The organism is Bacillus sp. BC05(2025) (genome assembly GCF_056725905.1).
In genome coordinates this window covers 173,014-634,386 of the sequence record NZ_JBWYRA010000004.1, presented here as the reverse complement: position 1 = coordinate 634,386, position 461,373 = coordinate 173,014, and the positions used below count along the sequence as shown (strand labels likewise).

455 protein-coding genes, 19 pseudogenes, 1 riboswitch and 7 other annotated features (2 of these 482 cut by a window edge) are annotated in these 461,373 nt (G+C 34.3%); of the genes and pseudogenes, 112 read left to right on the top strand and 362 right to left on the bottom strand.

Features of this window, described 5'->3' with window-relative positions:
* Both ACZ76X_RS17395 and ACZ76X_RS17390 read right to left on the bottom strand, forming a co-directional pair.
* Positions 1-307: the beginning of a GNAT family N-acetyltransferase gene (locus ACZ76X_RS17395; RefSeq protein WP_479851152.1), read on the bottom strand. Its footprint begins 578 nt before the window's first position; only the first 307 of its 885 coding nucleotides appear in the window; the start codon lies at positions 305-307; the stop codon falls past the left edge of the window.
* A gap of 261 nt (positions 308-568) precedes the next feature.
* Positions 569-1,255 carry an MOSC domain-containing protein gene (locus tag ACZ76X_RS17390; RefSeq protein ID WP_479851151.1) on the bottom strand — a complete coding sequence of 229 codons (687 nt, stop codon included), beginning with the start codon at positions 1,253-1,255 and terminating at the stop codon, positions 569-571.
* 159 nt (positions 1,256-1,414) lie between these two features.
* Between ACZ76X_RS17390 and ACZ76X_RS17385 the strand changes: the two genes are divergently transcribed.
* Complete coding sequence (locus ACZ76X_RS17385) at positions 1,415-2,317, top strand: LysR family transcriptional regulator (RefSeq protein ID WP_479851150.1); 903 nt, start codon at positions 1,415-1,417, stop codon at positions 2,315-2,317.
* A 92-nt stretch (positions 2,318-2,409) separates the two neighbouring features.
* Here ACZ76X_RS17385 and ACZ76X_RS17380 read toward each other — a convergent pair whose 3' ends face one another.
* The 3 genes from ACZ76X_RS17380 to ACZ76X_RS17370 form a co-directional block, all read right to left on the bottom strand.
* Positions 2,410-2,673 (bottom strand): hypothetical protein, encoded by a 264-nt coding sequence (locus tag ACZ76X_RS17380; protein ID WP_479851149.1) that lies wholly within the window; start codon positions 2,671-2,673, stop codon positions 2,410-2,412.
* Between the two features lie 66 nt (positions 2,674-2,739).
* Entirely contained in the window at positions 2,740-3,846 is a 1,107-nt protein-coding gene (locus tag ACZ76X_RS17375; protein WP_479851148.1) for a C45 family autoproteolytic acyltransferase/hydolase, read from the bottom strand.
* A gap of 168 nt (positions 3,847-4,014) precedes the next feature.
* Positions 4,015-5,058, bottom strand: a complete 1,044-nt coding sequence (locus ACZ76X_RS17370; protein WP_479851177.1) for an aspartate-semialdehyde dehydrogenase — start codon at positions 5,056-5,058, stop codon at positions 4,015-4,017.
* 105 nt (positions 5,059-5,163) lie between these two features.
* Here ACZ76X_RS17370 and ACZ76X_RS17365 point away from each other — a divergent pair, with 105 nt between their 5' ends.
* The gene (locus ACZ76X_RS17365) at positions 5,164-6,054 is read left to right on the top strand and encodes a LysR family transcriptional regulator (RefSeq protein WP_479851147.1); all 891 of its coding nucleotides are present in this window, start codon (positions 5,164-5,166) and stop codon (positions 6,052-6,054) included.
* A 59-nt stretch (positions 6,055-6,113) separates the two neighbouring features.
* Here the strand turns inward: ACZ76X_RS17365 and ACZ76X_RS17360 are convergent, their stop codons facing one another.
* Positions 6,114-6,719: a PRK06770 family protein gene (locus ACZ76X_RS17360; protein WP_098670059.1), complete on the bottom strand. Its 606-nt coding sequence runs from the start codon at positions 6,717-6,719 to the stop codon at positions 6,114-6,116.
* Between the two features lie 101 nt (positions 6,720-6,820).
* Positions 6,821-7,594: an HAD family hydrolase gene (locus tag ACZ76X_RS17355; protein ID WP_479851146.1), complete on the bottom strand. Its 774-nt coding sequence runs from the start codon at positions 7,592-7,594 to the stop codon at positions 6,821-6,823.
* 317 nt (positions 7,595-7,911) lie between these two features.
* Between ACZ76X_RS17355 and ACZ76X_RS17350 the strand changes: the two genes are divergently transcribed.
* Positions 7,912-8,694, top strand: a complete 783-nt coding sequence (locus ACZ76X_RS17350; protein ID WP_479851145.1) for an arginase family protein — start codon at positions 7,912-7,914, stop codon at positions 8,692-8,694.
* Between the two features lie 34 nt (positions 8,695-8,728).
* Here ACZ76X_RS17350 and ACZ76X_RS17345 read toward each other — a convergent pair whose 3' ends face one another.
* On the bottom strand, positions 8,729-9,388 hold the full coding sequence (locus tag ACZ76X_RS17345) for a nucleoside/nucleotide kinase family protein (protein ID WP_479851144.1): 660 nt from the start codon (positions 9,386-9,388) through the stop codon (positions 8,729-8,731).
* 4 nt (positions 9,389-9,392) lie between these two features.
* Positions 9,393-10,283 carry a CPBP family intramembrane glutamic endopeptidase gene (locus ACZ76X_RS17340; RefSeq protein WP_479851143.1) on the bottom strand — a complete coding sequence of 297 codons (891 nt, stop codon included), beginning with the start codon at positions 10,281-10,283 and terminating at the stop codon, positions 9,393-9,395.
* 369 nt (positions 10,284-10,652) lie between these two features.
* On the opposite strand from ACZ76X_RS17340, the gene cspD reads away from it, so the two are divergent.
* Entirely contained in the window at positions 10,653-10,856 is a 204-nt protein-coding gene (gene cspD / locus ACZ76X_RS17335; protein ID WP_000176368.1) for a cold-shock protein CspD, read from the top strand.
* An 86-nt stretch (positions 10,857-10,942) separates the two neighbouring features.
* Positions 10,943-11,128: a cold-shock protein gene (locus ACZ76X_RS17330; RefSeq protein WP_000286198.1), complete on the top strand. Its 186-nt coding sequence runs from the start codon at positions 10,943-10,945 to the stop codon at positions 11,126-11,128.
* Positions 11,129-11,166: 38 nt separating this feature from the next.
* Here the strand turns inward: ACZ76X_RS17330 and ACZ76X_RS17325 are convergent, their stop codons facing one another.
* Positions 11,167-11,718, bottom strand: coding sequence for a GNAT family N-acetyltransferase (locus tag ACZ76X_RS17325; protein ID WP_479851142.1), 552 nt, complete (start codon positions 11,716-11,718; stop codon positions 11,167-11,169).
* A gap of 362 nt (positions 11,719-12,080) precedes the next feature.
* Between ACZ76X_RS17325 and ACZ76X_RS17320 the strand changes: the two genes are divergently transcribed.
* Positions 12,081-12,629 (top strand): hypothetical protein, encoded by a 549-nt coding sequence (locus ACZ76X_RS17320; protein WP_479851141.1) that lies wholly within the window; start codon positions 12,081-12,083, stop codon positions 12,627-12,629.
* A gap of 100 nt (positions 12,630-12,729) precedes the next feature.
* On the opposite strand, the gene ACZ76X_RS17315 is transcribed toward ACZ76X_RS17320, so the two are convergent.
* The 4 genes from ACZ76X_RS17315 to ACZ76X_RS17300 all read right to left on the bottom strand — a co-directional run bounded on the left by ACZ76X_RS17315 (position 12,730) and on the right by ACZ76X_RS17300 (position 16,103).
* Positions 12,730-14,130 (bottom strand): protoporphyrinogen oxidase, encoded by a 1,401-nt coding sequence (locus ACZ76X_RS17315; RefSeq protein ID WP_479851140.1) that lies wholly within the window; start codon positions 14,128-14,130, stop codon positions 12,730-12,732.
* Positions 14,131-14,190: 60 nt separating this feature from the next.
* A complete protein-coding gene (locus ACZ76X_RS17310) occupies positions 14,191-14,919 on the bottom strand; it encodes an alpha/beta fold hydrolase (protein ID WP_479851139.1) in 729 nt (242 codons plus the stop codon).
* 114 nt (positions 14,920-15,033) lie between these two features.
* Positions 15,034-15,183 (bottom strand): Spo0E family sporulation regulatory protein-aspartic acid phosphatase, encoded by a 150-nt coding sequence (locus ACZ76X_RS17305; RefSeq protein ID WP_479851138.1) that lies wholly within the window; start codon positions 15,181-15,183, stop codon positions 15,034-15,036.
* Positions 15,184-15,542: 359 nt separating this feature from the next.
* Positions 15,543-16,103 (bottom strand): helix-turn-helix domain-containing protein, encoded by a 561-nt coding sequence (locus ACZ76X_RS17300; RefSeq protein ID WP_098670068.1) that lies wholly within the window; start codon positions 16,101-16,103, stop codon positions 15,543-15,545.
* A 170-nt stretch (positions 16,104-16,273) separates the two neighbouring features.
* Here ACZ76X_RS17300 and ACZ76X_RS17295 point away from each other — a divergent pair, with 170 nt between their 5' ends.
* Complete coding sequence (locus ACZ76X_RS17295; RefSeq protein ID WP_479851137.1) at positions 16,274-17,161, top strand: DMT family transporter; 888 nt, start codon at positions 16,274-16,276, stop codon at positions 17,159-17,161.
* Between the two features lie 35 nt (positions 17,162-17,196).
* On the opposite strand, the gene ACZ76X_RS17290 is transcribed toward ACZ76X_RS17295, so the two are convergent.
* The 9 genes and pseudogenes from ACZ76X_RS17290 to ACZ76X_RS17250 form a co-directional block, all read right to left on the bottom strand.
* Positions 17,197-17,709 carry a GNAT family N-acetyltransferase gene (locus ACZ76X_RS17290; RefSeq protein ID WP_479851136.1) on the bottom strand — a complete coding sequence of 171 codons (513 nt, stop codon included), beginning with the start codon at positions 17,707-17,709 and terminating at the stop codon, positions 17,197-17,199.
* Between the two features lie 143 nt (positions 17,710-17,852).
* Positions 17,853-18,779 carry a GNAT family N-acetyltransferase gene (locus ACZ76X_RS17285; RefSeq protein ID WP_479851135.1) on the bottom strand — a complete coding sequence of 309 codons (927 nt, stop codon included), beginning with the start codon at positions 18,777-18,779 and terminating at the stop codon, positions 17,853-17,855.
* A 52-nt stretch (positions 18,780-18,831) separates the two neighbouring features.
* Positions 18,832-19,359 (bottom strand): annotated as a pseudogene (locus ACZ76X_RS17280) (GNAT family N-acetyltransferase).
* 189 nt (positions 19,360-19,548) lie between these two features.
* The gene (locus tag ACZ76X_RS17275) at positions 19,549-20,754 is read right to left on the bottom strand and encodes a Ger(x)C family spore germination protein (RefSeq protein ID WP_479851134.1); all 1,206 of its coding nucleotides are present in this window, start codon (positions 20,752-20,754) and stop codon (positions 19,549-19,551) included.
* On the bottom strand, positions 20,738-21,841 hold the full coding sequence (locus tag ACZ76X_RS17270; RefSeq protein ID WP_479851133.1) for a GerAB/ArcD/ProY family transporter: 1,104 nt from the start codon (positions 21,839-21,841) through the stop codon (positions 20,738-20,740). The genes ACZ76X_RS17275 and ACZ76X_RS17270 overlap by 17 nt, the downstream gene beginning before the upstream one ends.
* On the bottom strand, positions 21,838-23,418 hold the full coding sequence (locus tag ACZ76X_RS17265) for a spore germination protein (protein ID WP_479851176.1): 1,581 nt from the start codon (positions 23,416-23,418) through the stop codon (positions 21,838-21,840). Before ACZ76X_RS17265 ends, ACZ76X_RS17270 begins: the two co-directional genes overlap by 4 nt.
* Before the next feature lie 127 nt (positions 23,419-23,545).
* Positions 23,546-23,671 carry a hypothetical protein gene (locus ACZ76X_RS17260; protein WP_479851181.1) on the bottom strand — a complete coding sequence of 42 codons (126 nt, stop codon included), beginning with the start codon at positions 23,669-23,671 and terminating at the stop codon, positions 23,546-23,548.
* A gap of 219 nt (positions 23,672-23,890) precedes the next feature.
* Positions 23,891-24,140 (bottom strand): annotated as a pseudogene (locus ACZ76X_RS17255) (MMPL family transporter); the annotation flags it as partial.
* A pseudogene (locus ACZ76X_RS17250) lies at positions 24,129-24,272 on the bottom strand (GNAT family N-acetyltransferase); the annotation flags it as partial. The pseudogenes ACZ76X_RS17255 and ACZ76X_RS17250, both read right to left, overlap by 12 nt.
* Positions 24,273-24,598: 326 nt before the next feature.
* Here ACZ76X_RS17250 and ACZ76X_RS17245 point away from each other — a divergent pair.
* A complete protein-coding gene (locus tag ACZ76X_RS17245; RefSeq protein WP_479851132.1) occupies positions 24,599-24,781 on the top strand; it encodes a DUF4021 family protein in 183 nt (60 codons plus the stop codon).
* Positions 24,782-24,828: 47 nt separating this feature from the next.
* Here the strand turns inward: ACZ76X_RS17245 and ACZ76X_RS17240 are convergent, their stop codons facing one another.
* Positions 24,829-27,060: an MMPL family transporter gene (locus tag ACZ76X_RS17240; RefSeq protein WP_479851131.1), complete on the bottom strand. Its 2,232-nt coding sequence runs from the start codon at positions 27,058-27,060 to the stop codon at positions 24,829-24,831.
* Positions 27,061-27,176: 116 nt separating this feature from the next.
* Between ACZ76X_RS17240 and ACZ76X_RS17235 the strand changes: the two genes are divergently transcribed.
* Positions 27,177-27,800 carry a TetR/AcrR family transcriptional regulator gene (locus tag ACZ76X_RS17235; protein WP_479851175.1) on the top strand — a complete coding sequence of 208 codons (624 nt, stop codon included), beginning with the start codon at positions 27,177-27,179 and terminating at the stop codon, positions 27,798-27,800.
* Between the two features lie 108 nt (positions 27,801-27,908).
* Here the strand turns inward: ACZ76X_RS17235 and ACZ76X_RS17230 are convergent, their stop codons facing one another.
* Positions 27,909-28,316: a GNAT family N-acetyltransferase gene (locus ACZ76X_RS17230; protein WP_479851130.1), complete on the bottom strand. Its 408-nt coding sequence runs from the start codon at positions 28,314-28,316 to the stop codon at positions 27,909-27,911.
* 736 nt (positions 28,317-29,052) lie between these two features.
* On the opposite strand from ACZ76X_RS17230, the gene ACZ76X_RS17225 reads away from it, so the two are divergent.
* Complete coding sequence (locus tag ACZ76X_RS17225; protein WP_098670076.1) at positions 29,053-29,409, top strand: PH domain-containing protein; 357 nt, start codon at positions 29,053-29,055, stop codon at positions 29,407-29,409.
* Positions 29,410-29,726: 317 nt separating this feature from the next.
* Here ACZ76X_RS17225 and ACZ76X_RS17220 read toward each other — a convergent pair whose 3' ends face one another.
* Entirely contained in the window at positions 29,727-30,212 is a 486-nt protein-coding gene (locus tag ACZ76X_RS17220) for a DUF2798 domain-containing protein (protein ID WP_479851129.1), read from the bottom strand.
* A gap of 210 nt (positions 30,213-30,422) precedes the next feature.
* Here ACZ76X_RS17220 and ACZ76X_RS17215 point away from each other — a divergent pair, with 210 nt between their 5' ends.
* Together ACZ76X_RS17215 and ACZ76X_RS17210 are read left to right on the top strand one after the other, a co-directional pair.
* Positions 30,423-31,025 (top strand): DUF2441 domain-containing protein, encoded by a 603-nt coding sequence (locus tag ACZ76X_RS17215; RefSeq protein WP_479851128.1) that lies wholly within the window; start codon positions 30,423-30,425, stop codon positions 31,023-31,025.
* A gap of 33 nt (positions 31,026-31,058) precedes the next feature.
* Complete coding sequence (locus ACZ76X_RS17210; protein ID WP_479851127.1) at positions 31,059-32,000, top strand: nucleoside hydrolase; 942 nt, start codon at positions 31,059-31,061, stop codon at positions 31,998-32,000.
* Between the two features lie 164 nt (positions 32,001-32,164).
* Here the strand turns inward: ACZ76X_RS17210 and ACZ76X_RS17205 are convergent, their stop codons facing one another.
* The 5 genes and pseudogenes from ACZ76X_RS17205 to ACZ76X_RS17185 form a co-directional block, all read right to left on the bottom strand.
* The gene (locus ACZ76X_RS17205) at positions 32,165-33,031 is read right to left on the bottom strand and encodes an MBL fold metallo-hydrolase (RefSeq protein ID WP_479851126.1); all 867 of its coding nucleotides are present in this window, start codon (positions 33,029-33,031) and stop codon (positions 32,165-32,167) included.
* 70 nt (positions 33,032-33,101) lie between these two features.
* Positions 33,102-33,359: pseudogene (locus ACZ76X_RS17200) on the bottom strand (DUF6843 domain-containing protein); the annotation flags it as partial.
* Between the two features lie 152 nt (positions 33,360-33,511).
* Positions 33,512-33,787 (bottom strand): annotated as a pseudogene (locus tag ACZ76X_RS17195) (DUF6843 domain-containing protein); the annotation flags it as partial.
* A complete protein-coding gene (locus tag ACZ76X_RS17190; protein ID WP_479851125.1) occupies positions 33,780-34,409 on the bottom strand; it encodes an immunity protein Imm33 domain-containing protein in 630 nt (209 codons plus the stop codon). The pseudogene ACZ76X_RS17195 and the gene ACZ76X_RS17190, both read right to left, overlap by 8 nt.
* A gap of 48 nt (positions 34,410-34,457) precedes the next feature.
* Complete coding sequence (locus ACZ76X_RS17185) at positions 34,458-35,246, bottom strand: class I SAM-dependent methyltransferase (RefSeq protein WP_479851124.1); 789 nt, start codon at positions 35,244-35,246, stop codon at positions 34,458-34,460.
* Positions 35,247-35,380: 134 nt separating this feature from the next.
* Here ACZ76X_RS17185 and ACZ76X_RS17180 point away from each other — a divergent pair, with 134 nt between their 5' ends.
* Together ACZ76X_RS17180 and ACZ76X_RS17175 are read left to right on the top strand one after the other, a co-directional pair.
* On the top strand, positions 35,381-36,118 hold the full coding sequence (locus tag ACZ76X_RS17180; protein WP_479851123.1) for a ZIP family metal transporter: 738 nt from the start codon (positions 35,381-35,383) through the stop codon (positions 36,116-36,118).
* A gap of 83 nt (positions 36,119-36,201) precedes the next feature.
* Positions 36,202-37,902, top strand: a complete 1,701-nt coding sequence (locus tag ACZ76X_RS17175) for a pyruvate oxidase (RefSeq protein ID WP_479851122.1) — start codon at positions 36,202-36,204, stop codon at positions 37,900-37,902.
* A gap of 43 nt (positions 37,903-37,945) precedes the next feature.
* Here the strand turns inward: ACZ76X_RS17175 and ACZ76X_RS17170 are convergent, their stop codons facing one another.
* The 12 genes from ACZ76X_RS17170 to ACZ76X_RS17115 all read right to left on the bottom strand — a co-directional run bounded on the left by ACZ76X_RS17170 (position 37,946) and on the right by ACZ76X_RS17115 (position 51,740).
* Positions 37,946-38,950: an ABC transporter permease subunit gene (locus tag ACZ76X_RS17170; protein ID WP_479851121.1), complete on the bottom strand. Its 1,005-nt coding sequence runs from the start codon at positions 38,948-38,950 to the stop codon at positions 37,946-37,948.
* A gap of 1 nt (position 38,951) precedes the next feature.
* Complete coding sequence (locus tag ACZ76X_RS17165) at positions 38,952-39,818, bottom strand: ABC transporter permease subunit (RefSeq protein WP_479851120.1); 867 nt, start codon at positions 39,816-39,818, stop codon at positions 38,952-38,954.
* Between the two features lie 51 nt (positions 39,819-39,869).
* On the bottom strand, positions 39,870-41,132 hold the full coding sequence (locus ACZ76X_RS17160; RefSeq protein ID WP_479851119.1) for an MFS transporter: 1,263 nt from the start codon (positions 41,130-41,132) through the stop codon (positions 39,870-39,872).
* 231 nt (positions 41,133-41,363) lie between these two features.
* Positions 41,364-42,395 carry an alpha/beta hydrolase gene (locus ACZ76X_RS17155; RefSeq protein ID WP_479851118.1) on the bottom strand — a complete coding sequence of 344 codons (1,032 nt, stop codon included), beginning with the start codon at positions 42,393-42,395 and terminating at the stop codon, positions 41,364-41,366.
* 391 nt (positions 42,396-42,786) lie between these two features.
* Entirely contained in the window at positions 42,787-44,670 is a 1,884-nt protein-coding gene (locus ACZ76X_RS17150) for an FtsX-like permease family protein (RefSeq protein WP_479851117.1), read from the bottom strand.
* Between the two features lie 11 nt (positions 44,671-44,681).
* Positions 44,682-45,449: an ABC transporter ATP-binding protein gene (locus ACZ76X_RS17145; protein ID WP_098671279.1), complete on the bottom strand. Its 768-nt coding sequence runs from the start codon at positions 45,447-45,449 to the stop codon at positions 44,682-44,684.
* Between the two features lie 252 nt (positions 45,450-45,701).
* Positions 45,702-47,621: a threonine--tRNA ligase gene (gene thrS / locus ACZ76X_RS17140; RefSeq protein WP_479851116.1), complete on the bottom strand. Its 1,920-nt coding sequence runs from the start codon at positions 47,619-47,621 to the stop codon at positions 45,702-45,704.
* Positions 47,622-47,665: 44 nt separating this feature from the next.
* Positions 47,666-47,888 (bottom strand) — a binding site (T-box leader).
* 36 nt (positions 47,889-47,924) lie between these two features.
* Positions 47,925-48,146 (bottom strand) — a binding site (T-box leader).
* Positions 48,147-48,271: 125 nt separating this feature from the next.
* Positions 48,272-48,979, bottom strand: coding sequence for a 23S rRNA pseudouridine(2604) synthase RluF (gene rluF, locus ACZ76X_RS17135; protein ID WP_001222169.1), 708 nt, complete (start codon positions 48,977-48,979; stop codon positions 48,272-48,274).
* A 186-nt stretch (positions 48,980-49,165) separates the two neighbouring features.
* Positions 49,166-49,786 (bottom strand): DUF4937 domain-containing protein, encoded by a 621-nt coding sequence (locus tag ACZ76X_RS17130; RefSeq protein ID WP_479851115.1) that lies wholly within the window; start codon positions 49,784-49,786, stop codon positions 49,166-49,168.
* 120 nt (positions 49,787-49,906) lie between these two features.
* Entirely contained in the window at positions 49,907-50,725 is an 819-nt protein-coding gene (locus ACZ76X_RS17125; RefSeq protein WP_479851114.1) for a nucleotidyltransferase family protein, read from the bottom strand.
* Between the two features lie 151 nt (positions 50,726-50,876).
* The gene (locus tag ACZ76X_RS17120; RefSeq protein ID WP_479851113.1) at positions 50,877-51,263 is read right to left on the bottom strand and encodes a DUF4440 domain-containing protein; all 387 of its coding nucleotides are present in this window, start codon (positions 51,261-51,263) and stop codon (positions 50,877-50,879) included.
* Between the two features lie 132 nt (positions 51,264-51,395).
* On the bottom strand, positions 51,396-51,740 hold the full coding sequence (locus tag ACZ76X_RS17115; protein WP_479851112.1) for a hypothetical protein: 345 nt from the start codon (positions 51,738-51,740) through the stop codon (positions 51,396-51,398).
* 132 nt (positions 51,741-51,872) lie between these two features.
* On the opposite strand from ACZ76X_RS17115, the gene ACZ76X_RS17110 reads away from it, so the two are divergent.
* From ACZ76X_RS17110 to ACZ76X_RS17100, 3 genes and pseudogenes are all read left to right on the top strand, one after another.
* The gene (locus ACZ76X_RS17110) at positions 51,873-52,448 is read left to right on the top strand and encodes a hypothetical protein (RefSeq protein WP_479851111.1); all 576 of its coding nucleotides are present in this window, start codon (positions 51,873-51,875) and stop codon (positions 52,446-52,448) included.
* A gap of 208 nt (positions 52,449-52,656) precedes the next feature.
* Positions 52,657-52,776: riboswitch (glycine riboswitch) on the top strand.
* A 107-nt stretch (positions 52,777-52,883) separates the two neighbouring features.
* Positions 52,884-54,249: pseudogene (locus ACZ76X_RS17105) on the top strand (alanine/glycine:cation symporter family protein).
* Positions 54,250-54,481: 232 nt separating this feature from the next.
* Complete coding sequence (locus tag ACZ76X_RS17100; RefSeq protein WP_479851110.1) at positions 54,482-55,675, top strand: S8 family peptidase; 1,194 nt, start codon at positions 54,482-54,484, stop codon at positions 55,673-55,675.
* Between the two features lie 100 nt (positions 55,676-55,775).
* On the opposite strand, the gene ACZ76X_RS17095 is transcribed toward ACZ76X_RS17100, so the two are convergent.
* A complete protein-coding gene (locus ACZ76X_RS17095) occupies positions 55,776-56,300 on the bottom strand; it encodes a DinB family protein (protein WP_479851109.1) in 525 nt (174 codons plus the stop codon).
* Positions 56,301-56,314: 14 nt separating this feature from the next.
* The gene (locus ACZ76X_RS17090) at positions 56,315-57,082 is read right to left on the bottom strand and encodes a DUF3891 family protein (RefSeq protein ID WP_479851108.1); all 768 of its coding nucleotides are present in this window, start codon (positions 57,080-57,082) and stop codon (positions 56,315-56,317) included.
* 205 nt (positions 57,083-57,287) lie between these two features.
* Between ACZ76X_RS17090 and ACZ76X_RS17085 the strand changes: the two genes are divergently transcribed.
* A complete protein-coding gene (locus tag ACZ76X_RS17085; RefSeq protein WP_001043907.1) occupies positions 57,288-57,560 on the top strand; it encodes an HU family DNA-binding protein in 273 nt (90 codons plus the stop codon).
* Positions 57,561-57,596: 36 nt separating this feature from the next.
* On the opposite strand, the gene ACZ76X_RS17080 is transcribed toward ACZ76X_RS17085, so the two are convergent.
* The 10 genes from ACZ76X_RS17080 to ACZ76X_RS17035 all read right to left on the bottom strand — a co-directional run bounded on the left by ACZ76X_RS17080 (position 57,597) and on the right by ACZ76X_RS17035 (position 74,225).
* On the bottom strand, positions 57,597-58,139 hold the full coding sequence (locus tag ACZ76X_RS17080; protein WP_479851107.1) for a cold-shock protein: 543 nt from the start codon (positions 58,137-58,139) through the stop codon (positions 57,597-57,599).
* A gap of 29 nt (positions 58,140-58,168) precedes the next feature.
* Positions 58,169-58,924 (bottom strand): 4'-phosphopantetheinyl transferase Sfp, encoded by a 756-nt coding sequence (gene sfp, locus ACZ76X_RS17075; RefSeq protein ID WP_479851106.1) that lies wholly within the window; start codon positions 58,922-58,924, stop codon positions 58,169-58,171.
* Positions 58,925-58,987: 63 nt separating this feature from the next.
* On the bottom strand, positions 58,988-60,430 hold the full coding sequence (locus ACZ76X_RS17070) for an MDR family MFS transporter (protein ID WP_479851105.1): 1,443 nt from the start codon (positions 60,428-60,430) through the stop codon (positions 58,988-58,990).
* The gene (locus ACZ76X_RS17065; RefSeq protein ID WP_098671266.1) at positions 60,430-60,654 is read right to left on the bottom strand and encodes an MbtH family protein; all 225 of its coding nucleotides are present in this window, start codon (positions 60,652-60,654) and stop codon (positions 60,430-60,432) included. Before ACZ76X_RS17065 ends, ACZ76X_RS17070 begins: the two co-directional genes overlap by 1 nt.
* Positions 60,651-67,808, bottom strand: coding sequence for an amino acid adenylation domain-containing protein (locus ACZ76X_RS17060; RefSeq protein ID WP_479851104.1), 7,158 nt, complete (start codon positions 67,806-67,808; stop codon positions 60,651-60,653). Before ACZ76X_RS17060 ends, ACZ76X_RS17065 begins: the two co-directional genes overlap by 4 nt.
* A 31-nt stretch (positions 67,809-67,839) precedes the next feature.
* Positions 67,840-68,733, bottom strand: coding sequence for an isochorismatase family protein (locus tag ACZ76X_RS17055; RefSeq protein WP_479851103.1), 894 nt, complete (start codon positions 68,731-68,733; stop codon positions 67,840-67,842).
* Between the two features lie 29 nt (positions 68,734-68,762).
* Positions 68,763-70,379: a (2,3-dihydroxybenzoyl)adenylate synthase gene (locus ACZ76X_RS17050; RefSeq protein ID WP_479851102.1), complete on the bottom strand. Its 1,617-nt coding sequence runs from the start codon at positions 70,377-70,379 to the stop codon at positions 68,763-68,765.
* A gap of 12 nt (positions 70,380-70,391) precedes the next feature.
* On the bottom strand, positions 70,392-71,591 hold the full coding sequence (gene dhbC, locus ACZ76X_RS17045; protein WP_479851101.1) for an isochorismate synthase DhbC: 1,200 nt from the start codon (positions 71,589-71,591) through the stop codon (positions 70,392-70,394).
* Between the two features lie 26 nt (positions 71,592-71,617).
* Complete coding sequence (gene dhbA, locus ACZ76X_RS17040; RefSeq protein ID WP_479851100.1) at positions 71,618-72,388, bottom strand: 2,3-dihydro-2,3-dihydroxybenzoate dehydrogenase; 771 nt, start codon at positions 72,386-72,388, stop codon at positions 71,618-71,620.
* Positions 72,389-73,022: 634 nt separating this feature from the next.
* A complete protein-coding gene (locus ACZ76X_RS17035; protein WP_479851099.1) occupies positions 73,023-74,225 on the bottom strand; it encodes an L-lactate MFS transporter in 1,203 nt (400 codons plus the stop codon).
* 565 nt (positions 74,226-74,790) lie between these two features.
* Here ACZ76X_RS17035 and ACZ76X_RS17030 point away from each other — a divergent pair.
* A complete protein-coding gene (locus ACZ76X_RS17030; RefSeq protein ID WP_151630308.1) occupies positions 74,791-74,976 on the top strand; it encodes a YkvS family protein in 186 nt (61 codons plus the stop codon).
* 58 nt (positions 74,977-75,034) lie between these two features.
* On the opposite strand, the gene ACZ76X_RS17025 is transcribed toward ACZ76X_RS17030, so the two are convergent.
* Positions 75,035-75,334: an ArsR/SmtB family transcription factor gene (locus tag ACZ76X_RS17025; protein ID WP_000214798.1), complete on the bottom strand. Its 300-nt coding sequence runs from the start codon at positions 75,332-75,334 to the stop codon at positions 75,035-75,037.
* A 331-nt stretch (positions 75,335-75,665) separates the two neighbouring features.
* On the opposite strand from ACZ76X_RS17025, the gene ACZ76X_RS17020 reads away from it, so the two are divergent.
* Positions 75,666-75,839 (top strand): hypothetical protein, encoded by a 174-nt coding sequence (locus ACZ76X_RS17020; protein ID WP_479851098.1) that lies wholly within the window; start codon positions 75,666-75,668, stop codon positions 75,837-75,839.
* A gap of 269 nt (positions 75,840-76,108) precedes the next feature.
* On the opposite strand, the gene ACZ76X_RS17015 is transcribed toward ACZ76X_RS17020, so the two are convergent.
* The 4 genes from ACZ76X_RS17015 to ACZ76X_RS17000 all read right to left on the bottom strand — a co-directional run bounded on the left by ACZ76X_RS17015 (position 76,109) and on the right by ACZ76X_RS17000 (position 81,048).
* Positions 76,109-79,198 carry an SbcC/MukB-like Walker B domain-containing protein gene (locus tag ACZ76X_RS17015; RefSeq protein ID WP_479851097.1) on the bottom strand — a complete coding sequence of 1,030 codons (3,090 nt, stop codon included), beginning with the start codon at positions 79,196-79,198 and terminating at the stop codon, positions 76,109-76,111.
* Positions 79,195-80,352 (bottom strand): exonuclease SbcCD subunit D, encoded by a 1,158-nt coding sequence (locus ACZ76X_RS17010; protein WP_479851096.1) that lies wholly within the window; start codon positions 80,350-80,352, stop codon positions 79,195-79,197. Before ACZ76X_RS17010 ends, ACZ76X_RS17015 begins: the two co-directional genes overlap by 4 nt.
* Before the next feature lie 15 nt (positions 80,353-80,367).
* Complete coding sequence (locus ACZ76X_RS17005) at positions 80,368-80,607, bottom strand: DUF2584 domain-containing protein (protein WP_087956399.1); 240 nt, start codon at positions 80,605-80,607, stop codon at positions 80,368-80,370.
* Positions 80,608-80,790: 183 nt separating this feature from the next.
* Positions 80,791-81,048 carry a hypothetical protein gene (locus tag ACZ76X_RS17000; protein ID WP_048528963.1) on the bottom strand — a complete coding sequence of 86 codons (258 nt, stop codon included), beginning with the start codon at positions 81,046-81,048 and terminating at the stop codon, positions 80,791-80,793.
* A gap of 316 nt (positions 81,049-81,364) precedes the next feature.
* On the opposite strand from ACZ76X_RS17000, the gene ACZ76X_RS16995 reads away from it, so the two are divergent.
* Both ACZ76X_RS16995 and ACZ76X_RS16990 read left to right on the top strand, forming a co-directional pair.
* On the top strand, positions 81,365-82,420 hold the full coding sequence (locus tag ACZ76X_RS16995) for an enoyl-CoA hydratase/isomerase family protein (RefSeq protein WP_479851095.1): 1,056 nt from the start codon (positions 81,365-81,367) through the stop codon (positions 82,418-82,420).
* A gap of 177 nt (positions 82,421-82,597) precedes the next feature.
* Positions 82,598-83,230 (top strand): LysE family translocator, encoded by a 633-nt coding sequence (locus tag ACZ76X_RS16990; RefSeq protein ID WP_479851094.1) that lies wholly within the window; start codon positions 82,598-82,600, stop codon positions 83,228-83,230.
* A gap of 70 nt (positions 83,231-83,300) precedes the next feature.
* On the opposite strand, the gene ACZ76X_RS16985 is transcribed toward ACZ76X_RS16990, so the two are convergent.
* The 7 genes from ACZ76X_RS16985 to ACZ76X_RS16955 all read right to left on the bottom strand — a co-directional run bounded on the left by ACZ76X_RS16985 (position 83,301) and on the right by ACZ76X_RS16955 (position 92,905).
* Complete coding sequence (locus tag ACZ76X_RS16985) at positions 83,301-84,761, bottom strand: CoA-acylating methylmalonate-semialdehyde dehydrogenase (RefSeq protein ID WP_479851093.1); 1,461 nt, start codon at positions 84,759-84,761, stop codon at positions 83,301-83,303.
* A gap of 36 nt (positions 84,762-84,797) precedes the next feature.
* Complete coding sequence (locus ACZ76X_RS16980; protein ID WP_479851092.1) at positions 84,798-85,688, bottom strand: NAD(P)-dependent oxidoreductase; 891 nt, start codon at positions 85,686-85,688, stop codon at positions 84,798-84,800.
* 16 nt (positions 85,689-85,704) lie between these two features.
* A complete protein-coding gene (locus ACZ76X_RS16975; RefSeq protein ID WP_479851091.1) occupies positions 85,705-87,414 on the bottom strand; it encodes an acyl-CoA dehydrogenase family protein in 1,710 nt (569 codons plus the stop codon).
* Between the two features lie 154 nt (positions 87,415-87,568).
* Positions 87,569-88,477 carry a methylisocitrate lyase gene (gene prpB, locus ACZ76X_RS16970; RefSeq protein ID WP_306183172.1) on the bottom strand — a complete coding sequence of 303 codons (909 nt, stop codon included), beginning with the start codon at positions 88,475-88,477 and terminating at the stop codon, positions 87,569-87,571.
* 18 nt (positions 88,478-88,495) lie between these two features.
* On the bottom strand, positions 88,496-89,932 hold the full coding sequence (prpD, locus tag ACZ76X_RS16965; RefSeq protein WP_479851090.1) for a 2-methylcitrate dehydratase: 1,437 nt from the start codon (positions 89,930-89,932) through the stop codon (positions 88,496-88,498).
* A 98-nt stretch (positions 89,933-90,030) separates the two neighbouring features.
* Positions 90,031-91,152, bottom strand: a complete 1,122-nt coding sequence (mmgD, locus tag ACZ76X_RS16960) for a citrate synthase (protein WP_479851089.1) — start codon at positions 91,150-91,152, stop codon at positions 90,031-90,033.
* A gap of 607 nt (positions 91,153-91,759) precedes the next feature.
* Positions 91,760-92,905, bottom strand: coding sequence for an MFS transporter (locus ACZ76X_RS16955; protein ID WP_479851088.1), 1,146 nt, complete (start codon positions 92,903-92,905; stop codon positions 91,760-91,762).
* 237 nt (positions 92,906-93,142) lie between these two features.
* Here ACZ76X_RS16955 and ACZ76X_RS16950 point away from each other — a divergent pair, with 237 nt between their 5' ends.
* Positions 93,143-93,424, top strand: a complete 282-nt coding sequence (locus tag ACZ76X_RS16950) for a hypothetical protein (protein WP_479851087.1) — start codon at positions 93,143-93,145, stop codon at positions 93,422-93,424.
* 71 nt (positions 93,425-93,495) lie between these two features.
* Here the strand turns inward: ACZ76X_RS16950 and ACZ76X_RS16945 are convergent, their stop codons facing one another.
* A complete protein-coding gene (locus ACZ76X_RS16945) occupies positions 93,496-96,006 on the bottom strand; it encodes a PBP1A family penicillin-binding protein (RefSeq protein ID WP_479851086.1) in 2,511 nt (836 codons plus the stop codon).
* 469 nt (positions 96,007-96,475) lie between these two features.
* Here ACZ76X_RS16945 and ACZ76X_RS16940 point away from each other — a divergent pair, with 469 nt between their 5' ends.
* Positions 96,476-96,682: a KTSC domain-containing protein gene (locus tag ACZ76X_RS16940; RefSeq protein ID WP_179955714.1), complete on the top strand. Its 207-nt coding sequence runs from the start codon at positions 96,476-96,478 to the stop codon at positions 96,680-96,682.
* Between the two features lie 63 nt (positions 96,683-96,745).
* On the opposite strand, the gene ACZ76X_RS16935 is transcribed toward ACZ76X_RS16940, so the two are convergent.
* From ACZ76X_RS16935 to ACZ76X_RS16915, 5 genes are all read right to left on the bottom strand, one after another.
* Positions 96,746-96,958 carry a YqaE/Pmp3 family membrane protein gene (locus ACZ76X_RS16935; protein WP_078418528.1) on the bottom strand — a complete coding sequence of 71 codons (213 nt, stop codon included), beginning with the start codon at positions 96,956-96,958 and terminating at the stop codon, positions 96,746-96,748.
* A gap of 192 nt (positions 96,959-97,150) precedes the next feature.
* A complete protein-coding gene (locus tag ACZ76X_RS16930) occupies positions 97,151-97,810 on the bottom strand; it encodes a DUF6944 family repetitive protein (RefSeq protein WP_479851085.1) in 660 nt (219 codons plus the stop codon).
* Between the two features lie 186 nt (positions 97,811-97,996).
* Positions 97,997-98,704 carry an SDR family oxidoreductase gene (locus ACZ76X_RS16925; protein WP_479851084.1) on the bottom strand — a complete coding sequence of 236 codons (708 nt, stop codon included), beginning with the start codon at positions 98,702-98,704 and terminating at the stop codon, positions 97,997-97,999.
* Between the two features lie 132 nt (positions 98,705-98,836).
* Positions 98,837-99,037 carry a hypothetical protein gene (locus ACZ76X_RS16920; protein ID WP_046955721.1) on the bottom strand — a complete coding sequence of 67 codons (201 nt, stop codon included), beginning with the start codon at positions 99,035-99,037 and terminating at the stop codon, positions 98,837-98,839.
* Positions 99,038-99,078: 41 nt separating this feature from the next.
* The gene (locus ACZ76X_RS16915; protein ID WP_098670615.1) at positions 99,079-99,414 is read right to left on the bottom strand and encodes a hypothetical protein; all 336 of its coding nucleotides are present in this window, start codon (positions 99,412-99,414) and stop codon (positions 99,079-99,081) included.
* Between the two features lie 209 nt (positions 99,415-99,623).
* On the opposite strand from ACZ76X_RS16915, the gene gerPF reads away from it, so the two are divergent.
* A complete protein-coding gene (gene gerPF, locus ACZ76X_RS16910) occupies positions 99,624-99,839 on the top strand; it encodes a spore germination protein GerPF (protein ID WP_001141565.1) in 216 nt (71 codons plus the stop codon).
* Positions 99,840-100,053: 214 nt separating this feature from the next.
* Here the strand turns inward: gerPF and ACZ76X_RS16905 are convergent, their stop codons facing one another.
* The 4 genes and pseudogenes from ACZ76X_RS16905 to ACZ76X_RS16890 form a co-directional block, all read right to left on the bottom strand.
* Complete coding sequence (locus ACZ76X_RS16905) at positions 100,054-100,389, bottom strand: YolD-like family protein (protein ID WP_479851083.1); 336 nt, start codon at positions 100,387-100,389, stop codon at positions 100,054-100,056.
* Positions 100,390-100,783: 394 nt separating this feature from the next.
* The gene (locus tag ACZ76X_RS16900) at positions 100,784-101,005 is read right to left on the bottom strand and encodes a hypothetical protein (protein WP_098670613.1); all 222 of its coding nucleotides are present in this window, start codon (positions 101,003-101,005) and stop codon (positions 100,784-100,786) included.
* 494 nt (positions 101,006-101,499) lie between these two features.
* Positions 101,500-102,351, bottom strand: coding sequence for a peptidylprolyl isomerase PrsA (locus ACZ76X_RS16895; RefSeq protein WP_098670612.1), 852 nt, complete (start codon positions 102,349-102,351; stop codon positions 101,500-101,502).
* Between the two features lie 82 nt (positions 102,352-102,433).
* A pseudogene (locus ACZ76X_RS16890) lies at positions 102,434-102,577 on the bottom strand (N-acetylmuramoyl-L-alanine amidase); the annotation flags it as partial.
* 271 nt (positions 102,578-102,848) lie between these two features.
* On the opposite strand from ACZ76X_RS16890, the gene ACZ76X_RS16885 reads away from it, so the two are divergent.
* Positions 102,849-103,043: a hypothetical protein gene (locus tag ACZ76X_RS16885; RefSeq protein WP_098670611.1), complete on the top strand. Its 195-nt coding sequence runs from the start codon at positions 102,849-102,851 to the stop codon at positions 103,041-103,043.
* Between the two features lie 937 nt (positions 103,044-103,980).
* Here the strand turns inward: ACZ76X_RS16885 and ACZ76X_RS16880 are convergent.
* The 5 genes from ACZ76X_RS16880 to ACZ76X_RS16860 form a co-directional block, all read right to left on the bottom strand.
* On the bottom strand, positions 103,981-104,517 hold the full coding sequence (locus ACZ76X_RS16880) for a C1q-like domain-containing protein (protein WP_479851082.1): 537 nt from the start codon (positions 104,515-104,517) through the stop codon (positions 103,981-103,983).
* Positions 104,518-104,757: 240 nt separating this feature from the next.
* Positions 104,758-105,069 carry a hypothetical protein gene (locus ACZ76X_RS16875; protein ID WP_342719342.1) on the bottom strand — a complete coding sequence of 104 codons (312 nt, stop codon included), beginning with the start codon at positions 105,067-105,069 and terminating at the stop codon, positions 104,758-104,760.
* Positions 105,051-106,073, bottom strand: coding sequence for an anti-sigma factor (locus tag ACZ76X_RS16870; protein ID WP_479851081.1), 1,023 nt, complete (start codon positions 106,071-106,073; stop codon positions 105,051-105,053). The genes ACZ76X_RS16875 and ACZ76X_RS16870 overlap by 19 nt, the downstream gene beginning before the upstream one ends.
* Complete coding sequence (locus tag ACZ76X_RS16865) at positions 106,063-106,563, bottom strand: sigma-70 family RNA polymerase sigma factor (RefSeq protein WP_479851080.1); 501 nt, start codon at positions 106,561-106,563, stop codon at positions 106,063-106,065. Before ACZ76X_RS16865 ends, ACZ76X_RS16870 begins: the two co-directional genes overlap by 11 nt.
* A gap of 461 nt (positions 106,564-107,024) precedes the next feature.
* Positions 107,025-107,276 carry a DUF3947 family protein gene (locus tag ACZ76X_RS16860; protein WP_098670606.1) on the bottom strand — a complete coding sequence of 84 codons (252 nt, stop codon included), beginning with the start codon at positions 107,274-107,276 and terminating at the stop codon, positions 107,025-107,027.
* A gap of 427 nt (positions 107,277-107,703) precedes the next feature.
* Here ACZ76X_RS16860 and ACZ76X_RS16855 point away from each other — a divergent pair, with 427 nt between their 5' ends.
* A complete protein-coding gene (locus tag ACZ76X_RS16855) occupies positions 107,704-109,704 on the top strand; it encodes a collagen-like repeat preface domain-containing protein (RefSeq protein ID WP_479851079.1) in 2,001 nt (666 codons plus the stop codon).
* Positions 109,705-109,921: 217 nt separating this feature from the next.
* On the opposite strand, the pseudogene ACZ76X_RS16850 reads toward ACZ76X_RS16855, so the two are convergent.
* The 5 genes and pseudogenes from ACZ76X_RS16850 to ACZ76X_RS16830 form a co-directional block, all read right to left on the bottom strand.
* Positions 109,922-110,273, bottom strand: a pseudogene (locus ACZ76X_RS16850) (hypothetical protein).
* 516 nt (positions 110,274-110,789) lie between these two features.
* Positions 110,790-110,993: a hypothetical protein gene (locus tag ACZ76X_RS16845; RefSeq protein ID WP_479851078.1), complete on the bottom strand. Its 204-nt coding sequence runs from the start codon at positions 110,991-110,993 to the stop codon at positions 110,790-110,792.
* A 99-nt stretch (positions 110,994-111,092) separates the two neighbouring features.
* Positions 111,093-111,158, bottom strand: a complete 66-nt coding sequence (locus ACZ76X_RS16840; RefSeq protein ID WP_479851174.1) for a phage terminase small subunit-related protein — start codon at positions 111,156-111,158, stop codon at positions 111,093-111,095.
* 532 nt (positions 111,159-111,690) lie between these two features.
* A complete protein-coding gene (locus tag ACZ76X_RS16835) occupies positions 111,691-111,897 on the bottom strand; it encodes a hypothetical protein (protein WP_479851077.1) in 207 nt (68 codons plus the stop codon).
* A 1,379-nt stretch (positions 111,898-113,276) separates the two neighbouring features.
* Positions 113,277-113,489, bottom strand: a complete 213-nt coding sequence (locus tag ACZ76X_RS16830) for a DUF1064 domain-containing protein (RefSeq protein WP_479851076.1) — start codon at positions 113,487-113,489, stop codon at positions 113,277-113,279.
* A 1,035-nt stretch (positions 113,490-114,524) separates the two neighbouring features.
* Between ACZ76X_RS16830 and ACZ76X_RS16825 the strand changes: the two genes are divergently transcribed.
* From ACZ76X_RS16825 to ACZ76X_RS16815, 3 genes are all read left to right on the top strand, one after another.
* The gene (locus ACZ76X_RS16825) at positions 114,525-114,776 is read left to right on the top strand and encodes a hypothetical protein (protein WP_479851180.1); all 252 of its coding nucleotides are present in this window, start codon (positions 114,525-114,527) and stop codon (positions 114,774-114,776) included.
* Positions 114,777-115,015: 239 nt separating this feature from the next.
* Positions 115,016-115,330: a thioredoxin family protein gene (locus ACZ76X_RS16820; protein WP_000658777.1), complete on the top strand. Its 315-nt coding sequence runs from the start codon at positions 115,016-115,018 to the stop codon at positions 115,328-115,330.
* Positions 115,331-115,625: 295 nt separating this feature from the next.
* Positions 115,626-116,507 (top strand): cation diffusion facilitator family transporter, encoded by an 882-nt coding sequence (locus ACZ76X_RS16815; protein ID WP_479851075.1) that lies wholly within the window; start codon positions 115,626-115,628, stop codon positions 116,505-116,507.
* Here the strand turns inward: ACZ76X_RS16815 and ACZ76X_RS16810 are convergent.
* The 5 genes from ACZ76X_RS16810 to ACZ76X_RS16790 all read right to left on the bottom strand — a co-directional run bounded on the left by ACZ76X_RS16810 (position 116,497) and on the right by ACZ76X_RS16790 (position 119,240).
* On the bottom strand, positions 116,497-117,132 hold the full coding sequence (locus ACZ76X_RS16810) for a phosphatase PAP2 family protein (protein ID WP_479851074.1): 636 nt from the start codon (positions 117,130-117,132) through the stop codon (positions 116,497-116,499). The genes ACZ76X_RS16815 and ACZ76X_RS16810 overlap by 11 nt on opposite strands.
* Positions 117,133-117,209: 77 nt before the next feature.
* On the bottom strand, positions 117,210-117,965 hold the full coding sequence (locus ACZ76X_RS16805) for a sporulation protein (protein ID WP_479851073.1): 756 nt from the start codon (positions 117,963-117,965) through the stop codon (positions 117,210-117,212).
* Positions 117,947-118,768 carry a serine/threonine protein kinase gene (locus ACZ76X_RS16800; RefSeq protein WP_479851072.1) on the bottom strand — a complete coding sequence of 274 codons (822 nt, stop codon included), beginning with the start codon at positions 118,766-118,768 and terminating at the stop codon, positions 117,947-117,949. The genes ACZ76X_RS16805 and ACZ76X_RS16800 overlap by 19 nt, the downstream gene beginning before the upstream one ends.
* Positions 118,768-118,950 (bottom strand): hypothetical protein, encoded by a 183-nt coding sequence (locus tag ACZ76X_RS16795; RefSeq protein ID WP_000473370.1) that lies wholly within the window; start codon positions 118,948-118,950, stop codon positions 118,768-118,770. Before ACZ76X_RS16795 ends, ACZ76X_RS16800 begins: the two co-directional genes overlap by 1 nt.
* 110 nt (positions 118,951-119,060) lie before the next feature.
* Positions 119,061-119,240, bottom strand: coding sequence for a YozD family protein (locus tag ACZ76X_RS16790; protein WP_000658451.1), 180 nt, complete (start codon positions 119,238-119,240; stop codon positions 119,061-119,063).
* 150 nt (positions 119,241-119,390) lie between these two features.
* Here ACZ76X_RS16790 and ACZ76X_RS16785 point away from each other — a divergent pair, with 150 nt between their 5' ends.
* Entirely contained in the window at positions 119,391-119,558 is a 168-nt protein-coding gene (locus ACZ76X_RS16785) for a DUF3930 family protein (protein ID WP_098521233.1), read from the top strand.
* 4 nt (positions 119,559-119,562) lie between these two features.
* Here the strand turns inward: ACZ76X_RS16785 and ACZ76X_RS16780 are convergent, their stop codons facing one another.
* The 10 genes from ACZ76X_RS16780 to ACZ76X_RS16735 form a co-directional block, all read right to left on the bottom strand.
* On the bottom strand, positions 119,563-120,225 hold the full coding sequence (locus tag ACZ76X_RS16780) for a hypothetical protein (RefSeq protein WP_000101495.1): 663 nt from the start codon (positions 120,223-120,225) through the stop codon (positions 119,563-119,565).
* 190 nt (positions 120,226-120,415) lie between these two features.
* A complete protein-coding gene (locus ACZ76X_RS16775) occupies positions 120,416-120,631 on the bottom strand; it encodes a YozE family protein (protein WP_000750725.1) in 216 nt (71 codons plus the stop codon).
* Positions 120,632-120,703: 72 nt separating this feature from the next.
* On the bottom strand, positions 120,704-120,976 hold the full coding sequence (locus ACZ76X_RS16770) for a YokU family protein (protein ID WP_098913066.1): 273 nt from the start codon (positions 120,974-120,976) through the stop codon (positions 120,704-120,706).
* Positions 120,973-122,394 (bottom strand): lysine 2,3-aminomutase, encoded by a 1,422-nt coding sequence (kamA, locus tag ACZ76X_RS16765; RefSeq protein ID WP_071717082.1) that lies wholly within the window; start codon positions 122,392-122,394, stop codon positions 120,973-120,975. Before kamA ends, ACZ76X_RS16770 begins: the two co-directional genes overlap by 4 nt.
* A gap of 210 nt (positions 122,395-122,604) precedes the next feature.
* Positions 122,605-123,990, bottom strand: coding sequence for an arginine utilization transcriptional regulator RocR (gene rocR, locus ACZ76X_RS16760; protein WP_479851071.1), 1,386 nt, complete (start codon positions 123,988-123,990; stop codon positions 122,605-122,607).
* 99 nt (positions 123,991-124,089) lie between these two features.
* Positions 124,090-124,935 (bottom strand): putative beta-lysine N-acetyltransferase, encoded by an 846-nt coding sequence (gene ablB / locus ACZ76X_RS16755; RefSeq protein ID WP_479851070.1) that lies wholly within the window; start codon positions 124,933-124,935, stop codon positions 124,090-124,092.
* Entirely contained in the window at positions 124,932-126,200 is a 1,269-nt protein-coding gene (locus tag ACZ76X_RS16750) for a peptidase (protein WP_479851069.1), read from the bottom strand. The genes ablB and ACZ76X_RS16750 overlap by 4 nt, the downstream gene beginning before the upstream one ends.
* A 15-nt stretch (positions 126,201-126,215) precedes the next feature.
* Positions 126,216-126,878, bottom strand: a complete 663-nt coding sequence (locus ACZ76X_RS16745; RefSeq protein WP_342719296.1) for a CoA transferase subunit B — start codon at positions 126,876-126,878, stop codon at positions 126,216-126,218.
* On the bottom strand, positions 126,863-127,561 hold the full coding sequence (atoD, locus tag ACZ76X_RS16740; RefSeq protein ID WP_000208105.1) for an acetate CoA-transferase subunit alpha: 699 nt from the start codon (positions 127,559-127,561) through the stop codon (positions 126,863-126,865). The genes ACZ76X_RS16745 and atoD overlap by 16 nt, the downstream gene beginning before the upstream one ends.
* Positions 127,558-128,868 carry an aspartate aminotransferase family protein gene (locus ACZ76X_RS16735; RefSeq protein WP_001205894.1) on the bottom strand — a complete coding sequence of 437 codons (1,311 nt, stop codon included), beginning with the start codon at positions 128,866-128,868 and terminating at the stop codon, positions 127,558-127,560. Before ACZ76X_RS16735 ends, atoD begins: the two co-directional genes overlap by 4 nt.
* 984 nt (positions 128,869-129,852) lie before the next feature.
* Here ACZ76X_RS16735 and ACZ76X_RS16730 point away from each other — a divergent pair.
* Positions 129,853-130,602 (top strand): DUF4397 domain-containing protein, encoded by a 750-nt coding sequence (locus tag ACZ76X_RS16730; RefSeq protein WP_479851068.1) that lies wholly within the window; start codon positions 129,853-129,855, stop codon positions 130,600-130,602.
* Between the two features lie 33 nt (positions 130,603-130,635).
* On the opposite strand, the gene ACZ76X_RS16725 is transcribed toward ACZ76X_RS16730, so the two are convergent.
* Positions 130,636-131,754 carry a BA2291 family sporulation histidine kinase gene (locus ACZ76X_RS16725; protein ID WP_098670593.1) on the bottom strand — a complete coding sequence of 373 codons (1,119 nt, stop codon included), beginning with the start codon at positions 131,752-131,754 and terminating at the stop codon, positions 130,636-130,638.
* Between the two features lie 246 nt (positions 131,755-132,000).
* Between ACZ76X_RS16725 and ACZ76X_RS16720 the strand changes: the two genes are divergently transcribed.
* Positions 132,001-132,393 (top strand): YueI family protein, encoded by a 393-nt coding sequence (locus ACZ76X_RS16720; RefSeq protein WP_098670592.1) that lies wholly within the window; start codon positions 132,001-132,003, stop codon positions 132,391-132,393.
* A gap of 119 nt (positions 132,394-132,512) precedes the next feature.
* Here ACZ76X_RS16720 and ACZ76X_RS16715 read toward each other — a convergent pair whose 3' ends face one another.
* Entirely contained in the window at positions 132,513-133,937 is a 1,425-nt protein-coding gene (locus ACZ76X_RS16715) for an aldehyde dehydrogenase family protein (RefSeq protein ID WP_479851067.1), read from the bottom strand.
* A 134-nt stretch (positions 133,938-134,071) separates the two neighbouring features.
* Complete coding sequence (locus tag ACZ76X_RS16710; protein WP_479851066.1) at positions 134,072-135,427, bottom strand: hemolysin family protein; 1,356 nt, start codon at positions 135,425-135,427, stop codon at positions 134,072-134,074.
* A gap of 353 nt (positions 135,428-135,780) precedes the next feature.
* Here ACZ76X_RS16710 and racA point away from each other — a divergent pair, with 353 nt between their 5' ends.
* Positions 135,781-136,323 (top strand): chromosome-anchoring protein RacA, encoded by a 543-nt coding sequence (gene racA, locus ACZ76X_RS16705; RefSeq protein ID WP_479851065.1) that lies wholly within the window; start codon positions 135,781-135,783, stop codon positions 136,321-136,323.
* 95 nt (positions 136,324-136,418) lie between these two features.
* Here racA and ACZ76X_RS16700 read toward each other — a convergent pair whose 3' ends face one another.
* The 17 genes from ACZ76X_RS16700 to ACZ76X_RS16620 form a co-directional block, all read right to left on the bottom strand.
* The gene (locus ACZ76X_RS16700) at positions 136,419-137,015 is read right to left on the bottom strand and encodes a hypothetical protein (RefSeq protein ID WP_087956354.1); all 597 of its coding nucleotides are present in this window, start codon (positions 137,013-137,015) and stop codon (positions 136,419-136,421) included.
* A 275-nt stretch (positions 137,016-137,290) separates the two neighbouring features.
* A complete protein-coding gene (locus tag ACZ76X_RS16695) occupies positions 137,291-139,141 on the bottom strand; it encodes a hypothetical protein (RefSeq protein ID WP_479851064.1) in 1,851 nt (616 codons plus the stop codon).
* Complete coding sequence (locus tag ACZ76X_RS16690; RefSeq protein WP_479851063.1) at positions 139,131-140,951, bottom strand: AAA family ATPase; 1,821 nt, start codon at positions 140,949-140,951, stop codon at positions 139,131-139,133. Before ACZ76X_RS16690 ends, ACZ76X_RS16695 begins: the two co-directional genes overlap by 11 nt.
* Positions 140,952-141,057: 106 nt before the next feature.
* Positions 141,058-141,318: a LemA domain protein gene (locus ACZ76X_RS16685; protein WP_098667929.1), complete on the bottom strand. Its 261-nt coding sequence runs from the start codon at positions 141,316-141,318 to the stop codon at positions 141,058-141,060.
* 76 nt (positions 141,319-141,394) lie between these two features.
* A complete protein-coding gene (locus tag ACZ76X_RS16680; RefSeq protein ID WP_479851062.1) occupies positions 141,395-142,822 on the bottom strand; it encodes a basic amino acid/polyamine antiporter in 1,428 nt (475 codons plus the stop codon).
* A gap of 213 nt (positions 142,823-143,035) precedes the next feature.
* Positions 143,036-144,547, bottom strand: a complete 1,512-nt coding sequence (locus ACZ76X_RS16675) for an ABC transporter permease/substrate-binding protein (protein ID WP_479851061.1) — start codon at positions 144,545-144,547, stop codon at positions 143,036-143,038.
* Positions 144,548-144,550: 3 nt separating this feature from the next.
* On the bottom strand, positions 144,551-145,498 hold the full coding sequence (locus ACZ76X_RS16670; protein WP_479851060.1) for an ABC transporter ATP-binding protein: 948 nt from the start codon (positions 145,496-145,498) through the stop codon (positions 144,551-144,553).
* 102 nt (positions 145,499-145,600) lie between these two features.
* Positions 145,601-146,158: a YdcF family protein gene (locus tag ACZ76X_RS16665; RefSeq protein ID WP_479851059.1), complete on the bottom strand. Its 558-nt coding sequence runs from the start codon at positions 146,156-146,158 to the stop codon at positions 145,601-145,603.
* Between the two features lie 63 nt (positions 146,159-146,221).
* On the bottom strand, positions 146,222-147,451 hold the full coding sequence (locus ACZ76X_RS16660; protein ID WP_479851058.1) for an MFS transporter: 1,230 nt from the start codon (positions 147,449-147,451) through the stop codon (positions 146,222-146,224).
* A 1-nt stretch (position 147,452) separates the two neighbouring features.
* Positions 147,453-147,989: an NADPH-dependent FMN reductase gene (locus tag ACZ76X_RS16655; RefSeq protein ID WP_479851057.1), complete on the bottom strand. Its 537-nt coding sequence runs from the start codon at positions 147,987-147,989 to the stop codon at positions 147,453-147,455.
* A 146-nt stretch (positions 147,990-148,135) separates the two neighbouring features.
* Positions 148,136-149,290, bottom strand: coding sequence for a CgeB family protein (locus ACZ76X_RS16650; protein ID WP_479851056.1), 1,155 nt, complete (start codon positions 149,288-149,290; stop codon positions 148,136-148,138).
* A 34-nt stretch (positions 149,291-149,324) separates the two neighbouring features.
* The gene (locus ACZ76X_RS16645; protein WP_479851055.1) at positions 149,325-150,545 is read right to left on the bottom strand and encodes a tetratricopeptide repeat-containing glycosyltransferase; all 1,221 of its coding nucleotides are present in this window, start codon (positions 150,543-150,545) and stop codon (positions 149,325-149,327) included.
* Between the two features lie 266 nt (positions 150,546-150,811).
* The gene (gene gnd / locus ACZ76X_RS16640; RefSeq protein ID WP_479851054.1) at positions 150,812-151,708 is read right to left on the bottom strand and encodes a phosphogluconate dehydrogenase (NAD(+)-dependent, decarboxylating); all 897 of its coding nucleotides are present in this window, start codon (positions 151,706-151,708) and stop codon (positions 150,812-150,814) included.
* Positions 151,709-151,726: 18 nt separating this feature from the next.
* A complete protein-coding gene (locus ACZ76X_RS16635) occupies positions 151,727-153,076 on the bottom strand; it encodes a GntP family permease (protein WP_306183216.1) in 1,350 nt (449 codons plus the stop codon).
* 14 nt (positions 153,077-153,090) lie between these two features.
* A complete protein-coding gene (gene gntK / locus ACZ76X_RS16630; protein ID WP_479851053.1) occupies positions 153,091-154,629 on the bottom strand; it encodes a gluconokinase in 1,539 nt (512 codons plus the stop codon).
* Positions 154,630-155,215: 586 nt separating this feature from the next.
* Positions 155,216-156,547: an erythromycin esterase family protein gene (locus tag ACZ76X_RS16625; protein ID WP_479851052.1), complete on the bottom strand. Its 1,332-nt coding sequence runs from the start codon at positions 156,545-156,547 to the stop codon at positions 155,216-155,218.
* Between the two features lie 153 nt (positions 156,548-156,700).
* Positions 156,701-157,858 carry a serine hydrolase domain-containing protein gene (locus ACZ76X_RS16620; protein WP_479851051.1) on the bottom strand — a complete coding sequence of 386 codons (1,158 nt, stop codon included), beginning with the start codon at positions 157,856-157,858 and terminating at the stop codon, positions 156,701-156,703.
* A gap of 651 nt (positions 157,859-158,509) precedes the next feature.
* On the opposite strand from ACZ76X_RS16620, the gene ACZ76X_RS16615 reads away from it, so the two are divergent.
* Both ACZ76X_RS16615 and ACZ76X_RS16610 read left to right on the top strand, forming a co-directional pair.
* Positions 158,510-159,412: an ABC transporter permease subunit gene (locus tag ACZ76X_RS16615; protein ID WP_479851050.1), complete on the top strand. Its 903-nt coding sequence runs from the start codon at positions 158,510-158,512 to the stop codon at positions 159,410-159,412.
* Positions 159,409-160,428, top strand: coding sequence for an ABC transporter permease (locus tag ACZ76X_RS16610; protein WP_479851049.1), 1,020 nt, complete (start codon positions 159,409-159,411; stop codon positions 160,426-160,428). Before ACZ76X_RS16615 ends, ACZ76X_RS16610 begins: the two co-directional genes overlap by 4 nt.
* A gap of 282 nt (positions 160,429-160,710) precedes the next feature.
* Here ACZ76X_RS16610 and adhP read toward each other — a convergent pair whose 3' ends face one another.
* The 6 genes from adhP to ACZ76X_RS16580 all read right to left on the bottom strand — a co-directional run bounded on the left by adhP (position 160,711) and on the right by ACZ76X_RS16580 (position 166,669).
* Complete coding sequence (gene adhP, locus ACZ76X_RS16605) at positions 160,711-161,754, bottom strand: alcohol dehydrogenase AdhP (RefSeq protein ID WP_479851048.1); 1,044 nt, start codon at positions 161,752-161,754, stop codon at positions 160,711-160,713.
* A gap of 289 nt (positions 161,755-162,043) precedes the next feature.
* Positions 162,044-162,898: a MurR/RpiR family transcriptional regulator gene (locus tag ACZ76X_RS16600; protein WP_172552987.1), complete on the bottom strand. Its 855-nt coding sequence runs from the start codon at positions 162,896-162,898 to the stop codon at positions 162,044-162,046.
* Positions 162,899-163,149: 251 nt separating this feature from the next.
* Positions 163,150-163,797 (bottom strand): response regulator, encoded by a 648-nt coding sequence (locus ACZ76X_RS16595; RefSeq protein ID WP_479851047.1) that lies wholly within the window; start codon positions 163,795-163,797, stop codon positions 163,150-163,152.
* Between the two features lie 14 nt (positions 163,798-163,811).
* Positions 163,812-164,930 carry a two-component system sensor histidine kinase CasK gene (gene casK, locus ACZ76X_RS16590; RefSeq protein ID WP_479851046.1) on the bottom strand — a complete coding sequence of 373 codons (1,119 nt, stop codon included), beginning with the start codon at positions 164,928-164,930 and terminating at the stop codon, positions 163,812-163,814.
* Positions 164,931-165,059: 129 nt separating this feature from the next.
* Complete coding sequence (locus ACZ76X_RS16585; RefSeq protein ID WP_479851045.1) at positions 165,060-165,953, bottom strand: mechanosensitive ion channel family protein; 894 nt, start codon at positions 165,951-165,953, stop codon at positions 165,060-165,062.
* A gap of 278 nt (positions 165,954-166,231) precedes the next feature.
* Positions 166,232-166,669 carry an Hsp20/alpha crystallin family protein gene (locus ACZ76X_RS16580; RefSeq protein ID WP_479851044.1) on the bottom strand — a complete coding sequence of 146 codons (438 nt, stop codon included), beginning with the start codon at positions 166,667-166,669 and terminating at the stop codon, positions 166,232-166,234.
* Positions 166,670-166,894: 225 nt separating this feature from the next.
* On the opposite strand from ACZ76X_RS16580, the gene ACZ76X_RS16575 reads away from it, so the two are divergent.
* Positions 166,895-167,344, top strand: a complete 450-nt coding sequence (locus tag ACZ76X_RS16575; RefSeq protein WP_479851043.1) for an NUDIX hydrolase — start codon at positions 166,895-166,897, stop codon at positions 167,342-167,344.
* 35 nt (positions 167,345-167,379) lie between these two features.
* Here ACZ76X_RS16575 and ACZ76X_RS16570 read toward each other — a convergent pair whose 3' ends face one another.
* The 10 genes and pseudogenes from ACZ76X_RS16570 to asnB form a co-directional block, all read right to left on the bottom strand.
* Positions 167,380-167,928: a cysteine hydrolase family protein gene (locus ACZ76X_RS16570; RefSeq protein WP_479851042.1), complete on the bottom strand. Its 549-nt coding sequence runs from the start codon at positions 167,926-167,928 to the stop codon at positions 167,380-167,382.
* A gap of 114 nt (positions 167,929-168,042) precedes the next feature.
* A pseudogene (locus ACZ76X_RS16565) lies at positions 168,043-168,235 on the bottom strand (hypothetical protein).
* Between the two features lie 65 nt (positions 168,236-168,300).
* The gene (locus tag ACZ76X_RS16560) at positions 168,301-168,789 is read right to left on the bottom strand and encodes a hypothetical protein (RefSeq protein ID WP_479851041.1); all 489 of its coding nucleotides are present in this window, start codon (positions 168,787-168,789) and stop codon (positions 168,301-168,303) included.
* 259 nt (positions 168,790-169,048) lie between these two features.
* Positions 169,049-169,696: a nitroreductase family protein gene (locus tag ACZ76X_RS16555; protein WP_479851040.1), complete on the bottom strand. Its 648-nt coding sequence runs from the start codon at positions 169,694-169,696 to the stop codon at positions 169,049-169,051.
* Between the two features lie 98 nt (positions 169,697-169,794).
* Positions 169,795-170,670: a D-amino-acid transaminase gene (dat, locus tag ACZ76X_RS16550; RefSeq protein ID WP_479851039.1), complete on the bottom strand. Its 876-nt coding sequence runs from the start codon at positions 170,668-170,670 to the stop codon at positions 169,795-169,797.
* Between the two features lie 131 nt (positions 170,671-170,801).
* Positions 170,802-171,767 carry an ABC transporter substrate-binding protein gene (locus ACZ76X_RS16545; protein ID WP_479851038.1) on the bottom strand — a complete coding sequence of 322 codons (966 nt, stop codon included), beginning with the start codon at positions 171,765-171,767 and terminating at the stop codon, positions 170,802-170,804.
* Positions 171,768-171,903: 136 nt separating this feature from the next.
* The gene (locus ACZ76X_RS16540) at positions 171,904-172,761 is read right to left on the bottom strand and encodes a phosphatase PAP2 family protein (protein ID WP_479851037.1); all 858 of its coding nucleotides are present in this window, start codon (positions 172,759-172,761) and stop codon (positions 171,904-171,906) included.
* Between the two features lie 230 nt (positions 172,762-172,991).
* Complete coding sequence (locus tag ACZ76X_RS16535; RefSeq protein ID WP_479851036.1) at positions 172,992-173,327, bottom strand: hypothetical protein; 336 nt, start codon at positions 173,325-173,327, stop codon at positions 172,992-172,994.
* Positions 173,328-173,369: 42 nt separating this feature from the next.
* The gene (locus tag ACZ76X_RS16530) at positions 173,370-173,729 is read right to left on the bottom strand and encodes a GNAT family N-acetyltransferase (protein ID WP_479851035.1); all 360 of its coding nucleotides are present in this window, start codon (positions 173,727-173,729) and stop codon (positions 173,370-173,372) included.
* 93 nt (positions 173,730-173,822) lie between these two features.
* Positions 173,823-175,724, bottom strand: coding sequence for an asparagine synthase (glutamine-hydrolyzing) (gene asnB / locus ACZ76X_RS16525; protein WP_000333816.1), 1,902 nt, complete (start codon positions 175,722-175,724; stop codon positions 173,823-173,825).
* Positions 175,725-175,941: 217 nt separating this feature from the next.
* Here asnB and ACZ76X_RS16520 point away from each other — a divergent pair, with 217 nt between their 5' ends.
* A complete protein-coding gene (locus ACZ76X_RS16520; RefSeq protein WP_001288087.1) occupies positions 175,942-176,403 on the top strand; it encodes an Hsp20/alpha crystallin family protein in 462 nt (153 codons plus the stop codon).
* A gap of 38 nt (positions 176,404-176,441) precedes the next feature.
* Here the strand turns inward: ACZ76X_RS16520 and ACZ76X_RS16515 are convergent, their stop codons facing one another.
* Positions 176,442-177,029 carry an SCO family protein gene (locus ACZ76X_RS16515; protein ID WP_078418580.1) on the bottom strand — a complete coding sequence of 196 codons (588 nt, stop codon included), beginning with the start codon at positions 177,027-177,029 and terminating at the stop codon, positions 176,442-176,444.
* Positions 177,030-177,364: 335 nt separating this feature from the next.
* Here ACZ76X_RS16515 and ACZ76X_RS16510 point away from each other — a divergent pair, with 335 nt between their 5' ends.
* The gene (locus ACZ76X_RS16510) at positions 177,365-178,339 is read left to right on the top strand and encodes an MBL fold metallo-hydrolase (protein ID WP_479851034.1); all 975 of its coding nucleotides are present in this window, start codon (positions 177,365-177,367) and stop codon (positions 178,337-178,339) included.
* Positions 178,340-178,606: 267 nt separating this feature from the next.
* Here the strand turns inward: ACZ76X_RS16510 and ACZ76X_RS16505 are convergent, their stop codons facing one another.
* From ACZ76X_RS16505 to ACZ76X_RS16490, 4 genes are all read right to left on the bottom strand, one after another.
* Entirely contained in the window at positions 178,607-179,449 is an 843-nt protein-coding gene (locus tag ACZ76X_RS16505; RefSeq protein WP_041184214.1) for a DegV family protein, read from the bottom strand.
* Positions 179,450-179,601: 152 nt separating this feature from the next.
* Entirely contained in the window at positions 179,602-179,853 is a 252-nt protein-coding gene (locus tag ACZ76X_RS16500; protein ID WP_000629012.1) for a DUF2535 family protein, read from the bottom strand.
* 341 nt (positions 179,854-180,194) lie between these two features.
* On the bottom strand, positions 180,195-180,938 hold the full coding sequence (gene tatC, locus ACZ76X_RS16495) for a twin-arginine translocase subunit TatC (RefSeq protein ID WP_479851033.1): 744 nt from the start codon (positions 180,936-180,938) through the stop codon (positions 180,195-180,197).
* Positions 180,939-180,980: 42 nt separating this feature from the next.
* Positions 180,981-181,166 carry a twin-arginine translocase TatA/TatE family subunit gene (locus ACZ76X_RS16490; protein WP_000492443.1) on the bottom strand — a complete coding sequence of 62 codons (186 nt, stop codon included), beginning with the start codon at positions 181,164-181,166 and terminating at the stop codon, positions 180,981-180,983.
* A 213-nt stretch (positions 181,167-181,379) separates the two neighbouring features.
* On the opposite strand from ACZ76X_RS16490, the gene trhA reads away from it, so the two are divergent.
* Positions 181,380-182,036, top strand: coding sequence for a PAQR family membrane homeostasis protein TrhA (trhA, locus tag ACZ76X_RS16485; RefSeq protein WP_000136894.1), 657 nt, complete (start codon positions 181,380-181,382; stop codon positions 182,034-182,036).
* 40 nt (positions 182,037-182,076) lie between these two features.
* On the opposite strand, the gene ACZ76X_RS16480 is transcribed toward trhA, so the two are convergent.
* The 5 genes from ACZ76X_RS16480 to ACZ76X_RS16460 form a co-directional block, all read right to left on the bottom strand.
* Positions 182,077-182,796 carry a lysophospholipid acyltransferase family protein gene (locus tag ACZ76X_RS16480; RefSeq protein ID WP_479851032.1) on the bottom strand — a complete coding sequence of 240 codons (720 nt, stop codon included), beginning with the start codon at positions 182,794-182,796 and terminating at the stop codon, positions 182,077-182,079.
* A 111-nt stretch (positions 182,797-182,907) separates the two neighbouring features.
* On the bottom strand, positions 182,908-183,543 hold the full coding sequence (locus ACZ76X_RS16475) for an FMN-dependent NADH-azoreductase (protein ID WP_283791093.1): 636 nt from the start codon (positions 183,541-183,543) through the stop codon (positions 182,908-182,910).
* Between the two features lie 241 nt (positions 183,544-183,784).
* Entirely contained in the window at positions 183,785-185,770 is a 1,986-nt protein-coding gene (pbpC, locus tag ACZ76X_RS16470; protein WP_479851031.1) for a penicillin-binding protein 3, read from the bottom strand.
* A gap of 155 nt (positions 185,771-185,925) precedes the next feature.
* Entirely contained in the window at positions 185,926-186,414 is a 489-nt protein-coding gene (locus tag ACZ76X_RS16465; RefSeq protein WP_098670196.1) for a dihydrofolate reductase, read from the bottom strand.
* Positions 186,415-186,433: 19 nt separating this feature from the next.
* Positions 186,434-187,390, bottom strand: coding sequence for a thymidylate synthase (locus ACZ76X_RS16460; RefSeq protein WP_479851030.1), 957 nt, complete (start codon positions 187,388-187,390; stop codon positions 186,434-186,436).
* A gap of 197 nt (positions 187,391-187,587) precedes the next feature.
* Here ACZ76X_RS16460 and ACZ76X_RS16455 point away from each other — a divergent pair, with 197 nt between their 5' ends.
* The 3 genes and pseudogenes from ACZ76X_RS16455 to ACZ76X_RS16445 all read left to right on the top strand — a co-directional run.
* On the top strand, positions 187,588-189,045 hold the full coding sequence (locus ACZ76X_RS16455; protein WP_479851029.1) for a serine hydrolase: 1,458 nt from the start codon (positions 187,588-187,590) through the stop codon (positions 189,043-189,045).
* A 399-nt stretch (positions 189,046-189,444) separates the two neighbouring features.
* Complete coding sequence (locus ACZ76X_RS16450) at positions 189,445-190,833, top strand: SNIPE associated domain-containing protein (protein ID WP_479851028.1); 1,389 nt, start codon at positions 189,445-189,447, stop codon at positions 190,831-190,833.
* 77 nt (positions 190,834-190,910) lie between these two features.
* Positions 190,911-191,045, top strand: a pseudogene (locus ACZ76X_RS16445) (S41 family peptidase); the annotation flags it as partial.
* 187 nt (positions 191,046-191,232) lie between these two features.
* On the opposite strand, the gene ACZ76X_RS16440 reads toward ACZ76X_RS16445, so the two are convergent.
* The 5 genes from ACZ76X_RS16440 to ACZ76X_RS16420 all read right to left on the bottom strand — a co-directional run bounded on the left by ACZ76X_RS16440 (position 191,233) and on the right by ACZ76X_RS16420 (position 195,766).
* Positions 191,233-192,165, bottom strand: coding sequence for an aminoglycoside phosphotransferase family protein (locus ACZ76X_RS16440; protein ID WP_479851027.1), 933 nt, complete (start codon positions 192,163-192,165; stop codon positions 191,233-191,235).
* A gap of 85 nt (positions 192,166-192,250) precedes the next feature.
* On the bottom strand, positions 192,251-192,886 hold the full coding sequence (locus ACZ76X_RS16435) for an HAD family hydrolase (RefSeq protein WP_479851026.1): 636 nt from the start codon (positions 192,884-192,886) through the stop codon (positions 192,251-192,253).
* 107 nt (positions 192,887-192,993) lie between these two features.
* Positions 192,994-193,581 carry a YpjP family protein gene (locus ACZ76X_RS16430; RefSeq protein WP_098520439.1) on the bottom strand — a complete coding sequence of 196 codons (588 nt, stop codon included), beginning with the start codon at positions 193,579-193,581 and terminating at the stop codon, positions 192,994-192,996.
* A 282-nt stretch (positions 193,582-193,863) separates the two neighbouring features.
* Positions 193,864-195,063 (bottom strand): ABC transporter permease, encoded by a 1,200-nt coding sequence (locus ACZ76X_RS16425; protein ID WP_479851025.1) that lies wholly within the window; start codon positions 195,061-195,063, stop codon positions 193,864-193,866.
* Complete coding sequence (locus tag ACZ76X_RS16420) at positions 195,056-195,766, bottom strand: ABC transporter ATP-binding protein (protein ID WP_479851024.1); 711 nt, start codon at positions 195,764-195,766, stop codon at positions 195,056-195,058. Before ACZ76X_RS16420 ends, ACZ76X_RS16425 begins: the two co-directional genes overlap by 8 nt.
* A gap of 153 nt (positions 195,767-195,919) precedes the next feature.
* Here ACZ76X_RS16420 and ACZ76X_RS16415 point away from each other — a divergent pair, with 153 nt between their 5' ends.
* Both ACZ76X_RS16415 and ACZ76X_RS16410 read left to right on the top strand, forming a co-directional pair.
* A complete protein-coding gene (locus ACZ76X_RS16415) occupies positions 195,920-196,351 on the top strand; it encodes a GNAT family N-acetyltransferase (protein ID WP_479851023.1) in 432 nt (143 codons plus the stop codon).
* Positions 196,352-196,380: 29 nt separating this feature from the next.
* A complete protein-coding gene (locus ACZ76X_RS16410; RefSeq protein WP_479851022.1) occupies positions 196,381-196,908 on the top strand; it encodes an HAD-IIIA family hydrolase in 528 nt (175 codons plus the stop codon).
* Between the two features lie 54 nt (positions 196,909-196,962).
* Here the strand turns inward: ACZ76X_RS16410 and ACZ76X_RS16405 are convergent, their stop codons facing one another.
* The 6 genes from ACZ76X_RS16405 to ACZ76X_RS16380 all read right to left on the bottom strand — a co-directional run bounded on the left by ACZ76X_RS16405 (position 196,963) and on the right by ACZ76X_RS16380 (position 202,349).
* Positions 196,963-197,403 (bottom strand): N-acetyltransferase family protein, encoded by a 441-nt coding sequence (locus ACZ76X_RS16405; protein ID WP_479851021.1) that lies wholly within the window; start codon positions 197,401-197,403, stop codon positions 196,963-196,965.
* Positions 197,400-197,873 carry an SAM-dependent methyltransferase gene (locus ACZ76X_RS16400; RefSeq protein WP_098670185.1) on the bottom strand — a complete coding sequence of 158 codons (474 nt, stop codon included), beginning with the start codon at positions 197,871-197,873 and terminating at the stop codon, positions 197,400-197,402. The genes ACZ76X_RS16405 and ACZ76X_RS16400 overlap by 4 nt, the downstream gene beginning before the upstream one ends.
* Before the next feature lie 87 nt (positions 197,874-197,960).
* Positions 197,961-198,659, bottom strand: coding sequence for an aspartate/glutamate racemase family protein (locus tag ACZ76X_RS16395; protein WP_479851020.1), 699 nt, complete (start codon positions 198,657-198,659; stop codon positions 197,961-197,963).
* Between the two features lie 148 nt (positions 198,660-198,807).
* Complete coding sequence (locus tag ACZ76X_RS16390; RefSeq protein ID WP_479851173.1) at positions 198,808-200,010, bottom strand: iron-containing alcohol dehydrogenase; 1,203 nt, start codon at positions 200,008-200,010, stop codon at positions 198,808-198,810.
* A 52-nt stretch (positions 200,011-200,062) separates the two neighbouring features.
* Positions 200,063-201,502, bottom strand: a complete 1,440-nt coding sequence (locus ACZ76X_RS16385) for a GntP family permease (protein ID WP_479851019.1) — start codon at positions 201,500-201,502, stop codon at positions 200,063-200,065.
* 181 nt (positions 201,503-201,683) lie between these two features.
* Positions 201,684-202,349, bottom strand: a complete 666-nt coding sequence (locus tag ACZ76X_RS16380; RefSeq protein ID WP_479851018.1) for an HAD family hydrolase — start codon at positions 202,347-202,349, stop codon at positions 201,684-201,686.
* Positions 202,350-202,529: 180 nt separating this feature from the next.
* Between ACZ76X_RS16380 and ACZ76X_RS16375 the strand changes: the two genes are divergently transcribed.
* Positions 202,530-203,327, top strand: coding sequence for a lipid II flippase Amj family protein (locus ACZ76X_RS16375; RefSeq protein WP_097852384.1), 798 nt, complete (start codon positions 202,530-202,532; stop codon positions 203,325-203,327).
* A 31-nt stretch (positions 203,328-203,358) separates the two neighbouring features.
* Positions 203,359-203,928, top strand: coding sequence for a nucleotidyltransferase family protein (locus ACZ76X_RS16370; RefSeq protein ID WP_479851017.1), 570 nt, complete (start codon positions 203,359-203,361; stop codon positions 203,926-203,928).
* A gap of 42 nt (positions 203,929-203,970) precedes the next feature.
* Here the strand turns inward: ACZ76X_RS16370 and ACZ76X_RS16365 are convergent, their stop codons facing one another.
* From ACZ76X_RS16365 to ACZ76X_RS16245, 25 genes and pseudogenes are all read right to left on the bottom strand, one after another.
* Positions 203,971-204,885 (bottom strand): alpha/beta fold hydrolase, encoded by a 915-nt coding sequence (locus ACZ76X_RS16365; protein WP_479851172.1) that lies wholly within the window; start codon positions 204,883-204,885, stop codon positions 203,971-203,973.
* 36 nt (positions 204,886-204,921) lie between these two features.
* Positions 204,922-206,262 (bottom strand): sodium-dependent transporter, encoded by a 1,341-nt coding sequence (locus ACZ76X_RS16360; protein ID WP_479851016.1) that lies wholly within the window; start codon positions 206,260-206,262, stop codon positions 204,922-204,924.
* 116 nt (positions 206,263-206,378) lie between these two features.
* Positions 206,379-206,627, bottom strand: a binding site (T-box leader).
* An 871-nt stretch (positions 206,628-207,498) separates the two neighbouring features.
* Positions 207,499-207,954: an immunity protein YezG family protein gene (locus ACZ76X_RS16355; protein ID WP_479851015.1), complete on the bottom strand. Its 456-nt coding sequence runs from the start codon at positions 207,952-207,954 to the stop codon at positions 207,499-207,501.
* A 21-nt stretch (positions 207,955-207,975) separates the two neighbouring features.
* On the bottom strand, positions 207,976-208,110 hold the full coding sequence (locus ACZ76X_RS16350; RefSeq protein ID WP_479851014.1) for a DNA/RNA non-specific endonuclease: 135 nt from the start codon (positions 208,108-208,110) through the stop codon (positions 207,976-207,978).
* A gap of 515 nt (positions 208,111-208,625) precedes the next feature.
* The gene (locus tag ACZ76X_RS16345) at positions 208,626-209,015 is read right to left on the bottom strand and encodes a hypothetical protein (protein ID WP_479851013.1); all 390 of its coding nucleotides are present in this window, start codon (positions 209,013-209,015) and stop codon (positions 208,626-208,628) included.
* Positions 209,016-209,048: 33 nt separating this feature from the next.
* Entirely contained in the window at positions 209,049-209,168 is a 120-nt protein-coding gene (locus ACZ76X_RS16340; protein WP_479851171.1) for a hypothetical protein, read from the bottom strand.
* 38 nt (positions 209,169-209,206) lie between these two features.
* Entirely contained in the window at positions 209,207-209,407 is a 201-nt protein-coding gene (locus tag ACZ76X_RS16335; protein WP_479851170.1) for a hypothetical protein, read from the bottom strand.
* 99 nt (positions 209,408-209,506) lie between these two features.
* A pseudogene (locus ACZ76X_RS16330) lies at positions 209,507-209,821 on the bottom strand (WXG100 family type VII secretion target); the annotation flags it as partial.
* A gap of 566 nt (positions 209,822-210,387) precedes the next feature.
* Entirely contained in the window at positions 210,388-210,843 is a 456-nt protein-coding gene (locus tag ACZ76X_RS16325) for a DUF4274 domain-containing protein (RefSeq protein WP_479851012.1), read from the bottom strand.
* Between the two features lie 24 nt (positions 210,844-210,867).
* Positions 210,868-211,266 carry an AHH domain-containing protein gene (locus ACZ76X_RS16320; protein ID WP_033682200.1) on the bottom strand — a complete coding sequence of 133 codons (399 nt, stop codon included), beginning with the start codon at positions 211,264-211,266 and terminating at the stop codon, positions 210,868-210,870.
* Positions 211,267-211,401: 135 nt separating this feature from the next.
* Positions 211,402-212,637 carry an IS110 family RNA-guided transposase gene (locus tag ACZ76X_RS16315; protein WP_417902628.1) on the bottom strand — a complete coding sequence of 412 codons (1,236 nt, stop codon included), beginning with the start codon at positions 212,635-212,637 and terminating at the stop codon, positions 211,402-211,404.
* Between the two features lie 155 nt (positions 212,638-212,792).
* A complete protein-coding gene (locus ACZ76X_RS16310; protein ID WP_000391698.1) occupies positions 212,793-213,578 on the bottom strand; it encodes a recombinase family protein in 786 nt (261 codons plus the stop codon).
* A 571-nt stretch (positions 213,579-214,149) separates the two neighbouring features.
* Positions 214,150-214,506 carry an Imm3 family immunity protein gene (locus tag ACZ76X_RS16305; protein ID WP_000656075.1) on the bottom strand — a complete coding sequence of 119 codons (357 nt, stop codon included), beginning with the start codon at positions 214,504-214,506 and terminating at the stop codon, positions 214,150-214,152.
* Between the two features lie 26 nt (positions 214,507-214,532).
* Positions 214,533-215,948, bottom strand: coding sequence for a WXG100 family type VII secretion target (locus ACZ76X_RS16300; protein ID WP_479851011.1), 1,416 nt, complete (start codon positions 215,946-215,948; stop codon positions 214,533-214,535).
* 56 nt (positions 215,949-216,004) lie between these two features.
* On the bottom strand, positions 216,005-216,442 hold the full coding sequence (locus ACZ76X_RS16295; RefSeq protein WP_479851010.1) for an SseB family protein: 438 nt from the start codon (positions 216,440-216,442) through the stop codon (positions 216,005-216,007).
* Positions 216,443-216,475: 33 nt separating this feature from the next.
* Positions 216,476-217,231, bottom strand: a complete 756-nt coding sequence (locus ACZ76X_RS16290) for a DUF975 family protein (RefSeq protein ID WP_479851009.1) — start codon at positions 217,229-217,231, stop codon at positions 216,476-216,478.
* A gap of 164 nt (positions 217,232-217,395) precedes the next feature.
* On the bottom strand, positions 217,396-220,239 hold the full coding sequence (locus ACZ76X_RS16285; RefSeq protein ID WP_479851008.1) for a hypothetical protein: 2,844 nt from the start codon (positions 220,237-220,239) through the stop codon (positions 217,396-217,398).
* Positions 220,240-220,262: 23 nt separating this feature from the next.
* Positions 220,263-222,938, bottom strand: a complete 2,676-nt coding sequence (locus ACZ76X_RS16280) for a tetratricopeptide repeat protein (RefSeq protein ID WP_479851007.1) — start codon at positions 222,936-222,938, stop codon at positions 220,263-220,265.
* An 82-nt stretch (positions 222,939-223,020) separates the two neighbouring features.
* Complete coding sequence (locus tag ACZ76X_RS16275) at positions 223,021-223,293, bottom strand: WXG100 family type VII secretion target (protein ID WP_000807831.1); 273 nt, start codon at positions 223,291-223,293, stop codon at positions 223,021-223,023.
* A 127-nt stretch (positions 223,294-223,420) separates the two neighbouring features.
* Complete coding sequence (gene essC / locus ACZ76X_RS16270; protein WP_479851006.1) at positions 223,421-227,428, bottom strand: type VII secretion protein EssC; 4,008 nt, start codon at positions 227,426-227,428, stop codon at positions 223,421-223,423.
* Positions 227,429-227,459: 31 nt separating this feature from the next.
* Positions 227,460-227,822: an EsaB/YukD family protein gene (locus tag ACZ76X_RS16265; RefSeq protein ID WP_000391141.1), complete on the bottom strand. Its 363-nt coding sequence runs from the start codon at positions 227,820-227,822 to the stop codon at positions 227,460-227,462.
* 29 nt (positions 227,823-227,851) lie between these two features.
* Positions 227,852-228,622, bottom strand: a complete 771-nt coding sequence (locus tag ACZ76X_RS16260; RefSeq protein WP_479851005.1) for a PP2C family serine/threonine-protein phosphatase — start codon at positions 228,620-228,622, stop codon at positions 227,852-227,854.
* 13 nt (positions 228,623-228,635) lie between these two features.
* Positions 228,636-229,400, bottom strand: a complete 765-nt coding sequence (locus ACZ76X_RS16255; RefSeq protein WP_479851004.1) for a vWA domain-containing protein — start codon at positions 229,398-229,400, stop codon at positions 228,636-228,638.
* Positions 229,401-229,595: 195 nt separating this feature from the next.
* On the bottom strand, positions 229,596-230,882 hold the full coding sequence (gene aspS / locus ACZ76X_RS16250) for an aspartate--tRNA(Asn) ligase (protein WP_479851003.1): 1,287 nt from the start codon (positions 230,880-230,882) through the stop codon (positions 229,596-229,598).
* A 108-nt stretch (positions 230,883-230,990) separates the two neighbouring features.
* Positions 230,991-231,202 (bottom strand) — a binding site (T-box leader).
* 66 nt (positions 231,203-231,268) lie between these two features.
* Positions 231,269-232,651, bottom strand: a complete 1,383-nt coding sequence (locus ACZ76X_RS16245) for a UDP-N-acetylmuramoyl-tripeptide--D-alanyl-D-alanine ligase (RefSeq protein ID WP_479851002.1) — start codon at positions 232,649-232,651, stop codon at positions 231,269-231,271.
* A 63-nt stretch (positions 232,652-232,714) separates the two neighbouring features.
* Here ACZ76X_RS16245 and ACZ76X_RS16240 point away from each other — a divergent pair, with 63 nt between their 5' ends.
* Positions 232,715-233,194, top strand: coding sequence for a hypothetical protein (locus ACZ76X_RS16240; protein WP_479851001.1), 480 nt, complete (start codon positions 232,715-232,717; stop codon positions 233,192-233,194).
* 259 nt (positions 233,195-233,453) lie between these two features.
* Here the strand turns inward: ACZ76X_RS16240 and ACZ76X_RS16235 are convergent, their stop codons facing one another.
* The 11 genes from ACZ76X_RS16235 to ACZ76X_RS16185 form a co-directional block, all read right to left on the bottom strand.
* Positions 233,454-234,965 (bottom strand): M36 family metallopeptidase, encoded by a 1,512-nt coding sequence (locus ACZ76X_RS16235; protein WP_479851000.1) that lies wholly within the window; start codon positions 234,963-234,965, stop codon positions 233,454-233,456.
* Between the two features lie 329 nt (positions 234,966-235,294).
* Complete coding sequence (gene ileS, locus ACZ76X_RS16230) at positions 235,295-238,396, bottom strand: isoleucine--tRNA ligase (RefSeq protein ID WP_479850999.1); 3,102 nt, start codon at positions 238,394-238,396, stop codon at positions 235,295-235,297.
* A 53-nt stretch (positions 238,397-238,449) separates the two neighbouring features.
* Positions 238,450-238,689 (bottom strand) — a binding site (T-box leader).
* A gap of 249 nt (positions 238,690-238,938) precedes the next feature.
* Complete coding sequence (locus tag ACZ76X_RS16225; RefSeq protein WP_479850998.1) at positions 238,939-243,141, bottom strand: tetratricopeptide repeat protein; 4,203 nt, start codon at positions 243,139-243,141, stop codon at positions 238,939-238,941.
* Positions 243,142-243,459: 318 nt separating this feature from the next.
* On the bottom strand, positions 243,460-244,338 hold the full coding sequence (locus ACZ76X_RS16220; RefSeq protein WP_479850997.1) for a class I SAM-dependent methyltransferase: 879 nt from the start codon (positions 244,336-244,338) through the stop codon (positions 243,460-243,462).
* A 223-nt stretch (positions 244,339-244,561) separates the two neighbouring features.
* Entirely contained in the window at positions 244,562-244,780 is a 219-nt protein-coding gene (locus ACZ76X_RS16215) for a hypothetical protein (RefSeq protein WP_062821094.1), read from the bottom strand.
* A gap of 29 nt (positions 244,781-244,809) precedes the next feature.
* Positions 244,810-245,139 (bottom strand): DUF2085 domain-containing protein, encoded by a 330-nt coding sequence (locus tag ACZ76X_RS16210; RefSeq protein WP_062821093.1) that lies wholly within the window; start codon positions 245,137-245,139, stop codon positions 244,810-244,812.
* A gap of 171 nt (positions 245,140-245,310) precedes the next feature.
* A complete protein-coding gene (argS, locus tag ACZ76X_RS16205) occupies positions 245,311-246,999 on the bottom strand; it encodes an arginine--tRNA ligase (protein WP_479850996.1) in 1,689 nt (562 codons plus the stop codon).
* Between the two features lie 45 nt (positions 247,000-247,044).
* Positions 247,045-247,258, bottom strand: a binding site (T-box leader).
* A 40-nt stretch (positions 247,259-247,298) separates the two neighbouring features.
* Positions 247,299-248,075 carry a class I SAM-dependent methyltransferase gene (locus ACZ76X_RS16200; protein WP_479850995.1) on the bottom strand — a complete coding sequence of 259 codons (777 nt, stop codon included), beginning with the start codon at positions 248,073-248,075 and terminating at the stop codon, positions 247,299-247,301.
* 49 nt (positions 248,076-248,124) lie between these two features.
* Entirely contained in the window at positions 248,125-248,559 is a 435-nt protein-coding gene (locus tag ACZ76X_RS16195) for a BrxA/BrxB family bacilliredoxin (protein WP_098387880.1), read from the bottom strand.
* An 83-nt stretch (positions 248,560-248,642) separates the two neighbouring features.
* Complete coding sequence (locus ACZ76X_RS16190; protein ID WP_479850994.1) at positions 248,643-249,026, bottom strand: thiol-disulfide oxidoreductase DCC family protein; 384 nt, start codon at positions 249,024-249,026, stop codon at positions 248,643-248,645.
* A 3-nt stretch (positions 249,027-249,029) separates the two neighbouring features.
* Positions 249,030-250,157 carry a conserved virulence factor C family protein gene (locus ACZ76X_RS16185; RefSeq protein WP_128294946.1) on the bottom strand — a complete coding sequence of 376 codons (1,128 nt, stop codon included), beginning with the start codon at positions 250,155-250,157 and terminating at the stop codon, positions 249,030-249,032.
* Positions 250,158-250,415: 258 nt separating this feature from the next.
* On the opposite strand from ACZ76X_RS16185, the gene ACZ76X_RS16180 reads away from it, so the two are divergent.
* Together ACZ76X_RS16180 and ACZ76X_RS16175 are read left to right on the top strand one after the other, a co-directional pair.
* Entirely contained in the window at positions 250,416-251,549 is a 1,134-nt protein-coding gene (locus ACZ76X_RS16180) for an FAD-dependent oxidoreductase (RefSeq protein ID WP_479850993.1), read from the top strand.
* A gap of 122 nt (positions 251,550-251,671) precedes the next feature.
* Positions 251,672-252,265: a TetR/AcrR family transcriptional regulator gene (locus ACZ76X_RS16175; protein WP_479850992.1), complete on the top strand. Its 594-nt coding sequence runs from the start codon at positions 251,672-251,674 to the stop codon at positions 252,263-252,265.
* 46 nt (positions 252,266-252,311) lie between these two features.
* On the opposite strand, the gene ACZ76X_RS16170 is transcribed toward ACZ76X_RS16175, so the two are convergent.
* From ACZ76X_RS16170 to ACZ76X_RS16150, 5 genes are all read right to left on the bottom strand, one after another.
* On the bottom strand, positions 252,312-252,650 hold the full coding sequence (locus ACZ76X_RS16170) for a single-stranded DNA-binding protein (RefSeq protein WP_479850991.1): 339 nt from the start codon (positions 252,648-252,650) through the stop codon (positions 252,312-252,314).
* A 314-nt stretch (positions 252,651-252,964) separates the two neighbouring features.
* Positions 252,965-253,219 carry a DUF4318 domain-containing protein gene (locus tag ACZ76X_RS16165; protein ID WP_479850990.1) on the bottom strand — a complete coding sequence of 85 codons (255 nt, stop codon included), beginning with the start codon at positions 253,217-253,219 and terminating at the stop codon, positions 252,965-252,967.
* A gap of 103 nt (positions 253,220-253,322) precedes the next feature.
* Positions 253,323-254,054, bottom strand: coding sequence for a Bax inhibitor-1/YccA family protein (locus tag ACZ76X_RS16160; RefSeq protein WP_001260642.1), 732 nt, complete (start codon positions 254,052-254,054; stop codon positions 253,323-253,325).
* A 75-nt stretch (positions 254,055-254,129) separates the two neighbouring features.
* Positions 254,130-256,025 (bottom strand): ABC-F family ATP-binding cassette domain-containing protein, encoded by a 1,896-nt coding sequence (locus ACZ76X_RS16155; RefSeq protein ID WP_479850989.1) that lies wholly within the window; start codon positions 256,023-256,025, stop codon positions 254,130-254,132.
* A complete protein-coding gene (locus ACZ76X_RS16150; RefSeq protein ID WP_479850988.1) occupies positions 256,022-256,669 on the bottom strand; it encodes an HD domain-containing protein in 648 nt (215 codons plus the stop codon). The genes ACZ76X_RS16155 and ACZ76X_RS16150 overlap by 4 nt, the downstream gene beginning before the upstream one ends.
* A 109-nt stretch (positions 256,670-256,778) precedes the next feature.
* On the opposite strand from ACZ76X_RS16150, the gene ACZ76X_RS16145 reads away from it, so the two are divergent.
* Positions 256,779-257,582, top strand: a complete 804-nt coding sequence (locus ACZ76X_RS16145; protein WP_479850987.1) for a hypothetical protein — start codon at positions 256,779-256,781, stop codon at positions 257,580-257,582.
* A 116-nt stretch (positions 257,583-257,698) separates the two neighbouring features.
* Here the strand turns inward: ACZ76X_RS16145 and spoVS are convergent, their stop codons facing one another.
* A complete protein-coding gene (gene spoVS, locus ACZ76X_RS16140) occupies positions 257,699-257,971 on the bottom strand; it encodes a stage V sporulation protein SpoVS (protein WP_061678591.1) in 273 nt (90 codons plus the stop codon).
* Between the two features lie 465 nt (positions 257,972-258,436).
* Here spoVS and ACZ76X_RS16135 point away from each other — a divergent pair, with 465 nt between their 5' ends.
* On the top strand, positions 258,437-258,994 hold the full coding sequence (locus ACZ76X_RS16135; protein ID WP_479850986.1) for a preprotein translocase: 558 nt from the start codon (positions 258,437-258,439) through the stop codon (positions 258,992-258,994).
* Between the two features lie 145 nt (positions 258,995-259,139).
* Here ACZ76X_RS16135 and ACZ76X_RS16130 read toward each other — a convergent pair whose 3' ends face one another.
* A complete protein-coding gene (locus tag ACZ76X_RS16130; RefSeq protein ID WP_479850985.1) occupies positions 259,140-260,741 on the bottom strand; it encodes a lipase family alpha/beta hydrolase in 1,602 nt (533 codons plus the stop codon).
* Positions 260,742-261,290: 549 nt separating this feature from the next.
* Between ACZ76X_RS16130 and ACZ76X_RS16125 the strand changes: the two genes are divergently transcribed.
* Positions 261,291-262,130, top strand: coding sequence for an arylamine N-acetyltransferase family protein (locus ACZ76X_RS16125; protein ID WP_479850984.1), 840 nt, complete (start codon positions 261,291-261,293; stop codon positions 262,128-262,130).
* Positions 262,131-262,223: 93 nt separating this feature from the next.
* Here ACZ76X_RS16125 and ACZ76X_RS16120 read toward each other — a convergent pair whose 3' ends face one another.
* On the bottom strand, positions 262,224-262,433 hold the full coding sequence (locus ACZ76X_RS16120) for a hypothetical protein (RefSeq protein ID WP_479850983.1): 210 nt from the start codon (positions 262,431-262,433) through the stop codon (positions 262,224-262,226).
* 162 nt (positions 262,434-262,595) lie between these two features.
* Positions 262,596-262,748, bottom strand: a complete 153-nt coding sequence (exsG, locus tag ACZ76X_RS16115; protein ID WP_000395678.1) for an exosporium protein ExsG — start codon at positions 262,746-262,748, stop codon at positions 262,596-262,598.
* A gap of 257 nt (positions 262,749-263,005) precedes the next feature.
* On the opposite strand from exsG, the gene ric reads away from it, so the two are divergent.
* The 6 genes from ric (at position 263,006) to ACZ76X_RS16085 (ending at position 269,316) form a co-directional block, all read left to right on the top strand.
* Complete coding sequence (ric, locus tag ACZ76X_RS16110; RefSeq protein ID WP_479850982.1) at positions 263,006-263,713, top strand: iron-sulfur cluster repair di-iron protein; 708 nt, start codon at positions 263,006-263,008, stop codon at positions 263,711-263,713.
* A 208-nt stretch (positions 263,714-263,921) separates the two neighbouring features.
* Complete coding sequence (gene nirB, locus ACZ76X_RS16105) at positions 263,922-266,327, top strand: NADPH-nitrite reductase large subunit (protein WP_479850981.1); 2,406 nt, start codon at positions 263,922-263,924, stop codon at positions 266,325-266,327.
* A gap of 15 nt (positions 266,328-266,342) precedes the next feature.
* On the top strand, positions 266,343-266,660 hold the full coding sequence (gene nirD, locus ACZ76X_RS16100; protein ID WP_479850980.1) for a nitrite reductase small subunit NirD: 318 nt from the start codon (positions 266,343-266,345) through the stop codon (positions 266,658-266,660).
* A gap of 58 nt (positions 266,661-266,718) precedes the next feature.
* On the top strand, positions 266,719-268,143 hold the full coding sequence (locus ACZ76X_RS16095; RefSeq protein ID WP_479850979.1) for a uroporphyrin-III C-methyltransferase: 1,425 nt from the start codon (positions 266,719-266,721) through the stop codon (positions 268,141-268,143).
* A complete protein-coding gene (locus ACZ76X_RS16090; protein WP_479850978.1) occupies positions 268,140-268,850 on the top strand; it encodes a sirohydrochlorin chelatase in 711 nt (236 codons plus the stop codon). The genes ACZ76X_RS16095 and ACZ76X_RS16090 overlap by 4 nt, the downstream gene beginning before the upstream one ends.
* Positions 268,843-269,316 (top strand): precorrin-2 dehydrogenase, encoded by a 474-nt coding sequence (locus ACZ76X_RS16085; RefSeq protein WP_479850977.1) that lies wholly within the window; start codon positions 268,843-268,845, stop codon positions 269,314-269,316. Before ACZ76X_RS16090 ends, ACZ76X_RS16085 begins: the two co-directional genes overlap by 8 nt.
* Before the next feature lie 220 nt (positions 269,317-269,536).
* Here ACZ76X_RS16085 and ACZ76X_RS16080 read toward each other — a convergent pair whose 3' ends face one another.
* The 7 genes from ACZ76X_RS16080 to moaA all read right to left on the bottom strand — a co-directional run bounded on the left by ACZ76X_RS16080 (position 269,537) and on the right by moaA (position 276,251).
* The gene (locus ACZ76X_RS16080; protein ID WP_479850976.1) at positions 269,537-270,454 is read right to left on the bottom strand and encodes an AEC family transporter; all 918 of its coding nucleotides are present in this window, start codon (positions 270,452-270,454) and stop codon (positions 269,537-269,539) included.
* A gap of 425 nt (positions 270,455-270,879) precedes the next feature.
* On the bottom strand, positions 270,880-272,049 hold the full coding sequence (gene narK, locus ACZ76X_RS16075) for a nitrate transporter NarK (RefSeq protein WP_000841865.1): 1,170 nt from the start codon (positions 272,047-272,049) through the stop codon (positions 270,880-270,882).
* A gap of 80 nt (positions 272,050-272,129) precedes the next feature.
* Positions 272,130-272,363: a molybdopterin converting factor subunit 1 gene (moaD, locus tag ACZ76X_RS16070; protein ID WP_479850975.1), complete on the bottom strand. Its 234-nt coding sequence runs from the start codon at positions 272,361-272,363 to the stop codon at positions 272,130-272,132.
* Positions 272,360-272,830 (bottom strand): molybdenum cofactor biosynthesis protein MoaE, encoded by a 471-nt coding sequence (locus ACZ76X_RS16065; RefSeq protein WP_479850974.1) that lies wholly within the window; start codon positions 272,828-272,830, stop codon positions 272,360-272,362. Before ACZ76X_RS16065 ends, moaD begins: the two co-directional genes overlap by 4 nt.
* 44 nt (positions 272,831-272,874) lie before the next feature.
* Positions 272,875-274,164, bottom strand: coding sequence for a molybdopterin molybdotransferase MoeA (locus ACZ76X_RS16060; protein ID WP_479850973.1), 1,290 nt, complete (start codon positions 274,162-274,164; stop codon positions 272,875-272,877).
* 42 nt (positions 274,165-274,206) lie between these two features.
* On the bottom strand, positions 274,207-275,220 hold the full coding sequence (locus tag ACZ76X_RS16055; protein ID WP_479850972.1) for a molybdopterin-synthase adenylyltransferase MoeB: 1,014 nt from the start codon (positions 275,218-275,220) through the stop codon (positions 274,207-274,209).
* Between the two features lie 17 nt (positions 275,221-275,237).
* Positions 275,238-276,251, bottom strand: coding sequence for a GTP 3',8-cyclase MoaA (gene moaA, locus ACZ76X_RS16050; protein WP_479850971.1), 1,014 nt, complete (start codon positions 276,249-276,251; stop codon positions 275,238-275,240).
* A gap of 278 nt (positions 276,252-276,529) precedes the next feature.
* Here moaA and ACZ76X_RS16045 point away from each other — a divergent pair, with 278 nt between their 5' ends.
* Positions 276,530-277,222, top strand: a complete 693-nt coding sequence (locus ACZ76X_RS16045; protein WP_000185188.1) for a Crp/Fnr family transcriptional regulator — start codon at positions 276,530-276,532, stop codon at positions 277,220-277,222.
* Positions 277,223-277,315: 93 nt separating this feature from the next.
* Here ACZ76X_RS16045 and narI read toward each other — a convergent pair whose 3' ends face one another.
* Genes narI through ACZ76X_RS16025 form a run of 4 tightly spaced genes read right to left on the bottom strand, consistent with a single transcriptional unit; the run spans position 277,316 to position 283,721 of the window.
* On the bottom strand, positions 277,316-278,005 hold the full coding sequence (narI, locus tag ACZ76X_RS16040) for a respiratory nitrate reductase subunit gamma (protein WP_479850970.1): 690 nt from the start codon (positions 278,003-278,005) through the stop codon (positions 277,316-277,318).
* 17 nt (positions 278,006-278,022) lie between these two features.
* A complete protein-coding gene (gene narJ / locus ACZ76X_RS16035) occupies positions 278,023-278,553 on the bottom strand; it encodes a nitrate reductase molybdenum cofactor assembly chaperone (protein ID WP_479850969.1) in 531 nt (176 codons plus the stop codon).
* 19 nt (positions 278,554-278,572) lie between these two features.
* Positions 278,573-280,048 carry a nitrate reductase subunit beta gene (gene narH / locus ACZ76X_RS16030; protein WP_229131391.1) on the bottom strand — a complete coding sequence of 492 codons (1,476 nt, stop codon included), beginning with the start codon at positions 280,046-280,048 and terminating at the stop codon, positions 278,573-278,575.
* Positions 280,038-283,721 (bottom strand): nitrate reductase subunit alpha, encoded by a 3,684-nt coding sequence (locus ACZ76X_RS16025; protein ID WP_479850968.1) that lies wholly within the window; start codon positions 283,719-283,721, stop codon positions 280,038-280,040. The genes narH and ACZ76X_RS16025 overlap by 11 nt, the downstream gene beginning before the upstream one ends.
* Before the next feature lie 472 nt (positions 283,722-284,193).
* On the opposite strand from ACZ76X_RS16025, the gene ACZ76X_RS16020 reads away from it, so the two are divergent.
* The 3 genes from ACZ76X_RS16020 to ACZ76X_RS16010 are packed head-to-tail and all read left to right on the top strand — an operon-like array spanning position 284,194 to position 288,595.
* The gene (locus ACZ76X_RS16020; RefSeq protein WP_479850967.1) at positions 284,194-285,156 is read left to right on the top strand and encodes an AAA family ATPase; all 963 of its coding nucleotides are present in this window, start codon (positions 284,194-284,196) and stop codon (positions 285,154-285,156) included.
* A complete protein-coding gene (locus tag ACZ76X_RS16015; RefSeq protein WP_479850966.1) occupies positions 285,156-286,370 on the top strand; it encodes a DUF58 domain-containing protein in 1,215 nt (404 codons plus the stop codon). Before ACZ76X_RS16020 ends, ACZ76X_RS16015 begins: the two co-directional genes overlap by 1 nt.
* Positions 286,367-288,595, top strand: a complete 2,229-nt coding sequence (locus ACZ76X_RS16010) for a transglutaminase TgpA family protein (protein WP_479850965.1) — start codon at positions 286,367-286,369, stop codon at positions 288,593-288,595. The genes ACZ76X_RS16015 and ACZ76X_RS16010 overlap by 4 nt, the downstream gene beginning before the upstream one ends.
* A gap of 83 nt (positions 288,596-288,678) precedes the next feature.
* Here ACZ76X_RS16010 and bsaA read toward each other — a convergent pair whose 3' ends face one another.
* Positions 288,679-289,161: a glutathione peroxidase gene (gene bsaA, locus ACZ76X_RS16005; protein ID WP_000219424.1), complete on the bottom strand. Its 483-nt coding sequence runs from the start codon at positions 289,159-289,161 to the stop codon at positions 288,679-288,681.
* Between the two features lie 224 nt (positions 289,162-289,385).
* Here bsaA and ACZ76X_RS16000 point away from each other — a divergent pair, with 224 nt between their 5' ends.
* The 3 genes from ACZ76X_RS16000 to ACZ76X_RS15990 all read left to right on the top strand — a co-directional run bounded on the left by ACZ76X_RS16000 (position 289,386) and on the right by ACZ76X_RS15990 (position 291,184).
* Positions 289,386-289,595, top strand: coding sequence for a DUF3925 family protein (locus ACZ76X_RS16000; RefSeq protein WP_000844977.1), 210 nt, complete (start codon positions 289,386-289,388; stop codon positions 289,593-289,595).
* A gap of 97 nt (positions 289,596-289,692) precedes the next feature.
* Positions 289,693-290,664 carry an MBL fold metallo-hydrolase gene (locus tag ACZ76X_RS15995; protein ID WP_479850964.1) on the top strand — a complete coding sequence of 324 codons (972 nt, stop codon included), beginning with the start codon at positions 289,693-289,695 and terminating at the stop codon, positions 290,662-290,664.
* An 85-nt stretch (positions 290,665-290,749) separates the two neighbouring features.
* The gene (locus ACZ76X_RS15990; RefSeq protein ID WP_479850963.1) at positions 290,750-291,184 is read left to right on the top strand and encodes a hypothetical protein; all 435 of its coding nucleotides are present in this window, start codon (positions 290,750-290,752) and stop codon (positions 291,182-291,184) included.
* Positions 291,185-291,241: 57 nt separating this feature from the next.
* On the opposite strand, the gene ACZ76X_RS15985 is transcribed toward ACZ76X_RS15990, so the two are convergent.
* Positions 291,242-291,922, bottom strand: coding sequence for a DUF3600 domain-containing protein (locus tag ACZ76X_RS15985; protein WP_479850962.1), 681 nt, complete (start codon positions 291,920-291,922; stop codon positions 291,242-291,244).
* Entirely contained in the window at positions 291,919-292,497 is a 579-nt protein-coding gene (locus ACZ76X_RS15980) for a sigma-70 family RNA polymerase sigma factor (RefSeq protein ID WP_479850961.1), read from the bottom strand. Before ACZ76X_RS15980 ends, ACZ76X_RS15985 begins: the two co-directional genes overlap by 4 nt.
* Before the next feature lie 207 nt (positions 292,498-292,704).
* On the opposite strand from ACZ76X_RS15980, the gene ACZ76X_RS15975 reads away from it, so the two are divergent.
* On the top strand, positions 292,705-293,691 hold the full coding sequence (locus ACZ76X_RS15975; RefSeq protein ID WP_479850960.1) for a quinone oxidoreductase family protein: 987 nt from the start codon (positions 292,705-292,707) through the stop codon (positions 293,689-293,691).
* A 29-nt stretch (positions 293,692-293,720) separates the two neighbouring features.
* On the top strand, positions 293,721-294,359 hold the full coding sequence (locus ACZ76X_RS15970; protein WP_479850959.1) for a zinc dependent phospholipase C family protein: 639 nt from the start codon (positions 293,721-293,723) through the stop codon (positions 294,357-294,359).
* Positions 294,360-294,403: 44 nt separating this feature from the next.
* On the opposite strand, the gene ACZ76X_RS15965 is transcribed toward ACZ76X_RS15970, so the two are convergent.
* The 6 genes from ACZ76X_RS15965 to ACZ76X_RS15940 form a co-directional block, all read right to left on the bottom strand.
* Positions 294,404-294,787, bottom strand: a complete 384-nt coding sequence (locus ACZ76X_RS15965; protein ID WP_479850958.1) for a VOC family protein — start codon at positions 294,785-294,787, stop codon at positions 294,404-294,406.
* A gap of 367 nt (positions 294,788-295,154) precedes the next feature.
* On the bottom strand, positions 295,155-295,460 hold the full coding sequence (locus ACZ76X_RS15960; protein WP_479850957.1) for a hypothetical protein: 306 nt from the start codon (positions 295,458-295,460) through the stop codon (positions 295,155-295,157).
* 768 nt (positions 295,461-296,228) lie between these two features.
* Positions 296,229-297,398 (bottom strand): DEAD/DEAH box helicase, encoded by a 1,170-nt coding sequence (locus tag ACZ76X_RS15955; protein ID WP_088066221.1) that lies wholly within the window; start codon positions 297,396-297,398, stop codon positions 296,229-296,231.
* 19 nt (positions 297,399-297,417) lie between these two features.
* Entirely contained in the window at positions 297,418-297,945 is a 528-nt protein-coding gene (locus tag ACZ76X_RS15950) for a hypothetical protein (protein WP_000460208.1), read from the bottom strand.
* Between the two features lie 90 nt (positions 297,946-298,035).
* Positions 298,036-299,724 carry a formate--tetrahydrofolate ligase gene (locus tag ACZ76X_RS15945; RefSeq protein ID WP_012644371.1) on the bottom strand — a complete coding sequence of 563 codons (1,689 nt, stop codon included), beginning with the start codon at positions 299,722-299,724 and terminating at the stop codon, positions 298,036-298,038.
* A gap of 94 nt (positions 299,725-299,818) precedes the next feature.
* Positions 299,819-300,499, bottom strand: a complete 681-nt coding sequence (locus ACZ76X_RS15940) for a class I SAM-dependent methyltransferase (protein ID WP_479850956.1) — start codon at positions 300,497-300,499, stop codon at positions 299,819-299,821.
* A 356-nt stretch (positions 300,500-300,855) separates the two neighbouring features.
* On the opposite strand from ACZ76X_RS15940, the gene ACZ76X_RS15935 reads away from it, so the two are divergent.
* On the top strand, positions 300,856-301,194 hold the full coding sequence (locus tag ACZ76X_RS15935) for a hypothetical protein (RefSeq protein WP_001253199.1): 339 nt from the start codon (positions 300,856-300,858) through the stop codon (positions 301,192-301,194).
* A gap of 29 nt (positions 301,195-301,223) precedes the next feature.
* On the opposite strand, the gene ACZ76X_RS15930 is transcribed toward ACZ76X_RS15935, so the two are convergent.
* The 4 genes from ACZ76X_RS15930 to ytfJ all read right to left on the bottom strand — a co-directional run bounded on the left by ACZ76X_RS15930 (position 301,224) and on the right by ytfJ (position 303,240).
* Positions 301,224-301,436, bottom strand: coding sequence for a hypothetical protein (locus ACZ76X_RS15930; RefSeq protein WP_000798747.1), 213 nt, complete (start codon positions 301,434-301,436; stop codon positions 301,224-301,226).
* A 69-nt stretch (positions 301,437-301,505) separates the two neighbouring features.
* Positions 301,506-301,826 carry a hypothetical protein gene (locus ACZ76X_RS15925; protein WP_060630607.1) on the bottom strand — a complete coding sequence of 107 codons (321 nt, stop codon included), beginning with the start codon at positions 301,824-301,826 and terminating at the stop codon, positions 301,506-301,508.
* Between the two features lie 51 nt (positions 301,827-301,877).
* The gene (locus ACZ76X_RS15920; RefSeq protein WP_142337482.1) at positions 301,878-302,654 is read right to left on the bottom strand and encodes an oxalate:formate antiporter; all 777 of its coding nucleotides are present in this window, start codon (positions 302,652-302,654) and stop codon (positions 301,878-301,880) included.
* A gap of 160 nt (positions 302,655-302,814) precedes the next feature.
* Complete coding sequence (gene ytfJ / locus ACZ76X_RS15915) at positions 302,815-303,240, bottom strand: GerW family sporulation protein (protein ID WP_000349987.1); 426 nt, start codon at positions 303,238-303,240, stop codon at positions 302,815-302,817.
* 131 nt (positions 303,241-303,371) lie between these two features.
* Between ytfJ and ACZ76X_RS15910 the strand changes: the two genes are divergently transcribed.
* Positions 303,372-304,157, top strand: coding sequence for a GNAT family N-acetyltransferase (locus ACZ76X_RS15910; protein ID WP_479850955.1), 786 nt, complete (start codon positions 303,372-303,374; stop codon positions 304,155-304,157).
* 25 nt (positions 304,158-304,182) lie between these two features.
* Here the strand turns inward: ACZ76X_RS15910 and ACZ76X_RS15905 are convergent, their stop codons facing one another.
* The 6 genes from ACZ76X_RS15905 to ACZ76X_RS15880 are packed head-to-tail and all read right to left on the bottom strand — an operon-like array spanning position 304,183 to position 307,520.
* The gene (locus ACZ76X_RS15905; protein WP_479850954.1) at positions 304,183-305,064 is read right to left on the bottom strand and encodes a phosphotransferase family protein; all 882 of its coding nucleotides are present in this window, start codon (positions 305,062-305,064) and stop codon (positions 304,183-304,185) included.
* 31 nt (positions 305,065-305,095) lie between these two features.
* The gene (locus ACZ76X_RS15900; RefSeq protein WP_479850953.1) at positions 305,096-305,524 is read right to left on the bottom strand and encodes a GNAT family N-acetyltransferase; all 429 of its coding nucleotides are present in this window, start codon (positions 305,522-305,524) and stop codon (positions 305,096-305,098) included.
* Positions 305,521-305,892: a cupin gene (locus tag ACZ76X_RS15895; protein ID WP_479850952.1), complete on the bottom strand. Its 372-nt coding sequence runs from the start codon at positions 305,890-305,892 to the stop codon at positions 305,521-305,523. The genes ACZ76X_RS15900 and ACZ76X_RS15895 overlap by 4 nt, the downstream gene beginning before the upstream one ends.
* Positions 305,893-305,904: 12 nt before the next feature.
* A complete protein-coding gene (locus ACZ76X_RS15890; protein WP_063261365.1) occupies positions 305,905-306,390 on the bottom strand; it encodes a GNAT family N-acetyltransferase in 486 nt (161 codons plus the stop codon).
* A complete protein-coding gene (locus ACZ76X_RS15885; protein ID WP_479850951.1) occupies positions 306,387-306,947 on the bottom strand; it encodes a 2'-5' RNA ligase family protein in 561 nt (186 codons plus the stop codon). Before ACZ76X_RS15885 ends, ACZ76X_RS15890 begins: the two co-directional genes overlap by 4 nt.
* A 6-nt stretch (positions 306,948-306,953) precedes the next feature.
* The gene (locus ACZ76X_RS15880) at positions 306,954-307,520 is read right to left on the bottom strand and encodes a GNAT family N-acetyltransferase (protein WP_479850950.1); all 567 of its coding nucleotides are present in this window, start codon (positions 307,518-307,520) and stop codon (positions 306,954-306,956) included.
* A 136-nt stretch (positions 307,521-307,656) separates the two neighbouring features.
* Between ACZ76X_RS15880 and ACZ76X_RS15875 the strand changes: the two genes are divergently transcribed.
* Positions 307,657-308,283 (top strand): DUF1648 domain-containing protein, encoded by a 627-nt coding sequence (locus tag ACZ76X_RS15875; RefSeq protein ID WP_479850949.1) that lies wholly within the window; start codon positions 307,657-307,659, stop codon positions 308,281-308,283.
* A gap of 31 nt (positions 308,284-308,314) precedes the next feature.
* Here the strand turns inward: ACZ76X_RS15875 and ACZ76X_RS15870 are convergent, their stop codons facing one another.
* The gene (locus ACZ76X_RS15870) at positions 308,315-309,442 is read right to left on the bottom strand and encodes a metallophosphoesterase (protein ID WP_479850948.1); all 1,128 of its coding nucleotides are present in this window, start codon (positions 309,440-309,442) and stop codon (positions 308,315-308,317) included.
* 147 nt (positions 309,443-309,589) lie between these two features.
* A complete protein-coding gene (locus tag ACZ76X_RS15865) occupies positions 309,590-310,012 on the bottom strand; it encodes a GNAT family N-acetyltransferase (RefSeq protein ID WP_479850947.1) in 423 nt (140 codons plus the stop codon).
* 131 nt (positions 310,013-310,143) lie between these two features.
* On the opposite strand from ACZ76X_RS15865, the gene pdxR reads away from it, so the two are divergent.
* Entirely contained in the window at positions 310,144-311,544 is a 1,401-nt protein-coding gene (gene pdxR, locus ACZ76X_RS15860; RefSeq protein WP_479850946.1) for a MocR-like pyridoxine biosynthesis transcription factor PdxR, read from the top strand.
* A gap of 45 nt (positions 311,545-311,589) precedes the next feature.
* Here the strand turns inward: pdxR and ACZ76X_RS15855 are convergent, their stop codons facing one another.
* Together ACZ76X_RS15855 and ACZ76X_RS15850 are read right to left on the bottom strand one after the other, a co-directional pair.
* Positions 311,590-312,435: a YitT family protein gene (locus ACZ76X_RS15855; RefSeq protein WP_098671177.1), complete on the bottom strand. Its 846-nt coding sequence runs from the start codon at positions 312,433-312,435 to the stop codon at positions 311,590-311,592.
* Positions 312,436-312,604: 169 nt separating this feature from the next.
* The gene (locus ACZ76X_RS15850) at positions 312,605-313,813 is read right to left on the bottom strand and encodes a macrolide family glycosyltransferase (RefSeq protein WP_479850945.1); all 1,209 of its coding nucleotides are present in this window, start codon (positions 313,811-313,813) and stop codon (positions 312,605-312,607) included.
* A 385-nt stretch (positions 313,814-314,198) separates the two neighbouring features.
* Between ACZ76X_RS15850 and ACZ76X_RS15845 the strand changes: the two genes are divergently transcribed.
* Genes ACZ76X_RS15845 through ACZ76X_RS15835 form a run of 3 tightly spaced genes read left to right on the top strand, consistent with a single transcriptional unit; the run spans position 314,199 to position 316,694 of the window.
* Complete coding sequence (locus ACZ76X_RS15845) at positions 314,199-315,077, top strand: aminoglycoside phosphotransferase family protein (RefSeq protein WP_479850944.1); 879 nt, start codon at positions 314,199-314,201, stop codon at positions 315,075-315,077.
* 23 nt (positions 315,078-315,100) lie between these two features.
* Complete coding sequence (locus ACZ76X_RS15840) at positions 315,101-315,988, top strand: GNAT family N-acetyltransferase (RefSeq protein WP_479850943.1); 888 nt, start codon at positions 315,101-315,103, stop codon at positions 315,986-315,988.
* A complete protein-coding gene (locus ACZ76X_RS15835; RefSeq protein WP_479850942.1) occupies positions 315,981-316,694 on the top strand; it encodes a class I SAM-dependent methyltransferase in 714 nt (237 codons plus the stop codon). The genes ACZ76X_RS15840 and ACZ76X_RS15835 overlap by 8 nt, the downstream gene beginning before the upstream one ends.
* A gap of 20 nt (positions 316,695-316,714) precedes the next feature.
* On the opposite strand, the gene alr is transcribed toward ACZ76X_RS15835, so the two are convergent.
* On the bottom strand, positions 316,715-317,890 hold the full coding sequence (alr, locus tag ACZ76X_RS15830) for an alanine racemase (protein WP_479851169.1): 1,176 nt from the start codon (positions 317,888-317,890) through the stop codon (positions 316,715-316,717).
* 171 nt (positions 317,891-318,061) lie between these two features.
* Here alr and ACZ76X_RS15825 point away from each other — a divergent pair, with 171 nt between their 5' ends.
* Positions 318,062-318,523 (top strand): DinB family protein, encoded by a 462-nt coding sequence (locus ACZ76X_RS15825; RefSeq protein ID WP_479850941.1) that lies wholly within the window; start codon positions 318,062-318,064, stop codon positions 318,521-318,523.
* A 7-nt stretch (positions 318,524-318,530) separates the two neighbouring features.
* Here ACZ76X_RS15825 and ACZ76X_RS15820 read toward each other — a convergent pair whose 3' ends face one another.
* From ACZ76X_RS15820 to ACZ76X_RS15745, 16 genes are all read right to left on the bottom strand, one after another.
* Complete coding sequence (locus tag ACZ76X_RS15820) at positions 318,531-319,307, bottom strand: Cof-type HAD-IIB family hydrolase (RefSeq protein ID WP_479850940.1); 777 nt, start codon at positions 319,305-319,307, stop codon at positions 318,531-318,533.
* A 6-nt stretch (positions 319,308-319,313) separates the two neighbouring features.
* The gene (locus tag ACZ76X_RS15815; protein ID WP_479850939.1) at positions 319,314-319,904 is read right to left on the bottom strand and encodes a histidine phosphatase family protein; all 591 of its coding nucleotides are present in this window, start codon (positions 319,902-319,904) and stop codon (positions 319,314-319,316) included.
* A 118-nt stretch (positions 319,905-320,022) separates the two neighbouring features.
* A complete protein-coding gene (locus ACZ76X_RS15810) occupies positions 320,023-320,223 on the bottom strand; it encodes a 4-oxalocrotonate tautomerase (RefSeq protein ID WP_263703351.1) in 201 nt (66 codons plus the stop codon).
* Between the two features lie 15 nt (positions 320,224-320,238).
* Complete coding sequence (locus tag ACZ76X_RS15805) at positions 320,239-321,027, bottom strand: 2-keto-4-pentenoate hydratase (RefSeq protein ID WP_479850938.1); 789 nt, start codon at positions 321,025-321,027, stop codon at positions 320,239-320,241.
* Between the two features lie 3 nt (positions 321,028-321,030).
* A complete protein-coding gene (gene dmpG, locus ACZ76X_RS15800; protein ID WP_479850937.1) occupies positions 321,031-322,056 on the bottom strand; it encodes a 4-hydroxy-2-oxovalerate aldolase in 1,026 nt (341 codons plus the stop codon).
* Positions 322,043-322,942, bottom strand: a complete 900-nt coding sequence (locus ACZ76X_RS15795; RefSeq protein WP_479850936.1) for an acetaldehyde dehydrogenase (acetylating) — start codon at positions 322,940-322,942, stop codon at positions 322,043-322,045. Before ACZ76X_RS15795 ends, dmpG begins: the two co-directional genes overlap by 14 nt.
* A gap of 31 nt (positions 322,943-322,973) precedes the next feature.
* The gene (locus ACZ76X_RS15790; RefSeq protein WP_479850935.1) at positions 322,974-323,747 is read right to left on the bottom strand and encodes a 2-keto-4-pentenoate hydratase; all 774 of its coding nucleotides are present in this window, start codon (positions 323,745-323,747) and stop codon (positions 322,974-322,976) included.
* Positions 323,748-323,874: 127 nt separating this feature from the next.
* Positions 323,875-325,344 (bottom strand): aldehyde dehydrogenase, encoded by a 1,470-nt coding sequence (locus tag ACZ76X_RS15785; RefSeq protein ID WP_306188499.1) that lies wholly within the window; start codon positions 325,342-325,344, stop codon positions 323,875-323,877.
* 12 nt (positions 325,345-325,356) lie between these two features.
* Positions 325,357-325,815, bottom strand: coding sequence for a RidA family protein (locus ACZ76X_RS15780; protein ID WP_001190047.1), 459 nt, complete (start codon positions 325,813-325,815; stop codon positions 325,357-325,359).
* Positions 325,793-326,830, bottom strand: coding sequence for an amidohydrolase family protein (locus ACZ76X_RS15775; protein ID WP_263703339.1), 1,038 nt, complete (start codon positions 326,828-326,830; stop codon positions 325,793-325,795). Before ACZ76X_RS15775 ends, ACZ76X_RS15780 begins: the two co-directional genes overlap by 23 nt.
* A complete protein-coding gene (gene nbaC / locus ACZ76X_RS15770) occupies positions 326,815-327,354 on the bottom strand; it encodes a 3-hydroxyanthranilate 3,4-dioxygenase (RefSeq protein WP_000047732.1) in 540 nt (179 codons plus the stop codon). The genes ACZ76X_RS15775 and nbaC overlap by 16 nt, the downstream gene beginning before the upstream one ends.
* 29 nt (positions 327,355-327,383) lie before the next feature.
* Positions 327,384-327,932, bottom strand: a complete 549-nt coding sequence (locus ACZ76X_RS15765) for an FAD synthetase family protein (RefSeq protein WP_000022932.1) — start codon at positions 327,930-327,932, stop codon at positions 327,384-327,386.
* Positions 327,933-327,948: 16 nt separating this feature from the next.
* A complete protein-coding gene (locus ACZ76X_RS15760) occupies positions 327,949-328,695 on the bottom strand; it encodes an IclR family transcriptional regulator (protein WP_000561972.1) in 747 nt (248 codons plus the stop codon).
* 149 nt (positions 328,696-328,844) lie between these two features.
* Complete coding sequence (locus ACZ76X_RS15755; RefSeq protein WP_479850934.1) at positions 328,845-330,317, bottom strand: 4-hydroxyphenylacetate 3-hydroxylase family protein; 1,473 nt, start codon at positions 330,315-330,317, stop codon at positions 328,845-328,847.
* A gap of 243 nt (positions 330,318-330,560) precedes the next feature.
* The gene (locus ACZ76X_RS15750; RefSeq protein ID WP_098669087.1) at positions 330,561-331,532 is read right to left on the bottom strand and encodes an SPFH domain-containing protein; all 972 of its coding nucleotides are present in this window, start codon (positions 331,530-331,532) and stop codon (positions 330,561-330,563) included.
* Positions 331,533-331,534: 2 nt separating this feature from the next.
* Complete coding sequence (locus ACZ76X_RS15745; protein ID WP_098669086.1) at positions 331,535-331,963, bottom strand: NfeD family protein; 429 nt, start codon at positions 331,961-331,963, stop codon at positions 331,535-331,537.
* Positions 331,964-332,238: 275 nt separating this feature from the next.
* Here ACZ76X_RS15745 and ACZ76X_RS15740 point away from each other — a divergent pair, with 275 nt between their 5' ends.
* A complete protein-coding gene (locus ACZ76X_RS15740; protein ID WP_479850933.1) occupies positions 332,239-333,456 on the top strand; it encodes an MFS transporter in 1,218 nt (405 codons plus the stop codon).
* 45 nt (positions 333,457-333,501) lie between these two features.
* Here the strand turns inward: ACZ76X_RS15740 and ACZ76X_RS15735 are convergent, their stop codons facing one another.
* From ACZ76X_RS15735 to spoIIP, 5 genes are all read right to left on the bottom strand, one after another.
* Positions 333,502-334,977: an amidase family protein gene (locus tag ACZ76X_RS15735; protein WP_479850932.1), complete on the bottom strand. Its 1,476-nt coding sequence runs from the start codon at positions 334,975-334,977 to the stop codon at positions 333,502-333,504.
* A 339-nt stretch (positions 334,978-335,316) separates the two neighbouring features.
* Positions 335,317-335,763 (bottom strand): NUDIX hydrolase, encoded by a 447-nt coding sequence (locus ACZ76X_RS15730; RefSeq protein ID WP_479850931.1) that lies wholly within the window; start codon positions 335,761-335,763, stop codon positions 335,317-335,319.
* 23 nt (positions 335,764-335,786) lie between these two features.
* A complete protein-coding gene (locus tag ACZ76X_RS15725) occupies positions 335,787-336,527 on the bottom strand; it encodes a M15 family metallopeptidase (RefSeq protein ID WP_098669083.1) in 741 nt (246 codons plus the stop codon).
* An 11-nt stretch (positions 336,528-336,538) separates the two neighbouring features.
* Entirely contained in the window at positions 336,539-337,036 is a 498-nt protein-coding gene (locus ACZ76X_RS15720; protein ID WP_479850930.1) for a GNAT family N-acetyltransferase, read from the bottom strand.
* Between the two features lie 223 nt (positions 337,037-337,259).
* Positions 337,260-338,414 carry a stage II sporulation protein SpoIIP gene (gene spoIIP / locus ACZ76X_RS15715; RefSeq protein WP_479850929.1) on the bottom strand — a complete coding sequence of 385 codons (1,155 nt, stop codon included), beginning with the start codon at positions 338,412-338,414 and terminating at the stop codon, positions 337,260-337,262.
* Between the two features lie 89 nt (positions 338,415-338,503).
* Here spoIIP and ACZ76X_RS15710 point away from each other — a divergent pair, with 89 nt between their 5' ends.
* Both ACZ76X_RS15710 and ACZ76X_RS15705 read left to right on the top strand, forming a co-directional pair.
* On the top strand, positions 338,504-338,800 hold the full coding sequence (locus tag ACZ76X_RS15710) for a hypothetical protein (protein ID WP_098669080.1): 297 nt from the start codon (positions 338,504-338,506) through the stop codon (positions 338,798-338,800).
* Positions 338,801-338,804: 4 nt separating this feature from the next.
* The gene (locus ACZ76X_RS15705; protein ID WP_479850928.1) at positions 338,805-339,110 is read left to right on the top strand and encodes a permease; all 306 of its coding nucleotides are present in this window, start codon (positions 338,805-338,807) and stop codon (positions 339,108-339,110) included.
* Here ACZ76X_RS15705 and ACZ76X_RS15700 read toward each other — a convergent pair.
* From ACZ76X_RS15700 to cbpA, 4 genes are all read right to left on the bottom strand, one after another.
* Positions 339,083-339,610 carry a DUF1572 domain-containing protein gene (locus ACZ76X_RS15700; protein ID WP_479850927.1) on the bottom strand — a complete coding sequence of 176 codons (528 nt, stop codon included), beginning with the start codon at positions 339,608-339,610 and terminating at the stop codon, positions 339,083-339,085. The genes ACZ76X_RS15705 and ACZ76X_RS15700 overlap by 28 nt on opposite strands.
* 17 nt (positions 339,611-339,627) lie before the next feature.
* Positions 339,628-339,957 carry a chaperone CsaA gene (csaA, locus tag ACZ76X_RS15695; protein WP_479850926.1) on the bottom strand — a complete coding sequence of 110 codons (330 nt, stop codon included), beginning with the start codon at positions 339,955-339,957 and terminating at the stop codon, positions 339,628-339,630.
* 66 nt (positions 339,958-340,023) lie between these two features.
* Complete coding sequence (gene brnQ4, locus ACZ76X_RS15690; protein WP_479851168.1) at positions 340,024-341,361, bottom strand: branched-chain amino acid transport system II carrier protein BrnQ4; 1,338 nt, start codon at positions 341,359-341,361, stop codon at positions 340,024-340,026.
* A gap of 437 nt (positions 341,362-341,798) precedes the next feature.
* Positions 341,799-342,446, bottom strand: a complete 648-nt coding sequence (gene cbpA / locus ACZ76X_RS15685; protein ID WP_098669075.1) for a cyclic di-AMP binding protein CbpA — start codon at positions 342,444-342,446, stop codon at positions 341,799-341,801.
* Positions 342,447-342,690: 244 nt separating this feature from the next.
* On the opposite strand from cbpA, the gene ACZ76X_RS15680 reads away from it, so the two are divergent.
* From ACZ76X_RS15680 to ACZ76X_RS15670, 3 genes are all read left to right on the top strand, one after another.
* Positions 342,691-343,560: a hypothetical protein gene (locus ACZ76X_RS15680; protein WP_479850925.1), complete on the top strand. Its 870-nt coding sequence runs from the start codon at positions 342,691-342,693 to the stop codon at positions 343,558-343,560.
* Positions 343,561-343,768: 208 nt separating this feature from the next.
* Positions 343,769-345,076 carry a hemolysin family protein gene (locus tag ACZ76X_RS15675; RefSeq protein WP_098669073.1) on the top strand — a complete coding sequence of 436 codons (1,308 nt, stop codon included), beginning with the start codon at positions 343,769-343,771 and terminating at the stop codon, positions 345,074-345,076.
* A gap of 1 nt (position 345,077) precedes the next feature.
* Positions 345,078-345,560 carry a DUF456 domain-containing protein gene (locus ACZ76X_RS15670; RefSeq protein ID WP_098669072.1) on the top strand — a complete coding sequence of 161 codons (483 nt, stop codon included), beginning with the start codon at positions 345,078-345,080 and terminating at the stop codon, positions 345,558-345,560.
* A gap of 25 nt (positions 345,561-345,585) precedes the next feature.
* Here ACZ76X_RS15670 and ACZ76X_RS15665 read toward each other — a convergent pair whose 3' ends face one another.
* The 4 genes from ACZ76X_RS15665 to cls form a co-directional block, all read right to left on the bottom strand.
* On the bottom strand, positions 345,586-346,206 hold the full coding sequence (locus ACZ76X_RS15665) for an NAD(P)-dependent oxidoreductase (RefSeq protein ID WP_098669071.1): 621 nt from the start codon (positions 346,204-346,206) through the stop codon (positions 345,586-345,588).
* 97 nt (positions 346,207-346,303) lie between these two features.
* Positions 346,304-346,483: a hypothetical protein gene (locus ACZ76X_RS15660; protein ID WP_001045960.1), complete on the bottom strand. Its 180-nt coding sequence runs from the start codon at positions 346,481-346,483 to the stop codon at positions 346,304-346,306.
* Positions 346,484-346,678: 195 nt separating this feature from the next.
* Entirely contained in the window at positions 346,679-347,137 is a 459-nt protein-coding gene (locus ACZ76X_RS15655; protein ID WP_479850924.1) for a spore coat protein, read from the bottom strand.
* Between the two features lie 31 nt (positions 347,138-347,168).
* Positions 347,169-348,353, bottom strand: a complete 1,185-nt coding sequence (gene cls, locus ACZ76X_RS15650) for a cardiolipin synthase (RefSeq protein WP_479850923.1) — start codon at positions 348,351-348,353, stop codon at positions 347,169-347,171.
* 160 nt (positions 348,354-348,513) lie between these two features.
* Here cls and ACZ76X_RS15645 point away from each other — a divergent pair, with 160 nt between their 5' ends.
* The gene (locus ACZ76X_RS15645) at positions 348,514-348,600 is read left to right on the top strand and encodes a YjcZ family sporulation protein (RefSeq protein ID WP_000505094.1); all 87 of its coding nucleotides are present in this window, start codon (positions 348,514-348,516) and stop codon (positions 348,598-348,600) included.
* Between the two features lie 126 nt (positions 348,601-348,726).
* Here the strand turns inward: ACZ76X_RS15645 and ACZ76X_RS15640 are convergent, their stop codons facing one another.
* From ACZ76X_RS15640 to cotH, 8 genes are all read right to left on the bottom strand, one after another.
* Positions 348,727-349,233, bottom strand: a complete 507-nt coding sequence (locus ACZ76X_RS15640; RefSeq protein ID WP_000141166.1) for an acyl-CoA thioesterase — start codon at positions 349,231-349,233, stop codon at positions 348,727-348,729.
* A gap of 195 nt (positions 349,234-349,428) precedes the next feature.
* The gene (locus ACZ76X_RS15635; protein ID WP_479850922.1) at positions 349,429-350,298 is read right to left on the bottom strand and encodes a TIGR03943 family putative permease subunit; all 870 of its coding nucleotides are present in this window, start codon (positions 350,296-350,298) and stop codon (positions 349,429-349,431) included.
* 3 nt (positions 350,299-350,301) lie between these two features.
* Positions 350,302-351,198: a permease gene (locus tag ACZ76X_RS15630; RefSeq protein ID WP_000418724.1), complete on the bottom strand. Its 897-nt coding sequence runs from the start codon at positions 351,196-351,198 to the stop codon at positions 350,302-350,304.
* Positions 351,199-351,396: 198 nt separating this feature from the next.
* Positions 351,397-352,338, bottom strand: a complete 942-nt coding sequence (locus ACZ76X_RS15625; RefSeq protein WP_098669068.1) for a magnesium transporter CorA family protein — start codon at positions 352,336-352,338, stop codon at positions 351,397-351,399.
* A gap of 184 nt (positions 352,339-352,522) precedes the next feature.
* Complete coding sequence (locus tag ACZ76X_RS15620) at positions 352,523-353,902, bottom strand: putative polysaccharide biosynthesis protein (protein ID WP_479850921.1); 1,380 nt, start codon at positions 353,900-353,902, stop codon at positions 352,523-352,525.
* A 97-nt stretch (positions 353,903-353,999) separates the two neighbouring features.
* The gene (gene uptA / locus ACZ76X_RS15615; protein WP_000881208.1) at positions 354,000-354,602 is read right to left on the bottom strand and encodes an undecaprenyl phosphate transporter UptA; all 603 of its coding nucleotides are present in this window, start codon (positions 354,600-354,602) and stop codon (positions 354,000-354,002) included.
* 104 nt (positions 354,603-354,706) lie between these two features.
* On the bottom strand, positions 354,707-355,324 hold the full coding sequence (locus ACZ76X_RS15610) for an NUDIX hydrolase N-terminal domain-containing protein (protein WP_479850920.1): 618 nt from the start codon (positions 355,322-355,324) through the stop codon (positions 354,707-354,709).
* Between the two features lie 105 nt (positions 355,325-355,429).
* Positions 355,430-356,506 (bottom strand): spore coat protein CotH, encoded by a 1,077-nt coding sequence (gene cotH, locus ACZ76X_RS15605; RefSeq protein ID WP_479850919.1) that lies wholly within the window; start codon positions 356,504-356,506, stop codon positions 355,430-355,432.
* Positions 356,507-356,687: 181 nt separating this feature from the next.
* Here cotH and exsB point away from each other — a divergent pair, with 181 nt between their 5' ends.
* On the top strand, positions 356,688-357,248 hold the full coding sequence (gene exsB, locus ACZ76X_RS15600; RefSeq protein ID WP_479850918.1) for an exosporium protein ExsB: 561 nt from the start codon (positions 356,688-356,690) through the stop codon (positions 357,246-357,248).
* Between the two features lie 45 nt (positions 357,249-357,293).
* On the opposite strand, the gene ACZ76X_RS15595 is transcribed toward exsB, so the two are convergent.
* The 6 genes from ACZ76X_RS15595 to ACZ76X_RS15570 all read right to left on the bottom strand — a co-directional run bounded on the left by ACZ76X_RS15595 (position 357,294) and on the right by ACZ76X_RS15570 (position 362,164).
* Entirely contained in the window at positions 357,294-357,905 is a 612-nt protein-coding gene (locus ACZ76X_RS15595; protein ID WP_098669063.1) for a phosphoserine phosphatase 1, read from the bottom strand.
* A 13-nt stretch (positions 357,906-357,918) separates the two neighbouring features.
* Complete coding sequence (locus tag ACZ76X_RS15590; RefSeq protein ID WP_479850917.1) at positions 357,919-358,464, bottom strand: short-chain dehydrogenase; 546 nt, start codon at positions 358,462-358,464, stop codon at positions 357,919-357,921.
* A gap of 12 nt (positions 358,465-358,476) precedes the next feature.
* The gene (fosB, locus tag ACZ76X_RS15585; protein WP_479850916.1) at positions 358,477-358,893 is read right to left on the bottom strand and encodes a FosBx1 family fosfomycin resistance bacillithiol transferase; all 417 of its coding nucleotides are present in this window, start codon (positions 358,891-358,893) and stop codon (positions 358,477-358,479) included.
* A gap of 61 nt (positions 358,894-358,954) precedes the next feature.
* Complete coding sequence (locus tag ACZ76X_RS15580) at positions 358,955-360,616, bottom strand: peptide ABC transporter substrate-binding protein (protein ID WP_479850915.1); 1,662 nt, start codon at positions 360,614-360,616, stop codon at positions 358,955-358,957.
* A gap of 65 nt (positions 360,617-360,681) precedes the next feature.
* The gene (locus tag ACZ76X_RS15575) at positions 360,682-361,686 is read right to left on the bottom strand and encodes a DUF2628 domain-containing protein (RefSeq protein WP_479850914.1); all 1,005 of its coding nucleotides are present in this window, start codon (positions 361,684-361,686) and stop codon (positions 360,682-360,684) included.
* A 25-nt stretch (positions 361,687-361,711) separates the two neighbouring features.
* A complete protein-coding gene (locus ACZ76X_RS15570) occupies positions 361,712-362,164 on the bottom strand; it encodes a methylated-DNA--[protein]-cysteine S-methyltransferase (protein WP_098556281.1) in 453 nt (150 codons plus the stop codon).
* Between the two features lie 133 nt (positions 362,165-362,297).
* Between ACZ76X_RS15570 and namA the strand changes: the two genes are divergently transcribed.
* On the top strand, positions 362,298-363,335 hold the full coding sequence (gene namA, locus ACZ76X_RS15565; RefSeq protein WP_479850913.1) for an NADPH dehydrogenase NamA: 1,038 nt from the start codon (positions 362,298-362,300) through the stop codon (positions 363,333-363,335).
* A 29-nt stretch (positions 363,336-363,364) separates the two neighbouring features.
* Here the strand turns inward: namA and ACZ76X_RS15560 are convergent, their stop codons facing one another.
* Complete coding sequence (locus ACZ76X_RS15560; RefSeq protein WP_479850912.1) at positions 363,365-364,024, bottom strand: oxidoreductase; 660 nt, start codon at positions 364,022-364,024, stop codon at positions 363,365-363,367.
* Between the two features lie 115 nt (positions 364,025-364,139).
* Positions 364,140-364,289: a hypothetical protein gene (locus ACZ76X_RS15555; protein WP_479850911.1), complete on the bottom strand. Its 150-nt coding sequence runs from the start codon at positions 364,287-364,289 to the stop codon at positions 364,140-364,142.
* Positions 364,290-364,556: 267 nt separating this feature from the next.
* On the opposite strand from ACZ76X_RS15555, the gene ACZ76X_RS15550 reads away from it, so the two are divergent.
* Positions 364,557-365,507, top strand: a complete 951-nt coding sequence (locus tag ACZ76X_RS15550; RefSeq protein WP_479850910.1) for a metal ABC transporter substrate-binding protein — start codon at positions 364,557-364,559, stop codon at positions 365,505-365,507.
* A gap of 101 nt (positions 365,508-365,608) precedes the next feature.
* On the opposite strand, the pseudogene ACZ76X_RS15545 reads toward ACZ76X_RS15550, so the two are convergent.
* Positions 365,609-365,921, bottom strand: a pseudogene (locus ACZ76X_RS15545) (transposase); the annotation flags it as partial.
* A gap of 1,125 nt (positions 365,922-367,046) precedes the next feature.
* On the opposite strand from ACZ76X_RS15545, the gene ACZ76X_RS15540 reads away from it, so the two are divergent.
* The 4 genes and pseudogenes from ACZ76X_RS15540 to ACZ76X_RS15525 form a co-directional block, all read left to right on the top strand.
* Positions 367,047-368,546: a WXG100 family type VII secretion target gene (locus tag ACZ76X_RS15540; RefSeq protein WP_479850909.1), complete on the top strand. Its 1,500-nt coding sequence runs from the start codon at positions 367,047-367,049 to the stop codon at positions 368,544-368,546.
* Between the two features lie 13 nt (positions 368,547-368,559).
* Positions 368,560-368,964: a hypothetical protein gene (locus tag ACZ76X_RS15535; protein ID WP_098669054.1), complete on the top strand. Its 405-nt coding sequence runs from the start codon at positions 368,560-368,562 to the stop codon at positions 368,962-368,964.
* Positions 368,965-369,190: 226 nt separating this feature from the next.
* Positions 369,191-369,514: pseudogene (locus ACZ76X_RS15530) on the top strand (WXG100 family type VII secretion target); the annotation flags it as partial.
* A gap of 188 nt (positions 369,515-369,702) precedes the next feature.
* Positions 369,703-369,840, top strand: a pseudogene (locus ACZ76X_RS15525) (exosporium leader peptide-containing protein); the annotation flags it as partial.
* Here ACZ76X_RS15525 and ACZ76X_RS15520 read toward each other — a convergent pair.
* Positions 369,802-369,996 carry a hypothetical protein gene (locus ACZ76X_RS15520; RefSeq protein ID WP_373605322.1) on the bottom strand — a complete coding sequence of 65 codons (195 nt, stop codon included), beginning with the start codon at positions 369,994-369,996 and terminating at the stop codon, positions 369,802-369,804. The pseudogene ACZ76X_RS15525 and the gene ACZ76X_RS15520 overlap by 39 nt on opposite strands.
* Positions 369,997-370,517: 521 nt before the next feature.
* On the opposite strand from ACZ76X_RS15520, the gene ACZ76X_RS15515 reads away from it, so the two are divergent.
* The gene (locus tag ACZ76X_RS15515; protein WP_479850908.1) at positions 370,518-370,988 is read left to right on the top strand and encodes a GNAT family N-acetyltransferase; all 471 of its coding nucleotides are present in this window, start codon (positions 370,518-370,520) and stop codon (positions 370,986-370,988) included.
* A 97-nt stretch (positions 370,989-371,085) separates the two neighbouring features.
* Here ACZ76X_RS15515 and ACZ76X_RS15510 read toward each other — a convergent pair whose 3' ends face one another.
* Complete coding sequence (locus tag ACZ76X_RS15510; RefSeq protein ID WP_098669051.1) at positions 371,086-372,036, bottom strand: CobW family GTP-binding protein; 951 nt, start codon at positions 372,034-372,036, stop codon at positions 371,086-371,088.
* A 165-nt stretch (positions 372,037-372,201) separates the two neighbouring features.
* On the opposite strand from ACZ76X_RS15510, the gene ACZ76X_RS15505 reads away from it, so the two are divergent.
* Positions 372,202-373,104 (top strand): aldo/keto reductase, encoded by a 903-nt coding sequence (locus ACZ76X_RS15505; RefSeq protein ID WP_479850907.1) that lies wholly within the window; start codon positions 372,202-372,204, stop codon positions 373,102-373,104.
* 24 nt (positions 373,105-373,128) lie between these two features.
* On the opposite strand, the gene ACZ76X_RS15500 is transcribed toward ACZ76X_RS15505, so the two are convergent.
* Together ACZ76X_RS15500 and ACZ76X_RS15495 are read right to left on the bottom strand one after the other, a co-directional pair.
* Complete coding sequence (locus tag ACZ76X_RS15500; RefSeq protein WP_479850906.1) at positions 373,129-373,713, bottom strand: GNAT family N-acetyltransferase; 585 nt, start codon at positions 373,711-373,713, stop codon at positions 373,129-373,131.
* A gap of 75 nt (positions 373,714-373,788) precedes the next feature.
* A complete protein-coding gene (locus tag ACZ76X_RS15495; RefSeq protein WP_479850905.1) occupies positions 373,789-375,261 on the bottom strand; it encodes a flavin monoamine oxidase family protein in 1,473 nt (490 codons plus the stop codon).
* A gap of 177 nt (positions 375,262-375,438) precedes the next feature.
* Between ACZ76X_RS15495 and ACZ76X_RS15490 the strand changes: the two genes are divergently transcribed.
* Together ACZ76X_RS15490 and ACZ76X_RS15485 are read left to right on the top strand one after the other, a co-directional pair.
* Entirely contained in the window at positions 375,439-375,630 is a 192-nt protein-coding gene (locus tag ACZ76X_RS15490) for a DUF3896 family protein (RefSeq protein ID WP_060630536.1), read from the top strand.
* 105 nt (positions 375,631-375,735) lie between these two features.
* Positions 375,736-376,737, top strand: a complete 1,002-nt coding sequence (locus tag ACZ76X_RS15485; RefSeq protein ID WP_479850904.1) for an LLM class flavin-dependent oxidoreductase — start codon at positions 375,736-375,738, stop codon at positions 376,735-376,737.
* A 45-nt stretch (positions 376,738-376,782) separates the two neighbouring features.
* On the opposite strand, the gene ACZ76X_RS15480 is transcribed toward ACZ76X_RS15485, so the two are convergent.
* The 3 genes from ACZ76X_RS15480 to ACZ76X_RS15470 all read right to left on the bottom strand — a co-directional run bounded on the left by ACZ76X_RS15480 (position 376,783) and on the right by ACZ76X_RS15470 (position 378,939).
* A complete protein-coding gene (locus ACZ76X_RS15480; protein WP_479850903.1) occupies positions 376,783-377,727 on the bottom strand; it encodes an alpha/beta hydrolase in 945 nt (314 codons plus the stop codon).
* A 206-nt stretch (positions 377,728-377,933) separates the two neighbouring features.
* Positions 377,934-378,389, bottom strand: a complete 456-nt coding sequence (locus ACZ76X_RS15475) for a DUF3939 domain-containing protein (protein WP_098669046.1) — start codon at positions 378,387-378,389, stop codon at positions 377,934-377,936.
* Between the two features lie 106 nt (positions 378,390-378,495).
* Positions 378,496-378,939 carry a Dps family protein gene (locus ACZ76X_RS15470; RefSeq protein ID WP_000105198.1) on the bottom strand — a complete coding sequence of 148 codons (444 nt, stop codon included), beginning with the start codon at positions 378,937-378,939 and terminating at the stop codon, positions 378,496-378,498.
* Positions 378,940-379,180: 241 nt separating this feature from the next.
* On the opposite strand from ACZ76X_RS15470, the gene ACZ76X_RS15465 reads away from it, so the two are divergent.
* On the top strand, positions 379,181-380,221 hold the full coding sequence (locus tag ACZ76X_RS15465; protein ID WP_479850902.1) for a YkvI family membrane protein: 1,041 nt from the start codon (positions 379,181-379,183) through the stop codon (positions 380,219-380,221).
* Positions 380,222-380,257: 36 nt separating this feature from the next.
* Here the strand turns inward: ACZ76X_RS15465 and ACZ76X_RS15460 are convergent, their stop codons facing one another.
* From ACZ76X_RS15460 to ACZ76X_RS15435, 6 genes and pseudogenes are all read right to left on the bottom strand, one after another.
* Positions 380,258-380,626, bottom strand: a complete 369-nt coding sequence (locus ACZ76X_RS15460; RefSeq protein WP_098669044.1) for a DUF3979 family protein — start codon at positions 380,624-380,626, stop codon at positions 380,258-380,260.
* Positions 380,627-380,920: 294 nt separating this feature from the next.
* Positions 380,921-381,226 carry a hypothetical protein gene (locus tag ACZ76X_RS15455; protein ID WP_479850901.1) on the bottom strand — a complete coding sequence of 102 codons (306 nt, stop codon included), beginning with the start codon at positions 381,224-381,226 and terminating at the stop codon, positions 380,921-380,923.
* A gap of 199 nt (positions 381,227-381,425) precedes the next feature.
* On the bottom strand, positions 381,426-382,244 hold the full coding sequence (locus ACZ76X_RS15450; protein WP_420896299.1) for a methyl-accepting chemotaxis protein: 819 nt from the start codon (positions 382,242-382,244) through the stop codon (positions 381,426-381,428).
* 123 nt (positions 382,245-382,367) lie between these two features.
* Positions 382,368-383,306 (bottom strand): annotated as a pseudogene (locus tag ACZ76X_RS15445) (HAMP domain-containing protein); the annotation flags it as partial.
* Between the two features lie 306 nt (positions 383,307-383,612).
* Complete coding sequence (gene rsgA / locus ACZ76X_RS15440; protein ID WP_479850900.1) at positions 383,613-384,662, bottom strand: ribosome small subunit-dependent GTPase A; 1,050 nt, start codon at positions 384,660-384,662, stop codon at positions 383,613-383,615.
* Positions 384,663-384,844: 182 nt separating this feature from the next.
* A pseudogene (locus tag ACZ76X_RS15435) lies at positions 384,845-385,371 on the bottom strand (DinB family protein).
* A 196-nt stretch (positions 385,372-385,567) separates the two neighbouring features.
* On the opposite strand from ACZ76X_RS15435, the gene ACZ76X_RS15430 reads away from it, so the two are divergent.
* Together ACZ76X_RS15430 and ACZ76X_RS15425 are read left to right on the top strand one after the other, a co-directional pair.
* A complete protein-coding gene (locus ACZ76X_RS15430; protein ID WP_087959566.1) occupies positions 385,568-385,915 on the top strand; it encodes a DUF4257 domain-containing protein in 348 nt (115 codons plus the stop codon).
* 84 nt (positions 385,916-385,999) lie between these two features.
* Positions 386,000-386,224, top strand: a complete 225-nt coding sequence (locus ACZ76X_RS15425) for a hypothetical protein (protein WP_000162601.1) — start codon at positions 386,000-386,002, stop codon at positions 386,222-386,224.
* Between the two features lie 38 nt (positions 386,225-386,262).
* Here the strand turns inward: ACZ76X_RS15425 and ACZ76X_RS15420 are convergent.
* From ACZ76X_RS15420 to ACZ76X_RS15410, 3 genes and pseudogenes are all read right to left on the bottom strand, one after another.
* A pseudogene (locus ACZ76X_RS15420) lies at positions 386,263-386,470 on the bottom strand (hypothetical protein).
* 48 nt (positions 386,471-386,518) lie between these two features.
* A complete protein-coding gene (locus tag ACZ76X_RS15415; protein WP_479850899.1) occupies positions 386,519-387,694 on the bottom strand; it encodes an MFS transporter in 1,176 nt (391 codons plus the stop codon).
* 50 nt (positions 387,695-387,744) lie between these two features.
* On the bottom strand, positions 387,745-388,680 hold the full coding sequence (locus ACZ76X_RS15410) for an aldo/keto reductase (RefSeq protein ID WP_479850898.1): 936 nt from the start codon (positions 388,678-388,680) through the stop codon (positions 387,745-387,747).
* Between the two features lie 109 nt (positions 388,681-388,789).
* Between ACZ76X_RS15410 and ACZ76X_RS15405 the strand changes: the two genes are divergently transcribed.
* Positions 388,790-389,098, top strand: coding sequence for an ArsR/SmtB family transcription factor (locus ACZ76X_RS15405; RefSeq protein WP_098669039.1), 309 nt, complete (start codon positions 388,790-388,792; stop codon positions 389,096-389,098).
* A gap of 39 nt (positions 389,099-389,137) precedes the next feature.
* Here ACZ76X_RS15405 and ACZ76X_RS15400 read toward each other — a convergent pair whose 3' ends face one another.
* The 3 genes from ACZ76X_RS15400 to ACZ76X_RS15390 all read right to left on the bottom strand — a co-directional run bounded on the left by ACZ76X_RS15400 (position 389,138) and on the right by ACZ76X_RS15390 (position 392,630).
* Positions 389,138-390,088 (bottom strand): serine protease, encoded by a 951-nt coding sequence (locus ACZ76X_RS15400; protein WP_479850897.1) that lies wholly within the window; start codon positions 390,086-390,088, stop codon positions 389,138-389,140.
* Positions 390,089-390,346: 258 nt separating this feature from the next.
* The gene (locus tag ACZ76X_RS15395; RefSeq protein WP_000648329.1) at positions 390,347-390,634 is read right to left on the bottom strand and encodes an AbrB/MazE/SpoVT family DNA-binding domain-containing protein; all 288 of its coding nucleotides are present in this window, start codon (positions 390,632-390,634) and stop codon (positions 390,347-390,349) included.
* A 115-nt stretch (positions 390,635-390,749) separates the two neighbouring features.
* Positions 390,750-392,630 carry an ABC transporter permease gene (locus ACZ76X_RS15390; protein ID WP_479850896.1) on the bottom strand — a complete coding sequence of 627 codons (1,881 nt, stop codon included), beginning with the start codon at positions 392,628-392,630 and terminating at the stop codon, positions 390,750-390,752.
* 271 nt (positions 392,631-392,901) lie between these two features.
* Between ACZ76X_RS15390 and nadE the strand changes: the two genes are divergently transcribed.
* Positions 392,902-393,720, top strand: coding sequence for an ammonia-dependent NAD(+) synthetase (gene nadE, locus ACZ76X_RS15385; RefSeq protein ID WP_000174883.1), 819 nt, complete (start codon positions 392,902-392,904; stop codon positions 393,718-393,720).
* Between the two features lie 48 nt (positions 393,721-393,768).
* Here nadE and ACZ76X_RS15380 read toward each other — a convergent pair whose 3' ends face one another.
* From ACZ76X_RS15380 to ACZ76X_RS15365, 4 genes are all read right to left on the bottom strand, one after another.
* Complete coding sequence (locus tag ACZ76X_RS15380) at positions 393,769-394,230, bottom strand: NUDIX hydrolase (protein WP_048527390.1); 462 nt, start codon at positions 394,228-394,230, stop codon at positions 393,769-393,771.
* Positions 394,231-394,261: 31 nt separating this feature from the next.
* Entirely contained in the window at positions 394,262-394,459 is a 198-nt protein-coding gene (locus ACZ76X_RS15375) for a DUF4083 domain-containing protein (protein ID WP_479850895.1), read from the bottom strand.
* A 104-nt stretch (positions 394,460-394,563) separates the two neighbouring features.
* Positions 394,564-395,724: a transglutaminase domain-containing protein gene (locus ACZ76X_RS15370; protein ID WP_479850894.1), complete on the bottom strand. Its 1,161-nt coding sequence runs from the start codon at positions 395,722-395,724 to the stop codon at positions 394,564-394,566.
* A 145-nt stretch (positions 395,725-395,869) separates the two neighbouring features.
* Positions 395,870-396,622 carry a YwqG family protein gene (locus ACZ76X_RS15365; protein ID WP_479850893.1) on the bottom strand — a complete coding sequence of 251 codons (753 nt, stop codon included), beginning with the start codon at positions 396,620-396,622 and terminating at the stop codon, positions 395,870-395,872.
* 224 nt (positions 396,623-396,846) lie between these two features.
* Between ACZ76X_RS15365 and ACZ76X_RS15360 the strand changes: the two genes are divergently transcribed.
* Complete coding sequence (locus ACZ76X_RS15360; protein ID WP_000540425.1) at positions 396,847-396,993, top strand: YjcZ family sporulation protein; 147 nt, start codon at positions 396,847-396,849, stop codon at positions 396,991-396,993.
* An 87-nt stretch (positions 396,994-397,080) separates the two neighbouring features.
* Positions 397,081-398,046, top strand: coding sequence for a patatin-like phospholipase family protein (locus ACZ76X_RS15355; RefSeq protein WP_479850892.1), 966 nt, complete (start codon positions 397,081-397,083; stop codon positions 398,044-398,046).
* 105 nt (positions 398,047-398,151) lie between these two features.
* Here the strand turns inward: ACZ76X_RS15355 and ACZ76X_RS15350 are convergent, their stop codons facing one another.
* Together ACZ76X_RS15350 and ACZ76X_RS15345 are read right to left on the bottom strand one after the other, a co-directional pair.
* Positions 398,152-398,319, bottom strand: a complete 168-nt coding sequence (locus tag ACZ76X_RS15350) for a DUF3933 family protein (RefSeq protein ID WP_076536952.1) — start codon at positions 398,317-398,319, stop codon at positions 398,152-398,154.
* 12 nt (positions 398,320-398,331) lie between these two features.
* A complete protein-coding gene (locus ACZ76X_RS15345; RefSeq protein ID WP_479850891.1) occupies positions 398,332-399,777 on the bottom strand; it encodes an aminotransferase-like domain-containing protein in 1,446 nt (481 codons plus the stop codon).
* 115 nt (positions 399,778-399,892) lie between these two features.
* Here ACZ76X_RS15345 and ACZ76X_RS15340 point away from each other — a divergent pair, with 115 nt between their 5' ends.
* Positions 399,893-400,507: a LysE/ArgO family amino acid transporter gene (locus tag ACZ76X_RS15340; RefSeq protein ID WP_479850890.1), complete on the top strand. Its 615-nt coding sequence runs from the start codon at positions 399,893-399,895 to the stop codon at positions 400,505-400,507.
* Between the two features lie 53 nt (positions 400,508-400,560).
* Here ACZ76X_RS15340 and bcbE read toward each other — a convergent pair whose 3' ends face one another.
* The 15 genes and pseudogenes from bcbE to ACZ76X_RS15265 all read right to left on the bottom strand — a co-directional run bounded on the left by bcbE (position 400,561) and on the right by ACZ76X_RS15265 (position 414,853).
* The gene (gene bcbE, locus ACZ76X_RS15335; RefSeq protein ID WP_479851167.1) at positions 400,561-401,790 is read right to left on the bottom strand and encodes a bacillibactin exporter BcbE; all 1,230 of its coding nucleotides are present in this window, start codon (positions 401,788-401,790) and stop codon (positions 400,561-400,563) included.
* 237 nt (positions 401,791-402,027) lie between these two features.
* Positions 402,028-402,234 carry an alpha/beta-type small acid-soluble spore protein gene (locus ACZ76X_RS15330; protein ID WP_000113545.1) on the bottom strand — a complete coding sequence of 69 codons (207 nt, stop codon included), beginning with the start codon at positions 402,232-402,234 and terminating at the stop codon, positions 402,028-402,030.
* Between the two features lie 127 nt (positions 402,235-402,361).
* A pseudogene (locus ACZ76X_RS15325) lies at positions 402,362-402,460 on the bottom strand (sugar phosphate isomerase/epimerase family protein); the annotation flags it as partial.
* A 28-nt stretch (positions 402,461-402,488) separates the two neighbouring features.
* Positions 402,489-403,010: an N-acetyltransferase family protein gene (locus ACZ76X_RS15320; protein WP_479850889.1), complete on the bottom strand. Its 522-nt coding sequence runs from the start codon at positions 403,008-403,010 to the stop codon at positions 402,489-402,491.
* A gap of 98 nt (positions 403,011-403,108) precedes the next feature.
* Positions 403,109-403,789 (bottom strand): MgtC/SapB family protein, encoded by a 681-nt coding sequence (locus tag ACZ76X_RS15315; protein ID WP_000119508.1) that lies wholly within the window; start codon positions 403,787-403,789, stop codon positions 403,109-403,111.
* A gap of 161 nt (positions 403,790-403,950) precedes the next feature.
* Entirely contained in the window at positions 403,951-404,607 is a 657-nt protein-coding gene (locus tag ACZ76X_RS15310; protein ID WP_342719095.1) for a YkyA family protein, read from the bottom strand.
* A gap of 14 nt (positions 404,608-404,621) precedes the next feature.
* Positions 404,622-405,443 carry a peptidoglycan-N-acetylglucosamine deacetylase gene (locus tag ACZ76X_RS15305; RefSeq protein WP_098671348.1) on the bottom strand — a complete coding sequence of 274 codons (822 nt, stop codon included), beginning with the start codon at positions 405,441-405,443 and terminating at the stop codon, positions 404,622-404,624.
* A 100-nt stretch (positions 405,444-405,543) separates the two neighbouring features.
* Positions 405,544-405,985: pseudogene (locus ACZ76X_RS15300) on the bottom strand (sensor histidine kinase); the annotation flags it as partial.
* A gap of 236 nt (positions 405,986-406,221) precedes the next feature.
* Positions 406,222-407,223 (bottom strand): LCP family protein, encoded by a 1,002-nt coding sequence (locus ACZ76X_RS15295; protein WP_479850888.1) that lies wholly within the window; start codon positions 407,221-407,223, stop codon positions 406,222-406,224.
* 308 nt (positions 407,224-407,531) lie between these two features.
* Positions 407,532-409,838 carry a glycoside hydrolase gene (locus ACZ76X_RS15290; protein ID WP_479850887.1) on the bottom strand — a complete coding sequence of 769 codons (2,307 nt, stop codon included), beginning with the start codon at positions 409,836-409,838 and terminating at the stop codon, positions 407,532-407,534.
* Between the two features lie 196 nt (positions 409,839-410,034).
* Positions 410,035-410,244, bottom strand: coding sequence for a DUF6366 family protein (locus ACZ76X_RS15285; RefSeq protein WP_479850886.1), 210 nt, complete (start codon positions 410,242-410,244; stop codon positions 410,035-410,037).
* Between the two features lie 112 nt (positions 410,245-410,356).
* Positions 410,357-411,250 carry a homoserine kinase gene (gene thrB / locus ACZ76X_RS15280; protein WP_479850885.1) on the bottom strand — a complete coding sequence of 298 codons (894 nt, stop codon included), beginning with the start codon at positions 411,248-411,250 and terminating at the stop codon, positions 410,357-410,359.
* Positions 411,247-412,305, bottom strand: a complete 1,059-nt coding sequence (thrC, locus tag ACZ76X_RS15275; protein ID WP_479850884.1) for a threonine synthase — start codon at positions 412,303-412,305, stop codon at positions 411,247-411,249. Before thrC ends, thrB begins: the two co-directional genes overlap by 4 nt.
* Positions 412,298-413,593, bottom strand: a complete 1,296-nt coding sequence (locus ACZ76X_RS15270) for a homoserine dehydrogenase (protein ID WP_479850883.1) — start codon at positions 413,591-413,593, stop codon at positions 412,298-412,300. Before ACZ76X_RS15270 ends, thrC begins: the two co-directional genes overlap by 8 nt.
* A gap of 154 nt (positions 413,594-413,747) precedes the next feature.
* Positions 413,748-413,979: a binding site (T-box leader), on the bottom strand.
* 235 nt (positions 413,980-414,214) lie between these two features.
* Positions 414,215-414,853 carry a pyridoxamine 5'-phosphate oxidase family protein gene (locus tag ACZ76X_RS15265; RefSeq protein ID WP_479850882.1) on the bottom strand — a complete coding sequence of 213 codons (639 nt, stop codon included), beginning with the start codon at positions 414,851-414,853 and terminating at the stop codon, positions 414,215-414,217.
* Between the two features lie 81 nt (positions 414,854-414,934).
* On the opposite strand from ACZ76X_RS15265, the gene ACZ76X_RS15260 reads away from it, so the two are divergent.
* Complete coding sequence (locus ACZ76X_RS15260) at positions 414,935-415,543, top strand: NUDIX hydrolase (protein WP_479850881.1); 609 nt, start codon at positions 414,935-414,937, stop codon at positions 415,541-415,543.
* 48 nt (positions 415,544-415,591) lie between these two features.
* Here the strand turns inward: ACZ76X_RS15260 and ACZ76X_RS15255 are convergent, their stop codons facing one another.
* The 4 genes from ACZ76X_RS15255 to ACZ76X_RS15240 all read right to left on the bottom strand — a co-directional run bounded on the left by ACZ76X_RS15255 (position 415,592) and on the right by ACZ76X_RS15240 (position 418,865).
* Positions 415,592-415,930, bottom strand: a complete 339-nt coding sequence (locus tag ACZ76X_RS15255; protein ID WP_479851166.1) for an SdpI family protein — start codon at positions 415,928-415,930, stop codon at positions 415,592-415,594.
* Between the two features lie 75 nt (positions 415,931-416,005).
* Positions 416,006-416,833, bottom strand: a complete 828-nt coding sequence (locus tag ACZ76X_RS15250) for a peptidoglycan-N-acetylglucosamine deacetylase (protein ID WP_479850880.1) — start codon at positions 416,831-416,833, stop codon at positions 416,006-416,008.
* Positions 416,834-416,950: 117 nt separating this feature from the next.
* Positions 416,951-417,823, bottom strand: a complete 873-nt coding sequence (locus ACZ76X_RS15245) for an aminoglycoside 6-adenylyltransferase (RefSeq protein ID WP_479850879.1) — start codon at positions 417,821-417,823, stop codon at positions 416,951-416,953.
* A gap of 322 nt (positions 417,824-418,145) precedes the next feature.
* A complete protein-coding gene (locus ACZ76X_RS15240) occupies positions 418,146-418,865 on the bottom strand; it encodes a 3-ketoacyl-ACP reductase (protein WP_000818985.1) in 720 nt (239 codons plus the stop codon).
* Positions 418,866-419,056: 191 nt separating this feature from the next.
* Here ACZ76X_RS15240 and ACZ76X_RS15235 point away from each other — a divergent pair, with 191 nt between their 5' ends.
* On the top strand, positions 419,057-419,644 hold the full coding sequence (locus tag ACZ76X_RS15235; RefSeq protein WP_479850878.1) for a DUF3139 domain-containing protein: 588 nt from the start codon (positions 419,057-419,059) through the stop codon (positions 419,642-419,644).
* Between the two features lie 36 nt (positions 419,645-419,680).
* Here ACZ76X_RS15235 and hitS read toward each other — a convergent pair whose 3' ends face one another.
* The 3 genes from hitS to ACZ76X_RS15220 all read right to left on the bottom strand — a co-directional run bounded on the left by hitS (position 419,681) and on the right by ACZ76X_RS15220 (position 423,265).
* Positions 419,681-420,742, bottom strand: a complete 1,062-nt coding sequence (gene hitS, locus ACZ76X_RS15230) for an envelope stress sensor histidine kinase HitS (protein WP_479850877.1) — start codon at positions 420,740-420,742, stop codon at positions 419,681-419,683.
* Positions 420,739-421,416, bottom strand: a complete 678-nt coding sequence (gene hitR, locus ACZ76X_RS15225) for an envelope stress response regulator transcription factor HitR (protein ID WP_479850876.1) — start codon at positions 421,414-421,416, stop codon at positions 420,739-420,741. Before hitR ends, hitS begins: the two co-directional genes overlap by 4 nt.
* Before the next feature lie 88 nt (positions 421,417-421,504).
* On the bottom strand, positions 421,505-423,265 hold the full coding sequence (locus tag ACZ76X_RS15220; RefSeq protein WP_479850875.1) for an ABC transporter ATP-binding protein: 1,761 nt from the start codon (positions 423,263-423,265) through the stop codon (positions 421,505-421,507).
* A 240-nt stretch (positions 423,266-423,505) separates the two neighbouring features.
* On the opposite strand from ACZ76X_RS15220, the gene ACZ76X_RS15215 reads away from it, so the two are divergent.
* Positions 423,506-424,270: an alpha/beta fold hydrolase gene (locus tag ACZ76X_RS15215; protein ID WP_479850874.1), complete on the top strand. Its 765-nt coding sequence runs from the start codon at positions 423,506-423,508 to the stop codon at positions 424,268-424,270.
* Positions 424,271-424,369: 99 nt separating this feature from the next.
* Here the strand turns inward: ACZ76X_RS15215 and entFM are convergent, their stop codons facing one another.
* A complete protein-coding gene (gene entFM / locus ACZ76X_RS15210) occupies positions 424,370-425,653 on the bottom strand; it encodes an enterotoxin EntFM (RefSeq protein WP_479850873.1) in 1,284 nt (427 codons plus the stop codon).
* 676 nt (positions 425,654-426,329) lie between these two features.
* On the opposite strand from entFM, the gene ACZ76X_RS15205 reads away from it, so the two are divergent.
* The gene (locus ACZ76X_RS15205) at positions 426,330-426,500 is read left to right on the top strand and encodes a DNA mismatch repair protein MutT (protein ID WP_479851165.1); all 171 of its coding nucleotides are present in this window, start codon (positions 426,330-426,332) and stop codon (positions 426,498-426,500) included.
* Between the two features lie 108 nt (positions 426,501-426,608).
* On the opposite strand, the gene ACZ76X_RS15200 is transcribed toward ACZ76X_RS15205, so the two are convergent.
* Positions 426,609-427,211, bottom strand: coding sequence for a nitroreductase family protein (locus ACZ76X_RS15200; protein WP_001993708.1), 603 nt, complete (start codon positions 427,209-427,211; stop codon positions 426,609-426,611).
* Positions 427,212-427,453: 242 nt separating this feature from the next.
* Positions 427,454-428,407: a D-alanyl-D-alanine carboxypeptidase family protein gene (locus ACZ76X_RS15195; protein WP_479850872.1), complete on the bottom strand. Its 954-nt coding sequence runs from the start codon at positions 428,405-428,407 to the stop codon at positions 427,454-427,456.
* 413 nt (positions 428,408-428,820) lie between these two features.
* On the opposite strand from ACZ76X_RS15195, the gene ACZ76X_RS15190 reads away from it, so the two are divergent.
* The 3 genes from ACZ76X_RS15190 to ACZ76X_RS15180 all read left to right on the top strand — a co-directional run bounded on the left by ACZ76X_RS15190 (position 428,821) and on the right by ACZ76X_RS15180 (position 430,639).
* Complete coding sequence (locus tag ACZ76X_RS15190; protein ID WP_479850871.1) at positions 428,821-429,822, top strand: S66 family peptidase; 1,002 nt, start codon at positions 428,821-428,823, stop codon at positions 429,820-429,822.
* A gap of 144 nt (positions 429,823-429,966) precedes the next feature.
* Complete coding sequence (locus ACZ76X_RS15185) at positions 429,967-430,308, top strand: EamA family transporter (protein ID WP_000805132.1); 342 nt, start codon at positions 429,967-429,969, stop codon at positions 430,306-430,308.
* A complete protein-coding gene (locus tag ACZ76X_RS15180) occupies positions 430,301-430,639 on the top strand; it encodes an EamA family transporter (protein WP_001089876.1) in 339 nt (112 codons plus the stop codon). Before ACZ76X_RS15185 ends, ACZ76X_RS15180 begins: the two co-directional genes overlap by 8 nt.
* Before the next feature lie 44 nt (positions 430,640-430,683).
* Here ACZ76X_RS15180 and ACZ76X_RS15175 read toward each other — a convergent pair whose 3' ends face one another.
* The 15 genes from ACZ76X_RS15175 to ACZ76X_RS15105 form a co-directional block, all read right to left on the bottom strand.
* Positions 430,684-431,130 carry a DUF6376 family protein gene (locus ACZ76X_RS15175; protein ID WP_098667556.1) on the bottom strand — a complete coding sequence of 149 codons (447 nt, stop codon included), beginning with the start codon at positions 431,128-431,130 and terminating at the stop codon, positions 430,684-430,686.
* A gap of 89 nt (positions 431,131-431,219) precedes the next feature.
* Positions 431,220-431,441, bottom strand: coding sequence for a hypothetical protein (locus tag ACZ76X_RS15170; protein WP_063224199.1), 222 nt, complete (start codon positions 431,439-431,441; stop codon positions 431,220-431,222).
* A 247-nt stretch (positions 431,442-431,688) separates the two neighbouring features.
* On the bottom strand, positions 431,689-432,255 hold the full coding sequence (locus tag ACZ76X_RS15165) for an acyltransferase (protein ID WP_479850870.1): 567 nt from the start codon (positions 432,253-432,255) through the stop codon (positions 431,689-431,691).
* Complete coding sequence (locus ACZ76X_RS15160) at positions 432,248-433,378, bottom strand: aminotransferase class I/II-fold pyridoxal phosphate-dependent enzyme (protein WP_479850869.1); 1,131 nt, start codon at positions 433,376-433,378, stop codon at positions 432,248-432,250. Before ACZ76X_RS15160 ends, ACZ76X_RS15165 begins: the two co-directional genes overlap by 8 nt.
* Before the next feature lie 19 nt (positions 433,379-433,397).
* Complete coding sequence (locus tag ACZ76X_RS15155) at positions 433,398-435,959, bottom strand: glycosyltransferase (protein ID WP_479850868.1); 2,562 nt, start codon at positions 435,957-435,959, stop codon at positions 433,398-433,400.
* A gap of 121 nt (positions 435,960-436,080) precedes the next feature.
* Positions 436,081-437,214, bottom strand: coding sequence for a hypothetical protein (locus tag ACZ76X_RS15150; RefSeq protein WP_479850867.1), 1,134 nt, complete (start codon positions 437,212-437,214; stop codon positions 436,081-436,083).
* Positions 437,215-437,376: 162 nt separating this feature from the next.
* The gene (gene cydC, locus ACZ76X_RS15145; RefSeq protein ID WP_479850866.1) at positions 437,377-439,101 is read right to left on the bottom strand and encodes a thiol reductant ABC exporter subunit CydC; all 1,725 of its coding nucleotides are present in this window, start codon (positions 439,099-439,101) and stop codon (positions 437,377-437,379) included.
* 2 nt (positions 439,102-439,103) lie between these two features.
* Complete coding sequence (cydD, locus tag ACZ76X_RS15140; protein ID WP_479850865.1) at positions 439,104-440,819, bottom strand: thiol reductant ABC exporter subunit CydD; 1,716 nt, start codon at positions 440,817-440,819, stop codon at positions 439,104-439,106.
* The gene (gene cydB, locus ACZ76X_RS15135; protein ID WP_000950061.1) at positions 440,819-441,835 is read right to left on the bottom strand and encodes a cytochrome d ubiquinol oxidase subunit II; all 1,017 of its coding nucleotides are present in this window, start codon (positions 441,833-441,835) and stop codon (positions 440,819-440,821) included. The genes cydD and cydB overlap by 1 nt, the downstream gene beginning before the upstream one ends.
* Positions 441,822-443,225, bottom strand: a complete 1,404-nt coding sequence (gene cydA / locus ACZ76X_RS15130; RefSeq protein ID WP_479850864.1) for a cytochrome ubiquinol oxidase subunit I — start codon at positions 443,223-443,225, stop codon at positions 441,822-441,824. The genes cydB and cydA overlap by 14 nt, the downstream gene beginning before the upstream one ends.
* A gap of 591 nt (positions 443,226-443,816) precedes the next feature.
* Positions 443,817-444,872 (bottom strand): LLM class flavin-dependent oxidoreductase, encoded by a 1,056-nt coding sequence (locus tag ACZ76X_RS15125; RefSeq protein WP_479850863.1) that lies wholly within the window; start codon positions 444,870-444,872, stop codon positions 443,817-443,819.
* 120 nt (positions 444,873-444,992) lie between these two features.
* Entirely contained in the window at positions 444,993-445,436 is a 444-nt protein-coding gene (locus ACZ76X_RS15120) for a MarR family winged helix-turn-helix transcriptional regulator (RefSeq protein ID WP_001205517.1), read from the bottom strand.
* A 153-nt stretch (positions 445,437-445,589) separates the two neighbouring features.
* Positions 445,590-445,913, bottom strand: coding sequence for a carboxymuconolactone decarboxylase family protein (locus ACZ76X_RS15115; RefSeq protein WP_046197654.1), 324 nt, complete (start codon positions 445,911-445,913; stop codon positions 445,590-445,592).
* A 1-nt stretch (position 445,914) separates the two neighbouring features.
* Entirely contained in the window at positions 445,915-446,322 is a 408-nt protein-coding gene (locus ACZ76X_RS15110) for a tautomerase family protein (protein ID WP_479850862.1), read from the bottom strand.
* A gap of 36 nt (positions 446,323-446,358) precedes the next feature.
* Complete coding sequence (locus tag ACZ76X_RS15105; protein ID WP_479850861.1) at positions 446,359-446,907, bottom strand: DUF4865 family protein; 549 nt, start codon at positions 446,905-446,907, stop codon at positions 446,359-446,361.
* Between the two features lie 120 nt (positions 446,908-447,027).
* Here ACZ76X_RS15105 and ACZ76X_RS15100 point away from each other — a divergent pair, with 120 nt between their 5' ends.
* The gene (locus ACZ76X_RS15100; RefSeq protein WP_479850860.1) at positions 447,028-447,816 is read left to right on the top strand and encodes a LysR family transcriptional regulator; all 789 of its coding nucleotides are present in this window, start codon (positions 447,028-447,030) and stop codon (positions 447,814-447,816) included.
* Between the two features lie 61 nt (positions 447,817-447,877).
* On the opposite strand, the gene ACZ76X_RS15095 is transcribed toward ACZ76X_RS15100, so the two are convergent.
* The 9 genes from ACZ76X_RS15095 to ACZ76X_RS15055 all read right to left on the bottom strand — a co-directional run bounded on the left by ACZ76X_RS15095 (position 447,878) and on the right by ACZ76X_RS15055 (position 456,230).
* Complete coding sequence (locus ACZ76X_RS15095; protein ID WP_479851164.1) at positions 447,878-448,831, bottom strand: branched-chain amino acid ABC transporter permease; 954 nt, start codon at positions 448,829-448,831, stop codon at positions 447,878-447,880.
* 49 nt (positions 448,832-448,880) lie between these two features.
* Positions 448,881-449,741 (bottom strand): branched-chain amino acid ABC transporter permease, encoded by an 861-nt coding sequence (locus tag ACZ76X_RS15090; RefSeq protein WP_479850859.1) that lies wholly within the window; start codon positions 449,739-449,741, stop codon positions 448,881-448,883.
* 21 nt (positions 449,742-449,762) lie between these two features.
* Entirely contained in the window at positions 449,763-450,464 is a 702-nt protein-coding gene (locus tag ACZ76X_RS15085) for a branched-chain amino acid ABC transporter ATP-binding protein (protein ID WP_139867667.1), read from the bottom strand.
* On the bottom strand, positions 450,442-451,215 hold the full coding sequence (locus ACZ76X_RS15080; protein ID WP_098667572.1) for an ABC transporter ATP-binding protein: 774 nt from the start codon (positions 451,213-451,215) through the stop codon (positions 450,442-450,444). Before ACZ76X_RS15080 ends, ACZ76X_RS15085 begins: the two co-directional genes overlap by 23 nt.
* A gap of 89 nt (positions 451,216-451,304) precedes the next feature.
* Positions 451,305-452,522, bottom strand: a complete 1,218-nt coding sequence (locus ACZ76X_RS15075) for a substrate-binding domain-containing protein (RefSeq protein WP_479850858.1) — start codon at positions 452,520-452,522, stop codon at positions 451,305-451,307.
* 180 nt (positions 452,523-452,702) lie between these two features.
* Positions 452,703-453,698, bottom strand: a complete 996-nt coding sequence (locus ACZ76X_RS15070) for a 3-oxoacyl-ACP synthase (RefSeq protein ID WP_479850857.1) — start codon at positions 453,696-453,698, stop codon at positions 452,703-452,705.
* Positions 453,698-454,114 carry a MaoC family dehydratase gene (locus ACZ76X_RS15065; protein ID WP_479850856.1) on the bottom strand — a complete coding sequence of 139 codons (417 nt, stop codon included), beginning with the start codon at positions 454,112-454,114 and terminating at the stop codon, positions 453,698-453,700. The genes ACZ76X_RS15070 and ACZ76X_RS15065 overlap by 1 nt, the downstream gene beginning before the upstream one ends.
* Before the next feature lie 4 nt (positions 454,115-454,118).
* Positions 454,119-455,609 carry an o-succinylbenzoate--CoA ligase gene (locus tag ACZ76X_RS15060; RefSeq protein ID WP_479850855.1) on the bottom strand — a complete coding sequence of 497 codons (1,491 nt, stop codon included), beginning with the start codon at positions 455,607-455,609 and terminating at the stop codon, positions 454,119-454,121.
* Positions 455,610-455,624: 15 nt separating this feature from the next.
* On the bottom strand, positions 455,625-456,230 hold the full coding sequence (locus ACZ76X_RS15055) for a TetR/AcrR family transcriptional regulator (RefSeq protein WP_001290799.1): 606 nt from the start codon (positions 456,228-456,230) through the stop codon (positions 455,625-455,627).
* A 358-nt stretch (positions 456,231-456,588) separates the two neighbouring features.
* Here ACZ76X_RS15055 and ACZ76X_RS15050 point away from each other — a divergent pair, with 358 nt between their 5' ends.
* Positions 456,589-457,584, top strand: coding sequence for an S-layer homology domain-containing protein (locus ACZ76X_RS15050; RefSeq protein ID WP_479850854.1), 996 nt, complete (start codon positions 456,589-456,591; stop codon positions 457,582-457,584).
* 107 nt (positions 457,585-457,691) lie between these two features.
* On the opposite strand, the gene ACZ76X_RS15045 is transcribed toward ACZ76X_RS15050, so the two are convergent.
* A complete protein-coding gene (locus ACZ76X_RS15045; RefSeq protein WP_479850853.1) occupies positions 457,692-458,615 on the bottom strand; it encodes a CobW family GTP-binding protein in 924 nt (307 codons plus the stop codon).
* Positions 458,616-458,718: 103 nt separating this feature from the next.
* A complete protein-coding gene (locus tag ACZ76X_RS15040; RefSeq protein WP_479850852.1) occupies positions 458,719-460,155 on the bottom strand; it encodes a flavin monoamine oxidase family protein in 1,437 nt (478 codons plus the stop codon).
* A 200-nt stretch (positions 460,156-460,355) separates the two neighbouring features.
* Here ACZ76X_RS15040 and ACZ76X_RS15035 point away from each other — a divergent pair, with 200 nt between their 5' ends.
* Positions 460,356-461,300, top strand: a complete 945-nt coding sequence (locus ACZ76X_RS15035) for an L-lactate dehydrogenase (RefSeq protein ID WP_127812874.1) — start codon at positions 460,356-460,358, stop codon at positions 461,298-461,300.
* Between the two features lie 71 nt (positions 461,301-461,371).
* On the opposite strand, the gene ACZ76X_RS15030 is transcribed toward ACZ76X_RS15035, so the two are convergent.
* Positions 461,372-461,373 carry a 2-nt sliver of an AI-2E family transporter gene (locus tag ACZ76X_RS15030; RefSeq protein WP_479850851.1) on the bottom strand. The gene runs 1,012 nt beyond the window's last position, so just 2 of its 1,014 coding nucleotides fall inside the window; the start codon falls outside the window, past its right edge; the stop codon is cut by the window's right edge — 2 of its three bases fall inside, at positions 461,372-461,373.

The window sequence follows — 461,373 nt, the reverse complement described above, 5'->3', positions numbered from 1 at the left end:
TACTCATTAATTGTGTCATGAGTCCTTGTCTTCGAAAATTAGGGTGTGTCATTACCGATTGAATGCCCGCTGCATTTATTCTTTCACCATTTACTAGCAATGGTAGCGAAAATACCGCAACATTTGCAATCGCTTTATCATCATGTAAAAATGATAAAGCTTTGTATGTATCGTCCCAATAACCTCTCTCTGAAAAATCATTCAACGTTTGAATTGTAATTCCAAACACTTCTTCAAATAAAGGAAATAACTGCTCTCTTTTCGGTTCTGCTAAAAGAAGTTTTTTAAAAATTTCAACATTCCCCATGTTGTCCCTCCATACGTTAATTCCATCAAATTAGATTTAGTTATATGACCTGCTCTTAATGTAATAGGTCTTACCAATCAATATACTATCATAAAATATAAAAAAAGAGTCTAATTAATTTTATGTTTTGACTATTCGAAAATAAGTCGAATAAAAAAATATTAAGATTATCGAATATTAATAAGTTTATTATATAAAAATAGTGCTTTCTACTTCGTTTTTACTCATAGAAATACACCATTTATAAAAAAATATTTTTTATTATTTTTTTCCTTCTAGTCTCTCCTTCGTATTAATTTCTTCTCCCCTCATTCGCTTTTCAAATGTATTTCTCCAACTTGTAGAAAGCGCACGTACTTCTAAGACCCTTTTTAACCCTTCCATATTTTGTTTTTCCTTATGCATAATACGATTAGCAAATGCTACTGTAATACCTTTTGGATCAGACTTTATTAACTTTAATGTATCAACAGGTGATACCCAACCTTCTTCTAATACACGAAAATAAAACCCTGTATATCCTGTTTCTTGAAAATATAATGGTAACTTTGGAATATTGTATTTCTTTGCTAATTTAAAACAAGGTTGTCTTGGCTGCGTTACTTGCACAATTGCTTCTCCAATTTGAAATGTATCACCAATACAAACATCCTCTTCACGCATATCACTAATTGTTATATTTTCTCCGAATGCTCCATATACAAGACCTTGATTCAACTCTTTTTCCCAGTAGTCATAATGTTCCGCCGAATATACGCACACTGCTTTATCTACTCCGCCATGATGAACCAAATCCGCCTGGCCGTCCCCATTAAATTTCACAAAGGATAAAAACACCGGTTCCTTTATTTGTTTTTTATTTATGCCTGTATGAATTACCTTTCCGCCGTATGTAACCTCTTTTGGCAACCCTATATTTAAAGATAATAATTGATATTCATTACCCATTATATTTCCTCCTTTAAAGGTGTAACATGACTTTTCACTCTCAATTTTGTTTTCACTATTACCTCTGTAATATAAAGTTGATTATAAAACCCGGAAAATCATTGTTCAATCCAATTATTTATATAATAATGATAGGTATAACCTATCATTAAACTTGAGGTGATTCCAATCGAATTACGACAACTTGAATATTTTTTAGCTGTTTCAAAAGAATTGCATTTCACAAAAGCAGCTGAGAAACTAAATATTTCACAACCTTCTCTCAGTCAGCAAATACGTGCATTAGAACATGAAGTAGGAGTGCCGCTTTTCGATCGCATTGGTAAAAAGATATCTTTAACTGATGCAGGAAGGATTTTATTATTACATAGTAAAACCATTTTTCATGAAATCGAACAAGCTCGTTCTGCTATTCAAGATTTAAACGGATTACAGCAAGGTACCTTAACAATTGGTTCTTTGTTAACCGTCGTAAATTACTTACTACCACCAGCTATTTTAAATTTCAATCATTTATATCCCAATATAGAACTTTCTGTATTAGGGCTTCGCACCGGAGATATTCGTGAAAAATTATTGCAAAATGAACTAGACTTTGGCATTACATTTCTCCCAGTGCAAGATAAGGAGATTATTTCTATCCCCTTATACAAAAGTGAACTTACATTAGTCGTACCAACCGGTCATCGATTAGCTGAACGTAATCATGTATCTATTGCTGAATTACAGAACTCCCCTTTCATTCTTTTACCTAAAAATTTCTTTTTAACCGAACTATTTACATCTCATTGTCAAAAATTCAACTTTAAACCAAAACCAATTTTAGAAATTAGTACGATGGAATCTTTAATCCAAATGGTTTCAAAAGGAATGGGAATTACAGTGTTACCAAAACCATATATAGACTTTTTACAAAATAAAAACATTCGGGCTATTAAAATAGAAAATCCTACTCCAACAATAGAAATAGGACTTATTTATAGAAAAGATAAATATATGTGTGCTGCAACTCGAGAGTTTATTGAGCAACTAAAAAGAACGGTGCATTCTTTACAAAGCTAAACGAACAAAAGAGATGATCCTATGAACCCGTTTCACAACGACTTAGTAGAATCATCTCTTTTCAAAACAAAATATTTAAACTCATATAAATGTCAATGTACCTTTTTAGATATTGGAATATATTTCGTAAAATATGCTCCAACTAGCAATAAAACAATTGAAATGAACCAAATAAAAATCCCGCTTAAGTTAAACCAATATGCAAACAAATTTAAGATTGCTAATGTAAAGAAACAAATTGAAGTTAACGCACTCTTCAATCCTTTTACCCCTGCTTTTTTTCTTTTTTCATAAGTAATATACATTGAAACGGCAACAAATAAGATAAGAACAATCGGTAATATAACTTTTAGCAATGGCATTCCCTCCCGTATGTAGGCCTTGCTATTACCATATTACCCCATTGCTCTTTTTGGAATCAATTAATAACGCTCTTCTCTCCAAAAGTCAGCATACGTTTTATTTTTAAAGTTCACATTCACCTCAGAAAAAGATAGACTTTCTCCAACTTTCAATGAGTACCAGTCATTGAAAAGCGGAGATCCAAAACAAATATTCATTGTGCGATTATGTAAATCACATAAGACAGAATGCAAAGTTCCAAACCATTCTTCATAATTGTGTACTGTCAGCCCAGTAGGATACTCTTTTTCTACTAATCCTTTTAAAGACTCCATACTCACTAGTTCATTTTCATTTAAATATTCATACAATGTGTGATATCTGTTTGTTGATTGTTCTAATCTTCTATTATTCAATTTTTGAATAGGTAAACTAATCGCATGGTTTGTTGATACGATAAAATTTTGGCTTTCCTCATCAATTGAAGTTATTAATTTATATCCGTCAAATATTTCAATACGTGCTGCGTCTAATGGATCTGCTACGATTAGATTAATATTACTAGCAATCGGAATTTCTTCTATTAGTGACTTAGCCTCTTGCACATTTTTGCATCTCTCCAATAACACGCGAATTACCGCAAAACATTGTAAACCACTTACCACTGGCTTTCGTAAACCTTCAATATTTCCTACTGGTTGACCGCATGCTGAAAATGTAACAGATAACCCATGCTCGTTAACTCCTTCTGTTCGACCAAAATATTGAGTAGAAAAGCCACTATGCACATATGCACCTTCAACATGTGTTGAGCAAAAACGCATATCATCTATTTTTGGAGACAAATCATAATTTCTTAGTACATATGTGTGCTTTGCATCTGTTTTTTTAGGTAACACGACACAATGACTACATCCTGCTTTTAATAATGTTTGATAATAATACATCATATGTTTAGCAGGAATTTTCAACACTTCACAAAAACCTTCAATTTCTTCATTAATTCCAGGACAATATTGATGTAATATATTTCTAGATTCTGTCCAATAGTTATCTGATACTATATGTTCTTGTTGTATGAATTGCGGAATAAGATATGGATGATTTTTCACAAACTCTCCTTGTTGCTTTCCGATATCATAATAACTTCCTTTTAATGATGAAAAATACCCCTTTACTTCATACATCACATTTCCCCCTCGCATTGATTATATCCATATCATACTAAAAGGACTTTATTCATTCTTGATGTTTTTTACTGTCTTTCAAATCAAATTTGGCTTGAATAAAGAAAACAATTATAAATTAAAAACTAGGAAACTGTAGCCATTTACAGTTTCCTAGTTTTTAATTTACTATATAATCCCTTCCTCCACCAACGTTTCTGCAATTTGAACTGAGTTCCAAGCAGCACCTTTTAATAAATTATCGGAAACAATCCAAAGATGGAACCCTTTTGGCGTATCAGGATCTTTTCTAATTCTCCCGACAAATGTGTCTATTTTCCCTTCTGCATATAACGGCATTGGATACAGCTGTTCATTAGGATTATCTTGTAATATAACACCTGGTGCATCTAGCAGTACTTCTCTTATTTCTGCAACGGTCGCTTCTTTTTCAAGCTCAATATAAACAGATTCTGAATGTCCTGAAACAACTGGAACACGCACACAAGTTGCTGCCATTTTCAAGTTTTGATCCTCCAAAATTTTCTTTGTTTCTTGAATCATTTTTACTTCTTCAAATGTATAATCATTATCTGTAAATATATCTACTTGTGGCAGTACATTAAATGCAATTGGATAATGCTTTTTATCTTTTTTCACAGGTAATATCGTACTTTTAACCTCTTCAGCTGCAAGCATTGACTTAGCCTGTTCTTTTAATTCTTGAATTGCATGAATTCCTGATCCTGATACAGCTTGATACGTTGAAACGATAATTCGTTCTAAACCAAATAATTTTCGTATTGGCTGAAGAGCTGTTACCATCTGTAATGCTGAACAATTCGGAACTGCTATGATACCGTTATGCTCCTTTAATGTGTGTGCATTTACTTCTGGAACAACGAGCGGTACATCGCGCGCCATTCGGTATTCACTCGTGTTATCAATTACGATTGCACCACTAGACACTGCATGATTAACAAATCGTTTTGAAACTTCTCCTCCTGCACTAAAAAAGGCAATATCTACTCCTTCAAAGCTAGTTGCTTTAGCCTCTTGTATTATTATCTCTCGTCCTTGAAACTGTACTACCTTACCAGCTGTTCGTTTTGACGAAAGTAATGTAACTTCAACAATATTAAAATTAGTTTCTTTCTCTAACAGTTCAATAATTTTCTGTCCAACTGCACCTGTAGCACCAACTACAGCTACATGATAGCCCTTATTGATCATCATTTCTCCTCCAATATAACTTAAATGAATATTTCTATAATTTCATTTTATAAAGAATTTAATCATTTGGAAAATTGAAATATGTGATATAATCATTCACAAATCATGATAATAAAAGAGGGATCGCTTATGGAAATGAGACATGTTAAAACTTTTTGTGCCATCGTTAAGTATGGTAATTTTTCTAAAGCAGCTCATGCGTTAGGTTATGCGCAATCTACTGTAACAGCGCATATGAAAGCATTAGAAAACGATTTACACCTCCCTCTTTTTGATCGATTAGGGAAAAAAGTACTTCTTACAAAAGCAGGTCATCAATTTCATCCTTATGCTCTAGAATTACTAGCCATTTATGAAAAGGCGCAAGAAATCCCTCAAAATGGTGATAAATTAGAGGGAACATTAACAATTACATCTAACGAATCATTAGCCGTGTACCGATTACCACAATTATTACGTATGTACAAACAGGAGAATCCGAAAGTAAATATCGTACTGGAAACAACTACAAACGAACAAGCAATGAATAAGCTACGTGAAGGAGAAACAGATGTTATTTTCATAATTGGAGAAAGTATGGAACATAATGATTTTATTACGCGTACTTTTTGTAATGAGGTATTTGGGTGGATTTTACCTCCCCATTACGCTACACACTCTAATCCATTTCGTTTACTAAATGATACACAATTTATCTTTACAGAACAAAGCTGCGGCTATAGACCGATGGTAGATCGGTTTTTACGTCAAAGCGGAAATATTCCAGCTAAAACCTTTGAAACTTCCAATGTTGAAGTCATTAAACAATCTGTCATGTGTGAGTTAGGAATTTCAATTCTTCCTTACATCGTTGTACAAGAAAGTTGTGAAAAAGAGCAACTCTATTTTCATCCTATTGAAACACCAGCAATTATTCAAAGCCATGTAATCTATCATAAATCTAGATGGATTTCACCCGTTTTACAATCGTTTCTTTCCTTACTAGAGAAAAACTAAAAAGTGCACACAAAAAAGAGTAACTGCCTAAAAAGCAATTACTCTCCTCCAACATTATCTTATTTATTAGTCTGTCCTCCACCTGCAATTAATTTACTGCCTGAATAGGTACCTTTTTGCATAAACACTTGATTAATTAATTCTTTTTGTTCCGCTTCTGACATTACTCCTTTACCTTCACCTAAATTCCCGCTTTGTAGTTTCCAAACCTTATTGTGATCCGCGTCCATCTTTTCATATTTCCCTTGTTTCCACCTCTCTAAAATGTCTGCATATGTATTTCCTTGTACAAGATCATTACTCTTTACAATATCAAGCAAACTTTCAATTCGTTCTTGTGTAATAAAAATATAACCCCACTTTTGATCAGCTTTCGTTTTTTGATGTGCCATTTCATGTAATGCTGTCTGTATATTTTCATCTGTCCATTTAAAATTTTTATTAAAACCACTATTCGGTAATGAATGATTGCCATTTTCTAAAAGCTTTGCATCTTCAGCTTTTACATTGCTATCAGCTAGTACTTCTGCAGCCGGCGCGGCTGGTGATACCTTTTTCGCAGCTGGTTTACTATTATTCAAATAATACAGCATACCATATGTTACACCTACGCCGATTACTGCCATACCAGCTATAATACCTATTATTTTAAATAATGTTTTCATCTTACTTGTTTCCTCCCACATGCCCCATTCATAATATCTGTTTATCAAAAACAGATATAGCATCTCTTTTTTCACAACCTACCTCAATTTATTTTTTCATACTATTTTATATAAACATAACTTTCACTTTCTAAAAATATAGCAACTCCATCCTCATCGTTACTTTTAGCAATAAATTTAGCGACTGCCTTTAATTCCTCAACAGCGTTGCTCATCGCTACACCAACCCCACACTTCTCTATCATTTCCATATCATTGTAGTCATCTCCAAAGGCAATTACTTCAGAGACGTCTCGATTTAAGTGCTGTAGAACATATTGAATACTATTCCATTTTGAAACATCTGCATGCATAATTTGGCACAATGTTCCGTCGTCTGTAATGACTGCCTTGCATTCGTCAGGCAATTCTTTAATGAATTCCTTGTTTATTGGACCTTTAGTACAAATAATTGCTTTAGAGGCTTTTTCAAAGTCCAAATCTCTTACATCCATAATTTCACACGGTACATTACCGAAATAATCAGTAACATCAAAATTTGAATACAACTTATCACCTATTTCAAGACAAATCTCATGAAGATGATACTTTTTTGCTATTTCTATAATTTCTAAAATGTTATTTTTAGAAATCTTCATTTCATATAAAATATCATTACCTTTAAGAACTAAAGCCCCGTTATAACAAATTATAATCTCACTCTTTAACACGTTGGGGATATACTGTTTTATAGCTCTTGGCGGCCTTGCTGTAGCAAAAATCAATTCGTCTCCATTATTTTTACATGCCCTTAAAATATTTATAGATTTCTCTGAAATTGTTTTATCACTTCTTAATAAAGTCCCATCAAGATCTGAAATAATAATCTTTTTCATACCTACGTTAATTCCCCTTTCACAAATAATAACTTAAAAAATTAATTATTCGTTGAATTAACTGAGCCTTTGCAGGTAAGTTAATCTTTACCTACTTTTTTCTCAATTCCATTTCAAGTCTCATTTTCATTTATTACATAGTCTCTATTTCCTCAACCACATATATATTTCCTCATATTATATTTCTTTTCTTTATAAATTGAAAGATTATTCTGTAAAAATTCCCCATCTTTTTCAAATGCACATCCACCTCTAAGCATTTCGTTTTAAATTCATAAAAATATATGCTAGCCTACATATAAAGGAGATGAATAAATATGAGTTTATTGTATAGCGGTTTAACTTTTTTAAACTTTGATGATACATACTTATTACAAAATAAACTTCATTCTTATTCACATGAAGATATTGATTTTAGTTATTTAGAGCACTCAAATCTATATTGCGAAAACACTTCTTTAATGCATATCAAAAGGGCACTAAATCGTAGAAAGAATAAAGGGATTACTTTTATAGGTTCTGGAAATTATCATTATGTATCTTATTTATTATTAGAAGAAATAGACAAACCTTTTACCCTTATACTATTTGATCATCATACTGATATGAACTTAAAGGAAGCGAATGAACAGACTCTTATTTCCTGTGGATCTTGGGTTTCATTTTCTCTTCGAAATAATGATAATTTAAAGAAAGTAATCATTATTGGACCTTCTTCTCTAACAATTCATTCTAATGATTGTTCATACGTAGAAGTTTTTCCGATAGATATAACACATGAAGTGTCCATACATACAATACTTTCACATATTCATACAGAAACAATATATGTAAGCCTTGATAAGGATGTTTTAGATCCAAAAGTTACTATTACCAATTGGGATCAAGGGAACATGCAATTATCTACACTTTTACAATTTATTCATTCTCTTATTATGAATAAATCTATCTATGGTATTGATATTTGCGGTGAACTCCCAGCTTATCCCTCTCAACTCTTCTTACCCAAATATAAAAATGCTATTCATAAAAATGAACAAGCAAACTTACAAATTTTAAAAACAATTTATGAAACGCACTCACATATTCAACATGCATAAAAAGAACGAGTCCCCTATAGGGGACTCGTTCTTTTTATGCATGATTTTCTTTTAACCACTTCGTAATAGCATCTAACCTCGAAACATCAAAACGTCTCTCTTCACACACTTTTATACTGTTTAAACTTTTCACAATTTCTAATTCATTCGACTTTATACTTTTTGCCTCAATTAATTTACAGTACCCGTCTGTAACGGTATTTAAATTTTCATAATAACGTTGAAACGATTTTGATATATGTAAATGTTTTTCAAAGTTTCTTCTTCTTTTAGTCTCGTCAGATTCTTTCCGTTTTCTCAGTTCTTCATCATTTGTATATAAATAAAAATATTGATCAGGAAAACCAATTTCCTTATTGATCAGCCTTTCTTTATAAAAGTTTTCTATTAAAGATAATGGCTGATCAAATATATCAAAATGGAAACACCAATTATAACTAAGAGGCTGATAAATATCGCCATCAAGTATTACTAATTCATATTGCTCTGACTTCTGCACTGCTATTTTCCAACGCTCTACTTGTTTTTCAAAATACCATGTTCTATGTTCGTTTTTTGGTCTTTCAAATAATACATTCACTTCAGGTATAATGTAAGCACCATAATTTTTTTCTAACTCACGACACGTAGTGCTCTTACCAACGGCACTTGCTCCCTCAAACGCTATAATCCCCATAATTTCTCCCACCTTCATTAAGTTAATCTCTTTGCTTCACTTTTCTCCCCCATAACTGTCTCCATAAAACAATTGAAGCGATCGAAAGCAATATTGTCGTTATGATACTCCCCTCAATCCCGAACGAACCTCCATGAAGGAATTCCGATCCGTTTGTTACAGGTTTAAAAAGTGGTGTAGAATACATTGCCATTCCACTTACTGCAAAACCATAAATATTGAATTGTGCCCAATTCCACAACGAATGCCATGCGCATATCCCCCAGAGACTACTGTCCTTCAAAACGTAAAAAGCTGTAAATACACCAACTAATATTATATTCGATATTGAAAGAATTGTAATACCTGGATTTAGTAAATGAAGAAAACCAAATAAAAAAGAAGTAACAACAATCCCGATCCATATACGGCTCCTAACAGAAAGGACTGGAAATAACCAGCCTCGAACAACGATTTCTTCTGTTGCGCCTTGTATTAAAAAAGCAACTAAAGATCCTGCAATTCCAAGTATAGCAGTCGGTGTAATCCTTTGCATTTCTAGTTGTACATTTCCTGTTATTAAAAGTAGTAAGACTGGTATTGAAATGAAAAGAAAACCTAATAATGCACCTCTCAAATATTTTCTAATCCACTCGTTTCTCCAAAAGCCAATGGATGAAATTGATCTTTTCTCTACCAATCTAATCCATAAAAAAACAAAAAATATAGCCCCACCAAACGTCAATATCATCTCAATATCACTATAAATTGCCTTCATTAAAAGTGTTTTTGCTTTCGGCAAAAACAGCATAAATAACATAAACAATTCACCTAAAGTTAAAAATACAATTGCAAGTATAACAGCGAATACGGGATGAACTTTTCTTCTTCCTTCTTTAGCTGCTTCAATTATTTTAAATTGAGTAAATTGCAATATTCTCGCCTCCATAACAAATATATCAATACTATATATCGTTTCTATAATACAAAGTTCCAAAAAATGTTCTCTGTTTAGCATAAAACCAAATTAGGCATAATATATAAATAAAAGAGATGACTTTGTGCGTTTTACTATTATCACCAAGATTATTCACTGGTATTACCAGCACTTGCTATTTCCCACCATTTGTTGTAAGATAGTAATTAAGGTCAATTTAACAATATATTTTCTTTGCATATTATCAAGTATCAATCAGGAACATTTTATACTCCTTATGGGTTTTTGATAATATGTGAACTTTTATTTTTCATTCAAATAAGGCCGATCATATTGTAATCTTTTTAAATTTTAGGAGGCATTACCATGACATTAACAGGTAAAGTAAAATGGTTTAACAGCGAAAAAGGTTTCGGTTTCATCGAAGTTGAAGGCGGTAACGACGTATTCGTTCACTTCTCAGCTATCACTGGCGACGGCTTCAAATCTCTTGACGAAGGTCAAGAAGTTAGCTTCGAAGTTGAAGACGGTAACCGTGGACCTCAAGCAAAAAACGTTGTAAAGCTATAATTCAAACAATAAAAAGGTTGTTACCAGCACGGTTAACAACCTTTTTAATATATAACTAAAATTTTTTACATAAAAGGAGTGGTTACATGTATCGCAATCGAAAGAACGATGTAGCAGAAGTACCACCAGAACAAACCCCTGTTTGGGAATGTGAAGCAGAGGATTGTTTAGGATGGATGAGAAAGAACTTTTCATTTGAAGAAGAGCCTAAATGCCCTTTATGTAAAAGTAGCATGAAAAGCGGAGAACGTTTATTACCTAAGTTAGGTTAACTTTTACTTAACCCCTCTTTTAAAAGAGGGGTTTTTTGTTATACATTTATATCCTCTACATCTGTTCGAACTATAGAATACAGCAGTGCATCATGTTGCTTATTTCCTTGATGAATATATCCACGTAATAACCCTTCCTTATGAAAGCCTATTTTAGATAACATTTTGCAAGAAGTAACATTTTCAGGGTATGTAATAGCTCCAATTCTAAATAAGCCTAAATCTTGAAATCCATAACGAATAATTTCCCCGGCCGCTTCTGAAGCATAACCATTCCCCCAATAATGAGGATGTAAATCATATCCAATTTCAGATCGTTTACTCCATAGTTGTAAATTATTTAACCCAATTGTACCTACTAAAGTATTTGTTTCTTTTAATACAATCCCCCATCGTATCGCCTTTTTCTCGAAATAATTTTTTGAAAAAGATTCAATCATACGTGAAGCTTGTCCAAACTCCGTAAAAGAATTCATACCGTAATAACATGTTACCTCATCCAACGAAAAGATTTCATATATTTTTTGACAATAAGATTGTTCTATTTCAACTAAACGCAAACGTTCAGTTTCTAATATAGGAAATGCCATAGAATCATTCCTTTCTTTCTACTCATTCATTATAGCAGAAAAAATATTTTAAATTAGGAAAGTCCTTAATGTCCCATTAATCAAATATTTCAAGAGAAGCTTATTCTCTTAATTCAATACGAACTAAGAGTAACCCTTCTTACTTTTATATGACTAGAGAATAAAGAGATAATCAAAATACTATGATCATCTCTTTATTCTCTAGTTTTAAAATTAATTGTATTATTTCCATCACTCCGCTCCTAATAATATGTCTTATAAATTCGATTCCTTGCTCACTTTTCCCTTCTAAAACAACACCCTAACCCATACATTTATGGTAAAATATAGTTATAACTTTATTGCGGAGGTGTAAATTTCCTATGTATATATTCATCGGCTTATCCCTCTTGCTCATATTACTCATATTTTTATTTGCAAAAAAATTCGTCCCCAACTCATTCATGATGACTAGTTTTAAAGGTAATAGCTTTAAAACATTTTCAATCAGCATTTTAATCGTCGCCACTCTTTCACTTTCCTACGGAATCTATCACGCAGCAACATATCACCCTAAACATTTAGATATCAAAGTTCAAAATCAAAACTTTACTGTTTTCGGTAATATTGGAGAACTTGGATATTTCTCAGAAGAGTTACTAAAAAAAGATACAGCAGTTGAACTACATTTTGTCTCTTGGCAACAAATGCAATTAAATAATCCAGAAATAATAGTAAACTATCCTTCAGGTAAACAAGAATCATGGAAACCGAACATAGTATTGCTTCCTGCTAATATATTAAAAGAGAAACACGGTATAAAAGAACTTTATCAACTCTCACCCTATTCATTTAAAGAGTCCGGAAATATAACATTAACGATTACTGAGAATAATACAACTAATAAAAAAATCTCCATTCAAGTGAAATAAAGTGAAACTTTAATCAGTGAGGGTCTTACTGCCCATTAAAGTGGGATAAATAAAATGTCCCTTCAGTATATTGGAGGGACATTTTATTTATATATGTATTCTATTTTGACGGTTCCTTTAATGTTGCAATTATTTCATTTGCAGTGTTCTTTCCATTTCCAATACATGCACCAATTCCGACACCGTAATATGAAGCGCCAGCTAAGTATACATTCGAATAAAGATCCGTCATTTTTTCTTGTAATGTTTGAACCGCTTGGTTATGTTCTAAATGATATTTCGGCATTAAATCTTTCCAATTTGTAACTTCAACTACTTCTGGTTCACCTTTAATTCCAAGACTCTTTTCAATATCATATAAAGCGACTCGTACCAATTCTTCTTCACTATAATTTTTAATCGTTTCATATACTGGATTGGTACTCTTATAAAACATTCGTACTAATAACTTTTGTTTTTTAGATGTATGTTTCCACTTCCGGCTTGTCCATGTACAAGCATCACAATGCAAATCACTATTTTCCGTTACGATAAATCCTGTGCCGTCCGCTGGTAATTGTTCATCTAGTATGTCAAATCCTAAGTAAATGCTTATAAGAGATGAGTTTTTAAATGTATGAAACTGCTCATTTAACTCATTACACTGTAATAAAGATTCTGCGATATCATGCGGAGCTGCCAAGACAACATAATCAGCTTGGATTGATTCATGATTTGCAAAGGAAATTTCATAGTGATCACCTTGTTTTCTTACAGCTGTCGTTACAGTACCTTTTTTAACAACTGTCTCAGTCAGCACTTCTTCTAAACGATCGATAATCGTAGATAGTCCACCTTTAAATGATACGAATTTTTTGTTTCCTGCTGATTGAAACTGTTTTTTATTCTCTTCAAAACCTTTAATAATACTTCCATATTTATTTTTATAATCCAGTAAATACGGTAATGTTGATGCCATAGTAAGTTCATTCAATTTACCAGAATATACACCTGAAAGCACCGGAGCAATTTGTCTTTCCACTAATTCTTTCCCTAAAAAGCTTTCTAAAAATACAGCAAGTGGAGTATCTTTTGTAAACTCTTTATTTTTCGTTATGAAATCTTTTAAAGCAACAATCTTCCCTTTTGTTGATACTAACGTACTGCTAAACAATGATCGGGCACTCATCGGTATCCCAAATATAGTATCAGAAGGGATTGGATGTAAAATATTATCAGAATATATGTAAGAAATACCTGTTTCATTATACACCATTTCTTCTTCTAAATTTAAATCTTTTACAAGTGGCATAACATGTTCATTACGAGCAACAATAGAATCCGCTCCTGATTCCATAATAAAATCCTTTTCTTCCACACTATGGATTTTACCACCTAAGTACTCTTCTTTTTCTACAAGGATTAAATTTAAATCGATATTATTATCCTTTTTCAATTTTTCTAAATAAAACATAGTAGAAAGTCCCGTTATACCTCCACCGATAACCACAACTGTTTTCATATGTGCTGCGCTCCTAACCGATACAATTAATAATTCCTTTCTTATTATACCCAAAAGTCCTTATATTCGACTAGCAGCTTGCGTATTCTGTAAGAAATTAGACAATATATTCGAATAGATTTCCGGTTGATCATTATGTACTAAATGACCAGCAAACGGAATAACAGCAATATGAATATTGTCGTTTAATTGTTTGAACGTTGTAGCAGCTACAACTTCATCTTCTGAATCTCCCCCAGCAATACAAAGTGTAGGTACTTGAAGATTAGCTACATCACCAGTTTCGTCGAATGGGTACCAATCTTTAACTTGCCACGATTCAAGCAATGCTTTCCAATCACTTTTTTCATGAATTTGATTCATATAAGTTACAACCTCTTCATTTTCCATCAATTGCTGATGACACTTCGCTTCATACTCCTGAGACTCCTCCCAATTTTCTCTCATAACCGGAAAGATACCTGAAAAAGTTAATGTTTTCACTCTATCTGGATAGTTTTTTGCAAATAATAAAGCGACTAATCCACCTAAGGAAACACCAGCTATATGACATTTATCAATTCGTAAATGCATTAACGTATCATGTAAATCCTTTACGGAACTTAGGAAATAATTCTCCAATGTCCCACCTGACTTTCCATGCCCTCTTAAATCAGGACGAATGACTTGATAATTTTTTTCTCGAAAAAAAGCTACCTGCTCTTCATATTCTACTAAACCTGTCATACCACCAGAATGTAACAGTACGATTGGTTCTCCTTCGCCTGAAATGTACGTATGTAATATCATATATCCCCCTACTCTAAAACAGAATATTCTATCTATTATTAGTATATAGAATATACATTCGAATTTCCAAATAAAAAAGAACTATAACATTTTCAAATCATGTCATAGTTCTTCTTATTTTAAAAACATAAAGTAATTAATTAATTTGTCTATTTCTTGACTTAATGCCAATACTTTTTCATCTTGAATTCCGTAATCCGATACTAAATATAAAAGTTCTTCTTTCTTTATTTCAATGACTTTTTCCAATTTCACTAATTCCATGTCGTTTTACTTCTCTCTCCAATACTAAAATGTATGTATTTTAGTATAGCCTATTTACAGAATTAGTAAAAGTAAAATACGTATGTAAAATCTTACAAATATAAAAATAATATACTATCAACAAAAAATTTAAATTTAACCCCTTTTTACAATTCATTAGACATCATTACGTATGAATAACAAATCGGAATTTCTCTAATGTTATATTTTGGAGCACTCTTAATATGATCAAAATAACTAAATGAAAATTTAAAGACATGTCCGAAATGTGCATGCCAAATATCATTTGTCTGTTTTTTACATTGAGCAATAATCGAAAGATCTCCTTTCTATCCTCCGTAATAAAAATCACTTTATACTCATCCTAAAGATGGTGTCAATACAAATAAAATATGATTAGATTCATCACTTTTATTCAAAAAACGATGTTTTACATTTGGCGGAATACGTACAACATCACCTTCTTCTAAAAAATATTCTTTTCCTTCTAACTCCACATACACTTCCCCTTTCATAACAACAGCAATCTCTTCCTTATCTTCATGTGAATAGTGACTTTCCGTTGTTTTTGCTTGTTTATTTAAATCCATCATTAACATTTCAATACGCGCCTTCATAAAATCCGGTGTTAAGACATCATATACAATGTGATCATTATTTTCCCGATATACTTTTTTTCGATCTTTTTTCTTAGATATGAGAGAATCTGTATCAATCTCATTAATAAAAAGTGTAAATAGTGGAACATTTAATGCTTTCGCAATTAATTCCAATACACTTAAAGAAGGATTCGCATTTCCTCGTTCAATTTGACTAATTAATGAAGTACTAATCCCTGCATAATTAGCAAATTCTCGAATTGTCATATTATTTTTCTTACGATAACTTAATACAGTTTGTCCAATTCTATCATGTATCATAGTAAAACTTCCTTTCGTCCATCATATTGCATCTTTCATTGCCTTTGTGCTGACATAGTAAACAAAGGCAAATAATTCTTTCCTATCGCCTCAAGGACTTATATACTTACTTTTGTACATTATATCGCATTAAGTTCATTATAATAAATATTGTATCGGAGGAACAAACTGTGAAATCACCTATTCATTCATATTTCATCTTATTTTTCGGCGTATTCGCCTTATCAACTTCAGCGATTTTTGTAAAATTAGCCGATGCTCCTGCGGCTATCATTGCTTTTTATCGCTTATTCTTTGCTGCACTAATTCTGTTACCCTTATTACTTTTTAATAAAAATAATCGAAGCGAGCTAAAAACAGTAACAAGGAGACAATGGGGATTCGGATTCATATCTGGCTTATTTTTGGCAGCACATTATGTACTTTGGTTTGAATCCTTACAATATACTTCTGTAGCAAGTTCTACAGTTATCGTAACGTTACAACCTTTATTTTCAATGGTTGGCGGTTATTTTCTATTTAAAGAGAGATTTACGAAAGGCGCAGTTATTGGTTGCCTCATCGCTATTTCTGGAAGTAGCATCATTGGATGGCAAGACTTCCAAATTAGCGGAGAAGCTTTATACGGAGATATTTTAGCGTTTATTGCGGCCGGAATTATTACAGCTTACTTTTTCATTAGCCAACATGTTCGTAAAGATGTATCACTTATACCATATTCGGTAATTAGTTATGGAAGTAGCGCCTGTTTTCTTGGTATATTTGCTTACATGCAGCAAGAATCTTTCATCAATTACTCTACGCAAACTTGGTTGTGTTTTATTGGCTTAGCGTTTGTTGCAACGATATTAGGTCAAACCATATTCAATTGGTTATTAAAATGGATGAGTGCTACTGTTATCTCTATGAGCATTTTAGGAGAAACGATTGGAACTTGTATACTAGCGTACTTTATATTAAACGAAACGATTTCTTTACAACAAGGACTAGGCATTGCAATTATTTTTATTGGTTTAGCATTATTTTTAATGCAACCAAAACTGCCGAATCGCAACTAACAAAAAAGCATGACAGTATAATGTCATGCTTTTCACTATCCATTATGTACGATTAAACCATCAGGTCTAAAACGACTCATCATAATTTCATTAATAAACTTTCCGTGAGCCTTCAAATTCCCTATCTTTACTCCCTCTTCTACAAATCCAAATTTTTCATATAGAGATTTCGCTTTCGGATTCGTTTCTAAAACACCTAATTCTACTCTCTCTAACATTAACCAATTATCAGCCAAATCAAGCATTTTTGTAAGAAGAGCTTTTCCAATTCCTTTATTATGATATTCACTATCTACCCCTATAAACAAATCACCAGAATGAGATCTACGTCCTGGACTTTGGGTTAACCCAACAAATCCAACAACTTCACCATCGTACTCTTCAACAAATTCAAATTGATTTGGCGCTAAATTTCTAATTCTATTTTCCATCGCATCTACACGCATGCTAGGTAAGAAAACCATATAAGGTAAAACATCATCTTGTATGCATATACAATGAATTGCTCTAGCATCTTGTATTTCTACCGCTCTTACTTTGATCCCCATATCTTCTCTCCTCCATATCTATAACAATAACTCATTCTAGAACCCTGGGTGAAAGCCCTTCTCTTCATTATTTCTTTATGTTATTTTTACACAATTATTTCAGCGTAGCATCTGATTTACAAACACCTTATCACCATACAGGGTTAACTTTTTACTTTATTATATAACTCAAGTAAATTTTCAATTGGAATACCATTTATTTTCATACCGGATATATCACAATTTTCTATTTCAATATTTTTCAGATTACTATTACAAATCGTACTACCTTCTAAATCACATCTATTAAATGAAATAGGATCTTTATCTTTTCCGAGACTTGTATCTTTAAATTGAACTCCACCTAAAGTCACGAAATCAAATTTACTACCAGAAAGATTTAAATCTGCATATGAAGAATTTCTAAAATTTATATTTCTAAAATTTGATTGACTCACATTACAATTACTCATCTTCAGATTCATCATATTACTACCAACAAAGGAACCGTTTTTTAAATTCACTTGATAATACTCTGTATTTGCAAGACTACAGTTTTCGTATTGGCTATTTTTCATATCTTTATTTTTTATTAGGTTCTCTTCAGCTGACTCTACAGTTATTCTTTTTACATAACAAGACTCATCTTCAGATTTAAAAGTTATTTCATAGCCCATTTTTTTATAAAAATGATGATTATTAAGTTGTCTACTAGATGTTTCGAGATCCCAAATCCTTATGCTTGGATATTCCTCTTCTATTAATTTAATAACATGTGATCCAATTCCTTTTCCTTGATAAACAGGATCTACAAAAATACGATCAATTCGACCGTATGACTTACCGGAGATTGTAACTATAATTCCCCCGATTATTTTTTCATCCATTATCACTTTGTAACAATCCAGCTCTTCAATCGAATATTTCATCATTTCTACTGAAGAATAGCCAGGTGGTTGGATGTTATAGTCAATACCATCACCTTGACCGCATAGCCATCGTTTTGCTTCTTCATCAAATGTTTTTGTCATTATTTCTGTTAACTTTTCAGCATCTAAAATTGTAGCTTTTTCTATAGCTATTATTGTCATTTTTGTTTTCCCCTTCATTGTTACAAACCATTAACTTTTGTGAACGAAATAGTTATCCATTTACTTTCATTTTTAAATTTTTTCCCATTATTACATATGGAACATCATTTTTACTTGGATGAAATGGCTCTCATACATCAATCCAATCTAATCTTTCATATAAAGAACGTGCCTTTTTATTGTTTATTTGTGTTGTTAAAACACTCGTTCTATTTGAAATACCTTCTAATAATTTATTATGTAATGTTGTTCCAAGTCCTTCATTTCGATATTGCGGGTGAACTGCTAACTCTACAAATTCAAAACAATCTTCTAACCATTGCTCTACTTGTCCACAATTTAATGATTTTCTCATTAATTGATTATAGTACTGTCCATCTAATGAACGATAACCATAAGTAAAACCAACAACTTCATTTTCATCATTTAGGGCTATCACTCCTTTAAAATCTGTATACCCCATTTGTTTTGTAATTCGTTCTACCATTTCATCAAAATTTATTTTATCAAATACTTTACAATATAGTTTTGCCATATTCATAATTATGACTTGCTCTTTTCCTATAGGTAATATTCTCATTTTATGCCTCCTATTTTTAGTAATAATATTTCAAAGTTTTTATAAGTAATCTTAAAATAAAGAATATTAAAACTAATTGTATATCTTTATATTACTAAATACAATAAACCTACACAATAAAAAGCTCTAGAGCATATTCAAAGAAATTCACGCTTTAGAGCTTTTTTTGTATTTCATTTTCTTCATTCGTTAAGCGCTTTTCGTACCATAGTCTTCAATCGTCAGCTTAACATTATATTTGATTGGTATCTTACTAAACACCTTATCCCAATTCTTTTCAACTTTCTTCCATACTTCTGGATACTCGATTTTCAAACTAGTGCTGAAACCAGCAACGTCAGTTTTATATTCCTTTTGAATCTTTTGTAATGTATGATGTACCAATCGCTTCACTTCTTGTTCCGTTGTTTTCTCTGCTCTTTTGAGAAATGCATTTTTAAATGCCGCATCAGACGCCCAACTTTCAGATATTCGCCCTACAGACTGAACATTTACATCAAAAGAAATGTTATCTCCTTTTACATGGGATTTAATTTTACCTTTTATAGATTTTATTTCATACATAACAGGTTTTTTCGTCTTTTTATCATAACTTTTCACTAAACCACCTTTTCCATTTGCAGTTATCCACGTTAAACCTTCTAATTCACTTTCATTCAAAAAGCCACGGAGTTTTTTTGTACTTCCTTTAATTACGGCAGCACCAACGTACTTCACTTCACCATTTATAGAAATTACATTCGGCAAAAGAAAACTCCCGCCAGATTTCACCTTCCCTGGTAGTTTAGCAAGCGACACAGGTGCTAATAATCGTGAGGTTCGATACCGATTACCCTCAATTTCCAGCAAGCGGAATGCTGGAATTTCTCCTGGTTCTTTTGATTTTAACGCATCTCTAGCAAGCCCTTTACTAACTATAACAAGACAACTAGGTCGCATCTCATTATCACGAATAAAGAAATCCATCAACTGTGTTATGTTATATGTTCGAATAATTTTTTCACTTACTACTATTACTTTCGTATGATCAAAAATTATAGGCCTTTGTCTTCTTAATGCTACTTCACGAATAGATTGATGAAGTGAATCACCTGTTTCTGAAACATTCATATAAGCTTTTTGTTGCGCTACTCCACCTTTTCCTCCATTTGATGATGATTGTGCTCTAACAAATTGATAGGTGGTTGTTATTGCGTGCTTCTTATTTTTATAACTCCCCCCCTCTTCTTCGATTTCTTTCTCAATCTTTGTTTCTTGTTCTTTATCTATTGCTAAACCCATTGCAAAACCCAATTCCTCAATTTCACGACCGCTCCAGCACCCTGTTAGTAATAAAGGAAAAACAATTAGCGTTAATCTTATAATTATTTTTCTAATTTTAAGATTTTGAGTCATAACTTTGCTTCCTCCACTTCGAAATCATAAGAAGAAGAAAAGGAATAATACCAAATAATATTATTGCTCCGTTACTAATCATATTTCCAAGTTCAAATAACTCATTAATATTTTTTGGAAGTCCTGCAATGATATATATTATTGGAAGTAATCCATACAAAAAGGAATGAACATTCTTATTAAATATCTGTGCTAGTCCTAATGCAGCTGCATAATAACAAATTGTATACGTTGCAAAAATTTGCATAGTCCATATCACTAGTAACAAAGATTCAAATCGTTCAAAAACTAAACCTTGAATCTCAAAACTTCTCATAAGATCAATTGTAGGCCATGTTCTCACTAATACCCCATCGATAGAAAATGCACCTATAACCATCACCACTGTAATGACATAAAAAAATATTGGAATTGTAGTACCAATAATAATAACCTTTACAGCTTGAGAGGGCTTCTTCATAAATGCTAAAAGGAATAACATGATTTCTGCACCCGTATATGCCGTTATTGTTGTTTTTAGACCCTTTAACGCAGGAAGAATCCCGAATCCCAATACAGGACGGAGGTTATTAAATTCGAATATTCCGACACTCATAAACGATGTCACTAAAAAAATAAGAACTGTAATGGGAAAAATAATTTCAAATATACGTCCTATCGCATTTATTCCTCCTAAGTTTAAATAGAGACTTATCCACATAAATGGCATAATTATGGCCCAATCAGGCGTACCTTCTAATAGAAAGAAACTAGTTATACCTGTTAACGTTCTCAGTTGAAATGAAGCAGATGAAAAAAAATAACAGATAATCGACAAGCTAATTAATACTCCAAGACATTTCCCTACAATTTCCTGGCTATATTGATAAAATGTTTGTTCAGGAAATTGTTGGCTTAATTTCACGATAATTATTCCTGCAACAATCGCAATTATCCCTCCTAAAATAACAGTTATCCAAACATCAGGTGTTTGGATTTTCTCAGCTGCTGTTCTAGGTAAAGTGAGAATGCCGATAGCAAGTATAGTATTAATCAGGATAACAATTGCTTGTGACGTTGGAATTTTATCTTTTGAATTAATTATCATTTCTTTTCTTTTCCTTTCCTTACATAGTCTTTTAAATTCAACATTTTTGGACGCCGTTTCATCATCTGAATTGGCATTCGAAACATAAAATCCTTCCAATCAGAAAATTGATATAAAACAGCTGGACTAGCATAAGGTACACCAAAACTTTTAAGCCTTGCAATATGACTACATATAAAGATGAAAAATAGCACAACTCCATATAAACCAAATATCGCTGCGAAAAACATTGCGACAAAGCGAAGAATACGTAATGGGATTGCCGTACTATAATGTGAAAGAGCAAAAGAAGAAATAGCTGTGGCCGCGACAATGATTACCATAATTGGACTCACAATTCCTGCTTCCACAGAAGCTTGCCCAATAATCAATCCTCCTACTATCCCCATTGCTGAACCAATCGGTTTAGGTAATCGCAGTCCTGCTTCTCTTAAAATTTCGATAGCAATTTCCATAAATAACCCTTCTATAATTGCAGGAAACGGGACGCCTTCTCGTCCTCCTATAATTGAAATTGCCAATTTAGTCGGAATCAATCCAGGATGAAATGATATAAATGAAATGTATAGAGCTGGAGCAAATAATGCAATAAAAGCTGTTACAAAGCGTAATAATCGAATCAACGTACCGGGTATCCAGCGCTCATAATAATCTTCAGGTGATTGCATCATCATACTAAATGTAACCGGAACGATTAATGCAAAAGGTGTTCCATCTAATAAAATCGCAACCCTTCCCTCCATTAATGCCGCAACCACTTTATCAGGCCGTTCCGTACTCTGCACTTGTGGGAAGGGACTAAGATAATTATCTTCTATTAATTGTTCTACATAACCTGATTCCGGTACATTATCAATATTAATTTTCTGAATCCTCTTCTTAACTTCTTCTACTAATTCTAAATCAGCTATTTCTTTCATAAAGGCGACAACCAAATCTTTTTTTGCCCGTTCTCCTACTTGCAATTTTATTAAAGATAACCCTTCATTTTCGCCGTGTAAACGTAACAAGGCCGTATTATCAGACAAAACTTCTGTGAAACCTACCCGCGGTCCTCTAACTGATCCCTCTGATATTGGTTCTTCCACATTACGCGTTTTTCCCTTTTTTGTATTTAGTATTAATACATCTGATACTCCATCAATTAATAATGCCGTTGAACCCATTAACACTTTTGGCATCATTTTTTGTATAGATTGTACTTCATCGATTCCACTAACAGGAAGAACACGGTTTTTAATAAATTCTTTTGAAATGCTCCCTTTTACATTAAGTGATTCATCTTTATACTTATCATAAAAATTACACATCAGTGATTTCATAATATGCATATCAATAAGATCTAAATTAGACAGCCCTTCAATAAAGACAATAACAGCTCGAACGCTAGTCCCGCCGATGTTAAACTCTCGACAATTAACATCCGAGTTATAAATTATTTCTTTTTGTATAGCCTCCAAATCCGAATTAAAATTACCTGTAAAATAATGTTCAGAAACTTGAGTAGGATTATCCCCATTTGTTTTAGCCTGTCCTTGACTTTGATTAACCATTGAATCCTGTTCCTTCACCTTTATCACTCTTTCTTACAAAGCTTCAAGTACATTCGAACCTATTAACTTCCTTCCCTAGTACTCCCCTTCTACAAATGTCCATATTCTTCTTCGATTGAATCTAACATTAATTTCAAATTAGTTTGTTGGATTATTCTTTTTCTAATTGACGAATCCAACTAAAGAACTTTGAAACAACATATGGAATTATAAATACAATAAAAGCTTGTAAAAAAATTTTCCACTTTGGAAAATAAACGATAATTGTGTCCCACATTTTACTCATCCTATCACAACATATAATATAGAAAATTTCTCACTCAATGGAATTTCTTACAAATTATTATGTCTGATAAGAAAATTTCAATTCATTTAACAATTCGGCAGCCATAGTTTTCATCGTTTATACTGAAAATAACTATGATTAATCTATCTAACGTATAAAAAAGGTTGCTGATAAAATCAGTTTTACTGACTTTGTCGGCAACCTTCTTTTTTATAAAGTATCTCTATTTCTTAAATTACTTCTCTTCTTTCCAATGCCTTCCTTGCAAAAAAGCAAAGCGACCTAAAACAACTGTAATTGCTGGTACAAGTAATGATCTTACAATAAACATATCTAGTAGTACACAAATTGCAGTTACAATACCGAATTGAACAAGAACTTGAATTAGAAGTGTACCTAATACTGCAAAAGTTCCTGCTAAAATTAAACCTGCGGATATAACAACACTACCTGTTTGTAAACCAAAGACTTCATTTTCCTTATTCATTTCTACTATACCTTTAAAACCTGTATATTCTATATGTCTTTTTATTCGTTTGATCATTTCATTGAAACTTGTTTTCTCAAATGCTCTCCAATACAATTTTTCCATATTATGAATTAGGGTTTCATCTTTTCAATGCTCACGTAATTCCCTTTATTTCACCCCCTACTAAAATATTTGAACGCTTCACCAGTTGTGAAATATAGGGAATTAAAACTTTTATATCCATTTACCATTAAATTACAAACGAACTAATACTCCCTATAAATACTTATTTATATTTTAGAAAGCTAACTCACTGGTTTTTTATCATAACTATTTATTCCTTTTCGTTTAAGATTTTCATTTTACATCTATAAAATATCCATTCACATATTTCTAGAAATCCAACCACATACTATACATAAATCAAATGAAATTTGGAGGATGTCTACATGAATAATAAAAATATAAATAAAAAAGAAAATGTTACCGAAAACGCTACACCTATTCAAAATGATAATACTGCAAATCTTAGTATCGAAGAACAAGCAATGAACGGCTTATATGGAATGCCAGAAACTGCTATTGAAGATGCTGATCACGCTGAAACTGAAGATTTGACTTCAAAAAATTAATGTACTACATAGAAGAAAGCCAAGGAAAATATCCTTGGCTTTCTTAACTATGCATCCATCTTTTGTACTTCTTCACTCTTTCTTGAAAGCTTTCCTGGCCAAAAAGCAAAGCGTCCTAGAGCAACTGTAATTGCTGGTACAAGTAACGGTCTAACAATAAATGTATCTAGTAGTACACCAATTGCAGTTACAATACCAAATTGAACAAGAACTTGAATTGGAAGTGTACCTAATACCGCAAAAGTTCCTGCTAAAATTAAACCTGCCGATGTAATGACACTACCTGTTTGTATAACCCCATTTTTCACTGCATCCAAATGATTTTGTGTTTTTCTGTTTTTCCATATTTCTGAAACCATAAAGATATTATAATCTTCACCTAAAGCAACTAAAAATACGAATGCGTATAACGGTATCGCACCTTGAATGGCCGGTGCTCCCATACCATAATGAAGTAATAGCCACCCTGCTCCTAGTGCCGAGAAGAATGATAATACAACAGTTACAATTAAATAAATCATCGCAACAATTGATCGTAAGTAAACCATTAATAATAAAGCTATAATACTAATCATTACTGGAATAATAACTGCTTCATCACGTTCCGTAATTTGCTTAGTATCATATAATGAAGCTGTTTCTCCGCCAATCCATAGTTGATCTTCTGCATTACTAATCCCAGCATCTTTGAATACTCTTTCTACACTATTTTTCAATTTAGGTATTTGATCTAACGCTTCAATAGAGTATGGATTTTCAGCTAAGGAAACTTCATACATTTGTATTTGCTTATTTTCTTTACCCTCTTTTGGATCTTTAACTGTATTTACAAAAGAAAATTTCTCTAGTTCTGCTTTTATAGGAAGCTCTTTTCCTTTCGTATCAACAATAACTTTTACTGGCGCTAGTTCACCAGCTGAGAAATGATCACTAATTAACGTAAATCCTTCGCGTGAAGGCATATCTTTAGGAAACGATTCTAATAAGTCGTATGTGTATTGAATACGTGGTACAAATGATGCCAATCCACCTAATACAAATACAGTGAGCATAATTATTGTCCACGGTCTTCGTACTACAACATCCCCAAGTTTTTTACTAAAGGTGCCTTTTGATTTTTTAACTTTTCCTACTTTCTTTTTCCTTCTTGCTAATTCCTCATTCATCGAAGTTGTTCTTGGTATAAATGGGAAGAATGCAGTTCTACCGAAAATTAATAATAACGCTGGTAAAATCGTTAAAGCAGCAATTCCCATTATGAATACAGCTACACTAAATGGCACTGCAAATCGATGAAAGGCACCATAATGAGCAAGTAATAATGTTCCTAATCCAAGTACAACAGTTAATGCACTCATTATAATTGCTCCGCCAGAAGCTTTAATTGCAAGTTGCAATGCCTTATATTTACTTTCTTCTTCTAGCAAGTATTCTCGATATCTCGAAATTAAAAATAGACAATAATCCGTTCCAGCACCAAACAATAGTACAGTCATAATTGATATCGCCTGTGCATCTACTTTAATCCATCCGTGATCAGCTAAAAACCCAAGCGTCGGACTAATAATACCGTATGCAAAACCAACAACAAGTAAAGGTAAAATTGCTAAAATTGGTGAACGGTACAGTAAAATTAATAGGACTAATACGAGTAGTACAGTTGCAATTAATAATTTCACATCTGCTTGACTAAACAAACTAACTGCATCTGTTTGAATGCCTACTGGTCCAGATAATCGAACATGTAACCCAGAATCACTTATTTTTTGTTTAAATGGATCTACATCCACCTTACTATTCACTATCTTTCTTAAATCATCAAGATTTCCTTTTAATATATCTGTTCCAGCAGCCTTGTTAAAGAATACTGGTGTAACAAATGATGTACCATCTTTTGATGCACTTTTTGATAATACTTGTTCCGGGATTGTATCAAATGGCGGTAATGTTGATTGCTCCTTTAAAGGACTAGCTTTTAACTCTTTATAAACGTCTTGTATGAGTTTATAATCCTGCGACTGTAATCCACCATCTCTATACCATACTACTAATAAAGGATTCCCTGCATTATTCGGAAACTCTTTTTTCATAAGTGCTTCCGCTTGCTGCGACATAGCTGTTTCAGGTAAATTTTTCGGATTCGGTTCTTTCGTACTGTTTACTTGCGGTAACGTAAATGAAAGTACTAATGTAATAAGAATCCATACCGATAAAGTTATCCATTGTGTATGCTTCCCTGCTACAAGCCTCCCTAACATATGTAACGGGTGCTTTTTCATAAAAACCCACCTTCCTTTTCTCCTCCACCATTAATTATATATACTGGTCGGTTAATTAATCAAGAATGAATAAAAATTTGTGTTATAATTATCTCAACAATACATGTCAGGAGCGAATAGATTTGGAACAAAAACAACGTCCTCTTGGAAGGCCTCGTCAAAATAAAAATACAAAATCTACAAAAGAAACCATTTTGGAAGTGGCAACTCGGCTATTTCTGACTCAAAATTATCAAGTCGTTTCCATGGATGAAGTCGCAAAAGTTTGTGGGGTTACGAAAGCAACCGTCTACTATTACTATTCAACAAAAGCAGATTTATTTACCGCTACTATGATTCAAATGATGGTACGTATACGCGAGAATATGTCTCAAATCCTTTCTACAAATAAGACTTTAAAAGAAAGATTATTGGACTTTGCTAAAGTCTACTTACACGCAACGATGGATATTGATATGAAGAATTTTATGAAAGATGCAAAGCTATCGTTATCTGAAGAACAATTAAGACAATTAAAAAATGCTGAAGACAACATGTATGAAGTATTAGAAAAAGCACTCGATAACGCGATGCAAATTGGAGAAATCCCAAAAGGAAACGCTAAGTTTGTGGCTCATGCATTCGTATCTTTATTATCAATTGGGAATTTTAAAGATGAGAATCACAATCCTATTCTTACAAATATAGATGAATTAGCACAAGAAATCGTTTCTTTTTATTGGAACGGGTTAGGACGTTAATATGAATAGATTTCATTTAATAAAAGAGCATGTTTGAAAAATTCAAACATGCTTTTTTATTATTCATTTTAAAAATATGTATAAGTAAACAACAAAGTTAAAGCCCCACTATCTTATAATATGTTTTGTCATTCCAACAGAAAATGCCTCAAACCCTATAGATTCATAATAAGGTTGCAATTTTTCCACACACATAAGTTGAGGAATAACCTTGTTTTGTTCGCAGTGATGAATTAATCGCTTTACTATTTCTTTTCCAATACCAATGGACTGATACTCTGGCAATACACAAACACCACAAATAACGCCTGTTATTACACCATCCGATATAATGCGCCCCATCCCTACCAGCTTCTTAACATCAAAAGCATACATTGCATACCAACTTTGTTTACACATTTGTTCTAAATCATTAACCGATAATTGAAGAGAATTCCATCCTAAAGATTCATATACAGTTAATAATCCATTGAAATTTGTTGGGTGTTCCATTGTATAATTTATACTATTATTCATGTGAATACTCCTTATACTCTCGATTGTTTGTATTTCATAAAATTACCTTTAATATGAAATTAACTTAAACAAACTTCCATGAGAACAAGATAATTCCTTCTTAACCTAAAATAAAAAGAAGTTATCTCAATTAAGATAGCTTCTTTTTTATAAGACTCTCATTATATGATCAACCAAAAATTATACAACTGCATACGATAAGCACAAACAGAATTAATAAACCATTTGAGAAATAACCCATTGAATACTACCCCTTTATTTCATTATGTAAAAGATTTTATCATAAAATTATTTACAGCATAATAACTGAAAAAGACATTGTATTCATTAGTTACGTATATTTAGTAATATTTTAATTTCCGGTCATATTCTCCTTTTCTAAAACCATTACTTACACTCATCTACTTCATTACAAAAACTCAACTATCGGGAAGTGATTGAATCGGTTCCCGCTTCCATTAAAACGGTTCAAAGTATAAAATCTAATTTCGTTTACCCTTTATCTAGAATGTATTTACGCCATATTACACACATATACCACTATTTTTTGTTTTTTTATTGTACAAGAAACTGATACGGGCTCTCTTCTCATCCTTTACCTAAAAGTCAGCACTACACATTCCCATTCTAGCGAAATTTTTTCTACTTATACGATTATAAATCCATTAAGAATAATATATGGTAAAATAAATTTAATAACTATAAAATTTTCTTTCAACGATAAGGAGACCTACTTATGAAGGCAAATCTAAGTACAATAAAAAAATACTTAAACAATGAGGAAAATATTCTTTCTACACTCTACTGCGTAATAAATTTTGGTTATATGAGCCGATCTGGTATTTTAGTTGCTACAAATAAAAAATTATTGTTCTGCTCTGATGCCATGTTTGGAAAAGGACTAAAATGGGAATTTCTATACACCGAGATACAAAATTTCAATCATACAGATGGGATAGTGCTAGAAATGTCTGCGATCCCCTTTATCAAAAAAATAACTATGAACTATAAAGACGATTTTATTGTATTTGACAATTTTTCAAATCCACAAAACGTACAATCCTTTTTTGAGTTGGTTCAATCGAAGCAATAAACCTATCAATGCACATATAATCATTTGATTTCTTTACACTTACTCTTATATATATCATATTCCAAGATATAGAAAATCTTATAGAAGTGTGGAAAGAGAGTTGCAATTGCAACCCTCTTTCTAATATTACTGTTTCGCTTTAAAATCTCATTCTCTCACATAGCCATACTTATATTTTTTCTTTTGACTCTTAATGCCCTTTTATTTTTACAAATTTTCAACTTAACTAAACGTATTTTATAAATCAGCATGCAACAATCATTCAATAGATCGAATTAATATTATATAATTTTTATAAACTAATAATACGTATCAATTTATGCTACATTAACAGATTTATTCTTCAAAACAAACTTTCCAAATAAGAAACGCACAAGCGGCCCCATAATAATTAATTGTAATGGATACGCCATAATGAAGTTTTTAATAAAAATCGAGAAATACATTGAAACGAATGATTCACCATGTAACCCATTATGCAAATACATCATAGCCATACCATAAAACGTCATGAAGAAAACCATTCCAATAACCATAGCTGTCGCCATCGCAATAATAACATTTACTTTTTTCGATTTATCGAATGGTATCGTGAAGACAATTTTTTTCGCACAAGGTCCAACGATACATATTTCAATTAATAGTGCAATAATGAAGCCAATTATTAGTTCTAATGCGATCTCCTTAATATGAATTTGTCCCCCTGTTCCGTTCATCAATAAATTATAAAACGTCATTACAATAACCATCCCAAGGCACATCATCATACCAAACTGGAGGTTTTCCTTTCTTGTTGTTGGCAATTTCTATCATCCTTTCTGTTTAAGTCTTTGTCATTATATCGATTATGGAAACCGCTTCGTAAGTGAACATTTTGTGAACAAATTTAAAGCGTTATCATCTTTTCTTTCCTATCTGCTCAAATTCGCACTTTTACTTATAAAGGTTATATATATTTCAATGTTGAATTATTAAATGTAACATTGAATTACATTACTACTAGGAGGATAACTATGTATGAACAAGAGTTTTGCGCATATCACATCGTAACAAAGAAAAAAATGAAGATTGGACAAATCATGCATTTCGATAAAAATCAAAAGAATACCCTATTTCATTTCTTTTTTGAAAGAGAACATTTAAATTCTAACGGTAAAGATGCAATCCAAATTTTAAAAGAACATTATACAAATGAAGAATTACATATAAAGAATGAAAATGCTACAGTAATTATGGATTATATGGATCAAACAATTAGAGCCGTTAGAGAAACAATTGTGGAGATGGTTAGGCTACAAGAGTATCCTGATTATCCGTCAAGATTGTCTTGTTTATATGCTGCAAGGAGCTATGAAGATGCTTTGAAATGGAAAGCATTATTTGATTCCTATAATCGAGAGGTTTTGCAGATTGTTAAACTACGAGTGATAGGAAATTGGTTTGAAGGCAACGGAAATCTTTTACCGAAAGAAGACGGTATTCCTTTCTCTCAAAAAATTGAACAAGCTAGAGAGTATTGGAAAGGAAACGTCAGTAATGAACTTCCTGAGTTACTAATCAATGGAAAAATTGAAGTGATGGAAATTATTGATGATTTTTCCGAAGTTCATATTTAGTTCCTAACTAAATCATATAGGATGGAGATTACAATGATGAAAAAAGTGTACTTTAATCATGATGGTGGTATAGATGATTTAATTTCACTATTTTTATTACTTCAGATGGATAATGTCAAGCTTACAGGGGTTTCAGTTATCCCTGCAGATTGCTATTTAGAACCAGCAATGTCTGCAAGTCGCAAAATTATTGATCGCTTCGGCAAAGGAAATATTGAAGTAGCCGCATCAAATTCCCGTGCCAAAAATCCATTTCCAAAAGATTGGCGGATGCATGCATTTTATGTAGATGCTTTACCAATTTTAAATGAGTCTGGAAAAGTTGTAACACCCGTAGCAGAAAAACCTGCACATCATCATTTAATTGAAACTTTACTACAAACTGAAGAGAAAACAACTTTATTATTTACGGGTCCTCTTACCGATTTAGCGCGTGCACTATATGAAGCACCAGTAATCAAAGAAAAAATTGAACGTCTTATTTGGATGGGAGGCACATTTCGTACTGCCGGCAATGTACATGAACCAGAACATGATGGAACAGCTGAGTGGAATTCATTTTGGGATCCTGAAGCAGTAGCACGTGTATGGGAATCAAAAATTGAAATCGTCTTAGTAACGTTAGAAAGTACAAACCAAGTTCCATTAACTATAGACATACGTGAACGTTGGGCAAAAGAGAGAAAATATATTGGGATTGATTTTCTTGGTCAATGCTATGCAATGGTCCCTCCTCTCGTTCACTTCTCAACAAACTCTACTTACTATTTGTGGGATGTATTAACTGCTGCGTTTGTAGGGAAATCTGATCTTGCAAAATTACAAACAATTAATAGTACTGTTCATACATATGGACCTAGCCAGGGGCGTACAATGGAAACTGTTGATGGACGACCTGTAAATGTAGTATATGATGTAAACCACAATGGATTTTTTAACTATATAACTGAATTAGCAAAGAAAGCTTCTACTTGAACCTCTATCTATACGAAAAATAGATAGAATGATATTGCTTCAGACGATGAACTCCCATATTTAGAATTTGGTTAAAACTATATATTTAACTATTAAAAAAAGTATTGAATTACATTTCAATACTCTTTTTGTGCAATTTAATTATATTTGATTCATGTTGTGTTTTACAGATTATTCATTTCATAACCATTTACAAAAAACGTTATTGTTTCTATTTCATCTTCATTTAATTCTCTATTTACGTCTTGTCTATACGCTTCCTTTATATTCTCTTCATCGCCTTTATGAGCTTCTGTATATGTTCCTACTGTTTTTAGCAAATACATCTCTTTTAAAAATTCATCCCGACTTATAGCTATACCATGAGACAGAATATATGTCTCCGCATCAAATTTCTCTAATTCATCTATTAATTTAAACGTTCGTTTCGTCGTATAGTTCCACTTTGAAGAAAAGATATCTGCATATATACAGTCTCCTAAAAATAATATCTTTTCTTCTTTCACGTAAATAACAACTGAATCATGTGCATGATCTCCGCCGACATGTTTTAACACGCATGTCACTTCACCAAGGTCTAATTCAATTTGATCCTGGAACGTTAAGGTTGGAGGGATAATTTTAATATGTCTCGCTTTTTCTTCAAACTCTTTTTTAATGCAATCCGCACAAAATGCAATTTCAGTGCCCTCTTTTACGCGTGCGTCCAACGCTTCATCTGTCCATTCATAAGATACTAGTGATTGCATTTCTTTTTTCGTTTCAGCATGCGCAATAGTTAATGCATTTTGTAGTACAGGCAATCCAAAAATATGATCCCAGTGCCAATGCGTTAATGCTACGAAATCCGGACCTAATACATTCTGTTCTTGTAGCATTTCTAGAAATAATTGTGCATGTTCTTCTGAATTCCCTGCATCAATCATTAACGTTTTTTCTTTTCCAACGACCATTCCTAATATAGGTCTATCTGTTTCAGAAACAGGTGTCATATACCAAAATGAGTTTCCTATTTTTTTAATTTGCTGCATTACAAAACCCTCCATTTACTACTCTCTTCAATTTCCACCACTTTTAAATTTCTGCGATCTAACATAATAACTATTTCACTTTATTCATATACTGTTCTTGTACATGCTGCATTAAATCTCTCATCTTCTTTTCAGCAGGATGTTCTTGATTCTCTAGTACCTCTCTGCCATTGGCTGAAAATTTTTGAGAACATGCTGTACGAGTTACTTCTAAGTTTGCAACTGGAAATTCCCACGAATTTTCGCTTCTACTTCCAGTTGAAGCAAAGTGTATACAGCTCGAATCAATTTTTGTACGCTGACCTTCTTTATTTACTGTGTAATATAAAGTGAAACTTTAATCAGTGGGGGTTTTGTTCATCCCCCACTGATTATTAGTTGAACCAATCGGACTTTTATGGGCAGTTAATCCCCCACCTAACTTCTTTGCTTTCGCTGCATTTTGAGGTGGGGGTCTTACTGCCCATTAAAGTGGGATAAATCATTTACCGTGCCATATTTCATATTTTTTGTAGATGTCAAAGCAGTCCCGTCAGCTGCGAAAGTGACAATACTAAACTCCTCTTCCTTCGGTAACAACTTAGCACCAGGTACGTTGTACACAACAATCAAATCCCCTTCGTACTCTTCAGGAATTAAGTATATAGTATCTGTAGTTTCTTTATCAAAACTAATACATCCGCTTAATAAAAACATAAATACGATTCCGAAACAAAATGTACTTTTCTTTAAAACATGGTAAATTTTTCTATCCATTTAAATATGCATCCCAATCGTAGTCTTCAATTTTATAGAATCTACCTTCATCATTTCTTTCATATGCACATAAAGGTGGTTCCTCAAGAAATTTTAAAATAGAATCATCTATATTCAAAATGACTCCAATTGAAATAATTTGAAAGTTTTTAGGATTATTGACATAGTCATCACTTTCATAACCACTCAGTATTGACCAACCAGAGTCACCTTTTTCTCTTGAATCCTCTTTAAGCATAAAGTTAAATTCTCTTTTTTCAAGTACATCATCACTAACAATTACCTTCGTATCAAAATAAAAGTCCCAATCTTTTGAAGCTGGATCGTTATATTCCGTATCACATATATTTTCAATTCCAAATAAAATTTTATCACCCACTTTTAAATCTAAACGATACGGATTATTATTGAGTGTCCCTACAAAATTTTTCTCGTTTCTTTCAGTAATTTCAACCCACATTCTTTCACCATGAAACCCATCTTCTTCCTCATTTTTAGATACAAAAATTAGCTTTACCAAATCTCCAACCTTTAATTTCTCCAACACTTCTAAGCTAGGAAGATAGAATGTATAGGGCGCTTCTTTATTTATTTCATAAACATTATCTAAGTACCAAGTCATCTTTTTCTCTCCTTAAGTGCTTTTCACACTCATATCATAAAAATAACACTATTTTTTCTTCCGGCAAACTACTACCATAGAATAGCAGTCTTCTCCTAACTCATTTCCTTCCCAATCATTATATATATGTAATAATTCAAAACCATTCGCTACTAATAATCTTTCTAACTCCTGCGGATACGTATAGCGAAGATCTATCGTTGTTTTCAGTTCCTCTACTAGTACATCGTCCTCATAAAACCTTCTTGTTGTTATGTAGTGCTGTATTTGCTGAATTGAATCATATGTCATTTCAGTATATAGATCACATTTTCTTCCCTTTTCATCACTAACAGTTGTCCAATATTCTTCTGTAGATGGTTGTATTAATTCTTCTTTTGAAGGAAAACGTGTATCGAATATAAATATACCATTATCAGCTAACACATGATGAATAGATGTTAATAACTGATTTTGATCTGTATTCGTAAGGAAATGCTGGAATCCATGACCAACCATAAATGCTAACGAAATTGTTTCATTCATGCTTAGTTGTAAACAGTCTTGTTGTAACCATTTTACCTTCTTACAATCCGTAGTTTTTGTCTTTGCTTCAGCAAGCATTCCTTCATGTATATCTACACCGATCATTTTATATCCGTTTTCTATAAAGGGAATGGTAACTCTTCCTGTTCCGCAAGCAATATCTAGAATCCATTCATTTTGTATACTTAGTTTTTGTGCCCATGATAGTAAAAACGGAAAATCTGACAGACTTTTATTTTCCACATCATATCGTTTAGCATTTTCATATTCAGATAGACTCCACTTTGTTTGCAAACGTATTCCCCATTTCATTTTCCACTTATATTTAATATATAAATTATAACGAATTATTAGTTCTTTCTCTATAATCAAACACAATTACTTGGACTAATCTAACTTTCCTTTTCGTAAGCTAAAAATAAGTGGAAGAATCGGAGTGTGATACGATGGAACGTTTATGGATTCCTATAATAGTTACATTTTTTTCATTCGGTGGATTACTATTAGGTGGTGCTGTCGGCATTGCTACCCGTCAGCTAATTGAAGAAAAAATGCATCGTTTATACGCATTATGCGGCGGAATTTTGCTTGGACTTTTATCACTTGAAATTATTCCTGAAACATTTTCAAGCTTTGAAATGATTGGGCCTATACTTGGTATAGCTATCGGTATTTTAGTTATGAGCTTATTAGATAATTATTGTCATCATCCAATGAGACATAAAAAAGATCAACAAGCTTGGCAAACTTTCCTTTTTCTCTCTTTCGCTATATTTATTCATAATTTGCCGAGTGGATTTGCTTTAGGTACTGCTTTTATTAATCATGCTGACTCTGCCATACCTTTTTTAATAGCAATCGTCGTTCACCATATTCCTGAAGGCTTAGCATTAATCATCCCCTTCCTCTTTACAAAGCATAAATATATTTCATTTTTATTAACAACTTTATTACTTTCTCTTATCCTCGGCACAGGTACTGTTTTTGGCATTTTGCTGGAAGGAAAAGCTCTACATTTACAAGGGCTCATTATGTGGAGTGCTATCGGTTCACTTGGTTATGTCACAATTCATGAAATGCTTTGGAAGGCAAAGAGACAACTCTCTTTCCTTTCATTTTTAACATGGGCATCCAGTGGATTTTTACTAATAGCAGTATTTACACTATTCGCTGGTCATCATTAAAGATAATAATATTATCATTTGTATATTTTTCCTTTTTCTCCAAAACATAATAGTATCTACCTAATTATAAGGAGGAAAAAATTATGTTTGGGAAAACAGCCGGTGAAGCACTAGTTGACCTATTAATTGACTGGGGCGTAGAACATATTTACGGAATGCCTGGAGATTCTATCAATTCTATAATTGAAGCTTTAAGAAAAAAACAAGATAAAATCAAATTTATTCAAGTGCGCCATGAAGAAGCTGGCGCACTAGCAGCAGCTGCCTATGCTAAGTTAACAGGAAAACTCGGCGTTTGCATGGCAATCGCAGGGCCCGGTGCTATTCATTTATTAAATGGTTTATATGATGCTAAACTCGATAAAGCCCCTGTTCTAGCAATTTCAGGTCAAGTAGAAACCGATTTACTCGGTACGGATTTTTTCCAAGAAGTAAACTTAGAAAGATTGTTCGATGATGTCGCGGTTTATAACCAGCGCATTATGTCGGCAGAACAGCTACCTGCTGTCGTGAATCAAGCGATTCGAATGGCTTATACGAAAAAAGGTGTATCTGTTCTTACGATTCCGGATGATGTTCCGAAATTCGAAGTAAAGAATGGTGCTCGTGTTACAAATACTTCTTTTACATTACCTGAGTTATTTCCGCAAGAAGAAGATTTACATGCTGCCATACTCGCAATAAATGAAGCGAAAAAGCCTGTTATTTTAGCTGGAAAAGGTGCGAAACATGCGAGAGAATCTTTACTTACATTCGCAGAACACATTGGTGCTCCAATCGTACTTACATTACCAGCTAAAGGGATTATCCCTGATGAACATCCACTTTGTATCGGGGGATTAGGATTAATTGGAACGAAACCTTCTTATGATGCAATGAAACATGCAGATACTTTAATTATGGTTGGTACTTCCTATCCGTTCACCGGTTTCTTACCTGAAAAAGCAAAAACACTCCATATCGATACCGATCCGGCCCAAATCGGAAAACGTTATGTAACAGATATCGGCTTAGCTGGTGATGCTGATAAAACATTAAAATGGTTAATTGAAAATGTAGAAAAACATGAGGACCACTCCTTCTTAGAGCATCATCAAGAAATGATGAAAAAGTGGGAAGAAAAATTACACAATCAAGAAGACGATTCTTCTACTCCTATTAAGCCACAACGCGTTATGTATGCACTGCAACATGTAGCTCATGATGACGCGATATTATCAGTGGATGTCGGAAATGTAACAGTATGGACAGCAAGGCACTTCCGTATGACAAATCAACAATTTATCATTTCTAGCTGGCTTGCAACTCTTGGTTGCGGTTTACCTGGTGCACTTGCTGGGAAAATTGCTTTCCCGGATAAACAAGTATTTGCGGTTTGTGGAGACGGGGGTTTTGGAATGACAATGAACGATTTCGTAACAGCTGTTAAATATAAACTACCAATCGTTGTCGTCGTTTTAAACAATAATAAAATCGCCATGATTAAATTCGAACAAGAAGTTATGGGGAATATCGAATTTGGTACAGACTTAACAAACCCTGATTTTGCAAAATACGCAGAGGCATGCGGAGGTATTGGATATCGTGTTGAGAATGTAGATGAGCTACTTCCTGCTTTTGAAAGTGCGGTAAAACAAAATAGACCGTGTATTATTGATGTAGTTGTAGATGCAAACGAAGCACCAATGCCAGCAAAAATCACCTTTGGTCAAGCCGCTGGTTATACGAAGCATATGATAAAAGAATTGTTTGAAGAAGGTAAGATTGATTTACCTCCACTATAAACAAAAGAGATAGCTGAAAACGATTTGTCTTCAGCTATCTCTTTTATTTTTGTATTTCTCTATAAAAAGAAAAATCATTCACATTAGTTTGTATTCGTTTCTCTTCCTTTACTCCTTTATCCTTGCTCTTTGGTATTTTTACATTCCCTAGTTTAATGGCATCTTGCATACTATTACTTACTAAATTCCCCGCCAATATTGTCATACTATAAAAAGCAATTGGTATAAGTACAATCCATGTATGTGTAGTTAAGTGACGGAAGTTTTGACCAATTAGGCCAGTCCATTCTTTTGTTACACTATCTGGATCCATTCCGCTGAAGGTTATAGTTCCACCAAAAAATAATTGCAACAAACCAAGGTGTAAAAGAAGCAATAAAGTACTCACAAATTGTTGAGCTACTAACAAAAGAAATGGTGGTAACATATGCGGCCATATATGGCGCTTCAACCTATGCCACTTACTTCCGCCGAGCACAGTAGCTACCAACATAAATTCTTCTTTTTTAATACGTTTTACTTCTTGTGCTACATACAACATAACCGTTGGTACAGCAAGACATACAAGAACTATACTTTGAAATGCCACACGCAAATATAACGGCACAACTTCCGCTCCACTGTCAAACGTCAAAACTTCATTTAGCATAAAATAAGAAATCATAATCATTGGTACAATACTAAAAGGATCAAAAAAGGATGAAATAACTGGGAAAGAACGTTTACCATACATACCAAGAAGTAAACCAATTCCCCCTCCAACTATAACTCGTAAAATCGCTATAATTATACTCGCTCCAACTGTCCATTTCGCGCCTTCTATTATTAATTGAACAAGGTCCCGGCCTTTCACATCACTTCCAAACCAAAATTTACTTGATGGCGAAAATGGAGCTGCCTCTAGTTCTCCTTTTTCGTTATACATCATCGTAAGTTCGCGAATATTCCCATCAAAAAACAACGTATATCCAATACTAACAATCATTAGTACACTCAAAAAAGTAGTACCTATCCAAAATCTCACATCTCTTTTTACAACTTGCCACATATTACACACGCTCCTTTATCACATTTTGTAAGAGCGTATGTAATATACGAAATAGTATAAAAAGCGGTACGTATAATATTACTAGACTCACTGTAAATATTTCTAATTTAGAATTTTCTTTTACAAAAACAAACATACCATATGTATTGAAAATCCATTCGATAATATATAAATTTGAAAGCATAAATAAAATATTTGTTTTCGCATAATAAATTGTCGTTAATAAAACATTTCTTGAAATATGATGTGTCAAAATATGCTGTAAGCTTAATCCTTTACTCTTGGCAAACAAACTATAATCTTTCTCTAACTCTTCTTTAAATCGTAATAACAACAGTTTAATAAACAATAAAGTTGTTGGTATTGTGAGACATATAATCGGTAACAAACGTATTCTTTCTTCCCCTAATCCAGCTAGTTTGACTGGCATAAATCCTGTTTTTTGAAAAAGAATTACGACAAGAAGTTGTGATAATAAAATAAGTAATATATCTGGTATACTCTCAAGCGTAAGAAAAATCCCGTTCCACATTTTCTGTTTCATGTGAGAACGCTGCAATACCCAAACGACAAGTACATACGCTATAAGCAAAGATAGTAAAAATGCTGAGAGAAATACAATCATCGTTTCAATATAATGAATCCATATTTGTGGAAATAATTTTCTTGAGTCCCGAAATCCATATGTTATTTCACCCGGTTGAAGTAACTTCCCTCCAAGAAATACAATCGTGTTCCAAAAACCAATTAAATCAATTTGCAACCCCTTAAATAAACGTGGCAGTGCACCTAGGCAGATTATACATAAAATAGCAGCTACTAGCTGTAAACAAGTAACACCCCACCATTTAACAATTCGCATCAACATAACGATTTCCCCTTACCATTAGATAGAATATTCAGAAATAAAAAACAGATATTACATCTCTTCAGCTATACTTTGCATCCGCTTCTTCCCACTAGGTAAAACAGCTTGATATAAACACGTAACAAATAATAATAAACCAAATAAAATAATATACAATGTATCTGCACGAATCCATTTCGGGAACAGCATCGCTATCGCACCGAGGGATAACAGCTGAAATCCTGTCGTTAATGGACTAAGTAAACTTTGAACACGCCCCATAAATGACTCTTCTACAATTTCATACATCCAGCCCATGATTGCAACATTAATAAACGGTAAAAAGAATGTCGCAAAAGCGATACATACGTAAAAAGACCATACGTGGTTTACAAAGTAACACATACCGAAAAAGACCCCTGAGCCCGCCATACCAAATACAATAATAGGTTTGGGTGCATATTTCTTACCTACACTTGTTGCTACTATACTTCCAATTAGTAATGAAATCCCTCCAACCACACCGCCTACCATTGCTAAACTTTCATACGTTGCTGGTGCCAATTTATATTTTAATATGTAAGTTGTTGATACGCTTAAAATACCATTCAATAATCCAAAAACGATAAATCCTAAAAGTAATTTTTTTAAAGTGTCATTTTGATATATATACTTGATCCCTTCTTGAAACTCTGTTATTAACATTTTCAAATTAACTTCTTTCCATTTTGTTATACCGTTTGGCAAACGCACTTTTTCTGGAATGGAGATTGTTTGAATCAAAATACCACTCATAATAAAAGTGAGCGTATTTACTAAAATACTCCCGTATATTCCAAAAGTCCAATACACCATCGTTGCAATTCCTACACCAAACAAGGCATACAAACTATTCACCATTTGATTCACACCTGCTGCTGCACCGTATTGGTCGGATTCAACTACACCCTGTATCATCGACTGTTCTGATGGAGAGAAAAATTGTATACATGCATTTTCCAAAAATAAAAATATAAAGACGAGTATAATCATCCCGTAATAAAGCGAAATTAGAATTCCGATATTACAGAGTGAACAACATATGTTACTTACCGTGCATATACGCTGTCTATCAAAACGATCCACTACTGTCCCTACTAATAGAAAAAAGATTAATGCAGGTAATGCCATCATAATTTGTGTCATCGTTGCGTAAACTGGTTGTTTTCCGTATTGATCTAGCAAATAAAACATTAAAGAAACTCCAGCAATCATAGAACCGAGTCGCTCTAAAATATTTGCTAGAAAAAAACGTGCATACACTTTGTTGCGAAATAACTGTAGCATTTCTTTCATACTTCGTATCCTTTCTCTCGACAAAATTTTATTAATCTAGTCATTTATTGGAAGTTATATTATATTTTTCGACTATTATCCAATCTTTTCCTTCTGTATATTGAACATTATAAAAAGACTCTTTTATAAAAGAGTCCTTTTATTTCACTTCGCTTCACGTAATGATATGTAGCTAAAATATTTTACGTCTCGCTAACTATTTTAATTTTCTAAAGTTCGGATACACTTTATTTATTTTACGAATGTATCGCACATCCACTTGTAAAATTTTTCTTTCTCTTCAAATTGTGGATAATGAGCTGATTTCTCAAAAGTAATAAATTCTTTTTGATCTGCTTCAATCGTATCAAAATATGTTTTTGCTGCATGAAATGAAGTGTTATAGTCATATTTCCCCATAAGGAAATAAAGCGGTAATTTCATTTTAGTCACCTTAGTAGGCAATGGATTCTTTAAATCCTTTTCTAATAAGACAGTTTGAGAATATGATAATCCAACATTATAACGAATTACGTCTAACAAGTTATATTCATTACTGAGTAACATTCCGATGTTATCACCATCTGGATTTTCAATGCCTCTTGATGTTCCACCATATTTCGCAACATAATTTCTCGGAGTGTATGTATCACCATTTTTAATTTTTTCAGTCAACCCATTTAAATAGGAAACCTCATCTGTATTTCCAGCATTTTGTGCCTGTTCAATCACATAGTTTAAACTATCCATTTCACTTTCTACTGTATCACTCATCTGCCCGATTCCAACATATGCTTCATATTTTTCAGGAGCTTTATTGGCAGCTTGCATTCCAATATATGTACCGTAAGAATGACTAACCAATATTACTTTTTCTTTACCAAGACGTTTTGAAACATAATCTGTCATAGCTAATACATCTTCTACAAGAAGATCTGATGTAAGATTCGAATAGTCTTCAAAGAAATGATACGACTTCCCGCTCGCTCTTTGATCGTAATTAACAACTGTGAATTTCTCTTCCAATAAGTCTTGGTATTTTTGAGCATATGGTATTTCTGAAGTACCTGGTCCACCATGTACAAAAATAATAACTGGATTGTTCCTATCTTTGCCGCGTATCATAATTTCATGACCACTTTCATTTATCTCTACTTGCTCTAATATACTTATACTATTCTTCCCTTTTATTTGCGAGGTCCATGTAGGAAATATTAGTGCTACGATTAATAATAGTATAGAAATGACTCCAATAAGTTTTATTAATTTTATTATCTTCTTCATACGTAGTTTCCTTTCTTTTAAATTAATAAAAACATCAATTTAATTCTGCAAGGCTACCTCAAAAAATATAAAGTGAAACTTTAATCAGCCCTCACCAATCGGACTTTTATGGGCAGTTGATCCCCCACCTAAATTCTTTGCTTTCGCTGCATTTTGAGGTGGGGGTCTTACTGTCCATTAAAGCGGGATAAATGTGCAACAATTGCACTTTCCAATTTCACCTTGATCTTTTGCACATTCTTAATATCCCATACACTTCTTAACTTTCCGCTATATAAACTCTTAATATTTTCTTAATTTTCAATATACAATTCATAGAAAGACTCAATCACAATGTATTACAAATATAGAAAAGAGCCCTTGTTTTCTAAACAAGGACTCTTTTCATAAACTATTTAGCTACTTCTTCTTTCGGCATTACCATACCTTTATAAAGCTGGACAGTTATCCAGTAATAGATGAAATAAATGACTAAGAAAATCCCAATTGGAACCCATACCTTTACAAACGGATCAACTAATATGAAGCTAAATAAGTTTAGCCCTACTAATACGTGGGAAATCCCAATGATTGCCGGGAAGATAAATAAATATGAAATTTCTTTATATATACTTTTCGTTAACATACTACGTCTTACGCCGATTTTTCGTAACATTTCATAACGTCGTACATCACGAGAAGCACCTGTTAATATTTTGAACATAAGAGAACTTGCCATCATTGCTAAAAAGGCAATTCCGAGGAAAAATCCCATAAACATTGTTCCACTCATGAAACTGTTCATAAATTGATAAATTGTCATTTTCGTAAATAAGTCTACTTTTGTACCTGTTGTTTTTTCAAGTTGTTCTTTTTGTCTCTTGTCTATTTCAATTAACAACGGTTTATATTTTTTCATATCATCTACTTTTGCTAATGTTACAATGTGTTCTGTTCCTTGAATCCCTTTATAATGCTCTTCATCTGCAATTCTTACTGGTTTTCCATTAAATTGATTATGTGTAATTTGTATTTCTCGTACAATCGCATCTTCCCAATCCCTTGGCATATGAGGAAGCTTATTCGCTACTTCAGGAGCTTCCAAAGCAGTATAAACCGGTTCTGTTAAAGGTTCAGCAACACGTTTACGAGCAGGCTCTTTTAAAGTTTTTGTATCAAAGTGATCGGAAACAAGTGGTGGTTTCGCAGTTAAGTCGTTACGTAAATAATAAACTGCTTCTCCATCTACTTTATACTTATACTTGCTTTCTTCCACAATTTCCATTTCTTTTAACGCTGCTTCATCTTGATCATTTGGATCATGAATTACGACATCATATACACGTGAGAAGTCTGTCATAATACCTACATTTTTTTGAAACGCCATCCCTGCCGTCATCGCACCTGCGCCTAATGCAATTAACATCGCTACCGTACCTAGTACTCTCGATAAGCTATTTACTCGAAATCGTAGCTGTGCATATGTAAAACTATTTAAACCCGTTTCATTTCGTTTTTTATTCCCTTTAATTTTCATCACAAAAAATGGGAGCAATGAACTAAAGATAAAATATGTTCCAAGTGTTGTAACGATTGTCGCTATTATAAAACCGAGTTCAGCAAACATTTTTATATTGACCATAAAATAGTAACCTGTACTTACTAGCAGTACACCGATTACTGTCATTATAATAATGCGAGTTTTACTTTTCTTCACTTCATCTAATGTTTCGTCTTCACGAATTAACTCTAGTTCTGTTTTACGTAATAAACGGATACTATTCATTAAACCAGTAATAAAAAATAGTATTAAGAAGAAAATAGCTGTAACTAAAATTGCTGGTGTGTATACAGATGCGTAACTACCTTTTGCTGAAATTTCCATACCATTCATTAGAAAGTTTCCTGCTACACTTGCAAGTAACATCCCTACTAAAATCCCGACAATAATGCTGACAATACCCATACCGAATGTTTCAATAAATAATAACTGTGCTACTTTTTTCTTTTTCGCGCCAAGCATCATATACATACCGAGTTCTTTTCTTCTTAGTGTGAGTAGGAAGGAATTGGCATATATAATATAAAATACAGTAATGAAAGATAATAGTATGGCACCTACCCAGAATACGAGTCTAATACTACTAATAAGACTATTATCCTTCGTAAATTCACTATTCATCGCCATCGTTTGGAACATGTAGAAAATACTAATACTAATAACGAGACCGATAAGTAAAACCATATAATCTTTTAACATCTTTTTCATACTATGTCGTGATAATTTGAATAACATAATCTCACTCCCTACTTAGACTCAGCAGCTGAGCCCATATGAGCGAGCACACCTAAAATGTCTTGATAGAAATTTTCTCGCGTTCCTTGACGCTTTAGTTCTTTATATAAAAGGCCGTCTTGAATAAATAATATACGCTCACAATAACTCGCACTAAATGCATCATGCGTTACCATTAAAATACTTACATTGTGATTTTCGTGTAAATCTTGCATCGCTTCTAATAAGCTTTTTGCATTTTTACTATCAAGCGCTCCTGTCGGTTCATCTGCTAATACGATTGCCGGATTATGTACTAATGCTCGTGCTGCCGCTGTTCTTTGCTTTTGTCCACCAGAAACAGCAGTTGGATATTTTGTTAAAATTTCAGTAATCCCTAACTTCTTCGCAACCTCATTCACCTTTCCTGTAATCTCACTTGAAGGTACGCCTTGCAAAGAAAGTGGTAAAGCGATATTTTCATAAATTGATAAGTTTTCAAGTAAGTTAAAATCTTGAAAGATGAACCCTAATTTTTGAGATCGAAAATCAGATAATGCATTCCCCTTCATAGAGGTAATATTTGTGCCAGCTATTGTCACACTACCACCTGTCGCTTGATCCAATGTACTAATCACATTAAGTAAAGTCGTTTTTCCAGATCCAGAAGGCCCCATAATCCCGACGAATTCCCCTTCCTTAATAGTTAATGATACGCCTCTTAACGCTTTTGACTGATTCTCATTTCTTTTCCCATACGTTTTTTCTACACTTTCTACAGTAACTACATTTGTTGACATCTCTTTCACTCCATCCCTTTTGTATAAAATGAATTTCTCACATATTTCTTATTTTTTTCTCATGTAAATTCTTAAGAGTTTTTTAATTATTCATCCTATTAGAGTTACACAGACTACATGAACCTGTTTCCTACTTCATATTCTCATTTTTCTAAAACTCGTTCCTTCGATTTCGCTTACATTTACCTTACATTTTTGTAAGGTAAAAAAGAAAACACACCATTATGAATTGGTGTGTTTTCTCTTTAAACTCTATTTCCGATTATTTATTTCCTCTTTCATACTTTCCACAAATCCATTTAGTTCAACAACTTCTGATTTTTCTTCCCCATATTTACGTACATTTACAGCTCCGTTCTCCATTTCCTTATCCCCAATAACAAGAACATAAGGAACTTTTTGGATTTGTGCTTCTCTTATTTTATATCCTAACTTTTCTTCTCGCATATCTCGTTCCACACGAACACCAGCTTGTGCTAATTTGTCTGCAACCACTTCTGCATATTGCACGTGCACTGCATTTGAAACTGGAATGACTTTCACTTGAACTGGTGCCACCCATGCCGGGAACGCACCTCCAAAGTGCTCAATTAATATTGCTAAGAAACGATCTAAAGATCCTAATACTGCCCTGTGAATAACAACTGGTCTTCTCTTTTCATTCTTCTCATCTATATAATTTAAGTCAAACTTTTCTGGCATTTGAAAATCTAGCTGAATTGTTCCGCACTGATGACTTCTATTTAAAGCATCTTTAATGTGGAAGTCAATTTTCGGTCCATAGAATGCACCGTCACCTTCATTTAGTCTATATTTACAATTCAATGAATGTAATACAGTTGCTAACGCCGCTTCTGCTTGTTCCCACAACTTATCATCCCCCATTGAATCTTCTGGACGAGTAGAAAGCTCTACTTCATATTCGAATCCAAAAGTTTTATAAACGTAATCAATTTGCGCCATTACGGATTTAATTTCATCTTCAATTTGTTCTGGTGTTACAAATAAATGAGCATCATCTTGGCAGAAAGTACGTACTCTTAATAATCCATTTAATGCCCCGCTAAATTCATGTCGGTGTACCTGGCCGAACTCACACATACGAATTGGCAATTCGCGATAAGAGTGTAATTTATTTTTGAACATTAACATATGTCCTGGGCAGTTCATCGGTTTTAATGCGAAGCTTTTATTATCCACTTCAGAGAAATACATATTGTCTTTGTAATGTCCCCAGTGTCCGGATTTCTCCCATAACTCTTGGTTCATCATAAACGGAGTACGTACTTCTTGATACTTATATTCTTTTTGAATTTCTCTTAAAAATGCTTCTAATTCATTTCGGATAATCTGTCCTTTCGGTAAATAAAATGGCATTCCAGGAGCCTCTTCAGAAAACATAAATAACTCCAGCTCACTACCTAATTTGCGATGATTTCTTTTTGCTGCTTCTTCAACGAAATGTAAATACTCTTCTAATTCTTTTTGAGAAGAGAATGCAACGCCATATATACGCTGAAGCACTTGATTGTTACTATCTCCTCGCCAATATGCACCTGAAACGTGAGTTAATTGGAAGGCTTTCAAATAGCCTGTTGACGGTAAATGTGGTCCTCTACATAGATCTACAAATTCACCTTGTTTATATAGCGTTACACTTTCCCCACTAGGAATTGCCTCTAACAATTCTAATTTCAGATGATCGTTCATTTCTTGAAACAATTTTTTTGCCTCTTCTCGTGAAACTTCAACTCGCTCTATTTTTATATTTTCATTTATAATTTTTTTCATTTCTTTTTCGATTTTCGGTAAATCTTCTACATTTACACTACTCGGAAGATCCATATCATAATAAAAACCATTTTCAATCACAGGCCCTACTCCAAGTTTTATATCACCATACAATCTTTTTACAGCTTGCGCTAAAATATGTGCCGCGGAGTGTCTTGCAATTTCTACCCCTTCATTTGAATCTATAGTAATGATTTCTATTTCCGCATTTCCTTCAATATTTCGGCGTAAATCATATAACTGATCATTTACTTTCCCTGCGACTGCTTTCTTTTTTAAACTACTGCTAATGGATCCAGCAATTTCTTCTAAAGTAATTCCTTTTACAAATTCTTTAACGCTACCATCTGGAAATTTAATTTCAATCATTTGTTCTTTCATTTTTCATCTCTCCATTTCATAATAAAAAGCACACTCATCCCTAAAATAGGGACGAGCGTGCTTATACCCGTGGTTCCACCCAGATTCCCATTGTAAATATAAAATGGCTTCTTTTACGGTAACGTCGTTTATACGGCACTAGATACTTCATTTCCCCAGTGCAGCTCTAAGGTGGTAAGTTATTTTTCTGCGTTAGGAAGTTCTCAGCTTTCCTTCCTTCTCTGTATAACCGGGTAAAATAACTCGTGTCCTTTTCTTCGCTTATTATGAAATTGAATGCAAAAAAAGCATATTCATCCCTAAAATAGGGACGAATATGCTTATATCCGTGGTTCCACCCAGATTCCCATCACAAATTGCAATGGCTTCTTTTGCGATAACGTCGCTTACACGGCACTAGATACTTAGTTTCCCTAGTGCAGCTCTAAGGTGGTAAGTTATTTTTCTGCGTTAGGAAGTTCTCAGCTCTCCTTCCTTCTCTGTATAACCGGGTAAAATAACTCGTGTCCTTTTCTTTGCTTTTATGAGTACATCCATTAATTGTTATTTACTATATCTTATTCATTTTATTTTTGCAAGTGTTTAAAAAAGATTTTTTATTTAAGAAAAAAAGAAACCAAAACTAAATTTTTGGTTTCCTCTTCTCATTTTTACCAATCTTGTGGTTCGTAATTTAAGTCTGAAAATAGACGGCGTTTCTCTTTCTTTGTTAAATCTCTCCACTGTCCAACGGGTAAATTATTCAATTCAATATTCATAATTCTCGTACGTTTTAACGTATATACTTGATAACCTAAAGCTTCACACATACGGCGAATTTGGCGATTTAGCCCTTGAGTTAAAATAATTTTGAACTCATATTTTGATAACTGTGTGATCTCACAAGGAAGTGTTTTCGTTCCTAAAATCTTCACACCAGCTGCCATTTTTTCTAAGAAATCAGGTGTAATTGGTTTATCTACTGAAACGATATATTCTTTCTCATGTTTGTTTTCAGCACGTAAAATTTCATTAACGATATCACCATCATTCGTTAACAAAATTAAACCGTCTGAGTCTTTATCAAGACGTCCAATGTGACTAATTCGTAATGGATGATTCACTAAATCGATAATATTACCTTTTACTGATTTTTCACTTGTACATGTAATACCTACTGGTTTATTTAAAGCGATATATACGTGATCTCGAGCAATACGAAGTTGCTCTCCGTTTACGCGTACATCATCACCTGGATTTACTTGGTCACCAATTTTTGCAACCTTACCGTTAATAATTACTCTTCTCTCATTAATTAATTTATCTGCTCCACGTCGAGACGCTTTTCCAGCTTCACTAATAAATTTATTGATACGCAAATTAGGCACATCCTTTTCTAAACAAAAATTCAAGCTCACACTACGTCTACCGTACAATACATAAGGGTAAGCCTTCTATTATAACTTAAATATATTAACATGAAAGGGTATATAACGTCTTCTATTAATTACTCGTTTATAAGAAAATATCTTTATTATACATTCATTTATGCACGTTTTGTACACTTAATATACAAGCCACTCCTTCTTACATATAGCTTGTTTACCTCTTATATCTTTTAAATCATCATGAATATTAGCTAGTTTATACAACTCAGGGAAAATCTCTTCTACATAATTTTGATGCGCCATTTCATCTTTCCAATAAGTTAACACGATGTACCGGTTTACATTTTTTAATGACTTTCCAACTACCCCACCTAATATCCCTTTTGCATTCTCCATTCCTTTATTCCAAATTGTTTCTTGCTTATGTAAAAACTGCTGTTCCTTTTCTATCTTTACATCACATATAGCAACTCTTACGAATGATCCTTCTGTAACAACATCTTTTAAAGGCATATCAGTTATATCATACAAAGTTTGAAACAGGTCAATTTCACATGAAAGAAACGTATCCTCTTGATTACTATTCACATAAATGGTATCGTGAGCACCATTCATAAATGATTGATATGCACTTCTATCTTTCCATAAAGTAAATACACATGCCTCATCTTCATTCCATCCACCAAATTGTCCATGAAATCCATCCAGATGCTGTATATCACGCCATTTTTCTTGTGCTTTTGAAAATAACTCTTTTTTTCCTTCTTCCACTTTACAATAGATTGTTTTTAGTAACATTTTTAATTCCCCTTATCTTATATTCCATTTCCCATTTGCAATATTTCCCACATTTCCACCTGCACTAACATTCATTTCACTTTCTACCCTTTTTTGTTTACATAATATTTTGATGTTATTCTAGTTATCTATAGTATTCAAAAAATCATCCGCTCTTTCTATTAGCCATTCACCAAATGTACTTAAAAATAATAAAATTTCATTTATATCATTTATCGGCTCAATTACATATTGTAATGCCTTTCTCATATTTTTTTCTTGTTCAGGAAAATGCTTACTAAATAATTCATATGCAGGATATAAGTCTCTGGAATAAAGCCATTCTCTCTCAATTGTCAATGCCAGACCTGACCTGATTATTATCTTCATAATCCAACGACAACAATCTTCTATATCTTCCACGCCTTTATTATGTATTAACTCTTTGCGTGCTTGTCCAATTTGTTTCCCCAGTTGAATAAGGTGTTCATGGGCTAACCCCTGACTTACTTTATATTTAGGTAAAGACGATGTTACATCTTCACCAAATATACATACTCCATGTGTCTGTATCATAAAGCTTATAAAAGAAAAACTCTTGGAATTTATCACTTCTTTCTCACTGTAAAAACTCAATTCCACTCCTGTTATACAATTAAACTTTTGCAAACTTTGAACTTCTAGTTTCTTTCGCCAGCTTAAGTCTATTAATTTAGGATCCTTTCGTACTACTATAATTACATCTATATCTGCAATTCCTTCAATTCCAATCCCCCTTGGAATTGAGCCTCTTATATAAACACTGTGTAAATCATCCTGTAACAATTCACAACAAGTATTTTTTATTTCTTGTATTACCTCCATAAATTTAGGTTGAATTTTATCAATATGTGTATCATTTATAATATATCCCTCATCATCTGTAAGACAAAAGCGACCTATTTTCTTTATAGTTGGCAAATAATCAACTCACTTCCATACAAAAAATTATTTTATTCCATACGTATATTATAATTCTAATAATTCAGAATTAAAAACAAAAAAATAGGATGTAAACACTCTTATAAGGGCGTTTACATCCTTTCACTTTTATCATCATTTATTTTTCAAATTATAACGCATATCTTTCCATATGCTGTCTATATAACTTCCACCCAGCCATTTCTTTCTTAAAAACTTCCATCGCTAAAACTGATGCTACTTTTTTATCTTGCAAATAAAAATCTACAATTGCAGATAAAATCAGTTCATTCTCTGTTCTTAAACTATGTGTTAAATCTTTATATTTCCAATAAGGTTTTTGTCCTTCATAACTTTTCAATGTTTCAATATTATCTTCTTTATATGTATCGCCTCGATATACTTCATAGTCTCTATCACTGTAATACCCAAAGTAACCTATAAAATCATCTGAAACCCAACTATTAATTTTCTCAATGTTACCAGCATTTAAATCTTTACGATATTCCTCAACCACACGTATGGCTTCTTTCTCCATTGAATATATCTCCTTTTATTTTCCTATACGATTTTTTATTCTCTTTTATAAAACAAAACACCTTCTTATTTATAAAAATACAAATAGCCATAAACAACTTAGGGAAACCTCATTGTTTATGGCGCATTCCATTTACTTTTCAAATAAATAATACGTTAGTTCCCCCGGATAATGTATTACAGTTACATTCCTCTCCCCTTTTTTAAAAGTAACAGTATGCCCGTTTTCCCCTAAGTTCTCCCATCCACTCGCCTTTGTAATTGGCATTACACTTATATATTTATAATCCTCTTTCTTTTCATCGTTAATATGGATTGCTGACATTGGTACTGGAAAATCTTTAATTTTAGATTCTTTATTCATAAATATGAATGCAATTAAACCTATTAGTAACATAGCCATTGAAATATTTGAAACTAGTTTTCTTCTATTCATTTTCACTAAAAATCCTCTTTTCTCATATATAACTTTCATCATTTTACTAACTTTAATTATTTTTGTATAGAAAATATATAATTTAAATCATTTCTAACCTATTTTCTCTACTTTAAACAGCATTATTGTTATATATTATAATTATAAGTTTTTTAATTTTGGAGGCGTTACATATTGCGGAAATTATTTTTTACTAAATGGACAGTTGTTATTTCTATTTTCATCATTTTCGGTACAATTTTCTACTTTACTAATGTTAAAAATAACAACGAAAAAGCAACTGTAGAAACAACTGATACAAAAACATTCCAAACTAAATTGCAACCTCAAATTAATGAATTAACTAATCATTATAATGACATTATTGATAAAGATTGGTTACCTGCCTGGAAAGAGATTAACACGAGCGGAGATTCAGTAGATAGAGATAAACTATTCGTTACAATGAGTGCTGTTTCCAAACAATATGAAAACATTATGAATGAAATAGACACTTTAAAAATTAAAGAAAATATATCAGAAGTACAAATACAAGAACAACTAGTTTATTTCACAACTGAATTTAAGGCTGCTTCTAAATTTATGAAAAACGCCGCAGATTTAATTATAGACGGAACCAAAAACTCTACTCTAAACAGTGCAACAATTGAAAATACTAAACATGCTTTAGGCCTTGCGGATCAACATATTGTCATTGCTTTATCTACTTTAACTGAAGTTGAGGAGAAATTAGGACTTGCAAAAAAATAAAACTGTTTACTATTTTAAAATAAAAAAAGATTGCAATTCACATTTTGTCTGTCTATAATATTTTTATTGATTTACAATCAATGCTTTTATAAATTTTATAATTCGGATGAACCATTCAGGAGAAGATCAACTGATCTACCGACGGGGCAAAAAGTTATTAAACCAACTTTGAAACTCTCAGGTCTTGGGTACAAGTAGAACTGCATGGGGACGAATCTCTGGAGAGACTCCCTCTCGCTTTATATAGCGCGGAGGAAAACGAGCACCGAAGGAGCAAATCCGCTGCTATAGCGGATAATCTCTCAGGTAAAAGGACAGAGACAAGCGAAAGAAAATGCCGATTTGTATCGGTTTATTTTTCTATCCCTTGTTTCTCCAGAGACCATTTCATTTACTTGAAGTGGTTTTTATTTTTTCTAAAAAAGGAGAATACAGATGGAGACAGTAAGTAAAGTATTAGAACAAATTAATCACTATGTGTGGGGATTACCAACATTGTTGTTACTCGTTGGTACTGGTATCATTCTCACAGTGCGTTTAAAAGGTTTACAGTTTAGTAAACTATTATACGCTCACAAACTAGCTTTTAAAAAATCAGAAGATACATCTTCCTCTGGAGATATTAGCCACTTCCAAGCACTTATGACAGCTATGGCAGCAACGATTGGAATGGGAAATATAGCCGGTGTTGCAACTGCTGTGACGATTGGTGGACCCGGCGCAATCTTTTGGATGTGGATTACTGCTTTATTCGGGATGGCAACAAAATATGCCGAAGCAATTCTTGCGGTGAAATACCGAGTTAGTAATGAAAATGGTGAATATTCAGGTGGGCCAATGTACTATTTAGAACGTGGTTTAGGCAAGAAATGGCTTGCTGTTTTATTCGCTATATTCGGTACAACTGCTTCTTTTGGGATCGGTAATATGGTGCAATCTAACTCAGTTGCAGAGGCAATGCGAATTAATTTCTCTTTCCCCCCTGCTTTAACTGGTATAGTAATGTCGTTTTTAATTGCTATTGTTATTTTAGGCGGCGTAAAAAAAATTGGGAAAGTGACAGGATATATCGTTCCTATTAAAGCTTTCTTTTATATCATTGCTGGTCTTATTATTATTTTCTATCACTACGATCAAATTCCAGAAGCGTTTTCACTTATTTTTTCTGGTGCATTTAATGGTACTGCAGCTGCTGGTGGTTTTATCGGTGCAACAGTTGCATCAGCTATTCAAATCGGAATGGCGCGCGGGGTATTTGCGAACGAAGCTGGTTTAGGAAGTGCCCCTATTGCTGCAGCTGCTGCAAAAACTGATTCACCTGCAAAGCAAGCTTTAGTTTCTATGACTGGTACTTTTCTAGATACGTTTATTGTATGTACCATTACAGGACTTGTATTAATTACTACAGGTGCATGGAAGTCAGGAAAAACTGGTGTTGAAGCTACAACATTAGCATTCCAATCTGTATTCGGTACTGCTGGTAGTATGATTCTTGGTATCGCCATTATATTATTCGCCTACTCTACTATTTTAGGCTGGTCGTATTACGGAGAAAAATGCGTGGCTTATTTATTCGGAGAAAGTACTGTTAAATATTATAAAGCAATCTTTATCGTCATGATTGCTATTGGTGCGAATTTAAAACTAGGCATCGTATGGACATTTGCTGATATTGCAAATGGACTTATGGCGATTCCAAACTTAATTGGCCTTATTGGATTAAGTGGTATTGTTGTAGCTGAAACGAATCGCTTTTTAAGCAGAGAAATTGAAAGAAAGTCATAAAAAGCAGGCAAGTTAATCTATGAAAAAAGGAATGACTCATATATGATGAGCATTCCTTTTTTCATCCCCTCTTTTACTTAATTACTGTCATTAAAAATATATTTATATCAATGTTTACTCCTTTTTATTCCTCCAAAAGTTTTTCACATAAATGTCATAAATCGTATGGTCTAACTATATAGTTGAAAAGGAATGCGACATTAAAGAGTCGCTGAAAAACTCATCCAAGAAAAGGGAGGAAAAATCTTTTGAAAAACAAAATCATTGTTTTCCTATCTGTTTTATCGTTTATTATTGGTGGTTTCTTCTTTAACACGAATACTTCAAGTGCTGAAACATCATCTACTGATTACGTTCCTAACCAATTAATCGTTAAGTTTAAGCAAAATGCATCTTTAAGTAGTGTGCAATCTTTTCATAAATCTGTCGGAGCTAATGTCTTATCTAAAGATGATAAGTTAGGTTTTGAAGTCGTGCAATTTTCAAAAGGTACTGTAAAAGAAAAAATAAAGAGTTATAAAAATAATCCAGATGTAGAATATGCAGAACCGAATTATTACGTTCACGCCTTTTGGACTCCAAACGACCCGTATTTTAAAAATCAATATGGATTGCAAAAGATTCAAGCTCCACAAGCTTGGGATAGTCAACGAAGTGATCCTGGTGTAAAAGTAGCTATTATTGATACAGGAGTTCAAGGCTCACACCCTGATTTGGCTTCGAAAGTAATTTACGGGCATGATTATGTTGATAACGACAATGCATCTGATGATGGTAATGGCCATGGTACACATTGTGCTGGAATTACTGGAGCACTTACGAATAACAGTGTCGGAATTGCTGGTGTTGCCCCACAAACTTCAATTTATGCCGTCCGCGTATTAGATAATCAAGGAAGTGGTACTCTTGATGCTGTAGCACAAGGTATTCGAGAAGCTGCTGATTCGGGTGCAAAAGTAATTAGTTTAAGTTTAGGAGCTCCAAATGGTGGTACTGCATTACAACAAGCCGTTCAATATGCATGGAATAAAGGCTCTGTTATAGTTGCAGCTGCTGGAAATGCAGGAAACACAAAAGCTAATTACCCTGCTTATTACAGCGAAGTGATTGCAGTTGCTTCTACAGATCAATCAGATAAGAAATCTTCATTTTCTACTTATGGTAGCTGGGTAGATGTTGCAGCACCAGGCTCAAATATATACTCCACTTATAAAGGAAGCTCGTATCAATCATTAAGTGGTACTTCTATGGCAACACCTCATGTTGCAGGAGTCGCTGCTCTTTTGGCAAATCAAGGATATAGCAATACACAAATCCGCCAAATTATCGAGTCAACTTCTGATAAAATTAGCGGGACAGGTACGTACTGGAAAAACGGTAGAGTCAATGCATATAAGGCTGTACAATACGCTAAGCAATTACAAGAAAATAAAGCTTCTTAAAAAATAAAGTAAAACTTTAATTAGTCGATCTATCATGAATACGAGATAAAATAGAAGGAGAGACTTCTACAATTAAAGCCTCTCCTTCTTACCAATAATATTACTCTCCCTGCTTGTTAACCATATGTAAATACAGTACAAAATCCATCATTGTCGACGAATGACCAAGTTGACGGATCATCGCTGTTATATTTCCTCTATGATATGTACCATGATTTACGACATGTTGTACTAACTCTAAAATTGAAGTTTCTAATTTTCCTGCATATGGATTCTCGATAACAAATACAGCATTCACATCTTGAATTGTAATTAAAAAGTCTTTATATTGATTTGCCATATTTTCAAACATTTTTTCTAATTCATGTAACGGTTTAGTTTCGATTTGTTTTCGTAAATTTTCTCGGTCTTGTATTGCTTCATTCATACTTTTACCATGCAATATGTGTAACCACACTTGATCTGTAATATAAATATGCGCGAAAGTATCCTTAATTGATGGGAATACGCTCTGTATCTGTTCAGTAAAAATCGTCTCATAGTTTGGTAATTCTTTTAGTCGCTCGAATAATCGTATATTAGCCCAAGCATGGTAATCCACCTGTTTTAACATGTACTCTTTCAATCAAAATCGCCCCCCTATTGTACAAAATGAATGGTTTGTTTCTTCATTTCTGATTCTCTATCAGCCTTTACAATTCCTTTTTCTTCAATTTCACGTTTATTTATAGTTTTATATTTTACATACGTATAAAATTCAGTTTGAAATGGAAACGGTGTAATCCGAATTGTTTCCTCATCTACCCATTCAGCTTGAAGAGGTTTCCCTTCTTTACTATTAAACATTTCTGTTCCTTCAAAACCATCTTTAAACAAATCAATTTCATTTTCCTTTTCTACACCAGGTTTATTCATACATACATATAAAGAAAGTTCATCGCAAAATTTTAATAACCTATAATGTTTATCGAATATCGCAAATTGTTCTTTTGTTAGCGTTGTCAATATTCTTTTTTGTCGTTCCAATTCCCCTGTATAAAATGACATCATCTCTTCATCTTCCTCATTTAATGGAAATGATAAAAAATGTTTACTACAAAGTAATGCTCCGTATGGGTTTGACCCTTCAATTTCATTCAAACCAATCTTATAAAAAACAAAGCGTAATGAGCTAGGACAATCCATAAATGTATACGGGATATTTTTAGCATCATTCAAAATTGGTACTTTATCAAGCTCTATCCACCCTCTATCATGCTCATATATCGCATCAATTGTCTCTTTTAAATATGTGTCATCTTCAAAAAAATCTTCTTTTATATATTTGGCAATCTCTCCAGCTAAAAAACCATGATCATGTTGACGAATTAATATACTTTCTTTCTCATTCTTTTCACGAAAAATCATCCGTATACTCCCCCTCATCTTAATATTGCAGCTTTTTCTATGCATCAATTCTTAATTAATCCCTAAATATTAGCAGGGATTCAGTTTCTTGCAACGAAATTAACATAACTATATAGCATTCTTTCTAACAATATAAATAGCTTTATGTTTACTATCTATTATACTAAATCATTCATTCTAAAAAATTTTTTTATGAGGTGAAAACATGAACAAAACAGAATTAATTAAAAATGTAGCACAATCAGCTGATATTTCTCAAAAGGATGCTTCTGCAGCTGTACAATCTGTATTTGACACAATTGCTACTGCATTACAGTCTGGCGATAAAGTTCAATTAATCGGCTTTGGAACTTTTGAAGTGCGTGAAAGATCTGCTCGTACAGGGCGTAACCCGCAAACTGGCGAAGAAATTCAAATCGCTGCTGGTAAAGTTCCTGCATTTAAAGCAGGTAAAGAGTTAAAAGAAGCTGTGAAATAAACAAGAAACCAGCCATTTTATAGGCTGGTTTCTTGTTTATTTCAATAATTCCTTTATATTCTCAGCATGATATACTTCACATATATAAAAGATACATTTACAGTTGCTTACAATTTGAGATTTTCTAGTTGGATACACATTCGCTGTAACAGAGCAGCCATCAAACAATTCAATAATATTTCCAGCTGGCTGATATCCTTCATATAATACGTTCCTTCTTACTTCCATCTTTTCTATAAGTTTTTCAACAGGAATATTTCCACTCTCTAACTCACACTTTATTATATGTGGTAAAAACGAGGTATCCGCAAAAATGAGATTTTCGGATAATACTTTTCCTTTATAGCTAACATTGGATACACGGTAAAGAAATGTTCCGTTTTTAGCAAAGAAATTCTTTGCTTCTTTCGGGATGTACTGTCTATCAATTACCTCTTGTTCGAGAACATCAAACTGAACTGTATCATTCAAAAGCTTTTCTAAAGCATGAATAGATGATGTATCTCCAGAAAATAAAATATTTTTAATTGCTTGTACATTATAAGTGAATTCATTCGTTCTATTTTCCGCTACTAACATGAGGAACACCTCTTCTATAAGATATTTTATTAAACTTCTTTATAATTTAAAAGCGATACTGCGTCTAACTGTGTGATTTCAGTTACTTCTTTACTAAATATCGCAATGGAAGCCAAATAATCTTCACTTGGTCTTATATCTTCCATCATTGTAGTTTCTACTAGCCCATGTCTATCCTTAAAAACTAACAAGTTTGGAAGTTCATTGGGAGCTGATACAGTAATATCCACTGGTGCAATCATTAGTCCTTCACCTGTTGCTTTGAGCACTGCTTCTTTTCGAGTCCAATATGTTAAAAAGCCTTCTATTTTCTGTTCATTAGGTAATTTCATAATTTGCGCTATTTCAATGTCCGTTAATACACCCTCTGCCATTTTCATAACATCTACATTTGGATTCATTTGTTCAATATCAACGCCTACAGGTGCAGACTTTGTAAATGCAACAACAACCCACTCACCCGAATGTGAAACCGATATTTGCGGCATACCTTCTGGTAATTGTGGTCTACCATGTTGTAACTTACATACTGGGCACATTCGATTAATCGGTACTTGGACTGGCGACATAGAAAGTATCTTTCCAAGAACTAATCTACTAATTACACAACCTATTATAAATCGTGCACGATCTACCGAATGATGATATGAATTTGCTTTCTCTCGTTCAACTTCATTTAGTAAATTGTAATGCCATGATTGTAAATCTGAAATTCTTGCCCACCATATTTGACAATCATTCTCATTAAGAGTTGGTATAGAATCTACAACTTTACTTTCTATCATGTAAACTTTCCCCTTCTTAGTAGGAATATCACTTCATTTCAAAAAATATTATCATGCTATAACTTATTCATTTACAACTTCTTTCTCTTTTTGTAATACGGGTAACGGCTTTTTCTTCTTATTTGACATTACTTCTTTATCAGAAATACGTAAAGAAAATAGTAATGCGACGAGTAAAAATATTGCAGATCCAATTAATGCAGCTTGATATGGTATGAAATCTGACTGTGTATAATTCTGTATTTCATTACTTCCAAATCCAGATAATATGCTAGCTAAAACAGCAACTCCTAATGCAGATCCTAATCGATTTTGCACATTAAATATAGTCGTTGCTCTCCCCATAGAAGGTGGCGCTATATTGTTAAATGCAGAAAATTGAACCGCTCCAACAGACTGGCCTAAGAAAATACCTATGCCAAACAATAATGCCCGTATTTGCCATGGATTCGTATCGTGATTTACAAAACTTAATAAAACAAAGATAATCGCTGTACAAATTAACCCAATAGAAATTACTTTACGAGCTCCTAATTTCTTATATGACCATGGTACAATCTGTGACGATATCATTAACCCAATCGCCTCTGGGAATGTCGTAAGACCTGATTCCAATGCGGAAACTCCTATTACATTTTGATACATAAGAGGAAAAACAAATAACATTCCTAGTAAACCAGCGGATGAAAACAATGAAATAAGACTCATCTTTCTAAAAACAGGTTCTTTTAATAAGCGTAAATCTAACATCGGTTGCTTTACTCTAAGTTCAACAATGATAAATAATGTAATGAATACAATCCCAGCTATTCCAGTACTTATAATTTCTGGGGAAACCCATCCTTTTGATGGTCCTTGACTGAGCGCATAGATTAGCATCGAAAATCCTGGTGCTGAAAGAATGAAACCGAGAGAATCAAAGCGACCAGCTGATTTTTCAATATGCTCTTTTAAAAATAGTAGACCGAATAGCAATGCTATGATTCCGAGCGGTACATTAATATAAAATGCCCAGCGCCAAGACATTTGGTCTACAAAGAAACCGCCAATAATTGGTCCTACTGCCGGTGCAACAGCAATTGGCAACACAATAAATCTTGAAATTTTCGGCCTTTCCTCCGGTGAAAATGTTCGGAATAACATCGCCATCCCAACTGGTGTTAAAAGCCCCCCGCCAGCACCTTGCATAATGCGAAAAAGATTCAATGAAGTAATATCGTTCGCTATTCCACATAATGCAGACGCAGTTGTAAATACGAAAAGAGCGGCTAGAAATACTCTTTTCGTACCGAAGCGATCTCCTAACCAACCAGAAATCGGAAGGAAAACGGCTAAGCTAACTAAATACCCAACATTAACAGTCCCCATTGCAGATGGAGGTACTTGTAATTCTTTACTTATTGTTTGAAGTGCTACATTCACAATTGTTGCATCCATCGCAGCCATAAACATCGCTGTTATATATACGATACTTACAACTACTTTTGGATTTATTTTTGCCTTCATTATCGTTTTCCTACTAATATTTTTTCGCCAACTTCATTACTTTTTGGATTCAAATCTTCCCAGTTATTTTCAACATATTGTAAACAATCATTTCTACTAGCCTCTTCATGTACAACATTCCAACCAATAGGTACATCAAGAAAGACAGGCCAGAGAGAATACTGGCCCTCCTCATTTTTTAATACTCTATATGTGTAATTATCATTTTCAAATGGATTCGTCATACTGTACTTACCCCTTTCTTATCCTGCAAATATTTCGCTAATACTTGTCCAATTTCTGTAAGTGGTCCTGGTTGACATAAATCTTTATGTCTACAATCAATATCGAATTGCACAATTTGCCCATCTAAATAATTTAGCCACGTATTTGGAGAAATAGGATCAAACCAGTCTGGTATAACAGTAGATCTAAAGAATAAAATATCTCCGTTATAAACTTTCGGTACATATTTCCCTAACAATCCTACCGAATTTACATATGTTTCTTTCAAGTTCAAAATCGTCTCTTCTTCAAGACTTGCTAATGCACTTCCATCTTTACGAAGTATTTCTACTGCACTTTCCATCGTAAGTGGTTTACCATCCATGTTATCTGGATCGTATCCCCCTAAAGCAAGTAATGCGATTAATGCTTCTTCTTCAGTAGGTGCTTCCGTATTCGGTAAAAAGTGACCAGGATAAGAATCTAGCATAACGAGTAAGTCTACTTCTTCCCCTTCATTTTGCAGTTGCGCCGCCATTGCATGCACAACATTTCCTCCAAGTGACCAACCGAGTAAACGATATGGTCCGTGAGGCTGTACTTCACGAACGTGTTTTAAATAATCCGCTGCCATCTCCTCTAAACTTTTTGGAAGTTCTTCATTTTTAGCGATACCACGTGCTTGGACACCGTAGATTGGATAATTTGTTCCTAAAGATTTCATAAGTCCTGCATAGCACCAACTTAATCCACCTGCTGGGTGTACACAAAATAGTGGCAATTGATCTCCACTTGCTCGTAATGGAAGCAACACATCGAGTGCACTTTGTCCATTTCCTACTTCAAGTCTTTCAGCAAGACCTGCAACAGTAGGTGCTGCAAATAAAGTTCCGATATTTAATTCGACCCCAAGTGCTTCTTTAATACGGCTCATAAGCTGCACTGCAAGAAGTGAATGGCCACCTAGATCAAAGAATCCGTCATCAATTCCAATTTGCGGCACACCTAAAACTTCTGTAAACAAGTCACATAACATTTCTTCTTGCGGTGTTCTTGGTCCACGACTAGAAGATGATGCGATAAACTCTGGAGCCGGCAATGCCTTTCTATCTAATTTACCGTTTGGAGTTAAAGGCAACTCATTTACTACTACAAAAGCGTATGGAACCATGTAATCTGGTAAACTACCTCCAGCAAATTGGCGCATTTCATTCGTATCAATCATTTCATTATTTGATGCGACGATATAAGAAACTAATCGTTTATCTCCTGGTTGATCTTCCCGTACAATAACCGCTACTTGCTCAACTTTAGGGTGTTTCATTATTACCGCTTCTATTTCTCCTAATTCAATTCGGAATCCGCGAATTTTTATTTGATGATCTGCGCGTCCTATATAATCTAGCGTCCCATCTTGACGCCAACGTGCTAAGTCTCCAGTACGATACATTCTTGTACCTGGCTTGCCAAATGGATCTGCAATAAAACGTTCTGCAGTTAAACCCGCTCTTCCTAAATATCCACGAGCAAGCCCTGCACCTGCAACATACATTTCTCCAACTACTCCTGGTGGCACGGGTTGTAAATAGTTGTCTAACACATACACTTTAAGATCAGGTATACTACACCCAATTAAACTGTTTGCTCGTAAAGAGACGATAGTTTCGTCTAATTCAATATAACTAACATGTACTGTCGTCTCCGTAATACCGTACATATTAATAAGCTTTGGTGCATTATGAGAATGTCGACTATACCAATCTTCTAAGCGACTTAGCTCAAGTGCTTCTCCTCCAAAAACAACATATCGTAAAGATAATTTTTGGCCAATCTCTTCATTTTCACGATCTGCTTGCATCAATTGATAGAACGCTGATGGAGTTTGGTTTAAAACAGTTACCTTTTCTTTAACAAGAAGTTGTAAAAATTCTTTCGGCGAGCGACTCACACTATGTGGCACTACGACTAGACGTCCCCCATATAATAAAGGCCCCCAAATTTCCCAAACCGAGAAATCAAAAGCGTATGAATGGAACATCGTCCATACATCGTCTGCGTCAAATTGGAACCAATGATCAGTTGCTCCTAAAAGTCTTATCACGTTTTGATGAGGTATCATAACACCTTTCGGTCTACCTGTTGAACCTGATGTATAAATAACGTAAGCAATATGTGATGGAGTTAATGGTTTCAAGCGCTCCATTTCATCAATATTGTCGTCGCTATATTTCCCAATTTCTTCTATTACTTTTACATCATCAACTAAAATTTTCAGTTCCTCACCACATTCAACTTCCACATCTGAATTTATTAAAACACAGGATGGTTTCGCATCGTGGAGCATAAATGAAATACGATCAGACGGGTAATCTGGATCCAATGGAAGATAACCTGCTCCTGCTTTAAGAACCGCAAGTAAACTCACAACCATATTTAAAGATCTCGGCATTGCTAAAGCAACGAGTTGATCGGGACCAATTCCTTTTGCTATTAGCAAACGAGCTATTTTATTCGCTTTTTTATTTAACTCTTCATAAGTTAACTTTTCATCTTCAAAGACGACAGCAATAGAATTTGGATTTATATGAGCTTGCTTTTCAAATAATTGTGATAATGTCATTTCTGGTACAATTTGAAAACCACCATTCCACTTTTCTAACACTGTATTTTTCTCTGCTAACGTTAATATTTCTAATCTACCAATTGACTGATCAGGATTCTCCGCTGCCTCATCTAATAATAGAATGTATCTTTCTATTAATTTTTGTACCGTTTCACGTTTATATAAATCAGTACTAAACTCTAACAATCCGTGTAAGCCGTTCGGAGTACCATCAACTCCGTTACTCTCGCTAATTTCAAATGTTAAATCAAATTTCGCAGAGCCAACGCTTTGAATTTCAATGCTCGCTTCTATATCCGGAGCATCAAAGGTTGCTTCTGGTGTATTTTGGAAAGCAAACATAACTTGAAACAGCGGATGACTATTTCGAGTACGTACTGGATTTAATACTTCAACAAGTCGTTCAAATGGCACATCTTGATTTTCATAAGCTGCAAGATTTGTTTGCTTCACTCTATTTAATAATTCTTTAAAGCTTGGATCTCCTGATGTATTTGTACGTAACACTAATGTATTTACAAATAAACCGACTATGTCAGAGAGAGCATCATCGTTTCTTCCAGCAATCGGACTACCGATTGGTATATCGGTACCTGCACCTAATCTTGTAAATAGCGCACTTAGTCCTGCTTGCAATACCATAAACAAACTAACTCCATTTTTCCGTGCAAGCTCTACTAACCTACTATGCATACCTGCATCTATATGAAAATGAATTGTTTCTCCGCGGTAACTCGTTTCAACTGGACGCTGGTAATCTGTAGGTAACTCCATTTTGTCCGGTAAACCTTCTAACTCCTTCTTCCAAAAATCTAATTGTGTTGAAATGAGACTTTCTGGTGTAGTTTCATCACCAAGTAATTGCTGTTGCCAAAGTGCATAATCTGCGTATTGAACTGGAAGTGTTTCCAGCTGTACGCTGTCACCTTGACATCGTGCTTTATATGCCGTTGTAAAGTCTCTCGTTAACGGTTGTAATGACCAGCCATCCCCTACAATATGGTGCAATAGAATTAGCAATACATGTTCGTTTTCATTCACTGTAAATAGTTGCAAACGAACTGCTGGCTCAACATCAAGGTTAAAGCTATATCTTACCGCTTCTGCAAGCACACTTTCTAATTCCTCTTTACATATTTTTGTTTTAATCATTTCTAGATTTAAATCTTCTATATCTAAAATTTTCTGATAAGAACTACCTAATACGTTAGGGAAAATTGTTCTCAGTGTTTCATGTTTCTCAACTACATCATAAAAGGCACCTTGTAATGCTTCCTCATTCAACTTTCCAGACAAACGAATGACTAACGGAATATTATAAGTAGGGCTTGGACCTTCTAAACAATGTAAGAACCATAACCTACGCTGTGCAAATGAAAGTGGAACTTCACTTGGTCTACTTACTTTCTTAATAGTTGGTCTAGCATTTTTTGCTTGATCCAATTGCTTCGCTAGTTCAGCAACAGTTGGCGATTCAAATAGTTTTCCAATTCCTAATTCAACACTTAACGTTTCACGAATTCTTGCCATTAAACGCGATGCAAGAAGCGAATGGCCACCCATTTCAAAGAAATTATCGTCTATGCTAATACGAGAAACACCGAGTACTTCTGCAAATAAATCACATAATATTTCTTCTTTCGGATTTCTAGCAACTCTCTCATTGTTCATGCCATTAAACTCAGGCGCAGGTAATTTCTTTCTATCAACCTTTCCATTTGGTGTTAATGGTAATTCTTCTAGCAATACAAGTGCTGATGGTACCATATAATTCGCTAAACTTTCTGAAACATAAGAACGAATTTCTGAAAGATGAATCGTTTCCTTCTCTTCGGCAACGATATACGCGATGATTCGTTTATCATTTGGGCGGTCTTCTCGTACCATTACTACTGCTTGCTTAATATTTTCATGGCGTTGTAATACCATTTCAATTTCAGCTAATTCAATTCGGAAACCACGAATTTTAATTTGATAATCTGCACGGCTCACATATTCTAGCACACCATCATTGCGCCATTTTACAAGATCACCAGTACGGTACATGCGCTCTCCTCGTTCTCCATAAGGATTTGCAACAAACCGTTCAGCCGTTAACTCTGGTTGTCCTAAATATCCACTTGCAAGTCCTTCCCCTGCAATATATAATTCACCAATAACTCCAGGTGGAACTGGTTGTAACCCTGCATCTAGTACATACACGTCTGTACTCCAAATTGGCTTTCCGATAGGAGGTATACCACTTTCCCTTTCATCGATGTTCATAACAGTAGACCAAATAGTCGTTTCAGTTGGTCCATACAAGTTTGTAATAGTGCAACCTAATTCTTTTAATGTGTTTGCTAAATGGGCTGGAAGAGCTTCGCCACCAATGAGTACATTTAGTCCTTGTAGCCTCTCTGGATATTCCGTTACTAACGCCTGCCAGAGCGTCGGTGTAGCTTGCATAATTGTCACTCTTTCTTCTTGTAACAATGCCGTTAACGCCGAAGGCTCTTGAATTACCTCTTTTTGAGCAATTGTTATACTTGCCCCACTAATAAGCGGTAAATAAATTTCTAAAGCTGAAATATCAAACGCAAATGTTGTAACTGCTAATAAATGATCGTTTTCATGTAATGAAAACATATCATCCATGGCCAATAAAAAGTTACTTAAAGCTTTCATAGGAACAATTACACCTTTTGGATTGCCGGTTGAGCCTGAAGTGTAAATTGTATAAGCTGGGTTTAAAAGTGAATCATCATTTCTAAATGGTAGATTCATATGAGAATATACTCTTAACGCTAGTTCTGTTTCTTCGCGATCTAATTCGATCTTTTTCATATCATTTTCTATCACTAAAGTTGATGTAACAGATGAATGCGTGATAATACAAGCTGGTTTTGCATCATTTACTATATAATTGATTCGCTCGGCTGGATATTCTGGATCTATTGGTAAATACGCTGCACCAGCCTTTAAAACTGCTAGCATACTAACTATCATTTCCGTTGATCTTGGAAATACTAAAGCTACAAACTGATTTGATCCTATTCCTTGCTCTACTAAATAGCGCGCCAGTTTATTTGCTCGTTCATTTAGCTCAGTATACGTAAGGTCTACCCCGTTACAAATAACCGCTATTTTATTTGGGTGTTTTTGTACTTGTTTTTCAAATAATATAGGTAGAGAGATTAACTTATCAGCTTCCTTAGTTTCATTCCATTCCAATAAAACTTTATGATTTTCTTCAGGAAGAGTAATGTTTATGCTTCCAATCGACGCGTCTTTTTGATATGTACTTATCATTAATTCTAATACATTCATAAATCTCTCTTTATGCAGCGTTAGTTCCGCGCCATTATATACTTCCGGATTCGCATCAAAATGAATCATTAGCTCAGTTTCATCGAAACGTTTATAAACATTTATCGATAAATCATCGACAGGTCCGGCTGACAAATTATGTGTAATACCATGATTCCCAGCAAAGTTAAGCCCATAATCAAAAGGCATCACATTCACTAACGGCCCGAATAACCTTTGATTTTCGCCTAGTAACTTTAAATCTCTCCTTAATTCTTCATGACGATATTTATGATGACGACGTACGTCTCGGATTTCTTTAGAAACTTGCTGTAATAATTCTGCAAGAGTGATATTTGGAGTTACAGTGAGACGAAGTGGTACTAAATTCATTACCATGCTCGGTGTATAAATAGATGCTGAACCGAGACGCCCCATCATCGGTAAACCTAAAACAATATCATTTGCACCTGTTAATTTATGCATATATATACTTGTTACAGCAACAATAAATTCTGGCCAACTTGTTAAAGAAACATTAATATCTTCTAGTAAAGTTTGCGTGCTAGAACTGGATAAATAAGCTGTTTCTCGTAAAAATCCATTGGATGTTCTCGGCGCTCTTTCTGCTAAACTTACAACTTCTGGTTCATCTGCAAACTTATCTAACCAAAAGATACGATCTTCCTGGAATTGTTTAGATTCACGATACTCTATGTCTTCTTGTACAGTTTTCGCAAGAGAACCAAATGGCTTCTCTTTCTTATTTGTTTCTTCTATAAGTGTTGTATACTCTTTCGCTACCTTTTGGCTTAGAATTGAAAATCCATAGCCATCCATCACAATGTGATGGATGCGCTGATACCAAAAGAAACGGTTATTTTCAACTTGAATAAGTGCTTCAGTAAATAATGTATCTGTTTTCAAATCGATTGGCATAGATAAATCATTTTTCATCCATATTTTAGCAGCCTCTTCAGGATTTTCTTCTTTACGAACGTCAATAAAATGCATACGAAACTGTAATTCCTCAATAACTTGCCATGGACCAATTTCATCCTCTTCGAAGCGAACATGCAGTGCTTCTGCCTCCATTACAACTTTACGTACTGCTAATTCAAAAATTTCTTGATTCATATTTCCATGTATTTCTACATATTCCCCGGTATTATAAATCGGATTAAGCGGATCTAATTGTTGCGCAAACCACATACCAGTCTGCGCAGATGATAACGAATGACGAACCTTTTGACTATTAGGCATTCTTTACTACCCCTTTATTATGTAGTCTATATTAAAGTACACGTTCTGTTTGCGGAGATAATAAGCGGTACCAATCCACAATGGTTGGGTTCTCTGCTAAATCCGCAAAAGTGATTTCTTTCCCTTCGCGACGCCACTTCTCTACTAAACTCATAATTCTGACCGAATCAAGTCCTCTATTTAATAAATCTTCATCCGTCTCAACACTCTCTACCGGTTCGCGAAGTAATTGTGCAACTAGTTCATGTACTTCCTGTAAAGTGATTCCTTTACTCTCATCACCTTTTGCACTTTGTAAATCTTTTAACAGTAAGTTAGTTGATGTCGTTACTGCACATCTATTAGATGCATACGCTAACGCTTGTTTATGATGCTCTAGTGAAAAATCAGCAACTGCATCTGCTACAAAGAACGGCTCTATACCATCCATAAACGCTTCACAAGCTGTTAATAGGCAGCCAATATGCGCATAAATACCGCAAATAATAAGTTGATCTCTTTCCTGTTCATGTAAAATTTCTAGTAAATTTGTCTTTTTAAATGCACTATATCTCCATTTTGTTAAGAATATATCATCCTCATTAGGAGAAAGTTCATCAACAATCTTCTTTTTATCGGGTCCAGCAGGAATACCGTCACCCCAGAAGTCTTGTAATAATCCCCGTTGTTCTAGTGTTTGTCCACCTGGTTGTGCTGTATAAACAACTGGTATACCAAGTTCCTTACATTTTTCTCTTATTACCTTAATATTTGAAATGAGTTCTACTTTTGGTGATTCTTTATCGCTATATGCATCGAGAAAATATTCTTGCATGTCATGTATTAAAAGAACCGCACGTTTTGGATCTGGCGTCCAGTTCACTTTATTTTTTGGTAGTTCGGATTCAACTGGCATTTTGTATACTGAAATAGATGGGATAGCCATCTAATCACTTCCTTCCAATTTTTATATTTTTATCGTTTTACCGTAATAAGTTTTTCAGCAATGACTTTACGTAACTCTTTTTTGCTTACCTTTCCAACACCCGTTTGCGGAAATGCTTCAATAAATTCAATTCGATCTGGAATCTTATAAGCTGCTATACCGCGTTCTCTTAAAAACATTTTTAATTCACTTACAGTCGGAACTTGTCCGCGAGCTATTACAAATGCACAAGTACGTTCTCCTAAATAGTCATCAGGCATCGATACAATTGCTACATCATGCACTGCATCATGTGCTAATAAATGATTTTCCACTTCTTCCGCAGCAACTTTCTCACCACCACGGTTAATTTGATCTTTATCTCTTCCTTCTACTATGATGTAACCTTGTTCATTTACTTTTACAAGATCACCTGTGCGATAAAATCCATCCTTTGTAAATGATTGTGCATTATGCTCTTCTGCTTTATAATAACCACGAATTGTATATGGCCCTCGCGTTAATAAACTACCTACCTCCCCAGGTTTTACATCGTTGTCATTCTCATCAACAACCCTTACTTCATCCAATGTAGACATCGGTCTACCTTGCGTATGAATAATAATTTCTTCAGGATCATTTAATCTTGTGTAATTTACTAAACCTTCTGCCATACCGAATACTTGCTGTAACGTACATCCAAATGTAGGGCGTATACGTTTTGCAACCTCAGCGCTAAATTTCGCACCACCTACTTGAATCACTTCTAGGCTCGATAAATCATTATTACGAGAAGATGCAGCATCAAGCCATATCATTGCTAATGGTGGAACGAGAGCAGTAATCGTAACTTTTTCTTTTTCAATAAGTGCAAACGCCTCATCTGGACTACCTCCAGTTGCCAGCACAACTTTTCCACCCGCATAGAAAGTTCCAAATGTTCCAGGAGAACTCATCGGGTAATTATGCGCTACTGGAAGAACTGCCATATAGACGCTCTCTGTATTCAAATTACAAATTTCAGCACTAACACGTAAACTATAAATATAATCATCATGTGTTCGAGGAATTAATTTAGAAAGTCCCGTTGTCCCTCCTGATAATTGGAGAAACGCAACATCACTTGGCTGAACGTCTGGTAATGGAACGGAATCTATATATAGATCATTTATGTTTAGAAACTCTTCTTCTTCTCCCACTACAATTACATGTTGTAAAGTTGGCACTTTCTCTTTCACTTCTCTTGCTAGTTTTCGATAATCAAAACCGAGAGCTTTATCTGAAATAACGTAAGCACTCGCCTCACCAAACTCACAAAAATAACTAATTTCACTGCTTCGATGTGAAGGTAATGCAAAAACAGGAAGTGCCCCAATTCGAAATAGTGCAAAACATACTTCGAAAAACTCAATAACGTTAGGTAGCTGGATTACAACTCGATCCTCTTGCTTTATTCCTAAATTCAGTAAACCTGAAGCTAAGCGATCTACTTTTTTATCAAGCTCACTATACGTAATATGCGTATTACCACTTACAACTGCAATTTGATCGCCATATTTTTCAGCCCGCTCTCTTAACATCCCGCCAAATGTTTCACCAAGCCAACACCCTTCTTCTCGATAATGATCAGCAAATTCTTTTGGCCACTTTGTATAACCTGTTAACATTCTTTCTTCCCCCTATTTTTCATTCAGTGAATTATCACTTAACCCTAGAGCCTTCAGCATTGTTTGGAACTTAGCTGATGTTTCTGCTAACTCATCTTCTGGTTTTGATTCAGCAACAACTCCCGCTCCTGCAAATAATCGGAGTGTATTTTCTTGCACTTCAGCACAGCGTATTGTAACAATCCATTCACCGTCTCCATTTAAATCGCTCCAACCTAGCATGCCTGTAAAGAATTCACGGTCAAATGGCTCAATTTTTTGAATCGCCTCTCTCGCTTCTTCCATCGGCGTTCCGCAAACTGCTGGCGTAGGGTGAAGAGCAATTGCTAATTCCAAAGAAGTAGTATTCGGATCCTTTAGTTCACCTTTCACTTCAGTAGATAAATGCCACATCGCTTCACTATGAATAACGGATGGCTTTTCTGGAACATGTAATGTATGACAGTACGGATGAAGCGCGGCAGCAACTGCTTCTACTACTACCGCATGTTCATGTAAATCTTTTGGAGAAGAAAGTAATTCCTCTGCTCTTCTTTTATCTTCAACTGGATCCTCACTACGTGGCCTTGAACCAGCTAACGGATTAGAAATAACTTGCATACCATTACGTGAAACGAGTAACTCAGGACTTGCTCCAATTAACGTCTTACTATTCTCCTTTTCATCTTTTGGTAAATTCACAGCAAATGTATAACCGTGCTTATTATGCTCTGCTAATTCTCGAAGAAGTTTTTGCTTATCAATCTTTTCAAAAGATTTAACATCTAACGATCTAGATAGAACGATTTTCTTTAAATCCCCGTCCTGTATTTTTTTAATCCCTTGCTTCACACCATTTATATACACTTCAGGTTCTGGTACAGGTATCATTTCACATGTTAAGTTCTCATTTATTTCAAGCTTATTTGTTGTATCTAATTGTAAACGTCCAGATATTCTGCTATATTCTGGGATGATAAGTTGAACTTCTTTTCTACGATCAAATGGCAAAGCACCGACAACGATAGGATTCGGATTTCCTGCTTGTTTTGCATTACGTAATTCTGCTTGCACAAACTCTGGGAAACTTTCAATTTCACAATGCTTTACTGTAGTAAACGCTCCTTCTGTCAATATTGTTCGCGTTGGTGAAGCGAAAAAGAATGAAGATTCAGTCTTAAAATCTTCTAGTAATTTTTCTGACAGTTCCTTAACAGCCGTAAATTCATTCATAGTATAGTAACCCCCTGAATTTTTTATTAAACGCCTAATGTAGCTCCGCCATCGACACATAAATTATGCATTGTAATATGACTCGCTTTATCTGAAGCTAAAAACAATACCGCTTCAGCAACTTCTGAAGGCTGTGCAATTTTTTGTAACGGTATACCGAGTCTATATGTACTTTGAGTACCTGCTATTATATTTTTTGCGCCATTCTCATCAGCCCATAGTAACCTTTGCATTTCAGTTTCAGTTGAACCTGGAGAAACTAAGTTACAACGAATGCTGTACGCTGCAAGTTCTAATCCTAAACACTTCATAAACATCGTCGTTGCAGCTTTTGATGCAGCATACGCAGCCATCTCCATTCTCGGAGTATTTGCTGCATTTGAACCAACTGTAACAATTGCCCCTGACTTTCTTTGCATCATATATTTACTTACTGCTCGGGACATATAGAAAACGCCTGTAGAATTTACAGAGAATGTTTTATTCCAATCTTCATCACTTAAAGAGTGGATCGCTCCCATACGTAAAATCCCTGCAACATTTACTAATATATCTATCGGTGCTATTTCATTTTCAATATCATTTACCATCTGTTCAACTGCGGTACTATCACTCACATCTAAGCAAAACGTTTTCATATGTATTTCATTTAAGAGTTCGTTTAATCCCTCTTTATTTTGATCAACCGCAATAACTGTAGCTCCTCTTTCTAAAAACATTTTGGCAACAACACTACCTATACCTTGGGCTGCACCTGTTACTAAAACCGTTTTTCCATCAAATTCCCCTAAGTTCATTTCCTCTATCCTTTCATTTGAAAATTAATCTAATCAAACAAATAACGATAATGATTATCATTATCGATGTAAAAAATAATACACTTACTAAACTAATTGGTCAAGTGTACTTTTCAATAAAATACTATTAATTGATAATGTTTTTCATTTAATATCGTTACACCGAAATGATAATCTTTCTCAATAAACTTGTCAACCTATTTTTATTTTTCAGATAAAATATTTTCGTACTTCTCCATACAATTACATCTAAGAGCATTACTAAATACTTACATAAAAAATTTAATTCATACTTCTCTTTTTAAAATTGAAGAAGATAAACTGTAGATGCCTTCGTGTATAAAGCCCTGCCATAAATTCAAGTATATATTTTCTCAACATTTTTCTGAAAATATCGAGAAAATATATCTTACAACTACCAATGTATGTCATGTTAATCATTTAAGATTTAATAAGTAGTTCGAATATAATGTAACAATTTTAATATTCCAATATAATCCAAATAGATATTTCACTCATTTTTTGTCTCAAAAAATCCCAAAGATCATATAATCTATTTAAAACAACTCCAAAAAAGCATCCTATTTAGCAGGATGCTTTTTTGTAATCATAGTGTTATAGAAAATTTATATCCTTATGCTACGCTGCGATACTCTTCTTCTTGTTCTTTTGTCTGCTTAGGTGCTTGAATTAAAATTGCGATAATAAATGATACGACACATAAAACGCCAATTACCATGAATGTTGGCTTGAATCCACCTAGAAGTGCACCGATAAAGGAACCTGCAAGTGCTCCAAATCCAAACCCTTGATACACGATACCGTAGTTCTTACTATGGTTTTTCATACCGAAGAAATCACCAACAATTGCTGGGAAAATAGTGATATTTCCACCAAAGCAAAACGCTACACTTGCTACACATACGAAGTAGATACCATAATTTAAATCTACGAAACTTAAAACTAAGACTGAACTCGCCATAACAACAAAAGTACCAGTAACAATTTTTAAACGGCCGATTTTATCTGATAACGGTCCTAAAATTATACGACCTAACGTATTGAATATTGCAACCATAGCAACCGCATTAGCTGCTGTCGCTGCGCTAAGCCCTACAAGTTGAACACCAATGTCTTTTACCATACCAATTAAGTATAAGCCACTCATACATGATGTAAATAACATAATAAATAATAAGTATACTTGTTTTGTACGTAACATTTCTTTCGTTGTATACTCATGAGTTTTTGTTTCATGAACTGCAACTTGATCAGCAGCTTGATGGATTAAACAAGCTCCAAGGACAATCATAGCTGTAACAATTAAACCCCAGTATATAAATGCTTGGGATACACCAACTGATTCAATTAACTGTGCGTTAACGTATTTAAAGATTAAACTACCTGAACCATATGCAGAGACAGAAATTCCAGCAATTAAACCTTTACGCTCTGGAAACCACTTTATTAAATTAGATAATGAAGTGATATATGCTGTACCGTCTGCATAACCCACAACAACTCCCGCTAGTACATAAAGCAAAATTAATGAGGAAGCTTGTGAACTAAGTACTAATCCTAGTCCTAATGCTAGTCCAGCTATCATAATAAGTTTACGAAGTCCCCATTTTTCTTGCAATTTACTTGCAAATAAAGTTGAAAATGCTAAGGAAAGACTAGTAATTGAGAAAGTTATAGCAACTGCGTTAAGACTCCAACCGTATTTGCTAACTAAAGGCTGATTGAATAAACTCCATGTATATATTGTTCCAAGCCCCATTTGTACGATGACTGTGCCAAGGACAACTAGCCATGGATTAACATTTGATTTTTTCATACCTTTCCGCCTCCTCTTTCTATTTCAATGCTTTTCGCTAAATTTTGTTTTTTCATATTCATTTTGGTCACCTCTTTTGAATTAACACCTTCATTGTATAAGATGTTTTCAGTTATGTAAGCACTTACAAGGCAGAGCGTCAAAAACATGGAATCAGTTACAGAAAACGAAGGATGAAATACAAAAAATGTTTTTTAAATACGTAATAGTTATTCATATTGTTTTGTATAAGTTAAATTTACATATGTTTTTGAATCCTTTTTTCAATAGTAAAATAATAAAACCGTCTCTTTAATAAATATTAAAGAGACGGTTTTATTAGATTAATTTATAAGCCTGACTTTCTTTATACGTTTATAATTGTTTCTTCAAATGTAATAATTGGCTCTACAAATTCCATCATAATGAAAGCATTTTTTATACGTCTTGTTAAAACTTCTTTTAATTCTGCACACATATTCAACAAATATTTTTCGGATAAATAAAACTAAATATTCACTAATATCCCTTTACGTGGTTTAATATATATAATAAAAAATATTTCTGTCTTTAATGAGGAGGTACTATGAAAGCAAACGTAGGGGATACTATACTTTTTCAACGAAATAATTTAAAGATTACAGGATCTGTACTAAAACTTTATACTGAATCAGTCTTAGTTGAAGTTACAGATGTAAGCGGTGGTACTTTTGAATTTGATCGAACCATTGTAAATCATAAAAACTATAAAATTTTAAATACGAATACATAAAGCAACACAAAATAGCCCCTGCTCACCAGCAGCGGCTATTTTATATGAAAATACTTCATTAGTTTATATATCCTAAAACACTTACAATCTTACTCGCTTTTAAATTATTAATGTGATAATAAATTTCTAAACCTCTTCGCTCAGCTCGTAACACTTTGCCCTTCATTTTTGATAAATGTTGCGAAACAGTCGATTGTGGAATATTTAGTAATTCTGTTAATTGCGTTACATTACAAGTTTTTCTCGTACTTAATTCATTTACAATTTGTAAACGGATTGGGTGCGCCATAATTTTTAAAATATCTACATCTTCTTCTGAAACTAAACTTTTTCTCATTTCACTCGTATATGTTGTCATAAGACATTCCCCTTTTATATGAATTCCTTTTATTTTGATCTATTTCCAAAATATTTAAAACTCTGACAAGAAACCTTTATATAAAAATAATAGAATTTTAAATTTTTGAAAACAGAATGAAATACAATTCACTTTATTTATTTGGTACATATACATAATACAATGTTAATATGTGCTCTATGTGAAGTTAGCATAAATTTATAATGAAGATTTTTCAAATCATTCACATGTAACTATTCACTTCCTCATAACACTGTCCAGTGATTTTAACATATTTTAGGCGTTTGTATATACTATCTACAAAACAAATATTGTTTAGGGGGGATTTCAAATGCCAACAGTGCTACAAGAAGAAGTTGAAGAAGCACGTGAAACGTATGTCAGTCGTATCATTTTGGTCGGTGGATCAGCTTTATTTTTAGTCGGTGGTGTTATATCCGCAATTTCGGCTTTTAAAGCTTATAATCGCTTGGAGAATACTCCACCTTCTACAGATAACTCGTAAATAAAGTGAAACTTTAATCAGTGGGGTTTTCTTCATCCCCACTGATTATTAGCCCTCACCAATCGGACTTTAATGGACAGCCCGACCCCCCACCTAAATTCTTTGCTTTTGCTGAATTTTGAGGTGGGGGTCTTACTGCCCATTAAAGCGGGATAAATTATGTAATTTTGAATAACAAATAAATGCCGTCTCTAAAAAGAGACGGCATTTATTTTATCATAAGTTGTTTACTATAAAATCGCAAATAATACTTTGCATTACAATAGAACTTACTTCACCACAAACCGAGTCTGACTACACCCATCCTTCTGCTTCGTTACTTCTAATACAGCTGGCATTGCGTTTTTCAGCTCTTGAACATGTGAAATGACACCGATAAATCGACCGGATTTTTGTAGGTCAATTAAGGCGTCCACTGCTTTTGTTAATGACTCCTCATCTAACGAACCAAACCCTTCGTCGATAAACATCGTTTCGATGGAAATACCGCCTTCATACGCTTGAATGACGTCTGCCATTCCGAGTGCTAAACAAAGCGATGCATTAAATTTCTCACCGCCAGATAATGTTTTTACATCACGTGTTTGGCCAGTGTATGCATCGTATACATCTAAGCCTAATCCACTTTGGCGATTTCTCTTTTCAACTCGTTCACTTCGTTTTAAATAAAATTGTCCATTTGATAATTTACGTAAGCGTTCGTTTGCAATTTGAACAATTTGTTCTAAATACTCAATCAAGATGTAACGTTCAAATGATATACGGCTTTCGTTATCACCTTTCATTACTTCATATAAGTCAACAAGTTCTTGGAAAGCTTTTTCTTCCCCATGAATTTGCTCATCAATACGTTTAATATTTTCATGTAAATCAGAAATATATGTTACCGCATTTTGTGCACGTTGACGTTTTTCTTTAATGATATCAAGATTGATTTCTAAATCTTTTATATGTTCACCTAACGCTGTAATATCCATATACTCTTTATCTTTTAATTCAGCACGTAACTCTTCAATTTGTTTTGCAAGTACTTCAAGAGATGAATAATAGCTTTTAATTTCTTTTTGTAACATATCCATCTCAGCATCACTTAATTTGGCTTCTTTATACGTAGATTGATCTATAAATCCGCTCTGTTCAAGCTCTTTCATAAAGCGCGTGAAAGTCTCTTCTTTCTTCAATTTTGCACTTTCATATTGATTAGAAGCACCTTCTTGTTCTGCTTGAATACGTATATTTTCATTTTGCCAATGTTGATACGCTTCCTGTACTTTCTTCCATTCGTCTTCCATTAACTTGAGTTCATGCACAGCTTGGTCAAACTGAATTTTCCAAGCTTGTACTGTTTGTAAGCTTTCAGGAATATTTTTCTTATCATGTTCATATGACGTACGAAGCTGCATACACTCCATTTCTGTACGGTGCTGCTCTATTTCTATCTCACGCTTTTGCTTTTGAATTGTATCTACTTTTTCCTCTACACTTTTTAAATTCATAGCTGTTTGCTTACGCGTTTCTTCGCTTGCTTTTAACGTATTCACTTCAGTTGCTAATTGTTTTCCTTTTTGAACAAGCGCACTATATGTTTCAGCTAATTTTTCTGAGCGATAGCCTCGCTTCTTAACCTCTTCAATTACTTGCTCATATTGAAGATGATAGAAATTCCATTTCTCCTCTACTTGCACATGTAATTTTTCAGCAATGTTCTTCTTGTCTCTTAAATCATTTAACTCTTTTTCGTTAATCGCATCGCTTTGCTCTGTAGCTTTTTTCGGATGGTTCGTGCTGCCACATACTGGACAAGATTCACCATCATGTAAATGAAGAGCTAATATACCAGCTTGTTCACTTAACCAGCGACGTTCCATATTTTCATATGCGTTCACTGCCGATTGCATGTTGTTATATGCTGCTTCTTTTTCTTTCTCGAATTTTTGTTTTTCTTGCCAAACATCATATGCTTGCTTTAAAACTTTTGCATCTTCTCGCATATTCGTTAGTTCTTCTACTTTAGCTACGTATTGTTCAAGTGCTCGTTCTAATTGCTGTAATTCATCAGACATTAGCTGTTTATGATTTGTATGCACTTCTAATTGTTGCTCTAAATTTTGCATACTTGCTTTTAATTTCCCTACTTGAACTTCTGCATTTTGTAAATTCAATTGTTTCTCAGCTAATGATGAAATAATCGGTTGTAACTCTTCTAATCTTTGAACGAGTTTTTTTGCATTTTCTCTCTCAGGCTCTTTATTCTTTACCTCTTCATATTTCTCCTGAGCAAGTTCGAAGCTCTTCGTTATATTTTCTTTTTTTGCGATTATTTGTTTTAACAAACTTTCAACATTCTGCTCATTTTGCATTGCCTCTTCGTACCACTGTTCAAATGGTAATAAGCGCTTCGCTTGTTCCGCACGTTTAAAAGATGTTTCTTTCATTTCAATCACTGTACGGTTTTCTTGTAAAGTATTATATTTCTCATTCTTTTGTTGTAAATCTATAAATTTCTCATTTACAGATTTCGCTGCATGAAAACGTGTTTCAGCATCCTTTAATTGTTTCGTTTGAACATCTTGTTCTACTTGTAATTGCTCCACCTCTGCCTTATACGCAGCTGTCTCTTGTTCTAATGCCTCTACTACTTGATGCGTATTTACATGGTCTTGTTCCACTAATGTCTCTAATAATGATCCATCACGAATTGGTAATTTAAAAACATTACGGAAATATAACTCTCGCTCTTTCTGTTTTTCTTGTAAGACGTCTTTCCATTGTTTTCGTTTTTGATCAAGTAACTCACGCATTAACTTATAACGATCTGTTTTAAAAATACGACGCAAAATTTCTTCTTTGTTTTCTGTTTCAGATGTTAATAATTTTCGGAATTCCCCTTGTGGTAACATTACAATTTGACTAAACTGATGTTTACTTAAACCAATTAAATCTTCCACTTTTTTATTTACATCCGTTACATGGAAACGATCAACAGCTGGAACCTGCTCATCATCAATCACTTCATATAATTCTACTGCATGTCCCGTAATCGTCTTGTTCCCTTGTTTTTTATGTCCAAGTTGGCGTTTTATTTCATAACGCTTCCCTTTTAGCTGAAAGGTTAGTTCTACACTTGTATACACGTTATCATCAGCAAATTGACTACGAAGCATGCTCGTATCACTACGTTCTTCTCCGCTTGCCTCACCATATAATACATAACAAATCGCATCAAAAATCGTTGTCTTTCCAGCTCCTGTATTCCCAGAAATGGCGAAAATACGATGATCTCCAAGATCGTTAAAATCGATTACTTCTTTCTGTTTATATGGGCCAAATGCCGTCATAATAAGCTGAATCGGTCTCATCCTCGTTCACCTTCCCGTTCTTGCACTGTTTGTAATACTTCTACAAATAGACGTTCTTTCTCTTCTGATAACTCTAAGCCTTTCATTTCTTTATAAAAAGCCTTTAATAGTGATAAATCATCCATTTTATGTCTTGAAACAGTTACTTCATTTGAATCTGTGAATTCTCGTCTTTGAATAGATCTTTCAACATGCATTGCATTTGGATATACAGAGCGTATTTTTTCCATTGGCTGCAAGACAGGATTTTCATCTAATAATTTTACAAACACGTAATCTTCACTTACTGGATGTTGTAATAATTCATCTATTTTCGCTTCTACTGTTCGCATTTTACGGCGTGGTGTAAGTAACCTTTTTTCAATTGTTACTTTACCTTGCTCGTCCAATTCCACAATATAATATCCTTTTTTATGTTTTTCTTCAGAAATAGAATATGCAAGTGGAGAACCTGAATATCGAATTGTCTCATTACGTACGAAATGCGCTTGATGTAAATGTCCAAGCGCTGTGTAATGAAACTTATCAAAATAATGACTATTTACATATTCAGCACCACCAATTGAAAGTGGTCGTTCTGCATCACTTGTATTCTCCTCCGCTTCGCCCGCAGAAGTTACAAATGCATGACCAACAAAGACATGTCTAGCTTCTTTATCCATCGTTTCAGAAAGCTCATTCATAAAAATACGCATCGCATCATCATGAGAACGTACGTCTTCATTTTTCAATACATGTCTCACTATACTTGGATCCGCATAAGGAACGAGATGGAAGTGAACCTCGCCATATTCATCATTTAATATAATTGGCTCATATGGAAATTGAAATTGTCCCACAATAAATAATCCTTGTTTCTTCATTAAACTACTACCAAAATGAATACGATCTGGACTATCATGGTTTCCTGCGACTGCAATAACTGGCGTTTGTAAATCAATGACTATTTTTTGTAAAACATCATTTAATAAGTCTACTGCTTCTGTAGGCGGAATTGCTCGGTCGTATAAATCCCCTGCAATAATTACGGCATCTGGTTTTTCTTCCTCAACTGCTTGCACAAACTGATCTAATACAATCTTTTGATCTTCAGTCATATACACGCCATGAACGAGCTTTCCTAAATGCCAATCCGCTGTATGAAATAACTTCATATTTTCCTGCTCCTTTTAATTTACTGAATTTAGTGATACGAGTTGATAGTTTAATGTAGTTCTTCCGTTCTCCCACTCTAATTTTTGTATCATTGCACTACCAATTCTTTCTTCATTTGATTTATATAAAGGTAATATTTCTTGAACTGTAAATAAGTGATAACCATCCAATTTTAATTGAAATATGTTTTCTTCTATATGTAATCTTACTTCTTTTTCATTTGAAATAATTTTTGTGTGCATCTCAAATTTCATGATAGATACAACCCCTTTTTCTATTCTCTACATTATTAATAGTATATTGGCTATGCAAGATTGACAAGTAAATACACGGTAAAGTACATACTTTTCTAATGCTATATGTTTTCTATTTTTATATATATTACGGTATGTGAAATTTCATTATTTCCAAAAATAAAAATGTCTCATGTGACACCTTTATTTTTGGATAAAGTCTTTCATTACATAATATAAAACTGTAATTAAAACAATTGCCACAAAAAATGAAAATACTGCTACAATGTACCCATCTTTATTTAATAAAATGCAAAAAGAAATAGATATGATAAAAATCGGAAATACAAGTCGTACTTTATCCTTCACTTCCTCTGTCGTATCTGTATGATGAAAATACTGAGTTATTCCTATCATTAAAGAAGACAAAATTATCACCGACAATAGTAAAGGTACTGGCATTCCGATTTCTCCTTTCTCTATTTCTAATGAAAAGCAACTTTTCTTTCATTTTAATTACCTCAAATACTCTTTTTGAAGTAATTATGTACAATTTACACATATATAATAGCTTGTTTATCATGATAAATTCAAATAATTACAATTACAGTAATGTTGTAATATTCATTTTCAACCTCCAAAATCCTGCAAATATAACTCGTCAAAATATGCAGTGTCGAAATTAACATGTACCGCCAACTTTAGACAAAATTTATAAAGGACATTTCAGTACGTATAAAGAATTAAGAATAAGAAGATATGTAAGGGAGGATGAATTATGACTGAACACGTTTTATTTTCTGTTAGCGAAAACGGCGTTGCATCAATTACTTTAAACCGCCCAAAAGCACTTAATTCTTTATCTTATGACATGTTGCAACCAATTGGGCAAAAACTGAAAGAATGGGAACATGATGAGCGAATTGCACTTATCGTATTAAAAGGAGCTGGCACAAAAGGTTTTTGTGCAGGCGGCGACATTAAAACCCTTTATGAAGCACGTTCAAATGAAGCTGCATTACAGCATGCGGAACGTTTCTTTGAAGAAGAATATGAAATTGATACATATATTTATCAATATAAAAAACCAATCATCGCTTGTTTAGATGGAATTGTAATGGGTGGTGGTGTTGGTCTGACAAATGGTGCGAAATATCGAATTGTAACGGAGCGTACGAAATGGGCAATGCCAGAAATGAACATCGGATTCTTCCCAGACGTCGGTGCTGCTTATTTCTTAAATAAAGCTCCAGGGTTCGCTGGCCGATATGTTGCTTTAACAGCATCTATTTTAAAAGCTTCTGACGTATTATTTATAAACGCTGCTGATTACTTTATGACATCTGATTCATTACCAAATTTCCTTACTGAACTTGAAAGTGTAAATTGGCATAAAGAAGATGATGTACATACTAATTTAAAAGAAGTTATTCGTACATTTGCAACTGCTCCAAAATTAGAAAGCGAGCTTGCTCCTTCATTAGAAGAAATTAATTCCCATTTTGCATTTGATACAATTGAAGAAATCATCCATTCATTAGAAAAAGATCAAAGTTCCTTTGCTTTAAAAACGAAGGAAACGTTATTATCAAAATCGCCTGTTTCATTAAAAGTAACATTAAAGCAATTTATTGATGGACAAGATAAATCCGTTGAAGAATGTTTCGCTACCGACCTTGTACTTGCTAAAAATTTCATGAGACATGTAGATTTCTTCGAAGGAGTCCGCTCTGTTGTCGTTGATAAAGATCAAAACCCGAATTATAAATATAAGCAGTTAAGTGATGTTTCAGAAGAGGATGTAAATCGATTCTTTAACTTACTTAACGCATAAGTGGCGGGTTACCGATCACCGCCCATAAACCTGAGGCTATATACCAGTGTAACTACACGACTATATAGCCTCTTTCCCATTTAATATTTTTTAATAAAATTTAATTTTATTAAATCAAAATATGTGCTACACTATTTTTAATCAAATATTCTAAAAATAAAAAAAGGAGGAGCGACTATGATTGAAAATTATTTTCTTTTCATCATTATGTCTATTTGTCTTATTATTTTACCTGGTCCTGATACTGCAATGGCTACAAAAAATACATTAGTTGCCGGTAAGGTGGGCGGAGTAAAAACAGTGCTTGGTACATGTGTTGCACTATTAATTCATACTTTAGCAGCAGTTATCGGACTTTCCGCACTTATTGTAAAGTCAGCTCTTTTATTTTCTATTTTCAAGTACGTTGGAGCTCTATATTTAATTTATATTGGTATTAAAGCCCTTTTAGCAGTAAGAAATAAAGAAGGCATTGATATGAACGATATATCTTTGAATAATGAAGATGAACACACCTCTTGCTTTCGACAAGGGTTTCTTACGAATTTATTAAACCCTAAAGTTGCAGTATTCTTTTTAACGTTTTTACCGCAATTTTTAAATCCAAATCATAATACGTTTATCCAACTTCTCGTAATGGGCCTTACTTACCTCGTCTTAACAGTCATTTGGTTCGCTTTTTATATATTTTTAATTGATAAAATTAGTGCTTTTATGAAAAAACCGAAGACGCAACGTTATATTCAAGGGTTAACGGGAATCGTCTTAATTGGTTTTGGTATTAAACTTGCTTTTGAAAAAAGTAATTAACAAGATGAAAACCACCACTATTAATAGTGGTGGTTTTCATTTAATAACTCATTTTGCTGTTTATTTTATATTAAAACCAGCGCTCAGTTACAACTTTTTTACGTGTATAGAATTGAACGCCATCTGTACCATTTGTACCTAAATCACCAAAGAATGACGCTTTATTTCCTGCAAATGCGAAGAATGCCATTGGTGCTGGAACATTTACGTTTACACCGATCATACCAGCATCGATATTATCACGGAACGTTTGTGCATGTTTACCGTTTGACGTATAAATAACTGCACCATTTGCAAATTTAGATTGATTTGTTAGTTTAATACCTTCTTCTAAATCTTTAACTCGTACAATGCTTAATACTGGAGCAAAAATCTCATCTTGCCAAATTTTCATTTCTTGATTTACACCGTCAAAGATTGTCGCACCTACAAAGTACCCTTCTCCAACTTCTTCCTTAATTTTGCGGCCATCTACTAATAAAGTAGCTCCATCTGCTACACCACTATTAATATAGCCTAATACGCGTTCTTTATGAGATTCACGAATTAATGGTCCAACATAATTTTCTTCGTGGAAACCGTCTCCTACTTTTAACTTCTTCGTCTCCGCTACTAATACGTCGATGAATTCATCAGCAAATTCATCTACTACTGCTACTACTGAACAAGCCATGCAACGCTCTCCACTACTTGCAAATGCAGAGCCGATTACACCTTGTACTGTTTTCTCAAGATTGCAATCTGGCATTACAATCGCATGGTTTTTCGCACCAGCTAACGCTTGTACACGTTTCCCGTGTTTCGTACCTGTTTCATAAACGTAACGAGCTACCGGCTCAGATCCAACGAACGAAACAGCTTGAATATCTTTATTTTCTAAAATGCTATTTACAACATCTTTTCCGCCTTGTACTAAATTTAATACTCCTTTTGGAAAACCAGCTTCATAGAATAACTCTACAAGTCGCTCTGCTAAAAGTGGCGTTCTTTCAGATGTTTTTAATACGAATGTATTACCGCAAGCAATTGCAAGTGGGAACATCCATAATGGAATCATCATTGGAAAGTTAAATGGCGTAATACCAGCAACAACTCCAATTGGATAGCGCCAAATCGATCCATCAATGCCGCTAGCAATATTCGGTAGAGCTTGTCCCATCATTAAATTTGGTGCTGATGTTGCAAGTTCTACTGCCTCAATACCACGTTGTACTTCTCCAGTTGCATCCGTTAATGTTTTACCATTTTCAAGCGTAATGATTTTTGCAAGCTCTTCTTTGTTTTCTTGTAAAAGCTGTAAATATTTATACAATTGTCTTGAACGATTCGGAACTGGTACTTTAGACCATGTTTCGTATGCTGCTTTTGCTGCTTCAACTGCTTTTTCAACATCTTCTTTCGGAGATAGCGGAACGTAAGCAATAATTTTTCCAGTCGCCGGATTGGGAACTGCTTCTACTTCTGTACCAGTAGATTCTACCCACTCACCATTAATATGATTTTTTACTCGTTTAATTTCAGTTGTAATCATTATATTCTCTCCTTTTTTATGATGTTTATAAATCTATTATTTTTGACTAGAAATTAATTGTTCACTAACTTTCTTATATAAAGCAGCCATATCGTTTTCACCATACCCTGCTTCACTTGCTTCTTCATATACGTTTAATAGCATTTCGCTTACTGGTAAGTGAAGTTCGCTTTCTTTCGCTAAATCTACTGCAAACCCCAAGTCTTTCTTTAATAAGTTCACAGTAAAGCCTGGCTCATAGTTTTCTGATGCAATAAAACTTTTATAATTGCGCTCATAAATTCTACTTTGACCATAGCTTACATTTAAAATATCAAACATTTTATCTAAATCCATATTGTTCTTTTTCGCTAATGTTAAAGCTTCACTCACACCAGCTGTATAAAAACCAATTAATAGGTTATTAATTAATTTAACTGTTGTACCACTATCAATTTGCTCACTAACATGGAAAATGTTCGCACCCAGTACAGCCATGATAGATTCCGTTTTCTCATATACCTCTTTTGATCCACCAACCATAAACGTTAATGTACGGTTTTCAGCTCCAATTACCCCACCACTAACAGGTGCTGCTAAAAAGTCTACTTTCTTTTCCTTTGCAGCTTCCTCTAACTGTTTGTTTAATTGTGGAGATACAGTACTTGTATCAATTAAAACTACATTCGAGTGACTATTTTCAAATAATCCTTCTTCGCCAAAATATACTGCTTCAACAGCGCGTGGTGAAGGTAAACTTGTAAAAATCACATCACATGTTTCTGCTAGTTTTGAAATTGATAAGCCGATAATTCCGCCTTCTTTTTCAAAAGAAGCTTCAGCATTTTTATTTAAATCCACACCATATACTGTGTAACTCGATTTAACTAAATTTTTAGACATCGGAAGACCCATGTTACCTAAACCGATAAAACCAATCTTTTTCATATCGCTTTCCTCCTATTTACACAATATACTTTCCGCGATTTATAATAACTTTCGCAATTTCTCTCTTTTTTGTAAATACGTTCGTGTATAAAGGCACTAATAATTGACGAATTTCAGTTAAAATCACGTGTCTATCTTGTTCTTCTGTAATAGCCGCGGAAAAGATAGAAATTGCTGCTTCTTCTACTTTGCGATAGCCTTCTTCACAAATAACGTCAGTTATCATTTGTTTCGTACGCTCTTTTTCTACACCGTTTTTACTAATTGCTTTACTCGTACGTAAAAATGCTGATTCCATGACGTACACGTCCGTTAACATATTTGATAATACACGTGAATATTCTTGCTCTTGATCAATTTTTAAACCTGGAGTTTTAGAGAGCGTTTTCAAAGATTGTTTCAACAATTTTTTCGCTAATAAAATGTAACGATGGTTTCTTTCGACATTTTCTACATCGATCTCTACTTCAGTATCTTCAATTTGTTCCACTTGCTTCATTAACATTTTAGCAACTGTTAATCTATTAATTTCGTTCGTTCCTTCAAAAATACGACTAATTCTAGCATCACGATATAATCGTTCTACCTCGTACTCTTGCATATAACCGTAACCACCATGAATTTGTACAGCTTCATCTACGATATGACCGAGTGTTTCAGAAGCATTTACTTTATTAAGTGCACATTCAATTGCAAATTGAGACATTTTCTTCATAAGATCCTCATCACTCTCATGAATTGCTTCATCAATTATACCTGCTGTACGATAAGCTGCACTTTCTGCTCCATATGTAGCAATGATCATATTTGCAATTTTCTCTTGAATCATCGTAAAGTCTACTAATTCCGTTTGGAACTGTTTTCTCTCTTTTCCATATTGAACCGACAAACCAATTGCTTGTTTTGCTGTTCCAATATTTCCAAAAGCAAGCTTTAATCTAGCGAAGTTTAAAATATTTAGAGCAACGTGATGCCCTTTCCCGACTTCCCCTAAAACATTTTCAGCAGGTATGACAACATCTTCTAAAATAAGGGTAGCCGTTGAAGAACCTTTAATCCCCATTTTCTTTTCTTCTAGCCCAATAGATACACCTTCACATGTTCTTTCGACAATAAACGCTGTCATTCCTTTATTTGTCTTCGCAAAAACAACGTATACATCTGCCATATGAGCATTTGTAATCCATTGCTTTTCACCATTTAGCCTCCAAGCAGTACCATCTTCATTTAATACTGCACTCGTTTTTGCACTTAAAGCATCAGAACCAGCATTTGGTTCAGTTAAAGCATAAGCCCCAATCCATTCTCCAGACGCAATTTTTGGCAAATATTTTTCTTTTTGTTCTTTCGTTCCGTAATATATGTAAGGCAATGTACCTACACCTGCGTGTATATTAAATGAAACGCTAAATGCACCAGCGTATCCCATTTTTTCTGCTACAAGCCCTGAAACTGCCTTCCCTAACTCAAATCCACCATACTCTTCTGGGACCTCGATACTTAATAATCCAAGTTCTCCAGCTTTCTCAAATAATTGACGAGATACTTTATAGTTATGTTGTTCAATATTCTCTATTTGTGGAACAATTTCTTGTTTAACGAATTGTTCTGTCGTTTTTGCGATTAAATCTTCATCTCCTGAAAAGTCTTCTGGCGTAAAGAAACTATAATTCACATCTTTATTAAGTGAAAAAAATTCATCCCACGGTAACTTCGTTTTCTCCATCTGAATCCCCCTATCATTTCGGCCTTACTTACTACTACTTATGCACGTCTACGATGAGTGGAATATCTTATTTTTGAAAACAGAAGGCGATGAATTTTCACATCAAGCAGTTTATTTTGCCAAAGATGTACTCTCATCGCCTTAGTTGTTTTATCTATTGATCTTCTGATAATACTGTTTTTGCAATTCCAGTATCTAATTCTTCAAAATCATGGTATGAGATTGTTTCATATAACTCACTTCTCGTTTGCATATTTGAAAGTGCATCTTTTTGAGAACCTGTTTCTTTAATTAAAGTAAACACATTCTCATACGCTTTCGCTGCAACACGAAGTGAAGTTACAGGATAAATAACCATTTGGAAGCCCATATTCGCAAATTCCTCTGCACTATAATACGGCGTTTTCCCGAACTCAGTCATATTCGCAAGTAAAGGTGCGTTTACTTTACTATTAAATAGACGGAACTCCTCTTCTGATTGAAGCGCTTCGGGGAATATTGCATCTGCACCTGCTTTTACATAAGCGTTCGCTCTTTCGATTGCTTCATCTAAGCCTTCTACACCGCGAGCATCTGTGCGTGCCACAATATATAAGCTTGGTGCAACTTCTTTAATCGCTTTAATCTTTTGAACTAATTCTTCTGTCGTAACGAGTTTTTTACCATTTAAATGTCCACATTTCTTTGGTAATTGTTGATCTTCAATTTGAACAGCCGCAACTTTCGCTTCTAGCATTTCTACCGCTGTTCTCGCTACATTTAGGACACCGCCAAATCCTGTATCAATATCAACAAGAACTGGTAAGTCTGTAGCTCTTACTAGATCTCTTGCTCTCTCTGCTACTTCAGTAGAAGTCACGATTCCTAAATCAGGTAGCCCTTTACTTGCAGTATAAGCAGCTCCTGATAAATAAAGAGCTGAAAAACCTGTATTTCTCGCAACTAAAGCTGCCATTGCATCATGAGCACCTGGAATTTGTAAAATTTCATTTGCTTCTACTAAAGCTCGGAAGCGATTCGCAAGCTCCTCTTGTGTTGACTGTTTATTCACAACCCAAGCCATTCTAAATTCCCCCTATTATTAAATTAAGAATAGATCTACAAATTCATTTACATTCATATTTTCTAGTTTTTCTTCATTTAAACAAGCTTCATGAATTTGCTCTTGTTGCTTACTAGAATAATGACCTGCCATATTTGCAGTGAATTTTTGAACAACTTTTGGAATTGCTTCGTCTCTACGGAAACGGTGACCAAGTGGGTATTCACATTCCACGTTTTCTGTTACAGTGCCATCTTTAAAATGAACTTGAACAGCGTTGGCGATTGAGCGCTTGTTCGGGTCAAGGTAATCTAAACTGTACTGTTTGTTTTCAACAACAACCATCTTATTACGTAATTCATCTACACGTGGATCATTTGCTACTGCATCCTCGTAATCGTCCGCAACGATATCGCCTTTTAATAAACCAATTGCCGTAATGTATTGTAAGCAATGATCACGATCAGCTGGGTTATTTAATGGACCTTCTTTATCAATAATACGAATTGCTGATTCATGCGTTGTAATTGTAATACGGTCAATTTCATCTAATCTTTCTTTAATTTCCGGATGCAATTTCACAGCACATTCTGCAGCTGTTTGTGCATGGAATTCTGCTGGATATGAAACTTTAAATAATACATTTTCCATTACATAAGACTCTAGTGGTCTAGCTAATTTTAATTCTTGTTTATTGAATAATACATCTTGGAATCCCCAGCCCGGTGCAGATAAAGCTGTTGGATAACCCATTTCACCTTTTAGAGCAGTCATCGCAAGATGAACACCGCGGCTTGTTGCATCACCTGCTGCCCATGATTTACGTGATCCTGTATTTGGAGCATGACGATATGTACGAAGACTAGAATTATCAATCCACGCATGTGATAACGCATTAAAGATTTCTTCACGTGTTCCACCAAGCATTTTTGCAACTACAGCAGTTGTTGCTACTTTTACGTATAATACGTGGTCAAGACCGACGCGATTTAAGCTGTTTTCTAAAGCAAGTACACCTTGAATTTCATGTGCTTTAATCATCATTTCTAATACTTCACGTACTTTTAATGGTTCTTTTCCTTCTGAAATACGAACACGGCTAATATAATCTGCCACAGCTAAAATTCCGCCTAGGTTATCAGATGGATGTCCCCACTCTGCTGCAAGCCAAGTATCGTTATAGTCTAACCAACGGATCATACAGCCGATATTAAATGCACCTTTCACTGGATCAAGTACATATGACGTACCTGGTACACGTGTACCATTTGGCACGATTGTTCCTGGTACAACTGGTCCTAGTAATTTCGTACACTCTGGATATTGCAATGCTAAAATTCCGCATCCAAGTGTATCAAGTAATACGTAACGAGCAGTACTGAATGCTTCTGGACTTGTTACCTCTTTATTTAATACATAATCTGTAATCTCTTCTAATAATGCATCTTTTTGTTTAATTTCATTTGTTTTAATCATGCTATCCTTCCCTTTCTGTCGAAAATTCGTTATTATTAATGATGGGTGTCGGTCAAACACCCATCTGGCGGGCGGCGCTAACAACTCCCCAGTTGTTCTTATTTACTAAGTACATGTCGCTCGCCAATATAATTTACACGTGGACGGAACAATCGATTGTTCGTATGCTGCTCAATTACGTGCGCACATAGTCCCACTGTTCTAGAGCTAAAGAAGATTGGTGTATAAAGTTGAATCGGGATACCAAGCATCCAATATACTGGAGCAGCGTAATAATCAAGGTTCGGATAAATTCCTTTTTCCTTCTCCATAATTTTTTCTCCAGCTTCACACATTTCATATAGTGTATAATCACCTTTTACATCACATAACTGTTTTAAAGCTTCCTTCATCATAAGTGCTCTTGGATCCATCTTTTTCATATATACACGATGTCCAAAGCCCATAATCTTTTCTTTGTTGTATAGTTTCTTCTGTAACAACTCTTCAAACTTCTCAACATTACCAGCTTCTAAAAGCATGTACATAACTGCTTCGTTCGCACCGCCATGTAAGCTACCTTTTAAAGATGCAACCGCACCTGTTAAAGCACCATATAAGTCGGATTGCGTAGAGGCAATAACGCGCGCTGTAAATGTAGAGTTTGGCATTTCATGTTCACTATATAAAACAAGAGAACGATCAAAGATCTTTTCCTCAAGTTCAGTTGGCTTTTTACCTGTTAACATATAGAAGAAATTTGCGCTATATGATAGTTCTTTAAGCGGTTGAATTGGCTCTTCATTATTTAAAATGTGATAGCTATTCGCTACAATGTTAGGTACTTTACTCAATAATTTGTACCCGCGGCTTTTATTTACTTCCAATGAGCGGTTTTCAATATCATTATCGTAACCAGCTAATGCGGACACACCTGTACGTAATCCATCCATAGGATGCGTTTCTTTCGGTAGTGCCTTCAGTACGTTGAATACACCTTCTGGTATTGCGTATTCTTCTTTTAATTTCTTTTCAAGTGTTACTTTTTCATCCTCATTCGGTAGATGTTCTTCCAATAAAAGGTGCACAATGTCTAAATACTCTTTTGTTTTTGAGAGTTCGATTAAATCATACCCTTGAATTACAATTTCACCTTTCACTGTGTCAAGAAACGAGATTTTCGTCTCCGCTGCCACTATACCATCTAATCCCGGGGAAAATTTTTCTTCAGCTTTCATCATTATTTCCTCCAATCCTAATAGATCTTCGTGCACATAACTGTAAGCCTTTACAATACTGTGAAACTACATTTCTATTTCAATGTATCAGAGTTTTTAGAAGATTTCAATTTATTTTATAATGATAAGTTTCCTATACTTTTACCGATGTAACAATACAATTTTTCAAAAATAATTTTCATATTTTATAAGGAAAGGACAGACTTCTTTGCGTGTTTTATTAAAACAAAATATAAGAATGAGCGAGAAAATCCCGCAGAATATATCATTCACCCAATTTTTTTAAGAAAATAAAAAAAACGAGTTGTATACATATACAACTCGTTTCTACATGAAATTTATTTCACTATCCCATCAATATAATTCTTATATAAAACTTATTTACTTTTAAAAAAGTTATTATTTTACATAATTAAATTAAATTCCTACTGTTTCCTTATGATAATATTCATCAAAAATAGAATGTCTTCTTTCTCAACTGACACGATTTTCCTATCAAATTTCTTAGAAACTATCCCTCAAGAATAGTCAGGCTGAATTGAACTATTATCATGTTAAACCATTGTAAATCGTTATGTTCAATTGAAATCCCCCTCTTTGTTATTCCCGTTTACGCAAATTCTTTTTTACCTAATCGCTGTTTTACGAAAATGACAAAAATAATGAAAGCAATTAATCCTGAAATTGCACTACCTGCAAATAAAATACGGTAACCAAACATTTGCGAAACAACTCCAAGTAAAATCGCACCAAGTCCAATCCCTAAATCAAATGCGGTAAAGAATGAAGCGTTAGCGACTCCTCTTTTACTCGGATCAACAATTGTAATCATCGCTGCTTGCAATGCCGGCTGTGCCGAACCGAATCCAACACCGTATAATACAGCGGCGATAACTACCCCCATTAAACTATGTGAAATCGTTAATACAACTATTGCTATAATAGTAATGCATAGTGCCGGGATTATGATAAATACTTCCCCATACTTATCTAATAGTTTTCCTGAAACTGGTCTGATAATTGTTAAAGAAACTGCATATACAAGAAAGAATGTCCCAGGATTCACATCAATTGACGATGCAAATAGCGGTAAAAACGTCGTAATCCCTCCATATGCAAATGATAAAAAGAAAACAACAATCGTAATGGATAGAACGGACTTTTCAAACAACTGCATGTTCCCTTTTTCTTTTTGTGGTGTGAATGGTATTTTCGTGATGAACGATAATAACACTGCCACAAAGGATAAAAGAGTTGCTAACAAGAATAGGCCGTGAAATGAATAATTTTGTACAACCGATAATCCAATCATTGGGCCAATTGCCATCGCAATTGTCATAGCCATACCGTACCATCCCATACCTTCACCACGGCGCGAATCTGGAATAATATCAGTTATCGCTGTTCCAACAGCTGTTGTAGAAACAGCCCATGTTACCCCGTGAATAACACGTAAAACAGCTAGCAGGACAATAGTCGATGCTAAATTATAAGAATACATCGTTACCCCAAAAAAGATGAGTCCGAAAATAATAAAAGATTTTCTACCATATTGATCTAACATGCCTCCAATAATTGGTCGTATTACAACTGCTGCAATTGTAAACATCCCCATCATAAGTCCAACTTGTGATTCATCACCACCAATCTCTTTAATAAAGAGAGGGAGCGTTGGAACAAGTAAATAAAATCCTGTAAATAAAAATAACATTGCGAAAGTCATTTGAATAAATGATTTCGTCCATAATCGTTCCATTAAAATTCCTCCATAAACACGTATATTCTTGCAATTAACACCTCCATTTTACATTTTCTTAGTTCCTTTTCCCTCCGTAAATAGACGTATCTTTTTATAATAAATGGTCCACCATCAACTTAAATTGGTCTTACAACTTTATATGTATACATTAGCCTAAAGTCCCATCTATATGTACCTTTATACGCATGAAAAGAATATACTACTTTATTATCACAACTTAGGAGTGATTATGTTATGTGGACCTCTTCAAGAGTAACAGCCGTCGTTCCTTCGACTCCTGGGATACACGTTCCAGCCGTTCATACAGCTAGTTCCGATGTAGGAATTGAACTTCCTGCAACTTGGCAACAATATCAAATTCCAGGTCAAGTTACTCCCTCATTTTGGCATCATGGCGCACATCCAAGTAGTACTATCTTTCAAAGCCAAAGTTATCCTCCATTACCTCAGGCTCAAGTTTTTTATCATTTCCCTTCTATTTATTTCCAAAATTTCTATGGTACTTTTAACATTTAAACGAAAAAAGCACCTAAGAATGTAATGTATACAAATCTTAAGTGCTTTTTAATATTTTTTATAAAATTTTCTTATTGCCCATTATTAGCAGGAGCCTCTCCTGCATTACCGCCAGTCTCTGGTTGTGTGGTCGCTGGAGGTGTCGTATTTCCTTGGCCTCCTCCGTTATTTGCTGGAGGTGTTGTATTTCCTTGGCCTCCTCCATTATTTGCTGGAGGTGTCGTATTTCCTTGGCCTCCTCCATTATTTGCTGGAGGTGTCGTATTTCCTTGGCCTCCTCCGTTATTTGCTGGAGGTGTTGTATTTCCTTGGCCTCCTCCGTTATTTGCTGGAGGTGTCGTTCCTTGACCATTTCCATTATTTTGTTCATTTTGTTTCTTTTCTTCTTCTTGTTTCTTTTGCTCTTCTAGTTTCTTTTGTTCTTCTTGCTTCTTAAGTTCCTCTTGTTTCTTTTGCTCTTCTTGTTTTTTCAGTTCTTCCTGTTTCTTTTCTTCTTCTTGCTTTTTCTCTTCTTCAGTTTTTTGCTGCTGATCTTGTTTTGGTTGTTCTGTCGTGTCCGGTACGCTCGTATTTGGAGAAGAATCACGTTTTTCACCTTTTATACGTAACTCACTGCCTTCTTGAATTACACTACTAGGCATTTTAAAGCGTGATTTATCCGTAGCCATTTCACTCATCATTTTTTTAAAAATCAGTTGTGCAATTTTCGTATTTTTACTACTAATATACTCGTCTTTACCATCTTTCATATATCCAGTCCATACTGCCATCGTATATTGCGGCGTATAACCTGCAAACCAACTATCACGAGTTGCACTTTCCGGAATATTAAATTTCGCTAATTGTTTTGAATCATAGTTTGTTGTACCTGTTTTTCCAGCTACATCTAAAGAACTTATATTTGCCGCTGTACCAGTACCTGATGTTACTACTGAGCGAAGCATATCAGTAATCATATATGCTGTAGAGTCAGCTATAACTTGTTTTGGTTTTTGCTCAAAACTTTGTGATTTTCCGTCTGGATAAACTATTTTCTTAACAAAATGCGGTTTTGCATACTTTCCACCATTACCAAATGTCGCATAAGCACCTGCTATTTCAGTTGGTGATACTTCGTTTGTACCAATCGCTGTAGATTCTTTCGGTGCTGAATCAAATGTAATACCTAATTTCTCAGAGAACTCCTTTGATTTATTAAGTCCTACTTCTTTTGCAGTTTTAACTGCTGGAACGTTACGTGACATTTTTAACGCTTCACGCATAGTAATTGGGCCTAAATGACTTCTGTCAGCATTTCGAAGTTCTTGTCCAGTTGAATATTTAAATGGAGAATCATCAATTTGATGATACGTAGCCCATTTTAAGTATTCAATTGCAGGACCATAATCAAAGATTGGCTTCATAGTTGAACCAGCTGCACGATCTAATTCAATTGCCATATTATGGCCTTTAAATACTGCTTTATTTTCACCGCGTCCACTACCTATAGCACGAATCTCTCCTGTTTTCGTATCCATAAATGTGAAAGCACCTTGGAATTTATCATTTGGATAATTAATAATATTTGTATTCAAAATGTTATCAGCTAATTCCTGTGCTTTTGGATCCAATGTTGTATAAATTTCTAAACCATCAGATCCAATATTTACATCTGGTATTTCCTTTTCTACTTCTTTCACTACTGCATCCATAAATGCAGGATATGGCATCGCTTGTAGCTCAGCTGCACTCTTAATATTTTTATCCACGGGTACTTTCGATGCTTCTTCCATTTCTGCTTTTGTAATATAACCATGTCGATTCATTAATTTTAGTACAACATTTCTTCTTTCTGTTGCCCTTTGAACATTTTCTGGTTTCGATGGATCATAGTTATTTGGTGCTTTCGGTAACCCTGCAAGCATCGCAACTTCTGGTAATGTTAAATCTTTCAATTCTTTACCATAGTAGTTTTGTGCTGCTGTTGCGATTCCATATGAACGATTTCCTAAATTAATTTTATTTAAATACATTTCTAAAATTTCATGTTTTGAATATTGTTGTTCTAGTTTATACGCTAAATATATTTCCTGAACCTTACGTTTTGATGTTTTTTCCATCGATAAGAAGTAGTTTTTAATAACCTGTTGCGTTATTGTACTTCCACCTTGTGAACCGTAATCTCCTTTAAGACTCACCAAAACAGCACGGGCAGTACCTTTAAAGTCTACTCCGCTATGCTCGTAAAAACGTGCATCCTCTGTTGCTAAAAATGCATTTTCTACTAATTTAGGAATTTGATCATACGTAACATTCGTCCGTTTTTCTTTCCCGTATTCATATACCAAATCGCCATTTTTATCATAAATTTTTGAGGATAACGGATTAACAAGTTTCGCTTTTTCAAGTTTCGGTGCATCCTTAATCATTACAAAGAAAGTAGCAACCCCCGCCACTAAACCAACAATACCAAGTAATAAACAAGTAATTAAAAACTTGCGAAAGAATGATGTTTTACCTTTTGGTTTTTGTGTTTTAGAAGCTGGCTGTTTTTTCTTTTTAACTTGTCGTCGCTCCTCTCGAGAACGATAATTTTCTGACATGTTACTTTCTCCTGCCTTTCAATTCTCCCGTTGATTTACTTAAAAATATTGAGGTCACTTTCTAAAATGAATTTAATTAAGAAAGTATATTGACCTGGAGCATTCAATATTTTCCTAATTCACAGATTATAAATTTTAGAATACTTCTTATACAAAGTATTTTCACTTCTATTTTTCCTAATAATGCTGCCCCTTTAAGCATAGAATGTAAAAAGTGAATTTTTAATACCTCGTATAAATAATATACCTTTTTTTCAAATGGTCAATATTTTCTTATTTATAAATCAAAGGTGAAATAAAAATAGCACAACGATATGTACTTCGTGTGAACTTCCTTATAATTACGTATAACGAACATTTAATATATTGCATATAAGTATAATATCTCTTTAATTATAAGGATTTCAACATCCCAACCCCAACATCTACAAGAAATTATAAAAATTGAAAAGCAAGGAGTTGCGTAATAATGGAATTATCTCCCGTGATTTCAAAAAGTATAGTTGCTGTTGGCTATAATCCATTTTCTATGATTTTACGTATTCAATTAAAGAATGGAATGTATGATTTCTTTAACGTGCCTGAAAACATTTACACCGGTTTATTAAATGCACATTCTAAAACGAATTATCACAATACTTATATTAAAAATTCTTTCCGCTATACTAAAATTTAAACTTAAACGAAATGAAAAAAGAAAGGAGGTAATCCCCCTTTCTTTTTTCATTTCACGACTCAGCTATCTTCTATTTCTCTTATTCATGTCATCATATGCTTGAATTTGTTTTTTTAATCGCCGATCTGCTTTTTTATCGTGTACAACTAAAATCGCATGTATAACCCCTGGAACCCAAAATATTAATGTTAATATGAAATTAATTATTGCTTGAAATGGTTTTCCACAAAATAATACGGCTACGGGTGGAAGTAGAATTGCCAACAAATACATCATCGCTTGAAAACTCCTTGCTTTGTATTTTTTATCTCTCTTCTCTTCGTACGCTAATAAAACCAATTATTTTAATTTACTACTAATATCTTTTCTACTGCTATATATTCTATTCTAATGCAAAAAAACTTACCACTTCAACTTTTCTACTTATGTAAAATTGAAATTTTACATATCTCCTTTACATGAACAATTTCATATTATTATTTTTTCTAACCTTTCTTCTTTCTCTATTATAGTTAATCCAATCGCAGAAATAGCAGTTCCTATCGCTTGTATCCAAACACCAATGAGTGCTATTATTCGCTCATTTTTCTTATCAACCATACTGTCTTCCTTTTCAATTTGGTTATTTGATATATTAATAACACCTTGAAATGCTTGAAGTCCAGCACCTAAACTTTGCAGAGAATTACCTAATATTATAATTCTCTGTATTGCTTTCATCTCAAGCAAAGCCGCTTCCACTCCTAAAAATGCACCAATCGATTGTAAACTGTTCCCGACAATTATAAGATAATCATTCTCTTTCAATTGCTCATTTATATTAAAATATGTTCCGATTACATTTGATATATTCCCTAATGCTAATAACTCAATGCCCATTTTATCAAGCATTTCACTTTTATTTTTCAAACACGTATTTTGATTTTCTCTGTCACTTTCATCTTTGGTTTCATTAATCGCTATAATTTGCAATATATAGCCGAGGGCTTGTAATGAGCTTCCTACAATTACAAGATCTGATTCAACTTTCTCTTCTCCGATAAATCCTCTTGTCGTCCCAATTGCCGCTGTAAGATTTCCGCCTACTTGAAACCATGCTCCCGTCACTTTTAAACCGCTTGGGTTCATTCTTATCACCTATTTAGAAATTTTCTAATGTTTTCGGAATACATAAATGGTATCCTTTAACTCATATTTATTTTCTATATGTAATTTTGTGCATTCAATAATGTGCTAATCAAACAAAAAAGCACCTTAAAGGTACTTTTTTAAACAAAGTGTGTATCATTAAAAATATGACAATTAAATATATATTTACGTACATTCTGGACATGTTAATGAAGTTCCATTTTTATCTATTGTTATATTCAATATATATTGAATGGCATGATGTGACCACATTTCAGGTGTGGGTGACTCGTTTACATACTGCGGTGCACACGAATACAGCATCGGGGTGCTAATACTTCCGCCCGGATCTAAAGCAACAACAGCCATACCAAAGGGCAATTCCAGTGCCAAAGATTTCGTAATGCCTTCAATTGCAAACTTTGAGGCACAATATGGTGCAAGCTCTGCTTCTCCCTCTCTCCCCCAACTAGAACTCATATTAATAATCATTCCTTCTTTCCTAGCTACCATCGCTGGGACAAATGCTCTTATTACATTTACTACACCGTTTACATTTATATTCATTACATTTTCGAATTCTTGAGCAGTTACTTTCCATAGTGGCGCATTTTTATTAACAATTGATGCATTATTTATTAACAAATCAGGCGCTCTATTTCTATGAAATATATAATTCGCCCAACCACTTACTTGCTGAGAATCTGAAACATCAATTATTTGAAAATCATGTGTATTACCGTAATATTTTTTTAATTCTTCAATTTTATCTTTTGAACGTCCACATCCATATATATTCCATCCCAATTCATGAAATCGATAAACCATTGCACGACCTAACCCTTGCGTCACTCCTGTAATAATTACACTTTTCCCACTGCTTTTTTGTTTCAAGCCTCTCTCCTCCTTTACAATATTTTATTATCTTCTTTTACATTCAGCCATTTACTAAAGTATCAACTCATTTCATACTTTAGAAGGAGTTTTTATATAAAGAAAAAGAGTAACGCTAGCAGTTACCCTTGTTTATATATCAAAAAAATCATTATTTATTTCGTTATTACTTTTAAATTTCAGCTTCTCTTTCCCGCATTTCTCACACCGATACACATAAGCTACACCTAACTTACCCTTTTTAAAATCTTCATTGTCCTGTATCTTAATAACACTATACTTATGTTTACATTTAGATTCATCTAAAAAATTTTCAACCCATTTTTTCAACATAGAACTGTTCACCTCTATGAAAGAATCTTCATTTATTCTTATTACATACTTTTACATAAATTCTCAATCTCATGTTGCAACTTTTTAAATTGCTCAAAATGCATAGTGATAGAGTGACTGTTACCATAATCAACACTATGCTTTACAAATAAAACACCAGTGTCATGAAAAATTGCTTCCAGTTCTTTTCTGATGGATACTTTCGTTATATGTGCTGTTTTAATAGCCGATAAAATTGCAATTTCATTAAATTTTAATTTTATTTCATTTGGACAAAATGCTTCTTCGACCAATATAACTTCATTGCTATAAATAAGTGCAACAAGATTACTTGATTTTGCATCTGTTAAATCTACTTTTTTTATAACATTATTCATTACATTTTGCCTCCTTTGTTTTCGTATATATTAATTATACAATCACTATTTTTAATTACTCATCCTTACATTAATTTTAACATACTTTTATTGTGGGATTAAGCTACCCCTCAAATGATTTACTATTCCACAATTTTTGTTACATGAACCATTTGGACTATAGTATCATATAGTAGTGTTAACAAATGATTGTAAAGCGGGTGAAAACCATGCCCTCAGTTGTAGGGAATTTAGTTGTACAAAATAGTAACGGTTCATTTAACTTAGGTGATTTCTACAACGTTTCTCCGAAAGAAAATACGAAGGCTTATAATGGATCTGGTGCTTCAAACGTTGGTTTTGTTGTTAACACTTTTAATGGCGTGAGCGCGACTAATACATTTGATTCTGACCTTGCAGATCAAAATCAAGTGGGTACAGCCTAATCCTATTTTCCATCGTTTTGTTTAGAAATTTTAAACTTGTCTATACTATAATCAGGCTGTTACACAGCTATTGTTGATTTTTGGAGTACCCTATCTTTTTCTCCCTTTCCCTGGGGCTTAGCAGCTAGTATGAAGCTAGCTGCTTTTTCGTTTTATTATTTCTATCCCTCATCTAACAAAAATAAAAAAGCTAAAACTTAAATTTCAGCTTTCTTTACGTTATTTCAATAATATCCGAAGTATTTAATACATAAGTTCTATAAAAAGCGTCAGTACATATTACTATGCGCTTTAGCGGGTTTATATGCACAACTGTCATATAACTTGTAAGGATATATCCATCTTCAAAATATGTCACCAATATTTCTTTTTCAGACAAAAAGGATGTTAATAATGTATCAGAAATTCTTTCTTTAGCTTCGTTTGTTACGAGCGGTTTTTGTACTTTAAATTTTTCTCCAACAACCTCTCGTATACTTAACAACTGTTCAGACATTACTGTAAACGGAACACATTCTCTTTCTACTTTCTGCACCTTTGCATCATTCATTTCTTTATCTCCTTGATCATTTATCCATTTTAATTCATGCAAATTAATTTCAACTATTCTTTCATAATTCCTTGACTCATATTCACACCATAAGAACATTCGTTCTAATTATACACGAACCTACGTTCTTTTGAGAAGAGATATAATTATATTTTTAATAAAATATAATTTAAATTACTTATTTTTTCTTCTTCAAATGAGCTTTTCACTTCTTATTTAATAGGACGTTCACAAATCAACAAAAAAGTTTTAATTTTCAAGTTTATTAACCATCTATAAATGAAAACATATATTATAAAGAACGAACTCACAAAGTTTCTATGAAAAGAGAGCAATTTAAACACTCTCTTTTCTTACATACGGTATAAGACTATCTATAAATAATTCCTCCTAATTATTTCATATATCTTGGTTGTACTATTATATGTAACTCCCTCTCTGTTACTGCTTTTTTGGGGTTACGAAAATACTCTAATTCGTATTTTAATACTTCATACTCAATCATCCCGATCTTAATCCCTTTCGTTTCTTTTAAAATAGCTAATAAGTTACTTATATCTTCATCGTTCGATTCAAAAACTTTCCCTGCATCTTCTCTTTGAAAAATTACTTTCACATGTTCTCCTCCTATGTAATATATTTATCTATTCAATAATCCATTTAAAAATGTTCATTCTTCCTCTGAAAATTCCATACTAAGAAGAATATCCATTTTAATGGAATGCTTTGCTTTTTACTTCATTTAACATCAATATTAATGTATGTTTCATTCTGCAAACTATGTTTATCCACTTCAAAAAAGTAAAACTTAAATCAACTCAAGTTTTGTTCATTCCCGACTAATAATTGGCCTACACCAATCGTACTACCTACAAATAGTGAGTAAAAAATAAGAAATTCACTTTATATGTAATGAAATTAAATAAATAAAACATTATAATATCAATATTTTCGGAAGTAATAATTATTCTTCTTTAAAATAATTACATAAATTCCCATTGTAATTCTTAATATTTATATGTAATATTGTATTGTCTTACTATCTATTTATAACTCACACACTAACTAGAAAAGGGAACCTATATAGGTTCCCTTTTCTAATTACAGTCATTATTTTTTTTCTAGAAATTCAAATGTATTTTTAAATTCTTTGCCGTTCACCTTAATATCAGCATCTTTCAATAAGTCATTGACTACTTGTTGTTTCCATTTCCCTGTCGTATCTTGTAGTCTTTGCTGTTCTAAGTCTTTACGAATGCTATCTTTCACTTCATCAAATGGCTTCAATTCTTTTTTATCTGTCACTTTAATAATATGGTAACCGTAAGTTGTTTTTACCGGATCACTTACTTGTCCTGCATCTAATTTATATGCGGCTTCCTCAAATTCTTTCACTGTTTGCCCTGGAGCGAAACCAGTTATTTCTCCGCCTTGTTCTTTTGAACCAGTATCCTCTGAGTATTGCTTTGCTAAAGCCACAAAATCTTCACCATTATTTACTTTCTCTTTCACTTCTTTAGCGGTCTTTTCATCTTTCACTAAAATGTGACTTACCTTTATCTCTGGTTTATAGTTATTTTTTACATCTTTTTCTGTAACAGTCGCTTTAATCGCTTTCTCAAATGCGATTTCTGGCTTCATTTTTTCTTTTAATTCATCTTCATTTTTCAATCCAACTTGTTCTAAAGTCGATTTGAAGTTGTCACCCATTTTATCTTTTGCTTCTTCAACTTGTTTTTTCGCTTCCTCATCTGAAACTTTATATTTATCTAGTAATGCCTTACTTAACACCATTTGGTATAAAGTACTTTCTCCATATTTTTGTCTTAATTCTTTACTTAATTCTTTCTCTGTAACATTTCCTACTTTTGATGTTACAACGTTTTCTGAGGAACCACATGCAGATAATGCCAGTACTACGCATGAAATAATTGTTCCTAAAAATAGCTTGTTCTTTTTCAATTCAAAATACCTCACTTTTATTATGATACAAAAACAACTATACAATGTTGATGTGTAAACAATGTGTTTTCTACATGTAATTCATTTCATTCATATAATTTTGATATATAAAATCTATCGTATTCGAACCATCTTGAACTCTAGCAATAACTAAATCTAGCTGAGATGCTGCAATATCCCAATCTATATTTCCATTCCATTTTGAAATATCGATAATATAACCCAATACAATTCCTCCCCTTTTTCAAAGCTTGTTTTATTGAAAGCCACCTATACTTAATACTAGCTATCTATAATATAAATAAAGGGAATCTATATTGTTTTTCAAAACATACAAGCTTTTAATTAAGTTTCTACTAATTTTTCATAATCTGATTACACCATAAAACTCCATATCATTATCAACTCAACTAAAAATTTCATATTATATATTAATACGCTATTACAAACTAAACAAAAAACGCAGTATACCATACTGCGTCTTAGGAGCTGATTTCATGGAAAAAAAACCTATCGTTTTCAAAGTTCCACCAAACTCAAAACTAAAAATTACATTTTTCGGTCCTTGTAACGAGGTCATTACAAATGTTTCTATAATTAATCAACTTTCCACACCTAGGTGTCAAACTATTACCCAATATCCAGACTATAAGAAATACGAAACTGAAGTGCAATCATTATCCAATTGTTAATCCATTCTCTCCACAATTTGATTAGCTAAACAACTTTGGTAAAAGACTAAAATTACTCATTTCATGATATTTCATTGATATTCTATTGATTATTCACACGTTTTTATTAACAGAACATATATTATCGTATGGAGATTATCCACTCATAAAACCTATCTTTCTTTAGAGCATACTGTTTATGTATGCTCTTTTTTTATTTATCCCTCATCCTATGCATATAAAGTGAAACTTTAATCAGCCCTCACCAATCGGGCTGCCCGTTAATGCGGGATAAACCTGTTTATTTTTATATTTCATAGGCCATCTCCTCCTGCTTACTTATAAACAATTTAATCAATGTGAATTCAATATTACTCCATTATTTATTATACTTTTACTCCTCTGTTACATTAGTGTATTCATTCAAACTTTATATTCATCTAATATATTTCCTTTCTAAATTGACCATAGTTATATTAAAATCTTTATATACTCAAGGAGGTCAAACATGTTCAAGTTGCATCCAATACTACTCATCTTAGGATTTATTTTATTTTTATATAGTGTAATCGCCTTAATGTTATTCCTTTCTATTCAATAGCAATACCTTCACAAACCTTTGATAAATATGTAATTTCCATATAGTAAAGAAAAAATGTACTTATACAGACATAAATCAAGATATCTTTTCTATTCCGTTAGACAGCTAGCATATGTAATACCAAAGAACTTTTACAACTATGTTACTCATTTCTTTATACGCTGTTTATTACCTGCAGAATATCTAATAGTCATAATAAGCTAGCACTTTCAACTTTATTTCCTAGCATGTGAAATTTTCATGAATCAAACTATACTTAACCTATTTACTTATATATTTCAGAAAAACAATAACAATCCCCCACCATTTGGTAAAGGGAATTAAGTAAATCTACTGAAAAGTATTTTATTCTATTCGTTATTTAATTGGAGAAGGGAATCTTGCCGCTTCGAAATGTGAACCATCTTCTGAAGGACTTAAAACTCCATCTACACTACTTTGTGCATAAATCTCAACTTGATCTCCTTCATTCAATTGAATAATTGTCGAAACACTTACTACATTTCCAAAACTTATTGGACCAAAAAAATCATTATCTATAGCTATTGCTGCGTTTCCATTCACACGAATTTCTACACGAGCTCTATAATTTAAGCTCGGATCGTTTGGAAAGAAACCAATTGTTCCAATAATAGAGTAAACTCCTTTCGTCTTCGGCATAAAAATAGAAGTTGCAGGATCATACTCATTTGCTAAATCAAATTGTTCATTTTGGAACAATACCTTTACAAAAGTATTGGCAGGAACCGTTTGATCCACCGTATTTCTCGCTCTAAATGCCGATGCCCTAACAAGCTTATCCTTGTTGTCATTACACTTACTCGTGTTCTTACAACAATCATGTTGTTTCTTTTTATACTCTTTACAGTACTTACAGTAGTTATAGCAAGACATACTAGTCCCCCTTTCATGCTTATTACTACATATTATGTAAGAGGGATTCGCAATGTTTGGACGAGCTATTGTTTTAATCCAAAACTTGCGCCTATATATATACGTGGGCGGAAAACATATCAATAAAACTTCAACTTAGATGTATAATACTTACTATTCAAATTTGATAAATTCTTCTCTTACCTAGTTTATTTTTATACATAAAAAAGAGCGAATCTACATTCGCTCTTCCTCACATATTTATGGCCCAAAGCTTATCATCCAACCGAATATATATCCAAATATAGCAAACAGCAGCATAAAAACAAATAAGCTACATGCCCACAATGCATATTTTCGACTTTTGCTTTTTGTGATCATACCTACAACTGAGCACACCACTCCAATACCAACTATTTGCAGAAAACCTTTCCCTATAAATGTTTCTTGAATGAGCAATATAATGTTCAAATACAATAACGCTAGAAAGGCAATAATTAGTGAAATAGTCCCCATCCACGTTTCCTGTTTATAAATATGATTCTTTCTTTTTTTTAAGAATGCCAATTCCATAACCTCACTTCACCTACTTTCAAGTTTCTAACTTTTTCGTTGATCATCAATTTTTCAATTTCTACTTTAGGTCCTGTTACAACTGCCCCATATGTTTTTATCCCATTTTTTTCAAGAAAAGAAATACGCTTTGACAACTCTAATACTTTCGCTCTAGATAACTTCACCGCTAAACTTTCATGCTTCTGTAATGACTTTAAAACATCAATGAATTGTTCCTCGTGAGGTGAATCATTTACAAAAGCACCACTTGGCATGGACATTATATCTGCTGGAAAACCAATCGGGGCTACATACATCCCCTCATCATTCATTTGCTTCTCCTCTAATCCTGTATGAACGGCATACCACACAATATCAATAGCAGGAAACGTATTGGTTACCTCTTGTACACTTAATAATTCCCTAAAAGATACAAATGCTTCTACAACAGATTCTTGTGGAAGTCCTTTTAATACCTGCGCTTCTTCGCTACTATTGTACGACGTATTATAGTTATTAGGATGAGACAACACCTCGTTATCTATATATGGGACTTCTGGAATTTTTTCATCTGTTGTATATTCACGAGTTACTTTCGTCGCTCTACTAAATACATAATCTGTTTTCTCTTCTCCTATTCGAATATCTTTCTTTCCTATCCTTTTATACAAATCAAAATGCAATTGCAAACTAAGCGGTAACAACGTTTGCTCCATGTCCCTTTCTTTCATAAATACATTAGGTTCTGTTACACTTAACGTTTGATTTACTACATTCCGTATCTCCATCGCGTTTGTAGGTGCCAATGTATAATATAAGAGTGTAGATATATATAAAATAGGTTGAATAAGTAATAAAAAAGTAAATACAATTAAAACATTCGTAATACGTGCTCTTTTTTTACCTATTTTCAACACTTGCTCCTGTTTTCCATCAGGAAGTGCGGCCGGTCTTTGATGAAGAGCTTCTTGTAACAATTCTTTATAATCATCTTGTTCAGAATGAAATTTATCATTTGTCATTTTGACTTTTTTCCTCCTTTAACAATTCTTTTAATCTCTTTCTTCCGCGAAATACGTGACTTTTATACGTGTTTAACTTTACATCTAATACAGAAGCACCCTCTTCGTACGTTAATTGATGTACGTCACATAATAAAATAGCTTGTGCTTCTACCACCGGTAAAGTATGAATAATCTGAATTAATTTTTCATAACTATTTTTGGCGACTACGTACTCTTCTGTAGATTCCCCCGCTTGTATTGTCTCTAATTCCTCTGTTCCTACAAAAGTTACTTTTTTCTCTTTCCTAACAAAATCAATAAATGTATGATATGCCACTTTAAAAAGCCATGATTTCACCTTTTGATTTTCATAGTCTTCTAAATACAGATACGCTCGATAAAAAGTCTCTTGCATCAAGTCCTCCGCTACATGATGGCTGCGAGAAAGGGAAAATAAATACCGATACACATCGTTTATATAAACCTTATATATTTCTTCAATCTCCATCCCCCTCCTCCTTTCATATATATCACGAATAAGCAAAATAAAAAGTTGCATTATTTTTCCTTTTTTATTTATAAAAAAAGAAATATTATTTATACATTTTAATAACTATTTACAATTATAAACAAAATATGTGATGTTATGTCTGGATATATCCTTTCATACAGAGCCATTAACCATCATTTGTCATAATATAAAATAATGCTCTTTTTTATCGGTATTTTCTCATCAAAAAACTCCACTTATAGTATGTACGAAGATTATTACATCGGTTATTTCCAATTAATAGGTAAGGACTCTTTGACGCCTGCATATACACCTCACCATTTACGGGTAATAAGACTCCAAAAAAATTCGACACATGCGAGAAAGATAGATAGGAGACAGGTTGCCCGTTTATATCCGATTGGTGAAGGCTAATTATTAGTTTTGGATACCTGCCCCCTACTGATTAAACTTTCAATTTATAGATTAAATACAGTTCCATATGGGATAGTAAGAAAAGAACTTCCATACGGTGTGATTTGATGCACTGGGTAAAAATACTCCACGGATGAATAATACGGCTGGATACCTTGTTGCTGCATTTGCATTTGTTGTTGCATTTGTAACGCTTGTTGAACAGCTTGAACTGTACTTTGTGCTCCGCTAAACGTGATTGATGTACCATACGCTGGTCGCATACCAGCTTGATTAGCAAAATACGAATAAAACATTATTTTCAACTCACTTCCATATAAGCTATTACAAACCATAGTATGATTCTTTTTTTAGGAAGTGCTGAAAACTAGTACATTAGCTTTTAGTAGGTTTCTCATTTCATTATTTCTTTTAATAGCTTCAATTTCATATTTTACTTACTCGTTTCAATTATTAAACGTGGTTGAATTTTTAAAGCAGAATAAAAAAATAAAATTCTAAATGGAACTCCATTAGACCCTAACTTAATTAAACTTATAATTACCATTAAATCTTTACAATACTACTAGTCTCATAAGAACACCTTCATTTTGTTTACATATACTTTTACAAAACATTCTTGGGTATTTCACATATAATTTGTACTCATAAACACATTACATTTAGAAACAAATATTGATTATCACATGACTTACTATTTAACTTTTTTAAAAGGAGGTAATTATGAAGAATAATCACAACTCAAACGATCCGTGCGAAAAATTCCAATTTCCCTGTTTTATTTCTATATCACCTTGCGATCAAAGTAATTGTTGTACACCTGTTTTTTTCTCATTTTCTCAGCAACAAGAATTATTGTCCCTAATTAACCAATTAAACCAAGCTATCCTTTCTTTCTTTACCACGCCAAATCCGACAACTATACAAATACTCCAATCTGCATTACAGGCATTAAATGATTTAATCATTACAGTGCAACCAAATACTCCAAATAGAAATTTAGTTATACGAACTATAACTCAATTAATCAATTCCTTACCTACTGCATCTCTTACTCAAATCTCTGCATTATTTCAATTTCTATTCCAAAATTTATCTTCGCTCATTAGTTGTTCCAATATATCGGACCCATTGTTGCAACAAACATTCAACTTAATTTTGCAAGGAATATTGAATAGTTCTCTATTAAATATTACCGGAATACCCGGTCCTACTGGCGCGACTGGACCTAGAGGATTTCCAGGACCTAAAGGAGCGACTGGACCTCAAGGGGTGCAAGGTATTCAAGGGCCAGAAGGACCAGAAGGAGCGACTGGACCTCAAGGGGTGCAAGGGCTTCAAGGGCCAGAAGGACTCGAAGGACCTACTGGACCTCAAGGCGTGGAAGGGCTTCAAGGGCCAGAAGGACCACCTGGACCTACTGGGCCGCAAGGTGTACAAGGAATTCAAGGACCACCTGGACCACCTGGACCCACTGGCTCTGGGACTGGAATGGGAGTTCCTGGACCACCAGGGCCGACTGGACCTCAGGGAGTACAAGGTATTCAAGGGCCGGAGGGACCAGAAGGACCTACTGGACCTCAAGGGGTGCAAGGGCTTCAAGGGCCAGAAGGACTCGAAGGACCTACTGGACCTCAAGGGGTGCAAGGCATGCAAGGACCGGAAGGACCACCTGGACCGACTGGACCTCAAGGGGTGCAAGGTATTCAAGGGCCAGAAGGACCACCTGGACCTACTGGAGATTGTGAATGTCCACCGGGGCCGACTGGACCTACTGGACCGACTGGGCCAACCGGACCGACTGGACCTGCATGTAATTTCCTTGTTTATGTTACAAACGCAGGAGCCATAGATGACCCTACAAATGATACAGTATCTGTTATTAACACCGGAACAAATACGGTGGTTGATACAATTACTGTAGGTAATGCACCTCTTGAAGTAACAGTTTCACCAAATGGCGCTCGTGCTTATGTTACTAATATTTTTTCTGATACCGTTTCTGTTATTAACACATCTACAAATTCCGTTATCGCTACCATTCCGGTTGGAAGCAACCCGATTGGTGTCGCTGTTTCTCCAAATAACACAACTGTTTATGTTGGAAATCATGGTAATAATACAGTTTCTGTTATTAATGCTGCTACTAACACAGTTGTTACTACCATTCCGGTTGGCAACGCTCCACAAGGAATCACTGTTTCTCCAAATGGAACCTTTGCATATGTTGCAAACGAATTAAGCAACAATATTTCTGTTATTAATACTGCTACGAATACAGTTAGCGCTACCATTCCGGTTGGCATTCGTCCTAGAATCATCGTCTTTACACTAGATGGTACTCGCGCGTATGTCACAAATCAAAACAGCAATACTGTTTCTGTTATTGACACCGCTACAAATACTGTTATTAATACAATTAGCGTAGGTTCTGAACCGGTTGGTATAGATATTACACCAGATGGCACTCGTATTTACGTTGTGAATAAAGTTAGTAATAATGTATCGGTAATAAGTGTGGCGACAAATACGGTAATTGATACAATTCCTGTTGCTTTATCCCCGGATCAAGTAACCATCATACCAGATGGTACTCTCGCCTACGTTACAAACCAAGGTAGCAATACTGTTTCTGTTATCAATACTGCTACAAATACGGTCATAGATACGGTTCCAGTAGGTGTTGCTCCAACTGGTATAGCAACTGGAACTATTTGTGAATAATATAAAAAAACAGCGGGACAAAATTATGTCTCTCTGTTTTTTTATTTTTTGTACGCCTTAAAAATTTTATATTCATAGTGGTACCCCTTATGTACTTTTAGTTAATTACAAATTACTTATATCACGCTCTAATCTTATTTTTTTAATCTCCTATTCATCACCTTCTAAATTCCTGTGCAAAATAAAAAAGCAGCTGTTAAGCTACTTTACATTCCTTTTATCCCCAAGAGAAATGATATATATTCTCCCGTCACACTTTGATTAATCCCAATAATTCTGGCAAACCTCATTAAGTCCGCCCCCTGAAGAAAATACATCGTAAGCGTGACTGGCACTTGTGACCACATAAATTGATAAAACTCCTCGATTCTCTGATTTGTTGAAACAATTAAATCATTTACAGGCCCTTGATTCCATACAGAAGTTCTAACTGAATTAAACGGAAGATCTTTCCCGTTAACCACTATTCGTGCCATACTTTGAGTTATGTCCACAACAATTCCCTCCATTATTACAAAAATTGGACCTATGTATTTACTCCTTTTGTTATAAATATTCTTTACTTTTATAAATGTTTAAGGCAAACATCTATTTTTTACTACGATTCAAATGAATTTATTTATTTCAGTAAAAAATCAAATGAATTTTAGTATTTACTTCCTCAACTTCCGGAACATTTATATATTTTATAACCTTGTTTACTTTTAAAAATCCGATATGCAAAATTACATATTTTATTATCTCAATATTACTTTATTCACTACAATTTGATAGGAATCCATTCCAATCACTTAACAAATCAACATTTGTAATTTAATTCCTTATTTCAAATTACACAACTTTATTTTTTAACACTATATTCGAATAATTATATTGGAATTTCTTGTTGTATACACATCTATCTTTTTCAGGTATTATATATGAGAAGGGTAAGGTAAGAGTTACCCTTTGCCATTTTAGGAAAGGTCCTGTTGGAAACAACAGGACCTTTTTTCATATTAGCAAAAGCAATCTTAATTTACTCATTCCATACATCTATCGCTTCAAAAAAATATTTTAACCATTTCATCTTTAAGCTTTCGGACTTACAGTGCTACACGGACTCTTCTGGGTAAATAGCTATTCACGCTACTTTTTGCATAGCCAACTTCCAGTCCATCTTGTGTACCGTTAAAATACTTCAAGAGTCGTTCTTGTTCCGCCAGCTCTTCATCATCTATCATCTTTTTTAACTTGGCTTTTGTTTTGAGTTTCTTTACATTAGTAACACTCCTTTTCGCAATAGTCACGTTACCTTTTAATTGTTGGTCCCATTTATCTTGTGATTTCCACTTTCTGATTTGATATGGCTTTAAGTTTAATTACTTCGCAATCTCAACAAGTGGCTACTAACCATTACTTGCTCTGTATATTTCGAATGCTTTATCACGGTCTGGACTGCGCTGTCTTGCCATCTACATTTCACCTGCCACCTCAATTCCCATGAGTTTACTACTTAAGCTAATCGCTAAATAAAGTGAAACTATAATCACTCCTCACCAATCGGACTTTTATGGGCAGCCCGACCCCCACCTAAATTCTTTGCTTTCGCTGCATTTTGAGGTGGGGGTCTTACTGCCCATTAAAGTGGGATAAATCTTATTTAAAAATATTGCTCATTTATTTGTTACGAAATCCCTTTCGGTTTGTATATGCCCATGTAAGATAAAAATATCTAAGGGAGACGGGACAAGAAACTTAAAATCAAAAAAACAAACAGATTTAAATCAGATTTTTACATTTCACCAGAATCTATTAGCGCTATCGGATTATCCATCGTATATTTCCACCTTGCAGGAATTATTTGCTTCTTACTTTTCTTTTTTGTTCGTTATGTTTGTTTTGTTAAACGTTAAACCCGATTGAAACCGCGCCTTTCAAATTGTTAAGTATTAAAAAACATAATAAAAAAGAGTGCTATAAATATATGCACTCTTTTAAGAGACTTTACCAATCTCGACGATTATCATGATCATGATCATGATCACGGTCATGATTACGTCTGCGACGACACTCATCACAATCGCAGTCACGTCTACAATGACAGTCGTTAAAATCGTTTCTTCTGCGTCTACGACCGCATCCGCAAAATACTAAATCATCCCAAAATCTATTACAATCTCGGGAATGTCCAAAATTATTATTACATCCCATAGATATGATTCCCTCCTCTAAAAATAGAATTCATCATATTCTATGAATAAATGGTGAAAACAGCTTGTTTACTAGTCTATATTTTTTGTTTTAGGCTAATAATATTTTAACTTACAAGTCTACATCACACCTTATCTTTTCTTAACAACAAACATGACGTCAACCAGATCATGACAGCGTCTACTATAATTGATATTGGTCTTTTCGTCCTTTTGCGGATTCTTACTGCCCATGCCCGTTCTCATGGGCTATGGTCATTGATTAAGAGCGCATAGATACGTTATCCTCACATTATGCTCTTTTCAAAGAACAATTAACTGTAGGAATATCATACCGTTGATTCCAATGTAAAAATTCACTGCCCAAAATACTGCCTGAATGGTACCCCAAAACTTCCATTTTTATATTCATATCATGCTTAACGCTCTTGTAAAATTGATAATTCCTGACTTTCTTTTCCGATAAATTTTCATCGTTTATTCCTTTTCCTAGTTTTAACAATAGGAACTTTTTATTGGTATGATGGAATTCTCTAAAATAAACAACTGGAAAGCGATGCTCAGGGACATAATAACAAACTTTCTGACATTTTTATTATCTGTATTTTTAGCCATTATTTTGTTTGCGAGATATGGATTAAGTAAAAAAGAAAACCTTTAGGTGCCCCTGACTAAAACTCAATATTCCGTCAATAATATAGACACCCCATTTCGAACCATATTCCATGATTAGTGCAGTTAGCTTTTGCTAGCTGCTCTTTTATTTCATTATTGCTCTTGTTACTTAAAGAAATTACCTAACTATATTTTCCAAATAAATACATATTCTTTATTTCTCCTCGAATAAAGTCAATAACTTGGCATATAATATCTATGCATCTAGATCATTACCCCTGTACTGAGCAGTTGAACTGGGCTAACTGCTCTTTTATATTGAGCAAATAATAAAATTTTGTTCTTATTTCTTTTTCAAATCATATATTTCTAACCTAGACGTTCAGTTCACTGTAAGTGCTCTTTTTTCATTTTAACCTAAAACAAAATGAAATTTTTACCACATAACTAATTGTTAAATATTTTATGCTTATACATTATAATGGAATAGTTATTGTATATTGGCATTAAGAGGAGTGTCCTAATTAAGCGCTTCTCTTTTTTTATTATGTTTCCTTTCATTTCTGAATCACATTTTTAACCCTGTTCATACTATTTTTCAACTTTAGGTTACAATCTATTGTGTAAGCGGAGCGTTTCTTTTGTACAACGAGCAGGTAGGTTTTTTAACTAACTGCTTTATTTTGCAAAAGAAAGATTTTTTCAAACTGAACATGCATTAAAAATATACATAATTTACTTGTTTTAGTTTTTTCTTTTCACGTTTTAATTTGTCGTACTCACCCAATATGTAATTGCCTGATATCTTTTTCCGCTCTTTATAAATGCTGGCTGCAAAATGAATCTTGGTTGCAATTCGAAACTTGAAATTCCCTCTGTTGCTTGGCGTATTTTTAATCCAGCATAATAATTCGCTTCTGCTTTACTATCGAATACATGGTCATCTAGTTTTACCTTTTTATTATTATATTTGCTCATTGTTTTTCACTTTTGTTTTACTGATTAGCTGATTAATTTCATGGATACCATTTATCAAACATTCTATGTTTCTTCACCCCTTGAATATTTTTTAAATAAAAATACATACTATTTCCAAGCCGCCGTATCCACGGCTAATACTTCTTTCTTTTGTTACAGCAGAAGCAGGTAGGTTTTTTAACTTATCTGCTTTTCCTGTATATTTTTTTAATATTGAAAATAATACCAACAAGCTGTTTGAACTAGCAGCTTCACTCTTCTTGTAATGGGAATGCAATTTATCACAATTAGCTAACTCATTCGACCCACTGGCAGACAACAAAAAGCGTTGTCTGCTTTTTGCATGAGATTGTTTCGTTCTACATATACTACTTTTGAACCTGCAGACCAATACGAGCCATTTTGGTGCTTGGGATTTCCTTTCTTGGGGATAAGTATTTTTTACTTATCTCTTTTTTTGTATAAGCACGTACATTGAGGGTAAAACTAATTACAAGCAGATTTTCTGTTTATGCGTAGTTCTAAACAAGAATACTTTTTCTCCTATTAAAGGACAGCGGGTGCAACTGCTAGTCCTTTTTTTATATCGCATACTCTTCCTTCTGGTAGCTTCTTACAACATTACCCCCATCACCGTAGTAAGCAATTTCCCAATAGGGATGGCAATTATGCTTCTTAATTTCTCCATCGAACAAAACGAATAGATTATTTTTTCCGATTTATTACAAATAAACCCCACACGCCAGCTACGTTTACTCTCATACTCATGTAATTGAAATGTGGGTTGCGGTAATTTTGCATTTTCTTAAAAGCTTTTTCTCCGCTATACATTCGCTGGATATCAAAAGAATGTAGCTGATGTAGTAAGCCCTCCTAAAGGTAAAGAAAAAACAGTAAATACTTGGTCAGAAGAAGATGTCCTTTGTTTTTTAGATCGTGCAAAAGATAGCAAATACTATGTTGCATATCTATTGGCTATTACATGTGGCATGCGTAAAGGCGAAATCTTAAAGCTTCAATGGAAGGATATTGATTTTGAGAGAAGAACTCTATCGGTTTATCGTTACCTCTCTCAGGTCACAAAACAATTTCATGGACCTAAAAGGAAAAAGATTAATGGTTTTGCCTGAAATCACCTTACATGCTCTTCAAAAAATAAATGAAGATAAAGAACGGTATGGCGATGGATATAATAATTTGGATTTGGTTTGCCCACCCTATAATAGTAACCCCCTGCAATTTCAGAAGTTTGACACAGCTCATGAAAAAGCTTATAAAGAAAAGTGAGGTTTCTAATAATCGTTTTAGGATATAAGGTATACATCCGAAGATAGCAAGGATATAACAGAGTAGGTATCATACTAGACACTTACTGACATGTTGTACCAGCGCTTCAAGAAACTACGGTGGATCAATTTGCAAACGAATTATTCGGAAAGAAAACTCTCGTTAGAAGTTTTCATTTCACAGCAAATACACCAACTAAACAACCAAAAATATTGATAGTGAAAAAGGAGAAACAAAACATGAAAGAAATCAAATCTGAACAGGAATTCAAAGACATCATCGCAAGTGAGGAGCCAGTAGTTGTTAAGTTCTTTACTACATGGTGCCCAGATTGCGTACGTATGGACAACTTTATCGGAGATGTAATGGAAGAGTTCAATAAGTTTGAATGGTATTCTATTAATAAAGATGAGTTCCCAAGTATCGCTGAAGAGTATCAAGTAATGGGTATTCCAAGTTTACTTGTATATCAAAATGGCGAGAAGCTAGGCCACTTACATAGTGCTAACGCAAAAACTGAAGAGCAAGTTACTGAGTTTTTAGAAGCATACTAAGTTGAAGACCCTCTGAAAAATATTTTCTAGAGGGTTTTTATTTTACCCAATCATCTTTCAGCAGTGTAGTATACGAATTCATTATAATACATGTATTCCTTCCCCTATCCCCTCGATCCAAATTGCGTTCTCATACGAACTTTGCACTTTACAACATATTTTTCCTTCACGAAACTTTGTTATCCCCTTCTTAAAAAGCTATAAAACGTCAACAATGTTTGTATAGACCCACACGAGTTCCGTTTGGTACTCTATTTATAGAAAGAAATTCCTTGTAGAAAGGTGAGTGATCAAAATGGATACTCTTTCTCATAAAGAAGCTGATAAAGGTGCGATTGTCAGCATTATGGCCTACATATTTTTATCCTCTATGAAAATCATCATCAGTTATATTACCCTCTCTAGCGCATTACGTGCTGACGGTTTAAATAACTTAACGGATATCGGTGCTTCTTTAGCTATATTAATTGGTCTAAAAATCTCTCGTAAACCTCGTGACCCAGATCATCCTTATGGGCATTCGCGCGCTGAACAAATTGCATCACTTGTTGCTTCTTTTATTATGGCAACGGTCGGATTAGAGGTTGTTATTAGTGCCATTCAATCTTTTTTAAATCCAAAACAAGCTGCACCTAATGTACTTGCTGCATGGGTAGCTTTATTTTCTGCTATCGTTATGTACTGTGTGTATTTATATACGAAAAAGGTGGCGGCGCGCACAAAAAGCAAATCATTAGAAGCCGCTGCAAAGGATAATTTATCAGATGCTCTCGTAAGTATTGGTACAGTAGTAGGTATTGTCGGTTCGCAGTTCCAAATGCCTATTTTAGACCCTATTGCCGCTTTAATTGTCGGTCTTATTATTTGTAAAACTGCATGGGAGATTTTTGTAGAAGCTTCTCATATGTTAACGGATGGAATCGATCCAGATAAGATGGAAGAGTACGCTAATGCTATTGAACATATAGGTGGCGTGGAAAACATCGTGGATATTCGCGCTCGTATGTATGGAAATCAAACGTACGTTGATATTACAATCGAGGTAGATGCTCGTATGGATGTTGGCGAAAGCCATTGTATTACTGACAACATTGAGGCTATGCTCCGGAAAAAGTTCGGCATTTATCATGCACATATTCATGTTGAGCCAATGGAAAAAGAACCTATTATGACATAGGTTCTTTTTTAATGAACGCTTTATGAAATATAACACATAAAACGAGCCAGCTACCGCCAGCTGCCCATCCTGCTAATATGTCAGATGGATAGTGGACGCCAAGATATATTCGGCTAACTGAAATAGATAATACAACAAAGCTCGCTATAAAAATAATCAACAATTTTTTATGCAATGTAATACGTTCTTCTGTAATTGTGACGTATGCAATAAATCCTAAAAAAGCAGTAGCATTCATCGTATGACCGCTCGGAAAACTATATCCAGTTGCCGTAACAAGCTGCGTTACATCAGGTCTTGCTCGTTCGTACCATAGTTTAAGCATACTGTTTAAATAACGAGATCCATAATAATTAATTGTTAGAAGTAATGCACTAAGCAACTTTTTTCTAACGAGAAAATACATTACAAGAATGATGAGTAACGGAAAATATATTCTTTTGGAACCGATAAAAGACACCCAAGTAAAGTAGGCTGTCAAGTAGTCGTTTCGAAAACTTTGAATAAAATGCGCGACTATATTGTCAAATTTCTCAATACAAGTGGTATGATACGAAAGTGATAATACGACAAAACAAATGAGTAGCGTAAAACTTAACAAGTATAAATGTCGATATCGTTTCACATACATAACCTCACTATGCAAAAAAATGGAGCGGTTGTTTTAGTTTTCCTCTCCATTTCTTTTTTATGCATAGTTTATTAAAAAATATAATTGTTAATTTTTTCTTTCATTACTGGTATATCTTCATTCGTTACTGTAAAGCGAATCACTTTCTCGTCAAGATCAAGTGCTTCTGCAAATAAACCTGCTAAACCGCGAGATTTTCTGTCTACTTCCATAATAATCTCTAGGCGATCATAAGCGCTTGATAAGATTAATAATTCTAGTTCATCTAATTTCCCATAATACTCTCCGGAAACAGGAATAAACTCAAATTCTTGTGCAAATGGAACTTGCTTACGTAAGCGATACGGTAATTCTTCACATTCTATATGACGCACTTTAAACCCTAATTGATTTACACTCTCTAACACACTATTTAATAGTGCATTGGGCAACACTTGAATGTAATCACGATCACTTGGATCTATACTGCGTTTAATATCAAGACCTGTATGCACCCAAACTGTTTTCATTCCAAGAGTAAGTGGCGTTTCAACTGGCATGTTAAATGAAAATGGAATTTCTTTTTTTTCATTCAGCTCAACAGAAAAAGGTTCTGTTAAACGAACTCGCTCTAAATCATATGTTGTTGTTACTTTTTTATCATCCACTTCTCGTACATACGATGTTGATAACGTTAAGTAAATGCTTTCAATTTGTTGGCTAACTGAACCACCAGTTATATGAACCTTCCCGTGTATCTCTTCTCCAACAATATACTCATCTTTTTCAAGAACTGTATCTACTTTTGCATTACCAATACCAACGCTTGCTAAAAACTTTTGAAACATGGATCCTCCATCCTTTCTAAAGCAAAAGCTACATCTTTTTTTAAATCTTGTACATTTTCATAGTACGGTGTTTTTATTTGTAACATGCGCATAAGCATTTCACGGTTATATTTTTCCAAAGTTAATTCGTCATACCATGGCTTCTCATGTTTTTCATTAGATTCATAGCCTGCATATAATAAAAATAATGAGAAATGACCAAGCGCATAAAAATCGCTACGAAAGTGAACTTCTCGCATCAAAGCTTGTTCACCTTCATAAGTCGTAGCTCGTTCATCACCCTCACCCTTCAATTTAGCCAATCCAAAGTCAATAATACTAATTTCATTTTCTTTCATTAATATGTTTGGAATGCGTAAATCTCGGTGAATAATACCTTCACTATGAAACACCGATACAATTTCTAATATTTCGTATAAAATTTTTAAAACTTCACGTTCTGTATATACATGCCCATCTAAAAAAATATAATCTTCGAAATTTTTACCGGGCATATATTCCATTACAAAAAAGCTTTTTTTCTCCCATACGAATTGATCATATAAACTAGGAATTGCATGATGATTTAATGTTTGTAAAATCATTTTCTCTTGTTCAAATGATTTTCTCCCAGATTCATATCTTTGTTTACTTTGTCTTAATTGTTTTAAGACTTTATATCTATTTATTTGTAAGTCATTAACGACATATGTAACCCCATAACTGCCCATTCCAATTACTGATTCAATTTTATAACGTTCTGCAACGATTGTATTTTTTCGCAGTGGTCTATCAAATAAAGCTAGTATACGACGCCATTTCATCAGCTACTTGAAAAGAAGCTACGGCTTTTACGTTTTCTTTTATAATGATGATGCCCATAACCAGATGAACGTCGCTTATAATCGCTACTTGAATAAGAGCGACCTCTATGGCGATAATCACTACTAGAATACGAACGATATTTTTTCTTTCCTAATAAAGAATCAATAATTTTTTTGAACATCCCTTCACCTCTTGAGTAAAATTTTCTTTTAATTATACCAACTATTGCTGGCTAGATTTGTGACAAGTTTGTAAAGAGTAAAAAACGACGAGTTAAGCCCGTCGTTACTTTCACTCATCTTCTTCATCAAACACTTCATCAATCATACATTTCTCTAATAAATACTCGAATGTAATATCTGCGAGATCTTCAATTTCTTCTCTTTTTGGGACGTATCCTCTTTCAATTAGTTGCTCATAAAAAAACTCCGCAATCTCTTCCGTATCAATTACGACTTCAATTTCCTTCATGAGCATCACTCCTTTATTTCTGTTTTATGAAAAAATCTCAAAAATATGTATATGAGATTAGAAAAATAGTTTTTCTTTTTTTATAGGTTATATCCTTTGGACGAGATGCATACGATGGTAGTACAAGCTATCAAAAAGGGGGATTTAATTATGGAATACCAATATGAGGCAAAGCAAGAAGTAGGACAAACAAAAGAAGAGTTCATGCATGAAGATCAATGGGCAGACTCTCTTATTAAATGGCTTTTTATTTTTTTAATAATTGTAGGCATACCTTATACTGCATATGTTGTTGTTCAATTTATTCTCTCTTTCTAGTTAACTATTTTTTCTCTGTCAATTTAACTAAATAATTATGAACAACATCCATAACAATTTTGTATTCTTCATCTTTAAATGTATCAAATAACAATTGATAATCGTTATAAATATCAAGTAATCCATCAATGATTTCTTGACGATTTGTCTTAACACTCACTTTTTTCGAGTTGTTAATTGACTTTAATTTTCCTAAATCTAATTTATTCATACCAGCTTTATCTTGTTTCATTTTCTTCAAAATTGCATTTGCCGTTTGAGCATTGGCAAGTAACGTTAAATCTGACTCATCTGCTTCTAACCATTCACCATCCGTAATTCGTGACAATTCGTATATTGTATCTTCCCATGCGTCATTTTTATATCTCCATACTTCTGTACGAAAACCAACAATTCGAAACACATCTTTATCGTATCCTGTTACTTGCACGAGATCACCAAATGTGAAATGATAATTTAATTCAATCCACTCAGTTTCACCTTTTTTCATATCTTGCTCTGAAACGTGCTGCAACGTTTGCTCTACGTAAAACCCATCGTGATTATTGACTTCGTATACGTAAACTCCATCTAAAACCTTCATATTTGTGATTTTACCAACGGTTCCATATAGCGTAATCACGACTATGTCCCCTACGTTATATTTAGGTTGCTTTTTCCTTGCCATCTATATCTCTCCTTTTTTTGACGTCGTGATTTTGATAACAGTATATGCAACCTACATAAAAACGCTTATCACAGAAGCGTATATTCATAAATTTTTTCAATAAAAAATATCACCATATGAAAATTTATTTACAATATAAAAAAAGCTAGCAAAAAAACTAGCTTCACATTAAAAAAATCCCGTATAGTTTTTATCTCTCTTGTATGTACAAATCCCACGCTTCATCAAATATAGACATACTTTCTAGCATTCCACTTAACTCTAAGTATGAACTAATTTCATCGTAATCTTCAGATTGCTTCGGAAAGCTTAAATCATCATACATCGCCTCTGCTAAATTCGATATTTCATTACTAAATAAAGCTGCGCGATGCTTCATCATATAGTGGTAAAATGTCTTTTTCAAAAATATTCCCTACCTTTCTAACTTGGGTACATTATACAAGGCAAAAAAGAAAAAAACCAGCATAAAAGCTGGTTAAAAGTCGAAATAATTTCTTTTTAATAGACGTGGTCTTCCCATTAATTCTTCATATGTTAGTTGTTTTGGTAAATCTTTCGTATAAATTAGAAACAATTGATCTTCTATTTCTTTCACTATATGATCTGATTGATAGTCCATACCACATGAGGAACAAGAAATGCATGGTGTCTCTTGGATTTCAATGGCTTTCGTACCATCTGGTAATTCCCAATATACAGTATTTAAGCTTTCTTTTGCTTCTGTACTGTCACACCACATACAATTCATACTGCATCACCCTCAGTTTTTTTGTCGTTTTCTTCTATTTTAGCCATTTGTGCTTGATATTTTTTATCTTTCAATTGGTCGCGCTTATCACGTTTATCTTTTAATGTTGCATGCGTTTCATTATCTTCATAGTCTTTACGACGGTTCATACGCTGTAAATCGTCTGGAACAAGATTAAATTTCTTATCGCTCATAAGACCCGCAATACCAACATCTGAACGTTTTTCTTCGTAGTTTGGATAGATTTCTTTAAAGTATCCTTCTGCTCTTCCTGGAATGTAGCTCTCTGGCTCTGGATACGTTGTAATAACACCTTCAAAGTTACGAAGCACAACTTTATCTGCACTTTGCGAGATTAAATAGTTTGGCTGAAGCGCAATTTTACCGCCCCCTCCTGGTGCATCAACAACGAATGTCGGAACTGCATAACCAGACGTATGTCCGCGTAAACCTTCGATAATTTCAAGACCTTTAGAAACTGGTGCACGGAAATGACCAATGCCTTCAGATAAGTCACATTGATAAATGTAGTATGGACGTACACGGATTTTTACTAAGTCATGCATTAATTTTTTCATAATTGGAACGCTGTCGTTAATACCAGCTAAAATTACTGCTTGGTTTCCGACTGGAACACCAGCATTCGCTAACATTTCACATGCCTTTTTCGATTCTTCAGTAATTTCAATAGATGTATTGAAATGTGTATTTAACCATACTGGATGATATTTTTTAATAATGTTACATAAGTTTTCTGTAATACGCTGCGGGAATACCACTGGTGCTCTCGTTCCGATACGAATAATCTCAACGTGCGGAATCTCACGTAAATTTTTTAATACATATTCTAAAATTTTATCGTTAATTAGAAGACCATCACCACCGGAGATTAATACATCTCGTACTTGTGGTGTTTCACGAATGTAAGCAATTGCATCATCTAATTGTTTCTTCGGTACACCCATTCCAATTTGTCCACTAAAACGACGGCGCGTACAGTAACGACAATACATCGAACATTGATTTGTCACTAAGAATAATACGCGGTCAGGATAACGATGTGTTAATCCTGGAACTGGTGAATCTTCATCTTCATGAAGCGGATCTTCTAAATCGTATTTTGTTTTATATAACTCTTCCGAAATCGGTACAGATTGCATCCGAATCGGACAGCGTGGGTCATCAGGATTCATTAACCAAGCATAGTACGGTGTAATATTTAACGGGATCGTTTTCGTTGAAATTTTAACGCCCTCTTCTTCATCAGGTGTTAAGTTAATCACTTTCTTTAAGTCATCTAACGTTTTGATCGTATTCGTTAATTGCCAAACCCAATCATTCCATTGCTCTTCAGTAACATCTTTCCATAATTCGATATCCTTCCAGTGACGATTTGGTTTGTATACATCATGTAACATTGCTATTCCCCCTTTTTATACGCTCATCCTTTATATAAGCAATAGTTATGCCAACTTTACTTTATTGATAAGTAAATGTACGGCGAACCCTATTACATAAGCGAAAAAATTTTTTTGAGCACTGCATGAAATCCATACATACTATCATATTCATTACTTTTTATATATGTAAACGCTCTTTTATTGGTGCAAACACACAAAAACCGCCAATTATTCGGCGGTTTTGTCGTACTTACTCAATTTATATTGAAGCGTCTGTCGAGGAATACCTAACATTTTTGCAGCTTGTAATATATTCCCTTCCGTTTCAATTAACGCTTGATCTATTAATTCTTTTTCCGTTTGATGAAGTGCTTCTCTAAGTGGCAATATACTCTTCTTCTTCGGAAGACTCTCTTTCCGAAATGTACGCGGTAAACAATTGGCTGTTAATGTATTCCCTTCTGCAATTATGACAGCATGTTCAATCGTATGTTTAAGCTCCCGAACATTTCCAGGCCATTGGTAACCTTGTAGTCTTTCCTTCGCTTCCTTATCCATTTGAAGTACACCTTTTTTATAACTTTTATTATATTCTTTCAAAAAATAAGATGCTAATAATAATACATCCTCCGTTCTTTCACGGAGCGGTGGAATATATAATGAAAAGACATTTAATCGATAGTATAAATCAGTGCGAATTTTATTCTCTTTTAAACATATTTCTGGTGGCTGATTCATTGCGGTAATAACGCGAACATCTACCTTTCTCGTCTTATTATCACCAATACGACGAATCACACCATCTTCTAATACACGTAGCATTTTCGCTTGTAAATCGAGTGGCATTGAATTCAGTTCATCTAAAAATAATGTCCCTCCATCTACAAGTTCAAATAATCCCGCTCGTTCAATTGCCCCAGTATAGCTACCTTTCGTCGTTCCAAACAATAAACTTTCTAATAGAGACTCTGGCAATGCTGCACAGTTTTGTGCAATAAACGGCTTGTTCTTCCGTTTAGAGGCTTCATGAATCGCTTGTACAAATAACTCTTTCCCGGTTCCTGTTTCCCCATATATTAAAACATTCGCATCAGTTGGGGCTACTTTTTGTGCTAATTCTTTCGTCTGTTTAAAACGAGCATCATTCGTCACGATCGTCTCAAATGCAACATCCTTTTTAATTGCTTTCTTTCTAGATGACCGCTTTATTTTCGACTGCAAATCGACTATTGTATCCGTAAGCTTTTGTACTGTGGAATAATCTTTTGCAATTTCAACAGCTCCAGCAATATTTCCATCTATAAAAATAGGTAACGTCGTATTTACTGTACAAATGTCTTCTCCATTTAAATTTTGATAATGCTGCACTTGATGAACGATTGGTTTTTTTGTATCTAACACTTTCATCAATGTACTTGTTTCCCTAGATAAAGAAGGAAACGCTTCTAACAAATGTTTACCTAACACTTTTTCAATTTTTGATCCATCGTGTTTCGCAGCTACAGTATTATAGAAAATTGTAATACCATTTTCATCTACTGCGTGTATAGCCTCATCAATACTGCCCAAAATCGCCTCAATGACTTCTTGTGTCGAAACTGCTAGCAATGTCATCCCCCCTCTTGCCGAAAATTCAGCAAATATCGTGCCGAATTTCCGGCATACCTATGTGCGATTATAAGCATGACGATTCCGTTCTATTTTTTTACCGTGCTATTTAGACAAATCTTTCACCCAAATATTCATGTCTTCCAATTTATCAAAAATGTAGCAATTGTTCGCCAGTCGCCCTGAATACGTATAACCTAACTGATGAAAGGCCGCATTCATTCCGAAAGAAAGAGATCGAGCAATTGTATAAGAGCAGAAAATCGATCTTTCTTGCAGTTCTTCCTCCAACTTAATTAATAAACTTTTCATAAACCCATGTTTACGATATTCGGGTAAGGTAGCACAATTCGTTAATTCTGCATTGCCTTCTTTTATATTCATTTCTGCAGACGCTGTACTAATTATTTTCCCCTCGAATTCATACACATAGTAAATTGTATCGTCTTCTCTCATCGTTTGTTTTACATAACTCGCTTCGTTTAACGGAGTCGGATACACTTCAAATACTTTCCCAAATACAACTGCTAATTCCTCTGCATCCTCTTCTGTCGCTTTTCTTAATAGAAATTTCTCTGGGACTATTTTTTCCTTTACTTCTTTTGCTTTTACACCGCTTAAAATGGTGTCTTCCTCAGCCCAATGAATACTATTTCGTCTTCCATCATTATTAAATTTCACAAAGAAGTATGCATCGTGACCTTGAAAATAATGTGGTATTGTTGCTTCCAATAAAAAACCGAAAGAGAGCCATGTTGAAACATGCTCTCCCTTTCCTTTGACAATACATTTAGTGAAAGAATGTTTCTCTGCTAATTCGTCAATTGTTTGGATAATCCTCTCAATATTTCCTGTGTAGTGGTCTACTCGAATACGTTTATTAAAATAATCTAAAACGCCTTCTACTGTATAGCGGTTCGTCTGCTCTCTAAAAGATTCATAGTATTTCATTTTTTCACCTCACACCAATCTAGTAATGTACATGCAATAATTTTTGCGGCAGCTATCATTTTATCAACTTCTATATATTCGTTTGGATAATGTGCGACTTTCGTTTCTCCTGGGCCAAATACTATCGTTGGTACACCTGCGATTTGTGTAAATAAACCTCCATCAGTCCCCCACGGCGATGCTTCAATAATTGGTTCTTTTCCTTCGATTTCAACAAAGTTATGTCCGAGTGTTGTAATTAACTCATGATTTTCTTCTAGTTCACCAGGAACCCATCTCGCTCCAAACCATTCTACTTCTACGGGATTTTCAACAAACCAATTGTCCACATCATTTAATTCAGCGATCCAATTCTCGAATTCTTCTTTTGCTGCCTCTATAGTCTCATTCGGCGCAATACCGCATCTTCCTTCTAAAATTAACGAATCAGGAACAGAACTTGGCCAGCTCCCGCCTTCTATTTTCCCAATATTAATTGGAATTGGAATTGGGATTCCTTTAAATAACGGGTCTGTAATTCGGTCATTTCTCTTCGCTTCCAGCTTTCTTAAATGCTCTACAACAAACATGCTTTTTTCAATTGCACTTACTCCTTCATAACGTGTTCCACCGTGTGCTGCTTTCCCTTTTACATGTAGACGAAACCACATAGAACCTTGTTGTTTCGGGAAAAACTTCATATTTGTCGGCTCTGGAATAATGACACCATCCGCTTTATATCCTCGTAATATCGTAGCTAATGTTCCTGCTCCGCCGCTTTCTTCTTCTATTACACTTTGAAAATAAATATCTCCTTTTAAATCAATACGAGATTCAATAATTGCTTCCATCGCAAGCATTAGCGCGACATTGCCGCCTTTCATATCCGTTGTTCCACGGCCGTATATACGATTTCCTATTCTCTCACCACTATAGGGATGATGGTCCCACTGGTCCACATCTCCTTCTGGTACAACATCAATATGTCCATTTAATATCATAGATTTCCCGTCGCCACTTCCTTTAAGAGTCGCTACAATGTTCGGACTATCCGAAAAACTTGTACGTGGTGATACAAAATAAGGATGATCTTTCATTTTAGAAAATGAAGGTTCCCAAATATCAAGATCTAAACCTAGCTCGCGCAATTTTTCAATCACAATTGCCTGCGCACCACTTTCATCACCAGATATGCTCTTTTCTTGAATTAATCGTTTTAAAAATTTTACGCTCTCTTCTTCTTGACTCTCAATATAATCACAAATTTGTTTTTTTAATTGCTTCATATATTACATCTCCCCTCATTCAATTACTAGTAAGTTAGAGCCAATTTCAAACTCCGCTTCCGTATGTTGTTTTATATCTTCCACTGTGTACGGGCTCATTAATTCTTGTAAAATAAGTCCACTCGGCGTCACTTCCATAACCGCCATATCCGTAATAATTAAATCTACACATTTCTTTGAAGTTAATGGTAATGTACACTCCGAAACAATTTTTGCATTTCCGTATTTATCGACATGATTCATGACAACAACGACACGCTTCGCTTTTTGTGCCAAATCCATCGCTCCCCCAATACCTGGAACGCGTTTTCCTGGTACAATCCAGTTCGCTAAATCACCATTCTCACTCACTTGTAATGAACCAAGAATCGTAATATCTAGTAAACCTTTCCGAATCATCCCAAACGCTGTGCAACTATCAAAATAACTCGCTCCAGTAATAAGAGATGTCGGCAAACCTGCTGCGTTACATAAATTTTCGTCTTCATTTCCTTTGCTTGGTGTAGGACCCATACCTACAATTCCATTTTCCGCATGAAACATAACGTTTATATCGTCAGGCAAATGGTTTGGTACAAGTGATGGTATACCAATACCTAAATTTACAATCATGCCATTTTGTATTTCTTTCGCTGCACGTCTAGCAATTTTATCTCTCACTTCTACGCCCATACCCATTTCCAATTCACTCCTTCCGACGGTACGATATAATTTACAAATACTCCTGGAACAACAATTTCTTCTGGATCTAAACTACCAAGTGGAACAATTTCTTCTGCTTCTACAATCGTTATATCCCCGGCCATAGCAACGTGAGGATTCATGTTACGAGCGCTCTTATCAAACACAAGGTTACCGAACGGATCCGCTTTTTTCGCATATACAATCGCAACCTCAGCAGTTAATGCTGTTTCAACTAAATATGTCTTACCATTCATTTCAACAGTACGTTTTCCTTCTTCTACAATCGTATCAACACCCACATCAACTAATACGCCACCAAGCCCTACACCACCAGCGCGAATACGCTCTGCTAATGTTCCTTGGGGAGAAAACTCAATTTGTAACCTTCCTTCGTTTAGTTGTCTTCCTGCATTTGGATTTGAGCCGATATGAGAAGTAATTAATGATTTTACTCTTTCATTCGTAACGAGACGACCGATTCCTACATCAGGAAATCCAGTATCATTTCCTATTAAATTTAAATTTGTAACTCCTTTTTCTAAAATCGCCTGTATTAAAGAAGGAGGGGATCCAATCCCCCCAAACCCTCCAAACATTAATGTCATATCATCATGAAACAAAGAAATTACTTCCTCTATCTCTTTTAATTTACCGAATGTATTTGTAATAGTTGTCATGCGATACTATGCCCTCCTTTTTGCATCATTTCTTCTACACTTTTTGCAAAAATTGAAAGTAATTCATCTAACTCGGAATATGTAGTTGTCATTGGCGGTGCCACAAGCAGTGCACTATCTTCTTTTCCTGCTTGCCCTGAAACAGCTTGATATAAAAGAAGACCATTTTTAGCTGCAACTGAAATAAGTTCCGATGCCTTTGTAAACGGTTGCAATTCAACCCCAATTAGCAAACCTTTTCCGCGCACATCAGCAATGATTGTTGATTGTTGCTGAACTTTCTGTAAACCTTTTATTAAATACTCTCCCTTTTCCGCTGTTTTTTCAGGTAGATTATGTTTCTCCATATATTCAATAACAGCTAAAGCTGTTGCTGCAGATAATGGATTTGCACTTAACGTATGCCCACTCATAACAGAACGCGACCCCCGTAAAATCGGCTCCATTACACGGTCACTTACAACCGTCGCTGCCATCGGTGTGTATCCAGCTCCTAAACCTTTACCAAGGGTCATAATATCCGGTTCTACCCCCCAATGCTCCATCGCAAACCATGCGCCAGTACGACCAAGCCCAGTCATTACTTCATCAGCAATAAATAAAATATCGTAATGACTACAAATATCTTTAATAACTTTATAATATTCTTTCGGCGGAACGACTGCGCCTCCAGCTGCTCCGATAATCGGTTCAGCGATAAAAGCTGCGATATGTTCTGCACCAATTCTTTCGATTGATCTTTCTAGTTCAGTCGCACAAGCAAGCTGACAAGTTGGATATACTTTTTGCACCGGACATCTAAAACAATATGGAGCTGGAATAGTTGGATAATCTTCTAAAATTGACACGAAACGTTGTCTACGCAGTGGATGCCCAGACATTGATAAGGCGCCCATCGTAATACCGTGATAACTCATCCATCGTGACAAAATTTTATGTTTCCCTTGAATACCTCGCTCTTGAAAATGTTGAATTGCAATTTTCATAGCTGTTTCATTTGCTTCCGTACCACTATTCACAAAAAAGCTCCAGTTCAAATCTCCTACACTTAAATCGCTTAATTTCTTCGCTAATTTTTCAGCTGGTTCACTCGTAAACTGTGATCTATAAACGAAAGCAATCTCCTCTGCTTGCTTTTTGATAACGTCCGCAATCTCCTTTACGCCATGCCCAATACCTGCCGTAATTGCCCCTGACGACCCATCAAAATATTTATTTCCGTTTTGATCATACAAATACACACCTTTTCCATGTGAAATCATTGGATACGGCTGACCAACAAGTGGTTTAATTAAGTAATCGCGCATAGCGCTCCCCCATTTCTCCAATTTGTATATATATATGAAGAAAATTGACGTTTCTTTCATAAAAAAGAACCCTCTGCGAAAGCAGTGAATTTATCAAAAAACTATTATAAAATATACAAATGAGTGCTAAATATTATTTTGAAAACAGAAAATTCAGAACTTAAAATGTAGACCAATCCTTATTTTTACGCTCAAATAACCCTCCCTTATATAAAATTAACGCTTCACTAAAAATTTTTCTAACATAATGCCAGCCTCCCTCAAATGCCGACATTGTGTAAACTTCGACGAAACTCCCTTTAAACTCCTTCCTATTCTCCTACTTTATATTGCATATTTTTAAACAAATCTCGACAATTAATCCTACTAAATGCATAGCAATTATTTTTATAGAAACCAATATTCCACATATACTTCGCTCTGGTTTATACAATAAAAAAAGAACCGATTAACCACATTAATCAGTTCGGCACGACGCTCTTTTATCGATTAATACCGTCACTTGCTAACGTAAATAGAAACAATAGTATTACAAAATCAAAATTCATCCTACAGCATAAAGCACAAAACCATCCATAACTCCATTCACAATTCCTTGCGGGATATCCCCATCCCAAGATTCCATTCCTTTCCTCAAATTCAAACTACCTTTCCTTTATAATTTATGTAGGACAATTATCACTTTGTATGTGTATTTGCCTATAATTAAAAAAATCCCTAGTTTTCTAAGGATTTGGGACATGTTTTCGATATTTCACTTGTTTCACTCTTACGTTTTCATTTCGAAATACAAACTTCATCAGCTCATACGGAGGAAATTTTGTTTTGTCCTCTAGAAATTTATAACTCTCGTTCACCTACACTACACTTATCCGTAAAAATACTTCTTATTAATTTCCTATCTTTCTCTTTTAAAAACATTTTTTTGCATAACCTCTTTCTTGCTAAGCATATAGTTTTAATGATGACAAAGGAGGAATGTTCATGTCTCAATCTGAAATCGAAAAATATGGACAAGAAGTTGCACGTTACGAACAGCTCGCTCGATACTATCAATTTCATAATCCGAAAAAATATGTAGAACTATATATGAAATATTACGATGCGCTTACGAAACTTGTACAGGCATATGAAAAAAGAGATTCACAAGAAGCTACATTACCGTCACATATAAGGTTTTTTCACTCTGCTTCAAATACACCTGCGGTTGACATTTTAGTAAATGGACAAAAGGTTATTAAAAATATTTCATTTAAACAATTTAGTCCCTATTTAACATTAGTACAAGGTAAGTACCGTATAGATATTGTTCCTGTCGAAAGTGAAACACCCATCTTTTCAGCTTTAGTACCGATAATGGGAAATCACTCTTATACTTTTGCTGCAATAAATAGTGATCATCATCTACAATTACAACCTATGCTCGATAATACTCATTTACCATCAGGTCAAGCAAAAATACGGTTTGCGCATTTTTCTCCAGATACGCCTGTTGTAAATGTAAGTTTAAAAGGTGGAGATCATTTATTTGAAAATGTACTTTTTAAACAAATAACAGATTTTTTAGAAGTTAGCCCAGGTACAGCAGATATTGAAATTTCACTCGCAGATAATCCAAGTGTTTTACTGACTATACCAGATTTCAAAGTAGAGCCGAATATTATTTATACAATTTCACTTTTAGGTTATTCAATGAAAGACCCTAAATTAGAAGCCGTTATACTTACGAATTAAAACAGTCTACACCATTCATTTGGTGTAGACTGTTTATTTTTGAAATGCAATTTGAAATTCTGTCCAATCTTTATCTGAACGACACATGATGGACCCATTATGTTTTTCTACAATTTGTTTACATACAAATAACCCAATACCAGTTCCTAACTTTTTAGTAGTTACAAACGGTTCAAAAATCGTTTCTACATTTTCAGCTGGAATCATTGGTCCGTTATTTTTTATTACAATTCGAATCGATTGATCTTCTTCAAATACATCAATGATAATTTTTCGTTCTTCTTTCATTGATTCAAGAGCGTCAATTGAGTTCATTAATATATTTAAAAATACTTGTCTCACTTCACTGCGATAACCAGTAAGAGGAATTGGATATGGCAAATTCTTTTCAATCGAAACATTTGCATTCACCAAACTCGGATATAAGAACTGTATAATATCTTGAAACAAGTCATTAAGCCAAAATCGTTCTGATTCAGTCCACATTTCTTTTTTCGATACGAGTAAAAATTGCGAAATACGAAAGTTTAATTGGTCTAATTCATGCGAAATAATATCTAAATACGATAAACTAGGATGATCTGCCTTTAATAGTTTGACAAATCCCATAATGGACGTAAGCGGGTTACGGAATTCATGTACAAAACTAGCTGACATTTGCCCTAAAATTGTCAGCCTTTCCTTATGTGTTTCGTTAATATATTGCTGTTTTTCCTCTAAATTTCTTGATATAATTTCCGAATATTTCAAAACAGTGTAATAAATTAATTTGTCAAAACAAGTATGTATTTGAGCCATAATTGGTTTCAATTCACGTGCGCTAACATCTAACTCACACATCGCTTCGAAAAGCTCATTTCTTCCCACATTTGCGTTATAAACAAAATCACCTATATTCGCATCTGCTCCTGCACGTTCGATTGCTATTTTCTCGCATAATGGCTGAAGATAATTTATATCTTTTTCTTCCATAGTAAGTTCGATAATAAACTCTAATAAATCCACTCCATTTTGAACTGCTTCTAGTCTAAACGGATCTTTATCGGAAATTATCATTTTGTTTTTCCAGTTCTCAACGAATTGGTGCCTGTTGTTTTTCAAGTGCGAACAAAATACTTCTTTAATATCCTTATCGATTGGAAAAACCTCCATTCCTCCATTTCCATGCGATGAACACCCTTTATATTTTGAATATTAACACAAAAATCATGATTCGTTAATAGATTATTGTCACATTTTGTTAATATGTGTTGATAAAATTTTTATAACTTTATTAATTGTTTAGATTGATACATTCCCTTTTCCTTCCTTTCATTCAAAGTTTTTTATATTGGATGCGACTTTTTTTGCATCCTGCTCCATTCTTTCGTACAATAGAAAATGAAAGGTGTGAAAAATATGGTAAATAAAAATGTGGAAGATTATCTCCAAGAAGGCATTTATGGCCAAAAGCAGAACAAACCAGAAGAACGTAATATGTATTTAACTACATTACGTGAGCGTGTAGAAATCGCTTTAACTATCGGTCAAGTAATGCAAAGTAATGTATATTCTGAAGTAGCTAGTAGCATGCGCTCTTCTCAATCATTACAAATATTCCTAAATGGTGGCATTGCTTACCCACATTTATCAAAATACATTAAATTAGCGAATGAAAAAAATGTTCCTTTTACAATTGTTCAAAATAAAGGTATAGAAACACCAATCGGTTTAGTATTATCTCATAGCACTGCTGTCGACAAAGAACAAATTTATGTAGAAGATGCTATTTACAAACAAGAAATGAAGTAAAAGTTACACTTGATTAAATGAAATCATTCTAAGAAACGTAAAATAAACAAAAAAACGAGTATGGAATCGTAAACATTTCCTACTCGTTTTTTTTTTGCGATGTTTCAGTTCTATTTACTTTATTTTTTAATACATACTAATTTCATTTCTGTCATTTCTTCTATTGCATATTTAATTCCTTCACGCCCCGTACCACTTTCTTTCACACCACCATAAGGCATATGATCTACCCTGAACGTTGGAATATCATTTATCATGACACCACCAACTTCAAGCTCATCAATTGCACGCATAGCTTTAAACAAATTATTTGTAAATACGCCTGCTTGTAGACCGTAACGTGAATGATTTACTTGCTCTATGGCCTCATCAAATTCTTTAAATGTATTTACGGTCATAAGTGGACCGAATACTTCTTGGCACTGTACAGATACATGCTCTGGAACATTCGTTAATACAGTTGGTTCAAAAATCCTTTCATCACGTTTGTTACCACCATATAAAACATTCGCTCCTTCTTTAACTGCTTCTTGCACCCAGTTATCGATACGCTCGACATCTTTTTTCGAAATTAAAGCTGATACATCCGTTTCCTCAAGCAGCGGATCACCAACAACAACTGTTTCCATCGCTTTCTGTAACTTAGATAAAAATTCATCCATTCTCTCTTCATGTACAAAAACACGTTGCACCGAAATACAAACTTGTCCATTATTAACAAATGCTCCCCATTTTACTCGTTCAATTAATTCATCTGTTAATTCTACATCTTCATCAATAATAACAGCAGCATTCGATCCTAGTTCTAACGTAACTCGCTTTAACCCAGCCTTTGCCTTAATTCCAATTCCAACTTTCGGACTTCCCGTAAAAGTAATGGAAGCAACATCATCATTTGTAACAATTGCTTCACCTACAGTCGAACCAGGACCAGAAATAATATTTAAAGCTCCTTTTGGCAATCCTGCCTCTTCAAATAGTTCAACTAAAGCGTAAGACGATAGAGGCGTTTGATCAGCTGGTTTTAATACAACTGTATTTCCGGCAGCAATTGCAGGGCCGACTTTATGTGCCACTAAATTTAATGGGAAATTAAATGGTGTAATAGCCCCTATAACTCCGATTGGTTTTCGCATTGTGTATGCAATACGTCCATCTGCACCAGGTGCTGCATCAAGTGGCAATGTCTCGCCATATATTCGCTTCGCTTCTTCCGCTGCAAATTTGTATGTCTGAACGGTACGATCTACTTCTCCCCTCGCAGCACGAATGGGTTTTGCAGCCTCTTTTGCAATAATCTCTGCAAATTCTTCTCTTCTTTCATCCATTTTTTGTGCAACCTTCTCTAAAATAGTCGCACGGTCATATGCAGATAATGTATTCATTTCTTTCATTGCATTTTTTGCAGCAGTAACAGCCTCTTTTACATCTTCTTCCGTCCCTTGCGCAATTTCTGCTAATGTCGCTTCAGAATATGGTGCGTATAATGGTTTATACGTGTTTACAGACTTCCAATCTCCATTTATATATAAATGCTTTTTCATAATTCTTCCCCTTTCAAATATATGTATACTATAATACTTCACCTAGTGAAAGGTCTGACTTATGTCATTGTATCATAACCCTTATTCTGCCAAAAACATTATGCTCAAAAAAAAACTCTGCCATCTAGCAGAGTCTACGAACTAATTTGTTCTTGTAATGAAATTTGTTTTTCATCTTCTACAATAACAATTGATTCTACAGTTTTTGTAACTTCTAGTCTTTTTATATAGTGTCCATCTAATTCTTTTACGCAAAACTTATAATTTTCAATTTCAATGAAGTCCTCTTCAGCAATGTCTATATTCTTCGTTAAAATCCATCCACCTATTGTATCAACACCATTATCATCAATCGTTAAACCTAATAACGTATTTACTTCACTAACAAGTACTTTTCCCTCTAGTATCGTTTTCGTTTCACTAACTTGTTGAATTTCTGGCTGTTCATCTGTATCAAACTCATCTTGAATATCTCCAACTATTTCTTCTAAAATGTCTTCAACAGTAACAAGTCCAGACGTACCACCATATTCATCTATCAATATAGCAATATGTGTTCTTTCCTTTTGCATTTTTAAAAACAGGTCGTGTATTGGAATAGAGTCAATAACTAAAATGATTGGTCTCATATATTGCTCTACTTTCTTATTACTAATCGCATTATGCTGCACAAAATCTGTAAAAATATCTTTAAAATTTACAAAGCCTATTACGTGATCTTTATCACCATCAACAACTGGATATCTCGTATATTTTTCCCGAGACATTTTTTGCAAAGCTTCTTCAGCAGGCATTTCTTTACTTATAATATGCATCTCAGTTCGGGGTACCATTATTTCTTTTGCAATACGATCATCAAATTCAAAGATTTTATTTACATATTTATATTCAGACTGATTAATCTCTCCGTTTTTGTAACTTTCTGAAACTAATAACCGTAATTCTTCTTCTGAATGAACTTCATCGTGCCCTTTCGGTGGTTTCAGCCCTAGTAACTTCGTAATCATTCGGGCTGATCCATTTAATAGCCAAATAAATGGAAACGCCATACGATAAAAGAAAATTAACGGTTTAGCAACAAATAAACTCACTTGTTCAGCTTTTTGAATCGCAAATGTTTTTGGGGCCAATTCCCCTATTACAACATGTAAAAATGTAATAAACAAAAACACTAAAATTACAGCAAAAATATCTGCTAGTTGAGTAGAAATGTTCAAATTTACAAAAAGCGAGTCAAACATTTGCTTTAAAGCAGGTTTACCAAACCACCCAATTCCCAGAGCTGTAACTGTTATTCCTAGCTGACAAGCAGATAAATATTCGTCTAAGTTTGTAATGACTGTTTTGACAGATGTTGCGCGATTATTTCCTTCTGCAATTAAATAGTCAATTCGTGAACTTCGTACTTTAACAATTGCAAATTCTGCTGCAACGAAAAATGCCGTTAAGGCAATTAAAACAATCACTATACTTATACTATATATGTCCAAATACTTTTCCTTACTTACATTGTAAGCAAGGAAGCCACCTCCTACTTAATTTTATTCAAGTGAAGTAAGCATTCTAATACTCTAACAAAATTCTACATTAGCAACCACCTTTTTATATATTATATGCATACATAAAAAAGATATTTATCATTATGATAATCTAATTCATTTCCCTCAGTCAAATAATTCTAAATCTTAAGATAAAAATTTTTATATTCACGATATATTCTTCCTAGCTTCATTTCGTGAAAAAACACTTTCTTTGCCGATTCCACACTTCTTTTGTCACACTGGAAGGGAACTTACTTCATAGATCGAAATCATTCAACAGGATATATATAGGAGGGATTATTTTGGAATATAAAACACCATTTATCGCAAAAAAATTAGGTGTTAGCCCTAAGGCTGTCGTCCGGATTGCACAACAATTAAATCTTACGATAGAAAAAAATAAATATGGTCACTTTATTTTTACACAAGATGATTTAGATCAAATGTTAGAATATCACCTTTCACAAATAGAGCAGTCCCAAAACTCTCACCCTACTCAACAAAAATCATCAAACGATGTTGAAGAATTAAAAACACAAGTAAATACAATCGTTCAAAACATATCATCACATGATTTTGAGCAATTAGCAACTCAATTAAATACACTTACGAGAAGGCTAGATCGAATGGAAGAACAAATGCAGGATAAGGCAAATGATGTTGTTACGTACCAACTTTTACAACATCGCCGTGAAATGGAGGAAATGTTAGAGCGAATTCAAAAGCTAGAATCTGCCCTCAAGAAAGAAGAACCAATATATATTACTCCCGATACAAAAACAACATATGGGCGTGAAAAGAAACCGAAGCGCCGTAAAATGATTTTTAGTATTTTTGGATTATAATTTTTAGACCCTTATTAAAATAATAAGGGTCTTTTTCATGAAGAATGATTCCATTTTAAAATAGTTTTCTCTTTATTATACATATTCATTTCTTTTTATTTGGTTAACATAATATTCTTACTGTATTCTGCGATTAATGCCTGTGCATGAGCATTCCCTTGAATTACATCTCGAAATTCTTTTAAAGAATATAAATGCGTAGCTCCTTTCCGGGCATGAATTCGTACTGGTACACCTTGTAAAGTATCATGAAACTGAAATGGCTTATCTATCGGTTCAATTGGAAAACCGAGTGTTAATAAATACATATACATTCTTTTCGTAACTGCTGCAATATACCATTCTGCTTTCGTTTCTAATGCATGCATAAATAAAATAGCTGTTAAACGTTTGAAGTGTCCTCTCCCACGAGACGTTTTCGCAATACTTAACTTACCTATTTCATATACATTTTTCAAATCTTTTACTAAATCATTTTTAGAAAACGGATAGAAAAACTCAGAATTCGACTGCTCTGGTACCGTATACTTAATACATTCTACTGTACCGATATGATGTTCATCTTCTATTAATAAAAATCGTGATGGATTTAAATTACGTTCTACGAACATTAAGTTTCTTTCTTCACAAAAATCTCCCCATAGTTGTTCGAACCAAAAATGTTCTTCCTTCGTTTGGACACGCTGGAACATATTTCCCCGCCTTTCCCATTGCCGCTCTGTTTTTGATAACGCTTTCACTATCTATCATATAAGAACAAATCTTCGTATGCAACTAAAAATATTTATGACTTATTATATTCTGCAAAACGAATTAAATTCCATCTTAATCGTCTTTTATCCCTCATGTATCGTCCTTCTAATAACATATTTATATTACTACCAAATTCATATCTCATGGAACTTTCTTCCACACTGCATATAATTCTTCTTAATCTAAAAAAATCCTTTATAAAAAAGGATTTCTTTTACTTCTTCATGCTTTTTAACCACTTCTCAAAAATTTGTACCATTCCATGTTTTCCAGCTAATTTCTCTTCCCCTTGTTTCGTTTTATATGGATATAATTGCAAAAACACACCACATCCAGACTCAATTTTTTTACTATGCATATGACTTCCTGGATATACACAAATAACTTCATAAATGGCCCTTCGATGATAGACTCGCTTTCCATCTTGTTCTTCTACATATTTTATAGACCAGTACTTATACATTTGCTCAGTTGCTTTCGTATTTCCAACGTGCTGAAAAATATTGTACATTGGGCTATACTTCACTTCAATAATAATAGAAGATTGATATACATATTTCTCTTCTTCCTTTACATAGCAGTCTAATCGAATATCTGGCTTCTTCGTATCTTCTCCATTATAAAAATTACTCCCTTTACTTAATGCTATAAGAGGATGTGTTTCAATTAAATCATTAAATGCGACATGTACTCTCATATCATCACGTTGTAAAACTACTGTCGTGCCATCTTGTAATCCATCTACATAAAAATGTTCTTGTATTTGTTCACGAATAGAATTTCTAGCCTCAAAACCAATTTGCTCTAACATGGAAATAACGATAAAAAAAGCGTAATATTCATACACTAAAAATGTTGGCTTATAAACAAATAATAAAGATGGAGATTGATCTGTATATTGTGGAAGTAAATCTAAATGCTGTAGTAGTTGTTGATGTGGTATCGGTAAATTATGTGAGTTCATCTTACCCGTTTCTGAAACCTCTCTCCAAAATGGAGAATGCATTAAAGTATGAAAGTATTGTACACTTTCATGTACAAAATGCGCTAATATTTTATATTCTTGTATCTTCACGGAACTTTTTCGTAAATCCGCCTCTTTTAGTAAATGAATATTTTTATATTTTTGTTTCTCTCTATCGGTCACTGATCCATTACGCTCTATTGTTTGTATAATCGTTTTTACAGCTTGAAATTCTTCTGATTTTTTCTTCTTTGCTCTTTCTAATATATCAATTGTTTGACGCAAAAAACTTTCAGCTTCAAGTAAATAAAGATAAAATTGCATCGCTTTAAATTTAAGAAATGCATTCTCCTTACTATTTTTTTGTTCTATAAATTTACGATTATAATATTTTGCATACGGTTTTCTTTCCGCCACTACGGCTCCCTTTCTCGTTACTTTCCGCTCCTTTTCTTCCCATTTATATTCATGTATAAACTTTGAACTCGATTCTATTTTCTTAAAAATTTGCTTTATCTTTTTCATTTTTTGTGGCAACTTTCTAAGTAACACTAAATAAGAAGAATCTTCAATATCACTAAGAGCAGAGAAAGTCTTTTTATAATAACCTCTATCTAAAATCAACTCATTTAAAATTGACTTCACATAGTTTTGAATCATTTCAAATTGATCATCGAAAAAATTTTTTGGTACGACTTGAAAAGCGCCATAATACGTTTGATCTTCTATATTTACCTCAAAATGATACAAACCACAACGCCATGGATAAAAGAATTCTGTTTTTCCATGTTCATATATTAATACCTTTTGTTTTTTGTCATTTATTTCATATTTTGTCTCTTTTATATTCTTCTGTCCCTCATAGACTTTATTCCATATAAAAGTAATATTCATTGGATTTTCATACTGGCACTGCAATCTGATTGGTTTTAATTCTTGCACTTTATAAATACATTGAGCTAATGCTGTTGCAGATGTACAAAGACGATTTAATAAAATATATTCTCCTTTTGACTCCGTTCCAATAATTAACTTTAATACAAAAGGAAGTGTTTCTTTCGTATCAACGATTTCTGTTTCATATCGCCCATCATTTTGCATAGCCATACAACTCCAGTTCTCTACGCTTTTCTCTTATATATGCTATAGAGTGTTCAAATGTAGATACTCTGTTTGCAAGTGGAGATTGCAAAAGAGGTACTAATGTCGCTCCCCTTTTTACTTCTTCAGAAAGTAAAGAGCCCACCATCATTTCGGTCCCTCTTATTTTCGTCAATACACGTTGCTTTATTTGTAAATCAAACCCCTCTTCTCTACTGATCATATAGGAATGATTATTTTGGAACGGTATATTTTGCAAGTAAGCAGCTATTGCGTTTGCACATCGAAAAGAAATCCCCTTTGATGCATCATGTGATGACAATGCAGCATGTAATTTATCTAATAGTTCTAACTCTTCCCCAGAAAACACCTCAATCATCGTTTTATTCCTAACCCAATTCATACGAAATTCTCCTGCAGTTACTTTCAGAGGTGGTTGTAATACAACTTTCTCTTGTTCCATACACATCTCACAAAACGGGATCTTTTGTAATGTTATTACATTCGTCCGATCTAGTAATCGATCTGAAAGCTCTTTCGTTGTTTCATCAAAATTGATAGTACCTACAAATATAATATTTTCTCCAATTTCAATTGTTGGTGGAATTGGATTTTCTTTTTCTTGTACACCTTCATATAAATTTAAAATACGATTTTGCTTTTCAAGTTGAAGAACAGATAAAAATGGAGTAAACCAATGCTCAATATGTGACATATTCATTTCATCAAAAACGATTATATACAGCTGATTTTGATTTTCTTTTGCTTTCATTAGCGCCCTAACTAATTTTGTTTCACTTTCAATAAAGGTACCATTTGGGTGAAGATAACCGAGTAAATCATGTGGTTCTTGATACGATGGTGAAATCGGGATCCAAACCAATTCTTCCCCGTATTGTAATCCAAGTGCTTCTGCATAAGCTTGTAAAAAACGGGATTTGCCAGTGCCTGGTATACCACCAAGAATCGTTAACATATTTGTTTTCACACTTATATGAAAATTATAAATGTCCGTTTCATCAAAATATAACCCTTTATTACGCACAAAACTTTTTACATATTGTAAAAAGACGGATTCACGCTCATCCCATTCCCATTCATCCTTTTGCACTTTTATTTCCTCTACTTCTACATACTTACCTTCCTCAGTCATTCGTTTTTTTAATTGCTCATGCATATGATTACTTACAAAATACAATTGATCTTCTACAGCTATATCTACATGCTTCATCCAGTCATTAAAGTCTATATACTTACATTCCCGCTGCTGTTCAAAATATGCGATTGAACTAATTGATGAAGACTTTAAAGATATATTTCCATACAACCTTCCATCGTGCCACAATAATTCGGGAGGTTCAAAGTCTTTCGGATATTTAGGCATTAGAAATGACAAATAACCATTATTAAGTTTTCTTTCTAAAGATTCTCCTTTTTTATAATCGGAAACTTTAGGTACTGGAATCATTTTATAACCGCTTGCTATTTCTCTCGGTTCTTCTGTACAAATTAATTCAGCGTATATATGTCCTCTTTCATAATAAAGACGAAACATAACCAATTGTTTTTCTAATTTTTTTTTCTTTAATTCCGAAAAGACTTTTTCATTCTTTTTATTACTACATAAACCTTCAAATACATATGGTTCATTTTTTAGTTGTTCTTGTAACGTATATGGTATTGGCGATAGGCATTGTACAAAGAAATTCTCTCCATTCTTCTCACTTTCTGATTTTGTAAACTTTCCGATAAACCTCATATAGTACATTCGTTTTATAAAACTTGGATGAAGAGCTTTATGTAATTTCACCTTTGTCACCTTCTTTTTTTCATACTATTCTTAGTGTATGAAAGAAACGAAAAACTAGAAACAAAAAACCTGACGTTATCCGTCAGGTTCAAAATAAAAACGTATATTAATGAGATGGAAATGCTTTTTTCTCTTGTAAAATGGCATTATGAGCAATTTTCATTTTTGCAAGTACATATCGTAAACGATCTTCAGCGTTTTCATCTTTATGTTGCTGTAATTCCGCCAAATTCTCTACCGCACTCGCTAAATTTTCAATCACTCCTCGCAGTTCAGGATGATGATTAAAAAAAGATTCTTGCACTAATACTTTCCTTACTTCACTCGCTAAATCAACAATTCTGGTCAACTGTTCTTTTTCTTCCATTTTCATCCCTCCTGAATATCTTATGTATTAAATATTCTCTAGACAAAGAAAAAAGCCCTTTAAATGAAAAGGACTTTTACATTTTTATATTTCCAGTTAATAACATATAAATAGATGTGACAGCTGCAACTACGATTGCCCACATTACATATCTCTCTATACCAGTAAAACAACGATTTCCTTTTTCTTTTCTTGCATACATATAAACCATAATCCCGATTCCATATACGATTGAAACAAGCAATAAATTCTTCAAACCAGCTGCATAAATAAGCCATACAGAGTACATAGAAGCAATTAAAGCTAGCGAACCGTTTTTTACTTTTGCATCTTTTAGTTCATTTGTAATGACTAATTTGAATTGGAATAATGCTGATAATAAATATGGTACTAAAATTGATGTTGACGCTATGAAATACATAATTTGATATGTTGATTCTGAAAACAGAACAATTATAAATATAACTTGGGCAACGCCATTTGAGATCCATAATGCTATATGCGGCGTTTGTTTTTTATTTGTTTTCGTAAAGACTTTCGGAAACACGCCATCTTTTCCTGCTACATGAGAAATTTCAGAAACAAGTAAAAACCAGCCTATTAATGTACCTACAAGTGAAGCAACTAACCCGATGTTAATCGCTACTGCGCCCCACGTCCCAACAACATGTTCTAATACATGTCCCATTGACGGCGTTTCTAAAACAGAAAGCTCTCCTCTTGTCATCGCTCCCATTGACAAGACAGAAATTAAAATATAAATAGACATTACTAAAATAAGTCCTAATACTGTCGCTTTACCGACGTCTCGACTATTTTTCGCTCTTCCAGATAATACTACCGCTCCTTCAACCCCAATGAAAACCCAAAGAGTTACAAGCATAGTATTTTTCACTTGACCAAGTATAGAGGAAACTGAAATAGTTCCTTCTCCCCAAAAATCATGTGTAAATGTATCCCAGCGAAACGCTGTTACCATTACAACAATAAATAATAAGATTGGAACCAATTTCCCTATCGTTGCAATAACATTCATAATAGATGCTTCACGAATTCCAAATAAAATTAGAAAATGAAGTGTCCATAATAAAAGTGATGCTCCTACGATAGACGCAACACTATTTCCGCCTTTAAAAATTGGGAAGAAATAACCTAATGTACTAAACAGTAACATGATTGTTGCAACGTTTCCTAAAATTCCTGCTAGCCAGTATCCCCATGCACTGTTAAATCCAATATATTCACCGAAGCCAGCACGTGCATAACTATAAATTCCGCCCTCAAGCTCTGGTTTTTTTCTTGCTAACGTTTGATAGACGAGCGCGAGTGGAATCATTCCCATCGCTGTAATACACCAGCCAATTATTATAGAGCCACTATTTGCTCCTACTGCTAAATCATGCGGTAAACTAAATACACCGCCACCAACCATTGTTCCGACTACTAATGCAATTAATGGAAAAAATCCTAACTTCTTTTCTATTTGTACCACCCCATCTGTCATTCTAGGTGTTATGTTCGTTCAACTATTAAAGTCACCTTTTTCTCTAATAGACGTTTCTTTTATATTTTTTCAGGAAAACATTACTTATTCTAAAAGAAAATGAACAAAAATGGAATACTTTTTTGAAAAAATGTATAAGTATGCACAAAAAAACCGTTCATTTTGTAATGAACGGTCATTTCATACATATAAATTTGTATATTTCTTGTAAAATTAACGAAGTAAATTCTCTTTTTGTAAAAATTGTTTCGCTACTTCTTCACTACCTTTTCCATTCACATTTACCTCATAATTCATTTTTCGCATTTCTTCATCTGTAATCTTTCCAGATAATTTATTTAATACCTTTTCAAGTTCAGGATATTTTTGTAACGTCTCTTTTCTTAATAAAGGTGCACCTTGGTACGGTGGGAATAAACCTTTATCATCTTTTAGCACTTTAAGTCCGTATTGTTCCAATTCACTATCTGTTGAATATGCATCAATTACATTCACATCCCCTGATTGAATTGCACTATAACGTAATTTCGGTTCCATCGTTTTCACATTTGAAAATTTATAGTTATATAATTTTTGCATTCCTTTATAACCGTCTTCACGATCAGCAAATTCTAATGTGAATCCTACTTTAACATCTTGTGCAATTTTTCCTAAATCAGAAATTGTATTCACATTATTTTGATCTGCTATTTTTTTCGGCATAGCTAGAGCATATGTATTGTTATACTCCATCGGCTTCAACATAACCATATTATATTTCTTTTCCATTCCAACGCGGGCTTGCTCATATACTTCATCACGATTTGTACTTTTCGGATTTTCTTTCACGAAAGTAGATAAAGCTGTTCCTGAAAATTCAGGGTATATATCTACTTCCCCTGATTTCAACGCTTCAAATACAAATGCTGTTTTTCCAAGACCTGGTTTTAATTCTACGTGTAAATCAGTATCTTGTTCAATGAGCTGCTTATACATTTGAATTAAAATTTCAGGTTCTGATCCAAGTTTGCCGGCAATAACAATATCTTTCTTTTGCGTGTTCCAAAGAAAGGGAGAAGTAATCATGATACAAACAATACATATCGTCAATATAACACGCTTAGAAGAGCGTTTAGGGCTCTCAAGCACTCTAAGTACTACATCAAAGAATAAAGCGAGTAACGCGGCTGGTACAGCCCCTAAAATGATAAGCGCATGATCATTCCGATCAATACCAAGTAATATGAGTTTTCCGAGCCCACCAGCACCTATAAGAGCTGCTAATGTAGCCGTTCCAACAATTAATACCATCGCCGTACGAATACCGGCCATAATAATTGGTAATGCAAGAGGAAGTTCTACCTTCCACAATCTTCTCCAGCTATTCATCCCCATAGCTCTCGCTGCTTCAATTAAAGATTCATCTAATTCCCTTATTCCCGTATATGTATTTCGTAAAATAGGTAATAGTGCATACACAACTAATGCAATAATGGCCGGGAGTTTTCCAATTCCTACTAACGGAATTAAAAGTCCGAGTAGTGCAAGTGATGGCACTGTCTGCATAACTGCAGAAGTTCCTATAATAAATTCAGCCATTCGTTCTTTTCTCGTTAATAAAATACCAAGCGGCACTGCAATAATTACTGCAAAAAATAATGATATAAGCGATATTTGTAAATGTTCACTTAATGCAGTAAGTAATTCTACTTTTCGTTCTTGGAACGTTTGTATAAAATCAGTCACTGTTTAGCCTCTTTCCTTCATTTGTTCAACAATGTAATTGACAATATGACGGCTTGTTAAAGCTCCAACATATTGACCATCTGCTTCAACTGGAACTACTTCGTCAGCTCGCACACGAACTAATGCATCTTGTAAAGAAGAATGTAATGATAGTGCTTCCCCTTCTACCCGCATACTTTCATCAAGTGGCAATACATCTTCTATACTTTTCCCCTCATACCAAGGTCGTCCACGATTTCCAATGAACTCTTCTACAAATTCATTTTTCGGATTATGTATAATTCCTTCTGGTGTATCTAATTGAACTACTTTTCCTTCTTTCATAATACAAATACGATCTCCAAGTGATAATGCTTCTTGCATATCATGTGTTACGAACACGATTGTTTTTTGAATCTTTTTTTGCAACTGTACAATATCCTTCTGAAGCTGCTCTCTACTTAACGGATCTAACGCACTAAATGGTTCATCCATAAGAACGATTTTTGGATTTGCGGCTAATGCCCTTACGACACCAACGCGCTGCTTTTGCCCTCCTGATAATTCATCAGGCATACGATCGCGATATACATCTGGATCTAGCCCGACCATCTGCAGCAGTTCATCGACACGAGCTTTTATTTTTTCTTTGCTCCACTTTCTCATTTCAGGAACGACTGCAATATTTTCAGCAATTGTCATATGCGGAAACAAAGCAATTTGCTGCAACACGTATCCTATATCCCAGCGTAATTCATTAATATCGTATTTTTGAATATTTTTTCCATCGATTAAAATTGAGCCTTCTGTCGTTTCAATTAAACGATTAATCATTTTCATTGTCGTTGTTTTCCCACAACCACTCGGACCAATTAGGACAAAAAACTCTCCCTTTTTAATTTCTAAATGCAATGAATCCACTGCTTTTGTGCCATCTTCATATGATTTTGACACTTGATTAAACTGAATCACAAATACAACTCCTTTATCGTTGTTTCCTTTATTTTGATGGAATATGGAATTCATTTCAAATGATACGCATTATTCTACAAAAAAAGAGCTCACATTTGAGCTCTAACGGTCGAACAATATTGTTTTCATAATAGCGGCATATTCACGCACATACATTTTTCTCTTAGAGCGCATTGGCGTTTCAGCAGCTAATGCCTCCATCTTTAATCCTAAACGCTTTGCAATTATTTTCGTTCTATACAAATGATACGTATTACTTACAACTACCGCATGTTTCACATCATATAAATCCATACTAAACTTTAAATTCTCATACGTATTTGTAGATTGATCTTCTATTAAAATACGACTCTCATCTATACCACGCGCCATTAAATAATTTCTCATACTATGAGCTTCCGGTATATCTTCATCTTCTCCTTGACCACCTGAAACAATTACTTTCGCTGTAGAATGGGAAACTAAATATTCCAAAGCTACATCCAAACGGTTTTGAAGAGATAAAGATGGTCTATCTCCAAATAACTTTGCACCCAGTATAAGAACGTACGGAGAGTGATAGCTCAACTTTTCACGAGCAACTTTGTTCATTCGAAACGTCATATAAATGATGTATAGTGGCGGTAATAATAAAATGATAAGAAAAATCCATTTGTTCATAAATAAGTTTGCACTCCCTTTCTTTTTATTATATAAAAAAAGAAAGGAAGGCAGAAGTGTTTTTTAAACAATCGATTTATTAGAAACACTCGCTTCGAATTTACGTTTTGAGATTACATAGTTTATAGCAATTCCTAACGAAAGGATCAATATGAAACTTAGTAAATAAAACGGTACCATGACACCTACTTTAGAAACACCAGCTGTAAACAACATTAACAATACAATTCGAATTCCCGTGCCAATTAACCGAAATAAGCTATCCACTCTTCCCATTACTTCGTTTGGAATTTCCTCCATCATTAATACATTTCTCGCCACTCTTGTACCTGCATTTCCAATTGCATGAAAAATTGCAAGTGCATATAACAACATTACGGAAGGTTCAACAATCATTACGGTAATTGAAATTACATATGTGAGCATCGTCATGACGATTGAAGTTTCTATTTTGACATATTTCATCATAATTGGAATACTAATTCCGGCAAGAACCGCTCCGACACCATACATCATACCTTCTATTGCGTATACAGAAGCACTGGCTTTTAATATATCTGAAATATATACCGGGATTAAATAATTTGCCATCATAACACCGATAAACGGCATATAAGTCGCAAGTAAAAACCAAAAGAACTTAGGACGCTTTTGCATAAAGTGAATCCCTTCGAACAATTGCTTCTTAAATGTTACTTTTCTTTTCACTTCCTTTTTCTTTACATACGGTATACATAAGAAAAGGACGAAGGCTCCTATAAAAGTTAACATATCTACTAACAAAATCCATTTTAAAGAAATGATTTCAATAAGGAAACTAGCAGCAGCTCCTGAAATAACTTGCGTTAACTGTCCTTGTATTTCCATTGTTCCACTTAAATTTTTATAATGTTCTGCTTGAAATATCTCTTGGTTGAACGCAAATATTGTAGGATAAAATAATAAATAGTAAAACGATCCAGCTATATATATAAGAATATAGTGAATAGAATGATAGGGTTGCCCAGTAAATCCCCATATTGCCATCATTCCTATAACAACTATTCCAATACCTTCATTACATAATAATAAAGATTTTCTTGAAAAACGATCAATACTTTGCCCGATAAACGGTGTTAATAAAAACATAATAAGAGTTGAGATGATAGATACATAACCAAACGTTGTCTCTCCCCCACTCTCTTTAATTAACAGCCATGGAATCGTTATCATTACAATACCGGAACCAATAGCTGATAGACTATTGGCCCCTAGTATAAAATACAAGCGTGAATCTTTATACAGAGATGACATATCACTCAACTCCTAGTTGTTTTTTCACCTCTTTATATACGCCCATATATGCTTTTAATTCTTTAACTAAATCATGAATTAATGGTTTTGCATCTTCTCCCAGTTCACCGTCTTGTACATGAAGTCCATCAAGTACAACTTGTTTTGGGATTGCATTTGCGTATACCCCTCTAGCAACAGTGCGCATACTGTTTAATGCGTTAATTCCACCTTTACCGCCCCCGGCAACTGCAAGTAATGCGACAGGTTTATGGACGAATTCACTACTGCTTAAGTAATCTAACGAATTTTTCAGCGCTCCACTCATTGCATTATGATATTCAGGTGTACATAGTACTACACCGTCTGCCGCTTTCACTAACGCCTTTAATTTTTTTACCGCTTCTAATTCACGTTGTGATTCTTCCCCATTATATAAAGGCAATTCCTCTACTGCCAAATCGTATAACTCCCCTTCAAATTGGTCAGCAATATATTTTGCCACCACACGAGTTCTACCGAATTTTCTTGGTGTACCGTTAATAACGACTAGTTTCATAATCATTTCTCCCCTTTGTTTTCAAGTTATACTTATATATTATCAGAAATTTCTATACAAAACACAATATAAAGAGGGAATTAGCTTGATAAAATAGTATGATAAACAAAAAAAAGAACTCATACGAAAGTATGAGTTCTTCACAATTACTTTTCTCCTCCTTTATGGCTCAATATGTCTATGCTTCCTTTCGCTTCAAAATGGTTATACGCTTCTTCTGCTAATTTCATACGTTCTTCCGGTAATTCTATATATGTCATAACGTTTTCTATTATTTTTTCGTACGGAGTAAATACAATTCCCGGCCACTCTATCTCGTCCTCAGGATTACTATTTTCCGAAATAATAAATTTCTTATTTGCCACTGCATAAGAAACTCGAGGAGTTTCAAGAATGCCCGATAAGTAAAAATGAATATTTAATATAATTTTAGACCTGGCAATTAACTCATTTTTAACAATTCCCCACGCATTATTTTTAAAAACAATATTTAAATGCGGAGCGACTGCTTTTAATTGGTTAAAAATAACTTGCCGCCTTGGGTTAAGAGCACCTATAAACAGTACATCAATGTCTTCAATTAACTCTTCATCAAACGCATCTTTTTTTATTTTTAGAGTTGGAGCATAGTTCATTTCCACATGTTTTATTTCTTTTCCAACTCCTTTTTGTTTTAACCATTCTATATTTTGTTTACTATAATCCCAAATTTCCTTATCTTTTAATAACATTAAATAAAGGGGATGCGCATAAGGACTTCCTTCATATAGCTGTTCTAAATTATAAATAATCGCATTTTTCGGAAGTAAATTCGGGTTATGTGCATATGTATGCGCTCCAAAAACAATTGTATTTTTCACATTTTCTAATATTGCTTCTGATATGATTGCAGTATTTCCCTCTTGCTCCAATCGCCATTTCAAAGCTCGCGCAACATCTATAAAACTACCATACGTCTTTGGGCATATAAAAAGACAATAATCATATTTTTTATTCAAATAAGCTTCCATTAGTCTTAAATTATTTTTATATAAATCCACATCCGGATATTTAAGTAGAAGCTCCCTTGCATGTTTTTTTGCTACTTTATACATTCCGGCATAATAAGCAGCAATGCACCTTCTTAATTCGATTTTTTCCCTATGCTCTTCTGCTACGTCCATGTCTAAAAGAAGAGTTGCGATACAATACGCTTTTAAATGATCACGATCATAATAATAATCTAGTAGTGGCATCAATTCTTCATACGTATTTCCATGCACAGATTCCCCTAACTCTAGCGCCCATCGTATTAATTCCATTATTACTCCACTACTCCTTTAACCGAAATTGTATTTAATAAAATTTCGCATTACTTTCAACCATATTTGCTATATGCGACGGTAGCTCTTGTTTTTTCGATTCTAAAATTTTTTGTGATACAGCACCTAAATGCTTTTTATGTGGTATATAAAAAGCACTTATAGAAATCTCATAGTCAAATAAGTAATCATACACATGATAATCTACAAATAGAAGATCATTCTTTGGAAAAGGAATTTCCTTCCCTTGCAACGCATACATCAAGGCAATATTATTTTGAGATTTTAATCGATACATTCTTGCAAGTTGGTATAATGGCTCAGCTCGAGTTGGTCTATATTCCCACGCTTTTTGAAAATAAAAAATAGCTAATGCTGTATATTGCTCTTCTTGCATCTTAGCATTTTCTTTTTCATCCGCTTCTGTTACTTCATATTGTTTATTTGCTGAACGGTTTGCTAATTGTTCATAACAAAATCCTATTCGCAATAACGAATAGAACACCTCTTCAACCCATCCACCTGCTTCCACTCTTTTTTTATACCATTTAATCGAATCTTCAAATTGACTTAAATGAAAATAAGTTTGGGCTAAATAAAATAAATATCTTATATGCAAATCTGGCGTTGTTTCTGGATCACTCAATCCTTGTAACAACAACCTCTCATCTCTCTCAAATTTATCAGCTTTACTACCACCATCCCCAGGATCGTTAACGACAAGCGTTTCTAACCTAGCTACCCTCGTATTATAATCCGCGCCAACCTTGGAGCGATCTATATCCCAATACTCATGAGTAACACCGACAGACTTCCATGGTAAAGAAGCTTTTAGAAGGCGTGTAAGCCAATACTTAATATGAATATCATATTGCAATGTAAGATAATGGTCTTCCGTTAAACTAGTCTTATCAAACTCGGGATCAACTTCTAATATCATATCTGCATCTAATATTAATAAATAATCTGCTGCTGGATATGTTTTTTGTGCCAATGACACTGCTAAACTTCTGTTATAACCAAAGTTTTTAAATGGTTCATGATGTACTGTTCCAGGGATTTCATTTTCTTTACACCAATTTTCAATAATTTCAGGTGTATGATCAGTTGATCCCGTATCACAAATAGAAACAAAATCTACAATTGATTTTGTAGCATTTAAACATCTTTCCATAATTCTAGACTCGTTTTTAACAATCATACAAAGACATAACTTTTTTTCTTCCCCTGCATTCTTCACTTGCTCATTTCCCATTTAACCACCTCATATTTTATTAACACGTTCTTTTCATATGTAACACCATTTCATAGCTACATTGATGACATAATCATCCTTTTACTATTTATGAAAACTTCATTTTATTTATTCTTACTTTTATGTTAGGACATCTTTCATGCTGCACTATATATTTGATACAATCAGTACAAATAAACAATGATTGGTATTTTTAAAGTAGAGATTTCTTACACTAAAAAAAGAAACTTGCGCCTATGCACAAGTTTCTTCTCGAAAATCATTTCCTATTTTTTCACAACTTCATGTCCACCGAACTGATTACGAAGAGCTGAAACTACTTTTCCGTGGAATGTATCATCTTCTTGAGAACGGTAACGCATAAATAATGACATTGCGATTACCGGTGCTGCTGCTTGCAGTTCAAGTGCTGTTTCCACAGTCCATTTCCCTTCTCCTGAAGAGTTCATCACACCTTTAATACCATCCAGTTTTGGATCATCTGCAAATGCCTTTTCAGTTAAGTCCATTAACCAACCGCGGATAACCGATCCGTTTGCCCATACTTTTGCAACATCTTCATAATTGAAATCAAAATCACTTTTATCTAACACTTCAAATCCTTCAGCGATTGCTTGCATCATACCGTATTCAATACCGTTATGAACCATTTTTAAGAAATGACCACTTCCGACGCGACCTGCATAAGAATACCCATTCTCTACTGCTAAATCTTTAAATAAAGGTTCTAATTGATCGTAAATTTCTTTTTCTCCACCAACCATTAAGCAAGCTCCGTATCTAGCTCCTTCTACACCACCTGATGTACCGATATCAACGTAATGTAAACCAAAGCTTTTCGCTTCTTCAGCACGGCGTAACGTATCTTTATAGAATGAATTTCCGCCTTCAATAACGATATCGCCTTCCTCTAATAATGGATATACATCTTTTAATACTGACTCAACAACTTCTCCCGCAGGTACCATTACCCAAATTGTACGAGGGGCTTCTAATTCAGCAATCATTTCTTTTAATGTATGACGTGCAGTAATTCCTAAAGCCCCAGCCTTTTCAACATGCTCTTTATTTACGTCATATACAACAACTTCATGTTTGTCTTCATATAAATGTTCCGCCAATGGGAATCCCATTTTTCCTAATCCAATTAAACCTAGTTTCATATTAATCAATCTCCCATTCTATACAAATATATTTAATAACGAAATGAGTCCAAGTGCTACAACAGATAATATTGTCTCCATTGCAGTCCATGTTAATAATGTTTCTTTCACAGTCATTCCGAAATATTCTTTAATCATCCAAAATCCAGAATCATTTACATGTGATAAAATTAATGACCCTGCACCTGTTGCAAGTGCTAGTAGTTCAACATTTACACCTGGTATACTTGCTGCAATCGGCGCAACAATACCAGCTGCTGTCATCATAGAAACCGTTGCCGATCCAGTTGCGATTCGGATAAGTGCCGCAATTCCCCAGCCTAATAATATCGGTGAAATATGAGATTCTTTCGCCATTTCTGCGATTGTCGTTCCAATTCCAGAATCTAATAATACTTTATTAAATGCGCCGCCTGCACCAATAACTAACAGTATGTTCGCAATAGGCCCAAGGCAATCGTTTGTAAATTGTAATACTTTATCCTTTGAGAAACCTTTTGCATAACCAAGACTAAAGAAAGAGTATATCGTTGCAATTAATAACGCGACGATTGGATCTCCAATAAAGTGCAATACTTGTGCAAGTTGACTTGTTTTGTTTAGTGCTACTTCCGCAATCGATGCACCTAGCATTAGAAATACTGGAAGTAAAATTGTAAACAATGTATTTCCGAAACTAGGAAGCTCCTTCTTCTTATCTCTTTCAATAAATTGCTCCGCTATATCTAATGGTACTTCTTTATGTATACGAGCACCAATCCATTTCCCGTAAAGCGGACCTGAAATGATTGCAGTTGGAAGTCCGACGATTAAAGCATATAAAATTGTCTTCCCTACATCTGCTTTAAAAATACCTACTGCTGCCATCGCTGCTGGATGTGGTGGAACGAGTCCGTGTACAACAGATAGTCCTGCTACTAGTGGTATACCGATTGTAATAAGTGATACCCCTGTTTCTAACGCAATCGTAAATACTAATGGAATTAACAGTACAAATCCAACTTGGAAAAACACTGGAATCCCTACTAAAAATGCAACGAACATCATTGCCCAGTGAACACGTTTCTTCCCAAAACGATCAATTAATGTGTTAGCAATTCGTTCAGCACCGCCAGATTCGGCCATCATTTTTCCAAGCATCGTTCCTAATGCTAATACTATCGCTAAAAACCCTAACGTATTACCAAGCCCTAGTTTAATAGAATCGATAATCCCTGGATCTTTTGGTGAAGTTCCAATCAATGGCATTCCCATTGCTAGTCCTACACCAATTGCTGTTAAAATTAATGCGACAAACGGATGCCATTTTACTACTGTAATAAGTAAAAGTAGTATGACAACTGCCGCTAGTACGATTCCAACTACCATTTCTCCCAATCCCCCTATTGTTTACGTTGGAAAGCAGCTATACAATCAAATTCTTCTTTCAAGCGATTGTAAAGTCGTTCATACATATAAAACATTTCTAAATATATAGCCGTATTTTCTTTATTCGGTACATGATGATGAACGATATCAATCCAATCCTTTACCTCTTCAAGAGAATCAATTTTTCCTACAGCATATAAAGCAACTGCTGCTGCCCCAAGCGCAGATGCTTCATGACTTTCAGGAACAAGCAATTCTTTTCCCATCATATCGGATAACATTTGTCTCCAAAATGCAGATTTCGCAAAACCTCCTGAAACGCGTATTTCAGTAAGTGGACCTGTACAATCCCTGATTGCGAGTGCAACAGAATATACGCTCATACAAACGCCTTCCATTACTGCACGTATAAAATGTTCTCGTTTATGCTGAAGGTTTATTCCAAAAAATGTACCACGAGCATTTGCATTCCAGTACGGTGCACGCTCTCCAGATAAAAATGGTAAAAATAGCAATCCACCCGCTCCAGCTGGTACACTTTCCGCATATTTAATTAATAAATCATACGGATCAATGCCAAGTTTCTTTGCTACTTCTTGCTCTGGGCTACCAAATTCATCACGTAACCATCTCAGTAATATTCCGCCATTATTCGTTGGTCCGCCAATCACCCAGTGCTCGTCTGTTAATGCATAACAGAACGTTCTACCTTTTTCATCTGTATTAACACTAGATGAAATTGTTCGAACAGCACCACTTGTTCCTATCGTAATTGCAGCTGAACCAGGAGATATTGCTCCAACTCCTACATTCGCAAGAACACCATCACTTGCACCAATAACAACTGGAGTATCTTCACGAATACCCATCTTTTGTGCTAATTCCGGTTTCATACCCGATAAAATATATGTGGTTGGCACAGGTGTTGATAATTGTTCTGGTGACATATGTAACATCGTTAAAACATCTTCATCCCAGTTTAATGTTTCTAAATTCAATAACCCAGTAGCTGATGCTATTGAATAATCCACTACGTAACGTGAAAACAATTGATACAAAACATACTCTTTAATGGAAATAAATTTATATGCGCTCGCATATAATTCTGGCTCTTCCTCTTTCATCCACAATAATTTAGTAAGTGGCGACATCGGATGAATTGGTGTACCCGTTCGTCTATAAATTTCATGACCATTCATATGTTGTAATAATTTTTCTGACTGTTTCGTACTTCGATTATCTGCCCAAATAATAGAGCGCGTTAACGGCGCACCGTTTTCATCTACTGCAATTAATGCATGCATTGCAGTACTAATACCAATTGAAGAAATATCTTCTGGTAACACGTTACCTTTTTTGATGGCAACGCTTACAGTTTTATATACAGCGGCACATATCACATCAGGATCTTGCTCAGCCCATCCGACGTTCGGTTGAATAATTGGATAATCTACTGCATGTGATGCAACGACTTTTCCTTTTTCTGTGAACACAACCGTTTTTGTACTTGTGGTACCGATATCAATCCCGATTACTCTCCCCCTTGTTCCCATGCGAATCTTCCCTTCGTTTCTAGCAAAATACGATTTAGTAAACCGTTTACATGAATTAGTATATAAAATATTTTTTCTTTAATCAAGTTTTAAAAAGAAAATTTTTTTCATAATAAAAAATAAATCCTCTCATTCCATTTCATTTACATACTATATGTAGCTTTTCCGTCAGGTAAAATTGCATCATATTCGTTTCGCAACACACCTTTTTTCTAGTTTTTGGGTAACTATTTCTTTAGCTTAATGGGTATGTAGTTCGTTGTACAAAACCTACATTTTTAGTAAGATTTCGTAAGGGATTAGGAGATGAAAACGTTTAAATTCCTTGAGCAAATTGTATTAATAGATTAGATAAAAAAACGCCATCCTTTCCTATGATTCTATAGAAAGAATAGCGTATTTTTTCATTTTAGGTAGAATTTTATTTTGTTAACTTGATGATACTGTGCTTCTATCCCACATCGTCTCTAATTTGAAAACATTTATTCCATTTAATAATCCTTTAATGAAAATAACCTAACTGACATATTCAAACAACTCTATTGACACTTAACACTACACTTCATTAAGGTACATTATTCTAAATTTATTGATGTAGTTGAGATGGACTCACTTTTTGAATTTGAACAAGTATATCAAACGCTTTACCTAATGATATATCAACTGTTTTTGGTATATCAGGCCCTTCGGTAGTTACTCCAGCGAAAATTGGATGTTGTTCGTTCAACCAAGTTTTTGTCACGCCGTTTGCCTTACGTAAATCAATAAAAAATTGATCTTTTTTAACTTGTCCAAAGATGTAGTTATAACTGTTTGGATCATCCGATTTTAATATTCCATATGGGCCAAATTCACCATCGCTATTCTTGACATTGTATTGTCCGTCATAAACTGACGTTCCAATAGATACGTACCGTTTTCCATAATACTCTGCTAAATACTGCCCAGCTACTTTAGGGTATACAAAAGGAAGCATATTTGTTTTCGAAACGTGTCCATTATGCCCCCATACAATAGTTTTTCCTAAATGTTCTTCAGTCCACTTCGCATTTTCGTACATTGCAATATCATGTTTCAAATATAAATCAGATGGTTTATCAGGAGGTGACGTTAACATTGTAGTAAACTGTTCAATAATACGTGCATTTTGTTTTATCCATGCGAACTCTTTAGACTTCCCATTTAAATAACTTTTATTTTCCTCTAATAAAGCACTAATTTGTTTAGCATCTGAAATATACTTTTCTTTTTCTTCTTTCGTAAGGCTTTCAAAAGTATTCATATCCTTTGTTACAGGAATAAGACCTTTTATCTTCTCTTCTACCCTCGGCACAAGTTTTGAATCGGTTCTTTTAATATATTCTATTATATTATTATAAACATTCTCGTTTACTGATTGAATGTCCATCCCGATGATACGCACTTTAGATTTATGTTTTGGATTAGCATTATATTGCCGAATCCAATCAAGTAAATCTAACATTTCTTTCGTCTTAAATACAGGTGATAGATGTTGGCTTGGATTTCCCTTACCAGTAAGAACATATCGATCAAGTTCTAAAGCTCTGTCCCACCCCTCTTCTAAAACTAGGTTGGTAAAACCCTTTTCAGATACTAAATAATTTACAATACGGTTTTTCATCGTAAAAACTTCATGAGCCCCATGCGTAGCTTCACCTAAACCTACAATTGAAGCTGAACCCACCATATTCTTAAGTGGTTTTAAATCATTAAAAGGTGTATTTGGATTGGTTGTTTTTAAAGGCTTCGCGTGCATTTCTAACCATTCCGCTATTTGATTTTTATTGTAGGGAGCTGTAACAGAAACTCCTGTTTTCGAGTCTGCATAAGTACTTCCTACAAAATTAGTCAGTATTATAGCAGAAACACCAAGTGCAGTAATCATTTTCTTTTTCATAAAACCCTCCTGAAATATTTACTTAAAACGATAGCGTTCTTTTATACTTAATTACGAGTATTAAATTTTTTTAGAGCAAGTTGTTTTTTGCACCAAAATGATATATTTTAAACTATAAACCTATGACAAAACTTATCCATTTCGCCTTTTTGCCTACTTCCTAAATTCAGCAAGTAAAATATTTTTAAATGGATCAGGACTATCAGCTTTAAGACTATTCAAATTGACGGCCAATGTATGCTTGCCTCCAAGTGTGCCACCAGCAAAAGTGGTAAACCCTAGAACCTTACCCTGGTGTCCCCATATTGAGACACCGTTTGGAAGCTTAGTTTCATAGATCCCAAGACCATATCCGGTTCCTTCTCTATCTGTAGGAACTGTAGTAAGCATTTGTTTTAGTTGCTGTTCCTTCAGCAATTTACCACTGAGTAAGTATGAGAAGAATTTATTTAAATCGTCAGCATTAGAAATCATATCTCCATCCGAGCTACCTGGGTTAATATACGTAACGTCTTTTAGCTCACTTGCTCCGTCTAGTTGGATATAGCCACGGGCATGCTTGGTGCCTGGAATCACGCTTGAATTACCAGGTAGGAATGTATTTGACAAATCAAGCGGTTCAATAATTCGATTTTCAATCTCTTCCGCATAGCTGTTGCCAGTTACTTTTTCAATAAGGATTCCCAGTAATACGTATCCTGTGTTTGAATAAGACCAACCCTTTCCTGGGGCAAATTCTGGGGGAAGTGAAATCCCCATCTTTACAAATTCTTCAGCCGTATACGATTTTTTTGTATCCATAATATCGAAGTCTTTTGAATTTATATAGTCAGCAATACCACTTGTATGATTCAATAGTTGCCGAATCGTAATCTGGTTACCATCATATCCGTTTCCTTGAATGACACCAGGCAACCATTTTTCAATAGGGTCGTCTAAATTGAAACGGTTCTCTCCAGATAATTGAAGTAGAACTGTTGCAATGAACGTTTTCGTCACACTGCCAATGCGAAAGCGAAAATCTTCTTTCATTGGTTTCTTAGTTCTCAGATCCGCTACCCCAGCAGTATAACTCCAAGTTTTACCACCCTTAGAAATTTGAGCGAGTATTCCCGGGTATCCAAGTTGCAGTTCATCTCGCATTGCTTTCTTAACGGAAGTACGATCGCTTTGCGTACTTGTTTGTAACGAACTAGATACATTTTGCGTAGATTCTGCTTTTACAACTGATGTTGGTGTTATGTATAACAGGGAACTTCCACCTATTAAAAGTGCTAGACTTGCACATGTAATTTTACTACGTGTTTTCATAAAGCATTCCTCTCCTCTATTTAAATTGTATTGATGGTTGATAGGTATGTCATATACTAACCACACAGCTATCAAATCTCCCCATGATAAAAGTCAACACTGAATTTGCAATCATCTATAGATCAATCATTTCTACAAGCAACGCTCTGACCGAATAAATAATTAATCCCTCTTCTTCAGATATCTGTTAACTTCTATAATTTCTTCTTTTTCTTCCATAGAGTTTTATTAATTTGTTTTTATCAAAATATATAGTAACTATTCTCCCTCTCATTCTTCTCTATATTTTGATCATACACATTGAAAATCTCTTTTTTCTTACTCCTTCCTTACAAATTCCTTACGTTCAAAACTACTTCTATATTTCGGTGTTTTTTATTTTAAGAAAATTTAGTTCTATTAACTTAATAGCAATGAAATAGCCCCAAATGCCAATCAACTAAAGAAAAGTAAGTGCCTCAAAAATGGAAATACTGCGCATTTTTCTTAATAGACATAGGAATCGACTCCTCACCACTACATTTAAACCATATAAATATATATTAAGTATTATAATTATAAAACTTAATTAATTTCTTATTTTTCAGAAAAATAAGAACAACAACAAATAATTTATTGTATAATGTTGTAAAAAGATGTCGGAGGGATTTAATGTTACATAAAATATCTCAATTCACAATTAAGCTTTCATCCATTCTTTTATCACTCTTACTATTATTAAATTTGCCCTACTTATTTATTACTCAACAAGGATTCACCTTTCAACCAATGTATTTTTTTAATCAGATTGTTACTATGTTAAAACAGGTTTTCTCACCTGAATCATTGTTGGTTATAGGATCAGACCCAAAGTTTGGTCATTTAAAAACAACACCGTTATTTCCAACTGTTTTAGAACCTTACCTATATTCGTTTATTGTATTATTTGTAGCCTTTTTGCTTTCGCTCTTTATCTCATCTAGTATGGCATTTTTTTATTTTTTAGCAAAAGATTATATAAAAAAATGGATAAACCGAATTGTGTTCATATTAGAAGCTGTCCCTGATATGATGATGATGATTTGTTTGCAAATATTTTTCATATGGTTACTGCGAAAATTCGGAGAATTACCTGTCACCATTATTTCTTTTAATGAAAATCGAGCTTATTTACTCCCTATTTTATCTTTAGCTGTCTTACCTACATTACAAATGTTTCGTATGATGGTGTTATACATAAAAGAAGAACATGGAAAACATTACGTAGAGGTTGCATATGGAAAAGGCCTTTCATCAAGTTATATACTATGTATTCATTTATTCAAAAATATATCTATCCACTTCTTCCACCATTTAAAAACGATTTTTGTTTTCTTACTTTCTAATTTATTCATTTTAGAATTTGTTTTTAATATGCAAGGCATTATTCAATTTTTATTTAAAAAGGCGTTTATTTCACCTCCAGCTGCATTTATCATACTTGTCATGATTATTTTACCGTTTTATGTTATTTTTCAAATCATCTCTTTCATGATGAATAAATGGCAAAAGCAATTGAAAGGAGCAGCTTTATGAAATCTATTTGGAAATCAAAACGCTTTTTAATTGGCTTTACTTATTTATTCATACTTGTTTCAGCTAGTTTTATTTATAGTTGGTTCTTTAAAGATAACATCCCAAAACCTCCTCAGTTACTTTACAATGACAATAACGAATTGCTTGGAAAGGCCCCTTTTCCACCATCGTTAATGCCACCTTTTGGATCTGATCGTTTTGGAGAATCTGTTTTCTTACAAATTATAGAAGGTGCAAAATTCACCATTTTATTGGCCGTGGTAATTAGCTTCTTTCGAATTTTATTCGGAACATGTATAGGAATACTCTTAAGTTTATATGCTTCAAAATTCAAGAGATTTTTCCAGTCATGCTCAGAAGTTTTTTATTATATTCCAACTTTATTTATCGCATTTATACTCATTACGCCCGTTAATATTGTAATCACATCAAATGCTGATAGATTAGACCCCAATATTTCATTTACGTTTTATCAACTACTTGTACTTATTTTCGTGGCTCTGCCTACACTTTCTTTATATATATCATCAGAAGTTGATGAATTTATGAAACAAGATTACATTTTAAGTTCACAATTACTAGGTGCTAGCCGTTTTCATATTATCAAAAAACACTTACGAGTCTTATTACTTGACCGCTTATTCGTATTATTCATGGAACATATCGTTCAAACTCTCATACTCGTTATCCATTTAGCGTTGCTTGACATTGTAATTGGTGGCGTACAAATGCGGGAACTCTATGACGGAGTGCTCAAACCTGTTTCTCTTTCTAATGATTGGGCAGGACTTATTGGATTAAATCGTTATGAAATGAATATTTCATGGTGGATTATTTTATTCACTCTCGTTTCATTCTTTATTACGATTCTATTTATTAAGCTTATGACAATCGGGATTCAAGATGCACTAAAAGCAAGAGATACACAAGTTATAGCAATTCAAACCGTTCCAGATCATAAAAAATTTGTTAAAAGTAAAGATTCTTTTTCGTTTGTAGATAAAGTGAAACTTTAATCAGTGGGGGTTTTCTTCATCCCCCACTGATTATTAGTTGAACCAATCGGACTTTTATGGGCAGTTGATCCCCCACCTAACTTCTTTGCTTTCGCTGAATTTTGAGGTGGGGGTCTTACTGCCCATTAAAGCGGGATAAAGTGAACCTTTAATCCTTTCCCATTACTCGATATTGATAGTAGTGGAATGCAAAAAAGATGATCCCTGTTAAATGCAGGGATCATCTTCTTTCTGTCGTCTAACTTTTTTACATGTCTTTAGCTAGACTCATGCTTTTTATATTTAAAGTGAATTGCAATCACAATTATTGTGTTTAAAATCGATTACCATACGCCCTTGAATTCTGCCTTGTTCCATTTCTTCGAATATATGTTGTACTTTATCTAAAGAACAAGTTTGAACGACCGGCACTACTTTTCCTTCTGCACCGAACATGAATGCCTCTTCTAAGTCTTTACGAGTACCGACTAAAGAACCAACTACTTCAATTCCATCTAGTACAAGTCGCGGAATGTTTAAATCCATCGTTTCCACTGGTAAACCTACTGCAACGACTTTACCACAAGCACGTACCGCATCAACTGCTGAGTTGAATGCTACTTTAGAAACGGCTGTTACTACAGCTGCATAAGCACCATCAAACTCTTCTTGAACAATCTTATCAGCAGGACCTTGAGAAATTGGATTGATAGTCATATCAGCGCCAACCTCTTTTGCTAAGGCTAATTTATCGTCATTAATATCTACTGCAATTACCTTTGCACCAAATACGTTTTTAGCATATTGAATAGCTAGGTTACCTAATCCACCACAACCATAGATGACGATAGGTTGACCAGGTTTAATATCCGATACTTTTATTGCTTTATATGTAGTTACACCCGCACATGTAATGGATGATGCTTGAGCAGGATCTAATCCTTCTGGTACTTTCACCGCATAATCTGCTGTAACAATACATTGTTCAGCCATACCACCATCTACTGAATAACCAGCATTCTTCACTTCACGGCAAAATGTTTCTCTACCCGTTACGCAATATTCACAACGTCCACAAGATTGGAACATCCAAGCAATACTTACACGGTCACCTACCTTTAGTGAAGTTACATCATCAGCAATTTTTGTAACAATACCAATACCCTCATGACCAAGAATACGGCCATCTGTATTTCCGAAATCATGATTTGCAACGTGTAAATCAGTATGACAAACTCCACAATATTCTACATCTACTAGCGCTTCACCTGAGTGTAACGGACGTAATTCCTTTTCAATAATTTCAATGTTTGCTTTACTATTTTTATTTACTACTACTGCTTTCATATGTGATCTCCCCTTTAGTGTTTTAGAATTTTAATGAGTCCATCTCACAACTTCTGTCTTCACTAGTTTGGCTAATCATTATGCCAAATTTAAGTGTTCAATCATCATTACATGTTCATCATAACATGACACTTCAAAAACAAATTGTGAAATTGTGAACAATGTTTGAATTATTGCATAAATCGTTTTTATTTTATATTTTAAAAAATGAGAGTCTATCACTGACTATAAATGAGTAACATATTTCTACTAAAAAATAAAAAAAAGCCCTTCATTTGAAGAGCTTTTCTTATATTCGTTTCATCGAAATTGTTTCACGTATACTTTGTAAATTTTGCAACGTTTCTTCTTGGCGTTGTAATGATAACCCAACGTACAAAGTATCTAATAAACTTAACTGTGCTAATCTTGATGAACTTGCTTCTGTGCGGAATTCCGTTTCACGTGTTGAAGTGTATAATGTAATATCAGCAAGTTGACTTAATGCTGATTTCTGATAGCTCGTAATTGCAATAATGCGAGCTCCCCTTGCTTTTGCTACTTCTAATGCTTCCAGTAACCCTTTATTGCTACCAGAATGAGAAATTGCAATGACTACAGCTTCTTTCGTAAGTAAACCCGCACCCATAATTTGAAAATGTGAATCTGTATGAGCAATACAAGAAATACCCGTTCTCATAAATTTATGATATGCATCCATCGCAATAATACCAGAACCACCATTTCCATAAAACTCAATACGGCTTGTATCTTGTAATACTTTTACAGCTTTCTCTAGCGCTGTATCATTTAGCAAATGTAATGTATCTTGCAGTCCTGTAATATGCGAATGGAAAACTTTTTTAGCAACAGTTACCATACTATCTTCTGCCGATACTTCTTCATGAATATTTTGCATAGGAGTATGTACAATTTCACGAGCTAATGTAATCTTTAAATCTTGAAACCCTTGAAAACCAAGGTGCTTACATAAGCGGAATATCGTAGCTTCTGAACTATTCGTAACCTCAGCTAATTCTGTAATAGATTTATGTACAACATCTTGTGGATGTTTCAATATATGTTCGGCAATACTTCGCAATTTTGGTGATAAACCGTTTAACGAAGCTTGAATCTTTCCAATCCCACTTCTTGTACCTGGCATAATATTTCTTCCCCTTCCATCGTAGCTTAATCAAGTAAAATCCAATTGGTACAGGCTAATAATCAGTTGGGATGACCCCACTGATTCAAGTTTCACTTTATTGTACCTAATTATTGAAAGAAGAAAAACCTTTATTTGGCATCACTATGGTTTGTAATGTAAATCAACACAAGTTTTGTACAGCTCTCACTGATTGTTAGCTCACAAATAGCGGGCCAACTCTATATATTCTGCCATAACATGGTACAACATTATTCATACTTACTATTCCCCTCATGTTTCACCGCATATAATGCAGCTTGCGTACGATCATCCACTTCCAATTTAGCTAAAACATTTGAAACATGTGTTTTCACAGTCTGCTCTGTAATATGAAGCTCTGCTGCAATTTCTTTATTACTTCGCCCTTTCGCAATTTCACGAAGTACTTCTTGCTCTCTTTTTGTTAACATGGAAAAAGGGTTTTCTTTTTCTTTCTTAACTGCTAATCGTCCTAATAGTGCTGGTGTTACTTTCGGATGAAAATTCGCATTCCCTTCATGTACTGCGATAATTGAAGCTACAAGTTGCTCAGGTTGTACTTCTTTTAATTGATAACCATCTGCTCCAGCTTCCAGTGCTGGTAAAACATAATCTTGCTCCGAAAAACTGCTTAATATAAGTATCTTTATTGTTTCATCATATTGTTTTATTCGTTTTGTTGCCTCAATACCATCCATCTTCGGCATTGATAAATCCATTAATACTACATCTGGTCTTTCCGTTTGGACGAATGTTAATGCCTCTTCCCCATTTTCTGCTTCTCCAACTATTTCAAATTCTTGTCTCGTTTTCAAAAAGAAGACAAGCCCTCTTCGGACAATATGATGATCCTCAACTAGTAGTAATTTAATCTTCAACCTTCTTCTCCCCTTCAAACTGGCAATTGAATTTCGATTTTTGTACCCTTTTTCAGCTCAGTTTTTATTTGAAATGATCCCTTCATTAACTGAATACGTTCCTTCATACTTTTTAAGCCAAGCGCCGACTCTCTTACGTGATCTTGTATAAATCCGATTCCATTATCCTCTATGTAAAAATACAACTGGTTATTTTCTATTTTCAAAAGAACATTTACTTTTTCACATGAAGCGTGTTTTTTACAATTATGTATTGCTTCTTGACTAATACGCCATAAAACTTCTTCTATTTCATCTCCAATTGAAACCATTCCATCAATTCGAACTTCCACTTGAATCCCTAACAACTTCCCATAATTTTTAATTGCCTCTGCTAAACCTTTCTCTAATCCTTCCGGTCTTAATTGCCAAATTAAAAGTGTCATTTCTTGTAATGCTTCCTGTGATAATTCTCCAATATAACTCAACATCTCTTGCAAGTCTCTATCTTGTGTCATATTTAGAGTACCTTTTGCTGTTAGCATAATAGAAAATAACAATTGTTTTACAGAATCATGTAAATCACGAGCTAATCGATTTCTTTCAGCTACCACTACATATTTACGTTCATTCTCTACTAACTGAATACGTTGTATTGTCGTTCCTATTTGAAATGCAATCGATTCTAATAATGCTAATTCTTCCTCTGAAAAATGTGTTTTTTGAGGTGAGGCTACATTTAATAGACCAAACTTCTCCGATCCAGACCTAAGAGGAATCGTCGCATGATGCGTAATATCTTCTGTCTCTCCCCAATTACACTCAATCGCATCCTCTATTCGCTTACATTCAATGATATTTGTCGCTTTTTCCAATCTGCCATTCACAAAACGCTCTACACACCAGCAGTCCCCTTCACACATTGGCTTCTTCTCTTGCCACGTAAGAGCTGGTGGTAAGTTTTCATCCACAAGCATTCGGTGCTTTCCACTTTCATCAATAAAAAAGATCCACCCTGTTTGCAAATTCATAACTTGTAACAATGTATGTAACACTTTTTCCAACATGTCTTGTAAGTCTGTTGCTTCATTTAATAATTCTGCAATTGCTTTTAATGCTTCTAAACGATGCATCTCTTTTTCTTCAAAGTTCATTTTCATCACCATCTACCATTATAACATTAAGAAATTTCTAAATTCTATAAATAAAGAAAGAACTGAATTCCTTCAGTTCTTTCTTTATATCGATCATTTTATTATTGTTTTTTATCCAATTATTCGACTTTAGCTGTCCGATACAGATTGTCCACCATGGTTATGCTGTAAACTCTCAGTAGTAACGAACATATTTGTTGCTGGCATTTGCACTTGATTCTTATGGAACATAGACATTAATTCAAACCTTACTTGTCTAGAAGTTTCGAAATAATCTTCTGGCTTTATTAAGCCTGTAATACAAAATTCATATCCAACGTATTTAAGATTTGGATTTAAATCTGTAACACCAACGTATTTAAACGGTTCCACAGCTTCTTCTTCTACTTTATAAAGATTTGAAGCGAATTTTTCATTGCAATTTACACAAACTTCTTCTAATAACTCCTTAACTCTTGTAGGATCTTCCTGATAACTTACCGTAATTCGTTCAATTACACGCATCCATCCTTTATTAAAATTTTGTATCGTTCTAATCTCTCCGTGTGGTATCGTAAGAAGTTTTCCTGACCATTCACGAATTTGCATAAAACGAATACTAATTTCCTCAATCGTTCCTGAGTTTGTTCCGTTGAAAGTAACAAAATCGCCAACACGAAACTCTTTGTCCGCTAATCTCGCAAAGCCTAATATAACATCCTTTAACATCTGTTGTGCAGCAAAACCAATAACAACCCCCGCTATCCCGGCACCTGCAATGATACTTTTTATATCTACAAATTGGCTAATTAAATAAATGATTAAACTGATGATAATGATATATCTAAAAATAGATCGAATTACACTTTGAATCGTTTGCTCTACCTCTTCATCAAAAAAGCTTGATTTCTTAAAAAACCAATCAATAATGCGGTTGATTACAAAAGAGATGATGATTAAAACGAAAGCAAACAGTAAAAATCTTAAAAGTAAAAACTCCCGTACATAATTAAAAAATTCTTCAGTATACGTTAATAAACTCATCTTACCACTTCCTTACTAATTAAAAAATTCATAATCGTCTCAGTTTGTTCTAGGAAATTCTATTATCCTAATCTAAAATGCCACTACTCTTACTATGTATTTTGACTGTATTACTAATTTACTTTAAACAATATGTAGATGTTCTTTTCCTTTCCTTTAAATATACCCTTTTTAATAACCTAAGGGGAGGTAATAGTAGAAATTTTTCAACATTATACTTTATTCTACTCATTACGATTTATTAACTACGTAAAAAAGAGCTGAATTTATCAGCTCTTTTATTCGATATCAATTGTTGTCTTACTGCTTTTTTCTTCTCTCAATTTTGGCAATTCAATTGTCAGTACACCATCTTTATAATTTGCTCTAACATTTTCTTCCTCAACTTGTTTAAAACTAAAGCGTCGAGTTACAGAACCTATAGAACGTTCTTTACGAATATATATGCCATTCTCATTTTTTTCTTCTACTTCATTATGATTAGTTGCTTGAATCGTTAATACATCTTGTTCAAAATCAACTTGAATGTTTTCTTTTTGAAAACCTGGTAAATCTGCTTTCACAGTATATTTATCAGATTGCTCATGAACATCTACTTTAAAAGTATCCATGTTCATCGGTTTAAAAAAAGTATCTGTCATCCCCCCTAATAAAGAAGGCCCAAAATCAAAAATACCATTTTGACGTTTTGTTATCTCTGGAAATAAATTACGCATATTTTTTCCTCCTTATTATTTATGAATGAAAGATTATCTCTTTCTGTCTTTATTATAACATTTGGTCAAAAAAGGTCAAATAATTTGTTTGACCTTTTTTGATGTATATTTTACCAAATAAAACAAATAAGTTACATGACATCTCTCTCCTTATAAAGAGGAATATATTTACATAATAAAGAATAGTTTATTTGCTCTTATTTTTTCTTACGGAGGTTACATACAATGGGATATATTGAAGAACTTAGAGAAGTTGTCGGATCAAGACCACTCAATCTCGCAGGAGTTGCTGTAGCTGTTTTCAATAAACAAGGACAAATATTACTTCAACAAAGGCAGAATGGTATTTGGGGTGTCCCTGGTGGGTTCGTTGAACTTGGTGAATCAACAGAAGAAACTGGGAGACGAGAAGTGTTCGAAGAAACAGGGATTGAAATAGGAACCTTACAGTTAATAAGCGTATTTTCTGGAAAAGAATTTTTTGTGAAATTACCAAACGGGGATGAATTTTACCCTATAACAATCGCATATCGTTGCAAAGACATTACTGGCGGTACGTTAAAAGCTGATGGAATTGAATCATTACATGTACAATTTTTTGATATAAATGCGTTACCAGAAAAAATAAGTCCGTTCATAAAAAAACTAATCGAGCAAAATGTTGTTTCTATTTAAACGTAAAAAAGAGACCTTTTTAAAGGCCTCTTTTTTCACTTCACTTCTGCGTTTAAACAAGATTTAAAATGTCCAAGTGCATATTCATGCCCTTGCGTATTAAAAGATGCAACCGCCTTTTCATAAACTACAATTTTAAATCCTTTATTATAAGCATCTACTGCTGTATGCAGAACACAAATATCAGTGCAAACACCTACAAGATGAACTTCTTCTATTCCTCTTTCTCTTAACTTCATCTCTAAGTCTGTTCCAGCAAATGCACTATATCGTGTTTTATCCATATAATATACATTCTCTGCATTTTTATATGTTTCGTACACTTCTTGTAATTCACCAAACAAATCTCTTCCATTTGTACCAGCTATGTTATGTGGCGGGAATAACTTTGATTCTGGATGGTATGCATCGTTTTCTTCATGTTTATCAATCGCAAAGACAACATAATCTCCATTTTCAATATATTGCTTCGTTATATGGACAATTTCCTTCTCAATTTCTTGTCCTGGTTTCCCGCATGTTAAAGCGCCTTTTTCAGCTACAAAATCATATGTATAATCAATATTAATAAGAGCTCGTTTCATAACTACTATCTTCCCTTCTTCTGTTTCACAGTAAACAATAGAAAATTTGTTATTACGACATCGTATGTACTATTCGACATTTCAAATGAAATACCTACATTTTTCATGTAAAACTTACCTTAATCCGAGTTTATCATATACTAGATAAATAATGGTAAAACAAATAGCTCCTATTAACAAGTCGTGAATTTAATAGTCAAAGCGTAATTTGAGTCACCTCTTGGATCGCAAACCAAATGACTGTCATAGTAGAAACAATTGATTTCTTCCTACTTAATCGTATTAGAAAACGAAACAAGTTATTCACTATTACATCCTCTAGATAAACAAAAAAGCACACTACTTTTTGAGTAATGTGCTTTTTATCCTTACTTAAGACGCTGGTTTTGTTTCAAATGTTGCTTGATTTAAACTAATAACCTTTCCTTTTGGGTCATTGTTTTCATACTGAACTGCAGTAATCGTATGACTACCTGTCTCAAGCGTCTTCTCTTTTAATTGTACTGTTGTCTGTGTTGTACTAGTTACTTGATGTTTATCTGCATATACTTGATCTACAAATATAAATGTTTCTTTATCATTTTGAAAATTAGAAAGCTCTAATTCAACATGTTGAATTAAAGTATCCTTTTTGATGAATACAGCTGGTATATTTCCATTTTCAGAAGTACCGTCTGGTGTAATAACTGTTACTTTTCCTTCTCCTACTGGCACTGCTCCTTCAGGAAATGCAACTATATTCTCATTACTTGCGTTTACAACTTGTTCTTCCTGCTTTGATTGCGCACCCTCTTTTTCTTGTGGAGCACCGCAACCGGCTAATAACAATACAGACAATCCAGTGATTATGAATTTTTTCAAAATTCATCCCCCCTGTCATTTCATTATTATTTATTATACAAAAATAACTTTTAAATTTTAAGACTATTTTCAACACTTTCATGAACAAATAGTATCTTGCCCACGATTAATGTACCATACTTTCCTTAATAGAACATTAATTTTTTTTATGAAATAAATAGTAATTCCCTCTTATCTATCATTTTAGCCCAATAGATTCATTACATACCTGTTCAAAATAAAAAGACATTGTTCATTCAATGTCTTTTTATGTTAAGTTTTAAAAAACAAATGTTGTAATCTCATCTACTTCTTTTCTTGGAAGTTTCTTCGGCTTATCTTTCGGAAAACCGAGTGAAATAACCATATTTATTTGTTTTTCAGGCTCAATTTGTAAATATTGTCGTAGTTCATTTTGAGCTAACAATACCGGTCCTGTCATTGGACAAGTGCCAAGCCCTTTCGCATGTGCAGCTAACATTAAGTTTTGTGCCGCTAAACAGCTACTCTTAATTCCTTCTTCTTCCCAAACTGAATCTGGAACAAAAGCAATTGGATCAAATATCTTTTCGCGAAATTTTGATTCATATGGTGTTGCCAAACAAACGATTAATACTGGTGCCTCTGAGAAAGCTGTTGCATATGGTCCGAAAGAACGTGTAAGTAATTTCCCCGCTTTCTCTTCTCCGTTTTCTGCCGCTTTTGCCGCAAGTTTATGTAATGCATCCCATGTCATTTGTTCAATTTCTTTAATTTTCTCTTGGTTCATAATAACCAAGAACTCCCAAGTTTGTGAGTTCGTATCACTCGGTGCATAACGTGCACAATCAATAATCTCTTTTATATCACTAGTGGATACTTCCTGTTCCGTGAACTTTCTAACACTTCGTCTACCTTGAATTACTTCTTTTAAATCTTCATAATTCATACATTAAATCCCCTTTTTACAGCGTTTTCAAATCTTGTCCTATCCTTGAATTATATCATGAAAAAAAGCTGGAGGAATACCAGCTTTTTTCTTCAATATTAGTTCGTAACTTTAAACAAACGAATACTTTCTTCATATGCAACTTGAAGTTTCTTTGTAATCGGTCCTCTTTCTCCGACTCCAAACTGTTCATCCCCTATTTGAACGACCGGGAATATTTCAAGTGGTGTCGCTGTGAAGAAGCACTCATCAGCCTCATATACTTCTTGTAGTGAAAATTCTCGTTCTTCTACTTTAATATGTAACTCTTTCGCTAATGTAATAACGTAGTGACGTGTAATACCATGTAGAATGAAATTGTCAGCCGGATGCGTAATCAATTTATTATTTTTCACCATAAAGAAATTTGAATGACACCCTTCTGTTACAATTCCATCTCGTACTAATATCGCTTCTTGATAGCCTTGTTCGTTTATTTTATTTTTAATCATAATATTTGGTAACAGATTTAAAGATTTTATATGACAAAACTTCCAGCGTATATCCTCTTCTACAGTAACTTTTATTCCTCGTTCCATTGCAGCAATTGGTCTTGGAAACGAAACAATATTTGCAAAATATGTTGGTTGCATATTGGAATCATATACATGATTCCGCGCTTGAGCACCTCTTGATATTTGCAAATATACATTCCCATCCTCTTGAAATTGATTTTTTTCAATCATTTCATGTAACTCTTCTACTAACTCTTCCTTAGTAAACGGTGGAATTAGTTTAATTTCTTCCATAGAATTAAAGAATCGTTCTAAATGTAAATCTAACAAATGTGGCTTCCCATCATATAATCTAAATACCTCGTATATACCATCACCAAATTGAAAGCCTCTCTCCTCTAATGGAATCATCGGCTGTTCTTCCTTCGTATTTACAATTCTTCCGTTAAATAAAATCCAATCTTTATGAGTAGCTTTCATTTTTCCCCACTCCTTTATTCCATGATTGGTATAATTGTACAACTTATTCACACCTAAAAGAAGGAATTTTCTGTATTTTAACAAATAAAAAAGTACATCACCCGTTTAAAGTGATGTACTCGGCCATTCCTTTACTTTAGAAAATATTTTTCAATATCATCTAACATAAGGTTTGCAGCTACAATACCACCTGCTGTATTCCAAATCACTTCATCTACTTGGAATACTTTATTATCTTTAGAAGCCTGTAACTGTTTAAAGAGTGGATCTTCTGTCCATTCTTTCGCTAACGTGTTTCCTTCATTATTTTTATCTGCATCTTTATCAGATGTGAAATAGAATAAATAATCCCCATCCATATTTGGAATTTGCTCTTTTGTAATTCCTTTTATCGCAAATTCATCTTTATCTTGTAGTGGTGGTCGTTTAAATCCAATGTCATGTAATACAACACCTGAGAATGAATTTTTTTGATAAATACGAACATCACCTGGGACGAAGCGAATAATGGAAACTTTAGAGTTAATTTTATCTCCTAATTGTTCTTTTATTGATGTAATACGCTTTTTATAATCATTAAGAGCATTTTGCCCTTCTTTTTCTTTATTTACAGCTTTTGTATAAAGAGTAAAATTTTCTTTCCAATCACCGCGCAATGTTTCAGTATATACAGTTGGTGCGATTTCTTTTAACTGCTCATATATTTTTTCGTGACGCATTTTATTTCCGATGATTAAATCCGGCTGAAGCTTCATTACCGCCTCTAAATTAATGTCACGCTCAGTTCCTACTACTTTCGTATCTTTTAGCTCTTTTGCTAAATGAGGATACCATTCATCACCAGCTCGTGGTTTTGTCGTTCCAACTGGCGTTACTCCAACAGTTAAAAGTGCCTCAGCACCCTCATTTGTTAAAACAACAACTCTTTTTGGCGTACCATTTACTGTCGTTTCGCCCATTGCATGTTTTATCGTATATGAATCTTTTGCTTTAGCCGATGTATCTTTATCATTCTTCTCTTCTTCTTTACCGCACCCTGCAATTATAACCATTAGTAATATAACGCAAAGTATAAGAATATTTTTAGTGCGTGTCATAAGTCCTCCTAGTTGAAATTGATTATCATTTACATTTTAAAGAGTAATGTATATCTCATACATTGTCAATATATATATCAGAAAAGTTTTTCAATATATATAATGCGGACCTCATACCTCATTTTTATTCAAACTCTTACTTGTTTCTACTCACATTTTTTAACCATAACATATGAAAAATAAACGGACATAAGAAAGTAATTGTAATTCCAGTCAGTACATAACGTAAATAATACATATCAGGTATTACTTTTTTTAATATGAGCTGCATCATGAACATGAAACTAAGACCTAATACTGTTTTTACTATTTGTATTTTTAAACTATTATTTTCATTCATTTTAATAAAATGATTCTCTAACATGATACCAATCGTAGAACCTGTCAAAATTCCAAGTAATTTTAAATGCTCTATTTGGTCTGTCATAAAATACATAATAAGTGAAACAGCCAATACAATTCGTTGTAACAATATGAATCTCTTATCACTTAATCCTACTGTTACTTTCGTATATAAATAAACAACGATAACACTAATTAAAACGGCACCCATTATATCACTGAGCCAATGTACACGTAAATATAAACGAGAGGTAGCAACCAATATAATAAAAACAATACCAATGATCCAAATCATTCTCTTTTTACATAAAATCATGAATGAGCTCCAAAATGTTGTCGCTAACTGCACGTGTGTACTTGGGAACGAATAACCTGCGGCTGATTTTTCATATAAAGCTTGAATTCCGTCGTATGTATACGGTCGTGGGATTTTCATACATTCCTTTACCGCTATCCCTATATATCCAGAGAAACAAAGCATAACAATCATATGAAATGCTTTTCTTTTAGAAACGCACCAATATAAAATCGAAATAATAACTAAATACAACGTTTCATTTGCAATACTAGATACAAGTTTAAAAAATGTTGTAAGTACACTTCCCTCCAAACTTATCATCCATTCAAGAAATAACCTATCAATATTAACCATAAAAAACGATACCTCCTAAAAACAACTTCTGCTATTTGCCAGCAATTCAGATAGACTAGTTGATTAACATTTCAAATTTATACACCTACTTACGTTACAGATTAAGAATATATAGTACCACATACTAAAAACAGATTATATGTTAAATCCTCTAATCATTTCTATAAATTTCAATGGTATTTTGAGCTTTATATACAAATCCATTACAATTACAAATAAAAAAAACCGCCTTATGTAAGGCGGTTTCTATCATTTTGCTTTAACCAATTTAAAATAAATATATACGATTGATAGTGAATATAACGTATGCAAAATAAAAGAAATAAAAGGGCAATTCCAGTGCTACTATACAGCAAACCAAATTTTAAAAAAACATTTAAAAGTGGTGGGAAGTTCGTTACGTTTTGTAATGTAATGAGCATACTAAACAAAAGGAAAAACACTGGAGCATATTGTAATTCATATGGCTTTCTCTTCTTATTCATTCTTTTTCGAATAAACATATGAATTAGCTCTGCTACTAAAAAACACCCTCCAATTAATACAAGACCAGAAGTTATCGTCATACATCCACCTGCCTGATATTTATCTCAAATAACCAGTCATTGCTATATTTTCTTCACATATATTCCATCTTCCACATTAAATCCAAAACTCTCTATGAAGGATTTAGCTTGTTCTGTTAATGCCTTTTGTAATACCTTTATCTCTTTCACATTTCTTTCTTTCATCATCGTTTCAAATGTAAAATACGTATTTGTCCCATAACCGTAACTATGATAATCGAAGTGAATAATTAACTGAGATAAAACCGCACTCTCCTCTTGTACACTATAGTCTATTACACCAATATATGTATCATCTACTTTCACACAATACTGTACTTGATTCTCAGTTAAACTATGTGAGCGAAACATTTCTTTAACAACGCTGTCATTTTCTACAGTTACTTTTTCAAACGTAATCATATGTTGTCCATCCTTTTACTATTATTGTATCAATAATACATCCTATTTATGAAAAAAACCTTAAGACCATATGCGATCTTAAGGTTTTTCTAATTAAACTAAGCTATACGCACGTTTCGTTTCTTCGTGGAACTTATTCGTATCGTATTTATGCTCAACATAAATTTGATGCCATACCATAAACGCAAGTACAGTCCAAATTTTACGGCTATAATCGCCTTTATCCGCACAATGTGCTTCCAGTAAGTTTAATACATACTGTTTGTCGATTAAATGCTCTGTTTTACTCTCGTTTATAATATTAATAGCCCAATCATGCATTTCGTCTTTTAACCAGTGACGAATTGGTACTGGGAATCCAAGTTTTTTACGATCTAATACGTGATCTGGAACGATTCCGCGTGCTGCTTCACGTAAAATAGCTTTCGTAGTTCCGTTAGCAATCTTAAATTCAGTTGGAATTTTAGACGCAACATCAAATACTTCTTTATCTAAGAACGGAACACGAAGTTCTAATGAGTTTGCCATTGTCATTTTATCAGCTTTTAATAAAATGTCACCGCGTAACCATGTGAACATGTCAATGTACTGCATTTTGCTTACATCATCATAATCCTTAATTTCGTTATACAATGGTTTCGTGATATCCATATAGTTAACACTTTCATTGTAATACTTCATTAATTCAGCTTTTTCTTCTTCACGGAAGATTTTCGCGTTTCCATAGTAACGCTCTTCAATTGGCGTACATCCACGCTCTAAGAAGCTCTTACCTTTAAAGCCTTCTTTAAGAGCACCACTTAATGCTTTTAGAACGCTCTTACCTGGGCTAGGAATGTAAGAGAACATTTTTAGTGAATTTGGCTCACGATAAATGTTATAACCACCAAATAGCTCGTCTGCACCTTCGCCTGAAAGAACAACTGTTACATGTTTACGTGCTTCTTTTGCAACGAAGTACAATGGTACAGCTGCTGGATCTGCTAAAGGATCATCCATGTGCCAAATGATTTTTGGGAACTCATCCATAAACTCTTTCGCTGAAATGAATACGTTATGGTTTTTAACGCCTAATTTCTCAGCAGTTTCTTTTGCAACATCAACTTCACTGAAACCACGTTGCTCAAAGCCAACAGAGAATGTTAAAAGATTTGGATTCATTTCTCTTGCGATAGAAGCGATGATAGATGAATCGATACCACCAGATAAGAATGAACCTACTGGTACATCACTGCGCATATGCACTTTTACTGAATCATATAACACATCACGAATTGCTTGGATATGCTCCTCTTTCGTTGCACTTGAAGCATTGAAATAAGGTTTCCAGTAGCGATGGATTTCCATCTCTTTACCGATTTCTTTTACGAAATAATGACCAGGTTCGATTTTATTAACATCAATTGTTAATGTTTCTGGCTCTGGACCATATTGGTACGTAAAGTAATGTTGTAGTGACGTTGGATTAACGCCTTTATCTTCCATCACATGCATAATACTTTTCTTCTCAGAAGCGAAGAATGTAGTATCGCCTTGTTGTGCAATGTATAAAGGTTTAATACCGAAATGATCACGTGCACCGAAAAGTTTCTTCTCTTCACGATCCCAAATCATAAATGCAAACATACCACGTAGGTAGTCTACACATTTTTCTTTCATATGTGCGTACAATGCAATGATAACTTCTGTATCAGATTGCGTTGCAAACGTTGCACCTTTTTCAAGTAACATTTCACGTAATTCTACATAGTTGTAAATTTCACCATTAAAAATAATTACATATCGATCATTTTCATAAGTTAGCGGCTGATGTCCTGCCTCTAAGTCAATGATACTTAAACGGCGGAAGCCAAATTGTACATGTTCATCACGAAAATATCCTTCGTCATCTGGACCACGGTGGAAAATCATCGTGTTCATATTTTCAAATTGATGTTTTTCTGTTTCTGAAAACTCTCTAGGGTTTTCACATAAACATCCTACAAAACCACACATACTTCTTACCCTCTTTCAGTTTTCATTCTGTCTCTATACTACTATATCAACCCTATTTATACTAGCATAATCAACTGAATATGGCGACCAAAAACTATAAAAAAATCACTCCATTTCACATTTTTAACAATTTTTTATGAAAACATGAAAATTAGGCAATCACCTTTCTCCGCTTTTGTCATATGATATTGCAAATTGATTTCTAGGAGGGAATACCATGAGTGAAGAAAAAAAAGACTCTTCTCGCCCACCGGTTCGCAATTATTTAAAGCAAATTGATGATTTCTTCGAGCAAACACCACTTCGCAATGTAATTGCTGATTTAAATCATTTTTTCCAAAAAGGAAACCGTTTATTAACATTCCCTGTAGATTTATACGAAGTTGGCGAAGAACTCGTTGTTACAGCTGAACTACCAGGTATACAAAAAGAGCAAATTCAAATTGAAATACAAAGTGAATACTTAAAAGTCTCTGTAAAAGAAGAGATACTAGAAGAAGAAGAGCAAACATCCCATAACTATTATCGACGAGAACGCTCCATTTCAGAAGCATCAAGATTAATTAAGTTGCCGTATTCAATTAATAAAAAAGCGGCGAAAGCTTCTTATCAAAACGGCGTATTAGAAATTCGAGCACCGAAACTTCCACAGCAACATGACATTTTATCCATAGACTAATGTAAAAAAAGAAGGGTGCTTTCATTGCACCCTTCTTTTTAATCCGCTAATCGCTTCATATCACGTATAATGTCTTCATACGGCGTATTGCTAATACCATTATACTTTTTCATTACTTTTCCATTTTGATCAATTAAATAAAATGATGTGCCATGTATAACTTGACCATTCTCAGGTTTATCTACAAGTGATTGGAAATTATCTTTTGAAAACTTCGTAATATCCTCTAATGAATAACCTGTCAGTAAATTCCAGTTACTAGTATCCTCTGTAAACTTTTGAATGAAAGCCTTCAAATTCTCCGGCTTATCAAGGTCTGGATCTACACTAAACGAGACAAACTGAACGTCTAATTTCTCTTCTTTTGCCATCTTTTGCAATTTTGCCATATTAGCAGTCATTGGCGGACAAACAGTTTGGCAGTTTGTGAACATAAAATCTGCAACCCAAACTTTCCCTTTTAAATCTTTCGTACCAAATGGCTTTCCATCTTGATTTGTAAATTGGAACGTTTCTAAATCCCAATTTAATGGTTTACGAAGCTTTGAACCTGATCCACTACATCCAGCAAGTACAAAGAGACAAAATACAACCATAAGACCAATTATTTTTTGATAACGCTTCATTTATAAACCTCTTTTCTCTATCCTAAATTTAAATAGGTTATGTTTATCATAACAAAAGTTAACACTACGAGAAAATTGTTTACTACATTTGTTCACGAAATCGTACGAATTTACGTATGTTACTTCTTTATTTCAAGCGAATTACTAGACAAACTATATTTTTTTACTATTATTTCTCTAAGTAAAAGTTGTAAAACCCATTGTATTGTTACTTTTGTAAATACAGCTCCCTATTTTTTAACAATTCCTTAAACATTCATCCATGTTATACACTGTATTCCTTAACAACATTTCGGTACAATACAATTACAAAGATTTTAAATGAGGTGATATTCATGACAAAACGTTATGAAAACATGGGTAATGTGAGCACAAAAAAATCAATTCGTTCCTTTATACGTTGGCGAAAAGAGCGAAAACAAAATAAAAAGGACTTTTCTTTTTTAGTAGAACAATCACCTGTTAAACAAAGTAAATTCCTACAAAACAACTTTGAAAAAACGACTGTAACTTGGATTGGTCATTCTACATTCCTTATTCAAACGAACGGACTAAACATATTAACAGATCCAGTATGGGCTACTAAATTAAAATTAGTTCCGAGGCTTACTGAACCTGGACTTTCTATACAAGAACTACCTAAAATTGATATTGTCCTCATTTCGCACGGTCATTATGATCATTTAGATTTTTCAACGCTTCGCCAGCTAAATGATGATGTACTATACCTTGTACCAATTGGGCTAAAAAAATTATTTACTCGCAAAAAATTTACTAACGTAGAAGAGTATAATTGGTGGGAGAATACAACGATTAATGATGTTTCCTTTCACTTCGTCCCTGCTCAACACTGGACGAGAAGATCATTATTTGACATGAATACATCTCACTGGGGTGGGTGGATTATTAATAATGAAACAACGGAAGAAACCATTTACTTTTGTGGAGACAGTGGCTATTTTAAAGGGTTCAAAGAAATTGGCAAACGCTTTTCAATTGATATTGCCCTTATGCCAATTGGAGCATATGAACCAGAATGGTTTATGAAAATATCTCACGTTTCACCTGAAGAATCAGTGCAAGCTTATTTAGATTTAAATGCTACACACTTTATACCAATGCACTACGGAGCTTTTGCACTAGCCGATGAAACACCCCGCGAGGCAATAACAAGGCTTCGAAATGATTGGAATTTACGTATGTTACCGTGGGAACAACTGCATGTACTCTTTTTAGGTCAAACTTTCACTTATAATGGCGTAACAAATGATAAGCAAATAAATGAAAAAATTGAAACGTTACAAGTATAACATAACTACTTATTTTCTATATTCAACATATACTATAGAAAATCATAAAGTGAAACTTTAATCAGTAGGTGTTTTTTATGAATGAATATTTACAGACTCGCTATATTATTAGTGGTAGCGCCTGTATAGCCCTTCTTATTTCTTACTTTCTATTCACATAAAGTGAAACTTTAATAAGCGGGAGTTCTTCATCTCCTACTTAACCAATCGCCCGTAAATAGAGGTATAAAAAAAGCTACTTGAAATTTATTTCAAGTAGCTTTTTTATTACTCTGCTAAATACATAAATCCGATTGCACCCGGACCTGTATGAGTACTAATAATAGGCGTTGTAAAGAAAATTTCTGATTTAGCAAATCCACTTACTTTTTCTACAGCCGCTTTTACATTTTCAGCTAAAGGAATTGCTTTCGCATGTGGAATTGCCACAGCTTTTACAACTTTTCCAGCTGTATCTTCCTCAAATAACTTAGCTAACGTTTTTACAATTTGACCTTGGCTACGTACTTTCGTTACAGGGTTATAAACACCTTCTTCAAGACTAGCAATTGGCTTTATATTAAGTAGCGAACCGATAAACGCTTTTCCTTTACCGATACGCCCACCCTTCACTAAGTTTTCTAATGTATCTACTACTACATATAAACGAGTATTCTTTCTTACTTCATCTACACGTTTTAAAATTTCTTCTAGTGAGCGTCCTTCATTTGCCATTTTCGCAGCTTCAACTACTTGATATGCTAAAGCATGTGTAATAAATTGCGAATCAACAACTGTTACTTTTGTGTCGGTCATTGATGCAGCACTATTTGCAGTTGCTACAGTACCACTCATTCCACTTGTCATATGAATGGAAAGTACTTCACTTCCATCTTCCCCTAACTTGTCATACATTTCTACAAATGTACCCATTGCTGGTTGTGATGTTTTTGGTAGTTCCTCTGATTTAATCATTTCTTCAATAAATTCATCTGGTTGTAGATCAACGCGATCTAAATATGTTTGTCCATTTACAGAGATTGATAATGGTAGAACATGAATGTCATACTTCTCAATTACCTCTTGTGATAAATCCGCCGTTGAATCTGTTACAATTTTAATTTTTTGCATATTATATTCTTCCCTTTCCAATACGCTCTCCTTGTTATTATACTAGTATTCCCATTGCTTTCAACAATTTGGAACGAAATTTCATCAAATTAATTATATTTTCATACCTAAAATAAAAAAGACAGAGCTCCTAACCCTGTCCACACTCTATATCATGCATTTTTTTCAAGAGTATTTGTTTTATATACATTTAAATAATCATTCCACTTCAAACAATTTTGTAAATATTCACGGAAAGAATACGAAAATCTTGGGTGTTTTTGTTTTTGAATTTTTGCAATAAATAATTGAAGACGAGACTGAATTAGAAACGACAATGGATGCTGTGCCTGTAGGACAGGGATTTCAAATATTTTAATACAATCCCCTGTTGAATGAGTGAAATAAAAACTTTTCGTAATCACAATATCAATCCTCTTTTTCATTGGATTTTTGAACTTCTTCTACTTTACGCTGTAACACGTTGTTTAAAGTGGCGACTCCCATGATACAAAAGTATCCTTAGACAATCTCTGTAGTTCTTATGGTTAGAAGATTTATACTCTATTCATCTCCACCTAATCCATCCCCCATCCTAAATTTCTAATAAGACGAGGACTCGTTATCCGTATATTGCTTAATATATTCAGTATAAACTTATAAAAGCGCAAAGTTTGTCTAAATTTTGGAGATTCTATATTTTTTTTCTTCTCTATATTGTATACGTTTATAGCTAGAGTATAACAAATAAATAAAAAAAGTGCCTTTATAACGAGGCACTTTTCGACTGAATTTCTTCTTCTCTTTTCTTTTTTCTCTTACTAACAACCTTTGATAAAGCAATACTAATTTCATAAATACAAATAAGCGGTACCGCAACTAAACTATGAGATAAAAAATCTGGCGGTGATATACACGACGCAATGATAATCAGTGCTACGTAAGCATACCTTCTTATTTTTATTAGAAGTTCTGCCGTCAATAGTCCAATACTCGTTAAAAACATTACTACTACAGGCAATTCAAAAATTACAGCAAATGGAACTGTTAAATTAAGAACAAAATGAAAATACTTTTCTGTCGTAAACATCGTATTAAACATTTCATTACCTATTGTAGTTAAAAAATGAAATAAAAATGGCATTACAACGAAATATCCAAAGCATAAACCTGCAATAAATAATATAGACAATACCGGTATATACATTACTGTCATCTTTTGTTCATTTGGATGTAAACCCGGTTTTACAAATAACCAAATTTGTATAGCAGCAAAAGGAATTGTACAAACAATAGCAAATACTGTAGCAATCGAGAAAAAAATCCACAATACATCACTTGGACCGAGAACAGTTAATTTCATTGGTAAATCTTTTACAAGCCAAAAATAAATATCCTTCGTAAAAGTAAACCCAACAATTAAAAATAGTACAAAGGATAACACTGTATATATTACTCGTTTGCGAAGCTCAACTATATGTTCTACTACACTCATTTCCCGATCTTCCATCTCGTTCACCACACTTTATTTATCCATTACAAGGAAAAATCATTACATTTTTTCTTTCTTTTCCTTCTCTTGAAATGCATCGTCAGTCAATTCTTTCGTTGATTTTTTGAATTCTTTTAACGTTTCCCCTAAAGCCTTTCCGATTTCCGGCAATTTTTTCGGCCCAAATAAAATAAGTACAGCTACTAAAATTAAAATTAATCCTGGAAAGCCAATATTTGAAAACATTTCTCCATCCCCTTTATTAGTAGATTCCTTGTCCTACTATTGCATAATTTTATTTTGTCAAAAAAGTTTGAAAACGTCAACAAAACCATTGCCTTTTGTCAAAAAAATTCAAAAATATAATCAATTATACAAATTTCATTTTCTATTGCTCTTGTGTATGATATGGTAAGGGAAACGACATATTATTTTATAATAGTAGAAAGGATTGGCATTATGACTGAAAAAATGACACGAATGACCCAATTTGTAAAAGAAGAAATTGCAAATGCAATCACACATGGTATCGGTGCCATTTTAAGCATCCCTGCCTTAATCATATTGATTATTCATGCCTCTAAGCATGGTACTGCATCTGCTGTTGTTGCATTTACGGTTTATGGTGTAAGCATGTTCTTACTGTACTTGTTTTCAACATTGTTACATAGCATTCACCATCCAAAAGTAGAAAAATTATTTACTATATTAGATCACTCAGCCATTTATTTATTAATTGCAGGCACATATACTCCTTTTTTACTTATTACACTTCGTGGACCATTAGGCTGGACGTTACTTGCTATTATATGGACACTCGCAATCGGAGGTATCATCTTTAAAATTTTCTTTGTACGTCGCTTTATTAAGGCCTCAACGTTATGTTATATCATTATGGGATGGCTCATAATCGTTGCTATTAAACCACTTTATGAAAATCTAACTGGGCACGGTTTTTCACTACTGTTAGCGGGCGGAATTTTATATTCTGTAGGGGCTATATTCTTCCTTTGGGAAAAGTTACCTTTCAACCATGCCATTTGGCATCTTTTCGTTTTAGGTGGTAGTGCGATGATGTTTTTCTGCGTACTCTTTTATGTCTTACCAACAGCATAATAAAAAAGGTTTCAGCTTATATAAGCTGAAACCTTTTTTATTATTTATGTAATTGTGATGCGATAACATCTTGTGTATGCTTCGTTAACTCTTTAATATCCATATTCGCATACTCTTCAGGTGTAATCGGCTTAGAAATTGTTACTGTTGCATGAGCTCGCTTCATACGGTTTCCATTCGCTTCAAACATTTTATATGTTCCATCTAATGTTACAGGTAAAATTGCTACACCAGATTTTACTGCAAGGTGAAAACTTCCAGCCTTAAACTCTCCGATTTCGCCACCTTTACTTCTCGTCCCTTCTGGGAAGATTACGATAGAATGTCCATTCTTTAATAGCTCGATTCCATCTTTAATCGCTTGAAGTGATTGACGACGATCGCTACGATCCATAAATACACAATTCATAAGTTCCATCCAAGTTGGTACAACCGGGAACTTCTTAATCTCTGCCTTTGAAACGAATCCAATTGGTTTATTTAAGTAACCTAGTAAAACTGGGATATCCATATTACTCTGGTGATTACTTACAACTAGTACTGGCTTGTCTTTCGGAACATTTTCTAGTCCCTTTACTTCTACTGTAGATCCGGCTACACGTACCATTTTCTTACCAAACCAATTTGTCGTTTTATATACAGCATTATCTTTTTCTTGTGGCGACATCGTATTTACTTGTCTTTTAAGACGCCACATTCTTGGTGTAATCGCAATTACGATTAAAATTAAATAAAAGATTTTAAAAAACGTTTGAATCATACAGAACCCCCACCTATTATCATTCCGACCTTCATTATACTAGACAAACGAAGGAAAAAGAAGAAAAAATGTCCAAACAACAAGTGTTTGGACATTTTTAAGTGTTATAGATTAGAAACGTTTTGCTAATTCACGAGCATTAGCAATTGCTGCTTCTTTAATTTCTTGTGCTTTTTCAGGGTTTGCATTCATACCTTCAACTGCAATATATTCAGTTTCATTTACACCAATGAATCCTAATACTGTTTTTAAGTGATTGCGACCGAAGTCTACAGCTGCGTATGCTCCTTCAGAATAAACGCCACCTGTTGCTTGAATGTGAAGTGCTTTTTTACCTTCTAATAAGCCAACTGGACCATTTTCAGTATACTTGAATGTTTTACCTGCAATTGCTAAGTTGTCTAAGTATGCTTTTACTACTGGTGGGTAGCTAAAGTTCCACATTGGAGTTACGAATACATAACGATCTGCATGCATAAATGTTTCTAGGTTTGTGTTCATTGCTGCTACTTTTTGTTGTTGAACTTCAGTTAAAGTTTCAAAGCCTTCACCTGCTGCAAATTTACCCCAAGCAGCAAATACATCTGCATCGATTGCTGGTACTGTAGTGTTGAATAAATCAATTGTTACCACTTCATCTTGTGGATGCTCATTTTTGTAAGCTTCGATGAAAGCTTCCCCTACTGCCATTCCGAAAGAACCTTCTGCTGAATTTGGATTTGCTGTAATAAATAATACTTTTGTCATTGTATTCTCTCCCTTTTACTCATTTTATCTTTAATATGAGATTTATAATTCGAAAGTAAATAACTTACCTTATGTAAGTATAATACAAAAAGTTATATTCGATGTCAATAAAAAATAGCTACTTTTTTTTCGTAAGTTAGTGATTTATTTTGTTTCTTTAAAATTGAGTATAAAGATATTAAGAATTTTTTCATACAAAAGGCTATCTCTATAAATTATAGAGATAGCCTTTTATTACAATTTATTTTTGAAAAACATGTTTCACTTTTTCAGCAGGAATATTACTTCCGCCTCTACCTTTTACATCTTCAATCATCATCGTAATGACCATATCTGGTGAATTTAAATCAAATGCAGCGAACCAACCTAGCTCTTTTCCTTCGGCCTCTTTCGATACTTTTAATTCCGCTGTACCTGTTTTTCCAGCAAGCGTCTTACCATCAATTTTAGCAATTTTTCCAGTACCATCTGGATCATTAATTACTTTCGTCATAGCAGTTTTTAATATATCCTGATTGCCTTTTGAAATTACATTCTCTTTCCAAACTTTTGGTTGCTTATCTGTTTTAATAATATATGGAGAAGGTATGTTTCCATCATTAACAATTGGTGCGTACGTTAATGCTAAATGGAGCGGTGTCATTAAGACTTGTCCTTGTCCATAACCTGTGTCTGCCATTTGAATATCATTTTTAATACCATCATTTGCGATTTTAGAAGCTGGGAATCCATATTCAATTGGTAATTTCTCATCGAATCCGAATTTTTTCGCTTCACTCATAAATTTATCTTTTCCGATTTTCAAAGCTTCTTGTGCAAAATAAATATTATCCGAGTATTTCATTGCCTTATCAAAATCAATCGGATTTGCATCTTTTACACGCGTTACATAATAATTACCCCAAGAAGAATCTTTTGTCCATTTTAATCCTTCAATTTTCAACTCTTCTTTTGGATCGATTGTTTTCGTTTCAAGACCGATTGCAGCTGTAATCGGCTTAAATACAGATCCTGGAACTGATAATTGTGTAAATCGATTCGTCATCGGTTTTTTCGGATCATTATTTACCGCATCACGTTGCGCTTTTGACGCCCCTCTTGTAAGGGTATTTGGGTTATAAGCTGGTGTGCTCACAAGTGCAAGTGTTTCTCCAGTCTTTGGATTAATTGCTGCACTTGAACCTACTTCATTTTTCATTTCATTATAAATTTCGCTTTGAACTGCACTGTCAATCGTTAAAGTTACATTTTCTCCATCAACAGCATCTGTTTTTGCTAAATTTTTAATTTCTTTTCCTTGTGCATCTTCTACGAAGACACGACCACCTTTTTTACCGCGTAACTTTTCTTCCAGTACTTGCTCTAAACCAGCTTTACCTACTGGATCATCTGCTTGATAGCCTTTCTTTTGTAGCGTTTTTAAATCTTCAGCATTCACTTTTCCAATATAGCCAGTAAGATGTGCTGCTTCTTCTCCTAATGGATATGAGCGAACATTTACTGGCTTTGTTGCAACACCCGGTAAATCTATGTACGTATTTTGAGTTGCACCTTCAGGCAATATTCCCATTGGTACAAGGTAATTTGGTTTTACCCATTTAGCTGCTAGTTTTTGATCAATTTCTTCTACAGACATATTTAGCAACTTCGCTACCGTTTCTTTCGTTTGCGGAGCAGCATCACCTAACTGTTCAGGAATCATTCCGATTTCAGAGGCTTTACCATTTACCGCAAGATATTTACCATTACGGTCATATATTTCTCCGCGCTTCGGCTCTGTTGTTTGCATACGCACTTTACTATCTTTCGTCATCCCTGGGAATATAAAATCAGGAGTCCAATCTACTTTCCAAGATTCTTTATCTCCATCTTTTTCTTTCACCATTTTTGCTTCATGACCAAAAGTGATTTTACCGCCAATTGTATCCATACTTACTTTAAAAGGAACAGGGCCTTCATCTTTTTTATCTTCTTTTACTTCCCCTGTTTCTACTTTTAAATCTTTCACTTCAATGCCAGAATAAATTTTTTCATATTTCTCAGTGAATTCTTTCTTTGAAATATCTTTTTTTGCCTTTTCTGATAATTGGTCATACATTTCTGCAAATTTTTGTTTATTCCATGCTTTTGCATATGTATCAAATGCTTGTTGTGGTTTTTCTTCTTTACCACATCCAACTAACATGAATGTTAAGCAAAGAAAAAGAATCCCCCATATCTTTCTCAATCGATTCTCCTCCTCTTTCTATACAAATACTTTAGAAAATATTAGCATTTTTACATGCTCCCTTTCATTATAGCACTATCGAATCTCATCTATAAACCTATATTGATGGATACAAATAAAAAGATTGATGCGAATATTCACATCAACCTCTATTATTATTGTTGCTTTTCATATACATGATAATAGTACGTATACGGATTTTTTTCATCCGTTAATCCTTTTTCAACAAAAGTTTCTTTCCAATTTGTCATATCTATTTCTGGGAAGAATGTATCTCCTTCAAATGCATGATGGATTTTTGTTATATATAACTTGTCTACGTAAGGTAAAAAGAGATCATAAATTTGCGCTCCGCCAAAAATAAAAATCTCTTCTTCATTTTTGCATAGCTCAAACACTTCTTCTACAGAATGTGCTACTTCACACCCTTCAACATGATACCCTTCATTACGAGTTACAATGATATTACGTCTTCCAGGTAGTGGTCTACCAATCGCTTCATAGTTTTTTCTTCCCATAATAAGCGAATGACCCATCGTTGTTTTCTTTACATATTGTAATTCACTCGGTAAACGCCAAGGCAAATTATTATCTTTACCAATTACTCTATTCTCGTCCATTGCGACCATAAATGAAACTATCATCTTTTCATCTCCTCTACAATTACACTGCAACCGGTGCTTTAATTGCTGGGTGTGGATCATATCCTTCAATCGTTAAATCTTCCATTTCAAAATCAAACACAGATTTTACATCTGGATTTAATGTAAGTTTTGGGAATGGACGTGGTTCACGTGCCAATTGCTTTTCTACTTGCTCAAAATGATTCGTATAAATGTGTGCATCTCCAATTGTATGAACAAATTCTCCCACTTCAAGACCACATTCATGCGCAATTAAATGTGTTAGTAGTGAGTAACTCGCAATGTTAAATGGAATTCCAAGGAATATGTCACCACTTCTTTGATATAGCTGACAAGAAAGTTTACCGTCTGCTACATAAAACTGGAATAACGTATGACACGGTGGTAATGCCATACTTGGTACATCTTCAGGATTCCAAGCAGATACAATTAGACGACGTGAGTCTGGTGTTTTTTTAATCGTTTCAATTACATCTTTTAATTGGTCAAGCGTCTCACCAGCTGTCGTTTTCCAGGCACGCCACTGCTTACCGTATACGTCTCCTAAATAACCATATTTATTTGAGAAATCATCATCTTCTAAAACGTTCTTTTTAAACAATTCCATTTGCTCATCGTACTGAACTTTAAATTCCTCATCTTGTTGTGAGCGAAGACCGAAATCAGTCATGTCAGGACCCGTATACTCGTCACTTTCTACCCAACTCTTAAATGCCCATTCATTCCAAATGTTATTATTATGCTGCAATAAATAACGAATATTTGTATCACCTTTCATAAACCAAAGCAGCTCACTTGCTACAAGGCGAAACGGCACTCTCTTTGTCGTTAATAAAGGAAAACCTTGACTTAGATCAAAACGCATTTGATATCCAAATACAGATACAGTACCTGTCCCTGTACGATCTTCTTTTTTCGTACCATGCTCCATTACATGGCGGCATAAATTTAAGTATTCATTTTCAGCATGTTTCATATGTAGTAAAACCTTCTTTCAATCTTATATGCAATTTATCATAACATGAAAAACAGTAAATTTAATAATCTTGATTAATAAATTTATTTCAGTAATTCTTACAAAATTATTAACTTTCCACATTTATAAAGGTTTTTATTTTCTATTACCGAAAGTATAGTGCGGTAGAACAAAATTTATATTTGGAGGTTAGAAGTATGTCTAAAATTGAAACGCCTGTTATGACTTCTCTACAAACAACGGTTGAAAAAATGATGAAGGATTTAAACGTTCCTGGCGCTGCTGTAGCTGTTATAAAAGACGGTGAAGTTATTATTTCAGAAGGTTTCGGCTATCGTAATATAGAGACTAAAGAGCCTGTTACATCGAATACTCGGTTCGCAATTGGTTCCTCAACGAAAGCTTTTGGCACACTTTCATTAAGTTTATTAGCACAGCAAAAAAAGTTTAATTGGGATAATCCTGTCCAGTCTTATATACCTAACTTCTCTTTATCTGATCTACTTGCTAGTTCACAAGTTACCGGGCGAGATTTAGCTTCTCATCGAACCGGTGTAAGCCGCCATGAGGCTCTTTGGTATAGCTCTTCCTTATCTCGAAAAGATCTTGTTGAAAAAATAAAACATTTACCGCTTGATGCACCGTTTCGAACTTCCTTTCTATATAACAACTTAATGTATGCAACAATTAGTTATATTGTAGAAAACATTACGAATCAAACGTGGGAGCAATACGCTACAGAACATATTTTAAAACCTTTAAATATGGATCAAACAAACTTCTCTGTTACAGATTCACAAAATACAGATGATTATGCTTTACCTTACATTGAAATTGAAGGTGAAATAAAAGAAGTTCCATTCCGTAATATTGATACAGTTGGCGCTGCTGGGTGTATTAATTCTACAATTAAAGATATGGCAAATTGGGTCCTTCTTCACTTAAACAAAGGGAAATTTGGAGATCATGAAGTAATCACCTCTGAATTATTACAACAAATGTATACACCACATAATTCCATTCCAGATCAACCAGTTTTATCGCTTCCTGAATCTCCATTAAATAGTTACGGCCTTGGTTGGTTTATTAGCGCTTATCGTGGTAATAAGGTAATTCATCATGGCGGTAATATTGATGGGTTTTCAGCACTTGTTTCATTCATACCAACAGAAAACATAGGCCTTGTCATTTTAACGAATGCTGGAGGCACACTACTTCCTACTTATCTCGCTAATCAAATTTATGACGAACTACTTGAATTAGAATGCATTGATTGGCATAAACGTGCTGTAGAAGATACTGAAAAAATGAAGGAAATGATGAAAGAAGCAACCGAATCCATTCCTGAACAAACGAAAGGGACTACACCTTCTCACAAGTTAGACGATTATACTGGTACTTTCGAACATCCTGCATACGGAAGATTACAAGTATACAAACGAGATAATTCGTTATATGTACAATTTATGGAGATGGACATTCAATTAGCGCATCATCATTACGACATCTTCTCTGCAAAAGTTGATTTATTCCAAATGAAAATGAGTTTATTATTCGCTTATGAAATGAATGTGAGTGGTGAATTCCCATCGATTCAATTACATGTACCTGCAATGCTAAGTACTCAACCTCTTGTATTTACGAAAATTAAATAAATATTTTAATAGAGAGAACCCCAAAAATTAGACATGCATATTTCATATAAAAAGTCGAGCTTCTATAAATAAGAAACTCGACTTTTTTTATCTGTATATTCATAGACGCCTTCATCATTTTTACACATTTTTCCCATAAGTATTTCCCCACATATTGTTAGGTTTTGTATAGATACATAATATGAACATAAATGTGAGATTTTTTATTTGAGTAAAAAATGTGAAAATGTATTTATTTTTCCACTTATTGTTCATAAAAGTTATCTCATTAATTATTTACAAATAATAACAGACAAGTTCCGATTGAAAATCATAGTTTATTTTGGCAAATTTCGATACAAACCCTTTTCAATACGCGATAAAATAAAACTATTAGATCAAGAGAGGAGAAAAACGTAAATGAATCAAAAATGGTATTTATCCACTTGGATCATTGCAGCATGTTTTACGTTTTCTATTTTAATTATCCCATTCATCATCGGGGTAATCTTGCTTATTAAACAAACCCAGGAGAATAAAAAGAACAAAGTCCAGTGGGAAAACAGTGGATTTGGTGATGCGATTTCACTTCGTGAGCAGAAAGAAAAGCTTGCTCATGATATTGAAAAACAGGAAGCAGACATTTATAAACAATTGCAGAAAAAATTATCGATACAAGAAGAAATAACAGCTATCGAAAAACAAAAAGAGGAAGCAAAGGCAGAATTAATAGAGTTTCAAGATGAAGTATTATTGCAATCATTCGGATTTTATGAACCTAAATATGATTTTACAACCAGTGAACAATATAAGGTTCGATTAGATCAAATTCGTAAACAGCAAAAGGAAATGGTAAAAAATAAAGTTGCTACCTTCCACTCTGAAACTTGGACCGTTGATGGGAGTAAGTCTAAAGGGAACGCTTTAAATAACAGCAACATTAAAATCACACTAAATAGTTTTAATAATGAATGTGATTTCGCAATAAGTAAAGTTACATTTAACAATATGGAAAGTATGGAAAAAAGAATACATCGTGCCTTTGACAATCTAAATAAAGCCAATAAGCATAATAAAATTGAAATTCGTTATGATTACTTGAACTTAAAGTTAGAAGAACTTCACCTCGCCTATGAGTTTGCACAAAAGAAAGAAGAAGAAAAAGATGAACAACGACGCATCAAAGAGCAAATGCGTGAAGAAGAACGTGTAAAACGTGAAATCGAAAAAGAAAAACAAAAAATTGAAAAAGAAGAAAAACACTTTAAGCAAGAAATTCAAAATTTACAAATGCGATTCTTATCTGCTCAGCAAGATGAACGTACTGCATTGGAAGAAAAAATTAAAGAACTGGAAGAAAAACTGGTTCTTGTGGAAAAAGATAAAGAACAAGTATATAACCGTGAACAAAACACACGCGCTGGTTACGTATATATTATTAGCAACATTGGTAGCTTTGGAGAAGACGTTTATAAGATAGGTATGACACGCCGTTTAGAACCAACAGATCGTGTTAAGGAGCTTGGTGATGCCTCTGTTCCGTTTACATTTGATGTACATGCAATGATATTTAGTGAAGATGCACCGACTCTTGAAAAAACATTACACGATACATTCCAGCAGAAAAGTGTGAATAAAGTAAACTATCGTAAAGAATTTTTCAATGTTTCATTATCAGAAATCGAAGAAGTTATAAAACGAAATCATAACAAAACAGTTGAATTCACAAAAATAGCAGAGGCTAAAGAATACCGCGAAACACTACAGCAAAATAAAATATTAAAGAAACATGTAGTAACAAGCGCATAAAATATAAAAGAGGCTATGTTTACTTGAACGTTTTCATTAAACGATAGAATTTCACTCGACTAGGAGCGAACATCCCTTTATTCCTTCCTACTTCACATCATTCAATTACAGCTAAAGAAATGTTCGAGGGTGGTAGTGGTATACAACGATATATACAAGAAGATGTAGATTTAAAGTTAGCATTACAACTGCTTCAAAACGACGAATGGTAAAAAATAAAGTGAAACTTTAATCAGTGGGGGCTTTCTTCATCCCCACTGATTATCAGCCCTCACCAATCGGACTTTTATGGGCAGCCCGACCCCAACCTAACTTCTTTGCTTTCGCTAAATTTTGAGGTGGGGGTCTTACTGCCCATTAAAGCGGGATAAAGGTAGATGTGAATCACACCTACCTTTTCTATTTCATATCAATCTTTTCTGGTTGAAACCAAATTGGCTTTAATAACTCAAAATTTTTATGATCCTCTAATACGATAGTAAGGCGTTCTAACGTATCATCTAACATATGTGGTGCTGCTCGTAATGACCAGACAACTGAAGAGAAAACTGTCATGCCAACGTAAACTGCATATAATTTCCAGAATCCCTCTGGTATTCGCCCATTAAAGTATCCTTTTATTTGTCCGATTGAATACGGAATACTAATGTCCCTTGCAAATAGTGCAATTTTCACGAAATCATGAAGCGGATCGCCCCAGTCGTAGCCATTAAAATCAACAACACCTACATATTTCCCATCACGTACAATTATATTTTCTAAATGAAAATCATCGTGTTGAAATCGATTTGGGCGATTCTTTAAATATATTTCATTTTCATCTATAAATTTAATGATTTTATCATCATTTTTTATTTTTATTCCGCACGTTTTATATGCCTCTACATATTTTTGATGTTTTTTCATTGCTCTTTCATACCATGGAAGTATATCCTTAGGAGCTTCATATGTATGCATTTTCGCTAAATCTTTTCCTGCCTCTATACCAATTTCATATTGTTCTTTTGGTGAATGCGTAGGCAATAGCTTCTTTGCATCTTCCCCTTCTAAATATGAAAAAATACCATAACATAAACCTTCTTCTGCTAATAAACCCATTTCAATTGGTTTTTGAGCTTGTACACTACGTTTTTGCATTTCATTTAAAATTTGAAACTCTATTTTCTTTCTTTCATACTCTTTTATATCGCCTGTCCGTAATAAATATTTTTCATTATTCGCTTTCGTAATGATATATTTCTTATCCGGTGAGAAACCTTTAGAAATTTCTTCAATATTAACTGCATCTTTTACTATTTGTATATTGTTTTGCCATGCTGTAATTGTTTTCATGTATATTCCCCCTTACATTTCTATATTTGGTGTATACGCTATCCAAAATTCAATATGATGAATGCCTGCTCGAAGTTTATTCATATTAAGAATACGCCCCTTGTACTACTTGCACAATTTCCATCGGTGTATTGACCATATAATCTGGTGCATCTTTTTTCACTGTTTCAATAACATCATATCCCCAAGATACCCATATTACATTGACCCCAGCCTTTTTACACGCTGCTACGTCTCGCTGTTCGTCACCGACGTATAACATATCTTTCTCAGTTATTTTTTTCGATTTTAAAAATCTTTTTATCATTTTATCTTTACCGAACAAATTTTTAGAACAATATACTTCTTGTATATTTTCTATATCATTATTGTGTAAAAATGCCCGAATATGCTCTTCTGAGTTCGATGATATGACTGCAATTCCGTAGCCTTTTTTATGTAACTCATCTAATACATCCTTCATCCCATGGAACAAAATAAGATCTTTTATGGCAGGTTGATACAATTTATAAAACTCTAGTGCTAATATCGGTAGTTTATACAATGGTATATCGAGTTGTTTACATCTCTCTGGCATCGTTAATTTACGTAAATACTCAATTTCTTCTTCCCTTACCATTTTATATCCGTGCTTTTCAGCAATTTGATTATAAATTGGTACAAATATATTTTGTGAATCTACTAATGTGCCATCAAAGTCAAAAACAATATATTTTTGCATTCCCATACTCCCTTTTCTTCTTTTTTCTAAACCTATCTTATTCAACACCGTAGTTGTCTTACCCTTCTATACACATAAAAAAAGAACAAGATTTTCTCTTGTTCTTTTTAAGAAAGCCACTTTGGTGGTACATTCGTATTCCAATAAATATTCCCTAACTCATAGTGTCCAGAGTACCCATCATCAAAACGGTGATAGTGGAAATTAAAATAGTAACCATCTTGCGGTGGATGATCTCTCCTTACATGAAATCGCAATAAGTCATTTCCTGATTTCGTGTCATAAACGTGAAAGATTTTTTCATTATTCCCACCAGCTGGTTTTTGGGAAATCGCTAATGATTGTAGTGAATCTTCTGGTACATCATTGGCAAGCTCAGCAATTGCCTCTTCAATTTTCGGTAATATTACATCTTTAAATTCATCTTCAATTACTGGACCAATTTTAGTCCCAAACTTTTGCATCGACTGCTTCTCTGCTTCTTGCATTGCATACGTAATAAAAGTATCGGTGGTTAACCTGTCATTCGTTTCTTCATATGTATAGGACGTACTCTCCAAATTTTGTTGCCCAGCTGTGCTCGTAGGCTTGTCCGCAGCTTTGGCATTATCAAGCAATATGGAAGGAGGCGTCACTAAACCAAATGTAAATACGGTAATTAAGGCGACTAAGGTTTTTCTAAACCAATTTGGCATGTATGTTCCCTCCCCTTTCACTCATTATATTTTATATAACAGTTGTTTCTTCTATTATACAAAATGATTGTAATTTTTGCACTTTACAATTTTGTTAACGTTCACATATTTTTCACTTGAATATGAAATTGTAAGATTTCATACAATAAAATACAACAACAATGAGGAGGCGATCATATGTCTTTAGATGTCATGTATTCCGCCGCAAGCATACTCGTTTTAGCATACTTTCTTTATCAATGTGTGACAGATTAGAAAAAGAGCCATTTTCCGGCTCTTTTTTTATGGTAAAAATACAACCCAACCAATCCATACTATAAAAATAATCCCGGCAATTGCAGCTGGTACTAAATAAAAATGAGAAAGGATAACCAACCCATATAAAAGGATTACTGGAAGTAATAAATATCGATCTGCCTTCCATCTTAACAATAGTAATCTTCCTTCATCACAATATAAATGAAGAAACATTTTTTTCGTAAATTCATTCCAATAGTCGCGCGCATAACGGGAAATTGCAACTAAAGCAAATGCAAGAATAATAGCGGCAATCCACTTCGGACTCATAATAATACTTACAGTACTTATACATACAATTTGAATATAAAATATTCGTGCACTACTTGTACGGAAAAATTCTTTTAAAAAGGATTCAACAATACGAGAATCCTTTTTCTTCCCTAAAAACTTTTTAGAACGTGGAAACATCCACGCCTTTTTATTCGAACTACTCGGTTTAGCCGTATGACCACCAACTTGCATAATCCCACTCGTCCAGCGCATACTTTCTTCTTTTTCTTTCTCAATTTCTTTAAAAAAGTAATTTTTATAATTTAATTTTTCTGTTATCAATACGATAATTAGAAAAACTGCTAGACCTATACTTAGTATAGAATAAAATGGATTTTTATAAATAAGAAACAAACTCAATCCGAAAAAGGATAGACTTATAGAAAATATTACATTTTTTGTAATCCATAGTAGCCATCGTTTCCCCACACGTACATGAATAAATCTCGTTAATAACGACATCAGAAATCGAAATACAGTAAAGAATAGCCAAAATAATACGACTTGTATCTTCGTCACTCCAATACTTTTCATCAACACTGGTAACATCGCAACAACAACTACTACATTCGTTATTGCTATTCGAATAAACGTATATGTCATGCCATACTGGATTAATTTTTGCATGTGAGCGGGATACGAAATTAAAAATAAACTATCCGCTTGCTCAAAAAATGAGCGAACTCCTCTTCCATATGTAATCACATAAAATGCGAGTAGACCTAATCCGAAATAAATAGTCTCTCCCATCGATAATTCTTCCGTCCATAGTGAACGATAATAAATCCCCATAAATATAAATGCTGGAATAATAATATATAGTGCAACTGTCCAATCCGTTATAGAACGTATGGACTTCCATTTGCGGCCCAGTTCATGGCGCAATCTTTTATAAAATTGTTGTTTAATCATGTTGTTCACGCCTTACAATTACATCAAAACAGTCTAATAATGAACTCCCTGGCATTTCTGCTAACGTTTGGATTGCTTCTAAATGTCCATCTGCAACTAATGTACCTTGTGAAATGAGTAAAAATCTTTCACAAATTCTTTCAGCTGTGTCTAATACGTGCGTACAAAGTAATATACCCGCGCCACGTTCTTTTTCTTTATATAAATAACTTAAAAATTCTTTCGTAGCTACTGGATCTAAACCGATAAAAGGTTCATCAATGATATAAAAATCTGGTTCAGTTAAAAACGCCAAAATGAGCATTGATTTTTGTTTCATCCCTTTTGAAAAATTTGATAAATACTCATGTTTATGCTTATCCATTCGAAACATATGTAATAACTCTTCCGCTTTCCTTTCCCAGCTCCCTACTTCGTTCCCTCGAGCAGCCATTAATAATTCAATATGTTCCCAGAGCGTCAAATAATCATAATAAGTTGGATGTTCGGGCACGTATGCATATGGATTTTTCTTTTCACCAAATGATATTTCACCATTCACATTTACAAGTAACCCAAGCATCGTTTTAATCGTTGTACTTTTCCCGGCACCATTTGCGCCTATAAGAGCAACTAATTCGCCTTGCTCAATCGAAAAGGCAATATCATGAATTGTTTTTTCACCTATTTCATATCCAGCAGAACGGATATTTACTTCTAACATACATTCCCCTTCTTTCCATTTCCAATACAAACTAGGAAAAGAATAACATATAACTATCTATATATCATTATAAAATATTTATTTTCATAGCAGGAATACATATTTTTTAACAGAATACTTAATGTTTGATTACATTTAATTGGAGTGGATAATATGTCTTTTCAAATTCGTGAAGCTACGATAGACGATATAGATGCACTTTGCTCTTTAACAACAGAACTAAAAGGTTCCTCTATTTCGTATGAAGAAATGAACAATCGATTACAATTCGTACAAATGAGTCCTTTTGATTTTCTATATGTTTATGAAGAAGAGGACACTATATTTGGATTGCTTGGGTTTCGTATACGTGAAAATTTAGAAGATGTAACTCGGTACGGGGAAATTTCAATTATTAGCGTTGATTCTACAATACGACGGAAAGGCATTGGGCAAGTATTAATGGATTACGCAGAGCAATTAGCAAAGAAACATAATTGTATCGGCACATGGCTAGTTAGTGGAACAAAAAGGTTAGAAGCACATCCTTTTTACAAAAAATTAGGATATGAAGTGAATGGATATCGATTTGTGAAACACTTTTAAACTACTTATAAATGGAAAGGACTAAAACTATGACAAACATCGAAGCTATTTTTATTGATCGTGATGGCACAATTGGTGGTGACACTACAATACATTATCCGGGATCTTTTACATTATTTCCGTTTACAAAAGCAGCTTTGCAAAAACTAAAAGCTCAAAATATAAAAATTTTCTCTTTCACAAATCAACCAGGTATCGCAGACGGGATAGCAACTGTTGCTGATTTCGCACAAGAATTAAAAGGTTTCGGCTTTGATGATATATACGTATGTCCTCACAAACACGGTGATGGTTGTGAATGTCGTAAACCAAGTACAGGTATGCTGCTACAAGCAGCTGAAAAACACGGGCTTGATTTAACAAAATGCGCTGTAATTGGTGATCGCTGGACCGACATCGTTGCAGGAGCAACAGTGCATGCGATAACGATATTGGTGCGCACAGGCGCTGGATACGATGCTTTACATACGTACCGAGACAAATGGGCACATATTGAACCAAACTACATTGCAGAAAACTTTGAAGATGCTACAAATTGGGTTTTAAATCAACTATAATCATATAAAAAGAGACGTTTTCACAATGAAAACGTCTCTTTTTATATAACTTTTTTAAAACGTTAATTCATAATGGAAATAACGATTATCTCTCAAATAACCATTTTCAGCATATAATCGCTGCGCTGATAAATTATCAATCTCTGTTTGTAATTTTACACCTTTTGCACCATGTTCTAAGGCAAATTCTTTAGCAGCTTCTAATAATTTTTTTCCTGTTCCTGCCCCGCGCTTAGTAGCTTGTACAAATAAATCATTTAAAATCCATAATTCTTTCATCGAAATAGAAGAAAATGATGGATATAATTGTGTGAATCCAATATATTCCCCGTCTTCAACTGCCACGAAAATAACCGATTCTTTTTTCTCGATTCGATTTCGTAAAAATACTTTTGCTCCTTCTAAATCGGAATCTTGTCTATAAAACATACGATAGTTATTGAAAACTGATGCTAGTCCATCTAAATCCGCAATTGTTGCCTCATATATTCTCATTTTACTCCATTCCCCTTCCAATACTGTTTCATTATATCCGTTGCCCATTTAGGCTGTGCGATTTCTTCTTTCGGCATAAACTCTTTCATTATCGGCTTTATATCCAATATAGGGGTACCATCAATAGCATCTAACCCCTCAACAATAATTGATTTACCTTCTCTTTTGATTACCTTTACAATGGTTGCTCCTATACGATTCGGACGATTTTTTCCGCGCTGTGCAAAAATACCTACTTTAGGATAATCATGATTATTTCTAGGATATCTAGCAAAATATTGAATTTGTTCATCAGTTACTTTATGAAAATAAAAAACAACTTCAATATGAGAAAAATCTTCAATCCCTTGTATACTTTCTTCTGTATACATTTCAGTTAAAGTAATATAGGATTTTACTTCTCCCCACTCATCATCTTTTATTTCCTTTCTTTCATTATGTACAAATGCGATTGGCTGAACTGAAAACATACGCATTCCCCCTTAAATGTAACCACTTACATTATAAAATATTTTCTGAATGTTTTCCACACACACGAACTAGGTTACATAATATAATTATACTCTATTTCGTAAAGCGAAATTAACTGCCTCAACTGCATGTATATGAGTTGTATCGAATATCGGAATGGATACGTCTTCCTGCTTAACTAATAAACCTATTTCTGTACAACCTAATATGATTCCTTGTGCCCCTTCTTGTACTAGATCTTCTATAACTTTTTTATAATACTCTCTAGATTGAGATGTTATCTTTCCTAAACATAGTTCTGTATATATTACTTCATTTATCTTTTCTCTATCCTTTTTTGATGGAACCATTACATTTATATGATTTTCTTCTATGCGTAACTTATAGAAATCTTGCTCCATTGTATATTTAGTTCCAAGTAAACCAACCGTTTGAATATCTTTCCTTTTCATTTCTTTCGCTGTTGCATCAGCGATATGTAAAACTGGGATATGAATATTCTCCTTTATTTTCTCAACTACTTTATGCATTGTATTTGTACAAATAATTATAAAATCTGCTCCTGCACTCTGTAACGAATATGCTGCATTCCCTAATATTTCTCCTGCTCCATCCCAATCTCCATTAGACTGGAATCGTTCAATCTCTTCAAAGTCCACACTATTAAGGATACATTTTGCTGAATGTAATCCTCCTAATCTCTTTTTTATTTCTTCATTTATAATTCGATAATATTCAATAGTCGATTCCCAACTCATACCACCAATTAAACCTATTGTTTTCATAAAATCCACACCTACCTCACACTATTTTTACAACCTGATTCAAACATTTTATTATGTATATTATACACAATAAAACAAGACTTTACGTTCAAAATATAAAGTCTTGTTTTAACTATTTCCAAGGAAATTTTATGAGAATATTCTGAAATTAATTATCTAATGTTTTTATAGAATCTCCATATTGATAATGAAAACATTCTCGATACAACTGTTTAATTTCGTCATATGATGGCACACGTGGGTTATTTGCTGGACTTCCACTTTCAATTGCATCTGCTGCCATTTTAGAAACAGCTTTTTCAAATTCAACCTCACCAATTCCGTATTCTTTTAAATTTGGAATACGAAGATCAAAGCAAAGTTTTTTTATTTCCCTGAGCGTGTAATCGGCTACTTCTCCATCACAATAAGAATACATATCTTTATTTAAACAACGTCCAATTTCCGCTAGTCTTTTTACTGCACTCACTTTTGTATATTCTAAAACTGTAGGTAATAGTATTGCATTCGATATACCATGTGGTACATGAAATAACGCCCCTACTGGTCTTGACATGCCATGAACTAATGTAACAGATGCATTTGAAAATGCAATTCCAGCTTGTAAGGACGCTATCATCATCGCTTCTCTTGCTTCCATATTCTCTCCATCTTCATATACAATACGTAAATATTTCATAATACTTTCAATTGCGGAAAGAGCTAATACATCTGTAAGTGGTTGTGAAACTTTAGAAATATATGCTTCGACTGCGTGACATAAAGCATCTATCCCTGTTGCTGCTGTTATATGAGGTGGTACCGAACATGTTAAAATTGGATCAATAATCGCTACTTGCGGGGTAAAACTCGGATGCTTCATCATCATTTTTACATCTGTTCGTTTATTCGTAATTACCGCTACACTTGTTACTTCCGATCCAGTACCAGAAGTTGTCGGAATTGCAATAAGTGGTAGCGGATCATTTTCTATTTCCATATCTTTTTGGACATAATCTTCCACGTCTCCGCCATTTGTATATAATACCGCAACTGCTTTCGCTGCATCAATACAACTTCCACCACCAATACCAATAATAAAATCACACTTTTCTTCTTTACTAAGAGTTAACGCTTCTAACACGTGTATATTTGTAGGCTCAGCATTTACTTTATTATATATAATAACAGTAATACCTTTCGTATTTAGTTGTTGTATACAACTCTCAACATATCCTAAATTCTCCATAATTGTATCCGTAACTATAAACGCTCTTTTCCCCAACTTCTTAGATTGTTCCCCCAGTTTTTCAAGCGAATTTCTTCCATATAATACAGACTTCGGCATACGAAACTCAGCAACTTCTTGCAAGTACTCCACCCCTTCTTCCCCTAATTAATATTTTAGTTCATAACATATCGACTTAATAAATTCCTGTTACGGTATAGAATGTAATAACTAAAAACACAGCAACCGTTTTCAAAACAGTAATTGCAAAAATATCTTTATATGACTGTTTATGTGTTAAACCTGTTACGGTAAGAATAGTAATAATAGCCCCGTTATGTGGTAATGTATCCATTCCTCCTGATGCCATTGACACGATACGATGCATTACTTCTAACGGAATATCGAATTGATTGGCCGCTGCAATAAACTTATCTCCCATTGCACTTAAAACAATTCCCATTCCTCCTGATGCAGAGCCTGTAATACCGGCTAAAATATTTGTCGTTACTGCTCCATTCACTAGAGGGTTTGTGAATGTGGCAGAAATACCATCTCTCATAATTGCGAAGCCTGGAAGTGCTGCGATGACACCACCGAATCCAAATTCAGCTCCTGTATTCATCGTTGCCAGTAGCGCCCCACCGATACTTGTATTCAATCCAGCTTGAAATCCTGTTACTACTCGCTTCCAATATAATAATAACGTTGTTACTATACCTATAATAAGTGCCAATTCTACTGACCAGATTCCAACTACTGCACTTAATTCTACTTTTCCAAATGCTTTCATACCAATTGCAGAAAAATCAAAACCATTCGGATACCACTTCGGTATCATAATAGTAAAAACTTTATTCATTACACCTACTAAAATAAGTGGTACAAAAGCAATTACTTGCTGTGCTCTTGTAATTTCAATATTTTTAACCAACGGCATATCTTTTTGTTCTGCTTGTAAAGAAGCTGCCATTTCAATATTCCCATCGTTAAAACCAAAATACCCTTCTCCAGCTGCTTTCGCCTTCTTCCGTCTACTCTCTAAATATAGTAACCCTAACGTAAGTACAAAAATTGCCCCTACAATACCAAGTATCGGCGCAGCATAAATGTCTGTTTTAAAAAACGTCGTAGGTATTACGTTTTGAATTTGTGGTGATCCAGGTAGCGCATCCATCGTAAACGTAACCGCTCCAAGAACGATTGTTCCAGGGATTAAACGTTTTGGAATATTCGCTTGTCGAAACAACTTAGCTGCGAACGGATATACAGCAAACACTACTACATACACACTAACACCACTATACGTTAAGATAGCACCCATTAATACAATCGCTAATATTGTACGTTTTTCACCAACTAACTCTATAATTGTCTTTGCAATCGAATCCGCAATTCCTGACATTTCTACTACTTTCCCAAATATTGCCCCAAGTAAAAATACAGGAAAATATAGTTTAATAAAACCTACCATTTTCTCCATAAAAATATTCGAAAAGAAAGGTAATACAAAACTAGGCTCTGTCAAAAATACTGCAAATAATGCAAATATCGGTGCAAATAAAATAACAGAAAACCCTCTATAAGCTACAAACATTAATAAACTAAGTGCTAATAATATAATAACTAGCTCCAATTATACCCCCTCCTTTAAACTGAAAATTCTAAATTTTATTGATAAAATTCTTCTAATCTTTTATTTCTGACATCCCTCCTCTAATTCATACAAATTTTTCATGCTAAAAATGTCTAATTATAACTATTCGATTACATATGAAAAATCCCTTTAAACATAAAGGGATTTTCAGTCTCTATATTTACTTCTTTATCAAACTATTTTCTAAACAAAAATGATGTAATTCTATTACATCATTTACTATATGAGTCGCACCAACTTCGGTCAATTCTGTTTCACTACCATAGCCATATAAAACGCCGATTGATGCAATTCCATTCTGATTCGCACCGATTATATCGTGCTTTCTATCTCCAATCATAACAAATTCTTCTTTATTAAGTTCTTCATTTGTTTGTAAAATATGAGCAATGATTTCTTCTTTTTTTATTCTTGTACCATCTAAATTACTTCCAATGATACCTTCAAAATAATCCGTTAGTTGAAAATGATCTAGTACTTGTTTTGCAAATACAGTAGGCTTTGAAGTTGCTATAAATAAACGATTTCCGTTATCTTTTAATTGTTTTAAAAGATTTGGAATACCATCGTATACCTTATTTTCTAACAATCCACGCTGCTTTAAATATTCTCTGAAATAAAAAACAGCGCGTTCTACTTCTCCTTCATTCATATTGTATCTCTCTATGAATGATTGCTGAATGGGCGGTCCAATAAATGAATTTAACTCTTTTATATGTAATTCTTCAATACCAACCTTTTTTAATGCATACAGTACTGAATTAATAATCCCTTCTTTCGGATCAGTCAATGTTCCATCTAGATCAACTAGAAATGTTGTATACATGTTTTCTTCCCTCGCTTATTTTACTGTATATATAGCATTGTTTCCTATCTCTTTATTATACCATTATTATCTTTTTTCTGAAAATTCCTTTTTCTATGTCACATACTTTCAGTTACAAAAAAAGATATATATGATAAAGTAAAAAAGTTAAAATTATTTTAATAGAAACTGGTGAATCTAATGTCAATTACGTTAATTGTTATAATGGCTTTCACAATTGTTATTCATGCGGTTGAAACAAGCTCTTATAGTATTCGATTAGCTGGAGTACGTTTAAAGAGAATTGCTGTCGCTTTGTCTGTGGTAGGCATGGTGTTACTTATTTCAAGAACATCTAACATGCTACAAGCCTTTTTAATCGGTGGGATTGTCGATGAGGCAAAACGAGACGCATCCATAAATTTAGAACATATTATACGGCTCGTTCTATTATCCGCCTCTGTCGGTACATTAATTGCGATTATACTATATCCAACTTTGACAAAACTATTTGGATACGTCATTCAAAACTTTGAAACAGACGGTTCTTTCATTCGAATGATGAAAACAAATAACATTCAAAAATTAAAGTACACAAAAAAATATGTACGCTTCCCAAAATTAGAAATGATTCATAGACTACGCATTGGTGGTATTCCAAAACGTATTATGCTTATTAACATGTTTGCTACTGCTATATATACAGCTGGTGTTCTTTCAGCCCTATATGCTTCTTTTTTACTTCCAGATTACGCGACAAAAGCTACTACAGCTTCTGGCCTTATTAATGGTTTTGCTACTATTTTATTAACAGTGCTACTAGATCCACGTATCGCTCTTTTAACAGAGCGAGCCCTTCAATCAGAAGAAGGTGCTGAAGCAATGAGTAAAATGTATGGTTGGTTAATGATTTCTAGACTTTTCGGTACGTTATTAGCACAACTATTATTCATACCAGGTGCTTACTGGATCACATGGATTATAAAACTAATGAATTAGCCCTCAATTAAAAAAGTAGGTGGGATAACAAATGACAATACAAACAGAGCAAGATATAATTCGATTAATAGAAAACGATGAATGGATGATGGATGTATTACAAATGGCAAAATCACTAGAGTTACCTGATTGGTGGATTTGTGCCGGCTTTGTCCGCTCTAAAATTTGGGATACTTTACATAACTGTGAGACTAGAACAGCTCTGCCTGATGTTGATGTAATTTATTATGATAGTCTACATAAAGATGAGATGTACGAACAATCATTAGAAAATAAATTAAAGAATATTGATACTACGATTCCTTGGTCGGTAAAGAATCAAGCTCGTATGCATGTAGTGGGTAATATGCCACCGTATTCTTCTTCTGTTGATGCTATTTCTAAATTCCCTGAAACAGCAACGGCTTTAGGTGTTACATTAGATGAAAAAAACAAAGTTATATTAACAGCTCCGTGCGGTATTGAAGATGTTCTTTCCTTACAAGTGAGACCAACAGCTCATTTTCTGGAATCGAAAGAGCGTATACATATGTACAAGAACAGAGTTATTAAAAAGAATTGGCAAAGTAAGTGGCCCAACATCACAATCACATGTCCATAAATTAAAAAAGGGTGCTTCTCATTTATAGAAGCACCCTTTTCTTCATTTCAAAAAATGTATGACTGTGTCTGCGAATCGATCTGCTTCCTCATAATGAGGTGAATGACCGCTCTCTTCAAATGCGATATACTTACCGTTTCGAGCTTCTTTATTAAACGTTTCAATTTGTTTTTCACACGTTACTACATCATGTTTTCCTACAATTAATAACATTGGGTTTGTTATATCTTTTATCTTAGGTAATAATGAAGTATGGAATGCTCCTTCTACTTTTAATCTATCAAAATGAATCATGGAGCTATTTGAAAATTCTTCCCATTCTTCATCACTATATAAACTCTCGTCTGTCACATCTTCCTTATTATTGTAAATCTCCATTCTTTTTTCTTCTAGTTCATCACTTAGTCTTATATAAGCCTCTAACAACTCTTCTGAACTAGCATTGCTAGATGAATAAGCAAGAGACTCTTCTGCTACTTCTTCTTTTCCATACTTTTTTAATAGATGCCCTGTCTTTTGTAACAAAGCCCTACTTGTTAATGCGAAATCGAAAGTTGGTCCTTCAAATATTATTTTCTCTATTGAACTTGGATATATCGATGCATATAACAATGCTACATATCCACCGAAAGAATGTCCAATTACAGACCACTTCTCAATTTGTAATACTTTTTTTAATTCCTCACAGTCTTCAATTAAATCTTTTAATCCAAAAGCTTCTTCCTCAGTAATTTCTTCGGAGCGACAAACACCTCTTTGATCTATCATAATTACATATAAAGAATCTTTTAAACGTTCCGCCTGATGAAATGAAAAATCATAACAACTTTCTCCAGGTCCACCATGTAAGTATAGGACTGGTTTATTTTTAGGGTGTCCATGCGTTTCAACGTATAGCTTTTTGCCTCTAATATTCATGTATTTCCCTGCTTCTATCAAATTCGCCTTTATGATCATCACCTTCTTTTTTACTGAATATTATAACATCAATTGTTAAATAATTCCTATTACATTTAAAAAGACGATGATAATTGCGAGTGGTGCTACAAATCGAAGTAAAAACGCCCAACAAGTAAATACTTTCTTTCCATAATTACCACCCACAAAAAACTCTGCTTCTAGCACCTTCTTCTCCATTTTGAATGAAACGAAAATACTAATAAATAGTGCACCAAGTGGCATTAATATATTACTAGATAAAAAGTCTACTGCATCAAAAATATTCTTTCCAAAAATCGTAATATCACTCCATACTCCAAATGATAACGCTGATGGTATGCCTACTAAGAAAATGCCGAAACCGATCATCCATGATAATTTCGTTCTTCTTTCTTGTTCACCATTTGTCACTGCTGAAACAACTGTCTCTAATAGTGAAAATGCTGATGTTAATGTCGCAAATGTAAATAGTGCAAGAAATACTGTTAAGAAAACCGCACCAAATGGAATTTGACTAAATACTGATGGTAATACGATAAATAGTAATCCAGGCCCTTCTGTTGGCTCCATTCCTAATGAAAATACGGCCGGAAAAATTGCAAGTCCTGCAAATAATGAAACAAATAAATTCAATCCAACAATTGTTATTGCTGATTTTGGTAAACTTTCTTTTTTATTTAAATAGGAACTATACGTAACCATAATTGAAATCCCGATACTAATTGCAAAGAATGATTGCCCCATTGCGAACAAAATACTTTCCGAAGTAACCTTTGAGAAGTCCGGTTGTAAGAAAAACTTCACACCTTTCATTGCGTTATCAAGTGTTAATGAGCGAACAATAAGAGCGACAAATAAAATGAACAACGCTGGCAACATATATTTACTTGCTTTTTCAATTCCATTTTGTACACCTTTTGATACAACCCAAATCGTAATGAACATAAAAGCGAAATGTCCCATAATTGCCCAAGCGGGATTTCCAATTGTTTCAGTAAATAATGAACCGTAATTTTGTCCTGGAGTAATAAGTTGTCCAGTTACTCCTCTGAATAAATAAATTAATACCCATCCACCTACAACACTATAAAACGAAAGTAATATAAAACACGTTCCGACGCCAAGGCGTCCAATCCAGTGCCACCCTGTATTTGGTGCAATACTTTTAAATGCTCCAACCGCTTGTTTCTGTGTACTGCGACCAATCATAAATTCAGCTATAAGTAGCGGTAACCCAATTAATACAGTGAATAATATAAAGATTAAAAAGAATGCTCCTCCCCCGCTTTTCCCAGCGATATAAGGAAACTTCCATATTGCGCCAAGTCCAATTGCCGATCCTGCTGCAGCCATTATAAACCCTAATTTCGAAGTCCATTGCTCCGTCTGTTTCATCTTATTTTCCTCCTAATTAAATTTATTTATATAAATAATCAAATTATATAGACCAATTCAAATAAACCCTCCATTTCTATTTCTATAAAATAAAAAAATGGCTTAGCGTCTCTATATAAAGAGACGCTAAGCCATTTGCTTAACGCGGTACCACTCTTATTGATTCCATTATGAATCCACCTTAGTAGTAATCGTTTGATTACAAACCTAATATCGAAGGTTAACCGTTAAGATTTACTAAGAATGTAATTCCGTTCCACCTTACTGCTCCTAGGCGAGTTCAGGATGTCATTTGACTATGTCACACCAACCCATAGCTCTCTGTACAAATACACGACCTTACTACTCCTATTCAACACATTTAAATATTTAGAATATATTTTCTTTTGAAATTAATATGAAGTATATCGGTTATATTTGTAACTGTCAAGGGATATATTAAAATTTGTTGAGAAACCTTTTTATTATTCTTCGTCATCATCACCACTATCAGCAGTACCTTCTTCTGGATCATCGTTATCTTGTTGTTGCGATGACTCCTTGTGTTGAATAGCGTTATTTACCGCTGTAGTAGACATGACTCCACCTTTTATTGGATGTACTCTTACATCAACCGTTAAAACGTACTTTACGATGACTTCAAAAAATAATACAACCCTTTATTTTTCCCTCTACTATCGTCGTACACTGTTCACAGCTACTACAATCTATAAAACAACAATAAAAATTTAACACTTAATGTACTTATAAAATTATAGTGCTCTTTTAAATTTCTACGCTAAAACGCAAAAAGCACTTGTTGCCTTTAGTCGACAATCAAGTGCTTTAAGTTCATCTATTTTTAAGTAGTATAAATTTGTACATTTTGTAGTAACAGTATGACACCTTTTATATGTCATGACAACTACTACGTTAAAACTTAAGAGTTTGTACGATTCCGTTAGTTTTATGTCCATTCCATGTGTTTATATTCATCGCCATGTAAAATGTCATCTCGCCTAAGCTCGTACTTCGTTTTCTATTCTATCATTGCACATAGTACTCCATGATGTTACAACCATCATGAAGTATATACTTTTTAACAGCCTATTATTTTTCTGTACACTACATAACATGTTTTAAATTAATTACAGCAATACTTTGTCACTCCTGTATGCAAATGCTATTATACAAATAGATGCTAAAACTTTCATGAGTTATTAATTCAGTTTAAATATATCTATTACTATAAATTTTTTAAAGTTTATTATTTTTCACTTCCTCAAACCACTCATCAGCAATATGGCTAGCTGTTTTAACTTCATCATTCGCATATACTAAATCATACTTATATTGAGCTTTAAACTTGCCACTATGAACATCATATATCAATTTCATCTCAGTTGGCATGTCACGCTCATATTCTTTGCATAATTCTTCAATTTTCTCAATATCTTCACATATAATGCGTAATACCATAGACTGTCTTTTAGTAGAAACATCATATCTTTCGTCTTCATCTTCCAATGCATCATTTACTTTATGACGTTCTACATACTTATTGTTAATGTAATAAAAGAAACTTCCCGAAATAATTCCTTCCTCACGCGAAGCATAAACGTACACTTTATCCGCCCTATCTTCAACATATTCCATACATATAGATATCATATCTGCTTGCAATTCACTAAATTTATCTTCAAATTCTTTCATACTACTTTTTCACTCCTTAAATCAATTTTTAATAACTCTGAAGTCCGCCTTACCATCAATCGAGTAATTAACTATAAATTCCTTTGGACGCATATCATTGCCATGATAAATTATTTCAACATCAACTGTTACTTCTTTAGGGGGTTTTTCTTTCAAAGCTGCAGCTCATTCATTTTCAATTATGATCTTGCCCTTTTACTTTTCCTAGTGTATTTTTGCTATGTGATAATCGCTTCTCTCTCTCAGTTAATTGTAACTTATCTGTTTCAAATTTTTCAATTCTTCCAAGATTATCTGTTTCATAAAAGTAATCATACTCTCCCGTTTTATATCTTAATATTAGGCTTTAATCTATTTTTCTTCCATTTGTAAAATGTTTCCCTTTGTTTACAAATGTTTTAACTTCACTTACAGTACTGCCTCCTTTACCCGTACCCTTATAGTTGTTATCTCACGCTAATTTTTAATTAGGTATTTTTTCAATACACTCAACAAAAGAGACCTCATATTTGAGGTCTCTTTTGTTGAGTCTTCTTCATCTATAACTTCCTCTTTACTTATTCAATATCAGACAATCTTCTTTATTTAAATATAATAAAATCCTAATAAAAACGCGTTCTTCAAAAAGTTCTTTTTCTGCCCTTCGAATCTAGTAAAACGGCTATAAGATATTACAAATTTAAGCTACGCTTAACTTGTACTAATAAATCTATTAATTCATTTCTTTCTGGATTTTTTTCCACTTCTTTTTTTACATGTTCTTCCAAATAATTATAAAAAGTTTCAAAGTCCAAATACACTTGTTGTTCAGACTCCACAGCTGGAGAATCTAATTCAACTAACACATGCTTATCATCTAAAGGTGTAGGTAGCTGTGACATATCAAATTCATCTAAATCAGACTGAAAATGAACAAATACTATTTCTTGTCCAAACCCCTCTTTTTTTACAAAAAAACTCAAAGCTCTTTCCAAGTACTTACCGTTTATAAAGTTAAAATATATTGACATCAATTCATCGTTTTTCTCTTTATCTTCAATAAATTCAAAATTACTATTCATTTTATCCTCCTATAAATATTGTATCTTATAATATCAGTCTAGAATTTGGAAAAAGTTAGTTATCTCCCCAGTATCATTTAAATAACCTCTGAACTTCAATCCATGTGAAGCAGTAACTTCAACAAACCTACCATTTATTGTTCCCTTTTGCATCGCTTCTTTTCCCCACTGATATATCTTATCATCACTAATCATTGCTGGATCGTATATGTTTTAGGCTCCTTAATATTTTTATACGAAACAGGTTCGGCAATATTTCCATCCATGTCTTTTCTAGGTATTTTGTATTCTATCTCATAAATCCCTTCAATTGAAGAATGTGATTTTTTATATATAATTAAGTCTTCTACATCAACACCCTGATTTTTCAAAGCATTGTAAAATTCATCCATGTTATGTCCACCACTAACTCCTTTCTTAGTGCTTATATTCTCAACATTTTTTAAATAATTTTTAGCATTTTCTCCAAATTTAAAGTTATTAGCTCCAACCGTACCCTTAACAACCTTACTCTCCATATACTGATAAGCCTCTTTCAGAGAATACTGTCCTCCTCCTGAGACCTTTCCTACTCCAGCCATGGCAAAGCCTTTTCCCTCGCCTGGGATCCATTTGTATTCCAGTAATGTTTTTACTGCGTGCTGGATCTTTTCATTCCCCTGCAAGAAGGTTGTTTTTACAGTTGTGGCACCTTTGTTCCATAGACTTCCGATTTTATCGGCAAATCCTTTTGCTGTCGAGGCTACAAAGTTTACACCTTCTGTTACTTTGTGGCTGGCTGTTTTTATGCCATCAACAGCTGCTTTTTAGTAAATATTTTTTACTTTCTCAATCTAACAAAATATTAACTTTTTTATTATATCTTATTTCTATACTAAGACGAAAAAAGCACTTGTTGCCTTTCAGAGACAATCAAGTGCTTTAAGTTCATCTATTTTTAAGTAGCGTAAATTTGTAAGTTTTATAGTAACAGTATGACACCTTTTATACGTCATGACAACTACTACGTTAAAACTTACGAGTTTGTACGAGTTCGTTAGTTTTATGTCCATTCCATGTCCTTTATATTCGTCGCACAGTAAAATGTCATCTCGCCTAAGCTCGTACTTTGTTTTCTATTCTATCATTGCACACAGTACTCCATGATGGTACAACCATCATGGAGTACATACTTTCAAAAACCCTTTTATTTTTTCTATCTACTTCACATATACTTTATTTTTTATTCATATATGCTTATGCGTATTTAAATTTAGCACCGCGAACTTTATCATATTCGTACATAAAATATAATATAATTTAGTATAGTAAGCTTTATAAAATCACTATAACTAAACTCATTTATTTAATGTAATGAGTTTTTAATGTTTATTTATATTTTAGGAATATCAATTATATTTCCTGGTGACTCATTAATAAGAATATCTGAAATACTTGGGTTCCTTTTTTTCAACTTGAATATTTGAATTTTTGTTAATTCAGGGCTAAATGATATATTTTGTGTTTTAAACTCCAAATTCATAATTTTATTTTGAAGTTTTAATATAAAAACCTTCCATTCTTGTAATGGAGAATTCGAAACTTCCTCTGGACTTTCTAATAATCGATATCCGTCTGCATAATGAAACATTAGTAATCCCGTTCCTAAGTCACAATCTTTGTTTTCAAGAATTGCATTTGGTATATCAAATCCACTATTCCAATTATAATTTGCTGCAAAACAATGAAGGAGTATTGGATTATCTATATTCTTTATTCGGCTAATTGTATCCTCTTTATTTGTATTATAAAGAAATTCTTCAAGCAAACTAATATCTTTATTTTCCATTACACCTTACCACCTTACTGATATTTACTTATTTTGTATTTCCAATTGTTTTAGCTTTCTTTCCCAGAGTTCTACTGTTGCACCTTGGCTTGGGTACAATGGTAAACCATTCCCCTGTAATTTTCTTAAATTTTTTTGCAAATCATATACCTGCTTTTGTAAACTATCAATACTTTGGTTAATATCCATTTTATTTAATGCTCTTGCAACTACTTCATTGTAAACAGAATGATATCCTCTGTGTCTAGCCATTGTACTTATATTATCATCTGGTACTCTTAAAAAAATACCATTTGATGAGTCATCAAAGTTCATACCTATCTTTTTAATTACAGGATTATCTGCCATTTCAGAAGGAATAATATGCTGTGCTTGATATCCACTCCATTTAGTTGAACGTCTAAGCCCCATTTCTGTCATCATATTTTTTCCTAATTTAGTAGAATTTCCTCCTGTTACAATACCCGGAGTACCAGGAATAATCCTACTACCTTCACCCGTACCCTATGTTGTAATCTTAAACTCTCACAATAAAAAAGCAAACCATGTAAAACCTTATTAAACTACTTCTTTTTCTTCCACTACCGGCAATTCATAAGCTGTTTTATATTTCATCATGCCATATACAATGTTTACAAGCCTTCTCATAATACATACCAATGCTTGTCCTTTTGTTTTTCCCTCTTTAAGTTTCTTTTGATAATATGCATGAAACACTGGGTTTCTGGGTAACTTACTTCCTTTTGCTACTTGCACTTGCTGTACAGCTAAATTATAAAATAAAGCATGTAGCGCCCTGTTTCCTTGTTTGCTTTTGTGTGTCTTACCTTTCCCACCAGAACCAAAGTAAACAGGCGCAATCCCCGCGAATCGTGCTAATTTGTTGGCATTTGGAAATCGCCTTACATCCCCAATTTCTGCAATTAATGCTGATGCCGTCACAAGTTCTATTCCCGGCATCGTCTCTAATTGATAATCTAGTAGATTTAATAACCGTTTTAATTCTCTTTCGATGTATTTCATTTCCCTCTTTTTAAACTCAATATCCCGTACAATACTTCTTACTAAAAAATCTCGCGTTTCTTGATACTCTTTCATTGTTTGTCCATCTTCTTTTACAAGTTTTAATATGTCGCTTGCTTTCTTTACTGAACATGTATTGTTGCTAACATCTAATAAAAAAGCTGTTAATTGCTTTATATTTACCCCCTCTAAACAAGAGGGTGACGGATATTGCTGCCAAAATGCTAATGCTGTTTTTCCATCTAACTCTGAGAAAAACTTTTTATAGCTTGGATAATGATGGTTTAATTGAATATGTAGTTGGTTCTTTAATGCACTTTGTGCTTTTACTAATGCATTCCTTCTTGAAACTAGTTGTTGTATCGACCAAAATAAATCGTTTGGCTTTGCATCTGGCAGTTGATTAAATTTGTTTATCAGTATGCGTGCTACACATTCCGCATCCCAACTATCATTTTTTTGTATCATCACTTGGCTCTTTCGCTCTAAAAATGATAAAGCTGGATTTACTTCTTTCACAACTCGTTCATGGTCTACTAAATATTTCGCTAACGCTCTTCCATAACCACCAACATCTTCTAAACCAAATACAACAGTTATCCCATCACACACATATGTCTCTACTTCTAATAAGAACTTCGAAAATGCAGATGGTTTATTCTCAAATTGTATTTCTCCTAGTTTCTCTTGCCAACAATTAATAATAACAGCCGTATGCTGCTCTTTATGTAAATCTACTCCTACATACAAATAGTTCTGCCTATGATGCATAACTCATCCCTCTATTCAATGATTTAGTCATATATAAAAATGTCGGCAACCTTAGTTCGAGCGTTCATCTTCCGATGCGCATAGGTACGCAAGCCTAGCCATTTTCATCACTCTAGTAGTATGTATAGTAAAATGAGCTAATTTTTTAAGTGAGTTTATAAAATAATTGCTGAATGTTTCCCATTTGTCTGTATTTGACCATATGTGTATATCCCTCGATAAAAGCTCTCCCGGTCTAACATGCGTTTCACTTGTACTTTCGTAAACCGTTTCCCTTTCTCTGTACGATAGCCTTCTGCATTCAGTCGTTCTGCCAATTGAGTCAGCGACCACTGCCTAAAAAAGTGTCGTAACTCAAATAGTCTACGTACAACCACTGCTTTTTCTGCATCTACTTCTAACACTTTTTGTCCTTTCTTGACTGTGTACCCAAACATCACACCGCCACCCGCATATCCACCTTGTTCCGCTTTCTTCTTTCTGCCTCTACTCAGCTTCAATGCAATCTCGAGACGTTGATATTGATCTAGTAGTTCTAACATGCCATTTACTAAAAAATCATTTGGGTCATGCGTGTATATACTATAATTGGGTTGTTCAATCGCTTTCACATCAACCTTATGTTTCTTTAGCTCTCGTTGTATTAATACTTTTGCCATATCAGAGCGCCATAACCGAGATGTATTTAATACAATCACGCGCCTCACTTGTTGATATGCCATATCTGACAATAGTTCTTGTAAGCCTTCACGTTCAACTGTTAATCCATTTTCATCAACAGTTGCGCCACTTAGTCCTCTATCTTCATATACATGAAGCAATTGTAAGTTATTTTCCATACAATAACGTTCGATTTCTTCTACTTGATACGTTAAGCTATAACCTTCACGCACTTGTCCTTCTGTTGAAACTCGTACATAACCAACTACTTTCTCTTCCATATTGATTCCTCTCCCGTTACAGCAATTAAAGTTCCTGTAACGTTTACCCGTTTTTTGCGGATAACGTGTGCATAACGTCCATCCGTTAAAACGTACTTTACGATGAATTCAAAAAATAACACAACCCTTTATTTTTTCTTCTACTATCGTCATACCCTGTACACAGCCATTACAATCTATAAAAATTAACAATTAATGCACTTATAAAATTATACGTTTACCAACTTATTTCTACGCTAAAATGCAAAAAAGCACTTGTTGCCATAATTGACAATCAAGTGCTTTAAGTTCATCTATTTTTAAGTAGCATTAAATTTGTAAGTTTTGTAGTAACAGTATGACACCTTTTATACGTCATGACAACTACTACGTTAAAACTTACGAGTTTGTACGAGTTCGTTAGTTTAATATACATTCCATGTGTTTATATTCATCGCCCAGTAAAATGTCATCTCGCCTAAGCTCGTACTTCTTTTCCTATTCTATCATTGCACATAATACTCTATGATGGTACAACCATCATGAAGTACTTACTTTCAAACACTTATTTCTTTTTCTAAAACACTAACCTTTATTCTGCTGAAGGATTATAATCAACCTCTACATTTTTTAGTCCTTCTATTACTTTATTTATTCTTCTCGATAAGTCTTTTATTTCTTCTAATGTTAATTCATCTCCTGCTTCTTGTGGATTAAACTTGCTTAATCTCCTTGTTATACCTTCAATAAGCCCAATAAAAACTTTATCATGTCCAATTGCAATCTCACCAATAGCAGTATCAACAATAACATCTTCTATCTTACCTAAGTTATCAAACTCATCTGATAGTTTTGCTATAGCATACTTATATCCCCTAGCTTCATCTAACAACTCTTTATATGTCTCCTGAATTGCTTCAAATAATTCATTATACTCCCAATCTTTCATAATTACTTTCCTCCAAAGAATTTAGTTTAAGGAATAATTCTATTACCATTGTTGTGTACGACTTCTAATTCAATATTTTTATATTTAGCTGCAAACTCTGCTATAACTTTATTACAACTGTCGCAAGTATCCAATTCTGTAAATAACTTAATTCTACCACTAGCTTGTGTATTATCCCCAAGCCTAGAAGCTATATCATTTAGTATTTTATACTCAGTATCTGTATTCCTTAAATAATTAAATCCATTTTTACCAACTGCTTCTGTAGCCTTAAACATTGGATTTTCAGGTTGTAAAGAAATATCAGGCACCTTATGCTCAAGACTTCCCTTAAGTTCATTTATGCTACTTTGAGCATAAAATTCCGATTTGCTTATCCCACTGACATCCACTTCGGCAACAGCAAAATTACCAGATTTCTTATATTTACTCGATAAATTTCCTCTTAGTTCCTTCACTCTATCAATTATATGCGCTTCTGTTACTGAATCTATTTGTCTAGTTGGATATACTTTACCCGTACCCTTAACAACCTTACTCTCCATATACTGATAAGCCTCTTTCAGAGAATACTGTCCTCCTCCTGAGACCTTTCCTACTCCAGCCATGGCAAAGCCTTTTCCCACGCCTGGGATCCATTTGTATTCCAGTAATGTTTTTACTGCGTGCTGGATCTTTTCATTCCCTTGCAAGAAGGTTGTTTTTACGGTTGTAGCACCTTTGTTCCATAGACTTCCGATTTTATCGGCAAAGCCTTTTGCTGTGGAGGCTACAAAGTTTACACCCTCTTTTACTTTGTGGCTGGCTGTTTTTATGCCATCAACAGCTGCTTTTCCAGCTTTTCCGGCTACCATTGTTACGCCTTCACCTAGTCTTTTTCCTGCTTTTACAATTGTCTTCCCAAAGCTAGAAGCGACATACTTTATTCCTTTTCCAGCAAGACTTGCCACTTTTCCAACAGGAACAAAGTTTAAGAGTGTCCATCCTGCGGCGATGAGTCTTTCTTTTGATGATAATTCTTTCCCTGTAATAGGGTCTTTACCGGTAACTGCACGAATTGCATCATTTACTCCAATGAATTCAGCTGCTCCTTCTACTGTCTTTTCCCACCATGATTTTTCATGTTTCTTTTCTTTTTTATGAGTTTCTTTCAACTTTTCATTTTGTTTCTTTTGATATTCTTCATCTGCTTGACGAAACTTTTGAGCGATACGCCGTAATTCTTTTTCTGTAACTTGTAAGTTACGTATGTAAGATTCCATGAGTCTCATTGATCTCATATATTCTCCATAAAAATGCTGACTCGTTGCTCCTTGCCATTGCATTTGAATACTAAACATAGATTGATTGAGATTTTGTTGTATATTCTGGCTGTGTGTTTGCATCTCTGATATGTTTTTGGCAATTTGTTCGAGTTGTTCAGGTTTGACTTTAATTTCCAAGCCTTCTCCCACCTTCCTCTATTTTATACCAAAAAGGAATAGAACTGCATCAATTTTTACTTATCCCCTTTAGAAAAAACATCAAAAATACTATTATCACAAATCGCTTCAATTTCTTCCCGTACAAATAATTTTTGAAATTTTGTTCCTGGATTTAATATTACATTTGCCTCTAAATCTATCGTCTTTAATAATTCAACTGCATTCATAGAAACATATGGACATTCTTCTGGAATAACCATTTCTAAATGTTTCAAATCAGAATACAGTGGTAACATTAATCCTTCTTCCATTTCAAAATAATGAATTTGCAATTGTGTATTATCAGTTGAAATCAAATTTCCTTCTTCATCTACAGTTGTATTTCCCTCTACAGAAGCAACAACATACAAATTTGATTTCTGTAATATCTCATAAAAACGAACTCTTTTTTCTTCATTCTGTAAAGCTTCCACTAACGCCTCGTCTAATGGACAAATTTCTAGTAAACTCATTGAACTTCACTCCTTTTGCAAAATTTAAATTCGTTATTTTTGAATATTGATTACTGGTACTTCTTTTGAATCATTAGTTCTATTCACTAGATTTAAATAGAAATGTGATACTGTAGTAGTATAATATGGAGTAATCCAAAGATATGGAAGATTTAGTGTGAATATTCCCACCAATGAACCTAAAATAAACCAACCAATGAAACTTAACCAAGTGATAAATAAATCTAACTTATGTCCTTTCATCATCATTTTACTTTTTTTAATTGCTTCACTTGCTGTACATTCTGGATCCTCTAACATAATGTAGTAAGCCATAGAATAAGAAAAAAATTTAATAATACCTGGAACAATGAACAAAAGACTCCATAAGCTAATAAATATTGTTTGTAAGATACCTAATTTCATAGCTCTAAATATATTATTTGAATTGAAACCAGCAAATAGATCACCTATTGTGGTAGATTCATTTTTCGCTAAACGTAATGTGATTTTATAATAGCCGTAACTCATAACACTTTGTACAACAATATAAAGAATAAAAATAATAGCCCATATAATAATTTGAGATAAAATCAATCCAAAATTAATTTGAGGTTCGCCATATGAATAATATACAAAGTTCTCAGGTCCTATAATATCTATAAACAAACCAAAAATTAGAAATACTACTATACCAATGATATACATACTTGCTACGGGGATGAGATAATTAAGAAACGTTGAGCCTACCCCTAATCCCCATCGGCCTTTCAATGAGGCTAATGCTTCCCTTTTTAAATTGCTAATCATCTTTTTTCCGCCTTTCAAATTCTGTATTATGCATAGTGTGGCTTTAATGAATAATCAATGAGTTTAGTAAAATTCAAATTTCTACTAAACTCATTAATATTTACTCATTATGCGAAATAATTTCGCCATCTTACGCAAAGTAAGATGGCGAATGTTAAATCTAATTATTTTTTAACGTTCATAGATTTAATTTTTTCTACATTCTCTTTTGCTTGTTTCGTTATTTCTCCATTAATAGCATTTGCATATTTATCACGACTTAAAAATTCAAAACATTTATATGCATTATTCGTGTCAGTTGCGGACATATATCCTGCACCTTTATTAAACATTTTTAGAGCTACCGTATTCATCCATTCTTTTGCATCTGCTTCTGGATACCCTAATTCCATAGAACGATAAGTTAATTCAATTGCTGAAGCTAAATCTTCAATCGTATCTTTATTCCCACTTACCTTTGCAGCTTCAAATGTACTCAAATACTCAATTGCCGCTTTTACCCCATCTTTAATTCCTAATTCTTCAATACCTGGTGTTTTATATAAAATTTGATAGTTGTTTAACGCTGATTTATATTGCGTTTTTTCTAGCTGTTTTGCTTCTTTAATTACAAGACTAGCAACATTAGAAAATCCTGTTTTGTCAACAACACCACGAGAAGCTGCTTGACCATAATAATGTAAAGCATTATAAAGGCTCGTTTGCCCTTCTTTATTTGCTTCATCACCTGCTAATTGAATAAGTTGAATTCCCTCCATTTTTTTGGATGCATTATCAATCATATTCATACCACTAATTTGGCCAATTGTTTTATCAATATCCTTTAACTGTGCAAGTAATGTGTATGATGGTAATAAGTTTTTACTTACTTCACTTTGCCATCCTGTCGTTCCATTTATTTTATTCCATTCATTTTCTGTATCTATCCATAATTTATTCGCATAATTAACCATTTCTTCTCTTGAACGTTCCAATGGGTGCTTTGTACGAATTGCATTTGCAATGTTTAATACCGCTGTATAATATTCTCCATTATTTGCAGCATCGTTTGCTTTTCTTTCAAACATTAGCGGCATTAATAATTTATGAGATTCATCTTGAACAGATTTTTCTACTCTTGCCGTATTTGCTAATAAATTTGCTTTATTTATAGCATCTTCCACTTTGAAATTAGAATCTTTAATTTGTCCACGAAGTCCCTCTACAGCCGCACTAAATTGCTTTTCTAATTTCTCTTTTTGTTCTCCTGTTGCACCGTCAATATACTTATTTGCTAATAGTAAAGCATTTTCATATTGTGGATTCGCTGGATTTAAATATGTTTCTATTTGATCAATTTCTTGACTAAATGGTTCAGATTTTACTTGTGCTTTTTGAGTACTTGAATCGATATTACTTGTTTTCTCGTTATTTTTGGCACCTTCAGTCTTTACATTTTTTTGGTTTTTCTCAGTTGTTGTACTTGTTACCTCATTTTCTTCTGTAACTACTTTTTCTTCATTACTACTAGTATTTTCTTTTACCGAGCTTGCATTTTCTTTTGTTTCAGTTGTAGACTGCACTACTGATGTTTGGATATTAAGTTTCTGTAATTCTTCTTGTAATAGCTTGTTGAAAATATCTTCTACATCTTGATTCGCTTTTTCTACTAATGCAGGATCTACGCTTTCAAATACTGATGTAACTAAATAAAATTTACTTAATGCTTGTTCTAAAGATGCTACATCCCCTGTATTTGACCACTCTCTTTTTTCTTTTGTTGCTGTTTGATAAACTTTTTCTGCTACAGATTTAATATAATCTTTCTTATTTTCACTTAAATATCTTTGTAACTCTTCTTGTGTAGTAACTGATTCATTTAGTACATTCATTTGATTACGTAAATAGAATAATGCTCTCTCATTTGAATATTCACCACTTGTAAGAATTTGTTCTACATTATCTAACGCTAACTTATGTTCTGCTATCGATTTTGATTTTGATGGTGTATTCAATTGGCTAACGAGCGTCCAGTCTTCTTTTTTGCTATAGTAGTTCGTTAAATTATTTAATGCATTTTCATCCAGTTCTTTTTGACTCGTATAAAAATCATTAAAGAAAACAGATGAGTAGTATTTTCCATTTCCAGCGTACCACTCAACTAAAATATCTCCCGTTTTTGGTGATACTGTAATTGTTGGGTGTGTCGGTGTTGGTTTTTCTGTTTCAGTTCCTCCGGTTCCAGTTCCTCCGGTTCCAGTTCCTCCGGTTCCAGTTCCCCCGGTTCCAGTTCCTCCCGTTCCAGTTCCTCCCGTTCCAGTTCCTCCCGTTCCAGTTCCTCCCGTTCCAGTTCCTCCCGTTCCAGTTCCTCCCGTTCCAGTTCCTCCCGTTCCAGTTCCTTCTGTTCCAGTTCCTCCCGTTCCAGTTCCTTCTGTTCCAGTTCCTCCCGTTCCAGTTCCTTCTGTTCCAGTTCCTCCCGTTCCAGTTCCTCCCGTTCCAGTTCCCCCGGTTCCAGTTCCTTCTGTTTCAGTTCCTCCTGTTCCAGTATTAGTTTTTGGCGGTTCTACAGTGGATGTAGGTAATTGAGCATTATCATTATTTTTATTTGGCTCCGCCACAGGTCCCCCCATATTAGATGGCAAATCTAACTTTTGTGGAGTTGGTGCATCCGATAATTTGATTTGTGGATCTTTCTTTTCCACCGATACTTCATCTGGTTTATATGTTACTGGCGTAATTGGTGATTTATTATTCCCAATTAAGTCTGCTAAATTAATAGTTGGTTTTTCGCCGGGTTTTTCATCTTTTTTTGCAGGATCAGCGACTAAATTTGGGAACATAGACTGTAAATCGCCTCCTGTAATACGATTATCTTTTTTCTCTTCTGTATTACTTGCTAGTTTTACTTGTTCTTTTCCTGCTGTCTTAAAGCCTTTGTCATACACAAGATATCCTGATGTTCCTAGTAATGCTACCGACATTACTGATATAGCGACTTTTTTCCCTATGTTATTATTGTTTTCCTCCATGTCCTTTTCCCCTTTTCCTATCTTTATTGAATCCAACCGTTTGTTTTCATTTCTGTTAGTTTTTCTTGCGCAGCTCTTACTTCGGATTCATTTTCATTTGCTTGCACTGTTTTTCTTAAGAAACGACTTGCTTCCTCGTATTTTTTCTGTTTAATTTTAAACATCCCGAATGCAAAATTCACATGTGGATTTTCATCGTTTTGTGCGTACGCTTCTGTGAAAAGCTTCTCTGCTTCATTCCCTTGTCCCACTTTATCGTATAAAATCCCTATATTTACAAGCGTATTTATGTCGCGTGTTCCACTGCTGACAACTCTATTGTAAGCTTCTAACGCTTGCTGATATGCAGCAGTACTCTTTGCACCATCTCGCGTTTCATAAAATTGACCCGCTTCGTAATACACAATTCCTAGTTGATTTAACAACTCAATATTTTTCATATCTTTTTGAATCGCTACTTGTAAAATGTGAGATGCTTGTTGATAATTCATTTCTTTCTTCGCACTATCAATTAGATTTGTTTTATTCCAAAGCACATATAAATTTGAAAGTTCAATTGTATATATGGCATTCTTTGAATCTTGCATAATAGCTTCTTTAAAGAAAGATTCTGCTTTGTCTAACTGTACCGTTGCAGTTGATAATTGACCTTTTAAATACGAAACAATTGCTTTATCTTCATTTGTTTTCGTACTCATTTTGACAATAACATCTTCCGCTTTTTCAAATTCTTTCATTTTCATATGACTTACAGCTAAATCTCGCATCGCATCTTTTTTGTATGGTTCAATTCCTTTTGCATTATTCGCTAGCGCTTGTTCAAAATTTTGCACTGCTTCTTGATATTTTCCAATGCGGAAATTCGCTGAAGCTAATAGATAAGCAGCTTCATTATTTTCTTTATCGATTTCTCTATCTTTTATTAGTTTTGTAATATAATCAATTGCAATTTTATTTTTTCCTTCAGCAACGTAAATCGTTGCTAATTGGAGATAAGCCTCATCCTTACCCTTCACAGCAATTGCCTGTCCAACAGCTTCTTCAGCTTTTGTATATTTTTTATCATCATAAGCTTGTCGTGCTTGTTCCATAAACTTTTGATATTTAGCATTTGTTGTGTAGAAATAAAACAACGTCGAACCACCTATTACAACCACTACAGTTGAACCGATAATCAAAATCCGTTTTTTATTCTTTTTCCACCATTTAGAAAAAGGTGACGGTTCACTTTGTTCATGCGCTACTGTAAGTGGTTGATTGGATGCTTTTGCATTTAAAATCTCATCATCTATATCATATTCCACTTGTTTTTTTGTTTGTTTTCGGCTCTGTAGAATGCTATTTGGCACTGTAATTGTAGCTGCTACTTCTTGCTGCGACTCTGTTCCTTGCTCTTCTTCTATCTCTTTAATAATGCTTTCAATTTCCTGTTTTAACGCCTGATCAATGTTTGGAAATTGTACGATTCGTGAATAGACGAAACAAGCAAATGCTGCATTGTTTTCTCGTTCCAATTCAGTAGCTAATTCCAAATAATGTTGTAGGACCATTTTATTATTTATTTCAGGCTCTTGACTCTCCATAGTTTGAATGATATATGCGAGTTCTTTTTGCAGAGCTGTTGATGAATTGAGTGAATTGAAAATTATTTTATATTCATATAATGCCGCTTGTTTAAATCCTCTCTCTTCTAATAATCTTGCAATTTCCAAACATTTTGATACAAAAAGAGAGTGTTCTTCTGCTGACTGCCTTTCCGCATCAATTTTTATTCTTTCTCTCGCGCTATTAAATACATCGTACCACTGTGCAAAGCTTGGGCATTCTGCGAAAGAATTACTACTCCATGCCTGCTTAAATAATTTTGCAATTTCCCCGTTCCATTGATTATGTAATACTTGCTGAAGTAACGTATATCTTTCACATTCTGTCTGCATTTCTTCCGTTTTAAAGTAACTTGCATCAGTCCATTTTTTATTTCGAACTTCTTCACTACACCAACTTAATATTTCTCCTATTAAAATAGCACCAGCAAATCGATCGGCTTCTTTTTGCCATACTCCACTTGTCAAATACTTTGGTGCGTAACCCGCTGAACCTGCTGGCAATAATGAAGGTTTTTTCGTTTTTGGGCCATACATTTGCTCAACATCAACAAGTTCGATATTATGTTGGCCTTCAATTGCATTTTCACTTAAGAAAGGTACAAGTACGTTGCTAGACGATAAATCATTATGAGCAACTTCATTTTCCTCCATCATTTTAAGCGTTGTAAGAAATGCTTCTGCAATAAAGAAACATTGTTCTTTTGATAACATTCGTTGTTCTTGTAAAATATCAGCCCAAGTTGGACCTTCAATCCAAGGCATTACAATACTATTTGCAAGATCTTCTGATTTTTCGATAGCAGATGTATGTTCTTCTTTAGTAACGATATAGCGTGAACATACTTTCAGACCCACTAGGGAAGAAAGTGGTTTTAAAAATGCTAGTTGATGTTTTTCCTCACGATAGCGTTCCTTAAAAACTTTTAATGCAATTCGTTCTACACCATTTTCCTGTTGTAATTGATAAACTGTTCCTTGTCTTCCCTCTTGACCATAGGGCATCTCAATACCAATTACAGCTGGGTGTTTCTCAAAACGATAAACATCTTTATTAAGATTAATTTTTTCTCCTACTTCTGGACGGAATCCCATTTTATCCCCTTACTCTCGTATAACAATTTTTCAAAAAAAGACCAGGAACAATAGCTCCTGGTCTTTTGCAATTGTTCTATTCTTAGTATGCGTTATCTGTATTACGGAATTTATCAGCGATACGTTTTAAATCTGTTGAAATACCTTCTAAAATTGGAATGTATTGTTGCATTGCTTGTTTAGATTGGATAAATTCTCCACGGAATTTCGCTTGTGTTGCCCCAGCCCATTGTCCTTCTAAACTATTAATATCGCCTTCAAGTCTATTAATTTGACTTTGTGCTTCTCCTGCTGCGTTTTTAAAGTTTCCTGCGATTCTTTCAAGTTCTTCTGGTGTGATTTTAATTTCTGCCATTGTAATAATTTCCCCTTTCAAATCATAAATGATACAACAATTAGATTATAAACTATATTCATACAATTTTTAAAGAGCTAAATTACAAAAAAATTCTATTTTCTAGTAATTTAACCCTATTTTAATATTATTTCACTTTTAATTCAGACCATTTCACACTAATTTTATCTGTCATCGTGCGAAGTAAATGTAATGGTGTATATGCACATTTTATTTTTATTGGCTTTCTACGTATGCAATATCCATCCCCGCTTAATAATTCTTGATCCATTTCAGTATGTGGTAACTTCATATTAAAGAAATACACATCGTTATTTTGTGTCGTTCCCAGTAAATATCCAATACTTCTCTTTCTAATTTCTGCAAACCATTTTTCATGAGAATAACTATTTAGGCTAGATGTAGTAGCTGCAGTCATAAAGTGAATCCCTTTATTTTTACAGTTTTGAACTATTAGTTCCATTTTATTTTTCGCCTCATAATCAGTAGATAATACAGTTAACATTTGATCAATATCATCAATTGCAATGATTATTCTCTTATATGGAAACTCCACTGTTACGTTTGGATCTAAAGAAGGCATTACTGCTTCTCTATTATTTATTAACTCTAACAATTCATCTAACATTTCTTTTAATTGTATAGCATCTGTAACTTTCTTCTTCACATGAGGTAAATCTCCAAGAGCTAATATACCTGTAGGTCTTTCACCAAGATCCACTAAGTATAGCTCAACCTTTTCTGGCGAGTATTGGTATGTAGTAGTGAACAGAAGTGTTTGTAATAGCGATGTTTTTCCACCTTCTATTCTTCCTCCAATAAATATATGACTCATTTCATCTAAAGAAAAGCTTTGTAAACGAATATCCTCTGTTTCTATACCTGCTGAAATTTGGGCTGTTTCTAATCTCCCAAGCATATGCTCTACAAATATTTCTTTAGGCACCATTGGAATAGCTTTTGCTTTTTCACCATTCCATTCTCCATTCATTTTTTGAATAATTGTTTTTAATTGTTGAGAATACTCAAGTTCACTTTCCCCGATAAATGGCAATGCTGCTTGGAATAATTCCGGCGGTTGCCCTTTCATTAATCCACGGCCAACAGGAACTTCAATTAACGGGAATTTAGGTCTGCCCACTAAGTTATGGTATTCTGTTCCATCTTGCAATTCAAATGTAAGTGCCATCGGTATATTATTACGAACACGATCGAACATATCTATTGTTTGATTCAGAGAAAAATAGAAATATACTCCGTATGTACTTGATTCACGCAATAATAATTCTAATACTTCATTTTCTTTCTCGAATTCATTTTTGAATCTTATATAACCATCTACCATTACTACTATTGCTGGTATTTTCTTTTCTACCATTCGGTTATACATAGAGAATGACTTTGCACCGATATTAGAAAAGCTCTCTTTTCTATGCGTGATTTCCTTCTTTAAAAATCCGAATAGACGTTTCATTTTCTCATTTTCGCCTTCTTGTATAATCCCGCCAATATGAGGTAAATCTCTAAAATCTAAGAACATTCGACCAAAATCAATAATATAGAAATTCACTTCTGCTGGTGTATGAGATACAGCTAGAGACATAATAATTGTTTGCAACATCGTCGTTTTTCCGGTACCTGGCATACCATAAATATTTAAATGCCCTTCTTGTAAATCTAACTTCAGAGGATATTGCGCTTGATTTGCAACATCATCAATTAATCCTACTGTTACTTGTAAATATTCTTTTGATTTATTCCACTCAGCAATTGTCCAATCTTCCATAGCATAAAATTCTTTTAACAATAATTTTTCCGGTAATGGATCCAGCCAAGGGCCTGGTAATGCTTTAATATTTTCTTTTTCTGATACGCTCTGTACATATTGAATAAAGGCTTGTAGTTGTTTTGGACTATTTGTCATTGGTTTTGGACGCTTTTTCACTTTTATTCTTTCACCCGAGAGCTTAACTTCTGTAAAATCAACAATATCAAGAACTTTCTCTTCATCTGGATTATAAGGTGCTCCGCTCCATGCAGATTGGAATAATTCCAATACTTCATTGCTACCAACTTGGAGATACCCTCGTCCTGGTACATTGATTTTTGATGCATCTGGAATCTTTAACATTTCACGACTATCCGCATCATCTTGTACACGCAAACAAATTCGAAAACGTGAGTTACTCCAAATCTTGTCATTTACAACCCCTGAAGGTTTTTGAGTTGCTAATAATAAGTGAACCCCTAAGGTTCTTCCTATGGCAGCAACACTAATTAGCTCGTCCATAAATTCTGGTTGTTCCTTTTTCATTTGAGCAAACTCATCAATAACAATAAATAAATGTGGTAAAGGTTCTTTTTCACGCCAGCTTGTTTCGTAATATTCATCTAGATGCTGAACATTTCCAGCCTGAATGAATAATTTTTGTCTTCGTTCTAATTCTGCCTTTAATGAAATTCTGGCACGCTCAATTAAGTTTGGATCTTCTAAGTTCGTAATAGATGCAATAATATGCGGTAATCCCGCAAATGTGTTTGACATTCCACCACCTTTATAATCGATAAGCATAAATGCCATCTCATGAGGGTGATAGGTTGCTGCTAACGCTGCTATTATAGACTGAATCACTTCACTTTTTCCTGATCCAGTTGTACCAGCCATTAGACCGTGCGGCCCATGCCCCTTTTTCTCTATTTTATCGTGAATATTTAGAAAAACAGGTTTACTTCCTTCTCTTACCCCAATTGGAACCGGTAATGAAGTCGGATATCGATTTTCTTTCCATCTCTCTAGCACTTGTAGCTCTTCCATAGTTTTAGCTTGAAACAAGTCTAAAAATGTTAATACTTTCGGAATGTTGGCTGCTGTAGAACTTTTCATTCGAATTGGAGCAATGCTTCGCGCTCCTAGTTCACATCGTTCGAATGAAAGTCGATCTACTTTAAAACTAGCACGCGTTGTCCCACTATTTTCAGCTGAACTTGAAAACGTTTCTACTAACTCACCATTTTCTCCATTTAAACTTATTACAAGATCACATTCCATCGGTAACCGTTCCTTTTGTTCCGCAAAAATAAATGTAGAAGCTCCTACACTTTCACCTTCTCTAAGTAACATTGGAGTTAAAGGATCGTCTTCTAAAAATTCTCTCGCTGATAAGAAAAAGACATACATCGGAATTAAAGGAACTTTTGCATCCGCTTGCGCAGAAGAATTATAGATTCTACGCATGTTAAGTGGGGTAAATAGTACTTCAGCTAGTTTCTGTGCATCTTGTTGATTTTCAGATAAAAAGCGCATACTTCTCTGTTCATCCCATACGTGAGGAAGCCACCTCATCCAATCCCACTGCTTTTTCTCTTTCTCATGATAAAATGCTGCTATTTTCACTTCATTTGGTGCATGATGCGTCATAATTTGCGTCGTTACAATTCGAATAAAGTTTAGTCTATCTTCTTTATTTCCAACTACACCAATTACATCATTTTTTTTCAAAGAAATGGAGATGTGTCCATTTGGTATCGTATTGAAATCCCTTTTCACATTTTGCGCTTCCGTAACTAATGGATTTTCTTCATAACCTTTCTGTTCAGGTACCTTCAATTCTACAAGAAATGGTCTTTCTCCTGTACCAATACGAATATCTAAAAAGTCTGGACTTTCAGGTGTTCTCTCCCATAAATTACTTTCCCGATTTTCAATTCTTTGTACGCTTTTTAATGGGCTTGGATTTTGTGTAATTAAATATTTTGCTTGTTCAACCTTTAACGTATCTAATTCCACTCGATGCTTTTGAATTTGCTCTAAATATCTTGTTTGTAATTGTTCAACCATTTGACGATGTTCTTTCTTTTTACGGAAATGCCCCATCGTTGTAATTATATATGATCCCAACATCGGAATACTTGAAACCATCATTAATGGCATATAACTTGAATTCATCTTCATAAATTTCATCATTACAAAATATAATACCAATGTTAAAACTGTCATCATTGCAGGCAGTAACATTGTTTCAATTGAAAACTTCGGCTCCTCCGGTATATTCGGTGGATCATGAATAATAACATCCCCTGTTGGTATATCTACTTTCACACGCGGAGAGCGTTGAAAATACGGTGATTTTTGCACAAAACATTTCTCCTTCCCCATCCAAAAACTATTACTCAATGATTTTCCATACATAATCTTCTTCACTAGAAGACATATCTTGTTTAACAGGTTCATTATAAACTTCTTCTGCTGGCATCATTTCAAAAGAAGGGATAATTGCTCCTTTTTTATGTAGCATTACATATTGTCCGTCCCACACATCATTATCGCGTAACGTTTCATCATTTCGAATAGAATGCCACTCTTCTTTATCTTTTGCCACTCTAATTTCATAGATCCCGCTTAATGCTTCATCTATTTTTTCATGATGTAAAATCGCTTCAATAATTTGCACCACTTTTACGTCATTTGGAATTGCAATATCAATTTCTTCATTTGACTGTTTTATGTATGTCACAATAATCTCTTCCACATTTATTCACCTTTTTTCCATCATGTTTGTTACCAAGAAACATCTAAAAATGAAATATCATCGCTTGTCGGAGAGTTCTGTGCCCTCTCAATTTCTTTTAACACTTCCTCAAAGTTATACCGCTTAAGCAGCGTGAGTCCGTCTGAGTGAATAACTATCCGATTCGCTTCTTGCCTAGATAATGCCTTTGAAAAAACCGCCAATTCCCCACCAATAATGCCTCGCTGTGTAGACCATCTTTTCTCTATATTTCTATTAAACCTCATTATATTCGAACAATTCTCCTTATCTTGAAACAATTGTACAAATGAATCTCCATGTGTAACTATCGTTATTTGTACTTTATCTTGATTTGGAATGAGTTCTATTTTTCCGACAATAAACATCGTTTCACTACCTTTTTTTCGCTTTTCTTCCAAAACATCGCGTAGTAACCACGGTGTTTCTTCTGGCAATCGAAATGCACTCACTTCCTCTGAAGCTTCTTCTATCCAATTATTTAACTGTTCATTTAATAATGTAGCAATATCCAGTCCACTTTCTTGACATGTATCAAACAAGTTTACTAACTTCATACCAAGAAATTTCGCCGCAATTTCACCATGAAAAGATAGCCCTACACCATCACATAAGGCAAATACGAAACTAGATCCATTATCTAGAAATACTAGAAAGTCTTGTCCACTCTCGTTTAAATCCTGCGTTTCTTTTGCTCTTACATAACTATATCTATAAGTAAAATGTTTCGTTTCCTTTTCTTGCAATACCGTTTCTTCCTTTTGCGATAGGGTATATTTCACCTTACTCCCCCTCCTATCGAACCGGCGTTGCAGCAGACATTTGAAATCCAAGTGATACTAAGTCCGCATTTGTCCCAGGAAACATCATCACAGCACCATCTGCAATATGAAACCCATGTTCCGTCATCATCTCACGATAGCTTTGAGGGATAGGCGATGAAAGTCTTTGCAACTTTGCACCATATTCATCTGTAATCTCTGTATTTGGCATAATCCCTTCCCACTTCTTTATATTAGAAATTTGTTCTTGCATCATTTCATCTGAAATAAAAATATTTTCAATTAGTACGTTTCCATCAGGTACAGACATATTCATAATTCTTCGTACAATTAATTCTGGATCTTCACCAGTTGATGCCCCATCTGTCATATGACAAACAACAGGGGCTGGCCCATCTTGTAAATTTGGTAATTCCTTTTGCAATAACTTCTCCACTACAGAGAAAGCTTTTGCTGTATCAGTTAAACGATGCGTTTGAATTTTTTCTAATGGACGCAGTCTTGCTACCTCATCTATTGTTTTCACACCGCCCAATAAATCAAAAACATGATCGCTATAGGCTAAAATAGATAACTTATACCTTGGAAGCAGGCGACTACCTTTTGTTGAACGAAATACCATTTGGCGAATCGCTAAAGAAAGAGCATCCGTTACAATATCAATTCTTCTTTTTTCTTCTCCGCCTGCATCCATCATTTGGTTCATTGATGCGCTTACATCAAGAAGATAAATTATATAAGCTGGTGTTTGTTGTGTTGCTTGAGTTTGATATAACATGTTTCATACCCTTCCATACATTATTATATGAACTTTTTTTATATTCATATTTCATTATAACTTATGAATTTTCTTTTTCTCAATTCATTATAAAATGTTCTTAATATAATTTACATATTTTCACACAAAAAATTATTCCTTTTAACATGTGTTGAAAGGAATAAACCCCTTCTATACTATAGAAGGGGTTTATTCTTACGGTATAAGACGCGTACAATCTCTCGGAAAAGCACTCGCCTCTCGTACATTTGTTAATTCTAATAGTTTGTATACAACTCTCTCTAATCCAATTCCAAAACCACCGTGCGGGGGACAACCGTATCGGAATGTATTTAAATAGGATTGAAATGTATCTGGATGTAATCCTTTTTCTTTAAAAGAAGCGAGTAACATTTCATAATTATGAATTCGCTGTGCCCCTGATGTTATTTCTAACCCTTTATATAGTAAATCGAACGAATCAGTAATAGATGGATTCTCTTTATTCGGCATCGTATACATCGGTCTCGCTTCTTTCGGATAATGTGTAATGAAAACAAACTCACTCTTATATGTTTCCTTCACATATTTCCCTAGTAGCTTTTCACCTTCTGTATCTAAATCCCCAATTGGAGATTCTTTCTGGTACTTACTTTTCAAAATTCCTTGCGCTTCTAACAATGTAATTTTCGGTATTTCTGTTATAACAGGTACTTCTATTTGTAATAGTTGTAGTTCTTTTTCACAGTTTTTTGCTACTTGTTGAAACATATATCGTAAAACATCCGTTTCTAGTTGCATCACTTCATAAAAATCATGAATAAATCCAAGTTCTACGTCTAACGATATATATTCATTCAAATGACGGGAAGAATTATGATGCTCCGCTCTGTAAACAGGTGCAACTTCAAAAACACGTTCTAGCCCGCCAGCTACCATCATCTGTTTATAAAACTGTGGTGATTGTGCTAAATAAGCTTCTTTTTGAAAGTATGGAAGCTTAAAAACATTCGCGCCTCCTTCTGCCCCTTGCGAAACAATTTTCGGAGTAAATATACGTGTGAAATCGTTCTCTATTAGAAATTCACTAAAGCTTTGAACGAGTGTAGATTTCACTTTAAATATCGCCGCGATTCGCTCATATCTTAATGATAATACCCGCTCATTCAGTAGTTGATCTAAGCCCACTTGCAATTTCTTTTTATTTATTTCAAACGGAAGTGGTTCTGCGCCATTTAATATTTTCACTTCGTGAGCAAGTACTTCAACTCCTAATTCTGTTTTCGAAGTCTCTACTATTTCGCCTACTACTTGAACGACACTTTCGACATCTACCTTATATCCAGCTAACTCATTTTCTAATACACATTGCATAACTCCTGAGCGATCTCTTATTAATAAAAAACTAACATTACCTAGATGACGAATCTTTTTTACCCATCCTTGAAGTAATACAACTTTTCCGCTTTGTTTTGTACATTCTTTTGTGAGTGAGCGCTTCATTACATTTCCCTCCAGTAAATTTATAGTTATTTACGTTATTGTTGTTGTCATCGTCATCATCCACGGTCACTCACCTCCTTTCAAAGAATACAAAAATCCGCCCCTATAAATAGGGACGGATTTTTCCGCGGTACCACCCAAATTGTCATAATGACCATCTTAGCCCTGATAACGGTAGGTACCGTTTGCTTTTACTAATTATCACGTTCAAAGCAACACTCACAAGTGTCTTTCCATCATGCGGTATCGCAATCTTCTCAGCAACCGATTGCTCTCTGTAGACCTTTGCATCATGTACTTTTCCTGATCATCACTTTTTATATTTACAGAGTATTCTATCTCTTTATTTTATAAAACGCAAGCCTTTTTACATATATTTTCATTTTTCATATCCAATTTTGTACAATCTCCTCTAAAGCCATACCACGTGAGCCTTTTAATAGTACAACATCATTTTCCGTTATAACTTTTAATACTTCCTCTGCTATCTTGGCTTTATTATTAAATGACTGCACTTTTCCTGTATCATATTTCTTGCTTGCTTCTTCCGCTACAATTTCAGCTAACTCTCCATAGGTAAATACATATTGAATACACTCTTGATTTAACATTTTGCCAATTTCTCTATGATATGTTTCAGTTTTCTTTCCTAACTCCAACATATCCCCAATCACTATAATTTTTTTCTCATAGGCATTTAATTTCTGTAACATCTCAATTGCAACCTTCATTGAAGAAGGACTGGCATTCCATGCATCGTTAATAATCGTAAAACCTGTTTTAGCAGTTATAAATTGAAAGCGCATTTGAGTAGTATTAACTTGCTGCAATGCCTCCTGTATTTTTAATGTAGGAACATTGTAAAATTGACCTACAACGATTCCGACGATCGTATTTAATATATTATGCTTTCCATGTAAGGGGACATCGTACTGTATATTTGAATCATTTACTTTAAAATGAACACCATATTCATCTAATTGCACGTTTGTTGGAAACAAATCATTTGTATACTTTTCACCAAATGTCTTACAATTTATACTTGGTAGATTCTTATTTTGCAAAAGCAATGGTTCATCACCATTATATAAAAACAAACCATTTTCTTTTAAGCCATCAATAATTTCTAGTTTAGCCTTCGCAATCTCTTCTTTTGATCCAAGTGTTTCTAAATGTGATTGTCCAATCATAGTAATGATCGCTACATTTGGCTGTGCTATTTTGGATAAGTTTCGAATTTGTCCTTTTTCACTCATTCCCATTTCAAGTATTAAAAACTCTGTATCTCTTTTCATTTCTAAAATTGTTAACGGCAAACCGATTTGACTATTTAAATTCCCCTTTGTTTTATGCACACGATAAGTTGTACTTAAAATCGTACTTACAATATCTTTTACCGTTGTCTTGCCATTACTCCCTGTAATTCCAATCACTTTTACATTTAGCTCTTCTCGGTAAGATTGTGCCAATTGTTGCAAAGCAAGCAAAGTGTCCTCTACAAATATAATTGGCATACCTTTTGGCGGAGTATCGTAAGACTTTTTCCATAAGGAGGCTACAGCTCCATTATCTATTGCTTCTTTCACATAATCATGTCCATCTTTCACCCTAATGATTGGAACAAACAAATTTCCTTCTTTAATGCTTTTAGAATCTATGCAGACACCATGCATCTCCATATGATGAAACGATTCTTGTAACCCTTCACCGCCTACTACCTCTTCAAGTTTCTTCAAATTCATTCGAATCAAAGTATCAACACCTTCCATTTTATTACATATTCTCCATTTCATTTACGCATATTAATAAAAAATTTGTAGCGAGGTGTTCTTATGAAAAAAGCAATTAGTTTCTTCCTTCTTTTGTTATGCCTAATTGTAGTGAATGAAACTTACGCCTATTCACCAAAATCTTTACCAATCTCCCAAAACTCTGATCAATGGCAAGTGAATATAGCTGAACCAAAAAAAGTAAACAAAAAAATAATTCAAGCTAAAAAAGATGAATTTCAAACATATCAATTTTCAGTAAAAAATGTCGGAAACAGTGAAGTATATAATGTACAAGTCGAAGTATTCCGCAATGAGCCAAAAACGAAAACGAAATATGAACTATTTTCCCTAAAGGAAAGTCGCTTAGCAAGTGGAAAAACTGGATTTGAACATGCTAATTTTCCAGTTGCTACAAAAGCAGATGAAGTTGATGTAATTATTACATGGCAAGAACATCCTTTCCGTTCTATGAGGAACGGTCAAAAAGTTGAGTCTAGAAAATTTAAAGAGCATTTTGTTTTTAAAGACGAGAAAAAATAAACAAATGCATATAAAGTGAAACTGTAATCAGTGAGGGTTTTGTTCATCCCCCACTGATTATCAGCCCTCACCAATCGGGCTTTTACGGGCAGCCCGACCCCCACCTAACTTCTTTGCTTTCGCTGAATTTTGAGGTGGGGTCTTACTGCCAGTTAAATGCGGGATAAATTCACACTACCATTCATTTAGCTACCTTTACTAGTACCAGTTCATAAGCAAAATAAAAAGTCGTGGCTTATAAATGCCACGACTTTTTATATTAATTCGTACTAATTCCTCTTGCTGCCCAAATACGATCGATATCAGCTGCATGTTGCCCGCCATATAAAAGAGCATCCGCTTGCTTAATTGCTTTTGCTCCATCATTGAATTTAGAATTTGGTGTTAATGACCAGTGTGATTGTAAAATAATTTTCGTTGCTACATCTCGTCCAAAAGCTTGTGCCATTTCATATTGACCTTGTGCCCAAATTTCACCATCATCATGTACCTCATTTGTAATATCTTTCGGATACACTTTATTCGTATCTAATCGGCGTAAGCACGTCGGATCTGAACTAGAATAAGCTGTCGCATCCCATTCTCCAACACATGCTTTTCCGTACCCTGTTGTCGATACTGCATCTTCATAAGTTGCACCTAAGAAATCGCCAAATCCTTCTCCCATCGCTCCTCCTTCTGGTGAACTACCAAAACCAGGAACTTGGTTATCTTGAATCGAATGCCCATACTCATGTGCGATAATACCAGCATCTTCTGCATCATCTACTCCGCCAGTACCGAAAGTTAAAGCTTTCGTTGTCGGGGAATAAAATGAGTTGTCAGCTGTAGTTCCATTCACATTCACTTTAATAGAGCGATTATTAATATTTTTAAAACCTAACCCTTGAATGTAACGCTGTAATGTATCGATATGATAATACGACATCACGTCTTCAAAACTATCATTTGCACGTGTATAGTTAAATTGTAAATTCGTAGATTTCGTTTTCGCTTTTGAAGAAATCGTTACATACTCTCCAATTAAAAATCCTGTTCCGTCTAAACCTTTTAACGTAACAGTCTTCAATTGGTTCGTTAGAGCTGTTGAATCTGCATCATTATTATCTTTTAAGCCTACATTACTACCGCTAGATACGACTGGGTTAGGTAAAAATACTTTTCCTGATCCTTCTGCTTTTCGGTTTATATCAACCTTTTTAATTAACTTTCCGTTTTCCGCATCAATAAATGTCTCCCATGCACCAAACGGGTTATTAGAATGGACTACAACTTTATATACTGGACGAGCAATTCCTTCTTCCACAATATATCCGAATTCTTTCTCTGTAGGAGCCCATAAGTTTTGCTCACTTGCTTCTCCAACATACGCCATTGATTTTTGTATTGCATCTTTTTCACTAATTTTTGTCGTTACTTCCTTCACACCTTTAACGGATTGATAATCAGAAACAGCAAGTACTCCTTTTCCCTCTCCGTTAAGAGTAACTGTAATTTGCTTTGAAAATACAGGTGCACCATTAACAACTTGTTGAAACCTAACATATGAAGCTACTGACGTTTCTGTTGTAGAAATATATTGTAAGTCTGAAAGGTCTGATTTTAATCCATACTGCGAAGCATTTTCTTTTAAATATTCAGTTGCTTTTTTCTGCGGTGAATAAGCCTCTAGCTTTACTTGTTGCTGTTTTTCCAATGCTGAAACTGTAGTAATCGTCCCCATTACTAACGGCACAGTCATTGCCATTGCCACCATTTTTTTATTAAACATAGAACCACTCCCCCTAATAAAGTAGCTCAACCTTATCCCATTACCACTAGGCAATCATTCCCCACAAAATGGGATAAAAATTGAATCTACGAGTAATTCTCTATAAACAATTCTATTACCTTTCCATTTAAGGTGAGTGAAATTTTCTCAATATTTATGTGTGAAATAAAAACAATACTTTAGAAAGAAATTTACACAGTATTTTAATTAGCGTGGTGTGGAGAAACAGTTTTACTAGAGGGATCAATCGAATGGATTATGAGGAAATTAGCCAGATAAATTTCCATCATACAAAAAGGAAGTTGGAATCATTCCAACTTCCTTTTTCTTTATTGAGCCGCGCTTAATTTAATACGGACTTTTGTCTCACCTAAAGATAGTTCCTCGTCTTCATTCGTTAAATGACCAAATTCAAATCTCTTAACGAGTAAATTTTCTTCCAATAAATCTTTATGGTTCGTTAATGTTCGCTTTAGTTCTTCCTCTGTATCAAGAATAACATCGACTCGTAAATTAACCGGTAAATTTAGTTGCTTACGATATTCTTGAACCGCTCGAATAAATTCACGTGCTACTCCTTCTTGTAACAATTCTTCCGTTACATTCGTATCTAACATAACTGTATATTGTCCGTTAGTCGTATTAGAGAATCCTGATTTTGCAACTTTCTCTACTACTACATCTTCAGCTGTTACCACTACTTCTTCTCCTGATGTAGCTTCGTAAACTGCTCTTCCTGTGGATACAAAGTTTTGTACTTCTTCTTGTGACAGTTGTTTTAACCAACCATTTACTGCATTCACACTTTTACCAAACTTCGGCCCAGCCGTTTTAAAGTTCAGCTTTAATTGATAAGACGTATATTTTGTTTCATCAAGTTCAACATGGAATGCCTTCACATTTAACTCATCCATGACGATATCACGATAAGATTCCCAATCCATATCATTTTCATTATGTGCTAGTAATACAAGTTCTGCTAACGGCTGTTTTACTTTTAAAGAATGCTGATTACGGTTACTTCTTCCCAGTTCAACAACTTGTAAAACTGCATCCATTTCCGCTTCTAATTTCGGCTGAAGTAGTGATTCATTTACAACTGGATAATCCTCTAAATGAACGCTATTTCCAGTTAAATTTAAATGAATATCTTCAGCGACAAACGGTGTAAACGGTGCAATTAATTTACTAATTGTCACAAGCACTTCATGAAGTGTCTCATACGCAGCTGCTTTTTCAGCATTCATACCAGATTCCCAGAAACGATTACGTGATCGTCTTACGTACCAGTTACTTACTTCATCTACAAGCGTCGCGATTTCACGAGCTGCATTCGTAAATTGATAATCATCAAGTGCAGTTCTCACTTTTTTCGTTGTACTATGCAATCTTGATAATACCCATTCATCCAATTTCGTCCGCTTTACATCATACGTTTCTTTTGGATTATACTCATCTAAATTTGCATATAAAACATAGAAGCTATACACATTGACTAATGTATCTACAAACTTAGATTTTGCTTCCAGTACTGTTCTTTCAGAAAAACGTTTCGCATTCCACGGAGCACTGTCAACAAGTAGCGCCCATCTTAAAGCATCTGCACCAAACTGATTTACTAGATCAACTGGATCTAGTGCATTCCCTTTACTTTTAGACATTTTCTGTCCTTCTTCGTCTAATACATGCCCTAGTGATAACACTCGTTTATAAGGCACTTTTCCTGTATATAGTGCTGATACTGCTAATAAACTATAAAACCAGCCACGTGTTTGATCAATACCTTCTGCAATTACATCTGCTGGAAACTGTTCTTCAAATAACTCTTTATTTTCAAATGGATAATGATATTGCGCAAATGGCATGGAACCACTATCAAACCAAACATCAATTACTTCTGGTGTACGATTCATCGCACTTCCGCATTTTTCGCAGCATACTTGCACTTCATCTACATATGGCTTATGCAATTCTAAATCTTCAGGTGTTTCTTTCGTACTATGCTTTCTTAAATCAGCAATGCTTTTCGGTGCGAATTGATGATCACAACTTTCACATTCCCATACGTTTAATGGTGTTCCCCAATATCTATTCCGACTAATATTCCAGTCCACCATATTTTCTAAAAACTTACCGAAGCGTCCATGTTTCATATGATCTGGATACCAAGTAACAGAATCATTATTTTGTAAAAATGTATCTTTAATTGCAGTTGTTCGAATTAACCAACTCTCTCCTGCATAATAAAGAAGTGGTGAATCACAGCGCCAGCAATGTGGATAGCTATGTTCATACTTTTCTTTATGGTATAGTAAGCATTCCTTCGCTAAATAACGAACGATATCCACGTCACAATCTTTTACAAACTTCCCTTTCAAAAATGGAACTGCTTCTGTATACTCGCCTTTCTCATCTACAACATGCAAGAATGACAATCCTTCACTTTGCACGACTCTATAATCGTCCTCCCCGTATGCTGGAGCGATATGAACGAGTCCTGTACCACTATCTGTCGTGACAAAATCCGCTGCGATAACGTGGTAACCATTTGTAACTTCCTTCATTGGAAATGGCGGCATATAAGATGTATTTACTAATTCTTCGCCTTTATGAACAGATAATACTTCATAGTCTTCTTTTAATACATCTTGTACACGTTCTTTCGCAACAATGTATACATAACCTTCTTGTTTCGCTTTCACGTATTCCATATTTGAATGTACAGCGAGCGCAACATTTGCTGGAAGTGTCCAAGGTGTTGTTGTCCAACCTAGAAAATATTCATTTTCACTATCTTTCACTTTGAACTTAACTGTTGCACTTAAATCTTTTACTGTTTTATACCCTTGTGCAACCTCATGTGAACTTAGTGAAGTTTGACAGCTTGGGCAGTATGGTGAAACTCTATGTCCTTTATACAATAAACCTTTTTCATGAATCGTCCCTAGAATATGCCATACACTTTCGATATATGGATTCTCTAACGTAACGTATGGATCATCCATATCTACCCAGTAACCGATGCTTTCAGTGAATTCACGCCACTGCTTCTCATATGTGAATACACTCTCTTTACACTTCTTAATAAATGGCTCGATTCCATACTCTTCAATTTCATGTTTACCAGAAATACCGAGTTGTTTCTCCACACCTAGTTCTACAGGTAAACCGTGTGTATCCCATCCCGCTTTTCTTAACACTTTATAACCAGCCATCGTTTTATATCTTGCTACTACATCTTTAATTGTCCGTCCAAGTGCATGACCTACATGTGGTAATCCATTCGCCGTTGGTGGTCCTTCATAAAAAACAAAAGATTGTGCGCCTTCTCGATTCTGAATTGATTGCTCGAAAATACTTTGCTCGTTCCACTGCTTACGAATGCGTGTTTCTCTCCCTACAGCTGACTCTTTTACATCTACTTTCTTCATCTACAATCACTCCTTTGAATATTTTAAAGCACACAAAAAACCCGTCCCTACGAAGTAGGGACGGGTTTAACCGCGTTACCACCCTAATTCTATTAGCTCTTCGCTAATAGCACTTAGCAACGTACTATCATACGTGTTCTTTGTAACGGTAGACATCCGTCCGGGCTTACTCTCTTTCAGCCTCAGCTCCTCGGAGATGATTTTCAAATAACGTCTGCACACCGGCTTTCAGCAACATACCGGCTCTCTGGGGAACAGTACACTATTTTACTCTTTCTCGTCTTCAGATTTGTATACTTTGTTAAAAGTTATTTTATGCCATTAGGCGATAAATTGTCAACTAATTCAAAATATATTTTATCCCGCTTTAATGGGCAGTAAGAACCCCACCTCAAAATGCAGCGAAAGCAAAGAAGTTAGGTGGGGGTCGGGCTGCCCATAAAAGTCCGATTGGTGAGGGCTAATAATCAGTGGGGGATGAAGAACCCCCCACTGATTAAAGTTTCACTTTATTTATGTCCTTTTTCGCTCTTCTTATACAATTACTTTTCAAATTCTCGCAATACTGCTAAATTTTCATTATTCTCGATAAGTTCAGCAAAAAATCCTGACTCATCCTCACGAAGTACAATTTCAAGCTCTTTCCTCGCCTCTTCATTTCTGTTTAACTGTGCTAAATAACAAGCACGATCGTATCTCGCTAACAAATCACTCTCATCAATTTTCAATGCTTCATTTGCTATTTTCTCTGCCTTTATTGTTTGGCCGGCACCATGATAAGAAGATGCTAAAGAAAGAAGAATCGCTGTTTCATTCGGATGATGTATAGAAGCATTTTCTAATACGTGAATTGCCTCTTCAAACCATTCTTGGCTTTGATATATTTCTCCTAAAGCAAGAAACGCTCTACTTACAAACGGTGTTTGCTCCGTTAATTGTAAAGTAATCTTTTCTGCTTTTCTTTCTTCTCCCATTTTAAAGAATACTTGTGCTTGTAAAAGAAGCGTATCATAATCATCTGGTAACTCTCGAACCATTTGCTTCGTTAATTCTGAAGCATCCCGTAACCTATCTTCTTCCTCACACTCTATGAAAAGATTTACAAGTTGCTTCGCTACATCGTAATCCCATTTACTTTCTAATGATGTTTGCAATACATCTATCGCCTCTTTATACATCGCCACATTCTCGTAAAATAGTGCAAATCGCTGCGCTGCCATACTATTTTTTTGATTTAACTTTAATGAGATTTCATATAAATCAATGATTGTAGTAATAATCGAAATTTCTTTCGCACGGTTTTTCATGCGATAAAAAGCTCTTGTAATTATGGATTTCTTCGGCTGTTCATTTTGTTGACGTTCAATCCATCTTTCCGTCACCGCAGATGCTGCATACATAAATGCCATACTTCTTTCAGCTTTTTTCACTTTTAATGTATGAAGAAAATCTCGTATGTTAGACCATTTCTTATGTTGTTCTATCGCTTTTACATATACATCAAATATACGTTCATTATTCACATCTTTTTGTATCAATTTCATCGCAACTTCAATTGCTTTTGCATTTCTATTTTTCACTAGTACTTTTGCATAATGATATAAAACTTCTGTATGCTCACCATCTAATTGTAGCGCATATTCAATCTGTTCTTGTTCTTTATCTATTTCATCCATCGCTCCATACACATATGCAATCGCATCTAATCGCCATATTTCAGGTACTCCGTCCGCTAATTGTTCTAGTTCAGTCAGCAACTCTTTCTGAAGATTCATTTCTACTGAAAGCTGTGCCAAATATTCCATATTAATGTGCAACGGCTCTTCTTTCATCGCCCGAACCATATGACTTTGTTCTTTAGAACGGTTTTCTTCTTTTTCGTATATTTCCGCAAGCTGTAAATGTACACCGACAAAATTCCCATCAACCTCTAAACATGTTTCATACGCTTGTTTTGCTTCCGTCAATTGTCCTAATGCCATAAGTGTTTCACCAATTCGATAATACGGTAATGCCGTTTCTTTTTGTTCTATCGCCTTATTATATCTTTTCATTGCCTGGCCGTACTGTCCAATCGATTCATATAAAATACCTGTATAACAGTCATATTCACTTACGTCATTTCTTTCTTTTTGTAACGTTCTTAAGAACGCTATTCCTCGTTGTACAAATACGGTTCCTTTAATTCGATTCACATATTCATCTAACGCACTTGCTACATTATATTCGCTCTGCTTTATACCACTCTCTAACTTAGACAATGCTACTTTAAATCCTTCTTCACTTCCACCAAGTTCAACCTCAGCATCCCATAAAACCATTCCTGCGTTCATAAGAAAATCTTGGCTCTTTTCAATTTGTTTTTCAATACTGAGAATATATTCTTTCGCTTCCTTATATTGTTCTCTTGCCATATAAACTTGTGTAAGTCCGAAGTGAGAATAAACATCATCATGATTTTCTTCCAAAGCACGAGTATACAATGTTTCTGCTTCTTCCAGACTATCATTTTGGAAATGGTAATCACCAAGTTTTACGTATAGAGGTGCCTTATCATCACACTTCTCAATACCTTTTAATAAAACTTCTTTCGTACTTTCTTCATCCTTCAAATCAGATTCGTATATTTCCGCAAGTTTTGTATAAATATAAGGTGCATTACTATCCAAATGAATTGCTATTTTAAGCCCTTTTATTGCTAAATATAATTTCCCTAAATGATGCGCACATCTCGCTCGCTCATACCATACATGTGCTTCATTTTTGTATTCTTTTAACAAATCATTATAGATTTCATACGCTTCTTCATATCTTTCTAAATCTATTAATATTAATCCGTGATTCGTTAAAGTGAATCGTTCCGGGCTACGCTCTAAAGCTACTTGAGAAAACTGCAACGCCTTTTCAGACTGATCGATATACATATACGATAAAGCGAGAAAACTCCAAGCAATCGGCTGATCCGCGTCTAATTGTAACGAGGAACGAAAACTTGAAATTGCTTCTATATAACTTTCCTGCTCAAAAACATACCTTCCGTTTATTAAATGATATAAGGCACGATTATTTTTCTTCTCAACACTCGCAAGCATGTGCCCAGCTTTTTCTAACTCTTCAAGGCGAATAAAACACTGTGCAGCATGTAATTTAACAAAATCTGAGTTAGGAAACTTCTCCATTAACTTTTCAATACAAGATATAATAAACTCTTTATCTACTTCAACATCTAAGTGCTTAACCGTATATAACCACGTATTCGGATTATCACTCGTTCCTTTTAAAAACTTTACTAAGTCATGAATCCCCTCTTTATCTTGCTCATCCAAATGATCTGTTAAAGAAAAAATAGATTTAAAATAATGATGTTCTTCTTCATTTAAAAATGATAGTAGTTCCTTTTTTTCTTTCGGAACAAACGTAATCGCTAAACACCCTGTATAACGATATTTTTCTTGCAACTTACTATATTCCACAATAACTGGTTCGATAAAGTTCGGATCTTGAACATAAAAAGCTTGCAATGTATCATCATATCCAGCTAGCACTTGCACATGTGAAGCATGCTCAATATCTATACTTAATAAAACGGGAATCCCCTGATCTAACAGTCTCTTATAATTTTCTACATTCCCTTTAAAATAACGATATTCATAACCTAATTCTTCTAAATAAGAAACAGTATCTGAAAACTTCGAACCTGTCATATCAAAAATAAACTCTGCTATCTCATCTTGTGTACGTGTTTCTCCCCATAACTGCAACATCATTTCTAAACTTGTCGGCACACAATAATTATCCTTTTGTACAATTGGAACTATCGGTAAGTGAACCTTTTTGCCATCTGGATTTTTTTCTAAATTATGATATAAAGACCCTTTTAAACTTTTTTCTTCTTTTAATAATTGTTGTAAATCTACAAGTTTATTCATTTTGTAAAGCGCTTCTGCACGTAAATGTACGAAGTAAGTTTTATACGCATGATAAGGAAGCTGATTATTTATGTTATCTATTACCGCTAACATTTCTTCATACTTCCCTAAATCTAATAAATATTTCACCTTTTCAAAATGGAAATATGGTACTTGCGGGAACTTTACAATCGCATCATCAATTAACTGTAATGCACGTTTTTGTTCTCCTTTATTTGCATATAACTGTGATAATAAATAGGTAGATAACTCTTCACAATCTTTATGCTGCATACCAACTATAAATTGTTCTTCTGCTTTCTCCCATTCACCTGTATGCATATAGACGTAGCCCCATTTATCAAATACGGCACGTTCACTGTACTCCTCTGCCTTTTTCATATAAAAAAGAGCTTCTTCATTTCGTTTCATTTCCAACAAACATCGTACTAATGTAAAATATGTTTTCGCTAAAAGATCAACGTCTATCTCTTCTTTATTTACCTCTTCTAATGAATCTTTTAACAATTGTTCTACTTCAAGTATTTTCCGCTCATCAATTAACTCATCACAATATAAAGAGAGCGTTCTCATATTTGGGAATTTTTTATAAGCGTAGCGAATGAGGAATGAACTGTATTGGTGCATAAGCCCTTCATCAGTAAGACGTATTAATATATTAAACTCCTTATGTGAAGGAATATTAGCAAGCCAACTCTTCAAATAAGATAAAGTATTCTTTTCTTTTATATATGAAATTTCATTATTTATTTCCTGTAATCCATCTATAAATCTCTTGTCTTTCAAACAAGCATCTAACTGCTTAAAATCTAGCATGTATTCACCTCGAATAATTTTTTGCACTGCTACTTGCTTAGATTTTACACATCATATTGTAGGTATTCAACTAAAATCTCCTATAATGGATAGTATTATTTAATATTATTCGAATTTATAACAAAATATAGTAAAAATGATTGTTTTTCTCTGTATTTTGTTTGATTAAATGGAATAACGTTACATGCGGACCTTATCTTTTTGAAACTGAAATCAGCACATGAAATTATATCGGCGATAATTCAAATATATCAGCGATTATACGGTGGATATCGACTCATTGACAAAAAATGATATAATTCGACAAACAGCTATCTTTCAACATTCTACGTCACCAAATGTAATTTTCATATTCGGAGCATATACTAAAGAGGAATGTAGATGAAATGCTCTAAAAAATTTGAGTTCAGCTTCATATTGAGCTAGCGCATCATCATATATTAATCCTCTAGTCATTAAAAGCTCTATAAATCGCTGTTTATCACCTGGATCTCCTGCAATTCCCTCTTCTTTTAATGAGTGATACAACTTTTCTTTATCATTATGATGCATATTAGAATCTAAAAAGTTCACTTTATCACTTACTCTACATTGAATATTTTTTACGCCTAGTTCACTTAAATACATCGGTATTTTCATACCAATACTTCCATCTCTTCCGCTTCTCTGCGTGTCACTTTCAAATAACTTCTGCAAAGTGCCTAACCTAATCATTTCCGATTGATTCTCTCCATCTAAAAAGTATGAAGACATATTGGATATCCAATGTGGCTCAAAACAAATTATTTTCCCTCCACTTTTAACTGAATGCATCATTTTTTGTAGCATTGTTTTTGGTGAACTCATATGTAATAAGAAGGCATGACAAATTGCTATATCATATGTATCGTTCAATTCAATTTCTGTAGCATCTTCCTCAAGAAATTCTGTCTCATATGGAAGTAAACGAAACAACTCTCTCGCTTCAGCAAGTAATGTTTCTCCACTATCAATACCTGTATACTTTGAACCTCCTGGAAGTAACGGCATTAATACTAAGCCTAAATAACCATATCCACAACCGAAATCAACAATATGTACTGGCTTAGTAATCTTCCAAACTGTATTTACTAAAAAACTTACATAATCGTCGTTGTAATATAAATCTCTTGTGTTTTTTAAATATATTAGTTTGCTGTTCCAATCATACTCTTCCAAAACCTACGCCTCCTTTTATATACAAAACTATAGTTCTCCATTTGATAAACGGATTCCTATGTTTCTAAAAATTTTAGCGCTATTGAGTTCTCATTAAAACGTTATATTGCACATGCTCTTTCCCCTCCGCCTATTCAACAAATTAATCTTGAAAAAGTAAAAAGGATTACATACCTGAAACGATATACAATCCTCTTATAATAATATTGAAATAAACAGAAGATTAGTTAGTACAATCACAATCCGAGCAATCAGTACAATCTATTACGTCACAATCTAAATTTCTCTTTTTTTTGCTTCTTTTCAAATAAAAATATAGTAGTACCATAAATAATATGCAAATAACAAAAGCTATTGTTGCTTCTATATATTTTTCATAAATGATAAAACCAATTCCACTTCCACCTGATATAAAAATTAGAATTATGTAAATCCAGAACATGTAAGTATTTACCTCCGTTAATATGTGGTTTAAGATATAATCCATATAATACTAGATGCAATAAATAGCCCCATACCATTTCCGCTTAATAAGCCGGTAGTTACTCTTAACAAATTTGTGCTGCTTCGCCATTTCCACTTTTGGCTGAATCCATCGATTAATAATGGAATTTGAGCAAAAAAGGATAGCAATAATGAGAGACTAAACGAAGGTGTTATTAAAAAGTAAATTGGAAACATACAGAAACCAATAAGCATACCTGTACATCGTGCACATAAAGGTATGTATTTTTGTAGTTTAAGAAAACTCCTTTCCGGTATTCTATGACAAGGAATATGCAAAATAAAACCTCGAATCAATACAGATCATCCTCTCTACAAATATTTTAATTGATTTCACAACATAATTATAGAGTTGTTACACTTCGTAACATATAACTTCTTATAGTTTCAAGGCTTAGTCGGCAAAATAAAAAAAGACAAATTAGGTTAATGATCTCCTAATTTGTCTTTTTTCACTATAGCTTTATTTTACATCTCCTCAGGTGCCTCCACCCCAAGTAAACGTAATCCCTCTTTTAATACAACCGTCACAGCATACACTAATGCGAGTCTGCTGTCTTTCTCTTCGCTCTCTTCCAATATACGCACATTACCGTAATATTTATTAAACGATTGTGCTACATCCAATACATATTTTGAAATGATTGATGGCTCATTTTTGTTGAAGGCTGCTTCAATTATTTGAGGGAATTTATTCAATAATTTTACGACGCTCCAGCTATGATCATCTTTTAATGCAAATGTACACGTTTCAAATTCTACACTTTCTTTTCTTAAAATAGAGCAAGCACGTGCATGTGTGTACTGTACATACGGACCTGTTTCTCCTTCAAATTTCAGCATATTTTCTAATGAAAATTCGATATTGTGCATACGCTCATTTTTTAAATCGTGGAAGATAACTGCGCCAACACCGACTTGCTTTGCTACTTCTTCTTTCTGTTTTAAATTTGGATTTTTCTCTTCAATATTTTGTTTTGCAAGGTCTATTGCTTCTTCAAGTACTTCTTCGAGTAAAATAACTCTTCCTTTACGTGTCGACATTTTCTTACCGTCTTTTAAAATGAACCCAAACGGTACATGTTCCATGCCGTCAACCCAATTGTAGCCAAGCTTTTTTAATACAGTGAAAAATTGATTAAAATGTAAACTTTGTTCTGGGCCAACTACATATAGCGCTTTATCAAATGCATATGTGTTTTGGCGATATAACGCTGCCGTTAAGTCACGTGTTGCGTAAATCGTTGCACCGTCGGATTTTCTAATTAAGCAAGGCGGCATTCCCTCTTCTTCTAAATTAACGACTAACGCGCCTTCTGACTCTTCAAGTAAATCATGTTCTTCTAAAATCCCAATAAAATCTTCCATCAAATTATTATAAAAAGCTTCCCCATGAAAATTAGTAAATTCAACACCGAGAAGTTCATAAATACGAGAAAATTCTTTTAAAGATTCGTGACGGAACCAATTCCAAAGCTCAACAGCTTCTTCATCACCTTCTTCTAACTTCTTAAACCAAGCGCGTCCATCTTCTTCTAATTCTTCATCGTCTTTTACCTCTTCATGGAATTGCACATATAACTTAAATAGTTCACGTATTGGATCCTCTTTCACTACTGCTTCATTTCCCCATTTTTTATAAGCGGTAATTAACTTTCCAAACTGTGTGCCCCAGTCTCCAATATAATTAATTCCTACAACTTCATAACCACATTTTTCAGCGATATGTTTCAGTGAATTTCCAATCATTGTAGAACGTAAATGCCCCATTGAAAAAGGTTTCGCGATATTCGGAGAGGAATAATCGATAACTACAGTCTTTTCACATCCAAAGTGATTTTGGCCGTACTTTTCTTTCTCCGCTAAAATCGTTTTTAATACTGCATCACTTACAGTTTCACGATTTAAAAATACATTTACGTAAGGACCAACAGCCTCTACTTTCGTAAAAAATGGATCACTTAATTTCTCCGCAACTTCTTTTGCAATAATAGCTGGTGATTTTTTATATTGCTTCGCAAGTGAAAAACATGGAAATGCTGCATCACCGAATTCATCTTGTTTCGGTGTCTCAATTAAATCTAAAATTTGATTTTGCGTTAATTCATTCGTAAAAATATCGGATAAACTTTCCGCAAACTGCGTTTTATAATCCATACTATATAACCTCCTTATTTTTTAAAACACAAAAACTCGTCTCTAAAAAGAGACGAGTTTAAACCCGTGGTACCACCCTTGTTGTTCATTACGAACCACTTTCCCGTTTATAACGAGGACAGGGGGCCTCGGCTTACTCTACTATTCGTTCAAGAAGCATCTCCGAAGTGCGCTTCATCTTTTTTTCCGCACTAGGCTCACACCCTCCCCAGCTCGCTTTCCTTCTAAAAAAGACTACTCTCTTCATCACAGACAGTATATTTAATTAATTATTGCTTATTATACATCTTTTCAAACAATTAGCAAGGGTCAATTACACCAAAGTGAAACTTAGCACTTTTTCTTTTATATACGTGAAAATTATGTTTTTCAAATCTAGAACTGCGGAAATGATCTTTCAGAACGACACGCTTTCTCGCCACACGCTTCGCTTCTGCAATTGTTTCGTCAGTAATATCATGATACAAAGCGAAGTGTTTTAATCCTTTTATTCCATCTGATTCTATAACAGTTTCTTCAAACATCGGATCAAGGTACACAACATCGTAACTATTGTCTTCACATTGTGTTAAAAATGCGTAATGCTCCGTTTGCTTCACATTGATTCGTTTCATTGCCTCATCAATTTCAGAAACAGATGAAGACCATGTTTTCAAACCGTTTTCCATAATATAAGCCATATACTCATTGCCCTCAAGTCCCGTTACTTTTCCGCTTTTACCAACAATGTAACTAGCTACAATACTATCTGATGCCATACCAAGCGTACAATCTAACACTGTCATTCCGCTCTCTAATTGCATGGCTTGTACAAATGGGTCGTGTTCCCCGCGCATTAATCTTTTCACACGAAACATCGCTGAGTTTGGATGAAAGAAAAACGACTCTTCCGTTCCTTTTGGATAAATAGCTAATCGATTTTTGCCTACAACAAGTACATCTTGTTCATACTGCTCATGCAGTTTATGTACTGGAATGTCGTTTCGTTTTACGAATGAACCATTTAATTCTACCGCTACCTTGTTTGCATAATCTGTCATTTCTTTATTCGTTCTTCCTGCTGTTGTTACTATCATTCTTTCACCTCTATATAAAGAAAAGAGGGAGATTTACTCTCCCCCTTCTTTAGCAATTCTTTTCAAAAGCTTGTTCTAAGTTCGTAATAATTTCGTCCATAGTTGCACCTTCAATTTCATGACGGTGAATGAAGTGAACAACTTCTTTTCCTTTTAATAATGCCATAGATGGTGAAGATGGAGGAATTTCTCCGAAGTATTCACGCATTTTTGCAGTAGCATCTTTATCTTGACCTGCGAATACAGTTACAAGATGATCAGGTTGTTTTTCAGCACGAACAACCGCTTGACCTGCTGATGGACGTGCTAAACCAGCTGCACATCCACAAACTGAGTTTACAACTACTAAAGTTGTACCTGTTGCGTTTTCCATAAATTCTGTTACAGCTTCCTCTGTAGTTAACTCTTCAAATCCAGAACGCACTAATTCTTGACGCATTGGGATTACCATTTGGCGCATGTATTCTTCATAAGCATTTGACATCTTGTAATCTCTCCTTCAACTTTCATTCCAAATTCATCATATCACGCTCTATTAATAGGTGCAAAAGAAAGATAACGATGATTTCATTTTTTTGGAGGGATTTCACAAACCCCACCGCGGCAATGTCCAACTGGGACAAGTTTTCTATTGTTAGCGATATAATCGTATACTTTACTTCCAAATCCGAGTACGATAGATAGTTTTATAAAAGGAACAGCAAACCAGTAAGATGGAACGGCCTTTGCTAATACATGTATGCTATTAATTCCGTCATACCACTTATTATTTTTTAAAATATACAATCTTTGTTCCATCTTGCTTTGTAGTTCTTGAGAAAGTTCATACTTCTCAACTACATCTTCATCTCGAAATGAAACAAAGTTCATTTTACCCTTTTTATCTAATTTTTTCGTACGTTCTGCAACCGCCGTACACATCGGACACCAACTATCATAGAAAACAATCATACATTATTCCCCTTTACGAGACTCCGTCATTTGTTTCCATACAGAACCTTTTGCTTCTTCTCCGCCTTCAATACGCTCTAATGCTAGACGCGCTTGCATCGCTACTTCAAACTCTGGATCATCTTGCGCTGCTTTTAAAGCCGGAATCGCACTTTCATCTCCAAGTTCAAATAAGAACATAGCTGCACGCCAGCGTACTAATTTACTTGAATCTTTCAGAGATTTAATCATAACAAACATCGCAGCTGGATCACCTACGTCTGATAAGCAATCACCCGCTGTACGTCGAACACTTACTGAACGATCTAATAATGCTTTATATAATAAAGGCAATACTTCATCACCTTTTACCATACCTAAATACGCTGTTGCTAAACGGCGGATCGAAACTTTTTCATCATCTAACGCCATCTTCAACACTGGAATATCTTCTTCAGTAGGATCCATTTGTTCTAATGCTGCAAAGCGTTTTTTCCAGTCAGCATCTTTCATCATCTCTTCTGTTACTTTATATGGTTCACGCTTTTGAATCGTTACTTCAACAGCACCTGCCTGGTTTAATAATTCTTTAACCGTTTCATTTACACGTTCCTCTGAATAAGCAGCAACAATTTCTTCTACTACTTCTTTCCCGATTTCTTCAAAGTTACCGTAACGTGTACTTTGTTCCACCCATTTACGTTCTTTTACAACGTTTGGTGCAGACATTTGCACTTTCATAATTGATTCTTTAAAACGATCAGGTAAGCCAACACGTTCTTCAGTCGTTCCATCTGTTAACTTTACTTGCATTGGAATTGTAAAGAACATTTGAACAAACACTTTTACTTCCCCAAAATGAGCAAGTTGTTGTTCTTCGCTTTCTTCTACTACCTCTTCGCCGAAAACAGCACGAACTTGTTGTAATAAAACTTTCCAGTCATACTTCGCATTTCGCTCCACTGCTAAAAAGTCGGCTACATGATATACACCTTTAATGCCTTCAATTTTCAAAATTTCTTGCACTTGTATTGGTGCTTGTTCTTTATTTTCATTTGTATAATTATTACGTGCTCCTGATGGTAATACTTCATTCAAAATAACTTTCATTGTATTTGGACTTGGCGTCGGTTCAATTGCTTTAATCTTCACGTAAAAAACTCTCCTTTATTGCATGTTCTTAGCTGTATTGTAACATGTTATCACTCTATACTCCTACTCGGATGCTTAATTTTACTATTTACTTTTCTACATTGCTGGGAAGTTTCATTCATTCTATTTTCACCTAATCGTTCCATAACTATAGTTAAAAGTATAATTGACAATTACATAAAAAGGGATTAACCTTAACTCATAAAATGACCACGGTCATTTTATGAACAAAGTCATTCAAAGGTGGAGTGATAGCAAATGAACAATGTCATAATTATTGGTGGCGGTATTGCTGGTCTATGTGCAGCAATTTCCTTACAAAAAATAGGAATAGAAGTAACAGTATATGATAAAAATACTGAGCCTACTGTTGCTGGTGCAGGTATTATCATTGCTCCAAATGCAATGCAAGCACTTGAACCATACGGAATTTCTGAGAGAATAAAAAAATTCGGCAACGAAAGTGACGGCTTTAAGCTTGTATCCGAAAAAGGAACTATTTTCAATAAATTGATTATCCCAGCTTGTTATCAAAAAATGTACTCTATTCATAGAAAAGATTTACATCAATTACTACTTTCTGAACTACAAGAAGATACTGTCGAATGGGGAAAAGAATGTGTAAAAATAGAACGCAATGAAGAAGACGCCTTAAAAATAGTATTTCAAGATGGTAGTGAAGCATTTGGCAATATACTGATTGCTGCCGATGGTATTCATTCTGTCATTCGAAAACAAGTAACACAAAGAGATAATTATCGTTATGCAGGATATACGTGTTGGCGCGGCGTAACTCCTACTAATAACATTTCTTTAACAAACGATTTTATTGAAACTTGGGGAACAAACGGTAGATTTGGTATCGTCCCACTACCCAATAACGAAGTATACTGGTATGCACTCATAAATGCGAAAGCTAGAGATCCAAAATACAAGGCTTACACAACAGCAGATTTATATAATCATTTCAAATCTTACCACAATCCCATACCATCTATATTAAATAATGCATCGGACGTTCATATGATTCATCGTGATATTGTAGACATTACACCAATGAATCAGTTTTTTGAAAAACGCATCGTCTTTATTGGGGATGCTGCCCATGCTCTTACTCCTAATTTAGGCCAAGGTGCTTGTCAGGCGATTGAAGATGCGATTATTTTGGCTGAATGTATTAAGAATAATGCTCATTATCGTCAAGCATTTATGGAATATGAACAAAAAAGACGAGATAGAATTGAAAAAATCTCAAACACTGCATGGAAAGTTGGAAAAATGGCGCAAATGGAAAGTAAACCTTTAACTATAATAAGAAACGAAGTAATGAAACGTATTCCGAAATGGATTTCTGAAAGGCAAGCTCATGAACTATACAACTTTCATTTATAACAAAAATAAGAAACAGCATTCTCTATCCTTCTTTCAATTACAATAAACTTAATAACGAAGTAAGATTTTATTTGAGATTATCTAGTGAACAGATATAATTGTTTGTGTTAGGAGTAGATTATATGCTGAGAGAAACGAGAAAAAAAGAATTAAAAGAACTTATATTCCTAAAAGCAGTACAACTCTTCCAAGAACGCGGGTACGAAAATGTAACGGTTCAAGATATTACTACTGCATGCGGGATTGCAAAAGGTACTTTCTTCAATTACTTTCCGAAAAAAGAAAACATATTATTATTTTTAGGTGATTCTCAAATTGAACTATGGAATGAAAGTTTAAAAACATATGAAAATGTAGAACATCCAAAAGAAAGAATTAAACTTGTTCTAGGAGACTTACTAGACCGTTTTACTGGACATGGTGATTTAATGAAGCACGCCGTCTTTGAGATTATAAAGTCTAATTACTTAGTAGAAAATGAAGTAAAAAGTATACATCAGCTACAAGAAGGTTTGTCTTCAATTATTACAGAGGCGAAAGAAACAGGAAAATTAAACAGCCAATGGGATATACATATTATCACTTCTACTATTATGAGTACTTATTTTTATACATTAATGTCCCATTCACTATTACATGCTAATGAAATAAACGCGAAAAATACACTCAATCAACAATTAGATGTTGTTTGGGAAGGGATCAACCAAAAATCATAGAGGGCTATACTACTAAGCCCTCTTAACTTTTTATATTCTTCTCCTCTTATTGTGATGCCCCTTCCCGCCTTTTCTCCAAAAATGTAATATTTTCAATCACAACTTCCGTTATATATATTCTCTTTCCTTGATCATCCTCGTAATTCCTCGTATGAATACGTCCGGTAATTCCAACAAGTGAACCTTTCGTACAATATTCAGTTACATTCTCAGCTGACCTTCTCCATACGACGCAATTAATAAAATCTACTTGCTGCTCACCTAAACTATTTCGAAAACCTCTATTCACCGCAACACATACTCGTGCATACGCGACGCCCTGCTTTGTGTAGTATAATTCTGGCCCCTTTGTCAATCTACCTATTAATACAACTCGATTCATCATAAGTTATACCACCTCACATATTTTTCTTCATTGTAAATAAAAATATATGAAGGGTAAAAAGCTTAAAATAATATATTTTAAAGTGAAAAAGATTATTTTTTTATGCTATAAAAGAAAAAAAGAAACCTTACATATTTTAAACATGTAAGGTTTCAAAATTTATCCCGCTTTAATGGGCAGTAAGATCCCCACCTCAAAATGCAGCGAAAGCAAAGAATTTAGGTGGGGGGTCGGGCTGCCCATTAAAGTCCGATTGGTGAGAGCTGATAATCAGTGGGGGGGATGAAGAACCCCCCACTGATTAAAGTTTCACTTTATACTTCACTGCATGAAATGTAATATCCACCGCGAGCCATCTTTATCTCAACGCGGTACATTACATTTTCTAAGTAAAAAGCAATCGGTTTAACTTTACTCTCAAATTTTAGTCTTTCATTACATTCAGCCGCATATCCCTCTATTGCTGAAGTAATAACTTCTGATGATGGATACGTTAAAGCATCATCTAGTTCTATGAAAAAACTTTTAGAAAATAGCTTTTTCATAATCCCTTTCTTCTCTTTCATCATATTCCATCCCCTTTAACTCAAGTTATCAACATCCATCTTATACCATAACATCAATTTATCTTTAAAAATAAAAAATCCTGCATTTTTCATGCAGGATTTTTTATTAGTCATTTTTCGTAAAGTAAGAAACGAAGCGAAGAATTTCTAAGTATAACCAAACTAATGTAAGCATTAGTCCCATTGCAGTGTACCACTCCATATATTTCGGAGCTTGACTACGTACACCATTTTCGATTAAATCGAAATCTAGTAATAAGTTTAATGCAGCAACTACGATAACAACTGCACTAATAATAATACCGATTGTACCACCTTGGTGAATGTACGGAACCGTTACACCAAACATGTTTAGTAGAAATACGACTAAGTACATTACCATAATTCCAAGTGTCGCTGCCATCACGCCTGTACGGAATTTATCCGTTACTTTTACTACGCGGGTTGCATATAACACTAACATTGCAAATAGAATTGAGATTGTTAGTAATACAGCGTTTAAAACGATAGAATCGCCAAACTTCATTGTATAAACAGCTGAAATACTACCTAATACAACCCCTTCTACCGCCGCATAGATTGGTGCACCAAAAGGTGAAATACGCGGGAAGAACATAGATGCAAATGCGATGATTGCTGCAACGATTAAAGCACCAATTAATACTGGCATCTTCATCGTACCCTCTATCATCTGTATGTATGAATAGACAGACGTTGCAAGTAGCAAGATAAGCATAATAAACGTTTTGCCCACTGTTCCGCCAATAGTCATCGCAGAAGCACTTGCTCCTTCTTTACGGAATGCCTCTTTTTTCAGCATTGGATTAGATGTTCTCATTTTTTCCCTCCTAAAATAGGTTCTACCAATAGTGTAAAGTTTTTCTCTTTACTTTTCAATATATGCAGCTTGTTTTTATTTTAATCCTTCAACAATGTCCGATAGTTCACTCCATCTTTCCATCGTTTTTTCTAGCTCTTCTTCTGTTTTTTGCTGTGCTTCAGATAATTCTTGTGCCTTTGTGAAATCAGAACCAACATTTGCAAGCTCTTCTCCGATTGACTCAAGTTTTTCTTCAAGTCCTGCAATTGTATCTTCAATTGTTTCCCATTCGCGCTGTTCGTTATATGAGAGTTTACGCTTACGTTGTTGTTTCGGTACTTCTTCTACTACTTTTTTCTCTTTTTGTACTTCCGCTTTCTCTATAAGTTCTCTCGTTTTTTCCATTTCTAAGTAATCCGTATAACTACCTAGAAATTCGCGCACTTCTCCTTCTCCCGTAAAGATGAACAATTCATCTACTACTTTATCTAAGAAGTAACGGTCATGCGATACAGTTAAAACGACACCTGGGAAATCTTCTAAATAATCTTCTAACACCGTTAATGTTTGTGTATCTAGATCATTCGTAGGCTCATCCAGTAATAGTACGTTCGGTTCTCCCATTAATATACGTAATAAGTATAAACGTCTTCTCTCACCACCAGATAATTTGCCAAGCGGTGTACCATGTGAATGTGGTGGGAATAAGAAACGTTCTAACATTTGAGACGCACCAATTACTTTTCCGTCTGTCGTATGAATGACTTCCGCGATCTCTTTAATGTATTCAATCATACGTTGATTTAAATTCATCTCTTCATTTTCTTGCGTATAATAAGCGATTTTCACTGTTTGCCCAACTTCAATTTCACCACTATCAGGAGATATTTTACCTGCAAGCATATTTAATAACGAAGATTTACCGCTACCATTCGCTCCAATAATTCCAATACGATCGCCTGGTTTCACAATATGATTAAAGTTGTTTAATACAGTTTTATCGCCGAATTTTTTCGTTACATCTTTTAACTCTAGTACTTTTTTCCCAAGACGGCTACCGCTAAGCGCGATATCAACTGACTGTTTTGCAGCTGGTCCTTCTTGACCTTTTAACTCTTCAAAACGTTGAATACGTGCCTTTTGTTTAGTCGAACGAGCTTTTGCACCACGGCGAATCCATGCTAGTTCGCGGCGATATAAGTTTTGACGTTTTGATTCCTGCGCAAGTTCTTGTTCTTCACGAAGTGCTTTCGCTTCTAAAAACGTACTATAATTTCCTTCATAACTATACAGTTTTCCATTATCTAATTCAAAAATACGATTCGTCACACGATCTAAGAAGTAACGATCATGGGTTACAAGTAATACTGCACCTGTATATCGTGCTAAATATTCCTCTAACCACTCAACTGTCTCATGGTCAAGATGGTTCGTAGGCTCATCTAAAATTAATAGATCTGGTGTTTCAATAAAACATTGTGCCATCGCAATACGTTTTTTCTGTCCACCAGATAAATTTCCAACAATTGCTGTGAAATCAGTAATTCCTAATTTCGTTAATAACGATTTTGCGTTCGCATTTGCTTCCCATGCACTCATCGCATCCATACGTTGTTGCACTGCAAATAATTGTTCCTGTACTTTTTCATTGCTTGGATCTTTTTCGATATGCAATAGCGCCTTTTCATAGTCACGAAGAAGACGAATTAAAGGTGTATCACCATGGAAGACTTGCTCTAATACTGTTAATTGCTCATCAAACTCCGGTTGCTGTGATAAATAACTAATTGTATACCCACGCGAATGAGTCATATCACCTGTGTCAGCAATTTCTGCCCCTGCAATAATTTTTAATAACGTTGATTTACCAGTACCGTTTACACCGATAATTCCGGCACGTTGTCCTTCTGCAATACTAAATGATAGTCCATCAAATAACGGTTTTTCTCCATATGATTTTGATAAGTTTTCCACAGTTAACATTTTCATATTTGTGCATTCCACTCTTTCATAAATTGTTCAATAAACTGTTCCATATAACGATGACGAACTTCCGCCTCTTGTTTTGCTGCGTTCGTATTCATTAAGTCTTTTAGTTTCAAAAGTTTTTCATAGAAATGGTTTAAAGATGGATCATTATTTTTTCTATATTCATCTTTCGTCATCACTTCACGAGGCGGAATAGTTGGATCATACATTAATCTCCCTTTCGCTCCACCATACGCAAATGTGCGAGCTATTCCAATTGCACCAAGTGCATCTAAGCGATCCGCATCTTGAACAATCTTCCCTTCAAGTGACTCTACTTTACCGCCATGACCACCTTTATAAGACATATTGGCGATGATATGAAGAACATGTTTACTTTCCTCTTCTTCCACATGTAACTCTTCTAACCAATCAGAAACTTTTTTCATTCCTGCTTCTTCACTTTCATTTAACTTCTCATCAGCCACATCGTGAAGTAATGCTGCCATTTCAACTATAAAACGATTTCCTCCTTCTTGCTCGGATAAAGAAATCGCCAGTTTATGTACGCGCTCAATATGATACCAATCATGTCCACTCGCATCTTTTTCTAAAATATGTTTTACAAAAGTAATTGTTTTTTGAATCTTTTCTTGTTTTGTCATTTTATCTTCACCCAGTTACTTATTGTAACACGCCCGCATTTTTTCATCACATATTTTCTTGTCCGCCCATACACTGGGTGGTAGGCATTATCATGAAGGAGGAATAAACATGTTCTATAATAATCAACCGCCTTACCCACAACAACCATTTTACCCTCAGCAACAGGAAGAACGGTATGAAGAACAATATGAGGAACAAGAACAACAATATGAACAAAATCCATACACAACCCCACAAAATCAAGAACAACAATTTCAACAAAACGCATACGACACACGTCCAAATTATGAATATCCTCAAAATCCATATGTAGCACCGCAAAATCAAGAACAACAATTTCAACAAAACGCATATGACACACGTCCAAATTATGAATATCCTCAAAATCCATATGCAACAACGCAAAATCAAGAACAACAATTTCAACAAAACGCATATGACACACGTCCAAATTATGAATATCCTCAAAATCCATATGTAGCATCGCAAAATCAAGAACAACAATTTCAACAAAATCCATACACAACTCAGCCGCAAATGTACCAACCAAACTATGACGCGCGTGTTTCACCCCCAGCACCACCAACAATTGATCCGACACAACCACAAATCTTACCACCAGGACCTACATTCGATATTACACAGCCTCAAATTTTACCGCCTGGACCAATTACAGAACCAACGCAGCAACAAATTCAACAAGTTGTCGGTACACAGTTTTTACCTTTAAAGAAACCTGTACTAGATTTCGTAAAACCTTGGGTAGATTACGGTTTAAATGAAGCAAAACATACATCACACAAACACGCTTTAACAGAAGTTGCGGCAATTATGTTTTTAGTTGGGAAAGGATTCAACCCGACGATTGCACATTATATTGTGGAATCTTGGGAGAAGAATGAGCAGTTTTAGCGTTATTCATTTCATTTTAAATAAAATAAAAAAGTGTCACAAATGCCTGATTTATAGCATTTGTGACACTTTTTATTTGTTATGTTAAATGACATTTCAATAGTGAATTAATGCAGTTACCTTTTCTTTCTAGGACCAATAATTAATTTAATCGCCGTTCTTTCTTGATCATTAATCGTAACCTCTTGAAATGCTGGAACGAAGGCTAAATCGATACCACTTGGAGCAACAAATCCTCTTGCGATTGCTATTGCTTTAATCGCTTGATTTAAAGAACCAGCCCCAATCGCTTGAATTTCTACATTTCCACTTGTTCTTAGTACACCTGCAATTGCACCTGCCACTGAATTTGGTTTTGATTTTGAAGATACCTTTAATATATTTTCCATGTAAGTTGCTCCCTCTATAATTTAATTACTCCTTCGTTGCGGTATAAAATATTTCAACGTATCTTTAACTTCTATTCACATCAAAAGTAAACAATGCTACATATGTACATTCATTCGATACTTTTCTTCTTCTTCCTGCCCTACTACGCAAATAAAGAGTAATAACTATAAACCCTAATATGCAATCTTTTAAACAATCACATCATCTCAACTGAGGATACTACTATTACTTTTGCAGGTGGAATTACAATAAGCACTTACCCTAAACCTCAATCATTCAAAAAAACTCCACTGATATTTTCACCAAATCATTAACCTTCTCTTCTTCCAAAACTATAGTAGCTACTATTCTATTACTTTATTTCATCGTATTAGTACTTTATACTCCCAAATCTATCACCTTATATATAAGACACGCATAAAATACTATGTGTATACAATTCATTCACAACAGGGGGTAATATATTGGGTTCATACTATCATTCTTCAAACTCCAATAAAAAATGTTCATGTAAATCTTCTTCTAGCTCATATAAAAAATGCTCATGCAATTCCTCTTCTAGTTCAAATAAAAAAAGCTGTCCGGCATACGGAACTTTTTGGCAAACTGAGTTTATAACTGTTCCTTTTGGAGATCCTTTTCCATTTAATCACGTTGGTCCTATAGCAGGAGGCGTTTCCTTACTAAATCCTACTACTATACAATTTAGTCAAGCTGGTGATTATAGAGTTTCTTTCATTTCAACAATTAACACTACTGTAAATCCTGTGTTTCCACATATTCCAGTCATGACTATATTTCTAAATGACAATCCACTTGCTAATAGTCAAGGTGACTTTGCTTTTCAAATGAATACTTCATCAAATAACGAATGCCTTCAACTAGCAGGCGAAACGATTGTTACAGTACCAGCTAATGCAACCCTTCAACTGAAAAATAATAGTGGTTTTAATCGTCAAAGTATTGCAACTTGTGATAATGGTATCAATTCAGTTGAATTAACAGTTATAAAACTAAGTTAATAATTATATTCACATTCAGATGCTATTTCAGCATCTTTTTTATTGAATAATGCTTTTCTGTTAATCTAGTAAACATGAAAAAAGTACCGAACTCTTCTACTGAAAAAGTTCGGTACTTTTTATATTAAAAGCTTCTCATTCCTTTTTATTTCTCCACATAAACTGACTTAACAATTGTACGACTATAAGGTTGTCCTTCTTTATTCATCCCTTTTATATCCATCGTAACGTTATATACTCCTGGTTGCTTTATGTCCTTCAAAGCACCCGTAAATGTATTGTTATTAACATTTTGTAATTCACTATATTCAGAGACTAGTTTTCCTTCTTTATTCACGACTCTTACCGTTATAGATAGATTCCCTTTCATTTCAGGTGCCACAGGTGATTTTTTCAGTTTATACTCAGATTTATTCGATTTAACTTTTGTAGGCATTTGGAGAACAAATGGCGCATCAGTCTCGTAATCGCTTACAACTAAATATGCATCTTTCGACTGCTTCGCCATCATTTTAACTTTCCATTCTCCTACATCCATTTTATCAAATTTAAATGTTCTAATTGTCGCACCATTAAAGAAAGATTCACCTTCGCCAGTAGTTATAACGCTATCTTTATTTGTATACATTTTTCCTTTTGGAGATATCATTTGTACTTCTACATTAGAAGAAGCAGTTAATATAGAAACGATTCCTTCCGCTTTTTTATCAACTGTAACAGTTTGCTCTATCCACTGATTTTGTGGCAATTCTCCTCCTAAAATGTTTTGATTTGAAGTTGTATTAAATTGTTCTATATTTTCATTTGAACTAGTGCTGGATGCTACTAAAGCTGGTACGGCTACATTTGATGTACGTAAATATGGTTCAATTCGCGAGAAAACAGCAGATCCTTTTCGTATGTTATCATGATCAAATCTGGAATCTGTAAATAAATGAGTTCCATACGGTAACTTAGCACTCCATTCATTTACTAGTCCATCATTTGAACCGTATGATGACAAATATAACCCGCCCATAGATAACGCAGAAAATACTGGTCCCCAACTAGTCCCAGTAGCAGTATAGTAACGGTTTAATTTAGCTGCTGGATTATTATCAATCGTTGAACGAAATTTTGCCATTTCCCCCATTTGTAATGAATACGTACCATCATCTTTTTGACCTAATATAGAAGCAAGCCATCCCGCCCACCAACTATATGATAAATCAGCTAAGTTTGATCCATGATGTGGCGTCGCAAGCGTAATAACATTTCCAACAAATCGATTTGCACCATATCCAACTAATGCAGCCTGTGTATCGATACCGCCTTTACTATGTGCTACAATATTAACTTTTTTACCGAAGTGATTATATATTTCTTCTAATTTTTGTGCTAACAATTTTCCGTTGTCCCACTGACTAGCTGACCCTTTTCCAGCAGCATCATATAATTGTATAAATACTGTTTGATAGCCTGCTTTCAAAGCATAGTCATACATATCATTCATATCGTGATACACTGTCTTCCCATACCAACTATCAGCATTCCCATTCCTTCCTTGTACAAAAAGAATTGGAGGTTTATTCTCATCATAATTTGCAGGTTTTTGGCCTAAAAACCAGTCTCCAGGTGTAAAGACTTCTTGATCTGGAAAACCTGTTTTAATCTCTTTTACAACTTCTGCTCGCACATTTGTGCTAATTATTGGAACCATGATAAAAAATACAATTAGTAAGGCAACATATCTTCTCATCAATCGCATGTTACTCCCCCCACTTTTTTTGAAAGAAGGTGCTCTTTGTAATTTTTTTATCTTCTTTCTTAATACTAGATAATCTTTTTACTTAAACAAAATCTTGTCCCTATTCCTAATAGATTACTAGTACCCCTTCTTCCTTAACACACGTTATTCTCTTTGTTTCCATCTCTTCCTTTTGAGAGAACACTATAAAAAAGTTTCTCAATAATTGTTAACCGTACTAAATCCAAATATCTTTAAATCATTATTGTCTATATAAAGTATACAAATCTTGAAAAAACTTTAGTAAAAAAACACTTTATTACCACCTAGTTATAAAAAAAGATTAATGAAGATATGTACTTTTATTTAATTTAATATAAAACAAACGAATAGAAGCTTATGCTGTAAGACTTTCCTACGATTAAAGATTAAACTGAAATTTCTAAATAGATAATAAGGTTTCCAGAAACATATATTATGATAATTTTCGCAGACTTGAATTAAACTTTTAGAAGTACTAACCTAGCGGTGAGCAGAAAAAAATTCTGTAAAAAGAAAGGAGAATGCTTTATGATGACCAATTTACAAAAGGAGTTTTTTAAACGACTAAAAATTCCTGCAAAAGAAATAACATTTGATGATTTAGATGAAATTCTCTTACAAATGGGATTGATTCTCCCCTATGAAAATCTCGATATTATGGCTGGTACTATTAAAGACATCTCAAAAAATAACTTAATAGAAAAGTTACTTATTCAAAAACGAGGCGGTCTTTGTTATGAATTAAACTCCTTATTGTATTACTTTTTAATGGATTGTGGGTTTCAAGTATATAAAGTAGCCGGTACTGTTTATGATCTTTACGATAATAAATGGAAACCCGATGATGGTCATGTCATTATCATATTAAATCATAATTATAAAGATTATGTTATAGACGCAGGTTTTGCATCTCATCTACCTTTACATCCAGTCCCTTTTACCGGAGAAGTCATCTGTTCTCGAACGGGAGAATATCGAATTCGCAAACGAACTACCCGAAAAGGTACACACATTTTAGAAATGAGAAAAGGAGCTAACGGGGAATCTACAAATTTCTTGCAATCTGAACCTTCACACGAATGGAAAATAGGCTATGCTTTCACTTTAGATCAAATAGATGAGAAAAAGGTGAATAACATTCAAAAAGTGATTGTAGAGCATAAAGAATCTCCTTTTAATAAAGGAGCTATTACTTGTAAATTAACTGATTATGGTCACGTATCATTAACAAATAAAAATTATACAGAAACCTTTAAAGGCACAAAAAATAAACGACCAATAGAATCAAAAGATTATGCTCGCATTCTTCGTGAATCTTTCGGAATAACACAAGAAAAATATGTAGGAAAAACACTAGAAAGAGGATAGTTGACTAGAAGTATTTCATAATAAAGCAGATTCCATATTTAGAATCTGCTTTATTTTATATTTTGTTATAGAGAAATTTTTTGATGGTATCCTTTAATTTTCAATGATATACTCATCATCATATTTATCATATTGGAGGCCTGATCCTATTTTTGTTTCCGTAACTTGATCTCTTAAAAACGGTGCAGATTCCATTTTGCTAGTTGCAATTTCAATTCCATATTTTTTCGTTAAATGGGCTAATTCTATTAAAAACCACTCTCTTCGTAATGTAACTGGAATATCAAATGTTCTTCTTTTCATATATAATAGCACCTCTTTAATTTTCATAACTTAAAAAACATTATAGTATATGCATGTCCATTCTAAATGTGCTATTACTAAAATAACATTTTAGTTTACATAAAATAATTATGTATTAGTAGAAAGAGGCTTGTCCGCCTCTTTCTACTATAGAGATTTAAATTAAGAACATCTTGGTACACCTAAAGCTAAGAATAAACCTGCTACTCCCGCAGTAATCGGTACTTTTAACGTAATAACATCGTCTACTTTCGTTACTAAAAAGAAAGCATTACCTTCTTGTAATATACAAGTTACCAACAATTGGAATTCCATTCAAATCTCCTCCTTTCAATCGGTATATTATACTTTATGGATTTTTTTCAAAAAATGTAATAGGAAATATATCCATTTTCTCCTATATGCAAATAAATGTTCATCAGTCTATTAAAAATATTAATGTCCTCTGTTAAATACCACTTCTATTATCCTCAAAACTGACACATTATAAGTGATTTCAATCACCACGTTGTTTTTCATTTATTGCTATTCTTAATTTAGATATTACATTTAAACTTTATGGAGGCATTCATATGGAACGTATATTTACTGAAACTTCTATTGTTGGTGAGATTGTTACACAATTTCCGAAGGCTAGTGATCTTTTTAAATCATATAGAATAGATTTTTGTTGTGGCGGTAATAAGCCACTTATTGATGCAATTCATGAAAGAAATTTATCGACTTCTAAAGTACTTACAGAGTTAAATACGCTTTATCGTAATACGAAACGATTAAATGAATCTGAAATTGATTGGAAAAATGCTTCTTATCGTGAATTGATTGATTATATAATTCATAAGCATCATCGTTATTTAAATGAAGAGTTACCACAGTTAAGTCCATATGTGACGAAAGTCTTACGCGTTCATGGAGCGAATCAGCCTCATTTAGCTCAAATTCATAAGCTATTTCATGAACTTAAAATGGAATTAGAACAGCATTTAATTAAAGAAGAAACGGAAGATTTCTCATTAATTTTAGAATTTGAACAAAATCCAACCGATGAAAACTATGCAAAGTTACGTAAAGTAGTAGATGAACTAGAAAATGAACACAATCATGCCGGAAATATTATAAAAGAACTTCGTAAAGTAACAAATGACTTTACGCCTCCAGAAGGCGCATGCGGCACTTATCGACTTGTTTACCAACGCCTTGAAGCGCTAGAGTCTGATTTATTTGAGCATATTCATTTAGAAAATAATATTTTATTTCCGCGTGCCATTACGAAAGCATAATTCAAGTGCAGGACATGAGTATACATACTTATGTCCTGCTTTTTCATTTTGCAAAACATATCCACATCTCCCTCACAGAAACTCGAATCTTAACAATTTGTGAATTATTATAAAAGTGTGATAAATATCACATCTCCCTCTTTTTTGATTTTCTATAATAGAAATATAATCCTTTGTTCAATATTTCACATAAAAAGGGGAAACGAAAATGAAAAAACGTTTAGTTATGATCGGAAATGGTATGGCTGGCATACGCTGTATGGAAGAAATATTAAAATATGATAGTGATTCATATGAGATTACTATTTTTGGAGATGAACCGCATCCAAACTACAACCGCATTATGCTCTCTCATGTTTTACAAGGCAAAACAAATATGCAAGATATCATTATGAATGAATACAGTTGGTATGAAGAAAACGAAATAACTTTGTATACAAATGAAAGAGTTCAAAGTATTAACCGAGAAGAAAAAATTATTATTACAGAAAAGAATCGTACTGTTACATATGACAAACTCATTATCGCAACAGGTTCTAGTGCTTTTATTTTACCCGTTGAAGGCTTTACTCTTCCTGGTGTAACAGGATTTCGAACTATTGAAGATACACAATTTATGATTGATACTGCTAAAGAAAAGAAAAAAGCCGTAGTCATTGGTGGTGGATTACTTGGTTTAGAAGCCGCAAGAGGTCTAATTGATTTAGGAATGGACGTACATGTTGTTCATTTAATGCCTAGCTTAATGGAGCAACAACTAGATACGAAAGCAGCTTCTCTTCTGCGTGAAGATTTAGAAGCACAGGGCATGAAGTTTTTAATGGAAAAGAAAACTGTAAAAATTCTTGGTACAGATCATGTTGAGGGCATTCAATTTGAAGATGGTGAAGTTGTAGACTGTGATTTAATCGTAATGGCTGTCGGAATACGACCAAATACGAAAATAGCAAGAGATGCTGGTCTAATAGTCAACCGAGGTATTGTAGTCAATGACTATATGCTAACAAATGATGAATCCATTTATGCAGTTGGCGAATGTGCAGAACATGATGGTATCGCATATGGACTTGTTGCCCCTCTTTATGAACAAGGCACAATATTAGCGAAACATATAACAAATTTACAAACAAATGGATATACAGGCAGTATCGTTGGTACGCAATTAAAAGTTGCTGGTTGTGATTTATTCTCTGCCGGCCAAATTCATGAAGATGATCAGACGAAAGCAATATCAATCTTTGATGAATGTAAACGTTCCTATAAGAAAGTATTAATTCGCGACAATAAAGTTGTCGGTATCGTTTTATATGGTGACGCCGCTGATGGTACACGCCTCTTTAGCATGTTAAAGAAAGAAGAAGATATACAAGAATATACAGCCGCTTCCCTTCTTCACAAAGCTGGTGAAGAGAGTGAACTTGACGTTGCTACAATGAGTGCGGATGACACGATTTGTGGATGTAATGGTGTTACGAAAGGTACAATCGTTCATGCCATTTTAGAGCAAGAGTTAACTACTTTTGAAGAAGTAAAAGGATGCACGAAAGCCGCAGGATCTTGCGGAAAATGCCGTCCGCTTGTGGAACAAGTTTTATCTCATACACTCGGAGATGCTTTTGATGCTTCTGCGCAGTCTACTGGTATGTGTGGATGTACAACTTTATCACGTGATGATGTCGTAGCAGCCATTCACGAGAAAGGTTTAAAATCTCCAAAAGAAGTACGAAATGTTCTTGGTTTTGCACAGGAAGACGGCTGTTCAAAATGTCGCCCTGCTTTGAACTATTATTTACGTATGGCGATTCCAGAAGAATATGCAGACGATAAATCATCTCGTTTCGTTAATGAAAGAATGAACGGTAACATCCAGCACGATGGTACATTCTCTGTTATTCCACGTATGTACGGTGGTGTTACAACAGCAGATGATTTAATGAAAATTGCTGAAGTTGCGAAAAAATACGATGTTCCTCTTGTGAAAATTACAGGCGCGAGCCGAATTGGCTTATATGGTATTAAGAAACAAGATTTACCTAACGTATGGGCTGACTTGCATATGACTTCGGGATATGCGTATTCAAAATCGCTTCGTAATGTCAAATCCTGTGTTGGTTCTCGCTTCTGCCGTTTCGGTACGAAAGATTCATTAGGACTTGGTATGCTACTTGAACAATCATTAGAAATGGTAGATACACCACATAAAATGAAGATGGGTGTAACAGGCTGTCCACGTAACTGTGCGGAAGTATTAACGAAAGATTTTGGCGTTGTATGTGTCGAAAATGGATACCAACTTTATATTGGCGGAAATGGTGGTACAGAAGTACGTGAAGCTGATTTTGTAATGATCGTCCCTACTGAAGATGATGTCCTTCGCATCGCTACAGCTTACATGCAATATTATCGTGAAACTGGTATTTATGGAGAGCGTACTGCCTACTGGACAGAACGATTAGGCTTCGATCACATAAAAGAAATACTACAAGATACAAGTATGGTTACTACGTTAAATGAACGCTTCCAAACAGCTCGTAGCACATATACGGAAGCCTGGGGACATGCACTAGAAACGAAGTCATTAAAAGCGATGTATGAAGTAGCAACTGTGAAATAAGGAGCTGTGATCTATATGATACAAACGAAAGAAAAAATAAAAGTTATGCGTGCGGAAAATCTTCCTATTCAAATCGGTAAAGAAGTGCAAATGAAAGGTATGTCTATCGCCCTATTCCGCCTTTCAAATGGTGAGATTCGAGCTGTAGAAAATCGTTGTCCTCATAAAAACGGACCGTTAGCAGAAGGAATTGTATCTGGAGAATTCGTCTTTTGTCCGCTGCATGATTGGAAAATCTCACTAATAACAGGTGAAGTTCAAAAACCTGATGACGGCTGTATTCAAACATACGAAGTAGAAGTTATTGATGGTGACATTTATTTATACATGTAATTTACGAAAGGAAGCCTCCTCTGGCTTCCTTTTAAATAAAAATAGATGAGGTGCAATTATGAACGGATATGTATATTTAGTTGGTGCAGGACCAGGTGATGAAGGACTTATTACAAAGAAAGCGATAGATTGTTTAAAGCGTGCAGATATCGTTTTATATGACCGTTTATTAAACCCTTTCTTTCTTCATTATACAAAAGAAACATGTGAACTTATTTATTGCGGAAAGATGCCAAAGAATCATATTATGCGACAAGAAATGATTAACGCCCACCTCCTTCAATTTACGAAAGAAGGAAAAATCGTTGTCCGCTTAAAGGGTGGAGATCCATCTATTTTTGGCCGTGTTGGTGAAGAAGCAGAAACTTTAGCAGCAGCGAACATTCCATATGAAATTGTACCAGGTATTACATCTAGCATCGCCGCTAGTAGCTATGCAGGTATCCCCCTCACCCACCGTAACTACAGTAATAGCGTCACTTTACTAACTGGGCATGCGAAAGGTCCTTTAACCGATTATGGAAAATATAATTCATCTCACAATAGCGATACAATTGCCTACTATATGGGTATAAAAAACTTACCTACAATTTGTGAAAACTTACTACAAGCAGGAAAGAAAAAAGATACGCCAGTAGCAGTCATTGAATGGGGTACAACTGGAAAGCAGCGCGTTGTCACAGGAACACTTTCAACCATTGTTTCTATCGTCAAAAACGAAAATATTTCCAATCCCTCAATGACAATTGTTGGTGATGTCGTTTCCTTACGGGATCAAATCGCTTGGAAGGAACGTAAACCATTACATGGGAAAAAAGTTTTATTTGCATCCGCAACGAATAAAACAAGTTCAATGAAACAAAAGTTACAAGAAGACGGTGCAGAAATATATCAAATTCCTACTTTCAAAAAGGTAGAATACGCATTAACACTTGAACAAATCAATGAAATTTTTAAAGTTGATCGTCTTGTTTTTTGTTCAGCTGAAAGTGTAGAAATATTGATGCGATCATGTAGTAAACATCAGAAAGATATTCGTTCTTTACAGGCAGGGCTACAGCATATGAACGTTGCCACTCAAGAAAAACTTATACGATATGGGCTACTAAGTAAACAAGCAGAGTTCTCTTCCGATACAACAGTTTATTTAGGAAGAAATATTAATCGAATTGCTTTTATACAAGAAAAAATTGGTGCCGGGTCATACATGATGACTCATGAGTATACAATTGACTATCGTTTTGATGAAGTGCATTCTCGGATGCTTTCTGAATTCTCATGGGATAGCATTGTGTTTGAAGGGCGTGCCTCAATTGATACATTTTTATCAGAAATAAAACGACTTGGCTTTATCGATATCCTTACTCTCCCTTTCTCGTATACCGACGTTCCAACTTTACACTATGCGAATAAAGTTGGTTTTCATCATGTAGATGAGCAATTACAAAATATGATTATGAAGAAAGATTTGGTGATACGATGAAAGGAATTGTATATGTTGGACACGGGAGTCGCTTGCAAGAAGGTAATGAACAATTCATTCATTTTGTTCAATCTGTTATGAAAGAACGTAACGAAAGAACTCAAAAAATAGCTTTTCTAGAACTAACAACACCTACCATTTCGGATGCAGTTACAGAAGCGATACTAGAGGGAGCAACTGAAATCATGATTGTACCTGTTTTATTATTTGCAGCAGCTCACTATAAACGTGATATTCCTTTTGAAATAGAACAACTACAAAAGAAATGTCCACAAATAACATTTTCAGTTGTACCTCCTTTTAGTACGCATCCACATATGGTGGAACTTGTAGTGAAAAGAATACGTGAAGCTATGCCAATACAAGGTAGTAGTATTTTACTCGTAGGACGAGGCAGCAGTGATACACAGCCGATACATGAGTTACAACAAATCGGAGCAATTGTCGAACGAAAACTCGGCATGCCAGTATCGTGTTCCTTTTTAACGAAAGGAACACCCTCTTTTCCTGCTGAGCTGAAGACTATAACATCGACTGCCTCCCATGTATATGTCATGCCGTACCTTCTCTTTACCGGACTGTTGCTTCAAAAGATTAAGTTGCATACGAAAAAATACAATCACGTTACGACTTGTAACTGTCTTCAGTTTGATACATATATGAAGTTAACATTATTAGAACGAATGGAGGAATGTGTGTATGTATAACATGTACCCTCTTATGCTTAATTTAAATAAAAAAGTGGTCGTTATTATTGGTGGAGGTAAAATCGCATATCGAAAAGCGTCTGGATTAAAAAATACAGGCGCTTTTGTCACCGTTATCAGCCCAGAAATTTGCGAGGAGATGAAGGAACTTCCTTTTATTACTTGGAAGCAAAAAACTTTTAGTATTGATGATATTAAAGATGCTCACCTTATTTATGCAGCTACAAATCAACATGCTGTAAATCTGATGGTCAAACAGGCCGCCCACGATTTTCAGTGGGTTAACGTTGTAAGTGATGGTACAGAATCATCTTTTCACACACCTGGCGTCATCCGACATGATGAATATGTTGTCACTATTTCAACTTCAGGTAAAGATCCATCGTTTACGAAGCGTTTGAAGCAAGAATTAACATCTATACTTCCTAATCTTATAAAAAAGCTTTCTCGTACCCACAAATTATAATCTATTTTTCAGCTAAAATAGGAATTACCTTTGGACAAACGTTTTTTAGAAGCGTTTGTTCTTTTTGTTTTGGTTTCTTTTTTGAATTAAGTCGCTTGATTATCGGACATAGTACAATTGTAAACGACACCTAATATCTCAAAGACTATTTCCCTCTCATATCGATGGGATTTCCGTCCATCATTTACCGCCTCAAATCCATTCGGTTTTAAACGTATATTCAAAACAAAATATATGATAAATAAATAACGACAGTTACTGTAATAATGCTGAAAATTGTTGAAAATAAAACGATTTGTGCATGTAGTTCGGGCTCTATTTGATACTCCATAGCAATAGTTGATGTATTTCTTGAAGTAGGAAAAGAACTTGCAATAAATAATGATTGTGCAACAATACCATCAATGTTTAGTAGGTAGATCATGGCAAGTGCTAATAATGGCCCCATCAGTAACCTTCCAATTAAAGACCATGTTATAACTCTATGGAAAAAATTAAGCTTAATGTTGGCTAATTGTGCTCCTAGCAATATGAGCGCTATGGCAACAAAACTATTCGCAAGCTGATTAAGAGGTAGAAAGATAGAATTAGGTATTTGAATTGTAAACGATTGAAAGAGAATCCCTAGTACGAGCGCATGAAATACAGGCAGTCTTAGAAATGATTGAATAATACCTCCGATTGTTTTTGTTGCTGATAGTAAGTTATATATCCCATATGAGTAAGTTAAAAGATTCTGGAAAATCACAATGAAAATCTGAATGGAAATCCCCACTGGATTGTGACTGAAAATCAATTGACTTACTGGTAATCCATAATTACCGGAATTCATTAACGAAATGCTATTTTTTAGAGCTGCACTTTCTCCTTTTTCTAACTTTAATGTTTTTGAAATGAAATGACTTACTAGCATTAGACTCAGACTATAAAGCATTAAATAGTACATGATCTGGAGCAACAAACCTGTTTCTATACTAATATCATATATATTCACAAATACAGCCGCTGGCATCAAGCAATAATTAATAAGTGTAGATAGCTGCTTTAAGTTAAATTGGAACTTCCTTTGTAAGATTGCACCAATTAGCATCAATATTAACATTGGTACTATTACGTCTAATATAATGAAAATAAACATTTAAAACCTCATTCTACATATATTTTAGTTGGATTAAACGCTCTCTTTTCTTTAACATATCAAATATGGCTCACAAAGAAAATTACGAATTATTTATACAAATTCATAATTTTATCTTATCAACTAAAACTGTATTCTTTATTTTAAGTGGACTTTTTCACAATATCCATTAGCCTTACCCAAAAATCTGAACCTAAAAAATATGCAGTTTTTTCTTGTCATAAATACCTCTATATGTTTTTTGAATTTCGGAACATTTCAAGCTATTGATATATTTTTATACATATGAATAGATAGCTTTTAGAAAGGAGCGACTATTTATCAATTCGTTAGCAAACATTTGTTAAGATATTAATAAAAAACATATTGAAGCCTATTACTAAAAGAACCATCCCAAAATACTTCGGGACGGCTCTTTTTCTTTATTAATGATTCTTTAACATCACTAACAGCTTTTCTTGACTATACATCCACACTGTAATGATTAAACAAGCAAGTGCGACTTCTGATAATGCCATAAATCCAATTGCATAATGGCCTGTTAGTTGGAATAATAAAGTTAAAATTAATGGCGGGAAGAACCCTCCTAGTCCGCCTAAAGCTGAAACGAGTCCATTTACAATACCAGCTTGTTCAGAGAAGTACATTGGAACGAGTTTAAAGATTGTACCATTACCAATCCCTGCGCAAAATGCGACTAATAAGCAACCAAATGTATACACATTCATACTAGGCATAAATGATAAAATAATACCTGAAAGTGTTAAACCGATAAATACGAAGATTAATATTTTAAATGGGTTAAATTTGTCACCGAGCCATCCACCAACCGGACGCATAATTGTTGCGAGTACAATGAATCCAGCTGTCCGCATACCTGCATCCACTTTTTCTAATCCGAAGTGAGATACTAAAAAGTTTGGTAAGTACACTGTAAATGCGACGAATGATCCGAATGTTAAAAAGTAAAAGATACATAGAAACCAAAGTTTTTCATTTTTATATACACCTTTTATTTGTTCCATTAATGGTGTATTCACCTTTTTCTCCTTACGATCGCCTAATAAAAAGTTCATAAGTGCAAACGCTGCAAGTAAAACTAAATAACATTGTACTGTCGTTCTCCAGCCAACTGAAGTTGCGATAACAGGTGCTAAGAACGAAGTAATTGCTGTTCCGGCGTTACCGACACCGTAAATACCATTTACAAAACCGTGACTCTCTTTCGGAAAGTATTTCGGTAGTGAAGTTACACCTACGGAGAATACGGCCCCACCAATTCCGACAAATAGACCACCAATAATTAAATCCATCATTGAATTGGCAACACTAATATAAAAGACAGGAAATAATAATAGAATAAAACTAATAAAGAATAATTTTCTTGCTCCGAAACGATTTGTCCAATAACCAATTGGAATGCGAAGAACAGAACCTAAAATAACCGGTACTGCTGTTACCATAGAAATTTGTCCCGCAGTTAATGGAATATCCGCTTTAATATAAGGCATTAATGATGATAAAATGACCCATACCATAAAACCAATAACTAGATTAGAAGTTTGTAAACTTAATTGAAAATTAGGACTTTTCATCCTGTTCCCTCCTATGTATGTATAGTTATATTCATTCCCTCCGGCCTAATCATGTCCTAACATGATTAGGCTTAAAAGAATCAACCACCACTTACTGGCGGAATCATTGCTATAACATCGCCAGTTTGAATGATGTCATCCTCATTTGCATACTCTTCATTTATAGCAACCATAATCTCATTTGAAATCGCTACGTTGTATTCCTTAATAAGTACCTTCTTTAGTTCAGCAACTGTAATATTTTCACAATCGATGTGTAATGCTGGTTTGCTTACTTCTTCTTGTAAATGTGCAAATAATAGTACTTCAATCATATTCTCATCTCCTTTCCAGGCTCGCCATTCTCATATGCTACCTTTTCTAATTGATCACCAATCCAAGATTCACCATCTTCCCAAAACTCTTTCTTCCAAATTGGAACGATTTGTTTTATACGCTCCATAATATATTCGTTCGCCTCATAGGCTGCTTTCCGGTGTGGTGTAGAAACAGCGACAACAACAGCAAGATCAGAAATTTGTAATGTACCAATGCGATGTGTAATTGCCACATATGTTCCAGGCCATTTCTCCCCTACTTCGGTACCAATTTTCTCAAGCTGTTTTTCCGCCATTGTTTTATAAGCTACATACTCTAAATATAGCGTACGACGACCTTTCGTAAATTCTCTAACCGTACCAATGAAAGTAGTAACTGCGCCACACTCACGATGAATTACTTTGTTTGTAACTTCCTCAATTGAAATTGGTGTATCAATTACCTCATAATACAGATGTGTCATCTTGCACCTCTTATCTTCATATAAGTTAGCGATCTATTTTTCTCTTATTTGTACGATCGAAGCGGTTCTTCCCACGGCCACTCACTTCCGGCGTTTGATTCTAATAACAGTACTGAAACAGTTATTCCTGCTTCAAATCCCCTTGTTCCTCCCGGCAGGACAATAAATGCGTTCGCCTCTGCAAGTGAAGAAATTGCACTAGATTTATCTAAACCAAATGGTGTCGCTTGCAATTTTCCATTTACAATTTCCACTTTTCCTCTCACAAAACGAGTAAATGGGTTTGCTTTTGGAAAGTCTTTTTGTAAAATCGCCTCAGCACGAAATACGTGTGAATCTTTTCTATGCAAGTATGTTCGAATGACTGGTCTAACATATAATTCACAACCGACATAACAAGCAGAAGGATTACCAGATAAACCAAATAATAGTTTTCCTTCCACCTCAGCTACAGTTGTCACACTTCCTGGTCGCATCGCTATTTTATTGAAAAGTACATTAGCTTGTAATCTCTCATAAATAGCAGGTAAATAGTCATAGTCTCCTACCGAAACGCCACCAGTTGTAATTAAAATATCAACTTCTTTCATCGCTTTTTTTACAGTGTTATAGCACGCCTCAAAATCGTCAGCGAATTGTCCATAATACTGTACAATTCCGCCGGCTCGTTCAATTTGAGCAGCGATCATATAGGAGTTACTATTTCGAATCTTCCCTAGTTTTAATTGTTCATGTACTTCAAGCAGTTCACTTCCTGTCGTTACAATCCCAATAATCGGCTGTTTTACAACATGTACGGAACTATAACCAAACGTAGCAAGAAGTGCTGCTACTCCAGGATTAATAACAGTCCCTTTTTTCACAAGAATGCTATTTTGTTTTACATCTTCTCCTTTAAAAGAAATATTATCACCAGAAGAGAAAGAGCGTTTTAATACCATAAAAGTCTTTTCGTTTTCTTCAAAGCCTTCCGTTAGCTCCAACATAACAACCGCATTACACCCTTTCGGAATTGCGGCTCCTGTCATAATACGGACACCTTGAAATGCTTTTACTTCTTCTGTAAAAACAGACCCAGCTCCAATTTCGCCAATCACTTCAAACTGAATGGAATTACTGTTACTAGCTTCTTTTGTGTCTTCCGCTCGAATCGCAAATCCGTCGTACGGAGAACGATCAAAATGCGGAACATCATGATCTGCAATAACATCTTCTCCAAGCGTTCTACCGTAGCTTTCTATAAGAGAAACCTTTTCTATTTCGCCTTGGTGGGCATATTTCATTACACGCGCAACCGCTTCTGCTACTGGAATTGGTATACGTTTATCTAACATTCTTTTTCACCTCGTTTTAATAAGGAGAAACGCTCTTTCTGTTCATCCTATATATTTGGCGTATAATCGTTTTGCTATTTTCACATCATTTGTCCCATGAATAAATGCCCTACCGTCTGTAAATAAAACGAAACGATATTCATCAATTAGAAATGATAGTAAGTACGTCGTTTTTTTGACCTGTACACTTTTTTGTAACCGCTTTTGAATTTCGGTTAAATTAAGCTCTCTCTTTATTCCTGAACGGATTTGAACTGTATTCCGTCCGCATAACACTTCCGTTTTCATCTGCTCTTCAAATGTTAAACTAGGATACGTTCGTGATTTTCCACAAGATGGACATGTACTTTTTTTCTGTCTATTTACTTTTAATGAGAGATATTGATTGTTCCAAATATCAAATGATAACATCGTCCCTCTTAGCGACTCATAATCATCCATCAATATTTTCATCGCCTCTGTAACTTGATGCGCAACAACCATCTGTACAGTTGGCTGAATGATTCCGGCTGTATCGCATGTGGCACCGCCCATAGGATGATCCATCAGACAGCGAAAACATGGTGTTTTTCCCGGCAGAATTGTATACGTTACACCGTAACTTCCAACGCATCCACCGTATATCCAAGGTATATTTTCTTTTTGTGAAATATCATTTATAAGTAGGCGCGTATCGAAGTTGTCAGTGGCATCTATGATGAGATCCACTTCTTTTGTTAACTCTTCTATTTCTTGCATTGTGACATCCGTTACAACTGGTACAATTTCCACTTCAGAATTAATCTTTCTTACATGTCCTGCTGCTGCAATTGCTTTTGGTTTGCATTGCTTTGCATCTTCTTCTGTATATAACTGTTGCCGCTGTAAATTACTCCATTCAACGTAGTCACGATCGGCAATTGTCAATTTCCCAATCCCCATCCTAGCGAGTGCTTCTGCATTCGCAGCCCCTAGTGCACCTGCACCAATTAAGAGCACATGTTTCTTTCTTATTTTCCTTTGTCCCATTTCACCAATTCTAGAAAACAACACTTGCCTTGAATATCGCTCTTGCATAAGGAATCCTCCTTTCACTATCCGCCAATGTACGACATTTCAACTTTTTGACGTTTATTCGTACTTTCCGTCGTTCTTTCATCTGAATATCGATCTGTTCTATATCGCCATGTATGTTGTAAAATTTTTAATAGCGATGCATCAGAAATATTCTCTCGAAGAAGCGTTCGCAAATCCGTTCCTTTCGTTCCAAATAGACACGTAAAAAACTTACCGTCTGCCGAAATACGAGCTCTCGTACAAGAAGAACAAAATGACTCAGATACTGAAGTAATAAATCCAACTTCTGCATCGCTCCCTACATATCGATACAATTTCGCAACTTCTCCAAAGTAACGAGGTTTAACGGGCACAATCGGATACACACGATTAATTTTCTCTATTAGCTGTTCCTTCGTAATAACTTGTTCAAAATTCCATCCGTTCGTACTGCCTACATCCATAAACTCAATGAAACGAAGCTGAACTTCTTGTTCTTTAAAATAACGAGCCATATGAAGAATTTGACTGTCATTCATTCCTTTTTTTACGACCATATTTACCTTTACTTCTAATCCAGCAGCCTTTGCTGCTTCTATTCCTTTCAGTACAGGTTTTGTACTTACATTTCTTCCGTTAATTTTTTGGAAAACGTGATCCTCTATCGCATCTAAACTAATATTTACACGCTTTAATCCCGCGTCTTTTAGCGCCTTAGCTTGTTTTGCTAAATGAATTCCGTTTGTTGTGAGCCCAATGTCTTTTAAGCCTTCTAGTTTTATAAGCCTTGCTATTAACTGAGATAAGTCTTTACGCAATAATGGTTCACCGCCAGTAAGCCTAATTTTTTCAACACCCATACTTATAAATAACCTAGCTAGTCTCTCTATTTCATCAAAAGATAATAAAAACTCTTCCTGTAAAAAAGCATAATCAGGTCCGAACACTTCAGCAGGCATACAGTATGTGCACCTAAAATTACAACGATCAATAACTGAAATACGTAAATCTTGAAGTGGCCGTTCTAAAGAATCTTTCATTTTCTCGTGCATCTATATCCCTTCTTTTCTACTGCAATGCTTAGTAAGCTTTCGTTTTTTTATTTGCCTTCATTATAAAAAAGAAGCGACATATTCAATGTGACTTTTCTCACATTACTTTCCCCATTCAAAAATTCTTCACAAATCCGTTCGCATTTTGTTCACATCTTCAGTCACTACTCCTTACGGTCATTGAAATTTTACATCAATTTTGAAATAGCTCTTGCATTTTCAGCATACTTACACTCAAAATAGGAAATGTATTGCTTATAAGAAGAAAGGTGATTGCTGTGACAAACAGTATGAAATTATCTCAAGATTTAAAGGAATTACTTGCATCTGTTGAATATAAAATGCAGATAAAAAAAGGTAGTTTTATTTTTCAAGAAGGTATGGAGGCAACCGAACTCTATATTATCCACTCAGGAAAAGTACAAATTAGTAAACTTAGTGCTGACGGACAAGAATTAACACTTCGAATTTGTTCGGAATATGACATTATTGGAGAATTAACGTTGTTCACGGATAATGCAAAATATTTATTAAACTCAAAATGTCTTGAAGATGTTGAAGTAGGTGTAATAAAGCGTGAAGCGTTAGAAAAAGCATTACTCCAAAAACCCGCTCTTGTATTTGAATTTATGAAATGGATTAGTGAACATTTAAGAAGAATGCAAACGAAGTTCCGAGATTTAGTGTTACACGGCAAAAAAGGTGCCTTATATTCTACTCTCATTCGAATGACAAATAGTTACGGTGTATTAAAAGAAAATGGCATTCTCATCGATTTACCGTTAACGAATCAAGAACTAGCTAATTTCTGTGCAACTTCACGTGAAAGCGTAAATCGAATGTTAAATGAATTAAAAAAGCAAGGTACAATTTCTATTCATAAAGGAAAGATTACCATTCACGATTTACAATTTTTAAAATGTGAAATTGCTTGTGAAGATTGCTCTGCTTCTGTTTGTAGTATTGATTAGCGTCTTATTTAGGTACTTATACTTATAAAGAAAGCCGAGGTCTTCAATTAGATCTCGGCTTTCTTTATAAGTTACTAAACATATAAAACAACATTATTTTTTCAATTCATTTGGAATACGTCTTCTGTAAATTACATAACTACGGCTTACGTATTTAATTGGGGCACTAAAAACATGTACAAGTCTTGTAAATGGCCATACTGCAAATAGCCCCATACCTGCAATTAAATGAATTTTAAACCATACTGGCACTTCCGTCATATACTCAACTTTCGGTTGGAAAATAAAGAGACTTCGGAACCAAGGACCAATCGTTGTACGATAATCAAACCCTTTTGAGTCGATGTTTAAAAATGTTGAAGAAAGTCCTGCTAGCATTACGATAAGTAATAATATAAGCGCAATATAATCTCCCTTCGTACTCGTTGCAATGATACGTTTTACTGTTACGCGGCGGTACGTTAATATAATTAAACCGATGATTGAAGCAACCCCTGCCGGAAGCCCAAAACTAATTGCTACTACATGATACATATGCTCAGAAATACCTATTGAACGGTATACAGCTTCTGGAATTAAAATCCCCATAACATGCCCGCCAATTACGAACATAATCCCAAAGTGGAATAATATACTTCCGATTCGGAGCATTTTCTTTTCTAATAGTTCACTAGATTTTGATGTCCACCCAAATTGATCATAGTTGTATCTGAAAATATGTCCACCGATAAAGATTGCAAAAATGATATAGGGAAACAATACCCATAGAAATTGATCCATCATTTTGACAACTCTCCTTTCTAATTTGTCTGTACACCCCATGTATCGATTGCGAGTAGAACAGCCGCAAGAATTGGTTCATACATACTACCTGCTTCTTTTAACTGAACGTGTAATGCTTGTATATTCTCCTTGTATTTACTCATAATTGGTTCACTGTCTTGCTCATTTGCATTTGCAAAAAACTCTAGTAATAGTGGTAAATAATCAGGTAGTTCTTTATCTGTTACTTTAAAACCAGATTTTTTATAATGCTGCTTTAGCTCTAGTAATTCAATACCTCTTTCTCTTTGTTCACCGGTGTTCATATACGTAAGATACATATTCGTCTTTTTACCAAAATCAAATGTATATACGTAACCATCAATGAGTTGATCGTCTGTTTTATTTAATGCTTGTTGTATAAATACTGTAAGTGAAGCTTTAATATCGTCCTGTTCAATCGCTTCAATCTCTTCTTGTAATTCAGTTAAAGCTTCTCTCCACCCGGTTTCCGGGTAGGAGAGAAGGAATGAAGAATATGAAAAAGCAGTTTGTAAACTTTGTTTCATATGTTTCCGCCTCCATTATTTAAGAAATTGTCATACAAGAGCCCGGGCCACCTGCGAAGGATAAACCACAGCTTCCTTGTTCGTTATATAAATCTGCCACTTGTTCGCGGTGAGATGCCGGAATGACGAAGCGATCTTTATATTTCGCGATAGCAAGAAGACGATACATATCTTCTACATCCTGTTTCGTTAAACCGAGTTCTTTTAATACCGCTTCATTTGGTTCTTTATTAATTTGAAGTGCTCTCATATGCGTTCGCATAACAGCCATTTTTTTCAATGTAAGACGAATATGTGATTCATCTCCTGCAGTGAGTAAATTCGCTAAATATTGAATTGGAATACGCATATTATCAATAGCAGGGAAAATCTCTTCTGCTTGCCAGTTACTACCTTTTCCCTCCACCATATTCATAATTGGGCTAAGCGGCGGGATATACCAAACCATTGGCATTGTACGATACTCTGGGTGAAGAGGTAGAGCAATTTTCCAATCAATAATCATTTTATAGATTGGTGATTGTTGTGCCGCTTTAATCCATTCTTCAGGAATCCCTTGTTTTTTCGCTTCAGCTGCTACTTCTGGATCATTTGGATCTAAGAAAACCGTAAGCTGAGATTCATATAAATCTTTTTCATTTTCAACAGAAGCCGCTTCTTTTACTTTGTCAGCGTCATATAGCATTACCCCAATATACCGAATACGTCCTACACATGTTTCCGAACAAATTGTTGGCATACCTGCTTCAATACGAGGGAAACACATTGTGCACTTTTCAGCTTTATTTGTTTGCCAGTTAAAATACACTTTTTTATATGGACAAGAAGATACGCAAAATCTCCATGCACGACATGCATTTTGATCGACAAGAACAATCCCATCTTCTTCACGTTTATACATCGCACCAGACGGACAAGAAGATACACAAGATGGATTCATACAATGTTCGCATATGCGTGGTAAATACATCATAAAGACATTTTCAAAATCAGTTTTAATTTCTTCTTCCATTTTCTTTACGTTCGGATCTTGTAATCCTGTTATATGTCCACCAGCTAAATCATCTTCCCAGTTTGGACCCCATTCAATTTTATCGATAAATTCACCTGTAATTGCTGATTTCGGACGAGCAACTGGCTGATGCTTCCGCTGTGGACTATTTGTTAGCGTTTCATAATCATAGTTCCAAGGTTCAAAGTAATCATCAATCGTTGGTTGATCTGGATTGTGGAAAATATTCATAAGGCGCTTCATTTTCGAACCGGATTTCAGCTGAATTTCACCATTTTTCAATTCCCAGCCGCCTTTATATTTCTCCTGATCTTCCCATTGCTTCGGATAACCAATACCAGGCTTCGTTTCTACGTTATTGAAATACATATATTCAGCACCTGGACGATTTGTCCAGGTGTTTTTGCATGTTACGCTACAAGTATGGCAGCCGATGCATTTATCTAGGTTCATTACCATTCCGACTTGTGCTTTAATCTTCAAGCCAATCTACCTCCTTCAGTTTGCGAATTACTACGTTTAAGTCGCGCTGATTCCCCGTCGGACCATAATAGTTAAATCCATAACTCAATTGACCATATCCACCAATCATATGCGTCGGTTTTACGTGAATTCGAGTTGGACTATTATGCGTTCCCCCGCGGTTACTTGTTAATTTCGTACCAGGTACGTTTATATGACGATCTTGTGCATGGTGCATAAACGCCATTCCTCTCGGTATACGATGCGTTACAACAGCACGTGCTACAACAACACCGTTACGGTTAAAGCACTCGATCCAATCATTATCCGCAACGCCTGCTTCTGCAGCATCCTCTTTATTCATCCAAACGGTTGGACCACCTCTAAACAGCGTTAACATCGGCAATGAATCGAAATACATGCTATGAATGGACCACTTATTATGCGGTGTTAAATAGTTCAATGTAATCTCTTTTCCTTCTACTTCAGGCCGTGATTTACGGAACGGTTTATGTTGCAGAATTGGTTTAAATGTTGCCATCGTTTCGCCAAATTCTTTCATCATGTCATGATCTAAATAGAAAGATTGTCGTCCAGTGATTGTTCTCCACGGGATAAGGCGTTCCACATTTGTTGTAAATGGTGAGTAACGGCGTCCACCTTTTTCAGAACCTGTAAAGGCTGGAGAAGTAATTACTGTTTTAGGCTGCGCTGTAATTTGTTCAAATGTGAAGCATTCTTCTTCACGTTCTTCTGCTAAATCACGTAATTTTAAATCCGTTTGTTTTTCAAGTGCTTCCCATGCTTTTACAGCCATATGACCGTTTGTTGTAGAAGAAAGCGTTAATACCGCTTCAGCTGCATTAATTGCCTCTTTTATATCTGGACAACCTTTCGCGATAGAATCTGTTCGAACGACTCCTAACCGGCTCTTTAATTGCTCATATTCCTTTTCCGCCGACCAAGAAATCCCTTTCGTACCAATCGGTTGTTTTCCGGCATTTGGTCCTAGTCCAGTCATTTTGTCATAAATCGTTTTATAATCTCTTTCGACAACATGAATTTGTGGCATCGTTTTACCCGGGATTGGTTCACACTCACCCTTACTCCAATCTTTAATCTTACCAAGTGGTTGAGCTAATTCTTGCGGTGTATCGTGAAGAAGTGGTGTTGCCACAACTTCTTTCATTGGTTCAAGATTAATTTTCTTCGCTAAATCCGACACAGCTTTAGAAAGAGAAGTGAAAATATCCCAATCAGAGCGCGCTTCCCACGGTGAACCGATTGCTGGATTAAATGGATGTACAAATGGATGCATATCTGTACTACTTAAATCATGTTTTTCGTACCAAGTTGAAGCAGGTAAGACGATATCAGAATAAAGCGCTGTTCCAGCCATACGGAAATCTAAATTAATGAGTAAATCAAGCTTCCCTTCTGGTGCTTCTTCATGCCATTTAATTTCTTCTGGTCGCAATGAATCACTATCATCATTCATTAATCCGTTCGTTGTACCTAACAAATGTTTTAAGAAATATTCATGTCCTTTACCAGAACTTGAAATTAAGTTTGCACGCCATACGAATAAGTTGCGCGGGAAGTTATTTTTGTTATCTGGATCTTCAATCGCGAATTTCAGTTCTTTTTCTTTTAGTTTTTGCGCAACGTATTTTCCGATTTCTTCTTGCGTTGTTGCACCAGCAGCAACAGCTTCTTTATATAATTCAATTCCATTTTTCTCGAATGTTGGATACGAAGGTAACCAGCCAAGTCGCGCTGCTAATACGTTGTAATCACCGTGATGTTGATAACGAGGGTTGCCTTCTACTGGTGATGCTAAATGTCCAACTGGTGTATCTTCATAGCGCCATTGATCTGTTACGAAATAGAAGAAAGATGTACCATTTTGTAATTTCGGTGGTCCTTGCCAATCTTTTGCCATCGCGATCGTTTGCCATCCTTCTGCTGGTCGTAATTTTTCTTGACCAACGTAATGCGCCCAACCACCGCCGTTTACACCTTGTGCCCCAACGAGAAGAACAAGATTTAAAACGGCCCGATAAATCGTATCAGAGTTAAACCAATGGTTAATACCAGCTCCGACAATAATCATTGAGCGACCATTTGTATCAACGGCATTTTGTGCGAACTCACGAGCGATTTGAATAATAAGCTCACGTTTTACTCCTGTCATCTTCTCTTGCCATGCAGGTGTAAACGGTATGTCATCATTGAAGTCTTTCGGCTCTTGTCCGCCAAGCCCGCGGTTCACACCATAATTTGCTAACGTTAAGTCGTATACAGTTGTAACGAACACTTCGCCGTCTTCTGTCATAACCTTTTTCACTGGAATTGTACGTTCTAATACTTTGTTTCCATCATCAGAGAAGTACGGAATTTGTACCGTTCCAACATTATCTTCCATTCCAAGTAAAGAAAGACGTGGATCAATTTTTTCGCCTGTTTCTTCATCTTCTAAACGTAAGTTCCATTTCTTTTCGTTATCCCAACGCGACCCCATTGTGCCGTGAGGTGTTGCAAAATCATTCGTATTCTCGTTCCAAAGTACAGGTTTCCATTCTCCTAACTTCGTTTCGCGTCCAATATCAGAAGCATTTAAGAACCGATCAGCAACGAATTGATCTCCTTTTTGTTTCAATGTGACGAAGAAAGGAAAATCAGTATATTGTTTCGCATACTTTGTGAAGTATTCCACTTGATTATCTACGTAAAATTCTTGTAAGATTACGTGCCCCATTGCCATCGCAAGTGCACCATCTGTACCTTGTTTCACACTAATCCAATCATCCGCAAACTTTGTAGATTCAGCAAAGTCAGGACTGACAGAAACGACTTTCGTTCCTTTATATCGAACCTCTGCTAAAAAGTGAGCATCTGGTGTTCTCGTCATCGGTACATTTGAACCCCACGTCATAATGTAACCAGAGTTATACCAGTCACTACTTTCTGGTACATCTGTTTGATCACCCCAAATTTGCGGAGAAGCTGGTGGTAAATCTGCGTACCAATCATAGAAACTAAGCATCGGTCCACCCATAAGTTGCATAAAACGGCTACCAGCTGCATGACTTAACATCGACATAGCTGGAATTGGTGAGAAACCGACATTTCGGTCTGGACCATATTTCATTACTGTGTATAGTAAAGAAGCTGAAACGAGTTGTAATACCTCATCCCAATTCGCACGAATAAATCCCCCTTTACCACGCGCCTGCTTATACGTACGTGCCTTTTCAGGGTTTTCCACAATGCTTTTCCAAGCGTCTAATGGTGACTCATTATTTTGCAACTCTTCTTGCCACATATTCCAAAGAACACCACGTACATATGGATATTTCACACGAAGTGGACTATAAATGTACCAAGAAAAGCTCGCTCCACGTGGACATCCTCTCGGTTCAAAATCAGGCATATCAGGACCTGTAGTCGGATAGTTAAGCTCCTGCCCTTCCCAAGTTACAATTCCATCTTTCACATATATATTCCAACTACATGAACCAGTACAGTTCACGCCGTGTGTAGAACGAATTACTTTATCATGCTGCCAACGCTTTCTGTACACATTCTCCCATTCACGATCTTCATATGTTTCTTGTGTATGATTATCGTTATAACGATCTATTGGTGAAAAATATTTTAAACGTCTCATTAGTGCTGAATGTTTCTTCTTCATACTGTTCACTCCTTTAATACGTCTCTCTTACATACCCTTACTATAAGAGAGGTTGTAAAATTCAGATGTGACATTTCGCACAGTTCAAGAGATTGTCAAAAATTCATTAGAGAATAAGTTTGTGAGAAGATTTTTTGTTTCATTGTGAAGATTTATCGTTAATCTTGATTATTAAGAGAATAGTATGTTGAGTTATCAACTATTTTGCAAAAGAAAAAACGTAGGAAAAGCCCCTACGTTTTTCTTTATAAATATATGAAACAGCCATTTGAATGTATTTATAAAACTAGAAATCATTATTTACCATATTGCCCTTAGTTACTGAAACAATTATACTAGATGTAATCGCAATAAATAATCTGAATATTCTCAGAATTTAAGATAGGAGCTTTACTACTCGTAAATAGAAGAATACATTCTATTTTTCACTAAATAGATTAGAAAACGATAATAACACATTAGGAGGATTACGATGCACCAGTTTGATTCATTACATCCCGTTATAGAAAAAATAATTAACAATATTGAAAAATTAATGGTCGGAAAAAGAAAAGAAACGATTTTAGCTTTGACAGCTCTCTTAGCTGAAGGTCATGTACTATTAGAAGATGTGCCTGGCGTTGGGAAAACAATGTTAGTACGCGCTCTTTCTAAATCCATTGATGCTGATTACAAGCGAATTCAATTCACACCTGATTTACTACCGTCAGATGTAACAGGTGTTTCTATTTACAATCCGAAAGAGCTCCAATTCGAGTTCAAGCCTGGGCCAATCATGGGGAATTTTATACTTGCTGATGAAATTAATCGTACATCTCCCAAAACACAATCTGCCTTACTTGAAAGTATGGAAGAAGGCAATATTACAATAGATGGTATGACAAGACCGTTACCAAAACCGTTCTTTGTAATGGCTACACAAAATCCGGTCGAATATGAGGGAACATATCCTTTACCAGAAGCCCAGCTCGATCGTTTCTTGTTGAAGCTAAAAATGGGATATCCTACACCAGAAGAAGAATTTGAAATTTTAAACCGGATGGAAAAAACGAACCCACTATCCCATTTACAAGCTATTACTACAATAGAAGAATTACTGTATTTACAACAAAGCGTACGGGAAGTAAGTATGGACAAAGCAATCAAGCATTACATTGTAAAGCTTGTTAGTCAAACTCGCTCTTATAGTTCTATACAACTAGGTGCAAGTCCGCGTGGCTCGATTGCTTTAATGAAAGCTTCACAAGCTTATGCATTCATCCATGGCAGAAATTATGTTATTCCAGACGATGTTAAATTTTTAGCTCCTTACGTGTTGGCTCACAGACTCATTCTAAAAATGGAAGCAAAATTTGAAGGAATAACAGGAGAACAAGTTATTTCAAAAATCGTTGCACGAACTACCGTGCCGACTCAAAGGAAGATGAGCCTTTAATGAAACGCATGCTACGAGCACTATATTACGTTACGAAGTTATTACTAATCCCTTTATGCCTGGTGTTAACATTTGTGTATGCTATGCTTCAAGGAGGATTTGTAAGTTGGTTTTTATTTTACAGTATGGTTCCTATTGGTCTTTATTCACTATTACTCCCCTTCTACGCTTTACGGGGTGCTGAAGTAAAAAGAATAACAAATCAAAACGATTATGTAGCAGGAGAACCTTTTTTAAGCACGATTACAATAAAAAGAAAATTTCCTTTCCCCTTACTTTATTTAGTTATAGAAGATGAATTGCCACCACACTTTACAAGTTGTAGACAAACAAAGATGAATAAAACAATACTCTTTCCAGGAGTAAAACGAAATTTTTCGTTTCAATATGCAATTGACACAATCCCTAGAGGAGAGCACACTTTTTCAAGCGTACGCGTCAAAACTGGTGATCTATTCGGTATGATGGAGAAAGAAGTAACTTTTTCAGCTCCAGATACATTTTTAGTCTATCCTCAGTATGTAGATATAACGTATCAGCAATTGGAAAACCATTTCGAACAAGGAGCGCTCTCAGCAAATATAAATTTCACAAAAGACTCTACCATTTCTGTCGGTGTGAGAGACTATAAACCTGGTGACCGCTTTTCATGGATTGATTGGAAAGCAACTGCAAGAACAAACAACATTATGACGAAAGAGTTTGAACAACAGCGCAGCTATAATATTATGATATTCATAGACAGAACTGAATCCCCTCTATTCGAATCAGTCGTCACATTTACTGCCTCTATTGTCAGGGCTGTCTTGAAGCAAAATTCACCGGCGTCATTTGTGTCTGTCGGAAAAGAACGAACTTTTTTCCCTTTAGACAATGGAGATAGTCAGTTGCAGCAAATCTTTTGTCATTTAGCGAAAGTACAAGCGGACAGTGTATTCCCGATCTCCCGGAGTGTAGAAATGGAATTAAGAAAAATTTATGAGCCCGTAACAATTATACTCGTGACAAGCGATCTTTCTCCCGATATTCAAAAGGCAGCTGACTATGCCGCTATACAAAATAGAAAATTACTAGTTTTTATTGTAAAAGAAAAACCAAATCAACTTTCACATCGAGAACTCAGTATTCTAGAAACTCTACAAAAACGAAAAATATTTGTAAATGTAGTTTATGAAAACCTATATACAAACGTGTTTTTTGAGGTGAGCAAATGACGACATTACAAACAAAATACAAATGGGATATGATTAGATTCCTCCTGCATGTATGTGCATTTCTACTTTTACTAGAATGGATAAGACCCGTTATAGGTATTACAAACGTAGGTAGATTAGATATTTTTGTAATATTTATAGGAATTTGCTTCACTCTTTCTTTTTTTCAAATAAGGTGGCAAATTCCACTAAAGATCGTGACGATTTTATTCATCATTCATTTCCTGTATTATAAAAATGCTTTTATTAATCCAACTTGGCTAACGAAATTTTTTACTGATATTTCTCGAAATTCCTCCCTGTTATTTCAGGGGAATTTACTAGATATTTCTCCTGTTTTTCCAACACTTTTATTTTTTTTATCATTTTGGTTTTTGAGTTCTTTCATCTCTTTTTGGATGATTCATAAAAAGCGTGGATTGTTATTTCTTATATTGACTATTATTTATATCACCGCTTTTCATAACTTACATGTATACAATGCAAACTACGCTATTATTCGTACTGTTGTCATCGGCTTTTTTATGCTTAGTCTTATCCGCATAGAACGAATAAAAGAGAGTGAACACTTACAAAATTATGCTAGAGAAATCTCAAAATTACTTAGACCTCTTACAATATTTATTGTATTGTCAGCAACCATCGCATACTTCGCTCCAAAATTTGGTCCTCAATGGCCAAACCCAATGGATTTTTTACAATTCAACACATCCGAAGCAAGTAAACAGCAAGAAGTTTCTAAAGTTGGGTATGGTTTAGATGACTCACGATTAGGTGGTCCTTTTAAAGCAGATCCTACAATTGTTTTTACAGCAGCAACGCAAAACAAACAATATTGGAGAGTAGAAACGAAAGATTTTTATACCGGAAAAGGTTGGGAAGTTTCTGAAAATCAAAAGAAGGTTACTTTTAAAAATAAAAACGACGTCGTGAGTTGGTACGAACAAAATACAAAAACAGAGACAACTAAGGCAACAATCACCATGCAAAAAAGTTATCCGCACCTTACCTATCCAGCAGGGTTAGTATCAGTTGAGGCTTCTTCCGATGTATCATACAGCGTTGACCCATTTTCAGAAAAAATCTATACGATGGACGGAGACTCTTCTACTACTTTAAATTCTTATAAAGTAACATATGAGGTCCCGGAGTTTTCCATAGAAAACTTGAAAGCTGTAAAAACGAATGAAGGTCAAGAAACAAATCCTTATTTCATGACAAAGTACACGCAACTTCCCGAATCATTACCGCAGCGAGTAAGAGACTTAGCTGTTAATCTAACAAATGATAAAAACAACCGATATGATAAAGTATTAGCTATTGAAAACTACTTCACCGACCATTCTTTCGTATATGAAACAATGAATGTGTTGTTCCCTGCCAAAAACCAAGATTATGTTGATCAATTTCTTTTCGATACAAAAAGTGGCTACTGTAATAATTTTTCGACGTCTATGATCGTGCTACTTCGTTCTGCCGGTATTCCTGCTCGCTGGGTAAAAGGTTATACAGAAGGAACTCTCGATAATACGTTTGTGGGTGCTGAAGGTGAGGATGTTTATAAAATCGCGAACGATAACGCACACTCTTGGGTCGAAGTATATTTCGCTGGATACGGATGGATTCCATTCGAACCAACAAAAGGATTTACGAATCCCTATAATTTCACAAATAATACTCCTGCTCCTACTTTACAAAATAGCGAAGAAACTAATTCTCAAAATGCGCAAATGCACCAAAGAAACAATGAAGCAAAGCTCAAAAGTTTAATTGAAGATACAGAAGACGCTCCTACTAAAAAGCTTACAAATTCTAAAAATGGACTTTCTTGGTGGTACATATTCCTCTCTACGATACCAATCAGTATCATCGGATACATTCTCTTCACCACTAGAATGAAATGGATTACATTTTTTATTATTCTTTTCTACAAATACCGAAAAGATGATGCTGTTTATAGCAAAGCTTACAGCGCACTTTTGAAACAATTTGCGAGAATCGGTATACGACGGGGTGAAAGTCAAACATTCCGAGAATATGCTCTCCACATCGATACACTTTACAACTCGAATGATATGCAACAGTTTACTTTCAGTTATGAAAACGCTATGTATCAAAAGGGACAGGCCGCAGCGGAATGGGGAAAATCCGTACACTTATGGGAAGTGCTTATGAAAAAAGCAGCTTCTCCGCCTAAATCAAATGACTTCCATTCAGTGATTTAATGTTGATAATGTGAATGTAAAGAAAATGCCTCAAAGAACAAAGTAGTTCTTTGAGGCATTTTTTTATAAAGTGAAACTTCTCGTTATTCTCCAAGTACCTTCTCAATCTCAACCTCTAAATCCACCGGCTTCGTCTGCGGCGCAAAACGCCCTACTACTTTCCCGTCTTTTCCAATTAGAAACTTCGTAAAGTTCCATTTCACTGCTTTCATACCGAGTAAACCTGGTGCTTGTTCTGTCATGTATGTATACAGAGGATGAGCCTTATCGCCTTTCACATCAATCTTTGCAAACATCGGGAAGTTTACACCGTAGTTTAACTCACAAAAACTAGTAATATCTGCTTCTGTACCTGGTTCTTGTCCTCCAAATTGGTTACAAGGGAAACCGAGTATTTCAAGTCCTTGGTCTTTATATTTATCATATACTTCTTGTAATCCTTTATACTGCGGTGTAAAACCACATTTGCTAGCTACATTTACAATAAGAAGCGCTTTTCCTTCGTAATCTTTTAACGATTTATCTTCTCCTGTTATCGTTTTAGCTGAAAAATCATAAACTGTCATTGTCCTTACCCCTCTCTTCACTATCATTCTATGTTTATACTATACTACATTCGTGAATATACAGCCCTTATTACGTACTTACAACCAGAAATGATAGCGCTTTATTTTCGTTCAAAAATTCGACACAAACTACTAGACTTTTAAGATGCAAAGTTTTACAATTGAATTGTGAACAAAATGTGACAGTTTATATTCTATTATTATAGAAAAGGATGGTGTTCAATATGAAAACTGCACAACATGAAACGATTTCAAATCGCGAGTTTTATTTCGTACTATATATGATGTTATTGTATGTGATTGGCTGGGTAATCGATGTAAATGGTTTATTTTTAAGCTCCTATTTTAATTTAGCTGGAGAAATTATGCTTCCATTAGTTGGCGGTATTGTTGGGCTGTTCGTTATGTCTATCAATAAACAACAAAAGCAATAATTACAATACAAAAAGGCAGAAAACGAGGCTTTCGTTTTCTGCCTTTTTGTATTTTTAGCGTATAATAGTTACATACCTTATATAAGGAGTGGTAAAGATGAAAAAAGTAGAGCAACTATCTTCTCACCTATATCTTATTGATGATTTCGATCTACAGCATAATGAACGAACAGGTACATACGTTTTATTAGGTGACGATATTACTTTAATTGAAACTTGTGCAGCCCCTTCTCTTCCGTATATTTTAGACGGCTTACAACAATTACATATTGACTTAAACGATGTAAAAAACATTATTGTTACACACGTTCATTTAGATCACGCTGGAGCCGCTGGTTTAATGATGAAACAGTGCCCAAATGCTACGTTATATGTGCATTCTCGCGGTGCTCGTCATATGATTGATCCAACAAAACTCATTTTAGGCGCAAAAGCTGTATACAAAGAAGATTTCGATAAACTGTTTGATCCAATTCTTCCTATAGAAGAAGAACGTGTTCGTATTGTACAACATGGTGATACGTTAAAAATTGCCGAAGACCGCATCCTTACATTTTACGATACACCGGGGCATGCAAAGCACCATATTAGCATTCACGATTCATTAACAAATGGCATTTTTACTGGCGATACAATTGGCATTTATTATAGAGAACTCGCAGACGTTGGTGTAGAACTATACCTTCCTTCAACATCTCCTTCACAATTCCAACCAGATGCGATGATTGCTTCTAAAAATCACATTCAAAGTATGAATGTAGATACTATTTATTTCGGCCATTACGGCGCGTCCTCCAATGTTACAGAAGTATATAACCAGCTTGAACATTGGTTACCTATTTTCGTTCATACTGGAAAAGAGGTCTTTGAACAGTATAATGATTTCGATGAAGCGACTAAAGCTTTACAAACTGTATTAATGGATAAGATTTCTTCCCACCTTACAAAGTTAAACGTTCCATCAGATCATTCCGTTTATAATATTTTACATTTAGATATAGAAATTAGCGCGATGGGCATTATTGATTATTTCACGAAGCAAGAAAAAGCAAACTCCACTATTAAATAACCGTATAAGAAGAGATATACAACAGTAGTTATTGTATATCTCTTCTTTTTTTGAATATATTTTGAGTAAAGGATGGTGGAATACAATGCAAAAAGTAATGCTATACCTCTGCTTTACATTATTTATCGTCTTATTATTATTTGTCGGAGTGAAAATTCAATTTTATTTAGATACAGATGCGCAGGTGAATTTTAACGTGTATCCAAGGTTATTCTACTTTACACTCTTCCCTCTTATAGTTGGCATTTTATTACGATTCCTTCAATCCATTAATCGCGAAACGAGTAAACAAAACTGGCGCTTTCAGCCGGATAAATTTATCGCTATTACAGTGCCTACGCTATTCATTTCCTTTTCTCCAGCTCTACTCTTTTCACCAGTTGGTGCATACCTACCTTATTTAACTAATATTATTCTTATCAATACTACTTTTGTTACGATAATAAGTTTAATAGCTGGTTATTCACTTTTAGATTGTTTTATACAAAAGGACCATGCAAATATGAAAAAATATAATTGAATGCTCTATTTTCTTTCAATAAAAAAAGCTCGAAGCTAAAGCTTTGAGCTTTTTTACCTATCGCACCTTTTCATTTACATACTCCATAAACTGCTCCGCTTTAATAAACCTTTCTTTGTACGCTTCAGGTACTTCTTCTACCGTTATCCCCCCGCTCGATTTCGTTTTTACTAATACGGTTTGATATGACATTAATGCTTCCATATATTGTTCATACTCTTTAGGAGTTAATACCTCTTTACTAGATCTATGACCATTTAATTTATCAAAATACGGCTGGAGTTCCATTTCTACCTTTTTCAATTCTTCTCTTTTCACTGTCGATAATTGATCATAATCTATATTACCGTTCGAATCTCCGTACGTAAGCTTTGCATTTGTTAATTTTTTTAGTTCTTTTGTAAACTCTTCATATTCCTTCGCACCCATTTCATCTTTCGCTTCTGATAATTTTGCATTAAAACGCATGTACGCCTCTAATGTCATCGTTCCAGCATGTTTTTTTAAATTCTCAAAAGAACCGTATATACCATCCGCCATAATAGATTGATATGCAAAACCGGTCGTCGGGATTAAAAAAGCTGCTGCAAGCACTCCTACAATAAGATGTTTCTTTCTCTTACGTCCTCCTTGATTCATTTTAATTTGAACGATTACTTTTTCTTTTAACTCCGACGGGGCAGCAATCCCCTTCGCTTCTTCTCGTATAGATTCTCTAACTCTACAATCTAAACTCATTTCACATTCCCTACCTCTCCTAAAAAGATTTCTTCTACTTGCTCTTTTTGACGTAGTTTCTTTAATGCTGCGTGAATTCTAGATTTCACAGTACCAATTGGAATATGTAATATTTGTGCTACTTCTTCTTGTGAATAATCGTGTAAGTATCTTAAGATAATAACTTGTTTCAATTTATACGGTAATTTATGAATGAGTTCGATTAGTTTTTTGTTTGATATTTTACTTACAACATCGTTAGAAAAATCAATTTGTACTGGTTTTCTTTGCTCTTCTGCTTTTTTTACAATTCGTAATCGCATCCATCTCTTTCTTCTATAAGAGTGGATTTGTTTAATCGCAAGTCCAATTAGCCAAGGACGAAATGGCTTCTCGCTATCATACTTACGAAGCGATTCATATAGCTGTATGTATATTTCTTGAACGACATCATCTACATCCGTTTTATCTTCAATCAAAAAATGTGCTGTTTTATATACTTCTTGAATCGTTTTATCATACAATTCGCTATACGCTTCTTTATTTCCCGATAAAGTTAATTGGATTAAATCTGTATACACTGTTTCATCCTTCACATACCATCCCTCCTTTGTCTTACACTATATATTGGCAAGTAATCCATATTTCGTTCGATTTTTTCAAAAGTTTTTTTATATAGATTAATATAATGATTCAATATGTTCATAAGCTCCACTTATAATCACGTATAACTATTATATAATTTTCCAATTTCTAATGAAGACTTAAAATGATTTATATAGTCAAATTTAGGAGGATATATAATGAAAGCTATCATTGTAACGTCGTTCGGTGGTCCTGAAGTGATGCAATATACAGATGTGGATATTCCAGCTATTTCAAAAGATCAAGTTTTAATTCGTGTTGTTGCTACAAGTGTAAATTTCGCGGACATTAAATCACGTTATGGCAAAAAAGGAAATAAAGCACTGCCTTTTATTCCAGGGATAGATGTCGCTGGTATAGTAGAATGTGTCGGCTCTCATGTGAAAAATATTCACCCTGGCCAACGTGTCATTGCTTTTCCTCAAAATGGATCTTACGCAGAATACGTTGTTGCAAATGAAAACCTTACTTTTGTTTTACCCCATGAAGTCGATTTTCAAACTGCAGCTGCTTGTCCGATTGTATCTTTTACAAGCTATAATTTACTCGCAAATGTTGCAAGGCTTCAACAAGGCGAGTCTGTACTCATTCATGCTGCGGCTGGCGGAATTGGTACAACAGCTATTCAACTTGCAAAACGATTAGGGGCTGGAACCGTTATTGGTACTGTCGGAAGTGAAGTAAAAAGAAAAATAGCTTTAAATGCTGGAGCTGATTATGTTATTTGTCAACAAGATGAGGATTTTGTAGAGAAAGTAAACGAGCTGACAAACGGTGAAGGGGTCGATGTAATTTTAGATTCTATTTCTGGAACGGTTTCTGAAAAAAGTTTAAAATGTCTTGCTTATTATGGTCGCCTCGTTCATTTCGGAAATGCAAGCGGTAAAATTGGTAACTTTCAAACGAAAGATTTACACGCAAGTTGCCGCTCTATACTCGGTTTTAGCTTTGGTACTACACGAAAAAAACGTCCTGAACTACTCCAAGAAACTGCAAATGAAGTTTTCCGTTATTTACGTGACGGAAGTTTGCAAATTAAGGCTACCAAATCTTTTCCGCTTCAAGATGCAGGGAAAGCACATGAATGGGTCGAAAGTAGAAAAAGTACAGGGAAAGTAATACTAACTGTCCAGTCCTCTTCCTGAAATGAATACTTGAAACCGAGGTGTCATTCATGGGATCACGAATTATGCATGCTATTATCGCTATCAAGATTGCTGAAAAACTATATATCCAAGATAAAACTTCTTTCATACTTGGCGGTGTAGCCCCTGATGCGGTTCATTCAGCAGAAGAAAAAGGAACTTCACACTTTTACGCTGGTACAACGAAAAACTATACGAGAAGGATAGATTTCAATTCTTTTTTTCAAAAATATAAAGCTCATATGGATTCCCCTTTTCTCTTAGGCTATTACACCCATCTCATTGCCGATGACAATTGGCTAAGCGGCTTTTTTCTACCTTGGCTAAAAAATAGAATCGAAAATGACGAAACGATCGCACCTATGTACTATAACGATTTTAAATTGTTAAATGCAAAGTTGCTTCATCATTACAATACAGAACAACAGCTTTTCTCTCTTCTCAACCAAGAGGCTCACATTATGGATATTGAAGAAGTTTCTAAAGAAAACGTTTTTTCTTTTCGAAAGTATCTTTTTGAGGATATGTTGTATCCGGAGCAAAATTTGCATGAAGACTTACAAGTATTTACGTTTAATCAAATCGTTGGTTATATTGAGACAGCTATTGAAAAAGGCGTATTTTATATTAATCAACTCTCTAATGAAAAATCCACTTCAAACATGTAATCCCCCTCAATATATTTGAGGGGGATTTTCACATAGTAATATTATTATTGGTTCTTTTCCATAACCGCAAAATAACTCCCTTCGCTATCAGCAAAGTTAAATACTTTACCAGAAGGCATAGTTACCATTTCACCAACAGTAACATTTTTATTTTTTAAATCTGTATATAATTGATCAAGATTTTCTGAGAAGAACATTAAAGATGGTGTATCAAGATTTAATTCTGGGCTCATCTTAGAAATCACTTCTTTATTATGTAATATAATGCTCGTTTCTGCACCGCTTTTCGGAGCGATTTCAATCCATCTCATTCCTTGCTTATTATCTTCCTCTGCTACTACATGAAACCCTACCTTTTCCGTCCAAAAATGTACTGCCTCATCTTGATTGTTTACATACAGCATAATTTGTCCAACTTTATGGATCATTTCATTTCCCCCTAATGGTTTTTATATTCTATGTAGCTTTCTACAGGTACTATCATTATTGCTTTTTCATTCAGTTGAATACTTATAAATCGCTAGTCATTAAAAAGTTATCTTTTTGTTTAATAGCAATAATGTGGCTGTACCCTACCGCTATCAGTCTACGTTTATGAAATACCCCCTAAACAAATTTTTTATCACTTTACAATCATTTATAATCATTCAGCCCATTTCTGTCGTTTTGGAGAACAACCAATTTTTTAATATATATTTTCAATTGTATTATCATCCTTTGGTTCAGCTTCACAACTCATATAACTACTTACTTTTGTATTTAATAAATCCCGGTAAAGTTAAAGGCCGATTATAGCTATAACTCTATAAAAACTTTTTCTCCACCTGGAATCTTAAATTTATTTACATTATATTCTTTACTTATATATACCTTTATCGCTTCAAAATCTTTACCAAAAGCAAGAATTGGATTTTTTAAAAAATATATTATTTCTTCTTCGTCATAAATTCGGGCTTTAATTACTTCCTTGTCAGATTGAAACGATAAATTGACTCCTTTGTACAAATATTCGTAGTATCCCTCTTCATCCTGCTCACTCTTATCTTCAAAAGGAACAGATTCAATATAATATATATTCCCATTTACATTTATTGATTTCATACAACATTACTCCTTTTCAAGAATATCCATCAGAATATAAAGTGATAATAAAGTTGTTTACATGTTGTTCAACTAAAACAATCGTTATTTTAATATGAGGACCCGCCAACAAAACACGAATTTCGTAAGCTAAACAAAATTTTATAAAGAAACAGCCGATTTCCTATACGAAAAAGAACCATTTTTTTGATTAGCTTGTTTTACTAACGCACTCGTTTATTAAATAACAATTTACCTTTAACTAGTTTTTATATAATCACTTTTGGTTTTCAAACCAAAGTTTAACACTTTCAAAAAACTTTGTCCCATTATATACCATATCTAAAGCATCAGCTACCGAACTTTCATAACGTACGAAATTCGCATTTTGTTGACCTACCTCATCGCTATCAAGCTAAGAAAGACAAATACTCTAAAACATAGCCCATATATCAATATGGTTAATCCATAAAATGGAATACAACATTAATTATACTAATACAACCTTGCATTAACTTAGAAAAAATTTAGGTTAGTGAATAATCTTCTTATATTTTTAAAAAGAAATATTTAGTTACCTAAAATGAGCATATTAACTCAAACAAAAAAGACGTAACTACAATTAGTTACGTCTTCCTTATTATTTATCCCGCTATTTATGGGCAGTAAGACTCCCACCTCAAAATTTGGCTAGAGCAAAGAAGTTAGGTAGGAGATTAACTACCCGTAAACGTCTGATTGCTAAAAGCTAATAATCAGTGGGGAATCCCCACTGATTAAAGTTTCACATTATCTAGGCTTCTTCTTCCCAGTAAATGCTGGTTTCTTTTTCTTTGGTGCTTTCGGTTTCGTTTCTACAAACGATCCTTTGAACATTTCTTGCTTCGTAAATACGATACCTAGTTTTTTCGCAAATTGCAGTAATTTACGCTCTTCTTGTGGAGTTACAAGAGATACAACAGTTCCTTCTTTCCCCATACGTCCAGTACGTCCTGAGCGGTGGATATATTGGTCTACTGTGTCTGGTAATTCTAAGTGAATTACGTGTGTTAAATCATCAATATCAATACCGCGTGCCGCAATATCAGTAGCAAGTAGAATTTCTAATTTCCCGCCGCGGAAAGCACGCATCGTTGCTTCACGCTCTTGCTTACTTGCTTCTGCATGAAGCGCTGCCGCTTTCATTTTACGGAATTTCAACTTCTCTGTAATTTCATCTAAACGGAATGGGTCATTTAAGAAAGCAACTGCTTTTACATCACCCATATGCATAATTCTTCTTACGTAATCATTTTTTTCGCGTCGCTCGCAGATGATATACGTATGTTCAACTAAGCTTTTTGACTCAGCGCGAGTTACACGTACTAATTGTGGTTCAACTGCTAAATCACGTGCTGCGTCTTCTGCAGCTTTTGTCATTGTTGCCGAGAAGAATACTAATTGACGATCGCGCATTGTAGATTTAATTACATCTTGTACAGCGCCCATCATCTTTTGTTTTACAATTTGATCAAACTCATCAAATACAATTGTTTTCACTTCATGCATCTTTAGCTTCTTCATACGAATTAATTCTAAAATACGGCCTGGTGAACCGACAATTACTCTCGGATGTTTCTTTAATTTTTCAACTTGGCGCTTAATATCTGCACCACCAATTAAAGATGCACCTGAAATTTCAGTTCCTGCTGTAAACTTTTGAACCTCTTCGTGAATTTGCATGACAAGCTCACGTGTTGGCGCTAGAACAACAACTTGTGGCTGTTTTATTTCAGGATTAATTTTATGTAAAAGGGGTAATAAGTACGCTAATGTTTTTCCTGTTCCAGTTGGAGATTCAGCTATAACGTCTTGTCCTTCTAAAATAGTTGGAATCGCTTGTTTTTGAATTTCAGTTAACTCTTTAAAACCAGCCTTCTCCCAAGCTTGTTGTAAAAATGGTTGCATATCTTTTATCATTTGTTTTTCTCCTTTATCTCTATTTTTGAAGAAAATGTTGTATTGTTCGCACCGTTTCTATCATGTGTGAAATAACAGCTATTAAATCATCAACATGGTCTTCTGTAATCGCTTTTTGAAATAGAACCTCTACCTTATTATGATATGAAATCGCTTGCTTATTATATTCGTATGAAAGTTTTTGCGTAATCATTCTTTCTTTTCCCCATATAGAATGCATGAAAGTTTCAATTTCTTCGCACATTACTTCTGGTTTTTCTATCGGGAATGAAAATGCTAATTTCATTTCACAACCTGGTGTAAATTGTGGTACTTCTAATATTTCACCAGACAAGTTCTTTGCATCTACAGATAGTGAGAATGTTGCTTCTACTAACGGTTCGAATGGTTCTGTTAATTGAAATGAAATATGATATATACGACTTAATGAAGCAAGGTCCATCATATCTTTTCGATCTGTTACAAGAATATCTCCATGTAAATCAAAATCATAAACAGCACCTTCTACGATTACTTTTAAATTATCAAAAGCAGTTGGATCAAACATAATTTCCTCCAAAAAACAGGCGCCTTTCGATGGAAAGGCGCCACTTGATGTATATATAGTTTACAGATAAACGAGATGAATTACAACCTTTTAGAATAAACCTACTGCTTTTCCATCTTCATTTACGTCCATTTGTAGTGCTGCTGGCTGTTTTGGAAGGCCTGGCATTGTTAACATCGTTCCTGTTAACGCAACGATAAATCCTGCACCGATAGATGGTTTCAACTCACGAATTGTAACGATAAAGTCAGATGGACGACCTAATTTCGTTGCATCGTCAGAAAGAGAATATTGTGTTTTCGCCATACAAATTGGTAGGTTACTCCATCCCTCTCCTTCATATTGAGCTAATTGCTTACGTGCTTTCGGAGCAAACTCAATATCTTTTGCACCGTACACTTTTTGAGCAATTGTACGGATTTTTTCTTCTAATGGCAATTCTAATTCATAAAGTGGTGCGTAGTTGTTCTCACCTTTTTCGATTTCTTTTAATACTTTTTCAGCAAGGTCAACTCCGCCTTGGCCACCTTTCTCCCAAACTTCCGTTAAGGATACTGCATAGCCACGCTCATTGCACCACTCTTGTAAGTATGCAACTTCTGCATCTGTATCTGTAATAAATTTATTAATTGCAATTACGAAAGGTACACCGAAGCTTTGAATTGTTTCAACATGCTTCTGTAAGTTTTCCATACCTTTTGCTAATGCGTCTACATTTTCTTCTTTTAATTGATCTTTTGCTACGCCGCCATGCATTTTAAGCGCACGAATAGTCGCAACAATAACAACTGCTTCTGGTTTAATGCCAGCTGCACGAGCTTTAATATCTAAAAACTTCTCTGCACCTAAATCAGCACCGAATCCAGCTTCTGTAATAACATAATCACCTAATTTTGCTGCCATTGTTGTAGCGATAACACTGTTACAACCATGAGCGATATTCGCAAATGGTCCACCGTGAATGATAGCTGGTGTATTTTCTAACGTTTGCACTAAGTTTGGTTTTAATGCGTCTTTTAATAATAATGTTAACGCACCTTCTACACCTAAATCTTTAACCGTTACAGGTTGATTTGCAAAGTTATACGCAACTACGATGCGAGATAGACGCGCTTTTAAATCTTGAATATCTGTTGCAAGGCAGAATACGGCCATAATTTCAGATGCTACTGTAATGTCAAAACCGTCTTCACGTGGTACACCTTGAACGGGTCCACCAAGACCAATTACTACGTTACGAAGGGCACGATCATTTAAGTCAACACATCGTTTCCAAACGATTTTACGCGTATCAATTCCAAGTGTGTTTCCTTGTTGGATATGATTATCAATAAACGCCGCTAACGCATTATTAGCAGTTGTGATCGCATGGATATCTCCAGTAAAGTGAAGGTTAATGTCTTCCATAGGTACAACCTGTGAAAAACCACCGCCTGCTGCTCCGCCTTTTAGTCCCATCGTTGGTCCAAGAGATGGTTCGCGAAGTGCAATTACTGTTTTCTTACCAATTTTATTAAAAGCTTGACCTAAACCAACTGTTACTGTTGATTTACCTTCTCCAGCTGGAGTTGGGTTAATCGCTGTTACTAAAACAACTTTACCGTCTTTCTCATTCTGTAAGCGCTTAAAAATATCAAGAGATAACTTACCTTTATAATGCCCGTATGGCTCTAATTCATCTTCTAAAATATTTAATTCAGCTGCAATTTCTTGAATCTTCTTCATACTTGCTTCTTGTGCGATTTCAATGTCGGATTTAACTGTTGTAGTAGTTGTCATATACCCTAGTCCCCCTTTAATTGGTTCTGATGATATTGTATCAGTTTTTTGTATTTTCTGCACTTATTTACCTCCTAAAAATTCTTTCAGTTCTTTATACGTTTTTTAACATAAATACCCATAAGAATGTTAACGATTGTTGTAACTCTGTAGGGAGTTGACCTAACATCTTCTCATTTACTCCGCGCTTATATACACCGATTCCATCTACAACTTCAAAACCTTGTTCTTTCGCTAACTGTTCAAATTCCCAAGGCATCATCGTATTACAAACAACGTCTTTACCATATAAACGAGGATAACTGTTCTCTCGAGGCTTTGCTGTCGGTCCTAAAATTGCAATACATGCATACCCATCTCTTTTTAAAACACGCTTTATCTCATTTAATGCTCGTAATGGCTCCTCGGTCCATTCTAAAGAATTAATTGCCATAATTGATTCAAATTGTTCATTTTCAAATGGTAAGGAAGAAAGATCTCCTTTTATAAAAGATAAATTCGGTCCTTCTCCGCGTTCCTTCCCTTTTTGAATCATCACTTCTGATAAATCTACACCAACTGCTTTATAGCCCGCGCGACTTAATTTATATGTACCATATCCATCTCCACAACCAACATCAAGCACCTGAGCTTCCTTCTTCACGTATTGTTCAAAAAATGGAATAATTGTACTCCTACTCCCGCTATCCCACATCTCCTGACTATTTTGATTCCAAAATTCTGCACTACTATCCCACTTTTTCTCTGCTGATTCATGCCAATTAAATTTCGTCATGCACTCCCCTACCTTCACGTTTTATCACTCATTTCATTCTACATCATTTTCCAAAATTCCTGTTTATCCCGCTTTAATGGGCAGTAAGACCCCCACCTCAAAATATAGCGAAAGCAAAGAATTTAGGTGGGGGATCAACTGCCCATAAAAGTCCGATTGGTGAGGGCTGATAATCAGTGGAGGATGAAGAACCCCCCACTGATTAAAGTTTCACTTTATCTTCATTAGGAGATGTACATGCTAACGATAGAATCTTTATTCTCCAATTTTTGCTTTACTTGGGTTTAACTCATACTCATGTTCTTCCCTTTATGAAAGATACTATAGGTACACCCAATTGAAAGAGAGGGATGTACATGCGAAGAAAGAGAAATCATCATTTTAAAAGTGGTGAAAAAAACGAAGAGTATGCAGCTGAAATATCACCAGCTGGCATACCAATTAGACATAAACGTAAAGAAATTGCAAATGAAATAGAAGGTACAAATACCGGTGCAATGATAGGCTATGTCGCTTTATTTCTTTCGCTTTTCTCCATTGCATTTTATCCGGTTACACTTGGTTCTCTTGCAATTTTAGTCGGCTTATTAGCTGTCAATTTTGGAGCAAGAACACTTGGATATACAGCAATTGGTTTTGGTAGTTTTTCTGTTTTATTTACTTTACTTTATCCGCTTGCTTTGTCAGCGTTTTAAAAAAACACACCAAGTTATACTTGGTGTGTTCATTCGTGATACAACATAATATGACCGCATCCACAGCAATGCTTCGCTGTAATTTCTTGAAACACTGGATAATTTTCTTCATCCCTATGCTCAATAAACACCTTTTCAAAACGGTACATGTTTGGCGCATATGCCCAGTCTTGTTTCGTACGTGCATATAATGTAGAAGAAAAAAACTCCTCACCGCCGCAAACAATACATGTGTTCTTCATCAATACCCCTCCTATGCTTGTCTTACTTCATCTATATGAACATAAGCATAAGAAAAAGACCTTCTATTATTAGAAAGTCTTCTCTGAAACAAAAAGAAATGTACCAAACATTCCTACTCCGCTATATTCTTTCGTAACACCAGCTTCAGTTTTAAATGTTTGCTTTACAGTCATAAAGAATACACCATTTCGTGCATCTGTACTTTCAAATTTTAGTTTTTCTTTTTTACCATCTACATTTTGTGTGCATTCAAAACTACTCTCGTCACATTTCAATGCATACTTATCTTCCAGATACAATTTAAAATCTGATTCTTTCGGACAAGTTATAAGTAATATTGCCACGAGAATAATACTTATAATACCCACAATTGTATAATATTTCTTCATTTGTACTCCTTTCAAATGACAAGAAAACTTGACTTCATGCGCCAAGTTTTCTTAGTCCACAACCCATTGCCATTCTTGTTCTTTCTTATCAAAAATAAGCCAACCAGTCTCTGTTGCTTCTTCTTTCAATTCATCGATATTATCTAGTACCTCATCCGTACTTTCAAACGAACCCACTACATATACCGGAATTTCAAGACCCCTTCTTGACTCTATTTTCCCTGCGAGATCAATGTAAAGACCATCTTCCATTAACGGAATGAGCCCCATGATCACTTCTTTTGAAATTGCTGGGAAAATTTTTGATTTTTGGAAGAAAGAAAAACGCTTCTTACCGAAAGCACCAAGCTTATAAGGAATAACTTTACTTAGCATCCCTACAAAGTCAGCAATTCTACGATAATACACTTTGTTGTACCATCCGTCATCATGTGAAAAATAAACAAATCTATTTTTCAATAGCGGAAAGAATGTTCTTGCAAGTGGTTCTTTTTTGTGAGCCAAATATAAAAGCTCTGCAATTTCTTTTGGCTCTAGTTCATCTAAATCGCTTGCATCATCAAAATCTACCCAACAAAATTCATCAAATTCATCAATCTCTGCTTGAATTAACTTATGTATATTTTCTTCCTCAACATATTCAAATAAAGTATGATAATGAAAATCTGTCCATTCAAAATTATGCTTTAAAAGCAACACTTGATGAAGCGGTGAAGGGATGTTACTTGCAAACTCTTTAAACGTAATTCCTGATGTAATAAAACAATGACCTCGACGATTACCATTAATATATATCATATTCTTTACTTGGTCAGATCCTCCAGACAAAGCACCTAGCCACCTTCGTTTTATATGTTTCAATTCTATAGCATATTTTAACATGAAAAATTTTAGAAACATAGAAAAAACTTCAAAAACTATTTACAATTTCATGTGTTTTATTACATAGTGATTACAAGAAAAAACGCCTGCTCGTAAGCAGGCGTTTTTAAAGGATTTCATCTGGGTTTTGAGGATGATGATTTCCCTCTTTCTTTTCATCTTTTTGGAACATCGATTGAATCTTATCAATTGTTTGTGGAGCTAATTCAATCATTTTTTCTGCTAAATGTGTCGCATTTTGTAAATGAAGAATATTTACTCCATCTTTATTCACTACAAGAAATGCCACTGGTGTAATAGAAACACCACCCGCGCTACCGCCACCAAATGCAGGGTTACCGTTCGCTCTTTGTCCATCATTCGTTTGGAAATCAGAACCTCCTGCTCCAAACCCGAACGCTACTTTAGAAACCGTTAACACCACACCACCGTCAGCCGTTTGAACAGGCTCTCCAACAATCGTGTTTACATCGACCATTTCTTTTAAATTTTCCATTGCTGCTTTCATTAACCCTTGAATTGGATGATCCACCGTTCATAACCTCCTTTGTCATATCTTTCCTAGTTTTTCCGAAAGTTTGTGAACTAAACATAAAATTTTATATTGATTGTAAAAAACTTAAGTTGTAATATTTAGAAAAATAAAAAAGAGGTGGATTCATTATGATGAGAAAATTAACAAAGAAGGATCATGAACAAGTATTCGCTTACCTAAAGGAAGAAGCAGCCCTTAACTTATTTATTATTGGAGATATTGAAGCTTTCGGTTATGATACAGATTTTCAAGAGCTATGGGGAGTATTTAAAGAGAATGGAACATTACAATCGATTTTACTTCGCTTTCATGATTCGTTTATACCATATAGTAAAGAAGAGTTTGTAGTAACTGACTATGAGGTACTTCTTTCCGCATATAAGCCGCTGAAACTCTCTGGTAAGTCAACTATTGTTGAACAATTTGAAACCGTTTCAAGTATACAACTAGGTACTAAAAATGAAATGTATTTTTGTGAATGTCTAGATGCCGACAACTTACCTAGTACGCCTGCCCAAGAAACCATTAAACTTGCCACACTAGATGATGTAGAGCGAATTATGCAATTACGAAGTAACATCGCTGAATTCCCAACTGCTAATGAATCAGAGAAAATATTAAGACAAGCTCTCGAAACAAATACAGGACGTACGTATTATATTGAAAAAAACGGCGCTATTATTGCATCCGCCTCTACATCTGCTGAAAATTCATTATCTGCTATGGTTGTTGGCGTATGCACACATCCGAATTATCGAGGGAGCGGATATGCTTCGCTTATATTAGAGAAAATGATTCGGGACTTTACAAATGAAGGCCGAACGCTTTGTTTATTTTATAATAATCCAGCTGCTGGACGAATTTATAAACGACTAGGGTTTAAAGACATTGGGTTGTGGACGATGTATCGATAATTAAAAGCCGATTTAAAATCGGCTTTTATACATACTGTGCTATTCCAGCTTCAAAGGCTTTCTTATCATTATTTAGTACACCAAATAATGCTTCTTGAAGCGCAAATGTACTCTTATAAAAATACATTCGCTCCTTTACTGCTTCTAAATTAGGATAATTGGCTTCAAATAGTTGTAAAAACCCTTCTCCATAACTAGCTAATATCCCCGCAAGGTCATAAGCAGGATCTCCAATACTCGCACCGCCAAAATCTATAACTCCTGAAATATCCCGCTTTGTTGCACTATATAAAATGTTTGTCATGCCAAAGTCCCCATGAACAAGACTAGGAGTAAAATTAAAATGACTCTCTTCATTTAAATACGTTTCAAAAGATAATGAAACTTCTTTTTTTGCCTCTTCTCTCATGCATGGATAAACATAATCTTTTAATTGACTATATAAACTATTTATTTCCGAATACATATCAGCACCATCATATTGCATAATACCTTCAAATGTAGATAATGGAATTTCGTGCAACTCTTTTAAAAAAACCGCCAATGTGCACGCAAGTTTCTGTAATTGCTTTTCATCATTTATTCCCGTAAAAATATTTTTCCAAAACGGTTCCCCTTCAATCATTTCATATCCTACAAATACTTTTCCTGGTACTTCATCTTGAAATCTTTGATAACTTAGGTTGGGAATTTGAAGCGTAATGAAGGGCCTTATTTTCTCTAGCAACTGTGTTTCTATTCGAAGTTTTTGAATGCCTTTTTCATATTTCGGAAAACGGAATACTACATTATCATTTACAATTAATACATCATTATTTTGGCCTATTTCATTTATATAAGCGGATCTTATTTGTAATTCAGGATACACTCTTTGTAAATACAAAACGTACTCATTTTCTTTCCTCATTCTTTCCCCTCTCCCTTTCAAGCTATCGTTCTCACTTCAACGTCATAATTACCTGTCTTTCAACAAAACCAAATTCTTCGTACATCTCTTTCACAAAATTCCCAGCAAATACATTCAAACGAATTTCTGAATAATTCTTTTGTAATTCCTTAATACCAGCCTCCATTAATTTTCTTGATAACCCTTTCCCGCGATACTCTGGAAAAACATACAATTCGTAAATAAATCCTAGTTTTTCATGAGAAAAATAGTCCGTATTTTCCCCTATTAATATCCATCCCATTACATGGTTTTCTTCTTTAACGACTAAATAATATGCTCCCTTTTCTACAATCGGCCTTGTAATTTCAATTGCTTTCTCTGTACTTAACTGACAATTCCCCCTCGTGCCTTCAAAAAGCGATTGAGCTGCATATTGGATTATTTCGTTCGTTTCTTCCCGATTCGCCTTTTCTATCATTTTTCACAACTCTCCTCTTTAATAGGCATTAATATTTCTCGTTCAAGCTCCTCCGACTCAATTACAATTGCCATCAATCCCTTTTCCGTACTCGTTTCATGAAATTCGCCCTTTCCCCAAAAAACAGCTTGTCCCGCTTCCACCTTTACTTTTTCTTTATCTTCTCCGCATACATATCCTTCTCCGTCCACAATAAGAAGCAGTTGCGATACAACTGCTTCATGATATCCAATTATTCCATTCTCTTTTAAATGCATAGCCCCGATATGTATTTTCCCTTGATGATTTAATATTTTCGACATTATGAAATTAGATTGAAATGCTGATATGTGTTTTCCTACTTTTTCACTAAAATCAAATATCTTCATTTCTGGTCCTCCTTATACGTATAAAACCATCCTTACTGTCTGCATCATATGTCCTTCAAAATCTTCTTCAAACTCCTCTAATTGTGCAAAACCTTTCGCTTCATAAAAACGTTTTCCTTTTTCATTCGCTGCTTCTACATGAATGTATAATTTCCGAATTCCTTTTAATGCCGTTAACCCTTTTTGTAATAAAGCACTTCCTATCCCTTTCCCTTGCTGATCTGGTAACAAATAAATCGCACCTAATTCTGCTTCGTTTTGTAGTCTAACAGGAGAGAAATTTGCAAAACCAATAACTTCTCCCTCTTCTTCCGCAACGAATAAATGTGTATTTTCAAGACGATATTTCATTTTTTCATCAGAATAAGCCTCGTCTAAGAAACTGTCTTGAATCTTTCTCGGAATAATGCCTTCGTATGTATCATGCCAAGCTATTTTCGCTACTGATTGTACAGCGTGAATATCTTCTTGCTTCATTTCTCTAATTACATATGTCATCTCGTTGTCTCCATTCTCTTTAACTTATATTCTGCTAATAAACTAGAAGAAATGGCAGTACCATTTTCATAATTTACCTTAATTAATTTTATTTTCTCAATTGAGGCTGTTGCATAATCAAATTTTTGATAGATATATTCCATTGCACTTAAAAACTGATTTGCATGTAACTTATTTGCAATGGTACAATGCGGAACCCATTTTCCTGGCACATAATATGAATTTAAATTATCATGAAAAGTTTTAAAATAATCATGATAAGAATAATGAAGTTTTAACAATTCATCGGTAACAGTCGATGCTAGAAAGATTGTTCCATTAGTAGGAAAAGTTCCAACAGAAGGGAAAGTTACCTCACCAATATTCTCTTGAACAGTTGCAAACTTCTCTAATTTCTCCGTATATAAATGAACATCTAACTCATTATAATCAGCTAAAGTAATATGAGGTTCTACTCCGGCTAATTGATTTGTGCCAATGATATTCGTTATTTCATTTTGCAATTCTATAATTTTATTACTAAACACACGATCAAATGTAGCAATAATAGCGTACATACTTACTCATCCCTTCGTTACATATAGTGCTTCCCACTCTTCACGAATTATTCCCATTCGAATAGAATCATAGTACGTGCCGTTATAATAACGGCATTTGCGCATTCTACCTTCTAAAGTCATTCCTATTTTCTCCGCTACTCTCATCATTCGTTCATTGCCAGACCAAGTCGTGATTCCTACTCTACCAATTTCCATCTTTTCAAATAGTAAATCCCGATATAACGTTAACGCTTCTGTACCATAACCACCATTCCAGTAATTTGGATTATAAATAACAAGCCCCATCTCTAACCAACGCGTCGGTTTATATTCCCAATAAAACCCGATTGTTCCTATAATTTGACCGTTATGTTCTATAATTAAATTAGATAGAGGTTCTTCTTTTAAACGAGTTTGCATCTTCTCCTTATAGGATGAGTACTCTTGCATTGAAAACGGAAAATACGGTGCATCCCATTTTTTCCATTCTGGATTTTCTTCTTTAAATACGAGATTCCATAATGGTTTTATATCTGATTCTTCAATTGTACGAATTGTTACTTTATCCCCTTTTACTATTACGTTTTGCATAATTTCCTCCTACAATCCTCTTTATTTCATATATAATTATAATATTTTTTCAGAAAAATCAAAACAAATATTGTTTATTGTATTGTATAATTTTGTTATAAGATACCAATTATTCATGTAGAAAGCTGGTGATTCAATGAATAATCGATTTAGTATTGCTGTATTTCTCACTATCGTTACGACAAATATTATTCTCTATTTCTTCTTACCATTACGTATTGTTACGAAATGGGACTTCAATGGGACGCCTACATCAACAATGGATAAAAGCACTTTTGTTATCGTAAATATAATTATATGTTCCTTCGTATTCTTTTTACTTTTAGCTTTATCTAAAGCAGCCAATAACCAGAAATTTCTCCTTTGGATTAGCAACATAATTTTATTATTTTTATTTTTTGTTGATATTGTCATTGCTCTCATCGCTCTTGGATTCACTCTTCCCCTTGATCATTTCATATTTATAGCATTAGGGCTTCTATTTATATTAATAGGCTATTTCAGTTCCAAAATTAATCCGAGTAAATCAACGGTTTCTTTGGAATGGAATGATAAGTACCTTGAAAAAAGAGCTTCAAATATTTGTAGTATTTCAATGATAATAGCAGGCATTTTCCTATCCGCGCTTCCATTTATTGTTCCTGCTCCGTATAGGGGTTATGCTATACTTGTAATTATTTTAGGAATGACGCTTGTCATTTTACCGAGTACGATTTACTTACTTATGAAAGACAGCAAGCAATCTACTCATTTAAAAAGGTAATAAAAAAATAGGAGGTTCTATACCTCCTATTTCAGCTAAATGTTTTCTTTTTCATTTTTTCTATCTCAACTAAAATACCTTTCTTTATCCAGCCCTCTATTCCATCTCTTTTAACTAAATCATATCCTGAACAGCTTCCATCAATGAGCGAAACAATGTCCCCTTTTCTTACACTTATTTGTGCACAAGAAATATCGGTTTTCACTGTGTACTCACCTGACTCAAGTTGCCTAATGTATTCATTTTTCACAGAAAGTAATGTATTCGTTTCCTTTTGCTTACATATTGTATATTCTTGCCCCTTATCCATCAGCTCTATGTAATAATACGGATAGGTAACCCCGCCCTGCATTTCTGTGTTCGCATTAAAATCTGCAATCACTTCATATTCTGGAAAATAGTCTACATATGTATAAGAAAACATATCTCCTGTTGGTTCCCTCTGAATGATGAATGCGTTTAATTGCCCTGCCTCTTTAATCGCATTTCCCCCATCAATCGCAATCATCTTTTTCTCCTTATCAATAACTGGATTGTTAGACGGTGCTTTGTCTGAATAGTTTACAACAGGCCAATGACCGACAACTACATATTTATGTGCTCTATGTGATTTATTGAAAAACTCCGGCATTGCTATCGCATTTTTTCGTTCTGTCTCTTTCCAATCCTCTCTATCTTCAAGGCCAGCATGTACAAAAATATAATCCTCAGTTTCAATCACTGTCGGCAATTCTGTTAGCCATTTTATTTCCTTTGAAAAATGGCTCATTAATTTTGTTTTCAATTCACGAATATCATTTTCTTCATGAACGTTAATATTCAATTGCGCTAGCCACTCAGTAAAAATTGTATTCTTTCGCGTACACAAATAATTTATTAACGCAGGATTTTCATTTACAAGTGCTTCAACTACAACTTCACAGTTCCCTTCGACTACATAAACATTTAGCTTGCTAACTACTAGATCCATCACATAGTTTACGACGCCAACGCTATCTCTTCCTTTCTCACAAAGATCACCATTAATAATTAAATAATCTTCATCTTGAAAGTTAACTTTATGTAGTAGTTCCTTAAAAAGATTTAATTCTCCATGAATATCAGAAATAATGATGACTCTTACATCATTTGGTATAGATAATTTCTTTATTTTTTCCAAGTATAAACGCCCCTAACCTTCTCCAAATTTAACATTCCCATGTTAATTTCTAATATTCGACAAATTATATTACTAAACCTGTTCCTTGCTCACATCTGAAAAAGAAAATAGATTCCATATATTTTCATACACGGAACCTACTTAATATTATAACTCTTTATAAAAAGAATAGCTTACCTTATCATAGCCCTCTCTTTCATAAAAACGATGTGCATCCCTTCTTGGAAACGCAGATGTAAGTACGATAGAGCTGCACCCTTTTTCTTCTCCCCATTTTTCTACATATGACAACAGAACTTTACCATATCCTTTTGATCTGTGTGCTTCCGCAGTTACAAGGTCATACACAAAAACATGTTTCTCATTATAAAAATTCGTACAAATCGCTACACCGGCTAGACTCACAACTTCATCCTCTTCATTACGTAGCGAAAACAGTTTATAATTTTCTTCTTTCATTTTTTGAAATAAAGAACTCGCTTCTTCTTTTGATAGTTTTGTTCTTAACTGCTGTAATACAGGAAATACATCATGTAAATCCACTTCTGTTACTACTTCTTTAATATGCATTATGATTCTCCCCTTACTATTTATAAAATTTTCTAAATGTTATATCATCATTATAGAAAGCAACTGCCCTTAGCTTAAGTGACAGTTCTATTCTTTTTTATAAGGCCAGTTTAAAAAAGGAGCGTCTATACATGGATCTGACTATCCCATTAGTATTACAAAGTAAAACACCCATTTACTTACAAATTTATCAATATATAAAACGAGAAATCTCTCATGGGTCACTACTTGCCGGTACACGCCTACCTTCTCACAGAAATTTAGCTATGCAACTTAATGTGAGCCGTATTACAGTTGAATCTGCTTATCAACAACTACTAGCTGAAGGATATGTAGAAAGCAAACCGAAACGCGGGATTTTTGTTGCCAATGTCGATATTGATGTCATTCAAAAGAAACAGCAAATTACGTCAAACAGTGCTAATAATAAAGAAAACGAACAATATGATTATGATTGTAGCCAAGGGCTTATTGATCAAAAAGCTTTTCCGATAACAAACTGGAAAAAAGCATTACAGGAAACTTTATTTCAATATGAAAATGAATTATTTGCTAAAGAAGATCCACAAGGTGAGCTCATTCTACGAGAACATATTTCAAAGTATTTATATCATGCTCGCGGGGTACATTCTTCGCCTGATCAAATTATTATTGGAGCAGGTACGCAGCCTCTTCTTTGGCTACTAATTCAACTACTTGGTTCAAAAAAAGAATACGGAATCGAGAATCCTGGGTTTCACCGTATACCTGCTATGATTCAAAGTTCTAATCTTCCCGTTCACCCTATCCCTTTAGATGATAAAGGTATTCATATTTCTACTTTACGTGAATCGGGTTCTAATGTAGCGTATGTCACTCCATCTCACCAATTTCCAATTGGAATCATAATGCCGTTATCTAGAAGACTCGAGTTATTAAAATGGGCGGATGATCGTAAGGGCTATATTATTGAAGATGATTACGACGGGGAATTTCGTTATATAGGAAAACCTATCCCTTCTTTACAAGGACTAGATTCAAATGAACGTGTTATTTACATGGGAACTTTCTCGAAATCTTTTTTACCTTCTTTACGAATGGGATATATCGTTTTACCACCTCACCTTTTAACAATCTATAAAGAACTTGATGGTATGTTTAAACAAACAGTTTCTACACTGCAACAACTTACCTTTGCCACCTTTATTCAAAACGGTGATTGGGAGCGCCATATAAACCGAAGTCGTATATTATATAAGAGAAAACATATTTCTTTAATTAAATCTATTACAAATGAAATGGGAAACAACGTTCATATACTCGGTGAACAATCCGGACTTCATATCGTACTTCACGTTCATAACGGGATGAACGAACAGGAACTTATTCATGCAGCTGCAAAAGAACGTATTAAATTATATCCTCTCTCCACATATGATTCTGTTCATAATGTAAAGGAGGATTCGTATGTATTACTCGGTTTTGGCAGTATTCCAGAGGATTGCATCGAAACTGTCGTCAAATTACTGAAAAAGGCCTGGTTCCCTAAATAAGAATAGCTCCACGTAAGTTATACTTACGTGGAGCTATTTCATTCACTATTTTTCTGATCTCGCTGCCCTTCCCGGACGCTTAACACCTGTTGTTTCTGTGGAATAGGAAGCTTCAATTATAGCAGTTGGATCTACAGAGAGAACGAGATCTTTCATTTTTGGATAAATGAAACGGTTTGTAATACAATAAATGATTCTCTTATGTTCCCCTAAAAAACCACCTTCTCCATGTAGATACGTCACAGATAATTGTAATTCTTTCATAAGTAGATCGCCTATTTCTTTATTTTTACCAGAAATAATCATGACGCTCTTACCTTGATTAATACCATCTAATATGAAATCAATCATCTTCGTAACAATATAGAAAATTGCTAATGAGAACATCGCTTGTTCGATTGAAAATAAAATCGCTACAAATGTGAAAATAACTGCATTTACAGCAAGTAAGAATGTACTAATCGGCACTTTAAAATGTTTGTTCATCCAAACTGCTAACATTTCTGATCCATCTATTGCTCCGCCCATTTTCACTACAATCCCTACACCAACACCAAATAGGACTCCTCCATAAAGAACAATTAACAATTCAGAAGTTGTAATTGCTGGAAATGGTTTTAAATAGATTAATCCGAGTGTTGTAACAACGTTTGCATAGGATGTACGGATAAAGAACTTCTTTCCCATTACTTTTGCAGTAAATAATAAAATCGGGATATTAATTCCTAAGAACACCCCATAAAGCGGCAATCCAGCAACCTTATTTGCCATAATAGCAATAGCCGTTACCCCGCCATCTACTAATCCATTAGGAGCTAAAATAAGCTCTAATGAACCTGCTACAATAATCGATCCAATCGTTAATAATATGTATTCAAATACTCTTTTCATCCATTACCCCCAAAACTTATATATTTTCTTAGTATTATTTTAACGTAATTTTACTACTAATTCAAAGATATGAGTTTATATACACAAAAGTTTCACCTGTACATTGATTTTTTATGTAATTTATTTATAGAAACACACTTACATATTACAGTAAGTGTGCTCCAAACATTTATTTAAGTTTTGAGTATGAATTCATTTTCATTTTTAAGATTTCATCAACTGCCCTATTATACCCACCAGCATTTCGAAGTGACTCTCCAACTTTACGACTATTTTCCTTAAACGTTACATCATACATTACTTTCCCTACAGCTTCACGTAACGATTCAGAAGTTAATTCTTTACGATTAAGCCTTATTCCAGCCCCTACTTCACTCACTCGTTTCGCAACTAAAGGCTGATCTCCTGTTACCGGAATTACAACTAACGGGACACCGTAATATAGCGCTTCACTTGAACTATTCATACCACCGTGTGTCACGAATACATCAGCATACTGTAATAGTTCTAATTGCGGCACATAATTAAACAACTTAAAGTTATTTGGAATATTTTCAAATTGATTTATATTTATCTTTTTACCAACAACTAAAATGACTGTCGCTTCTACATCTTTAAACGCTTCAAAACATTTTTCATATAGCTCAGGTTGTTCATTAAAAACTGTTCCCATAGAAATGAAAATCAATTTTTTATTTTTTAAATCTTCCATAGGAAAGCTGCCTACTTCTTTACGCGTAGCAATTGATGGGCCGACAAACTTATACGATTCATTGAATACATCTGAACGCGGCTGATATTCCTTTGAAGTATATACAATCGTAATATCACCAGGGTGGTTCATAATATCATACATACTATTACATTTCATTCCGTACTGTTTGTTCCATTTTTCCATTCCCGCTAAACAAGATTGATACAATGGATTCGTTTCATCTACTTTTCTTGATTCATGTTCATCGTTAAAAGTAATGTATTGATTAAAAGCAAACGTTGTACAAGAAGAAACGCTAGGTAATTTTAAAACATTGGCTATAATACGTCCTACTGGAAAATGATTATCATATATCAAATAATCGTACTTTTCCCCTTTTGTTTCTTCTACAATTTGAGTAACAATACGTTCTGATGCTTCCATCATATGAGACAGCATCGTCAAAGGACTCCCACCTTCATTTACTCGCTCCATAATATTAATTTGAGAGAGGAAATTCTCAAACACTCGGAATTGTGCACCTGTTGCTTCAATCTTCTTTCTATAATCTTCAATACAATACGAAACAACTGTCTCCCCTCGCCGAATTAACTCACTTACAATAGCTAAAGTCGGATTTATATGACCTTCTCCAGGGAAATTTATTACGAGTACGTTTGCCATCATATTCTCTCCTATCTAATATTATTAATAATTAATTATATTAATTAATTTAAAACTATTATAAAGGAATCTATTCTATTTCTTCACACTTTTCTCTTCATTTTATTATTGAGAAATATTTTTCATATCCTACATTGTAACTCTCATAAAAGAACACTTAACTCTTCATTTACTGAAAAATAAGAGATTTACATTCGGGTATTTTTATAGATTTATTAACAGAAAATCATTTTGATAATTCTAACAAAAATAGAAAAATATAATTTACACACTGATTTCTCACCATGAATGTATGTAAATTCAATGTTATTCCTATCATTATCCACTTGGAACATATTCTGTTATATAATGAATTTATAGAATTTACAGAAAAAGGAGCGACTTCATGCTACAACAACTATTCACTTCACCTATTTTATCTGTTCAAGCTTTACACCCAGGCTATGAAGACCATGCAAGCGATGTGTTTCTCGTCCGAACAGAAGATGCTGAAGTCATCGTTCGTTCTTCTAAAATGAATGAAGAACCAAATAATGATTTTTGGTGGGGATGCAAAAATCTTTTTGGAATCGATCCAAGGAATGTCCATCATTTAGAAACAGTTCATACATTGCTACAAGAATATACGAATCTACCCATCCCAACAATATTAGAAAAACATATTTTAAATGGCCGTGAATTCGTTGTGGTCGAAAAGTTAACAGGTAATACAGTTCAATCTTTTATCGGACAACCAGATTCTGTTTTAATCAATCTCGGAAAAGGGCTTGCAGAAATACATAAATGTAATGCCGATTATATAGGAAATCCATCATGTACTTTCCACGTTCCACTAGAAGAATTTAAGTCTCACATATTAAAAGTCAGTAATGAGCTTGTAAATATGTTTTATTCCGATAATGAAAGCATACAAAATGCATTTCCTACTTTCGAATCACAACTTTCTTCCTTACCAACACCAAAGGAATCAACGCTCGTTTTAATTGATATGGACCCTACTCAGTTTTTATCAGATGGTACAACTATTACAGGTTTAGTAGATACAGAAGCTTACGCAGTTGCTCCCCGGGAGTTTGATTTTATCGGCTTAGAATATGTGCTTACAGAAAAAGAATCTCGTGCTTTTAAACAAGGATACGAAACCGTTATGCCCATTCCTCATCTTGCCGAATGTAGACGTCCCTATCGATATTTGTACCGGTTATTATCTGTTCAGGGCAGTGTAGAGTTAGAAAAGTGGCTAAGTCACCCATCCTATTTTTAAATAAGAATGAGAGGGATTATGAAATGAATATTGAACAAAAACAATCTTTAACAGCGAACGAAATTCAGCAAATGAAAGATTTAACTCATTTTTGCGGACAATACGATCAAATTGATTACTCTTCAGATTTACATGTAAACTTTTTAACTGCTCGTAATAAAGAAGAGATACATGATTTTTTACTCTATGACGATACTCAATTAATTGGTGCATTAAGTATGTATGACTTTGAAAGACCGACAAAACTGGAGTTAATAGGGTTTGTTCACCCAAACTATAGGAAACAACATATAGGCACCACTCTTTTACAAACTGCAATGAAAGAAATACGAAAAAGAGAGGTAGATGAAGTACTTCTTATTATGAATGGGGATTCTGCTTCTGGGAAAGAATTTGCAAAGCATATGAAGTTATCTTATTTATATAGTGAATATAGTATGGAGTTCCAAGCAAAAGAAGTGCAAAAACCAACAAAGAATACTATACAGCTCACTCTTGCATCTTCAGAATCACTTCTTGATCTTATTGACCTTTCCAGTCAAGCCTTTGGAGATTCAGTAGAAAATACCTCTATATGGTTACAAAAAATGATGAATTCACCTTCTCATCAAGTATATAGTGCTCTTATCGATGAAAAAGTGATAGGAACCATTACAGTTTCTAAACAAGAGCAATCTACTATACTATCAGGATTCGCCGTTCATCCTTCATATCAAGGTAAAGGATACGGAAAAGATATTCTTAGTTATATGGTACATACCCTTATTACAGAAGGAGCTTCAACAATTGAATTAGACGTCGAAACGAAAAATAACCATGCTTTACAACTATATACACAATGTGGTTTTGAAATGAAAACGAAGCATGACTACTATAATGTAATGAATTTTGAGGTGAATGCATGTGTCTAAAAAACTAATATATTCTGATTATGATATTTTCGCATCCATTTATAATAAACATTGGGGGCATTATGCTGAATACTCCTATCTACTTTTGGAAAAACTCGTTTTACAATATGCAACACCACATTCTCATATTTTAGATCTTTGCTGCGGGACTGGTCACCTTACTAAGAAATTAATTGATAATACTTTTGTAGTAACTGGTATAGATGGTTCTACCCAAATGATTGAATACGCACGTCAAAACGCGCCAGACGCAACCTTTATCGTCGATGATGCTCGTTATTTCAATATAAATGAGCAATTTCACTATGTTATCTCTACTGGCGATAGCTTAAACCATATTTTAAAATTAGAAGAATTAAAAAATGTTTTTCGCAATGTTTACTCCGTATTACATAGCGAAGGTACATTCGTATTTGATATGAATATGGAGAAAGGGTTTCTTGAAAATTGGATTGCTTCGTTTCATATTTCAGCGGAAGAATATGTTTGTACAATTGATTCTACATATGATAAAGAAAATAAAAAAGCAGAAATGAACTTTATACTATTTCAGCATGACATAGATAATTCTTGGACAAGAAGTGACTTTTCTTTTGAAGAAGCTTGTTATTCCAATGAAGAAATAATATGTTCGTTGGAATCAGTTGGTTTTAAGAACATTCAAATACACGGTACAAATAGAGCGTTTTTCATTTGTCAAAAATAAAAAAACTGAATCATAACGATTCAGTTTTTTCTTAATATATTTACAATAGCAGCCGTTTCATTATTTTCTTTATAAACTCGCGGGATTCTTCTGTCTAACATACATGTAACTTCATAGTTAATTGTACCTAACATATCCGCTACTTCTTCTACGGCAATTTCTTCTTCACCTTGTTTACCGTAGAATACTACTTCGTCTCCTACTTGTACGGGCATTGCTTTTGAAACGTCTAACATGAGCTGATCCATACAAACACGGCCAATAACCGGTACTCGAACTCCATTTATTAATGCGTGCCCTTTATTAGATAACTGACGATTATAGCCATCAGCATAGCCAATTGGTACAGTTGCAATCCATTCTTCACCAGTCGTTACATACGTATTCCCATAACTTACACCGCGATTCTTCTTCGCATGTTTAATATGAGCTACTTTTGATTTTAACGACAAGGCAGGCTGTAAAGAAACGACTGAATGATTTACCTCTTTTGAAGGATACATTCCATAAATTCCAATACCTACACGAACCATATTTTGAAATGTATTGCTAAGTTCCATTGATCCTGCACTATTTGAACTATGAATATATGGAATATGAATTCCTAATTCTTTTGCTGCATTAACAGCTTTTTCAAATAAACTTGTTTGCATATTCGTATATGATTTATCCATTTCATCTGCCGTAGAGTAATGTGTAAACATTCCTACTACCTCTACATACTCCATACGGTTCAATTCTTCTAAAAATGGTATAACCTCTTCTTCTTGTAAACCGATACGACTCATTCCTGTATCAATTTTCACCTGAATTTGTGCTTTCTTTTGAAGACGGTTTGCGATTTCATTTATACCTTGTAAATCTTCACTTCTATAAACAGTCATCATAACGTCATACTGAATTGCCTCTTCCGCAGCTGCTATTGATGTATAGCCTAAAATTAAAATCGGCACGTTAATTCCTGCTTCTCTTAATTCTATCGCTTCATCTACAAATGCAACTGCAAGCTGGTTTATTCCCGCTTCAATAGCAGCTTTCGCAACTTCAACTGCTCCGTGACCATACCCATTTGCTTTTACAGCAGCCATCATTGCAATATTTTCATCATTCACACGTTTTTTAAATTCTTTTACATTATGTTTTACTGCATTTAAGTCAACTTCAACAATTGTATCTCTTCCATATTTCAAACTCATTGGTCTAACTCCTAACTCAATAATTGCATTCCATTCTATTTCACGTTTCATATGACCTTTTACAATATAATACTTTTCAATATGCTAGTCAAACTACTAGAATTTTCGGAATTTTGAGTATGGTATAATACCCTCAAGAAACTATTATATACGGAGAAGAGGAGAATTACAATGGTTGTTCAATCTGCCTTACATCAACTTAAAGTTGCTGTTGATACTTCTATTCAAATGCTTATGCAATATAAAGAAGACGAATTAAAAATACACCCCATTCACTCAAAGCGGTCATTATTTGAAATGTGTGCACATCTTTCTCTTATTTGCCATGCAGATCTACTTATTTTAAATGGTATTACAGAAAAACAATTACATACTTTCTATAAAGAACAAACACCTGAAACAATTACGCAAATGGAACGAACGATGATACAGGGCTACGATTTACTTTCTAAAACTTTTTTATCCTATTCCAATGAACAATTAGCGGAAATGAAGACTGCTTATTGGGGTATTTCTTATTCACGCTTTGAATGGTTACTGGAAATTGTTGCCCACTTTTATCATCATCGTGGGCAAGTTCATATTTTACTATGTGAGCATATAAAAGATCCTAACATACCTTTATTTCAATAAAGGTATGTTAGACGACATGAAACTTCTCTAAGGCAAATAAAATACCACCTTCACTCGCCTTCTTTGTAACGAAATCAGCTCTTGTTTTTAACTCTTCTCCAGCATTCCCCATCGCAATTCCTAATCCTACATACTGCAACATCTCAATATCATTTCTACCGTCACCAAAAGCAACCGCTTCTGATTTACAAATATTTAAATGCTCCAATACTTTTTGAATTGCAGTTAGCTTCGATACTTTACTATCTTCCAATACATTTATGACATAACCATGAAAACGTTCGAATGTAAGCATTGGGTACTTTTCAATAAATTTTTGAGATTCCATTTCATCCGCATACAGACATAAACAATAAATCTCTTTAGACAAATCCTTGCTTTTTTCAGGGTACTCCTTTAAATGTAACGTCTCGCTAAGCGCTTGTATTACACGCTCATTATTTGAAGCTATTCCGTTCATTGCAAAACCTTCAGTAAAATAAGAAATACTGTGACCATGTAATTCTGCAAACTCTGAGATATCATGAACGATTTCACTTGAAAGTACCGATTTATGTATAACGGTTTCTCCACACTTAATATGCGCACCATTTGCTGAAATAATTGTATGTATGCCCATCTCTTTAAATTGCGCGCATAAGCTATATGGCCTCCCTGTTGTAACAACTACGTGAATCCCTTTATCTATTAATCTTTGTATCGCTTCCTTTGTACTTTCGTGCATACTTCTATCAATCTCACTTAAAAGCGTTCCATCAACATCAAAAAACACTATCTTGTGCATAGGTCTTTACATCCCGTCCAAATGATTCGTATCATTAATGAAATGTACCGTTTTTTGTTCGCCATTCATTTCAAGTAAGCTGATTCCCGTATCTCCCATTTTAAAATAATAATCCATTGAAATCGGCATTTTGAAAAATGCACGTAATAGGCTATTTATTACACCACCATGTGCAACAATTGCAATTCGTTCATATGTATTCTCTGTCACGATTTTAGAAAAGATTCCTTCTATTCTCATTCGAAACTCAATAAATGACTCTCCGTTTTCAAAACGATCATGAAGAAACTTTGGCTCGGGATATTTTTTTGCTTCTTCAAATGAAAGACCTGCTTGCACTCCATTATTGAACTCCATTAATTCCTCTTCTAATTGAATTGGACACCCAATTCCTTCCGCTAATGTTTCACCCGTTTCACGAGCACGTTTTAATGTACTTGCCCAAATGAAATCTGGCGGAAAATCCTCTTTCACCTTCCGTACAAGCCTTTGCACTTGCTGCCTTCCCTTTTCTGTTAATTCAAAGTCAGCTCGTCCTTCATGTACGTTTAAGATATCAGCTTCTGATTCTCCGTGGCGTATTAGTAGTATTTGCATATATATTCCCCCTTATCTCCTTAAAACCAAGACTAAATTTTAACATATTATTTAAAAATTTCAAAATAATAAAAGCAATCCTCATTCATATAAGAATGAAAATTGCTTTTATTACTAACTAACTTTCTTTTAAACTTTCTTTAGACCTTCCGCCTACTCCCCAATGCGAACTTGGGATTTCATTCACTAAAACACGAACCCGTCCAACATCTACATCTAAGTTTTTCGCAACTACCTCTGTAACATCAAATATTAGATTTTGAATTTGCTCCTGCTTTCTACCTTCTATTATTTGAATTTGTATAATGGGCATTTTTATCTCTCGCTTTACTATTTATTCACAAAACATCGCTACACTTCCCAAATCATCAAATTGTGCAATGATAGAATCTCCGGATTTAAATGCAATCGCTTCAGATAATGCTCCACTTAATACAATATCACCTTTTTTAAATCCTTCATTTTGTAAACCAAGTTTATTTACCGCCCAAGCAATTGCCTCTGCTGGATGTCCCAGCACAGCTGCTCCTGTCCCAGTCGTAGCAATCCTACCATTCTTTGACATAACCATCCCTACATTGGCTAAATCTACATTCTTAACATCAATCCATTTACTTCCTAACAAAAATTTTGAAGAGGAACAATTATCTGCTATTACATCAGGTAATGTAAATTTAAAATTTAAATATCTACTATCAATCACCTCTAAAGCTGGCGCAACATATTTTGTTGCCTTTAATACATCGTCAGCTGTCACATTCGTTCCCTGTAAATCCTCACCTATTAAAAAAGCAATCTCTGGCTCTACTTTCGGATGAATCAACGTTTCATATTGCAATGGCTCCCATTCGAATGCAAGCATATCGTGCAATAAATATCCGTAAATCGCTTCATCAATCCCCATCATTTGTTGTTTTGCCTTACTCGTTAATCCAAGTTTCACACCAACTCTTTTAGAACCTTCGCTCATTTTTTGTTCAATTAAACGTTTTTGCAATTTATAAGCATCCTCTACTGTTAAATCAGGATGCTTATCCGTTACTTTTACTACTTCTTTTCTTTCCTTTTCAGCTTGAAGTAAATAGTCAATAATTTCTAAATCTGCCCCTTTCACTAAAGCCATATGTTACACCTCCATTTTTATCTTTGCTAATTCTGCAGCTACATCTAAAATCATATCCTCTTGTCCTCCAACTACTTTTCTTTTCCCCAGTTCTATTAAAATATCACGTGCGTCTACATTAAAGCGTTGTGCCGCCCTTTCAGCATGTAATAAAAAGCTAGAGTATACCCCTGCATATCCCATTACTAGACTACCTTTTTGAATTTCTTGTGGTACTGGTAATAAAGGGGCAACAACCTCCTCTGCCACGTCCATCATCTTATATAAATCTATATCTAGCTTATATCCCATACGGTCCAAAACAGCGAGCAATACTTCTGTTTGGGCATTTCCAGCTCCTGCCCCAAGACATCTTACACTTCCATCAATACGTGTCGCGCCCTCCTCAATTGCAGTAATTGTATTTGCTACTGCAACCGAAAGATTATTATGACCATGGAAACCAATTTCAATATTTAAAGATTGACGCAAAGCACGGACACGTTCACGTACTTCATGAGGCAATAAAGCTCCTGCAGAATCTGTTACATAAACTGCTTCTGCACCATAACTTTCCATAAGCTTTGCTTGCTCTACTAACTTTTCAACCGATGCAGAATGTGCCATCATTAAAAAACCGCACACTTCCATACCTAACTCACGTGCAAATTGAATATGCTGAGCGGAAACATCCGCTTCTGTTACATGTGTTGCTACACGAACAAGTTTCGCACCGATATTTGCAGCTTGCTTTAATTCATGAATCGTTCCAATACCAGGAATTAACAAGACAGCTACTTTAGCTTGCTTACACTCATCTACCACGGCTTCAATGAGCTTCATTTCGTTAACTAATGACTTCCCATATTGTAAAGTAGAGCCACCTAAACCATCTCCATGACTCACTTCGATATAATGCATACCCGCCTCATCTAATGTCCTTGTTACAGATCGAACTTGCTCTTCTGTGAATTGATGTTTCATTACATGACTTCCATCACGTAAACAAACTTCCGTTATTCTCACTGGTCTTTCACTATTTCGCCTCATTCATTACACCTCTTTTCTTCTCTGAAATGATTTGCGTTGCAAATTCTTCACCTACTTTTAATGCTGCAGCTGTCATAATATCTAAATTACCGGCATAAGGAGGAAAATAATCTCCAGCTCCTTCAACTTCTAAAAATACAGTTACACGATTCCCATCAAACATTGGCTCTTGTTTCAAAGAGTAACCAGGAACATACGTCCTAACCCGTTCAACCATCTTATGAATTGCTTCATAGATAGAAACCTCATCCATATCCTTAACTTCACAATAAATCGTATCTCTCATTAATATAGGTGGCTCTGCAGGGTTTAATATAATTATCGCCTTCCCCTTATCAGCCCCACCAATTTCTTCAATTCCACGCTTTGTCGTAATTGTAAATTCATCAATATTTGCCCTTGTACCTGGACCTGCACTTAAACTGGAAATTGTAGCAACTATCTCTGCATATGTAACATTTGCTACCTCATTAATAGCATGAACAATCGGGATTGTTGCTTGTCCCCCGCACGTAATCATATTAACGTTTTGCTTATCTAAAAAATCATTATTTCGAATAGCAGGACAAACAAATGGCCCATATGCAGCCGGAGTTAAGTCAATTACTATTTTCCCAAGCTCTTCTAATATTTTCGCATGATAACTATGTGCTTTAGCTGAAGTTGCGTCAAATACAATATCAGCTAAACTCGGATTATCAATAATTGCTTGTATTCCATTATCAAAAACCTCATATCCGGCTTCTTTCGCTCTCTTTAAGCCATCCGATTCGGAATCTATTCCAATCATGGCATTTAGCTCTATAACTTCACTATTTTTTAATTTATACATTAAATCCGTACCAATATTACCTGATCCAATTATAGCCGCCTTTACTTTCTTCACATCTGTCCCCCCTTTTCCTAACACTTTAAATTTATATGAATATAACAGAAACCGATCCAAGTGAACCGAAGTCAGCTTGAATACTATCTTTACTATTCACTGAGACTGCACCAGATAACGCACCTGGTAAAATTAACTCACCTGCTTTTAATCCAATATTAAATTCATGTAATTTGTTAGCTAACCAGGCAATAGCTTGTGCAGGATGCCCTAATGCGGCCGCCCCAGCACCTGTTGCAATTAAACTATTATTTTTATACAGTGTCATTCCAGTTGTACGTAAATCTACTTTGTCGATGCTAGAAAATGTATTACCAATTACAACCTTTGCTGACGAGCCATTATCCGCTACTGTATCAACCAATTTAATTTTCCAATCAGCAATACGACTATCAATTATTTCAAGTGTAGGTACAACATACTTTGTTGCCATCAGTACATCAATGTATGTAATATTAGGCCCTTTTAAATCTTTTTCTAAAACAAACCCTATTTCTGCTTCTACTTTCGGAGATACAAAAGAACTTATTGCAATTGTACTTCCATTTTCTATTTTCATGTCATCTAACAAATGTCCATAATCTGGTTCATTTACCCCAAGCATCTGCTGCATTGCAACACTCGTAAGTCCAACTTTTTTTCCGATTATACAACGCCCATTCTCCAACTTTCTTTCTACTACTTCAAGCTGAATATTATAAGCATCCTCAACTGATAAATTAGCATATCTCTCAGTAAAAGGAGGTATCCCTATACGTGAATCTTCAGCCTGTAATAGTTCATCAGCTAACTCTTTCATTAACAATTGCTCTCACCTCATTTTTAATTTATATATCCTCAATTCTTTACATTGTAGACTAGCCCCCACCCATCTACTTATTTTTATAAACACCAGATGGGAGCTCTTTGTATGTTAAGTTAAAATATTATCCTTATAATTTCATCGTTACCGTCTTAGCTTCTGTATAAAATTCGAAACTATGACGCCCACCTTCTCTACCAATTCCACTTGCCTTTGAACCTCCAAATGGAGTGCGTAAATCTCGGACATACCAACAATTAATCCATAGTAAGCCTGAATCAATTTGCGAAACGACTCGTTGTGCTCGTCTAAGATCATTTGTCCAAACCACTCCAGCTAGTCCATAAATAGAATCATTTGCAATGCGAATGGCATCCTCCTCCGTTTTAAATGGAATAACAACTAGAACTGGACCAAATATCTCTTCCTGCGCTACACGCATACTGTTATCAACATCGTATAAAATAGTAGGTTCATAAAAATTCCCTTCTACTAGACTTTCCACTCTTTTTCCACCATAGGCTAATTTTGCCCCTTCTGAAATTCCTAATTCTACATAGCGATCAACTGTTTCTAAATGAGATTTTGAGACAAGCGCTCCCATATCTGTATCTTCAGAAAGAGGATCTCCAACCTTTATTCTTTTCACAGCCGCTACAAATTTCTCTAAAAACTGTTCATATACACTTTCTTGCACAAGTAATCTGGAACCAGCTAAACAAATTTCTCCTTGATTTCGATAAATAGCTTCAATTGATCCTTGTACTGCTTCATCTAAATCTGCATCTTCAAATACAATATTTGCTGATTTACCTCCTAATTCTAATGAAACAGGGATTAAGTTTTCTGAAGCATTACGCATAATTGTCTTACCTGTATTACTTTCTCCAACAAATGAAATTCTTCTAACGGCTGGATGTGTTGTCATTTTTGTCCCGACAGTACTTCCAGGACCTGTAATAATATTAAGTACACCTGGTGGTAATCCTGCATCATTTGCAATTTCACCAAGCATAACTGCGCTTAATGGAGTATAGGAGGCCGGTTTAACAACGACAGTATTACCAGAAGCAAGTGCAGCTGATGCTTTCCACGTCATTTGCATAAATGGCAAATTCCAAGGAATGATTAAACTAGTTACCCCTGCTGGAGCATACTTTGCATATGACATAAAATTATGTTTGTCATAATGCTCATGTACCATATATTTAGCCATTTCAGCAAAGAAGCGAAAATTATGAGCCGAACGTGGTATATCGAATCCTTTACTCTCTTTAATTGGTTTTCCAACATCTAGAGTTTCTATATACGCTAGTTCATCCACTCTTTCCATAATCAAATCCGACATTTTGCATAAAATATTCGACCGCTCTTCCACAGGCATTTTACTCCAAATGCCACTTTTAAATGTACGCTCTGCCACATCAATTGCTCTTTTAGTGTCCTCTTCATTTGCCTTTGCAATAGATGCAAGCTTTCTATTCGTCGCTGGATTGAACGTATCAAACGTTTCGCCACATACAGAATCCACATATTTTCCATCAATAAACAATTTCGCATCTTTTACTTTCCGTTTGTCAGCTAATAATTCTTTGTTCACCTTCCTTACCTCCTATTCTTCAATTTCTAAAACCATCTCAATTTCAATTGTTGTGTTATTAGGTAACTGAGCCATACCGACTGCAGAACGAGCATGTTTTCCTTTTTCCCCAAAAATATCTACTAATACATCCGATGCCCCGTTCATTACTTTTGGCTGATTAATGAAATCTTCCGTACTATTTACAAAACCAAGCAACTTTACAATTCGTTTCACCTTATTTAAATCACCTAGTTCGTTCCTCACAACACTTAATAAATTCAACATTGATTGCCTTGCCGCTTTATATCCTTCATCAATTGAAATATCTTTTCCTAATTTTCCGTGATACTCATCTACGCCTTGTCCAGCAGTAAATAGTAAATTACCTACTTTTACACAACTAACATAATTTCCAACTGCCGGACGAATAGCTGGCAGTGTGATTCCTAACTCACTTAGTTTGTCCTCAGGTGTTTGTACTCTCTGCATATGCTACACCTCTTTTTCTTATATCAATATTTAAAAATTCCGCTGCATTCCCCCCAAGCATCGCTGCCCTTTGTTCCTCTGATAAACCGGCTGTTTCATCAATCACCTTTCCCGGGTCCACTTCTCGCAATAAAAACGGATAATCTGAACCCATGAAAATTTTTTCATGTCCAAATCTTTCAATCATATATTTCAAATTAATAGGATCATAATTCAAAGAATCAAAATAAAATTTCTTTGCATAATAACTAGGAGGATGCGTAGTCAATCGTAAATGCGGCCATACTTTCCAGCCTTGATCTAACCTCGGCAAAATATATGGGAAAGATCCCCCGCCATGCGCAAAACAAACCTTTAGCCGTGGAAACTTCTCCATTATCCCACTCCATATTAATGTAGCTGCCGCAAGTGCCGTTTCACTCGGCATCCCTACTGTGTACATAAAATTATGATGTGGCATTCTATCTCTTCCTAATGTTTCCCATGGATGAATAAAGATTGGAACTTGCCACTTTTCAGCCATCCGAAAGAATTCAATAAACGATGGGTCATCTAAATTTTTACCATTTACGTTTGTGCCAATTTCAATACCGTGTAAATGTAATTCTGTTATACAACGCTCCATTTCACGAATCGCAGTTTCTCCATCTTGCATCGGAACCGTTCCTAATCCTACAAAACGATCTGGATATGCTAAAACTGTTTCTGCGATAAAATCATTTTGAATACGTGCCATACTTTCGGCTTCCTCTGGTTTTGCCCAATACGAAAATGTAACAGGGATTGGTGATAAAACTTGAATATCAACACCCTCACGATTCATATCTTCAATTCTTTTCTCAGGACACCATACTTGATCTGTCACATCACGAAAATTTTTACCTCCAACCATTATGCTTGCACCACATGTACAAGTCCGATTTAATATCGGCCAACGTCCTCCGCCAAACTTCTCTTCAAAATCCGGAAAAGTTTCAGGAATAATATGTGTATGAAAATCTATTCGCACTTCCATTCCTCCACTTCTTCTGGCATAATATGACCGCAGTTTTTACATGCTCGAATTTCTTTATTTGAATTAAAACTATGAATTGCTTCTTTTACTTGTTTTTCAATATCACTTAATTGGACACGTACACGATGCATTTCATGATTACACTCGTCACAGAACCAAACAAAATCTTCAAGCTCTCCTTGGTTACGTTTTCTTTCAATTACGAGCCCATATGTGTTAGCAACGCGATGTGGTGAATGTGGCACCATAGCGGGTAGCATGAATACATCCCCTTCTTTTACTGTGACAACTTCTCTCTTGCCTTCCTCTGTAATACATTCCACATAACATTCACCTTTAATTTGATAGAAAAATTCATCTGAAGGATCCACATGGAAATCACGTCTTCTATTTGGACCACCTAATATCATGGCGATAAACTCTGAATCTTGCCAAATCACTTTGTTATTTACTGGTGGCTTCAATAACTCTTTATTCTCATCAATCCATTTTAGTAAATTAAAAGATTGCAATGTTTTAGACATATTATTTCCTCCTCATAATTCCTTTTTAGTCATATTGTTTTAAAAGACCAACCGAGCAAAGAGTTAGACTTTTGTAAATCTCCTTGATAAACATAATCTCTAATTCTCGTTGAAGATATTCGCTCACCTTCATCACAGCAAATATCTTTCACTATAGAAATATTGAAGTGCTCTCTTAGCAAATCTATATTGCCCTCCCGATTTTTTCCAAACTTAAAATCTTGGCCAACAAAAATTTCTACAGGGCTTAGTCTTTTTATATCTTGAATAAAACAACTCGCACTTTTTGTTATATAAGACTCATCAAACCGAATTACAATCACATGTTCAACACCAAGACTTTGAATACGTTTCACCTTCTCATCAATAGGTGTTAATACTTTCGCCCCTTGAAAGTATGAGCGTGGTGGTGGATCAAATGTATACACAACATTTGTTATCCTTAATACCTTTGCCTTCTCAACTGCATTTTTAATTACAGCTTGATGACCTTTATGCACACCATCAAATGCTCCAATTGAAACAATAGATTTCGTTAATTCAGGTATACACTGCTCATGTATATAAATGATACTCATCTCTTTTCTTCTAAAATTAAATTTCCAAATAACCAAATTCCTTGGAAATCAAATTTGCTGTATTCATCACACTTTGAATTATGATTTCACGATTACTTCCCTGCATATATGATATAGGTCCAACAATATTAAGCGCCGCAATAGTTCTCCCAGTATAAGATCGAATAGGAGCTGCAATTCCATATAGTCCATGCTCATTTTCGTTATCACTAATTGAATAACCTTGCTTACGAATTTTCTGTAACTCTGTTTGGAATTGTTTGACACATGTAATGGTATTGGGTGCTCGTCGTAAAAGCCCTTTTTCTGAAGTATATTCTAAAGGTGATGAATGAAATGAAAGCAGCACTTTCCCTGTGCTTGTACAATATGCAGGTTCTCTTGATCCAACATGTGTTGAAATTTGAACGGACTCCTTCGATGAAACTTTCAATATAAATACAACATCACCACGATCAAACATACCGATATGCACAGTACCGCTAAAATTTCTTACTAGCTCTTCAACAAGCGGAATTGCTCCACTATAAATCTCTTGCTGAAACATGACTTGATTTCCCCACTCTAACAATTTCCAACCTAATCTATATTTTCTTTGCTCATCTTGTATGAGCATTCCTTCTGCACACAACGTACGAACAAGGTGGTGAACTGTACTAGCATTCATCTTTAACTTTTCAGCTATTTCAGAATTTCCTAGTACCGGCTCATCGCTAGTAAAACAATTTAGAATTTTACAAATTTTACTGATAGAAGCGATCAAATCATTTACCTCCCCTATTCCAGTTACAATCCCAAAGTTCTAGATATTATTAAAAATATAAGAAGAATTACATCCTAACAGTAAAATTCTTTTTATCATCTATTGCTCCTTCCTTTTTCAAACAAAAATGTAAGCGCAAACATTTTTGTTTAACTTAAGGCTTCTTCAAATGAACTCGATTGCAACGCATTGTTCACAAGTGAAAAAGTTTGTTGTTTTTTATACGCATTATAAAACATTCCCATTTTACGCACCGGATCTCCAGAATAATAACGCTCATATTGTAATAATCGTTGCCCAAAAGCTTCACCGCATAAATCCCACGCTAATTTAAACAAACGAACTCGTTCCTCAGAGGATACGCCTTCACGCCCGATATAATACTTTTGCATATCATCTTGAATCTCGGGGGTCATAAAATCTGCACCTGTCGGTGACATTAATAATCCACCAGCACCAATGGTTTGAATAATCTCAATAGCACGTGGATACATCTTTGGTAATAAACTACGAATCGTATCAAGCGGTAGCCTCGCAGGAATAACTTCTCCATATGAATTTGTTTCATACTCATATTCAGCTACTTGCAGGAGTGCACGTATCGTTTCGACATCTTGCATCAGCTCTGCTAACTGATTTTGTACATTTAAAAACCCATCTACTCCTATCGAATCTGCTACTTTCATAGCTACTTCAGCAGCGAATGATAGTTTTACTAATCCTCTTACTCCAGATTGATGCGCTGGTTGATGACCAATTCCTGTTTTTGGGTACAATTGATTACCAGCTTCTACACTTTGATAAATAAATACTTTATCCCACGGGATAAACACATTATGAAATACTAGTAATGCATCCATTTCCTCAAACCTTGATGCAAGAGGATGATCAAATAAAGAACGTTTTCCATCTTGCATCGGCTCACGACATAGAACCCTGAGACCTGGCGCATCAATCGGAACTGCAAAAGAGATCGCATGACGTTCATCACCTGGTTTAAAACTCGGATATGAATATATAATTACCTCATCCGTAATCGGCGCCAGTGTCGCTAACATTTTAGCACCACTCACGTACATCCCTTCTGCTGTTTCACTTACTACCCCTAAATGCATTGTTTCATCTTCTTGTTGATGGGAAGCCTTACTCCGATCATTTTGTGGATTAATAATTGCATGTGTTAAAAACAGATCATTATCCCTTATATGTTTATAGTAATTTTTTATATTCGCTCCCCATTCTGGATTAAACTTCTCAAAAAACCACGAATTACTTGCCATCGAGGTAACCGTTACATTTAAAAAATCAGGTGTTCTGCCCATTAAACCAAAAGTAGCTTTTGCCCATACTTCAAATAATTCACGGCGTGCCTTTAAGTCCTCATAATTTTTAGGAACTAAAAATGCATTTGATACTCTTTCCCCTGTCTCTTCGCATATATGAGTAATTTTATCTTGATATTCTGGATGGTGCTGCATATCATATAAGTTCGCAATTTGTAAAATCGGTTCACGAAAAACATCTTCATTTACTACATCCGTTACTTTTCTCCCGCCAATCCAAATTTCAGGATTTCTTTTTCGCAATCCTTCAATATACTGTTCCCCTGTTCTAATGCCCATTCTTTCCCCTCCAATTTCCCATAATAATATAATAAAAAGTTTAGAAACTTCATTAGATGACTGAATTTTCAATCATTATATCAATTTTATTTCTTACAAATTCTCCTTGATTTCATATTATGAAATTTTTAAATTTTTTTAGTAAATATGCAAAAGAACGCTTTTCCGTCCCACACACATGTAATCTATAAAACCATGCTAAAAAATAAAAAGAGAAACGGCTTCCCATTTCTCTTCCCACTCTTATTGTTCGTTTGGTGTATCTGAAGAAGGTAATCTCTTCGCCTGTTTTTCTTTAAAAATTTCTCCAATTGCCCCGAGAGTACCCAGTGTTTCAATTGCATTAGACGGAATAAAGACTTTATTTGCTGGTCCTTTTGCAACTTCAGCTAATGATTCAAATGATTTGTAAGCAAGTATACGCTCATCTAAATTCGCTTCACGAAGTAATTCAATTCGATTTTGTTCTGCTTTTGCAATTTCCTCAATCGCTCTTGCTTCCCCTTGCGCTTCTAATTCTTTTGCTTCTTTAATACCTTCCGCTTCTCGAATACGTGCTTCTTTATCCCCTTCAGCCATTAGGATTTTACTTTGCTTTTCACCTTCAGCACGAAGAACTTTATCTTGCTTTGCAGCTTCAGCTTCTAATATAATCGCACGTTTATTACGTTCTGCTTTCATTTGCTTTTCCATTGACGCTTGCACATCTTTCGGCGGATTAATATCGACAACTTCAACACGTTCAATGCGAACGCCCCATTTTTCTGTAGCTTCATCAAGTGCTAAGCGGATTTCTGTTGAAATTTTTTCACGACCAGATAACGTTTCATCCAGTTCCATTTTACCAATGATTTGGCGCATCGTTGCTGAAGTAATGTTACGAACACCGTATTCATAGTTTGAAATACCATATGTCGCAAGTTCCGGTTCAACGACTTGATAGAAAATAATCGTATCAATTTCTACTTGTACATTATCTTTCGTAATTACCTTTTGCGGTGGTACATTCGTTTGTTGAATACGTAAGTCATGATATACACGAACGCGATCTACAATCGGGATTAATAAATTTAGTCCTGGCTGCATAACACGTTGAAACTTACCAAATCTTTCAACGACTCCAACCTTTTGCTGTGGAATAATTTTAATTGTTAATGCAATAAATGTAACAACAATTAGTGCGAAAATAATGGTTAATGTTAATGCTGCAACCATATTTATTCACTCTCCTTTTTTACTTGTAATATAGTACTATGCCTCTTTATAACAATAACTTTTTCTCCAGCATCAATTGGATCATCTGCAATAGCTGTCCAAGTATCTCCATCCACCTTCACAATACCATTCGCTTCATTTGTAATCGCTTGCATAATAATCCCTTTTTTACCGACTAACATATCTACTGTATCTGTAAAACCTTTTGCTTCTCGAAAGTTTTTTGAAATTCTTTTCGTAAAGAAAGTCAATGTTAAACTTACAATCGCACCGACAATAACTTGTAACAGTAGTGCTTCAGGAGCAAACAAAGCTATTAGACCTCCGACAACAGCTCCAATTCCAAGCCAAAGCATATAAAAGGTAATCGACAACATTTCTGCAATAAATAAAATACCAGCTATTATAAACCATATTACCCAAGCAGCCATATGCAACCCTCACTTTCTTTCTCATTTTCTATATGTATATGATGAAAAGAATGGTTTATCCGCCCTTTCTAATACGTAGGCGCTTACTACGAGCTATTGTACATATTCACTGTTATAATGAGTATTATTAAAATACTATATTAATATATCCCTTATTATACATGAAAATCCCTTTCAAAAAGTGACAAAAAATGAAATTCTTCCGAAAATTTAATTTTCAAATTATAATTATTTTAAATACTGAAATATTATTTTTTAGGAAGGCGGTGTGCTCATTGCAAAATCGTTCATTAACTTACTATTTAGGATCGAAAATATGTATTACTCTCGCTGATATCGTATACATCATGATTATTACAACCCATGTGTATATCACAACGAAATCAGCTACATTAACTGCTCTGTTTCCATTACTCCAAGTTATAACTAATCTTATAGCAAATACATCTGCACCACTTATAATGAATCGTTTTTCATCTTATTCCTTACTTTTCACACTACAATGGACAAAAACTGCTCTCTTATTTTTATTAATGATATTCTTCCCATCCCTGTCCACAAACATTGTAGCACTATTCATTTTCATTTTTTTCATTTCATTATGTAGTGGCTGGAGCGCTCCATTACTTTACAGTATTCTCCCGCGCCTTACACCACAAGAAAATTTAGTAAAAGTAAATAGTATCTTTTCCTTTTCCACACAAATTGCGCAAGCTGCTGCTTATTCATTTACAAGTGTTATTGTTCTTCTTATCGGCGCCACCTCTACACTCATGATGAATAACATTTTGATGATTTTTGGATGTGTTGCACTACACATTTCATTACGTTCTATACATAATGAACGAGTAATAGAGCCTTCTTCTTCAAAAGGCGCTGCTTTATTGGAAGGTTGGAAACTCTTATTTCAAAATCCATCTCTCCGTACCGTCACATGTATGGACTTAATAGAAACTTTCGCAGGGACGATTTGGATTGGTGCTATTACGATGGCTTATGTAACAACTGTCCTTCATAAAGGAGAGGAATGGTGGGGATATATTAATACAAGTTATTATGTTGGGACGTTAATTGGCGGGATAGTAGCGTGGAAAATGAGTACATACATTCAAAACAATTTAATACGCTCCATGGCGATAGGCTCTCTTCTGTTTAGTATTCTTACATTTTTATATGGTATGACGAGTAGTGGGTTTATTGCGCTATTCCTATGTGTTCTAATGGGGCCATGTTATCAAATTAGAGATATTTCTCAAACGACAGTACTACAATCAAGTGTCGCTCCTACTTTATTATCAAAAATGTATACAGCTCATGGCGCACTTCTTTCGACAGCTTCCGGTCTTTCTATGCTTAGTGTTGGAATTATTACCGATCTGTTCGGTGTTCGTACAATTTATATCCTCGCTTCTATCCTTATATTATGCTCTGCTTGTTTATCATTTAACTTATTAAAATATGATAAGACAAAGCAAAAAAACATTTCACTTTAATGAACAAAATAAATAGGACAGGAATTCCTGCCCTATTTATTTTATTTATGATAAGTTAGGAGATTTCCGATACTTTGTCGCTTGTTCAAAAGCGTATGCGAGTTTAATCAAAGTCCCCTCAGAAAAAGCAGTGCTTGCAAGCGTAATTCCAAATGGTCTCCCGTTATCCATATATCCCGCTGGTATCGCTATAGATGGATAACCTGCTTTCGCACATATAGTGGATCCGATATATGAAGGGAATAGAATTGCATCAAGATTATATTTTCCCAATGCAAAATCAATACCTTGTTCTCGTGAAAAATATATATCTTCTAATCTTGCATTTAAATATTCTGGATTTCTTAACGTATTAGGAAAATCTTTTCTTCTTTCTAACTTAGTTTGTCCATATTTCAAAGCTCTTTCAGCTATGTTTTCATTAAACGCCATTAACTCTGAAATAGAATGTACTGGCATAGTAGAAGGTAATTTAGAAAGATAGTTATCCAAACTATGCTTTAGTTCATAAAGCGATACTCCCCAGCTCCATTCTCTATGAAAAGACGGAATATCAATATTTTCTATTACTGTTGCTCCCTCACTCCACAATACTTCAATCGTTTCCTTAAACAATTTTTCATCATACTCACCAGTTTCATAATAATCTTTTGGTGCATTACTATATACTCCAATCTTTGCTCCATGTAAACCGTTAACATCAAGATATTTTGTAAAATCACGTTCTGCTATCCATTCACTTTTATGAGTAGCTACATCTTTCTCATCTACCCCAGTTAAACTCCCTAGCAAAATAGCTGCATCTGTTACTGTTCTAGCAAATGGCCCCGCTGTATCTTGCGAATACGTAAACGGAATAATACCTCTACGACTAATTAAACCGACAGTCGGTTTAATACCTACCACAGAGTTTTGAACAGCTGGACTTAAAATAGAACCATCTGTTTCAGTTCCAACAGATACTACTGTAAAGTTAGCAGCAACTGCTATAGCAGATCCTGTACTTGAGCCACCAACAAACATGTCATCCTCACCTGAACCATAAGGGTTTATTGTTTGTCCACCTCTTGCACTATATCCAGCCCACATTTCAAACGACATTGCATTTGCTAATTCTGTCATATTTGTCTTTCCGATTATCACTGCCCCTGCTTCTCGCAGTTTCCTTACGAGAAATGCATCTTCATTACTTATATTTTGTTCCAAGGCAATCGTACCTGCACTTGTATGCATGGAGTCATTCGTTTCAATATTGTCTTTAAGTAAAACAGGTATACCATGTAACGGACCTCTTATACCTTTTATCTTCCTTTCATAATCTAACGCTTCTGCAATAAAGATTGCGTCCGGATTGATTTCTAAAATAGAATTGATTTTTGGTCCGTCTTGATCATATTTTGCGATTCTATGGAGGTAATACATAACTAATTCTTTTGAAGTTAATTGACCAGCTTCCATTGCTGCTTGTATATCATAAATTGTTAATTCTTTTTGTAATTGTGCATTAAATTGAATCTCCATCGTCACTCTCCTTCTATAAAGTGAAACTTTAATCAGTGGGGGTTTTCTTCATCCCCCGCTGATTATTAGCCCTCACCAATCGGACTTTTATGGGCAGCCCGACCCCCACCTAACTTCTTTGCTTTCGCTGCATTTTGAGGTGGAGGTCTTACTGCCCATTAAAGTGGGATAAAGCCTTTTATTAATTACATGTACCTATTCGTTTTTGATTTTCTACGCTTCTCGTATATACAGCTAAAATCCCTTTATAAGAATTCAACTTACCAATGTAAAAACCTCTTATTTCCTGAAAAATAAAAAAAATCTGAAACGAGTTCACCCTCGCTTCAGACCCTATTATTACTGCACGTATACTTCTTCTAACAGATGTAAAAACTCCCCTTGTTTCCCGGCTAATTCAGGGCATTTTGCAATATCAATCCATTCGTAGCAAAATACTAAACCTTCATCTTCCTCACCGGCACTTACAATATGTTCCCACGTATCCTTTACATCTGTTAGTAACGTTACGTGGAAAAAGTGACGTTTTTCATATTCCCGTTTGTCCTTCACATGTATAATATAATCTGCTAGAAAACGCTCTATACATAAATGACGTAATCCAGACTCTTCTTGTATTTCACGTAAAATCGCCGCTTCTAACGTTTCCCCTTCGTCAACCGTCCCCCCTGGTATTTGTATACCAGCTTCAGGTATATCACGATGTTTAAAAACAAGTAATTGCATAACTCCCTCTTTTTCTCTTGTCACATATGCGTGTACTTTTTTCTTATATAACATCGTCATAATCCTTCTCTCCCCTCAATCGTTCACTCTGTTACCTCTTCAAGCGTCAGTTGATTTTCATATAAATATGTAGCTTGTGGATTTCCCACATACCTCACGTGCCATGGTTCAAATCGATAGCCCGTAAGAGATTCTTTCTCTTTTGTATATCGAATAACAAAACCAAATTTATGAGCATTTTCAGAAAGCCACTGCCCTTCTTTCGTTTCACCAAAAACGGTCTCTAACTGAAACTTAGCAGATTGAGATGTAATATCCATAGCAAGCCCTGTTTGATGTTCACTCGTTCCAGGAACCGCACTAGACATCGCTGTTTTTGCTTCTCCATCTTGTTTTTTATACATCGTATTTAATGCTTTTTGTCGATCAAAAGATCTAAATCCAGAGACTGCAAATAAGAAAATGCGCTCCTTATCAGCTTGCTGAAACATTTCCTCTAGCGCCCCTGCTGCTTCCTTCCTCATTTTTTTCTTTTCTTGATCACCTTCACTTGAGTAGCGCACTTTCGGAATAACTAAATCTGGCGGTCTGTACCCATCTGGCAAACGCCTACTTTTATTTACAAGCACAAGCATCGAATTCGGATTACTAATTACTGCAATATCACCATCCATATTGGCAATCGTTTCTTTCGCTTTCGGAAATATGTTATTTACATTTACCTCGCGCGCCTGCTTATCCTTATACATTTTATAATTGATTCCTGCTACTCCAACAATAAGTACCATCGCTACGATACCAAGTAGTATCCATCTTTTTTTCATATAACGACCTCTTATTTTAATAATTTGGCCATTTCATACTCATCGATGTTCTCTCCATCGATAATAAGAGAAGCTCTTTTGACACCTTCTTTCTCAAATCCAGCTTTTTTATATAGTGCCTGAGCTCTTGTATTGTGGGCCATCACCGTTAATTCTAAACGCCATATATCATGTAATCTTGCCCACTTCTCAGCCTCTTTAAACAATCTCGTCCCAATACCTCGTCCGCTATACTCTTGCAAAATACCAATTACAATACTTGCTACATGTCTCTTTCTTTGAATATGATTTCCATTCACTAAGATAAACCCTATTATCCCCTCTTCTTCAACTGCTACCAATATCGTTGCAAACTTATTTTCTATAAAGCGATGAATCATTTTTTCTTGTTGCTCGACTGTAAATTTTCTTTCTCCTGGTTCGTATAACATAAATTTCGTTTCTTCGTCTAATCGCTTACTTAATTGCAAAAATGGTGCTGCATCTTCTATTTTGATCTCTCTAATCACTTCAATCACCCTACCAGTTTCATAATAAAAAGTTTTCCTTGTAAAAAGATTTTCTCTATTTCTCCAAAAATCCCTTTGTAAATCCCCTAGTATAATTTGACAAATTTCGATATTACTATAACATCGACAAATTGTGTCTATTCTGTGACGCATCAGTAATTACAAAAAACGCAAGCATTACACTCACGTTTTTTCAGACTCTCTCATTCAATTCTGTTTCACTTTATCCATTCACTTTTTCTGCCTGCCAGAAATATTCACCAAATGCTTTAGCTAGCGCATCAATCGATCGATTTAATTCTTCCTCTGTATTATCTACGCCACCAACTTCAATTAATATCGCTTGCCCAGATAAATCTTGATTGTAGACTCCATTTCCTGTTTGGAATCCTTTTTGAATGACACCTCGACTAACGCCTGGATACTTCTTACTAATCGTCTCATGTAAAGCCGTTGCTAATTGCAAGTTTTTTTCATAGTTTTTGTTGCCTTTACCTACTACAAATGCAAGCTTCGCATATGATTTATCGCCAATTGTTTTTGTCGTAACATTCTTCCGAGCACTATCACGATGTAAGTCAAAGAAGTATTGCAGTTCTTTATTACCAGTCATTGCTTCTTGTACAATTTCCCGTGACATTTTGTAAGAACTATTACTATTTAACCCTTTACTAATCAACTTTTGACCGATATCCGTCTTATCGTTAGTAGCTCCGATTCCTTCACTTGCTAATTGTTCACGAAATCGATCGCCGACTATTGAAATATTCGTGACGGAACTTGTCGCTTTATTCGGATTTGGATCATTTGCTAAATTCAGTAACGGCAAATAAGATTCCCAGCTATGTGAATGATAAATAAACGCAACTTGTCGTTTCCCTGTCGTTTGAGCTGGTTGCTTTTTCTCTTTGTTCCCATCCGGCTTTGGAGCCTGTCCACCTTCTCCAGTCCGTTCTTTTACTACTTCTTCAAGTGGCACACTCGACTCTATCGGTAAGTTAGAATAATTTGTCCCTTCACCCGCAATAATAATTTCTGTATCGTACTTACCAAAACCAGGTAGCTCTTTGCCGACAAAACTGCGTACATCGTTAAAACGAATATTTGTAGCCATAGAAAAGAGAAACGAAGAAATCGAAAAATCTTGATTTAAATTTCGATATTCCTGTGTAAAATAATGATTCTCTTTTCCAAGAACATACATGTAACCATTCATCGATAACTCATTTAACCAATTATATAAATACGTTGACTTTGTCTCTTTCATAGAGGTTACCATCATACTAATAAGAAAAAAAGTCGCTAGTACTGTAGCAATAATAAATAAAATCAACTTACGTACACTTGTAAATTTCACATAAAAAAAGCCTCGATTCATACTATCACCCTCTCTATTTCAAGTTATGTACAAGCTCTAGAGAATAGACCGTCTAAATTCCGGCTATATTGTTAATGAGGTGAACTGAATTGAAGCTACTAATAGGAACATTACCCATTGTACTATCATTTCTTTTTTATTGGCTCGCTAAGTATCCTACAATCCGTGTTGCGTTACATATTTCAGCATACTTATCACTTTATGTACTCGGTACAATTATTTCTATTCATATATATGATGTTTTAATGCAAGATTTAGTTTTTATGACAAGCATTCATAGCATTTTACTAAATCCGTTTTTTCTTATATCAGGAGCGTATGTAGGGATATACACTTTATACCTACTTTTGTCTTACATGATTACAAATATGAAAAATGGAGCGTAATGAGATGCAACCACCGTTCATCTGTCATACATGCAAAAAAAGAATTATGCGAAAGAAAGATCTTATTACTGCCACATTGTACTTCCGCATGTATTTATTTCACAGTGATTGCTTTAAACGACAACAAGTGTTCATCCCAAGATTTATCCCAATGAATACACTATTTAATTTCTTTCTTATTATATATGGACTTACTTTTGGCAGCATTCTTATGATTACAGAACCATCTATTATTTGGCTCATTTTCTTATTTCCAATTTTATGTCGGCTTCTTTCTTATTATTATGTTGAGCGTTTTTTCTCTACATAACGTGCAGACTGCCCTCTCGGAATACTTAAACATTCCCAATCATTTTCTTTTAACATTTTACCGATATAAATCATTTGGCCAATGTGCAAAGCATAATGAGAAATTTGTCTTTCAATTGCTTGCATGACAGTATGTGCTTCACCACGAATATATACCGTCTGTAATACGTTTTCTGGTGTTAGCACATTCATCGTATAAAAAACATATTCCCATCCTTCATTCCATGCTGCGAGTACCTCTTCTTTAGAAGAATAACCACCTTCAAATTCAGCATCTCGGTTACGATCTATTTTTTCACCATCAGATGTTAAAAAATCCGTCCATCTAGAACGCATATTACCGTGCAAGTGCTTAATTATGATTGCTATGCTATTTGTTTCTTCATGAGAAGACCATTCAATCTGTTCGTATGATAATTGTGAAAGCACCCTCTCTCCTTGCTTCTTTGTTGCTTTAAAATTCGAAATGGCACATTGTAAATATTCGCGTCCGATATCCATGTTCCCCCGCCTTTTCACTAACTAATTTTCGTTCCATTTGGTAATTCCATATTCGGCTGAAGTAATACAACATCACCAGTTTCAGGTACTCCTCCTAAAACAAGCACTTCTGATTTAAATCCAGCTACACGTTTTGGCGGAAAATTTACAACAGCAACGATTTGCTGACCGATTAAATCTTCTGGGGTATATCTCTTCGTAATTTGAGCACTTGACTGCTTAATTCCAAGCTCTCCAAAATCAATTTCTAGTTTAATCGCTGGTACTCTCGCTTCTTTAAATTCCTCTGCATGTGTTACAGTCCCAATCCGTAAATCCAAAGTTAAAAAATCTTCAAAATTAGCCATTTTATCATTCCTCCCATTTATTACTTAGACAAAACAAAAAAATCCCCTTTAAAAAAAGAAAGGCGCCTAAGCACCTTTCTTTTGTAGTTCACTTGATTCATTTGATTTATAGAAGAAGAAACCGAGGATCCCGCCAATACATGAGGGGATTAACCATCCTATTCCTTCATTATATAATGGTAACATTTGTAGTACGTTAGAAATCGCGTCAATTTTAATCTTCGCACTTTCTAAACCGTTAAAGAAACTAATTAATAATGCACCTAAAATAGCTCCAATATAAATGGTATTACGCTTCCCAATCCATTTATGGAAGTAAGAAAGTACGATTAATACGATTGCTACTGGATAAATGATCATTAACACTGGTAAAGTAACTGCGATTAATTGTGTTAAACCTAGGTTAGATACAATTAAACTAAACACACATACCATTGTTACAATTGTTTTATGCGAAATCTTAGGGAATAAGTTTGTAAAGAAGCCAGCACAAGCTGATGTTAAACCAACAGAAGTTGTTAAACAAGCGAGTACAATAACAAGCCCTAATAAAATTTTACCACTTGTTCCATATAACTCATTTACAACATTCGTTAAAATAAGTCCACCATTCTCTGATACTCCAAGTGATGTACTTGTAGAACCAAGATAAGCAAGTGATAAATAAATTAACGTTAAACCAAGTACTGCAATAATACCTGATACTACTGTTATTTTTGCAACTTCACTACTTTCTTTTATTCCTTTAGAGCGGATAACTTGTACAACGACAATTCCAAATACAAGCGCACTAATTGCGTCCATCGTTAAATATCCTTGAATAAACCCACCAAAGAAAGCATTTTCTTTGTATGCTGCTAGTGGCGCAGCTGGTTCTCCAATTGGATCAATAATTGCCTTTCCGACAATAACAGCAACAATCAATACTAACAATGGTGTAAGAAATTTTCCAAACCAGTCCACTAATTTAGATGGATTTAATGATAAATACCAAGTTATTCCGAAGAAAACTATTGTAAAAAGAAATAGCATGTACCATTCGGAAACCAATGCCTCTGATAAAAATGGCTTCATACCCATTTCAAATGAAACGGCTCCAGTACGCGGAATGGCGAAAAATGGTCCAATTGCTAAATAGCTAATCAATGGGAAAATAAACGCAAATATCGGGTGAACTCTAGAAGATAGCGCTTTCAAGTCCCCCTCTACAAACGCGACAGCTGTTACAGCTAATAGGGGTAATCCGACTCCCGTCACAAGGAATCCAATTGTAGCAACCCAAACATTTTCTCCAGCTTGTTGCCCTAAAACTGGTGGAAAAATTAAATTTCCTGCTCCTAAAAATAGTGCAAATAACATTAAACCAATTGCTACTGTATCACCTGGCCTTAAACGTCCCTTCATACTTTTCATTTGCATAGCACTTTCGCATTGTTTATCTCTATTTTCACAATATGCTATGCATCCTCCTCTCTGCTCAAGCTGATAAAATACGCCCCTTACAAAGCAGTGTCTTTCTCCATAATTTCTCCATTCCCCTTATTTTTACTCTAATTATTAATTTTTGATTTTTTTGAATATTTAACTCATTAGAGTGGTATTGCGTGGAGTATAGTTGTCAGACCTCTTTGTTTTTATCACACATATAGTAACATATTTAGTTGAAAAATAAAAACATATTTTCAAATTGATTTTTTTGAAAATCCAAATTATCTACATTCTTTATTCTTTTGCACAAATATTGTTATAATTTCAACTTTCATCCTATCGTTATTTTCAAATAACTTTACTTGCATAACATGCAAAAGCCATCCAACATAAAATTAGATGGCTTTTGCATATTACTCTATCGTTTCAACTTCACGTGGATTTTTCATCTCTTCCACATACACAACTCTAAATCCATGATCTTCTAAATCTTTCAATAATGTATCTAATTCACCGTCGTTAAACTCTTCTCCTAATGTAAACATAATTCTACGAACTAATAAGGCATCATTATCAAAAGTCATTAAACTTTGGATACCTGCATATTTTTTTAATACTGTCGATAATTTTTGAATGGCCCCGTTATAATCCTGTGTCCCAATCATGACAGAATATTTACTAGAATGAACGCCCCATGCATCTTCTAATAACTCGAAAACTTTTTTATGCGTTAAAATTCCAAGAAAGATGCCTTTTTCATCAACTACTGATAAATATGGTAATTTTTTTATTGTAAAAAATACTTTAAAGAACGAAGAATCTTCTCTGACATAACCTTCTTTATCGTTTAATAATTGTACTACACTCTCTTCTAGTGAACCTTTATATTCTAGAATATCTACTTTGTATACATTCCCTAAATATTTCTCTTTTTTTTCATCTAAAACTGGTACACAACGATAGCCAGTTTTATTTAAATGCTCCAGTGCTTCCCCTATCGTAATTGAACTTGAACAAAATAAAACTTCCCTTTTCGGCACATAATTCCCTTTAATCCTCATAAACAGCCTCCTTATGTTAAAATACTTTCTGTGCCATAACTATATTATATTTTCAGAAAAAAATAAATAATTTATTTTACTTTTCTGAAAATTATTTATTTTCTTGTCATAATTTATTCACGTTTCATTCAATTCTATCCACTACAATACTCAACTTCTTTACGAAAAATATATTGTAACTTACTCTGAAAAAAGCTAAAATAAGAATAAGAATTTTCTGAATATCCCAAGAGTAGGTGATTACATGTCTTTATTACGCTCACATATATGTAAATTTATCATTGGTGTTCTCATTATATTTATCATCAGTCCTATTCCGGCTTTATTCATTACACATAAATACTCTTACATAACTGGCTTTATAAGCATTTTTCATAACTTCGCACAGCTTTCTTCTATGACAATTCCAAAGATTGATTGGATGCATGAATCTATCTTTTTCTCAGTAAATCAGATGGTACATACTTCGAATCATTCAGCACTGTTATTCCCTTACATATGGGAAATATATTTTTTATCGATTGTTCGTTTTACTTTTACTCTTGCGATTGGATTCTTCATCAGTTTAGGGATCGGCCATTTATTTTTTAAAGCACCTCATTCGGTTAAAAAGTTCACTTCCTTATTAAGATGGATACCTTACTCTTTTTGTACTGTATTATTACAATGCTCAGTCTTATTACTACTCCTATACATCGCAAAATTTATAAAACTTCCTTACTACTCATCTTTTATCATCGTTTGTAGTACTTCTATGATTATCGTTATGCAAGCCATAAAAAAATGGATTCCGTTCTTAAGTAACACAAATGAATATGAGATAGAACAATCCTCTTTCCTTGTTGATACATTATTTTTGGCGCTAACTTCGAATCATAAATCCATTTTAGGTTCCATTATTCTTTCATTCGTTTTTATGGAATGCGTTTTTCATGCAAGCGGACTATTGCAATTTATCGTTCAATTTGGCGGAAATGCACCTATTATTGTTACAATTAGCTTATTACTTTTGTATATTCCGTATTGCGTACTCTCGTTCCTTCAAACACTATGGACGACAAACCACGTTACACAACAATCATACGCTTTAACGAGAAGTATTCCAAAACCTTAATTTGAAATAACCCTCTATAATCTGAAAGTAGGGGGTTATTCCTTTTGTATAGCGGACAAAATAACAGCACATTCAAAAACTATTGCAGAAACATACCAATATTTACCCTTTTTCTTTGACTATTCTTTTCGTTTGGATTTATTATAAAAGTATAACATAATTGCAGGAGGTGACATCTTTATTCCCAGATACGGAATAGAGAACACACTTGGACATATTAAATATTTTTCTCATCTTTATACTTATCCTTATTTCCGGCTTTTTCGTTGCATCAGAGTTCGCTGTTGTAAAAGTACGAAAAAGTCGAATTGACCAGCTTGCAAATGAAGGCAATAAACAAGCTTTAGCTGCAAGAAGTGTCATATCTAATTTAGACGTTTATTTATCAGCTTGTCAGCTCGGAATTACAATTACTTCTTTAGGGCTTGGTTGGCTTGGTGAACCGACTGTGGAACATTTATTACGACCACTATTTGAAAAAATTAATATTACGGGAACAATGGCGAATACTTTATCGTTTATTATTGCTTTTAGTGTTATTACATTTTTCCATGTTGTATTAGGTGAATTAGTTCCAAAGTCTTTCGCAATTCAAAAAGCAGAAGCAATCACACTAAAGTTTGCACGGCCACTTATTTTATTTGATAAAATTATGTATCCATTCATTTGGCTACTAAATAGTACAGCTATCTTTTTCACAAAACTACTCGGTTTAGAGCCTGCGAAAGAAAATGAACTTGCCCATTCTGAAGAGGAACTACGACTTATTTTAGGGGAAAGTTTCAAAAGCGGTGAAATAAATCAAACCGAATATAAATATGTAAATAATATTTTTGAATTTGACGACCGAGTTGCAAAAGAAATTATGGTCCCTCGTACAGAAATGATTTGCTTATCTACTGAAAATACGTTAGAAGAAAATATGGATATCGTTGCAACTGAAAAGTATACACGCTATCCTATCATTGAAAAAGATAAAGATGATATTATCGGTATGATCAATACGAAAGAAGTATTTCACGATCAAACGAAAGGCATTCATAAGCCACTTGAATCTTACATACATCCAGTACTAACTGTATTTGAAACTGTTCCCATTCGCAAAACGTTAGTTCATCTACAAAAGAATCGCGTTCAAATGGCAATTGTTATGGATGAATATGGTGGTACTGCGGGACTTTTAACAATGGAGGATATTCTTGAAGAAATCATTGGAGAAATTCAAGATGAGTTTGATACAGATGAATCACCTATGATTGAAAAGCGTACGCCGAAGCTTACTGTGTTAGATGGGAAAGTGCTCATTTCTGAAGTGAATGATATGTTTGGCCTACATATTGATGATAGCGATTTAGATACAATTGGAGGCTGGCTCCTCTCTCAAGCAGTGGACTTAAATATTGAGGCTGGTTATTCCATTGAATTTGCCGGTTTTCAGTTTAAAGCACTAGAACTCGATGGACATCAAGTGAAAAAAATTGCAGTACATAAATTAGACACGAAGAAGGAGTTATAAAGTGACAGTATTATTAACAATCTGTATCATCGCCTGTTTCATTGTTTCATTTCTCGCCTTTATTTACCCTATCATTCCAGGCATCCTCGCTGTTTGGGCTGGATATTTCATTTACCATTTCGGTATAAATGGCGGAGAACTCACAACTTCCTTTTGGATTATTCAAGTCATTTTCACACTATTCATTTTCGTTGCTGATTTTATTGCAAATGGATATTTCTTAAAAAAATATGGAAGTTCTAAATGGGGAGAACGTGTCGGTATGATTTCTATCATTGTCGGATCTTTCTTCTTCCCACCATTCGGTTTAATTATCATACCGTTCTTATCGGTATTTATGACAGAACTCATGCATAAAAAAGCGCCAAAAGACGCCTTTCTAGTAGGAGTTGCTACTGTAGTTGGTTTTTTAAGCAGTACAGTAGCAAAAGCCATTCTCCAAATCATTATGATTATCATATTTATATGTTATATCGTCTTTTAACCATCCCAATTTCGGGATGGTTTTTTTAATAGGAAATACCTACTCGGCTATTCTCATATTGGTTTTCCCTACACAGATTCCACGTAAATTGTGCTGTATCACCAACTGTTATTTTCGCTCCTCCTTCTGGCAATACATCTTTTTCTGTTCGATATACCCCTGTCACATCACCGTCTATTAAATGCGTCGGACAAACGACCGTCCAACATAAATTACTACTACTCAGTAACTTATATGCAGCTAAATGATCTTCTGCTGCGGTTGTTGTCTTCCTTCTTGATTCCGTTGATTGAAAACGATATAAATTTAGATTTGTTCTCGCTTGTAAAATACCGGCTGTTCCTATTGTAATGATTTTATGAACTCCTTCTTCTTCCATTTTCTTTATAATTTGTGGCATACTCCTCGCTAACGTCCCATTTTGATCCGTCCCAAGTGCGCTTATTACTATATCGCTTCCTTCTATCGCTTTCTGTATATCATTTTCATTTAGTACATTCCCTTCTATTACTCGTAACCTTTCATGTTGTATTTCTATTCTATTTATATCACGTGCTAATGCAGTCACTTCAACTGAATCCTTTAATGCCAATTCAATTATATTTGAACCTACTCGACCTGTTGCTCCTAATATACATACTTTCACTTGTTTTCCCCCTCTTTCATTCTTCCTCTATTTTTCAATAATCTCAATCAATTTACAACAAAAAAGCTTCCTCTTATATAAGAGGAAGCTCTAATTATTATTTCTTTTCTTTAGAATCCGTAGACTTCTCAGTTCCACTTGTTTCTTTATCCTTTTTGTCCTCTTGTTGTGTTGTTGTATCGTCTTCTTTCTTCTTGTCCTCACCTTTACTACAACCTACCATTAATAAAGAACTTGCAAGTGCCATAGCAGTTAATGATTTAACCCATTTGTTCATTTGCGTTTCCTCCTTTAGATAGAATATGTACAATCCCATATTACTCTCTATTTTTAAAGGAAAGATTGAAAAACAGTAAATAAACGGTAAATAAACGGTAAATTTTTGTAAATTTTCTGATAATGCAGATATACATCTAGTTTTTTTCTCTATGAAAAGAAAAAACTAAGGCGCGCATCTTTCCGCCTTAGTTTCTTATGCGAACTTCTCATTTTCATATACATGTTTAATTTTATACTCTTTCTTCACAACATATTGCCATACACTATAGGCATAACGATTCATTTTCAGGAAACAATTTTCTAAAAACGAGCGGAATTCTGGATTCGCAACTTCAACTGCCACTTGAGCAAACTTTAATGCTAACCGTTTTAAATACGAAATATAACAAGTTGCAATATGGACATCTCCTGTATATTTACTATCAATTTCCTTTTCCATTTCATGAAAATGAAATGAAATTGGTTCACAAGTTATATGCTGTACATTCTCTCCTTCTTGAAAATTCACTTGTTCATTATATGCTTGCAACATATATGGTAAATGTTGCTGTAATAGCCCCTTTAATTCTTCGTCTCTTACCTTGCCTGTATACTCTCCAACCTTATATATAAGCATATAACTATACCTCATTAGTTCTTTCATACAATCCACGAAAGTATCTCCCTTCTCTTTTGTCTATATGCTATAAATATGATGCTATAACATTCGCTATTCTTGCTAAAAACCAATCCCATTTACTAATTTTCTCAAAATCTTCTTCCGAAAATCTTTTTGATTTACGAAAATCTTCCTTTAATCGGTTCCATACGTCAGCGACAACTGTTTTATCATATATGACACAGTTAGATTCACAATTTAAATAAAAACTTCTATTATCAAAATTCGCTGTACCTATATCAACAATTTCTCCATCAATAATTGTTACTTTCCCATGAAAAAAACCATTCCGATATTGATAGATCTCCGCTCCAGCATGGTTCATCTCTCTCAAATACGGGTAGGCAGCTTGCTTTAACAATACTGCATCACTTTTAAATGGCACGAGAATTTTTACATTGACACCCCGGTTTAATGCATCTTTTAACTCTCTCATCATTTCTTTACTCGGTACAAAATATGGCGTAGCAATAATTAAAGACTTTTTAGCCTGCTTTAAAAACGCTCCATATTTTTCCCATAACCCTTTTCCATCTGAAAATAAATATTGATATTTTACATTTCCAATTGCAGGTAACCTTTCATGTACAGGCATTTTTTCTCCTGTATCTTCTTTCCAGTCAGCAGCAAATTTTCTTTCCATATCCGTGGCACCATTCCCAATGACTCGCACATGATAATCACGCCACGGGCCAAATTTCGGATCTTGTCCAAGATACTCCTTTCCAATATTAAAGCCGCCGATATATGATACTTTTCCGTCAATCGTAACTATGCGTCTATGGTTTCGTTGATGCAATGAATAGAATAAATGTTTCAATTTAGGTTTTTTACTAAACGTAAATTGGATACCATTGCTTTTTAGGTGACGAATTATCTTTTTCTTCAGCTTATATCCACCTATTCGATCAACTGATAATTTTACTTCTACTCCACTCGATGCCTTTTTCTCGAGCAACTGCAAAAACTCTTTGCTTATTTCATCTTTACCTACAATATAAAAATGGATATATATGTACTTTTCTGCGTTACGTATATCCTCAAATAATTTTGTATATAACTCTTCACCGTTCGTATACAGTTGAAATTCACCTAATCGAACTTGTCCTACTTCATATTCACTAGCCATTTTTTTCCCCATTTCCACATCGATGTTCATCCAAATGAATACACCTATTAAACAAAGGATTACAACGAAAAAGTGTTTCATGGATATTTTCCTTTCTCCACTTACTGTTATTTCTATATCTTCCCTTTTTTAATACAATATCATTCAAGAAAATATGTCATTACATGATATATGTCCATATCAAACGATAGCTCATTTGCATATTGTATGTTGTATCTTAAAATAAAAGGAGGAAATAACAATGGGCTTCGCACATGGTAATGGATTCGCGCTATTAGTCGTATTATTTATCCTCTTAATCATCGTCGGTGCTGCTTGCTTCTGCTAAGTAGTTGTCGTCATATGATATGTGGATGAAAAAACTATAAAAGCGGACACCTATTTTTAGGTGTCCGCTTTTCATATGAAAAACATTTCAGTCCGTTATAATACCTTTAACGACTACATATTCAACTCAAAAAGTTAGTAATGTAGCTACTTTCTTACTCTCCGCCTTACGTATATGACGTTGTTCTGCACGCAACACAGCAATGCGATGTAATTCTTTCTCTTCTTCTGTTTCAGGAATTACTCGAGGAACTGGAACTGGATTATTATCCTTACTAAGTGCAACGAAAGTAACAAATGATGTTGCCGCTATACGTTTCTCACCTGAAATTAAATCTTCTGCTACTACCTTCACAAATACTTCCATAGAAGTTCTACCCGTCCAAATTACAAAGGATTCATAACTAACACAATCTGAAGAGCGAACTGGATGTAAGAAATCTACCCAATCCATAGATGCTGTAACACATTCTTTTCTTGCATGCCTTGTTGCTGAAATAGAAGCAACCATATCCATCTCGGCTAATATCTTTCCACCAAATAGCGTATTGTGATCATTTAGATCTGTTGGAAATACTCGGCTCGTTTTAAACACTCTAGACTCATTAGCTGTTTTTCCCTTTACTTCAGTCATTGTTATCACCTCTTTGATTATTTCATCCGCTATTTGCAGACAGTAAGACTCCCACCACAAAATTCGGCTGGAGCAAAGAAGTTCGGTGAGAGTTCCAATTCCCATTAACACTAGAGCAGTATGAGCTTACTATCACTACACGTTTAATATTAACAACATTCAGAACTCTTAGTCCATAAAAAAGAACCGATGTGATCAATCGGCTCCTCTAAATACATATTGTTCTTTCGGCTGTTCAACTTTATTCCATCTCGTTACTTCTAAAACAGGAATGTTCGCATGGAATGGCTGATAAAATTCCGTTGATATTTCTCCTTCAACTTGAATCCAATCATCATTGTTCCACTCTACCCCTTCTGGTTTTTTCACTAACATACCATATACACCAGAATCCGCTACACAATGTATAATGCCGAAACGGAATAAGAAATATTGTTCTTTTTTAGAAGAATCATCTCTAAAAACAAATCCTTTAAAAGATAACTTTTTCCCAGTAAACTCGCCAGGATAATTATAAATTGTTTCCATCCCTTTTAGAAAATCTTCATCTTTTAAATTAATACTATCTTTCGTAACAAACTCTTTTTTCCCTTTTTCCATTACACCACGGTATCCTTCTTTCCCGTAATAAATGCTCGTATCAGGTCTTAAGAATTGCCTTGTCATAAATGGATCTGTACTTTCTGCTTGTGCTACTGGAAAATGAAATCCCTTCGCCTTAACAATATCTGAATCTAACGTTGCAATCGGGAAAAACAATCCTGTGACTATCGGAAAACAAAACAATGTGTACGAAAATGCTTTTTTCCACCACGTATTTTCATCTTTTGAATGATCATGCCCGCAATGGCTATGATCGCAACCACAATTGTGCTGTTCCTTTTCTTTTTGATGTTCTTTTTGGAAAACGATAATAATTTGAACAATCGTTAAGAATCCTAAAATAATAGCTGCTGTTGTTGATAAATAGGCATACTTCATATTGATATACTTCGTAATATTACCTGAGATATGAAGCTGCGCGATTAAAATTGTAAAACCTAATAATATATATGCTCGAAACATAACCTACCACCCCATCGCATAAATGAGTAGTGAGCTTGCATAAACAACAAGTGTAACTGTAACTGTAACGACAATTACAAATTTCGTTTTAAATGTCGCAAGCATCATAAACATATTTTTAATATCCACCATCGGTCCATATACGAGGAACGCGACAAGTGACGCTGTTGAAAATGTACTTTGGAATGACGAAGCAATAAATGCATCTGCTTCTGAACAAAGTGATAAAATGTAAGCAAGTCCCATCATAACAGCTGGTGAAGAGAACGGCCCTTGTCCTATAGCAAGAAGTGTTGAAGTTTGTACGAACGTTTGAACTGCAGCTGCGATTAACGCACCTAATACTAAATATTTCCCCATCGAGAAAAATTCCTCAACAGCATGCGTACATACATCCCACATTTTTTTACGTAATGGACGCTTATGATTCACTTCTGGGAAGTGATCATCTCGTAATTGATGTTCTTTAAACATAAATGATAATATAATTCCAACGATAATTGCTACGATAATCGCTACAATAGAACGATACCATACCATGTGCATACTACTTCCAAAGGCAACGTATGTTGCAAATAATACAACCGGATTAATGATTGGCCCAGTTAACATAAATGCAATCCCGGCATATGGCGGAACCCCTTTTCCGATTAATCGCCTTACAATCGGAACGATCCCACATTCACAGCCCGGAAACATCATCCCTAAAAAAGTAGCCATTAAAACAGACAGAAATCGGTTTTTCGGCATCCATTTTGCTACCATATCTTCTGTCACAAACATTTGAATGAATCCTGAAATAAATACACCAATGAGCACAAAAGGAAGTGCTTCGATCAATATGGAGATAAAGATTGTATTCATTTGCAGGAATGCTTTCGGTAATTGAAACAATTCCATGATGTATTTCCTCCAACTTTTCATTAACAATATGTAATTTTAACCCCATTTTATGAATTGAACAAGACTTATACGGAATTCAGCCCTCTCATATACATTACATTTTATAAGTTTTATTCTATTCGAAACTTTCGATTTCATAGCAAAAAAGCTGCTCTAGCGCAGTTATACAACTATGCTAGAGCAGCTTTCTTATCGTTAAAAGTAACGTTTCTTCCAAAAAACAAATGCTAGTGTGAAAGACAGTGTTACACATATTATGAGCACAATTACAAAACCATGTGCTTCTCCTTCAAACGGAACCTTTACGTTCATTCCAAAGAAACTAGAAACCATCGTTGGTAACGATAAAATGATTGTTATAGACGTTAACAGTTTCATAACACTATTTAAATTATTTGATATAACGGAACTAAATGTATTCATCATTCCACTTAAAATGTGACTATATATTTCCGCCATTTCAATCGCCTGTTTATTTTCAATTAATACATCTTCTAATAAATCTTGATCGTCTTCATACATTTTTAAAAATGTACTGTTACGCATTAATTTTTGAATTACGATTTTATTTGCCTTTAATGATGTTGTAAAGTAAACTAAACTTTTTTCAAGACCTAGCAATGTGAAAATCTCTTTATTTTTCATCGACTGATTTAATTGATGCTCTAAATCAATTGTTTTTCTGTTAATTTGCTTTAAGTATCTTAAATAATAAGTAGAAATCGTATATAAGAGCTGAAGTGCAAATCGTGTCTTTTTAAACGTATAAAATTCTTTAATACGTTGATTAATAAAACGTTCAAATATTGGGTTTTCCTCTAAACAAATTGTCACAAAACAATCTGGCATAACAATCATACCTATTGGAATCGTGTCATAAATCGAATTTCCTTCTTCATCATGTCTAACTGTTGGAATATCCACGATTATTAAAGTATTACTGTCTTCCTTTTCAATACGAGAACGTTCTTCATCATCTAAAGGGTCTTTAATGAAATCTAAGTCTACATTTAAAGTTTGTACTAGATATTGAATTTCTTCTTCTGTTGGATGAAGTACATTAATCCAGCAACCCTTTTGTATTTCCTCAATCTCTTGTAGTTTTCCGTTTCGGTCTGTTAAATAAATATTTAACATACTATCACCCCGATTCTTTTTACATGTAGGAATCTACCTCTCTTAAATAACAGTTTTTGAACCGCCATTCTCAGCATATGAAACATACGTTTAAATTTCAATAGAAAAATTATTTTGAAAACGTTTTTATAAGAAAAATATTTTAAACAAAGAAAAAGACAGAGCGCTCTCTGCCTTAAAAAGCTTATGTTGCCTTTATAACATATTTAGAAAGCATCCACAAGTTAAAGCCAACTGAAATCGTGTAACCCGCGTATGTTGAAATAATAAAACTTACATAATCGAAATACGGAAGCAATACAATATTTAAAACTATCTTCACAATAATTCCAATCATTAATCCTAGCACTGTTTTCTGTTGCTGATTGATTCCTTGTAACATCGCAGCTGTTACTGTAAAAAGCGAAAATAGTATACAAGCAGGAGCATAATACTGTAATATAACTCGCCCCATCTCCGGATCATTTCCGGCACCGAATAAAAGAGTATATACTGGTTTTGCTAACACCATCATTCCAATTGCCGCTGGTACCGTAATACCTACTACTAATAGATTCGTCCTCGTAAAATGTTTGTACAATAATTTCACATTTCCTGCTGTATAGGCTTTTGTCATCTCAGGTACGAGAGACATACTAAAAGCAGTCGCAACAGAAACTGGGATAAGTACAACCATCTGAACAAGACCAATTATTGCATTGATTTTCTCCGCTTCCCCTTGCATATATCCTATTTGTATAAGTAGTTTATTAATTGTAAATGTATCAATCGTCTGATACAACGGAATCGCTAAACCAACCACAACAAATGGTATTGAATATGTAAAGAGCTCCTTATATAGCGAAAAAAAAGATTTCGTTGTTTGCGGTATACTTGCCATTTCTTTTTTCTTTAAGTGCTTTCTCCTCCTTATGTAATACGCACTTAAAACAGTCAGTCCACCTATCGCTCCCATAAAAGCACCGAACGTTGAAATACCAACAGCTAGAGAGACAGAAGCTTTTAAGATATATAAAACGACAAAACTTCCTATCAAAATGGTTAAGACTCGAAAAAATTGCTCTACAACTACACTTAAAGCAGAAGGCCCCATCGATTGGAACCCTTGAAAGAATCCCCTTAATAAACTCATTACCGGTACAAGTATTAACGCAAAACTGACAATTTGAATATTAGTTGTGACCGCCGCTACACTATTCCCTGTTTGATCATTTCCATCGATTACAAATTTAGCTAAATGCGGTGCTAATATATATAGGGTTAAACATGAGATTACTCCCATGATTAGCATAAAAAAGATACCGCTCTTTAGCACTCTCTTAACCGTATGATAATCATTCAGTTGATCATATTTTGATACCATCTTCGAAACTGCCAGTGGTAGCCCCATCGTCGCAATACTGAGCATAATCGTATAGGGACGATATGCATACGTGTATAAAACGTACCCACTCGTACCGACCATTGCTGTAAATGGTATAACATATATAAACCCTAACATTTTAGATATCATCGTTGCCATCGTTAAAAATATCGTTCCACGTAAAAACGGTGACCCTTTCATCACATTCCTCCGCTACGCTTTATTATTACACATTATGGACAACTCCTTTTCTTTAGAACCGAAACAAATAAAAAAAGCCAATGAAAAATCATTGACTTTAACGCGCTGCCTTTTTCTTTTTGAAATACTTTAAACCGAAATATAAAGCAACAAAGAGAACAGCTCCTATAATTATGTAATGTGTGTAATCAGATGCATACTCTTTAATGTGTCGCCAATTCCCGCCTAGCTTTTCACCTAAGTATATAAATAGTATTGACCATGGAATAATCGCAACTACTGTATACAGTGTAAATAGTTTTAATGGCATCTTGGCTAATCCTGCTGGAATAGAGATTGCATGGCGTACTACTGGGATAAAGCGTGCAGAAAAGATTACTCCTGCTCCGTAACGCTTAAACCAATTTTCTGCTATGTCTAAATGATGTTTATTAATAAGTAGATATTTCCCATACTTCTCTACAACTGGACGCCCACCATAGTATCCAAGCCAATATAAAAAGATTTGAGCTAAAGTACCACCGATTGTTCCAGCAATAACTGCACCGACAAAGCTAATTTTACCATCTGCAACTAAAAAGCCCGCATATGAAAGTACAATTTCACTCGGAATAATTTCAATCATTAAAGCTAGCGCTACTCCAAAGTAACCTAAGCTTGCAAAAAATTGCAATAACTGATCTATTATGCTTGCTAACATTTTATTTTCTATCTCCTTTTTTCTTCACATACCTTCCCATTATTACATAAAGGTTGCATTCTGCCAATATCTTCATTCCAACATTATTATCGGGATAAGTATTATTAATCTATTAATGTTTCTTTCTGAGGTTCTTTCATATAGGCAAACATTTCTCTAATTTGCTCTTCTGTATTTCTAGCAATTGATAAATTAGGCAATTCATTCTCACCAAAAAACTCCACATCTTCTGTTTCAATACTCGTCTTCTTTTCACCACCGATAATCTTACAGCCTATAAAAATTTTATATACATGTGTTGCGGAAGGCGACTGGTGATGTTTTTCTTTATCAAATATAGCGAATAACTTAAAATCATCTACTTCATAACCCGTCTCCTCTAAAACTTCTTTTGCAGCTACTTCTGTCGGCGTATAACCGATATCAGCCCATCCACCTGGTAATGCCCATTTCCCATCACTTTTTTCTTTCACAAATAATAATTTTTCATTTTGAAAAACAACTGCTCTTACATCAACTTTTGGTGTTTGATAGCCTGTCTCACTTGCAAATAACTTCTCTACAACTTCCCAATCTGTCTTAGTGTAATGTGACATCATCGAAATAGAAATATCCCGTAATTGTTGGAAACGCTCTATATCATACACATCCTTAGAATACGTTAAACCCGCTTGAGCTATAGATTGTATTTGTTTTGCCCACTCAATCCATTTTATCGTCATATTTCCACATCCCCATTTTTTATTAAGTACATATTACGTCAATTCTATTGATACATCTTTATTATACAAAAAAAGAGATTGATAATGTTCCAATCTCTTTCAAAATTAATCCAATTCATGTAAATGATCTTGTATATACTTTCTTCTTTTATTTATATACTCCTCAATCATATCAGCTTCTTGATCAAATATTTCTAATTTTTCTTTCATATATGGATCTTGTAGTAAATATGGACGAATCGATTCACACAAACTTTTTACTTTCGGCATCATAAACGAAACAGTAAATTGTTCTTCTAATATTTCTTCCAAAATACTTCGGTATTGTTTTCTAAATACAGGTATATCTAACAATCTTGCACTTAATGTGTTATAACCTTGAATACGAATATACTCATGATTAAGTGGTCTCCCTTGTACATCTCGCCCCCAAGTCGCATCATAATCCCACGGTATCACTTCAAATAAGTTTGTTTCATCGTTATGATATAGTGCATAGTTATGAACAAAACCATCAAAGTTTTGTGTAAAAATGACGCCAGCTAGCCACCTTAAATATTTGTCTACATGCAAAAACTTTCCAATTTCTTTTTCATAAGCTTCCCTTGACAAAGTATTTGCTTGAAATACAAATTCACTCAATTGTTCTTCACTATTTTCATTCGAATATTTAAATTCATAACCCGCAAAGAGCTCGGTCTTAACATCTTTATCTCTCTCACTCATTAAAGAGAAATTTGCATCATCATCTATCGCATAATAAATAGAACCACTCGGTAATCCTCTATTTTTCAAAAAGTTTTCATCCACTGATTCTAACTGTAAATATACACCTTGAATTTGACCATTAATTTTTATAAATACATGTTGTGATTTCGGTGAAAGTACACCAATATCATGAAAAAAATCTAAAGACAATTTATTTCGTATGAGAGACGGATCCATAAACTCAGAGTTTAAATGAAACTCTTTTGCACCTTGAAATTTTTTCGGTTTATATAACATAACATGATAAGACTTTTTCTCAAATTCACGAATATGAGCCCCTCGGTATACGATATCAATGTCATATTTCTTTTTTCCATAAGTTAATTTTGCTGGCACTGGATTATCTGACCAAATTTCTTTTTTCAATTCCACTAGGTTCATTGGATGAATAAAAAAATCATATGAAGGTAGCATATTTTCACATCCCTTCTCATTTCTCTTCATTCAATGTATGCACTTCGCCTTGTCCATACCTCCACTATCAACCATTTATATAAAATTACACTCTTGTCCTGTTCAGAAATATACCTACATACATATCCTGTTAAGGAAAAAGAATACCTTTTCACCTGAATACATGATAAGGAGGATTTCTATGAAACGTGATATTAGAAAAGCTGTCGAGGAAATCAAAAGTGCTGGGATGGAAGATTTCTTACATCAAGATCCAAGTACTTTTGAATGCGATGATGATAAATTCACTCATCATAATTGTACAACTGGATGTAAATGTACAACTGGGGGTAAATGTCCAAGAACAAGATGTACTCGCGTGAAACATTGTACGTTCGTTACAAAATGTACGCATGTAAAAAAATGGACATTTGTTACGAAATGTACTCGTGTACGTGTTCAAAAATGGACATTTGTTACGAAAGTAACGCGTAGAAAAGAATGCGTTTTAGTTACAAAACGTACTCGCAGAAAACATTGTACGTTCGTTACAAAATGCATACGCTTTGAAAAGAAATTTTTCTGGACAAAACGAAGTTTCTGTAAAAAATGCGAATTCTTCCCTAATGGACACGGTGGCTCTTGCGACGATTCGTGTGATGACGGAAAGAAATGGAACGACTGCAAAGGTAGCGGACATAAATTCCCATCTTGCAAAAACAAGAAATTCGATCACTTCTGGTACAAAAAACGCAATTGCTAGTTTTTCACACAAAAAAAGGCCGTTTTCACGGCCTTTTTTGTATGCTTACTGAAAATGACTAATATCTGCAAATTGCTTCACTTCACCTTTATCTTCTTCAAATTCTATAATACTTAGACTAGCACTATGCATAAATGGATCATCCCACACATTTTCTATTTCAATACCTGCAAAATGTCCTACAAGTAGCTTTGCCGCTGCCGCATGAGAAACAATTAATATACTTTCTCCTTTATGCTTTTCTAAAAGAATCTGTATCCCCTCAATTACCCTTTTATAAACAGACTCAAAATTTTCTCCTGATGTTGACTGAAAAAGATGTGGCTCATACCAAAATAATTGTATTTCGTCTGGGTATTGCCTTTCTATATCATCGACTGTCTGTCCTTCCCATATACCCATGTTAATTTCATAGAAATGCTCATCCGCGATTATCGGTATATCACGTTCGCCCTTTATTAACTCTGCAGTATGAAGGGTTCTTTCACTCGGACTACTATAGATCGCATCGATAGATAAATCTTTCATTCGATCTCCCAATTGCTTAGCTTGTAACATACCATTTTCAGTTAAAGCAGAATTTTTCCTGCCTTGCATTCGTTTCTCTACATTCCATTCCGTCTCACCGTGCCTCGTTACATATACAGTTGTTTTCATTTGCCATTCCCCCTCACCATGTTGGCCGCAATTCCCACGGCTCTACTCGCCCTACAATCCATTCATCACATTTACTCTCAATTCCTTTTATTACCCCATCCGATATTTCTTCATGAGTAAGCCATCTGCCGTATGTACCCTCTAATATAAAACCTAATATTATTCTATGGTAGCTACACCGCATACCTCCTATTTTTTGGACAGTCATGCGCGATGCTTTACTACCTAAAATATGAAAAACACTGTATGTTTCAGACGACAAGTCTAATTCTTTACAAATGAGTGATAACGTATCCTTCGCACTTGCATGTATCCATGCGACAACTAATTTTATTGGGCCATTCCGCTCAATTGTGCTTTTTATAGCTAACTTTACATCGTCTTTATTATGATAATCTAACGATAGACATGTGATACTTTCTGGTACAGCACTCTCTCGCTTAACTCTTTCTAATTTCACTTCATCTCGTCCGATAATAGAAACATGAACCCCTTGCTCACAAAGCCACATAGACACCCTCTTTAGCATTCCTGTCCCACCAATTACTAGCGCATGCAACTTCTTTCCCCCTTAGTAAAATGTCATATGAGGTTTATCTTCCCTATAATAATTAATTCTGTCTTGCAATGTCCCCGAATGAAACTCAAACTTATGTCCATCAGGATCAACAAAATATATAGACTCACAATCTCTTACATCCCGTTCTCTTCCTTGTAAAATATGAACACCATTTTCTTCTAACCTCTGCAGTAGACGTTCAAAGTCTTTCTGTTCAACTGAAAACGCAATATGCGTATAAGATTGATGAATCTCATTTCTCGGAATATGTGCTTCTTCATTAAGTGCTATCCATACCCCACATATATTAAAATATGCAAGTTTTCTCCCTTTAACTACTAATTCTCCTTCTAGTACTTTTTCGTAAAATGTAATAGAGTTTTCTAAATTAGACACTGAAAAACAAAGATGATTGATTCCTGTTAACAAAAGTAATTCCTCCTTAAACAAAACGAAAAGATGAGCGAAAATTCACTCATCTCCCATTATACTATTTTTTTGTAATATATGCCCATTTATAACTAAAGTCTCCACCAAACGTATGATTTGCAATTCCTTTTACATATGTTTTCTCTAAATATGCAGTACTTTGTTGGTACGCAGGAGAAATGGCAGCATCTTGACCAATTAAGATTTTCTCAGCTTCTGCAAGTGCATTCCAACGTGCTTTATCATCTTTCAATAGCTCTCCTTTTGATTTCGCAACTAAATCATCATACTTCGGATTTGAATAATCCATTTCATTAAATGAGCTTCCAGTAACAAACATATCAATATAAGTCATTGGATCTGGATAATCTGGGCTCCAAGCAGATAAAGAGAACTCATATTCAAATTTCTTTTCTAAATCTAGCTTTTGCTTATATGGCTGTTGTTTCAAGTTCACTTTAATTCCAGGTAAGTTTTTCTCTAACTCTTCTTTAATAAAGTCGCCCACTTTTTTACGGCTACCGTTATCATCATTTAGTAATTCTACTGTAATTGTATCTTGACCAAGTTCTTTCTTCGCTTCTTCCCATAATTTTTTTGCTTTTGTTGCATTATCTTTACTGTCACGGAAATTTTTATTCACAGTACGGAAATCTTTTCCATCTGGTCCTGTCGTAAATTTTTCAGGTACTAAGAAATATGCTGGCAATGATCCGTCATTTAAAATAACATTTGCAATTCCTTTTTTATCATATGCCAAATCAATCGCTTCACGAACTTTTTGGTTTTTAAACGTTGCATTTTTTTGGTTAAAGCGCAAGAAATACATACGTGGATCTAACTTCGTTTTAAATTCATCTGGTTTATTCTTTTTATATTTATCAACGAATTCAGAACTTAAAATAACACGGTCTGCTTGATCACTATCATATAAATTTACCGCAGTGCTCGTTTCCTTCACAATATTTACATTAATTTCTTCTAACTTTACAGTATCTTTATCCCAATAATTAGGGTTTTTCTTTAACTGATAGCTTCGTTCATGTTTCCATTCACTCATCGTAAATGGTCCATTGTATAATAGTTTATCTGCTTCTAATGCATATTTATCCCCTTGTTCTTTTACATATTTTTCATTTAAAGGGAAAAATGTTGGGAATGAAGTAAGCTCAAGGAAATATGGTGCTGGTTGTTCTAATTCCACTACTAACGTTTTATCATCCTTTGCTTTTACTCCTAATTGATCTAACGGTAGTTCTCCCTTATTGACCTTCTGTGCATTTTTTACATCAAATAAAATAAATGCATACTCAGCTGCCGTTGCTTTATCTAATGCGCGTTGCCATGCATATACAAAATCTTGCGCTCGAACCGGATCGCCATTAGACCACTTTGCGTCTCGTAATTCAAATGTATATGTTGTTTTATCTTCACTAATCTTCACATCTTTTGCCATACCCGGAGTTGGTTTATTATCCTTATCTAAACGATATAATCCTTCCATTGCATTTACAAAGGCACGGAATGATACAGAGTCTGTTGACTTTGATGTATCCATTGAAGGAATTTCCGCTGTTTCTAGTAAGTTTAATACTTGCTTATCTGCTGCCTCCTTACCTGCTTCCTTCTTCGTTGTAGATGCCTTCTCCCCATTTCCGCAACCTGCAACTAATACACTAGTCGATAATGCTACTGCAGCAAGCGTTGTTATCTTTCTCTTCATTCTTCCTCCCCCAATCTATATGTATAAATGAAAGCTAGTATAATACATATTATTATACAAAAGATTCAGATTATTTCAAATATTATTTTTATACAATAAAAAAGAAGCAGATATTGAAGTCTTCTATCCGCTTCTTTTTCTATTCCTTTTACTTGTAATCCATCCTCTATATCAAATGGATTTTGAACTTTAAATATTTCTTCCATTATCTTCAAAAATTCTTCCTCATTTTTAGATTCTCCATTAATCGTAAGTGAGTACGGCTCAATTTCACCTAATTTATAATCAACAATAAATTGGATATTCACCTTTTTCCTTGGCATATCAGGACTAATCCCTTGGAATTCTACTAATTCTAATCCTTCCGTTCCGCGATAATATATCCAATCTGGATTTCTAAAATAATTTTCAAACGATTCACCAATGGAAAAGAACGGATATTCATAAAGCGAGCCTGTACGAACTTTTTGAATAATATCTCGATCAGTCGGGAAAAAGAAATGACTGAAAAAAATACTAGCAACCGCTAAAATCGTAACGATTGTTGCCCCCATTTTACTCGTTCCACCACTATCACGAATGAGGTACTTCTCAACCGATTCATCTTGAATTTCACGTGCTTTTATTCGATATATACGCCTTTCTGCAAATTGATAATATAATCCATTCGCAAAAATCGCCATTCCAAATAAAATAAAAACGAGTAATAAAAACGTAAGAGGCACCATATTAATGATCGGCAGTGCTACATTGAAACCCATATAATAAGAAAACGCATCACACGCTACTAATAACAATACAAATAATGCTGCCGGTAAATAGTACTTACGATATCCGAGCCAACCTACATTGAAAATAGTTGCCCAACCATTCCAGCTCCACCTAGCAATCCGCTTTTCCTCAAGCTCCCATTTCCTTTTGTAATACGGATATTGTCTCCCTACATATACTTCTAATTCTTTGTCTATTAGCGAGCTTCCTTCACCTTGTTCAGTATGCAAAGTCCGCTGGCAACTTTCACAATTCAACTGATTTCCCTCACAAAGTTGCCCACAATTTATACATTTCAAAACAATCCCTCTTCCCATCCATACGTCATTTCAAAATACCTTCGTGCTTTAATAACCACTCTTTCCTCCATAGACCGCCTGCATATCCAACAAGCTTTCCGCTCTTTCCTATTACACGATGACACGGAACGATAATTGAAATCGGATTACGACTATTCGCTCCTCCTATTGCCCGTACAGCTTTCGTATTTCCGACTTTCTCTGCAATATCTAAATATGAAGCACTTACGCCATAAGGAATAGTATAGAGCGCATCCCATACATTTTTTTGAAATGCTGTTCCCTCGGCAGACAGCGGGACTGTGAACTCTTTTCTATTCCCCTTAAAATATTCATCTAACTCATTTATACATTGATCTATCATTTCATTTGTAATTTCTTCTTGTCTCTCATCAACAAATATAACAGACGTAATTCCTTTATCGTTCGCTGTAATTTCTAGCAAACCTAATTCGCTTTCATAATAAGCCTGGTACATATGTCATCCTCCAATTCAATTCATATTCATTATTGTAACACGAATAGACAAAATTTTTTGTATAAGCGTTTTATTAGGGAAACAAAAACAAGAATGATACAATGTAAGAAAATTCAATCTAGGAGGCTATTGGATGAATTCCGAACTTTTTTCACCTTATACAATTAAAAACGTTACATTGAAAAACCGTATCGTTATGTCACCTATGTGCATGTATTCATCAGAAAACGAAGATGGCCAAGTAACGAATTTCCATCTCGTTCATTACGGAACAAGAGCTGCTGGTCAAGTTGGTTTAGTTATGGTCGAAGCAACAGCCGTGTTACCTGAAGGGAGAATTTCTAATAAAGACCTAGGTATATGGGATGATAGCCTAATTGAAGGCTTACATAAAACGACAACTTTTATACATGATAACGGCGCAAAAGCAGCGATTCAACTTGCTCACGCCGGAAGAAAAGCTGAATTAGAGACAGATGCTCTCGCTCCATCCGCAATTCCGTTTAATGAAACTATGAAAACACCAGTAGAAATGAGTATACAGCAAATAGAAAAGACCGTATTAGCTTTTCAAAAAGCTGCAATACGATCCAAACAAGCCGGATTTGACGTTATTGAAATACACGGTGCTCACGGTTATCTTGTTAATGAATTCCTTTCTCCACTTTCTAATAAACGGACTGATGAATATGGAGGTTCACCTGAAAATCGCTATCGTTTCTTACGTGAAATTATTGACTCAATAAATGAAGTTTGGAACGGACCGTTATTTGTTCGTATTTCAGCAAACGATTATCACCCTGACGGTTTAACGGTTCAAGATTACGTTCCATATACAAAATGGATGAAAGCACAAGGAGTAGATGTAATTGATTGTAGTTCTGGAGCTGTTGTTCCGGCACACATTGATGTATATCCTGGGTATCAAGTACAATATGCTAAACATATTAAAGAACATGCTAACATTGCAACTGGGGCTGTTGGTTTGATTACGACCGGAGTACAGGCAGAGCGAATTTTAAATCATAACGAAGCAGATTTAATTTTTATCGGCCGTGAGTTACTTCGCAATCCTTACTTCCCAAGAATAGCCGCCAATGAACTTGGCTTTGAGTTAGAAGAACCGTATCAATACAAGCGAGCACCGGGGAAAATCCATACGAATAAATAAAACCGAGAAGGCATTCTTCTCGGTTTTATTTATTCTATCGTTTTAATTTCATTTGAGTTATAAATATAAATACCCGTTTCTTCTCGCAATGCAGTGATATACATCCCTTTCGCCACATCTTTCGCTGAAATTGGTTTATACTTTTTGAAAGCCCCCTTAAATATAAAAGGAATGATACGAGATAACTTTTCAGCCATTCGTTCACCGAAACGAAATTCTTGTCGATTTCCTACTAATAAAGATGGCCTAAAAATGTGAATACCACCAATGACTAACTTTTGTAATTCCTCTTCCATTCTCCCTTTAACTTGTGAATAAAAGAAAAATGATTTGGAATTTGCTCCCATTGAAGACACAACAAGGAAATTTTGCACACCTTGTTTCTCCGCTAGACACGCAGCTCGTACCGTATATTCATAATCTACCTTTTTGAAATTTGCCTTTGTTTTTGCTTTTTTGATTGTTGTTCCTAGACAACTAAATACGTCATCTACAGCAAAAAATTCTTTATATTCCTCTAATACCGAATAATCCACTTGCTTTTGCTGTAACTTCTCATGTTGCCATTGCATTGGTTCTCTTACAAAAATAGTAACCGAATCGTAGTAATCTGATTCAAGTAATAGACGCGTTATCTCTTGTCCAACTAAACCACTTGCACCAAGTACTAACGCTGTTCGCTTATTCATATATGCATATACCTCTTATTTTACTTTACTCTCCTTCAGTAAAATACAACTTTTAGGAGTTTCCTCTTCTCATTTTACCACAAGTAAAGCACTATGCGTACGCATAGTGCTTTACTCACTCTTTTTTCTCATCTTTCTCTCGTAATTTTGATACTGTTGATGCATCTCCTAAATTACTTATTAATCTGCTTAAAAAAATTAAGACTAAGGCTAATGGTAATACTACCGCTAATATCAATAAAATAGCTTCCATTAAGTAACTCAAACACTCATCCCCCTCTACACCCTCCTTTCATATATATGAACACAGCGTTGTCACATATGCATGTATTCGTAAAAATAACACATCTATATTTGACAACTTTATAACAAAATCAAATCGGAATGATTATTATTTATTGCAACTTTATAAAAGATGTATTATACTAAGTTCGCAAACTAAAACGTAATTATTCCGTTTTGTATTAAAATGATATTTTTCTTCTATAATTGGGGAAAATATATCCGTAAAAAAAGAAAAGAGGAGAACTTCATGCCTAAAAGATTGACTATATTTTCATTCTTACTTATTTTCACTTTAATTTTTACTGGCTGCTCAAATACAAAAGAAGGTAATGCCAAGAAAGATGGAAAGCTAACTGTTTATACAACTATTTTTCCTCTTGCTGATTTCGCAAAAAAAATTGGTGGCGACTATGTAACGGTTGAAGCGATTTACCCACCTGGTGCTGATTCTCATACATTTGAACCAAGTCAAAAACAAACAGTAAAAGTTGCAAAAGCGGATTTATTCGTTTATAACGGGGCTGAATTAGAGCCATTTGCTGAAAAAATGGAAAAAGCATTACAAAAAGAAAATGTTAAAATTGTAAATGCTTCAAAAGGTATTGAACTACGTACTTCTACTGAAGAAGAGCATCATGATCACGGAGACGGTCATAAAGAAGATGAACATCATCACGATAAAGACCCACACATTTGGTTAGACCCTACTCTAGCAATGAAACAAGCTGAAAAAATTAAAAATGCACTTGTAGAATTAAAACCTGACCATAAACAAGAGTTCGAAAAAAACTTTGCAGCACTTCAAACAAAATTTACTGATTTAGATGATCAATTTAAAGCAGCTATTGCGAATGCAAAAACGAAAGATATTTTAGTTTCTCATGCGGCTTATGGATACTGGGAACAACGCTATGGCCTGAAACAAATTGCTATCGCCGGTATTTCAGCTTCTGATGAACCATCTCAAAAACAGCTTGCTGACATTACAAAAACAGTAAAAGAACATAATCTAAAATATATTTTATTTGAAACATTCTCTACTCCAAAAGTAGCATCGGTCATTCAAAAAGAAACGGGTACAAAAATTTTACGCTTAAATCACCTTGCTACTATTTCTGAAGATGACGCGAAGAGCAATAAAGATTACTTCACTTTAATGGAAGAAAACGTAAACACATTGAAAGAAGCTACTAACTAATCAATTTTTAATAAGAAGAGGCTGTCTCAAAAGGTCTTTAAATAAGGCCTTTTGGAGACCGTTTTTTATTTTAACTTTAATATGGATGAGAAAATGCCCGGTTATAGTAGAAAATCAACAGATTTTCTACTATAACCGGGCATTTTTCGCTTTGGATTGAGCTCTTGTTGTCCATTTCCGTAAATTATGGGCAATACAAATAAAACCCCATTCCAGTCGATTTTTAGAAAGGCCTCGTAAGGAAAAACGTTGGAAGAAGCGATTGTATTTAATATGACCGAATACGGGTTCTACCTCTATTTTTCGTTTTACATATAATTCTTTACCTTCTTTTGTACGTAAACGTTCTCGTACTTCTTTTCACTGTTTTTAATTTTTGACAGAGACACTGATAGATTTTGTTTCGTTTCCTTTATATTATATTTACAATATCAATGTTTTATTACTATTACATACTAAATAGGCTAACCTGAATATCCCCTCTTACATATTAACTATTTTTATTGATACAAGATATAAATAGTGAATTTTAACTATATATTTGAAAAGGAATGCTATAAAATGAAAAAAGATGATGATGAAATATCAAGCAATATTTTCACTTAATTTCCCCATTCTTATTTCCTATAAAACCCCAAAACAGTGCCATACTAGCTCCAATAAATACTGCAATTAGTCCCATAATAATTAAATCAATAATGTTGAAAGTCATATATATACTTATTCTTTATATTAAGATTTCATTTAACATTTGGTAAATTAAGTAAAATAATTACATTTTGCTTAATTAATGATTTATTATAAAAAACCGATAAAGATAAAATTCAGCAGAGTTCTTTTCTGTTTCACCTCTGTAATTATACAAACTAAAAGAACAGGGACATATTTAGCGAAGTTCTTACCCATCCACCTTCGTAATGATATAAATTAAAAGAATGGGGATTAATTTTTTTATGCTCTAATATAGTGAGCACAAAAAACTGCCTCCCAACTGTTAGACATGTCTAACGATTGGGAGGCAGTTTTTTCTATAAAGAAATATAAATACTCTTTATACAAAAAATCAATGACTAAGAAAATCTTTATGAATCAAGAGTAGTTCATTTTAGAGATATATTTTCAATTTCTTTATATTGAAATCCACCATGTAGCGTCATTCTTGAAATGGAAACGAAAAACGTTTAAAGGATTTTTACCTTATCAAGCAAGTATGAATCAAGAAGGAAATGAACAACATAGTGTATTTAGCAAATTATCCCCTTCGTTCAAACTAATTTTAAAATAAAACAAATCTACTAAAGCAACTTTATTTCAGCTCACTTCATCTCCCCTCCCTTATAAAAATAAAAGAAAAATGAAAAGTTGCAGTTTCAATTGAAACTGCAACTTTTCATGCTCATAAAAACTCTATATCCACTTCACATTTACATTGGATTCATCCATAATTATTTCATATAATTTAGCTGTCTTTTCTTAATATTAAGTATTTACATTTCCCCTTCCTTACCTCATAATTTTAATCGGGAAAGGGAGGAAAAAATGGCTCAAATAAAAGTAACGCCCGAAGAATTGGAACGAGTTGCAAAACGGGCAAACGATACAAAGCATGCATTAGAATCTATACATAATAACTTATGCAATCAAATTGATTACATGTGTTTTCAATGGACAGGCGCATCAAATCAAAATTTCGTTCAAATGTTTAACAATGCAAGACCATCCGCATTCACAGCTATTAATGCGCTTGTGCATGTTGAAGAAGAATTAAAGAGAATTGCTGAGAAATTCCGCGTTGCAGATAGTGAAGATGTAACATCCCAAAAAACGACTAAGTCTAGTAAAGCACCTGAAAAATCTTTCTTAGGAAAAGTATGGGATGGTATAGTAGACGGTGCGGGAGATGCTGTTGGAGATACAATCGACGGTATAAAAGCATTAGGTGACTGGGAAACTTGGAAAGGCATGGGCTACACTGTCACCCATTTAGATGAAGCTTTACCTGCTATGTGGAATGCGTTATCAGATTCCTTTAACAAAGATGTGATAAATGGAGATGCAGAGACCCGTGCAAGATGGGGATCTTACGCTTTAACACAAATTGGATTAGGTCTTCTTGGAGATAAAGGGGTCAGTAAGGCTGCAAAGCTAGCACAAGGGGCTAAATTCTCTCAAGGTATCTCAAAAGCTGGACAATTATTTAATAAAGGCGATAATTTGGCTTTCGCAGGTGGTAATGGTGGTAGATCTGTATTTGATAGTGCTGATTTTAGACAAGCCGAAGAAAAACTTTCAACCTACCAGTTTGCCAAGGGTGAAGGTAATATAGGTACTACTCCAAAAGCTGTAGAGGTTACTCCAAGTTTTAACCGTGAAAATTTGTCAGAACATATAGGCGAGGGATTTGCTTCGCAAATAGATAATGTTTTAAAAGAGGCAAATATATCAAACGAACAATTCCATAACCTTAAAGTGAAACACTACACTGAATTAAACGCTGAAGAAATTCAAATTATGAAAAAAATACGAGATTCTGTTCCAGCACCAAATCAAGATACATTATTACAAAAAGTTATTAGTTTAGATAGCGTCGATAATTATCTGAAAGAGACTGAGTACTTCAATTCCATTGGAGGTTGTGTAGCTAAAATGGAAGATGTGAAACCAATTCACTCTCCTAAGGATGTATATGAATCGCTACGCCTAGATTACGAAGGAACCCCTTACACTACAACTAGTGATTATGCAGTGATTAGATTTAAAACTGATGATGTAGAAAAAATGAAAATACCTTATGCCCAATCATTTGAGGATTCAACAAATATGAAACCAAATGAATATATCCATTTTCCGCAAACTGGTAATGGTTTTACAGCTGCAGAGAATGGTCGAATTGTTCCTGAATATGAAACGTCTTGGGGAGATTTTATGAAACCCCAGCCAGGAGCGGAAATATATTCAGTAATTAATCAAGAAGAAAAATTGGTAGCCGTATACCACGACAGAAAACAACGTTTTATACCGGCAACCGAAAAACAGTAGAGTAGGTGACTCAATGATTAGAGATGGAAAATATGGATTATATAATGGACAAGAATACATGCTAGCTGGAAAGAAAGATGATTTAGAAATCATCTCGAATGATCCAGCTGAACTATTAAATGGTTTTATTCAAGATGATTGGGATGAAAATATTTTCTTTAAAAAAATAAAAAAAGAAGACTTGGATACCGCTTATGAAATTACAACATACGCAAAATATAAAGGACATAATTTCGGAGTACTAACTGCAAGCGAATTAAAAGTAGTTATTGCTACAAATAATCCACAGGTAGGACACGAACTAAATATGTCTGTACCAGGTCGTGGGGAATTTCATATGGAAGTAAATAGGACAGATGTTGAGTTAATTGAAGAAAAAAAACCTATATGGGGATTTACACTAGATATAGACAATTAATTACACCAAATAAAAGCAGAACCTTATAAGGGTTCTGCTTTTATAATCCATACCTATTTTTGTATCTATAGCAAACCCAAAACCAGCATCTTTATTTTAACTAGCTATCCAAATTGATAAATAGGATGATCAATTTGTTACTAAAACACAATCCAGAAAATAAAATTTATCAATTCCTAGCAGTAAACTTTCATCAAGATTCTTTCTATGAAGAGGTACAGAAAATGAATATTGGAAAGGCATAGGCTACACTGTCATCCATTTAGATGAAGCTTTACCTGCTATGTGGGATGCATTATCCGACTCTTTTAATAAAGATGTGATAGATGGTGATGCAGAGACCCGTGCAATATAGGGATCGTATACTTTAACACAAATTGAATTAGGTCTTCTTGAAGATAAAGGGGGCAGTAAGGCTGCAAAGCTAGCACAAGGGGCTAAATTCTCTCAAGGTATCTCAAAGGCTGGACAATTATTTAATAAAGGCGGTAATTTAGCTTTCGCAGGTGGTAATGGTATTACACCTGCATTTGACAGTGCTCCTTTTAGGGTAGTATCTTCATCTAAATTACATAACAAGAACTACATTAGGGAGCAAAGCAGTCTAGCGAAAGCTAACTGCTTTTTTATTAAATAACTATTTTATTAAATTTCATATATACAATCGCTTGTCCATTTCATTTGCCTCTACCCACGCATTTACTATTAGTAATACGAATTTTTCAGAGGTGAATTTTATTGGACAAGTTTTTATCCTCCGCTGCATTAAATCCAGGTTCAGTCGGACCGACACTTCCACCTATGCAACCTTTTCAATTCCCTACAGGTCCCACTGGTTCAACGGGTGCTACAGGGGCAACCGGTAACACTGAGCCTTATTGGCAATACCGGACCACCTGGCATTGTTTTGCTCACATATGACTTTAAATCGCTCATCATACGTTTTGCATTTCGGATACTACCCATATCATGAATACAAATTACATGTCTTCTTGTTGCAAACTGTAGCTTTCTAATCGTAGCAAGTATCACCACATAATGGTCGATGTTCATGTTTATCCATCTCATATTCTTTTAGATGTTTCCACTTGACCTTGTCGTCAATATATAGAACTTGCAGTATGGTGGAGTTTTCCTTCATATATATCTTCCTAGAATAAATTGCAGTTTCTCTAATCTAGATTGATCTACACCACTACTTCTGATGCAGTAAGAGTCGGTAAACGAAAATCGAGCTTGCATTCTCCATCTTTTTTACACCCCTTGGCAAGATTTCTCCTGTAGGATATTACATACAGCAGACAATACAAAACCAAGTGCCCCTTCAACGAGTGCAATGTGCAGTGAATAAAAATATTGAGCTCACCAATGGAGATACTCTTATTAGCATAATGAAGCATAAACATTAAAGAGGTTGCCCAAAAGTAGCTATTCAGCTATTTTTGGGCAACCTCTTCTTTTTTATGTGCTTCTACTTGACTTGACCAAAATAACAAGTAAAATTATCCATATTAGCTTTTTAGCTATATTAATTTAGAAGGTGAGTTGGAATTATGACTCTTCACTTTTGTGAAGTAACAGAAAAAAATTGGCGTTCGGTAGCTGCTTTAAACGTAGCAAAAAACCAACAGCAATTTATTGAAAGCAATGCGTTTTCTCTAGCAGAATCATTATATGAGAAAAACGGAACGTCAGTAGGTTTATATGATGGAGAAACACTTGTAGGATATGCAATGTATGGATGGTATTTGGAAAAACGTAAAAGCGTATGGTTAGACCGCTTTATGATTGACCAATGCTATCAAGGAAAAGGATACGCAAAACGCTTTCTTCGCATACTCATTCAATTCTTACAAGATAAATTTGAATGTAAAATAATTTATTTAAGTTTACATCCAGACAACAAACTTGCAATGGGATTATACGAAGCATTTGGCTTCCGTTTAAATGGTGATATTGACGACGACGGCCCAGTTGTAGGTGTTGTAATGGAGTTACTAGTAAATGAACATACAAGCCTGTGAAAACAGGCTTTTTATCATCCTTCTTTTTTTACAATCTAGCATGTTTCTACAAAGCGCTTAGTTAATTTCAAAAAATAAGCCTGCAGTAAACGCAGACTTATTTCACACACTCCTCAAAATGTTCTTGGAACCATTCTTTATTAATATCTTTTCCGATGAAAACAACTTCACTTACTCGATCTTCGCCCTCTTGCCACTCTCTATCATACGAAGCAGCAAATAACGTATGTACACCTTGGAAAACGATACGTTTATCCACTCCATCAATCGATAAAATCCCTTTGTAGCGATATAAGTATTCTCCTAGTTCTTGCACGACAGCTGACATCCACTCATTTAGTTTTTGTAAATCTAACGGACGCTCTTCACGTAGTACAAACGATTTTACACCTTCTAGATGATTATGCTCTTTATGAGGATAAATTTGTAACGTATCTTTCGTTTTAAACGTTTGAATTTTTAGTAACGATGGAATATCCACATCACAGTGAGTCGACTGAATTAACTTTGCAGTCGGATTTATTCCTTGCAATTCATGTAAGAGATGTTCTTTTTCGCTCTCTTCAATTAAATCTAACTTATTCACTAATACAACATCGGCAAATGCAATTTGTTCTTTTGCTTCTAGTCCTTTTTCAAAATGTTTATGTATATGATAACTATCTACTACTGTTACAACACCGTTAATTTGGTATGCAGATTGAATTACAGGATCTAAAAAGAATGTTTGAATAATCGGACCTGGATTTGCAAGACCCGTCGTTTCAATTACTAATCCATCAAAGTCCATTTTCCCTTCTGCTTTTACATCCAGTAATTGTTTTAAAGCAACGAGTAAATCTTCACGTACAGTACAACATAAACATCCATTCGTCATCTCCATAATCTCTTCTTCGACATTCATAATCAGCTGATTATCAATACCAATTTGCCCTATTTCATTTACAATCACCGCTAATTTCTGACCGTGATTCTCTGATAAAATGCGATTTAATAATGTCGTTTTCCCTGATCCAAGAAAACCAGTTAATATTGTTACTGGAATCATTTTGTACCTCTCCTTATAGCTATATGTTTCTACATTATAGCATATAGAAAAAATCGTTTTTGTAGCAAAACATATTTATTGTATGTACGACACTGTAACTATATAATAATATGTAGCAAGAAAGCCTTTTCAAAATATTATTCATTCATCAAGGGGGCACTTATAATGGAACGAGTTCAAATGGCCGAAACAATCGAATTTTCTCGTATTATTCAAGGTTTTTGGCGGTTAGCAGAATGGAATATGTCAAAACAAGAGTTACTTTCTTTTATTGAATCTTGTATGGATATGGGAATTACTACTTTCGATCATGCTGATATTTATGGCGGTTATACGTGTGAAGGACTATTCGGAGAAGCATTACAACTCAAGCCTTCCTTACGCGAAAATATGCAAATTGTCACAAAATGTGGAATCGCTCCCCCATCACCGAAATTTCCAGAGCGATATGTTGCGCACTACAATACGAGTGCTGAACATATTATAAAAAGTGCAGAGGATTCCTTACAAAACTTACATACAGATTATATTGATGTATTGCTCATTCATCGCCCAGATCCGTTTATGGATCCAAATGAAGTAGCAGAAGCGTTCTCACGCTTAAAGCAAGAAGGAAAAGTTCGTCACTTCGGTGTATCTAACTTTCTACCTTCACAGTTTAATATGTTAAGTTCTTATTTAGATTTTCCGCTCATTACAAATCAAATTGAAGTATCGGCGATGCAGCTTGAGCATTTTGAAAAAGGAACAATTGATTTATGCCAAGAAAAACGAATCAATCCTATGATTTGGTCACCTCTTGCTGGCGGAGAAATCTTTACAGGTCAATCAGAACGTGCTGTACGTGTACGTGAAACGTTACAAAAAATTGCTACGGAACTAGGTGTTACTAGCATCGATACGGTTATGTATGCATGGTTGCTTGCTCATCCAGCTAACATGATGCCAATCGTTGGATCTGGTAAATTAGATCGTGTTAAAACAGCCGCTCTTTCTACAAAAGTTAACTTAGACCGTCAACAATGGTTTACAATTTTCGAAAGTTCTAATGGACATCCTGTACCATAATATACAAAAAGAAGAGCCGTTTCTTTACAGCTCTTCTTTTTCATATGTATCTCTAGTCATGGCAAATACACACATATCCCTTAATCCATTCCCATCTACTGCCACACTCGCACTTTCTAACGTACCTTCTAACTTAAAGCCTAATTTCTCAGGTATCGCTCTACTTTTCTTATTTAAAGAATCACATCGGATTTCTACGCGGTTTGCTTTCAATTCAGAAAAAGCATAGTCTGTTATCCCTTTTGCAGCCTCGACCATATAACCCTTTCCACTAAACCTCGAATCAATCCAATACCCGATTTCAAATTGAGGGATATCCCAATTAATACGATGTAATCCGGCTGATGCAATAAATTCACCTGTTTCTTTCGAAAAAACTAGTAATCTTAAATCCTCACGCTGCAAAAATTGAATATGCGATTTTCTAATGCTCACTTCTACTTCTTCCTCTGTTTGCTCTTTTTGTGCAAAAACCATCCATGGTTGTAATTCTTTCATAGAAGCTTGCATTGCATCGTATACAGCTTTACCATCACCTGGTTTCGGCATTCGAATAAATAGCCTTTCAGTATAAAATTCAGAAGGAAAATCGAATAATAACGGATTCACTTTCAACACTCCTTATAATTCTTTTATATATAATAATATCCATCTCAAACTATACAGTAAATAAATTTCTGACTTTTACACATTTAATTCATTTACATCTACTGCTACACGAACACCAGATTCAATTGCCCCTTGTATCCATCCGTGATATAACGTTGTATGATCACCTGCAAAGTATAGCCTCCCCTCTGGTTTTATAATTGCTGGTTGTAGTTCAGATTCTTGACCTGCCTGAAATAGCGCAAAACCTCCAAGTGCATATGGATCCAATGTCCAACTTTTGGATATGCCAGACATGAACTCATCGTATACTTGACCACCTAATATTGTCGCTAAGTTCTGTAGTGTGTAATAGATACGATCACCTTTTGATAACCCATCCCATAACAACGCATCATAAGACCATGTATAGCTGCCTAACATCATAGCAGGTCCTTTTTCTCCAATCCCGTGACTCGGATAATAGGCGTAACGAATTGGCAAATCTGTTATAATTCTGCCACCTAATTGTCCTTGTTTTTCCCAAAATCGACTTTTAAATTGAATTCCTATTTTTGTCGCCGGCATATAATGCAATTCACGAATTGCTTTCCATTTTTCATGCGATATAGAATCAAAGGGATCCACTTCCACAAAACGCATTGTCGAGAATGGGATTGTAATAATGACTAAATCCCCTGTAATACTACTATATTCAAAAGTTTCCTCGTTTCGATAAAAAGCTGTTACACCGTTATCGTGTTGTTGTAGCTTCATTAGTTTTTGATTATATATAATATTTTCTTCTAATTGTGGTAAAAATGACTTTGGTAATCTATCATTCCCGCCTACTATTTCACAAAATCCACTCTCCTCCTGCATAATATATATAAAGCGTAACGTCTCAACAAATGACCTTTCCAAGAAACCTTCTAAATCTAATAAAACACCGATCATCTCAATTGTAACTGGCGAAAAGTAAGTATTATATTGATAAGGATGATACTTTAAAAATTGTCCTGTAGAATATCTCCCAAAATCCTTTACTACAACATCCCAATTTTTCTCTGGGTTCTTTTTAATAAAATTTATAATAGGCTGCACCGCTAACATTAATAACTCCTCAGACGTTTTCCCAACTTCATTCATTTCTACAGGATACTTTAATATACTTGGATTTTTTTCATATTGCTTTAATGTCGTTTTCCGGCCATTTACGTAAATAATATCAGTCTCATTCCTATTAATAAAAGGGCTCACCTGTAGCCCAAATTTTCTTATATATGCCATCGTTAATGTGTGAGAATACGGAATTCTCATTGCCCCTACATCCAAATATAATCCGGTATCTTCCATTCTAACTGTCTCTATACGGCCACCTACCCGGTTGTTTGCTTCAAAAATCTTTACTTCATGTCCTGCAGCTTTTAATAAAGATGACGAAACCAACCCAGCCATGCCAGCCCCTACTACTATAATCCGCTTCGGACGAGTCGTCTTCTTTAACCCTTTATTTATAACTTTTAACGTTTCATCCATCTCAGTGTTATACATTATATCTTTCTGCACAATTCCACCCCTTACTTCATCAAATGGGCATTAGTCGTTTAGTGCATTTTATTCATAAATTCCCATAAACATAACAACAGAGCAAGTTGAATATTCACTAAAAATACATAAGAGATAGCTCTCACATCTCTTCACCCTTCATATAATATAGCAACAGCAAACAAGGAGTGGTTGAAAATGAAACAAACTTACGACTACCACGCTACAAAGAAGTATTTAGAAGAAAAGAAACAACAACTATGCAACAAACTAAGTAATATGCATCTATCTAAAAAAGAGCGTGAACAACTAAAACTTGAAATTGATAACTACGAATATATTTTAAATGTAGTCGAAATGAATCATTATGAACGAGGATTTTCACGTTAAAAGTGAATATGTAATTTACCCACTTTTTAATTTGAGCATTTCATTACGCATTTTTCGTAAGTAAATATATAATAGGATGTACATTAAGATTGAGAGGTATATTCTATGATCAAATTAAGTGTATTAGACCAATCCCCTATTTCAGATGGTAGTACCGCAGCCCAAGCTTTTTCACATACAGTTACACTTGCACAAGAAGTTGAAAAACTAGGGTTCACACGTTTTTGGGTATCAGAACATCACAATTCTGTAAGTCTTGCTGGTTCAAGTCCAGAAATACTTATTTCTCATATCGCAGCGAAAACAGAGCGGATGAGAGTCGGTTCGGGTGGTGTTATGTTACCGCACTATAGCCCATATAAAGTTGCTGAGAATTTCCGCGTTCTAGAAGCGCTTTATCCAAATCGTATTGACCTTGGTGTTGGCAGAGCACCAGGTGGTATGCCAATTGCAACTCGCGCACTTCAAGAAGGAAAAATGGTCTCACTTGATCAATATCCAGAACAAATTGCAGATGTTGCAATGTACTTACATGATCAAGTACCAGAAAACCATCATTACGCAAATTTAAAGGCTACCCCTGTGATTCCAACATCTCCTGAGATGTGGTTGCTTGGTTCTAGTGGAGAAAGTGCAATGATTGCCGCAAAACAAGGTGCTTCTTTTGCATTCGCACAGTTCATTAACGGATACGGTGGCCCTGAAGTAATGAAGGCTTATCAGGAACAATTTCAACCTTCCTATTTAGGAGATAAACCAAAATCAATCGTCTCTATTTTTGTTATTTGCGGGGAAACAAATGAAGAGGCGGAAAAAATTGCTTCTAGTTTAGATTTATCAATTTTATTACTAGAGCAAGGAAAGCGTACAACTGGTACTCCTTCTATCGAAACTGCACAAGACTATTCATACAGCGCTTATGATTTATTCCGTATAAAAGAAAATCGTCAACGTATGATTGTCGGTGATCCATCTTCTGTGAAAGAACAAATCATGAACTTAAGCAAAGCATACAATACTGATGAATTTATGATTGTAACAATTACTCATCGATTTGAAGATAAATTGAATTCTTATCGCTTACTAGCGAATGCTTTTCATTTATAAGGATAACAGGGAGATACATCCATTATGATGCATCTCCCTTTCTTACTACTTATTACTTTTGTCTTCTATAAATTTAATAGCTTCTTTTAATAGTTCATCAAAATCCTCAGGATAATCATGTTTTAAATTAGGTACAACTTTAAACTCATGTTCTATATTCTTATCTTTTAATACTTGTACAAATTGCTGTGTACATTCGAAACAATCTTCATCTTGATCCCCACACACTACATATCCCTTTATATTTTTATCTTGTAGCACTTCCAATAACTCATTCCATTCTTCAAGTTCTGGAAGCCACGGTGCCATAAAAATAAAGCCATCTACATCTATATTTTTTTGTAAAATCGTATACAAAGCTACTCTTGCACCAGCAGAAAAACCACCAATTATTACACTTTCTACTGTATGATTTTCTTTAAAATTAACGTAATGCTCTTTTAATTCTTCTTTTCCTCTATGTATATCATCCCAAACAAACCCATCTGAAAACTGAATTTGCGAAGACTGTGGTAAAGCTAACGTATAATCTTGATCCAAAACAAATTTCCAATATGGTTCTACTATTGCTATATTTTCTTGATCTCCGTGCATTGCAATAAATAGTTTTTCTTTTTTCTTACCTTCTATAAATTTCACATCTGCTCGTTCTTTCTTCTTTGCTAATTCTTCTCTTTCTTTACATAATTGAACCATTTTATGAAACTCTTCAAATTTATGTAGTGGTTTTAAATCGTCGTCGGTCATTAAATATTCATTTCCATACCAAAAACCCTTTTCTATAATAGCTTCCTTCATTACATGCATCGCTTCTTCTTCAAGCCCTGCTGCACTCGCCAGTGCATATTTAAAATTATATATTTGCGCCTCATTCCCCACTATGCCTTTCGCATGCTCCATTATATAATCGTATGCTTCCAAACTTCCTTTATTTGCGTAACAATGTAACGTTTCATTTAATAATTGAATGTAAGTCATACTATTTTTCATACACCCATTCCCCCGTAATCTTTTATAATATATAGTCTCAAACCTTTATACCATTCTGTAATCACTGTATATAACTCCAGCTAACAATACTTAATCATTACTCCTCTTCGTCCAATAAATTTATTATAGAATCGAATAGATTGAAATTTCAATATTTTTATAAACAAAAAAAGACAACAATATATTTATTGTTGTTTTCAATACATCTAACCACTCTTTTGTTTTTTTCTGTCTGGTTTACTCGAAACTAAATAATGTTTTTCTGAAATATATAAATCTCTTTTTAATATACGATTTAAATACGGTCCTAATTTCATCCCACATATAAGACGCTCTTCACTACCTTCAACAATTGGAAACATTTCTTTTTCTGTTACGTACTGATCTACTGCTTTTTGAACGATATCAATTTCTTTAACTAGGTTTAGATTTTCTTCTGTATGTTCAAATACCTCAAGCGTTTCCTTCGTAATAAGAAAACTATTTGTTGGAAATGCAGGTAAATACGGCTTTAACAAATCATAATTTACTGTATAATCATCATTTACTAATACTGTATAAACAATATTAGCATTCGTTTCTAGAAACTTAGCCATCGCTTGTTCTAATTCATCTTTCGTAATTTCACGCTCTTCTTTTCCAGTTCTGAAAAAGCGAAACATCGCATCGCCTCCTTTTTACTATATTATAGCATAAAAGAAAACTGAAAAATCACAAAAAAGTCATTGAAAGAATTTTTCAATGACTTTTTTCTTTATCAACTTATATTTATTTTAAGAACGCACTTAACATCCATACGTGTTGTTCTAATGTTGTATGAATTGCTAACAACATGTCCGCTGATGTTTCATCACCAGCTTCACCAGCAACTTCCATGCCTTCTTTTAACTCTTGAATCAATGCAGAGTAATCATTTACTAATGTTTGTACCATTTCTTCTGCAGATTCCTTGCTTGTCCCTTCATTTACACTAGATGTTGCAAGGTATTCTTTCATTGTCGCTAATGGCTTACCTTCCAATGCTAGAATACGTTCTGCTAATTCATCAATATACGTTCCAGCTTCATTGTAAAACTCTTCAAATTTCTCATGTAATGTAAAGAAGTGTGGTCCTGTCACATACCAGTGATAATTATGTAATTTCACATATAACACATTCCAGTTTGCTACCTGCTTGTTTAATACTTCAACAACGTTTGTTTTCGTACTCATACAATCCACTCCTCTTATCATTTCATAATGTTTATCTTTTAATAACCTAATTACATGTTACCATACATTTCCTATCCTTTCGAACGATTGGCTCATATGTAACAAAGTTTTAACACCTTTAATACTTCCCTAATATCTTTCAATTCATGTATGTTTTCAACTACTTCTTACGTCTAATTGTCCAAGCTCATACATATGCATAATAGTAAATCAAGCTCATCGTAGTAGAAAGAGGGATAACATGGACAATCAACAATGGCAAGTAGCAAAGAAAGTCGCTGCTACTTATATTGGAACAGTCGTTGGAGCTGGATTTGCTACTGGACGAGAAATTGTTGAATTTTTTACAGTGAACGGATTTTACGGAACAATTGGTATATGTGTCAGTGGATTTTTTTTTATTTGGCTTGGCACGAAGATGATGTTGCTTTCATCACAAATCGGTGCATTTTCAGCGCAAGAATTTAACAAATATTTATTTGGAGATGTATTTGGTAATGTTGTAAATACACTATTATTACTCGTATTATTTGGTGTAACAAGCGTTATGTTATCAGGAGCCGGAGCGGTATTTGAAGAGCAACTTCGTTTACCAAGACAACTCGGCATTCTCATTACAGTAATTGCATGCCTCATTATAGGTAGTCGTGGATTACAAGGTGTCTTTGAAGTAAATACTCTTGTCGTACCTATTATGATGATTTTTATTATAGGACTTGCTATTACTACTTTTTTTCATGGTACAACTCCTATTAGTAACACTATTCCAGCAGAAAGCTGGAATATGAAGTGGATTACTAGCCCAATTACATATGTCGCCTTAAATCTTTCTCTTGCCCAAAGCGTTCTCGTCCCGTTAGCCAGTGAAGTTAAAGATCGAAAAGCCATTTTATGGGGCGGTATTTTAGGTGGAGCAGGACTTTCTTTAATTTTACTATGCAGCCATTTAGCAATCTTATCAGTCGATCAATTTTATCAATATAACATCCCAATGGCTGAAGTCATAAGAAGATTTAATGCAACTTTCCACTTCTTCTTTGTTCTTGTTATTTTCGGCGAAGTGTTCACAACTTTAGTTGGCAATGTATTCGGAATGACAAAACAGATGCAATCGATTACCAGATGGCAAAACAACAATATTATTTTCTTCATTTTACTAATTAGTTATTGCTTTAGTTACGTTGGTTACAGTGAATTGCTCCACATTTTATATCCTATAATCGGATGGGTCAGCATTATTTTACTCCCGATTATTGCTTTTAAACGAATTCAAAAAACATAGAAGGAGCATCCATGTCATTGGATGCTCCTTTTATGTTTATTCACAATCATCACAAACTTCCCAGTACGGTCCCATTTCGAGTGCTAAATATGGCTTTAATTGCAAGCGAATCATCCGACTAGGCATACGTTCTAAAACGAATTGAATTCCTTCTTCCTCTTCGTCTAATTCAACTTTTGAAATCGCAATTCTTTGCATAGTAGAAATAGGCATTCCATCTTTATATAAAGTGATTTTCACCTCATCATATTCATTAAAATACAATTCAATACTCATTTCATTTTTCAACATTTCATCAACAATTTCATATTTATCATTTCGTTCCTGGATTATATATTTCCAGCCGCCTCTACCTTCTTCTTTCGGAGCTGTTTGAAATAATGTCATCAAATCCTCGTATAGCATAAGATAACCCCTCTCTTACTAAAAAACGATGAGTATTTTATATACCCTTTATCTCTATCACTATCCAAATGTATTGTACCATATATCACCGTTTTTACCGTATTCATTTGCTTCATACTGCATATAAAACAGCTGATTTTCTTCATTGCTATATGAATTGTCTCTCATTATATTTCTTAATATGCTTCTAAAGCTTTCCAAACCTATCAAACATAAGTAAATGCACTCTTTGGCCATCCTCCGCTTAGTATTTCCTTACAATAACAAAAAGGAGAGTGACTTATATCACTCTCCTTAAAGGAACTTTCCAGTAGCTACTAATGCTAATACTAGTATTAAAATTGTAAATAATAATGATACAATGAAACTAAAAATAGGTAATGCTTTCTTTTCATTCTTCTTAAAGAGTAACTTTAAACTAAGAAAGATGTTTACTGGTACAAATATAAAATAAAAGTATTTAACAATTTGCACCGAACTATTTGAAAGTGTTTTTAAAATAAACACTTCAATGAGAAAAACAATGAAAAACGAAATACTTAACCAAAATGAGACATAACTAAGCCAAGAATGTCTTTTGGTCCCCCAGTACACTCCCATATTAATAATCTCCTTTATTTGCATTCTATATGATTATAATTATACATAAAGTTAACAAATACCTCTATTTTTCGACAAATATTATACATGATATACCTTTAAACATCATAAACATACTCTCTATCACATTTCATGTTACATAGTAAAAACAGACTACTCCAAAATCTCATACTGCTATTTTGGAGTAGTCTGTCCTTTATCACACTTTAAATCTTTCAATTAACCCTTGTAATTCTTCAGCCATTTGAGATAATGTGCCCGCCGCAGAACTAATCTCCTCAATGGACGCTAGTTGTTCTTCTGCTGATGCTGCAACGTTTTGAGTACTCGTCGCATTATTCTGTGCTGTCATTGCAATTTGCCCTACTGAAATAGACACTTCATTTGCACCTTTCGACATCCCATTAGCGGTTTCAACCATCGTTTTAATTTGATCTGCAATTTCATTTGTAGATTGTAAAATCTCAGTAAAGTTTTGCTTCGTTTCATTCGCAATAACAAGTCCAGATTGAACTTCTTCATTTACATGACCCATAGATTTTACTGTCTTACTCATGTCATCTTGTATTTCACATATTAATTTACTAATTTCACTAGAAGATACGCTAGACTTCTCCGCCAATTTACGTACTTCATCTGCAACAATTGCAAACCCTCTTCCGTGCTCTCCCGCTCTTGCAGCTTCAATTGCTGCATTCAAAGCTAAAAGATTTGTTTGATCTGCAATATTTTGAATTACTTCTAGTATGTCACCAATTTGTTTGGATTTATTATTTAGTAACTGTATAACTTCATCTGATTGTGAAACAGATTCTGCAATAGATTGCATTTGATTTACAGTTTTTCCGACTAGTTTTCCGCCATCTTCTGCTTTTTCACGAGTATGAGCAGAAGCGGTACTAATTGATGAGGAACTATTTGCTACATGCTGAATTCCTTCTGTTACATCAAATAGTAACATTGCACCATTTTCTACACTTGTCGTTTGCGTTGTTGCCCCGCTCGATATTTCATCCATTGCCATTGTAATTTGCTCAGTTGCTTCACTCGCTTGTCTTACACTTGCCGTCAGCTCTTCTGATGCTGCTGCAACATGTCCAGCCGAAGTATTTATTCGTCCTATTAACGTTCGTAATGCATCTGTCATCTCATTAAACCCTTTTGCAAGTTGGCCAATTTCATCATTAGAATGAATCTCAATTGTTTGCGTTAAATCTCCCTCACTTATTTCTTTGGAAGTGGTAACTAATCTCTTTAATGGCTTCGTTATAGAAAGTGTCACAAAATAAATAAGCGCCCCGCCTATAACTAATGAAATGAACATTACAATTAACATATTATAAAATACAGGCTGTGCAGCTTCAATTATTTCATTCGAGTACATCGTCCCACTGATTTTCCAACCTGTTTTTACATTTGTAGCAAATACCATTTGTTTTTCGCTGCCATCATACATATATGAAAAAGCACCGTGATTATCTTCATAAATTTTCTTGGCCCAAGAATCAGCTGCTTTTTCCCCTGATTTTTCTTGAGGATGTGCAATTATTTTTTGTTTCCCATCTAAAATGAAAGCATATCCTTTTTTACCGATATTGATTAACTTTGTTGTTTTTAATAAATTATCTAAACTTAAATCTATTGCTACAACACCGTTTTTATCTTCTGTTTGTTTTGCAATCGTTACGACAATATGTCCATTTCCTTTCGCCTTATACGGCTCAGTAATGACAATACCACCTTGTTTTGCCACTGCATCTTTATACCAAGAACGTTCTGTTGGATTATAGTCTGCTGCCATTTGTATATTTGGCTCTTGCACAAATTTCTTATCATTCCCAGCAACATAAACTTGTTCAACATCTTTATTCAAATTGATATATTGAGATAACATTTTTCTTAATTCTTCTTGATTATCCCCTTGGTACATATTACCTTGAATCACACGTGCAAAATTATTTACATCATTAAATTTCGCCTCAATCATTTGATTGATTAAATTATCTAATATTTTTATATTGTCGTGAGCACTGCTCGTAATCTGTGATTCAAAATTCTTTTTAGCTGTTTGATAAGACATGCCTCCGATAATAGAGACAGCCGCAATTAAAATAACAAAAAATGAAATTAGTAGTTTTTTTGCTACTTTCATATCACGAAACAAATTTAATAGTCTACCCATTACAAACCTCCTGCTTTTCAATTTAAAAAGTTAAACGTAACGAATTGTAAATATTTCCCAATCCCTAATTATTATTTTTATAACCTACTATGATGAATACTTTGTAAAGTTTAAACAATTAAATTCTATTTGTCTATATATTTGAATAATATTATTATAAAATTTACAAATGTAAAAATCCAAAGGGAATCACCCTTTGGATTTTTACATTTTTTTATGCTGTTTAGAAATCTTTTTCCACTTATCACGCTCTGCCCTTGCAAGAATAGCATCTTGTTTTCTCATAAAATACGCTAATTCTCTTTGTAATTTTTTATAGCTTTGCAAACGATTTATCGTAATAATTCCGTTATCCATTGCACTATGCACTGCGCACCCTGGCTCATTTTCATGCTTACAGTCCCTAAAACGGCACGTTTTTGCTAGTTCCTCAATATCAGAAAATGTTGTTTGAATTGCATCGCTTCCTTCCCAAAGCTGTAGCTCCCTCATACCAGGAGTATCAATTACTAAGCTACCACTCGGTAATCGGAACAATTCACGATGAGTTGTCGTATGTCTTCCTTTACTATCTTCCTCACGAATATCACCGGTTTTTGCTACTTCAATTCCTATAAGTGCATTTAACAAAGTGGATTTTCCAACCCCAGATGATCCGACTAGAGCAATTGTTTTTCCTGAAGAAACAAATTGCTGCAACGATTCAATACCAGTATGTTTTAAACTATCAACAACGAAGATCGGAACACCAATTGCCACAGCTTCTGTTTCAACGATTTTCTGTTCCACATCCTCACATAAACTACTCTTTGTTAAAACAATAACAGGCATTGCACCACTTTCATACGCTAGTAGTAAATAGCGCTCTATTCTTCTTACGTTAAAATCATGGTTAAGTGCATTCACTAAAAATAGATAATCTACATTTGCTGCTATTACTTGTTCTTCCGTTCGAGTACCAGCCTCTTGTCTAGAAAAAGAGCTTCTTCTTGGAAAAATACGATGAATAATTGCTTTCTTTTCATTCTCTATTTTTTTTATATACACCCAATCACCAACTGCTGGATAATCACCCTTCGTTACTGCTTCATGCCGAAACTTACCAGACAGCTCTGCCATATATTCACCATCATTGCAAATAATTCGATATATATGCTTATGCTCAAGTAAAATACGCCCTACTTCAAAGTTCTCTACAGCTTGTTCCTCAAAAAAAGAATCCCAGCCGAACAATTCTAAAATATTTTGATTCAAATTGATATCCTCCCTAGTTTAAGCTAAGCGGAAGGATCGTGCGCTTCCTTATATAGTCTCGCCCTTTCCATCCACCTTTGTATTTGGTTTATTATTCATATAAGCTATTTTCACCATACTACATCACCCCGTTCTCATTTTAATTACTCTCATTATATGGAATATCTATACAAAAAGCTACCTTATTTAACGTAATTTTCAAACAATTTATTTTTCATCATTCTAATTTGCCCACGGTGATTAATCTCATCTTCTAGTACATGAAACCACAGATAGTGCTGGTTATATGCTACACCGTTAGGCCACTTTCTTTCTGACTTAAGCCACTCATCATCTTGTTTACTCAAATACTTCAGAGATTCTTCTCGGACACTTTGTAGAAGTTGTACATAATACTTTATTTCATGACCACGGATTGTTCTCCCACTTCCCCTAAATACAGTGCGTCTTCCCATATTTCTAATTCTTCTTTAATAAAGTCACGCTCGTGAAATGAAATAAGTTGGTGAGCTTTTTCTATAGCTGCTATATGCTTTAATAACGCTCCAATGGAATTCCCTCCACTCGGTATCATTAAATCTAATTGCTCAACTGATAGATCTTTTATTTCCTGTAATGTTACAGCCCTCGTATGCTCCAGCATGCTTACTAATTCCCCTATATTTTTTGTATAACCATCCACACTTCTTATTCGGTAATCTATATTCATATCACGCACCCCTTTCTACATTCATATTACGGAATAACCGCTTCATATAATAGACTCATATATATCAGATTTTTCTGTTATAATTAAATTGAATATAGAAAAAAACCAAACAAACTTTCTCAATATGCTTCTATGAAATATTAAAAGGAATCAATATAAAATAATCGAATCTTATTCACTAAAAGGAGTGGATTCGATGGAAATGTATCAATGGATAACTGCTGTTCTCGTTGGTGGCATTACCGGTTTCGTTTCCCATCTAATCAATAACCAAGGTAAGTTATTGCTTCCACGCCGTTTGAAAACTTTTTTTCACTTTGGGTTTTTGACTGATATTTTCACTGGTAGTCTAGCTGCACTTCTTGGACTCGTTTTATTCGATGTCACCTTAATAAAAGAAATTATTAAAGTATCCATTGTGACTGCTATTTCCGGTCAGACTTTCTTACTGCACCAAGCGCTTGGTGGTGAGCAGGCTAAAAATACACAAATTGGGAAAGCTGATGAGAAGATTCAAGAAATTGACAAATTATTACGACGTTAGTCTATACTTTCTTTAAAAATTATTGCTATAATAAACAATAAATATTTTCTATTGCGTCGTTTGTCAGAAGAAAGGGTGTTTCGTATGACAAAAAAGAAAATAGAAGATTTCTTAACAGACACTGAAAAAGAGGAACTGCTAGAAAACTATAAATGTTTACGAGAAGCCCGCACAAAAAGCGAAGCTAACTATTTTGGAGAAGCAGTAAACCATCTATTAAATAAAGCAAAACAACGAATTATTAAAGATGCAGGCATACATGATGAAAATGCAGCAACTGTTCAATCAAAAAGAAAAGCACTGTTTTAGTTCATTGGCTAAAACAGTGCTTTTTATTGAGGTATTTTTCACATTACTTTCACATCTATTTCACAAATATAAGTAGTCCGATATGCTAAACTAAATATATCCTTTCCTAAGGAACTATATGCCGATATACAAATCCCTATCTTTATAGGGATTTTTTATTTTTGGATTCCTCATAACTTTGTTACAATACATTACTTCTACTATTTCTATACTTTTAGTAACCACTGTAATGAAAAGTATATTCATACATCTACGCTCTTATTTATTATGATATATTCACTATCTATACAAGCTTTATGATGCAATTCCCGTTTCACTATGTTCAGTAAGTTTTTCACTTTTTCTAAACAAAAATAAAGCTACAACATATAGTAACGCAGTAAAACTACCTATAAGTATAAAATTGTGAGATGTTGCAAATAACATTCCTGCTATTGCTGCTCCAATCATTTGACCAATATACATAGAAGCATTCGCAAGCGCTGCTCCTGTTCCTCTTGCTACACTAGACATGTTTTGTAAGTGGCTCATCATTAATACAAACAAAATTCCTGTCACAAAAAATATAACAAAGAATAATAACTCTACAAATATAATGTTCTTTACATGAGGAAGTAATACATATAGCACTGCTGTAAATATAATTCCACCATAGAAAGAAAGGTTATAACTAATTTTATTTACGATTCTAGGGCCAAAAATATTACCGGTTAAATTTCCTAATCCTAATACGAACATAGCTGTACCTACTTCATGAACTTGCAAGCCAAATTGAATGGAAAGCCATACACCAAAAAATGAAAATGCAGCAAAATTACCAGTTTGAAAAACAAAATATGCAAAATAAGAAAGTGAAACCTTTGAATCTGCAAGTAATTGTTTATAGCGCTTTAAGATGTTTGTTTTACTTTCACCTATATGAACAGGTTGTATTTCTGGTAATACTACATAAATAAGAATGACAAGTAATGCTGATAATATACCAATGACGAAGAATGGTGTTGTATAGTGTATCATTGCCAAATACGATCCAACTGGCAATCCTAAAATTTGAGAGATTGCTAACCCTGCTGTTGCAATTCCAAATGCCTTTGTAATTTGTCTCTTCTCTATAAGGACCGGAATAGATGCCCACACTTGTGGAGATACAAAGGCTGCACTCACACCTGCTAAAAATCTAAATGCTAGCATCCATAGAAAACTCGGTGCCATTCCACCTAAAAACGTACTTAACGCAAAAAAACTCATTCCTATTACCATCACTTTTTTTCTATTTAAGCCATCTGATATAGGACCAGCAATAAGTGCAAATCCAGCGTACCCTAAAGCATATGAACTCACCATCCACCCTGACAGCTCAGTTGAAACATGATACACCTGTTGTAATGTCGGTAAAAGTGGTGAAATTAAGAAAGTATCTGTACCTATCATAAACATGATCGTAAAGAATATAGCTAGTACTCTTTTCATTTAAACCTTCTCCTTTTATATAAGAAGAGGGGACTCCCCCCTCTTCTCAACTAAGCTTCTAAAATAGTTTCAATTTCTTTCATAACCTTTTCATTCAATGAAACTTCCACCGCTCTTACACTTTCTCTTATTTGCCCCGCTCGTTTCCCACCAGGAATAACAGTATCAATTCCTTTTTTGTTTAATAGCCACGCTAAAGCCAAATGTAATACTTCAAGATTCATTTCTTTAGCTAAGCCTTTTAACTTCTCAACTTTTTTAAAGTTACTCTTATATGTATTTTCTTCAAATAGATTTACACTTTGACGCCAATCACCTTCACTTAATTTAAAATCTTCCGTATACTTCCCGCCTAGTATCCCAAAGGCAAGAGGTCCGTACGGAATAAATGAAATACCTGATTCTATACAATACGGCAAAAGTTCTTCCCCAGCAGCACGATCCAACATATTATACGGTGATTGTACAACATCAATATGTCCGTGCTGATTCGCTTCTTTTAATTGCTCTAGGTTTATGTTTGATATTCCTATTGAACGAATTTTCCCCTCTTCTTTTAGGCGAGTAAGCTCACCAATTGAATCTATGTAACTTGTTTCTGGATTTGTAAAATGTAAATAATATAAATCAATATAATCAGTTTGTAATCTTCTTAAGCTATTTTCCACAGCATTTCTTAAATAGCTTCGTTCATTATTAATATAAACCTCTCCATTTAATAACGGCTGTATTCCACCTTTTGTAGCAAGTACCACTTCTTGGCGTTTTCCTTTCAATACTTCGCCTACCAATTCCTCTGATCTACCGAAACCGTATGAATCTGCTGAATCAAAAAATGTAATCCCTTGCTGGATAGCTTCTTCTATTAATCGTTTTCCTTCCTCCTCATTCACATTAGCATATAAATTATGCCCCCCTACAGCGTTTGTTCCTAACCCCAACTTTGAAATATGTAGTCCTGCCTTTTGTAATTTAGTATACTTCATTTTTTCTCCCCCCTATATTTCTATTGTTCGAATATATTCGAACAATAGAAATATACCATTTTATATGTTATAGTGCAAACTATATTAACTTATACAAGCAGGTGAAAAAATGCGTACTCTCTATCATCCAAACCGAGAAGAAATTCAATTCTCTTCTGTTTTATACGCACTTAGCGATCAAATTCGTTTACAAATTGTAACTATGCTACTAGAGAAACGTGAACAATCTTGTGGTGCGTTAAACATTCCAATTGCGAAATCAACTTTATCTCATCATTTCAAGGTTTTACGTGAATCCGGTGTTATGTATACACGTCTTGAAGGAACACAGCGTTTCATTTCAATTCGTGAAGATGACTTACATGCTAGATTCCCCGGTTTATTAGACGTCGTATTACATGCGACAGAACCATACTAAAAAACATCTCATAAAATTATGAGATGTTTTTTGTATTTTCTATTCTTTTAATAAATCTAATAATCCATTCCCTTCAGATGTACGTTCATAACCTAAAGGTACAGTTCTTTTAATAAGTTGTGCATATATTTCTGGCTCTGATAATTTTCTACCATATTCTCTCTCACACTGCTTAATAAGCAATGCGAGCGCTCCAGCCACATGCGGTGTCGCCATAGAAGTACCACTTAATACCGCATATTTCCCTTCAGGATACGTAGATAATATTTCATCGCCTGGCGCCACTAAATCAATTTCTTGATTCGAATTACTAAAACATGCGATTTTCCGTTCTAAATTGACAGCGCCGACTTCAATTACTTCTGAGTATGCACCTGGGAAATCTAGTTCCTCCGTGTTATCATCACAATCTCCATTATTCCCAGCAGCACATACGACGAGAACATCTTGCTTTACCGCGTTTTGAATTGCTTCATGTAATTCCGGAACGTCCTGCGGACCACCAAGTGACATTGATATAACTCTAACTCTTTCTTTATTAGGCCCTCTCCAATTTACAGCATAATGAATCGCCTCAATAATTTGCTCATAACTTCCAGACCCATCTCCCGCTAAAACCTTTAACACTAACATTTTAGCAAGAGGTGCGACTCCTAAAACACCGAAACCATTTTCAGTCGCTGCAATTGTCCCCGCTACATGAGTACCGTGTCCGTTATTATCAAGATAAATATTTGGATCTCCTTCATAATCTTTCGTGAAATTTCTTCCACCAATAATGCGATCCTTTAAATCTATATGATTCATATCACACCCTGTATCTAATACAGCAACGATAATATCTTTTCCTTTCGCACTCTTCTCCCATACTTGCGGAGCGTGAATGAGTTGTACACCTGGTGGAATTTCATTTACTTGTTCAACCACCTTTTCGACTGTAAAAGGAATCAATTGTATACCTTTTTGTTTATTCGCTGTACTACTATTCATCGTAATCCCTCCTGAAAATAAATTATTTTCATTTCAGACCACTTTTAAAAATGCTTACATGTAACATTCGTTTTATTCGTTTCATATTCCTCCCTTAAAAATATTTCTCAATATAACTCACTAATTTTATACTACTCTTTTATTTATCTCGTAATTTTTAGACAAGAAAAATTACGAGATAAATAAAAGGACCAATTTAATGGCCCTTTATAGTTTTTAAAGAATGATATAAAATTTTAAAAATAATTTAAATTAAGACTAAGCCTCACTCTTATTTAAAAACTTCTCTATTTCTTTTATGAGATGTTTCGCTCCATCTATACTAACAGTAATGTTTCCATTTGCTAATGAAATGTTTTGATTTGAAACATCACCTGTTATTTGACAAGCATTGTAAGGTTGATATTTTTGTAAAATGACTTTGTCTTCTTCTACGAAAATTTCAAGCGGTGATTTGATTTGTATCCCCAATACATCACGTAATTCTTTAGGAATAACAATTCGTCCTAATTCGTCTACTTTTCGAATAACTCCTGTTGCTTTCATATTACTCCCCCCTTACTTTCTATTATTTTTTCCACCTCGCTCTTTCCATTTTATCACTTTTTGGTAATACTTGTCTCTTTTTAGAAAATTTTGTACTCAAGTTAAAAAAACACATTTAATGAATACGTAATCTCTCTTTCAATTGTTTTAAATAACGAGATCGTATCAGTAAGAAATATAAAACTTGAATTCCTACGAAAATACTTAATACAGTCGCATTTTCTTTAAATAGTGAGTACTCAAACATCTGTCCCAAAGCAGTTAACGCTACTGCTCCATGTAATGTTGCAACACCTATTGGAACGAAGAATAATAGTGCTAATCGAATTGTAACTACCTTCGATAATTCTCCGCTCGTTAAACCTACTTTTCGGATCATTTCAAACAAACGAGTATCATCCTCTAAATCAGAAAACAAACGGAAGTAAAGGAAGCTTCCTGCACATACGAAAAATACGATACCAATAAAGAAACCTACAAATAGAATTGGTCCTGCGATTTGTAAACTTTGGTTTTGTTCATACTCTTCTGCACTAAATGTTGCATATTCTTCATATGGCTTCATTTGATACGTAAGCTCTTTACCAACCTCTATTTCCTCTTTCGTTCCTTCTGTTTTATACACATAATCTTTTTCCTCTTTAAATCCATCTTGTAATGCATCATATTGATTTTTAGAGATTACATAAACGTTACCTCTTAATATTTTACTTAATGAAGAAGTATTAACTTTTTTCACATGTAAAGGTTCATTCAAATGTGGTAAAGTAATTTCTTTTCTTTCTTTCATCGGTGGTCCTGGTATATCGACTGCTAAGAATAGAGCTTCTTTATTTGCAACAGTTTGAAATGGTTCTCCTGTTAATGTTGCATATTTTTCATAATCTGATTCTTTTATGAAAACGGCACTTCTTAACGACTGCTCCTCCGCCTTTTTCGTTAAAACACTCGTTTTAGAAGCTACTATACTATGTTTCTTTAATCCTTCATCAATCATTTTCAAATGCTGTGATTCATTACTATTTCCTTGCTTAGAATGATACTGAAACGCAATTGGTCTCTCCATAATCCCTTTCGTCATGGACGTGAAACCTACTAATGTACCTATCGCTGAAAATGCTACAGTTGAAATAATAGTTACAATAAAGAACATTCTTGCGTTATCTCTCATACGGTATGCTAAATCTGACAAGGTGATAATATTTGTCTGTGTCCAATAGAAACGTTTACTTTTTTTACATAGTCTAATAATAAAGACGCTCAACTGCTTGTACAGCAAATACGTACCAATAATGACTACCGTTGTAACAGGAATCATCATGACAAATACCATTGCACCGTGTGACATAAGTGCTCCTGCATATCCTGCACTAAGCAATATAACCGCTAATATAGAAGAAATAATGGATGCTTTCGGTTCTGGCTTCGCTTCTGCTGATCCTCTAAACAATTTCATAATTTTATTTTTTCGAATCATTCCTGCACTAAACAATGAAATAATCATAAATAATATGAAAAACATAATACTCGTTACAACAATGGCTTTCATTGGTATGTAATAAGCTAAAGAAATATCTAATTTTAATATCATCGGAGCTACAAATAGTAATACTCCGGAAAATAGCATTCCAGCAAGTATTCCAAATATAATGGCCCCTATCCCAATCATAATATTTTCAAAGAAGATAAGACGCTTTAATTGATATTTCGTCATACCTAGCATCATTAAAATTCCTAATTCGCGCTTTCTCGTTTTTAAAAACATTCCCATCGAATATAAAATAAAGAAAAATGTAAATAAGTAAATAATGGACTGTGCAAAAGACATACTTACAAATACGTATCGTCCCAATTCTCCAGCACTTAATGCGGGATGAAACGCAAAAAATGAATAAACAAAAAAGGCCATAATAGCAAATGCGCTACTTAAAAAATATGCTGAGTATGTTCGTCTATTTCGCGTTACATTCCGGTATGCGAGTTCTCTAATGTTCATATTCCTTCTCCGCCCTTCTGCTAACTATGTTCTCATATTAGTAAAATGCGGAAATAGCTTCCATCGATTCAAATGACAAAAACCTTACATTATTGAAAGGTTTCAAAAAAATTGCTTAAATGAAACAGTTTCATTATAATGACTACATTCATATTCATACACGCATCCTATTGTATATTCGTTAGTTTTGCGAAATAATAAAGGGTAGAAGTATGAACCAATATACATATAAACTTAATTACCGCTTTAATATGAATAGGAGGAAAACATAATGACATTACAAGAACAAATTATGAAAGCATTACATGTTCAGCCTGTAATTGATCCGAAAGCAGAAATCCGTAAACGTGTTGATTTCTTAAAAGATTATGTAAAAAAAACAGGTGCAAAAGGATTTGTACTTGGCATTAGTGGCGGACAAGACTCTACATTAGCTGGACGTTTAGCTCAGCTTGCAGTGGAGGAAATTCGTAATGAAGGTGGTAACGCAACGTTTATCGCTGTGCGCCTTCCTTATAAAGTGCAAAAAGACGAAGATGATGCGCAATTAGCATTACAATTTATTCAAGCTGATCAATCTGTTGCATTTGATATCGCTTCAACAGTTGATGCTTTCTCAAATCAATACGAAAACTTATTAGGTGAATCATTAACGGATTTCAATAAAGGTAACGTGAAAGCACGTATCCGTATGGTTACGCAGTACGCAATCGGTGGTCAACAAGGATTACTTGTGATTGGAACTGATCACGCTGCAGAAGCTGTTACAGGATTCTTTACAAAATTCGGAGATGGTGGTGCAGACCTTTTACCGTTAACGGGATTAACGAAACGCCAAGGACGCGCTTTATTACAAGAATTAGGTGCGGACGAGCGACTTTACTTAAAAATGCCAACAGCTGATTTATTAGATGAAAAACCAGGTCAAGCTGATGAAACAGAATTAGGTATTACGTACGATCAACTTGATGACTATTTAGAAGGTAAAGCAGTTCCAGCTGACGTTGCAGAAAAAATTGAAAAGCGTTACACAGTAAGCGAACATAAGAGACAAGTTCCAGCATCTATGTTTGATGATTGGTGGAAATAAGTAGAACATAAAAAAGAAGCTAATCTCATTTAGCTTCTTTTTTATATGTTAACGATATACCCCTACTCTTTTCTCCAATAAATCTTGCAGGCAATCTTCATGCTGTTTACAAAATAACGGTGGCATGTCGTCTAACGGGAAAAACTTCAAATCCAACGTTTCATCACCATCTATTTTTTTATTCCCTCCAACTATTGAGCATGAAAAACACATCACAATTGACTGTGCCTTGTCTCCATTTGGATATGATTGAAAATATTTTGTATACACTCCAATAAGCTCATTTATTTCTACATCATACCCGGTTTCTTCTTTTATTTCTCGAATTGCAGTTTCTGCAGCAGATTCTCCAATTTCCATTGCCCCGCCAGGAAAGCCCCAAGCGTTAAAGTCTCCTCTTTTTTGCAGTAATACTTCTCCTTCTTTATTAAATACACAACCACCGGCAAAGTTTAAGAAAACATAATCATGCCCTACTTTTTCACGTAATTCTTTTATATAATTGGCCATTCTCTTTCCCCTTTTCATACATCTTCTATCACTATTTCTTATCTTTCTCAAGCAATTCAATAATTCGATTTAGCTTCTTATTCATATGCATCACATGTTGTTTTTTTGCAACGCTGTTTTGCAATACTCTTCTTATAAACAAAGTAAATGATAGGAAAAATAAAACGACAAGTCCGATTACTAAACAAGTATATATCAATGTAAATATATTACTTTCGAACAAGTTCATTCCGTATTTACATCCTTACCCTTTATTTTATCACATAATTCTTAATATTAAAAAGTAATCAATAAATAAAAAAAGCATCTTTTACAGATGCTTTTTCCCATTGCTTAATACGTAAACGTAATTGTAGCTAATGAATAACCCGCCAATGCACTATAAGGCGCTACTTGATAAGACACACGCTTTGCACCTTTTGGCCAATTTATTTCATTTAATACTTTCTTTATATCTTGCATCGTCCCATCCATGGACTGTTTATATCGCACTTCTACTTTTTCTGGTTTAGCTGCAAACTGTTGCTGTAACTTTTTCTTAAATTCATTATAATTTTCTGCTCCGTATTCTGCAGATAAGTATTGTAGATTTGTTTCTTTTAACATCTGCTCATATACGACAGTTTTTGAGCTACCAGCTTTTATTTTATTTGTTAATTCACCAAAATAACTTGTAGTTGCCGCTGGATATTTGCTACGATCCCATTCATGATCTTTACTTAACTGCTCGTCAGACATATTAAAATATGAATATGTTACACGTCCAGCTTTATCTGGTACTGGATCATCGAATGTCGTATCAAGGTGGTACCATTTGTTTTCAATGTTCACTAAATTCCATGCGTGAGCTTGTCCATTTCCTGTACCTGTTACAATATGGTTTTGGATACCCGCTTCTTTTAGTAATTCATATGTTAATAACGTATATCCTTGGCAAACGGCAGAACGATTCGCTAACGCTTCATATGCTGTATATGCTCCATAAGACGTATCATACGATACATGTTTTACAACGTAATCATGAATAGCTTTTACTTTCTCATGCTCATCCATTCCTGGTTTTACAATCGAGCCTATAATCGCTTTCGCCTGAGATTTTACATATTGTGTTTGCTCTTTTGATTCACGGTACTTAACTTGCAGTGTAAACGTATAGTTTCCTGGTAATCCTTTAATAGAATATCTAGTAGACGCTACATTATATTTTACATACTCATCTGCATCTACAACTTTATTAAACTCGCCGTACAATTGGTCCATCACATTTCTAGCATTTCCATCTTTTGTTTTATATGTGATTGTAATATTTTCTTCTCGATTATCAACCTGTTTTTTTAATTCTTTTCTAAAATCATTTAACAACTTTGCATCTGATTGTGATGTCGCTACAGTTGAATTCGCAGCAGCATAAGATACAGATGAAGCCTGTAAGCCTCCCATTACTATCGTTGAACAAAGTGCGGCAGCTGTCACATACTTACTTGTCTTTCCCATCATGTCACTCCTTACATTCTATAACTATACGAAAAAGTATCGTATAGTTTCAGAGTATACAATACTTTTCCCTATAGGTCATATGAGATTATGCATATTTAACATTGTAAAAAGGCTGTTCTTTTTATAAGAACAACCTTCTTCATTAACAAGTTTGTAATACACAACATGCATTTTCAAAACGTCGATTTTTCAAGTCTTCATTTCCAATGCAGAAATAAAGCATCCCTAAATCTCCCCACATCATATTACAATTTTTAGTATCTGAATCAATTTGGAATAAAAGCGTCATTTGCTGCGGGTCTATTTCCATATACTGTCCAGTTTCGTACAATACCTCATCTTGTACAGAAAATGGCTCACCAAATATTTGATGGTTATCGTAGTTATCTGGAATTAACTCTTCAAGCAATTGTAAGAATCGATCTGAATCAGCCTCATCTTCAATGAAGAGCTCTGGCAATTTATATGTCAATTCAAAAGTAGTTGCACACTGGTTATAATTCGTTTGCAATTCATCCGCTCTTCGTAATTGCTCAACAGGAACATCATAATAAAGCACACGTCCTGCTTCGGTTGGATTCATATCTTCTTCAAAGTAATTTTCAACGCTAAAGAAATATAACATCCCTTTCTCAGGGAGATCGTGATCTATACCAACATTTTGTAAATCATTTAAATTAAATTGAGCGATAAACTGTAACGGATTTCCTTTATGCGGTGGGTATTCAAATGTAGCTGGTAAGTCAGGAATCCCTCCCATTTTCGAACTACCTATCGCTACTGTTTCCGCCTGCTTTGGCACAACTTTTATACAAGGAAATACAGTATTCATAAGTTCCTCTTTTAAATGTGTGAGCCCATATTTATCAATTAATACTTCAATTTGTTTATTCATACATTCTCCTTATATTTACATACTTATTTGTATCATCGCACAAAAATTATACTCCATTCTTTATAAAAACAACAAGCCTCCAAAAAAACGGGCTCTTCCTACATACGCGAACAAGTTTAAAAACGCATAGTATACATTGTTCCTACAAACACGATAGTTCATTATTTCTTCCAGTACATTTTCCCCTCGTTCATTTTTATCTTTAATATAAGGAGGAATTCCACATGGGTTACGGATATAGTTGCGGCGGTTACGGCTACGGCGGTAGTTGCGGTGGATGTGGTTATGGAGGTTTCGCTTTATTAATCGTTTTATTTATCCTTCTAATCATCATTGGAGCTAGCTGTTGGGGCGGCTTTGTAGGCTGCTAGTAAATTTAAAAACTATTGTAAAAAAGCACGTACAATACGTGCTTTTTTGCCATTTTCAAATATTTTATGTGAAAGGAAGTATGATGGATGAAGATTGATGGTGTTTTTGAAGGAGGCGGTGTACGTGGAATTGCGCATGTAGGGGCAATTTGCGCGTTAGCTGAAAAAGGCTATGAATGGGAGCGTGTAGCTGGAACATCAGCTGGTTCCATTATCGCCGCGCTCCTAGCAGCAGGATATTCTTGCTCAGAGTTAAAAACAATTATAACTGACATTGATTATAATAAATTTACGAAGAAAACCTTTATTGACAGAATCCCATTTATCGGCAAAGGATTAAGCGCATGGACTAGTCTTGGTATTTACTCTAATATTTTTATAGAAGAATGGATTGAAGAATTACTGCGAAAAAAAGGAGTTCACTTATTTACAGATTTACCTGATTTAAATAAGCTTAAAATTATTGCTTCTGATATAAGTAATGGTAAAATGGTTATCTTTCCCGATGACTTACCAAACTACGGATTTTTAAATTATCGCTTTTCTATTGCTAAAGCTGTAAGAATGAGTAGTACAATCCCCTTCTTCTTTGAGCCCGTAAAATGGAGAACCCCTAAATGGAAGCAACCTTGTTATATGGTTGATGGAGGAATTTTAAGCAATTATCCAATTTGGATTTTCGACTCTCCTACCTCTCCCCGCTGGCCCACTTTTGGACTTCATTTCGTAAAAGATGAGATTCAAGCTGACCCAGCCCACTACAACGAGCCTATCTCTATGTTCAAAGGACTTTTTAAAACAATGATGCAAGCCCATGATTTACGTCATTTAGACAAGGAATCAAAAGCAAGAACAATTACAATTCCAACAGGAGCCATTACTAGTACAAACTTCGACTTAACAAAGGAAGAAAAAGAGTGGCTATACAATTCTGGTTACAATGCTGCAAATAAGTTTTTACAATCGTGGAACTTCAGACAATATATTGATGACTATAGAAACGGAAATCAGGATCGAAAATCAAATCGTTATTTCCGTCAACTTGACTCATAATATTATTACTTTTCATACGAGAACACGTAACGCTTTCAAAAAAATAAGCCTAGTAATAATATATTACTAGGCTTATTTACTTTCTGCATTATTATTATACGTTGTTTAAGGGTACGTTAACCCTGCTGCTTCCTCTGCGGTAATAACGGTGTATCGATTTCCCGTTCGTAATCCTAACAATTCTGCTTTTTCAATTGCTTCCTGCTTCGTCTCCGCATAAGCAGCTAAATATTTTTCTCCATTGATAATTTGGCAAATGACATATTGTTTCATTACTTTCTCCTCTTACTTTTTCATTAGTTGTGCAAGTTTTTTAATACCTATTTCAATTTCTTCTAACGTTGCGTATGAATAGGATAGACGCAAATATTGCTTTGCGCTTCTATCATACAAAGTACCTGGATTCAATAAAATCTCTTCTTTCAAAGCTCTGTCAAATAAGCTACGATTTGACACAGGTATATTCATATGTAACCAAATATAAAAACCACCTGCCGGTTCATACCAAGTTGCTATATCATGACAATATTTCTCTAACATTTGTAACATAAAATCTCTGCGTTTTTTCAACTTAGTTCTTACAAACTGTAAATGTTCATCATACAATCCATTTGTAAACCATTCCGCTGCAATTTGCTGGGATATAGAACTCGATCCATAATCTGTTTGCATTTTTATGTCTGCCAATCTTTTAATGACTGGCTCAGATCCAACAATCCATCCAATTCTTAATCCTGGACTAATGACTTTAGACATACTCCCGATATGTAGTACAATTCCGTTTTTATCATATGCTTTTAAAGGTTTTGAAACAGGCTCATCAAACCATAAATCTTGATATACTGCGTCCTCTATAATAGGCAATCCAATTTCATTACATATTTCCATCACTTCTATTCGTTTCTTCTCATTCATACTAAAGTTCGTCGGATTATGAAAAGACGGGATTGTATATAATATAGATGCATTAAATTGCTTCTTATATTTTGGAATGTATGATGCATGTAAACCGTTCTCATCCATCGGTATACCAATTAATCGCATTCCTGCTGATTGAAAAACATTAAGAGAATATAAATAAGATGGTTTTTCTAATAAGATAGATGCCCCTTTTGGTAGAAGCCCCATAGAAATAAGTTGCAATGCCTGAATTGCTCCTGAAACAATTAATATAGAATCAGCAGTTACATATACACCATGTCCTTTTAAATAGTCCGCAATTTTCTTCCTTAAATAGAAATTTCCTTTCGGTTCTTCATAACTAAGTATCATGCTCGATTTTAAAAGCTTACTCATAATATTTTTCATCTTTTTTTCAGGTAAAAGACTTGGCGCGAGTTCACCTGTTCCTAAACGAATTACATGTGGATAAAATTCAGCTTGATTTATTTCTTGAATAGCAGGCAGATTCGGATAATGGAGTCCTGTTTCTACATAAGACTGCCAATTAGGCGGGGGTGCGTATGTAGAAGTATTCTCATTATTCTTTACAACAATTGTTCCTTTCCTGCCATTCCCTTCAATGTATCCCTTTGCCACTAGCTCATCGAAAGCCATTACAATTGTACTCCGGTTCACACCAAATGTATGTGCCAAATCTCTTTGTGAAGGTAATTTCGTTCCAATAGTCCATTCTCCATTAACGATTCTTTCTTTTATATACGTTTCTATTTGTTTATACAGAGGTGTCGCTAGAGACATATTCGGTTTCCAAAAAGATCTTTCCATCATATCACCTTATATTCTTTTTGGTTGGTAACCTCCCCAACCATATGGATGGATACAAATTTTCATTTCTTCTATACAATATACACTATCATAATAAATTTAAATAGGAGGTAATATGATGAGTGAGGCAATTATTCATGGTATCATTCTTGCATTTGGTCTTATCATTCCATTAGGCGTCCAAAATGTTTTCGTCTTTAATCAAGGTGCGAGCCAACCAAACATTTGGAGGACAGCCCCTGTCGTATTAACTGCCTCTATATGTGATACGTTACTTATATTAATTGCGGTGCAAGGTGTCTCCCTTGTACTCCTTACTTTTTCTTGGCTAACTAACACGTTATATATAATTGGATTTTTCTTTCTCCTATATATGGGCTTTGTTATTTGGAGAAGTAACCCTTCCAACGATATAAAACAAGAAAACAGCATGCCATTAAAAAAGCAAATCCTTTTTGCTGCATCGGTTTCGTTATTAAATCCACATGCAATTTTAGATACAATCGGTGTAATCGGAACAAATTCTATTCAATACATAGGAAGTGAAAAATGGGCTTTCACACTTGCAACTATTATCGTTTCGTGGATTTGGTTTATAAGCTTAGCTTTCGCGGGGAAATTTCTAAAAAGAATGGACTCAACCGGAAAGACAATCGTGTTATTAAATCAATTTTCTGGTCTCATCATATGGGGTGTCGCGCTTTATATGTTAAAACAAGTTATTTATTCTTAATGAACGAAAGAGAATTGCATGTTACTGAAAACATCATGCAATTCTCTTTCAAATTATGAAGTAGGTTCCGGTTTCTGTTTTACGTTCTTTGCATCTTTTGCTGGTTTAATCCAAATGATCGCTATAACAGCACCGATAACAGCGCATATACTTGTTACATAAAACACTTCATGGTCAGCACCTTTCATGAAAAAAGAGTATAGAGGTGGTCCAGCTGCTACACCGATAAATCGCATAGAACTATAAAATGACGTAACCGTCCCCCTTTGCTCCTTTTCAATCCCTTGTGTAATAAGAGCATCTAAACATGGGAGTGCCATACCAATTCCTATCCCCATAATAACGAGACAAAGAAGTAGTAAATAAATCCCTTTTATAAATAAAGGAATGATAACTGATGCAGCAGCCATTAAAAAACCAATATAAATACACTTCTTCATAACGTTCTGATTATCTCCAATTTTTTTACCAGCCATATATGAACTAAGTGACAGTACAAGTAACGGGATAGCAAGTACACACCCTTTCCATATACCATGAATGTCATACTTTGATTCCAGTATAGTCGACAGATAAAAGAGAATTCCGAATAAAATAAGCATAATAATTGCACCTAATGCAAAAATGGCAATCAACCATCTTCCCTTTTCTCGAAACGTAGCGAGAATAGATTTGATAAACTCTTTAAGTGGCGGTACTTCTCCTTCTTGTTTCTTTGCCTTTACGAGAACGAGTAATAAAACAATTGATATTACGCATAAAATTGGAATCGCCCAAAATGGTAAGAACCATACAATAGCAGCAAGAGCAGATCCTAAAATAGGGCTCAGCACTTTTCCAAACGTATTGGATGTTTCGATGATTCCTAAACCTGTGCTAACTTGTTTCTCATCTTTGTATAAATCACCAACACACGGTATAACAACTGGCATCGCACCAGCAGCACCAATACCTTGAATCGCTCTACCGATTAATATCCAAGTGTAGGGATTATCAACTTTCCAAGATACCCAACCAGTTATCGCTCCTCCTATAGCCGCAATCAGCAAACTCGGAACCATTACCATCTTTCGTCCCCATCTATCTGATAAATAACCAGCAATCGGTATAAGTAAAATGGCTACAATAGAGTATATTGTAATAATCATGGATACTTGAAATGATGAAATATGTAATTTCTTTTCAATAGTCGGCAGAATTGGAATAAGCATTGAATTCCCTAACGTCATAACAAGTGGAACTGATGCAAGCGCAATTAAACAACAGTTTTCTTTTTTTAACATGTTGACTTCGGAACCTTTCATCATATATTTCTTACCATATAATAGCCCTGCTGGAACGTGATTTTTCATTCCACCAGGGCTATTACATCTTTACTACTTCCCATTCACAACAAAAGAAATTGGGGAAAATATAGTACTATTCCTATTCTTTGAATCCTGTTCGCAATATATCCATACCAATTAATTGAAAAAAAAAAGAAAGGAAGAATCCTTCCTTTCTCCTATAACCTTCTACAATTAGCGAGTATATCCGCCACCAAGTTGTTGTTCTGCCATCGCTACAAGACGTTTTGTAATTTCACCGCCTACAGAACCGTTTGCACGTGAAGAAGTATCAGCGCCAAGTTGTACACCAAACTCTTGTGCAATTTCATATTTCATTTGATCTAAAGCCGCTTGTGCTCCATGTGATGCTAATTGATTAGAATTACGATTTCTAGCCATTACCAATCACCTCCTTATTTATATATAAATTGTGTTAAATTTTAATTTAAATACATGGTAATTTTTGGTTATTATTTTTTATAAAAAAAAGAGTCTCTACAATGAGAGACTCTTACATCATTTTATATTAAGAAGTTACTACTTCTAAATTTCTATTTGTTAAAACTTTCATTTCTTCTTTTAATATATCTTTCGCATTATGTCCAAACCATTCGAGTGAGGCAAAAGAGGTATACCTCTTTCAAACATAAAGTTTACATAATAATATTATTTATATCTCTCCAACAATAAGCTGTCTCTTCTACCTGTACTCGCTCTAAAAATTTCGTATCAATTTTTTCTGGATTAAATTTTTCATAAAACTTTTTAGAAGGATTATTCGTAACAACCCATACTAAAAGTGATTGCATATCATTTTTTATACATTCAGATAGTAAAGCTTGAAATAACTTTTGTCCTATTTTCATTCCTTGATACTCTTGTAAAAGGTAGATCGCATATAATTCTCCATCACAATTATATGCACCACTTCTTTCAACTCCCCCATCAATGAATCCGATTATTGTTCCATCCACAGTCTCTGCTACAAATCTATATTGGTATTTATCTTCTCGTTGAAAAATATTTTCCCATTGTTTTTCCCGTTGCTCATATGTTATATTTTTTAAAATTTCGTCAGCAAATATCCCTTTATACGTTGTTTTCCAGCTATCAGCATGTACTTTTGCTATACCTGGTATATCATCTTTTATCGCTCTTCTAATATGTATTTCCATCATTTCTCCCCCTTGTTATTCACCATTATATCAATTTCTTTCCTTAAAAATCCAAATTAAAAAAGAGTGAATTTGAACTTCACTCTTTTTTATCACCATTATCTACTTTCCACTTCAACTGAAACTACTCGATCAATCTCTTTTAGGGAACTATATAACTCCGTCGTATACAAGTCTTCTGGAGCTAAAATAACCATCTCCAGTTGCTGAAATGCCCCACTATCTATATCTTTAATTTTTACGCGTTTCACATGCATACCTAGATTTTTAATTTGCTTAAATATACCGTCTAACTCATGGTGCTCTTTTACAGTAATTTTTATAGATAAATCCTTTTGTCTTAATGAATAAGGACCTGCAATTTTCACAAGTTGCGGAAGTACGTTAATCGCTAAAATGATTAAAATCATAGCAACCGTCGCTTGTAAATAAAATCCTGCCCCAATTGCTATACCTAAAGCTGAAGCAGCCCACACCATAGAAGCTGTCGTTAATCCCGAAATAACATCATTACTTCTTCGTAAAATAACACCTGCTCCAAGAAAACCAATCCCGCTCACAATTTGAGCAGCTAAACGCATTGGATCCATATTTGTATGCCCTGGAACAGAATATACATGTACGGATTCAATTGAAACCATCGTAATTAAACAACTTGCTACAGAAATAACCATACTTGTTTTCACGCCAAGCGGTTTATTCTTTAGCTGCCTATCTATCCCGATGAATAATCCTAAAAAGAGCGCTAAACCTAATTTGAGTAAAAATTCATATGACATATTTCCAGTCTCTCCTTACTTTACAATGTTTCCCTTAGAATAATTCACTATAACTCTTTTATGATATCAATTCCAGTCTTTTCTATTCATTTAACGTAAAAAACCGAAAAAACATTTGTGACGATGTTTCCCCGGCTTTTTATTACGTTTAAGATTCTTCTTTATTTCTGATCTTTAATCTTAATCTCTGCATCTTTGTAGAATGCTAATTTACTGTCATTATACTCTTTTGTAAAATTGTTAAATTGCTCTTTTGACTTTTGTGCTTCCACAGTTAATTCATTAACAGCTTTAACTTTTTCACCAATCTCTTTTAATTTCGTTTCTTTTACTTTTAACTTTTCATACAGTTCTTTTTCAGTCGCTAACGCCTTCGTATAATTTTCATTCATCTTTTTGAATGCATCATAGCGGTTTTTATATGAATCTTCTACTGCTTTCGCTTGTTTTTGTAACTTCTTATCTTCAAGCTTCTCTATATTTCCTTGAATAGATTTCGTTTCTTTCTGCGCTTTTTCTAGCATTTCTTTCTCATTTTTCAATACTTTTTCACGTTCATCTACATTTGCAGTAGCTTGCTCTATTTTCTTCATAACAGCGTCATTATGATCTTTACCTTCTTGTAAAATTTGAGAATATAGTTCTTGACCTTCCTTCTCTAACTTCTCTAATTTCTTCGCTTCATCAACTAATGATTTTTCTTGTGTCGCCGCTGTTTCAAAAGCTGTATATAGATTTTCTTCTGGTTTTTCACCAAAACAACCTGTTAATAGTCCTACTGATAGTGCTCCAACTACTGCTACTTTTCCATACTTCAACGTTCATTCCTCCATTACATACGGTTATCATGCCAGAAATTCACTGGGAAGTGACTCTCTTCATGATAAGCTTCAAACTCATAACCCTTTTCTTTTAACCCTTTTAAAATTGCTGGTACAGCAGCAACTGATTGTGGGTGAATGTCATGCATTAAAATGACTTCTTGTGGTTTTGTTGCATTTGTTAATACATTTTGAGCAATTTGTGCTGCAGCTGCATCAACTTGCATTTTGTTATATTTCCAGTCTAATGAATCAATTGTCCAATCCCATACTTTAAAACCGCCTTCTACCACTTTATTTCGAAGACCTTCATTTAATCCAGGCATCGAACCGTATGGCGGACGTGTTAATTTAGGTGATTTTCCAATAATATTTGCGATTAAGCTTTGATCTTCTTTCATCTCATTTACATACTCACCATTTTTATATAACTTCGCAAAATTATGTGTCATACTATGCATACCTACATAATGACCCTCTGCATTTTCACGTTTCACTAAATCCGGAAATTCTTTTACATTTGCTCCGATTAAAAAGAACGTCGCCTTCGCATCATGCTGTTTTAACGTATTTAACAATTCAGCCGTATATTTCCCTGGGCCATCATCAAATGTAAGATAAGCAACTTTTCTTTCTTTTCCATTAAAACGACTTGGGGCCGTTTTATTCATTTCTACTTTCGGTTGTTCACTTGCAAGCTGCACTACATTTTCTTGTTTTGCAACAGCCTTTGCTGGTGAAGTAATGGATTGAAACATGAAATACCCAATAGCTACTGCTGCAATCGCTATTAAAACGACCACTACTCGTTTAATTTTTAAAGCTTTTTCCATTCTATCGAATTCCTCTCCCTATTAATCTTATATATAAATCACCCAATATAATTATACATCTATTTATTTTATTACACTATATAAACAGACTTTATATGTATTATAATGGGAGTTTTATCAAAATGGTTGTTCCTATTCCTTCTTTACTTATAATACAAATTGTACCTCCATGAAGCTCTACCATTTTTTAACGATAGCGAACGGTTATTAATCTGATAAAATGACTGTTCTATATATGGTAAATGCTCTTTAGCAATTCCAATCACTTCGTCTTTCACCTTTATTACTGCTTGTCCTTCTTTTTTAGTCGCTTCAATATATACTTTACCATTTTTATGTGAATATTTAATGGCATTTTGAACAATATTCAAGAAAACTTGCTTTAGCCTATTTCGATTTCCCATCAATTCAATTCGTTCTATAGTTTTGATGAATTATATTTGCTTCTCTTCAGCATTAGGAGTTAATTGCCAAATCGTCTCCTCTAGTATATCGTATAATTGCACCTTTTGTTTATATAAATTGAAATGATTTAAGTATAAGTTTTCTATAATAAAGTGAAACTTTAATCAGTGGGGGTTTTCTTCATCCCCCACTGATTATTAGCCCTCACCAATCGGACTTTAATGGGCAGCCCGACCCCCACCTAAATTCTTTGCTTTCGCTGCATTTTGAGGTGGGGGTCTTACTGCCCATTAAAGTGGGATAAAAAATCGTTACAGAAAAGTTACAACTCCATCTCGATAAAAAAAGATTGGCAAAGGCCAATCTTTTTTTATTATTCATTTCGAACTGGCTTTGGCGTTACACCTAAATGCTCATTTAATTTTTTTGAAATATCTTTTACATTTTTTTCATTTGGAATGTAATAATAAATACCTCCAATACGTTTATCCGTACCTTCTATTTGCATTTTTTCCATTTCCAAATTAGATCCTGCCATATTTTTTGTAATAGCAAGCATATCATCAAAAGTTAAGTTCGTTTTCATATTTTTATCAACCGCATCAAGTAAAGAGCCCATTTTGCTAATAGATTGAACAGACATCGCTTTTTTAGCAATTGCTTCTATTACAAGTTGTTGTCTTTGCCCACGCATTGCATCACTGTCAATTTTACGCGTTCTTGCAAGCGCAAGTGCTTGTTCTCCATTTAAATGTTGGTAGCCTTTCTCTAAATGAATCATACCCGCTTGGTCTTTACTATCTTGTTCAGTGAAAGTAACTGGTACATCAATATCAATACCACCAAGTGAATCGACAATTTGTACGAATGATTCAAAGTTAAACTTCACATAATAATCAACAGGAACATTTAAAAATCTTTCCACCGTATCTCGTGTACTTTCAACACCACCAAATACGTGTGCATGTGTAATTTTATCTAATTTTTTTCTAGATGGAATGTATACACGTGAATCACGTGGAATACTTACTAATTTAACTGATTTATCATTTTTATTAATTGTTGCTAATAAGAGTGCATCTGTGCGAACAGCTTCACCATATTGGCTTTTACGCATTTCGCTGCCGTCTACACCCATAATTAAAATAGAAATGTTATCCTTTAAAGGCTCAACTTCTTTATCTCGTTTTGATGATTTATCAATTTGTGCATACGCATCACTTACAACAGCTTTTGCTTTATTATATATTAATGATCCATATCCTACTCCTCCAAAAATAAGTAGGAAAAATGGAATTAAAATGAACCATTTTATTGACTTTCTTTTAGAACGTTTTTTACTGCTTCTCGTATTTTGTTCTAATTCAGAGCTCATTTTCATTCGCCTCTCTTTCTCTTTCCCTAGTATAATGTATGTCTAGCAATCTTCATATTGAATTTCCTTTCAATCACCTTACATTTTTGTAAGGTTACATGATAAATCCAATATGTATTCCATTTCACATTATACTCTCGTGCTTATTTTTGGCAAGTCACTATTTTCTAACTTCAAATATTTAACATTTCGTAGTATCCGAAATTACCGATTTATAAATTCATTCATTTCGAATCGTTCGATTCCCCCTAAAAAGTTAGCAAAATTAACAATGCAATCTGTATGAATATAGTAATGTACATTTCATATTATTTTTTTTCAAACGGTGTATACATTGTTTTCTTTCCATGATTATTAATGAAAGCGGATTTTGCTTTCATTTTCGTCTTTTCTATTTCTATCTCTTCATTCGAGAAATTCACAATAATTTTAATATCTTTTCCATAAGAAGCAGATTGAACTAACTTATCTTCTGACAAATACGCAAAGTTCGTCATTTCTTCTTTTACTGCCTTTTCATGAACATCATTCCAAACTTTCAGGTGCTGCGTAATTTCTTGTTTATGCTTATTCCACTCTACTTCATCTAAGTGGTACAACGGAGGAACATTATACAATAATTCGTATAGCATACGGTTCCCGACCTCATCTTTTACTTTCAAACTTCCCCACTCCCAGTGGTGCGTTGTAATCACAGAATCGTTGTATACTAATTTATATAATGGCACTGAATATACAGGGTTTAAATACACTTGTTTATATTCTTCTTTTAACGGTACTTGTTTTGCATATTTTTCTGGAACATTTTGATTCGGTGACCAGTATCCCCCCACATAATACGGGCTTGTTTTATTTTTCCTCATATCTTCATCGTCCCATTTAATAACAGGTGTTTCAATACCGTGCGCAAATGCAATCGTGCTACTTGCAAAGTCATTTCCACCTTCTGAGCCCACTACCATACCTTTTTCTTGCGCAATATAATCCATTCGTTGCAGTCTTGCTTTTAAATCTTGTTCTTGTGTTGTTATATGTTTTGCCGAATAGTCATCATAAATTTCACCTGTCGCATCACAATCAATAAACCATGAATTATATTTAGGTCCATTTTGTAATATATCATTCATACGTTCCTTTACACTAGGCAGCGATAAAGTCGGGTTTAACTTGCGACCTCTTCCTAAAAATCCTTGCACCTTTTCTCCGTTTTTCTTCGTTACAGTAGCCTCTTCGTATAATGATGGGTCATTAAAGGATGCTGTGTTCCAATTTTTATCACTTTTTTCGTGAATGGAATGATATGAATCATACGGACCAACTAAATACCCCGTTTCCTTAGCTTTTGTCACGAAATTAGGTTGCATAAATCCTTGTTCCCAGTTCGGCAGACCAATCCACGCTTTTTCTATTCCTGCCTCTTTCATTTCCTTTAATATGTCCATTCCATCTGCATTACCCCATTTACTTATCTCTTCAACCGCATCACCCAGTAGCGACTTTAATAAATGCTTATTTAAGCTATACAATTCTGTCTTCGTTAAGTGACCTACACCTTTTTTTATTAGCGCACTAGCTTCCTGATCAACGTTTTGGAAAATATCGTCTTTATAAAATCCCTTCATTGCTAATACTTCATTTACATAACGCAAAATAACATTTTTTTGGTACTGATCAATGAAATCTTGTTTACTTACTTGCTCAAATACATTCAATTCCCCAGGCTCCGAACTATTCTTTTGAATAAGTTCTTTTATATGGCTAAATACAGGACTATTTATTTGCTCTCTTATCTTTGGCCAATTTACATTACTGTCAGACAAACCATTTTGGTTCCAAAAATAAAAATGAGCTGCACCATAAAGTTTTTCAATCTCTTTATTTTTTCTAGCCTTTTCTTGTAATGTTTTAAATTCACCTTTTCCAGCAATATTATCCTTATACAGTTTAGCAATACTGACTGCATCATTATTTGTCACATATAATTGAAATCCATATGTTTTACTTTTATTTATACTCGGGAATTCATGTATAAAATCAAATCCTATTTTCGGATCCGAATGAAATTTCAATTCATTATTAAACATATTGTTTGCGATATATACAATGGAATATTTCGAACCATTTAACGCAAAAAACTTCATAGAAAATAATTCAGCAAATGAATATGCATCATCCTTTAAAAACTTCTTCCAATTTTCATCATTACTCGGAATTCTCTTCCCTTCCCATAACGGAAGTGTATAATTTTCAGCTTGTACTTTCGGCCATGTGAAGCTTTCTGCACCAATTGATTCCACTTCAATATTTAAGTGATCTTTTTTCTTTTCTACATTCACTTTTACTTTTTGATCTGGATATTCCCAAGATGTACGCCCCTTGTCTTTTTTTACATTCGACACCTTCATTTTCGGTAACGGCTGTGACGCCTGTTCCTTTACACCATCATGTTCTACAGTTAACGTGAAAGTCTCTGGATTGACATCATAAGTAAACTCTTTATACGTCGCTTTCTTTATTTTAGACTCTTGAACAGTACTACTCCCTTTTACATCACACCCGACTAAAGTCAAAAATGACATCGTTGTAAGAAGACATATCGCTATCATTTTTTTCATCTTCTGCACCTCCACCACTGAATATACAGGGGCTTTGTTACAGGAATGTGGCAAAAAAATAGAACTAGCATAAACTAGCTCTATTTTACATATGGACAACTATAATTTGCATAAAGTATATGTAGTACAATAACCGTGTTTTTTTATACTCACTACTTATAAAAGCAAATCATTCTATATTATATACACTTATTTCTTAACTAAAGAAATAAGTGTATATAATATAGCCTAAAGCTAGTACTAGAATTACTAGCGTTGTGCCTTTCCAATTCATACCACCTGCCATATCAACTGGGCTACCTGTTTCAGCTCTGTTAAGTCCATCATGTAAAGAACCAGTAGGATTATTTTTCAATTCACTTTGCCTTATACGTTCTCTTTTTTCTTCCGGTGACTCTTGCTTCATAGGATCACCTCCAAATGAATACACGCTTTACTAAATTATACATTATTACTTTCCTTTTATATGCCAACTGAAAAACTATTTACAACAAAAAAAGCTAGCAATGCTAGCTTTTTTATAGTTCTATATGTTCTTCTTTATTTACAGTAATTCCTCTATGATCGATTTCTAGCTCACACACTTTCATAGACGTAAATACTCTCGCTAGTTGCTCAGCAATTTCTCGGCGCTTTTCATACGGCGTTAATATAAAAATGGATGGTCCTGCACCGCTAAGCGCTGTGCCGTATGCGCCAAACTCTTTTGCACATTTACGAATAGATGGTAATAACGGTACAAGTTCTAAACGATAGGGCTCGTGAAAATGATCTCTTTCCATCATTTCGCCTACAACTTCCCATTTCTTTTGACAAAACGCAGCTACTAATACGTTACTAATCGCACTAGCCTTAACAGCTTCATGAAACGGAAACATATCTGGTAGTACAGACCGGCTTTCATCTGTATTTAACTCTTCATTCGGAATAAGAGAAATTACACCTAATTCCTTACTTTCAATTCTTACAACCGAAACATTCTTTCCATCAAGTGCTCCGATTACAGTTCCTCCTAATATAGAAGCAGCAACATTATCAGGATGTCCTTCAAAATTTGTAGCAATCTGTACTTTTTGATTCGTAGTTAAATTCAAATTGCCTAGTTGATTCGCAAGCTCTATCCCAGCTACAATTGCTGATCCACTACTTCCTAGACCTCTTGTTAGCGGAATGTTACTAGTAACTTCTATTATATGGGGTGATAAAGAAGGACATACTTTACATGCCGTACTAACAATTAAATTTTTATCATCTATCGGAATTGAATCATCAAAGGAATGGATTACTTGCCATTTATCAGCTTTCTCCTTTACTACTACATGTAAATACAATGACAACGCTATTCCTACTGAATCAAATCCAGGTCCAACATTCGCTGTACTAGCAGGAACACGAATACTGAATGGTATCACGACATAATCACCCCTTTAATATGCTCTTTAATTTGTTCTATATCATTTGAAACACTTGCAATATCCAATGTATTAGAAGAAATTGCGATATCAGGATCTTTTAAGCCATTTCCAGTTAAAACCGCCACAACTGTTTCTCCTTTTTTGATTTTTCCGGATTGAACATGTTTCATTACGCCAGCTAATGAAGCATTTGATCCCGGTTCAGCGAAAACTCCTTCCGATTTTGCTAATAATCTATACGCATGTAAAATTTCTTCATCTGATACCATATCTATTTCACCGTGAGACTGCTCAGCAGCCTCTACTGCATATGACCAACTTGCTGGGTTACCTATGCGAATCGCTGTTGCAATTGTTTCAGGTTCTTCAATGACATGTCCTTTTACAATAGCAGCTGCTCCTTCCGCTTCAAACCCGTGAATTCTTGGCTTCTTATAGCCCTTTTTTTTCTCATATTCACAGAAACCTTTCCAGTACGCTGTAATATTTCCGGCATTCCCAACAGGAATCGCTAAAACATCTGGTGCACTTTGTAACTGATCACAAATTTCAAACGCTGCTGTTTTTTGCCCTTCAATTCGATAAGGATTCACTGAGTTTACTAATGTAATCGGCTCTTCGGCAGCAATATTTCTTACAGCCTTAAGTGCATCATCAAAATTTCCTTCTATTGAAATGATTTCAGCTCCGTAAGCAACTGCTTGCGCTAATTTTCCATGTGCAATTTTCCCTTCTGGGATTACGATAATACATTTCATTCCAAGGCGTGCCGCGTATGCTGCGGCCGATGCTGATGTATTACCTGTTGACGCACAAATGATTGCCTCTGAACCTTCTTCTTTCGCCTTTGCGACTGCCATTACCATACCACGATCTTTAAAAGAACCTGTCGGATTCGCTCCTTCATACTTACCGTATAACTGAATTCCTAATTGTTTTGATATATTTAATAACGGGATAAGCGGTGTATTCCCTTCCATTAAGCTCACATCAGGTGTATTTTCATTCACCGGTAAATAAGAAGCATACTGTTTTAATAATCCTTTATACATATTGTTTTTCCTCCTCAATAATGTAATAACTGTTTATTTCACTTGCGACACCTTCTATCGCTCCTAAAACTCGTTCAAATTGATACTTTGAAGTTTGATGTGTCACAACAACGACTTCTGCAAGTTCACGATTTAAAGGTAACTGAATCACTTCTTTTAAACTTACAGAATAATTAACGAAACATTCTGTTATTTTTTGCAACATCCCTGGTTCGTCTCGTAATGAAATACGCAAGAAATATTTTGAAACGACTTCTTCATCTCCCTGTAATTCGTACGGCTCTGGTTCTTTTAACGCACTTTTATTTTTCTGAACTTGATTCATATTTTTAACGATTGAAATAATATCACTTACTACAGCAGAACCAGTCGGTAACTTCCCAGCTCCAGGTCCGTAAAACATTACTTCCCCTACCGCTTGACCGTGAACATATACTGCATTAAATTCATTATTTACATTCGATAATGGATGATGACTAGGTAAAAGAGTCGGTTCTACACTTAAATGAATGGCTGATCCTTGTTTCTCTGCTTTACCAATTAATTTCATAGTAAATCCTAACTTTTCAGCCATTTGTAAATCTTCTTTTTCGACCTTTCGAATCCCTCTTACTTGCACATCATCTAAAGAAACATTCATCGAAAAACCTAAGTTTGCAAGAATGGCTACCTTTCTCGCTGCATCTAGCCCATCTACATCCGCTGTTGGATCCGATTCTGCGAAACCTAATTTTTGTGCTTCCTGTAAAGCTTCTTCATACGTCCATCCATTTTGACTCATCTTTGTTAACATGTAATTTGTTGTACCATTTACAATTCCCATTATTTTTTCAATTTGATCTGATGCTAATCCGTCTGTTAACCCTCTTAACACCGGAATACCGCCCGCTACACTTGCCTCATAACATAAATCACAATCATTATCGTTCGCCAGCTGGAGAAGCTCTGCACCGTATACAGCCATTAAATCTTTATTTGCTGTTACGACATGTTTCTTATTTCGTAAAGCCTTAACAATATGCTGCTTCGCTTCTTCAATTCCGCCCATTACCTCTACTACAATATCAATATTTGAATCATTTAGAACTTCATCGACATGACTTGTTACTACGATTCCATCAATGCAAACATCACGTTCTTTTTCTAAGTCACGTACAACGACTGTCTTCACTTTCACTTCATACCCTGTATCAAGTGAAATTTTTTTATAATGTTCTTTCAAAATATGGACAACACCACTTCCGACCGTACCTAATCCTAACACCCCAACATTAATAACATTATTCATCTTTTAATCTCCTCCTACAATTTTATTTTTTATCTTTATCAATCACCTTGCTCTGCTTTTCAACCATACAGGTGGTGGTTATTTCCGTACGTACAAATCGTTTCATGTTACTGCACCTCCTTTCAAAATAATAAAAAAACACACTCATCCCTAGGAAAGGGACGAATGTGTTTTCGTGGTTCCACCCTTGTTCCAACCTAGACGTATTTCTCTCTAGATTGCTCAAGTTCAGATAACGGCTGATTCCGTCAATAATTACTAGATTACTCGTTCACTATTGAAGTTCAAAGGTGGTAAAATCATTTCTCGTGTTAGGAAGCTCACACCCTTGGCTTCCCTCTCTGTAAACCGTAAAAATGATTCCGTGTCCTTATCGTTACTTTTTCGTTCATGTCTATTTGTTAACTTATTATAGTTATCAACTTTTTAAAAAGCAAGCCTATTTTTACTAACAATTTTCAAAATCATTTTTTATTATATTTCACAATAACATTATGCAACTGTCGCTCGATTTACCTATTTTGTTATTTCTCCACTTTTTAAATCAATTCCTCATATATACATTTCCTATTCTAAACCACGTACATCTCGACCTCAGAAAACTATATTAATAAAATTTTATTAATACAATCTTTTCGTATAACTTTCTTCTAAAGAACGTGCAACATCCTCTTCTGAAGTATTTACTTTCGCATGCTCCAGCAACATTTTTGCTGCTGAAGGTAATTCTTTTTTATTCAACCAAGATTCTGGATCCCACATTTTCGAACGAATAAAAGCTTTTGCACAATGAATGTAGCATTCCTCTATTTCAACAACAATTCCAAGTAGCGGATTGCGTCCATTTGCCTGCATTTCTTGCAAAATTTCTTCGTCGTTTGTTATATACGCTCGGCCATTTATTCGGAGTGTCTCCCCAAGACCTGGAATAAAAAAGAGTAACCCTACACGTGGATTTGAAATAATATTCAAAATAGAGTCTATACGGCGGTTCCCTGGTCTTTCTGGAATAATAATTTTATTATTATTTAATACGTAAACAAATCCAGGAGCATCTCCTCTCGGCGAAGCATCGCACTCTCCTAATTTATTTGCAGTAGATAATACTAGAAAAGGAGATTTAGACAGAAAATCTACGCAATGATAGTCTAATGATGAAATAACCTTTTTCAAAGCTCTCTCACTTGGTTGCCCTAATATTTTCCGTAATTCTTCCTCTGTTGAAATAATCGCTTTTATTTCCGCGCTCTCTATCCCCACTTATACCCTCTCCTTTTTCTTTATTTTTCCAAAATCCAATACAAATATTGTATAATATAATTGGCAGAAAGGGGAAATTATATGACAGAGTGGTTAACAATATTTGATACTGAAAAAAATATACTTGGGAAGAAATTACGTGATGAAGTGCATCTTGACGGTGATTGGCACGAAACATTTCATTGTTGGTTTGTAGAAAAAGATGATGAAGATATGTTTTTATATTTCCAACTACGTTCTAAAAATAAAAAAGAAGCTCCAAACATTTGGGATATTACTTCAGCCGGACATATTATGCATGATGAAGATGTACAAAGTGGCGGTCTTCGTGAAATTGAAGAGGAATTAGGGCTTTCTTTCCAAACGACTGATTTAGCCTACAAGGGCATCTTTAAAATAGATTATGAATTTTCAAATCTTACGGATCGCGAGTTTTGTCATATGTATTTCCACAATGTCATCAATCCACTTCCATTCGCACCAGGTGAAGAAGTAGACGATGTGATGAAAATACATGCCGCTTCATTTCTACAACTATTAAAAAGAGAGATTTCATCTTTTACAGCTACTTCTGTTTTGAACAATAAACCAATAACGATAACTTTTGATGATATTTATCCATATGATCTTGCATACTATGAATTTGTTGTTGAACAAGGAAAAGACTTACTAGAAAATAATAGTTTATAAATAAAATAGGACTCCTAGCATTATATTGCATGAAGTCCTATTTTTTCATTATTGTTCAAGTATTTTTAATCTACTCTCTACTCGTATAAATAAACGAATGATTAATAACAGCATAATCACCATAATCGCTATCATTGTATGTGGATATCTAAACAGTATACTAACAACACTTCCAATTAACATCATAATGAATCCGTTTTGCTTCATCACTTCTGCACTATACCTATTACCTGCATCCCATAATTCTTTATTTTTCATAGATCGTTTCGTACGATAACCATATGCCGCATTAATATCGGTCGGTGGATTTTTTTGAAGGACAATCGCCGCAAGTATAAATATAATACCTATTAAAATACTCATTCCTATGTTTACTAGTGCATACATCAATTATATCCCCTCCTAACAACCTACAGCTTCATTATACGACAAAATCCTGTTTTTTCCAATTTAACAACACATTCACTTCCGCTCTTTCGATGTTTGGAACATACTTGGCAGCGTTACAAAGCGCGCCCCTTTCGTTTTTAACTGCGGAATGATTTTGTCTAATGCATCTACAGATCCTTGCAAATGCCCACCTGGTGTTGAATGCTGAAGGATAACACTTCCAGGAAATGAATTTCCTAACACATTATTTGTAATTGTATCAGCGCTTACGCCTTTCCAATCAACCGTATCAACACTCCACTGTACAATCATAAAATTTTGTTCTGTTGCCCACTTCAATTGATTTTCAAGTATTTCACCATACGGAGGACGAATAAACTTCGGTGCATAACCAGCTAAACGGTTTAATATTTCTTCTGTTTTTATAATTTGATTACGGTACTCAGCATCATTTACTTTCGCTAAATTCGGATGGCTATACGTATGATTGCCAATTACATGCCCTTCATTCGCAATACGTTTTACTACATTCGGAAACTTTTCTGCATTTTCACCAAGCAGGAAAAAAGTAGCTTTTACATTATGTTGTTTTAACTTATCTAATATTTTGGGCGTGAATTCTAAATCCGGCCCATCATCAAATGTAAGAGCAACTTCCGCTTTATTATACGGTCCTGAAAATGCGTACGCATATTTTTCGACCCAAGAAAATGGTGTCCACGATCCACGTTCATCTGCTTTCATTTGTACTTCATAGCTTTGAGGGGTATATGTGTATGGCAATGTTCTTATATAATCTCCGTAATAAAATAAGTTATATGGCATATAGGCATACGAAACATCTCGTTCTAGCCCCCATTGATATGGAGCAAACCCTTCTGGTGAATAAAAATAATACATAATAAAAACCTCCCTAAAGTTTCATATGTGATTCATCTGCACTTTGTTAGAGAAATTCCTATTCATAAACAAAAATAAGACTGTCCGTAATTAGGACAGTCTTACTGCTTACTATTATTAATAAATCGATGTACTATCTTTCGGTAAAGCTTTCACATGTTTTAAATAACTTGTCACTCTGTCATCATCACCTTGCGGGTACGAATATCCATAAGCGTTAGCAATTTCATTCGCCACTTCCCTAAATAAATCACCCATGACAAAGAATGACTTCCATATGTTTTCATATTCAGCATTAGAAAATGTCCTTTTAAATTGCTCCCACATATCTTCTTCAAAATATTGCTCAAAATGCTTTCCAAATTTACCTGTATTAACTGTAAAATCTGTTTTCATACCAATATGCCATTCTAGCATTACGATGAACATATCTCGCACCGGACCATCAAGCATTCCTTTCGCATAAGAAAGCTCTTCTCTCCATAAACCTTTTGCCACATTCGTACTACACCACCAAAATTCATTACAGCAATCCAAAAACTCTTTTTCTGTAGGCTTTTTTATTAAGTAATTCTTATCGCTTGCTGGCGGGAATTCTTCCATACAATTATCTTTATCGAGAAGTAATTTACTTAAACTATCTTGTCCAACGAAATGATTTATTAATTCAACTGGAACTAGTGTTAAATCAATCCGATTTCCATCCATGAACTGCATTAAATACGGAAACTTCCCGTCTTCATCTGCTAGAACTACTGACATTTCTTCTGGCATTTGTACAATCATTATTTCTCCAAACCTATGAATCCAATTATGATTAGACGTAAAAGAGCGTATGTCTTTTACCGCATACATAATATCATAGTCTTGAAAACAGTCTCTTTTCACATTTGGATTCACACGTGATCCATTCATAATAACAGCTCGAATTCTTTCATCCTCTTTTGCTGTATTCATAATTAAGTCTAACATTTCTTTTTCAGTTCTCATCTATTCCTGACCTCCAATTTTTAATATAAACTTATATTTCCAAGTATGTTGGAGGTCCGCGAGCTTCCTGTGTTGCATACGATACATGTTATAATTTTTGAAATTTCTTTTTCATCCCTTTTACCTCCTCACATCACTCACATATTGATCAACAGCCGTCCATTTCTCAATCGTACTCATGTAAATACCATCCTTTTCAATACTTTTCTACTATCTATATTTGATTATACCGAAAATTCTGTCTCATAAACAGAAAAATAAAGAAGGGACATCTACTCCATTACAGAATAAATATCCCTTCTTTTATTTATACATTTATCCCTTACGGATTAGTAGACCAAAGTCCCGCTGATTTAATAAATGTACGTTTATTTAATTTCAGCTGCGCTACGATAAACTCTGCAATATCTTCTGCTTGCATTACTTTATCAGGATTTCCATCAGTTAATCCTAAATCTACAGCCATGTCAGTTGCTACTGTACTTGGAGTTAAAGCTGTTACACGAATGTTATGTTTACGAACTTCCATCGCTAACGATTCTGTTAAGCCAAGAACACCAAATTTAGAAGCACTATATGCACTTGTTACAGGCGCACCTTTTTGTCCTGCTGTAGATGAAATGTTAATGATATCACCAGATTGTTGTTCAATCATGCTTGGTAAAGCTGCGCGAGTTGCATAGTATACACCCATTAAGTTTACTTGAATGATTTTTTCCCAATCAGCAACGTCTAACTCTAAAAACTTACCGAACTTAGAAATACCAGCGTTATTAATTAAAATATCGATAGATCCTAAACCATTTTTTAACGTCTCAATCGCAGTAGTCACTTCTTCGTATGAAGAAACATCAGCAGTCGCAATAACAGCTTTTACGCCTTCTGCTTCTACTTCTTTCGCTACAGCTTTTAAGTTTTCTTCTGAACGAGCTAAAAGACCGACATTTACGCCCTCTTTCGCTAATGCGATCGCTACAGCACGACCAATCCCTCTACCTGCTCCTGTAATTAAAGCATTTTTGCCTTGTAATAATTCTGCCAAGTATAACACTCCTTAATCATCTCAGTTATGTATTATATTAAAATTGTATCTATGTTTATGTAAAAAGGCAATGATGCACTTTCATGTGCGTAGGTTACTTGTAGGTAACTATAGGGATTTTTTATAATTATCATGTTTTTCCATAATTAGTGTAAAATAGAAATAAACCCCACATAGGAGGGTGTATGTATATGAAAAGAAAAAAGTGGTTCTTGTCACTAACTGCAGTCGGACTATGCATCATATTTTTGGCTATGTACTTTATATTTGGTAATCCACTACATTATAAAGTAATAGAAAAAGATACTAACGAATATCTCCATACTATAAAAGGATATAAGCAAAAAGAAATACAAAGCATAACCGGAAAATATACTCCTCTTTATAATATCGGCTATTATGCAAAAGTCGTATATAAAGACGAACCTTATTTTACATACTCTTATACATACGATAATAATAAAAAAATAATACAAGACAACAGCATTCTAGGAAGACATACTGAATCATATGAAAATCTTAATTTAAACTGGTCATTGTTTGACGAGTTAGTAGACGGTATTCATACAAACTTGCAAGAAAGAGGTTTAAGTGAAAAGAAAGATTATTCTATACGCCATGTTCAATTCGTTGATATCAATGATGATAAAAACGGTGCAGAGGCATATGTTGACTTTAAGAAAGATATAGCATCAGATTACTCATACCGTATGAATAACGAAGGAAAAGCTTATCAATATAGTTGCAGTAACGGGAAATGTGTTTTTAAAGAGAAATAGTGTTAGAAGGGTTTCCTCCTAACACTATTTCTCTTCCTAATTCGGAATACAAACAATAAATTCCGTCCCATTCCCTTCCTCACTCTCGACTTTTATTTCTCCTTGATGTAGGTCTACTACTTTTTTTACTATCGCTAATCCTAAACCGCTTCCTCCGTATGCTCGATTCCGTGAAGAATCAGCTTTAAAAAACCGCTCAAAAATATGTTGTTTCTGTTCTTCAGATATTCCAATTCCCGAATCACGAATACGCACTTCCACTAATGTCTCATATTCTTTTAACTTGATTGAAATCGTACCGCTACTTGGAGTAAATTTAATACTATTATGAATTAAATTAATCCAAACTTGACTCATACTTTCTTGGTCAGCAGTTATTTGCACTTTTTCTAAATCAAGGTCTAATTCAATTTCTTTCTCAGCCCAAAGCGGTTCACTATTTAATACAACTTGTTTTAACTGTTGATCTAATCGATAAGTTACTCTTTCTGGTGTATACTCTTCCGACTCTAAAAGAGTTAATTTCAGTAAATTTTGACTTAATTTAGATAATCTCGTCGTTTCTGTTTCAATAATAGTAAGATAATGCTTTCTTTTTTCCTTAGAAAGATTATCGTCTTGTAGTGCTCTAGCAAATCCTTTTATAGAAGTTAATGGTGACTGTATTTCATGAGAAACATTCGATACAAATTCCTGGCGCATTTTCTCCATTGCGTTTAGTTCATCTGTCATATCATTTATACTTTTTACGAGCACACCAATTTCCCCATCATATTTCTCTTCATTTCGTATTTTTACGGAGAAGTCCCCTTTTGCAATTTTTTGTATTGGTTCAATAATTGTCCAAATCATTGCCTGCCGTTTCGGTCTCATTAATACTGCAATTAATATCCAAAGAAGAATCATAAATATAAAACTGAGTATGTCACTAATGAGATAAGTAACAAAAGGAGAGAGATGTATTGCAAGGGCATCTAATACACTAGATGATACATAAAAAGCTGTAGACCAAATGATAGTAAGAAAAGAAAAGAGGGCTATTATCGCTCCTGTTACTTTCAACATCTTCAACTTACCCATTCGTTTTCTTTTTCTCATTTACTTACCTCTAAGCGATATCCTAAACCCCTTATTGTTTTAATACTAAAATTCGACTTCTCCTCTTGAAACTTCTCACGTAACCGATTTATATGAACATCTAATGTACGTTCATTTCCTTCAAAATCATATCCCCATACATCTTCAATTAATTGCTCTCTCGAACACGTTCTTCCTACTTTAGAACTTAAAGTAAAGAGCAATTCGAATTCTTTTAGCGGTAACGTAACCGTTTGTTCTCCAATTATAACTTCAAATGTTTTACGATTTAACAGTACATTTCCAACTTGAATCGATTGCGACACTGTAATTTGGTAACGTTTCAATAAAGCCTTAACTCTCACTACTAATTCCATCGGATCAAACGGTTTTACAAGATAATCATCCGTGCCAAGGTGGAATCCTTTTACTTTTTGAGACGTTTCCCCTTTAGCCGTTAACATCAAAATCGGAATATCATAGTACTTTCTTAATTCAAAACATAAATCAAATCCATCCATATTCGGCATCATAATATCGAGAATAACCATATCAACTTTCACTTCGTCTATTTTCTGAAGTGCATCTAGTCCATCAATTGCCTCATATGTTTGAAAGCCTTCCCGCTCTAAAAATACAGAAACGAGTTCTCTAATATGTGGATCGTCATCTACTATTAAAATTTTTGGTATCAAAGAAGCCATCTCCTTTCTACGTAGCATCTTTTATATAACTTTTAAAAATGAATCATCAGCGGAGTATAAGCTCCACTGATGATTCATTTTATAATGCCGCCTCTTTAATTTTCAATTGTTGCGTTGCAAATTCACGATACATATCATGCGTTTGTAGTAATTCATCATGCGTACCACTTCCTGTAAGATTCCCTTTTTCAATAAAGATAATTTTATCTGCATCTACAACAGTAGAAAGTCTATGTGCAATAACTAACGTTGTTCTTCCTTTCATTAAGTTATTTAATGCCTTTTGAACGACGGACTCGGACTTACTATCTAAACTTGAAGTTGCCTCATCTAACATAAGAATTTGCGGGTTTCGAAGTAATGCTCGGGCAATTGCAATTCGTTGTCTTTGTCCTCCAGAAAGCTTCACACCACGTTCTCCAACTTCTGTTGCATATCCATTCGGTAAGTCATGAATAAATGCATCAACATATGCCATCGCTGCTACTTTTTCAATTTCTTCACCTGTCACTTCACCCTCAACACCGTAACAAATATTATCACGAATCGTTCCATCAATTAACGGACTATCTTGTGATACGTAACCGATTTGACGTCGCCATGATTGTAGTGAATAACTCTTAATTGAATCTTTTCCTAATTTAATGGCACCGCTAGTTGGTTCATAAAAACGTTCTAATAATGAGAATAACGTCGTTTTCCCGCTACCACTTGGTCCTACGATCGCTGTTACTTTTCCTGATTCAATTGTGAAATCAATATTCTTTAACACTTGCTCTTCTTCGTTATACTCGAAATGAACATTTTCAAGAACGATTGGCTGCTTAGCATTTGTGACTTTCACACCTGTTTCATGATCTTCTACTTCATATTCTAAAATTGTATTAATTCTTTCCGTTGCACCAATTGCCTTTTGGAATTGTGTAAAGAACATAGATAATTGACTCATCGGCATTATAATTTGAACTAAATATAAAATAAACGCTACAAGTTCACCTGTAGTTAATGCACCGCTAGAAACACGCATTCCACCATACCCTACGATAATAACAAGCAATGCCATTAAAACAAACGACATAACTGGTGAAATTAACGCTTGCACTTTTCCTTCTTTCAAACCAAATTGCAATAACTTTTCGATACCTTTATTTCCAGTTTCATATTCTCTTTTTTCTGTGTTCGAAGATTTTACTAAACGAATTTCTGATAACACTTGTGTTAATACACTAGTAAAAGAAGCCGTTTCATCTTGAAGTGCTTTTGAAATCTTATACATTTTTCGTCCAAGTGGAACTAAAATAAGTACTGATAATGGAATAACCGTTAAAAGTAAAAGTGTCATTTTCCAATCTAAAACAAATAGTACAATTAAAGATCCGACAATTGAAATACCACCTGTTAATAAGTTTGACAAATGCTCAGAAATTAACGTTTTCACAACTCCTGTATCATTTGTCATACGACTAATTGTATCGCCTGTTCTATTTTGATCATAATAAGTTACCGGTAAAATAAGGACCTTTTTCCACAAACGTTCTCTCAGTCCAGCTACAATCTTCTGTCCTATATAATTTAATAAATATATAGATAATCCTGCAGCTATAGTTTGCATAATAAAGAATGCAACTAGCCCAGCAATTTGCCCTGTACTAATTGACGAAAGTGAAAAATTATCTACTAACCCTTTCGTTAACATCGGAATAAATAAACTTGCTCCTGTAGAAAGTAAACTCATAAATAACGCAAAAATTAATATTCCTTTCGGAGGATTTGTATCTTGAATAAGGCGTAAAAACTGCCTCCAGCTCCCTTTTTTCTTCATTTCATTTTTAACTTCCATTCCTGTTCATCTCCTTGTGTTAAACCAAACTGTTCTTTCTAAAAGTAGAATACAATACGAATGTAAACTGAATGTAAACACACTTTTTCTATTTTTACAAAATATACATACAAACGTATCTTTACAACATATATAAACATCTGATATTATTACCTAGTGCTAAATATTATTCTATGTGAATGATAAATAATCAATTTACAATACTATATAAATCTCCCGTTATTGAAAGGAGTATCCTTTTTGCAAACAAATATACATTCCGAAAAGGAAACAATTATTTTTATTCATGGATTAGTCGGCAATCGTCGTGCCTTCAAAAAAGAGCATAAACGATTTTCCGCCTCTTACAACGTTATTACTTATGACTTATTAGGTCACGGCGATGATAAAGGAGAAGCTATCGAATTTTCATTACAGCGTCTCGTAGATCAATTATTGAATTTATACGAAAAAGAAGGCATTCAAAAGGCTCATATTTGTGCTTTAAGCTACGGCTGTTATATTTCTACTATTTTTGCACAAATGCATCCAGAAAAAGTTTTGAGCATTTGTCATATTGGCGGACATTATAATAACCCTTCCATTTTATATAACGTATTTCAAAAATTTTGGGAGAAGCGAGGAGACGATTACTCTAAATGGCTCTCTCAATACGCAAATACCATTTTTCCAAGTGGCATACTAAAAGTAAATCCGTTCGCAGTCATTTCAAGAAATATTTATTACCGTTTCGGATTGCAATTACATTCATCAATTATTGCCCAATCATTACGACACCGATTAGAATTCGATTTGAAATCTAAATTAAAATCACTTCCCCACCCTATTCTATGGGTAATGGGTGAACATGATCATCTCTATAAATCTTGCCTTTTTGATTTAAAGTCTATTCTTCCAAACGTTTTATATAAAGAAATACCGCTTGCAGGACATGCAGCTAACTTGTTTCGTCCGAACTACTTTCATGACCTATACGCTCGATTTTTAAATGGGAAGTTACAGTAAAAACTACTACACTCCCCAGTTTATCCAACTATAAAAAGGCTTCCCAAGTTTCCCTGGAAAGCCTTTTCTCTATACAAAAAGTATATAAACTACTTTTTCTTAGTATGCTTTTGTGTAACCTAATAGGTGCTTGCTCCAGTAAGAGTTACTTACAGAACTAATACGTACACCAGTTGCATCAGTTTCTGCACTAATGAACTGACCGTTTCCTAAGTAAACACCCATGTGAGAAGGACCTGATTTATAAGTATTTTGGAAGTATACTAAATCACCTGGTTGTGGATTGCTAGTTTTTGTTTTAGAGCTCCAGTATCCAGCAACTGTTTGACGAGCACCTTTGTGACCAGTTTGATTTAATACGTAGTGAATGAATCCACTGCAGTCAAAACCAGCAGGTGTTGTACCAGCAGTTCTGTATGGTGAACCATTTAAAGATCTAGCGAATCCAGCGATTGAAGATGTATCTCCACCTGTTGTTGGTTTTTGTACGTCTTTACCTGGTTGTTGAACGTTATTTGTAACGTTATTGTTATTTGTAACGTTGTTTACTCCGCCTTTTACAAACTTAACGAAGTCTGCACTTACGTAACCTGTACGGCCGTTATGGTTAATTTTGTACCAACCATTTTCAGCGCCAGTAACGTTTAATACTGTACCGTTTGTTACACCACCGATTACAGCGTTGTATGTAGCTGGGCCTGTACGTACTTTTAAAGCACCAGTGTTAACAACATAAGAACCACCAGTTTGAACTGTAGTAGTATTGTTGTTATTTGTAGTTGGTTGTTGTGTTTGGTTAGATACAGCAGAACCACCTTTTGTTACGAAGTCTTTGCTTACGTATCCAGTTCCACCATTGAAGTTGATTTTAAACCAATCTTGTACTTCTCCAACAACTTGTACTGTTTTACCTTTATTTACAGAGCCTAATACTGTATGAGATGTACTTGGGCCTGTACGTACGTTTAGTGAAGAAACGTTTACTGTGTAAGTACCAGTTCCTTGTTGAACAGTAGTTCCTGTTTTACCACCAGTCGTTACGAAGTCACCACTTACATAACCAGTTTGGCCGTTTACAGTTACTTTGAACCAACCGTTTTCTTGTCCAATTACTTGTAGTACTTGACCTGATTTCACTTTAGAAATCACGCTATGTCCTGTACCAGCACCTGAACGAACATTTAATACATCAGCATTTACTGTGTATTTTAAGTCAGATTTTGTTTCTACAGTTTTTGTTTCAGTTACAGTCGTTTGATTTTGAGTTTGTCCATTAATTTCTTTTAGCGCCTCGTTTGAAACTTGTGCCTGAGCAGAATCCATACCTGGAACTGCAACACCCACTACAGAAGCTGCTGCTAAACCTGCAATTACTTTTTTCATAAGTTGTCTTTACTTCCTTTCCCTACTATCCTCTTTAAAAAAATTATAAACTTAATACTTTACAATATTATTAAAGTAAAATATTCATCAAGTTCCATTTTTTAACAAGAGTTTTATTTTTCACACAGAGTTCATTTTAAACGAATGAAGTGAAATCCGTGTGAACTTCATGTGAACTTTACCATTAAACTTACTGTTTTAGCAATGTTTTTTTCAAATTTCTTATGTATTTCATTGAAAATTCGACATTCCATTTATTATCTTAATATGCATTATCCTATCTCCCCGGAAAAACTCTATTAATCTAATACAATGCAAAGAGTCTATCTCTTAGTAAAGTCACCTCTATGAAGCATACTCTTATCATGACAAAAAATGCTTTTTTTATCAATAGCATAGTATTTTTAGAAAACTATTTCCGATACTATCTATCGCTTTTAAAAGATTTGACGATTTGTAAGATTTATCTTCAAAAATTCTGTTCTAATTTGACGAAAGTACACATTCCGCTACCCATTTTTAACCGTCTATGGAATTTATAGGGTATTTATATTATCATATATATAGTAACGTTTTAATCTATACACATTTTATTTACCATACACGGAAAGCAATTGAATTTTAAGATGAGAGTTTTATTGCTTGCAAATAGTGGAATCAAAAGGGAGGCATATTTATAAAAAACATAATAGATAATCCTATAAATAAAAATATAGAACTGTACTATGCTTTTTTTCAATTCATTTCAATTATTACCTTACAAAAAATATCAACTATTGAAACACGTAAAAAAGAATTAAAAAATCAGATGAAAAATTCCTATCAAAAAAATCCTTACTACTTATAAAAAGGTGAACAGGTTGTATCCCTGTTCACCTTTTTATAAGTGGCAAAAACCCGATTGGTTCAACTAATAATTAGTGGGGGATAAACAATTCCCCCACTCGTTCCTACATTATTTATAAATTTTCACACGGTTTTCTAAAGGCTGGTATTCTTTTTCACCTGCAGGTACAACCGGTTTACCAAACGGCATTTGCGCAATAAGCTTCCAATTTTCTGGAACTCCCCATTCTTTTCTCACTTCTTCATCAATTAACGGATTGTAATGTTGCAATGTAGCACCAAATCCTTCAATTTCTAAAGCTGTCCAAATTGCAAATTGTAACATTCCAGAGGATTGCTGAGACCAAATTGGAAAGTTCTCTTTGTATAATGCAAATTTTTCTTGCAGTTCTTCCACCACTTCACTATCTTCGAAGTATAGAACTGTTCCATAACCACTTTTAAATGCATTCATTTTTTCTTCCGTAGAAGCGAAGTTATTTTCAGGTACAATTTTTCGTAACGTTTCTTTCGTAATATCCCATAACTTATCGTGTTGTTCTCCAAGCAAGACGACAACGCGAGCGCTCTGAGAGTTAAAAGCTGAAGGTGTATGTTTTACAGCATGATAAATCACTTCTTGAATTTTTTCATCAGAAACTACTTGTTCTTTACTAATTGCGTAAATAGATCTTCTGTCTTCAATTGCTGAGTAAAAATCTTTTGCCATCATAATTCCCTCCAATTTTCATTTGAGGCTTTTTCCTATGTACACATCATATGCCCCTCAAAACTTATCATTAATAAGTTTCTAACTTTATAATATAAACAAGCAATAATAAACTCAAATAATAACACTCACATTTTTACCTTTTTACTTTATTAGTGCTAAAAAATAAAAGGCAATTTGTTGTTACCGATAGTACGTAACAACAAATTGCCTTTCTTATATGATGATACAACTCAATATTTTACTTAATTAACTAAGCCAAACGCATAAGACATTAGCTTATTCGTCTCTGTAAAACGCTTTGTTTTACCTTTTGTTCCCATAACAACTGTAATAATACGAGTATTACCTTGTTTTGCTGTACCCGTAAAACAATACCCTGCGCTATCTGTGAATCCTGTTTTTAATCCGTCTATTCCTTCTATATATAAAGCTTTATTATTTTTATTTAACATATCATTTGTACTTATAACATTAATATTATTAAATGCTAATTGACTTTGACGTAAGTGAGTCACTTCTAATATTTCTGGGTAATCTTTTATAAGATGATACGCCAAGTTTGCTACATCACCAGCCGTCATTTTTGTTTCACTTCCATCTGGCTCTTGTAATCCAGAAGCATTTGCAAATTTAGCATGTTCCGACATTTTTAACTGTTTCGCTTTTGCATCCATAAGCTGAACGAAATCTTTCTCCGATTTTGCCATATGTTCTGCTAATGCCACAGCTGCATTATTAGCTGACTCAATCATTAATGCATGATATAAATCTTTAACAGTTAATGTGTCATTAACTTGTACTGGGATTCTCGCTCCCTCTGTTTGTGCCGCCTTCGCACTCATTTTAACTGGATCTTCCCAGCGAACTTTCCCGTTATGTATACTCTCTAGTAGGAGATACGCTGTCATCATCTTAGACATACTAGCTGGTGCAAAAGCTTCATTTTCATTATATTGATAAATAATATCTCCATCACTCGCATCGATAATCATAGCCGCTTTTGCGTTAATTTCTGGTGGGATGTACTTTGGCGGGACTACTTTTTCAGTAAATCCTGCTTTAGGTAGTTCTGCCACTTGCAAAGGTTGTCCCTCTACATTCGCTACGCTCTTTTGATTTCCTTGGAATAAGAACCAACATATCCCTAAAATAATGACTAATAGGACTGTCATCCTTCCCCATCTTAACCGATTCATTTCAAAACTCCTTTAGCAAACCTTTTATACACTCACATTTAACCTTAACAATAATTCCTTTATACAGTCAAGGCAAAAAGGTATATTTATTCATATAAAGCAATGATTATTTTAATTTATTTATGTTAAACTTACAATATTAAAACATAAGAATATTCAATAATAAAATCTCGTAAATAAAGCAAAACTTTAATCAGCCCCACCAATCGGGCTACCCGTCAAATAGCGAGATAAAGTGAAACTTTAATCAGTGGGGGTTTTCTTCATCCCCCACTGATTATTAGTTGAACCAATCGGACTTTTATGGGCAGTTGATCCCCCACCTAAATTCTTTACTTTTCCTGAATTTTGAGGTGGGGGTCTTACTGCCCATTAAAGCGGGATAAATTATTTAATAGAAGGGATTCATACAAATGCTACTTCCAAAATCATTAAAATACGGAGACACAATTGGGATCTACTCCCCTTCTTCACCAGTAACCTACACTTCTCCAAAAAGATTTGAACGAGCAAAATCTTACTTACAACAGAAAGGGTTTCATATATTAGAAGGTTCCTTAACAGGCCGATATGATTTCTATCGTTCGGGTAGTATACAAGAGCGTGCTGAGGAACTGAATGCTTTAATAAGAAATCCTAATGTTTCTTGTATCATGTCAACAATTGGTGGCATGAATTCAAATTCAATATTACCTTATATTGATTATGATGCTTTTCTAAATAACCCTAAAATAATGATTGGGTATTCAGATGCAACTGCTTTATTACTAGGAATGTACGCCAAAACAGGAATCCCTACATTTTATGGACCCGCTCTCGTCCCTTCCTTTGGCGAATTTGAGCCTTTTGTTGATTGCACATACAAATATTTTGCTGAAACTTTACTACATAATCAATCTCTTCCTTATCATATAAAACAACCATTATTTTGGTCAGATGAATTTATTAATTGGGAAGAAAAGACGAAGGAGAAAGAACTTCGACCAAACGATTGGATTTCAGTAATTGCTGGAAAAGCTACTGGTCGTATTATTGGCGGGAATTTAAACACGATACAAGGAATTTTGGGTAGCCCCTATATGCCACATATTCAAGAAGGCGATATTCTCTTTATTGAGGACAGTTCAAAAGATGCAGCTACTATCGAAAGAAGCTTTTCATTCCTTAAAATTAACGGTGTATTCGATAAAATTTCAGGTATCATTCTTGGAAAGCATGAGCAATTTGATGATTGTGGTACAAATCGAAAACCTTTTGAAATACTATTAGAAGTACTTCAAAATCAAAGAATTCCTTTTCTAGCCGACTTCGATTGTTGTCATACACATCCAATGATCACCATGCCTATCGGTGTTCAAGTAGAGTTGGATGCAACAAATAAAACGATACATATTGTAGAACCTTGGAAAAAATGAATGCATGGCTTCTATTGTTTTACAATAAAAGCCATGATACTATATAATTTGGAATGTGAATGGTTAAACAAAATACGTTCCAATATCTATTATTAGGGAAAGATAGATATAAATATATATTTATATGTAAAAGAGAGTGAATAAATGAAACCAACTATTAAAAATTACGTATTTTTACATGTAGCTTTTTTGATATATTCTATCATTGTAGTTTACATGAAATGGGCAGCTAAGTTTCCCATTGCTTCCATCTCATTTTTTATTGCTTATTTCGGACTAGTTGTACTTTTATTCGGATATGCAATTTTATGGCAACAAGTAATTAAGCATTTCGAAATATCAAAAGCATATTCACATCGCGGAATTATTATACTGTGGTCAATGCTTTGGTCAGTAGTTCTATTTGGAGATACGATACAGTGGAATCATTTACTTGGTGCGGCTATTATTATCGTCGGAATTGTGGTGGTGACAAAAGATGAATAGTTATATGTTGTTATTGATCTTTGGAATCGTATTGGCCAATTACTCACAAATTTTATTAAAAAAGGCTACTTTACAGCAATATGATTCTAAATTAAAAGAATATGTAAATCCATATGTAATCATCGGTTACTCTTTATTTGTACTTAACGCAGGATTCAATATTATTGCCTTAAAGGGACTGACAATAAATCAAGTCTCTGCATTAGAATCATTAAGTTATATCATCATATTAATTTTCGGTTGGTATTTTTTAGGTGAAAAAGTAACCAAAAGAAAAGTAATTGGGAATACTATCATTTTAATGGGTGTTGTGGTGTATTTTATTAAGTAATCTCTTATACAAAAAGCTCCGTTTATCACAAACGGAGCTTTTTACTATTGACCTAAATTTTGCACCTTATCTTTCAAATCTCGAACTTGATCTACCGTCTGCATAAGCTCAGAGTTTTTAAATTGCTCTACATCCACTTTTCCTTCTTCTATCTTTGTCATCGCCGTATCAATTAACGTATTTAACTTTTCGTTATATCCGACAATTTGCTGATGAAGATCCTTTGCTACATCAGGTGGCGTTAATTCATTGAATGCAGGTATGTCTTGTTTAATTTCACTAAGCTTCGTTTCTAATTCTTTTCGAGCCTCGCTATCATTAACAGCCTTTTCTGCTAATGCTGGTGCATCATTTGCAAATGCACTTATTTCATTTACATAGCCTGTCGCTTTTTGAGCATAATCTATGGAGTTCTTTCCTTGTTCTACTAGTGAACATCCCATTAATCCAATTGAGACTATACATGCTAATAAAATTGATTTTATTTTCATTGTAGGCTCCCTTCATTTTTATAATTGTCTGCAATTTTTTCTATCATAACTTCTAGCTAAATTACTTAAAACCTTTTTCAAATAGCTATTTATCCTCTTACATGCCCGATTACAGTTACAACATCTATTTCTATATGTACGCTAATAATATCTTCAATTATATCCATATATCCTTGTCCTATAGCTGTTCCGTAGTGTAATGTAAGCCCCTTCTTTTCATACACTGACTTTGGCACTGAAAAAATAAATCTCCTCAAGTTCCTTTCATCAGCTGGTTCCATAATTAAAACAATCCCATCCTCATCAAACATATACGCTCGCCCTCCAACTTTACATTCACTATGGCTCAGTATTGCCTTGGTCAGCAAAATTTAAAACATAATAAATTAAGATACATTCTGCTTTATCATAAAGTGAAACTTTAATCAGCCCTCACCAATCGGTTTTTTACTGGCGGCGAGTCCCCCACCTAACTTCTTTGCTTTTGCTGAATTTTGAGGTAGGGGTCTTACTGCCCATTAAAGTGGGATAAAAATAAAAAGCATTCATTCTTTTTTATTAAGAATGGATGCTTTTTAAAAAATCAATTTCTAACTCTAGCATCTTTTTTTGACGAGGTTTTACTTTTCTTACGGGAACTCCCGCATAAATATACCAATCATCTAAACTCTCTTTTACCATACTCATCGCACCGACTGCCGTACCTTCTCCTATAGTTACATTTGGAAAAATAATAGAATTAGCACCAATAATCGCATGTTTTTTTAAAATAACTTTTTCTGTTTTCACATTCCTATATTGACTCGGAACAGTTGGTCCCATTAAAGTATTTCCACTGAAATCATCAAGTACTGCATATACGATTGTTTTAGCTGAGATATTTGCAAAATCATGCATTTCAATCCCAACTTCCCCTCCATATAACGCTGTATACGTTGATATATGCGAATAACTTCCAATTTTAATTTTGCCACTTAAAATGCAAAAATCATCAATCCTTACATGATTACCTACTGATATAACACTTGGATTATATATACTTGCTTTTTTACTAATCAATACATTCTTCCCAATTGATAAAAATCCAATTTTCTTTAGCTCTTCTTGGCTATAAAAACTATTCATCTGCCCACACCGCCCTCTGACCTAAACATCTTACAATTTGTTCTACTATTTCTTTCGTCATTCCTTCCCATAAAGGTAAACTTACTATTCGTTTTGCTATTTTATTCGTTTCTATTAAATCTGTAGATTTATAATTTCTAAAAAGAACTTGTTGATGGCAAGATGGCGAAAAGTATAATCTAGCCTCTATTTTCTGTTTTTTCAGGTCTTCTATTACTTGTTTGTTGCGAACTTCTTCTGGACAAAGAATAGGCATAAATTGTTGAATAACTGCGTCTGTTTTTTGGAGTTGCCACCCTTTTTTTATGAATCCATTACTTTGTAACAACTGTTTATACCATTCAGAAATACGGGTGCGTTCTTTTAATTTTTCATCCCATTTTTTCATAGTTGCAATCCCAATAGCGGCTGCATATTCAGACATTTTACAATTAAAGCCCATCATCGTACATTCACGATTTTTATCAAATCCGAAATTACCCATCCTTTTAATACAGTGTATATCTTCTTCGTTTTTACTATATATAAGCCCTCCTTCACCAATTCCGAAAGGCTTTGTTGCATGAAAACTATATACGATCATTCCACTAAAACCCTGTCCATAATGCATACTTCCATTCATTAATCCGAATCCCGGTGCCGCATCTACGACAACCGGAACACCCTTCTTCTCTAATTCTTCATATTCTTCTAAGTTCATCCATGATCCAAACGTTGCGTACGGGACAACAATCGCAACCTCTTCTTTTAATTCTTCAATCTTATCCAAAAGTACTGTTTTATCCATATACCAATCATCTATTGAAATATCAATAAAATAAGGTTCCAATCCACACCAAATAGCTGCTAATGGAGTCGCAGGGAATGTAAAACTAGGCATGAGGGCATACTTTCCTTTTTTTCTTTTCTTAAGTTGAATGGCCGCCATTAACCCTAACGTTGCGTTTGCTACTGTTGTAACAGCTCCCCTGTTCTGAAAAAAATCCGACATAATCGTTTCCTCAAAACGTTGATTTATAGGTCCATAATTCGTATATATATGAGATGTATCAATTTCCTTCAATTCTTCCAAATACTCAATTACAGGTACAGTTGAAGCACGTAAAAAAGGAATATTCTCCATATCTATCTATTCCTTCCTATCATTTTCGGACAATATAGAGCATATCTGTTTCAGACAATCCAAATTTCCTAGCACTTTTCATTCCTTGTCTTTCAGCTATGTTATATAATTCCACCTTAAATCCTGCATTCATTAATCGTTGAATGAATCCCGATTGATTATATATTCTCACATGATCCTCTTGACCAAAAGCTAATTTCCTCAATTGTGGTGTTACAATTAATTCATTCTCTATAATAGAATCTACATTCATTACGATTGGTACTTGAATAATTCCCCATCCATTTGGCTTTAAAACTCTATATAACTCTCGCATTGCTTTGTCATCATCAAGAACGTGTTCTAATACATGGCTACATAAAATTACATCAAAAGTATTACTATCATATGTAATGCTTGTAACATCAATTTCCTTCATTAATGGGTCCTTTGGTTCTAAATCCCCACATACATAAGTAATATTTCTATACTCGTTAAACCAATCTCTTACCTTTTCTTCAGGTGCAATATGAAGCATTGTATATTTTTTACTTAACAAGTCCGTTTCCGCTTCAATGTATGCACGATACAACCTTTCACGATCCATTGAACTACAAACTGGACATATCCCCGTATCTTTATTCCACATCTCAAATTTATATTTCGGAAAATCATAATGTGCTGGCCAAGGGGAAAATTTTTCAAATTGTTGATTGCAATATTGACAGTAACAAGACTCTTTTTCAAACATATGAGCAATCAGCTTGTTTAACCCTTTTTTAATCTTTTCATTATAAATTTGATCTAGTTCTCCATTTCTTGCCGCATCCTTAACTATAAATCCCGCATTTTCTAAACAATAAGATAAGCTCTCTTTATAATCTCTTTCAGAACTTAAAAATCCACTATTATATGCATCTATAATTAATTCACTCCACTCTTCAATTGTCATTAAAATAAAATGCATTTGTTTTTGATTTTGTCCACTATGTTGTCTAAAATAACTGAGAGGTTCTTGTATATAAACTACTTTTCCTTTCCTCATCATATCTAGCCATGTTGCAATATCGTTAATAGCAGAATACGCCTTTCCTTTAAAATACCCAAACTTCCCTTCAAACAATTCCCGATTAAACAAAACAGTTGTCGGCTCACCAACTACATTTTTCAAATTTTTTAACATATAATTCCCTAATTCTTTTCCTTCAAAAAGCGTAGTTTTTTTCGCGATTTTCATATTTAATGTTGAAGGTGGTAATATCTCTCCATTCTCATCAATCAGTTCACGATATGACGTCACAAATGAAATATTCTCTAACGTCAAAAAGTATTTCATCATTTTCTCGATCTTTTCATGATGAAATAAATCATCATCTAATAAAAAGTTTATATACTTACCGTTCGCAAGTTGTATACACTTATTAAAGTTTTCAGCAACTAACGGCGTTTCATTTTTAACATATGTTATACACTTATATTCACGTAAATACGGTTGAATCATAGCATTGACTTCATTATTTGTACTGTCGTCAGAAATAACAATTTCAATATTTTCATATGTTTGATTTAGGGCGCTGTTGAGTGCCAATTCCAAGTAATAAGGTCTATTGTACGCAGGAATAAGTATACTTACTTTCGGTAAAGGAGAATTATTATTTATATGTTGTTTCTTCTTCTCTATGTTTATTTTCTTTTCTTTAATTTTTTGATAATAGTCTAATGTATATAATATCGATGATGGAACTATCCTTCTTGCGTAATCTAGAAAATTAGTTATCGCTTTGTCTAACTCTTTTTCGGTGGATAAAAAACCATATTTTTCTCCTGCTAGAATACTATGTGAAAAATCTTCTAATCCATCCATCATTTTATTAGATTCATTTAACTGTTGATCTGGATGTAATCGAAAGTAACTAAGTGTCTCTGCTATATATACTGCTTTTCCTTTACTTAATAAAGATAACCATGCAGCTATATCTACGTTACATAGATACCTCCTCTTATCAAAGATTCCATACGGTTCTTGTAAATCACTTTTACGAAACAAAACTGTGGTCGGTTCTCCAATATAATTCTTTTGATCGACAATTACCCTATTCCCTAATTCTGTTCCCTCTATAATCATATCCTCTTCAAATAAACGAACAGTTGAATAAATATGACGTAGTTCTTCTCCTTTATCATCAATTACTTGACGATGAGATGTTACAAGCTTAATTTCATTATCTAGATCATTGAAAAAACACTTCATCATTCTTTCAATTTTATTCACATGAAATAAATCATCATCCATTAAAAAGTTTATATATTCACCGTTCGCTTCATTAAATAACATGAGCGCATTTTCAAACTGTCCGAGAGTTGACCTGTTTTTTATATAAATAATATTTGAATGATCACATAAGTATTTTTGTAACACCTTGTCTGTTTCGTCATTCGTGCTATCATCTCCAACTATAATTTCTATATTAGGGTACGTTTGTTCTAACACACTACATAATGCCTCTTCAAAGTAGTGAGGACGATTATACGTAGGAATTAAAACACTTACCAAAGGAAGTTGATCTACGACCTCTTCAGTTCTTTCCATTCGAGTTCTCATTTTACTCTCTCACCTCTTCGCATATTATTTATATACGCGACACAAAAATCACATTACTTTAACTGTATGGAACCTATATACTTTTATGCAAACATGAAACAAAATATCATACTTTTCGTTCCTAAATAAACATATTTAATAACGCAGACATTTTATTAGCACCTTTTTTATTCATATGATCACTATCATAAAAATCATCATCGTAAAATAATGGTGAATCAAATAGGTCAATAATCCGAAAAGAATATTGAGTTTGAAAATCATTTATAACTTTATAAAAATCCTCTTTTAATTTCTTACTACTACAATTGAAATAATGTGAAGTAACAGGGAATACAACAATTAGTGGTTTTATATCATGTTTTAACAGTAGTTCTAAATATTTTTTGAAAATCGTTTTATATTCAACTAAAGTATGAGGATATGATAATTTAGCATGTGAAGCTGCTCTTATTTTTCCGTGTTCTTCAAAGGGAATGTGGAGGGGAGTGATATTCCATTCAGCATTTATCCAGGGCAATATCAATGATTCATCTTTTAGTTCGTCTAATAAAATATATTCAAAATGCAAATTAAAAATAGAAGAAAGTGGTTTCGGGGTATCTAGATGTGAGAATCCATCAGTGGGTAGAGGAGAATGCACTACAGTATGATGACCGTCTTGAAACAATGGATAATATACTTTGTGAATTCTATATGCTTCAGATGATAACGACATGTCAAAGTAAAAAGAGAAATAGGCTATTCCTATCAAACAATATTGAAAGGAATGATCGTTTGATAGCAGTTGTGACGCTATTAAATAATCATAGTACAGGTCTTGCGATGGAAGTGTAAATTTTATTGACTTTTTTGAGAGGATCTCCGTACTTATACCACAATGTGGGTAAGATAAACCTGTCGCAAACAATTCATACGTTGGATCACTCTTTGCTTTTTTCATAGCAATATATAAAGACATAAGATCCGGATTTATTTGATAGATAGAAATTAATTTATTCCTCCATTCATACATGTATTTTATTAAATTAATAATTTTTGAACTTTGCACGCCCCTGTTTATTAATTCATTTACAAGTTTTTCTGCGTCCACTCTCCAAATAACTATATATTGAAAAGAATTCTCTATACGAACAATAGCTGAAACGTCTACAACATGAACTATTGTTTTACATTTATTTTTGTCTAATGCATTTTGAATCCTTCCCCCTGATAATTCATCACTGAAAACAATAATTTTATACTGCTCCTTCATGTATATCCCCTCCATTATATGTATAATATGAAATTCATTTTTCATTCGTAACAATCATATACATCTGCAATCCAACATGAAAGAAGAATAGAATATTCATTTCAAAACAAAAATAGCTGCACCATTAGGCGTAGCTATTTTCACAATTATTACTTATTCAAACTATATTCCTTTATCTAACTCATAAAGCTTTCGATACTTCTCATTTTCTTTCAGAAGTTGTTCATGACTTCCTTGCATCACAATTTTACCACGATCAAGGAAGATAACTTCATCTACATGTTCAATTCCTACAAGATGGTGCGTAATCCAAATTACTGTCTTTTCTTCCGTTGCAGAAAACATTGTTTCTATTAAAGACAATTCTGTCTTTGGATCTAAGCCTATCGTCGGCTCATCAAGTACAATGATTGGTGCTTCTTGCATTAGCGTTCTAGCAAAAGCAACTCGTTGTCTCTCCCCGCCAGAAAACCTTTTTCCCATTTCATGCATTTTTGTTTGTAATCCATCTGGAAGAGTAGCAATATGCGAAGCTAATTGTGCTTTCTCTAAAGCTTTCCATATCTCTTCATCCGTAGCCTCTGGTTTGCCGATTCGCACATTATTTCCAATTGTCGTATCAAATAAATGCGGCTTTTGATTCAATACAGAAATATATTTTGATAAAAGATTCGTATGAGCATGTTCACTATTCAATAAAACTTCACCATGTAACGGGCTTAGCGCACCTGTTAACAATTTTAACAAAGTAGATTTTCCTGTTCCGCTTCTTCCTAAAATGGCAATTTTCTTTCCTGCCTTTATTTGTAGTGATACTTCTTTCAATACGAATTCATTACTATCCGGATAACTATACGATACATGATTTAATTCAATGTCTATATGTTTTGATGCAACATAATCTTTATGTTTAGGTAATTCCTTTTCATCCTGTAAAATATCATTACCTTCTACCTGATTTAAACGATGAGCAGATTCTACATATGATGGAATACGATCGATGGCATCTGAAAGAGGAATAAGCGCGTTTGTGACAGATAACGTCATTAAGACGAAAGCCGCAATAACGGTAGGTGCAATTTGTTCACTTGCCGCCTCATTTCCAGTCCATATGATCATTGAAATAACTACAATCCCCACTACCAATTGAATGATACTGTCTCGAATATGATTCCAGCGCTTCATTCTTTTTTCCGTTTTCAACAACTGCGCATTTTGTTCTACATACTTATGAATGAATTCATCTTTTCTACCACTTGCTTGCCAATCAAATAATCCAAAAACAGCGTCTGTTAGTTGTTGATACAAACGGCTTCTTCCTTGCTTTAAAGTAACATGATGTTGCTTCATTAAAAGTAATGATACAAATGGAAGAAGAAAAACGATAATCGCTAGCATACACCCTGCAATAAGTGCAAACACTACGTCAAATGCACCAATAACAACTACGAATATGCTATATACAACTAATGCTAATATGCTAGGAAATATTGTACGTAAATATAGGTTTTGCAAATGCTCTATATCTTCGGATAATACGCCTAACATATCACCCGTTTGAAATCGTGAACGAAAAAATAACGCCTGTGGTTCTACTATCCCATATAGTTTCGTTCTCATCTTTTCTAATATGCGCAATACAACATCGTGTCCAACTAAACGCTCTAAATAATGAAATACCGCTTGTCCTATACTAAACGCACGTGTTGCAACGATAGGTACATAAACTGCCATTACATTCTCTGGTCTAAGAGCAGATTTAGAGATTAAATAACCTGAAATGAAAAGTAACATCGCACCTGAACTAACTCCAAGAAGACCAAGGAAAATAGTTACAGTCATTCTACCTTTATTTTGCTGTATATACGGTTTAATCCAGTTACTCATCTCTATCCCCTCTCTTTCCGATGAAAATGTAATGCTTCATTCTTTAAAAGTTCTTCATACGTTCCGCTTTCTATCATTTCCCCTTTATTTAAAATAAGAATATGATCCATCTGCTTCATCCAGTGAAGACGATGTGTTGCAAGAAATACTAACTTACCTTCAAACAGACGTAACATCGCTTGCTTTATTTCAAATTCAGTTTCAATATCAAGATGTGCCGTAGGCTCGTCTAATAAAATAATTGGCTTTTTACTTAAAAGGGCTCGCGCCATTGCGACACGTTGTTCTTGTCCGCCACTAAGCATACGCCCACCTTCTCCAATTCTTTCATACATTCCATTTGGAAGCGATGTAACAAGTGAACGAAGACCGACTTCATTAATAACTCTTTCCACTTCTTCATCAGTTATATTTGTTTCATAGAAACAAATGTTATCTTTTAATGAAAGCGGGAAAATATAAGGTTGCTGCGGAATATAAGCAATATTCTTTTGCCACTCTTCACGAGTAGCCCCGTCAATTTCCACACCATTTACAATCATCTTTCCAGCTGAAGGAGTTAAAAATCCTGCTAATACGTCGATTAACGTTGATTTCCCTGCTCCACTTTCACCAATTACACCTATAGCGCCAGTGCCTTTCCAAGTAAAATCAATTCCCTCTAATATAGCTTTTTCAGATTCATCATTCTTTACTTTTACATCTTGTAATTTCAAGTTACTAGTTGAATTCCATATTAAGTCTACATTAGATTCTTTCTTCCCTATTTCTTTTTGTCGCTGTAAAATCTTTTCTATTTGCTCCATTGCAAGTTGACCATCTAACGTAGCATGATAATTTGCTCCAACTTGTTTAATCGGCAAGAAGTATTCCGGAGCTAAAATTAAAATCGTAAGGGCTGGTAATAGTACAATTGTCCCATCTATTAAACGTATCCCTAATCCGACCGCTACAAATGCAATTGATAAACTCGTAAAGAAATCTAATGCAAATGAAGAAAGAAAAGCAACTCGCAAAGTACGCATCGTTGCTTTTCTATATCTTTTACTTACTTTTTCAATCTTTCCTTCGTGTTGTTTACTTTGACCTAAATACTTTAATGTTTCTAATCCTTTTAACGTATCTACAAAATGATTAGAAAGAACACGATATGTTTCATATTGGCTATCCGCCATTTTCTGCGCTGCTAATCCTAGTAGGATCATAAATATAATTACGATAGGAATCGTTACAACTAAAATGATTCCAGACTCAATATCTAGTGTAAAAACATATAGTACAATTAGTCCCGGTACGATACTACTTCTAATCATTTTAGGAATTGTTAATTCAATATATGTTTTAAATTTCTCAATACCTTCTATCGATAAGGTAACCAGATGACCTGTTCCAGCAGTTTGAACATATCGTGGACCTAATGTGAAATACGCCTCTATTAATTGTTTTCTCAGTAGCGATCCTGTTTTTTCAGCGAAACGTTCCACTAATATTTGCGATACTCGAACTAGCATGTGACGTACTGCAAACGTGATTCCAAAATAAATCGTTTCATTTAATACAGATTGCACTGTTTCTCCCTGAAATAAAAACGTAATAGCCCTCGCTAAAAACACTGTTTGTGCAATAATACTAAAAGCTTCTAACATGCTAATGAGTGTTAACATTACATATAAAACTCGGCTACCAGGATACGACGGAAGTCCTCTTTTTCTTTTCATTAGTACTCCAAATCTTTATCTGACTTAACAGGTTGTCTAAACACATAGAAACTCCATATTTGACTTCCCAATACAAATGGCAAAATAGCAATTGAAAAATACGTCATCAGTTTTAGTGCATAATCTCCTGATGCTGCATTATAAATTGTCAAATCGTATATTGACCCTAACGAGCTAATTAAAACACGTGGGAACATGCCAGCAAACACGCTCGCACTTAGTAAAATGATTGTTAAACTTGTCATAAAGAAAGCCCAACCATCTCTTCTTCTTTTATTTAATAATGTTGACGCACATAACGCTACAAAAGCTCCAATCGGAACCATAATCCACTCTGTACCATGACCAGTGAAAATATCTGTTTTCCATAACCCTACACCGGCAAAAATAAGAAGTGCTATAATTGCAAGTGGTGCAATTTTCAACGCAGCAATACGTGCACGTTCTCTTAACTTACCTGTTGTACGTATAGTAAGGAATTGCAATCCGTGAACAATACATAACAGAAGGAACATAACTCCTCCAAGTAACGCAAATGGATGAAGTAATTGTAAGAATCCACCTACAGCATTTTTCGTCTCATCAATTGGAATACCTACCATAAAGTTAGCAATGGCAACTCCCCAAAGGATAGGAGGTAGTAAACTCCCTAAAAACATACCCCAATCCCAAAAACCTTTCCATTTATGATTATCTATTTTCGCACGGAATTTAAAAGAAACACCTCTTATAATTAAAGCGAGAAGCATAAATACAAACGGAATGTAAAACCCGCTAAATAAAGTTGCATACCAGTGCGGGAATGCCGCGAACATAGCGCCACCTGCACAAACAAGCCATACTTCATTCGCATGCCAAAATGGGCCAATTGTATTTAAGTAAATCCTTTTCTCTAAATCGTTTTCTCCTAAAAACCTTGAAACTATACCTACACCGAAATCGAAACCTTCAAGTACAAAGAAGCCTACGAATAAAATTGCAATAATGATAAACCACAACTCATTAAGAGATAACATACTCATCCTCCTTATCAAATGGATCATGGCTTTGAGAATCCTGTTTCGCTTTCTTATTCTCATGTCCTTTGATAATACGAACGAATAAGTAAACAGTAATTCCTCCTATAATTAAATATAGTGATGTGAACGAAACTAAAGAGAATAATACTTCTCCGAACGTAACATTTGGAGATACAGCATCTTCCGTTTTCATAACACCGAAGACTACCCAAGGCTGACGTCCCATTTCAGTCATAATCCATCCTACTGTATTACCGATAAACGGTAGTGAAATTGCATACACCATTAATTTTAAATACCAAGTTTTTTCAGCTAAACGGTCTTTTCTTGATAAGAACCAACCGTACGCTCCCAGAAGAAGCATAAATGTTCCACTCATTACCATCGCTCTAAAACTCCAAAACATCGTGTGTACTGGCGGAATATAATCTCCAGGCCCATATTTTTCTTCATATTGCTTTTGAATTTGATTCATCCCTTCTACTTGACCGCTAAATTTATCAAATGATAATAGACTTAGCATATAAGGGATTTGAATTTCAAACGAATTTTCTTTCTTCTCTGCATCAATTTTCGCAAATACTGTAAATGGCGCTGGATCTTCACTCGTATTCCATAACGCTTCAGCTGCCGCCATTTTCATTGGGTGTGTCTTAATTAATTGTTGCGCTTGCGCATGACCGAAGAATAATACTAGCGCCGTTGTAAGTGTTCCAACAATGATAGAAATACGGAATGATTTTTTAAACACTTCCGTTTCTTGGGCTTTCGTTATTTTCCATGCACTCACACCTGCAATAAAGAATGCACCCGTTGCAATTGCCGCTGTAATTGTATGAGGGAATTGTACCCATAATTGTGGATTTTGAATGATCGCTAAGAAATCATTCATTTGTGCACGTCCATCTGCTGCCATTTCATATCCTACTGGCGATTGCATAAATGCACTTGCAGTTAAAATCCAAAATGCTGATAACATTGTTCCAATTGAAAGGAGCCAAATACATAAAAGGTGAATTCGCTTCGGTAATTTATCCTCACCGAATACCCATAAACCTAAAAATGTAGATTCAATGAAAAATGCTAATAAACCTTCAATTGCAAGTGATGGACCAAACACATCACCTACGAAACGTGAATAGGTTGACCAGTTCATACCAAACTGGAATTCTTGTAGAATACCAGTTACTACACCTACCGCAAAGTTAACAAGGAATATTTGTGTCCAAAACTTCGTCATCTTCTTATAAATTTCTTGTCCCTTTACCACATAAAACGTTTGCATTAACGCAATGATAAAAGCTAACCCAATAGACAGCGGAACAAAAAAGTAATGGAAAATCGTTGTTGATGCGAACTGTATTCGTGCCAATTCGAGCGTTTCCATACTACAATCACTTCCTTCATAGTTTTTATAATAAAAGTTAATTGAGCAATCTTATCAAACTCAATTATTAAGAAATACGAAAAGACAAAAACATTTTGTATGTATTGTCGAAAAATATGAAGTTTCAGTTTTTCAAACTATTGTAATGCTATTTTTTACCTTTTCACTATTTCTGTAGTGTTTTATTCGTTAATCGAATTGTATAATATACCTGCATAGTAAATTCAGGTTATTTTTGACGTATTATTGACATCATTTTGTCTGAAATATGTCTTTTGTCATTTTTTTGAATCAGATTTTTCTCATTAACAAAATGTATTTTTTCAATATACGGGTTACTTTTATATCTATAAAATAATTGTTTTTTCTTCATACACTTGACTTTCACCCGAAAAAATGTCCTCGAAACCACCCTCGATAAACGCTTATTTTTTGTCAAGAGAAAAATGTATTTTCAAAATTCAAACTCAAAATAATGTTATTCAAAAATAGAAAATAACTTCCGTCTTCCTCGACTAAAAGTTCATTTTTTTGTCATTTTTCCAGAACAAATAAAAAACTGAGAGTCGATTAGACTCTCAGTTTTTTTATTTATTTTGCTGTATGTTTTCTAACAGCCGGTAAAATTTCAGTAGCAATTAATTCAATATTTTTCTCGATTTTATTAAATGGTACGCCGCCAAAATCAATTTGTGCCATAAAACGTTGTTGTCCAAACAATTCATATTGGTAAAGCATTTTTTCAATAATTTGTTGCGGGCTACCAACCATTAATGCATCACGATAATCTACTGCATTTGTAAATTGTTGTTTCGGATATCCACCACCGCGCAGTGTAAGCATACCAGCATTAATATGAGGATAGTATTCATTAAATGCATCTTGTGAATTTTTTGCTGTATAAAATAAACTCGTTGTTGCAACTGGTAAACTTGCTGGATTGAACCCACTTTGCACAGCAGCCTCACGGTAAGCATCTACTGACCCTTTAAAGTTAATAGCTGGACCACCTAGTGTTGTTATCATCATTGGCACACCCGCCCGTCCTGCTTTAATCGCACTAGCTGGTGGGCCACCAACTGCGCGCCAAATTGGTAAGTTATTATTTTTAGCTCTTGGAATAACCGATGCATGTGCGAGCGGTGCTCTGAACTGCCCATTCCATGTTACATGTTCCTCGTTATTAATTTTTAATAAAAGATCCATCTTCTCTTCAAATAACTCTTCATAATCATTCACGTCATAACCAAGTAAACTATATCCCCCAATACGAGATCCACGACCAGCCACAATTTCTGCACGTCCATTAGAAATTAAGTCAATTGTAGCAAAGTCCTCATATACTCGTACCGGATCAGATGTACTTATTATCGTAGCTGAACTCGCAATTTTTATATTTTGCGTAGCTTGTGCAATAGCTCCTAAAATAACTGTATGAGCTTGCGTTGTAAAATGTGTTTGATGACTTTCACCGACAGCAAATACATCAAGTCCAGCTTTATCCGCTAACTTTGCTGTTTCAATTAATTCATGAATTCTTTGTTCTGCGCTAATTTTATCTCCGTTATGTGGATTTAAAACATGATCCCCAATTGAATATAATCCAAACTCCATTCCTTTACTTGTATCCATACGGTATTTTTCCATAGTTGATCTCTCCTTTAATGAAATGTTATTCGTTTCTCTTTTTAAAACGTTGGTAAGTCAAATGTATCTCCCTATTACCTACATCTTCACTTGATTAGTCAATTGATACTGTAAAAAAAATTACTCTTGCGGTAATTCTTTTTTTTCACTGTGTTTATGCACTTTCGTCATTAGCTCGTATAATATTTTCTGCTCTTCTTCATTTAATACATCATCAAAAAACGAAGATTGAAATGCAAGCTGCTCTGGCAGTGCTTTTTCTAAAGCGGCTTCCCCTTGCTCTGTAAGACTAATTGTTTTCGTTTTCCAATCTTGTTTTCGTACTATATACCCTTCTTTTTCAAGACGAGTTAACATTCGAGAAATGCCACCTTGAGTAACAGTTACTTTTTCAGCTAACTCCATTTGCGTTAGTGGTTGATACGTACGTATCTGCAAAAGCACATCAAATTGAGCAGTCGTTAAATCAAAACGTTTTAAAAACTCATTTGACATCTGATTACTTTGGTTCGTAAATCGTATTAAACGTAACCATATTAATGATCCTATCGTATTATCACGCATGTTTAATCACTTCCTATCGTGAATCTCACTATCACTTTACTACGCAAGTGATAAAAAAGCAAGAGAAAACGTGAAAAATATCTCATTAGAGTATTGCATAAATAACGATAAGAAAGAATTCATGTTTAAATGAATTCTTTCTTATCGTTATTCTTAACTTTCCATTTCATTCATTGCTATATGTAAAGCGCCTACTGCTTTGGGCCAACCAACATAAAAAGCCATATGTGTTATTAATGCAATCATTTCATTTTCTTTAATTCCATTTTGTTTGGCCAGTCGCAAATGAAATGGTAATTGTTCTGTATTACCAAGACTGATTAATACCGACACTGTACATAAACTCCTTTCTCTTAATGTTAAAGTGTCATCCCGCCACACTTCCTCGAACAATATTTTTTCACTGTAATGAGCAAATGCAGGTGCCTTTTCTCTCATTTTCTCTTGAATACAATATTCAATGGATTCATTCATCATTTCACTCCCCCTTCACTTTTACCAATTGTGCCATTCCTTGACCAAATGACCAATTTTCTGCAGATGTCTCATTTACCGTAATAAAAATATTTACACTTTTTATACTAGAACATTCAGAAACCTTCGAGGATATCGATTGATACAGATCACTTTTCTGTTTTATCGTTCTTCCCGGTCCACATGTAATAGAAACATACATCATATTCTCTGTTCTCTTTTCTCCTCTTTCTAATAAATAATATGGATTATATAAAAAGTGATTTTGCGAGTAAGATAAAAACAGTTGAAAATAATCATTTTCAGGGATGTTAAAATGTTCAATTAATGAAAGATGAATACATTCACCTATCTTTTTGATTTCTTCTTTATTTAATTTATTTTCATGATAATAAACGTTCACAAAAGGCATACATTTTCAGTCCTTTTCTTAAACTTCAACAAATTTTCATCGTGAAATGTGCAAAATCTCATATACTGTAGCATCTTTATTCGTTACCATGTCAGGCTTTTCTTCATAAAAATTAAACTGACTATACCTCCATTTATCCGGATTATAAACTATTACCTGGCCTAAACACTTTTCTATATTTTGTATATATTCATTCATAGTTTTTAATTGAGTCTCCCTCAGTGAATTACTTTGAGAAATACTCCCCACGTATTCAATAACATACTTACATTTCTTAAAATCATCACTTAGATTAACAACTAATGGAACACCTATATTTATTTGTTGCCACCCAAAAGATTGTAAAATATTATCGTAATACCCTTCAAAGATAAATTTGTTCATTCCTTCATGGCCATTCCAAACATATAAAGGGGCATAACAGTTATAGAAATTCCCGTCCTTACCTGCCTCATTAATTAAATATGCTTTAAAATTTAGTTCTTGAAAACCATTCGTTTTATGCCCATTATCCTTTACTCTTTTTTTAATAATCTCCATGTCATAATCCTTTGGCAAAATGACCTTATATTGCATTCCAATCATGTTTATCACTCACTTTCTAACTTATATACACAATGATAAACCGATGATTGACTACCGTAAAATAGGTATAAATTATGTTTGATATCATTTATAATGATACCGTATAAGGGGCTGTGATACATGGAAATAAATGATCTTATTATATTCAAAACTGTAGCTAGTGAAGGTTCTATTAGTAAAGCTGCGAAAGAGTTAGGATATGTTCAGCCAAACGTAACTGAGCGTATTAAAAAATTAGAACAAGAATTAGAAACTCCTTTACTACATAGAGATAACAAAGGCGTTTCCTTGTTACCTTCTGGGGACATTTTATTAGACTACACGAATCAAATATTAACTTTAGTAGAAGAAGCAAAAGATAAAATTAAAACGAGTGGTTCTTCTTATATAATCGCGACGTCACAATCTATTTTGACTACTTATGTAAGCAAGCGTATTAAAGAAAATTTCAGGAATTATCAAATATATGTAGAAAATAGTAGTCATTTGCAAAAATTACTGCAGCAACAAAAAGTTGATATGGTCATTACTTACGAGGATGATCCCGACGCAGCTTTTAAAAAAGTATTTACTACTTCAATTTCTATAGGCTTATTGAAAACGAAAGAAACACGTACCATTGACTATTCAAAGGAACTCTTCTTCGTTAGTAATGACAAAAAGTGCCCTTTTAGAAATAAGACGATACAATTTCTAAAAGAAAATAATTTATCTCAGCGTCAACTTCAACAATTAGATTCTTATTCACTTATGGAAGAGTTTATTCAGGACGGAAAAGGGATAGCCTTTTTGCCGATTAAAAATGATAAATTGGTACCAATTGAAGATGTTCCAGTTGAGAAATTAGCTGTTCATTTTTTTACAAATCAAAACTCTTTCAAACAAATCCCTGATGAACTATTTGGTTAATAAAAAATCCCTCCTTTATGAATCTAAAAGAGGGATTTTCATATTCTGTACAATTGATTTTTCACACATTTTGCTCCACTTCTGCACTTTTCTCCTTCTTATTCCGTTTCATATTCTTCAGTCCCTTAACCGTGCCAACTAATCCTTTCGGGAAAAGTAGCAATACGATGATGTACAATAAACCAAGAATAATCGTCCATCGTTCAAAGATCGGATACTCTGTAGCTAGTTCTGATAAATAATATTTTAGAGATTCAATAATTCCTGCTCCTGCAATTGCTCCAATTAACGTTCCGACGCCTCCAATCATCGTCATCAATAATGCATTTAATGTCATTTCAATTGAAAATACAGTCGTATTTACAAAGCGTAATGTGATAACAAATAATCCACCACTAATCGCAGCTACTACTCCTGCAACAATGCTAGCAATAATTTTGTAATGAAGCACTTTATATCCTAGTGCTTCGACACGTTGCTCATTTTGTGAAATTGCCTTTAATACTTTTCCAATAGAAGATTTGGTGAAAAGACGTAACAGAATAAAAATGACAATTAAACATATAAGTGTTACATAATAAAAGGTAAAACGATCACGGAATACGTCTGGTACACCAAATGTAAAACCATCTCCTCCGTGAGTGAGCCAACGCCATTTTTCAGCAAGTACGAAAAACAATTGTGAAATAGCAAGTGTTAACATTGCATAAAAATGACTTTTCAGTCGTAAAGAAAGCAAACCGATTATATAACTAACCATTGCTGAAAGGATAATTGCAGCTATTATCCCTATTAAAAAGTTCATTATGGATACTCCTTGCCGATCAAATAAGAGCGCTACGCCATATGCTCCTATTCCAAAGAACATACAATGACCAAATGATACAATTCCGGTATATCCAAGCAATACATCAAAACTCATTGCAAAAATAGCAAAGATGAAGATTTGAGTGAACAAAATTAACAGGCTCCGTGAATCATTTACGAACGGAAATACACTTAAACAAATGAGCATACATACTCCGAAATATACTTTAATTCGGTCCGATGTGTTGTTCACCATTTCACCCCTTTTCACCAACAAGTCCAGTTGGCTTCACTATTAAGAAAAATAGTAACATTAACATATTAATTGCGAGTGATAAATCCGGTATAAAATACGCTGTAAAAGCACCAGCTAATCCGACAATTAAAGACGCGATTGCTGAACCTTGTACGCTCCCTAACCCTCCAATAATTACTACTATGAACGCTAAAATTGCATACTGCATACCCATCTCGGCGAAAATCACGCCTGAATATGGTGCTAATAAGAAGCCACCTAAGGCAGCCATCCCTGCTCCTAATAAAAAGACGAAAGAAAATATCGCTTTTACATTAATACCGAGCGCTTGAACCATCTCTTTATCCATTACACCAGCTCGTATCATAAGACCTATCTTTGTTTTTTTAAGTAATAATAGTAAGGCGATGTATATGATGATCCCAATTATAATAACGAATAGACGATATTTTATTAATATAACGCCTCCGAATGTAAAACTTCCCTGTAGCCATAACGGTAATTTTGCACCAATTGGATTAGAGCCCCAAAATACTTTAATGCATTCACTTAGTACAAGCATTCCTCCAAGTGTCACAAGAAGCTGGCGAACATGATTTCCATACACCGGTCTAATAAGGAATCTTTCTAAAACGAAGCCAAGAAACATCCCCATAGCTATTGCTCCAGTTAACGCTAATACATAACTACCTGTCATATTAAATAGCCAAACACCTGTAAACGCTCCCCACGCAAATAAACCACCATGTGCGAAGTTTAGAACACTCATTAAACCGAAAATAAGTGAAAGACCTGATGCTAATAAAAAAATGAGCATCCCTGTTGAAATCCCATTTACAAATAAATTGATTAACACATCCATCCTTCTCACCTCGGATTCATGTTAAGAGATTCCTAAATATTTATGACACATTTCCTTATCCTCTTTTAATTCATGCATAAAACCGTTATGAACAATTTTTCCGTTATCCATAATATAAAAGTAATCACCAATTTGACTAGCCATCATAAAATTTTGTTCAACGAGTAAAACTGTTGTTTTCTCTTTCATTTTTAAAATGGCTATCATTAACTTTTCTATCATAATGGGGGACAAGCCTTTACTCGGCTCATCAATAAGTAATAAACCATCACTATTAATAAACGCTCTTGAAATTGCTAGCATTTGCTTTTGTCCTCCGCTTAAGAGCCCGCTTTTTTTGTGCCAAAACTGCTTTAAATCTGGAAATAATTCAAGCATCCACTCGATTTTCTCTTCTGCTTCTTCGCCCTTTCCTCTAGCAAGAGCGAATGTTTCTTCTACTGTCAGATCGTGAAAAATACCTTGATTTTCTGGTACATACCCTATTCCTTTTCTTGAAATTAAATGTGTAGATAGTCCATTTACTTGTGTATGATCGTAATAAATTTCACCATGTGCGATATGGTGAAATCCCATAACCGAACGTAATGTCGTAGTCTTTCCTGCCCCATTTCTCCCAAACAGTACAGTAATCGTCCCTTTCTCAACAGTAAGAGATACCCCTTGTAAAATATGAAACTGATCTAAATACGTCTCTATATTATTCACTTGTAATAGTGCCACTATATAATCCCCCTAAATAAGCACTTTGTACACGCTCATCTTTCATAATCTCTTCAGGCAATCCTTCAGCCAATAGTTCTCCATGGAATAAAACGATAAGATGGTCTGACAAACCTAGTACCATATCCATTTTGTGTTCAATCAGTACAATTGTACTCTCTGGATGTTTTTTAATATTTTCAATCACTTGTAAAATAGCCGGTACCTCCTCAACTGATATACCTGCAGTCGGCTCATCAAGTAGCAACACATCCGTTTTTAAAGCTAATAACATCGCAAGCTCTAACTTTCTTTTTTCTCCATGCGCTAAATCTTTCGCTAATACATGTTCCTTCTCCTGAAGTAATACTGTTTTTAAAAAACGTCTCGCCTCTCCAACTTGTTGCTTATATTTTGCCGAACTCGGAAAGAAACTATAATAATCTTGTACGAATGATTGAACACTTAAACGAACATTTTCAAGTACCGTTAACTCTGGGAATATATTTGTAAGTTGAAAAGAACGACCAATTCCTAATCGAGTTCGATCTGAAATTGATAACTTTGTAATGTCTTGTCCTTTAAAATATACTTCACCCTTTGTTGGAGGAATTTGTCCACTAAGTAAATTAAATAACGTTGTCTTTCCTGCACCATTTGGTCCAATAATGGAAATAAGCTTTCCTTTTTGTACTGTTACATTCACATCCTTAATAACGTGATGTTCACCAAAAGATACGCTAAGATTTTTCGTTTCAAGCAAATGCGTCATGAAATCCCTCCCTGTAAAGCTTTAAGTATGAAAGAAATACGTATAAAGAGGGGGTCCCCTCTTTATACAAAAACAACAGAAAATTCAGTCTATTTATTTTGAACTGGTGGTTCTGTCTCTTTCATCGTTAATTCTCGCTCTAATACTGGCACTGGATAGTCAACACCATCTTGCTTTTTCAACGTGATAGAATAAAGCGTCTGCATCGCTTGGTGATCCTTTTCCCTAAACTTCATCTTTCCTTTCGGTGTATCAAATTCCATTCCTTCCATTTTCTTAATCAACGTATCTACATCTGTATCTCCTTTTGATTTCTTTAAAGCTTCTACAATTGAAATTGCCGCTGACATTCCACCTGCTGTAAATAAATCTGGCACCGTACCATTAAATCGTTTTTTATGTTCTTCCACTAACCAATCATTCACCTTATTTTTCGGGAGTGTATGATAATAAACAGAAAAGCCTTGCATTCCTACTAATGCATCCATTGTTTTTAATGCCGGTATATCTGGTGCACCCGTAGAAATTTTAATACCTTGTGCTTCTACATTCATATCCTTCAACTGTTTCCAAGGTGAATTCGCCCCTGCCCAAACGATAAATAAATAATCTGGTTTTGAGCTAATAATATTTTGAATATTTGCAGTGAAGTCAGTCGAATTTGTATCAGCATATTGCTCGTTTACAATATTCGCACCTAATTTCTTCGCTCCAGCTTTAAATGCAGCAATCCCTTCACGGCCGTAAGCATTATCTTGTGCTAACGTCGCTATTTTCACATCTTTTTTAGCAATTGCTGCAGCACCAGCGACTGCATCTTGAGATGAATTTCTACCTGTTCTAAAAATATATTTATTCCAGTTCTTCCCGGTAATACTATCAGCTACTGCCGGTTCTACAACCATTATTTTTTCATATTCTTCAGCTAATGGTAAAACCGCTAATGTATCACTTGAACTAGACGATCCGACTAAAAAATCAACTTTCTCTTCTTCTAATAACTTCGTAGCTTTTTTAACTGCTACATCAGCTTTTGTTTCTGTATCTTCTACAACAAACTTAATCTTCTTCCCTTCCACTTTCCCAGTTCCACCGGTTGCATAGTCTAACCCTAATTCAAATCCGTTCACTGTTTGTTTTCCATATGATTCTAATGGACCTGTTAACGAAGCAAGAACCCCTACCTTAACCGTCTTTTCATCTTCTGTACTTGCCTTCTTTCCTGAACAAGCTGCCGTTATTAATAATGAACCTAGAACACAACCAGTAGCCATCATTCTTAGCCATTTACGTTTTTTCATCGACATTGTGATCCTCCCCATACTTTACTTTCTGATAGAATCAAACACGCCAAAGTTCCCCATCCGTAATTATGACTTTTTCTTTGAATCATATAAACGAGATTGTTTAGAAAATTAATGAAGTACCTTTACATTCGCCACCTCTTTCCAAATACCTCCATTTCTTGTGTATTCATTTAGTATTTTTCACCACCTAATCACAGTCGCTGCCCACGTATACCCAGTCCCTGCACTAACTACTACTGCAATATCTCCAGGCTGTAATTTTCCCTGTTCATTTGAAAAGTGCAGACCAATGCAAGGATCAAGCGCTGACATATGTCCATAATGATCTAAATATACAACTTGTTCTTCTTCTAGCCCTAACCCCTGTATCAATTCTATTAACATAGAACGTTTTGTATGCAATGGTAACAATACTTTAATATCTTTAGGAGTTAACCCACTTTTTCTTAATGCCTCTCGAATCACCTTGTCAAAATTAGGGATTGAAACCCGGTCTAGACGCTCTTTCATACTATTAGGATCTATTACATCAATATAATGTTGTCGATTCTCAACTGTATCATAGCTCGCAAGCTGCTTTGATCCACCTGCTGGAATACGTACATCTTCATGAAATGAACCATCTGTTATAATCGCACTTCCTAATATTTCACCGTTGCTAGCATCTTTTTTCACTAAAGCTGCGCTTCCGCCATCAGCGAAATTAAACATAAAACGTGAGCGTGGATTATCATAATCTACAATTTGAGATTCTTTACATCCACCTACTAATAATATATTTTCAATTGAGTTATCGGAGTAGAGCATATCTTTTGCGACTTTGAGAGCAATAGGAAAGCAAGAACTAACATTCATAATTTCAAAAGCATAAGCATTTTTCAATCCAAGTTCATGCTGAATTTTTGGGGCGCTTGACCATACGTGGTAATCTTTATGTGGACTGCCAAAATAAATGACTATATCAATAGATTGAGGATCTATTTGTAATAAGATTGGCTTTGCAGCAGCAATAGCTAAATCTGATGCATGCATCGTTTCGTCTGCGACATGTTTTTCATATAAACCAAACTTTTCTATAATAATTTTCTCAGGGATGCCTGTTTTCTTAGATAGATCTGCAGCCGTCTCTACGTCTTTTGGGAAGAAAACACCAGTCGTTTCAACCCCAATATTCATTAGACTACTCCTCCTTCTTTTGGCACCATCATCGTCGCTACACCTGTCAATACTAAATCTCCTTTTTGATTATGACATTCAGTTAACAATTTCAAAACTCTCTTTTCTATCATAAATTCTTGCACTGTAGCCGTAGCTGTAATTGTATCTCCTATAAAAACTGGTGCTGTAAATTTAATAGTTTGTTCCATATAAACGGATCCTTTTCCAGGTAAATGAATCCCAAGTAATTGTGATAATAAACTAGAAGTTAGTAGACCATGTGCTATCCTTTGATTAAATCTAGTTTGTTTCGCATACTCATGATCAATATGAATTGGATTAAAATCCCCACTCAAACCTGCAAATAATACAAAATCTGTTTCTGTTATTGTTTTACTACATGATGCCTGTTGACCAGTGCTATACATCGCCATCTCTTCACCTGCTTCTCAATTGATTTGCTAACTGTACTTTTTGAATTTTACCAGTTGCATTTTTGGGCAATTCCTCTATAAAAACAATTTCTTTCGGTATTTTATATTTTGCTAGAAATAAACGACAATGTTCAATGACTTCCTTTTCAGTTAATTCACTGCTACTCTTTTTCACAATAAAAGCGATTGGAATCTCCCCCCACTTTACATGTTGCCTGCCAACAACCGCTACCTCATATACCTCCGAAATCTTATTAATGACCTGCTCTACCTCAAGTGGATAAATATTTTCACCACCGGAAATTATCATTTCTTTTTTTCTACCAACAATGTATACAAAACCTTCTTCATCAACTTTAGCTAAATCTCCCGTATATAACCAACCATCTTGAATTGTTTCTTTTGTTGCATCTGGTCGATTCCAATACTCTTTCATTACATTCGGTCCTCTTATAAGTAACTCCCCAACTTCACCGATTCCAACCTTATTTTTATTTCCATCAATAAGTATATAATCACAAAACAGAACAGGTTTTCCAATTGAACCTACTTTACGTCTTGCATCTTCTTCTGAAAGCATAAATACGGTTGGTGATGTTTCAGTCATGCCAAATCCTTGACCAAATAAAAATCCTCTATCTATAAATTCTCTCATCAACTCTTCTGGACATGGAGCACCACCGTTATAAAACCAGCGAACTGATTGTAATTTTGTAGTTTCAAACTTTGGGCAATTAATCAATGCTTGATGAATTGTAGGTACTCCCATTACGACAGTCACTTTATGTTTTTCTATCATGGAAAGGGCTGTTGTTGGTTCGAATTTTCTTGGAATAATAATTACGCCACCTACAAATAAAGTTGGAAATGCGAATAAACCAATTCCACCAATATGAAATAAAGGTAATAATACAATAGAGCGGTCGTGCATAGTTAAGTCAATCGCAAATGTATTGTTAAGCGCATTCCAAAACATATTTTCTTGTGTAAGTACGGCTCCTTTCGGTTTTCCTGTTGTACCTGATGTATAACATATAATAAAGGATGCGCTTTCATTTATCTCTTCAAAGTTGTCACTTTTTCTATCTTCTATTTCTTTTAAACTTTTAATTAAAATAACTCTTTGAACATACGATACCTTATGCATTGTCATTGCCATATTTTGAAATGGCTCCTCTACAAATAAAACTGTAGTTCCACTATCCTTTAACTGAAAGATAAGTTCATTTTCTGTTAACCGTATATTAAGTGGAACAGCAATACATTCTACCTTTGCTATAGCAAACAAAAGTACAATATATTCCAAGCTATTTTGTGATAAAATGGCTATCCTTTCTCCTTTTTGCATATTTAAGTCGTAAATTAAATAGGCTGCTACTTTACTTACATACTCATGTAACTGTTTATATGTTATTTCCTCCTCTTCTGTAATAATGGCAATGCGATCTGGATGTAAATAGGACCGTTTTTCAATCCAATAAGCAATGCCTTGCATATTTCCTCCACTCCCTTATCTCTTTCTCAATCCTTCAAATATTAATGACATCGCCGCTTCAAATACATCTTCCGGAACATCTTTCTCTTCCCAATAACCCCATCGCATTCCTAAAAATTGTCCAATTGACATAAGACAATACGCAATTGTTTCTTTATCAAGTTGTTTAAACTCTCCCGCTTCCATACCAGCCGATAAACTTTTTAAAAATCCATTTGCGAGCTTTGCATAGTACCATCTATATAAGTTATCATCAACAACTACTGCCTGCTGTACAATGTTATATAGATTAGGTCGATCTTTTACCCACCGAAAAAAAGCCTGAAAACCTCTTCTTTGTGCCTCTTCATAACTTGATATTCCCTTCATTTCTTCTTTAATAATTAAGCGTAACTCACGGTTCAATCTGCGAATTAATTCATCGAATATATCTTTTTTAGATGGAAAGTAATTATAGAAAGTTCCGTGTGCTACCTTTGCTTCTTGTGTAATATTCACGATAGAAGCCTCATAATATCCTTTACTACCAAATACCTCTTCTGCAGCACACAATAATTTCTCTCTCGTTTCTAACCCTTTTGTTGTTAGATTTTTTACATCCATTATTATTTTTTCTGACACCTGAATCACCTCTTAGATTTGATTATAAATACATTTCTGAATTTTACAATTATTATTGTTAGACAAAATCTGCAAGTGTTTTTCTATATCCCAACAAAGGTTGGCTTCTGTTGACTAACTACTAATTAGTGAGAATTTTATAACACATTCCTAATCAGAATGAATAAACGCCCTCGTCAGTTGAGTTTTTTACACTTACCTCCCTCACATAACACCATATATATTTAAGAAATATCACGAAAGCAAATCTTTATTTTACAAAATCTAAATATACTAATATAATATATAATTGATTATCACTTAAAAGTAACGGATATGAGTGAGAAAATATTGTTTTATATACTTAGGAGGAATCATAATGAATTTTAAACATGTACTTGCAACAGGCTTAATTACCGCCACATTATTCGGCGCAACGAATGCTCATGCACAAACTGAACATTTCATCGATGTACCAATGGAGCACTGGTCTAAAGATTCGATTAACTACTTAACTGAAAAAAAGGTCATTAGTGGTTATGGTAACGGAAAATTTGGATTTGGGGACAATGTAACTCGTGGACAAGTAGCTGCGATTATTTCAAGATACTTAAAACTAGAAAATACCGGATCTACAACTAAACATTTCTCTGATATTCATGGGCATATGTTTGAAAACAATATTAAAGCAGTTGCTCAAAAAGGAATTATGACAGGGGACAGTAGCACTGACAAATTTAGACCAGATGATACATTAACTCGATATGAAATGGCTGTTATCTTACAAAAAGCGTTTCATCTATCTGTAAAAACAAACGACCTTTTCTATGATGTTCCAAATAATTTTTGGGCAACAGACGCTGTTCGTTCATTGTATAGTAATGGTATTACAAAAGGAATTGGAAACTATCAATATGGCGGAGAAATGAATGTAACAAGAGAACAATTTGCAACGTTTATGTATAAAGCAATTAATGTAAGCCCTTATTTTGTTCCTGATTCTATTCCTGCAAAAGATGAGGATAAGTACAAAGAAATTGAGAATATATTGATTGATTCTGGATTTTTAAAAACTGATTATAACTATGTATATACTAAAACTGGTCATACATATGATGGCATTATGTATTTTAATTTTTCTCCTTATGATGACAGCGCATATAGAATGTCTATTCATAGTGATGATTCTGTATTAAATGAGCCGGTGAAAAAAATTCTAAACACACTACTACCAACTAAAACAGATTATCTATATAGTTTAATTAAAAACCCTACTGCAAGCTCTCGAACAATAGAATTAGATGGTCGCAAAATTGAGTTTAGAAGAGACTCTAGTACTAGTATAAGTGTTTCTCTTGGAAAACGAAAATACTAAAAAGACTATTTATCATGAATATAAGTAGCTGAATGGTTACTCATAAAAAATAAAAGGACTCCCCCATAAGTCGTTTTCACCAACTTATGGGGCAGCACCCTTTCATCTTAATTAGAATTATTTTCTACTCCCTCTAACCCTTCAGTCAATTGTTTTTTATCTAGCCCTTCCCCTATTACTACCAAGTTCGTCGGGAAACCGAAGTCTTGTTCCAGTAAAGTAGGTACCCCAAATGAATATTGGAATAGGTGCGGGTATTTATCTCCATGGAATTTAACAAATCCTTTTACACGATAAATACTGTCTGGTAACTTTGAAAGCCATTCATATAAATTGTCTTGATCAATCGATATCGTAAATTGATATGTCATCGTTTGTATATGTAAATGCTGTTTTACATGTAGTGTCTCATGTTCCGCGCCATTCGTAAATTCAACTTCTTCTATGTCTTCTAAAGTTATATTACAATATTTTGTTTCAAACAATTTCGCATGATTATTTATCACTTTCACTTCTTCTATTACTTTGTTCTTATCCGTATCTGTTAGTAAATCTGATTTATTAATTAAAATGTGGCTACCAAACTTCAGTTGCTCATGCAATAATTGCTGAACGTTTGCACTTAATACACTTCGATTTAACCATCTTACTGCATCTAAAACGACTACAATTGATTTCACTTCTAAGAAAGGTGCTAAAATTGGTGATACACATGCATCTAACACTTCTATTGGATGCGCAACACCTGTCGTTTCTATATAAATGACATCTGGTCTTTCTTGCTGATATAACGAATGCAACTGTATTTCAAGCTCTTCTTTTAGCGTACAACAAATACATCCTTTCAGAAGTTCTCTTAAAACATTCTCTTTTCCAATAATATCTGTGTCTACCGAGTATTCACCAATTTCATTCATTAATACTGCAACTTTTCTATTTTTCTTTTTCTCCGCTAACAATAGATTTTGTAATAATGTTGATTTTCCACTTCCTAAAAAACCACCTAATATATGAATTTCTACTTTATTCATGTGATCGACCATCCATTTCTTTATTTCAAACGTATTCAAAGCGTAATAATTACGATTTATATTTATTATTTTATTAAAAGAGTAGTGATTTGTAAATATATCTTCACTGTTCATTTACATCATACGCAACTCTAATTCCAGACTCTATTGCTCCTTGCATCCACCCATGTGTTAATGTCGTATGCTCTCCTGCAAAGTGTACTTTTCCAGCTGGTGATGTAATATACGGAAATAACTCGAGTTCTTGCCCCGGTTCGAAAGCTGTAAATGCGCCGCAAGAATACGTATTTTTACTCCAGCTAAAAGATGAGCCAGTAACAAATTCACTATAGACGATGTCACCGTATATTTCCGCTAAATTTTTTAATGCGTAACGAATACGATCTCTTTGCGAGAGACTATCCCATGTTAATGCCTCATCTGCCCACGTATAACTTGCTAAAACGATGGCTGCTCCTGGTGTATAGATGCCATAACTCGGATAATATGTAAATCGTATAGGTAAATCTGTAATCGATTTACCGCCACACTGTCCCGCTTTCTCCCAAAATCTACTTTTAAACTCTATCGCAATTTTAGTTGCAGCAATATAATTTAACTCACGAATTGCTCGTCTTTTAAAATAAGAGAATAAATGATATGGCTGAACTTCTACAAAGCGTAACGCTGAAAATGGAATTGTAATAATAGCACTATCACTTGTTATTGTAAATTGCTTTAACGTATGCGCATGACTTCCTTGTAACATTACTTTATTACCTTCTTGTATGATTTTCTCTACTTTATACGACATAAAAAGATTATCTTTTAACTTCGGTAAAAATGAATTTGGTAATGCATCCATTCCGCCCGTTATCTCGTAATATTTTGTCGTTGAAGTAAAAAAGATCATTTCACGTAATACTTCAATTAAAGACATTCCCATATATGCTTCCATATCAAGAAGTACACCGATCATATCGATTGCTCCGTCTGAATAATACTCCATTAAAAAGGAGCCAAGCGAATATGCTTTATACTTTTTTTCAATGATAATCCAGTTTATATTAGGATCTTTTTTTATAAAATTAAGTATTGGTTCTAATACTACTAACATTAACTCTTCTGCCGTTTTTCCTTTTTCATTCTCTAAAATGGGATATCCAAGTATACTTGGGTTTGTTTCAAACAAGCTCAATCTCGTTTTAATATTATTCGTATAAATAATATCTGAAGCGGTTTTATTTATAAACAGATTTAACGGTAATTTAAATTTGCGAATGTATGCTAAAGTTAACTCATGTGTTTCAGGAATTCGCATTGGCCCTGCATTAAAATATAAACCTCTGCTAAACGGTTCGCGCATCGTATATATTCTTCCGCCTATTCGGTTATTCGCTTCTAAAATTGTTATGTCATGCCCTGCTTCTTTCAATAAAGACGCTGCAACTAACCCTGAAATTCCTGCACCAGCAATAACAACCTGCTTTGGGTTATTCGTCTTAACGAGCCCCACATTAATAATATGAAGCATTCTTTCCATCGTTAATGGCTGTATCATGCCTTTTCCCCTTCAATAAAGGATTTTATTGCATTATATTCGGTTAACTTGCTTCCTATGTTTCATGCAAAGAATTGCAAGGATACATTTTCAATTACTTGAATATCTTTTATAAAATGTAATAAACTAGATATGACTCTATAGAAGTAAGACGTATTATCTTACATAATAAAATCAATGAAATTGCGAGGAATTTTGAAATGAAAAAAGGTATTAACCGAGTTGTATTAGTAGGAACAGGAGCGGTTGGATGTAGTTATGCTTACTGCATGATTAACCAAGCTGTAGCTGAAGAATTTGTTTTAGTAGATGTAAACGAGGCAAAAGCTGAAGGAGAAGCGATGGATTTAAGTCATGCTGTTCCTTTTGCACCAGCTCCAACTAGAGTATGGAAAGGTAGCTACGAAGATTGTAAAGATGCAGATCTTGTAGTCATTACAGCTGGATTACCACAAAAACCAGGCGAAACACGTTTAGATTTAGTTGAGAAAAACGCAAAAATCTTTAAACAAATCGTTCGCAGTATTATGGATAGCGGCTTCGATGGTATCTTCTTAATCGCAACTAACCCTGTCGATATTTTAACTTACGTAACTTGGAAAGAATCTGGTTTACCTAAAGAGCGCGTAATTGGTTCTGGTACAACACTTGATTCTGCTCGTTTCCGCTATATGTTAGGTGAGTACTTCGATATTGGTCCACACAACATTCACGCCTATATTATCGGAGAACATGGCGATACTGAACTTCCAGTTTGGAGCCACGTTTCCGTTGGTATCCAAAAACTACAGACACTGCTTGAAAAAGACAACACGTATAATCAAGAAGATTTAGACAAAATTTTCATAAACGTTCGTGATGCAGCTTACCATATTATTGAGCGAAAAGGTGCAACTTACTATGGTATCGGTATGTCCCTTCTACGTGTTACTAAAGCCATTTTAAACGACGAAAATAGTGTATTAACTGTTTCGGCATATTTAGAAGGTCAATACGGTCAAAAAGATGTTTATATCGGTGTCCCTGCTGTTTTAAATCGCAGCGGTGTTCGTGAAATTTTAGAAGTGGAATTAAGTGAAGAAGAAGAATTAAAATTCGATCACTCTGTTCAAGTGTTGAAAGAAACTATGGCTCCAGTTCTTTAATATGTATAGTAAAAAAGCAATCCATTTTATTTTGGATTGCTTTTTCATTGTTCGCTCATATAAAATATTCGTT

Excerpts from the sequence above, each read along its gene's own strand:
- ACZ76X_RS17390 (WP_479851151.1), bottom strand. The coding sequence starts at position 1,255 with ATGGGTAATGAATATCAATTATTATCTTTAAATATAGGGTTGCCAAAA.
- ACZ76X_RS17375 (WP_479851148.1), bottom strand. The coding sequence starts at position 3,846 with ATGTATGAAGTAAAGGGGTATTTTTCATCATTAAAAGGAAGTTATTAT.
- ACZ76X_RS17370 (WP_479851177.1), bottom strand. The coding sequence starts at position 5,058 with ATGATCAATAAGGGCTATCATGTAGCTGTAGTTGGTGCTACAGGTGCA.
- ACZ76X_RS17365 (WP_479851147.1), top strand. The coding sequence starts at position 5,164 with ATGATAATAAAAGAGGGATCGCTTATGGAAATGAGACATGTTAAAACT.
- ACZ76X_RS17360 (WP_098670059.1), bottom strand. The coding sequence starts at position 6,719 with ATGAAAACATTATTTAAAATAATAGGTATTATAGCTGGTATGGCAGTA.
- ACZ76X_RS17355 (WP_479851146.1), bottom strand. The coding sequence starts at position 7,594 with ATGAAAAAGATTATTATTTCAGATCTTGATGGGACTTTATTAAGAAGT.
- ACZ76X_RS17350 (WP_479851145.1), top strand. The coding sequence starts at position 7,912 with ATGAGTTTATTGTATAGCGGTTTAACTTTTTTAAACTTTGATGATACA.
- ACZ76X_RS17345 (WP_479851144.1), bottom strand. The coding sequence starts at position 9,388 with ATGAAGGTGGGAGAAATTATGGGGATTATAGCGTTTGAGGGAGCAAGT.
- cspD (WP_000176368.1), top strand. The coding sequence starts at position 10,653 with ATGACATTAACAGGTAAAGTAAAATGGTTTAACAGCGAAAAAGGTTTC.
- ACZ76X_RS17330 (WP_000286198.1), top strand. The coding sequence starts at position 10,943 with ATGTATCGCAATCGAAAGAACGATGTAGCAGAAGTACCACCAGAACAA.
- ACZ76X_RS17325 (WP_479851142.1), bottom strand. The coding sequence starts at position 11,718 with ATGGCATTTCCTATATTAGAAACTGAACGTTTGCGTTTAGTTGAAATA.
- ACZ76X_RS17320 (WP_479851141.1), top strand. The coding sequence starts at position 12,081 with ATGTATATATTCATCGGCTTATCCCTCTTGCTCATATTACTCATATTT.
- ACZ76X_RS17315 (WP_479851140.1), bottom strand. The coding sequence starts at position 14,130 with ATGAAAACAGTTGTGGTTATCGGTGGAGGTATAACGGGACTTTCTACT.
- ACZ76X_RS17310 (WP_479851139.1), bottom strand. The coding sequence starts at position 14,919 with ATGATATTACATACGTACATTTCAGGCGAAGGAGAACCAATCGTACTG.
- ACZ76X_RS17305 (WP_479851138.1), bottom strand. The coding sequence starts at position 15,183 with ATGGAATTAGTGAAATTGGAAAAAGTCATTGAAATAAAGAAAGAAGAA.
- ACZ76X_RS17300 (WP_098670068.1), bottom strand. The coding sequence starts at position 16,103 with ATGATACATGATAGAATTGGACAAACTGTATTAAGTTATCGTAAGAAA.
- ACZ76X_RS17290 (WP_479851136.1), bottom strand. The coding sequence starts at position 17,709 with ATGGGGATCAAAGTAAGAGCGGTAGAAATACAAGATGCTAGAGCAATT.
- ACZ76X_RS17285 (WP_479851135.1), bottom strand. The coding sequence starts at position 18,779 with ATGACAATAATAGCTATAGAAAAAGCTACAATTTTAGATGCTGAAAAG.
- ACZ76X_RS17275 (WP_479851134.1), bottom strand. The coding sequence starts at position 20,754 with ATGACTCAAAATCTTAAAATTAGAAAAATAATTATAAGATTAACGCTA.
- ACZ76X_RS17270 (WP_479851133.1), bottom strand. The coding sequence starts at position 21,841 with ATGATAATTAATTCAAAAGATAAAATTCCAACGTCACAAGCAATTGTT.
- ACZ76X_RS17260 (WP_479851181.1), bottom strand. The coding sequence starts at position 23,671 with ATGTGGGACACAATTATCGTTTATTTTCCAAAGTGGAAAATTTTTTTA.
- ACZ76X_RS17245 (WP_479851132.1), top strand. The coding sequence starts at position 24,599 with ATGAATAATAAAAATATAAATAAAAAAGAAAATGTTACCGAAAACGCT.
- ACZ76X_RS17240 (WP_479851131.1), bottom strand. The coding sequence starts at position 27,060 with ATGAAAAAGCACCCGTTACATATGTTAGGGAGGCTTGTAGCAGGGAAG.
- ACZ76X_RS17230 (WP_479851130.1), bottom strand. The coding sequence starts at position 28,316 with ATGAATAATAGTATAAATTATACAATGGAACACCCAACAAATTTCAAT.
- ACZ76X_RS17225 (WP_098670076.1), top strand. The coding sequence starts at position 29,053 with ATGAAGGCAAATCTAAGTACAATAAAAAAATACTTAAACAATGAGGAA.
- ACZ76X_RS17215 (WP_479851128.1), top strand. The coding sequence starts at position 30,423 with ATGTATGAACAAGAGTTTTGCGCATATCACATCGTAACAAAGAAAAAA.
- ACZ76X_RS17210 (WP_479851127.1), top strand. The coding sequence starts at position 31,059 with ATGATGAAAAAAGTGTACTTTAATCATGATGGTGGTATAGATGATTTA.
- ACZ76X_RS17205 (WP_479851126.1), bottom strand. The coding sequence starts at position 33,031 with ATGCAGCAAATTAAAAAAATAGGAAACTCATTTTGGTATATGACACCT.
- ACZ76X_RS17190 (WP_479851125.1), bottom strand. The coding sequence starts at position 34,409 with ATGACTTGGTACTTAGATAATGTTTATGAAATAAATAAAGAAGCGCCC.
- ACZ76X_RS17185 (WP_479851124.1), bottom strand. The coding sequence starts at position 35,246 with ATGAAATGGGGAATACGTTTGCAAACAAAGTGGAGTCTATCTGAATAT.
- ACZ76X_RS17180 (WP_479851123.1), top strand. The coding sequence starts at position 35,381 with ATGGAACGTTTATGGATTCCTATAATAGTTACATTTTTTTCATTCGGT.
- ACZ76X_RS17175 (WP_479851122.1), top strand. The coding sequence starts at position 36,202 with ATGTTTGGGAAAACAGCCGGTGAAGCACTAGTTGACCTATTAATTGAC.
- ACZ76X_RS17170 (WP_479851121.1), bottom strand. The coding sequence starts at position 38,950 with ATGTGGCAAGTTGTAAAAAGAGATGTGAGATTTTGGATAGGTACTACT.
- ACZ76X_RS17165 (WP_479851120.1), bottom strand. The coding sequence starts at position 39,818 with ATGTTGATGCGAATTGTTAAATGGTGGGGTGTTACTTGTTTACAGCTA.
- ACZ76X_RS17160 (WP_479851119.1), bottom strand. The coding sequence starts at position 41,132 with ATGAAAGAAATGCTACAGTTATTTCGCAACAAAGTGTATGCACGTTTT.
- ACZ76X_RS17155 (WP_479851118.1), bottom strand. The coding sequence starts at position 42,395 with ATGAAGAAGATAATAAAATTAATAAAACTTATTGGAGTCATTTCTATA.
- ACZ76X_RS17150 (WP_479851117.1), bottom strand. The coding sequence starts at position 44,670 with ATGTTATTCAAATTATCACGACATAGTATGAAAAAGATGTTAAAAGAT.
- ACZ76X_RS17145 (WP_098671279.1), bottom strand. The coding sequence starts at position 45,449 with ATGTCAACAAATGTAGTTACTGTAGAAAGTGTAGAAAAAACGTATGGG.
- thrS (WP_479851116.1), bottom strand. The coding sequence starts at position 47,621 with ATGAAAGAACAAATGATTGAAATTAAATTTCCAGATGGTAGCGTTAAA.
- ACZ76X_RS17130 (WP_479851115.1), bottom strand. The coding sequence starts at position 49,786 with ATGTTACTAAAAACAATCTATTGTAAAGTGGAAGAAGGAAAAAAAGAG.
- ACZ76X_RS17120 (WP_479851113.1), bottom strand. The coding sequence starts at position 51,263 with ATGGAGAAAGAAGCCATACGTGTGGTTGAGGAATATCGTAAAGATTTA.
- ACZ76X_RS17115 (WP_479851112.1), bottom strand. The coding sequence starts at position 51,740 with ATGATGAAAGTTATATATGAGAAAAGAGGATTTTTAGTGAAAATGAAT.
- ACZ76X_RS17090 (WP_479851108.1), bottom strand. The coding sequence starts at position 57,082 with ATGATTTTTCGTGAAAAGAATGAGAAAGAAAGTATATTAATTCGTCAA.
- ACZ76X_RS17085 (WP_001043907.1), top strand. The coding sequence starts at position 57,288 with ATGAACAAAACAGAATTAATTAAAAATGTAGCACAATCAGCTGATATT.
- ACZ76X_RS17080 (WP_479851107.1), bottom strand. The coding sequence starts at position 58,139 with ATGTTAGTAGCGGAAAATAGAACGAATGAATTCACTTATAATGTACAA.
- sfp (WP_479851106.1), bottom strand. The coding sequence starts at position 58,924 with ATGATAGAAAGTAAAGTTGTAGATTCTATACCAACTCTTAATGAGAAT.
- ACZ76X_RS17070 (WP_479851105.1), bottom strand. The coding sequence starts at position 60,430 with ATGAAGGCAAAAATAAATCCAAAAGTAGTTGTAAGTATCGTATATATA.
- ACZ76X_RS17065 (WP_098671266.1), bottom strand. The coding sequence starts at position 60,654 with ATGACGAATCCATTTGAAAATGATAATTACACATATAGAGTATTAAAA.
- ACZ76X_RS17060 (WP_479851104.1), bottom strand. The coding sequence starts at position 67,808 with ATGCCTAATAGTCAAAAGGTTCGTCATTCGTTATCATCTGCGCAGACT.
- ACZ76X_RS17055 (WP_479851103.1), bottom strand. The coding sequence starts at position 68,733 with ATGGCTATCCCATCTATTTCAGTATACAAAATGCCAGTTGAATCCGAA.
- ACZ76X_RS17050 (WP_479851102.1), bottom strand. The coding sequence starts at position 70,379 with ATGTTAACAGGTTATACAAAGTGGCCAAAAGAATTTGCTGATCATTAT.
- dhbC (WP_479851101.1), bottom strand. The coding sequence starts at position 71,591 with ATGAATGAATTTACGGCTGTTAAGGAACTGTCAGAAAAATTACTAGAA.
- dhbA (WP_479851100.1), bottom strand. The coding sequence starts at position 72,388 with ATGAACTTAGGGGAATTTGATGGAAAAACGGTTTTAGTAACAGGTGCA.
- ACZ76X_RS17035 (WP_479851099.1), bottom strand. The coding sequence starts at position 74,225 with ATGAAAAAATCAAATGTTAATCCATGGCTAGTTGTCCTTGGCACAGTC.
- ACZ76X_RS17030 (WP_151630308.1), top strand. The coding sequence starts at position 74,791 with ATGAAAGCAAACGTAGGGGATACTATACTTTTTCAACGAAATAATTTA.
- ACZ76X_RS17025 (WP_000214798.1), bottom strand. The coding sequence starts at position 75,334 with ATGACAACATATACGAGTGAAATGAGAAAAAGTTTAGTTTCAGAAGAA.
- ACZ76X_RS17020 (WP_479851098.1), top strand. The coding sequence starts at position 75,666 with ATGCCAACAGTGCTACAAGAAGAAGTTGAAGAAGCACGTGAAACGTAT.
- ACZ76X_RS17015 (WP_479851097.1), bottom strand. The coding sequence starts at position 79,198 with ATGAGACCGATTCAGCTTATTATGACGGCATTTGGCCCATATAAACAG.
- ACZ76X_RS17010 (WP_479851096.1), bottom strand. The coding sequence starts at position 80,352 with ATGAAGTTATTTCATACAGCGGATTGGCATTTAGGAAAGCTCGTTCAT.
- ACZ76X_RS17005 (WP_087956399.1), bottom strand. The coding sequence starts at position 80,607 with ATGAAATTTGAGATGCACACAAAAATTATTTCAAATGAAAAAGAAGTA.
- ACZ76X_RS17000 (WP_048528963.1), bottom strand. The coding sequence starts at position 81,048 with ATGCCAGTACCTTTACTATTGTCGGTGATAATTTTGTCTTCTTTAATG.
- ACZ76X_RS16995 (WP_479851095.1), top strand. The coding sequence starts at position 81,365 with ATGACTGAACACGTTTTATTTTCTGTTAGCGAAAACGGCGTTGCATCA.
- ACZ76X_RS16990 (WP_479851094.1), top strand. The coding sequence starts at position 82,598 with ATGATTGAAAATTATTTTCTTTTCATCATTATGTCTATTTGTCTTATT.
- ACZ76X_RS16985 (WP_479851093.1), bottom strand. The coding sequence starts at position 84,761 with ATGATTACAACTGAAATTAAACGAGTAAAAAATCATATTAATGGTGAG.
- ACZ76X_RS16980 (WP_479851092.1), bottom strand. The coding sequence starts at position 85,688 with ATGAAAAAGATTGGTTTTATCGGTTTAGGTAACATGGGTCTTCCGATG.
- ACZ76X_RS16975 (WP_479851091.1), bottom strand. The coding sequence starts at position 87,414 with ATGGAGAAAACGAAGTTACCGTGGGATGAATTTTTTTCACTTAATAAA.
- prpB (WP_306183172.1), bottom strand. The coding sequence starts at position 88,477 with ATGGCTTGGGTTGTGAATAAACAGTCAACACAAGAGGAGCTTGCGAAT.
- prpD (WP_479851090.1), bottom strand. The coding sequence starts at position 89,932 with ATGATTAAAACAAATGAAATTAAACAAAAAGATGCATTATTAGAAGAG.
- mmgD (WP_479851089.1), bottom strand. The coding sequence starts at position 91,152 with ATGATGAAAGCTGAAGAAAAATTTTCCCCGGGATTAGATGGTATAGTG.
- ACZ76X_RS16955 (WP_479851088.1), bottom strand. The coding sequence starts at position 92,905 with ATGGAACGATTATGGACGAAATCATTTATTCAAATGACTTTCGCAATG.
- ACZ76X_RS16950 (WP_479851087.1), top strand. The coding sequence starts at position 93,143 with ATGTGGACCTCTTCAAGAGTAACAGCCGTCGTTCCTTCGACTCCTGGG.
- ACZ76X_RS16945 (WP_479851086.1), bottom strand. The coding sequence starts at position 96,006 with ATGTCAGAAAATTATCGTTCTCGAGAGGAGCGACGACAAGTTAAAAAG.
- ACZ76X_RS16940 (WP_179955714.1), top strand. The coding sequence starts at position 96,476 with ATGGAATTATCTCCCGTGATTTCAAAAAGTATAGTTGCTGTTGGCTAT.
- ACZ76X_RS16935 (WP_078418528.1), bottom strand. The coding sequence starts at position 96,958 with ATGATGTATTTGTTGGCAATTCTACTTCCACCCGTAGCCGTATTATTT.
- ACZ76X_RS16930 (WP_479851085.1), bottom strand. The coding sequence starts at position 97,810 with ATGAACCCAAGCGGTTTAAAAGTGACGGGAGCATGGTTTCAAGTAGGC.
- ACZ76X_RS16920 (WP_046955721.1), bottom strand. The coding sequence starts at position 99,037 with ATGTTGAAAAAATGGGTTGAAAATTTTTTAGATGAATCTAAATGTAAA.
- ACZ76X_RS16915 (WP_098670615.1), bottom strand. The coding sequence starts at position 99,414 with ATGAATAATGTTATAAAAAAAGTAGATTTAACAGATGCAAAATCAAGT.
- gerPF (WP_001141565.1), top strand. The coding sequence starts at position 99,624 with ATGCCCTCAGTTGTAGGGAATTTAGTTGTACAAAATAGTAACGGTTCA.
- ACZ76X_RS16905 (WP_479851083.1), bottom strand. The coding sequence starts at position 100,389 with ATGAATGATGCAAAGGTGCAGAAAGTAGAAAGAGAATGTGTTCCGTTT.
- ACZ76X_RS16885 (WP_098670611.1), top strand. The coding sequence starts at position 102,849 with ATGGAAAAAAAACCTATCGTTTTCAAAGTTCCACCAAACTCAAAACTA.
- ACZ76X_RS16880 (WP_479851082.1), bottom strand. The coding sequence starts at position 104,517 with ATGTCTTGCTATAACTACTGTAAGTACTGTAAAGAGTATAAAAAGAAA.
- ACZ76X_RS16875 (WP_342719342.1), bottom strand. The coding sequence starts at position 105,069 with ATGGAATTGGCATTCTTAAAAAAAAGAAAGAATCATATTTATAAACAG.
- ACZ76X_RS16870 (WP_479851081.1), bottom strand. The coding sequence starts at position 106,073 with ATGACAAATGATAAATTTCATTCTGAACAAGATGATTATAAAGAATTG.
- ACZ76X_RS16865 (WP_479851080.1), bottom strand. The coding sequence starts at position 106,563 with ATGGAGATTGAAGAAATATATAAGGTTTATATAAACGATGTGTATCGG.
- ACZ76X_RS16860 (WP_098670606.1), bottom strand. The coding sequence starts at position 107,276 with ATGTTTTATTCGTATTTTGCTAATCAAGCTGGTATGCGACCAGCGTAT.
- ACZ76X_RS16855 (WP_479851079.1), top strand. The coding sequence starts at position 107,704 with ATGAAGAATAATCACAACTCAAACGATCCGTGCGAAAAATTCCAATTT.
- ACZ76X_RS16835 (WP_479851077.1), bottom strand. The coding sequence starts at position 111,897 with ATGGGATGTAATAATAATTTTGGACATTCCCGAGATTGTAATAGATTT.
- ACZ76X_RS16830 (WP_479851076.1), bottom strand. The coding sequence starts at position 113,489 with ATGAGCAAATATAATAATAAAAAGGTAAAACTAGATGACCATGTATTC.
- ACZ76X_RS16820 (WP_000658777.1), top strand. The coding sequence starts at position 115,016 with ATGAAAGAAATCAAATCTGAACAGGAATTCAAAGACATCATCGCAAGT.
- ACZ76X_RS16815 (WP_479851075.1), top strand. The coding sequence starts at position 115,626 with ATGGATACTCTTTCTCATAAAGAAGCTGATAAAGGTGCGATTGTCAGC.
- ACZ76X_RS16805 (WP_479851073.1), bottom strand. The coding sequence starts at position 117,965 with ATGTTTCAAAAGTTTTTAGCAAGCGTTGGTATTGGTAATGCAAAAGTA.
- ACZ76X_RS16800 (WP_479851072.1), bottom strand. The coding sequence starts at position 118,768 with ATGAAATGGCGTCGTATACTAGCTTTATTTGATAGACCACTGCGAAAA.
- ACZ76X_RS16795 (WP_000473370.1), bottom strand. The coding sequence starts at position 118,950 with ATGTTCAAAAAAATTATTGATTCTTTATTAGGAAAGAAAAAATATCGT.
- ACZ76X_RS16790 (WP_000658451.1), bottom strand. The coding sequence starts at position 119,240 with ATGAAGGAAATTGAAGTCGTAATTGATACGGAAGAGATTGCGGAGTTT.
- ACZ76X_RS16785 (WP_098521233.1), top strand. The coding sequence starts at position 119,391 with ATGGAATACCAATATGAGGCAAAGCAAGAAGTAGGACAAACAAAAGAA.
- ACZ76X_RS16780 (WP_000101495.1), bottom strand. The coding sequence starts at position 120,225 with ATGGCAAGGAAAAAGCAACCTAAATATAACGTAGGGGACATAGTCGTG.
- ACZ76X_RS16770 (WP_098913066.1), bottom strand. The coding sequence starts at position 120,976 with ATGAATTGTATGTGGTGTGACAGTACAGAAGCAAAAGAAAGCTTAAAT.
- kamA (WP_071717082.1), bottom strand. The coding sequence starts at position 122,394 with ATGTTACATGATGTATACAAACCAAATCGTCACTGGAAGGATATCGAA.
- rocR (WP_479851071.1), bottom strand. The coding sequence starts at position 123,990 with ATGACATTGCTAGCAGTTTCGACACAAGAAGTCATTGAGGCGATTTTG.
- ablB (WP_479851070.1), bottom strand. The coding sequence starts at position 124,935 with ATGAAATACTATGAATCTTTTAGAGAGCAGACGAACCGCTATACAGTA.
- ACZ76X_RS16750 (WP_479851069.1), bottom strand. The coding sequence starts at position 126,200 with ATGAAGCAATTAAAAAAACAAATTTGTGATTATATTGAGAGTCAAGAA.
- ACZ76X_RS16745 (WP_342719296.1), bottom strand. The coding sequence starts at position 126,878 with ATGGGTATGGGCGTAGAAGTGAGAGATAAAATTGCTAGACGTGCAGCG.
- atoD (WP_000208105.1), bottom strand. The coding sequence starts at position 127,561 with ATGACAACTATTACAAATACATTCGGTAAATTAAAAGAGATAGAGGAA.
- ACZ76X_RS16735 (WP_001205894.1), bottom strand. The coding sequence starts at position 128,868 with ATGCGCGATTACTTAATTAAACCACTTGTTGGTCAGCCGTATCCAATG.
- ACZ76X_RS16730 (WP_479851068.1), top strand. The coding sequence starts at position 129,853 with ATGTCTCAATCTGAAATCGAAAAATATGGACAAGAAGTTGCACGTTAC.
- ACZ76X_RS16725 (WP_098670593.1), bottom strand. The coding sequence starts at position 131,754 with ATGGAGGTTTTTCCAATCGATAAGGATATTAAAGAAGTATTTTGTTCG.
- ACZ76X_RS16720 (WP_098670592.1), top strand. The coding sequence starts at position 132,001 with ATGGTAAATAAAAATGTGGAAGATTATCTCCAAGAAGGCATTTATGGC.
- ACZ76X_RS16715 (WP_479851067.1), bottom strand. The coding sequence starts at position 133,937 with ATGAAAAAGCATTTATATATAAATGGAGATTGGAAGTCTGTAAACACG.
- ACZ76X_RS16700 (WP_087956354.1), bottom strand. The coding sequence starts at position 137,015 with ATGTTCCAGCGTGTCCAAACGAAGGAAGAACATTTTTGGTTCGAACAA.
- ACZ76X_RS16695 (WP_479851064.1), bottom strand. The coding sequence starts at position 139,141 with ATGCAAAATGATGGGCGATATGAAACAGAAATCGTTGATACGAAAGAA.
- ACZ76X_RS16685 (WP_098667929.1), bottom strand. The coding sequence starts at position 141,318 with ATGGAAGAAAAAGAACAGTTGACCAGAATTGTTGATTTAGCGAGTGAA.
- ACZ76X_RS16680 (WP_479851062.1), bottom strand. The coding sequence starts at position 142,822 with ATGACAGATGGGGTGGTACAAATAGAAAAGAAGTTAGGATTTTTTCCA.
- ACZ76X_RS16665 (WP_479851059.1), bottom strand. The coding sequence starts at position 146,158 with ATGAACAAATGGATTTTTCTTATCATTTTATTATTACCGCCACTATAC.
- ACZ76X_RS16660 (WP_479851058.1), bottom strand. The coding sequence starts at position 147,451 with ATGTCATCTCTGTATAAAGATTCACGCTTGTATTTTATACTAGGGGCC.
- ACZ76X_RS16655 (WP_479851057.1), bottom strand. The coding sequence starts at position 147,989 with ATGAAACTAGTCGTTATTAACGGTACACCAAGAAAATTCGGTAGAACT.
- ACZ76X_RS16650 (WP_479851056.1), bottom strand. The coding sequence starts at position 149,290 with ATGGAATTAATACGATGGGCGCTAGAGTTAGGGGAATCTGTGCATGGA.
- ACZ76X_RS16645 (WP_479851055.1), bottom strand. The coding sequence starts at position 150,545 with ATGGGAAATGAGCAAGTGAAGAATGCAGGGGAAGAAAAAAAGTTATGT.
- gnd (WP_479851054.1), bottom strand. The coding sequence starts at position 151,708 with ATGAAACTAGGTTTAATTGGATTAGGAAAAATGGGATTCCCATTGGCG.
- ACZ76X_RS16635 (WP_306183216.1), bottom strand. The coding sequence starts at position 153,076 with ATGGTAGTTGGAATCGTACTAGCGGCAGTTGTCATACTACTTTTACTT.
- gntK (WP_479851053.1), bottom strand. The coding sequence starts at position 154,629 with ATGGGAACAAGGGGGAGAGTAATCGGGATTGATATCGGTACCACAAGT.
- ACZ76X_RS16625 (WP_479851052.1), bottom strand. The coding sequence starts at position 156,547 with ATGAAAAAGAAAATGATTACTGCACTTGGTGTTTCTGCTATAATACTG.
- ACZ76X_RS16620 (WP_479851051.1), bottom strand. The coding sequence starts at position 157,858 with ATGAAAACACGTAGTAAAATTACATGTGCAAGTCTAGCACTTTTAATA.
- ACZ76X_RS16615 (WP_479851050.1), top strand. The coding sequence starts at position 158,510 with ATGTTACATAAAATATCTCAATTCACAATTAAGCTTTCATCCATTCTT.
- ACZ76X_RS16610 (WP_479851049.1), top strand. The coding sequence starts at position 159,409 with ATGAAATCTATTTGGAAATCAAAACGCTTTTTAATTGGCTTTACTTAT.
- adhP (WP_479851048.1), bottom strand. The coding sequence starts at position 161,754 with ATGAAAGCAGTAGTAGTAAATAAAAATAGTAAAGCAAACATTGAAATT.
- ACZ76X_RS16600 (WP_172552987.1), bottom strand. The coding sequence starts at position 162,898 with ATGCCAGGTACAAGAAGTGGGATTGGAAAGATTCAAGCTTCGTTAAAC.
- casK (WP_479851046.1), bottom strand. The coding sequence starts at position 164,930 with ATGAACTTTGAAGAAAAAGAGATGCATCGTTTAGAAGCATTAAAAGCA.
- ACZ76X_RS16585 (WP_479851045.1), bottom strand. The coding sequence starts at position 165,953 with ATGAGTTTATTAACGTATACTGAAGAATTTTTTAATTATGTACGGGAG.
- ACZ76X_RS16580 (WP_479851044.1), bottom strand. The coding sequence starts at position 166,669 with ATGCGTAATTTATTTCCAGAGATAACAAAACGTCAAAATGGTATTTTT.
- ACZ76X_RS16575 (WP_479851043.1), top strand. The coding sequence starts at position 166,895 with ATGGGATATATTGAAGAACTTAGAGAAGTTGTCGGATCAAGACCACTC.
- ACZ76X_RS16570 (WP_479851042.1), bottom strand. The coding sequence starts at position 167,928 with ATGAAACGAGCTCTTATTAATATTGATTATACATATGATTTTGTAGCT.
- ACZ76X_RS16555 (WP_479851040.1), bottom strand. The coding sequence starts at position 169,696 with ATGAATTATGAAGATTTAAAAGAAGTAATTCAAGGTAGACGAAGTGTT.
- dat (WP_479851039.1), bottom strand. The coding sequence starts at position 170,670 with ATGAAAGCTACTCATAAAGATTGGATTTTATTTAACGGAAGAATTGTA.
- ACZ76X_RS16545 (WP_479851038.1), bottom strand. The coding sequence starts at position 171,767 with ATGACACGCACTAAAAATATTCTTATACTTTGCGTTATATTACTAATG.
- ACZ76X_RS16540 (WP_479851037.1), bottom strand. The coding sequence starts at position 172,761 with ATGGTTAATATTGATAGGTTATTTCTTGAATGGATGATAAGTTTGGAG.
- ACZ76X_RS16535 (WP_479851036.1), bottom strand. The coding sequence starts at position 173,327 with ATGACGATAACTTCTGGTCTTGTATTAATTGGAGGGTGTTTTTTAGTA.
- ACZ76X_RS16530 (WP_479851035.1), bottom strand. The coding sequence starts at position 173,729 with ATGATTACGTTTGAAAAAGTAACTGTAGAAAATGACAGCGTTGTTAAA.
- asnB (WP_000333816.1), bottom strand. The coding sequence starts at position 175,724 with ATGTGTGGTTTTGTAGGATGTTTATGTGAAAACCCTAGAGAGTTTTCA.
- ACZ76X_RS16520 (WP_001288087.1), top strand. The coding sequence starts at position 175,942 with ATGAGTGAAGAAAAAAAAGACTCTTCTCGCCCACCGGTTCGCAATTAT.
- ACZ76X_RS16515 (WP_078418580.1), bottom strand. The coding sequence starts at position 177,029 with ATGAAGCGTTATCAAAAAATAATTGGTCTTATGGTTGTATTTTGTCTC.
- ACZ76X_RS16510 (WP_479851034.1), top strand. The coding sequence starts at position 177,365 with ATGACAAAACGTTATGAAAACATGGGTAATGTGAGCACAAAAAAATCA.
- ACZ76X_RS16505 (WP_041184214.1), bottom strand. The coding sequence starts at position 179,449 with ATGCAAAAAATTAAAATTGTAACAGATTCAACGGCGGATTTATCACAA.
- tatC (WP_479851033.1), bottom strand. The coding sequence starts at position 180,938 with ATGGAAGATCGGGAAATGAGTGTAGTAGAACATATAGTTGAGCTTCGC.
- ACZ76X_RS16490 (WP_000492443.1), bottom strand. The coding sequence starts at position 181,166 with ATGTTTTCAAATATTGGCTTTCCAGGATTAATTTTAATTTTAGTAGCT.
- trhA (WP_000136894.1), top strand. The coding sequence starts at position 181,380 with ATGACTGAAAAAATGACACGAATGACCCAATTTGTAAAAGAAGAAATT.
- ACZ76X_RS16480 (WP_479851032.1), bottom strand. The coding sequence starts at position 182,796 with ATGATTCAAACGTTTTTTAAAATCTTTTATTTAATTTTAATCGTAATT.
- ACZ76X_RS16475 (WP_283791093.1), bottom strand. The coding sequence starts at position 183,543 with ATGACAAAAGTATTATTTATTACAGCAAATCCAAATTCAGCAGAAGGT.
- ACZ76X_RS16465 (WP_098670196.1), bottom strand. The coding sequence starts at position 186,414 with ATGATAGTTTCATTTATGGTCGCAATGGACGAGAATAGAGTAATTGGT.
- ACZ76X_RS16460 (WP_479851030.1), bottom strand. The coding sequence starts at position 187,390 with ATGAAACATGCTGAAAATGAATACTTAAATTTATGCCGCCATGTAATG.
- ACZ76X_RS16455 (WP_479851029.1), top strand. The coding sequence starts at position 187,588 with ATGTCTAAAATTGAAACGCCTGTTATGACTTCTCTACAAACAACGGTT.
- ACZ76X_RS16450 (WP_479851028.1), top strand. The coding sequence starts at position 189,445 with ATGAATCAAAAATGGTATTTATCCACTTGGATCATTGCAGCATGTTTT.
- ACZ76X_RS16440 (WP_479851027.1), bottom strand. The coding sequence starts at position 192,165 with ATGAAAACAATTACAGCATGGCAAAACAATATACAAATAGTAAAAGAT.
- ACZ76X_RS16435 (WP_479851026.1), bottom strand. The coding sequence starts at position 192,886 with ATGCAAAAATATATTGTTTTTGACTTTGATGGCACATTAGTAGATTCA.
- ACZ76X_RS16430 (WP_098520439.1), bottom strand. The coding sequence starts at position 193,581 with ATGCCAAATTGGTTTAGAAAAACCTTAGTCGCCTTAATTACCGTATTT.
- ACZ76X_RS16425 (WP_479851025.1), bottom strand. The coding sequence starts at position 195,063 with ATGATTAAACAACAATTTTATAAAAGATTGCGCCATGAACTGGGCCGC.
- ACZ76X_RS16420 (WP_479851024.1), bottom strand. The coding sequence starts at position 195,766 with ATGTTAGAAGTAAATATCCGTTCTGCTGGATATGAAATAGGTGAAAAA.
- ACZ76X_RS16415 (WP_479851023.1), top strand. The coding sequence starts at position 195,920 with ATGTCTTTTCAAATTCGTGAAGCTACGATAGACGATATAGATGCACTT.
- ACZ76X_RS16410 (WP_479851022.1), top strand. The coding sequence starts at position 196,381 with ATGACAAACATCGAAGCTATTTTTATTGATCGTGATGGCACAATTGGT.
- ACZ76X_RS16405 (WP_479851021.1), bottom strand. The coding sequence starts at position 197,403 with ATGAGAATATATGAGGCAACAATTGCGGATTTAGATGGACTAGCATCA.
- ACZ76X_RS16400 (WP_098670185.1), bottom strand. The coding sequence starts at position 197,873 with ATGTTTTCAGTTCAGCCAATCGCATTTGTACATAATGAAAGAAAGGAA.
- ACZ76X_RS16395 (WP_479851020.1), bottom strand. The coding sequence starts at position 198,659 with ATGAAAACAATAGGTTTAATTGGTGGTATGAGTTGGGAATCGACTATT.
- ACZ76X_RS16380 (WP_479851018.1), bottom strand. The coding sequence starts at position 202,349 with ATGTATACAACATTTCTAGTTGATCTAGATGGAACATTGACTGATCCG.
- ACZ76X_RS16375 (WP_097852384.1), top strand. The coding sequence starts at position 202,530 with ATGTCAATTACGTTAATTGTTATAATGGCTTTCACAATTGTTATTCAT.
- ACZ76X_RS16370 (WP_479851017.1), top strand. The coding sequence starts at position 203,359 with ATGACAATACAAACAGAGCAAGATATAATTCGATTAATAGAAAACGAT.
- ACZ76X_RS16365 (WP_479851172.1), bottom strand. The coding sequence starts at position 204,885 with ATGATCATAAAGGCGAATTTGATAGAAGCAGGGAAATACATGAATATT.
- ACZ76X_RS16360 (WP_479851016.1), bottom strand. The coding sequence starts at position 206,262 with ATGAAACAGACGGAGCAATGGACTTCGAAATTAGGGTTTATAATGGCT.
- ACZ76X_RS16355 (WP_479851015.1), bottom strand. The coding sequence starts at position 207,954 with ATGAAAGAATTTGAAGATAAATTTAGTGAATTGCAAGCAGATATGATA.
- ACZ76X_RS16345 (WP_479851013.1), bottom strand. The coding sequence starts at position 209,015 with ATGAATAGTAATTTTGAATTTATTGAAGATAAAGAGAAAAACGATGAA.
- ACZ76X_RS16340 (WP_479851171.1), bottom strand. The coding sequence starts at position 209,168 with ATGCAAAAGGGAACAATAAATGGTAGGTTTGTTGAAGTTACTGCTTCA.
- ACZ76X_RS16335 (WP_479851170.1), bottom strand. The coding sequence starts at position 209,407 with ATGGATGAATTTTACAATGCTTTGAAAAATCAGGGTGTTGATGTAGAA.
- ACZ76X_RS16325 (WP_479851012.1), bottom strand. The coding sequence starts at position 210,843 with ATGGAAAATAAAGATATTAGTTTGCTTGAAGAATTTCTTTATAATACA.
- ACZ76X_RS16320 (WP_033682200.1), bottom strand. The coding sequence starts at position 211,266 with ATGATGACAGAAATGGGGCTTAGACGTTCAACTAAATGGAGTGGATAT.
- ACZ76X_RS16315 (WP_417902628.1), bottom strand. The coding sequence starts at position 212,637 with ATGCATCATAGGCAGAACTATTTGTATGTAGGAGTAGATTTACATAAA.
- ACZ76X_RS16310 (WP_000391698.1), bottom strand. The coding sequence starts at position 213,578 with ATGGAAGAGAAAGTAGTTGGTTATGTACGAGTTTCAACAGAAGGACAA.
- ACZ76X_RS16305 (WP_000656075.1), bottom strand. The coding sequence starts at position 214,506 with ATGAAAGATTGGGAGTATAATGAATTATTTGAAGCAATTCAGGAGACA.
- ACZ76X_RS16295 (WP_479851010.1), bottom strand. The coding sequence starts at position 216,442 with ATGAGTTTACTAGAAATTTGTCCATTAGACGAGGCGTTAGTGGAAGCT.
- ACZ76X_RS16290 (WP_479851009.1), bottom strand. The coding sequence starts at position 217,231 with ATGATTAGCAATTTAAAAAGGGAAGCATTAGCCTCATTGAAAGGCCGA.
- ACZ76X_RS16285 (WP_479851008.1), bottom strand. The coding sequence starts at position 220,239 with ATGGAGGAAAACAATAATAACATAGGGAAAAAAGTCGCTATATCAGTA.
- ACZ76X_RS16280 (WP_479851007.1), bottom strand. The coding sequence starts at position 222,938 with ATGGGATTCCGTCCAGAAGTAGGAGAAAAAATTAATCTTAATAAAGAT.
- ACZ76X_RS16275 (WP_000807831.1), bottom strand. The coding sequence starts at position 223,293 with ATGGCAGAAATTAAAATCACACCAGAAGAACTTGAAAGAATCGCAGGA.
- ACZ76X_RS16255 (WP_479851004.1), bottom strand. The coding sequence starts at position 229,400 with ATGTTATATCAAACTCAAGCAACACAACAAACACCAGCTTATATAATT.
- aspS (WP_479851003.1), bottom strand. The coding sequence starts at position 230,882 with ATGAAGCGCTCACTCACAAAAGAATGTACAAAACAAAGCGGAAAAGTT.
- ACZ76X_RS16245 (WP_479851002.1), bottom strand. The coding sequence starts at position 232,651 with ATGGAAGGTGTTGATACTTTGATTCGAATGAATTTGAAGAAACTTGAA.
- ACZ76X_RS16240 (WP_479851001.1), top strand. The coding sequence starts at position 232,715 with ATGAAAAAAGCAATTAGTTTCTTCCTTCTTTTGTTATGCCTAATTGTA.
- ACZ76X_RS16235 (WP_479851000.1), bottom strand. The coding sequence starts at position 234,965 with ATGTTTAATAAAAAAATGGTGGCAATGGCAATGACTGTGCCGTTAGTA.
- ileS (WP_479850999.1), bottom strand. The coding sequence starts at position 238,396 with ATGAAGAAAGTAGATGTAAAAGAGTCAGCTGTAGGGAGAGAAACACGC.
- ACZ76X_RS16225 (WP_479850998.1), bottom strand. The coding sequence starts at position 243,141 with ATGCTAGATTTTAAGCAGTTAGATGCTTGTTTGAAAGACAAGAGATTT.
- ACZ76X_RS16215 (WP_062821094.1), bottom strand. The coding sequence starts at position 244,780 with ATGTTCTGGATTTACATAATTCTAATTTTTATATCAGGTGGAAGTGGA.
- argS (WP_479850996.1), bottom strand. The coding sequence starts at position 246,999 with ATGGATTATAAAACGCAGTTTGCGGAAAGTTTATCCGATATTTTTACG.
- ACZ76X_RS16200 (WP_479850995.1), bottom strand. The coding sequence starts at position 248,075 with ATGATAGTAACAACAGCAGGAAGAACGAATAAAGAAATGACAGATTAT.
- ACZ76X_RS16195 (WP_098387880.1), bottom strand. The coding sequence starts at position 248,559 with ATGTCAAATGCTTATGAAGAATACATGCGCCAAATGGTAATCCCAATG.
- ACZ76X_RS16190 (WP_479850994.1), bottom strand. The coding sequence starts at position 249,026 with ATGATTGTTTTCTATGATAGTTGGTGTCCGATGTGTACGGCGGTTGCA.
- ACZ76X_RS16180 (WP_479850993.1), top strand. The coding sequence starts at position 250,416 with ATGAACAATGTCATAATTATTGGTGGCGGTATTGCTGGTCTATGTGCA.
- ACZ76X_RS16175 (WP_479850992.1), top strand. The coding sequence starts at position 251,672 with ATGCTGAGAGAAACGAGAAAAAAAGAATTAAAAGAACTTATATTCCTA.
- ACZ76X_RS16170 (WP_479850991.1), bottom strand. The coding sequence starts at position 252,650 with ATGATGAATCGAGTTGTATTAATAGGTAGATTGACAAAGGGGCCAGAA.
- ACZ76X_RS16165 (WP_479850990.1), bottom strand. The coding sequence starts at position 253,219 with ATGATGAAAGAGAAGAAAGGGATTATGAAAAAGCTATTTTCTAAAAGT.
- ACZ76X_RS16160 (WP_001260642.1), bottom strand. The coding sequence starts at position 254,054 with ATGAGAACATCTAATCCAATGCTGAAAAAAGAGGCATTCCGTAAAGAA.
- ACZ76X_RS16155 (WP_479850989.1), bottom strand. The coding sequence starts at position 256,025 with ATGAAAATGTTAACTGTGGAAAACTTATCAAAATCATATGGAGAAAAA.
- ACZ76X_RS16150 (WP_479850988.1), bottom strand. The coding sequence starts at position 256,669 with ATGACAAAACAAGAAAAGATTCAAAAAACAATTACTTTTGTAAAACAT.
- ACZ76X_RS16145 (WP_479850987.1), top strand. The coding sequence starts at position 256,779 with ATGTTCTATAATAATCAACCGCCTTACCCACAACAACCATTTTACCCT.
- spoVS (WP_061678591.1), bottom strand. The coding sequence starts at position 257,971 with ATGGAAAATATATTAAAGGTATCTTCAAAATCAAAACCAAATTCAGTG.
- ACZ76X_RS16130 (WP_479850985.1), bottom strand. The coding sequence starts at position 260,741 with ATGCGATTGATGAGAAGATATGTTGCCTTACTAATTGTATTTTTTATC.
- ACZ76X_RS16125 (WP_479850984.1), top strand. The coding sequence starts at position 261,291 with ATGATGACCAATTTACAAAAGGAGTTTTTTAAACGACTAAAAATTCCT.
- ACZ76X_RS16120 (WP_479850983.1), bottom strand. The coding sequence starts at position 262,433 with ATGAAAAGAAGAACATTTGATATTCCAGTTACATTACGAAGAGAGTGG.
- exsG (WP_000395678.1), bottom strand. The coding sequence starts at position 262,748 with ATGGAATTCCAATTGTTGGTAACTTGTATATTACAAGAAGGTAATGCT.
- ric (WP_479850982.1), top strand. The coding sequence starts at position 263,006 with ATGGAACGTATATTTACTGAAACTTCTATTGTTGGTGAGATTGTTACA.
- nirB (WP_479850981.1), top strand. The coding sequence starts at position 263,922 with ATGAAAAAACGTTTAGTTATGATCGGAAATGGTATGGCTGGCATACGC.
- nirD (WP_479850980.1), top strand. The coding sequence starts at position 266,343 with ATGATACAAACGAAAGAAAAAATAAAAGTTATGCGTGCGGAAAATCTT.
- ACZ76X_RS16095 (WP_479850979.1), top strand. The coding sequence starts at position 266,719 with ATGAACGGATATGTATATTTAGTTGGTGCAGGACCAGGTGATGAAGGA.
- ACZ76X_RS16090 (WP_479850978.1), top strand. The coding sequence starts at position 268,140 with ATGAAAGGAATTGTATATGTTGGACACGGGAGTCGCTTGCAAGAAGGT.
- ACZ76X_RS16085 (WP_479850977.1), top strand. The coding sequence starts at position 268,843 with ATGTATAACATGTACCCTCTTATGCTTAATTTAAATAAAAAAGTGGTC.
- ACZ76X_RS16080 (WP_479850976.1), bottom strand. The coding sequence starts at position 270,454 with ATGTTTATTTTCATTATATTAGACGTAATAGTACCAATGTTAATATTG.
- narK (WP_000841865.1), bottom strand. The coding sequence starts at position 272,049 with ATGAAAAGTCCTAATTTTCAATTAAGTTTACAAACTTCTAATCTAGTT.
- moaD (WP_479850975.1), bottom strand. The coding sequence starts at position 272,363 with ATGATTGAAGTACTATTATTTGCACATTTACAAGAAGAAGTAAGCAAA.
- ACZ76X_RS16065 (WP_479850974.1), bottom strand. The coding sequence starts at position 272,830 with ATGACACATCTGTATTATGAGGTAATTGATACACCAATTTCAATTGAG.
- ACZ76X_RS16060 (WP_479850973.1), bottom strand. The coding sequence starts at position 274,164 with ATGTTAGATAAACGTATACCAATTCCAGTAGCAGAAGCGGTTGCGCGT.
- ACZ76X_RS16055 (WP_479850972.1), bottom strand. The coding sequence starts at position 275,220 with ATGCAAGAGCGATATTCAAGGCAAGTGTTGTTTTCTAGAATTGGTGAA.
- moaA (WP_479850971.1), bottom strand. The coding sequence starts at position 276,251 with ATGCACGAGAAAATGAAAGATTCTTTAGAACGGCCACTTCAAGATTTA.
- narI (WP_479850970.1), bottom strand. The coding sequence starts at position 278,005 with ATGATGGATCAATTTCTATGGGTATTGTTTCCCTATATCATTTTTGCA.
- narJ (WP_479850969.1), bottom strand. The coding sequence starts at position 278,553 with ATGAAACAAAGTTTACAAACTGCTTTTTCATATTCTTCATTCCTTCTC.
- ACZ76X_RS16025 (WP_479850968.1), bottom strand. The coding sequence starts at position 283,721 with ATGAAGAAGAAACATTCAGCACTAATGAGACGTTTAAAATATTTTTCA.
- ACZ76X_RS16020 (WP_479850967.1), top strand. The coding sequence starts at position 284,194 with ATGCACCAGTTTGATTCATTACATCCCGTTATAGAAAAAATAATTAAC.
- ACZ76X_RS16015 (WP_479850966.1), top strand. The coding sequence starts at position 285,156 with ATGAAACGCATGCTACGAGCACTATATTACGTTACGAAGTTATTACTA.
- ACZ76X_RS16010 (WP_479850965.1), top strand. The coding sequence starts at position 286,367 with ATGACGACATTACAAACAAAATACAAATGGGATATGATTAGATTCCTC.
- bsaA (WP_000219424.1), bottom strand. The coding sequence starts at position 289,161 with ATGACAGTTTATGATTTTTCAGCTAAAACGATAACAGGAGAAGATAAA.
- ACZ76X_RS16000 (WP_000844977.1), top strand. The coding sequence starts at position 289,386 with ATGAAAACTGCACAACATGAAACGATTTCAAATCGCGAGTTTTATTTC.
- ACZ76X_RS15995 (WP_479850964.1), top strand. The coding sequence starts at position 289,693 with ATGAAAAAAGTAGAGCAACTATCTTCTCACCTATATCTTATTGATGAT.
- ACZ76X_RS15990 (WP_479850963.1), top strand. The coding sequence starts at position 290,750 with ATGCAAAAAGTAATGCTATACCTCTGCTTTACATTATTTATCGTCTTA.
- ACZ76X_RS15985 (WP_479850962.1), bottom strand. The coding sequence starts at position 291,922 with ATGAGTTTAGATTGTAGAGTTAGAGAATCTATACGAGAAGAAGCGAAG.
- ACZ76X_RS15975 (WP_479850960.1), top strand. The coding sequence starts at position 292,705 with ATGAAAGCTATCATTGTAACGTCGTTCGGTGGTCCTGAAGTGATGCAA.
- ACZ76X_RS15970 (WP_479850959.1), top strand. The coding sequence starts at position 293,721 with ATGGGATCACGAATTATGCATGCTATTATCGCTATCAAGATTGCTGAA.
- ACZ76X_RS15965 (WP_479850958.1), bottom strand. The coding sequence starts at position 294,787 with ATGATCCATAAAGTTGGACAAATTATGCTGTATGTAAACAATCAAGAT.
- ACZ76X_RS15960 (WP_479850957.1), bottom strand. The coding sequence starts at position 295,460 with ATGAAATCAATAAATGTAAATGGGAATATATATTATATTGAATCTGTT.
- ACZ76X_RS15955 (WP_088066221.1), bottom strand. The coding sequence starts at position 297,398 with ATGATAAAAGATATGCAACCATTTTTACAACAAGCTTGGGAGAAGGCT.
- ACZ76X_RS15950 (WP_000460208.1), bottom strand. The coding sequence starts at position 297,945 with ATGTTTGATCCAACTGCTTTTGATAATTTAAAAGTAATCGTAGAAGGT.
- ACZ76X_RS15945 (WP_012644371.1), bottom strand. The coding sequence starts at position 299,724 with ATGACAACTACTACAACAGTTAAATCCGACATTGAAATCGCACAAGAA.
- ACZ76X_RS15940 (WP_479850956.1), bottom strand. The coding sequence starts at position 300,499 with ATGACGAAATTTAATTGGCATGAATCAGCAGAGAAAAAGTGGGATAGT.
- ACZ76X_RS15935 (WP_001253199.1), top strand. The coding sequence starts at position 300,856 with ATGCGAAGAAAGAGAAATCATCATTTTAAAAGTGGTGAAAAAAACGAA.
- ACZ76X_RS15930 (WP_000798747.1), bottom strand. The coding sequence starts at position 301,436 with ATGAAGAACACATGTATTGTTTGCGGCGGTGAGGAGTTTTTTTCTTCT.
- ACZ76X_RS15925 (WP_060630607.1), bottom strand. The coding sequence starts at position 301,826 with ATGAAGAAATATTATACAATTGTGGGTATTATAAGTATTATTCTCGTG.
- ACZ76X_RS15910 (WP_479850955.1), top strand. The coding sequence starts at position 303,372 with ATGATGAGAAAATTAACAAAGAAGGATCATGAACAAGTATTCGCTTAC.
- ACZ76X_RS15905 (WP_479850954.1), bottom strand. The coding sequence starts at position 305,064 with ATGAGGAAAGAAAATGAGTACGTTTTGTATTTACAAAGAGTGTATCCT.
- ACZ76X_RS15900 (WP_479850953.1), bottom strand. The coding sequence starts at position 305,524 with ATGATAGAAAAGGCGAATCGGGAAGAAACGAACGAAATAATCCAATAT.
- ACZ76X_RS15895 (WP_479850952.1), bottom strand. The coding sequence starts at position 305,892 with ATGAAGATATTTGATTTTAGTGAAAAAGTAGGAAAACACATATCAGCA.
- ACZ76X_RS15890 (WP_063261365.1), bottom strand. The coding sequence starts at position 306,390 with ATGACATATGTAATTAGAGAAATGAAGCAAGAAGATATTCACGCTGTA.
- ACZ76X_RS15885 (WP_479850951.1), bottom strand. The coding sequence starts at position 306,947 with ATGTACGCTATTATTGCTACATTTGATCGTGTGTTTAGTAATAAAATT.
- ACZ76X_RS15880 (WP_479850950.1), bottom strand. The coding sequence starts at position 307,520 with ATGCAAAACGTAATAGTAAAAGGGGATAAAGTAACAATTCGTACAATT.
- ACZ76X_RS15875 (WP_479850949.1), top strand. The coding sequence starts at position 307,657 with ATGAATAATCGATTTAGTATTGCTGTATTTCTCACTATCGTTACGACA.
- ACZ76X_RS15865 (WP_479850947.1), bottom strand. The coding sequence starts at position 310,012 with ATGCATATTAAAGAAGTAGTAACAGAAGTGGATTTACATGATGTATTT.
- pdxR (WP_479850946.1), top strand. The coding sequence starts at position 310,144 with ATGGATCTGACTATCCCATTAGTATTACAAAGTAAAACACCCATTTAC.
- ACZ76X_RS15855 (WP_098671177.1), bottom strand. The coding sequence starts at position 312,435 with ATGAAAAGAGTATTTGAATACATATTATTAACGATTGGATCGATTATT.
- ACZ76X_RS15850 (WP_479850945.1), bottom strand. The coding sequence starts at position 313,813 with ATGGCAAACGTACTCGTAATAAATTTCCCTGGAGAAGGTCATATAAAT.
- ACZ76X_RS15845 (WP_479850944.1), top strand. The coding sequence starts at position 314,199 with ATGCTACAACAACTATTCACTTCACCTATTTTATCTGTTCAAGCTTTA.
- ACZ76X_RS15840 (WP_479850943.1), top strand. The coding sequence starts at position 315,101 with ATGAATATTGAACAAAAACAATCTTTAACAGCGAACGAAATTCAGCAA.
- alr (WP_479851169.1), bottom strand. The coding sequence starts at position 317,890 with ATGAGTTTGAAATATGGAAGAGATACAATTGTTGAAGTTGACTTAAAT.
- ACZ76X_RS15825 (WP_479850941.1), top strand. The coding sequence starts at position 318,062 with ATGGTTGTTCAATCTGCCTTACATCAACTTAAAGTTGCTGTTGATACT.
- ACZ76X_RS15820 (WP_479850940.1), bottom strand. The coding sequence starts at position 319,307 with ATGCACAAGATAGTGTTTTTTGATGTTGATGGAACGCTTTTAAGTGAG.
- ACZ76X_RS15815 (WP_479850939.1), bottom strand. The coding sequence starts at position 319,904 with ATGCAAATACTACTAATACGCCACGGAGAATCAGAAGCTGATATCTTA.
- ACZ76X_RS15805 (WP_479850938.1), bottom strand. The coding sequence starts at position 321,027 with ATGGCTTTAGTGAAAGGGGCAGATTTAGAAATTATTGACTATTTACTT.
- dmpG (WP_479850937.1), bottom strand. The coding sequence starts at position 322,056 with ATGAGGCGAAATAGTGAAAGACCAGTGAGAATAACGGAAGTTTGTTTA.
- ACZ76X_RS15780 (WP_001190047.1), bottom strand. The coding sequence starts at position 325,815 with ATGCAGAGAGTACAAACACCTGAGGACAAACTAAGTGAGTTAGGAATC.
- ACZ76X_RS15775 (WP_263703339.1), bottom strand. The coding sequence starts at position 326,830 with ATGGAAGTGCGAATAGATTTTCATACACATATTATTCCTGAAACTTTT.
- nbaC (WP_000047732.1), bottom strand. The coding sequence starts at position 327,354 with ATGTCTAAAACATTGCAATCTTTTAATTTACTAAAATGGATTGATGAG.
- ACZ76X_RS15765 (WP_000022932.1), bottom strand. The coding sequence starts at position 327,932 with ATGAGTATCATTTATATACATGAGCAGTGTATACCTGAATTAACGAAA.
- ACZ76X_RS15755 (WP_479850934.1), bottom strand. The coding sequence starts at position 330,317 with ATGGGCATTAGAACAGGGGAACAGTATATTGAAGGATTGCGAAAAAGA.
- ACZ76X_RS15750 (WP_098669087.1), bottom strand. The coding sequence starts at position 331,532 with ATGGTTGCAGCATTAACATTAACCATTATTTTCGCACTAATTGTTGTT.
- ACZ76X_RS15745 (WP_098669086.1), bottom strand. The coding sequence starts at position 331,963 with ATGGCTGCTTGGGTAATATGGTTTATAATAGCTGGTATTTTATTTATT.
- ACZ76X_RS15735 (WP_479850932.1), bottom strand. The coding sequence starts at position 334,977 with ATGGAGATTCAATTTAATGCACAATTACAAAAAGAATTAACAATTTAT.
- ACZ76X_RS15730 (WP_479850931.1), bottom strand. The coding sequence starts at position 335,763 with ATGACGATGTTATATAAGAAAAAAGTACACGCATATGTGACAAGAGAA.
- ACZ76X_RS15725 (WP_098669083.1), bottom strand. The coding sequence starts at position 336,527 with ATGAAAAAAAGATGGATACTACTTGGTATCGTAGCGATGGTACTTATT.
- spoIIP (WP_479850929.1), bottom strand. The coding sequence starts at position 338,414 with ATGAATCGAGGCTTTTTTTATGTGAAATTTACAAGTGTACGTAAGTTG.
- ACZ76X_RS15705 (WP_479850928.1), top strand. The coding sequence starts at position 338,805 with ATGCAACCACCGTTCATCTGTCATACATGCAAAAAAAGAATTATGCGA.
- ACZ76X_RS15700 (WP_479850927.1), bottom strand. The coding sequence starts at position 339,610 with ATGGATATCGGACGCGAATATTTACAATGTGCCATTTCGAATTTTAAA.
- csaA (WP_479850926.1), bottom strand. The coding sequence starts at position 339,957 with ATGGCTAATTTTGAAGATTTTTTAACTTTGGATTTACGGATTGGGACT.
- brnQ4 (WP_479851168.1), bottom strand. The coding sequence starts at position 341,361 with ATGAAGGGACGTTTAAGGCCAGGTGATACAGTAGCAATTGGTTTAATG.
- cbpA (WP_098669075.1), bottom strand. The coding sequence starts at position 342,446 with ATGAGGATTAAAGGGAATTATGTGCCGAAAAGGGAAGTTTTATTTTGT.
- ACZ76X_RS15680 (WP_479850925.1), top strand. The coding sequence starts at position 342,691 with ATGTCTTTATTACGCTCACATATATGTAAATTTATCATTGGTGTTCTC.
- ACZ76X_RS15660 (WP_001045960.1), bottom strand. The coding sequence starts at position 346,483 with ATGAACAAATGGGTTAAATCATTAACTGCTATGGCACTTGCAAGTTCT.
- cls (WP_479850923.1), bottom strand. The coding sequence starts at position 348,353 with ATGAAACACTTTTTCGTTGTAATCCTTTGTTTAATAGGTGTATTCATT.
- ACZ76X_RS15645 (WP_000505094.1), top strand. The coding sequence starts at position 348,514 with ATGGGCTTCGCACATGGTAATGGATTCGCGCTATTAGTCGTATTATTT.
- ACZ76X_RS15640 (WP_000141166.1), bottom strand. The coding sequence starts at position 349,233 with ATGACTGAAGTAAAGGGAAAAACAGCTAATGAGTCTAGAGTGTTTAAA.
- ACZ76X_RS15635 (WP_479850922.1), bottom strand. The coding sequence starts at position 350,298 with ATGTTTCGAGCATATATATTATTAGGTTTTACAATTTTAATCGCGCAG.
- ACZ76X_RS15630 (WP_000418724.1), bottom strand. The coding sequence starts at position 351,198 with ATGGAATTGTTTCAATTACCGAAAGCATTCCTGCAAATGAATACAATC.
- ACZ76X_RS15625 (WP_098669068.1), bottom strand. The coding sequence starts at position 352,338 with ATGTTAAATATTTATTTAACAGACCGAAACGGAAAACTACAAGAGATT.
- ACZ76X_RS15620 (WP_479850921.1), bottom strand. The coding sequence starts at position 353,902 with ATGAAAGGGTCACCGTTTTTACGTGGAACGATATTTTTAACGATGGCA.
- uptA (WP_000881208.1), bottom strand. The coding sequence starts at position 354,602 with ATGTTAGCAAGCATAATAGATCAGTTATTGCAATTTTTTGCAAGCTTA.
- ACZ76X_RS15610 (WP_479850920.1), bottom strand. The coding sequence starts at position 355,324 with ATGACGATAAAATGGATTGAGTGGGCAAAACAAATACAATCTATAGCT.
- cotH (WP_479850919.1), bottom strand. The coding sequence starts at position 356,506 with ATGCTACCTTCATATGATTTTTTTATTCATCCAATGAACCTAGTGGAA.
- exsB (WP_479850918.1), top strand. The coding sequence starts at position 356,688 with ATGAAACGTGATATTAGAAAAGCTGTCGAGGAAATCAAAAGTGCTGGG.
- ACZ76X_RS15595 (WP_098669063.1), bottom strand. The coding sequence starts at position 357,905 with ATGAAAACAACTGTATATGTAACGAGGCACGGTGAGACGGAATGGAAT.
- ACZ76X_RS15580 (WP_479850915.1), bottom strand. The coding sequence starts at position 360,616 with ATGAAGAGAAAGATAACAACGCTTGCTGCAGTAGCATTATCGACTAGT.
- ACZ76X_RS15570 (WP_098556281.1), bottom strand. The coding sequence starts at position 362,164 with ATGTACCAGGCTTATTATGAAAGCGAATTAGGTTTGCTAGAAATTACA.
- namA (WP_479850913.1), top strand. The coding sequence starts at position 362,298 with ATGAATTCCGAACTTTTTTCACCTTATACAATTAAAAACGTTACATTG.
- ACZ76X_RS15560 (WP_479850912.1), bottom strand. The coding sequence starts at position 364,024 with ATGAATAAGCGAACAGCGTTAGTACTTGGTGCAAGTGGTTTAGTTGGA.
- ACZ76X_RS15550 (WP_479850910.1), top strand. The coding sequence starts at position 364,557 with ATGCCTAAAAGATTGACTATATTTTCATTCTTACTTATTTTCACTTTA.
- ACZ76X_RS15540 (WP_479850909.1), top strand. The coding sequence starts at position 367,047 with ATGGCTCAAATAAAAGTAACGCCCGAAGAATTGGAACGAGTTGCAAAA.
- ACZ76X_RS15535 (WP_098669054.1), top strand. The coding sequence starts at position 368,560 with ATGATTAGAGATGGAAAATATGGATTATATAATGGACAAGAATACATG.
- ACZ76X_RS15515 (WP_479850908.1), top strand. The coding sequence starts at position 370,518 with ATGACTCTTCACTTTTGTGAAGTAACAGAAAAAAATTGGCGTTCGGTA.
- ACZ76X_RS15510 (WP_098669051.1), bottom strand. The coding sequence starts at position 372,036 with ATGATTCCAGTAACAATATTAACTGGTTTTCTTGGATCAGGGAAAACG.
- ACZ76X_RS15505 (WP_479850907.1), top strand. The coding sequence starts at position 372,202 with ATGGAACGAGTTCAAATGGCCGAAACAATCGAATTTTCTCGTATTATT.
- ACZ76X_RS15490 (WP_060630536.1), top strand. The coding sequence starts at position 375,439 with ATGAAACAAACTTACGACTACCACGCTACAAAGAAGTATTTAGAAGAA.
- ACZ76X_RS15485 (WP_479850904.1), top strand. The coding sequence starts at position 375,736 with ATGATCAAATTAAGTGTATTAGACCAATCCCCTATTTCAGATGGTAGT.
- ACZ76X_RS15480 (WP_479850903.1), bottom strand. The coding sequence starts at position 377,727 with ATGAAAAATAGTATGACTTACATTCAATTATTAAATGAAACGTTACAT.
- ACZ76X_RS15475 (WP_098669046.1), bottom strand. The coding sequence starts at position 378,389 with ATGTTTCGCTTTTTCAGAACTGGAAAAGAAGAGCGTGAAATTACGAAA.
- ACZ76X_RS15470 (WP_000105198.1), bottom strand. The coding sequence starts at position 378,939 with ATGAGTACGAAAACAAACGTTGTTGAAGTATTAAACAAGCAGGTAGCA.
- ACZ76X_RS15465 (WP_479850902.1), top strand. The coding sequence starts at position 379,181 with ATGGACAATCAACAATGGCAAGTAGCAAAGAAAGTCGCTGCTACTTAT.
- ACZ76X_RS15460 (WP_098669044.1), bottom strand. The coding sequence starts at position 380,626 with ATGCTATACGAGGATTTGATGACATTATTTCAAACAGCTCCGAAAGAA.
- ACZ76X_RS15455 (WP_479850901.1), bottom strand. The coding sequence starts at position 381,226 with ATGGGAGTGTACTGGGGGACCAAAAGACATTCTTGGCTTAGTTATGTC.
- ACZ76X_RS15450 (WP_420896299.1), bottom strand. The coding sequence starts at position 382,244 with ATGGATGAAATATCGAGCGGGGCAACAACGCAAACGACAAGTGTAGAA.
- ACZ76X_RS15430 (WP_087959566.1), top strand. The coding sequence starts at position 385,568 with ATGGAAATGTATCAATGGATAACTGCTGTTCTCGTTGGTGGCATTACC.
- ACZ76X_RS15425 (WP_000162601.1), top strand. The coding sequence starts at position 386,000 with ATGACAAAAAAGAAAATAGAAGATTTCTTAACAGACACTGAAAAAGAG.
- ACZ76X_RS15415 (WP_479850899.1), bottom strand. The coding sequence starts at position 387,694 with ATGAAAAGAGTACTAGCTATATTCTTTACGATCATGTTTATGATAGGT.
- ACZ76X_RS15410 (WP_479850898.1), bottom strand. The coding sequence starts at position 388,680 with ATGAAGTATACTAAATTACAAAAGGCAGGACTACATATTTCAAAGTTG.
- ACZ76X_RS15405 (WP_098669039.1), top strand. The coding sequence starts at position 388,790 with ATGCGTACTCTCTATCATCCAAACCGAGAAGAAATTCAATTCTCTTCT.
- ACZ76X_RS15400 (WP_479850897.1), bottom strand. The coding sequence starts at position 390,088 with ATGAATAGTAGTACAGCGAATAAACAAAAAGGTATACAATTGATTCCT.
- ACZ76X_RS15395 (WP_000648329.1), bottom strand. The coding sequence starts at position 390,634 with ATGAAAGCAACAGGAGTTATTCGAAAAGTAGACGAATTAGGACGAATT.
- ACZ76X_RS15390 (WP_479850896.1), bottom strand. The coding sequence starts at position 392,630 with ATGAACATTAGAGAACTCGCATACCGGAATGTAACGCGAAATAGACGA.
- nadE (WP_000174883.1), top strand. The coding sequence starts at position 392,902 with ATGACATTACAAGAACAAATTATGAAAGCATTACATGTTCAGCCTGTA.
- ACZ76X_RS15380 (WP_048527390.1), bottom strand. The coding sequence starts at position 394,230 with ATGGCCAATTATATAAAAGAATTACGTGAAAAAGTAGGGCATGATTAT.
- ACZ76X_RS15375 (WP_479850895.1), bottom strand. The coding sequence starts at position 394,459 with ATGAACTTGTTCGAAAGTAATATATTTACATTGATATATACTTGTTTA.
- ACZ76X_RS15370 (WP_479850894.1), bottom strand. The coding sequence starts at position 395,724 with ATGGGAAAGACAAGTAAGTATGTGACAGCTGCCGCACTTTGTTCAACG.
- ACZ76X_RS15365 (WP_479850893.1), bottom strand. The coding sequence starts at position 396,622 with ATGAATAAACAAATTGAAGTATTAATTGATAAATATGGGCTCACACAT.
- ACZ76X_RS15360 (WP_000540425.1), top strand. The coding sequence starts at position 396,847 with ATGGGTTACGGATATAGTTGCGGCGGTTACGGCTACGGCGGTAGTTGC.
- ACZ76X_RS15355 (WP_479850892.1), top strand. The coding sequence starts at position 397,081 with ATGAAGATTGATGGTGTTTTTGAAGGAGGCGGTGTACGTGGAATTGCG.
- ACZ76X_RS15350 (WP_076536952.1), bottom strand. The coding sequence starts at position 398,319 with ATGAAACAATATGTCATTTGCCAAATTATCAATGGAGAAAAATATTTA.
- ACZ76X_RS15345 (WP_479850891.1), bottom strand. The coding sequence starts at position 399,777 with ATGATGGAAAGATCTTTTTGGAAACCGAATATGTCTCTAGCGACACCT.
- ACZ76X_RS15340 (WP_479850890.1), top strand. The coding sequence starts at position 399,893 with ATGAGTGAGGCAATTATTCATGGTATCATTCTTGCATTTGGTCTTATC.
- bcbE (WP_479851167.1), bottom strand. The coding sequence starts at position 401,790 with ATGTTAAAAAAAGAAAACTGTTGTTTAATTGCGCTTGCATCAGTTCCA.
- ACZ76X_RS15330 (WP_000113545.1), bottom strand. The coding sequence starts at position 402,234 with ATGGCTAGAAATCGTAATTCTAATCAATTAGCATCACATGGAGCACAA.
- ACZ76X_RS15320 (WP_479850889.1), bottom strand. The coding sequence starts at position 403,010 with ATGGAAATACATATTAGAAGAGCGATAAAAGATGATATACCAGGTATA.
- ACZ76X_RS15315 (WP_000119508.1), bottom strand. The coding sequence starts at position 403,789 with ATGTCATATGAATTTTTACTCAAATTAGGTTTAGCGCTCTTTTTAGGA.
- ACZ76X_RS15305 (WP_098671348.1), bottom strand. The coding sequence starts at position 405,443 with ATGGAAAAAGCTTTAAAAATTAAACGAGTAGTGGTCGTTTTAATAGCG.
- ACZ76X_RS15295 (WP_479850888.1), bottom strand. The coding sequence starts at position 407,223 with ATGAGCTCTGAATTAGAACAAAATACGAGAAGCAGTAAAAAACGTTCT.
- ACZ76X_RS15290 (WP_479850887.1), bottom strand. The coding sequence starts at position 409,838 with ATGAAAAAAATGATAGCGATATGTCTTCTTACAACGATGTCATTTTTG.
- ACZ76X_RS15285 (WP_479850886.1), bottom strand. The coding sequence starts at position 410,244 with ATGAAGCAAGAGTCACCGGAAGAAAAAAGAGAACGTATAAGGCAAAGT.
- thrC (WP_479850884.1), bottom strand. The coding sequence starts at position 412,305 with ATGTATAAAGGATTATTAAAACAGTATGCTTCTTATTTACCGGTGAAT.
- ACZ76X_RS15270 (WP_479850883.1), bottom strand. The coding sequence starts at position 413,593 with ATGAATAATGTTATTAATGTTGGGGTGTTAGGATTAGGTACGGTCGGA.
- ACZ76X_RS15260 (WP_479850881.1), top strand. The coding sequence starts at position 414,935 with ATGACAGAGTGGTTAACAATATTTGATACTGAAAAAAATATACTTGGG.
- ACZ76X_RS15255 (WP_479851166.1), bottom strand. The coding sequence starts at position 415,930 with ATGTATGCACTAGTAAACATAGGAATGAGTATTTTAATAGGTATTATA.
- ACZ76X_RS15250 (WP_479850880.1), bottom strand. The coding sequence starts at position 416,833 with ATGTATTATTTTTATTCACCAGAAGGGTTTGCTCCATATCAATGGGGG.
- ACZ76X_RS15245 (WP_479850879.1), bottom strand. The coding sequence starts at position 417,823 with ATGAGAACTGAAAAAGAAATGTTAGACTTAATTATGAATACAGCAAAA.
- ACZ76X_RS15235 (WP_479850878.1), top strand. The coding sequence starts at position 419,057 with ATGAAAAGAAAAAAGTGGTTCTTGTCACTAACTGCAGTCGGACTATGC.
- hitS (WP_479850877.1), bottom strand. The coding sequence starts at position 420,742 with ATGAGAAAAAGAAAACGAATGGGTAAGTTGAAGATGTTGAAAGTAACA.
- ACZ76X_RS15220 (WP_479850875.1), bottom strand. The coding sequence starts at position 423,265 with ATGGAAGTTAAAAATGAAATGAAGAAAAAAGGGAGCTGGAGGCAGTTT.
- entFM (WP_479850873.1), bottom strand. The coding sequence starts at position 425,653 with ATGAAAAAAGTAATTGCAGGTTTAGCAGCAGCTTCTGTAGTGGGTGTT.
- ACZ76X_RS15200 (WP_001993708.1), bottom strand. The coding sequence starts at position 427,211 with ATGATGGCAAAAGATTTTTACTCAGCAATTGAAGACAGAAGATCTATT.
- ACZ76X_RS15195 (WP_479850872.1), bottom strand. The coding sequence starts at position 428,407 with ATGAATCGGTTAAGATGGGGAAGGATGACAGTCCTATTAGTCATTATT.
- ACZ76X_RS15190 (WP_479850871.1), top strand. The coding sequence starts at position 428,821 with ATGCTACTTCCAAAATCATTAAAATACGGAGACACAATTGGGATCTAC.
- ACZ76X_RS15185 (WP_000805132.1), top strand. The coding sequence starts at position 429,967 with ATGAAACCAACTATTAAAAATTACGTATTTTTACATGTAGCTTTTTTG.
- ACZ76X_RS15180 (WP_001089876.1), top strand. The coding sequence starts at position 430,301 with ATGAATAGTTATATGTTGTTATTGATCTTTGGAATCGTATTGGCCAAT.
- ACZ76X_RS15175 (WP_098667556.1), bottom strand. The coding sequence starts at position 431,130 with ATGAAAATAAAATCAATTTTATTAGCATGTATAGTCTCAATTGGATTA.
- ACZ76X_RS15170 (WP_063224199.1), bottom strand. The coding sequence starts at position 431,441 with ATGTTTGATGAGGATGGGATTGTTTTAATTATGGAACCAGCTGATGAA.
- ACZ76X_RS15165 (WP_479850870.1), bottom strand. The coding sequence starts at position 432,255 with ATGAATAGTTTTTATAGCCAAGAAGAGCTAAAGAAAATTGGATTTTTA.
- ACZ76X_RS15160 (WP_479850869.1), bottom strand. The coding sequence starts at position 433,378 with ATGGAGAATATTCCTTTTTTACGTGCTTCAACTGTACCTGTAATTGAG.
- ACZ76X_RS15155 (WP_479850868.1), bottom strand. The coding sequence starts at position 435,959 with ATGAGAACTCGAATGGAAAGAACTGAAGAGGTCGTAGATCAACTTCCT.
- ACZ76X_RS15150 (WP_479850867.1), bottom strand. The coding sequence starts at position 437,214 with ATGAAGGAGCAGTATAAAATTATTGTTTTCAGTGATGAATTATCAGGG.
- cydC (WP_479850866.1), bottom strand. The coding sequence starts at position 439,101 with ATGAGTAACTGGATTAAACCGTATATACAGCAAAATAAAGGTAGAATG.
- cydD (WP_479850865.1), bottom strand. The coding sequence starts at position 440,819 with ATGAAAAGAAAAAGAGGACTTCCGTCGTATCCTGGTAGCCGAGTTTTA.
- cydB (WP_000950061.1), bottom strand. The coding sequence starts at position 441,835 with ATGTTATCTCTTAATGAGTTGTGGTTTATCATTATTGCAATTTTATTC.
- cydA (WP_479850864.1), bottom strand. The coding sequence starts at position 443,225 with ATGGAAACGCTCGAATTGGCACGAATACAGTTCGCATCAACAACGATT.
- ACZ76X_RS15125 (WP_479850863.1), bottom strand. The coding sequence starts at position 444,872 with ATGGAAAAATACCGTATGGATACAAGTAAAGGAATGGAGTTTGGATTA.
- ACZ76X_RS15120 (WP_001205517.1), bottom strand. The coding sequence starts at position 445,436 with ATGCGTGATAATACGATAGGATCATTAATATGGTTACGTTTAATACGA.
- ACZ76X_RS15115 (WP_046197654.1), bottom strand. The coding sequence starts at position 445,913 with ATGATGAATGAATCCATTGAATATTGTATTCAAGAGAAAATGAGAGAA.
- ACZ76X_RS15110 (WP_479850862.1), bottom strand. The coding sequence starts at position 446,322 with ATGCCTTTTGTGAACGTTTATTATCATGAAAATAAATTAAATAAAGAA.
- ACZ76X_RS15105 (WP_479850861.1), bottom strand. The coding sequence starts at position 446,907 with ATGATTGGAATGCAATATAAGGTCATTTTGCCAAAGGATTATGACATG.
- ACZ76X_RS15100 (WP_479850860.1), top strand. The coding sequence starts at position 447,028 with ATGGAAATAAATGATCTTATTATATTCAAAACTGTAGCTAGTGAAGGT.
- ACZ76X_RS15095 (WP_479851164.1), bottom strand. The coding sequence starts at position 448,831 with ATGCTCATTTGTTTAAGTGTATTTCCGTTCGTAAATGATTCACGGAGC.
- ACZ76X_RS15090 (WP_479850859.1), bottom strand. The coding sequence starts at position 449,741 with ATGGATGTGTTAATCAATTTATTTGTAAATGGGATTTCAACAGGGATG.
- ACZ76X_RS15080 (WP_098667572.1), bottom strand. The coding sequence starts at position 451,215 with ATGACGCATTTGCTTGAAACGAAAAATCTTAGCGTATCTTTTGGTGAA.
- ACZ76X_RS15075 (WP_479850858.1), bottom strand. The coding sequence starts at position 452,522 with ATGTCGATGAAAAAACGTAAATGGCTAAGAATGATGGCTACTGGTTGT.
- ACZ76X_RS15070 (WP_479850857.1), bottom strand. The coding sequence starts at position 453,698 with ATGAATATTGGGGTTGAAACGACTGGTGTTTTCTTCCCAAAAGACGTA.
- ACZ76X_RS15065 (WP_479850856.1), bottom strand. The coding sequence starts at position 454,114 with ATGGCGATGTATAGCACTGGTCAACAGGCATCATGTAGTAAAACAATA.
- ACZ76X_RS15060 (WP_479850855.1), bottom strand. The coding sequence starts at position 455,609 with ATGCAAGGCATTGCTTATTGGATTGAAAAACGGTCCTATTTACATCCA.
- ACZ76X_RS15050 (WP_479850854.1), top strand. The coding sequence starts at position 456,589 with ATGAATTTTAAACATGTACTTGCAACAGGCTTAATTACCGCCACATTA.
- ACZ76X_RS15045 (WP_479850853.1), bottom strand. The coding sequence starts at position 458,615 with ATGAATAAAGTAGAAATTCATATATTAGGTGGTTTTTTAGGAAGTGGA.
- ACZ76X_RS15040 (WP_479850852.1), bottom strand. The coding sequence starts at position 460,155 with ATGATACAGCCATTAACGATGGAAAGAATGCTTCATATTATTAATGTG.
- ACZ76X_RS15035 (WP_127812874.1), top strand. The coding sequence starts at position 460,356 with ATGAAAAAAGGTATTAACCGAGTTGTATTAGTAGGAACAGGAGCGGTT.